The organism is Cyclobacterium sp. SOCE241 (assembly GCF_056867545.1).
In genome coordinates this window covers 3,806,309-4,267,681 of record NZ_CP149779.1, presented here as the reverse complement: position 1 = coordinate 4,267,681, position 461,373 = coordinate 3,806,309, and the positions used below count along the sequence as shown (strand labels likewise).

431 protein-coding genes, 1 tRNA gene and 76 pseudogenes (2 of these 508 only partly in view) are annotated in these 461,373 nt (G+C 38.2%); 234 read left to right on the top strand and 274 right to left on the bottom strand.

Annotated features, from left to right (window positions below):
• The 4 genes from WG932_RS21515 to WG932_RS21500 all read left to right on the top strand — a co-directional run.
• Positions 1 to 714 carry the 3' portion of a Gfo/Idh/MocA family protein gene (locus WG932_RS21515; protein WP_014019931.1) on the top strand. Its footprint begins 453 nt before the window's first position, so 714 of the gene's 1,167 nt are visible here — the last part of the coding sequence; the start codon falls outside the window, past its left edge; the stop codon is at positions 712 to 714.
• 15 nt (positions 715 to 729) lie between these two features.
• The gene (locus WG932_RS21510; RefSeq protein ID WP_014019930.1) at positions 730 to 1,785 is read left to right on the top strand and encodes a sugar phosphate isomerase/epimerase family protein; all 1,056 of its coding nucleotides are present in this window, start codon (positions 730 to 732) and stop codon (positions 1,783 to 1,785) included.
• A 17-nt stretch (positions 1,786 to 1,802) separates the two neighbouring features.
• A complete protein-coding gene (locus WG932_RS21505) occupies positions 1,803 to 2,234 on the top strand; it encodes a c-type cytochrome (RefSeq protein ID WP_014019929.1) in 432 nt (143 codons plus the stop codon).
• A gap of 302 nt (positions 2,235 to 2,536) precedes the next feature.
• Positions 2,537 to 2,977 carry a 3-keto-disaccharide hydrolase gene (locus WG932_RS21500; protein ID WP_483085333.1) on the top strand — a complete coding sequence of 147 codons (441 nt, stop codon included), beginning with the start codon at positions 2,537 to 2,539 and terminating at the stop codon, positions 2,975 to 2,977.
• A 129-nt stretch (positions 2,978 to 3,106) separates the two neighbouring features.
• Here the strand turns inward: WG932_RS21500 and WG932_RS21495 are convergent, their stop codons facing one another.
• From WG932_RS21495 to WG932_RS21455, 9 genes are all read right to left on the bottom strand, one after another.
• Positions 3,107 to 5,341, bottom strand: coding sequence for an NADP-dependent isocitrate dehydrogenase (locus WG932_RS21495; RefSeq protein ID WP_483085332.1), 2,235 nt, complete (start codon positions 5,339 to 5,341; stop codon positions 3,107 to 3,109).
• 224 nt (positions 5,342 to 5,565) lie between these two features.
• The gene (gene panB, locus WG932_RS21490) at positions 5,566 to 6,387 is read right to left on the bottom strand and encodes a 3-methyl-2-oxobutanoate hydroxymethyltransferase (protein WP_014019926.1); all 822 of its coding nucleotides are present in this window, start codon (positions 6,385 to 6,387) and stop codon (positions 5,566 to 5,568) included.
• 1 nt (position 6,388) lies between these two features.
• Positions 6,389 to 6,523, bottom strand: coding sequence for a hypothetical protein (locus tag WG932_RS21485; protein WP_483085331.1), 135 nt, complete (start codon positions 6,521 to 6,523; stop codon positions 6,389 to 6,391).
• Positions 6,514 to 6,894, bottom strand: a complete 381-nt coding sequence (locus tag WG932_RS21480) for a phosphoribosyltransferase family protein (protein WP_483085330.1) — start codon at positions 6,892 to 6,894, stop codon at positions 6,514 to 6,516. Before WG932_RS21480 ends, WG932_RS21485 begins: the two co-directional genes overlap by 10 nt.
• Before the next feature lie 106 nt (positions 6,895 to 7,000).
• Entirely contained in the window at positions 7,001 to 7,924 is a 924-nt protein-coding gene (gene rsgA, locus WG932_RS21475; RefSeq protein WP_483085329.1) for a ribosome small subunit-dependent GTPase A, read from the bottom strand.
• On the bottom strand, positions 7,921 to 9,165 hold the full coding sequence (locus tag WG932_RS21470) for a 3-deoxy-D-manno-octulosonic acid transferase (protein ID WP_483085328.1): 1,245 nt from the start codon (positions 9,163 to 9,165) through the stop codon (positions 7,921 to 7,923). The genes rsgA and WG932_RS21470 overlap by 4 nt, the downstream gene beginning before the upstream one ends.
• 165 nt (positions 9,166 to 9,330) lie before the next feature.
• On the bottom strand, positions 9,331 to 9,663 hold the full coding sequence (locus WG932_RS21465; RefSeq protein ID WP_483085327.1) for an alpha/beta hydrolase: 333 nt from the start codon (positions 9,661 to 9,663) through the stop codon (positions 9,331 to 9,333).
• A gap of 157 nt (positions 9,664 to 9,820) precedes the next feature.
• Positions 9,821 to 10,030, bottom strand: a complete 210-nt coding sequence (locus WG932_RS21460; RefSeq protein WP_483085326.1) for a hypothetical protein — start codon at positions 10,028 to 10,030, stop codon at positions 9,821 to 9,823.
• On the bottom strand, positions 10,024 to 10,308 hold the full coding sequence (locus tag WG932_RS21455; RefSeq protein ID WP_483085325.1) for a cytidine deaminase family protein: 285 nt from the start codon (positions 10,306 to 10,308) through the stop codon (positions 10,024 to 10,026). The genes WG932_RS21460 and WG932_RS21455 overlap by 7 nt, the downstream gene beginning before the upstream one ends.
• A 609-nt stretch (positions 10,309 to 10,917) precedes the next feature.
• Between WG932_RS21455 and WG932_RS21450 the strand changes: the two genes are divergently transcribed.
• The 13 genes from WG932_RS21450 to WG932_RS21390 all read left to right on the top strand — a co-directional run bounded on the left by WG932_RS21450 (position 10,918) and on the right by WG932_RS21390 (position 23,092).
• Positions 10,918 to 14,013 (top strand): SusC/RagA family TonB-linked outer membrane protein, encoded by a 3,096-nt coding sequence (locus WG932_RS21450; RefSeq protein ID WP_483085324.1) that lies wholly within the window; start codon positions 10,918 to 10,920, stop codon positions 14,011 to 14,013.
• A gap of 11 nt (positions 14,014 to 14,024) precedes the next feature.
• Positions 14,025 to 15,428 (top strand): SusD/RagB family nutrient-binding outer membrane lipoprotein, encoded by a 1,404-nt coding sequence (locus tag WG932_RS21445; RefSeq protein WP_483085323.1) that lies wholly within the window; start codon positions 14,025 to 14,027, stop codon positions 15,426 to 15,428.
• 319 nt (positions 15,429 to 15,747) lie between these two features.
• The gene (locus WG932_RS21440) at positions 15,748 to 16,299 is read left to right on the top strand and encodes a D-alanyl-D-alanine carboxypeptidase (protein WP_483085322.1); all 552 of its coding nucleotides are present in this window, start codon (positions 15,748 to 15,750) and stop codon (positions 16,297 to 16,299) included.
• On the top strand, positions 16,299 to 17,054 hold the full coding sequence (locus tag WG932_RS21435; RefSeq protein ID WP_483085321.1) for a D-alanyl-D-alanine carboxypeptidase: 756 nt from the start codon (positions 16,299 to 16,301) through the stop codon (positions 17,052 to 17,054). The genes WG932_RS21440 and WG932_RS21435 overlap by 1 nt, the downstream gene beginning before the upstream one ends.
• 96 nt (positions 17,055 to 17,150) lie before the next feature.
• Positions 17,151 to 17,747, top strand: coding sequence for a DNA alkylation repair protein (locus WG932_RS21430; RefSeq protein WP_483085320.1), 597 nt, complete (start codon positions 17,151 to 17,153; stop codon positions 17,745 to 17,747).
• The gene (locus WG932_RS21425) at positions 17,722 to 17,847 is read left to right on the top strand and encodes a hypothetical protein (RefSeq protein ID WP_483085319.1); all 126 of its coding nucleotides are present in this window, start codon (positions 17,722 to 17,724) and stop codon (positions 17,845 to 17,847) included. Before WG932_RS21430 ends, WG932_RS21425 begins: the two co-directional genes overlap by 26 nt.
• 183 nt (positions 17,848 to 18,030) lie before the next feature.
• Positions 18,031 to 18,261: a DUF4160 domain-containing protein gene (locus WG932_RS21420; RefSeq protein WP_317192479.1), complete on the top strand. Its 231-nt coding sequence runs from the start codon at positions 18,031 to 18,033 to the stop codon at positions 18,259 to 18,261.
• Complete coding sequence (locus WG932_RS21415; RefSeq protein WP_483085318.1) at positions 18,261 to 18,536, top strand: DUF2442 domain-containing protein; 276 nt, start codon at positions 18,261 to 18,263, stop codon at positions 18,534 to 18,536. The genes WG932_RS21420 and WG932_RS21415 overlap by 1 nt, the downstream gene beginning before the upstream one ends.
• Positions 18,537 to 18,753: 217 nt before the next feature.
• On the top strand, positions 18,754 to 19,323 hold the full coding sequence (locus WG932_RS21410) for a serine dehydratase beta chain (protein ID WP_483085317.1): 570 nt from the start codon (positions 18,754 to 18,756) through the stop codon (positions 19,321 to 19,323).
• Positions 19,208 to 20,170 (top strand): L-serine ammonia-lyase, encoded by a 963-nt coding sequence (locus tag WG932_RS21405; RefSeq protein WP_483088699.1) that lies wholly within the window; start codon positions 19,208 to 19,210, stop codon positions 20,168 to 20,170. The genes WG932_RS21410 and WG932_RS21405 overlap by 116 nt, the downstream gene beginning before the upstream one ends.
• 32 nt (positions 20,171 to 20,202) lie before the next feature.
• Positions 20,203 to 21,105: an NAD-dependent epimerase/dehydratase family protein gene (locus WG932_RS21400; protein ID WP_014019911.1), complete on the top strand. Its 903-nt coding sequence runs from the start codon at positions 20,203 to 20,205 to the stop codon at positions 21,103 to 21,105.
• Between the two features lie 86 nt (positions 21,106 to 21,191).
• Positions 21,192 to 22,079 carry a glycoside hydrolase family 97 N-terminal domain-containing protein gene (locus WG932_RS21395; RefSeq protein WP_483085316.1) on the top strand — a complete coding sequence of 296 codons (888 nt, stop codon included), beginning with the start codon at positions 21,192 to 21,194 and terminating at the stop codon, positions 22,077 to 22,079.
• An 8-nt stretch (positions 22,080 to 22,087) separates the two neighbouring features.
• Positions 22,088 to 23,092 carry a glycoside hydrolase family 97 catalytic domain-containing protein gene (locus tag WG932_RS21390; RefSeq protein WP_483085315.1) on the top strand — a complete coding sequence of 335 codons (1,005 nt, stop codon included), beginning with the start codon at positions 22,088 to 22,090 and terminating at the stop codon, positions 23,090 to 23,092.
• A gap of 53 nt (positions 23,093 to 23,145) precedes the next feature.
• On the opposite strand, the gene WG932_RS21385 is transcribed toward WG932_RS21390, so the two are convergent.
• Positions 23,146 to 23,874 (bottom strand): tRNA1(Val) (adenine(37)-N6)-methyltransferase, encoded by a 729-nt coding sequence (locus WG932_RS21385; protein ID WP_483085314.1) that lies wholly within the window; start codon positions 23,872 to 23,874, stop codon positions 23,146 to 23,148.
• A pseudogene (locus WG932_RS21380) lies at positions 23,874 to 24,267 on the bottom strand (ribonuclease H family protein). The gene WG932_RS21385 and the pseudogene WG932_RS21380 overlap by 1 nt, the downstream one beginning before the upstream one ends.
• A gap of 379 nt (positions 24,268 to 24,646) precedes the next feature.
• Between WG932_RS21380 and WG932_RS21375 the strand changes: the two are divergent.
• Positions 24,647 to 25,375, top strand: a complete 729-nt coding sequence (locus WG932_RS21375) for an HNH endonuclease (protein ID WP_483085313.1) — start codon at positions 24,647 to 24,649, stop codon at positions 25,373 to 25,375.
• Positions 25,376 to 25,486: 111 nt separating this feature from the next.
• Here WG932_RS21375 and WG932_RS21370 read toward each other — a convergent pair whose 3' ends face one another.
• The gene (locus tag WG932_RS21370; RefSeq protein WP_149392968.1) at positions 25,487 to 25,846 is read right to left on the bottom strand and encodes a hypothetical protein; all 360 of its coding nucleotides are present in this window, start codon (positions 25,844 to 25,846) and stop codon (positions 25,487 to 25,489) included.
• A gap of 235 nt (positions 25,847 to 26,081) precedes the next feature.
• On the opposite strand from WG932_RS21370, the gene WG932_RS21365 reads away from it, so the two are divergent.
• Entirely contained in the window at positions 26,082 to 27,209 is a 1,128-nt protein-coding gene (locus WG932_RS21365; RefSeq protein WP_483085312.1) for an amidohydrolase family protein, read from the top strand.
• Positions 27,210 to 27,321: 112 nt separating this feature from the next.
• On the opposite strand, the gene WG932_RS21360 is transcribed toward WG932_RS21365, so the two are convergent.
• The 11 genes and pseudogenes from WG932_RS21360 to WG932_RS21310 all read right to left on the bottom strand — a co-directional run bounded on the left by WG932_RS21360 (position 27,322) and on the right by WG932_RS21310 (position 36,598).
• Entirely contained in the window at positions 27,322 to 27,705 is a 384-nt protein-coding gene (locus WG932_RS21360; RefSeq protein ID WP_014019904.1) for a hypothetical protein, read from the bottom strand.
• A gap of 87 nt (positions 27,706 to 27,792) precedes the next feature.
• Positions 27,793 to 28,335, bottom strand: coding sequence for an OmpH/Skp family outer membrane protein (locus WG932_RS21355; RefSeq protein ID WP_014019903.1), 543 nt, complete (start codon positions 28,333 to 28,335; stop codon positions 27,793 to 27,795).
• A 21-nt stretch (positions 28,336 to 28,356) separates the two neighbouring features.
• Complete coding sequence (locus tag WG932_RS21350; protein ID WP_014019902.1) at positions 28,357 to 28,881, bottom strand: OmpH/Skp family outer membrane protein; 525 nt, start codon at positions 28,879 to 28,881, stop codon at positions 28,357 to 28,359.
• 2 nt (positions 28,882 to 28,883) lie between these two features.
• A pseudogene (locus WG932_RS21345) lies at positions 28,884 to 31,594 on the bottom strand (BamA/OMP85 family outer membrane protein).
• Positions 31,595 to 31,681: 87 nt separating this feature from the next.
• Positions 31,682 to 32,425 (bottom strand): isoprenyl transferase, encoded by a 744-nt coding sequence (locus WG932_RS21340; RefSeq protein WP_014019900.1) that lies wholly within the window; start codon positions 32,423 to 32,425, stop codon positions 31,682 to 31,684.
• Positions 32,426 to 32,508: 83 nt separating this feature from the next.
• Complete coding sequence (porG, locus tag WG932_RS21335) at positions 32,509 to 33,267, bottom strand: type IX secretion system protein PorG (RefSeq protein WP_149392970.1); 759 nt, start codon at positions 33,265 to 33,267, stop codon at positions 32,509 to 32,511.
• A gap of 74 nt (positions 33,268 to 33,341) precedes the next feature.
• The gene (locus WG932_RS21330) at positions 33,342 to 34,055 is read right to left on the bottom strand and encodes an NAD kinase (RefSeq protein WP_483085311.1); all 714 of its coding nucleotides are present in this window, start codon (positions 34,053 to 34,055) and stop codon (positions 33,342 to 33,344) included.
• Positions 34,056 to 34,221: 166 nt separating this feature from the next.
• Positions 34,222 to 34,887 (bottom strand): CBS domain-containing protein, encoded by a 666-nt coding sequence (locus WG932_RS21325; RefSeq protein ID WP_014019897.1) that lies wholly within the window; start codon positions 34,885 to 34,887, stop codon positions 34,222 to 34,224.
• Positions 34,888 to 35,019: 132 nt separating this feature from the next.
• A complete protein-coding gene (locus WG932_RS21320; protein WP_014019896.1) occupies positions 35,020 to 35,610 on the bottom strand; it encodes an anthranilate synthase component II in 591 nt (196 codons plus the stop codon).
• Positions 35,594 to 36,108 (bottom strand): annotated as a pseudogene (locus WG932_RS21315) (CvpA family protein). The gene WG932_RS21320 and the pseudogene WG932_RS21315 overlap by 17 nt, the downstream one beginning before the upstream one ends.
• A gap of 37 nt (positions 36,109 to 36,145) precedes the next feature.
• A complete protein-coding gene (locus WG932_RS21310; RefSeq protein WP_483085310.1) occupies positions 36,146 to 36,598 on the bottom strand; it encodes a GatB/YqeY domain-containing protein in 453 nt (150 codons plus the stop codon).
• Between the two features lie 145 nt (positions 36,599 to 36,743).
• Between WG932_RS21310 and WG932_RS21305 the strand changes: the two genes are divergently transcribed.
• Both WG932_RS21305 and WG932_RS21300 read left to right on the top strand, forming a co-directional pair.
• Complete coding sequence (locus WG932_RS21305) at positions 36,744 to 37,460, top strand: pyridoxine 5'-phosphate synthase (protein WP_483085309.1); 717 nt, start codon at positions 36,744 to 36,746, stop codon at positions 37,458 to 37,460.
• Between the two features lie 13 nt (positions 37,461 to 37,473).
• Positions 37,474 to 38,234 (top strand): annotated as a pseudogene (locus tag WG932_RS21300) (alpha/beta fold hydrolase).
• A 315-nt stretch (positions 38,235 to 38,549) separates the two neighbouring features.
• Here the strand turns inward: WG932_RS21300 and tnpA (WG932_RS21295) are convergent.
• Together tnpA (WG932_RS21295) and WG932_RS21290 are read right to left on the bottom strand one after the other, a co-directional pair.
• Positions 38,550 to 38,998: pseudogene (gene tnpA / locus WG932_RS21295) on the bottom strand (IS200/IS605 family transposase).
• A 520-nt stretch (positions 38,999 to 39,518) separates the two neighbouring features.
• Positions 39,519 to 39,581: pseudogene (locus WG932_RS21290) on the bottom strand (DUF2905 domain-containing protein); the annotation flags it as partial.
• A 181-nt stretch (positions 39,582 to 39,762) separates the two neighbouring features.
• Between WG932_RS21290 and WG932_RS21285 the strand changes: the two are divergent.
• Complete coding sequence (locus WG932_RS21285; RefSeq protein WP_014019888.1) at positions 39,763 to 40,476, top strand: SAM-dependent methyltransferase; 714 nt, start codon at positions 39,763 to 39,765, stop codon at positions 40,474 to 40,476.
• A 182-nt stretch (positions 40,477 to 40,658) separates the two neighbouring features.
• Here WG932_RS21285 and WG932_RS21280 read toward each other — a convergent pair whose 3' ends face one another.
• From WG932_RS21280 to WG932_RS21260, 5 genes are read right to left on the bottom strand one after another with little or no spacing between them, the layout of a single operon-like run.
• On the bottom strand, positions 40,659 to 40,817 hold the full coding sequence (locus WG932_RS21280) for a hypothetical protein (RefSeq protein WP_483085308.1): 159 nt from the start codon (positions 40,815 to 40,817) through the stop codon (positions 40,659 to 40,661).
• Positions 40,790 to 41,662, bottom strand: a complete 873-nt coding sequence (locus WG932_RS21275; RefSeq protein WP_483085307.1) for a 6-bladed beta-propeller — start codon at positions 41,660 to 41,662, stop codon at positions 40,790 to 40,792. The genes WG932_RS21280 and WG932_RS21275 overlap by 28 nt, the downstream gene beginning before the upstream one ends.
• Complete coding sequence (locus WG932_RS21270; protein WP_483085306.1) at positions 41,653 to 41,820, bottom strand: hypothetical protein; 168 nt, start codon at positions 41,818 to 41,820, stop codon at positions 41,653 to 41,655. Before WG932_RS21270 ends, WG932_RS21275 begins: the two co-directional genes overlap by 10 nt.
• Entirely contained in the window at positions 41,817 to 42,407 is a 591-nt protein-coding gene (locus WG932_RS21265; RefSeq protein WP_483085305.1) for a hypothetical protein, read from the bottom strand. The genes WG932_RS21270 and WG932_RS21265 overlap by 4 nt, the downstream gene beginning before the upstream one ends.
• 22 nt (positions 42,408 to 42,429) lie before the next feature.
• Positions 42,430 to 42,951: a 6-bladed beta-propeller gene (locus tag WG932_RS21260; RefSeq protein ID WP_483085304.1), complete on the bottom strand. Its 522-nt coding sequence runs from the start codon at positions 42,949 to 42,951 to the stop codon at positions 42,430 to 42,432.
• Positions 42,952 to 43,427: 476 nt separating this feature from the next.
• Between WG932_RS21260 and WG932_RS21255 the strand changes: the two genes are divergently transcribed.
• From WG932_RS21255 to WG932_RS21245, 3 genes and pseudogenes are all read left to right on the top strand, one after another.
• Entirely contained in the window at positions 43,428 to 44,168 is a 741-nt protein-coding gene (locus WG932_RS21255; RefSeq protein WP_014019885.1) for a (Fe-S)-binding protein, read from the top strand.
• A 1-nt stretch (position 44,169) separates the two neighbouring features.
• Positions 44,170 to 45,545: pseudogene (locus WG932_RS21250) on the top strand (lactate utilization protein B).
• Positions 45,542 to 46,123 (top strand): LutC/YkgG family protein, encoded by a 582-nt coding sequence (locus WG932_RS21245; RefSeq protein ID WP_014019883.1) that lies wholly within the window; start codon positions 45,542 to 45,544, stop codon positions 46,121 to 46,123. The pseudogene WG932_RS21250 and the gene WG932_RS21245 overlap by 4 nt, the downstream one beginning before the upstream one ends.
• A 106-nt stretch (positions 46,124 to 46,229) precedes the next feature.
• On the opposite strand, the gene WG932_RS21240 is transcribed toward WG932_RS21245, so the two are convergent.
• The 7 genes from WG932_RS21240 to WG932_RS21210 all read right to left on the bottom strand — a co-directional run bounded on the left by WG932_RS21240 (position 46,230) and on the right by WG932_RS21210 (position 51,706).
• Positions 46,230 to 46,553, bottom strand: a complete 324-nt coding sequence (locus WG932_RS21240) for a hypothetical protein (RefSeq protein WP_483085303.1) — start codon at positions 46,551 to 46,553, stop codon at positions 46,230 to 46,232.
• Positions 46,541 to 46,906: a sulfatase-like hydrolase/transferase gene (locus tag WG932_RS21235; RefSeq protein ID WP_483085302.1), complete on the bottom strand. Its 366-nt coding sequence runs from the start codon at positions 46,904 to 46,906 to the stop codon at positions 46,541 to 46,543. The genes WG932_RS21240 and WG932_RS21235 overlap by 13 nt, the downstream gene beginning before the upstream one ends.
• A gap of 2 nt (positions 46,907 to 46,908) precedes the next feature.
• Positions 46,909 to 47,760 (bottom strand): sulfatase-like hydrolase/transferase, encoded by an 852-nt coding sequence (locus WG932_RS21230; RefSeq protein ID WP_483085301.1) that lies wholly within the window; start codon positions 47,758 to 47,760, stop codon positions 46,909 to 46,911.
• Positions 47,761 to 48,131: 371 nt separating this feature from the next.
• The gene (locus tag WG932_RS21225; protein WP_014019881.1) at positions 48,132 to 49,088 is read right to left on the bottom strand and encodes a sugar phosphate isomerase/epimerase family protein; all 957 of its coding nucleotides are present in this window, start codon (positions 49,086 to 49,088) and stop codon (positions 48,132 to 48,134) included.
• 96 nt (positions 49,089 to 49,184) lie between these two features.
• Positions 49,185 to 49,694 (bottom strand): pyridoxamine 5'-phosphate oxidase family protein, encoded by a 510-nt coding sequence (locus WG932_RS21220; protein WP_483085300.1) that lies wholly within the window; start codon positions 49,692 to 49,694, stop codon positions 49,185 to 49,187.
• Between the two features lie 69 nt (positions 49,695 to 49,763).
• Positions 49,764 to 51,410 (bottom strand): heavy metal translocating P-type ATPase, encoded by a 1,647-nt coding sequence (locus WG932_RS21215; RefSeq protein WP_483085299.1) that lies wholly within the window; start codon positions 51,408 to 51,410, stop codon positions 49,764 to 49,766.
• Positions 51,410 to 51,706, bottom strand: a complete 297-nt coding sequence (locus WG932_RS21210) for a hypothetical protein (protein WP_483085298.1) — start codon at positions 51,704 to 51,706, stop codon at positions 51,410 to 51,412. The genes WG932_RS21215 and WG932_RS21210 overlap by 1 nt, the downstream gene beginning before the upstream one ends.
• A gap of 669 nt (positions 51,707 to 52,375) precedes the next feature.
• On the opposite strand from WG932_RS21210, the gene WG932_RS21205 reads away from it, so the two are divergent.
• Positions 52,376 to 52,849, top strand: a complete 474-nt coding sequence (locus tag WG932_RS21205; RefSeq protein WP_483085297.1) for a GAF domain-containing protein — start codon at positions 52,376 to 52,378, stop codon at positions 52,847 to 52,849.
• Positions 52,822 to 53,487, top strand: coding sequence for a PAS domain-containing protein (locus WG932_RS21200; RefSeq protein ID WP_483085296.1), 666 nt, complete (start codon positions 52,822 to 52,824; stop codon positions 53,485 to 53,487). Before WG932_RS21205 ends, WG932_RS21200 begins: the two co-directional genes overlap by 28 nt.
• A gap of 48 nt (positions 53,488 to 53,535) precedes the next feature.
• Here WG932_RS21200 and WG932_RS21195 read toward each other — a convergent pair whose 3' ends face one another.
• Both WG932_RS21195 and WG932_RS21190 read right to left on the bottom strand, forming a co-directional pair.
• Positions 53,536 to 54,165: a peroxiredoxin gene (locus WG932_RS21195; protein ID WP_014019877.1), complete on the bottom strand. Its 630-nt coding sequence runs from the start codon at positions 54,163 to 54,165 to the stop codon at positions 53,536 to 53,538.
• A gap of 48 nt (positions 54,166 to 54,213) precedes the next feature.
• Complete coding sequence (locus WG932_RS21190; protein WP_014019876.1) at positions 54,214 to 54,627, bottom strand: Fur family transcriptional regulator; 414 nt, start codon at positions 54,625 to 54,627, stop codon at positions 54,214 to 54,216.
• 169 nt (positions 54,628 to 54,796) lie between these two features.
• Between WG932_RS21190 and WG932_RS21185 the strand changes: the two genes are divergently transcribed.
• Positions 54,797 to 55,276 carry a low molecular weight protein-tyrosine-phosphatase gene (locus tag WG932_RS21185; protein WP_483085295.1) on the top strand — a complete coding sequence of 160 codons (480 nt, stop codon included), beginning with the start codon at positions 54,797 to 54,799 and terminating at the stop codon, positions 55,274 to 55,276.
• Positions 55,277 to 55,331: 55 nt separating this feature from the next.
• On the opposite strand, the gene WG932_RS21180 is transcribed toward WG932_RS21185, so the two are convergent.
• Positions 55,332 to 56,588 carry an aspartate kinase gene (locus WG932_RS21180; protein ID WP_483085294.1) on the bottom strand — a complete coding sequence of 419 codons (1,257 nt, stop codon included), beginning with the start codon at positions 56,586 to 56,588 and terminating at the stop codon, positions 55,332 to 55,334.
• A 66-nt stretch (positions 56,589 to 56,654) separates the two neighbouring features.
• Here WG932_RS21180 and fbp point away from each other — a divergent pair.
• Positions 56,655 to 57,670, top strand: a pseudogene (fbp, locus tag WG932_RS21175) (class 1 fructose-bisphosphatase).
• 34 nt (positions 57,671 to 57,704) lie between these two features.
• Here the strand turns inward: fbp and WG932_RS21170 are convergent.
• Genes WG932_RS21170 through yihA form a run of 3 tightly spaced genes read right to left on the bottom strand, consistent with a single transcriptional unit; the run spans position 57,705 to position 59,135 of the window.
• Positions 57,705 to 58,025: a hypothetical protein gene (locus tag WG932_RS21170; protein WP_014019872.1), complete on the bottom strand. Its 321-nt coding sequence runs from the start codon at positions 58,023 to 58,025 to the stop codon at positions 57,705 to 57,707.
• Positions 58,026 to 58,030: 5 nt separating this feature from the next.
• The gene (locus WG932_RS21165; protein WP_483085293.1) at positions 58,031 to 58,471 is read right to left on the bottom strand and encodes a DUF5606 family protein; all 441 of its coding nucleotides are present in this window, start codon (positions 58,469 to 58,471) and stop codon (positions 58,031 to 58,033) included.
• Between the two features lie 58 nt (positions 58,472 to 58,529).
• The gene (gene yihA / locus WG932_RS21160; protein WP_014019870.1) at positions 58,530 to 59,135 is read right to left on the bottom strand and encodes a ribosome biogenesis GTP-binding protein YihA/YsxC; all 606 of its coding nucleotides are present in this window, start codon (positions 59,133 to 59,135) and stop codon (positions 58,530 to 58,532) included.
• 116 nt (positions 59,136 to 59,251) lie between these two features.
• On the opposite strand from yihA, the gene ubiE reads away from it, so the two are divergent.
• The 6 genes and pseudogenes from ubiE (at position 59,252) to WG932_RS21130 (ending at position 63,823) form a co-directional block, all read left to right on the top strand.
• Positions 59,252 to 59,974: a bifunctional demethylmenaquinone methyltransferase/2-methoxy-6-polyprenyl-1,4-benzoquinol methylase UbiE gene (gene ubiE / locus WG932_RS21155; protein WP_014019869.1), complete on the top strand. Its 723-nt coding sequence runs from the start codon at positions 59,252 to 59,254 to the stop codon at positions 59,972 to 59,974.
• A gap of 38 nt (positions 59,975 to 60,012) precedes the next feature.
• Positions 60,013 to 60,702, top strand: a complete 690-nt coding sequence (porT, locus tag WG932_RS21150) for a type IX secretion/gliding motility protein PorT/SprT (RefSeq protein ID WP_483085292.1) — start codon at positions 60,013 to 60,015, stop codon at positions 60,700 to 60,702.
• A gap of 60 nt (positions 60,703 to 60,762) precedes the next feature.
• Positions 60,763 to 61,520, top strand: a pseudogene (locus tag WG932_RS21145) (SDR family NAD(P)-dependent oxidoreductase).
• Between the two features lie 23 nt (positions 61,521 to 61,543).
• A pseudogene (locus tag WG932_RS21140) lies at positions 61,544 to 62,292 on the top strand (M15 family metallopeptidase).
• 39 nt (positions 62,293 to 62,331) lie between these two features.
• A complete protein-coding gene (locus tag WG932_RS21135) occupies positions 62,332 to 63,102 on the top strand; it encodes a ThuA domain-containing protein (RefSeq protein ID WP_149392989.1) in 771 nt (256 codons plus the stop codon).
• A gap of 421 nt (positions 63,103 to 63,523) precedes the next feature.
• Entirely contained in the window at positions 63,524 to 63,823 is a 300-nt protein-coding gene (locus WG932_RS21130) for a hypothetical protein (protein ID WP_483085291.1), read from the top strand.
• Positions 63,824 to 63,877: 54 nt separating this feature from the next.
• Here the strand turns inward: WG932_RS21130 and WG932_RS21125 are convergent, their stop codons facing one another.
• The 20 genes and pseudogenes from WG932_RS21125 to WG932_RS21030 form a co-directional block, all read right to left on the bottom strand.
• Positions 63,878 to 64,393: a peroxiredoxin family protein gene (locus WG932_RS21125; RefSeq protein ID WP_149392991.1), complete on the bottom strand. Its 516-nt coding sequence runs from the start codon at positions 64,391 to 64,393 to the stop codon at positions 63,878 to 63,880.
• Between the two features lie 175 nt (positions 64,394 to 64,568).
• Positions 64,569 to 65,300, bottom strand: a complete 732-nt coding sequence (locus WG932_RS21120) for a CocE/NonD family hydrolase C-terminal non-catalytic domain-containing protein (RefSeq protein ID WP_483085290.1) — start codon at positions 65,298 to 65,300, stop codon at positions 64,569 to 64,571.
• Positions 65,297 to 65,986: a CocE/NonD family hydrolase gene (locus WG932_RS21115; RefSeq protein ID WP_483088698.1), complete on the bottom strand. Its 690-nt coding sequence runs from the start codon at positions 65,984 to 65,986 to the stop codon at positions 65,297 to 65,299. The genes WG932_RS21120 and WG932_RS21115 overlap by 4 nt, the downstream gene beginning before the upstream one ends.
• 38 nt (positions 65,987 to 66,024) lie before the next feature.
• Positions 66,025 to 66,429, bottom strand: coding sequence for a hypothetical protein (locus WG932_RS21110; RefSeq protein WP_483085289.1), 405 nt, complete (start codon positions 66,427 to 66,429; stop codon positions 66,025 to 66,027).
• 117 nt (positions 66,430 to 66,546) lie between these two features.
• Positions 66,547 to 67,011: a peptide-methionine (R)-S-oxide reductase MsrB gene (msrB, locus tag WG932_RS21105; protein ID WP_483085288.1), complete on the bottom strand. Its 465-nt coding sequence runs from the start codon at positions 67,009 to 67,011 to the stop codon at positions 66,547 to 66,549.
• Between the two features lie 84 nt (positions 67,012 to 67,095).
• Positions 67,096 to 67,598 (bottom strand): annotated as a pseudogene (locus WG932_RS21100) (peptide-methionine (S)-S-oxide reductase).
• 525 nt (positions 67,599 to 68,123) lie between these two features.
• Entirely contained in the window at positions 68,124 to 68,303 is a 180-nt protein-coding gene (locus WG932_RS21095; protein WP_014019859.1) for a hypothetical protein, read from the bottom strand.
• A gap of 171 nt (positions 68,304 to 68,474) precedes the next feature.
• Positions 68,475 to 68,903, bottom strand: coding sequence for a glycosyl-4,4'-diaponeurosporenoate acyltransferase CrtO family protein (locus WG932_RS21090; RefSeq protein ID WP_483088697.1), 429 nt, complete (start codon positions 68,901 to 68,903; stop codon positions 68,475 to 68,477).
• A gap of 475 nt (positions 68,904 to 69,378) precedes the next feature.
• Positions 69,379 to 69,855, bottom strand: a complete 477-nt coding sequence (locus tag WG932_RS21085) for a DinB family protein (protein WP_483085287.1) — start codon at positions 69,853 to 69,855, stop codon at positions 69,379 to 69,381.
• Between the two features lie 9 nt (positions 69,856 to 69,864).
• Positions 69,865 to 71,619 (bottom strand): annotated as a pseudogene (locus WG932_RS21080) (acyl-CoA dehydrogenase family protein).
• A 119-nt stretch (positions 71,620 to 71,738) separates the two neighbouring features.
• Positions 71,739 to 72,910: pseudogene (locus WG932_RS21075) on the bottom strand (thiolase family protein).
• Positions 72,911 to 72,997: 87 nt separating this feature from the next.
• Complete coding sequence (locus tag WG932_RS21070) at positions 72,998 to 75,358, bottom strand: 3-hydroxyacyl-CoA dehydrogenase/enoyl-CoA hydratase family protein (RefSeq protein ID WP_483085286.1); 2,361 nt, start codon at positions 75,356 to 75,358, stop codon at positions 72,998 to 73,000.
• Between the two features lie 88 nt (positions 75,359 to 75,446).
• On the bottom strand, positions 75,447 to 75,881 hold the full coding sequence (locus WG932_RS21065) for a MarR family winged helix-turn-helix transcriptional regulator (protein WP_483085285.1): 435 nt from the start codon (positions 75,879 to 75,881) through the stop codon (positions 75,447 to 75,449).
• A gap of 882 nt (positions 75,882 to 76,763) precedes the next feature.
• A complete protein-coding gene (locus WG932_RS21060; RefSeq protein WP_483085284.1) occupies positions 76,764 to 78,485 on the bottom strand; it encodes an Ig-like domain-containing domain in 1,722 nt (573 codons plus the stop codon).
• Positions 78,486 to 78,791: 306 nt separating this feature from the next.
• Complete coding sequence (locus WG932_RS21055) at positions 78,792 to 79,019, bottom strand: class I SAM-dependent methyltransferase (RefSeq protein WP_483085283.1); 228 nt, start codon at positions 79,017 to 79,019, stop codon at positions 78,792 to 78,794.
• Between the two features lie 348 nt (positions 79,020 to 79,367).
• Complete coding sequence (gene mnmG, locus WG932_RS21050; RefSeq protein ID WP_483085282.1) at positions 79,368 to 81,233, bottom strand: tRNA uridine-5-carboxymethylaminomethyl(34) synthesis enzyme MnmG; 1,866 nt, start codon at positions 81,231 to 81,233, stop codon at positions 79,368 to 79,370.
• Between the two features lie 53 nt (positions 81,234 to 81,286).
• On the bottom strand, positions 81,287 to 81,736 hold the full coding sequence (gene ybeY, locus WG932_RS21045; protein ID WP_014019849.1) for an rRNA maturation RNase YbeY: 450 nt from the start codon (positions 81,734 to 81,736) through the stop codon (positions 81,287 to 81,289).
• A gap of 1 nt (position 81,737) precedes the next feature.
• Positions 81,738 to 82,139 carry an ATP-binding protein gene (locus WG932_RS21040; RefSeq protein ID WP_014019848.1) on the bottom strand — a complete coding sequence of 134 codons (402 nt, stop codon included), beginning with the start codon at positions 82,137 to 82,139 and terminating at the stop codon, positions 81,738 to 81,740.
• A gap of 41 nt (positions 82,140 to 82,180) precedes the next feature.
• Positions 82,181 to 82,937 (bottom strand): annotated as a pseudogene (locus WG932_RS21035) (exodeoxyribonuclease III).
• Positions 82,934 to 83,280 (bottom strand): annotated as a pseudogene (locus WG932_RS21030) (hypothetical protein). The pseudogenes WG932_RS21035 and WG932_RS21030 overlap by 4 nt, the downstream one beginning before the upstream one ends.
• A gap of 158 nt (positions 83,281 to 83,438) precedes the next feature.
• Between WG932_RS21030 and WG932_RS21025 the strand changes: the two are divergent.
• Positions 83,439 to 84,131 carry a ComF family protein gene (locus tag WG932_RS21025; RefSeq protein ID WP_483085281.1) on the top strand — a complete coding sequence of 231 codons (693 nt, stop codon included), beginning with the start codon at positions 83,439 to 83,441 and terminating at the stop codon, positions 84,129 to 84,131.
• A gap of 2 nt (positions 84,132 to 84,133) precedes the next feature.
• Here the strand turns inward: WG932_RS21025 and WG932_RS21020 are convergent, their stop codons facing one another.
• The 5 genes and pseudogenes from WG932_RS21020 to dapF form a co-directional block, all read right to left on the bottom strand.
• Positions 84,134 to 84,874 (bottom strand): S1/P1 nuclease, encoded by a 741-nt coding sequence (locus WG932_RS21020; RefSeq protein ID WP_483085280.1) that lies wholly within the window; start codon positions 84,872 to 84,874, stop codon positions 84,134 to 84,136.
• 49 nt (positions 84,875 to 84,923) lie between these two features.
• Complete coding sequence (locus tag WG932_RS21015; RefSeq protein WP_014019843.1) at positions 84,924 to 86,111, bottom strand: M20 metallopeptidase family protein; 1,188 nt, start codon at positions 86,109 to 86,111, stop codon at positions 84,924 to 84,926.
• A gap of 3 nt (positions 86,112 to 86,114) precedes the next feature.
• The gene (locus WG932_RS21010; protein WP_483085279.1) at positions 86,115 to 86,609 is read right to left on the bottom strand and encodes a hypothetical protein; all 495 of its coding nucleotides are present in this window, start codon (positions 86,607 to 86,609) and stop codon (positions 86,115 to 86,117) included.
• Positions 86,610 to 86,646: 37 nt separating this feature from the next.
• Positions 86,647 to 90,024, bottom strand: a pseudogene (secA, locus tag WG932_RS21005) (preprotein translocase subunit SecA).
• 30 nt (positions 90,025 to 90,054) lie between these two features.
• The gene (gene dapF, locus WG932_RS21000) at positions 90,055 to 90,861 is read right to left on the bottom strand and encodes a diaminopimelate epimerase (RefSeq protein WP_014019840.1); all 807 of its coding nucleotides are present in this window, start codon (positions 90,859 to 90,861) and stop codon (positions 90,055 to 90,057) included.
• Between the two features lie 504 nt (positions 90,862 to 91,365).
• Between dapF and WG932_RS20995 the strand changes: the two genes are divergently transcribed.
• The 5 genes from WG932_RS20995 to WG932_RS20975 all read left to right on the top strand — a co-directional run bounded on the left by WG932_RS20995 (position 91,366) and on the right by WG932_RS20975 (position 94,664).
• Complete coding sequence (locus tag WG932_RS20995) at positions 91,366 to 92,196, top strand: DUF4349 domain-containing protein (protein ID WP_483085278.1); 831 nt, start codon at positions 91,366 to 91,368, stop codon at positions 92,194 to 92,196.
• A 155-nt stretch (positions 92,197 to 92,351) separates the two neighbouring features.
• Complete coding sequence (locus WG932_RS20990; RefSeq protein WP_483085277.1) at positions 92,352 to 93,122, top strand: 2-hydroxyacid dehydrogenase; 771 nt, start codon at positions 92,352 to 92,354, stop codon at positions 93,120 to 93,122.
• Positions 93,113 to 93,340 (top strand): hypothetical protein, encoded by a 228-nt coding sequence (locus tag WG932_RS20985; RefSeq protein WP_483085276.1) that lies wholly within the window; start codon positions 93,113 to 93,115, stop codon positions 93,338 to 93,340. Before WG932_RS20990 ends, WG932_RS20985 begins: the two co-directional genes overlap by 10 nt.
• A gap of 155 nt (positions 93,341 to 93,495) precedes the next feature.
• On the top strand, positions 93,496 to 93,762 hold the full coding sequence (locus WG932_RS20980; protein ID WP_483085275.1) for a lycopene cyclase family protein: 267 nt from the start codon (positions 93,496 to 93,498) through the stop codon (positions 93,760 to 93,762).
• Positions 93,759 to 94,664, top strand: a complete 906-nt coding sequence (locus tag WG932_RS20975) for a lycopene cyclase family protein (RefSeq protein ID WP_483085274.1) — start codon at positions 93,759 to 93,761, stop codon at positions 94,662 to 94,664. Before WG932_RS20980 ends, WG932_RS20975 begins: the two co-directional genes overlap by 4 nt.
• Positions 94,665 to 94,719: 55 nt before the next feature.
• On the opposite strand, the gene WG932_RS20970 is transcribed toward WG932_RS20975, so the two are convergent.
• Complete coding sequence (locus WG932_RS20970) at positions 94,720 to 98,154, bottom strand: ThuA domain-containing protein (protein WP_483085273.1); 3,435 nt, start codon at positions 98,152 to 98,154, stop codon at positions 94,720 to 94,722.
• A gap of 126 nt (positions 98,155 to 98,280) precedes the next feature.
• Positions 98,281 to 99,150, bottom strand: a complete 870-nt coding sequence (locus tag WG932_RS20965) for a UbiA family prenyltransferase (protein ID WP_483085272.1) — start codon at positions 99,148 to 99,150, stop codon at positions 98,281 to 98,283.
• Between the two features lie 86 nt (positions 99,151 to 99,236).
• Between WG932_RS20965 and WG932_RS20960 the strand changes: the two genes are divergently transcribed.
• The 4 genes and pseudogenes from WG932_RS20960 to WG932_RS20945 all read left to right on the top strand — a co-directional run bounded on the left by WG932_RS20960 (position 99,237) and on the right by WG932_RS20945 (position 101,970).
• Positions 99,237 to 100,109: a type III polyketide synthase gene (locus tag WG932_RS20960; protein WP_483085271.1), complete on the top strand. Its 873-nt coding sequence runs from the start codon at positions 99,237 to 99,239 to the stop codon at positions 100,107 to 100,109.
• Complete coding sequence (locus WG932_RS20955) at positions 100,106 to 100,315, top strand: 3-oxoacyl-[acyl-carrier-protein] synthase III C-terminal domain-containing protein (protein ID WP_483085270.1); 210 nt, start codon at positions 100,106 to 100,108, stop codon at positions 100,313 to 100,315. The genes WG932_RS20960 and WG932_RS20955 overlap by 4 nt, the downstream gene beginning before the upstream one ends.
• Complete coding sequence (locus WG932_RS20950) at positions 100,312 to 101,019, top strand: methyltransferase domain-containing protein (protein ID WP_483085269.1); 708 nt, start codon at positions 100,312 to 100,314, stop codon at positions 101,017 to 101,019. Before WG932_RS20955 ends, WG932_RS20950 begins: the two co-directional genes overlap by 4 nt.
• Positions 101,020 to 101,068: 49 nt before the next feature.
• A pseudogene (locus WG932_RS20945) lies at positions 101,069 to 101,970 on the top strand (mechanosensitive ion channel family protein).
• A gap of 99 nt (positions 101,971 to 102,069) precedes the next feature.
• Here the strand turns inward: WG932_RS20945 and WG932_RS20940 are convergent.
• Positions 102,070 to 102,867, bottom strand: coding sequence for a hypothetical protein (locus WG932_RS20940; RefSeq protein ID WP_483085268.1), 798 nt, complete (start codon positions 102,865 to 102,867; stop codon positions 102,070 to 102,072).
• A 539-nt stretch (positions 102,868 to 103,406) separates the two neighbouring features.
• On the opposite strand from WG932_RS20940, the gene WG932_RS20935 reads away from it, so the two are divergent.
• The 18 genes and pseudogenes from WG932_RS20935 to purE all read left to right on the top strand — a co-directional run bounded on the left by WG932_RS20935 (position 103,407) and on the right by purE (position 118,956).
• Positions 103,407 to 105,293, top strand: a complete 1,887-nt coding sequence (locus WG932_RS20935; RefSeq protein ID WP_483085267.1) for a carboxypeptidase-like regulatory domain-containing protein — start codon at positions 103,407 to 103,409, stop codon at positions 105,291 to 105,293.
• Positions 105,293 to 105,787, top strand: coding sequence for a hypothetical protein (locus WG932_RS20930; protein ID WP_483085266.1), 495 nt, complete (start codon positions 105,293 to 105,295; stop codon positions 105,785 to 105,787). Before WG932_RS20935 ends, WG932_RS20930 begins: the two co-directional genes overlap by 1 nt.
• Positions 105,787 to 106,026: a PepSY domain-containing protein gene (locus WG932_RS20925; protein WP_483085265.1), complete on the top strand. Its 240-nt coding sequence runs from the start codon at positions 105,787 to 105,789 to the stop codon at positions 106,024 to 106,026. The genes WG932_RS20930 and WG932_RS20925 overlap by 1 nt, the downstream gene beginning before the upstream one ends.
• Positions 105,926 to 106,210 carry a PepSY domain-containing protein gene (locus WG932_RS20920; RefSeq protein WP_483085264.1) on the top strand — a complete coding sequence of 95 codons (285 nt, stop codon included), beginning with the start codon at positions 105,926 to 105,928 and terminating at the stop codon, positions 106,208 to 106,210. Before WG932_RS20925 ends, WG932_RS20920 begins: the two co-directional genes overlap by 101 nt.
• Positions 106,156 to 106,956 (top strand): PepSY-associated TM helix domain-containing protein, encoded by an 801-nt coding sequence (locus WG932_RS20915; RefSeq protein WP_483085263.1) that lies wholly within the window; start codon positions 106,156 to 106,158, stop codon positions 106,954 to 106,956. Before WG932_RS20920 ends, WG932_RS20915 begins: the two co-directional genes overlap by 55 nt.
• Before the next feature lie 374 nt (positions 106,957 to 107,330).
• Positions 107,331 to 109,685 (top strand): TonB-dependent receptor, encoded by a 2,355-nt coding sequence (locus WG932_RS20910; protein ID WP_483085262.1) that lies wholly within the window; start codon positions 107,331 to 107,333, stop codon positions 109,683 to 109,685.
• A 151-nt stretch (positions 109,686 to 109,836) separates the two neighbouring features.
• Positions 109,837 to 110,931 (top strand): DUF4374 domain-containing protein, encoded by a 1,095-nt coding sequence (locus WG932_RS20905; RefSeq protein ID WP_483085261.1) that lies wholly within the window; start codon positions 109,837 to 109,839, stop codon positions 110,929 to 110,931.
• 262 nt (positions 110,932 to 111,193) lie between these two features.
• Positions 111,194 to 111,523, top strand: a complete 330-nt coding sequence (locus tag WG932_RS20900; RefSeq protein WP_014019826.1) for a DUF6686 family protein — start codon at positions 111,194 to 111,196, stop codon at positions 111,521 to 111,523.
• Between the two features lie 9 nt (positions 111,524 to 111,532).
• Entirely contained in the window at positions 111,533 to 112,222 is a 690-nt protein-coding gene (locus WG932_RS20895) for a DUF4198 domain-containing protein (RefSeq protein ID WP_483085260.1), read from the top strand.
• 198 nt (positions 112,223 to 112,420) lie between these two features.
• Positions 112,421 to 112,747 (top strand): hypothetical protein, encoded by a 327-nt coding sequence (locus WG932_RS20890; RefSeq protein ID WP_483085259.1) that lies wholly within the window; start codon positions 112,421 to 112,423, stop codon positions 112,745 to 112,747.
• A 2-nt stretch (positions 112,748 to 112,749) separates the two neighbouring features.
• Positions 112,750 to 113,043, top strand: a complete 294-nt coding sequence (locus WG932_RS20885; RefSeq protein WP_149393017.1) for a hypothetical protein — start codon at positions 112,750 to 112,752, stop codon at positions 113,041 to 113,043.
• 10 nt (positions 113,044 to 113,053) lie between these two features.
• Positions 113,054 to 113,428 (top strand): annotated as a pseudogene (locus WG932_RS20880) (PepSY domain-containing protein); the annotation flags it as partial.
• An 80-nt stretch (positions 113,429 to 113,508) separates the two neighbouring features.
• Positions 113,509 to 114,660 carry a PepSY-associated TM helix domain-containing protein gene (locus WG932_RS20875; RefSeq protein WP_483085258.1) on the top strand — a complete coding sequence of 384 codons (1,152 nt, stop codon included), beginning with the start codon at positions 113,509 to 113,511 and terminating at the stop codon, positions 114,658 to 114,660.
• A gap of 425 nt (positions 114,661 to 115,085) precedes the next feature.
• Entirely contained in the window at positions 115,086 to 116,528 is a 1,443-nt protein-coding gene (locus WG932_RS20870) for a P-loop NTPase family protein (protein ID WP_483085257.1), read from the top strand.
• Positions 116,516 to 116,863, top strand: a complete 348-nt coding sequence (locus WG932_RS20865) for a MutS-related protein (protein ID WP_483085256.1) — start codon at positions 116,516 to 116,518, stop codon at positions 116,861 to 116,863. The genes WG932_RS20870 and WG932_RS20865 overlap by 13 nt, the downstream gene beginning before the upstream one ends.
• A 79-nt stretch (positions 116,864 to 116,942) precedes the next feature.
• Positions 116,943 to 117,095 carry a lmo0937 family membrane protein gene (locus WG932_RS20860; protein WP_014019820.1) on the top strand — a complete coding sequence of 51 codons (153 nt, stop codon included), beginning with the start codon at positions 116,943 to 116,945 and terminating at the stop codon, positions 117,093 to 117,095.
• Between the two features lie 205 nt (positions 117,096 to 117,300).
• Positions 117,301 to 118,439: pseudogene (locus WG932_RS20855) on the top strand (5-(carboxyamino)imidazole ribonucleotide synthase).
• Positions 118,436 to 118,956 (top strand): annotated as a pseudogene (gene purE, locus WG932_RS20850) (5-(carboxyamino)imidazole ribonucleotide mutase). Before WG932_RS20855 ends, purE begins: the two co-directional pseudogenes overlap by 4 nt.
• Before the next feature lie 126 nt (positions 118,957 to 119,082).
• Here the strand turns inward: purE and WG932_RS20845 are convergent.
• Complete coding sequence (locus WG932_RS20845) at positions 119,083 to 119,436, bottom strand: DUF3127 domain-containing protein (protein WP_149393020.1); 354 nt, start codon at positions 119,434 to 119,436, stop codon at positions 119,083 to 119,085.
• Positions 119,437 to 119,844: 408 nt separating this feature from the next.
• Between WG932_RS20845 and WG932_RS20840 the strand changes: the two genes are divergently transcribed.
• The 3 genes from WG932_RS20840 (at position 119,845) to WG932_RS20830 (ending at position 122,962) form a co-directional block, all read left to right on the top strand.
• Entirely contained in the window at positions 119,845 to 120,969 is a 1,125-nt protein-coding gene (locus WG932_RS20840; RefSeq protein WP_483085255.1) for an MBL fold metallo-hydrolase, read from the top strand.
• A gap of 194 nt (positions 120,970 to 121,163) precedes the next feature.
• Entirely contained in the window at positions 121,164 to 122,564 is a 1,401-nt protein-coding gene (locus tag WG932_RS20835; RefSeq protein ID WP_483085254.1) for a hypothetical protein, read from the top strand.
• Between the two features lie 44 nt (positions 122,565 to 122,608).
• Complete coding sequence (locus WG932_RS20830; protein WP_483085253.1) at positions 122,609 to 122,962, top strand: hypothetical protein; 354 nt, start codon at positions 122,609 to 122,611, stop codon at positions 122,960 to 122,962.
• A 28-nt stretch (positions 122,963 to 122,990) separates the two neighbouring features.
• On the opposite strand, the gene WG932_RS20825 is transcribed toward WG932_RS20830, so the two are convergent.
• The 3 genes and pseudogenes from WG932_RS20825 to WG932_RS20815 form a co-directional block, all read right to left on the bottom strand.
• Positions 122,991 to 123,392, bottom strand: a complete 402-nt coding sequence (locus WG932_RS20825; protein ID WP_483085252.1) for a VOC family protein — start codon at positions 123,390 to 123,392, stop codon at positions 122,991 to 122,993.
• A pseudogene (locus WG932_RS20820) lies at positions 123,392 to 123,714 on the bottom strand (ClbS/DfsB family four-helix bundle protein). Before WG932_RS20820 ends, WG932_RS20825 begins: the two are co-directional and overlap by 1 nt.
• A 50-nt stretch (positions 123,715 to 123,764) precedes the next feature.
• The gene (locus tag WG932_RS20815; protein ID WP_483085251.1) at positions 123,765 to 123,890 is read right to left on the bottom strand and encodes a ClbS/DfsB family four-helix bundle protein; all 126 of its coding nucleotides are present in this window, start codon (positions 123,888 to 123,890) and stop codon (positions 123,765 to 123,767) included.
• Positions 123,891 to 124,132: 242 nt separating this feature from the next.
• Here WG932_RS20815 and WG932_RS20810 point away from each other — a divergent pair, with 242 nt between their 5' ends.
• The 6 genes from WG932_RS20810 (at position 124,133) to WG932_RS20785 (ending at position 128,159) form a co-directional block, all read left to right on the top strand.
• Complete coding sequence (locus WG932_RS20810) at positions 124,133 to 124,387, top strand: hypothetical protein (RefSeq protein WP_483085250.1); 255 nt, start codon at positions 124,133 to 124,135, stop codon at positions 124,385 to 124,387.
• Positions 124,345 to 126,021 (top strand): mechanosensitive ion channel family protein, encoded by a 1,677-nt coding sequence (locus tag WG932_RS20805; protein ID WP_483085249.1) that lies wholly within the window; start codon positions 124,345 to 124,347, stop codon positions 126,019 to 126,021. The genes WG932_RS20810 and WG932_RS20805 overlap by 43 nt, the downstream gene beginning before the upstream one ends.
• 329 nt (positions 126,022 to 126,350) lie before the next feature.
• On the top strand, positions 126,351 to 126,545 hold the full coding sequence (locus WG932_RS20800) for a PAS domain-containing protein (RefSeq protein ID WP_483085248.1): 195 nt from the start codon (positions 126,351 to 126,353) through the stop codon (positions 126,543 to 126,545).
• Between the two features lie 5 nt (positions 126,546 to 126,550).
• Positions 126,551 to 127,153, top strand: coding sequence for a PAS domain-containing protein (locus tag WG932_RS20795; RefSeq protein ID WP_483085247.1), 603 nt, complete (start codon positions 126,551 to 126,553; stop codon positions 127,151 to 127,153).
• Positions 127,117 to 127,215, top strand: coding sequence for a PAS domain-containing protein (locus tag WG932_RS20790; protein ID WP_483085246.1), 99 nt, complete (start codon positions 127,117 to 127,119; stop codon positions 127,213 to 127,215). Before WG932_RS20795 ends, WG932_RS20790 begins: the two co-directional genes overlap by 37 nt.
• A 5-nt stretch (positions 127,216 to 127,220) precedes the next feature.
• Positions 127,221 to 128,159: a sensor histidine kinase gene (locus WG932_RS20785; RefSeq protein ID WP_483085245.1), complete on the top strand. Its 939-nt coding sequence runs from the start codon at positions 127,221 to 127,223 to the stop codon at positions 128,157 to 128,159.
• 269 nt (positions 128,160 to 128,428) lie between these two features.
• Here the strand turns inward: WG932_RS20785 and msrA are convergent.
• The 9 genes and pseudogenes from msrA to WG932_RS20740 all read right to left on the bottom strand — a co-directional run bounded on the left by msrA (position 128,429) and on the right by WG932_RS20740 (position 140,315).
• Positions 128,429 to 128,877 (bottom strand): annotated as a pseudogene (gene msrA, locus WG932_RS20780) (peptide-methionine (S)-S-oxide reductase MsrA).
• A 171-nt stretch (positions 128,878 to 129,048) separates the two neighbouring features.
• Positions 129,049 to 130,017, bottom strand: coding sequence for a bifunctional alpha/beta hydrolase/OsmC family protein (locus tag WG932_RS20775; RefSeq protein WP_483085244.1), 969 nt, complete (start codon positions 130,015 to 130,017; stop codon positions 129,049 to 129,051).
• Entirely contained in the window at positions 130,005 to 130,268 is a 264-nt protein-coding gene (locus WG932_RS20770) for an alpha/beta hydrolase family protein (protein ID WP_483085243.1), read from the bottom strand. The genes WG932_RS20775 and WG932_RS20770 overlap by 13 nt, the downstream gene beginning before the upstream one ends.
• A gap of 714 nt (positions 130,269 to 130,982) precedes the next feature.
• A complete protein-coding gene (locus tag WG932_RS20765; RefSeq protein WP_014019807.1) occupies positions 130,983 to 132,455 on the bottom strand; it encodes a glutamate synthase subunit beta in 1,473 nt (490 codons plus the stop codon).
• Between the two features lies 1 nt (position 132,456).
• Positions 132,457 to 136,948, bottom strand: a pseudogene (gene gltB / locus WG932_RS20760) (glutamate synthase large subunit).
• A gap of 369 nt (positions 136,949 to 137,317) precedes the next feature.
• Positions 137,318 to 138,666 (bottom strand): annotated as a pseudogene (gldE, locus tag WG932_RS20755) (gliding motility-associated protein GldE).
• 56 nt (positions 138,667 to 138,722) lie between these two features.
• Positions 138,723 to 139,189, bottom strand: a pseudogene (ssb, locus tag WG932_RS20750) (single-stranded DNA-binding protein).
• A 46-nt stretch (positions 139,190 to 139,235) separates the two neighbouring features.
• Positions 139,236 to 139,622, bottom strand: coding sequence for an NUDIX domain-containing protein (locus WG932_RS20745; protein WP_483085242.1), 387 nt, complete (start codon positions 139,620 to 139,622; stop codon positions 139,236 to 139,238).
• A gap of 48 nt (positions 139,623 to 139,670) precedes the next feature.
• Positions 139,671 to 140,315, bottom strand: a complete 645-nt coding sequence (locus tag WG932_RS20740; protein WP_483085241.1) for an A/G-specific adenine glycosylase — start codon at positions 140,313 to 140,315, stop codon at positions 139,671 to 139,673.
• Between the two features lie 159 nt (positions 140,316 to 140,474).
• Between WG932_RS20740 and WG932_RS20735 the strand changes: the two genes are divergently transcribed.
• The 5 genes and pseudogenes from WG932_RS20735 to WG932_RS20715 all read left to right on the top strand — a co-directional run bounded on the left by WG932_RS20735 (position 140,475) and on the right by WG932_RS20715 (position 145,169).
• The gene (locus WG932_RS20735; protein ID WP_014019802.1) at positions 140,475 to 140,783 is read left to right on the top strand and encodes an HU family DNA-binding protein; all 309 of its coding nucleotides are present in this window, start codon (positions 140,475 to 140,477) and stop codon (positions 140,781 to 140,783) included.
• A 20-nt stretch (positions 140,784 to 140,803) separates the two neighbouring features.
• Positions 140,804 to 141,625, top strand: coding sequence for a tetratricopeptide repeat protein (locus WG932_RS20730; protein ID WP_149393028.1), 822 nt, complete (start codon positions 140,804 to 140,806; stop codon positions 141,623 to 141,625).
• 176 nt (positions 141,626 to 141,801) lie between these two features.
• A pseudogene (locus WG932_RS20725) lies at positions 141,802 to 143,371 on the top strand (Rne/Rng family ribonuclease).
• A gap of 318 nt (positions 143,372 to 143,689) precedes the next feature.
• A complete protein-coding gene (locus tag WG932_RS20720) occupies positions 143,690 to 144,076 on the top strand; it encodes an acyl-CoA thioesterase (protein WP_483085240.1) in 387 nt (128 codons plus the stop codon).
• Between the two features lie 304 nt (positions 144,077 to 144,380).
• On the top strand, positions 144,381 to 145,169 hold the full coding sequence (locus WG932_RS20715; protein ID WP_483085239.1) for an NIPSNAP family protein: 789 nt from the start codon (positions 144,381 to 144,383) through the stop codon (positions 145,167 to 145,169).
• A gap of 87 nt (positions 145,170 to 145,256) precedes the next feature.
• Here WG932_RS20715 and WG932_RS20710 read toward each other — a convergent pair whose 3' ends face one another.
• The 10 genes from WG932_RS20710 to aroQ form a co-directional block, all read right to left on the bottom strand.
• Positions 145,257 to 146,171: a DUF302 domain-containing protein gene (locus WG932_RS20710; RefSeq protein ID WP_483085238.1), complete on the bottom strand. Its 915-nt coding sequence runs from the start codon at positions 146,169 to 146,171 to the stop codon at positions 145,257 to 145,259.
• A 237-nt stretch (positions 146,172 to 146,408) separates the two neighbouring features.
• Entirely contained in the window at positions 146,409 to 147,071 is a 663-nt protein-coding gene (locus WG932_RS20705; RefSeq protein ID WP_483085237.1) for a peroxiredoxin-like family protein, read from the bottom strand.
• Between the two features lie 182 nt (positions 147,072 to 147,253).
• Positions 147,254 to 147,595, bottom strand: a complete 342-nt coding sequence (locus tag WG932_RS20700) for an NAD(P)/FAD-dependent oxidoreductase (RefSeq protein WP_483088696.1) — start codon at positions 147,593 to 147,595, stop codon at positions 147,254 to 147,256.
• 71 nt (positions 147,596 to 147,666) lie between these two features.
• The gene (locus WG932_RS20695) at positions 147,667 to 148,662 is read right to left on the bottom strand and encodes a glutaredoxin domain-containing protein (protein ID WP_483085236.1); all 996 of its coding nucleotides are present in this window, start codon (positions 148,660 to 148,662) and stop codon (positions 147,667 to 147,669) included.
• Between the two features lie 592 nt (positions 148,663 to 149,254).
• Positions 149,255 to 149,701: a carboxymuconolactone decarboxylase family protein gene (locus tag WG932_RS20690; RefSeq protein WP_483085235.1), complete on the bottom strand. Its 447-nt coding sequence runs from the start codon at positions 149,699 to 149,701 to the stop codon at positions 149,255 to 149,257.
• A 240-nt stretch (positions 149,702 to 149,941) separates the two neighbouring features.
• The gene (locus WG932_RS20685) at positions 149,942 to 150,472 is read right to left on the bottom strand and encodes a PRC-barrel domain-containing protein (RefSeq protein WP_014019790.1); all 531 of its coding nucleotides are present in this window, start codon (positions 150,470 to 150,472) and stop codon (positions 149,942 to 149,944) included.
• Between the two features lie 332 nt (positions 150,473 to 150,804).
• Positions 150,805 to 150,879 (bottom strand) — tRNA-Pro (locus tag WG932_RS20680).
• A 111-nt stretch (positions 150,880 to 150,990) separates the two neighbouring features.
• Entirely contained in the window at positions 150,991 to 151,569 is a 579-nt protein-coding gene (locus tag WG932_RS20675) for a MarC family protein (RefSeq protein ID WP_014019789.1), read from the bottom strand.
• 12 nt (positions 151,570 to 151,581) lie between these two features.
• Positions 151,582 to 152,643: an aminotransferase class V-fold PLP-dependent enzyme gene (locus WG932_RS20670; protein WP_483085234.1), complete on the bottom strand. Its 1,062-nt coding sequence runs from the start codon at positions 152,641 to 152,643 to the stop codon at positions 151,582 to 151,584.
• Positions 152,643 to 153,077 (bottom strand): type II 3-dehydroquinate dehydratase, encoded by a 435-nt coding sequence (gene aroQ / locus WG932_RS20665; RefSeq protein ID WP_149393035.1) that lies wholly within the window; start codon positions 153,075 to 153,077, stop codon positions 152,643 to 152,645. Before aroQ ends, WG932_RS20670 begins: the two co-directional genes overlap by 1 nt.
• Before the next feature lie 128 nt (positions 153,078 to 153,205).
• Here aroQ and WG932_RS20660 point away from each other — a divergent pair.
• The 3 genes and pseudogenes from WG932_RS20660 to WG932_RS20650 all read left to right on the top strand — a co-directional run bounded on the left by WG932_RS20660 (position 153,206) and on the right by WG932_RS20650 (position 155,324).
• Positions 153,206 to 154,104, top strand: a pseudogene (locus tag WG932_RS20660) (site-specific tyrosine recombinase).
• A gap of 185 nt (positions 154,105 to 154,289) precedes the next feature.
• Positions 154,290 to 154,772: a hypothetical protein gene (locus WG932_RS20655; RefSeq protein WP_014019785.1), complete on the top strand. Its 483-nt coding sequence runs from the start codon at positions 154,290 to 154,292 to the stop codon at positions 154,770 to 154,772.
• A gap of 87 nt (positions 154,773 to 154,859) precedes the next feature.
• The gene (locus tag WG932_RS20650) at positions 154,860 to 155,324 is read left to right on the top strand and encodes a MaoC family dehydratase (RefSeq protein WP_014019784.1); all 465 of its coding nucleotides are present in this window, start codon (positions 154,860 to 154,862) and stop codon (positions 155,322 to 155,324) included.
• A gap of 197 nt (positions 155,325 to 155,521) precedes the next feature.
• On the opposite strand, the gene WG932_RS20645 is transcribed toward WG932_RS20650, so the two are convergent.
• The 4 genes and pseudogenes from WG932_RS20645 to WG932_RS20630 all read right to left on the bottom strand — a co-directional run bounded on the left by WG932_RS20645 (position 155,522) and on the right by WG932_RS20630 (position 160,470).
• Positions 155,522 to 157,954 (bottom strand): TonB-dependent receptor, encoded by a 2,433-nt coding sequence (locus WG932_RS20645; protein ID WP_483088695.1) that lies wholly within the window; start codon positions 157,952 to 157,954, stop codon positions 155,522 to 155,524.
• 210 nt (positions 157,955 to 158,164) lie between these two features.
• Positions 158,165 to 158,770: a superoxide dismutase gene (locus WG932_RS20640; protein WP_014019782.1), complete on the bottom strand. Its 606-nt coding sequence runs from the start codon at positions 158,768 to 158,770 to the stop codon at positions 158,165 to 158,167.
• Positions 158,771 to 158,887: 117 nt separating this feature from the next.
• Positions 158,888 to 159,331, bottom strand: coding sequence for a nucleoside deaminase (locus WG932_RS20635; protein WP_187770897.1), 444 nt, complete (start codon positions 159,329 to 159,331; stop codon positions 158,888 to 158,890).
• A gap of 10 nt (positions 159,332 to 159,341) precedes the next feature.
• Positions 159,342 to 160,470, bottom strand: a pseudogene (locus WG932_RS20630) (hypothetical protein).
• Positions 160,471 to 160,784: 314 nt separating this feature from the next.
• Here WG932_RS20630 and WG932_RS20625 point away from each other — a divergent pair.
• Positions 160,785 to 161,987, top strand: coding sequence for a Na/Pi symporter (locus WG932_RS20625; protein WP_483085233.1), 1,203 nt, complete (start codon positions 160,785 to 160,787; stop codon positions 161,985 to 161,987).
• Here the strand turns inward: WG932_RS20625 and deoC are convergent.
• Positions 161,953 to 162,617: pseudogene (gene deoC, locus WG932_RS20620) on the bottom strand (deoxyribose-phosphate aldolase). The gene WG932_RS20625 and the pseudogene deoC sit on opposite strands and share 35 nt — an antisense overlap.
• Before the next feature lie 14 nt (positions 162,618 to 162,631).
• On the opposite strand from deoC, the gene WG932_RS20615 reads away from it, so the two are divergent.
• Complete coding sequence (locus WG932_RS20615) at positions 162,632 to 163,162, top strand: methyltransferase family protein (RefSeq protein WP_483085232.1); 531 nt, start codon at positions 162,632 to 162,634, stop codon at positions 163,160 to 163,162.
• 278 nt (positions 163,163 to 163,440) lie between these two features.
• Here the strand turns inward: WG932_RS20615 and WG932_RS20610 are convergent.
• Positions 163,441 to 164,687, bottom strand: a pseudogene (locus WG932_RS20610) (DUF5690 family protein).
• 95 nt (positions 164,688 to 164,782) lie between these two features.
• Complete coding sequence (locus WG932_RS20605; protein WP_483085231.1) at positions 164,783 to 165,508, bottom strand: HAD-IA family hydrolase; 726 nt, start codon at positions 165,506 to 165,508, stop codon at positions 164,783 to 164,785.
• 160 nt (positions 165,509 to 165,668) lie between these two features.
• On the opposite strand from WG932_RS20605, the gene WG932_RS20600 reads away from it, so the two are divergent.
• Entirely contained in the window at positions 165,669 to 166,235 is a 567-nt protein-coding gene (locus WG932_RS20600) for a phosphonate degradation HD-domain oxygenase (RefSeq protein ID WP_014019773.1), read from the top strand.
• Between the two features lie 22 nt (positions 166,236 to 166,257).
• Here the strand turns inward: WG932_RS20600 and hemH are convergent.
• The 5 genes and pseudogenes from hemH to WG932_RS20575 all read right to left on the bottom strand — a co-directional run bounded on the left by hemH (position 166,258) and on the right by WG932_RS20575 (position 172,938).
• Positions 166,258 to 167,290 (bottom strand): annotated as a pseudogene (gene hemH / locus WG932_RS20595) (ferrochelatase).
• Between the two features lie 212 nt (positions 167,291 to 167,502).
• Entirely contained in the window at positions 167,503 to 168,087 is a 585-nt protein-coding gene (locus tag WG932_RS20590) for an HPP family protein (RefSeq protein WP_483085230.1), read from the bottom strand.
• Positions 168,088 to 168,378: 291 nt separating this feature from the next.
• A pseudogene (locus WG932_RS20585) lies at positions 168,379 to 170,350 on the bottom strand (protein-disulfide reductase DsbD family protein).
• 90 nt (positions 170,351 to 170,440) lie between these two features.
• A pseudogene (locus WG932_RS20580) lies at positions 170,441 to 171,834 on the bottom strand (dipeptidase).
• Between the two features lie 169 nt (positions 171,835 to 172,003).
• Positions 172,004 to 172,938, bottom strand: a pseudogene (locus WG932_RS20575) (hydrogen peroxide-inducible genes activator).
• A gap of 272 nt (positions 172,939 to 173,210) precedes the next feature.
• Here WG932_RS20575 and WG932_RS20570 point away from each other — a divergent pair.
• From WG932_RS20570 to WG932_RS20560, 3 genes are all read left to right on the top strand, one after another.
• Positions 173,211 to 174,236 (top strand): ABC transporter ATP-binding protein, encoded by a 1,026-nt coding sequence (locus WG932_RS20570; RefSeq protein WP_483085229.1) that lies wholly within the window; start codon positions 173,211 to 173,213, stop codon positions 174,234 to 174,236.
• Between the two features lie 159 nt (positions 174,237 to 174,395).
• The gene (locus WG932_RS20565; protein WP_483085228.1) at positions 174,396 to 175,079 is read left to right on the top strand and encodes an energy transducer TonB; all 684 of its coding nucleotides are present in this window, start codon (positions 174,396 to 174,398) and stop codon (positions 175,077 to 175,079) included.
• Positions 175,080 to 175,797: 718 nt separating this feature from the next.
• Positions 175,798 to 177,042: a PepSY-associated TM helix domain-containing protein gene (locus tag WG932_RS20560; RefSeq protein ID WP_483085227.1), complete on the top strand. Its 1,245-nt coding sequence runs from the start codon at positions 175,798 to 175,800 to the stop codon at positions 177,040 to 177,042.
• A 56-nt stretch (positions 177,043 to 177,098) separates the two neighbouring features.
• On the opposite strand, the gene WG932_RS20555 is transcribed toward WG932_RS20560, so the two are convergent.
• The gene (locus WG932_RS20555; protein ID WP_014019764.1) at positions 177,099 to 177,395 is read right to left on the bottom strand and encodes a hypothetical protein; all 297 of its coding nucleotides are present in this window, start codon (positions 177,393 to 177,395) and stop codon (positions 177,099 to 177,101) included.
• 156 nt (positions 177,396 to 177,551) lie between these two features.
• Between WG932_RS20555 and WG932_RS20550 the strand changes: the two genes are divergently transcribed.
• Positions 177,552 to 178,064 carry a hypothetical protein gene (locus tag WG932_RS20550; RefSeq protein WP_483085226.1) on the top strand — a complete coding sequence of 171 codons (513 nt, stop codon included), beginning with the start codon at positions 177,552 to 177,554 and terminating at the stop codon, positions 178,062 to 178,064.
• A gap of 27 nt (positions 178,065 to 178,091) precedes the next feature.
• On the opposite strand, the gene WG932_RS20545 is transcribed toward WG932_RS20550, so the two are convergent.
• From WG932_RS20545 to WG932_RS20525, 5 genes are all read right to left on the bottom strand, one after another.
• Positions 178,092 to 178,556 (bottom strand): GyrI-like domain-containing protein, encoded by a 465-nt coding sequence (locus tag WG932_RS20545; RefSeq protein ID WP_149393050.1) that lies wholly within the window; start codon positions 178,554 to 178,556, stop codon positions 178,092 to 178,094.
• 12 nt (positions 178,557 to 178,568) lie between these two features.
• A complete protein-coding gene (locus WG932_RS20540) occupies positions 178,569 to 178,931 on the bottom strand; it encodes a TIGR04282 family arsenosugar biosynthesis glycosyltransferase (RefSeq protein WP_483085225.1) in 363 nt (120 codons plus the stop codon).
• Positions 178,928 to 179,179, bottom strand: coding sequence for a hypothetical protein (locus tag WG932_RS20535; RefSeq protein WP_483085224.1), 252 nt, complete (start codon positions 179,177 to 179,179; stop codon positions 178,928 to 178,930). The genes WG932_RS20540 and WG932_RS20535 overlap by 4 nt, the downstream gene beginning before the upstream one ends.
• 336 nt (positions 179,180 to 179,515) lie before the next feature.
• Entirely contained in the window at positions 179,516 to 179,842 is a 327-nt protein-coding gene (locus WG932_RS20530; RefSeq protein WP_483085223.1) for a hypothetical protein, read from the bottom strand.
• Between the two features lie 97 nt (positions 179,843 to 179,939).
• Complete coding sequence (locus tag WG932_RS20525; RefSeq protein WP_483085222.1) at positions 179,940 to 181,262, bottom strand: NAD(P)/FAD-dependent oxidoreductase; 1,323 nt, start codon at positions 181,260 to 181,262, stop codon at positions 179,940 to 179,942.
• A gap of 172 nt (positions 181,263 to 181,434) precedes the next feature.
• On the opposite strand from WG932_RS20525, the gene WG932_RS20520 reads away from it, so the two are divergent.
• From WG932_RS20520 to WG932_RS20505, 4 genes are all read left to right on the top strand, one after another.
• Positions 181,435 to 182,142: a YebC/PmpR family DNA-binding transcriptional regulator gene (locus WG932_RS20520; RefSeq protein ID WP_014019757.1), complete on the top strand. Its 708-nt coding sequence runs from the start codon at positions 181,435 to 181,437 to the stop codon at positions 182,140 to 182,142.
• A gap of 30 nt (positions 182,143 to 182,172) precedes the next feature.
• Positions 182,173 to 182,742: an inosine/xanthosine triphosphatase gene (yjjX, locus tag WG932_RS20515; protein ID WP_014019756.1), complete on the top strand. Its 570-nt coding sequence runs from the start codon at positions 182,173 to 182,175 to the stop codon at positions 182,740 to 182,742.
• A gap of 85 nt (positions 182,743 to 182,827) precedes the next feature.
• The gene (locus WG932_RS20510) at positions 182,828 to 183,142 is read left to right on the top strand and encodes a thioredoxin family protein (RefSeq protein WP_014019755.1); all 315 of its coding nucleotides are present in this window, start codon (positions 182,828 to 182,830) and stop codon (positions 183,140 to 183,142) included.
• Positions 183,123 to 183,383 (top strand): DUF6952 family protein, encoded by a 261-nt coding sequence (locus tag WG932_RS20505; RefSeq protein ID WP_014019754.1) that lies wholly within the window; start codon positions 183,123 to 183,125, stop codon positions 183,381 to 183,383. The genes WG932_RS20510 and WG932_RS20505 overlap by 20 nt, the downstream gene beginning before the upstream one ends.
• 225 nt (positions 183,384 to 183,608) lie before the next feature.
• Here the strand turns inward: WG932_RS20505 and WG932_RS20500 are convergent, their stop codons facing one another.
• Together WG932_RS20500 and WG932_RS20495 are read right to left on the bottom strand one after the other, a co-directional pair.
• Positions 183,609 to 184,187 (bottom strand): hypothetical protein, encoded by a 579-nt coding sequence (locus tag WG932_RS20500; protein ID WP_483085221.1) that lies wholly within the window; start codon positions 184,185 to 184,187, stop codon positions 183,609 to 183,611.
• Complete coding sequence (locus WG932_RS20495) at positions 184,148 to 184,588, bottom strand: hypothetical protein (RefSeq protein ID WP_483085220.1); 441 nt, start codon at positions 184,586 to 184,588, stop codon at positions 184,148 to 184,150. The genes WG932_RS20500 and WG932_RS20495 overlap by 40 nt, the downstream gene beginning before the upstream one ends.
• A gap of 74 nt (positions 184,589 to 184,662) precedes the next feature.
• Here WG932_RS20495 and WG932_RS20490 point away from each other — a divergent pair, with 74 nt between their 5' ends.
• Positions 184,663 to 185,559, top strand: a complete 897-nt coding sequence (locus WG932_RS20490; protein WP_483085219.1) for a M28 family peptidase — start codon at positions 184,663 to 184,665, stop codon at positions 185,557 to 185,559.
• A 15-nt stretch (positions 185,560 to 185,574) separates the two neighbouring features.
• Here WG932_RS20490 and WG932_RS20485 read toward each other — a convergent pair whose 3' ends face one another.
• The 3 genes from WG932_RS20485 to WG932_RS20475 all read right to left on the bottom strand — a co-directional run bounded on the left by WG932_RS20485 (position 185,575) and on the right by WG932_RS20475 (position 190,535).
• The gene (locus WG932_RS20485; RefSeq protein ID WP_483085218.1) at positions 185,575 to 187,284 is read right to left on the bottom strand and encodes a capsule assembly Wzi family protein; all 1,710 of its coding nucleotides are present in this window, start codon (positions 187,282 to 187,284) and stop codon (positions 185,575 to 185,577) included.
• 137 nt (positions 187,285 to 187,421) lie between these two features.
• Positions 187,422 to 187,970, bottom strand: coding sequence for a hypothetical protein (locus WG932_RS20480; protein ID WP_483085217.1), 549 nt, complete (start codon positions 187,968 to 187,970; stop codon positions 187,422 to 187,424).
• Positions 187,971 to 188,063: 93 nt separating this feature from the next.
• Positions 188,064 to 190,535, bottom strand: a complete 2,472-nt coding sequence (locus WG932_RS20475) for a bifunctional UDP-N-acetylmuramoyl-tripeptide:D-alanyl-D-alanine ligase/alanine racemase (protein ID WP_483085216.1) — start codon at positions 190,533 to 190,535, stop codon at positions 188,064 to 188,066.
• A 216-nt stretch (positions 190,536 to 190,751) separates the two neighbouring features.
• On the opposite strand from WG932_RS20475, the gene WG932_RS20470 reads away from it, so the two are divergent.
• From WG932_RS20470 to WG932_RS20455, 4 genes are all read left to right on the top strand, one after another.
• On the top strand, positions 190,752 to 191,114 hold the full coding sequence (locus WG932_RS20470; RefSeq protein WP_483085215.1) for a hypothetical protein: 363 nt from the start codon (positions 190,752 to 190,754) through the stop codon (positions 191,112 to 191,114).
• Positions 191,115 to 191,206: 92 nt separating this feature from the next.
• Positions 191,207 to 191,401 (top strand): hypothetical protein, encoded by a 195-nt coding sequence (locus WG932_RS20465; RefSeq protein ID WP_483085214.1) that lies wholly within the window; start codon positions 191,207 to 191,209, stop codon positions 191,399 to 191,401.
• A complete protein-coding gene (locus WG932_RS20460) occupies positions 191,398 to 192,042 on the top strand; it encodes a sugar phosphate isomerase/epimerase family protein (protein WP_483085213.1) in 645 nt (214 codons plus the stop codon). The genes WG932_RS20465 and WG932_RS20460 overlap by 4 nt, the downstream gene beginning before the upstream one ends.
• Positions 192,043 to 192,062: 20 nt before the next feature.
• A complete protein-coding gene (locus WG932_RS20455) occupies positions 192,063 to 192,530 on the top strand; it encodes a TlpA family protein disulfide reductase (protein WP_149393059.1) in 468 nt (155 codons plus the stop codon).
• Positions 192,531 to 192,636: 106 nt separating this feature from the next.
• Here WG932_RS20455 and WG932_RS20450 read toward each other — a convergent pair whose 3' ends face one another.
• From WG932_RS20450 to pheS, 5 genes and pseudogenes are all read right to left on the bottom strand, one after another.
• Positions 192,637 to 193,200 (bottom strand): DUF3244 domain-containing protein, encoded by a 564-nt coding sequence (locus WG932_RS20450; RefSeq protein WP_149393060.1) that lies wholly within the window; start codon positions 193,198 to 193,200, stop codon positions 192,637 to 192,639.
• 444 nt (positions 193,201 to 193,644) lie between these two features.
• Positions 193,645 to 194,046 carry a hypothetical protein gene (locus tag WG932_RS20445; RefSeq protein ID WP_483085212.1) on the bottom strand — a complete coding sequence of 134 codons (402 nt, stop codon included), beginning with the start codon at positions 194,044 to 194,046 and terminating at the stop codon, positions 193,645 to 193,647.
• Between the two features lie 365 nt (positions 194,047 to 194,411).
• Positions 194,412 to 195,191 (bottom strand): glycosyltransferase family 2 protein, encoded by a 780-nt coding sequence (locus tag WG932_RS20440; RefSeq protein ID WP_483085211.1) that lies wholly within the window; start codon positions 195,189 to 195,191, stop codon positions 194,412 to 194,414.
• Positions 195,191 to 195,784, bottom strand: coding sequence for an FkbM family methyltransferase (locus WG932_RS20435; protein ID WP_483088694.1), 594 nt, complete (start codon positions 195,782 to 195,784; stop codon positions 195,191 to 195,193). Before WG932_RS20435 ends, WG932_RS20440 begins: the two co-directional genes overlap by 1 nt.
• Before the next feature lie 351 nt (positions 195,785 to 196,135).
• Positions 196,136 to 197,162, bottom strand: a pseudogene (gene pheS / locus WG932_RS20430) (phenylalanine--tRNA ligase subunit alpha).
• A gap of 516 nt (positions 197,163 to 197,678) precedes the next feature.
• Here pheS and WG932_RS20425 point away from each other — a divergent pair.
• From WG932_RS20425 to WG932_RS20410, 4 genes are all read left to right on the top strand, one after another.
• A complete protein-coding gene (locus WG932_RS20425) occupies positions 197,679 to 197,891 on the top strand; it encodes a hypothetical protein (RefSeq protein WP_483085210.1) in 213 nt (70 codons plus the stop codon).
• 109 nt (positions 197,892 to 198,000) lie between these two features.
• Positions 198,001 to 198,939, top strand: a complete 939-nt coding sequence (locus WG932_RS20420; RefSeq protein WP_483085209.1) for a hypothetical protein — start codon at positions 198,001 to 198,003, stop codon at positions 198,937 to 198,939.
• Positions 198,940 to 198,946: 7 nt separating this feature from the next.
• Positions 198,947 to 199,327 carry a hypothetical protein gene (locus tag WG932_RS20415; RefSeq protein ID WP_483085208.1) on the top strand — a complete coding sequence of 127 codons (381 nt, stop codon included), beginning with the start codon at positions 198,947 to 198,949 and terminating at the stop codon, positions 199,325 to 199,327.
• Between the two features lie 20 nt (positions 199,328 to 199,347).
• Positions 199,348 to 199,521 carry a hypothetical protein gene (locus WG932_RS20410; RefSeq protein ID WP_483085207.1) on the top strand — a complete coding sequence of 58 codons (174 nt, stop codon included), beginning with the start codon at positions 199,348 to 199,350 and terminating at the stop codon, positions 199,519 to 199,521.
• 371 nt (positions 199,522 to 199,892) lie between these two features.
• Here WG932_RS20410 and WG932_RS20405 read toward each other — a convergent pair whose 3' ends face one another.
• From WG932_RS20405 to WG932_RS20380, 6 genes and pseudogenes are all read right to left on the bottom strand, one after another.
• Entirely contained in the window at positions 199,893 to 201,209 is a 1,317-nt protein-coding gene (locus WG932_RS20405; RefSeq protein WP_483085206.1) for a hypothetical protein, read from the bottom strand.
• Positions 201,200 to 201,601 (bottom strand): hypothetical protein, encoded by a 402-nt coding sequence (locus WG932_RS20400; protein WP_483085205.1) that lies wholly within the window; start codon positions 201,599 to 201,601, stop codon positions 201,200 to 201,202. Before WG932_RS20400 ends, WG932_RS20405 begins: the two co-directional genes overlap by 10 nt.
• Positions 201,602 to 201,618: 17 nt before the next feature.
• The gene (locus WG932_RS20395; RefSeq protein ID WP_483085204.1) at positions 201,619 to 201,852 is read right to left on the bottom strand and encodes a hypothetical protein; all 234 of its coding nucleotides are present in this window, start codon (positions 201,850 to 201,852) and stop codon (positions 201,619 to 201,621) included.
• A 4-nt stretch (positions 201,853 to 201,856) separates the two neighbouring features.
• Complete coding sequence (locus WG932_RS20390; protein WP_483085203.1) at positions 201,857 to 202,615, bottom strand: hypothetical protein; 759 nt, start codon at positions 202,613 to 202,615, stop codon at positions 201,857 to 201,859.
• A gap of 56 nt (positions 202,616 to 202,671) precedes the next feature.
• Positions 202,672 to 204,219 carry a hypothetical protein gene (locus tag WG932_RS20385; RefSeq protein ID WP_483085202.1) on the bottom strand — a complete coding sequence of 516 codons (1,548 nt, stop codon included), beginning with the start codon at positions 204,217 to 204,219 and terminating at the stop codon, positions 202,672 to 202,674.
• Positions 204,220 to 204,708: 489 nt separating this feature from the next.
• Positions 204,709 to 205,718: pseudogene (locus WG932_RS20380) on the bottom strand (RluA family pseudouridine synthase).
• Between the two features lie 75 nt (positions 205,719 to 205,793).
• On the opposite strand from WG932_RS20380, the gene WG932_RS20375 reads away from it, so the two are divergent.
• The gene (locus WG932_RS20375; RefSeq protein ID WP_483085201.1) at positions 205,794 to 206,717 is read left to right on the top strand and encodes a 1-aminocyclopropane-1-carboxylate deaminase/D-cysteine desulfhydrase; all 924 of its coding nucleotides are present in this window, start codon (positions 205,794 to 205,796) and stop codon (positions 206,715 to 206,717) included.
• Between the two features lies 1 nt (position 206,718).
• Here the strand turns inward: WG932_RS20375 and WG932_RS20370 are convergent, their stop codons facing one another.
• From WG932_RS20370 to WG932_RS20360, 3 genes and pseudogenes are all read right to left on the bottom strand, one after another.
• The gene (locus WG932_RS20370) at positions 206,719 to 208,071 is read right to left on the bottom strand and encodes an FAD-dependent oxidoreductase (protein WP_014019735.1); all 1,353 of its coding nucleotides are present in this window, start codon (positions 208,069 to 208,071) and stop codon (positions 206,719 to 206,721) included.
• 25 nt (positions 208,072 to 208,096) lie between these two features.
• A pseudogene (kynU, locus tag WG932_RS20365) lies at positions 208,097 to 209,374 on the bottom strand (kynureninase).
• Positions 209,375 to 209,433: 59 nt separating this feature from the next.
• A complete protein-coding gene (locus WG932_RS20360; RefSeq protein WP_483085200.1) occupies positions 209,434 to 209,946 on the bottom strand; it encodes a 3-hydroxyanthranilate 3,4-dioxygenase in 513 nt (170 codons plus the stop codon).
• 292 nt (positions 209,947 to 210,238) lie between these two features.
• Between WG932_RS20360 and WG932_RS20355 the strand changes: the two genes are divergently transcribed.
• Together WG932_RS20355 and WG932_RS20350 are read left to right on the top strand one after the other, a co-directional pair.
• The gene (locus tag WG932_RS20355) at positions 210,239 to 210,565 is read left to right on the top strand and encodes a hypothetical protein (RefSeq protein ID WP_483085199.1); all 327 of its coding nucleotides are present in this window, start codon (positions 210,239 to 210,241) and stop codon (positions 210,563 to 210,565) included.
• Positions 210,555 to 210,845, top strand: coding sequence for a hypothetical protein (locus WG932_RS20350; protein WP_483085198.1), 291 nt, complete (start codon positions 210,555 to 210,557; stop codon positions 210,843 to 210,845). The genes WG932_RS20355 and WG932_RS20350 overlap by 11 nt, the downstream gene beginning before the upstream one ends.
• 75 nt (positions 210,846 to 210,920) lie before the next feature.
• Here the strand turns inward: WG932_RS20350 and prmC are convergent, their stop codons facing one another.
• Positions 210,921 to 211,766: a peptide chain release factor N(5)-glutamine methyltransferase gene (gene prmC, locus WG932_RS20345; protein WP_483085197.1), complete on the bottom strand. Its 846-nt coding sequence runs from the start codon at positions 211,764 to 211,766 to the stop codon at positions 210,921 to 210,923.
• Positions 211,763 to 212,059 carry a magnesium citrate secondary transporter gene (locus tag WG932_RS20340; protein WP_483085196.1) on the bottom strand — a complete coding sequence of 99 codons (297 nt, stop codon included), beginning with the start codon at positions 212,057 to 212,059 and terminating at the stop codon, positions 211,763 to 211,765. The genes prmC and WG932_RS20340 overlap by 4 nt, the downstream gene beginning before the upstream one ends.
• Positions 212,060 to 212,530: 471 nt before the next feature.
• Here WG932_RS20340 and WG932_RS20335 point away from each other — a divergent pair, with 471 nt between their 5' ends.
• The 3 genes and pseudogenes from WG932_RS20335 (at position 212,531) to guaB (ending at position 215,988) form a co-directional block, all read left to right on the top strand.
• Positions 212,531 to 213,721 (top strand): RsmB/NOP family class I SAM-dependent RNA methyltransferase, encoded by a 1,191-nt coding sequence (locus tag WG932_RS20335; RefSeq protein WP_483085195.1) that lies wholly within the window; start codon positions 212,531 to 212,533, stop codon positions 213,719 to 213,721.
• Entirely contained in the window at positions 213,721 to 214,377 is a 657-nt protein-coding gene (locus WG932_RS20330; RefSeq protein WP_014019727.1) for an SGNH/GDSL hydrolase family protein, read from the top strand. Before WG932_RS20335 ends, WG932_RS20330 begins: the two co-directional genes overlap by 1 nt.
• 133 nt (positions 214,378 to 214,510) lie before the next feature.
• Positions 214,511 to 215,988: pseudogene (guaB, locus tag WG932_RS20325) on the top strand (IMP dehydrogenase).
• A gap of 115 nt (positions 215,989 to 216,103) precedes the next feature.
• Here guaB and WG932_RS20320 read toward each other — a convergent pair.
• The 4 genes and pseudogenes from WG932_RS20320 to WG932_RS20305 form a co-directional block, all read right to left on the bottom strand.
• Positions 216,104 to 216,664 (bottom strand): FKBP-type peptidyl-prolyl cis-trans isomerase, encoded by a 561-nt coding sequence (locus WG932_RS20320; RefSeq protein WP_014019725.1) that lies wholly within the window; start codon positions 216,662 to 216,664, stop codon positions 216,104 to 216,106.
• 15 nt (positions 216,665 to 216,679) lie between these two features.
• On the bottom strand, positions 216,680 to 217,225 hold the full coding sequence (locus WG932_RS20315) for an FKBP-type peptidyl-prolyl cis-trans isomerase (RefSeq protein WP_483085194.1): 546 nt from the start codon (positions 217,223 to 217,225) through the stop codon (positions 216,680 to 216,682).
• A 47-nt stretch (positions 217,226 to 217,272) separates the two neighbouring features.
• Complete coding sequence (locus WG932_RS20310) at positions 217,273 to 217,842, bottom strand: FKBP-type peptidyl-prolyl cis-trans isomerase (RefSeq protein ID WP_483085193.1); 570 nt, start codon at positions 217,840 to 217,842, stop codon at positions 217,273 to 217,275.
• Between the two features lie 353 nt (positions 217,843 to 218,195).
• Positions 218,196 to 219,231: pseudogene (locus tag WG932_RS20305) on the bottom strand (DHH family phosphoesterase); the annotation flags it as partial.
• A 181-nt stretch (positions 219,232 to 219,412) separates the two neighbouring features.
• Here WG932_RS20305 and WG932_RS20300 point away from each other — a divergent pair.
• Together WG932_RS20300 and WG932_RS20295 are read left to right on the top strand one after the other, a co-directional pair.
• A complete protein-coding gene (locus WG932_RS20300) occupies positions 219,413 to 219,829 on the top strand; it encodes a nucleoside-diphosphate kinase (protein WP_014019721.1) in 417 nt (138 codons plus the stop codon).
• Between the two features lie 262 nt (positions 219,830 to 220,091).
• Positions 220,092 to 221,345: a glycoside hydrolase family 140 protein gene (locus WG932_RS20295; protein ID WP_483085192.1), complete on the top strand. Its 1,254-nt coding sequence runs from the start codon at positions 220,092 to 220,094 to the stop codon at positions 221,343 to 221,345.
• Here WG932_RS20295 and WG932_RS20290 read toward each other — a convergent pair.
• Together WG932_RS20290 and WG932_RS20285 are read right to left on the bottom strand one after the other, a co-directional pair.
• Positions 221,274 to 222,419, bottom strand: a complete 1,146-nt coding sequence (locus tag WG932_RS20290; RefSeq protein WP_483085191.1) for a lysylphosphatidylglycerol synthase transmembrane domain-containing protein — start codon at positions 222,417 to 222,419, stop codon at positions 221,274 to 221,276. The genes WG932_RS20295 and WG932_RS20290 overlap by 72 nt on opposite strands.
• A complete protein-coding gene (locus WG932_RS20285; protein WP_014019718.1) occupies positions 222,416 to 223,171 on the bottom strand; it encodes a segregation and condensation protein A in 756 nt (251 codons plus the stop codon). The genes WG932_RS20290 and WG932_RS20285 overlap by 4 nt, the downstream gene beginning before the upstream one ends.
• Before the next feature lie 184 nt (positions 223,172 to 223,355).
• Between WG932_RS20285 and dxs the strand changes: the two genes are divergently transcribed.
• The 5 genes and pseudogenes from dxs to WG932_RS20260 all read left to right on the top strand — a co-directional run bounded on the left by dxs (position 223,356) and on the right by WG932_RS20260 (position 227,288).
• Positions 223,356 to 225,281 carry a 1-deoxy-D-xylulose-5-phosphate synthase gene (dxs, locus tag WG932_RS20280; protein ID WP_014019716.1) on the top strand — a complete coding sequence of 642 codons (1,926 nt, stop codon included), beginning with the start codon at positions 223,356 to 223,358 and terminating at the stop codon, positions 225,279 to 225,281.
• Positions 225,282 to 225,375: 94 nt separating this feature from the next.
• Positions 225,376 to 226,529, top strand: a pseudogene (locus WG932_RS20275) (glycoside hydrolase family 5 protein).
• A 9-nt stretch (positions 226,530 to 226,538) separates the two neighbouring features.
• Positions 226,539 to 226,745, top strand: coding sequence for an alpha/beta fold hydrolase (locus WG932_RS20270; protein WP_483085190.1), 207 nt, complete (start codon positions 226,539 to 226,541; stop codon positions 226,743 to 226,745).
• Positions 226,732 to 226,911 carry an alpha/beta fold hydrolase gene (locus WG932_RS20265; RefSeq protein WP_483085189.1) on the top strand — a complete coding sequence of 60 codons (180 nt, stop codon included), beginning with the start codon at positions 226,732 to 226,734 and terminating at the stop codon, positions 226,909 to 226,911. Before WG932_RS20270 ends, WG932_RS20265 begins: the two co-directional genes overlap by 14 nt.
• Entirely contained in the window at positions 226,899 to 227,288 is a 390-nt protein-coding gene (locus WG932_RS20260; protein ID WP_483085188.1) for an alpha/beta fold hydrolase, read from the top strand. Before WG932_RS20265 ends, WG932_RS20260 begins: the two co-directional genes overlap by 13 nt.
• Before the next feature lies 1 nt (position 227,289).
• On the opposite strand, the gene WG932_RS20255 is transcribed toward WG932_RS20260, so the two are convergent.
• Positions 227,290 to 228,048, bottom strand: coding sequence for an SDR family NAD(P)-dependent oxidoreductase (locus WG932_RS20255; protein ID WP_149393077.1), 759 nt, complete (start codon positions 228,046 to 228,048; stop codon positions 227,290 to 227,292).
• A gap of 438 nt (positions 228,049 to 228,486) precedes the next feature.
• Between WG932_RS20255 and WG932_RS20250 the strand changes: the two genes are divergently transcribed.
• The 10 genes from WG932_RS20250 (at position 228,487) to WG932_RS20205 (ending at position 235,075) form a co-directional block, all read left to right on the top strand.
• On the top strand, positions 228,487 to 228,906 hold the full coding sequence (locus WG932_RS20250) for an META domain-containing protein (protein WP_014019712.1): 420 nt from the start codon (positions 228,487 to 228,489) through the stop codon (positions 228,904 to 228,906).
• 259 nt (positions 228,907 to 229,165) lie between these two features.
• A complete protein-coding gene (locus WG932_RS20245; RefSeq protein WP_483085187.1) occupies positions 229,166 to 229,750 on the top strand; it encodes a sigma-70 family RNA polymerase sigma factor in 585 nt (194 codons plus the stop codon).
• A 15-nt stretch (positions 229,751 to 229,765) separates the two neighbouring features.
• On the top strand, positions 229,766 to 230,026 hold the full coding sequence (locus WG932_RS20240; protein WP_149393078.1) for an anti-sigma factor family protein: 261 nt from the start codon (positions 229,766 to 229,768) through the stop codon (positions 230,024 to 230,026).
• 68 nt (positions 230,027 to 230,094) lie between these two features.
• A complete protein-coding gene (locus WG932_RS20235; protein WP_339680238.1) occupies positions 230,095 to 230,904 on the top strand; it encodes a flavodoxin family protein in 810 nt (269 codons plus the stop codon).
• Between the two features lie 216 nt (positions 230,905 to 231,120).
• Complete coding sequence (locus tag WG932_RS20230) at positions 231,121 to 231,675, top strand: hypothetical protein (protein WP_483085186.1); 555 nt, start codon at positions 231,121 to 231,123, stop codon at positions 231,673 to 231,675.
• Between the two features lie 26 nt (positions 231,676 to 231,701).
• Positions 231,702 to 232,241, top strand: a complete 540-nt coding sequence (locus WG932_RS20225; protein ID WP_149393081.1) for a YceI family protein — start codon at positions 231,702 to 231,704, stop codon at positions 232,239 to 232,241.
• A gap of 117 nt (positions 232,242 to 232,358) precedes the next feature.
• Positions 232,359 to 232,919: a hypothetical protein gene (locus WG932_RS20220; protein ID WP_483085185.1), complete on the top strand. Its 561-nt coding sequence runs from the start codon at positions 232,359 to 232,361 to the stop codon at positions 232,917 to 232,919.
• Entirely contained in the window at positions 232,841 to 233,440 is a 600-nt protein-coding gene (locus tag WG932_RS20215) for a BamA/TamA family outer membrane protein (protein ID WP_483085184.1), read from the top strand. Before WG932_RS20220 ends, WG932_RS20215 begins: the two co-directional genes overlap by 79 nt.
• 37 nt (positions 233,441 to 233,477) lie before the next feature.
• On the top strand, positions 233,478 to 234,464 hold the full coding sequence (locus WG932_RS20210) for a hypothetical protein (protein ID WP_483085183.1): 987 nt from the start codon (positions 233,478 to 233,480) through the stop codon (positions 234,462 to 234,464).
• A gap of 98 nt (positions 234,465 to 234,562) precedes the next feature.
• Entirely contained in the window at positions 234,563 to 235,075 is a 513-nt protein-coding gene (locus WG932_RS20205; RefSeq protein ID WP_014019704.1) for a hypothetical protein, read from the top strand.
• A gap of 18 nt (positions 235,076 to 235,093) precedes the next feature.
• Here WG932_RS20205 and WG932_RS20200 read toward each other — a convergent pair whose 3' ends face one another.
• From WG932_RS20200 to WG932_RS20175, 6 genes are all read right to left on the bottom strand, one after another.
• The gene (locus WG932_RS20200) at positions 235,094 to 235,483 is read right to left on the bottom strand and encodes a DUF547 domain-containing protein (protein WP_483085182.1); all 390 of its coding nucleotides are present in this window, start codon (positions 235,481 to 235,483) and stop codon (positions 235,094 to 235,096) included.
• Positions 235,429 to 235,851 carry a DUF547 domain-containing protein gene (locus WG932_RS20195; protein WP_483085181.1) on the bottom strand — a complete coding sequence of 141 codons (423 nt, stop codon included), beginning with the start codon at positions 235,849 to 235,851 and terminating at the stop codon, positions 235,429 to 235,431. Before WG932_RS20195 ends, WG932_RS20200 begins: the two co-directional genes overlap by 55 nt.
• Positions 235,852 to 235,865: 14 nt before the next feature.
• The gene (locus WG932_RS20190; RefSeq protein WP_014019702.1) at positions 235,866 to 236,537 is read right to left on the bottom strand and encodes a haloacid dehalogenase type II; all 672 of its coding nucleotides are present in this window, start codon (positions 236,535 to 236,537) and stop codon (positions 235,866 to 235,868) included.
• A 41-nt stretch (positions 236,538 to 236,578) separates the two neighbouring features.
• The gene (locus WG932_RS20185) at positions 236,579 to 237,079 is read right to left on the bottom strand and encodes a rhodanese-like domain-containing protein (RefSeq protein ID WP_483085180.1); all 501 of its coding nucleotides are present in this window, start codon (positions 237,077 to 237,079) and stop codon (positions 236,579 to 236,581) included.
• Between the two features lie 313 nt (positions 237,080 to 237,392).
• Positions 237,393 to 237,509, bottom strand: a complete 117-nt coding sequence (locus WG932_RS20180; RefSeq protein WP_483085179.1) for a DinB family protein — start codon at positions 237,507 to 237,509, stop codon at positions 237,393 to 237,395.
• Positions 237,506 to 237,919: a DinB family protein gene (locus WG932_RS20175; RefSeq protein WP_483085178.1), complete on the bottom strand. Its 414-nt coding sequence runs from the start codon at positions 237,917 to 237,919 to the stop codon at positions 237,506 to 237,508. The genes WG932_RS20180 and WG932_RS20175 overlap by 4 nt, the downstream gene beginning before the upstream one ends.
• A gap of 238 nt (positions 237,920 to 238,157) precedes the next feature.
• Between WG932_RS20175 and WG932_RS20170 the strand changes: the two genes are divergently transcribed.
• The 3 genes and pseudogenes from WG932_RS20170 (at position 238,158) to WG932_RS20160 (ending at position 239,269) form a co-directional block, all read left to right on the top strand.
• A complete protein-coding gene (locus WG932_RS20170) occupies positions 238,158 to 238,439 on the top strand; it encodes an alpha/beta fold hydrolase (protein WP_483085177.1) in 282 nt (93 codons plus the stop codon).
• A gap of 14 nt (positions 238,440 to 238,453) precedes the next feature.
• Positions 238,454 to 238,840 (top strand): annotated as a pseudogene (locus tag WG932_RS20165) (alpha/beta hydrolase family protein); the annotation flags it as partial.
• 225 nt (positions 238,841 to 239,065) lie between these two features.
• Positions 239,066 to 239,269, top strand: a complete 204-nt coding sequence (locus WG932_RS20160) for a YgaP family membrane protein (RefSeq protein ID WP_149393088.1) — start codon at positions 239,066 to 239,068, stop codon at positions 239,267 to 239,269.
• A gap of 173 nt (positions 239,270 to 239,442) precedes the next feature.
• Here WG932_RS20160 and WG932_RS20155 read toward each other — a convergent pair.
• The 3 pseudogenes from WG932_RS20155 to WG932_RS20145 form a co-directional block, all read right to left on the bottom strand.
• Positions 239,443 to 240,967 (bottom strand): annotated as a pseudogene (locus WG932_RS20155) (magnesium chelatase).
• 3 nt (positions 240,968 to 240,970) lie between these two features.
• A pseudogene (locus WG932_RS20150) lies at positions 240,971 to 242,070 on the bottom strand (vWA domain-containing protein).
• 177 nt (positions 242,071 to 242,247) lie between these two features.
• A pseudogene (locus WG932_RS20145) lies at positions 242,248 to 242,726 on the bottom strand (GNAT family N-acetyltransferase).
• Positions 242,727 to 242,855: 129 nt separating this feature from the next.
• On the opposite strand from WG932_RS20145, the gene WG932_RS20140 reads away from it, so the two are divergent.
• Positions 242,856 to 243,632: a type III pantothenate kinase gene (locus tag WG932_RS20140; RefSeq protein ID WP_014019694.1), complete on the top strand. Its 777-nt coding sequence runs from the start codon at positions 242,856 to 242,858 to the stop codon at positions 243,630 to 243,632.
• Between the two features lie 36 nt (positions 243,633 to 243,668).
• On the opposite strand, the gene WG932_RS20135 is transcribed toward WG932_RS20140, so the two are convergent.
• Positions 243,669 to 244,772 (bottom strand): serine hydrolase domain-containing protein, encoded by a 1,104-nt coding sequence (locus WG932_RS20135; protein WP_483085176.1) that lies wholly within the window; start codon positions 244,770 to 244,772, stop codon positions 243,669 to 243,671.
• A gap of 308 nt (positions 244,773 to 245,080) precedes the next feature.
• On the opposite strand from WG932_RS20135, the gene WG932_RS20130 reads away from it, so the two are divergent.
• The 5 genes from WG932_RS20130 to WG932_RS20110 all read left to right on the top strand — a co-directional run bounded on the left by WG932_RS20130 (position 245,081) and on the right by WG932_RS20110 (position 249,013).
• Entirely contained in the window at positions 245,081 to 246,532 is a 1,452-nt protein-coding gene (locus WG932_RS20130) for a beta-propeller domain-containing protein (protein WP_483085175.1), read from the top strand.
• A 23-nt stretch (positions 246,533 to 246,555) separates the two neighbouring features.
• Positions 246,556 to 247,263 carry an alpha/beta hydrolase family protein gene (locus WG932_RS20125; RefSeq protein ID WP_483085174.1) on the top strand — a complete coding sequence of 236 codons (708 nt, stop codon included), beginning with the start codon at positions 246,556 to 246,558 and terminating at the stop codon, positions 247,261 to 247,263.
• A 315-nt stretch (positions 247,264 to 247,578) separates the two neighbouring features.
• Positions 247,579 to 247,812: a hypothetical protein gene (locus WG932_RS20120; protein WP_339680615.1), complete on the top strand. Its 234-nt coding sequence runs from the start codon at positions 247,579 to 247,581 to the stop codon at positions 247,810 to 247,812.
• A 2-nt stretch (positions 247,813 to 247,814) separates the two neighbouring features.
• Complete coding sequence (locus tag WG932_RS20115) at positions 247,815 to 248,111, top strand: type II toxin-antitoxin system RelE/ParE family toxin (protein ID WP_149393091.1); 297 nt, start codon at positions 247,815 to 247,817, stop codon at positions 248,109 to 248,111.
• Positions 248,112 to 248,188: 77 nt separating this feature from the next.
• Entirely contained in the window at positions 248,189 to 249,013 is an 825-nt protein-coding gene (locus WG932_RS20110; RefSeq protein WP_483085173.1) for a helix-turn-helix domain-containing protein, read from the top strand.
• Positions 249,014 to 249,209: 196 nt separating this feature from the next.
• Here WG932_RS20110 and WG932_RS20105 read toward each other — a convergent pair.
• Positions 249,210 to 249,671, bottom strand: a pseudogene (locus tag WG932_RS20105) (pyrophosphohydrolase domain-containing protein); the annotation flags it as partial.
• Positions 249,672 to 250,040: 369 nt separating this feature from the next.
• Here WG932_RS20105 and WG932_RS20100 point away from each other — a divergent pair.
• Positions 250,041 to 251,401: pseudogene (locus WG932_RS20100) on the top strand (PhoH family protein).
• Positions 251,402 to 251,455: 54 nt separating this feature from the next.
• On the opposite strand, the pseudogene WG932_RS20095 reads toward WG932_RS20100, so the two are convergent.
• The 8 genes and pseudogenes from WG932_RS20095 to WG932_RS20060 form a co-directional block, all read right to left on the bottom strand.
• Positions 251,456 to 252,210 (bottom strand): annotated as a pseudogene (locus tag WG932_RS20095) (LytR/AlgR family response regulator transcription factor).
• Positions 252,211 to 252,338: 128 nt separating this feature from the next.
• Positions 252,339 to 253,073 (bottom strand): LytR/AlgR family response regulator transcription factor, encoded by a 735-nt coding sequence (locus WG932_RS20090; RefSeq protein ID WP_014019685.1) that lies wholly within the window; start codon positions 253,071 to 253,073, stop codon positions 252,339 to 252,341.
• A 23-nt stretch (positions 253,074 to 253,096) separates the two neighbouring features.
• Positions 253,097 to 254,137: a sensor histidine kinase gene (locus WG932_RS20085; RefSeq protein WP_149393094.1), complete on the bottom strand. Its 1,041-nt coding sequence runs from the start codon at positions 254,135 to 254,137 to the stop codon at positions 253,097 to 253,099.
• Between the two features lie 31 nt (positions 254,138 to 254,168).
• Positions 254,169 to 255,140 carry an AAA family ATPase gene (locus WG932_RS20080; protein ID WP_014019683.1) on the bottom strand — a complete coding sequence of 324 codons (972 nt, stop codon included), beginning with the start codon at positions 255,138 to 255,140 and terminating at the stop codon, positions 254,169 to 254,171.
• 76 nt (positions 255,141 to 255,216) lie between these two features.
• Positions 255,217 to 255,873, bottom strand: coding sequence for a pseudouridine synthase (locus WG932_RS20075; RefSeq protein WP_483085172.1), 657 nt, complete (start codon positions 255,871 to 255,873; stop codon positions 255,217 to 255,219).
• Between the two features lie 37 nt (positions 255,874 to 255,910).
• Positions 255,911 to 256,720: an OmpA family protein gene (locus WG932_RS20070; protein WP_483085171.1), complete on the bottom strand. Its 810-nt coding sequence runs from the start codon at positions 256,718 to 256,720 to the stop codon at positions 255,911 to 255,913.
• A gap of 86 nt (positions 256,721 to 256,806) precedes the next feature.
• Positions 256,807 to 258,898, bottom strand: a pseudogene (gene recG, locus WG932_RS20065) (ATP-dependent DNA helicase RecG).
• A gap of 10 nt (positions 258,899 to 258,908) precedes the next feature.
• Positions 258,909 to 259,985 carry a phosphotransferase enzyme family protein gene (locus WG932_RS20060; RefSeq protein WP_483085170.1) on the bottom strand — a complete coding sequence of 359 codons (1,077 nt, stop codon included), beginning with the start codon at positions 259,983 to 259,985 and terminating at the stop codon, positions 258,909 to 258,911.
• 294 nt (positions 259,986 to 260,279) lie between these two features.
• Between WG932_RS20060 and WG932_RS20055 the strand changes: the two are divergent.
• Both WG932_RS20055 and WG932_RS20050 read left to right on the top strand, forming a co-directional pair.
• Positions 260,280 to 262,054 (top strand): annotated as a pseudogene (locus WG932_RS20055) (sodium:solute symporter family protein).
• 119 nt (positions 262,055 to 262,173) lie between these two features.
• Positions 262,174 to 262,590, top strand: coding sequence for a Fur family transcriptional regulator (locus WG932_RS20050; protein WP_014019677.1), 417 nt, complete (start codon positions 262,174 to 262,176; stop codon positions 262,588 to 262,590).
• Position 262,591: 1 nt separating this feature from the next.
• Here WG932_RS20050 and WG932_RS20045 read toward each other — a convergent pair whose 3' ends face one another.
• Positions 262,592 to 262,813 (bottom strand): hypothetical protein, encoded by a 222-nt coding sequence (locus WG932_RS20045; RefSeq protein ID WP_149393140.1) that lies wholly within the window; start codon positions 262,811 to 262,813, stop codon positions 262,592 to 262,594.
• Positions 262,814 to 263,213: 400 nt separating this feature from the next.
• Here WG932_RS20045 and WG932_RS20040 point away from each other — a divergent pair, with 400 nt between their 5' ends.
• On the top strand, positions 263,214 to 263,687 hold the full coding sequence (locus tag WG932_RS20040) for a YcxB family protein (RefSeq protein WP_014019675.1): 474 nt from the start codon (positions 263,214 to 263,216) through the stop codon (positions 263,685 to 263,687).
• Between the two features lie 71 nt (positions 263,688 to 263,758).
• Here the strand turns inward: WG932_RS20040 and WG932_RS20035 are convergent.
• From WG932_RS20035 to WG932_RS19990, 10 genes and pseudogenes are all read right to left on the bottom strand, one after another.
• Positions 263,759 to 264,678 (bottom strand): annotated as a pseudogene (locus WG932_RS20035) (hydroxypyruvate isomerase family protein).
• Positions 264,679 to 264,682: 4 nt separating this feature from the next.
• A pseudogene (locus WG932_RS20030) lies at positions 264,683 to 266,001 on the bottom strand (Gfo/Idh/MocA family protein).
• Positions 266,002 to 266,018: 17 nt separating this feature from the next.
• Positions 266,019 to 266,999, bottom strand: coding sequence for a formylglycine-generating enzyme family protein (locus tag WG932_RS20025; RefSeq protein ID WP_014019672.1), 981 nt, complete (start codon positions 266,997 to 266,999; stop codon positions 266,019 to 266,021).
• A gap of 331 nt (positions 267,000 to 267,330) precedes the next feature.
• The gene (locus WG932_RS20020) at positions 267,331 to 268,122 is read right to left on the bottom strand and encodes a hypothetical protein (protein WP_483085169.1); all 792 of its coding nucleotides are present in this window, start codon (positions 268,120 to 268,122) and stop codon (positions 267,331 to 267,333) included.
• A 142-nt stretch (positions 268,123 to 268,264) separates the two neighbouring features.
• Positions 268,265 to 268,867, bottom strand: a complete 603-nt coding sequence (locus WG932_RS20015) for an MBOAT family O-acyltransferase (protein ID WP_483088693.1) — start codon at positions 268,865 to 268,867, stop codon at positions 268,265 to 268,267.
• Positions 268,868 to 269,890: 1,023 nt separating this feature from the next.
• Positions 269,891 to 272,711 (bottom strand): annotated as a pseudogene (gene uvrA / locus WG932_RS20010) (excinuclease ABC subunit UvrA).
• A gap of 144 nt (positions 272,712 to 272,855) precedes the next feature.
• The gene (locus WG932_RS20005; protein ID WP_483085168.1) at positions 272,856 to 274,676 is read right to left on the bottom strand and encodes a PA14 domain-containing protein; all 1,821 of its coding nucleotides are present in this window, start codon (positions 274,674 to 274,676) and stop codon (positions 272,856 to 272,858) included.
• Positions 274,677 to 274,693: 17 nt separating this feature from the next.
• Positions 274,694 to 274,981 (bottom strand): hypothetical protein, encoded by a 288-nt coding sequence (locus tag WG932_RS20000; protein ID WP_483085167.1) that lies wholly within the window; start codon positions 274,979 to 274,981, stop codon positions 274,694 to 274,696.
• Positions 274,982 to 275,112: 131 nt separating this feature from the next.
• The gene (locus WG932_RS19995) at positions 275,113 to 275,703 is read right to left on the bottom strand and encodes a hypothetical protein (RefSeq protein ID WP_483085166.1); all 591 of its coding nucleotides are present in this window, start codon (positions 275,701 to 275,703) and stop codon (positions 275,113 to 275,115) included.
• A pseudogene (locus tag WG932_RS19990) lies at positions 275,700 to 276,628 on the bottom strand (ATP-dependent DNA helicase). Before WG932_RS19990 ends, WG932_RS19995 begins: the two are co-directional and overlap by 4 nt.
• A 178-nt stretch (positions 276,629 to 276,806) precedes the next feature.
• Here WG932_RS19990 and WG932_RS19985 point away from each other — a divergent pair.
• The gene (locus tag WG932_RS19985) at positions 276,807 to 277,217 is read left to right on the top strand and encodes a hypothetical protein (protein ID WP_483085165.1); all 411 of its coding nucleotides are present in this window, start codon (positions 276,807 to 276,809) and stop codon (positions 277,215 to 277,217) included.
• Complete coding sequence (locus WG932_RS19980; RefSeq protein WP_483085164.1) at positions 277,207 to 277,884, top strand: endonuclease/exonuclease/phosphatase family protein; 678 nt, start codon at positions 277,207 to 277,209, stop codon at positions 277,882 to 277,884. Before WG932_RS19985 ends, WG932_RS19980 begins: the two co-directional genes overlap by 11 nt.
• A gap of 169 nt (positions 277,885 to 278,053) precedes the next feature.
• On the opposite strand, the pseudogene WG932_RS19975 reads toward WG932_RS19980, so the two are convergent.
• The 3 genes and pseudogenes from WG932_RS19975 to WG932_RS19965 all read right to left on the bottom strand — a co-directional run bounded on the left by WG932_RS19975 (position 278,054) and on the right by WG932_RS19965 (position 280,667).
• A pseudogene (locus tag WG932_RS19975) lies at positions 278,054 to 278,982 on the bottom strand (sugar phosphate isomerase/epimerase family protein).
• A gap of 14 nt (positions 278,983 to 278,996) precedes the next feature.
• Positions 278,997 to 280,154, bottom strand: a complete 1,158-nt coding sequence (locus WG932_RS19970) for a methionine aminotransferase (RefSeq protein ID WP_483085163.1) — start codon at positions 280,152 to 280,154, stop codon at positions 278,997 to 278,999.
• A gap of 45 nt (positions 280,155 to 280,199) precedes the next feature.
• The gene (locus WG932_RS19965; RefSeq protein ID WP_483085162.1) at positions 280,200 to 280,667 is read right to left on the bottom strand and encodes a GlcG/HbpS family heme-binding protein; all 468 of its coding nucleotides are present in this window, start codon (positions 280,665 to 280,667) and stop codon (positions 280,200 to 280,202) included.
• A 105-nt stretch (positions 280,668 to 280,772) separates the two neighbouring features.
• Between WG932_RS19965 and WG932_RS19960 the strand changes: the two are divergent.
• A pseudogene (locus tag WG932_RS19960) lies at positions 280,773 to 281,194 on the top strand (secondary thiamine-phosphate synthase enzyme YjbQ).
• Between the two features lie 80 nt (positions 281,195 to 281,274).
• On the opposite strand, the gene WG932_RS19955 reads toward WG932_RS19960, so the two are convergent.
• The 17 genes from WG932_RS19955 to WG932_RS19875 all read right to left on the bottom strand — a co-directional run bounded on the left by WG932_RS19955 (position 281,275) and on the right by WG932_RS19875 (position 297,474).
• Positions 281,275 to 282,525, bottom strand: coding sequence for a glycoside hydrolase family 140 protein (locus WG932_RS19955; RefSeq protein WP_483085161.1), 1,251 nt, complete (start codon positions 282,523 to 282,525; stop codon positions 281,275 to 281,277).
• Between the two features lie 149 nt (positions 282,526 to 282,674).
• A complete protein-coding gene (locus tag WG932_RS19950; protein WP_483085160.1) occupies positions 282,675 to 283,505 on the bottom strand; it encodes an alpha/beta hydrolase in 831 nt (276 codons plus the stop codon).
• Positions 283,506 to 283,522: 17 nt separating this feature from the next.
• Positions 283,523 to 284,137, bottom strand: coding sequence for a hypothetical protein (locus tag WG932_RS19945; protein ID WP_483085159.1), 615 nt, complete (start codon positions 284,135 to 284,137; stop codon positions 283,523 to 283,525).
• Entirely contained in the window at positions 284,134 to 284,853 is a 720-nt protein-coding gene (locus WG932_RS19940) for an FGGY family carbohydrate kinase (protein ID WP_483085158.1), read from the bottom strand. Before WG932_RS19940 ends, WG932_RS19945 begins: the two co-directional genes overlap by 4 nt.
• 36 nt (positions 284,854 to 284,889) lie before the next feature.
• Positions 284,890 to 286,173 (bottom strand): sugar isomerase, encoded by a 1,284-nt coding sequence (locus tag WG932_RS19935; protein ID WP_149393109.1) that lies wholly within the window; start codon positions 286,171 to 286,173, stop codon positions 284,890 to 284,892.
• Positions 286,174 to 286,182: 9 nt separating this feature from the next.
• Positions 286,183 to 288,291 carry a bifunctional aldolase/short-chain dehydrogenase gene (locus WG932_RS19930; protein WP_483085157.1) on the bottom strand — a complete coding sequence of 703 codons (2,109 nt, stop codon included), beginning with the start codon at positions 288,289 to 288,291 and terminating at the stop codon, positions 286,183 to 286,185.
• Between the two features lie 422 nt (positions 288,292 to 288,713).
• Complete coding sequence (locus WG932_RS19925) at positions 288,714 to 289,619, bottom strand: alpha/beta hydrolase (protein ID WP_339680652.1); 906 nt, start codon at positions 289,617 to 289,619, stop codon at positions 288,714 to 288,716.
• Positions 289,620 to 290,006: 387 nt separating this feature from the next.
• Positions 290,007 to 290,177: an FAD-dependent monooxygenase gene (locus tag WG932_RS19920; RefSeq protein ID WP_483085156.1), complete on the bottom strand. Its 171-nt coding sequence runs from the start codon at positions 290,175 to 290,177 to the stop codon at positions 290,007 to 290,009.
• Positions 290,178 to 290,510: 333 nt separating this feature from the next.
• Positions 290,511 to 291,017: a GNAT family N-acetyltransferase gene (locus tag WG932_RS19915; RefSeq protein WP_483085155.1), complete on the bottom strand. Its 507-nt coding sequence runs from the start codon at positions 291,015 to 291,017 to the stop codon at positions 290,511 to 290,513.
• Positions 291,018 to 291,033: 16 nt separating this feature from the next.
• Positions 291,034 to 292,068, bottom strand: coding sequence for a sulfatase-like hydrolase/transferase (locus tag WG932_RS19910; protein ID WP_483088692.1), 1,035 nt, complete (start codon positions 292,066 to 292,068; stop codon positions 291,034 to 291,036).
• On the bottom strand, positions 292,017 to 292,445 hold the full coding sequence (locus WG932_RS19905; protein WP_483085154.1) for a sulfatase-like hydrolase/transferase: 429 nt from the start codon (positions 292,443 to 292,445) through the stop codon (positions 292,017 to 292,019). Before WG932_RS19905 ends, WG932_RS19910 begins: the two co-directional genes overlap by 52 nt.
• Before the next feature lie 536 nt (positions 292,446 to 292,981).
• The gene (locus WG932_RS19900; RefSeq protein WP_483085153.1) at positions 292,982 to 294,619 is read right to left on the bottom strand and encodes a hypothetical protein; all 1,638 of its coding nucleotides are present in this window, start codon (positions 294,617 to 294,619) and stop codon (positions 292,982 to 292,984) included.
• Between the two features lie 54 nt (positions 294,620 to 294,673).
• Positions 294,674 to 295,210 (bottom strand): hypothetical protein, encoded by a 537-nt coding sequence (locus WG932_RS19895; RefSeq protein WP_483085152.1) that lies wholly within the window; start codon positions 295,208 to 295,210, stop codon positions 294,674 to 294,676.
• 444 nt (positions 295,211 to 295,654) lie between these two features.
• Positions 295,655 to 295,924, bottom strand: coding sequence for a hypothetical protein (locus WG932_RS19890; protein ID WP_483085151.1), 270 nt, complete (start codon positions 295,922 to 295,924; stop codon positions 295,655 to 295,657).
• A gap of 715 nt (positions 295,925 to 296,639) precedes the next feature.
• A complete protein-coding gene (locus tag WG932_RS19885) occupies positions 296,640 to 296,975 on the bottom strand; it encodes a hypothetical protein (protein ID WP_483085150.1) in 336 nt (111 codons plus the stop codon).
• A gap of 66 nt (positions 296,976 to 297,041) precedes the next feature.
• Positions 297,042 to 297,323 carry an addiction module antidote protein gene (locus tag WG932_RS19880; protein WP_014019649.1) on the bottom strand — a complete coding sequence of 94 codons (282 nt, stop codon included), beginning with the start codon at positions 297,321 to 297,323 and terminating at the stop codon, positions 297,042 to 297,044.
• Between the two features lies 1 nt (position 297,324).
• A complete protein-coding gene (locus tag WG932_RS19875; protein WP_483085149.1) occupies positions 297,325 to 297,474 on the bottom strand; it encodes a hypothetical protein in 150 nt (49 codons plus the stop codon).
• 159 nt (positions 297,475 to 297,633) lie between these two features.
• Here WG932_RS19875 and WG932_RS19870 point away from each other — a divergent pair, with 159 nt between their 5' ends.
• Both WG932_RS19870 and WG932_RS19865 read left to right on the top strand, forming a co-directional pair.
• Complete coding sequence (locus tag WG932_RS19870; protein ID WP_483085148.1) at positions 297,634 to 297,774, top strand: hypothetical protein; 141 nt, start codon at positions 297,634 to 297,636, stop codon at positions 297,772 to 297,774.
• A 107-nt stretch (positions 297,775 to 297,881) separates the two neighbouring features.
• A complete protein-coding gene (locus tag WG932_RS19865) occupies positions 297,882 to 298,016 on the top strand; it encodes a hypothetical protein (RefSeq protein ID WP_483085147.1) in 135 nt (44 codons plus the stop codon).
• 49 nt (positions 298,017 to 298,065) lie between these two features.
• Here WG932_RS19865 and WG932_RS19860 read toward each other — a convergent pair whose 3' ends face one another.
• The 11 genes and pseudogenes from WG932_RS19860 to WG932_RS19810 form a co-directional block, all read right to left on the bottom strand.
• Positions 298,066 to 298,833 (bottom strand): hypothetical protein, encoded by a 768-nt coding sequence (locus WG932_RS19860; RefSeq protein WP_483085146.1) that lies wholly within the window; start codon positions 298,831 to 298,833, stop codon positions 298,066 to 298,068.
• A gap of 93 nt (positions 298,834 to 298,926) precedes the next feature.
• Positions 298,927 to 300,297 (bottom strand): serine hydrolase, encoded by a 1,371-nt coding sequence (locus WG932_RS19855; protein ID WP_014019646.1) that lies wholly within the window; start codon positions 300,295 to 300,297, stop codon positions 298,927 to 298,929.
• A 251-nt stretch (positions 300,298 to 300,548) separates the two neighbouring features.
• Positions 300,549 to 301,082, bottom strand: a complete 534-nt coding sequence (locus tag WG932_RS19850; protein ID WP_483085145.1) for a hypothetical protein — start codon at positions 301,080 to 301,082, stop codon at positions 300,549 to 300,551.
• Between the two features lie 216 nt (positions 301,083 to 301,298).
• Complete coding sequence (locus WG932_RS19845) at positions 301,299 to 302,144, bottom strand: YHYH protein (protein ID WP_483085144.1); 846 nt, start codon at positions 302,142 to 302,144, stop codon at positions 301,299 to 301,301.
• On the bottom strand, positions 302,117 to 302,605 hold the full coding sequence (locus tag WG932_RS19840) for a hypothetical protein (protein ID WP_483085143.1): 489 nt from the start codon (positions 302,603 to 302,605) through the stop codon (positions 302,117 to 302,119). Before WG932_RS19840 ends, WG932_RS19845 begins: the two co-directional genes overlap by 28 nt.
• A 6-nt stretch (positions 302,606 to 302,611) precedes the next feature.
• Positions 302,612 to 303,628 carry a hypothetical protein gene (locus WG932_RS19835; protein ID WP_483085142.1) on the bottom strand — a complete coding sequence of 339 codons (1,017 nt, stop codon included), beginning with the start codon at positions 303,626 to 303,628 and terminating at the stop codon, positions 302,612 to 302,614.
• 268 nt (positions 303,629 to 303,896) lie between these two features.
• Positions 303,897 to 304,154 (bottom strand): hypothetical protein, encoded by a 258-nt coding sequence (locus tag WG932_RS19830; RefSeq protein ID WP_483085141.1) that lies wholly within the window; start codon positions 304,152 to 304,154, stop codon positions 303,897 to 303,899.
• Between the two features lie 26 nt (positions 304,155 to 304,180).
• On the bottom strand, positions 304,181 to 304,912 hold the full coding sequence (locus tag WG932_RS19825; protein WP_483085140.1) for a family 43 glycosylhydrolase: 732 nt from the start codon (positions 304,910 to 304,912) through the stop codon (positions 304,181 to 304,183).
• A 10-nt stretch (positions 304,913 to 304,922) separates the two neighbouring features.
• Entirely contained in the window at positions 304,923 to 305,288 is a 366-nt protein-coding gene (locus tag WG932_RS19820; RefSeq protein ID WP_483085139.1) for a transposase, read from the bottom strand.
• A gap of 72 nt (positions 305,289 to 305,360) precedes the next feature.
• Positions 305,361 to 306,027 (bottom strand): annotated as a pseudogene (locus WG932_RS19815) (SDR family NAD(P)-dependent oxidoreductase).
• A 171-nt stretch (positions 306,028 to 306,198) separates the two neighbouring features.
• Positions 306,199 to 307,913: pseudogene (locus WG932_RS19810) on the bottom strand (IlvD/Edd family dehydratase).
• A gap of 390 nt (positions 307,914 to 308,303) precedes the next feature.
• Here WG932_RS19810 and WG932_RS19805 point away from each other — a divergent pair.
• From WG932_RS19805 to WG932_RS19765, 9 genes and pseudogenes are all read left to right on the top strand, one after another.
• Positions 308,304 to 310,045: pseudogene (locus tag WG932_RS19805) on the top strand (GMC family oxidoreductase).
• 93 nt (positions 310,046 to 310,138) lie between these two features.
• On the top strand, positions 310,139 to 310,756 hold the full coding sequence (gene pnuC / locus WG932_RS19800; protein WP_339681095.1) for a nicotinamide riboside transporter PnuC: 618 nt from the start codon (positions 310,139 to 310,141) through the stop codon (positions 310,754 to 310,756).
• Positions 310,756 to 311,277 carry an AAA family ATPase gene (locus tag WG932_RS19795; RefSeq protein ID WP_339681093.1) on the top strand — a complete coding sequence of 174 codons (522 nt, stop codon included), beginning with the start codon at positions 310,756 to 310,758 and terminating at the stop codon, positions 311,275 to 311,277. The genes pnuC and WG932_RS19795 overlap by 1 nt, the downstream gene beginning before the upstream one ends.
• Positions 311,278 to 311,447: 170 nt before the next feature.
• Positions 311,448 to 311,711 (top strand): DUF4212 domain-containing protein, encoded by a 264-nt coding sequence (locus tag WG932_RS19790; protein WP_014019634.1) that lies wholly within the window; start codon positions 311,448 to 311,450, stop codon positions 311,709 to 311,711.
• A gap of 23 nt (positions 311,712 to 311,734) precedes the next feature.
• A pseudogene (locus WG932_RS19785) lies at positions 311,735 to 313,419 on the top strand (sodium:solute symporter family protein).
• A gap of 85 nt (positions 313,420 to 313,504) precedes the next feature.
• Entirely contained in the window at positions 313,505 to 315,403 is a 1,899-nt protein-coding gene (acs, locus tag WG932_RS19780) for an acetate--CoA ligase (protein WP_014019632.1), read from the top strand.
• Positions 315,404 to 315,487: 84 nt separating this feature from the next.
• Positions 315,488 to 317,433: pseudogene (locus WG932_RS19775) on the top strand (DUF294 nucleotidyltransferase-like domain-containing protein).
• On the top strand, positions 317,423 to 317,881 hold the full coding sequence (locus WG932_RS19770) for a 3'-5' exonuclease (protein WP_483085138.1): 459 nt from the start codon (positions 317,423 to 317,425) through the stop codon (positions 317,879 to 317,881). Before WG932_RS19775 ends, WG932_RS19770 begins: the two are co-directional and overlap by 11 nt.
• A gap of 11 nt (positions 317,882 to 317,892) precedes the next feature.
• Entirely contained in the window at positions 317,893 to 318,108 is a 216-nt protein-coding gene (locus WG932_RS19765) for a hypothetical protein (protein ID WP_483085137.1), read from the top strand.
• 8 nt (positions 318,109 to 318,116) lie between these two features.
• On the opposite strand, the gene WG932_RS19760 is transcribed toward WG932_RS19765, so the two are convergent.
• Entirely contained in the window at positions 318,117 to 318,455 is a 339-nt protein-coding gene (locus WG932_RS19760) for a DUF4403 family protein (protein WP_483085136.1), read from the bottom strand.
• Positions 318,398 to 319,509, bottom strand: a pseudogene (locus tag WG932_RS19755) (DUF4403 family protein). The gene WG932_RS19760 and the pseudogene WG932_RS19755 overlap by 58 nt, the downstream one beginning before the upstream one ends.
• A 159-nt stretch (positions 319,510 to 319,668) precedes the next feature.
• Here WG932_RS19755 and ytxJ point away from each other — a divergent pair.
• From ytxJ to WG932_RS19590, 33 genes and pseudogenes are all read left to right on the top strand, one after another.
• Entirely contained in the window at positions 319,669 to 320,007 is a 339-nt protein-coding gene (ytxJ, locus tag WG932_RS19750; RefSeq protein WP_483085135.1) for a bacillithiol system redox-active protein YtxJ, read from the top strand.
• Positions 320,008 to 320,192: 185 nt separating this feature from the next.
• The gene (locus tag WG932_RS19745; RefSeq protein WP_483085134.1) at positions 320,193 to 321,008 is read left to right on the top strand and encodes a carboxypeptidase-like regulatory domain-containing protein; all 816 of its coding nucleotides are present in this window, start codon (positions 320,193 to 320,195) and stop codon (positions 321,006 to 321,008) included.
• 2 nt (positions 321,009 to 321,010) lie between these two features.
• Positions 321,011 to 323,038, top strand: coding sequence for an outer membrane beta-barrel protein (locus tag WG932_RS19740; protein ID WP_483085133.1), 2,028 nt, complete (start codon positions 321,011 to 321,013; stop codon positions 323,036 to 323,038).
• A 1,589-nt stretch (positions 323,039 to 324,627) separates the two neighbouring features.
• A complete protein-coding gene (locus WG932_RS19735; protein WP_483085124.1) occupies positions 324,628 to 325,014 on the top strand; it encodes a hypothetical protein in 387 nt (128 codons plus the stop codon).
• A gap of 252 nt (positions 325,015 to 325,266) precedes the next feature.
• A complete protein-coding gene (locus tag WG932_RS19730; RefSeq protein WP_483085132.1) occupies positions 325,267 to 325,899 on the top strand; it encodes an SMI1/KNR4 family protein in 633 nt (210 codons plus the stop codon).
• Positions 325,900 to 326,233: 334 nt separating this feature from the next.
• Complete coding sequence (locus WG932_RS19725; RefSeq protein WP_483085131.1) at positions 326,234 to 326,875, top strand: hypothetical protein; 642 nt, start codon at positions 326,234 to 326,236, stop codon at positions 326,873 to 326,875.
• Positions 326,876 to 327,231: 356 nt separating this feature from the next.
• The gene (locus WG932_RS19720) at positions 327,232 to 328,125 is read left to right on the top strand and encodes a hypothetical protein (RefSeq protein ID WP_483085130.1); all 894 of its coding nucleotides are present in this window, start codon (positions 327,232 to 327,234) and stop codon (positions 328,123 to 328,125) included.
• Between the two features lie 140 nt (positions 328,126 to 328,265).
• A complete protein-coding gene (locus WG932_RS19715; RefSeq protein WP_483085129.1) occupies positions 328,266 to 332,066 on the top strand; it encodes a hypothetical protein in 3,801 nt (1,266 codons plus the stop codon).
• A gap of 176 nt (positions 332,067 to 332,242) precedes the next feature.
• Positions 332,243 to 333,211, top strand: a complete 969-nt coding sequence (locus WG932_RS19710; protein ID WP_483085128.1) for a hypothetical protein — start codon at positions 332,243 to 332,245, stop codon at positions 333,209 to 333,211.
• A gap of 80 nt (positions 333,212 to 333,291) precedes the next feature.
• Complete coding sequence (locus WG932_RS19705) at positions 333,292 to 333,507, top strand: hypothetical protein (protein ID WP_483085127.1); 216 nt, start codon at positions 333,292 to 333,294, stop codon at positions 333,505 to 333,507.
• Entirely contained in the window at positions 333,497 to 334,393 is an 897-nt protein-coding gene (locus WG932_RS19700; protein WP_483085126.1) for a hypothetical protein, read from the top strand. Before WG932_RS19705 ends, WG932_RS19700 begins: the two co-directional genes overlap by 11 nt.
• Positions 334,394 to 334,929: 536 nt before the next feature.
• Positions 334,930 to 335,292: a hypothetical protein gene (locus WG932_RS19695; RefSeq protein WP_483085125.1), complete on the top strand. Its 363-nt coding sequence runs from the start codon at positions 334,930 to 334,932 to the stop codon at positions 335,290 to 335,292.
• Between the two features lie 62 nt (positions 335,293 to 335,354).
• The gene (locus tag WG932_RS19690; protein ID WP_483085124.1) at positions 335,355 to 335,741 is read left to right on the top strand and encodes a hypothetical protein; all 387 of its coding nucleotides are present in this window, start codon (positions 335,355 to 335,357) and stop codon (positions 335,739 to 335,741) included.
• Positions 335,742 to 335,941: 200 nt separating this feature from the next.
• On the top strand, positions 335,942 to 336,262 hold the full coding sequence (locus tag WG932_RS19685; protein ID WP_483085123.1) for a hypothetical protein: 321 nt from the start codon (positions 335,942 to 335,944) through the stop codon (positions 336,260 to 336,262).
• A gap of 10 nt (positions 336,263 to 336,272) precedes the next feature.
• Complete coding sequence (locus tag WG932_RS19680; protein WP_483085122.1) at positions 336,273 to 336,770, top strand: hypothetical protein; 498 nt, start codon at positions 336,273 to 336,275, stop codon at positions 336,768 to 336,770.
• Between the two features lie 238 nt (positions 336,771 to 337,008).
• Complete coding sequence (locus WG932_RS19675) at positions 337,009 to 337,548, top strand: hypothetical protein (protein WP_483085121.1); 540 nt, start codon at positions 337,009 to 337,011, stop codon at positions 337,546 to 337,548.
• 211 nt (positions 337,549 to 337,759) lie between these two features.
• On the top strand, positions 337,760 to 338,800 hold the full coding sequence (locus WG932_RS19670) for a PDDEXK nuclease domain-containing protein (RefSeq protein ID WP_483085120.1): 1,041 nt from the start codon (positions 337,760 to 337,762) through the stop codon (positions 338,798 to 338,800).
• Positions 338,801 to 339,531: 731 nt separating this feature from the next.
• The gene (locus WG932_RS19665) at positions 339,532 to 339,906 is read left to right on the top strand and encodes a reverse transcriptase domain-containing protein (protein ID WP_339680353.1); all 375 of its coding nucleotides are present in this window, start codon (positions 339,532 to 339,534) and stop codon (positions 339,904 to 339,906) included.
• A gap of 108 nt (positions 339,907 to 340,014) precedes the next feature.
• Positions 340,015 to 340,823, top strand: a pseudogene (locus WG932_RS19660) (DUF5984 family protein).
• A gap of 143 nt (positions 340,824 to 340,966) precedes the next feature.
• The gene (locus WG932_RS19655) at positions 340,967 to 341,398 is read left to right on the top strand and encodes a hypothetical protein (RefSeq protein ID WP_483085119.1); all 432 of its coding nucleotides are present in this window, start codon (positions 340,967 to 340,969) and stop codon (positions 341,396 to 341,398) included.
• A gap of 109 nt (positions 341,399 to 341,507) precedes the next feature.
• Positions 341,508 to 342,038: an AraC family transcriptional regulator gene (locus WG932_RS19650; protein WP_483085118.1), complete on the top strand. Its 531-nt coding sequence runs from the start codon at positions 341,508 to 341,510 to the stop codon at positions 342,036 to 342,038.
• A gap of 79 nt (positions 342,039 to 342,117) precedes the next feature.
• On the top strand, positions 342,118 to 342,444 hold the full coding sequence (locus WG932_RS19645) for a helix-turn-helix domain-containing protein (RefSeq protein ID WP_483085117.1): 327 nt from the start codon (positions 342,118 to 342,120) through the stop codon (positions 342,442 to 342,444).
• A complete protein-coding gene (locus WG932_RS19640; protein WP_483085116.1) occupies positions 342,401 to 343,018 on the top strand; it encodes a short chain dehydrogenase in 618 nt (205 codons plus the stop codon). The genes WG932_RS19645 and WG932_RS19640 overlap by 44 nt, the downstream gene beginning before the upstream one ends.
• 12 nt (positions 343,019 to 343,030) lie before the next feature.
• Entirely contained in the window at positions 343,031 to 343,579 is a 549-nt protein-coding gene (locus WG932_RS19635) for a cupin domain-containing protein (protein WP_014019609.1), read from the top strand.
• Between the two features lie 821 nt (positions 343,580 to 344,400).
• Complete coding sequence (locus tag WG932_RS19630) at positions 344,401 to 345,213, top strand: ATP-binding protein (protein ID WP_483085115.1); 813 nt, start codon at positions 344,401 to 344,403, stop codon at positions 345,211 to 345,213.
• 195 nt (positions 345,214 to 345,408) lie between these two features.
• Positions 345,409 to 345,711 carry a hypothetical protein gene (locus WG932_RS19625; protein ID WP_483085114.1) on the top strand — a complete coding sequence of 101 codons (303 nt, stop codon included), beginning with the start codon at positions 345,409 to 345,411 and terminating at the stop codon, positions 345,709 to 345,711.
• A gap of 282 nt (positions 345,712 to 345,993) precedes the next feature.
• On the top strand, positions 345,994 to 346,200 hold the full coding sequence (locus WG932_RS19620) for a hypothetical protein (RefSeq protein WP_149394833.1): 207 nt from the start codon (positions 345,994 to 345,996) through the stop codon (positions 346,198 to 346,200).
• A gap of 472 nt (positions 346,201 to 346,672) precedes the next feature.
• Positions 346,673 to 346,954: a type II toxin-antitoxin system RelE/ParE family toxin gene (locus tag WG932_RS19615; protein WP_483085113.1), complete on the top strand. Its 282-nt coding sequence runs from the start codon at positions 346,673 to 346,675 to the stop codon at positions 346,952 to 346,954.
• Positions 346,955 to 346,965: 11 nt separating this feature from the next.
• Positions 346,966 to 347,268, top strand: coding sequence for a HigA family addiction module antitoxin (locus WG932_RS19610; RefSeq protein WP_014019605.1), 303 nt, complete (start codon positions 346,966 to 346,968; stop codon positions 347,266 to 347,268).
• Positions 347,269 to 347,881: 613 nt separating this feature from the next.
• Positions 347,882 to 348,064 carry a cyclic nucleotide-binding domain-containing protein gene (locus WG932_RS19605; RefSeq protein ID WP_483085112.1) on the top strand — a complete coding sequence of 61 codons (183 nt, stop codon included), beginning with the start codon at positions 347,882 to 347,884 and terminating at the stop codon, positions 348,062 to 348,064.
• The gene (locus WG932_RS19600; protein WP_483085111.1) at positions 348,040 to 348,462 is read left to right on the top strand and encodes a Crp/Fnr family transcriptional regulator; all 423 of its coding nucleotides are present in this window, start codon (positions 348,040 to 348,042) and stop codon (positions 348,460 to 348,462) included. Before WG932_RS19605 ends, WG932_RS19600 begins: the two co-directional genes overlap by 25 nt.
• A 53-nt stretch (positions 348,463 to 348,515) precedes the next feature.
• Complete coding sequence (locus WG932_RS19595; protein ID WP_483085110.1) at positions 348,516 to 348,977, top strand: SDR family oxidoreductase; 462 nt, start codon at positions 348,516 to 348,518, stop codon at positions 348,975 to 348,977.
• On the top strand, positions 348,974 to 349,387 hold the full coding sequence (locus WG932_RS19590) for a hypothetical protein (RefSeq protein ID WP_483085109.1): 414 nt from the start codon (positions 348,974 to 348,976) through the stop codon (positions 349,385 to 349,387). Before WG932_RS19595 ends, WG932_RS19590 begins: the two co-directional genes overlap by 4 nt.
• A gap of 204 nt (positions 349,388 to 349,591) precedes the next feature.
• Here the strand turns inward: WG932_RS19590 and WG932_RS19585 are convergent.
• The 3 genes and pseudogenes from WG932_RS19585 to WG932_RS19575 form a co-directional block, all read right to left on the bottom strand.
• Positions 349,592 to 350,946, bottom strand: a pseudogene (locus WG932_RS19585) (Gfo/Idh/MocA family protein).
• Positions 350,943 to 351,215, bottom strand: a complete 273-nt coding sequence (locus WG932_RS19580) for a 3-keto-disaccharide hydrolase (RefSeq protein WP_483085108.1) — start codon at positions 351,213 to 351,215, stop codon at positions 350,943 to 350,945. The pseudogene WG932_RS19585 and the gene WG932_RS19580 overlap by 4 nt, the downstream one beginning before the upstream one ends.
• Positions 351,188 to 351,724: a 3-keto-disaccharide hydrolase gene (locus tag WG932_RS19575; RefSeq protein WP_483085107.1), complete on the bottom strand. Its 537-nt coding sequence runs from the start codon at positions 351,722 to 351,724 to the stop codon at positions 351,188 to 351,190. The genes WG932_RS19580 and WG932_RS19575 overlap by 28 nt, the downstream gene beginning before the upstream one ends.
• A 299-nt stretch (positions 351,725 to 352,023) precedes the next feature.
• Between WG932_RS19575 and WG932_RS19570 the strand changes: the two genes are divergently transcribed.
• From WG932_RS19570 to WG932_RS19555, 4 genes are all read left to right on the top strand, one after another.
• Positions 352,024 to 352,416, top strand: a complete 393-nt coding sequence (locus WG932_RS19570; RefSeq protein WP_483085106.1) for a hypothetical protein — start codon at positions 352,024 to 352,026, stop codon at positions 352,414 to 352,416.
• A complete protein-coding gene (locus WG932_RS19565) occupies positions 352,413 to 352,814 on the top strand; it encodes a hypothetical protein (protein ID WP_149394828.1) in 402 nt (133 codons plus the stop codon). Before WG932_RS19570 ends, WG932_RS19565 begins: the two co-directional genes overlap by 4 nt.
• A gap of 206 nt (positions 352,815 to 353,020) precedes the next feature.
• Entirely contained in the window at positions 353,021 to 353,974 is a 954-nt protein-coding gene (locus tag WG932_RS19560; protein ID WP_483085105.1) for an NAD-dependent epimerase/dehydratase family protein, read from the top strand.
• A 537-nt stretch (positions 353,975 to 354,511) separates the two neighbouring features.
• Positions 354,512 to 355,405, top strand: coding sequence for a YHYH protein (locus tag WG932_RS19555; protein WP_483085104.1), 894 nt, complete (start codon positions 354,512 to 354,514; stop codon positions 355,403 to 355,405).
• Between the two features lie 48 nt (positions 355,406 to 355,453).
• On the opposite strand, the gene WG932_RS19550 is transcribed toward WG932_RS19555, so the two are convergent.
• Positions 355,454 to 355,714 carry a hypothetical protein gene (locus WG932_RS19550; protein WP_483085103.1) on the bottom strand — a complete coding sequence of 87 codons (261 nt, stop codon included), beginning with the start codon at positions 355,712 to 355,714 and terminating at the stop codon, positions 355,454 to 355,456.
• 73 nt (positions 355,715 to 355,787) lie between these two features.
• On the opposite strand from WG932_RS19550, the gene WG932_RS19545 reads away from it, so the two are divergent.
• The 18 genes and pseudogenes from WG932_RS19545 to WG932_RS19460 all read left to right on the top strand — a co-directional run bounded on the left by WG932_RS19545 (position 355,788) and on the right by WG932_RS19460 (position 369,744).
• Positions 355,788 to 355,934: a hypothetical protein gene (locus WG932_RS19545; protein ID WP_483085102.1), complete on the top strand. Its 147-nt coding sequence runs from the start codon at positions 355,788 to 355,790 to the stop codon at positions 355,932 to 355,934.
• A 92-nt stretch (positions 355,935 to 356,026) separates the two neighbouring features.
• Complete coding sequence (locus WG932_RS19540) at positions 356,027 to 356,845, top strand: hypothetical protein (RefSeq protein WP_483085101.1); 819 nt, start codon at positions 356,027 to 356,029, stop codon at positions 356,843 to 356,845.
• Complete coding sequence (locus WG932_RS19535) at positions 356,842 to 357,738, top strand: purine-cytosine permease family protein (RefSeq protein ID WP_483085100.1); 897 nt, start codon at positions 356,842 to 356,844, stop codon at positions 357,736 to 357,738. The genes WG932_RS19540 and WG932_RS19535 overlap by 4 nt, the downstream gene beginning before the upstream one ends.
• A 1-nt stretch (position 357,739) precedes the next feature.
• Complete coding sequence (locus tag WG932_RS19530; protein ID WP_483085099.1) at positions 357,740 to 358,456, top strand: mannitol dehydrogenase family protein; 717 nt, start codon at positions 357,740 to 357,742, stop codon at positions 358,454 to 358,456.
• Positions 358,453 to 359,253: a mannitol dehydrogenase family protein gene (locus WG932_RS19525; RefSeq protein ID WP_483085098.1), complete on the top strand. Its 801-nt coding sequence runs from the start codon at positions 358,453 to 358,455 to the stop codon at positions 359,251 to 359,253. Before WG932_RS19530 ends, WG932_RS19525 begins: the two co-directional genes overlap by 4 nt.
• 121 nt (positions 359,254 to 359,374) lie before the next feature.
• Positions 359,375 to 359,956, top strand: a complete 582-nt coding sequence (locus WG932_RS19520) for a TetR/AcrR family transcriptional regulator (protein WP_483085097.1) — start codon at positions 359,375 to 359,377, stop codon at positions 359,954 to 359,956.
• 55 nt (positions 359,957 to 360,011) lie between these two features.
• Positions 360,012 to 360,578, top strand: a complete 567-nt coding sequence (locus WG932_RS19515) for a carboxymuconolactone decarboxylase family protein (RefSeq protein WP_483085096.1) — start codon at positions 360,012 to 360,014, stop codon at positions 360,576 to 360,578.
• 276 nt (positions 360,579 to 360,854) lie between these two features.
• Positions 360,855 to 361,498 (top strand): annotated as a pseudogene (locus WG932_RS19510) (DsbA family oxidoreductase).
• A 146-nt stretch (positions 361,499 to 361,644) separates the two neighbouring features.
• On the top strand, positions 361,645 to 362,451 hold the full coding sequence (locus WG932_RS19505) for a DUF1206 domain-containing protein (protein ID WP_149394821.1): 807 nt from the start codon (positions 361,645 to 361,647) through the stop codon (positions 362,449 to 362,451).
• A 213-nt stretch (positions 362,452 to 362,664) separates the two neighbouring features.
• On the top strand, positions 362,665 to 363,291 hold the full coding sequence (locus WG932_RS19500; RefSeq protein ID WP_483085095.1) for a hypothetical protein: 627 nt from the start codon (positions 362,665 to 362,667) through the stop codon (positions 363,289 to 363,291).
• 80 nt (positions 363,292 to 363,371) lie between these two features.
• On the top strand, positions 363,372 to 364,655 hold the full coding sequence (locus WG932_RS19495; protein WP_483085094.1) for an alkaline phosphatase family protein: 1,284 nt from the start codon (positions 363,372 to 363,374) through the stop codon (positions 364,653 to 364,655).
• A 216-nt stretch (positions 364,656 to 364,871) separates the two neighbouring features.
• On the top strand, positions 364,872 to 365,807 hold the full coding sequence (locus tag WG932_RS19490; protein ID WP_483085093.1) for a hypothetical protein: 936 nt from the start codon (positions 364,872 to 364,874) through the stop codon (positions 365,805 to 365,807).
• Between the two features lie 27 nt (positions 365,808 to 365,834).
• Positions 365,835 to 366,278 carry a MepB family protein gene (locus tag WG932_RS19485; RefSeq protein WP_483085092.1) on the top strand — a complete coding sequence of 148 codons (444 nt, stop codon included), beginning with the start codon at positions 365,835 to 365,837 and terminating at the stop codon, positions 366,276 to 366,278.
• 88 nt (positions 366,279 to 366,366) lie between these two features.
• Entirely contained in the window at positions 366,367 to 366,639 is a 273-nt protein-coding gene (locus tag WG932_RS19480) for a hypothetical protein (RefSeq protein ID WP_483085091.1), read from the top strand.
• On the top strand, positions 366,621 to 367,466 hold the full coding sequence (locus tag WG932_RS19475; RefSeq protein ID WP_483085090.1) for a serine hydrolase domain-containing protein: 846 nt from the start codon (positions 366,621 to 366,623) through the stop codon (positions 367,464 to 367,466). Before WG932_RS19480 ends, WG932_RS19475 begins: the two co-directional genes overlap by 19 nt.
• Before the next feature lie 166 nt (positions 367,467 to 367,632).
• Complete coding sequence (gene modA / locus WG932_RS19470; protein WP_483085089.1) at positions 367,633 to 368,403, top strand: molybdate ABC transporter substrate-binding protein; 771 nt, start codon at positions 367,633 to 367,635, stop codon at positions 368,401 to 368,403.
• On the top strand, positions 368,403 to 369,077 hold the full coding sequence (gene modB, locus WG932_RS19465; protein WP_483085088.1) for a molybdate ABC transporter permease subunit: 675 nt from the start codon (positions 368,403 to 368,405) through the stop codon (positions 369,075 to 369,077). Before modA ends, modB begins: the two co-directional genes overlap by 1 nt.
• A complete protein-coding gene (locus tag WG932_RS19460; RefSeq protein ID WP_149394815.1) occupies positions 369,070 to 369,744 on the top strand; it encodes an ABC transporter ATP-binding protein in 675 nt (224 codons plus the stop codon). Before modB ends, WG932_RS19460 begins: the two co-directional genes overlap by 8 nt.
• Before the next feature lie 94 nt (positions 369,745 to 369,838).
• On the opposite strand, the gene WG932_RS19455 is transcribed toward WG932_RS19460, so the two are convergent.
• Entirely contained in the window at positions 369,839 to 371,071 is a 1,233-nt protein-coding gene (locus WG932_RS19455) for a DEAD/DEAH box helicase (RefSeq protein ID WP_014019582.1), read from the bottom strand.
• A 631-nt stretch (positions 371,072 to 371,702) separates the two neighbouring features.
• On the opposite strand from WG932_RS19455, the pseudogene WG932_RS19450 reads away from it, so the two are divergent.
• The 3 genes and pseudogenes from WG932_RS19450 (at position 371,703) to WG932_RS19440 (ending at position 373,897) form a co-directional block, all read left to right on the top strand.
• Positions 371,703 to 372,904, top strand: a pseudogene (locus WG932_RS19450) (MFS transporter).
• A 158-nt stretch (positions 372,905 to 373,062) separates the two neighbouring features.
• A complete protein-coding gene (locus tag WG932_RS19445) occupies positions 373,063 to 373,539 on the top strand; it encodes an alpha/beta fold hydrolase (protein WP_483085087.1) in 477 nt (158 codons plus the stop codon).
• A gap of 28 nt (positions 373,540 to 373,567) precedes the next feature.
• Entirely contained in the window at positions 373,568 to 373,897 is a 330-nt protein-coding gene (locus WG932_RS19440) for an alpha/beta fold hydrolase (RefSeq protein ID WP_483085086.1), read from the top strand.
• A gap of 69 nt (positions 373,898 to 373,966) precedes the next feature.
• Here the strand turns inward: WG932_RS19440 and WG932_RS19435 are convergent, their stop codons facing one another.
• Positions 373,967 to 375,226 (bottom strand): M56 family metallopeptidase, encoded by a 1,260-nt coding sequence (locus WG932_RS19435; protein WP_483085085.1) that lies wholly within the window; start codon positions 375,224 to 375,226, stop codon positions 373,967 to 373,969.
• Positions 375,226 to 375,594: a BlaI/MecI/CopY family transcriptional regulator gene (locus tag WG932_RS19430; protein ID WP_483085084.1), complete on the bottom strand. Its 369-nt coding sequence runs from the start codon at positions 375,592 to 375,594 to the stop codon at positions 375,226 to 375,228. Before WG932_RS19430 ends, WG932_RS19435 begins: the two co-directional genes overlap by 1 nt.
• A 359-nt stretch (positions 375,595 to 375,953) precedes the next feature.
• Between WG932_RS19430 and WG932_RS19425 the strand changes: the two genes are divergently transcribed.
• From WG932_RS19425 to WG932_RS19415, 3 genes are all read left to right on the top strand, one after another.
• Positions 375,954 to 376,250, top strand: coding sequence for a response regulator (locus tag WG932_RS19425; RefSeq protein WP_483085083.1), 297 nt, complete (start codon positions 375,954 to 375,956; stop codon positions 376,248 to 376,250).
• Complete coding sequence (locus WG932_RS19420; protein ID WP_483085082.1) at positions 376,241 to 376,393, top strand: hypothetical protein; 153 nt, start codon at positions 376,241 to 376,243, stop codon at positions 376,391 to 376,393. Before WG932_RS19425 ends, WG932_RS19420 begins: the two co-directional genes overlap by 10 nt.
• A 169-nt stretch (positions 376,394 to 376,562) precedes the next feature.
• Positions 376,563 to 378,101, top strand: coding sequence for an FG-GAP repeat domain-containing protein (locus WG932_RS19415; protein ID WP_483085081.1), 1,539 nt, complete (start codon positions 376,563 to 376,565; stop codon positions 378,099 to 378,101).
• A 99-nt stretch (positions 378,102 to 378,200) separates the two neighbouring features.
• Here WG932_RS19415 and WG932_RS19410 read toward each other — a convergent pair whose 3' ends face one another.
• Together WG932_RS19410 and WG932_RS19405 are read right to left on the bottom strand one after the other, a co-directional pair.
• A complete protein-coding gene (locus WG932_RS19410) occupies positions 378,201 to 378,701 on the bottom strand; it encodes a hypothetical protein (protein ID WP_483085080.1) in 501 nt (166 codons plus the stop codon).
• A gap of 32 nt (positions 378,702 to 378,733) precedes the next feature.
• A complete protein-coding gene (locus WG932_RS19405) occupies positions 378,734 to 378,946 on the bottom strand; it encodes a hypothetical protein (RefSeq protein WP_483085079.1) in 213 nt (70 codons plus the stop codon).
• A gap of 306 nt (positions 378,947 to 379,252) precedes the next feature.
• On the opposite strand from WG932_RS19405, the gene WG932_RS19400 reads away from it, so the two are divergent.
• Genes WG932_RS19400 through WG932_RS19390 form a run of 3 tightly spaced genes read left to right on the top strand, consistent with a single transcriptional unit; the run spans position 379,253 to position 380,960 of the window.
• On the top strand, positions 379,253 to 379,417 hold the full coding sequence (locus WG932_RS19400; protein WP_483085078.1) for a hypothetical protein: 165 nt from the start codon (positions 379,253 to 379,255) through the stop codon (positions 379,415 to 379,417).
• Between the two features lie 2 nt (positions 379,418 to 379,419).
• Positions 379,420 to 379,860 carry a hypothetical protein gene (locus tag WG932_RS19395; protein ID WP_483085077.1) on the top strand — a complete coding sequence of 147 codons (441 nt, stop codon included), beginning with the start codon at positions 379,420 to 379,422 and terminating at the stop codon, positions 379,858 to 379,860.
• A gap of 2 nt (positions 379,861 to 379,862) precedes the next feature.
• Positions 379,863 to 380,960 carry a Gfo/Idh/MocA family protein gene (locus WG932_RS19390; RefSeq protein ID WP_483085076.1) on the top strand — a complete coding sequence of 366 codons (1,098 nt, stop codon included), beginning with the start codon at positions 379,863 to 379,865 and terminating at the stop codon, positions 380,958 to 380,960.
• A 62-nt stretch (positions 380,961 to 381,022) separates the two neighbouring features.
• Here the strand turns inward: WG932_RS19390 and WG932_RS19385 are convergent, their stop codons facing one another.
• The 7 genes and pseudogenes from WG932_RS19385 to WG932_RS19355 all read right to left on the bottom strand — a co-directional run bounded on the left by WG932_RS19385 (position 381,023) and on the right by WG932_RS19355 (position 390,018).
• Positions 381,023 to 381,802, bottom strand: a complete 780-nt coding sequence (locus WG932_RS19385) for an EcsC family protein (RefSeq protein ID WP_149394806.1) — start codon at positions 381,800 to 381,802, stop codon at positions 381,023 to 381,025.
• Between the two features lie 14 nt (positions 381,803 to 381,816).
• Positions 381,817 to 382,386 carry a DUF1572 family protein gene (locus tag WG932_RS19380; RefSeq protein ID WP_483085075.1) on the bottom strand — a complete coding sequence of 190 codons (570 nt, stop codon included), beginning with the start codon at positions 382,384 to 382,386 and terminating at the stop codon, positions 381,817 to 381,819.
• Between the two features lie 631 nt (positions 382,387 to 383,017).
• Positions 383,018 to 384,270: pseudogene (gene metK, locus WG932_RS19375) on the bottom strand (methionine adenosyltransferase).
• A gap of 896 nt (positions 384,271 to 385,166) precedes the next feature.
• A pseudogene (gene secDF / locus WG932_RS19370) lies at positions 385,167 to 388,123 on the bottom strand (protein translocase subunit SecDF).
• 109 nt (positions 388,124 to 388,232) lie between these two features.
• Positions 388,233 to 388,610: a hypothetical protein gene (locus tag WG932_RS19365; protein WP_483085074.1), complete on the bottom strand. Its 378-nt coding sequence runs from the start codon at positions 388,608 to 388,610 to the stop codon at positions 388,233 to 388,235.
• Positions 388,611 to 388,770: 160 nt separating this feature from the next.
• Positions 388,771 to 389,400, bottom strand: a complete 630-nt coding sequence (gene udk, locus WG932_RS19360) for a uridine kinase (RefSeq protein ID WP_149394802.1) — start codon at positions 389,398 to 389,400, stop codon at positions 388,771 to 388,773.
• A 40-nt stretch (positions 389,401 to 389,440) separates the two neighbouring features.
• Positions 389,441 to 390,018: pseudogene (locus WG932_RS19355) on the bottom strand (non-canonical purine NTP diphosphatase).
• 332 nt (positions 390,019 to 390,350) lie between these two features.
• Here WG932_RS19355 and WG932_RS19350 point away from each other — a divergent pair.
• Positions 390,351 to 390,823, top strand: a pseudogene (locus WG932_RS19350) (LOG family protein).
• A gap of 688 nt (positions 390,824 to 391,511) precedes the next feature.
• Here WG932_RS19350 and WG932_RS19345 read toward each other — a convergent pair.
• The 28 genes and pseudogenes from WG932_RS19345 to WG932_RS19210 all read right to left on the bottom strand — a co-directional run bounded on the left by WG932_RS19345 (position 391,512) and on the right by WG932_RS19210 (position 416,429).
• Positions 391,512 to 391,796 carry an acyloxyacyl hydrolase gene (locus tag WG932_RS19345; protein WP_483085073.1) on the bottom strand — a complete coding sequence of 95 codons (285 nt, stop codon included), beginning with the start codon at positions 391,794 to 391,796 and terminating at the stop codon, positions 391,512 to 391,514.
• A gap of 11 nt (positions 391,797 to 391,807) precedes the next feature.
• Complete coding sequence (locus tag WG932_RS19340; protein WP_483085072.1) at positions 391,808 to 392,197, bottom strand: hypothetical protein; 390 nt, start codon at positions 392,195 to 392,197, stop codon at positions 391,808 to 391,810.
• 3 nt (positions 392,198 to 392,200) lie between these two features.
• On the bottom strand, positions 392,201 to 393,049 hold the full coding sequence (locus WG932_RS19335; protein WP_483085071.1) for an endonuclease/exonuclease/phosphatase family protein: 849 nt from the start codon (positions 393,047 to 393,049) through the stop codon (positions 392,201 to 392,203).
• Positions 393,050 to 393,443: 394 nt separating this feature from the next.
• Positions 393,444 to 394,004 (bottom strand): dihydrofolate reductase family protein, encoded by a 561-nt coding sequence (locus WG932_RS19330; protein ID WP_339680275.1) that lies wholly within the window; start codon positions 394,002 to 394,004, stop codon positions 393,444 to 393,446.
• Positions 394,005 to 394,085: 81 nt separating this feature from the next.
• On the bottom strand, positions 394,086 to 394,313 hold the full coding sequence (locus WG932_RS19325; protein WP_483088691.1) for a hypothetical protein: 228 nt from the start codon (positions 394,311 to 394,313) through the stop codon (positions 394,086 to 394,088).
• 35 nt (positions 394,314 to 394,348) lie between these two features.
• Positions 394,349 to 394,615: a GNAT family N-acetyltransferase gene (locus WG932_RS19320; protein ID WP_483085070.1), complete on the bottom strand. Its 267-nt coding sequence runs from the start codon at positions 394,613 to 394,615 to the stop codon at positions 394,349 to 394,351.
• A 422-nt stretch (positions 394,616 to 395,037) separates the two neighbouring features.
• Positions 395,038 to 395,763 carry a nucleoside hydrolase-like domain-containing protein gene (locus WG932_RS19315; RefSeq protein WP_483085069.1) on the bottom strand — a complete coding sequence of 242 codons (726 nt, stop codon included), beginning with the start codon at positions 395,761 to 395,763 and terminating at the stop codon, positions 395,038 to 395,040.
• Between the two features lie 14 nt (positions 395,764 to 395,777).
• A complete protein-coding gene (locus WG932_RS19310; protein ID WP_483085068.1) occupies positions 395,778 to 396,434 on the bottom strand; it encodes a DUF1593 domain-containing protein in 657 nt (218 codons plus the stop codon).
• A 550-nt stretch (positions 396,435 to 396,984) separates the two neighbouring features.
• Positions 396,985 to 397,116: a hypothetical protein gene (locus WG932_RS19305; protein ID WP_262895858.1), complete on the bottom strand. Its 132-nt coding sequence runs from the start codon at positions 397,114 to 397,116 to the stop codon at positions 396,985 to 396,987.
• A gap of 169 nt (positions 397,117 to 397,285) precedes the next feature.
• On the bottom strand, positions 397,286 to 397,471 hold the full coding sequence (locus WG932_RS19300; RefSeq protein WP_149394798.1) for a hypothetical protein: 186 nt from the start codon (positions 397,469 to 397,471) through the stop codon (positions 397,286 to 397,288).
• A gap of 497 nt (positions 397,472 to 397,968) precedes the next feature.
• Positions 397,969 to 398,367, bottom strand: a complete 399-nt coding sequence (locus WG932_RS19295; RefSeq protein WP_483088690.1) for a hypothetical protein — start codon at positions 398,365 to 398,367, stop codon at positions 397,969 to 397,971.
• A 2-nt stretch (positions 398,368 to 398,369) separates the two neighbouring features.
• On the bottom strand, positions 398,370 to 398,999 hold the full coding sequence (locus tag WG932_RS19290) for a DUF7151 family protein (protein ID WP_483085067.1): 630 nt from the start codon (positions 398,997 to 398,999) through the stop codon (positions 398,370 to 398,372).
• A 155-nt stretch (positions 399,000 to 399,154) separates the two neighbouring features.
• A complete protein-coding gene (locus WG932_RS19285) occupies positions 399,155 to 399,784 on the bottom strand; it encodes a ferric reductase-like transmembrane domain-containing protein (RefSeq protein ID WP_483085066.1) in 630 nt (209 codons plus the stop codon).
• Between the two features lie 556 nt (positions 399,785 to 400,340).
• On the bottom strand, positions 400,341 to 400,652 hold the full coding sequence (locus tag WG932_RS19280; protein WP_483085065.1) for a hypothetical protein: 312 nt from the start codon (positions 400,650 to 400,652) through the stop codon (positions 400,341 to 400,343).
• Between the two features lie 12 nt (positions 400,653 to 400,664).
• On the bottom strand, positions 400,665 to 400,967 hold the full coding sequence (locus tag WG932_RS19275; RefSeq protein ID WP_149394794.1) for a hypothetical protein: 303 nt from the start codon (positions 400,965 to 400,967) through the stop codon (positions 400,665 to 400,667).
• A 600-nt stretch (positions 400,968 to 401,567) separates the two neighbouring features.
• Positions 401,568 to 402,944 carry a BNR-4 repeat-containing protein gene (locus WG932_RS19270; protein WP_483085064.1) on the bottom strand — a complete coding sequence of 459 codons (1,377 nt, stop codon included), beginning with the start codon at positions 402,942 to 402,944 and terminating at the stop codon, positions 401,568 to 401,570.
• 1,358 nt (positions 402,945 to 404,302) lie between these two features.
• Positions 404,303 to 405,021: pseudogene (locus WG932_RS19265) on the bottom strand (efflux RND transporter permease subunit).
• Complete coding sequence (locus WG932_RS19260; RefSeq protein ID WP_483085063.1) at positions 404,913 to 407,399, bottom strand: efflux RND transporter permease subunit; 2,487 nt, start codon at positions 407,397 to 407,399, stop codon at positions 404,913 to 404,915. Before WG932_RS19260 ends, WG932_RS19265 begins: the two are co-directional and overlap by 109 nt.
• A gap of 5 nt (positions 407,400 to 407,404) precedes the next feature.
• Positions 407,405 to 408,475: an efflux RND transporter periplasmic adaptor subunit gene (locus WG932_RS19255; protein ID WP_483085062.1), complete on the bottom strand. Its 1,071-nt coding sequence runs from the start codon at positions 408,473 to 408,475 to the stop codon at positions 407,405 to 407,407.
• A gap of 126 nt (positions 408,476 to 408,601) precedes the next feature.
• Positions 408,602 to 408,931 carry a hypothetical protein gene (locus WG932_RS19250; protein WP_483085061.1) on the bottom strand — a complete coding sequence of 110 codons (330 nt, stop codon included), beginning with the start codon at positions 408,929 to 408,931 and terminating at the stop codon, positions 408,602 to 408,604.
• Positions 408,916 to 409,830: a TolC family protein gene (locus WG932_RS19245; protein WP_483085060.1), complete on the bottom strand. Its 915-nt coding sequence runs from the start codon at positions 409,828 to 409,830 to the stop codon at positions 408,916 to 408,918. Before WG932_RS19245 ends, WG932_RS19250 begins: the two co-directional genes overlap by 16 nt.
• 72 nt (positions 409,831 to 409,902) lie before the next feature.
• Positions 409,903 to 411,273, bottom strand: a complete 1,371-nt coding sequence (locus WG932_RS19240) for a sensor histidine kinase (protein WP_014019558.1) — start codon at positions 411,271 to 411,273, stop codon at positions 409,903 to 409,905.
• The gene (locus tag WG932_RS19235) at positions 411,270 to 411,410 is read right to left on the bottom strand and encodes a winged helix-turn-helix domain-containing protein (protein ID WP_483088689.1); all 141 of its coding nucleotides are present in this window, start codon (positions 411,408 to 411,410) and stop codon (positions 411,270 to 411,272) included. The genes WG932_RS19240 and WG932_RS19235 overlap by 4 nt, the downstream gene beginning before the upstream one ends.
• A 79-nt stretch (positions 411,411 to 411,489) precedes the next feature.
• The gene (locus WG932_RS19230; protein WP_483085059.1) at positions 411,490 to 411,948 is read right to left on the bottom strand and encodes a response regulator transcription factor; all 459 of its coding nucleotides are present in this window, start codon (positions 411,946 to 411,948) and stop codon (positions 411,490 to 411,492) included.
• Between the two features lie 219 nt (positions 411,949 to 412,167).
• Entirely contained in the window at positions 412,168 to 412,572 is a 405-nt protein-coding gene (locus WG932_RS19225; protein WP_483085058.1) for an SDR family NAD(P)-dependent oxidoreductase, read from the bottom strand.
• Between the two features lie 831 nt (positions 412,573 to 413,403).
• Positions 413,404 to 414,411 carry an ATP-grasp domain-containing protein gene (locus WG932_RS19220; RefSeq protein ID WP_483085057.1) on the bottom strand — a complete coding sequence of 336 codons (1,008 nt, stop codon included), beginning with the start codon at positions 414,409 to 414,411 and terminating at the stop codon, positions 413,404 to 413,406.
• Positions 414,408 to 415,067, bottom strand: a complete 660-nt coding sequence (locus tag WG932_RS19215; protein ID WP_483085056.1) for a CatB-related O-acetyltransferase — start codon at positions 415,065 to 415,067, stop codon at positions 414,408 to 414,410. The genes WG932_RS19220 and WG932_RS19215 overlap by 4 nt, the downstream gene beginning before the upstream one ends.
• An 855-nt stretch (positions 415,068 to 415,922) precedes the next feature.
• Complete coding sequence (locus WG932_RS19210) at positions 415,923 to 416,429, bottom strand: OmpH/Skp family outer membrane protein (protein WP_483085055.1); 507 nt, start codon at positions 416,427 to 416,429, stop codon at positions 415,923 to 415,925.
• Positions 416,430 to 417,365: 936 nt separating this feature from the next.
• Here WG932_RS19210 and tnpA (WG932_RS19205) point away from each other — a divergent pair.
• The 7 genes from tnpA (WG932_RS19205) (at position 417,366) to WG932_RS19175 (ending at position 419,581) form a co-directional block, all read left to right on the top strand.
• The gene (tnpA, locus tag WG932_RS19205; RefSeq protein WP_483088688.1) at positions 417,366 to 417,683 is read left to right on the top strand and encodes an IS66 family insertion sequence element accessory protein TnpA; all 318 of its coding nucleotides are present in this window, start codon (positions 417,366 to 417,368) and stop codon (positions 417,681 to 417,683) included.
• A gap of 69 nt (positions 417,684 to 417,752) precedes the next feature.
• The gene (gene tnpB / locus WG932_RS19200; RefSeq protein ID WP_483085054.1) at positions 417,753 to 417,983 is read left to right on the top strand and encodes an IS66 family insertion sequence element accessory protein TnpB; all 231 of its coding nucleotides are present in this window, start codon (positions 417,753 to 417,755) and stop codon (positions 417,981 to 417,983) included.
• A 105-nt stretch (positions 417,984 to 418,088) separates the two neighbouring features.
• Positions 418,089 to 418,211: a hypothetical protein gene (locus tag WG932_RS19195; protein WP_483085053.1), complete on the top strand. Its 123-nt coding sequence runs from the start codon at positions 418,089 to 418,091 to the stop codon at positions 418,209 to 418,211.
• A 147-nt stretch (positions 418,212 to 418,358) separates the two neighbouring features.
• Entirely contained in the window at positions 418,359 to 418,757 is a 399-nt protein-coding gene (locus WG932_RS19190) for a transposase (protein ID WP_483085052.1), read from the top strand.
• Entirely contained in the window at positions 418,751 to 418,939 is a 189-nt protein-coding gene (locus WG932_RS19185) for an IS66 family transposase (protein WP_483085051.1), read from the top strand. Before WG932_RS19190 ends, WG932_RS19185 begins: the two co-directional genes overlap by 7 nt.
• Positions 418,940 to 418,973: 34 nt before the next feature.
• Positions 418,974 to 419,135, top strand: coding sequence for a hypothetical protein (locus tag WG932_RS19180; protein WP_483088687.1), 162 nt, complete (start codon positions 418,974 to 418,976; stop codon positions 419,133 to 419,135).
• Positions 419,132 to 419,581, top strand: coding sequence for an IS66 family transposase (locus WG932_RS19175; protein ID WP_483085050.1), 450 nt, complete (start codon positions 419,132 to 419,134; stop codon positions 419,579 to 419,581). The genes WG932_RS19180 and WG932_RS19175 overlap by 4 nt, the downstream gene beginning before the upstream one ends.
• A 144-nt stretch (positions 419,582 to 419,725) precedes the next feature.
• On the opposite strand, the gene WG932_RS19170 is transcribed toward WG932_RS19175, so the two are convergent.
• The 7 genes and pseudogenes from WG932_RS19170 to WG932_RS19140 all read right to left on the bottom strand — a co-directional run bounded on the left by WG932_RS19170 (position 419,726) and on the right by WG932_RS19140 (position 425,930).
• A complete protein-coding gene (locus WG932_RS19170) occupies positions 419,726 to 420,169 on the bottom strand; it encodes a DUF1569 domain-containing protein (RefSeq protein ID WP_483085049.1) in 444 nt (147 codons plus the stop codon).
• A gap of 80 nt (positions 420,170 to 420,249) precedes the next feature.
• Positions 420,250 to 420,534, bottom strand: a complete 285-nt coding sequence (locus WG932_RS19165; protein ID WP_483085048.1) for a Crp/Fnr family transcriptional regulator — start codon at positions 420,532 to 420,534, stop codon at positions 420,250 to 420,252.
• A gap of 3 nt (positions 420,535 to 420,537) precedes the next feature.
• Positions 420,538 to 420,642 (bottom strand): annotated as a pseudogene (locus tag WG932_RS19160) (Crp/Fnr family transcriptional regulator); the annotation flags it as partial.
• Positions 420,643 to 421,348: 706 nt separating this feature from the next.
• Positions 421,349 to 422,688: pseudogene (locus WG932_RS19155) on the bottom strand (TIGR00366 family protein).
• A gap of 824 nt (positions 422,689 to 423,512) precedes the next feature.
• The gene (locus WG932_RS19150) at positions 423,513 to 424,259 is read right to left on the bottom strand and encodes a DUF1835 domain-containing protein (protein ID WP_483085047.1); all 747 of its coding nucleotides are present in this window, start codon (positions 424,257 to 424,259) and stop codon (positions 423,513 to 423,515) included.
• A 484-nt stretch (positions 424,260 to 424,743) separates the two neighbouring features.
• A complete protein-coding gene (locus WG932_RS19145) occupies positions 424,744 to 425,424 on the bottom strand; it encodes a hypothetical protein (RefSeq protein ID WP_483085046.1) in 681 nt (226 codons plus the stop codon).
• Positions 425,425 to 425,426: 2 nt separating this feature from the next.
• On the bottom strand, positions 425,427 to 425,930 hold the full coding sequence (locus WG932_RS19140; RefSeq protein WP_483085045.1) for an SGNH/GDSL hydrolase family protein: 504 nt from the start codon (positions 425,928 to 425,930) through the stop codon (positions 425,427 to 425,429).
• 223 nt (positions 425,931 to 426,153) lie between these two features.
• Here WG932_RS19140 and WG932_RS19135 point away from each other — a divergent pair.
• A pseudogene (locus WG932_RS19135) lies at positions 426,154 to 426,408 on the top strand (IS91 family transposase); the annotation flags it as partial.
• 463 nt (positions 426,409 to 426,871) lie between these two features.
• On the opposite strand, the gene WG932_RS19130 reads toward WG932_RS19135, so the two are convergent.
• The 9 genes and pseudogenes from WG932_RS19130 to WG932_RS19090 all read right to left on the bottom strand — a co-directional run bounded on the left by WG932_RS19130 (position 426,872) and on the right by WG932_RS19090 (position 434,434).
• The gene (locus WG932_RS19130; RefSeq protein WP_483085044.1) at positions 426,872 to 427,609 is read right to left on the bottom strand and encodes a Fic family protein; all 738 of its coding nucleotides are present in this window, start codon (positions 427,607 to 427,609) and stop codon (positions 426,872 to 426,874) included.
• Positions 427,610 to 427,622: 13 nt separating this feature from the next.
• Positions 427,623 to 428,420 (bottom strand): hypothetical protein, encoded by a 798-nt coding sequence (locus tag WG932_RS19125; RefSeq protein ID WP_483085043.1) that lies wholly within the window; start codon positions 428,418 to 428,420, stop codon positions 427,623 to 427,625.
• A 213-nt stretch (positions 428,421 to 428,633) separates the two neighbouring features.
• Positions 428,634 to 429,425 carry a hypothetical protein gene (locus WG932_RS19120; protein ID WP_483085042.1) on the bottom strand — a complete coding sequence of 264 codons (792 nt, stop codon included), beginning with the start codon at positions 429,423 to 429,425 and terminating at the stop codon, positions 428,634 to 428,636.
• A gap of 11 nt (positions 429,426 to 429,436) precedes the next feature.
• The gene (locus WG932_RS19115; RefSeq protein ID WP_483085041.1) at positions 429,437 to 430,078 is read right to left on the bottom strand and encodes a hypothetical protein; all 642 of its coding nucleotides are present in this window, start codon (positions 430,076 to 430,078) and stop codon (positions 429,437 to 429,439) included.
• A gap of 107 nt (positions 430,079 to 430,185) precedes the next feature.
• On the bottom strand, positions 430,186 to 430,761 hold the full coding sequence (locus WG932_RS19110; protein WP_483085040.1) for a hypothetical protein: 576 nt from the start codon (positions 430,759 to 430,761) through the stop codon (positions 430,186 to 430,188).
• 247 nt (positions 430,762 to 431,008) lie between these two features.
• Positions 431,009 to 431,479 carry a GAF domain-containing protein gene (locus WG932_RS19105; RefSeq protein ID WP_483085039.1) on the bottom strand — a complete coding sequence of 157 codons (471 nt, stop codon included), beginning with the start codon at positions 431,477 to 431,479 and terminating at the stop codon, positions 431,009 to 431,011.
• Positions 431,472 to 432,515, bottom strand: a pseudogene (ribD, locus tag WG932_RS19100) (bifunctional diaminohydroxyphosphoribosylaminopyrimidine deaminase/5-amino-6-(5-phosphoribosylamino)uracil reductase RibD). Before ribD ends, WG932_RS19105 begins: the two are co-directional and overlap by 8 nt.
• 1 nt (position 432,516) lies before the next feature.
• On the bottom strand, positions 432,517 to 433,386 hold the full coding sequence (locus WG932_RS19095) for a DUF4382 domain-containing protein (RefSeq protein ID WP_483085038.1): 870 nt from the start codon (positions 433,384 to 433,386) through the stop codon (positions 432,517 to 432,519).
• A gap of 187 nt (positions 433,387 to 433,573) precedes the next feature.
• A complete protein-coding gene (locus WG932_RS19090; protein ID WP_483085037.1) occupies positions 433,574 to 434,434 on the bottom strand; it encodes a carbohydrate-binding family 9-like protein in 861 nt (286 codons plus the stop codon).
• Between the two features lie 254 nt (positions 434,435 to 434,688).
• On the opposite strand from WG932_RS19090, the gene WG932_RS19085 reads away from it, so the two are divergent.
• The 9 genes and pseudogenes from WG932_RS19085 to WG932_RS19045 all read left to right on the top strand — a co-directional run bounded on the left by WG932_RS19085 (position 434,689) and on the right by WG932_RS19045 (position 446,923).
• A complete protein-coding gene (locus WG932_RS19085) occupies positions 434,689 to 435,873 on the top strand; it encodes an efflux RND transporter periplasmic adaptor subunit (protein WP_483088686.1) in 1,185 nt (394 codons plus the stop codon).
• Positions 435,874 to 435,876: 3 nt separating this feature from the next.
• Positions 435,877 to 439,055: pseudogene (locus WG932_RS19080) on the top strand (efflux RND transporter permease subunit).
• 11 nt (positions 439,056 to 439,066) lie between these two features.
• Positions 439,067 to 440,047 (top strand): TolC family protein, encoded by a 981-nt coding sequence (locus WG932_RS19075; protein WP_483085036.1) that lies wholly within the window; start codon positions 439,067 to 439,069, stop codon positions 440,045 to 440,047.
• A gap of 2 nt (positions 440,048 to 440,049) precedes the next feature.
• The gene (locus WG932_RS19070) at positions 440,050 to 440,487 is read left to right on the top strand and encodes a TolC family protein (RefSeq protein ID WP_483085035.1); all 438 of its coding nucleotides are present in this window, start codon (positions 440,050 to 440,052) and stop codon (positions 440,485 to 440,487) included.
• Between the two features lie 50 nt (positions 440,488 to 440,537).
• Entirely contained in the window at positions 440,538 to 441,281 is a 744-nt protein-coding gene (dgt, locus tag WG932_RS19065; RefSeq protein ID WP_483085034.1) for a dGTP triphosphohydrolase, read from the top strand.
• Positions 441,215 to 441,865, top strand: a complete 651-nt coding sequence (locus WG932_RS19060; protein WP_483085033.1) for a hypothetical protein — start codon at positions 441,215 to 441,217, stop codon at positions 441,863 to 441,865. The genes dgt and WG932_RS19060 overlap by 67 nt, the downstream gene beginning before the upstream one ends.
• A 1,100-nt stretch (positions 441,866 to 442,965) precedes the next feature.
• Positions 442,966 to 445,657 (top strand): annotated as a pseudogene (gene ileS / locus WG932_RS19055) (isoleucine--tRNA ligase).
• On the top strand, positions 445,614 to 446,279 hold the full coding sequence (locus WG932_RS19050; RefSeq protein WP_483085032.1) for a DUF5915 domain-containing protein: 666 nt from the start codon (positions 445,614 to 445,616) through the stop codon (positions 446,277 to 446,279). The pseudogene ileS and the gene WG932_RS19050 overlap by 44 nt, the downstream one beginning before the upstream one ends.
• Before the next feature lie 2 nt (positions 446,280 to 446,281).
• The gene (locus WG932_RS19045; RefSeq protein WP_483085031.1) at positions 446,282 to 446,923 is read left to right on the top strand and encodes a lipoprotein signal peptidase; all 642 of its coding nucleotides are present in this window, start codon (positions 446,282 to 446,284) and stop codon (positions 446,921 to 446,923) included.
• Positions 446,924 to 447,301: 378 nt separating this feature from the next.
• On the opposite strand, the gene WG932_RS19040 is transcribed toward WG932_RS19045, so the two are convergent.
• The 8 genes from WG932_RS19040 to WG932_RS19005 all read right to left on the bottom strand — a co-directional run bounded on the left by WG932_RS19040 (position 447,302) and on the right by WG932_RS19005 (position 456,237).
• On the bottom strand, positions 447,302 to 452,167 hold the full coding sequence (locus tag WG932_RS19040) for a DNA repair ATPase (protein ID WP_483085030.1): 4,866 nt from the start codon (positions 452,165 to 452,167) through the stop codon (positions 447,302 to 447,304).
• 163 nt (positions 452,168 to 452,330) lie between these two features.
• Positions 452,331 to 452,948 carry a hypothetical protein gene (locus WG932_RS19035; protein ID WP_483085029.1) on the bottom strand — a complete coding sequence of 206 codons (618 nt, stop codon included), beginning with the start codon at positions 452,946 to 452,948 and terminating at the stop codon, positions 452,331 to 452,333.
• Positions 452,858 to 453,157: a hypothetical protein gene (locus WG932_RS19030; RefSeq protein WP_483085028.1), complete on the bottom strand. Its 300-nt coding sequence runs from the start codon at positions 453,155 to 453,157 to the stop codon at positions 452,858 to 452,860. Before WG932_RS19030 ends, WG932_RS19035 begins: the two co-directional genes overlap by 91 nt.
• A 77-nt stretch (positions 453,158 to 453,234) precedes the next feature.
• Complete coding sequence (locus WG932_RS19025) at positions 453,235 to 454,395, bottom strand: flotillin family protein (protein ID WP_483085027.1); 1,161 nt, start codon at positions 454,393 to 454,395, stop codon at positions 453,235 to 453,237.
• 9 nt (positions 454,396 to 454,404) lie between these two features.
• On the bottom strand, positions 454,405 to 455,115 hold the full coding sequence (locus tag WG932_RS19020) for a hypothetical protein (RefSeq protein WP_483085026.1): 711 nt from the start codon (positions 455,113 to 455,115) through the stop codon (positions 454,405 to 454,407).
• Positions 455,116 to 455,117: 2 nt separating this feature from the next.
• Positions 455,118 to 455,474: a PspA/IM30 family protein gene (locus WG932_RS19015; RefSeq protein ID WP_483085025.1), complete on the bottom strand. Its 357-nt coding sequence runs from the start codon at positions 455,472 to 455,474 to the stop codon at positions 455,118 to 455,120.
• Positions 455,475 to 455,568: 94 nt separating this feature from the next.
• Positions 455,569 to 455,829, bottom strand: coding sequence for a PspA/IM30 family protein (locus WG932_RS19010; RefSeq protein WP_483085024.1), 261 nt, complete (start codon positions 455,827 to 455,829; stop codon positions 455,569 to 455,571).
• A 12-nt stretch (positions 455,830 to 455,841) separates the two neighbouring features.
• On the bottom strand, positions 455,842 to 456,237 hold the full coding sequence (locus tag WG932_RS19005; RefSeq protein ID WP_483085023.1) for a molecular chaperone Tir: 396 nt from the start codon (positions 456,235 to 456,237) through the stop codon (positions 455,842 to 455,844).
• A 262-nt stretch (positions 456,238 to 456,499) separates the two neighbouring features.
• On the opposite strand from WG932_RS19005, the gene WG932_RS19000 reads away from it, so the two are divergent.
• The gene (locus tag WG932_RS19000; protein ID WP_483088685.1) at positions 456,500 to 457,237 is read left to right on the top strand and encodes a helix-turn-helix transcriptional regulator; all 738 of its coding nucleotides are present in this window, start codon (positions 456,500 to 456,502) and stop codon (positions 457,235 to 457,237) included.
• 153 nt (positions 457,238 to 457,390) lie between these two features.
• Here the strand turns inward: WG932_RS19000 and WG932_RS18995 are convergent, their stop codons facing one another.
• From WG932_RS18995 to WG932_RS18985, 3 genes are all read right to left on the bottom strand, one after another.
• Positions 457,391 to 457,528 (bottom strand): hypothetical protein, encoded by a 138-nt coding sequence (locus WG932_RS18995; protein WP_483085022.1) that lies wholly within the window; start codon positions 457,526 to 457,528, stop codon positions 457,391 to 457,393.
• A gap of 711 nt (positions 457,529 to 458,239) precedes the next feature.
• Positions 458,240 to 459,841, bottom strand: a complete 1,602-nt coding sequence (locus tag WG932_RS18990; RefSeq protein WP_483085021.1) for a GMC oxidoreductase — start codon at positions 459,839 to 459,841, stop codon at positions 458,240 to 458,242.
• A 122-nt stretch (positions 459,842 to 459,963) separates the two neighbouring features.
• The gene (locus WG932_RS18985) at positions 459,964 to 460,506 is read right to left on the bottom strand and encodes a gluconate 2-dehydrogenase subunit 3 family protein (RefSeq protein WP_149394590.1); all 543 of its coding nucleotides are present in this window, start codon (positions 460,504 to 460,506) and stop codon (positions 459,964 to 459,966) included.
• A 147-nt stretch (positions 460,507 to 460,653) separates the two neighbouring features.
• Between WG932_RS18985 and WG932_RS18980 the strand changes: the two genes are divergently transcribed.
• Positions 460,654 to 461,373 carry the beginning of a TonB-dependent receptor domain-containing protein gene (locus WG932_RS18980; RefSeq protein ID WP_483085020.1) on the top strand. Its footprint extends 1,524 nt past the window's final position, so the window shows 720 of its 2,244 coding nt (coding positions 1-720); it begins with the start codon at positions 460,654 to 460,656; the stop codon falls past the right edge of the window.

Sequence of the window (461,373 nt, the reverse complement as noted above, 5' to 3'; positions counted from 1 at the left end):
TTGATTGCTACAGGTGTTATTGGTAAGGTGAGAAAGGTATATGTAGAATATCCTCAAGGCTGGCTTTGGAATAAACTTGAAAATACAGATTACAAACAAGCCATTTGGAGAACAGACCCAAGCAAGAGTGGCATTGCCAATTGTATGGGAGATATAGGCACCCATGCATTTAATCTTGCAGAATATGTCAGTGGATTAAAACTGACCAAGCTATGTGCTGACCTTAATTGCGTGGTTGAAGGAAGGACTCTCGACGATGATGGCGCTGTTCTACTAAAGTTTGAAGGTGGAGCCTCTGGTGTTTTGATGGCTACTCAAATTGCCCCTGGAGCAGAAAATAACATAAAGATCAGGGTTTATGGTGAAAAAGCAGGGTTGGAATGGGAACAGGACAATGCCAATTCTTTAATAGTAAGACATCCGGAAGCTCCGGATCAGATTTATCGTGCTGGAGGCAATATTCCTTACCTTTCTTCTTTTGCCTTGGAAAACGTAAGGACTCCGGGAGGCCATCCTGAAGGATACCTTGAGGCTTTTGCAAATTTATACCGAAATTTTGCCAGGTGTCTTTACGCCAGAAAAAATGGCGAAACACCTAAGAAGGAATGGGAAGACTACCCTGGCGCTGAAGATGGATTGCGAGGTATGGCATTTGTTGAGCATGTCGTAAAAAGTAGCAATTCTAATGAAAAATGGACTAAATTTGAACTTTAAATAACCAAATACTTTATGAAAACCATTAAAGGACCAGCCTTATTTTTGGCTCAGTTTGTAGATGATAAAGCCCCTTTCAATAATTTAAAAGATATTTGTACTTGGGCTGCAAGTATAGGATACAAAGCTGTACAAATTCCTACATGGGATGCAAGACTCATTGACCTTCAAAAAGCCGCTGAGGACTTGGACTATGTAGAACAAATAAAAAATACTGTGAAAGAGGCCGGAGTAGAGATCTCTGACTTTTCCACCCATTTGCAAGGACAATTGGTGGCAGTAAGTCCTGCATACAATGAACTTTTTGATGCTTTTGCTCCTGCTGAGCTAGCCGGTGACCTTAAAGGCAAACAAGAATGGGCAACCAACCAATTGATGATGGCTGCCAAAGCCAGCAAAAACTTCGGCTTAACTACCCACGGTACTTTTAGCGGTGCCTTAATGTGGCATACAGTTTACCCTTGGCCACAGCGTCCTGCTGGTCTGGTAGACACCGGTTTTGAAGAATTGGCGAAAAGATGGCTACCCATTTTGGACGAGTTTGACAAATATGGCGTGGATGTTTGTTATGAACTCCACCCCGGCGAAGACTTACATGATGGGGTTACTTTTGATTTATTTCTTGAAAAAGTAAACCATCACAAAAGGGCAAATATCCTATATGACCCAAGCCATTTTGTTTTACAATGTTTGAATTATGTAGACTTTATCGACATCTATAAGGATAGAATAAAAATGTTTCATGTCAAGGATGCAGAATTTAATCCTACAGGGAGACAAGGAGTGTATGGTGGTTATTCCAGTTGGATAGAAAGAGCTGGAAGGTTCCGTTCACTAGGCGATGGCCAGGTAGATTTTAACGCGATTTTTAGTAAACTATCTCAATATGACTTTGAAGGATGGGCTGTGCTAGAGTGGGAATGTGCCATCAAGCATCCGGAAAATGGTGCCATAGAAGGAGCTAAATTTATAAGTGAAAAAATAATAAGAGTAACCGAAAAGACCTTTGACGATTTCGCATCCACCGGAATGGACGAAGGTTTAAATAAAAAATTATTGGGAATTAATTAATCTAACTATTACAAACCATGAAGTTTAATTTAAATTTAAGTATGGCATTCATTGCCAGTGCAATGGTAGCCGTTTCTGCATGTGGGGGCTCCGGAAGTTCTGATTCAGCATCTAGCGAGAGTACAACAGCGCCTCCTCCGGCGCCAGTAGAGGAAATCAGCCTTGAGGAAAAGTACAAAGATGATCCTATATTCATCAAGGGTTCTGAATTGATGGGCCAAAATGACTGTCCTTCTTGCCATATGCTTGAAAGAAAAATTGTAGGTCCTTCTTATGCTGATGTTGCTGCAAAATATGAGTCTACAGACGAAAACGTAGAACTTTTGGCAGGAAGAGTTATCGCAGGTAGTGTAGGTACTTGGGGAGAAATTCCTATGCCGGCCCACCCTACCCTTTCAGAAGAAGATGCAAAAGATCTTGCAAAATTCGTATTATTGTTAAAGAAATAATTTGAAATGATAAAAACAACTTTGTCTATAGCAGCTCTTTCCCTTGCAGTAGTAGCCTGTGGCCCTGCACAAAGTGAGAAAGAGACAACAGAAGAGAACATTGAAGAAATCATCGTGACTGAAGAAGAGTGGATAAGTTTATTTGATGGCAACAGCCTTACCGGTTGGACCGGTTTTGGTAAAGATCAGCCGGGAGAGGCTTGGGAGGCTGCCGATGGTGTACTTTACTTTAATTCTGGAAAAAAGACGAAGGTGCTTCTGCAGGTGATCTTGTTACCAAGGAAACCTTCGGTAATTTTCACTTGCAAATTGAGTGGAAGATCTCAGAAAATGGAAATAGTGGCATCATGTTTCATGTCCAAGACAATGGTGAATATGACAGACCTTACCATACCGGCCCGGAATACCAGGTGCTTGACAATGACGGACACAAAGATGGCCAAATCATTACCCACAGAGCAGGTGATCTTTACGACATGATTGAGTCCTCCGAAGAAGCTGCCAAGCCGGTAGGTGAATGGAATAAGACTGAAATAATCATCAATGACAATACCTTGCAATTTTTCCTTAACGGGGTGAAAACTGTGGAAACTACACTTTGGGATGAGCAGTGGAAAGCCATGGTTGCAGAAAGCAAATTCTCTCAATGGGAAGGTTTTGCCAAATACAAAGAAGGTAAAATTGTACTCCAAGATCATGGAGATGATGTTTGGTTCAGAAATATCAAAATTAAAAGACTATAATTTGAATTGAAAAAGTCTTGTCATTAAAACTCTTGGTTTTTATGACGGTCTGATAAAACAACAAAAAAGCCGGAAGAAATTATCTTCCGGCTTTTTAATTTATAAGCTTCTTTGTAAAACCACCTGCACCTAGGCTACGATTGTTTTTAATATTTCATTTAAAGTTTTGCTTGGACGCATGGCCGTAGAGGTTTTCTCCTCATCAGGTTTATAATACCCTCCAATATCCACCGGACTACCTTGCGCACCGTTTAATTCATCAACCACTTTCTGCTCATTTTCACTCATGCTTTTGGCTACCGGAGTAAAAATAGTTTTGAGTGCTGCATCTTCATCTTGGTTTGCTAATGCCTCTGCCCAGTAAGTTGCCAAGTAAAAATGGCTTCCTCTGTTGTCAAGCTCATTCACTCTTCTGGAAGGTGATTTTCCATTCTCCAAAAATTTAGCTGTTGCTTCATCCAAGGTTTTACCCAGTACCTTAGCTCGCTCATTATTAAAGGTTTCCCCCAAATGATCAAGGGATACAGCCAAGGCTAAAAATTCTCCAAGAGAATCCCATCTAAGGTGACCTTCTTCTACAAACTGCTGAACGTGTTTTGGAGCAGATCCTCCGGCACCGGTTTCAAATAAACCTCCACCATTCATCAAAGGTACCACTGAAAGCATTTTCGCACTAGTTCCCAATTCCAAGATTGGGAATAAATCTGTCAGGTAATCCCTCAATACATTCCCGGTAACAGAAATGGTATCTTTACCATCTTTTATTCTTTCCAAAGAATAACGGGTGGCTTCTTCCGGAGATTTGATATAGATTTCCAAGCCGCTGGTGTCGTGGTCTTTTAGGTAAGTTTCAACCTTAGCAATAAGGGCAGCATCATGCGACCTGTTTTCGTCCAACCAGAAAACAGCAGGAACACCTGTCGCTTTGGCCCTATTTACAGCAAGTTTAACCCAATCCTGAATAGGTGCATCTTTAACCTGACACATTCTCCAGATATCTCCCTTTGCTACCACATTTTCCAAAATTACATTTCCGGAAGCATCGGTTACTTTTACAGTTCCTGCTGATGGAATTTCGAATGTTTTATCATGAGAACCATACTCTTCAGCTTTTTGAGCCATAAGCCCTACATTGGGCACAGAGCCCATAGTAGTAGGGTCAAATGCGCCGTGTTTCTTACAAAAGTCAATGGTTTCTTGATAAACTCCCGCGTAAGACCTGTCCGGGATTACTGCTTTAGTATCTTGCAATTGATTGTTTTTGTTCCACATTTGTCCACTGCTTCTGATCATGGCAGGCATGGAAGCGTCAATGATTACATCACTGGGAACGTGCAAATTGGTGATTCCTTTGTCAGAATTTACCATGGCCAAGTCAGGACTCTCTGCATAACAAGCATCGATATCAGCTTCAATCGATTTGCGGGTAGCTTCAGGCAACTTGTCTAAAGCTGCAATAAGATCTCCAAAACCATTTTTTGGATCTACTCCTGCTTCTTTAAGTACCTCAGCATGTTTTTCAAATACCGGAGCAAAGAAAACAGTCACTGCATGACCAAAAATTATTGGGTCAGATACCTTCATCATGGTTGCTTTCATATGCAATGAAAACAACACTCCTTGTTCTTTTGCTTCGGCGATCTGCTCTTTAAGAAATTTCCTTAAAGCAGCAACACTTAAAACGGCAGCATCAATGATCTCACCTTTTTGCAAAGCCAAGCCTTCTTTTAAGGTTGTCTCTGTGCCATCTTCTCCGTACAATACGATGTTGATACTGGTTGCTGAAGGAATGGTTACCGATTTCTCACTACCATAAAAATCTCCTTCAGGCATACTTGAAACATGGGACTTAGAGTCTTTGCTCCATTTTCCCATGCTGTGGGGATTCTTTCTGGCAAATTGCTTAACAGCCTGTGGCGCCCTTCTGTCAGAGTTACCTTCCCTCAAGACAGGGTTCACCGCAGATCCTTTAATTTTATCGTATTTGGCTTTGATGTTTTCTTCTTGTTCATTTTTAGGATCATCAGGATAATCCGGCAAGGCAAAACCCTTTTCCTGCAACTCTTTGATTGCAGTTTTCAACTGCGGAATAGAGGCACTAATATTAGGTAATTTTACGATGTTAGCTTCCGGGGTTTTGGCGATCTCTCCCAATTCGGAAAGTGCATCCTTCACTCTTTGCTCATCTTTCAAAAACTCAGGAAAATTAGCAAGAATCCTACCTGAAAGAGAAATGTCTCTTGTTTCCACAGACACCCCGGCCGAATCGGTAAATGCCTTGATGATTGGCAATAAGGAATAGGTGGCTAATGCCGGTGCCTCATCGGTAAGGGTATAAAGAATTTTGGGGGTTTTGTCACTCATGTTTATATCTGTTTTCTAATGGTATTAAAAATGAATTACATTTAAAATTGTGGGCTAAATTACGAAAAATATCTTTATCCTAAGACGGGAGGCCGAGATAAGGGAAAATAATAACCCTAAGGAGGATAGCATACATAAGATGAGAAAATCAGGTACCAATGGTAAATAGGATGGCTTAAAAACCACAGGCCTTCCTTAGAGCTTATTTCCGAACACTTAAAGGCTTAATAACTTTCTTCCTGATTGGGAAAATCTTCTGATTTAACGTCCTTAATATAATCTCCTACTGCCTTTAGCATGGTGTTTCTGATGTCTGCATATTGCCTCAAAAACCTAGGTTGAAATTCTTGGGTTATCCCCAACATGTCATGAAGCACCAATACTTGTCCATCCACATCCGGACCTGCACCTATGCCGATTACTGGTATACTTACTGCTGAAGCCACTTCTTTGGCCAAGGAAGCCGGTATCTTCTCCAATACAAGGGCGAAACAGCCACATTCTTCCAAAACCTTCGCATCGGCTAAGAGTTTTTTGGCTTCATCTTTTGCTTTGGCCCTGACGGTGTAGGTTCCAAACTTGTAAATGGATTGGGGTGTTAAGCCTAAATGCCCCATCACAGGAACACCGGCACTCAAAATACGGATTACAGACTCCTTGATTTCTTCTCCACCCTCAACTTTGACGGCATGCGCTCCCGATTCCTTCATAATTCGAATGGCTGACCTTAGTGCCTCTGAACTATTGCCCTGATAAGAGCCAAAAGGAATATCTACAACCACCAATGCTCGTTCTACAGCCCTTACCACAGAGGTGGCATGATAGATCATCTGGTCTAGCGTGATAGGCAGGGTGGTTTCATGTCCTGCCATTACATTGGAAGCAGAATCCCCCACTAAAATCATGTCAATCCCCGCCGCATCCACTATGCCTGCCATGGAAAAATCATAAGCAGTAAGCATGGAAATTTTCTCTTTACGCTTCTTCATTTCCTGAAGAATATGCGTAGTAATTCGTTTTAAATGAGTTGATTGATGTACTGACATATTAGTGTAAATGAACGGTGGAATCTTCTGGGTCTAAGTTGACGGTAATGTGCTCACTCAATGTGGTGGCCAATTCATAACCCGTATAATCCGGAGCAACCGGAAAAAGCTTGTGGCTTCTATTAACTAAAACCAAAACTTCCATTTTTTTACTTCTTGTTCTAGAAAAGGAATCATGGCAAAGGCTAGGGTTTTACCTGTATTCAGTACATCGTCTACAAGGATAATAGACTTCCCTTTTATTGGCCCATGCGCTGAAAGGATTACCTCATCAGTTTTAGGATTTGCCTTGTCAAGCTCTACTTTAATTAACTGAAGATCAAAGGGTGCAATTTCTTTAAGTTTCGCCACCATTAATTCTGCGAAAACATACCCCATCCCCGTAAGTCCTGCAATGGTCAATTGCTTTTCACCTGCATTCCTTTCATATATTTCAAACGCTATACGTGTGATCTTCTGTTGGATTTGATGGTGGTTCAACACCAATATTTTAGCTTTTTGCGTCATTTTCTTTTGTCAAAATTTTAATGAAAGTAACCGAATTGCCCCTGCTTTCAAAGCATTGAATAAACTTTTGGTTTGCTTGAATCCAGAGAAATACTGTTGATATACCTTATCTATGGCTATCCTCTTCACTCAATATTTTGAGATAATTCTCATATCGATAGGGGTGAATATAACCTTGCTCTAAAACTTCAAGTACTTTACACCCCGGTTCATTTATATGTTTGCAATTGTTGTATTTACATTGTCCTAAATATTTTCTTAGTTCCACAAAGTAATGGGACAACTCATAATCTTCAATGTCCAAAATCCCAAATTCTTTGATCCCGGGGGTATCAATAAAATAACCATCTTCCCCAAAAGGAAACATTTCTGCAAATGTGGTGGTATGGACCCCCTTGGAAGAAAACTTTGATACCTCTTGAGTGGCCTGTGTTGCATTGGGAATAAGCCTATTGAGCAAGGTGGACTTTCCAACACCGGAATGACCCGCCAATAAAGTAGTTTTTCCCGCTAACCCGGGTTTAAATTTAGCCAACAGATCCTGATCATGTAAGGCAGACAATTCCACCACAGGATAACCTAATGGGGCATAAATATCGTGCAACTCTTCTTTAAATTCCAGGTCTTTTTGTTTAGTCAAGGTTTCTACTTTATTGATAAGAATGGTACTTGGAATCCGAAAACTTTCAGTACTAACTAAAAATCGGTCAATAAATCCTAGTGAAGTCCGTGGCGACCTTACTGTTACCATTAGGTAGGCCTGATCAATATTGGACGCCAAAATATGAGAAAAATGTTGCTTCCGCGTAGATTTACGAATGATGTAATTGTCCCTGGGAAGAATTTCTGAAATCACCGCAGTTGGCTGATTTTTCTCATTTGCCAACTTCACATAATCCCCCACCGCTATGGGGTTGGTCAATTTCAGGTTGTCCTGCTTGAATTTACCCCTCAGCCGGGCTTTGATCAGTTTTTCACCCACCTTAACCTCATACCAAGACCCTGTTGTTTTGATCACCCTTCCTTTCATCTTTCCTTCTTAATGATTGCCATTGTATTATCAGCACTTCCCAAATTATCGCCTACCAGTTTTTTGGCGGCCTTGCACGCCTTTTCATAATCTTTCTCCTCACTAAGTGTGGCTATTACGGATTTGATTTCTGACTCATCTTTCACAGGAAAGCCACAACCATATTCCTCACTAATACCTGCCTCGGGAAATTTAGATACTTTTTTCAAAGGCCCATACAATACGGGAATTCCAAAGGCCAAAGGTTCCAGTATATTGTGCAACCCTTTTCCTATTGCTCCACCTATATATGCCCAATGGGCAAATTGATACAATGATGATAACATTCCAATATTGTCAATTACCAGTACCTTCCAAGCTTGAGGCTGCTCTTGATTTTTGAATTCAGAGTACTTTACCGAAGGCAAGGTAATGGCCTTTTGCCAATTTTCAATGATTTCGTTATCTATATCATGAGGAGCGATTATAAACTGTATGTCCTTGGATTGATTGATAAAAGGAATCAAATTATTCATGTCTTCTTGCCATACGCTGCCCAAGACCATTACCTTCTGAACAAGCTGCTGGTGAATTTCCGGAAATAATTTAGGTGATAGGCTGGTCTTGTAAACATTGTCGAAACGAGGATCCCCCGTGATGCTTACTTTTCTTACGCCCAGTTCATCAAGTAGTTTTTTCGAAACTTGATTTTGAACAAATATATGATCAAAGCAGAGTAAAATATCCTTAAAGAACTTACCATACCAAGAAAAATATACTTGTTCCTTTCTAAAAGATGCTGCTACCAAATAGAGAGGTATTTTTCTTATTTTTATTGCAAGAATAGTATTGGCCCACAAGTCATATTTTACAAAAAACACCATATCGGGTGAAAGAAGGTCTACAAATCTGTTGGCATTTGTAGGAGTATCTATGGGCAAGTAGCACATAAAATCAACCCAATCTTGCTTCTTTTTAATGGCTTGCTCATAGCCCGAAGGGCTGAAAAAAGATACTGCAACGCCCCAAAGCGGATATTCTTTTTTAAATGCGGCGATTACCGGTTTGGCCTGTAGGTATTCTCCAAGAGAGGCAACATGAAACCAAACCAATGGACTTGGGCTTGCCTTCTTAAATGATTTTACTGCTTCAAAGGTGTTTTTTCTACCATTGATGGCTAATTTAAGCTTCGCTGATCGTTTGCTGCCAATCTTCATCAGCCTATCGAGCAAAATCATTCCCAGGTTGTACAAAATCCTCATGGGGGCAAAATTACATCAAAAATATTTCTTTGAGCAATCCCTGATCTATTTCATGGCCTCCACTATATCTAAGTTCTTTAAAGCTGGCAAACCCGGCATCAGAAAGTCGATTTTCCACTTGGGAGTAAATTTTTGATTCCAAGAAAGGATCATTGTCACCCAACGCTAAAAGGACCTGGCTACTGTTAAATTTCTCAACCATAAAGGCAGTGTCCAAATCATAGGCCGGAGCGCCTGCCCAAAAACCACTTTTGAGGGTTGAATACTTGATTGGCAGATCCATCGGCTCATGGTGGCGGCACCTTGAGAAAATCCCAAAACATTTATTTGAGGTGTGTTTACATAATTGCTGAGCAATTCTTCCATCATTGCATTGAGGTAAGCATTGCTATTGGTAATGTCAATTTCACGTTCATGTTTGGTCATCCAATTGGCCCCAACCCTTCCGGAAAAGCCTTCAAGATAAAAATGGTTGAGTCCCTCAGGAGCGACTATCAAAGTGCTTTCCTCAAAAAAAGGTTAAACTTCCTTATAAAAAATTTGGGCAACTGCCCATATCCATGAAAAACAATCCAAATAGTGTTTTCTTGCCCTGTAGGTGTTTGGCTAACCGAAAAAGTATGTTTGGCTTGAAATTGAAGCTCTTTTTGAACCATTATCCGTTTAAATTTTCAAGTTTGTTGGGAAGCAATTGGTCAATCCCCTGTGCTTTCAATACACTCCCATCCGCCCGAAGCATCAATACTTCGATTTGGCTACCAAACTTCATTTCATATTCACTGATGGTCTGTCTGCATAAACCACAAGGGGTAACCGTAGCCAAGCCTGTATTGTCGGCTTTTTTGGCTGCTATTGCTATTACCAACGGTTTTTGGTGAGGAAGTTGGCATGGGTATAGGTTAATAAAACCCTTTCCGCACAAATCCCTGCAGGGTAGCATATATTTTCCTGATTATTTGCCCAAAAGGTCTGCCCATCTGCTAAAATCACAGCTGCACCTACCCGAAAATTAGAATAAGGTGCATGCGCATTCTCTGTAGCCCTAAGGGCCAGTTCAATTAATTTCGCTTGCCTTTCGTCCAAATTTTCAGCGATAATTAATTCCAGGGTATTGATATGGCTGACTTTTTTATTCTCCTTCATATTCAAATATATCAATTTTTAAAGGGAGTAAATAAGTATTGGGTTTTATAGAGGCAATATTATTCGCTAATAATTGCGATCACCTAAATGGCTGAAAACTTATGATAATATTAAATACCGGGTTCTTTTTTCAAGCCAAGTTGTTGTTTTTCTTTACCAATGCTAACAAAAAGCACATAGAAACTGTCTTATAATAACTTATTCGGGGTTCAATCAAGCACCACCTTGATATTTTTAAGTAAAAATAATAAACATAAGAGCAATGATGTTGTTTGAAGATTGGGTAAAACTCAACCATTTTACCAATAACAAATACCTCTATTAAAATTATGGTTAACTCCATTCGTAACCAATAGCCTTTTTATGATTTGAAGCTTAATTTTTCAGTATTTTTTTGGATTTTGCGAAGGTTTTAAATTATTATAACTAACTTAATTGGTAATTCAAGATTTCAAATAACCCCAATTGTATAATCCATGGGTATAAATTTCCTTTTCGGATAGAAAATCAGTCCATCTCTAAAAATTTACTAACCAAATTAACCAATAAGGATAAATTTTTGGGAATATTTGAATTGTATAATTTTTGTCAATTTAATCTATTAATTCTATGAAGAAAAATTCTACCTACTATCTATTTATGGTGCTTTTTCTGATGTTAAATGGGACAATAATGGCCCAACAAATTAACGTTCAAGGAAAGGTAACTGCGGCGGAAGATCCGGAAGGGCTTCCCGGTGTCAGCATAGTTGCTGAGGGAACAGGAACAGGTACAGTTTCTGATATTAATGGAAACTTTAGCATAAATGTGCCGAATGAAAATACTGTTTTGGTGTTTTCTTATATAGGTTATGCCTCTCAGTCTATTACAATAGGAAATCAACAGACCTTAAATGTGGTCATGCAACCAGAAGCAAAAGGTTTAGATGAATTTATTGTAACGGCCTTCGGTATTTCTCAGGAGAAAAAATCCCTAGGATATTCCGCTCAAAACATTGATGCGGAATCCATTACCAAGGTAAAACAGCCCAATCTGGTAAATTCGCTTCAAGGGCAGGCTGCAGGTGTACAAATTACCAATTCAGGTGGTGCTCCCGGACAGTCCGCCCGAATCATCATCAGAGGAATCAATTCATTGGATCCCGGCGCCAATAACCAACCGCTTTTTGTAGTGGATGGAGTTCCGGTCGATAACTCTACTATAGAATCGACAGGTACGCCAAGAGGGTTGTCCAACAGAATGGCCGACCTCAATCCCAATGATGTGGCTTCAATTTCTGTATTGAAAGGTGCAGCGGCCACTGCCTTGTATGGGGTGAGAGCAGCCAATGGCGCTGTAATTGTCACCACAAAGAAAGGCAAAGAAGGTGAAGTAAGGGTCAATTACAACGGTTCTGTTGGTTTTGAAACCTTAAATCAGCTACCAAAATTACAGGATGAATATGGGCAAGGATTTAGCGGAGAATACCAACCCAGTAGTTTTTGGCCTGCTTGGGGTGCACCGATTGCAGAGGTGCAGCAAACGGTTGCTGACCACAAATACCAAGACAATTGGCGCAGGGCTTTTAATACAGGAGTACAGATAGATAATAATATTAGTATCTCTGGTGGCAATGAAAAGGCAACTTTCTATGGCTCTTTTGGGAATTTAAAGCAAGATGGAATCATTCCATTTTCCACTTGGGAGAGAACCACAGCCAAATTATCGGGAAGTGTAAAGGTTTCGGAAAAGTTTAACTTTTCAGGGTCTGTTAATTATAGCAACTCCGGTGGTAACAGGGTTCCTCATGATCGCTTTATGGAACGGATGATGTATTGGTCAGAAACTACGGATGTTCGAGACTATATCAATGAAGATGGAACCATGAGAACCTATTCCAATACCAACCCAATCTATGATGCCAGATTTGCAACTTATGAAGATGATGTCAACCGTGTGATTGGAAATATCAATTTAAACTATATGCCTACAGACTGGCTCTCTTTTTCTTACCGCTTAGGAAATGATTTCTATAGTGACCAGAGAACAGAGATTACTCCCGGTCCAAAAGGTATAGATGGCGAAGTTCCTCTTAGTTCCACAGGCTATCTTGAAGAAACAAGAATCAATAGCCGAGACTTAACCTCAAACTTCTACATAACTCTCAAAAAGCAATTTAGCACAGACTTAAATACCAGCCTGAGGTTAGGAAATGACATTTTTGAGCGAAAATATGATCGGGTAACCGCTAGGGGAGAAAACTTTGTGATTCCAGAATTTTACAATTTAAGCGTCGCTTCTCAAATATTCACAAGTCAGGGAAAAAGTATCCGAAGATTGGTAGGTTTTTATGGAGACCTGATGGTAGATTATAAGAACTATCTGTTTCTTAACATTACCGGAAGAAACGATATTTCCTCTACCTTACCTAAGGACAATAATTCTTTTTTCTATTCTTCTTTTAACCTAGGGTATGTTTTTAGCGAACATATGGATGTTCCATCTTGGCTGACTTTTGGAAAACTTAGGGCTTCTTGGGCTCAAGTGGGTAAAGATACAGATCCTCATATTCTTGGATCAACCTATGTATCCCCTTCAATTTTCCCCTTGAATGGACAGGTAGGCTTTACAAGAAATTCTGTATATGGAGATTTGGCATTAAAACCTGAACAAACCACTTCAATCGAATTTGGGTTACAAACTGCATTTTTGAACAATCGTGCAAACTTTGATGTGACCTTTTATAAATCGAACGCTAAGGATCAAATTATCCCTGTACCGGTATCAGATGCCACAGGCTTTTCATCGTATATCACCAATGCAGGAGAAATTCAAAACAGTGGGTTTGAGTTTATTTTAGGGGGAAGTCCCATAACAACCAATGACTTTACCTGGAACATCAGCGCGAATTTGTCCATAAATAATAATGAAATAAAGAGCATCCGAGAAGGTATTGATGAGATTGTTGTGGGAAGTCAATTTGGTTATTCAGGATCAACAGTTACGATGAAATTGCTTGAAGGAGAGGCCTATGGAAATATCTTTGGAAGCTCTTACGAAAGATTAGGGGCTGACCCTGACAATATATTCCTAGACCGCAGTCTACCGATAATAATTGGTACAAACGGCTTTCCGGTTAGAACAGGAACGCAGTTGGTTTTAGGTAACGCCGTACCTAAATGGATAGGAGGCATTAGAAATGATTTCACCTATAGAGATTTTGAATTTTCCTTCCTTATCGATTTCAGGACTGGACTGGAACAGTACAACCAATATGCAAACTTCCTTTCTGCTTTTGGAAAGAATGAATTTACAGAAGCGCGAGAAGATTTTAGGGTTTTTGAAGGAGTATTGGCTGATGGATCTACCAATACCAAAGAAGTTTGGCTAGGTCAGGGAGAAGGTCCTGACGGAGTCGATTATGGAGCCGGCTATTGGAGAAACTATTACAGAACTACAAGTGAGAACTTTGTAAATGATGCCAGTTATATCAAATTACGAAACATCACACTGGGATATAACTTAAACCCGGACTTACTGGAGCAAACTCCCTTTAGAACTGCACGGGTATCTATTGCCGCCAATAATATCATTCTTTACACCCCATGGGATGGGTTTGATCCGGAATCCTTTTCGGCGGGTGCCGGTGGCAATGCTGTTGGTTTCACGGGACTGGGTTATCCCGGTGTACAGAGCTTTTTCTTTAACCTGAACCTTGGACTATAAAAACTGCAACTATGAAAGCGATATATACTATATTCGGCCTGATGCTTTTTTTAGCGTTAAGCTCATGCGAGAACTTTCTCGATGTCAATGATAATCCTAACAATCCACAAGATGCACCTATATCAGGGCTTATGACCAATGCCACCTATGAGACTTCTCTCAATGTGTATGCCATTGGCAGCATTACTTCCAATTATGTGCAATACCTTGCCTCACCTAATCCGGCAGGCGCTTCAGATGTAATGGAAGCAAGTAACTACAGTGGTCTTTGGTTTGATTTATATAATGTGATGACTGATTTGACCGACTTGATGCAAAAGGCCGAAGAAGAAGATGCAGGACACTATCTTGGAGCTGGACAAATTCTGATGGCTTTAAACCTTGGGATGACTGTTGATGTATTTGGAGATGTTCCTTATTCTGAAGGTTTTGATTTTAGTTCTGTTACACCTACTTATGATGACGATGAAGCTTTGTATTCTGAAGTATTCAGCTTACTCGATCAAGGGATCCAAAATCTTTCTGGTACTACCTCTATTTCATTGGGTGATGATGACTTTATCTTTAATGGAGAGGTTTCTTCTTGGTTAAAATTAGGCAATATGCTAAAAGCCAGGTTTATGTTGCATACTAAAGGGACAACTTCCTATGATGCTCAAGCTGTTTTGACCGCCTTAGCAAGTGGCATGACAAGTAACGACGATGATGCCACTGTGATCTTCTTTGAACAGCGATTCAATCCTTGGGCACAAGTAGCCATAAACAATGAAAGTTTACTTTTAGGAGGATGGATATCTACTCAATTTATTGAAGCCATGGATGGCACTTCCTATGCCACCACCGATCCAAGAATGCCTTTGATGATTGGGGCCACCGATGATGGAGATTACATAGGGGTAATCAATGGTGCAGGTAGAGGAAATGCACCGGAACAAGGTGCCAGGTCAACCTTGATCCCTGGGCAGTTTTATACCTCCGAACAGTCTCCGCTTCTGATTGCTACTTATGCCGAACAAAAATTTATTGAGGCTGAAGTAGCTTTGGAATCAGATCCTGAAGCCGCCTACAGCGCATACCTTGAAGGAATAGAAGCCCATATGGACATGCTGGACGTAAATGATGAGGATAAAATGGCTTATCTCAATAGCCCGGAAGTAAGCATGGGGGCATCAGCTCTTAGCCTAGCAGATATCATGAAGGAAAAATGGGTGGCCCTTTTCCTCCACCCAGAAACCTGGAATGATGCCAGAAGGTTTGATTATGGATACAAGGACATGACCTTGCCCGAAAACCTCAACGGCAATCTAAATGGACAGTTCATCAGAAGACTGGCTTATCCGGACAATGAAGTAAGCAGGAATGGAAACAATGTGCCTGATGTGACTTTGCTGGACAGAATTTGGTGGGACGAGTAATAATTGCAGCCCCTCTATTTCGAAATAGAGGGGCTTTTTACATTCAAATTTCCAGGACAGGGCAACATAATTAAAATCACAGGCTTCACCCATGCTAAATTGTATAACCTACTCAGCGTTTTGGCGATAAGGTTGCCTTTTTTCTGCAACAATGCTGACAAAATAAATTTACCTAAGCTTTGTTGTGAAACTGATTGGTTACAATTAAATGGGAGTATAGCCAGTAATTGCTAAAATCACTTCCCCAATTGGACGGAAAATGTTACTTTTCCTATGGCTTAAAGTCTATAATAAAATGTATTTCTCAGATCCTCACCCTATGAAACATTGTAAATGGTTGTGCATATTGCTATTCTTTTCCTGCACCGTTCAAAAAATCAACAAGGCTGTACGTACTTCAGATGTGTTTGAAAAGGGGCACATGGGCTTTATGCTTTATGATCCTGTAAAGGACAAAACACTGGTAAAATTAAACGAAGCCAAATACTTTATCCCAGCCTCCAATACCAAAATATTTACCTTTTATTCCAGTTACAAAGCCCTAGGTGATGGATACATCAACGGTTTGAATTATACCTACCAGGGCGATTCGCTAATTTTTTGGGGAACAGGAGACCCTTCACTTTTACACCCGGACTTTAAGGACAGTACTGTAGTGGAATTTCTCAAAGCAAATCCTAAAAACTTATTCATGGTTGATAATTTTGAGCAACTTTCCAGTTATGGACCCGGATGGTCTTGGAACTGGTTTCCTTACTATTTTGCTGCCGAAAGATCCGCCATGCCTATTTTTGGAAATGTATTGCGCTTTTCTAAAAGAGCTGAGTTAGCGGAAGCATCTCCTATCCAAAATCTGTCCTTTTACCTCTAATGCCATCAAATCGAACGCCTCCGGAAAATTATTTTATCCAAAGAGACTTTAAGAAAAACACCTATGAATATGCCATAAACAAAGAAAAAGACAGCTTGACTTTTGCAACCGATAAACCTTTTATTACCTCTGCCACATTAACCAAAAACCTCTTGCAGGAAGCAGTAGGAAAACAAATAACACTCCTGGAAAACAAAGGCATTACCCAAGGACCACATGAGAAATTGCAAACGGTTAAGGCAGATTCCCTATATGCGCAGATGATGAAAATCAGTGACAATTTCTTGGCAGAACAGTTGATGGTTTTGGTCTCGGATGCAGTCTTAGATTCAATCAATATCCGAGCTGGTATCTCCTATGCAAAGGAACACTATTTGGCAGATCTGCCTGATGAGCCGCAGTGGGTGGATGGATCTGGGCTTTCTCCACAGAATATGTTTACCCCTCGCTCGGTTATCAAACTGCTTCAAAAAATCCATTCAGAAATCCCTATGGAAAAAATTAAGGCTTACTTCCCGGCAGGGGGAGAATCCGGTACTATCCGCAACTGGTATCCTGCAGACCCCGGTGAACCTGCTTATGTCTACGCCAAAACAGGCACCCTTGCTATGAGCACTGCCCTAAGTGGGTTCCTTATTACCAAAAGTGGCAAAACCTTGCTTTTCAGCACCTTCTTTAACAACTACACCGGAAGCTCCAGTGTGCAAAAGAAAGAGTTGCAAAAGCTGTTGTATTTTATTCATGATAAATATTAATGGTTAATTATTAATTGTTAATTATTAATGCTTTAGAATCTTAGGGTGAAATTTAGGATTTAGGCGAATAATATTAATTTAAAAATATAAAAAACAGTGACTTACAAGGAAATCATGGGCCGGCTTTATGCGCTTCAAAATCCAGAGAAAGTCATTTTTAAGGAAAAGAAATATGGGGTAGTCTCTAATAATTCTTTGGGGATATATCATTCAGAACTAAAGAAGATCGCTAAAGAGATTGGCAAGGACAATGAACTTGCCCTGCAACTTTTTGATGGCGGTATTTACGAAGCCCGCATTTTATGTAGCAAAATTTTCAAGCCCAAGGATGTTACCGTTGACTTGATGGAAAAATGGGTCAAAACTTTTGAGAATTGGGAGATATGTGATAGTTTTTCTATGGGGCTGTTTGCTAAAAGTGATTTCGCCCTTGAAAAGATCTTGGAATGGACAAAAAGGAAACCTGAATTTGAAAAAAGAGCAGGCTTTACAATTATGGCTTCCTACTGTATGGCAGATAAATTGTCAGACAACGTGCTATTTGAAGCGTTTTTTCCCATCATTAAGCGAGAAGCAAATGATGAAAGAGTCTATGTCAAAAAAGCGGTGAATTGGGCATTGCGCAATATTGGGAAAAGAAACATTGACCTCAAAAAAAGCCATCCTTGTGGCCCAAGAAATACTGGAAATTGAAAGCCCTGCGGCAAAATGGATTGCCAAAAATGCATTGAATGAATTAGAGAAAGACAATATCAGAATGTCAGATTATCCAAGAGCTATCTATAGGGGGTAGATGGAAGGTTATGAATAATTACCTCTTTAAAAATCAGGTCCTAATTTAGGATTCCGAAGCATAAATAGTAATCCTAAATTCATATTTTATCCATTTAATGCCAATTGTTTACATCGGATTTGCGTATAATAAACTGTTAAACTTTGAATAATGAGGATGCCAGAGATTAGCAGATTTTAAGGAATAATTATTAAAATGTACTTCAATGAACATAATCCTCCTCATTTTCACGTAGAATATCAGGATTATGAGGGGATTGTAAACATTGAAACAGGAGAATTAACAGGTAAAATGTCAAGAAGAGCACTAGGCCTTGTGTATGATTGGCTTGATCAATATAAAGAAGCGCTACTTGAAAACTGGAACCGTATTGAAGAACGGAAACCTCTTAAAAGAATTAAACCTTTAGACTAATGACAGCAAATACACTTCTAATAAAAGTCGAGCAAGCGGAATACGTCTCAGATTACCAAATAAGGTTAACTTTTTCGGACGGATTAACCGGTACTGTAGATTTAAAAGATGAAATATGGGGAGAAGTCTTCGAACCATTGAAGGATATAAATTATTTTAAAAACTTCACCCAAGACCGCTGGACTATTGGGTGGGATTGTGGGGCCGACTTTGCCCCTGAATTTCTCCATGCACTCACCATAAAGCAATCCAAAAAAGCAAATACCATTGAATAAAATGAATGGCTTTTGTTAATTATTAATTTATTGGGCAGGGCTAAATAATCCGGAATTCTTCCTCATTCTAAAGGATACAACAATATACAGCGACTAATCCACTGAACTGGAAGGGGGATAAATTTTCTGTTTAGCAAGCATAATATTTTACCTATTGGATCCTTAGGCGTAAATTACATGACATTATTAATTGTAATTGGTAAGGCCCAAAATCAATATGGAGTCAATAAGTATTTTTGAAATTATTAAGGTAGGCATAGGACCGTACAGCTCACATACCATGGGCCCCTGGAGGGCAGCCTTATTCTTTTTAGACCTATTGAGGAAAAATAGCCAGCTCAACAAGGTTGCGGAAATAAGTACTACCTTATTTGGCTCACTGGCCAAGACAGGAAAAGGCCATGGAACAGATATTGCCGTCATTCTTGGCCTCTCAAATGAGGATTTTAAGACCATTGACACTGATAAAATTGGTGAAAAGATCGAAGAAATTAAAAGTAAAGGGAGCATCTCCATTTCAGCTGACCATTCCATTTCTTTTAATTATGACAAACACATCCTTTTTGAATACAGCAAAAGCCTAGATTATCATCCAAACGGAATGCGATTTGAAGCCAAATTAATTGATGGTTCTGTTTCAGGAAATATATTTCTCTGTGGGGGGAGGGTTTGTGGTGAAACAAAATACAGGACATGTGGCAACAAATCCCATTACCAGCAAGTACCCATGCCACTCCCAAAAAAACCTTTTAGACAATTGCAATCGCTTAAACCTCAGCATTTCTGAACTGGTAATGCTCAATGAAACAGCTTGGCAAACTGAAGCTGAAACTAGAAAACAAGCCCTTTATATTTGGGAGGAAATAAAAAATTGTATTTTTAGAGGTATTAATAAATCCGGAATGCTACCGGGAGGACTGAAAGTAAGGAGAAGAGCTTACGACTTAAATGAGAAATTTTTGAAAGGCCAAAAGTTTGCTAATGTAGCAGACTGGATCAAAGCCATTAAAAATGGACCAAAAGATTTTGATACCGTAAATAAATGGATAAGTGTTTTTGCCTTAGCGGTAAATGAAGAAAATGCCTCTTTTGGTAGAATCATTACTGCACCTACCAATGGCGCTTCAGGCGTGATCCCTGCAGTACTGATGTATGCTCACTGTTTTACGCCAAATTTTGATGAGGATGAAATCGTGAAATTCATACTCACTGCAGGAGAGATAGGTACCCTCTATAAAAAAGGGGCAACTATTTCTGCAGCCATGGGAGGATGTCAGGCTGAAATAGGTGTCTCAAGTTCTATGGCAGCAGGCGCCCTTACAGAAGCACTAGGCGGGAGAAAAGAACAGGTATGCCAAGCCGCAGAAATAGCAATGGAGCACCACTTGGGCATGACTTGTGATCCAATTGGAGGTCTGGTACAAATTCCATGTATTGAAAGGAATAGCATGGGGGCCATTAAGGCCATCACTGCCTCCAACATGGCCCTGGAAAGCGATTCTTCTGCAGCCCGGCTGAGTTTAGACAATGTTATCCAGGTAATGTGGGAAACGGCCTTGGACATGAAATCAAAATACAAAGAAACATCTGAAGGAGGCCTGGCAAAAATCTCGGTCAATATTGCTGAATGTTAAATGAAAGCCCATTAAAGTAATCCACAATAAAAATGAATAAACAACGAATCTTTTTTACCGGAGGATCCGGAAAAGCAGGTAAACATGTGGTCCCTTACCTCCTAGCTCAAGGACATCGCGTAATGAATGTAGACCTGAAACCTTTGAATCATCCAGGGGTTGACAATTTGATAGCTGATATAACAGACTCCGGGCAAATGTTCAATGCCATGAGTTCCTACGCCGCTTTAGATGAATTAGAGCCTGGCAATGGGATACCAAAATTTGATGCAGTAGTGCATTTTGCTGCCGTTCCTAGAATTCTGATCAACCCTGACAATGAAACTTTCCGTGTCAATACCATGGGTACCTACAATGTGATTGAAGCCGCTGTAAAACTTGGCATTAAGAAAATCATCATTGCTTCTTCGGAAACCACCTATGGTGTCTGTTTTTCTGATGGCCCAACAGATCCTAATTCTTTGCCTTTGGAGGAAGACTATGATGTTGACCCCATGGACAGTTATGGCTTATCAAAAGTAGTCAATGAAAAAACTGCCCGCAGTTTTCAGCGTAGATCAGGCTTTGATATATATGCCTTGCGCATAGGAAATGTGATTGAGCCCCATGAATATGAGCAGCTGTTCCCCCATTACTTTAAAAACCCTGAAGTGCGCCGAAGAAATGCCTTCTGTTATATAGATGCCCGAGACCTTGGACAGATTGTAGACTTATGTTTGCAAAAAGACGGACTTGGTTACCAGGTATTCAACGCCGGAAATGATCACAATGGTGCTATTATTCCTAGCAAAGAATTGGCAGAACAATTTTTCCCCGGTGTGCCGATTACCCGTGAATTGGAAGAACATGAAGCTTTGTTTTCAAATAAAAAAATACGTGAAGTACTTGGCTTTAAAGAACAACACAATTGGCGGAAATATGTAAAATGGGAATGATTGCTCGAAAACTGAAATGTTGCCATCGAAATTTTATTCTTTATTGCCTGACAGAAAATATTCCTATCAATAAACCTTACCTTTAAATGAAAAATATTTTTAGATCTCTTGGGATTTTTGTTTTAGCGCTTGTATTTCAATCCTGCACGAGCGCCAATGATGTTCATGTAAGCAGCCCTAATGGAAAATTTAGGTTTGAATTGCTGACTGAAGATTCTCAGCTATATTATCGCGCATTTTTTGATGATAAAGAGATCGTAGGAAAGTCTATACTTGGATTTGAGCTTTCTGACACAAGCAATATCACCCAAAGCCTTAAAATAAAAGAGGTTAAAGAAAGTAAAGTAGCAACAGATTGGAAGCCTGTTTATGGTGAAAGAAACCTTTATCCAGAGCAATACCATCAAGCCATTGTTACCTTTAGTCAAAAGGACCAAAAAACGCCTCTCTTCCAACTCAACATAAGGGCATACAATGAAGGGCTTGCCTTTCAGTATGCATTTGAAAATCCCGGAAAGGTTACCATTGATGCTGAACTAACCGAATTTTCTCTTCCTGCCCATGCAGAGGCATGGATTTCTGAAAGGGCTCAAGGAGAAATTATCAAACAAAAAGTTAGCGAAATAGGCGAAAAAATTGTGGAACGTCCCTTATTAGTGGAGCTTCAGGATTCCTTATTTGTAGCCTTGGGTGAAGCTGCTTTGGTTGATTTTGCCAGAATGAAGTTTGAATTGTCTAAGGAAAAGCCTACAGCTTTGGTCGCCAGTCTTGATGGAAAAGTTCAATTTGATCGGCAATTTACAAGCCCTTGGAGAACAATTATGGCAGGAAATTCAGCAGGTGAATTACTGGAAAACAATTACCTACTATTGAACCTCAATGCTCCAAATGCCATAAAAAACTCAGATTGGATAAAACCCGGAAAGGTTATTCGTGAAGTTACGCTCACCACAGATGGGGGATTGCCTGTGTAGACTTTGCTGTGAAACACAATTTACAATACATTGAATTTGATGCCGGATGGTATGGAAATGAATACGATGACGCTTCGGATGCGACCACCATTACAGTAGATCCAAACCGCTCCAAAGGCCCTCTGGACCTCAAGCAGGTAATCAAATATGCAGAAAGCAAGGGAATAGGGGTGATTTTGTATGTCAACCGAAGAGCTTTAGAAAAACAACTGGATGAAGTATTGCCATTATTAAAATCATGGGGAGTAAAAGGTATCAAATATGGCTTTGTTAATGTAGGTCCACAGGAATGGACCAGTTGGTTACATGAGGCGGTACGAAAGGCCGCAGACCATGGTCTTATGATAGACATACACGATGAATACCGGCCAACGGGCTATTCCCGCACCTATCCAAACCTGATGACGCAAGAAGGTATTCGTGGGGATGAGGAATCTCCTGACAATACCATGGTTTTAAAAACCTTGTTTACCCGTATGCTGGCAGGTGCCGGTGACCATACCAATTGCTATTTTGCAGAAAGAGTAGACAGTAAAATGGGCTCACATGCTTCGCAACTGGCAAAGGCAGTTATGATCTACAGCCCCTGGCAATTCCTTTATTGGTATGACCGACCTGAAAATTCTCCCGGAGCACATAAAGGAGCCGGAAACAGTACCAATTTTATCCTAGAAGTGCCCGAATTGACATTTTTCGACCAAATGCCTACCGTTTGGGATGACACTAAAGTGCTTTCCGGCTACCCGGGAGAATATGCAGTTGTCGCCAGAAGAAGTGAAGACACCTGGTTTATCGGCGCGCTTAATGGGTTACAGGAAAGAGACAGTGAAGTCTCATTTGATTTTTTAGACCCAAATCAAGCATACACCGCTACAATTTTCACGGATGATGAAGAAATGAAAACCCACAGCAGGGTAGCTTTAGAGAAAAGAAACCTAACGTCAGAGGATGTGATGAATTTCAAATTGGGAAAACACAAGGGAATGGCGATGGTTATAAAACCTGCTAAATAGAAAAATGGGATGGCCAATAGCGAGAAACAGAAATAGCTATTGGCCCATTTAAGTTAAAAATGCAGCATATAATCTTTCAATAAACCAATGTATTCGGGAGTATAGGCATTGTTTGCATCTTTTATAACCAATACAGATTTTTTGGGTTGTTCTGGCTTTATTCTAACAAAGGAAGCGATAACACGGTGAACTTTACTTGTTTCTCGGTCCTGAAGAAGGGTTTGGGTATTTGCGTAAAAGCCCTTCTCTGTTCCAAGGCTTTTAAAAGCCTCCATCTCTTTGGGAGGTAATATTAGCCATAGCATCCCTTCTGTTTTCAGCAAACGATCAATTCCCGTCCACAAATCGGTGAAGTTGAGGCCCTGTTCATGCCTGGCCAAATTGATGTTTTGTTTGCTGCTTTGCAGTTGACCACTGTAATAAGGAGGATTGGTGATAATCAGATCGTATTGCTCTATATTACCTGGTTCAAATTCCTGAAAGGCTTGTTGGTGAACCTTGATATTAATCCCTAGCTTATTAAAGGAAACGTTTTGCCTAGCCTGTTCAAAGGCTTCCTTGTCAATTTCCACCGCATCAATGCTGGCAACCGGGTACTTTTGTGCCATCATCAGGGCCAGCACACCTGTACCGGTACCAATATCCAAAATTTTACCTGGAATTGACTTTGCCACTGCAATTGACCCAAGCACTACTGCGTCTGTACTCACCTTCATCGCGCATCGCTCCTGTTCTATTCTAAATTGTTTGAATTGGAAATAAGTATTTGGCCGGCGTCCCATTAGCCTTTTTGTTCTGCTTCATAACCCTGATCGGCAGGCAAATTATTTCCCATGGCTGCTGATACCGCCAATTCATCACACCTTTCATTGAGTGGATTTCCGGCATGACCTTTTACCCACTGAAAGGTAGGTTTGTATTTTAAATGTAAGGGAATGTACCTTTTCCAAAGGTCCATGTTTTTTACCCTTGAACCCCTTTTTTTGCCAACTCCATATCCAACCTTTTTGAACGGAATCTACCACATATTTGCTATCTGAAAAGATGGTTATTGGCAACCCTTCTACTTTCAATGCCTCTAGACCCCTGATAACCGCGAGCAACTCCATTCTGTTATTGGTAGTCAAGCGAAAACCTTCGGAAAGCTCCTTTCTTAAATTTTTATAAAGTAATATCACCCCATATCCACCGTTTCCGGGATTGCCCCTACTCGCTCCATCGGTATAAATTTTTATCATTTGTAGCTCTAATTTGCTTCAAAAATAGTGTAAATATTACAAACAGCCCATAAAGTTGGTCTAGACTTAAATTTTTGTCCAAGCCTCCATTTTCTCAAAACCATTTCTTAGAAGATAGGTTGAATTGAGATTTTTTATAACTGCTTTAGCTCCATGGTTTTGTTAACAGACAATCAAGGAAAATAATGGGGATTATTAGCGATGAATTATTTGGAAAAATGGCGAAATATTTCGTTTTTAAGCATTAATTAAAGTCAAAAAATAGGGATTATAGGCCAAACCATAGGCAATTCGAATAATTAGCAATGATTAATACATGAAAAAATACATTTTAAACAAAGCTGAAGAAATTATTGCGGATACCGAGGAGCCTGCTTACGAATCCATCTCCCTTCGGGATTTTCTAATAGAGTTTGATTACGCCACCAAGTATTTACCGAGGTTCTTAAAAGTTCGCTCCTTTGCTCTTTACATGTTGTTTTTTAAAAGGGCTTATTATTCCATAGGTAATCGGAAAATTAAGGTGAAAATTGCTGCTTTGGGACAAAATATGCTATCAAATTTTGACAACCCTATGTCTAAAGACGTTGTCAAACGAGGGATTAATGATCTGGTAAAATTTGGGATCTTAAAGAAGGTTCACCGGCCCGGAAAAATCAACGAATACATCGTGAAATTACCTTCAGAGATAAAGGCCATTAAAAAGTTGATTAAAAACGAAGATGCCATAGAAGAAAGCATGTATGGCGACTCAGAGGACAATATTCTTTCCGATGATAAAAAAAGAACCGAGATTCTAAAAAGAGACAATAACAAATGTTTCTATTGTCTTTGTGAACTTAAAGCACCTGACTTTTACTTGAATCATATTCATGCCAAAGCAGATGGTGGCTACGATTGGAAATCTAATTTAGTCTCCTCTTGCAGAACCTGCAATACAGTAAAAAATGCAGACAATGTCGATACCATATTACAACGGAACTTTCAAAAGGGCTTGATTTTAAAAGCCGAATATTTGGCCCAAAAAACAAACTTAATAAGCTAAAGGCTGAATACCAGGAAATAAAAGAAAACATTGGCAATATACCCTAAACCCAATTTCTAGAGAGAATGGGTTTAGGAATTATTTGCCGCATCTACAAAATCCGAATTGAATCTATTCGTCGAATACACATTCTGAATCTTCTGACTTCCAAATGGTTTGCTTGGAATCAAGATCATCTAGCGTATGGTCCTCCTCAATTTTGTTTCCCGAGCAGTCATAAGTAATAAGCTGCCAATTACAATTAGGACAACAACTGGCCAAATAAAACACCGTTTGACCCTCATAAATGGCCTGACCTATATAGTTGTATTCCGACATTTCATCAGAAGCGTAGTTTTCTTGCAAAGTTTTTAGCCAAGATAAATTAGTTAGCGGGTCGGTTACCCCACAAATAGTCTCCGGATCCTGATCTTCATTGCAAGAAAAACTAAGGATAAAACAGAACAAAAGAGGAAAAGTAAATTTTTTCATAAATGGGTTATTTAATAATAAATTGGTTTTATATCCATACGGCCCTTACCATGTTTTTGCTACATGGTGTCTGTGGTAAAATAGAATTAAGATAAAAAAGATTACACTATTTCTATTGCTCCCCTCCACATATACTTCCACAACAGAAGCGTTTGGCGAAAATGCCAAAGTTTGTAGCTTGAAAATTGAAATTTTAGTCATAAATTAAGGATTGAACACCTAACCATTCCCACCAATGAAAAATAGCTTTGGCCGCATCGCTCTTACTCCTCTGCTCATTGTTTTATTCAACTACTCTCTAATGGCACAGGAAATGGATTTCGAAACTTACAATCCTAAGTCCACTTTGGTGGTACCTGAACACCCGGTCAAAAGAGCGAAGTTTCCATTTGTTGACATTCACAGTCACCAGAGAAATGTTAATGAAACCCTTATTTTAAAACTAATCGGAGAAATGGATGAGATAAATATGGCCACTATGGTAAATCTAAGTGGTAAACGGTTTTCCCGAATTGGAGGCGATAACAATGGACAGGAATACCTAAATTCCATGATCAACGCGTTTAATACATTTGCCCCAGGAAGGTTTATTGTTTTTACTAACCTTTCCTTTGCCGGGTTTGGAGAGAAAGACTGGAAAGAGAAAGCAGTAAAAATCCTTGAAGAAGATGTGAAAAATGGTGCAAATGGCCTCAAAATCTTCAAGAGCTTGGGTTTGAGTGTGACAGATATACATGGCAAAAGGGTTCCTATCAATCATCCGGATCTGGACGTCATATGGGCCAAATGCGGCGAATTGGGGATCCCTGTTCTTATTCATGCTGCCGACCCTGCGCCCTTTTGGGAGCCCATGGATAGTAACAATGAGCGTTGGTTGGAGTTAAAATTGCGACCCAATAGGAAGAGAGGTGCGAATAACCCTGCCCCTTTCGAACAAATTATAGCAGAGCAGCATGGTATTTTTGAGAAACACAAAAACACAACTTTTATCAATGCCCACATGGGCTGGATGGCCAATGATCTGGAAAAGGCTGCCAAACACTTGGACAAATACCCTAATGTTAATTTTGGAATCGCAGCCGTCATTGCTGAATTTGGCCGGCAACCAAGGGCGGCCAAAAAGTTTTTCATTGAATACCAGGACAGGATTCTCTTTGGAAAAGACGCCTATAATAAAGAGGAGTTTTACACCTATTTCAGGGTACTGGAAACAGAGGATGAATATTTCCCTTATTACAAGAAATACCACGCTTATTGGCGCATGTATGGCTTGGGTCTGCCTGATGAAGTACTCAAGAAAGTCTACTATAAAAATGCGCTGAGAATTGTTCCCAATTTAGATAGAAGCCTTTTCCCTGAATGATGGAATCATAAGAAAAAAACTTGCTTAGCCACAGTCTTAAAGATAGGGCTAAGCAAGTCCAATAGGAATTAAATTTTAAACATTAGACCGATTGCTTAAACGCTGCTATGATCTAAAGGATAATCTCTCCTTTAAGTTTATTGTTACTCTTTTTTCTATCCTTAGTATTAATTATCAATCGGTATTTTAATTTTTTTCCGGGTTGGTTGGCAGGAAATTTTTCACCCGAAGAGTATACAAGCGATTTTCCTGATGCTATAGCGGAAGTTTTGGTGTCAAAGCTAATCATCTTGCCATTTACCTTCAAAAACACACGATAAGTGCCTGCAGGAGCTGTTTCCGGCCCGTTGTTTCTTATGGCATATTTAAATGTCCGATAGCCATTTACCTCAGCATCTAGCATTACTTCCACCGCTTCTAAATCATAAGCAACTTCCTCCTGAGCAAAAAGGGGTGAATACGCTAAAAAACAAACAATTAAAAATCTCCATTTCATAAGCTATAAATTTAGTAGAAGTCCAAAAATAAAAAAGCCCGGTCACTTAAAAGCAACCGGGTATAAAATAATTTTATTAAGTTTTAATTAATTGGCAGCGGGTTCCTCCGTAGCTTCAATACCTAATTTAGCCAAAACAAGATCAGTAAATGGATCATTGTCTTTGGTATACAAAAGCACTGGTGCTTGTCCTGCAGACTCAGATAAAATATGAGTATAGTTATGCTCTGCTGCTACAGAATTGATCGCGTTGTAAACTTTGGTTTGAACCGGTTGTAATAACTCCTGAAGCTTTCTTTGATAACCTGCTTGCGCATCCTGCTCAAACTTCTGAATTTCTTGTTGCAATTTCTGAAGTTCTTGTTGCTTCGTGTTCCTTGCGTCCTCTGTCATGTTAGGAGCAGCTTGCTGAAAAGCCTGTGCTTGCCTTTGAAAATCTGTACTTTTGGTTTGGATTTGCTGACCCAATTGGTTGCTATAGTCTTTGATATCAGCGTCTATTTGCTCCATCTCCGGCATCAAGCTCATGATATACTCCACATTGGTATATCCAATTTTGACTTCTTGTGCATTTGCTACAAATCCAAAGCAAAAGAGGGCAATTGCTGATAGGAAAATTCTTGCTTTCATAATTGTTAAACTTTGTTAATTTTAATTGTTTTCTTCTAATCCTAATTCTTCAATGATAAAATCCGAGTAATCATGTCTTGGGTCCGTATAGATTATGGACGTAGGACTTGATGCTTTGTCAAATAAAATGGCAATGCCATTTCGTTTAGAGACCCTGTCAATGGCATCATAGATGGTCGATTGTAAGGGCTGTAGCAATTCTGCTTGTTTTTGGTACAACTGTCCATTTTCGCCAAATATTCTGTTATTGAAGGCACGAGCCTCTTTTTGTTTTTCTCTTATAAGTTCCAGTCTTTCCTGGTACATTTCTTCGGTAAGTAAAACCTGTTCACCTTGAAGGTCACTATACATCTGTTGTATCTCTTCCTCCAAATTTTGTGCCTCTTTTTGCCACTCCGAACTTAAGGCTTCCATTTCTCCCTGAATCTTTTTGTAATCCGGATGCTTGTTGAGAATATATTCTGTGTCAACATAGCCTAATTTCTGTCCCATTAACACAATGGGCAAAAAGGTTAGCAAAAATAACAATTTCAGGGACTTTTCCATAATTATCTGAATTGTTGACCAATGGTAAAGTGAAACATTCCACCACTTGGTCCCGGGTTAGGATCACTAGTTGTTGAAACCCCATCAAATCCATACCCCCAATCAATACCTAATAGACCGAATGCCGGCATAAATATCCTCGCACCAAAACCGGCAGATTTTTTCAAATCATAGGGGTTATAATCTTGATAATTTCCCCAGTTATTTCCAGCCTCTGCAAAACCAAGTAAGAAGATGGTTGCAGAAGGATTAGGAGAAACAAGGAAACGAAGCTCCATTACATGTTTGTTATAAACTACTCCACCATAGGCTACTGGTGCATTCGGTTGGTTTCTAAATTCTTTACCCGGGGTAATGGATTGGTTTTCGTAACCTCTCAGACCAATGATCTCTTGGCCGAGAGCAAAGTTCATCATGTTCATCCCATCACCACCCAAAACAAAGCGCTCTAAAGGAATAATGCCTGTTTTGTCACCATAAGAACCTAAGAAGCCCAGGTGAGTTCGTGCGCTCAATACTAGCTTATTAGACCCCATTACAGGAGTGTAAAATGACCCATCAAACATCCACTTGTGGTATTCCAGCCATTGGTATTTCTCCTGATCGGTAGATTCACTGTTCAGGCCATTGTTCAAAGCCGCATAAGGAGGGGTGAGTGAAGCACTCAAGGTAATATTAGAACCAAATCTAGGATAAATGGCTTGGTCTAGGTTATTTCTGGAAATCGTGGTATTCAAGGCCACACTTTTGGCATTACCTGTATTAAAGCTTAAGCCAAAGTAGTTTCCGTATTCATCAAAACTATAATTTTGAAACTGGAGGCTATTACTGATCTGGAAGTAATCATCCGGCCAAGTTACCCTTTTCGCCAATCCAACGGAAGCACCGGTAATCTTGAAAGAGCCTAACTCTTCACCAAAATTGGTGGTACTATAATAATTCAACTGTCTTTGAACAGAATGATTAAAGCTAAAACTTAAAGCAGTAGGTTTTTTACCACCAAACCAAGGTTCTGTAAAGGATATACTATAGTTCTGAAAGCTTTTACCATTGGCTTGAACTCTCAAAGATAGTTTCTGTCCATCCCCTACAGGAAGCGGTCTCCACTTAGAAAAATCCTTAATGTTTTTGATTGAGAAGTTATTGAAGGTAAGTCCTACAGTACCCACAAAACCAAAGAGACCACCCCAACCACCGGAAAGTTCGATTTGATCATTTGGTCTTTCTTCAAGCTGGAAAGTAATATCTACAGTAGCATCTTCAAAATTAGGCCTCATGTCCGGCTCAATGTTTTCAGGGTTAAAGTAACCTATTTGAGACAATTCTCGAATGGTTCTTACCAATGCTTTCCTATTAAACAATTGTCCTGGAAGAATACGTATTTCTCGCATGACCACATGATCACTGGTACGCTCATTTCCTTCGATTGAAACACTATTTACAGTCACTTGGGGACCTTCAAATATCCTTAATTCTATATCTATAGAATCCGCAGCAATATTTACCTCCACAGGGTCTATTGTAAAAAACAAATAGCCATTGTCTTGGTACAGCGAACTGACATCATCTCCTCTTTGGGGATCATAATTAAGCCTTTTGTCTAGTTTTTCCTTGTTGTAGATGTCTCCACTGAATATTCCAAGTTTGGCTTGAAGCTCCTCATCTGTATGAATATAATTTCCTGAAAACTCAATATTTCGATAATAGTATTGCTTGCCTTCTTCTATGTCAAGATCAATATTGATCCGGCTATCATCAAAGCGGAAAACACTATCAGATAAAATCTCGGCATCACGATACCCACGGCTATTGTAAAAATCTATGATGGCCTTTTTATCATCTCGGTAATCACTCTTCACAAATTTAGACCCGTTAAAGAAATTAAGCTTAAAATTTCTATTGATATAAGCCTTCACTTCTTCGTCAGTTACAGGGTTTCTCTTAGCCACTGCATTGCTGATATTTTTAGGATTGGCTTTTATAAGCCTTGAAACTAGGTCCTTGAATATATAAACACGAGCATGCTCGTGGGTTCCTTTCATTTTTTCTTCAGGCGATTGTCAGAAATATTTTCATTGCCATCAAAGGCTATTTCATTGATACGTACCTTACTTTTCTTGTCTACATCAAACCTGAGTTTGACACTATTAGGAAGGGTCGTGTCTCTCTCTTGGATCACTTTTACCTCGGTATTCAGAAAGCCTTTACCCACGAAATAATCTCTAATATTGCGCTGAGCGGTATTGAGCACATCGTCTCTAACTACTCTACCAGTAATATTTACCTTGTCTTTAAGTTCTCCCTCTTGGGTTTTATTTACACCGGTAAAATCAAACCGACTAAATCGAGGCCTCTCGGTAAGGTCCAATAAAAGGTGAATATCATCCCCTTCTATTTTTGTCACCAATATTTTGACATCTCCAATAATACCTTGCCCCCATAGCTTTTTTAATGCCCCTGAAATAGCATCACCCGGAACAGTTATTTGATCATCCACGCGAAGACCCGCCAGAGAAATTATGGCTGTTTCGTCCAATGTACTTAAACCTACTGCCTCAATGGAAGCGATTCGATACTTCTTGGGACTGGTATAACTTAGGTCTATAATATTTACCGGCTCCTTACTGGTGTACCGGCTTTGCCCCAACCTTATTTGGGCCTCTGCCACTCCGGTCAATAGCAGCAAGTAAATAATTAATAAATTCTTTTTCATTTCAAACGATCAAATTTAACCCCAGTAATATATGAGCTGGGGCAGCAATAATTCTGAAATTCTCAATTCATTTCAGAACAAGTAGTGTCAATTGGAGCCTTTTGTTTGTGCTCCGGTTTTACCAAACCTTCTTTCCCTTTTTTGAAAAGCAAGTATGGCTTCATGCAAATGTTTTTTCCGGAAATCCGGCCAAAGCACTTCGGTGAAATATAATTCTGTATAGGCCAATTGCCATAACATAAAATTACTTATCCTGATTTCACCACTGGTTCTGATTAACAGTTCCGGATCAGGTATATTGGCAGTATTCAGGTGCTCTCCAATCACTTTTTGATTGATAGCTTCCGCTGATAACTCACCTTTAACTACTTTTTTGACAATTGCCTGAACAGCCTTTTCCAATTCCCAACGACCACTATAGCTCAATGCCAATACCACGGTCATACCGGTATTGTCTTTGGTTTTTTCTTTTCCCATCTTAAGGTGCTTTATGCACGAATCCGGCAGGCTATCAATATCACCGATGGTTTCCAATCTGATATTGTTTTTCATCATGGTCGGCACCTCATCTGTGATAGCTTGAACCAGAATTTCCATCAGGGCATCCACCTCATCTTTGGGTCTTGACCAATTTTCAGTAGAGAAGGCATACAAGGTAATAAAATCTACCCCTAATTCTGCCGAACCTTCGATGGCATCCCTTACAGCTGCCAAAGCATTTCTATGGCCAAATATTCGCATGGCACCTTTCTTCTGAGCCCAACGCCCATTGCCATCCATTATCACTGCAATATGTCGGGGTATATTGCCCTTGTCAATCACTTCATTCATTCCAAATTTCTCTGTTGGTTTAATTGATTTACAAAAATGACAACCTTCTTTTTAAAAATTCTATCCTGAAGTCAATTATTGTACTAGTAGCACTTGATCTGATGAAAAGAATAGCTTATAGTAAAGCCCAAAAAGTAATACCAATCACGGTCAGATGGATTGCCAAAGTTAATGCTTGTTGGTTCTAATACTTGATTTCCCGTGCCGGGATCGGTTCTGTAACGAGGTAAATAAATGGATTCATCCCCTATTTTATCCAAATTGTCAGTAAAGGTAGCCTTCGCTCCTCCTTCAAAAGAGAGTAAAATACGGTCCTTAAGTTTGTATTTTATACCTGCCCCAAAGGGAAGAATTACCGTGCCCAAGCTGTAACTGCCGGGTTGTATGTCTCCTTCATAAGATTGGCCTTGTCCAAAGAACATACCATATCCCAAACCAAAAAAGCCAAATGGGGAAAACCTACTGGTTGATTTGTGACTCATATAGTCTATGAAATGAAACTCCATCCTTGCGGAAACCTCGGCCATTGTGCCATTAAAAAAGGCATTTCTGGTCGCAGCTACCTGATCTATGGGGCGGATACTGTCCGCTCCATTTAATCTAGCAATGGAAAACCCGGCCCTTAAGCTCCAGGCATTGTCAAAATTTCGTCTGCCAAATAACGTTCCTTGAATACCAAGCTGACTTGGATCAATAACCCGAAGGATATCTCCGGTATATGTCCCCGCACCTAAACCTAAACCTATCTCATGCTGTTGGGCTTTTACAGTCTGGGAAACGCCCAAACTTATAAAGACCAAAATTACTGATAGTGCTAATGTGTAAAACCTGGATTTATTCAAGTCGTTGCAATTTATAAACTACCCAACGAATAAAAAACCCAACCAAGTATACTGTGGGTTAAATATTGTTAAAACTAGTTTCTCATGTCATATCCCCAGTTCAATTTTTGCCTGAGGGTGTCAAAGAAGCTGTAATTGTGAAACTTAACCAGCTTCGCTACAAATAATTCTTTTTTAACTTTCAGTTCCACGGACGCATCAATTGGCGCAGATCTGGAGTCTAAAGATACAAGGAATTTTTCACTCCTGCCTTCTATTTTAAAGGAGATTTCACTATCATCAGAAACCACAATCGGCCTGACATTCAGGTTGTGTGGGCTAACAGGTGTAATTACAAAGTTTTTGGCCAAGGGTGAAATCAGCGGGCCTCCACAACTTAAAGAATAGCCCGTGGAGCCTGTGGGTGTGGATACAATGATCCCATCTGCCCAATAACTGTTTAGGTAATCTCCGTCAATATAAGTATGTACCGTAATCATCGAAGAGGTATCTCTCTTGTGAATGGTAAACTCGTTCAACCCGAAGTTTAACCCTTTGAAAAGCGGCACACTAGATTCCAATCTTACCAAGCTCCTGTCTTCCAATGCATAATGACCTTCCAGCAAATCTTTGACAGCAGCCTTTATGTCTTCTTTGGCTATAGTTGCTAGAAATCCCATCCTCCCGGTGTTGATGCCCAATACCGGAATTTCATATGCGCCAATCAAGGAAATGGTATCCAGTAAGGTGCCGTCTCCTCCAATGGAAATAACCACATCGATCCCTGCCAAATCATTCTTTGAATTCAAAGGTGTTACGATTGAGCTTAAGCCCCCTTTTTCGGAAGGAGTTGAACAAGTTTTTGGTAAGCTTTACATTCGATCCTTTTTCTTCAAAAGCTTGAATCAATTGGAGAATACAAGTTTGAAACTGAGCGGATATATTGATGCCGTGAAGTAAAATATTCATGAAAGATCAGATATCTAAAAACCGCATCAAGTTACCGAGGCGATCCTGATCGCTATTGATTCCCTCCTCTTCTTGGTAATGGTCAATAACCTTGTACCCAAATCGCTCCAACGTGGCTTTAATGTGTCGGAGTTCTACCTGATCTATTTTTAGGGTTACTTTAATTTTACTGTCATCCAAGGGATCATCTGATATAAAACTGCTAAGCACCTTTGCATTTTCTGACTCCACCACCCTGGCAATATCATACAGGCTGTAATCGGTCATAAACATGGACAAAATCAGTACACCCCCTTGAGATTGGATAGAGATGCTATCTGTAAATGCAGATATTGCACCTTCTTGGGTAACGACCCCCAAGTACTTCAATTCTTTATTCAATACGGCCACCATACTTACTTCATTTTCTGAAGAGACTCTCAGTACATCATAAATATGCCGGTCTTCCTGAACAATACTGGCACTGCCCACCAACTCTACAATTTCAAGGGTCATTTCAGGATCATTGAGTTCATAAATGATTTCATCTGTGATAAAACCTTTAAATAAACCTTTGTCTACAACAGGAATTATATCCGTCCTGATTTCTTCCATCCAGGAAAGCCCTAACTTTACTTTGTCAGTAAATTTTAGAGGAGGAATGAGGTTGTTTATAAATTCTATCGCACGCATGTAGATAAAGGTATTAAAAGGATTCGAAAAATAAAACGTGAATTGGCCTCCCTTTGTTCAATTGGCCTAATTTCTTCACCCTTTTACCCGTTCAATCCCCTGCCAAAACAACTAATGATCGCAAAACGAGCATTAATAATGAATTTGAGGGGCTTTCAATTCATTTATTAAATTTACCCAATTTATTATCAACTGATCACCATATTCAGTAAGGTGAGCTTCCGGATGAAATTGAACCCCTAAAATTGGCAAGTACTTATGGGAAAAAGCCATTACTGCCCCGTTATCCTCTTCAAGAATAACCTCCAAACTATCAGGAATCTCTTCCAATTGCAAAGAATGATACCGGGTTACTTTAAAACGCATTGGAATATTTTTTAATACATCATGCTGTTTTTTCTGAAAAACAGCAGAAATTTTACCATGCATAGGCCAAGGACTTTTAACCAATTTGGCTCCAAAAAAAGTCCCTAGAGCTTGATGCCCTAAACAAATTCCCAAAATCGGTACTTTATCATAATAGTGAGCCAGGATTTCCATTAAATTGCCTGCTTTATCCGGAGTTTCCGGTCCAGGTGAAATCACTAAAGCAGAAAATGAAAAGCCGTGAACCTCTTCCAAACTTACATTATTCCGCAAAACGGTTACTTCCTCACCCGTTCTTCTGAAATAATCTGCAAGAATGTGAGCAAAAGAATCGAAGTTATCAATTAATAAAATCACCGGAAGAGCTATTTACGAGTACTTTGATAGTAGCAATGGCAGTATCAATGATAGGTGTATAATCGTCCAATACAGCTACCATGGTAGGCGCCACAGGTACTATTATTGGGTAGATTACCGCATCTTTTTTCATCTCTGCAGGCACTTGAAATTCAAAGGAATTGGCTACCCAAATTAAAAGGCTAATCATAATACTCCACTTGAAAATTCCCAATATGGCTCCTGCAAAACTGTCAAATGTCCCAAGAATAGTAAGGTCTAATGCTTTTTGACAAGATAAGCCAATATTCTAATGGTAACAGTTACAGCCAAAAAAATCAAAACAAAGGCCACAAAGGGGAGCATAAAGGTCAAGCTCTCCACCTTATCTGTTAATAGCTCCGCACCCCAATTCATAAAGCGAAAAGCTAAAATTATTCCCACAAAAAAAGCCAAGATAGACAAAATCCCTATAAAAAGCCCCTGACGGTAGCCACTAAAGGCTCCCACAGCCAGCATGCCCAATATGATAATGTCTATCGTGCTCAATTTTGTCTTAAGGGTTTAAAAGAGATTTCACTTTTTGAGAAATTGCTTTTCCATCCGCCTTTCCGGCCAATTTTTTTGTAGCCATTCCCATCACCTTTCCCATGTCCTTAGGCCCTGATGCCCCTGATTCTCTTATTATTGCTTCCAGTTCAGCTGTCAATTCTTCATCACTTAACTGCTTGGGAAGAAATTCACTGATTACTTCAAGTTCAGTAAGTTCCAAACTGGCAAGATCCTTCCTGCCCTGCTTCTCAAATATTTCTATGGAATCTCTTCTTTGTTTGGCCGCCTTGGTTAAGATCTGTAACTCTTCAGCATCCGAAAGCCCTGTTTCACTTCCTGCTTTTGTTTCTTCGAGCATGATCATGGATTTAATAGCCCTTAATCCACGTAGCCTGTCTTTCTGCTTAGCCAGCATTGCTTGTTTGATCTCTTTTTCTATGTTGGTTTTTAAGCTCATGACTTATCTTTATTTTACTTGTATTGTTTAAAACTGATCTTTTCCTTGATTGGATGTAAAAATTAAAAACGTCTTATTCCCATCGGTATTTTCGATGTTAACGCAATATATTTAATTTAGCACAAAATTAGCTGATATTTAGAACATGACGAAATTAAGTGTAAACATAAATAAAATTGCTACCTTAAGAAATGCACGAGGACACAATAATCCCGATTTGGTCCAAGTAGCATTGGATGCAGAACGTTTTGGTGCGCAAGGAATAACTGTACACCCTAGGCCTGACGAAAGACATATCAGGTATAACGATGTATTCGCACTAAAAGATCAAGTCACTACAGAATTTAATATAGAAGGCTATCCTGATAAAAGGTACATGGAAATCATTCGATTGGCCAAACCGGCTCAGGCAACTCTTGTACCGGACCCGCCGGAAGCCATAACTTCCAATACAGGTTGGGACACCATCCAACATAAGGACCTGCTTAAAGATCTTATTGCAGAACTTCACAGTTATGGGGTAAGGACTTCTATTTTTATTAACCCGGAAAGTAAATACTTTGAACCTGCCAAGGAAACAGGAACAGACAGGGTGGAATTGTATACGGAACCTTATGCAAGTACCTTCCATATAGACAAAGAAAAGGCCATTGCCCCTTATTTGGAAGTAGCCTCCCTCTCCAAAGATCTAGGTCTGGGCTTGAATGCCGGCCATGACTTGGATTTACATAATTTGAAATTCCTCAAAGAGCAAATTCCCTATTTGGACGAGGTGTCCATAGGCCATGCCTTGATCTGCGATGCCTTATATTATGGGCTTGAAAATACCATACAGATGTACCGCAGACAATTGGAAGTATAAAACCCAACCAACGATGAAATTAAACTTTAGAAAAACAGGCACAGGAAAGCCTTTGGTGATTTTACATGGGCTTTTTGGTTCTGCAGATAATTGGATGAGCATTGCGAAAGGGCTGGAAAAGAATTATTCGCTTTACCTGCTGGATCAGCGCAATCATGGAGATTCCCCCACAGCGATACCTGGAACTATTCGGCAATGGCTGCAGACTTAAAGGAATTTATGGAAGCAGAAGGTTTACAAAAAGCCAATTTCTTAGGGCATTCCATGGGTGGAAAAACGGTGATGAAATTTGCATTAACATATCCTGAAATGGTAGACAAATTAGTAGTAGCAGACATTGCCCCAAGACCTTACCCGGTACATCACCAAACGATTTTGGAAGCACTCAATGCAATCGACATTCAAAACCTTCAATCCAGAAAAGAAGCAGAGGACAAATTAGCCGAATATATTGAGGAGCGTGGTATTCGCCAATTTTTACTGAAAAACCTGACCCGTAAAGAAGGTGCTTTTGCATGGAAAATTAATTTGCCTGTCATATCAAAGAAAATCGAAAATGTCGGTGAGGAAATAACTTCTGACAAGCCTTTTTCCGGTCCTGCACTCTTTATGGGAGGAGCCAATTCGGACTATATTCAAAGCAGTGACAAGGAAGATATTGACAAATTGTTTCCCGATAATCACATCATCCATATTAAAAATACCGGTCATTGGCTCCATGCAGAGCAGCCAGAAGCAGTGATTTCCACTTTGAAAACTTTTCTAGGAAATTAATATTTAAAGGCAAATATTAGTTTTTACTTTATTGTCCAGCTCAACTTGCCTGTTCAACCCACTCCGGGGTTGAGAAAAAAGCATGGCCTCTTTTTCCACGGGCTTCCCCCGTGGCTATTGTTGGTGAAGCCCTTCAGGCTTCTTACGATTAATCCTTAATTCAAAAGTACGGTCATCAATAACAGTAGTCGAAGAAATAATATGATCTAGTTACATGCCTGAAGGGCCTGAACAATAATAATCGTGGGTGGGAAACCCACGGAATATAGATTTCCGACTCATACCCAACCCTGAATGGGGTTGAACATTAGCGAACTAGCCTAGTAGAAAACGCTCATCATACTCAATACCGTTTTCTTTAAGCAAACGTTTATATTCATCCAGAAAAGACTCTTTTTGGTGATGACCTTTTTGGTTTTTGATATACGATATTAAATGTTCCTTTACATTATAGGAGCAAGTAAACGACCCATAGCCTTTCCCCATGATTCCCACAAGTGGAAGTTTTTCTGTTGTTTCATCCACATGCTGCTGGCAACTTTAATATTCTTGATAAAGTCTGACAGGGATATTGTGGGGTTTAAATCGGTTAATAAATGTATGTGGTTGCCAATTCCATTTATCTGATAAAGCGTACTATCGGTGTTCTTTACAATTCCCCAAATATATCTATAGAGTGTTTGACAGTGAGGTTCTGGAATTGTTAATTTTCTATCTTTTGTGTTAATCACAGAATGGTAAAGAATTTGTCTATAACTGCTCATAAAATATGGTTTTGGATATCATTAAAGTTACGATTTTTTTCATAACTAACGGATATTCAACCCACTCCGGGGTTGAGAAAAAACATGGCCTCTTTTTCCACGGATTTCACCCGTGGCTATTGTTGGTGAAGCCCTTCAGGCTTCTTTGTATTCGTAAAGAGCTCCTATATTTTCACAATAAAATAAAATTTTCATTTCAATAAACAATTGGTTTATCTTAATCCTTGTTATTTATAAAAAGAAAATTTAATGACTGAGAAAGAAAATTTGCCTGCCGATTACCTTTAAGTCAAATCAAGAAAAGTAGGCTATAAACCTAAAGTCTATCAGGCCTGAAGGGCCTGAACAATAATAACCGTGGGTGGAAACCCACGGACTAAAGACCTCCAACTCATATCCAACCCTGAATGGGGTTGAACATTTGACAATCAATGATCGGCCTGCTATGCTAAATTAATTATAGTATATCTTTCAAGGCCAACCAAAATATAACCCTTGTCAATTAATAATATAAACCGAGTTAGCCGCCGAATTTCCTCCACAAATACAGCAAAAGGGTCAACAACAAACTGAGCAGTATACTGGTACCTAGGGGAAAATAAAAGGTAAAGTTTTCTTTTTAAACACCATATCTCCGGGCAACCCCTAAATCCAGGAAATTTAGGCAGGAACCAAAGCAGCAATCCTGCGATCAATAACAGCAGTCCGATAAAAATAAGTACTTTTGCCATAGAAGGCATTCCATTTTCCATAATCCAAAAATAATGAAAGCTAAGGGAATATTATACCTCATACCTAATGTATTGGTACTTGAAACAGGACAGGACATCATGGCTCCTATAGTCAAAAACGTAATCGCAGCAACCTCACATTACTTGGTGGAAGATTTCAGAACAGCACGTAGGTATATTAGTAGCCTTAAGTTAGGTGTTAATTTAGAAGAGGTACACCTAGAAAAACTGGATAAAAAAACACCCGAAAAACACTTAAAGAAATTACTTGAACCTTTATTTAATGGGCATGATGTAGGCATTATCTCCGAAGCAGGATGCCCTGGTATTGCTGACCCCGGTGCTAACGCCGTGGCCTTGGCCCATAAATTAGGCATCAAAGTGGTTCCTTTACCGGGACCTTCATCGATGTTTATGGCATTAATGGGCTCAGGCTTTAATGGACAGTCCTTCACCTTTAATGGCTATTTGCCCATAGACAGAAAAGACAGAGTTCAGGCAATCAAATCATTGGAAACCAAGTCTATTAAGGAAAATACCACCCAAATGTTTATGGAAACCCCTTTCAGAAACAACCGGATGCTCGAAGATCTATTGGCCAACCTGAGTAGCAATACCTTGCTCTGCATTGCAAGCAATATTACAGGTGCCGATGAAATGATCCAGACCAAAAAGGTCGCTGATTGGCGCAAAAAACATCCGGATCTTCATAAAATCCCTGCTGTTTTTCTGATTTATCATTCTTAAAAGCCTTCAATTAATACCAACAATGGGAAGTGGTTGTCATATAGAATTGACGGAATAACCAATAAATATTCCGTTACCCTATGGTTTCTATTGCACGGAAACTGTAATTTTTCTATAAGGGCAAAAATAGAGAATTTACAGGTACATTAATCGATTTACAACCATTGTGACATATTCATAACTTACGCATCTTTTAGCCTGTATTTTACTAAAATTAGGTTTCCTGCATTCAGAAATTCGGTATTTACTCCGGTGGCTTCTTTAATAATATCATCTTTATTTTGTTCTGATAGCCTATTCCATTCTTCGTAGTTCAGGTAACCATAAAACCAATCCTCCATTCAAAAAGTGGACCCTGCAAGTTCATTTCACCCAACCAATTTCCTGACAATGGAAAATGCGTTATTGCTGCCGTGCTTTTCTTAAAATAGGAAATATAAGTTTGGTCTTCAGAATTGACATAGCCGGCTTTACTTCTGGTCCATTGAAAACTCAGGTAATCCTCATTTTCAACAAGATTTGCTACATTGAAAACATATGGGTTTTCCATTATGAACTTCCGCATCTCCATTAAAGGAAGTTTCTTTATTTCTTTGGTCAAGCGGTCTGATCCAAAATTCAAAATGTATTCAGCCTCTATTCCTTTTTCCGAGATTTTGTAAATGGTATCTGTCCAGGCGTGGAGAAACTTAATATTGCCGGCATGTCCAGAAAATTCTATGGGAACTTGGTAAGCATCTGTACTTCCTATATCCGACACCCCCTGAATGGAAATGGTTGTGTCTCTAATATCAAAAACCCTGATAAAGTCTGTTTCTGCAGATCCAAATGACCTGCCATCCATATGGTAAGCTGTAAGGTGTTCATTGATTGGGAAAAAATTAACCACCTGTTCCTCAAACGGGATTGATTTTTCCTGCTTAAAGTTGCCTTCCAAATCGAAAACAAGGATTTTCTTTTGGATTATATCCAAAATCTGTAGCGATTCATTGAACAAGTTTAAGTCAAATGGTTTGAAGAATTTACCTTCCCCTTCTCCAATACTATTAATCTGAAATAGGAACTTACCTTCAATGGAGAAGCATAAAACACTTTTTGTAATCTCTTGGTCAAGTAGGTATATTTTATCCTTTTCCACAATCAGCTTGTCAATAGCTCCTACCAATGACCTGTCATTTAATTCCAAGGGATAAGTTCAAATTTATCTATTCCATAAGCCGTTTGGATTTCCTCCATTTCAATTTTCAGCTCCACCGGACCTGTCTCAATTTCTTTTTTGACCGATTCCTTACACGAGGCTACAATAAGTAATAAGCCTATAGCAATACACAAGGTCTTTTTCATAGTTGTTCGTTTAACCTTACGTGCAATATCACGGGGTAATCTAAACCTTTCTTCGGTAAGCCATCTGTAGAGAATGTTTCGGGAAACTCATGGGCATGTTTTTCTAGAATAGATCTGTAGGTAAGGAAAAGTACTTGTTCTTTTTTATTAATACCGATAGGGTAAAAGAATACCATATCGTCGTCCCTTTCTGCTTTTAGCTTGTAGATATCTTTGTCCCTTTTGAACAAAATGTGTTTGGACATAGACATTCCTTTTTGGACTACGATGTCTATAACCATCAAATTTCCTTGTTGGAAAACACCCTTGAAAGTGGCAAAACCATTTTCATTGATCTCCCCAAAGCTATCCATAAGATCCACATCCCAAAAATTGGCCGGTAAATCATAAGTACCGAAATCAGCATGGAGTACTTTGGTAAGACTATCAGCCTTATGCAAGTATATATTTGGGTTGAATATTTCAAGCATAAAAACCCCTTTATCGGATGGAAAAAAATTACGTTCCATCATGGGTAGCATTACGTTCTCATAATCGTTTTCTAAATAGCGATGTTGAATTTTCCCTTCAGCATCTGTTCGAACCACCCTATGCGTTACAAATGGGAGATTATACCCTCCTTGAAATAAAAACCTCCCCCTCTAATCTAATAAAAGAATCCGCGCTATAAGCCAATTCAAATGCTTCACTGAAATTTCCATCCTTTGAAAATTTGAATATTTTGGCTTTGTCTTCAATAGGAGAAAGCACCAATACCTCCTCTGTTTTTCCAAACTCAAAGTCCCTCAGAGACCGGATGGTTCCAGGCCCTTCACCAACCTCGGCAATAGCATTAAGGTAACTTCCTCTCCGGTCAAATAAGTGAAGCTTATTCGCTTTGTTTTCATCCATTACCGCCATGAGATTTTCAGAAAATTTTACGCGCAGGTCCATGCCCATAAGGTTTTCTTCAGTTGTTTCCAGCCGAATCATTTCCTCTACCGTAAAATCCTGATAAGATAGGGTTGGGTAATCATCCGGTGCAATAGAAATATTTACTATTTTTTCATCAGTTTCAGGGTTTGTACAGGCAACCATTGAAAAAATGAGTAATAATTCAATCGATAATAAAATAGGTTTGGGTTTATTCATATTAGTGGTTTTAATTAGGACAAAGAAATTATTATTTTGACTTTCACACTTGCAATGACCCTCCTACTACTTAAAATTATTGCCTGTTTTCGAACAAATCTTAGCAATTGAACACTTAAAACTCACTGTTAATGAGAAAGTCAGGACCCAATTTATATAATTAATGTTGTAGTTTCAATAATTATCGAATTTTTTAGTTCGTGATGAATTAGACATTTTCAGCACAGTGCAGGATGGAGGTAGAGAGAATCCTTGCTAAGTTTATTGTTTAATGTAAGTTTGGGGGAGGTACCCTATCACCAATAAAAGGTCCTTTGTGAAACAGTGTTTCGCTAAGGACAAAAATAATTAATCAGGAGCCTTTACCATATTTTAAGTTTTACCAGTGGGACTAAAACTTTTGATGCTTATATTTATAAAATAGAGTCAACAAAGACCTCTTGTAATTTATTAATTATCCAAGAATAACCGCACTGATGAAAGTTGGATTATTTATACCATGTTATGTAGATCAATTTTACCCTCAGGTAGCCATCGCTAGTCTTGAGCTCTTAGAAAGCGCAGGAGTGGATGTGGACTATCCCTTAAAACAAACCTGTTGTGGTCAGCCTATGGCCAACTCAGGATATCAGGATTATGGAGAGGGAGCAGCCGATTTATTTCGAAAGAACTTTAGTGGGTTTGATTATGTGGTTTGTCCATCCGGTAGCTGTACCCTACATACTAAGGATCATATCTACTCGGGTAAAGACAACGAACCAAAAGTCTATGAGCTTTGCGAGTTTCTTACCGATGTATTAAAAATAAAAAATCTAAAAGCAAATTTTCCTTATAAGGTAGGCATTCATGCAAGTTGCCATGGGCTCAGAGGTCTTAATCTTGCCAAGCCTTCAGAATTAATGGGGGTTGAATTTAATAAACCCAAACAATTACTAGAAATGGTAAATGGCATCGAATTGGTAAACCTTACAAGGAAAGACGAATGTTGCGGTTTTGGAGGAACATTTGCTGTTTTTGAGGAGGCGGTCTCTGTAAGTATGGGAAAAGACCGCATCAAAGACCATGAGGAACAGGGCGTTCAAGTTATTACAGGAGCTGATATGTCTTGTTTGATGCACTTGGAAGGAATTCTTCGGCGAGAAAATAGCCCTGTAAAGGTCATGCACATAGCCGAAATCCTAAATGGTCAAGTACCAAGAACCCAAAACCAGAAGTAAAATGAAGACAACACCAACCCATGCAGCTGCAGCAGAAGAGTTTCTAAAGGACGGGGAGCGCAGTCATTGGCACGATGATACACTTTGGCATGTTCGTAGCAAACGTGATGTAGCCGCACAAAAGATCCCTGAATGGGAGCAATTAAGGAACAATGCTTCTCAAATTAAGGATCATGTGCTATCAAACTTAGATAATTTATTGTTGCAGTTTGAGAAAAACGCAAGAGAAAATGGCATTGAAGTATTGTGGGCCAAAGACGCTGACGAGCACAATCAGCACGTATTGCGTATCCTGGAGGAAAATCAGGTGAAAAATCTGGTGAAAAGTAAATCTATACTTACAGAAGAATGTGGTCTCAACCATTTCCTCGAAGATAAAGGTTATGATGTAGTAGATACGGATCTTGGAGAAAGGATCATACAATTTAACAAACAGGTTCCGAGTCATATTGTAATGCCCGCCATTCACCTTAAGAAAAAAGAGATTGGAGATATTTTTCACGAACACTTGGGAACGGACGCCGGTGCGGATGATCCGGCTTACCTCACCGAAGCGGCTCGCCAACATTTAAGACAAAAATTTATCCAAGCCAAGGCAGCCATTACAGGAGTAAATTTTGGAATCGCTGAAACTGGTGGTTTTGTGGTTTGTACCAATGAGGGCAATGCCGATATGGGTACTCACCTGGCAGATTTGCACATCGCTTGTATGGGTATAGAAAAAATTATTCCCAGGGCAGCAGATCTAGGTGTTTTTCTTCGCCTGCTTGCCAGAAGCGCCACCGGCCAAAGTATTACCAATTATACCTCGCACTTTCACCGTCCCAGAAAAGGAAAAAAATGTATTTAATCCTAGTGGACAATGGTAGAACCAACCAATTGGGACGTGAGGATTTCAGAAATTCGCTTAAATGTATTCGCTGTGGTGCATGTATGAATACCTGTCCTATTTATCGTAGAAGTAGTGGCTTTAGTTATGGCTCCACGGTACCAGGGCCAATCGGTTCCATCCTCTCTCCGGGAATGGACTTGAAAAAGCACAGTACTTTACCTTTTGCCTCCACCCTATGTGGCTCTTGTACGAATGTTTGTCCGGTGAAAATTAATATTCATGAGCAACTGTACAAATGGCGACAAGTAATTACCAAAGAAGGACCATCTCAGCCTTCTAAAAAATGGGCCATGCGATTTGGGGGAAATGTAATGTCCAAGCCAAAACTTTTTGACATGATGGGAAATCTAGCCAGAAAATCCTTGTCAATAAGTCCTAGAGGGTTTGTTTACAATAGTTTTAACGCTTGGGGAAAACACAGGGAGTTGCCCGAAGTGCCAAAAGAGAGTTTTAAGGACTGGTACCGTAAAAACAGGAAGCAATGAACAGTAGCAAAGAAGCCATAATAGCGGCTATAAAAAAGAACAAACCAGATATACTTCCCTTACCGGAGCACCCTAAGTTCCCTTATGAAAATAACCTGATCGAACAGTTTCAGGCCAGTATAAAATTGAATGGTGGTTTGGCCAAAGCAGGCGAAGGAAAAGAGCAAATTCAGCAATACCTGAATGAAAAGTTTTCAGCTGAACAACAGGTTTTGTCTTTGGTAGATGGAATAGCGGGAAATTTTGATATAGAAAAAGTTAAAGACCCCCATGAATTAGAGCACATTGAGGTGGCTGTATTGGAAGGAGATTGGGGTGTGGTAGAAAATGCTGCCATATGGCTTCCCGAGGAAAAAATCATTCACAGGGCATTGCCATTTATTGCCCAACATTTGATCGTTTTGGTTAAAGTGGAAAACCTCTTGGGAAATATGCATGAAGTTTATCAAAAGGTCAATGTAGCAGGTCCGGGATATGGCGTGTTTGTCGCCGGCCCTTCTAAAACGGCAGATATAGAACAGTCATTGGTCATTGGGGCTCATGGCCCTAGAAGCATGATTGTTTATTTAATGGATTAATTTAATATAATCTCCGAGTATAAATTGGGGACAAAATTAACCCAAAATCAATCAGCCTGATTGCCATTTATTGCAATCAGGCTGAATTCCTTTTAGCTTTTTAAGTTTAAGGAAGCCCATTAGGATTTCCGACAGGGGTGGATTCATAATGCATGGCCAATTCTTTGACTTTTTCAGGCATGGTATCCGCTAAATTCACAAGCTCAGAAGGGTCTTTGGTCATATCGTAGAGCTCCCATGGTCCCCCATTCATCCGAACAATTTTATATTCACCACTTCTAAACATTCTGAATTTATTCATTCCGGAAACAAAGTATTCCGGCTCTTCCCGCTGCTCACCCATAAATACCGGCAACAAGGAACTCCCATGCAAGGGAATGGTTGGATAACCTTGAATTGAGTCCGGGTAAGCGATTTTTAACAAGTCCAAAAAGTTGGCGCCATGTCCACCACATGCCCCACTTGGTCGGTAATCGTATTGGGAGCTATTTTTTCCGGCCAATGGACGATAAAAGGAGTATGGCTTCCTCCCTCTAGGCCTGACTGCTTGTGTTGCCTAAAAGGTGTATTGCCCAACATGGCCCAATTGGTGCGCAAACTCCAGTAGGAATTTGCAGGACCGGGTGCTACATCTATTACCTTATTGGTGTAAAATGGACACGAACCATTGTCATTCAAATACATGATGATGGTGTTTTCCAATTTACCATTCTCCTCTAGCTTCTTCAGAACCCTTCCTATATTTTGATCCATCCGGTCAATTATTGCTGCAAAAACCGCCATTTCTAAGTCAAGAGAATCCTTTTTTCAGCAGACAAACTATCCCAAGCATAATAATCAGTATAATCTGCCAGCAAAGGCCCCCTTGACTTGTTCAAGTTATTTTCGGGTGGGCTGAGTTGAGTACCTTTAGGCAGCACTCCCAAGTTCTTCATTCGCTCAAAGCGTTCTTGACGAAGAACATCCCAGCCTTTAAGGTATTTGCCGCGGTATTTTTCTATGTCTTCAGGTCGGGCCTGAAGTGGATAATGGGCTGCATGATAAGGCAAATAGAGAAAGAAAGGATCTTCTTTTTCAAAGGTCTCGTCTAACCATTTTAAAGCATAATCGGTAATGAAGTCTGTTTTGTACATGGGGCTTTGCTCATGTTCAATCTCCTCAGCTTTTATTTCTTTGCCTTCCAGAAAAAAAGGCCTTTCAAATTCCCCCGAAGGAGGTAGAAAGTATTCTGTAGTGGCCCAGAAATAAAAAGAATGATCAAATACATTCTCAGCTTTACAATATTCCGGCACCCAAGGGTCGAAATGCTCTTTTCCACTCATAATATTTTGATAGCCTGCTGCTTTGGTCAGGTTGGCAATATGCACGGCCCCTGCCCCACCGGTATACAAACCTGTTAGCATGGTTGATCTGGTGGGGTTGCATTTGGCCATGTTATAGAAAGTGGTAAACCTCAAGCCTCCTTCTGCAAGGCGGTTAATATTTGGGGTTTCTATTTCTCCACCATAAGCACCAATATCTGAATAGCCAATGTCATCTCCCATTATCAAGACAATGTTTGGCAATGCAGTCTCTTTTTCAGCACAAGAATAAATGGTTATTGTGAAGAGAAAATAAGTTAAAATCTTATCAATCATTTTTTGAAGTTTATCTGTATTAAATACAAAACATTGATGAAGGTAAACTCAGCAATTAGCCAATACTGAATATGCTAATATAATAAAATACCAAAATATTCATTTCAAATATTTCTTTTTGGGAATACTTTAAGCCATTGCTGTATCAAAATATTAAAATTTAATCTTTTTTTAAAAAAATGTCCTTATGGATAGATTAAAGAAGCTAAGGCAAAAAAATCCCCTGATTCCATAAATCAGGGGGATACCTTCCTATTAACGATATGTTGGAATACAAGAAAATCAGCCAATAAACATTTTCGAAGATAAAATAAAAATATAAACCAATTGATTGATTTTACCCTGTGAAAGGTGATCGCTTGTATTTTGGATTAAACAGAAAAAGAACTTCTAAGCGCTTTCTCTGCTGCTTCAAGCTCTTCTCGAACTTCGACAATGCTCTCCCAAATACGTCCCTGCTCTCCATGTTCAATGCCACAATACCCATGATACCCTGCCTTTAAAACAATTGAAAGCATTTTTTCATAATCCAGCTGGGATTGATTGCCTTTTCCGTCCCATACCGTAGGCTTTACACTTACTCCTTTGGCATAAGGCATCAACTGTTTCACACCTTTATATGAATCGTAGCTAAGGGTTTTTTCTCCTTCTTCTCTATACATCAGGAAGTTACCAAAATCCGGAAGTGTACCTGCTCTTGGGTGGTCGGCAGCCTTTATTACACCTGAGAGCCACTTGGCATCGCTTGAGAAACCACCATGGTTTTCGATCATCACATTGATACCCATGGTGTCTGCAAATTCGCAAAGACTTTGCAAGCCATCAGCAACTAGTTTCTGAGATTCTGCAAAGTCCTTTTTATCTGCACTGAATCTAGTAAAAGAATACCCATTTACTCGAATCGAGTGACAGCCTAAGAACTTTGCTGCTTCTACCCATTTTTTATGGTTTTCCACAGTTTGCATACGTTCCGCCTCATCTCTGGCGCCTAATTTTCCTTCATTATCGCACATGATCAGTACCGAAGTAACGCCCTCTCCCTCTGCTCGGGTTTTCATTTCTTTCAAATAAGCCATGTCCTTGGCTTTGTCCATAAAAAACTGGTTCACATATTCTACTGCTGAAATCCCGTGTTTTTTGGCTAGTACGGCAAAATCCAAATTGTCCATCTTTTTATTGAATAGCAATCTGTTGACAGACCATTGGGCCAATGAAATTTTGAATAGTTCCTTTCGAGGTGCCATGGAAATCGCCTGCCCTCCAAGGCCTAAACCCAAAATGGCAGTAGCCAATCCGGTCTTTTTGATAAAGTCTCTTCTGTTATGCATGGAAAATATTAATTTAAATTTTTTTGCTGGCTTTAAACCATTGAAGATAGCACTTTTATTCTTTTTGCCCAACGAACAATTGAATTGAAAATTAGCCTAAGGTACCAACCAGCCTGATTGCCATTTTGCGTGTGCTCTCTTAAAAACAATCCTTAAGTGACCCTTACTATCAAGTTGAAGACATTCTACTTCCATCGGAAAAATTTGAATTACTGAAAAGTAATCATTTTTGTATTTGCTTTCGAGCATTATTCCCTTTTCAGGGGTGTCTACATGAGTTTTAGGTGGCCATTTGGACTGGTAGGCTTTTTGGGCTTCAGAAGGAATCTTATTCCAAAAATTCTCATTGGCTTCCTTTTGCGGTAGAATAGTTGCCACCCCGTTAATTTTTACCTGACAGCGTTCAGAGGGATGGTAAAACAACAATGAAATAGATGGATTTGTCCTTACCTGAGCGATTTTTTCACTTCGGCTGTCTGAAAAAAACAACAATTTCAAATCCTCTGTTGTTTCACGAAGCACAACATACCTACTATCTGGCTGACCACCATTCAGGGTGCAAAAATTAACGAAACGAAAAGGGTGATGAGGATCCTTAGAAGCCAAGTGAAGCTCCTTGGTGACAATTTCCCATATTTTTTTCGGCTTGTTGTAGCAGTAAATAGCATGCTTTAATTATTTAAATAAATAGTTAATCCTAATGGCATTTAACACAGCCAAAAGAGCAACGCCAACATCGGCAAAAACCGCTTCCCACATACCTGCCAACCCTGCAGCCCCTAAACTTAACACGAGAAACTTTACAAAAAATGCAAGCGCAATATTTTGCCAAACAATCCTTTTGGTAGCTTTCCCAATTTCAAAAGCAAGGGCCACCTTGGAGGGATGATCAGTTTGAATTACAACGTCGGCTGTTTCAATGGCCAAGTCACTACCGATACCTCCCATGCCTATTCCTACATCTGCAGCAGCAATCGAAGGGGCATCATTGATCCCATCACCAACAAATGCTACAATTTTATCCGGGTCTTTTTTTATGGCCTCAATTTTAGCATATTTTTCTTCAGGAAGCATTCCACCAAAAGCTTCATCAGCATTAAGTTCTTTTCCCAATGCTTCTACCACTTCCTTTTTATCTCCTGATAATACCATTAGTTGTTGAATACCAAGTTTTCTAAGCGAGGTAAAGGCAGCTTTGGCATCATGTTTTATTTCATCGGCTAATACAAAATATCCACAAAGAACTCCGTCTATTGCACAATAAATGATTGTTTTATTCGGATCCGATTCGGCAGGTACCTGAAGCGAGTGTTGATTTTCCAAAAGCAACCTATTGCCAACAAGTATACTTCTATTATTTACCTGCCCTTCCAATCCTTTACCCGGGAATTCTTTAAGTGAATCCACAGGTAACAATTTTGAATTTATATGCCGAACAATGGCTTGTCCAATGGGGTGGTTCGTATTGGCTTCTACTGAGGCTGCTAGGACTGTCCAATCGGTTAAGGCATTAGGCAAGGTTTCCACTTTTTCAACGGAAAATACCCCTTTGGTCAATGTTCCTGTTTTGTCGAACAATACAGTATTGACCCTAGTAATACCATCCAAAAAGTTTGAACCTTTAAACAAAATCCCTTTTCTGGAAGCAGCTCCTATACCTCCGAAATAACCTAAAGGAATAGAAATCACCAGTGCGCAAGGGCAAGAAATAACTAGAAATACCAAAGCTCGATAGAGCCAATCATTGAATGCATAGTCTTCCAGCACGAAATAGGGAATAATCACCAAGGCCAAGGCCATATAGAAAACGATAGGGGTATAGATTTTAGCAAATTTTCGAATAAATTGTTCCGTCTTTGCTTTTTTTGATGTGGCCTCCTTAACTGTTAAAATGATCTTCTGGAGAGAACTCTCATCAAAAGGTCTCAGCACCCGCAAGCTTATTAAATCCTCTAAGTTGACCATCCCTGCCAAAACTTCTTCACCTTCTTTAATTTCAGCCGGCAAACTTTCTCCTGTTAAGGCCGCGGTATTGAAGGTTCCCCCTTTACTTAATAATTGTGCATCCAAAGGCACCTTTTCCCCTGCCCTTACTTCTATAATTTCCCCTTCTTCCACATTTTCCGGTTTTACTAAGTAGGGATTTCCGGCTTTTATTACGCGAGCCTGATTTGGTCTGATGTCCAAAAGTGCCTGTATATTGTTCTTTGCTTTGCTTACTGCTCCGTGTTGAAGTAATTCACCTATGGTATAAAAAAGCATCACAGCAACCCCTTCAGGATATTCTCCGATGGCAAATGCTCCGATGGTTGCAATGCCCATCAAAAAAATTCCGTGAAAACCTCTCCTTTTTGAATGAGTTTCCAAGCAGTATTTAAGACAGGAAATCCGACAAAGGAATAGGCAAGGAGGTAAACAAACAGCCAGCCGTTGATACCAAATACATTGAATGGCACTTTATCTTCAGCTAAAATGGCAACGAATAATAGGATAAAGGAAAAGATACTGGGGATCCATGGGGATTGCCATACATTCTGCTTTGTGTTTTTCGGTTTAGTTCCTACCTCGCAACAACTTTCACTTTCGCAACAAGAGCGCTCTTCAGATTTATCTGCCATTGATTCAAGATTCGATTTATTCAAAGGTACGATTAATCAAGATGCATTTTATTTGCAAAGTTACATTTACAAAAATGTTGGGCTGATTTTGTGTTAGTACTCAATTAATAAATCCTAAAAATCAAATTATTTAGATAACTGTTACAAAAAATTAAATATTTGTGCTAAAAAAATAAATTATATCAATTAATAAATATTCAATTAGTAAAATAAATAGGTTAACCGTTAAATAAGAAAAATTAAAAGTCATTGATGACAGATTCAGTAGAACAATATATTCAGGGACAAAAAATATTCTTTGGAGTTAGGAGAAAAGAATAATTATAAATAGTGATTTAATAGTATTAAAAAATGATATTAAAATTTATAAAAATAAATACCAATATTAATATTACAAATAATTGTAAACTACATTTTGTTTTAATACATTAGTTTATTGAGTGATAACTTACTTATTATCAATATTTCATGTAGCTTATAACATGAAAATATTATAGTAAAAAATGAATATAATAATATAAAAAAATGGATCATACCGTTTCTACTAAAATGTTTGTCTTTGATTTAAATTGGTGAACATTTAAAATAAGAATACAGTAATTTAATATCCCTGATACATAAATTAAATCACTCAATATACCCCTATTAACCTATAAAAATTTTGCCCTTATGGTAAATGAAGAAGACAGATTAAAAGAACTTGATTCTTATCAAGTTGTAGATACAGCTCCTGAAAAAGAGTTGGATGAATTGGCCAATATTGCAAAATTAATCTGTGATGTTCCATTTTCCTTTATAACCATTATAGATAAAAATGAGCAATGGTTAAAAGTAAATTCCGGGCTGAAATTCAATAAAACCAGTAGGAAAGATTCTTTCTGTCAATACGCCCTCAATAACCCTAACGAAGTGATGGTCGTGAATGATCTGACCAAAGATCTTAGGTTTAAGGACAACCCATTTGTTAAGGGCAATCCTAAAATACGTTTTTACGCCGGCGCTCCACTGGCCACACCAAGAGGGAATGTTTTGGGTACACTTTGTATTTTTGACCAAAAACCCAGAGAAATTTCAATCAATCATAGGAAAGCACTATTCGCCTTGGCAAAAAAGCAATGGACCATCTCAATCACCGGAAATTAATTCTGGAACAAAAGAATAAGATTGAATCCAATGCAGACGAATTAAAAAAGTTAACAGATAATGTACCAATTGGGATTTTTTTACTAAAAAAGGATACAAATGGTAAGTTAAGTTTTGAGTTTTTAAACAGGGGTTTAAAAAATCTACAATTAGATATTAGTTATGAAAAATGGCAAAGTTCACCTGAGTTAGGTTTTGCGTTGGTACACCCTGAAGACAAGGAAAATTTTAGTAAAAATTTATTTGATTCTTTCAATAATTTGAAACCACTGTACACAGAATACCGATTCAAGTCGAAAAATGGATATAGGTGGCATTTTGTAACTGCCCAAGCACAGAAATCCAAGGATGGTAGTGTACGATTGTATGGTTGCTTTCAAGATATAAACAACCGTGTAGAGTTGGAAAAAGCAATTGAGCAAATATCATTTGATATCTCTCATGTATTGAGAAAACCGGTTACCAGTTTATTGGGATTAACGCAATTGATCCATACCGAAAAAGTGATAAAAAAGGCCGAGTTGCGAGAGTATGTGGAACATATAAAATCAGTGTCCTTAGAATTGGACAGCTTCACAAGAGAACTGTACGCCATATACAATGATAAAAGAAAAAAATTCAATACCATAAAGAAATAAAAAAACCTGCCAATTGGCAGGTTTTTAAATATTAGACAAAAGGTTTGTTTAGTTTTTTGACAAATAAGAAGCCACACCTTCTCTGGTCGCGCTCATTGCCTCTTTACCTTCTTCCCAGTTTGCAGGGCATACTTCTCCATATTTTTCAACGTGTCTTAGAGCATCAATTAGACGCAACATCTCATCGATATTTCTTCCCAAAGGAAGGTCATTTACTGTTTCATGTCTAACTGTTCCTTCTTTGTCAATAAGGAAAGTAGCTCTGTAAGCAACAGGAAGGCCTTGGTACGTAAGTTCACCTTCTTCGTTGTAATTCCAATCTCCTGCAAGTACACCAAAGTTATGAGCTACAGTTTTTACCGGATCAGCAATGATAGGATAAGTAACCCCTTGGATTCCACCTTCCGCTTTTGGTGTATTTAACCAAGCAAGGTGAGACTCTTCTGTATCACAAGATGCGCCAATAACCGCTACTCCTCTTTTTTCAAATTCTTCTAATTTCTCTTGGAATGCAAGAATTTCAGTAGGACATACAAATGTAAAGTCCTTTGGGTAGAAAAAGAAAATAACATCTTTTTTACCGATAAATTGCTCTAAAGAGAAATCTTCAACTATTTCTTCTCCATCAATTACAGCAGGTACGCTAAATAAAGGTGCTTTTTTTCCAACTAATGACATAAAATAAAATTTAATTGTTATAGATAATTTAATGATTTTAAAAGAAAATTATTTTGTTTTTCCCTTAATTACCAACGATACTTCTTCAACTTCAAAACCATCAATTTGGTTCTCTTTGAAAAAAGTATGTAGCAATTCCTCCAAATCAGGATTTTTGTAATCTCGAATGTCGCTGCTTTCATTACAATACAGATGACTGTGCGTCTCCATCACAGGATCGAAACGCATCAAACCCTGGTCATCTCTGAACTTTTGCAGAATACCGGCGTTAACAAAGCTTTCTAAAGTTTTGTAAACAGTACCCATCGAGATACTCGGATTCTCTTCAGTAATCTGATTATAAACCATCTCCGCAGTAGGATGATCTTGAGAATTACACAAAGACCGATAAATCACCAACCGCTGGTGGGTAAATTTCATGCCCTTTGATGTAATCTTCTCTTTTAGTCTATCAACATTCATTTTTAGATAGGAATAATTCCTGTTTAGGATTCATTGTGCAAATGTAGGTAATATTTTATGAAATTCATATGGATAGTGCATTGATTTCCGTAATTTAACCTTTTAATAATCTAACCAATTCCTATTAAACCCTGCGGAACGCAGACAAATTACAGAAACTGATTGTTTTATGATAAAAGTATTGTTTATATGCTTAGGTAATATTTGCCGCTCACCATTGGCCGAAGCGCTTTTCAATCATAAAATTAAACAAAAAGGGTATGAAGATTATCTATGCTGCGATAGTTGCGGAACTTCAGATTATCACATAGGTGAATTACCCGATGAGAGAACCATGGCCTCTGCTGCAAAAAACGGCATCAAAATAAGTCACCGTGGAAGGCAACTTAACAGGACAGATTTCAGGGATTTTGATTACCTAATTGCCATGGATGATTCCAATATTCTGAACATTAAACAAGCAGCAGACCTACATAAGACAACAGTTAATAATCTGTTTTTGATGCGATCATTCCAAAAAAATGCTGCCTTTAGTGAAGTACCGGACCCCTACTACGGAGGTGTTGACGGGTTTCAGAAGGTTTATGAAATCCTTGACAGTTCTTTGGACGGCTTTATAGAATCCCTAGAAAAAATCATCCCGAAATAGGCCAAAAGTAAATTAACTTACATTTCTATTGGTTGGCCAAATTTTTTAATGGGAGTTAAACTTTAAACAGCCATTGCACCAAATCAAGACTTCTTTGTTCTAGAATTAAATCGGCTTCCATTCTTCTGTAATGGTCCAATTCTACCGTAGTGGGGTTTTTAACCGTTATCAGCTTCAGCCCTCTATTCACCTTCACATGAAAAATATCCCTAAAGGCTTTGACGATTTGCTCATCTGTCAATGATACTGTGTTGATTACTATATTCAGATGGGCAGCAGCAGCTTGGGTCAATTGAATTTCTGCATGGATATCACCTGCCACATCATAAATATAATCAAAATGAAAACCTCCCAACATGGATAGATCTCTTATTCTAAGTTCAATAAGGATCAAATTGTTTTTTATTATGGTAATTGGTATTCTTGGGGCTTGCCCAAATGAACCAATTACTGTCCCAGGTTTGTCAGGGTCCAAAAATGATTGCACATAAAGAGATATTCCGTGCTTGCTTAATGGTTTTATCGTTTTTGGATGAATCACACTAGCCCCATAATAAGTCATCTCGGCAGCTTCTTCAAAATCAAGGTATTCGAATTTGACCGCATCAGGAAAGAGATCCGGATCGCCATTCAGGATACCTGCTACATCTTTCCAGATGGTAACTGACGAAGCTCCAAGGCTTACACCTAATATTGCAGCAGTAAAGTCTGACCCCTCTCTTCCAAGGGTTGTGGTGTTTCCTTGAAGATCCTTTCCTATAAAACCCTGGGTCACTACAGGAAATGTTTCAAGTTTTGGAATAAGTGCTTTTCTACAATGCTGCATGGTTAACGCCCAATCTACTTTAGCCATTTTGGTATGAGAATCCGTACTAATCAACTCTCGTGCATCTTGCCACAAACAGGAACAGCCAATCAGGCATAGGTATTCTTGAATTATTCTGGTGGAAATCAATTCACCATAGCCTATTATCTGGTCATAAAAAAACCCTTGATTATCTTTTATCGCAGTATTTTCCAGTGCACGATGCAGTTGAGCAAAATGATTTTCAACCCTTGCATAGATCGAATGATCTTCTTCAAACAAGCCTTTGCATAGGTCCAAATGGTATTCCATCAATTCCAATAATGGCCTACTAAATTCCTTATTTTCAAAGGATAAGCTAATAAGTTCTTCTAGTCTATCCGTTGTTTTTCCGGCTGCAGAAACAACTATTACCAAGTTATTTACCCATCGACTTTTGAGTAACTGTGCAATTCTTTGAATTGCTTTGGCGTCTTTTATAGACGCTCCACCAAATTTATAAACCAAAGGTTGTATCATGAAAATAGAAAGGAAAAAGTAATTTTTTAACGATAATCTATTAACTTCAAAGGTATGAAGACACAGCCTTACAAACAAGATACGCAAAACCTGGCATATAATGTTGGGGTTACTTTGGATAGATTTATCAAAAGTAAACAAGAAGATTTCCCATTTGCTTCGGGAGAATTATCCCAACTATTGAGAGACATTGCTTTGGCGGCAAAAATTGTTTCCCGAGAAATTAGCAGGGCCGGTTTGTCAGATGTAACAGGAGCTTTTGGACAAATTAACGTTCAAGGGGAAGAACAACAAAAATTAGATGTAATTGCGGATGTTCGTTTTACCAGAGCCCTCACCAAAGGAGGAGAAGTTTGTGCCATCGTTTCTGAAGAAGAGGATTTGGTCATCGATCTACAAAATAGCAAAGGCAAATATGTGGTTGCCATTGACCCCTTAGACGGCTCTTCAAACATAGACGTAAACGTTTCTATAGGCACAGTTTTTTCTATATACAGGAGAGTAACTCCTTCAGGTTCACCGATACAGGAAGAGGATGTTTTGCAAAAAGGCCGTGAACAAGTTGCAGCTGGCTATGTGCTATACGGTTCCTCCACCATGCTGGTATATTCTACAGGAAATGGAGCCAATGGCTTTACTTATGAAAGGTCACTCGGTGAGTTTTTCTCTCCCACCCAGACCTGAAAATGCCCGAAGATGGAAATATTTTCACCATGAATGAAGGGCTTACACCAATGATCAACCCAAATATTCTCTCCTATTTAGAAAGTTGTAAACGTCAGGGTGCTTCAGCAAGGTACATCGGAAGTTTGGTAGCAGATTTCCATAGAAATTTACTCAAAGGAGGAATTTACCTCTACCCTGCCACCAACCAAGCTAAAAACGGAAAAATAAGGTTAATCTATGAAGCCAATGCCCTGGCATTCATAGCAGAACAAGTAGGTGGTATGGCCTCTGATGGAAAAAATCGAATTTTAGACATTCAACCAGAAAGTTTACACCAACGTACACCTTTTTTTATAGGGTCTACCAACATGGTGAAAAAGTTAGAAGAAGTTTTGAAAAGCTGATTCAGGGACCTATATAGCAATTTGCTTAAAACAATTAATAGTCGCTGTATTTCTTGCGAAGGATAACCTTTAACATTTGGCGATCAATTATTGCAAGTGACATTTGAAATGAAACTTCCTCAGGAGGACAGGTATTTAATATTGTTTTCACTTTTCCTTCCCCAAGGTCAAAACGATAACATAGCTGGAGAAATCTTTCAAATTCATGACTGAGCAAGTGAGCAATAACCGGCTCAATGGCTCTTGCCAAGCCCTCTCTGTCAATTTCTTCCGGTAGATCAGGCAATTGCAGTAAATTATTTAAATCTACTGCAACTGTCTTGATAAGGCATGAATTATCAAGGGATGAATTCATGCCTATTATTTTTCTTCTTCCTCAGTTTTGTTGTCTTCCTTTCCAGTCTCTTCTTCCAAGACCTCAGGACATTGAGTACGAATAATATGGTACCAGTTGATCAGTTTTTTAACATCAGAAGCATAAACCCGATCTTCATCAAATTCAGGCAGGATATGTTTCATAAATGCTTGGTATTCTTCTTTGTCAGCTCCTTCCAAACCTGTATCACCTTGGAATTCCTTTTCAATTTTCACCATAATATCCTGTAAAGGAGAAGCTCCTTCTTCCGTAAGGGTATAAATTGATATTTCACTCAGTAAAGAAAACCCCCTGTGGGCGGCGCCTACTACTAGTTTACCCTTTTTTTCATCCAAAGATTCAAGGATAACCCCACTTCTACTGGGCTTCAACACTTTATATAAACCTGGTTTTCCAGCAACAGTGGCAATGTCTTTAAATTCCATGATAGTTATTTTTTTATTGGCTGCAAATATATGATTATCTCAAGAAAGATCGGGGTGTTTACCCCTCCTCATAATATTCAGATACGTTTTCTTCTATAAATTGGCTTAATTCTTCTCTACCTACACTTGTCATGGCAGAGGTTACGAAAAACTCCGGTGCTTCAACAAACATTTTTTCCATCTCATCGAGAAATCGATGCACATTATCTGAAGTTTTTGATTGGGATTGCTTGTCTGCCTTGGTAAAAATCAATGTAACCGGCAATTCCAACTGACCACACCAAGTAATAAATTCGATATCTATCGCTTGTGGGTTAAGTCGACTATCAATCAAAACAAATACTGAAACCAAATTTTCCCTTTCGGTTAGGTAATTTCGAATCATCTTATTCCATTCGGCTTTCAGTTTTTTATTCGCTTTGGCAAATCCATAACCCGGAAGATCGACCATATACCAGCGTGAATCAATTTCAAAATGATTGATTAACTGCGTTTTACCAGGCTTACCAGAGGTTTTAGCCAAGTGTTTGTGATTGGTTAGCATGTTAATAAGCGAGCTTTTTCCAACATTGGATCTACCAATAAAAGCAAACTCCGGCTTCGTTGGTGCCGGGCACTTAGTATGGTCTGAATTACTCATTAAAAAGCGTGCATTCTTCAACATGGCTCTTTTTTCTTGCAAAGGTAAGTAAATTCCTGAAAGGTCTCCAAACCATTAATTCATTAACAATTTTCCATTGCTCAAGTTTACTTAGTAATATTGTATTGAAATAAGAAGCCATGTCAGTAGTTCCGTACAAAAATCAAAAAGAAGGCAAAAAGCAACAAGTTGCCAATATGTTTAATAACATTAGCAAAAATTACGATTTGCTAAATCACGTTCTTAGCCTAGGCATAGACATTATCTGGCGAAAGAAAGCCATAAAAATGTTGCAGGAAGATAAACCAAAGCTAATTTTAGATATTGCCACCGGTACAGGTGACTTCGCAATAGAGGCCTTGGCTTTGAAACCTGAAAAGATTATCGGTGTAGATATCTCTGAAGGTATGCTCAATGAGGGGCGAAAGAAAATGAAGCAGAAAAAACTGGATCACCTAATTGAATTACAGATGGGAGATTCAGAAAAGTTACTCTTTGAAGAAAATAAGTTTGACGCTGTCATCGTTTCATTTGGGGTTAGGAACTTCGAAAACCTTGAAAAAGGATTGGCAGATATGTACAGGGTATTAAAACCCGGGGGTAAAACAGTGATTTTGGAATTTTCAACACCAAAAAAATTCCCGATGAAACAAGCTTATTCCTTTTATTTTAAATATATTTTACCTCAAATTGGTAAAATCGTCTCAAAGGATAATTCAGCCTATACCTATTTGCCCGAATCGGTAAAGGCTTTTCCTGATGGAAATGATTTTATTAATATTCTTGAAAGGGTAGGTTTCAAAAAAACGCAATGCAAAACGCTCACATTTGGCATAAGCTCAATATACGTTGGTATAAAGTAATTCTATTTTCTTTAGTGCTCCTCTTTTTCCAAAACAATTTGGTAAAAGCACAGCAGAAAAGTTTTATTTTTAATCCATCGGGAAGTGATAATGAACCGCTTTCCTATGGCTTTTTCCTTGCGGCACATAACAGTTCGCTACGAATAAAGTACGCAGATAATTTTCTCAACCCCGATTATCCTAACCTTGATAAGGTTAGGGCTATAATGCCGAGTTTTTCTCCCGGCTTTGCCTTGGGTTTTTTGGTAACGGCCAGATTACACGATCAATTTAACCTAATGTTTACACCCAAAGTTGGGTTTTATGAATACCGTACTGAACTACAGCTGTTTACCGACGATCCAGATGCTATCAATGGGGTGGGAATAAACGCTGTTCCACTTCTTACAGAAGAAACACTTGTAGAAATTCCTTTATTGCTTAAATACAAATCTCAACGTTTTAACAATACCCGAATGTTTTTCATTGGTGGGCTCAATGGGCAGTTTAGGACAAAAAATCAAGAAGAAGCCAATGAAGATCCGGTCGCACTAAAAGGTTCCGATGTGGCTTTAGAAATGGGTATGGGCTTTGACTTATATTTTAAATTTTTTAAGTTTTCTCCGGAAATCCGCTTTTCTCATGGCTTAATGAACTTGTACCAAGAGGGATATTCAGATGAACGAATGACAGGAGCCATTTCATCCATCAAAAGAAAATCTATCACCATTTACTTAAATTTTCAGTAGGGTATTAGCATTGCCGGCCCATAGATTTTTAATCTTAGGGGAAAAATTTTAACTTCCCTAATGGAAAAGAAAATTGCATTCATAACCGGTGCGAGCTCCGGCATAGGAAAAGCTTGCGCTAAATATTTAGCTGAGGAAGGCTTTGCCATTATTGCCTGTGGGCGAAGGGAAGAAAGATTAGTAGAACTAAAAAACCAACTTCCAAAGGATACTGACTACCATTATTTGGTTTTTGATGTAAAGGAAAAAAAGCCGTTTATGAGGCCATTGATTCTTTGCCGGATAAATGGAAAAATATAGAAGTATTAATCAATAATGCCGGTAATGCCCACGGACTTGACTTTATTCAAGATGGAAGCGAAGAGGACTGGGATGCCATGATGGACATTAATGTAAAAGGATTGCTCTATGTTTCTAAAAAGATCATCCCTGGAATGGTGGAAAGAAAACGAGGACAAATTATCAATATTGGTTCCACTGCAGGAAAAGAAGTTTATCCCAAAGGCAATGTATACTGTGGATCAAAACATGCAGTGGATGCCATAACAAAAGGCATGCGACTGGACCTTAACCCTTATGGAATTAAGGTAATGGCAATTAATCCCGGACTTGTAGACACTGAATTTTCTATGGTTAGGTTTAAAGGAGACAAAGACAAAGCTGAAAATGTGTACAAAGGCTTTTCTCCTCTTAAAGCAGAAGATATAGCAGATGTGGTTAGGTTTGCCGTCACCAGACCTCCTCATGTGGTTTTAGCAGATGTTATTGTATTGCCCACCGCTCAGGCAAGCACCACTTTATTGCACAAGGAGGAATGATAAAAACAATAACGTTCCTAGTGATGGTATTGAGCCTAACGGCTTGCAGGGAAGGAAGGAATGAAACAAGTAACCAAATCACAGCAGGAAAACTTCAGGAAATTGAATCAAAGGAAAGCATTTCGGCTAACCTTGATCAAAAAGACAGCATTCCAATAACAGGAGAATTGGAAAAACGGCTTATGAATGCCGGCCTATTAAATGTACAAAAAGAAATCCCCGGAGTATTCGTAGATCTGAGGTATTCAACCACTAACAACTTTTTTGGAAAAGATGTGTATGGTGAGCTCACCAATTGCTATCTACAACCTGAAGTTATTGAAATGCTAAAAATAGTGCACAATTCCTTACAAAAAACACACCCATCACTTACATTACTAATTTACGATGGAGTAAGACCTCATTCTGTCCAACAGATTTTATGGGATGAATTGGATAAGCCTGATAGCATCAAGCCTTTGTATGTGGCCAACCCACAAAAAGGAGTTTACACAATTTCGGTGTAGCGGTGGATCTTACCCTGGCCATAAGCAATACCGGAGAAACACTCGATATGGGTACAGATTTTGATTTTTTTGGATACCCTGCTTATCCGGATAGGGAAGAGCAGATGCTAAAGGAAGGAAAAATAACAGCTTTACAAGTTGAAAACAGACAATTGCTTAGGAAAATAATGACAGAAGCAGGTTTCAAAGGTATTGGCTCAGAGTGGTGGCATTTTAATGCCTACAGTAGAAAGATAGCTAAAGAGAAATTCGATATTGTTAAATAAAAATGCTATAATCGTTCCTTATTTTAAACGCAATAACCTATGAAAAGCCTAATCAATAAATTCAAAATACTTTCATTACTGATTACCAGTCTCTTGGTCCTTTCCTTTTCTACCATAGGCCAAGCCCAACAATTTAGAGCATTGGTTATCAGTAAAACATCCGGTTTTAGGCACCAATCGATTCCTGAAGGAGTAGCTGCCATAAAAAAATTGGCAAAAAAACATCGTTTTGCCGTTTATGCGACTGAGGATGCCGGGTTGGTTAATGATAAAAACCTTGAAAAATACGATGTCATCATTATGATGAGCACCACAGGTACCATATTTAACGCAGAAGAAAAAGCCGCTTTCGAACGTTTTGTTAAAAGTGGTAAAGGCGTAGTTGGGGTGCATAGTGCGACTGACACAGAATACGATTGGCCTTGGTATACAAAACTAATTGGTGGTCAATTTAACCACCATCCACACCAGCAAACCGCTAGAATAAAGGTTATGAATGGAGACCATCCTTCCACTTACCACCTCAATGACAAATGGCTCTGGACAGATGAATGGTATGAATATAAAAATTTTAACAACAAAGTAAATATACTTCTTCAACTTGATGAAAGCTCCTACGATGTAGGTAATAGAAATGGTAAAAAGATGGGTATGGGTGCTGTTCATCCCATAGCTTGGTATCATGAATACGATGGAGGCAGGGTTTTTTATACCGGACTAGGTCATGTAGAAGAAGCTTTTGAAGATCCTGATTTCTTAAATCATCTTTATGGAGGAATTTGGTATGCTGCATTAGGCAAACCCTTATAGGTCCTAAGAAAGAATGTTTTCTTCGATAATTAACAATTTTCTCAAAAGCCCTTCCTTACAAATAAGTAGGAAGGGCTTTTGGTTTTGATAAACCTTACCCAAGCAAGATTTAGCAGCTATGTCCCATTTTTTCATATGTGTGGGATCTAACAACAGCATTGAGAAAGCTCGGGAAAATAACCGGTTTTGCGTATATTTAATCATGATAAATGAGAAGCTTAATCTATGGAAAACATAACTTTGGCTCGAGTAATTCATGTTTAAGCCGTAATCCTTTGGATTGGTGGTGTGGCAATGGTGACCACAGTAATTATTCCGGGGATTAGAAGGTTTAGCCATAAAAAGATCAAATAAAAACCATAGGAAAACAAGATATTACCTGGGAATGCAGTTAAATAATGTAGACTGATAAAAAATCCAAATGTTCGCAAAAGAAATAAACAGAGAACTTTTGTATAAATGGAATACCCGTAGCAGCACATTAACGATGTTAATTTATGTGCTTTATGGGGTATTCTATCGGCTTAACCTTTCGGTATGGTATGATTACCTAATAATAAGCATTAGCATTTATAATCTTATCTTGATAGCTGTGATTTTATACTTAAGCATGGTAAAAAGACACCTAGTGGACCACCTTAAAAAAGCCATTTTACTGGGAATATTTCGGATGCTCATCAACTTGGTGCTGCTTGGCTTAATAGTAAGCAACAGCCACTAGAAGTAACTTCCTATTCACTTCATAGGCCATTGCTCATTTATTAAAAAAAGTAATTTACTTTTGCAATTCTTCCATAACTGCCATAAACTTTTTTACGGACAACCTATCTGAGTTCTTCTTTCCTATATACCTGTACACTTCTTTTCCATCAGGACCTATTAAAATTAAAGCCGGGTAGTGAACCAATTGGTTGTGGAAGGAATAACCACCCGGAATTCCCAATTCATCTGCCAATTGTGCATCAACATCTCTATAAATTGTAAAACTGTCTTCTTCCAAGTTTTCTGCCCACTCCAAAATTTCTTCATCTGTGTCTGGTTTGATAAAAACTTGAATTACATCATCCAAGCCGGCGGTTTTCTCTACATAATCGTTGGTATGTCTGATACAATAAGGACATTCTGTTTTAAGGAGAAAATGCAAGGCAACGTATTTTCCTTTGGCCTCACTTAAAACAAATGGTTTTTCATCTCCGACAGCTGGGAGTGAAAAGTCTTTTACTTTTTCTTGGGCCAATAAACTGTGAGACATAAAGAATAAGAAGAGTACTGCTAGTGTTTGTGTTTTCATGGTTTCAAATGAATCGGTTATAAATTAATGACCCGGAATATGGGATAAAATTAGATTTGGTTGTGATTTAGGTGCTCAAACTTAGAAAAAAGTATAAATGCCTATTTATACCCTCCTGTTTTTGCAAACGCAGACAATTTAATCAAGGTTTAATAAAACATTCGAGCCATTTCCTTTATGGTTGAGAAAAACTATTTTCTAAGACCTTTGGCCCACCTACCACTGGCAACTTAAGAACAGTACTACCAAGGTCTACAGCTATTTTCGTTCCCGGTTCTGGCCAAACAGTAAATTCTTTGTCGCTGGAAAAGATCATCAAAGCTATTTTCTGACCCTTGGGAATAATCTGATCATCGGGCTGAAGGGGAAAGGTCATGGAATAGAATTTTCCTGGTTTCAAGGGTTTTCCTTTTCGCTCAGAGGCATGGTTTTGAGGATCTGCCCATCCTCTGGTTATAATGTTGTCAGTAATTTTAGCCTTGTTGGAGGTATTCCAAGGTAAAGAGACCAGCCATACAGATAAATTGGCAGCAGGTTTACTTGAAGAAAGCTTAATGGTAATCTCAGCGGTGCCGGATAAGTGGATATCCTCCTTTAATTCGGGTGTAAGGTAGATTAATCGGTGATCGGTATGCTCCGCTTGTGCCAGGGCTGCGCCATCAAATGAATAATTATCTTCAAGGGTCTCAATTCTTTCAATATTATTATTTACCAATACCAAACTACCTCTACCAGGGGCTTTTCCATTTAGATAAAGATTAACTTCAGATGCGTCAGGATTAGGAAAAGCTTCATAGGGAGTAGGTTTTTCATGAGGATCATTTTCACGTACAATCCAAACCTTTGGATCATTTTCAACTCCATTTTCTATACCATGTAAATATCTTGTAAACCAACGATTCATCATAGAAAAAGGGGAGGCCCTCCGTGTCCATCTTGGTGATAGTAAAGCTGGGATGGGATCCCCATTTTTACAGCCTTTTGATATATTCTATTGCTATGTTCCGGCATTACATTCCAATCATTGAAACCGTGAGACATAAGCAGTGCTGCCTTCATAGGTTCCATCTGATATAGGTAGTCTTTGCCCAACCAAAAATCATTGAAATCCCCTGTTTCACGATCCATCCCTTTTCTCATTTCTTTATCTCTTATCCGTGCATTATTGCGCGCCCTCATGGCCGTGTCCCCACTATGAATAAAATCATATAGTACATCGATATCCTCTCCCAAATAACCTCCGGGAGAGCGAACAAGGCCATTTGATCGGTAATAATGGTAATAAGAAGTATTGGGGGCAATAGGGATAATGGCCTCTAAACCTTCCACTCCGGTGGTGGCAGCGGCTAAGGGTATTGTTCCGTTGTAGGAGGTTCCAGTCATCCCTACTTTTCCTGTAGACCAAAACGCTTCAACTTTTTCATTGCCATCAATGCTGGTATATCCAGCTCTTCGACCGCATAACCATTCAATCACAGCTTTTGGGGCTAGAGACTCATTTTTCCCACCTACTGTGGGAGCTCCTTGAGACAAGCCTGTTCCGGGAGAAGATGAATGAACCACAATATATCCTCTGGGAACCCATTCCCGGATATGGGAATCAGAAATGTGAGGTCTTTTATAGATTGTTTTTACTTCCGGATGCGCACGCTCTTTGGGGGCTTACCCAATTCATGTTTAACATCCCAAAATAAACCCGGAACATTAGGGGCCACACCAGTAAAATAGGGGCTTGAAATGTAGATTACAGGGAGCTTTAATCCTTCATAATCAGTTTGATAAGGTCGCGTCACAGCTACATGCATGCGATCCATCTTTCCATCTGCATCACTATCAAAGTCTGTTTCCACCCAAAGGTCATGACGGATCCATTTCCCGGGATCCTTAAAAGCCTTCACTTCCTGGGCCTCCCCATTTTCGAATTCGGGGTATGCAAGCTCTTGGGGGTAGACCTTGCTCGAAAATAGGGTTAGGAATATATAACATGCAATTCCAAAGAATTTGATGCTGAATGGATGTAGCTTATGGTAGATCATAGGGTCTTTTTTGATAAATTCAAAGCTATTGAAGACGCATATTTTGCTAATTAGATATGTAAAAGGTAACCTTTAATTAAAGAGTATCCCATATATATAAAGGTGAAGGATCCGATCTCATTTACCCTGGAACTTCATCACTAGCTTCCACTTTTTTAGAGAAACGGCATTCATACAAAACCTTAAGCCACTTGGAGCCGGTCCATCAGGAAAAACATGTCCAAGATGAGCGTCACAAGTGTTACAAGTAGTTTCTACGCGCACCATTCCAAAGCTAGTGTCCTTGTGATGGGCTACAGCGTTGTCTTTTATCGGTTGGGTAAATGATGGCCAGCCGGTACCGCTCTCAAATTTCTCACTTGCATCAAAAAGTAAGGTTCCGCAACATACACAGGCATAGATTCCGGGCTCAAAAGAACTGCAAACATCAGAACTAAAGGCCCTTTCGGTACCTTTTTGCCTTGTTACTCTGTATTCCTCCTCGGTTAATAGTTTTTTCCACTCGGCATCGGTTTTTTCTATTCTACGATCAGGTTTTAAATTGCCATTGTTGGCATAGCGTATAACGTCGTTCCAATTCATAACTTTTATTTTTAGGCTTTATTTTCGAAGTCAAATAATGAAACTGATTTAGGCTTATCCATAATATTGCACTAATAAATTCACCTATTTTTCAGTTGTTTCATTCAGCATTGCACTTTGAAAACGATCTTTTAATGCTTTTAGTTTTGGTTCTATGTACTTGGTGCAAAAGGGAAGTTCCGGGTTTTTGTAATAATAATCCAAAAATTCTTCCTTATTTTCTTTAAAGGAAACAAAGTTAAGCACTTTGGTTAGAATTGGATGATCAAATTCCTTTTGCATTATTTTAATAGTTGACAAACTTTCCGCTTTTTGTCCACCATTGAATACATATATAGCTGACCTGTATTTTTTCTAAATACGTGATTGCTAGTACAACTATGACTGTGTAAATGAATGGCAATTAACAAGGGCAATTTAATCAGATCCATGTCATAATGGATCAGTACGGCTTCTGAGCCCTCTTGATTTGGGCTTTCCGATGAAATCCAGCCTTGTTTGACGGCGACTACTCCTTTAACGGATTTGAATACACCTTCTGTGCACCAGTGGCATCCCCCTCCGAGTCCTATTGTCAACTTGTTCATGGCACAAATAATTTTATTCTCAGCTAAAGAAAAGCTTTTTGAGCATAATTATTTATGAAGTTTCCAATTTTAATATTTCATCCTCCTACCCAAATATTAATTACCTCTAAAACACCCACCTCCCAACCTATTTTTACAAACTCCTTTGGCCTTTTTTAGCGATTATTCATCAAACCAGACTAGCCATCCTACAATTATAAATAATAGTCTTCGATCTTCAGATTATATTTGAATAGCATCGGTATTTTCTTTTAAGCAAATAAAGAAAAATTATTACAACTTAATTTTTTTGGAATAGGGTATATTTTGATAAATGCTTAATAAAATTGTAGGATTGTTTTTATGTGAAAAAATTTGGGCTCTTGGTTTAATTCATCAACTTTTAAAATAACTATCCCTATGCAATATTCTTAACCCTTCAATGTATCCAAATATATTACATAAGCCGATTTACTTAAAAAACTGCCTAATAAGGTACTTTAAAGACATTAAGTCTATTTGTTGAAAAGTACCTGAAAAATAATATTAAATAATAACTCCAACAACGGAAGCCAAGGAACTCGTGTAAACATCCTGGAAAAAGTCCTTTAATTCCATAGAATTCGCTGTTGCTACGGGTATTTTTATTTTTGAAACCGTTTCAAAGGAATTTAATAATAGTGAAACCATTATCACCAGCAGCCATTTTGTTGTTTGCCTTTCCATTGTCTTAAAATTTTAGATTAATACTTATGAACATGCCTTACTAAGCCTATTATTGTTTGTTCCGACTTACAAGCTTGATGCTTTACTAATGACAAATTTTAAGCTTTCTGACTTTATATTCGTTCCGAAATGTTTTTCCGAACTTCTTTGAATACTAAACTTTCTCTCCCCTTAATGCTTAGCTATTATTCTTTGAATCCTAATTCTATGATAGCGTTGCAAGATTACCGGGTAAAAATTTCCAATTAAATTGATAAGGAGAGTAAACAAAACCAACAAAAAATACCCGGGGATTAAGAATATAAAGCTTACAATTAATAATATCATTAAAGCCCCCATATGCCCAAATTCCGATTGTCTGGATTGATAAGTTAATTGTTTCAACCCAGTTTTTGTCCCATCAAAATATCTTTTTTGTTTCCCCTTTTGCCCCAAAAACAAGATCAACAGTTTTCGAAAGTACTTCACTCCTAATACATTGTACCAGTAAATTAAAGTTTCCGGACTTTTAATTTCATAGTATTTTTCCGGCAATAGTTTGTTGGTGGGAAAAACAAATCCTGGAAATGCAAATATACCTGTGACGCATAAATTGATCATAAAACCCAGAAAAAATGATGACTTAAAGCCTAATTGTTCAGGGCCAAAAGCTAAGATTTGCATTAGGGTTGTGAAAGAAAAGTACAACAAAAACAGGGACAGCAGGGTAAACAGGATTCGTTTAAGAATTTTCATGGATACAAAAGGTTATCTATTGACTAAAGCGTGGGTTAATTGCTAGGGATATTTCCTTGTAATATAGAAAATTAATAAATCATGAATTCGGTTGGACAATGAATCTCCTGTAAAAGAATAATAATCCGCCAATTATTCATTTCCTTAAGCCGGATTATGTAGTAGGATTTCTCCGTCCTGGCAATATCAGGGGTAAAGCCTGGCCCGTATTTAGGAGAAGTGTTGCAAACGCAAAAAAATCAGACACATAGCGGTGATTAGCTGAAATTAAAAGAGCTGCTTTGAACCGATTTCCCCACGAAATAGCATGTCTATTGCCTATTTCTAAGCACACTCGCTGTTACCAGTAATTGTCCGAAATGTCGTTGTGAATGTTCTGCAATATGAAAGTATAATCCCATAACGGTAGATGGCAGCTTTTTCTTCCTACGGTTCGTTTTTGTTTCAACTCATTTTCGCTGGTCCGGCTGAAAATATGAAGTAAGTCCTGTATTTTTTCACTAAAACGCTCTACAAGGCGTTCAGTGGAGAGATTAGATTGAGCTGTTTTCTCATTCTTCAAAAAATCAAATTGTTCCTCAGACAATGCTGAACCTTGTGCATAGGTTATCAATCGGTCTGCCACCCCGTAAAGGTGTTGTAAATGAAAGCCAACACTAGCCCTACCGGCCACAGTTTGCCAAAGAAGATCGTCAGGAAAGTCAACCAAACATTCCTTTAACTCCTTATCCAACTGCAACAATGCATGTGCAGCAGGTTGGAGCATAAAGGGAATGTTTGGAATAGGGCCACTTAGCCAAGCTTCTGGTGAATTCATAGGGAAAATTTACGCATGGAAAAAGAAATATTTTCCTTTAGAAATTAATGCAGATGCAATTTCACGACGCAGGAATTTCGTATTGACATTGTCGTATTTAGTAAAGCGTTTCAGACCCATTAAAAGCATTTTTTGCTCATCCCCTTTAGTAAAAGACATAATGGCCTCTTTTCCTGCAGATTGAATTTTCTCTACTGCTTCATACAGATAAATTTTAGTAACAGCTAATTGGAATTTAACAGCCTCCTCACCCTCTTTAAACAGCAAGTTTTCTGTTCTCAAAAGGGCAGATTCCGCAGCATAAATTTCAATCATAATGTCTGCCAAATTCATCATAATTTCCTGTTCCGCTTCCATTTTGCTTCCTAGATCCTGAGCTGCTTTCCCTCCTATCATTAGGAAAACTTTTTTAACTTTTTTAGGGTTTCTTTCTCAATACTCAATGGTTGGGAGGAATCGGTACTTCCAAAACTAGGCACTGAAGTCAACTCTTTTGAAACTTCCATAGCCGGACCCAAAATATCTATTTCTCCTTTCATGGCGCGTTTTAGTAACATACCTACCATTAAAATTCGATTGATTTCATTGGTTCCTTCATATATGCGAGAAATTCGTGCATCTCTAAAAGCTCGCTCCATTGGTGCATCGGCAGAATAACCCATGCCCCCATAAATTTGTACGCCTTGATCAGTTACATAATCGAGTACTTCCGAACCATGAACTTTGGCAATGGCACATTCAATGGCAAATTGTTCCACACCTTTCAATTTGGCCTTGTTGGGTTCCATACCTTCTTTAATCAGCGCATCTATTCTGTCTTCAATATCTTGACCGGCTCGGTAACAAAGGGATTCACAAGCATAGGTCTTTACAGCCATTTCTGCCAATTTGGCCTGAATGGCACCAAAAGAATTGATAGCCTGCCCAAACTGTTTTCTTTCAGCACTGTATTGAATGGAGTATCCCAAAATGGTACGGCATCCCCCAATACACCTGCACCTAACTTTATCCTACCAATATTCAGAATATTTACGGCGATTTTAAATCCATTTCCTCTTTCAGAAAGCAAGTTCTCTACAGGGACAGGACAATCATTAAAAAATACCTGACGCGTGGAACTTCCTTTGATCCCCATTTTTTCTCTTCCTCATTCATGGTAATGCCACCGAAAGTCTTTTCAACCAAGAATGCTGAAAGGTTTTTGTCATCATCTATCTTTGCAAAAACTATAAAAAAGTCAGCAAAACCAGCATTTGATATCCACATTTTTTGACCATTGATCAGGTAGTGGGTACCTTCTTCATTTAGGCTGGCTTTAGTTTTTCCACTATTGGCATCTGAACCTGCATCCGGTTCTGTTAGACAATAACAAGCCGCCCAATCGGCATTGGCTAATTTGGGAAGGTATTTTTTTTTGCTCTTCTGTCCCATAGTAAAGAACAGGCAGGGTACCAATTCCCGAATGGGCTCCATATGTAGTAGAAAATGATCCTGCAGCTCCAATGATATCAGCGATCAACATCGAAGTATTGAAACTCATGCCTAATCCACCATATTCTTCAGGAATAGAGATGCCTAGCAAACCCAAATCTCCTGCTTTCTTTAAGATAGATGGGACAAGTTCCGGATTTTTCATACTATCAATCTCTTCCATTTTTGGAGTGATTTCCATGTCTAAAAATCCTGACAGGCCTGTGCCATCATTTTCTGTTCTTCACTAAATTCTTCCGGTATAAATACAGCGCTTGCCTGAGTTTCTTTAATTAGGAACTCTCCGCCGTTTAGTGCATTTTTTCATTAATTTTTTCCATGGCTATTTAAAGGCTTTAAATATTTTAATAAGGGGTTAATATTATATTGAGACCAATATTATAAGGCCACTATTAAAGCAATTCAATTATGCCTGCTACGCCTTGTCCCCCTCCTACACAGGCTGTCACAAGACCATATTTCCCCTGCCTTTTTTCAATTCATTAATCATTTGTACAGAAAGTTTTGCGCCTGTACAGCCCAAAGGATGTCCAAGTGCCACTGCGCCACCATTTACATTTACTATGTCCGGATTAAAGTCTAATGAACGAATTACTCCTAAGGCTTGGGTAGCAAAGGCTTCGTTTAACTCAATCAGATCTATATCATTCAAACTCAACCCGGCCTGTTTTAGGGCTTTGGGCACAGCTATTTTTGGTCCCATTCCCATGATTCTTGGCTCCACTCCACCTACACTGTAAGAGGCCAGTCTAGCCATAGGCTCTAAGCCCAAATCCTTCATCATTCGCTCTGACATTACTACTACGAAAGATGCTCCATCTGAAGTTTGAGAGGAGTTTCCTGCAGTGACCTGACCACCATTTTTAAAAACGGGTTTTAAATTGGCCAAAACTTCCATCGTTGTTCCCGGCCTTGGTCCTTCATCTGTATCTACAACGTATTTCCTTGTTTTCCTTTTAAGTGAATCATCCAGATAGGTTTCTTCTACTTCTACCGGAACAATCTCATCCTTAAACCTTCCTTCTTTTATTGCCCTAATTGCTTTTTCATGCGATTTAACAGCAAATTCATCCGAGTCTTCTCTGGTAATGTTAAAGTCTTTGGCCAGCTCTTCTGCTGTTAGGCCCATACTTAAATAATAACTTGGAAATTCGGTGGCTATTTTATGATTTAAAACGGTTTTGTAACCCATCATTGGTACCAAAGACATCGATTCAGTGCCACCTGCAATGATGCAATCTGCCATTCCTGATTTTATTTTGGCCGTAGCCAAAGCTATTGCTTCTAAACCTGATCCACAATACCTGTTAATGGTAAAGCCGGGAGTGTCTTCCGATAATGCCAAAAGCGAAATCATTCTTCCTATTTGCATGCCCTGTTCTGCTTCCGGTACTGCATTGCCTACAATTAGGTCATCCACCATTTTGGGTTCCAACCCGGGAACATTGTCAATTAGGTGTTTGATTATATCTGCTGCAAGGTCATCTGATCTATAAAACCGAAAGCCTCCTTTTTTTGCCTTTCCTACTGCAGATCTATAGCCATTGATAATATATGCTTCCATTTGATGTTTATTTTAATGCTTGAATTTGGTTAAATTGGTACGAAGCTTATTTTGGAATCTTAAGCCTTAGTAATTTTTTGGCCTGTCTTAATTCCTTAAAGGTTTCCCTTTAAAAAGAATACTATGAATTCTTTCCAAAGTTTTCTTTTCACCTGTTAGACTAAGAAATGCTTCTCGTTCCAAATCCAACAAATACCTTTCACTTACTTCTGTGGGAGAAGATAAATCTCCCCCACTCATTATCCAAGCTAGTTTTTGTGCAATTTTAGCATCATGTTCCGAAATATAAGCGCCATAGCGCATGCCTGAAATTCCGGTTTCAAATAGGGCCAAGGAAGATTTTCCTAAGACTTTTATATCCTTCCTTTCTATGGGCTGGGTATAACCTGCATCATAAAGGGCAATCACCTTTTCTTTGGCTTCAGCCAATTGACGCTTTCTATTGATCGTTATGGCATCTTTTTGTTCAAGGTAACCCATGTTATAGGCTTCAGCAGCTGAAGTGGAAACCTTGGCCGTTGCAATGTTCATGAATGTTTCCTGAAGTCGATTTAGTTCCACATCCCCAGGTTCAATGTTCTTCGAAAATCTCATGGTCATTTCTTTTGTACCCCCACCTGCAGGAATCAATCCTACACCTACTTCTACTAATCCCATATAAAGTTCTGCGTGAGCTTGAACTGCATCTGCATGCAATGACAATTCACATCCACCACCCAAGGCCATATTATGAGGGGCAACCACCACTGGCACTGAAGAAAACCTTGCCCTAAGCATAGTATCTTGGAATTGCGCTATCATCAGATTTATTTCATCAAAATCCTGATCTCCTGCATACATGTACAACATGGCAAGATTTGCCCCTGCTGAGAAATTGCCACCTTCATTTCCTATGACCAAACCTTTATATGACTTTTCAGCCATGGTAATGGCTGTATTTATACCTTCAACTACCTCCTGGCCTAAGGAATTCATTTTTGTATGAAACTCCAAACCTATAACCTCATCACCTAGGTCATATAAGGTGGCTCCTTCATTTCCCCATATTTTCTTGTTTGCGGCTTTTAGTGTGTCAAGTAATAAAAATGATTCTAAGCCTGGTATGGGTTTGTATGATTTTGAAGGGATGTCATAATAATGCTTTTTACCATTTTCTACCTTATAAAAGCTAGTATGTCCGGCCGCTAACATTTCATAAACCCAATCAGCAGGCTTTTCACCGGCTTCTTCCATCGCTTTAACCGTAGCCTTTGCTCCTAAAATATCCCAATTTTCAAATGGACCATATTCCCAACCAAATCCTGCACTTACCGCTTGGTCAATTCTATACAATTCATCAGCAATTTCAGGAATTCTAAACGAACAATAACGGAATAAATCATAAAAGATTGCCCGATAAAATTTTCCTGCTTTGTCATCAAAATTGACCAAAAATTTGATTCTTTCTTTCAAATCATCAATACCTTTTGATGCTTCTAATGCTTTAAATTTGGGCTTTTCTACGGGTTTGTATTCGTAGCTCTGAAAATCTATTTCCTTCAGTTCTTTTCGACCATCCTCATGCCTGATCATCTGAAAAAATCCTTTGCCACTCTTGTCTCCATACCATTTGTTTTCATTTAGTACTTCAACACTTTTAGGCAATTTAAAACGATCTCTGGATTCATCGTGTTCTAGCACCTTATAAAGGTTATTGGCCACATGAACGGTAGTATCTAAGCCAACCACGTCTAAGGTTCTAAAAGTAGCTGATTTGGCCCTTCCTATGATGGTTCCGGTGAGCTTATCAACCTCCGATACACCTAAACCTTGTTTTTCTATGGTATGGATTGCAGAGATAATGGCATAAACTCCTACCCTATTGGCAATAAAGGCAGGTGTATCTTTACACAAGACTGTTTCTTTGCCTAAAAATCTATCTCCATAATCCATCAAGAAGTCAATTACTTCAGGTTTGGTTTTTGGACCCGGAATAATTTCAAACAATCGCAGGTATCTGGGTGGATTAAAAAAATGCGTTCCGGCAAAATTCTCCTGGAAATCTTGAGACCTGTTGTCACTCATTAGGTGAATAGGTATACCTGAGGTATTGGAAGTAACAAGGGTGCCAGGAGTTCTATATTTCTCTACTTTTTCGTAGAGGCCTTGCTTGATCTCTAGGTTTTCAATAATGACTTCAATGACCCAATCATATTGCTTAATTTTAGGCAAATCATCTTCAAAATTACCAGTGGTAATTCGATTGACGAAATCTTTGTCATAAATTGGAGATGGTTTAGCGCGCAATGTACTATTTAGGGCATCATTCACTATCCTATTGCGTACTTCTTTACTTTCAATGCTTAATCCTCTCTTCGTTTCTTTTTCATTGGGTGCTTTGGGTACGATATCCAAAAGCAAAACTTCAACCCCTATATTGGCGAAATGACAAGCAATCCTCGACCCCATTATTCCGGAACCTAAAACGGCAACTCTCTTTTATGCTTTTTTTCATTGGTTATATATTAGCTTATTGTTATTGTAAATTTCTATGCGTCTATGATTTATGGAGTTCATCAATGACTGTATTGATCTTTTTAAATGTAACAAAAAAGGAACCAATCTCATCCTCACTTAGACTTTCACGAACCTTGTGGTTAAACTCCTTAATTGTACTTACTGCAGCTGCCTTTTTTTGTTTGCCTTTTTCTGTTAAAAATACTTTAACAGATCGTTTGTCTTCTTGATCCTGGACTTTCAATATTAGACCTTTTTCCTCCATAGTTTTCAATAACCTTGTCAGACTTCTTGACTCTAAGCCCATTTGAGGTGCTATCTTAGTCGCGGCAGTTCCTTCCTTGGAATCTATATTGATCAAAACAAACCCCATGGAAGTAGTAATTCCTTCCATATTTGCTTTTTGATTGTACATTCTTGAGATGGAATGCCAACAAGACTTGATTTGATAATCTATGGTTTCTTCCTTTTTCATTTTCCTATCGAACTCAATTTACTAAAAATAATTATGCATGCATAATAAATTGAAATTATTTAAGCAGTTTAAGACAAGGGGTTTACCCTTTTAATTTCCATAAAAATGTTGTGTTGTAGCGTCTTTATACTTTAAAGCAAAAAGGAAGCCTAATCCGGTTAGATTTCACCTTCACCCTATACTAGTTAACAGATTGGAAAGGGTTTTAATTTTTTTAACTATAATATTAAAAGTAAGGAGGCTTATTTTTTTATTTTAAATACACTTAATACAATACTTTTAGTTTCCTAAGAGGAGCTTAGTCCTATCATAAACCCTTTTTCTGAAGTGTAGTCCAGGATCAGCATTTTTCACTTTATTTAAAATTGAAGAATGAATAAAAAAATGAAAACGATTGTCATGCTGTTCCGAAGTTTATACACACCTTATTTATTTTAAGATTTTTATAAATTAAAGAAACTGTTGTTATTATTATAGGGTGGATATGTTGGTAAATGCTACTTACTTTTTTTATTCACTTTCATTTACCAATCTTTTTATACTTATGCACCAGTTATTCACACTTTTTGATCCACCTAATTCATTGAATATGTGATCTCTAATTGACTTTGGTCTATTGCTGTGAATAAATGGTCATTTGGTATTCGGGATAACTTTAACGTTGGTATCTATGTGGATAATTGTTTACAAGTTAAGGCTTATCCCCAGAGATTCTGAAAGTGGAATAAAATTGTGATTAATTTCAATTTTTATTGTTGATATAAACAGCTTTCTTCACACTTATCCACTTTCATTATTTGTTTATCCACAAAATTTCAAAGGATTAATTTTTTATTTAAATATTTGATTATCAATTACTTATTAAATCTTCTTCCCGAATTTCTAAAATACTAAGGGGAATTTCATCAATTTCATCAATTTCGATACTATTATTGTTAATAAGTAAACCTGTTTCTCTTCTTTTGGGAATAATTTGGTCTTGTAAGGTCCATCCCCTCTTAAAATTAGCTCTTTACTCCTGCTTTCTTCATCATAATAAAAATAGACCGGTTCAGGTTGTATGTTAAAGTTGATATTGCCAGGGTCCCAAGCTTTATTCTTGTTGCGGTCAATGATGGCTCTTAATTTATAATTGGTTGCTTCTAGTTTTGTAAAGGAAAATTGGTTGGTTTCCGTAAGGTATTTTTCTTGCACTACATTGTTGTTCTTGTCAAGCAATTGAATAATGATAGGCCCTTCATCTGTTTGTACTTTACCACTTATTTCATCACCCAAGTTATCCTTTTTTAGCCTGTTGAAAGTAGTTTCAAATGCTTCCTCATTCCATAGCAATTCCACATCTTGAAAGGTAGAATCAAGTGCAATTAGTTTATATTTTTCATATGGGATTGAATCGTTTATTGGTATTGTTAGGTTTAGAATTGTCCTACTTCCTGTGCTATCTGCAAATGATACCATATCTGGATGGATGGTAATCTTACTAGCAGTATCATAGGCTACATATAAGAAGTCATAATTAATATTTAGAATTGGTTTATTAAAGGATAGTTTTGCTTGAATAGTATCTATGAATTTTGCTTCTCCAATAGATGTAACTTCGAGCTTTTCTTTACTTCTATCACTTTCTTCAAATTTTGCATAGAAGGTACTATCAACCTTTACCCCTACTGAATCCATTAATTGTAGACGTACCTGTGTGCTGTCGTTGATTAGCTCTGTATGATAGAATCTGATGTTATTGTCTTTTTTACGGAAAAACAGCTTGGTGTTTTTGTCTTGGTGAAATACTTTATAATTGGCTAATTCTTTGCTTAGGATGACATCAAATTTTCCACTAGTGCTTGATGTTCTATTGATCTTTAGAGCACTTAAATCCGCACGATTTAAATTAATTTGTAGATTTTGGATATTATTATTTACTTCTAATGGTTCAGATAAAAAGCCATATGGTTCGCTTCGATGTTCTGCCTTCAAAGAATTGTTTTCATCATACCAAGCATAAGCCCGAAAAATGCCTGCTTTTATATTTGTTATTTCGTATTTTCCAGCTGTATCAACCTGTGCTATATAATATGGGGCTGAAGTAAATAGATCTGTGGTGTCTTCATTGATATATAAACCGACCAAAATATCCTTGTAATCAGGTTTATCTTCTGAAAACCAATAATCAACTTTTCCTGAAACTGATAAACTGTCTATGGTTTCTCCTGTAGAGAAGACAAGCTTTAATTGTTCGGCGGGATTACCTTCTGTAATATCCTGTATACTTTTTTGAAAATTAAATACATAAGTTGTACTATCTTCCAATTCTTGATTTAAGTCTATAATTATATGGTCCTTTAGAGCTGTGTATTCTACCTTGTCTTTATCTATTTTTGGTGTGATAATAATGGATTGTGTTGGATTTTCGAGTTCCACATACTCATTAAATTCTAAGTCTAATTTTTCGGGTTTTATATTTATACTTTCATTTTTTGGATCAGATGACAATAATATTGGTGGATCTTCATCTTTAGGCCCTCCCATAGGCGAACTTTGCTTGGCGCAAGCTCCTAAAAGAGTTGCGATAATAACCAAATAGAATATATTGAAATTATTTTTCATTTCTTTTTAATCACGAATAGCAAACTTGAATAGTTGTTGTCGTTGGTTTTAGCATGTTTGTTTGATTGATATCCTGATTTGATAGCTTTTAAGTATTTGTTTTTATGTCCTTTGGCTTGGTGACTTAATAAAGAAACATAGTAACTATCAAATGGTAAAGGGATTGTATCCACTACCCTGCATTGGTGTTGATCAACAAAAAGTTCATTGATTGCTTATTGAAATGGTATAAATGTCTGGGCACATCGAGGGCTGCCCAATCTTCTTTAAAAGTACCGGAGTCTAAAGAATCTCTATTGGGAACAGCTAGGAAGAGTAATCCCCTTTTTTTAATCTTCCTAAAAGAACATCTATTGTTTCATGTAGCTTGTGTATGTGTTCCAATACATGGAATAAGGTAATGGCATCAAATTTCTTTAATTTCTGTAAATCATTGAAATCTTGAACCATATTGACATTGTTTTCAACCTTTGCTATGGTGGCAGCTTTTTGATTGGGTTCCATACCATATGCTTCCCAACCATTTTTTGGCAAGTTTTTGGAAATAAACCTACTCCACAGCCAAAATCTAACATTCTGCCTTTTTTAGGTATGCGAGTGTTTAGCCAGTTTAATTTTTGTTCAAGTGTATATTTTCTAATGACATTATACACTATATCTGTTAGATTTCTACTTTTATTTTGATGTGAGATATAGTTAGGCTTATCATAATATTTGAGGATGTTCTCTTCATCCGGTCTAGGATTGGTAAACCACAGTTGACAGTTGGTACATTCACAAATGATAAAAGACTTCTTACTTATAGCATGGTCTTTTACTACTAGGTGATTGATGAACTGTTCACTTTTGCATACAGGACATTTCGTTAACCTTTCATACATTTTATCTTCCTAAATAAATGGTGAGTATGGACATATCTGCCGGTGAAACCCCACTTATCCTTGAAGCTTGACCTAGTGTTTGTGGCTTAATTTTACCAAGTTTTTGTCTTCCTTCGGCAGATAAAGCTTTGATTTCTTCATAGGCAATAGTAGCAGGAATCTTAAGATCTTCTAAATTATTTATCTTTTCTACCATTTGCCTTTCTTTGTCAATATATGATTTGTATTTAATTAGTATTTCTGTTTGTTCTTTTACGGGTGAAGTATATTCTTTTAATTCTTCTTTTAAGTCTTCACTAATGTTAATGATATCATTAAGTCCAATATTTGGTCTTTTGATAAGTTTTTCAACCGTTATTTTTTCTTTAATTACTGCGGTATTTAGCTGCTGTAAACCTTCGTTAATTTGATTTGGCGATAACCTTATTTTTTCAAGTCTTTTTGTAAGTTCCTCTGTTTTCTCTGCTTTCAATTGGGTTTGCTTGTATTCCTTTTCATTTGCAAGTCCCAAATTGTAGCCATAGGGAGTTAGCCTTAAATCTGCATTATCCTGTCTTAACAGTAGTCTAAATTCAGCCCTGGATGTAAACATCCTATAAGGTTCTTCTGTACCTTTATTAATAAGATCATCAATTAGTACTGCGATATAGGCTTCTGATCTCTTGAGTACAAAGGCTTCTTTTTCTTGTATTTTATTGTGAGCATTTATACCGGCCATTAATCCTTGTGCAGCTGCTTCCTCGTAACCGGTAGTACCATTGATTTGCCCGGCAAAGTATAGATTTTCTACAAGCTTTGTTTCAAGGGTTAAATTCAATTGTGTTGGGGGGAAGAAATCATATTCAATGGCATATCCCGGTCGAAACATTTTAGCATTCTCAAAACCTTTTATCTTCCTTAATGCTTTATATTGTACATCTTCAGGCAAGGAAGTTGAGAATCCATTGACATAAATCTCTACAGTGTTCCACCCTTCCGGTTCAACAAAAATTTGATGCCTTTCTCTTTCTGCAAAACGATTGATTTTATCTTCAATAGAAGGGCAATACCTAGGTCCTAGCCCTTGGATTCTTCCGTTAAACATCGGTGATCTATCGAATCCGGTTTCCAAAGTTTCATGTACTTCTTTGTTGGTATATGTAATCCAACAGTTTCTTTGTTTTTGGACAGGGCTTGTTTTGGATGAATAAGAAAATTTCTCAGGATTGGTATCCCCTTCCTGTACCTCCATTAAAGAATAGTCTAAACTTCTTCCATCTACTCTTGGTGGTGTCCCTGTTTTCATCCTACCTGATTCAAAACCTAAATTTATTAGATCTTCGGTAATTCCTTTGGAAGAACTTTCACCGGTCCTACCACCTCCCATTTTCTTTTCTCCAATATGGATAATACCATTTAAAAATGTTCCATTGGTCAAGACGATTGATTTGCACTTAATTTCTAAACCAAGACTTGTTTTAACACCTTGAACTTTTCCATTCTTAACCACTATACCGGTCACCATCTCTTGCCAAAAATCGAGGTTTGGTGTTGATTCTAAGGCTAATCTCCACTCTTCTGCGAAACGCATTCGGTCGTTTTGACTCCTAGGCGACCACATGGCCGGACCTTTGGAACGATTTAGCATTCTAAATTGTATAGTAGATTTATCAGAAATTATCCCGGACATTCCCCCTAGGGCATCAATCTCTCTTATTATTTGTCCCTTAGCTACACCACCCATTGCAGGATTACAGGACATTTGAGCAATGGTATTCATGTTCATTGTACACAATAAAACGGATGAACCCATTTTTGCTGCTGCATGTGCCGCTTCACATCCTGCGTGACCTGCACCTACTACTATTACATCGTATATTGGAAACATGTTTGTATATTCTAGTGTTCCACGTGAAACACTTGTTTTAATTTTATAATTACTTAATCTACTGTTCCACGTGGAACAGTAATGTTTAGAAATAAGTGAAGTGCTTTCTCTTCTTCTATTCTCATTTCATTCTTTTCTTCTTCTGTTTTATCTTTTAGGCCACATAGGTGTAAAAGACCATGAGCCAGAACCCTTAACAATTCCTCGTTGTAATTTGTTTGTAGGGTTTTGGAGTTTTCTCTAACCCTGTCTATGCTAATGTAGATATCACCTTCTATTTCGTTTTCGTATTCTGATTGATCAAATGTGACAATGTCTGTGTATGTATCATGGTTAAGGTATTGAATATTTATATTCAATAGGTATTCATCTGAGCAAAAGATGTAATTGAGATCCTGCACCTTATACCCCTTTTCCTCTGCAATTAATTTTAACCATTGCTTGGTCATCCTTTTTTTAGTCAAGGAAGATTTGATTTCTTCTTCAAAGAAATTTATTGCCATTTTAATTCATATAAAAAGTAAGTGTTATTTTACTACCATCGTTGTCAAACGCTACTTCATCACTCAAATGTCTCATTATGAAAACCCCTCTACCTCCTGCTTTCTCTAAATTTTCCATTGCTGTTGGGTCGTTAAGGTGTTGGTAATCAAAACCATTGCCCTCATCTTCTACGATAAACTTAATCTGATTGTCAAAGAATAATAATTCTAATTTAACCATGCTGTTTTTATTGGACTTGTTTCCATGGATGATTGCATTATTGACGCATTCAGTTACTGAAATCATGATATTACCGTAGATATCGTCGTTGATCTGAAACTTTTCTTTGGCATTATCAATAAAACTTTCAACGATAGTTATATTTTCAATCAAAGATGGAATGGAAATTTTTATTGATTTCATCGTGTTTTTAGTCTTTTATAACGACTTTGTTTTATTATTCTCTAAATCTCAACTACTATAGGGCAATGGTCAGAATGAATGATTTCATGTAAAATACGTACATCTTTTACCTTTGCGCTAATAGATGGTGTTGTCATGTGATAATCTATTCTCCAACCTTTATTGTTTGCTCTAGCATTGGCTCTGTAGCTCCACCAACTGTATTGATGGGCTTCTTTATTTAAAAGCCGGAAACTATCGTCAAATCCTGCGGATGTAAATTTATCCATCCAAGCTCTTTCTTCAGGAAGAAATCCTGAGGTGTTTTTATTTGAAATTGGATTATGGATGTCTATGGCTTTGTGGCATATGTTATAATCACCACTTATCATTAGGTTTGGCTTTTCCTTTATTAAATCCTGTGCGTATCCGTAGATATCATCTAAGAAGGCATATTTAAAGTCTTGTCTTATGCCTCCGGTTGTTCCTGAAGGAAAATAGGTGCAAAGAAACGAGAAATCTTCGTAATCAGCACGAATGGCTCTTCCTTCATCATCATAGGCTTGTATTCCTATACCCCTTTCAATATGGATAGGCTTTTGCTTACTTAATATTGCCACTCCACTGTACCCTTTTTTACTGCCGGATTCCAATAAACATGGTAACCAAGATCTTCGAATATAGAAATGTCGATCTGGTTTTCCATTGATTTCACCTCCTGTAGCCCTATTATATCAGGGTTTTCCATTTCTAGCCATTCAGCAAAGCCTTTTTTAGCGCTGCCCGTATTCCATTTACATTATAGGATATTATTTTCATTTAATATCAATTTCAAATTCATCTTCAAAATAATCCAACACATGGATTTTTAGCATTTTTCTTGGTCTGCACTATTTAAATGAGGTAATTTTTTCACCAATTTCCAATGGGGCCAACCATCTTGATCAATGAAGTCTAAGGTATAAAAACCTGAAAAACTTAATACTTTACATGTTGCAATATGCATTAAATCTTGCTTTTCTTCCTTTGAAAATGGTTTTGGACCCTTACCAAGTTCCTGAACACCTATTATAAACAATACGGCATTGAGATCGGATGGTTTTTTACCGAAAATTTCTTGCAAACCGGAAAGAAGTTTTGACCACCTTCTTTCCAAATCCAAGTCTTTTTTAACAGTGCCATGTTAATTATTTAAATTCTGTTTTCGCTTCTTATTACTTATTTTATTTTATGAATTTTTTCCATAAATTGATATAAGCCATTTTATTACAAATATAGCAGGTAAAATGGCTCAACAATTATAAACAAGGCAATTTAGGTATGCGTTTCAATTATTGGACAGATTTTTTATCTCTGGTATTTCCCGAAACTTGCTGTTTGTGTAACAGAAGCCTATTTCCATTTGAGAAAGAACTTTGCAAAATTTGTATTGCTGCATTGCCTGTAACAAATTACCATCTTATATCGGAGGATAACGATTTGAAGACTAAATTGCTTGGCTTGGCACCTGTTGTAAAAGTGATGGCCTATTTACGCTTTTCGAAAAAAGGATTAAGTCAAAACTTGCTACACCAGATAAAGTATAAAAATAAACCTGCCTTGGCCAGGCTTGTGGGTCTTCAGTATGGATATTTATTGAAAGAGGCAGGTTTTGATGACAATTGGACGGAGATAGTACCTGTTCCCTTGCATCGTAGGAAAAGAGAGATAAGAGGCTATAATCAAAGCGAACAATTTGGTCACGGAATCGCAGAAGCTTTAGGAATAAAATGCAAGCGCTTATTGTTGAGAAATCAAGCGACAGAAACCCAAACCAACAAATCAAGAATTGACCGATGGAAAAATGTTTCTGAGGTATTTGAAGCCTTGAATGGAGATGATATTAGAGGAAAAAGGATACTTTTAGTGGATGATGTGTTAACAACAGGAGCAACTTTGGCCTCCTGTGCACATGCCTTATTTAAATATCAACCTGAACAAATAGATTTAGCCGTCTTGGCTGCAGGGGATTGATTTCAGCTGAATATATCGTTTAAAATACCTGCCAATCGTATACCACCTGCCAATAAACGCTCCTCAATATGCGGATAGGTTTTGAATCCATAAGAATAAAACAATCGATTATTTTCAGGTAGGTCATATATTATAGGTCTCAACTCTACGGCTTCTATCAGCCATTTGTCAATTCCTTCAGATTGGTATTGTGAAACCAATTTTTTGGTGGCTCTCCGATTAAGATGTTGAGATAATTCAGTAAAACTAAGATTTTTACCATCTATTATCTTAGTATCCCAAACTGTATGAAGATTGGTGTTTTGGTTGAAATAGGTTACTTTTACATCATTACCACCTCGGTCATTTCCTGTTCCGACATGTAAGGGTTGATGCAGATCTCCTACCAAGTGTACAAGCATTTTAAGGTATGCCTTTTTATCTTCCTGGCTGAGGGCATCATTTTTTAAGGCAGCAATTATCATTTTGGTTTTGCCATAAGCGTCACCTGACTTTTCCTGAATGGATGGATCATAGCCTTTTCCTGCTTTTACCGTCAAATAATGCCACGAATTAAGGTGGTTGTAGGATGGGTCTGATTTTATCTCATCCATCCAATTGGCTACCATAGCCAAGGATTCAGGACCAAGAATATCCTGAATGCTTTTGGCGGCCTTTTTACTTAGATGGTAGGATGCAATTTCACCTACCACCCTATGACCTGTTAGTCCCCATCCAAATGAGTTGAACACAATGCTGCCCATTGCGATGGAAGTTAAAATGAATTTCCTCATGGCTTCCTATGGATTATTATCACTGCTTTAATTCTTGTAATGCAATATAAGCCATTAATCCGGTGCTGATGCCTAGAGCATCCTCATCAATATCAAAGGTCGGTGTATGGACGCTTGATATGATTCCTTTTGCTTCATTTCTTGTTCCTAACCTGTAAAAGCAACCGTCTATCTCTTGGGTGTAATAAGAAAAGTCTTCTGCAGCCATCCAAATGTCTATGTCCAAAACATTTTCTTTACCAAGGTATTCTTCAGCAGCTGTAATGGCTCTTTGAGTAAGTTCCGGCTCATTTTTTAGAAAAGGATAACCCTTTCTAATTTCAAATTCTACCTCTCCACCCATGCCTTCTGCAATCCCATTGGCTATTTTTAGCATCTGGGAATGAGCCTCTTTTCGCCAAACTTCATTCAAGGTTCTAAAAGTACCTTCAATATTTACTTCATTGGGGATTACATTCGTTGCACCTTCGGCAATGACCTTACCGAAAGAAAGAACTGAAGGCGTTTTTGGGTCTGCTTTTCTACTCACTACCTGCTGTAAAGCCACCAATATATGTGCACTAATTAAAACCGGATCCACAAGTGTTTCAGGCATTGCTCCATGACCCCCTTTTCCTTTTACTTTAAGATAAAGTTCATCAGCACTTGCCATGTACATTCCCTTGCGAAAACCGACTTTCCCAACGGGAATAAAAGGCATAACGTGTTGTCCTATTACAGCTGAAGGCTTTGGATTTTCAAGAGCGCCATCTCTGATCATCATAGAAGCACCTCCAGGAATTTTTTCTTCTCCGGGTTGGAAAAATAATTTTATTGTACCTTCAAATTCATCCTTTAACTCGTTTAATATTCGAGCCGTGCCAAGTAGAGAGGAGGTATGTACATCATGTCCACAGGCATGCATTACTCCCGGATTGGTAGACTTGTATGGAACATCATTGGCTTCTACGATCGGAAGGGCATCCATGTCTCCCCTCAAAGCAATTACTTTCTTTTCGGGATTTTTGCCTTCAATAATAACAACTAAGCCTGTTTCAGCTTTTGGTTCTATATGAGTAATGCCAAAGGAACGTAATTTCTCTTCAACAAATGCTACTGTATTGGTTTCCTCAAAGGATAACTCAGGATTAGCATGTAAATGTCTCCTAAGCTCAATAATTTCCGATTTATATTTATCGGAAAGTTGGTGAATTTTATCTTTCAACATCTTCTAAATTTTCTTCTTTTTTTCATCGCCGAATTTCGGAAACTTGTCCTTAATTATTCTAGAACTTGAAAAAACGGTGTTCATTTTTTCGTAAGTGGCCAAAGCCTCTATTTTGTTTACAAAGCGTCCTACTTTAACCAAGTATCTCGGCTGAAGGTATTCCATATAACTTTGTGTTTGAGGGAATTCGGAGTAAGCCTCGTTTCTTATTTCAAAAGCTTTTTCCCTGTCTACTCCGCTGTAAATTAAAATTGTAAAGCCATTCACAAATTGTTCTTTACTGTTCTCTTCGGCAATTTGGGAGATTCTTCTGTTGAGTTCGGTATCAATGGCAGTGGCACTGCTACTTTCTTCCACTACACTTTCAGAAGTAGGCAACTCAGCAAACTGAATTCTACTTGACTCCAAGTCTTCAGTATAATTATTGTACCGATCAATATTTCCTCCGCTCTTCCGAATATTTATAATGCCACAACTGCTAAAAATCAGTAGAGACAAGAGATATATATTTATTTTTTGAACATGTCAATGACATTTAATCTTCGATTATTACACACTTGGCATCAGCAATATCCTGCGCAACACTTTTATATTTAACATCTGACTTTAAATTACCATTGGCGTACTTTACAGTCACACGGTCGTTTCTACCATAAACTTTATCTGATTTTCTAGGTTTAACCGGCTCTCTATTTACCGCAGGTCTACTATTGGCTACTGCGGCTTTTTGTCCGCCTTGATTGCCGAGTGTATTCCCTACTTCTTCTTTGGAGGCGGTGACCTTAGGCTCTGCACCAGCTTGATTTTGTGCGGCTTTTACCTGTTCAGGATCTTGCTTTGGCAGGTCAGATTTGGAAATAAATGATACGATATCATCATTTAGTTTACCAATAAAGCGTTTGAACATTTCAAACGCTTCAAATTTGTAAATCAAAAGCGGGTCTTTTTGCTCATAAACTGCATTTTGAACAGATTGCTTCAAATCATCCATGTCTCTCAAATGCTCTTTCCAGTTTTGATCGATAATCGCCAGTGTAACTGTCTTTTCAATGGCCCTGATCAGGTCTCGACCTTCATTATTAAGAGTGGATTCCAAATTGATGACCACACCAATCTGTTTGATACCGTCAGAAATTGGAACCATGATTTCCTTAACAGTTGCCCCTCTGTTTTTGTGAACATCTTTGAGAATAGGCATGGCTTTGTTAAGAATACCTTCATTCTTTCTGGTATAGCTTTTATAGGCTTTGTCAAAAAGAATTTTAGTCAAAGTGGTGGTATCCTTCTCCTTGAGTTCGGCTTCTGTAAATTGCTGGTCTATGCCCAATGAACTAAAGATATTCATTCTTAAGTTCTCCAGGTCACCGGTGCTTTTACCCATAACAATTAGGTCTTCACATACATCATACATGATGTTAAGAATATCTAATTCCAACCGATCCCCGATTAATGCATTTTTTCTTCTTCGGTAAACAACCTCCCGCTGGCTGTTCATTACATCATCATATTCCAAGAGCCTTTTCCTTACCCCAAAGTTATTTTCCTCAACTTTTCGCTGAGCTCTCTCTATGGATTTAGTAATCATGGAATGTTGAATCACTTCACCTTCTTCAAGGCCCATTCGATCCATCAATTTGGCAATTCTTTCTGAACCGAATAATCGCATCAAGTTGTCTTCCAAAGAAACAAAAAACTGTGTCGATCCCGGATCTCCTTGTCTACCAGATCTACCACGCAGCTGGCGGTCTACTCTTCTTGATTCATGTCTTTCTGTACCTACAATGGCTAGTCCACCTGCTTCTTTTGATTCCGGAGTAAGTTTAATATCTGTACCCCTACCAGCCATATTGGTGGCGATGGTCACGGTCTTGGCTTTACCTGCTTCCGCTACAACATCAGCTTCTCGTGCATGTTGCTTGGCATTAAGTACTTGATGTTTAATTTTTCTTATGGTAAGCATCCTGCTCAGTAGTTCTGAAATTTCTACTGAGGTGGTACCCACTAGTACGGGCCTATTGGCATCCGTTAATTCATTGATTTCATCTGCCACAGCATTGAATTTCTCACGGACGGTTTTGTAAACCTTGTCTTGGTGATCTTTTCGCTGGATAGGTTTATTGGTTGGGATTACAATGACATCTAACTTATAGATTTCCCAAAACTCCCCTGCTTCTGTTTCTGCAGTACCGGTCATACCTGAGAGTTTATGATACATCCTAAAATAGTTCTGCAAAGTAATGGTGGCATAAGTTTGGGTGGCATCTTCTACCTTCACATTTTCCTTCGCTTCAATGGCTTGGTGGAGTCCGTCAGAATATCTTCTGCCTTCCATAACCCTACCGGTTTGCTCATCTACAATCTTTACTTTGCCGTCCACCAAAATATATTCAGTGTCTCTCTCAAACATACAATAGGACTTTAACAGTTGGTTTACTGTATGAATCCTTTGAGCTTTTACGCCATAGTCTTTGATGATCTCTTCTTTTCTAACCAGTTTTTCGTGGTCTTCGATTTGTCATTTTTTTCCAGCTCGGCAATTTCCATACCTATATCCGGTAAAATGAAGAAGTTATTGTCTTCATTTTTCTTGGTAATGACTTCAATACCGTTGTCAGTAAGGTCTACACTGTTGGACTTTTCATCAATGGTAAACAATAAAGGTTCATCAGCTTCAGGCATGTTTCTCTTATTGTCCTGAAGGTAATAATTCTCTGTTTTTTGGAGAATTACCCTAATACCGGGCTCAGAGAGGTATTTGATCAAAGGCTTGTATTTAGGAAGCCCGCGGAAGGCACGGAACAATGCAAGTCCTCCCTCTTTATCATTTCCTTCTTTGATCAACTTTTTGGCTTCGGATAGGTAGTTTTGAACCAGCTTTCTTTGCTCATCTACTAAAGTAGAAACCCTAGGTTTCATTTCGTAGAACTCATGCTCTCCCCTTGGGTACAGGGCCGGAAATTATAAGTGGTGTTCTTGCATCATCGATGAGTACGGAATCGACCTCATCAATCATGGCAAAATGATGTTTTCCTTGCACAAGATCCTTAGAATCTCTTGCCATATTGTCTCTCAGGTAATCAAACCCAAATTCATTATTGGTACCATACACAATATCCGCTTGGTAGGCAGTTCTTCTGGCCTCTGAATTAGGTGGGTATTTGTCAATACAGTCCACTTTTAATCCATGGAATTCAAAAATAGGCGCATTCCATTCGGAATCTCGCTTGGCTAGGTAGTCATTCACAGTTACGATATGAACACCTCTACCGGCTAGTGCATTAAGATAGGCAGGCAAAGTAGAAACCAAGGTTTTACCTTCTCCGGTCGCCATCTCTGCAATATTTCCTCGGTGCAATGCCACACCACCCAAGAGCTGAACGTCATAATGTACCATTTCCCAGGTTACTTCTACACCGGCAGCTGTCCATGTGTTTTTCCAGGTAGCTTGATCACCATCGATTTCTACATAGGATTTTGAGGCAGCCATGGTTTGATCTTGCAAATTGGCAGTAACGGTCAACTTACCATTTTCTTTAAGCCTTCTAGCAGTTTCTTTTACCACAGCAAAAGCCCTAGGTAATACTTTTTCCAAGCTTACTTCCAAGGCTTCATCTCTTTCTTTCTCTACTGCATCAATTTGGTTGAAAAGTGCATCCTTGGCTTGAACTTCCTCCGGATTTAATTGATCAATCTCTTTCCTTAATTCAGAAATTCGATCATCAAATGATTTGAGGTCTTCGTTAATAATCTCCTTAATCCTGATAGTTTCATTTCTTAATTCATCATCAGAAATATTGGCCAATTTGGCAAAGGCCGTATTTACTAAGGCCACGACAGGGCTTAAGGTTTTTATGTCACGGTCCGATTTGGTACCAAAGACTTTTGCTAACCCTTTTGCTATTGATTCTAACATATTGTTTAAATACTTTTTCTCTTAGGCTATTTAATTGTATTCATTAATGGCATCTGAAGGAATATCTACATTGATGGTACCACTGAAAACCTGATCAGCAGGCCCGGTTAATACTATCTTTTCGAAATTTCCATTTATGCCTTTCTCAAAACTAACCTGAAGATTACCTCCGGGAGTTTGAATATTTATTTTATTCATTTGTTTTTGCTCTCCATATAATAATGCACAAGCTGTCACACCTGTTCCACAGGAAAGCGTCTCATCCTCAACCCCTCTTTCATAGGTTCTAACCTGAATGGTATCAGGCGAAAGAATAGAGATAAAATTTACATTGGTGCCTTCAGGATATCTTTGCTTATCTCTCCTGATTGCTCTTCCTGTGCCAACAACATCAAATTCATTCACCTTATCAACAAAGCGCATGTGGTGTGGAGATCCTGTATTGGCAAAGAAATCTTGATCTATACTTTGTACTTCTTTCACATCCCCCATCCTTAATGCAACACTATTGCCTGAGATTGTTGCGGTATGTACCCCATCAATGGCTAGGAAAGTGGTATTTTGGTCAATAATACCCAAAAATTTGGAAAAGGCTACTGCACACCTAGCCCCATTACCACACATACTTTGAGATCCATCAGCATTGTAATAACACATTTCGAAATCATAATCTGCATGGGACTGAATGAGAATAAGCCCATCAGCTCCGATGCCAAACTTTCTATGACAAAGTTGCTGAATATAAGGTATAGGATCAGGGCCAAAAGAAAATGTCCTTCCATCGATCATGATGAAATCATTGCCTGTACCCTGATATTTGTAGAAGTTAATATCCATTTGATTTATAGTAAGTTACCTTCAGGATGGATTGAAAATCGAAGACCAAAAAGATAAATGAATCCTTTCGAATGCCCACAAAAATCTAACCAATGCAAGAATGAATTACAAAAATAAACAACTTGGCCGAATTTACGGGCTTATATTCAATTAACTACAGGATTTCCTGTCAAGACTGACAAAACGACTTATAAAAGGTTGTCATTTGCTTTTCCATAGGTACTGATGCTGCTTTTGGTCGGAGTGCTAGAAATGGTGGGATAAAACATGATTTTTATTCAGTTCTCTGGTTGAGCAGCAATAAAACGTTAACTTTAAATACAACGTTTTATTGCTTACTCTTTATATTTCTAGATGCAAATTATAGTTTTGATTATCAGCATTTAAGTATTGATGGAAATTTGAATAAAATTTTGGCAGGAGTTTAATAATTCCGAAAAAACTTTCAAAGTTGTTCAATGATTAGACTGGTTTGCTTGTGAAAAGTTGTAAAATTTAAATTTTATGAAACAGTTATTTTTAATAATAGCAATTTTATCGCTTCATGGATGTAATAGGCCAGAAGGAGAAATGATAATGGAGGTGGCCGACGAAGAGACCTTTAAGGATTTATTGTCTATACCTATAAGCGAACAACCACCCCCGCCGTCATCAATAACTTCAGGAACAGAGCAGATAAGTAAAAAAACTATTAAAACTGGAGGAATTAATTTTCAATCGCAGGACATAGTGGAAGATTATCAAACAATTCGAGAACTCCTCCCTCGTTATGATGCCTATATTGAGCATGAAAATCAATCAAGAACCAAAGAAAGAATAAGTTACCAGTTGACTATTAGGGTTCCATCTACTGTGTATGATAGCTTATTTGTTACTTTTTCCACCATTGGGCATCGCCTTGAAAACAAGTATTCATCAATAAAAGATGTAACGGAAAATTATTATGACTTAAGTACTAGAATAAAAAACGACAAACTACTAGAAAAACGCTACCTGAAAATTCTAGAAAGTGCCACTGAGATAAAGGATATTCTAGAAATCGAAAATAAACTTAACCAGACTCGGACTGATATAGAAAATCTTCAGGGACAATTTAATTATTTAAGTAAACAGGTATCCCTTAGCACAATAAGTTTATCATTCTATGAAGAACTTCCATATGTATATGATGCATCTCAAAGAGGAGGGTTCTTGGCAAAAATCTTTAGTGCTATAAACAATGGCTGGCAAGGTTTCCTAAATTTTGTTATTGGTTTGATAGCATTTTGGCCTTTTCTGATATTGCTTATTGTCCTTGGTTATTTTATTAAAAAATTTAGAAGTCAGAAAAACTAAAACATTTTACAAGGTTGATATTTTTATTTTTTACTTTAATAAGAATATATTGAATTAACGATTGACCGCTAGGCTAGAATGGTTTCTAAATTGTTTAGCATAGGTGAGTTTATTCATTATTTATTCTTAGGTATTTAAAACTTTAAATTATTCCAATGAAAATTGCCGTATTTAGTACCAAACCTTACGATCAAGAGTATTTTGAAAAATACAGCAGCAATAATGATTACTCTTTCTCCTTTTTTGAAACGGCTTTGAATAAAACCACGGCCAATTTATCTGAAGGCTTTGATGTTATCTGTGCTTTTGTAAATGATAAAGTGGACAAGGATACCATTGAAGTGCTTGCCAATAACGGCATCCGATTAATAGCTATGAGATGTGCCGGGTTCAATAATGTGGACATTCAATCTGCTAAGGATCATCAAATAAAGGTGGTAAGGGTTCCGGCTTACTCTCCTGAAGCGGTGGCCGAACATTCGGTTGCACTGATTATGACTTTGAATAGAAAAACCCACAAAGCATACAATAGGGTCCGAGAGGGTAATTTTTCTCTAAAGAATTTAATAGGTTTTAATCTTCATGGTAAGGTGGTAGGTGTCATTGGTACCGGTCAAATTGGAATTGCTTTTTGTAAAATTATGAAAGGTTTCGGTTGCAGGCTATTGGCTTACGATATTGCTGAAGCGGAAGCCCTGATAGAAATGGGCGTTGAATATTTACCATTGGAAGAGGTTTTACAGCAGGCAGATATTATTTCTCTGCATTGTCCACTGAACCAGTCAACCAAACATATGATAAATAAGGCTTCACTGAAGCAAATGAAAGCGGGAGTAATGATTATCAATACTAGTCGTGGAGCTTTAATTAATACTTCTGATGCCATTGAGGGCTTGACTCGAAAAAAATTGGGTACTTGGGGATAGATGTGTATGAACAAGAAGAGAATCTGTTTTTCGAGGATCTGTCAGAAAGTATTATTCAAGATGATGATATCCTAAGATTAAATAGTTTTCCTAATGTTCTTATCACCTCGCACCAAGCCTATTTTACCAAAGAAGCGATGGATCAAATTACTGTGATAACTTTGAATAATATTCGTGCATTTGAAAAGGAGGAACCCTTAGAAAACGAAGTCGTTTGATCGTAAAATATTGCCGATACCTAACAGACTTGGAAAAGACCTAAGCGCAGTGTTATCCACAAGTTAAACATCTTTCCAATTTATGAGTTGACTTGATTAACAAGTTTTATTCAAGGGTCTTCCCGATAATAACTTAAGTAAAAAATCAATAATTGATGAAAGTAGGTTACGACTATATCATTGCAGGCTCCGGCTTGGCCGGGCTAAGCTTATTGTATCGGTTGTTATTGGATAAAAGTCTTCAAAACAAAACCATTTTGGTGATTGATAAGGTTATAAAATCTGACAATGACAGAACTTGGTGTTATTGGGAAAAAGAAGAGAGTATTTTTGAGGACATTGTTCGCCACAAATGGGAAACTTTACAGTTTTTTTCTCCGGAAGTAGCCAAAATATTTTCAAAAAATACAAGTACAAAATGATACAAGCCGGTGATTTTTATCGGCTTGTTATGGAATATGCCGCTACATTTGACAATGTTACTTTTAAGACTGAGGCAATTTTAGATATGTCTGAAGATAATGGTCAGGCAAGATTGATTACTGAAAATACGGAATATAGCGGAAGTTATATTTTCAATTCTACTGCCTTATTTCTTCCTGACATGAACACCAAAAATACCCTATTGCAACATTTTATGGGTTGGTTTATCGAGACGGAATCTCCTGTTTTTAATGAAAAAATTGGAACTTTAATGGATTTCAGGTTGGAACAACAGCATGGGGCTACTTTTATGTACGTATTACCAACGAGTTCCACTGAAGCCTTGATTGAATTTACTCTTTTTAGTGAAAGTACCTTGGATAGGGAAACTTACAATTTTGCCCTTAAGGATTATATTTCTATGGAATTAGGGATTAAAGAATATAGAATTAAGCACAAAGAGTTTGGAGTTATTCCGATGTCACTGGCTCAATTCCCAAAAACAATCAAAAACAGTGAAAGAATTGTCAATATTGGAACTGCCGGAGGATTTACCAAAGCCAGTACCGGGTATACCTTTCAGTTTGTCCAAAAGCATGTCTCACAGATAGTGGATCGGTTAAAACTTCAATTGCCTCCTATTGTGAATGATAGCTGGAAAAGTAAAAAATATGCTTGGTATGACAGAACTTTGCTGGATGTTTTGCTTTCCAAGAAAGTGACCGGCAAGGCTATATTTGAAAGTTTATTTCGGAAAAATTCTCCTGAGAAAATCCTATCTTTCCTCGACAATGACAGTAATTTTTGGGAGGAATTTAAAATAAGGAACAGTGTCCCTTTACTGCCATTTATGTTTTCCGGAATTCGGCAATTGTTTTTGAAAAAGAAAACGAAAGATTAAGACAAAAAAAGGCCTGTAAAAATTTAATTTACAGGCCTTTTTGAGAAGCTAAGATTTATTTGCTGACCATTTCCATTGATAGAATAGCCATATTTACTGTTTCGTTTTCATTCAACGCTTCTGTAACAATGTATAGATCTTGAAAATCTTCTTTTACATTATCATTGAATTTTAAAACTACTTTTTGGGTATTGGCACCTTCTTCTCCACTTTTTCTAACCACCATTTGTCCGATGACTTCTCCATCTGATCCTCCGGACCTGGCTTCAATCTGGTATCCATAATCAAAAGGTCGTTGAGAACTTACCATAAAGTTTATGCCTTCCAACCCTGTCAGGTCAATATTTTGAAGCATAAAATAGCCTTTGCCTAATGGAGAGGTGATGATCCGTTGACCATTTATTTCCATAGAATTATAAGCATATGTGGCATCAAGCTCACCTAAGTTGATGTTATTGTTGCGAAGAAAAACAGTTTTAGATGTACTAAGCGGTTTGATATTGTTTCCACCTTTATCGGTAAAACTTGCATTCAGTAGCATTACTCCATTATTGGCAAGTTTTTTACCCTGAAGTGGATCCAGTTCACCTTTTGCAGGGAGGCTTGGTTCCTGATCATCCTTGCCATCCAAAGAAAGAACGAAAGCGACAATTTTCCTTGCATCTCCTTCTTTCAAAGTAGGATTGGCCGGCATCATCGTTTCTCCCCAGACACCAGAACCTCCTTTGATAATTTTATTGATCAATTTGTCTACCGCTTCCGGTGAATCGGCATATTTTTTTGCCACATCAGTATATCCCGGGCCTACGGATTTCCCGTCAATCTGGTGACAACTTTTACATGTCAAAGACTCCATCAAACTTTTACCGGCCATGGCTTCAGACATGACTTGGTGACCTAAGGCTGCTTCTGCTTTATCAAAACCTTCGATATAATCGGCAGAGAGGTAAAGTGATGAAAGGTCTTCCCCTACTGATGGATCGTCAGGATCAGTTACTGTGACCTCATAATTTACTTTTTGGTTGGGAAAGTAAAAGCTTCCATTTCCTTCAAAAGTAACATTAATGCTAGGGGCAATATTTCCTGCATAAACATTGACAACATTGCTTTTTGCGGTCTTGTTTTCACTGTCTTTCACCGTTACTGAAATATCATAATCACCTTGTTTATCATAGGTGTAAGAGATTTCCGGCACTGAAGTCTCTTTGGTCTCGCCATTACCTAAATCCCAAATATAGCTTAAGGCATCATTCTCAGGATCACTCGCAGCAACCTTTACGGTTAATGCTAAAGGTAAACTACCTGAAGTTTTGTCTGCAGAAATTGAGGCGATAACCGGTGACCTGTTTCCCGGATTGTATTCAATTACTGAGAGGGCTGCATCTGCATTTGCACTAAACCAGCCTTTACCGTATTCTAGAAGGTAAAGTTTACCATTTGGACCCAATTCCATGTCAATTAAGGCATTGTGTCTGACTTCTTCCATAAAAGGTTCCATTTTTAGGTAATCACCATTTTCATCCATGGTTACTACCTTAATCCAACCCCTAATCCAGTCGTAGATAAATAGTTTGCCATCATAATATTCCGGTAAACCACCTCCATTAGGAAAGAGGTCAGAATAATATACAGGACCTGCCATGGCATTTCTTCCGCCTGTTCCTACTTCAGGAAATGCTTCTGACTCTACATATGGATAATAAATGAATGCCGGCTGAGCAGGAGGCAGATTTTTAATCCCGGTATTGTTCCTAGAGTTATTGACAGGATTTTTTGGGTCAAATTCCTTACCAACTTCTCCTGTATCAAAATTAAAGGCATTGTAAGGATAATTGTTTCCTACAAAGAAAGGCCAGCCAAAATAACCAGCCTCTTTTGCTTGGTTAACCTCATCATATCCTCTTGATCCTCTTTCTCCAAACTTGTCTTCTCGCGCATCAGGACCTACTTCACCCCAATACAAAAAGCCGGTTTTCTTATCAACCGAAATTCGGTAAGGGTTTCGATTTCCTTGCACATAAATTTCAGGTCTGGTTTTTTCAGTTCCTTCAGGATAAAGGTTCCCTTCGGGAATGCTGTAAGAACCATCTTCATTTACTTTTATTCTTAGGATTTTTCCTCTCAAATCATTGGAGTTTCCTGAAGATCTTGCCGCATCATATTGCTCAAAACCTGGTCTATCATCCAAAGGACCATAACCTTGTAAGGTGTATTTTTGATCAGGTTGATTAAATGGCGTGGAATTATCTCCTGCCGAAACGTAAAGCAAACCATTACCATCAAAAGCAATTGATCCTCCTGTATGGCAACAAATGCCTCTTTGAGAATAAAACTGAAGGATTACTTGTTCAGACTCCATGTCCCACGTATCATTCTCAAATTTAAACCTTGAAAGTCTGTTGACAGACTCATCCGTTGGACTATAAAAGACATATATCCAATGATTATTTTCGAAATCAGGATCTACTTGGATACCCATTAATCCTTCCTCTGCATTGACCTTAGGTACATCTGTTTTCCAATATACATCCAGGTGGGCAACTTTATTTACTTCATTGCTACCATTTTTGTAAAGCAAAACCTCTCCTCTTCTTTGGGCAACCAGAATATCTAAATTTGGTAAAATAGCCATTTCGGTAGGTTCTTTGAACTCTCCCATTACCAAGTTTACTTTTTCAAAACGGTCTGCGTCAGGAACAGATTTACTTGTGGCATTGGCATAATTTAACTTTTCATTCTCCCCAATGGCATACTTAATTCCCTCTAAAAGATGTTTCAAAAAGAGTTCCTCTTTATAAGCTGCTCTGGTGTGGCCTCCTCCTGTATAAAATGCCCGACCCCCATCGTATTCATGGTACCAGGCGATAGGGTGTTCGCCCATATCTGCTCCGCCTTGATAACTGTCTTCATCTAATGAGATCAAAACGTTCACATCAGGGTTGAAATTTTTGTAGCTGTACCACTCATCCGTTCTTGACCATGTTTCAGGAAGAAAAGAAGTGGCGCTGTTGCTATTATCAATGATTTTGAGCGATCCCTCCTGCACATTGGGATGAGGATCGTTGATGCCGGGATGATCTGTAAAATAGCCGCCTACCATCTTACCATACCAATCCCAACTGTATTCGGTATCTGCAGCTGAATGGATGCCAACAAAACCACCGCCAGCTTGAATGTATCGTTCAAACTCCGCCTGTTGAGCATTATTCAAAACATCACCAGTGGTATTTAGGAAAATTACAGTACTGTATTCCTTTAAAATGTCTTCAGTAAACATCTTCGCATTGGTAGTAGTGTCTACCTCTATGCCATTTTGTTTTCCTAAATTAATAATTGCTTGATTTCCATCCGGTATGGATTCGTGGTAAAAGCCATTGGTTTTTGAAAAAACGAGTACTTTTGGTTCTCCGGGTCTACTGGTACAAGCTCCCAGTAGGAACATTGCAAATATAAGGGCACAGAATCCCTTCATGACACTATTTTTGGACATAGGTTGATTTTTATTTTGCAGCAATATAATGAATATCTTTTTTTGACTAGACCATTAATAGAAATAATAAGGCTTATTGTAACATTGACAAGAAGTTTTATCCTTTTAAGGAGCAAAGTGTATTGCTTATTGGGCAAAAAAATAATAAATAAAGAAAAAGTTTAAGCAGGTGGATGAGACCTGATTCATCCCCATTGCCATTGTATGATTGGTATATAGATTTTGGTCTTTCTGAACTAGACTAAACCAATATAAGAAATACACCACCAATGGAAAGGTAGCACCAAGAAACCAAGGAATCGCCCAAGCTTTATCAATGTTGATAAAATACCAAATAAAAGCAGCACCTGCTACCAAAAACCATAAAGAGGCAAAATAAAACGTTCCAATTTTTCCTAACCTCAAACTTAAGGTGATGTCTCCCCTCTTGAGGTCTTCCTCATGTTGGTATACTTGAGTAAGAGGATAGGAGCCCAATAATAATAAAGTAGTAAATAGCGCAGGAAATAATAACTCAGTTTGCAAGAGTAAATCTATTCCGGCGGCTTGAAAGCCAATAACACACATTAAAAAAGTAAAAGCACCTTGAAAAATACCTGCAGTAAGCCAACTTAAATAAGGATATTTTTTTAACCTTACAGAAGGGTGGCTGTAGGCCATAGAAACCAATCCATAGAGAAGGACCATCAGGAAAAAGGCTACGTTGATAAATAGCGCACCTATCAATGATAAACCAAAGAAAACAAGGGAAAGGTAATATAGACCTTTAGTTACCTTTTTAGGGTTTTTTAGTCCGCCGATACTTTTTTCATCTTTGTCATAATAACTATTGTAGCCATTGCTTGAGGGGTAAAGGAATAAATGCAGAATAATCCCTACGGCAAGGATATTATAAACAGATGCTTGCGTTGTATAAGAAAGACCAAACCAAAAAACCGGCATGAGGTAATATGAAAATGGAATTCGAAGGTGTTCCCAACTTGACTTTTTAAACATAATGGTATTGCGCAGTAACAATTCGCTTTGTCATTGGTTTTTACTTAACTTGAAATGTACAATAAACTAAAGCTAAACTAAAATCAATGAAGAGCCAAATTAAGAGCATTGGGCTTGCAAGCCCCAGCAAACCCATCCCACAAGAGTTGATTTGTAGTTTTATGCAAAAAGCACATGACCTGGATGCGCAAGAAAGCAGAAAATTGGCATATGTATACCGAAAATCAGGTATAGCTCAGCGCTACAGTGTCTTAGAGGACTTTAAGTTTAGCAATGTGGAGGATTTTCGTTTTTTTCCCAAAAATAAACGATTGGAGCCTTTTCCAACTACGGATTGTCGAATGGAGGTATTTAGGCAGGTAGCCCCTCAATTAGCAAGCGAAGCCATTGAAAAATGCTTGGAGAAAAGCAAGCTTGAACCAAATCAAATCACACATTTAATCTTGATCTCTTGTACGGGAATGTATGCTCCCGGTGTAGAAATGGATATTATTGAAAGGATGGGTTTTGCTAGTAATGTAGAACGATATGCCATTCATTTTATGGGCTGTTATGCGGCTTTCAATGGGATAAAAATGGCAGACAGAATCTGTAAAAGTGAACCTTTGGCCAAGGTGTTGGTCTTGAGTGTAGAGTTGTGTACCCTCCATTTTCAAAAAGAATACAATGAGGACAATATACTGGCCAATGCACTTTTTGGAGATGGGGCTGCAGCCGTATTAATAGCGCAAGGTGAACAAGGCTTACAAATTGAAGATTACGAATCCAATATTATTCCTGATGGTGCGGATGATATGGCATGGGCCATCGGCAACTTTGGGTTTCAAATGAAGCTGAGTAAATACATTCCCGGATTATTAGAAAAAGGGATCAAGCAGTTTTCGGAAGGAATGGAAAAAAATTTGGTTTGTCATGCATCAAGCATTTTGCCATCCATCCGGGAGGAAAGCAAATATTGAATAAAGTCGAGGCTGCCTTCGGTATAGAAGAGCGTCGAAACAAACACGCCCACCAAGTTTTAAAGGACTTTGGGAATATGTCCTCTGTAACGATATTGTTTGTCTTGGAAGCGATTTTACGGGATGCCACTATTCATGGCAAGATACTGGCAATGGGATTTGGACCCGGCTTGACCTTGGAAAGCTTATTAATAAGTAAATCATGAATAAATTCTTGCAAAGAAGTGAAGAGAAAGAATTGATGGATGACCTTGACTGCAGTGGTTGGATGGTAGCCCAAACCCTGAAGGAACTAAGGACAATTAATAAACTTCTTGGGGGCAATAAGGTAACGACTTCAGGGCTTAAAGAATTAATGAATTCATCCAAAAATGATTCATTTACACTTGCCGACCTGGGTTGTGGGGGTGGGGACATGGCCATCCACATTAAAAAATGGGCTATTAAAAATAGAATTAAGTTAGAAATTCTTGGAGTTGATGCCAATCCTAATATTATTGAATTTGCTAGAGAAAGGGCAAAGGAAGAAAACCTGGCCATAGATTTTGTAGAAGCAAACGTTTTTGATCCGGAATTTTTAAAGAATCCGGTAGACATTCAAACCTGTACTTTATTTACCCACCACTTTACTTCTGAAGAGTTGGTGGAAATCCTTAAAAACTTAAAAAGGCAAACCAAGTTGGGGTTTGTGATCAATGATTTACACCGACATTTTATCGCTTATTATTCCATTAAATGGCTTACTCAGATTTTTTCAAAGTCAAGGATGGTAAAAAACGATGCCCCAGTTTCGGTGCTTCGGTCTTTCACAAAAGAGGATTGGGAGGATATTTTAAAAGCCTCCGGGATAGTTCATTATAAAATTTCATGGCACTGGGCCTTTAGATGGCAGGTTATTTGCTGGATTTGAGTTTATTGTTTTGAAATTTTAATTAAATCTTTAAAAATTATTTTACATTATGGAATTTGATACCAATTCTATGGATGGGATCATCCAAAGCGTGACACCTCTCGTTTTACTTGCATTGAAGAATATTTTAATTGCCGTAGTAGTTTACTTTATTGGTAAATGGGTAATTGGTTTGGCAATGAAGGCCTTGGCCAAAATTTTTGATAAATCGGATTTAGATAAATCTCTATCCAGCTTCTTAACCAGCTTTGTACGTGGCTTATTATATGTGTTGCTGATTTTAGCAGTCCTAGCAACCTTGGGAGTAGAGGTCACTGCATTTGTGGCAATTCTTGGTGCGGCAGGTTTGGCTGTTGGTTTGGCACTTCAAGGTTCCCTGGCTAATTTTGCCGGAGGGGTTTTAATTTTAGTGTTCAAACCTTTTAAAATCGGTGATACTGTAGAAGCACAAGGAACACTTGGTTCAGTAGAAAAAATTGATATTCTCTATACCACTATCAGGCAATTTGATAATAAGGTAGTTACAGTTCCTAATGGGAATTTAGCGAATAATAACATAACTAATTTCTCTGAAAAGCCTACACGAAGAGTGGAGATGGCTGTTGGAGTTGCTTATGGGACAGATTTGAAGTTAACGAGAAAAATTATTCTTGATACCTTAAAGAAGGATGAAAGAATTCATGCTGATCCTGCTCCTGCGGTGTACTTTACTAATTTTGGAGACAATTCCTTGGACTTATCCGTGAGATGCTGGTCAGATGCCGGTGACCTATGGCCGGTTTTTGGGACAATATGGAAAACATTAAAGAGTCCTTAGAAGAAAATAATATTGAAGTACCGTTTCCTCAACGAGATGTGCATCATTTCTTTCCCGAAGGAAATATTGAATTAAAAAATGTAGAAAAAAATAAGGAAAAAATGCCGGAGTCTCAGTTACTACCAAGTTTTTGAGACTCCGGGCAAACCCTACATTAAAAAATAACCAACTATCTACAATCAATCTTCCTCACAACAAAATAAAATACTAAAAGTAAGAAAAGGACTATACTATTATGAGCTACATCCACTGGATTCAAAGCTCAGTATGGTGCTTTTATCAGCCTTACTGCTGATTTGTAAACTTCCCTCTATAGGATTAAATGATCCTGACTCAATGCATTCTTGCATGTATTTCAAAGGTTGAACTATTTCAAAAGTGGTGGTGCTGTAATTTTCAGCAGCTAGTGAGCCACTGCCTTTTAGATAGATCCTAAACCCATCCGTTTCAGTTGATAACTCCAGTTCCCTGAAATAGTTTTGATTCACAGTAAATACCTGTGCCTCTTCATTTATTATTTTAAAATCTTTCATCGAAGAGGAGAATTTTAATTTCCTCTCCACCGCATCATAGCCTAAGTTTTCTAAGGTCTTAGTCCCCTGCAATTTTCTTCCGTTTACAGAAAAGTCCTCAAAACTAATTTCAAGTAGACTTCCTTTACTTAAAAAGTTATCGGTGTATTTGACCGTCAATGATCCTTGCTTCTCTAAACCTCCTGCACTAATACAACCCGAACCAAAATTCACACTGATTTGTCCATTTTTATCGTCCCTTGTAATCACCGTGCCCGGACAAGTCATCTCATCAAGCAAAGGCAAGAGCCGTTGTTGACTAAGGTCTTGTTGCATCATGGACATTATCATCAAGTCCACTTCTTCCATTAAACCCATTATTCCGGAAATTTCATCTGAAGAAATCCCTTTATCAACAGCTGTCATGTCTTCCTCCAGATCAGACGTTACGCAAGAGGCTGCTGAAAATAGCAAGGCTATTGCGAAGGCGTTGATCAAATTTTTTCTCGGATTATTCATGACAAAATGGATACTAAACCGTATACTTTATTGCTTTGTTTTCGAAATGTACTTCCGTAAAATTTTAATTACTAATAAAAAACCAACTTTTTGACTTTAATAATTAACAAAGCATATATTTAGTTTTGAAAAGCAAAAATTACTATACAACCGAAGTTATTGCTTGTTAAATGTTTTTAAGTTGTTGAAAAATGCATTTGAAAATATTCAAGACTAGATTTTTTGCGTGAAAAGGACATAAAACCTTGATTTAAATGACTTTGTCCTTTTTGTGTAGCGGAATTTTGTTTTACAAGTATTAGTAATTAGAAAACCCTTATTTTGTTTAATTTTTCCTTAAAACTAACTGTAAACAAGTTTATTAGAATTAGTCAAATACTTGATTGCCTTGCTAAACCGATTAATAAAAGTATTAGCAAATTTTTTAGCTTGGATTTACTTCTACTTATCAATAATTTGCTGAGGCTTTATTTAGATTAATTCCATATAACCTTGTTTAGAATCATTACAGTTAGTAGGTTTGTGAAAATATTTAACTCATGAAACACAATATTATACTAACGATAGGATTATTACTATTTATGTCCAATATAGCCTTTGGTCAAAAGGCAAGCATTTATGGAGTAGTGACCACTTCAGACGGTCAAGCGCTTGAATATGTTAACGTTGGAATTGTAGGTTTGGCTAAAGGAACCATCACAGAAAGGAATGGAGGGTTTGAGATCAGTAATATCAATCCTGGTAAATACACCGTATTTGCATCATTTATTGGAGCAGAGAGACAAGAGCAAACCATCCAGCTCTCGGCGGGGGAAAGATTGGCCTTGAAATTTAGCCTCCAAGAGTCGGCATCTGATCTGGCAGAAGTTATTGTTACGGATATTGGTACCAATCGTTTGTATGCTGACAGTGTATTTACTGTTGCAAAATTACCATTGACAGACTTGGAAAACCCACAGGTTTACAATTCCATTTCTTCACGTTTGTTGAAAGAACAAGTGGTTACCAATATGAATGACGCCCTTAAAAATGCTACCGGAGTGTCAAGACTTTGGCAATCTACAGGTCGCGGTGGGGATGGGGCTGAATATTATTCCATGCGAGGATTTTCTGTGCAACCTACCATGGTCAATGGCATGCCAAGCCTCAACAATGGAGGCCTTGACCCGGCCAATATTGAACGAGTAGACGTTATCAAAGGGCCTTCGGGTACCTTGTTTGGCAGCTCTGTAATTTCTTATGGTGGACTAATTAATATTACAACCAAGCGTCCCATGGATAGTTTTAAGGGAGAATTAGGATGGGTTACCGGTAGTTATGGCTTAAATAGACTTACAGCTGATATCAATTCTCCACTCAATGAGCTGTCTGCTGTGCGTGTTAATATGGCTTATCAAAATAGCAACACTTTTCAGGATGCCGGTAGCAATGAATCTTTTTTTATTGCTCCTTCTTTTAAGTTTAAAGCTTCTGAAAAACTTTCTTTTTTAATCAACACTGAATTTTTAAAGACCAATTCAGTAAATGCACCAATGTTGTTTTTAAACAGGTCCAACCCAATAACCTTTTCCGAAATTGATCTTTTTGAAAATAACTATGAGAGATCCTTTACAGGTAATGAGTTAGGAATGAACAATACATCCTATGGCTTGCAGGCCCAGGCGCTTTATACCATAACCAATGACTGGACCTCTCAAACTGTCGTTTCTCGAAGTTCAACAAAGACGGACGGATATTACCATTATTTATTTGACAATAGTGATGGAGATAGTTTTACTCGTTATATATCAGACCGTAATGGTCAAACCTTGACTACTGACATTCAACAAAATTTTATTGGTAATATTGATATAGGATCCATTCAAAATAACCTGGTTATAGGTTTAGATTATTATCATTCTTCATTGATTAATGGAAGTACCGGTTGGGTTGGAAATGGTGTTGTTACACTTTCTGATGGGGATGATACCGGGGTATTGACCCAAGCAGGTGTGGATGATTTGTTGAAAAATTCCTTTGAAGGAAATAGCACAGGAAATACCCGTATCATGAGTGCCTACATTTCAGACGTAGCTGATCTTCACCCCAATCTTTCAGTAATGGCGAGTATTCGCGTGGACAATTTCAAAAGTGAAACAGGGAACTGGTCAGCGGAAGGGGCCGAATCCCAAACTGCTCTTTCTCCTAAATTTGGAATCGTTTACAAACCTCTACAAGACAAAGTCTCTGTCTTTGCTAACTATATGAATGGCTTTGTCAATGTAGCACCAAGGTCAGTGGCAGATGCAGATGGTAGCAATCAAAGGCTAAAAACCTTTTCTCCTGAAAATGCCAACCAAGTCGAATTTGGTGTAAAAACCAAGCTTTATCAAGATAAGGTGGCTGCAACAGCCAGTTATTATCATATCGATGTAAAAACCGATTGATGACTGATCCTAATAATGTCAATAACTCTATTCAAGGTGGCCAAGTAAAGAGTCAAGGTGTTGAATTAAGTGTAATTGCAAGTCCTGTGGAAGGTCTTGATCTTGTTGCAGGTTTTAGCAAAAACCATGCAGAGGTAACGCAAGATTATGAGGAAAGTGGTTATCTAGGGCTAAGGCCGGAAGAAGCAGGTCCGGATCAACTGATTAACTTTTGGGCGAGTTATTCTTTTCAGTCCGGCGATTTAAAAGGCTTTGGTCTTGGCTTTGGAGGAAATGCTGCCAGTGAATACTTGACCATTAACAGGGCAAATATTGGTTCATTTGCTTTGCCGGCTTATCAAGTTTTTAATGCATCCATAAACTATTCCGGCTCCCAATATTTCGTAGCCTTAAAAGTAAATAACCTTACTGATCAAAAATATTATACAGGATGGTCTACGGTCACTCCTCAAAACCCAAGAAATGTTTCCTTGAGTTTAAACTATAGGTTTTAATGAAGCTTAAAAATATTGTAGGAAAAATACACCTCTGGCTCGGACTTAGTTCCGGGCTTGTGGTGTTTATAGTGGCCGTCACAGGTTGTATCTACGCATTTCAGGAAGAGATTCAAGACATGACTCAACCCTACCGGTTTGTGCAGCCGCAAAAACTCCGGTCCTCCCCCCACCACAATCTGGGAAAAAGCAGATCAGGCCTTTCCGGGAAAACACCTACATGCGGTGCTATATCCTAGCCCTGACCGGGCAGCTCAGGCCATATACTATAGTTATGAAGAAAATTATTACTATTTCGTATATGTTAATCCTTATTCAGGCGAAGTCTTGAAAATAAAAGATGTTTATGCCGATTTTTTAGAATTGTATTGGATGGCCATTTTTACCTTTGGTTGCCACCTGAAATTGGTCAACCACTTGTAGCCTCTTTTACCTTGGTGTTTCTAGTTATGGTTATTTCGGGGCTAATCTTATGGTGGCCAAAGAAAAAGAAAAATTTAAGAAATAGCCTTAAAATAAAATGGAAAGCTAGATGGAGGAGGAAAAACTATGATTTGCATCAAGTATTGGGATTTTACGTGATGGCTTTTGCATGTATATTTGCCATTACCGGTCTGGTCTGGGGCTTTGTTTGGTTCCGTGACGCGGTATTCTTTGTAAGTTCAGGTGGCGAAGATTATGTAGAGTACTATACCCCACTTTCAGATTCTACGGCCATATATCAGGAAAATGTGCCCCCATTGGATGCTGTGTGGATGAAAATGCGACAAATGTACCCCAATGCAGAATGGATAGAAGTCCATCCTCCTGAGTTTGATCATGCTGCCATAGCTGCCAATGCAAATCCCGATGCTTCCACCTATTGGAAAATGGATTACCGTTATTTTGATCAAAATACGCTCCAAGAATTACCTGTAGATCATATCTACAACAGGTTTGATGAGGCTTCCTTTGGTGATAAGGTAATGCGTATAAATTATGACCTTCATGTAGGGGCAATTGCCGGTCTTCCCGGCAAAATTTTAGCCTTTTTCTTAAGTGCAATTATTGCTTCATTACCTATTACCGGTTTCATGATTTGGTGGGGTAGGAAAAATAAAAATAAGAAGATGGAAAGAAGTGGTGATAAGAACCAAAGTCCAGCAGGCAAATTAATCTCCAATGTTTGAGTGTTTCTAAGGTCTAAGTACACTTGGGCACTTTTAAGTCATTAACAAGTTGAAAATCAGCAGCTAAAACTGATCTAAATCTTGTAATTACCTATTTAATCAGATGATAATCAAAGCAATGACCCGTGTCATAGTATTCACTTTTAGAAACCATAGTTCTGAGCTTTTCAAATTTTAATTTTTGTTAAAAAAAATTGAAAATTAATCTTCAAATCATTTGGCTTCTTAACTGTCTAGTCTTAGATTTGTCTTAATTTAAAATTAATCTAAATAACAATAGTGATTAAAAAGAAACCTTGCAGCGGCAACTGCAAGGTTTCAGGTAAACTACTTCCTAATTCTCCAATTAAAAAGCAATGCAATATAATAAAATATTGTCACTAATATTTTTGTGTCTTCTTTTAACTCAGTTCGCTTATCCTCAAGAAGCAGGACAAATAAAAGGCACTGTTACCGACCAAGAAGGTCAGCCAATTCCGGGTGTTTTGGTTCAGGTTTTGGAATTAAAGAAAGGCTTGGTTACAGAAGCTGACGGAACGTTCCAGTTACAATTACCTTCCGGCGAAGACTATACCTTGACTTTTTCTTTCTTGGGTTATGAATCCAAGCAACAAGTAATTTCAAAGGATCAAAGCAACAAGAACCTTACGATTCAATTAACTGAAGCTGCCACAGATCTTCAGGAGTTTACCATCCTAGGCAAGTCAGAGCTTAGCGAAATCAGGGAAAAGGCTTTTAATGTAGAGGTGGTGGATGCAAGGAAGCTTCACCATACCAACTTGGATCTGGGCCATGCATTGGACAGGGTTTCAGGTGTTAGGGTTAGAGAAAGCGGAGGAGTAGGCTCCAGGATGAATTTTTCCTTAAATGGTTTTTCAGGGAAACAAGTAAAGTTTTTTATTGATGGGATTCCCATGGATGATTTCGGTTCTTCCTTTCAGCTGAATAATATTCCAATCAATCTAGCAGAACGCATAGAAGTCTATAAGGGCGTCGTTCCCATAGGTTTAGGAGCAGATGCTTTGGGGGGTGCTGTAAATATTGTTACTAAAAAAGTAAGGAAAAACTATGTAGATGCCTCCTATTCTTTCGGCTCATTCAATACCCATCGTACGGTTATCAATACTGCTTATGTAGACAAATCAGGTTTTACTGTACAGTTCAATGCCTTTCAAAATTACTCCGACAACAATTATTGGGTCAATGTGGATGTAGCGGATATTGAAACCGGGAAATACTATCCTAACCAACGGGTGAGGAGGTTTCATGACAATTACCACAATGAAACCGTGATTACCCAAGTGGGTGTTCAAGGCAAACCCTATGCAGACAAGTTAATGTTGGGATTAACAGCGGGGAAAAATTATGCTGAAATTCAAACCGGGGCAAGGTTAGTATCAGTTTTTGGTGATTGGCATAGAAAAGGAACCATCCTAATGCCTACCCTCAAATACAATAAGCAAGATTTATTTACCCAAGGTTTGGATTTAAATATAAATGCCAATTATAATTTTGGAACAGAACAAAACATAGATACCGTCAATAGGCGCTACAATTGGTTTCAGCAATATAAAGAATACGAAACAGAGGGAGGAGAGCGCTCCTATTCCATGTACAAGTTTAAAAACAATAATGCTGTTTTTACTGCTAACACGCATTACCAATTTAAAGACATTCATACCATTGCTATAAGCCATGTATTTAACAGTTTTAACCGGACCGGCAGTGATGAATTGTACCCAGAAAGAGAAATCTATGAGCAACCCAGAAAGACATCTAAAAACATCACAGGAATAAGCTATCAGCTTAATTGGGAAGAAAAGGGAAGTATATCTGCTTTCTCTAAAATATACAATCAAAGCAATTATTTTGCTATGGCTTATAATCCTTCGGGAAATTATGGGGATGTAGCCTACCGGAACAACAAGGAAACTTTTACCTATCCGGGTTATGGTGTAACCGGGTCTTATTTCCTAACAGGTAATTTTCAACTGAAGGCCTCCTTTGAAAAAAGCTACCGCTTGCCGGAACCTGAGGAATTGTTTGGGGACATGGTAAATCTTCAGGGAAATTTAGACTTAAAACCTGAAAACAGCTACAATTATAATTTAGGATTGAGCATATGGAAGCAGTTGCACGCAAATCATAGACTGGATTTTTCTGCCAATGGATTTTATAGAGATGCCAAAGATTTTATTCGCCCAAGGCTAAACAATAACCAAAGCATGCAGGTAATGGATAACCTCTATAATGTGACGAATCTGGGGGTAGAGGGTGAAATAAGGTACAGCTATAGGAACATGATCAATGCAGGTACCAATATTACCTATCAAAATCTAAGGAACAATACAAAATATGAAGAGGGACAAACAGTGCCAAGCTTGGTGTACAGAGACCGTGTCCCCAATATGCCCTACCTCTTTGGAAATGCGGATATAAATGTTCTCCTATCCAATGCATTTGGCAAAGGAAATGATTTGGCTTTAGGATATAATTTGCTTTATGTACATGCTTTTTACTTGTATTGGCCAAGCTTAGGCGCTGAGAAGTTTGATGTTCCCATGCAGCTCTCTCATGATTTAAGCGCCACCTATACCACGGGAGCCAAAGGCAAGTTACAGCTGGTAGCTGAATGCAGAAACCTATTCGATAGAGTCCTTTACGATAATTTTAGTTTACAAAAACCCGGGAGAAGTTTCTCCGGAAAAATCAGATATTTTATATACTAATTCTTACTAAACAAATGAAAACCAACCGTAATTATTTATTAGCATGTATGGTCGCAATGGTCATAAGCTTAATCAGTTGTGAAACAACACCTAACGAAGAAGAACCCCTGTTGCTACAGGAGAAAATCGATATATTATCGCCTCTACCCCAATGGCTTCAGATGGAGTTGCAGATTACTTATTGACTGCTGAAAGTCTAACCGAAGGAACAGTTAGTACCCTCGGGAATGGTGTAGAACAAGATGGAACTTACCGTTATTATGTCACCCATAATAACAAATTCTTTAGTATGCTGTATGGACAAGGAAACCCGGGAGCTGTGACCACCTATGAGCTTGATGTGAATGGGAGCCTTGTGAAAAAATCGGATTTTCAATCCGAAACGGTGCAGGCCTTTGGCCCAATGAATGACGATATTGTCATGGTAAAAATTTCAAGAGGTGACGAACCTATGGCCTCTTGGTATAGGCTAGATACCGAGCAACTTCAGATTGTTGATGATGGTCAGTGGAACCAAGAAGAAATAGCCAATAATGGAGAAAGGGCGTTCTTTTCCTGGGTTACACAAGTGGGAGACAAATTATTTGCTCCCTATTTTAGCATCAAAGCATGCTGCAACGATACTTTCGGCACCTCTTACCCCGACAGTGCTTATATCGCAGTTTTCGATTATCCTAGCATGGAATTAAACACTGTAATTAAAGACAACAGAACCAGTTTTATCGGACGCTATTTTCTTTCCGGATTGGAGGTTGATGAACTAGGAGATGCTTATGCTTTTTCCAGCTCCATAGCTACTTCCAATGGGGAAATGACCAGCACTTTGCCCTCTGCAATTACTAGGATTAAAAAAGGGGAATTGGCCTTCGATGAATCTTACTATTTCAATGTGGAAGAATTGGCAGATGACTATTACATCACGGCAAAAACCTATGCAGGAAATGGAAAATATATAGTGATCATGAGGGAGGAAAAAGGAGCATATTCTACCGGAAATCGCTTTGGAATCGCAGATGTTTACAACAAGACGTTTACTTGGGTTTCGGGTGCTCCGACAGAAGATGAGATCGTCAGTGTAACCACCAATAATTACTCCACTCAGAATGGAATGGCCTACATTGGGATTACTACTGAAACGGGTAGCTGGGTGTATGAATTTGATGCAATTGCTGCTACGGCTACTCAAGGATTGAAGGTTGAAGGAGGGAGAATCACCGCCATTAGCCATTTAGAGCCTGCGGAATAAAGGTATTAAGTCCTGGGTGGATTGTCCTATTGTCTCGGCCGGCAGATGTGGCAAATAAACCCAGGCCCAATTTAAGTAAGGGAAACCTAACCGAATCAATTGACCCTAAATTAAAGGAAAAGAAGTGGAATTAATATTCAGAGTTTACTGAAAATCCAGCAAAGCTTTAACCTTTCTACTGCCATATTATTGGTTGGGTATGCTATGAAAACTATTACAGGTAAAGAAATAGAACAATTTTCAATCGCTAAACAACTTTGGAATGTCAACATGTAAAACTGAAGTAATCTATCAAAACCAAGATTTTATATTCACCAAATGCGTGGACTGTTGTAGAATGGGATTAATGTATCATCAAGTAATGATTGGCTTTGATGAGGTAAATTTTGCGGCCTTTATTAGGTATTTGAAACAGATAGATTTTGACTATTACAAATTTCCTTGCATGGACGGTATTGACCGAGTAATCATAGAAACTTATCATCAAGACATTCAATTTTCATTTTCAGAAGAAGAATTCTATCATTTGAAAGCTTCAGCCATAGAGGCCAATGAGCAACTTCAATTGATAGAAATGATTCGAAAGCTTTAATAAAAAAACATGAAACATAAATCGATAAAATCACTTGTTTTGAGCCTGCTTCTTGGCCTGATGGCTAGCAGCGTTTATGCCCATGCATTGTGGATTCATACCTCTTCCACTGCCGAGCTGGGACAAACACATTCCTTTAAAGTTTACTATGCAGATTACCATGAAGATGCCATTGAAGATGTAGCCGATTGGTATTCTGACGTGGAGGAATTTGAACTTTGGCTTATTAGTCCTTCTGGCAAGAGGTCCAAGTTAAATAAAATAGCCCGAAAGGATCATTTTGAGGGAAGTTTTACTGCGGATGAAAAAGGAGAATATCAATTGCAAATCAGTCATACTGCAAAAGTGCTTAAAGGAACCACCGCCTATCAATTTAATGCATCTGCGCAAGTATGGGCAGGAAAAGGGAAAGCAGACCTTATGGAACAAACGGACCTAATGCTTACCAGAGATCCAAAGTCCACCAAGTTTAATGTGTCCTATAAAGGCCAACCTCTTCCTGAAGCAACCATTAATATTTTAAGTCCGGACAAAAATAGTCAAGACCTTATCACAGGTAAAAAAGGAAAAGCCAAGGCAGAAATGAAAGGATCCGGTAAATACTTTGCTGAAGTAACTAAAACCGAAAAACTTGAAAAAGATGATCCTTCAGGGTTAAAAGCAATTTGGAGATGCGCAACTCAAGTGGTTGATAAATAGGTGTTTCCAATAAAGAAAGTGGGTATTTTTTTATGTGACTTTTGAGCTAAGATCCTATATTTTTAAAACTAATTTTTCGCACCGGTACCACCATTATTGCTTCGTGGTGGTTCTGGTGTTCCTTTTTTCCTAGTCACAGGTGCCAAGTGGTCACTTGTTTTAGTCTTGTTAACCATAGAAACAAAGAACAATATAAGAATGATTACATTAAGTACAATCTTTACCCTCATGGGATTTGAGTTTTTTTATCAAACTTCTCAACGAGCAGTAATTTTACGCCCTGCCAATTGGGAGGAATGGTTTAAGTCCAATGCGCATATAGCCAAAAGCATTGGTGGCTTACTGATGCTGATAGGAATGCTATTTTCCATCTATGCACTAGGTTTGGGTGCAGGAATATTTGCATTTGCCTGTTCCTTAATGTTGATCGGTAGTTTGGTAGTATTATTATCCCCTTTGATGTGGATCAAAACCAGTTGGTTATTTATCGGTTTTGGTCTTTTGTTTATCCTAGAATTGTTTTAATCATGCCGGCCAATAAAAAACACCTCAATCCCAACTTTCTACATCGCTTTTCAAGGATTTCTGCAGGTCTAGTAGGTGGATATTTAGTAACAGTTTCTTTCTTTCTCGCTCTTTCCTTTGTTCTAGATAAGGTTGCTGTTTTATTCACCCTAGTATTTGGAGGCTTTTTATTATGGGTAGGGCTTTTTATCGTGGCTTTTATAGCCAAAAAAGGTTGGAAATTATGGGCTATTTATCTATTGCTCACACTTGTCTTTTCTTCTGTAGTCTATTTCTGTCAATCCCCATCCATTTAATTCAATAATCATGAGTAATAGGATATACAATATTCTCTTTCACACCCATACAATTTCCGGTATTTTCATCAGTTTGGCATTGTATGTCATTTTCTTTGCGGGCTCCTTTTCATTTTTCCGGGATGAAATCAACAGTTGGGAAAGAAATGAACCATTGGCAGCAGGCTGGAAGTTGGAGGAGATGGATTTTGATAAGGTGCTGGATAGTCTTGAAACCAAAGACAGCTTAATGAATAGAGACATCAGCTTCAATCAATATTATGATGAACAACGCTTGTCCTTGAACATTTCCCCACCAAAAAACAGCAAGCCGAAAGAATCTGGTAGGCGGAGAAGAGGCACTTTCAAATATTTAAATACCCAAGATTTAAATACATATGATTACAAGAGCTCTTATTCTATTGGAGAGTTTCTGTATCGTTTACATTTTTTGCCCAACTTAACTTTTTTGGGAGATCGGGATATTTGCTGGCAGGAATTGTTGCATTCTTCTTCTTATTTGCTGTTGTTACAGGTGTTTTGGTGCACTGGAAAAAGATCATCAGTAATTTTTTTATGTTCAGACCCAAAGCAAGTGTCAAAAACCTTTGGACTGATGCGCATACTGCTTTGGGAATATTAGGCTTGCCTTACCAATTTATTTTTGCGCTCACTGGAGTATATCTTATTGTAGGGTTAACAATCATGTCTCCGGCCATCGTAAAATTCATCTATGAGGACAGTACGGAAAAGGCCTATGATGATTTCGGGTTTAACTCTCCTGAATATGAGTTTAGCGGAAAAGCCTTGTCTAGTGATTTTTCTGTCAACAGCTTTCTTGATGAAACTAAAAAGAAATGGCCTGAATTTGAAATCCGATCTACAGAGATATCGAACTATGGGGATCAAAACATGCATATTGAATTCAAAGGAAAGGCCAATTTTGACACCAAATTTGCTAGTGCTGGAAGCATAACTTATAAAGTGGCTACAGGAGAAGTGGTAAGAGAAAAAAACCCATTTAAAAATGTTCCATACTTGGATGGTGCGCGTGCAGTAATACAGCGATTACATTTTGGAGATTTTGGTGGCATTGCTGTTAAACTGATTTACTTCATTTTAGGAATTGTCACTTGTTTTGTGATAATCTCAGGAGTGATGATTTGGTTGGTAGCCAGAGACAAAAAGAGTGTTTCTCCGGGCAAGCGTAAATTTAATGCCTGGTTGGTGTGGTTTTATTTAGCAGGATGTTTAAGCATGTACCCTGTGACAGCCTTTACTTTTTTAATGGTAAAATTAGGCCTTCAGGATCCTGGCTTAGACAGGGTGTCATTTATTTTCCAAACTTATTTTTGGTCATGGTTATTATTAACCTTGGTCTTCACTTTCCTTAAAAACAATGCGTTGACTAATAAGTGGACAATGATTCTGGGAGGCCTATTGGGACTAATGGTTCCTTTGACCAATGGGTTAGTTACTGGAAATTGGCTCTGGATAAGCTGGATCAATGGGTATAAGGATATTTTATTGATTGATGCATTTTGGTTGCTTAGTTCCATTGGTACTTTGATTATAGGTTTAAAAATAAGGTTACAAAAACCTGTGCCAGCTAAAGCCGGAAAGATGATTCATGCCTAAATCCAAGTATATCGAAGCTCTTAATGGGTATCAACAGGAAATTGTCCTGATGGTACCCATTTTCTTTTAATCTATTCATAGATAGAGGTACCGGGATTTACGTCAGATTCCAATTGTTTTCTTATACAGCACAAATGAATTTGCTCCCTTAGTTTTAATTTTTATACTACATTTATATTCTATTTACCTGATCGATTCTTGAACAGTGTTGTCCATCTCCTATAAGTTGTTGGAACCAAAGTGAATTTGTATCAAAAGCAGCACAAAGTAAAGGGGCTTTATCAATAGCGAAAATTGACCCTTTCTTGCATACTTTAGATGTTTAGACTTGGGTCAAAGCATGCTAAAAAGCATTGGTACTGCCGGTAGAATAATACTCATTGTCAATAGGGATTTCCCTTCCAAATGACCAAATATCTTAATACATGAACACTGAATATGACCTTTCTGATCCGGACAAAAAACTAAAAGCCATCCGGGAAAAAGTACTTTTATTGTCTTTTGGACGCCTAGGTTTATTTTTAATAATGTTGGCCCTCTTAATCGTAGGAATAACTGAAATTCACTGGCTGCTCTTTCTTTTCTTCCCTGTAAGCTTTGTCTTCGTAAGCCTGATTTTAAAATTCAACAAAGAAAAGGACCGGGAAAGTTTTTACAATGCAGTCAAGGAGATGCAAGAAGAAAAGGTTAATCGAAAGAATAGGAAGTTAAAAGGATTTGACACAGGGGCTGAGTTTATTGACCCCTTACATCCTTTTGCAAGTGACTTGGATTTATTTGGGGAACATTCCTTGTTTCAAATGATTAATCATACGGTTTCCGTGGGTGGAAAGTCTCGTCTGGCTTCTTGGATGAAGAATCCTCTAGGACCAAAAGCTGCTGCAGAGAAACAAGAAGCTCTTTTGGAACTTTGTTCAAAAAAAGACTTCTTATTTGTATTTGAAGCTTTTGGAAAAGCTTTTATGAAAAATGACAACACCGCAGATGGAAAGGTCAGATTTTATAAATGGTTGAAGGAAAGTCTGCCTTGGAAGCTTTTATATTTCATACCCATGGTATTTGGACCGCTTGTAGGCCTTGTCGTACTTTTTGGGGTGCTTTACAATTTTTTTTCCACTGTTTACTTAAGTGTTTTTATTCTTGTGGGGATGGGACTTTTAGGTTTAATATTTAAACCCTTGATGGAGGCAATGAAATCATTGCCAAGTGATAGCGATCTTAAGACCTTACAAGCTTGGGCAAAGCTCCTTGAAAAGGAGCAATTTGAAAATCCATTGTTGGTAAAGCTATTAAAGCCTGTCAAACAAAATGAATTTTCGGCTTCAAAAGCTTTGAAACAGTTGGAAAACCTCACTTTTATGGTTGAGAACAGGACCAACTTATTGTACTTAATTTTCAATATTCTTTTCTGGATTGATTTTTTCGTTTTATATAGACTGAAGAAATGGAATGAGTTGGCCGGTAAAAACATGAGAGAATGGGAGGAAACCTTTGAAACATGGGAGGCATTGGTTTCTATGGCGGCATTTATGGCAGAGGAAGACCTATCTACAAGAGTTATTTGGGAAGCGGATGCGGTATTTTCTGCGGAAGAAATCAGGCATCCACTGATAATACCTGAAAACTGTGTAGCCAATAACTTTGACATAGAAGAGAATGAAAAGGTTGTATTGCTGACCGGATCCAATATGTCCGGAAAAACTACTTTTATGCGTACCCTTGGGATCAATATTGTTTTGGCGGGTATGGGTATACCACCTTTTGCAAAGACATTTAAAACAGGACCTTTTTTATTGTATACAAGCATGAGAAATACAGACAGTCTCGGAGAGAGTGTAAGTTCTTTTACGCAGAATTGGCTAGGATAAAGGGAGTTTTAGAAAAAGCAGCTGCAGGGGAACCTGTCTTTTACCTATTGGATGAAATCTTAAAAGGAACCAATACTGCAGACAGGGTACTTGGAAGTGAGGCATTGATTAGGCAATTGGCAGAGACTCCTGCAAAGGGAATCATATCAACCCATGATATTGAATTAAGCGCATTGGAAAACCAATTGTCTTTTTTGGTGAATTACAGTTTTCACCATGATATTCAAAAGAATGAAATCGTATTTGATTATACGATTAAAAGAGGCTCCTGTCCTAATTTTAATGCACAAAAGCTTATGGAACTGATGGGTATAGAGATCAACAAAGCTTTATAATAAAAAGGCCCATTGTACTTTGGCATAAATATTGGTCTTGTTGTATCAAATAAAACAACCATATTAAACCGAAACAACCATGAGTTCTTTATTGTATTTGATTGCGATTATTCTTGTAATAGGATGGATTCTAGGAGCCTTCGTATATAGTGTAGGAGGCTTAATCCATATTTTATTGGTTTTGGCTGTAATTGCCATCTTGTTCCGTCTTATTGGTGGAAGGTCAGTTTAGCCTTCTGAAATTAGATATAAAATAGGGCTACCGAATGCGGTAGCCCTATTTTTTGCCTTTACTTAATTTTTTATCAATCATTTAGGCTTAAGTTCAAAAGTATAAATTTTCGATTAAGATAAATTTTACTTGCTATGGCTTATTCCTGCAACATAATGGTAGAGATTCCTTAATTTTGTAATGATTCATAAAAAAATACCACACTGTGCAGAAAAACTATCAGCAAAAGACCCTAGGAATTTTGGGTGGAGGACAATTGGGAAGGATGCTTATCCAATCTGCTATCAATTATAACCTTGAGGTGCATATTTTGGATCCTGATCCCAATGCACCCTGTAAATTCCTCAGCAATAAATTTGTTAATGGAGACTTGAAAGACTATGATGCAGTTTATTCATTTGGGAAAGATTGTGATGTCATTTCAATTGAAATAGAGCATGTCAACACTGAAGCTCTTTTCCGTCTTGAAAAAGAAGGAGTAAAAGTTTTTCCTCAACCACATATCATTGCCCTCATCCAAGACAAAAGGAGCCAAAAGCAATTTTACTTGGACCAAGGAATCCCTACTGCACCATTTATTCTTACAGAAAATAAAGAAGAGGTGCTGAAACAGGCAGCGTTTTTGCCGGCGGTAAATAAGTTGGGAAAGGAGGGCTATGATGGTCGTGGGGTGCAATTAATGCGAAATGCTGGCGACCTGGAAAAGGCATTTGATGCCCCTGGATTACTGGAGAAGTTAATAGATTTTGACAAGGAGCTAGCAGTAATTGTGTCCAGAAATGAAACCGGAGAGGTTAAAAGTTTTCCATCCGTGGAGTGTGCCTTCCACCCTGAGCATAACTTGGTAGAGTTTTTATTTTCACCTGCCAATATTAGTGATACAGTAGACGCAAATGCAAGAGCACTAGCAGAAGAGGTCATTCAGAAGCTTGACATGGTTGGTCTTTTAGCGGTGGAGTTATTTTTGACCAAATCAGGTGAATTGCTAGTGAATGAAATTGCTCCTCGCCCACATAATAGTGGGCACCATACTATTGAAGCCAATTTTACCTCACAGTTTGAGCAACACCTTAGGGCTGTGATGGGCATGCCACTTGGAGAGACAGGATTGAGATGTCCAGCTGCAATGGTAAATTTATTGGGAGAAGATGGATTTACAGGGGATGCCATTGTTGAAGGAATGGACGAAGCCATTAAAGAACAGGAGTCTACCTCCATTTATATGGTAAAAAAATTACCAAGCCATTCAGAAAAATGGGACACGTAACCCTTCTAGCTGAAGATGCCGGCTTATTGAAAGAAAAAGCAGATAGAATAAAGGAACTTATAAAGATTAAAGCATGACTGAAATAAAAGTTGGTATCATCATGGGCAGCCAATCCGACCTGCCAATAATGTCTGAAGCTGCTAAGTTTTTAGAAGAAATGGAAGTAGGCTATGAATTGACCATTGTATCTGCCCATAGAACTCCGGTTCGAATGATAAACTATGCTCAGGAGGCTAAAAAGAGAGGTTTAAAGGTAATCATTGCCGGTGCGGGTGGTGCAGCACATCTGCCCGGAATGGTGGCATCTCTAACAAGCTTACCTGTTATTGGGGTGCCAGTGAAATCCTCCAATTCCATAGATGGTTGGGACAGCATCCTATCGATTCTTCAAATGCCTTCAGGAATACCCGTGGCAACGGTGGCATTAGATGGAGGAAAAATGCCGGTATTTTAGCCACCTCTATCATTGGTGCTTACGATGATAAAGTATCAAAAAATTTAGAGGAATTTAAACAATCTCTTTCGGAGAAGGTATTGGCATCTGCGGAAAGAGTAGAAGAAATAGGCTGGAAAGCTACTTTGAAAACGAAGTAATAGCCGTTGATTAAATAAAAAAGTCGGATTCAATTGGTAGAATCCGACTTTTCTTACCTCGGTTACTGTTGATAAGATATCATCAAGGAGGTATTGTGTTGAATGTTAATGTAGGTTGGCTTCTTTTTAGAAAGGCAATACGTCTCCTTCACTATCATCATTGAAAGTGGTAACATCAGGCATTTCATTTTTTGGTGCCGGAGCTGCATTGGGTGTACTTGCATTATTTACTCTCCATATTTTTACGTCGGTATACCAACGTCCATTAAATTCCCTGCTTTCTACTTCAATGCTTGCTGTCAATTCTTGCCCTTGCTGAATGTTAAACTGATCTATTTTATCTCCCCAAACAGTTAAACAAACTTTCTTTGGATACTGACCCCCGGTTTCCAAAATATAGTCCCTTTTTCTCCAGGTTCCATTTCTACCATTTCCGGATTGTTCTTCTAGGGCTTGTATGATTTTTCCTGATATCTCCATGTTGATTTTTTTTATTGAAAAAACGAAGGTAATTAAATCCTCTTGGATTTTAAAGCGAGAAGCCGGAAGGGTAAGAAATACAAAGTGTAATTAGAAATAGCTTTGGTCCTTAAGCCTAGGGTGAGGTAAAAATTATACCTTTTTCAGGTTTCAGAATAAAGAAACTTCCTTACCTTCTATAATTCTATCTGATGAAAAAAACTAAACCCGGATAGTTTTTAATCGTAACTTTAAAAATAATCTATACAATTCTAACCGTAAAACGTTATTTGATTAAACTAAAATTAATTTTCACCCCGGTTTTTTACTGACCCTCGAAAGGAAATCTTTTCTTTTTAAAATAATCAATGATTTACGGCTCAATAGCTAGCAGTTTAAATGAAAATACTTAAAAAATTAATATACAGTATGATGACCATACTAATCGTAGTAATTGTCCTACTTGTAACAATAGGAACTTTGTTTATGTATTTAAGCCCGGAGTTTGGAGGGAAGCCCACTGAAGCGGCATACAAGCAATATGCCAAATCCAAACATTTTAAAGAGGGAAAATTTGTAAACAATGGTGATGTTGAAATGGAAATGAGTGCTGGTGATATGTTTAAAGCCATTACCGGAATGCTGAAGACCATCCCAAATTCAGTTCCCGGAAAGAACATTGAAACAGAAAAAATTGATTCCTTGGATATCGTTGGGTTCGGGGCTGATACCCGGCTGGTTTGGTTTGGTCACTCTACTTTTTTATTACAAATAGACAGCAAGACAATTCTTATTGATCCGATGTTTGGAGAGGTTCCTGCTCCCCATCCACTTTTAGGAAACAAACGATTTAGTAATGAACTTCCCATTGACATTGAAAAGTTGCCCTCAATTGATGCTGTGTTTATTACCCACGATCATTACGATCATTTAGATTATGGCTCTATCCAAAAGTTAAAAGAAAAGGTCAAAATATTTTATACACCCTTAGGTGTTGGCGCTCATTTACAAGCCTGGGGAATTGATCAGCAAGATATTGTAGAGATGGACTGGTGGCAAGAAGAAACTTTTGAGGGATTGACTATCCGTTGTACCCCGGCCCAGCATTTTTCAGGAAGAGGGATTTCGGATAGGGCTCATACCTTATGGTCTTCTTGGATCATCCAATCACCTAAGGCCAATTTGTTCTTTAGTGGAGACAGTGGATATGCGGACCATTTCAAAGAAATCGGTGAAAAATATGGACCTTTTGACCTGGCATTGATGGAATGTGGGCAATACAATGAGTTGTGGCCAACTGTTCATATGTTTCCAGAGCAAACAGCAATGGCAGGCCAAGATGTAAATGCCAAAACCATCATGCCGATTCATTGGGGTGCTTTCAAATTGTCTCATCACAGCTGGACAGACCCGGTGGAAAGGGTTTCTCAAAAAGCTAAGGAATTGAATATGAATATCATTACACCAAGAATTGGCGAGCCAATAGTATTGGATAATATGGTAGTCGCTCAACCTGATTGGTGGCGATTGCTGGTAAAGAATAACCTTCAATAAATTGTTGTTCTTTAATCCATTTCTAGGGCTGCTCTTTTCACTATAGGAATTAGGAAGGTTCCTTCAATTATAATTTATTAGTATCTTTGAAACTAAGGCCTAAAGCGGTTATTTTTATTTACCCAACACAATTCACCCAAATGTGTTAGTGTTTTTTACTTTGAATGGAGACGAAAAGGTAAGCAATTAGTTTTATGACAGATTATTCCACATTTAGACATCCTATAACGCATACAGAAGATATAAGAACAGCTGCTGAAGTTGAGTCCAATGCACCTGTTTATAACCAATACTTTATACTTCCGGAAGATTGTGAAAACGGAGACCATGTGGGTAAGGTAAATTTTTTGTGGAGCCACCAGAAATTTTTTAATAGAAGATGGGCAACTCAGGTTGACGATAATTCTTACAGTTTTGAAATAAAATCCGGAAATTCTGATCAAGCATTTTCGATTTCGAAGAGAGGGGAATTATCCATTGAAAAAGCTTTGCTCTTTAAGAAGACAAGATATCTAACGGTGCGGATCAAATTATTTGATACGTATTTTCAAGATACCATCTGTAAGGTTTTTAGAATACCTATTGGGAATTGTGTTTATTTTGATAATGAGGTTAAGGACAAGGGGCAAGGCACACGTAAACACCCTTACCGAAGGTGGAAAGATAATTTTTATGGCAGTAATCCTGCCATTAGCACTGGTAAAGCAGGGATGTTTTATTTGTGGAAAAGAGGGCAGCGGATAGAGGACTGGACAAAGGTTCAAAATCCGCTGATAAAAGGAAAACTTCCTCCTTATATTACCTTAGGTGCATGGGGTAAAGGTCCAAGGCCCATTATTGATGGCAGTAATAATAAAACCTCAGAACGGTTTTGTGATGTAGGTGATGCCAGATTAAATGGAACCTCAGTTACCTCTACCACTAACCCTGAAGGGGTGGCACACAATATTTGTATAATGGATATAGAAACCGACTTTGACGGTGAAGGAAAATGGTACCCATATCAGGTAGGGATGTATGGTCGAGGAAATAGGTTTATCCGGCTCAAATGTAGTACTTGTCTGGAATGGGAGGATGGGTTTTTCTGGGTAAAGAACCATCCGGGCGCAGAGGGTTCCGGCTTTATAGAGGCCTTGTTTCAAGATATTGAAACCTATGATAGTAAATACAGGGCGATAAAATTTGAAAGTGGAGGGATAAAAGGTCGGAATTTTCGCTGTTATACCTCGGTTATGGATTCAGAAACTCCCTTATCTGCTGCCAATGCACCATTCGTAGACTTAAAGTATGCCGACCTGCAATGCAAGGACAATAGGAGAAGTTTAGGTATTCAAATTAGAGCTGAGGCGCATTGCTATGAGTGGTTTTACCTAAAGGGATATCAAGATGCGATGAACCCCTTTAGGCATGTGGCTCACAATGGCCTAGATGCCAGCTTTGGAATAAAAAATTCCGGGTACAAGCACATTTTAATAGATGGATGTACCAGATTTATTTGCCAATCAGTAAACAATGGCCCAACTGATAAAAAACCGGTTGGAATTTATTTTAGATACATTGATGTGATGAATTCCTCAAGAGCCAAAGGGGACTAACCATAGCCCAAGAGGCCACTGATACACTTATTGAAATGTGTAATTTGGGGGATTCGCCCGGCATAGTGGTTTTTCCGGACACTTCAGGTACTGTAATTAGAAATTGTACTGTCCCGGGTAGAATTGATAGGCGGGCTGAAGCCACCATAATAAATACGGTATTTGGAAGGTTATTAGGAATGGGAGGAGGTGAAATTATTTCTTCTGCAAGTCCTTTAAAGCCTGCTTATTTTGTAAACATGGCCGAAGGCAATTATAGACCTGCGCATGGATCACCTTTGGTTGGAGCTGCTTCTCCAACAATTAATTTAGCTTATGATTTGGAAGGAAATGAAATGCGAAGTTTTCCAACCATAGGCTGTTATGAACTTGCTCCTGATCCGGCACCTGAAGAATGAAATTGGTAATCTGAAATTAAATTTTCTCTTAAGATTCCTGATAGGAAATGGGGGTGCAAATCTCAATAATAATTCCATTGTGGTCTTTCAGATAACCAACCTTTTGCCCCCATGGTTTTTCCTCAATACCCTTGAATTCTAAAGCACCTGCTTCTATGGCTTTATCAAAATCCTCGGTGATATTTTCGGTGACAAAGGCAATCTCCATCGTGTAGGCCTTTTCCCTTTTAGAGGCCAGTTGAAAATCCCTGCCAAAATTTGCTTTTCCCAATTCATGAGAAGCAAAGGACAAGGTTGTTTCTCCGGAAATAAGTTCACCATAATCGTTTTCAGGAGTTATGAATTTTATTTTGAAGCCAAATGCTTTTTCATAAAAAGCTACCGTTTTTTGGACATCTTCTACGTAGAATATTGTGTAGCCGTATTTCATTAATTTTTCAAGGATTTTTTAATTATTTTGAAAGCCCAGTCATAATGACTGGAGGTATTGGAGATTAAATAAGCTCCCAAGGAAGTAGTTCCTGTCCATTTGTATCTTCTTTTTCAAATAGCTCTTCATGGGTATGTTTCTCTATGATTTTATGGATTTTTTTATGAGAGTCATTTACCAATTGAATAGCTTCTTCTAAAGGAAGGTTTCTATTTTCTTCTTGAATTTTACGATTGAGTTCCGGAAGTGTTTTCCAAGTATGGCCCTTGGCGGGCATATAGGGCTTCTCCCCATTCATTCCTATTTTGTACCATTCCAGCATCAATAGGTGCCATTGGTGAAGATGCGCCAAAACATCTCTGATATTCCTGTTTAATGTGCCAGAGGGAAACGCTTGATGTCTTTTTTCTCCGGATAAGCATTGACTTCACCCATAAGCTTGTCAAAGTTATTTTGACTAGAATTAATGAGCTCGTATTTTGATTGAGGTCTAGGCATTAAATTTTCATTTTGGAGAAACTTGCTTCAAGAAATCTTGAGAACAGTTCTGCTAATTGGCGGATGAAAAGTTAAACTTTATTCCCTTTATTACCAAAAGAGAAATGGACGCGGAAAATTTAAACCGCCTTATTAGTTTTAAAACCCAGTTCGTCAAGAAGTTGATTACTGTATCTTGGCTGTTAAAATGTAGGTTTGAATTACACCGACTTTAACTATATTTAGGGCTAATTTAGACAACAATGAGGAAATTATCTCAAATCATACTATTGCTATTTTTGCATAGTTTATTAGTGGTTAATGCCAGAGGCCAAGATTTGAATATTGATACTTTGTCACAAAACAAAGATTCAATTGACAATGCTGCCATGGAAGAATTTAATAGGAAGTTGGCGGCAGTGGAATTAGAAAGAAAGGTAGACCTCTCAAAAAGGCTACCCTTGAAGCACAGCTTTTGGAACTTAAAACCACCGATAACCTTCAGAAAATGGATTTGATCCAACAACTTGAAGCGATCAAAGAGAATGAAAGAAAGCGACTTTCGGATAAAATAGCTCAAATAGACTCCTTAAGAGCTACTGCCAAAGGATACCCGGTTTTAGGGTTTAAAAAGGATACACTTTATTTAATTTATTCAAAGATGGGGGCTGTTTCTCCACAGGAGAGGGCAATTAATGTTTCAAATAAAATCAAGCAGCTTTATGAGGATGATTTTTTAATTGATGACTCCATCCGAATATCCAAAGTTGAAGATACTTATGACCTTATCTACAAAGATTTGATTATTGCCAGTATTTCGGAAAACGATGCCCTTTGGTCTGGGAAACCAATAGAGGAATTGGCTGAAAATTCCTTGCAAATTATAAAAGGGTCTATTGAGGAAGGAAGAGAGGAAAACAGTTGGTTAAAGTTATTGTCAAGGATTGGATTGGTAATTCTTGTGGTATTGATTGCGTGGTTTGCGATAGGCTTAATTTCAAAAGGATATGATAAGCTTCTATTAAAATTTGATAATAACAAGCAAAAATTGCTAAAGGATTTGTCTTATAAGGACTACACTTTTCTAAGTGTGGATCAAGAAACCCAAATCTTGTATTTTTTTATTAAGTTTTTGAAATGGTTTGTGTATTTTCTTTTGCTATACATTACACTACCCATCATTTTCAGCATTTTTCCTTTTTCACGAGATTGGGCCAACACTCTCTTTTATTTAGTTTGGGCGCCGTTTAAAAGTTTATTGTTATCCATATGGAATTATCTGCCTAATCTCTTCACCATTTTGGTGACCTATTATGTAATGAAGTATGTAATCAAGTTTGTAAAATATATATTTCAGGAAATAGAAGCTGAGAAACTCGTTTTATCCGGCTTTCATTCGGATTGGGCCATGCCTACATTTAGCATTGTCCAATTTCTGCTGTATGCCTTTATGTTTATCCTGATTTTCCCTCATTTACCCGGCTCAGATTCTGATATTTTTAAGGGGGTATCTGTTTTTGTAGGCGTTTTATTTTCTCTAGGTTCTTCTTCGGCTATTGCCAATATGGTTGCAGGCTTGGTGATTACTTATATGCGACCTTTTAAAATTGGAGACCGGATAAAAATTGACAATGTTACCGGGGATATCATTGAAAAAACGCTTCTGGTCACCCGGGTGCGGACAATCAAGAATGAGGTGATCACTATACCCAATTCATCTGTACTTACAGAAAATACGACAAATTATAGCATTGAGGCAAAGGATAAGGGATTGGTGGTTCATACCACTGTCACCATCGGCTATGATGTCCCTTGGCCCAAGGTTCACCAGGTATTAATAGAAGCAGCATCTAGGACGGATATGATTATGGATGAGCCTAAGCCCTATGTTTTGCAGACCAGCCTAGAAGATTTTTATGTAGCTTATCAAATTAACGCTTATACCCGGGAGGCAAGTAAACAAGCACTAATTTACTCTAGCTTACACCAAAATATTCAAGATGCATGCAATGAAAGTGATATTGAAATACTTTCTCCACATTATAGGGCTGCTAGAGATGGGAACATGAGTACTATTCCTGCTAAATACCTTCCCAAGGATTATCAAGTTCCTCATTTTAATGTAAAGTTTGATAAGGGAAACGATAAATAATTGGTCATTATGTTTATTACCTCCTATTATATTAAGTTCTTTTTTATTTCTATCATAAACAATATATTAGCAATAGGTTAATTAAATGATACTATATAATTTGAATTTCAGGAATTGACTCCTATAGTCACTTTGATTCAGTAAAGAAATTTTATGGGATTATATAAATGAATCTACATGATGCTTTATACGTAAAGTCACTTCAATTTTATTTGAAACTTTCATCTGTAATGGGTGCTAATGCCTGATGGGATTGGCCATAAAGGTTAATTTCAAGTGTGATATTTAGTTTTGATATAAAACAGCCGATCTCTTTAAGGATTCCAACAATGTGCCCTCTTATGGATAAATATATTCTCAACAGTTCGAATGATGCTATTCTTGGATTAAGTTTATCGTGGGAGATTAATTATTGTAACAGGGCAGCATGTGAGTTGTTTGGGTACATGGAGGGAGAGTTAATTGGAAAAAATACACCAAACTTTTTGATAACCTTCATCCATCTGAATTTGATAATTTATTAGAAGCTTTGCTTTTCAATGAATCGGTAAGCCCTTTACGTACGGATTGTTGTAATAAAGATGGTCTAAGTCGGGCGGTTTCCGTACAATATTCACCGATTAATAATGAGGAAGGAAAGATCGTAGGTATTTCAAGCATTATTCGGGTGATAAGTCAATATGAAAAAGCTACCAGTAAGGCACAGGCTTTAATTGAAACTGCGCCTGATGCAATGGTGGTTGTCAATATGTCGGGGCAAATAGTGTTAATAAATGCCCAAACTGAAAGGCTTTTTGGATACAAAAAGGAGGAACTATTAGGTAAGGAAGTGGAACTACTAATCCCTGATGAATTTGTTAAACACCACAGTGAGCATCGGCGAAAATATACATCCATGCCAAAAGTCAGGAATATGGGAAAAGGGATGGAACTGTATGGTAAAGACAAATCCGGGAAGAATTTTCCGATAGAAATTTCATTAAGCCCATTAAATACAGGAACAGATGTCTTTATTTCTGCTGCCATTAGAGACATTACTGATCGAAAAAAGCTGAAAACAAATTCAAGGGTTTATTGGAAAGTGCCCCCGATGCCATGGTTATTGTTGGTAAAGAGGGTGAAATTCATTTGATTAATGAGCAAACAGAAAATATTTTCGGATACAAGCGTAAAGAGTTAGTGGGAAAAAAGTAGAAGTATTGCTTCCCCAAAGATTCCATAAAGCACACCCGGGACATAGGAACAGTTTTTTTTCACAGCCAAAGATGCGCCCGATGGGTGCCGGTTTAGAGTTATTAGGATTGAGAAAGAATGGTGAAGAATTTCCCTTGGAAATATCCTTAAGCCCTTTGGAAACAGAAGAAGGTGTGCTAGTTAGCGCCGCCATACGAGACATTACAGCAAGGAAAAAAGTGGAGAGATCTCTGGAGATCTTTAATCAGCAATTGCAAAATAAAAATAAGGAGTTGGAACAATTCGCATATATTGCTTCCCATGACCTGCAGGAGCCATTGCGTACGGTGATGAATTTCACTGGTTTGCTGGAAAGAAACCATAGCCAAGAGCTTGGGGAGTCCGGGAAAAAGTGCATGTCCTTTATTATGGATGCCACTAGTAGGATGAGTCAGCTAATAAAAGGATTGTTGGAGTATTCCCGGATTGGAGCCAATATGGAACGAAAAACAATTGATTGTAACGCAGTATTGGATGAGATACAAAGAGATTTAAGCTCTTTGATTGAAGAAACAGGTACCTGTATCCAAATAGAACCCTTGCCCATTATTCAAGGCTATGCGATTGAATTTAGGCTTTTATTTCAAAACCTTCTTTCTAATGCAATCAAATTTCGCCTACCTGATGTAACTCCTGAAATTAAAGTATTTGCAGAGGAACAAAAAGACTATTGGATGTTTTGTGTATCAGATAACGGTATAGGTATTTCTGAAGAATACCAAGAGAAAATTTTCATAATATTTCAGCGGCTAAACCCCATGAATGATTATAAGGGGACAGGAATTGGGCTTGCCCATTGCATGAAAATTGTGGAATTACATGGTGGAAAAATATGGGTAAAATCTGAAATTGAGAAAGGGAGTGATTTTTATTTCACCATACCCAAATCAACTGAACAAGATTAGGATAAATAAGTAAATGTACCACCTAATTCGGCTTTGTTTTGAGGCAATGTTCTATCATTGATTAATTTTTCAGATTGGCATTATTGGTCCTAATCTTTGCATTCTTTAAATATGATCATCTGTGCCCACCTTTATATAAAAAAACATGCCATTTGGCATGTTTCTCTTAAACCCGGATTGTGTAATAGGATTTCTCCGCCCAGATAATAATCAGGGGTGAAGTCTGTCTTTGCTTTTCGGATTGTCTATTGCATATTCGGGTTAAATGATTATTTCAGGTAGCTTTCATCAAACCTTTCAAAATGACAAGTATAGCCATTGGGATACCTCACCAAGTAATCTTGGTGCTCGGGCTCTGCAGGCCAGAATTTTTCAAATGATTCTAGGCGTGTCACAACCTTGGAGTCCCATTTGTTAGAAGCGTTGACAATGTTAATCATTTCTTCCGCTTCTTTTTTCTCGATCTCGTTTTGAAAAAAATGGCTGATCGATAACTTGACCCCATATCATTTCCTTGCCGGTCTAGGGTTGTAGGATTGTGGATCCTAAAGAAATAATCCAACAATGCTGTGAAAGAAGTTTCTTCAGGATCATAAGTGATCTCTAAACCTTCGGCATGTCCTGGGTGATTCCTATAGGTAGGGTTTTCATTTTCCCCACCAAGATAGCCAACTTCTGTATCCTTAATGCCTTTTTGGGTGCGGAAAAGGTCTTCCATGCCCCAAAAACAACCTCCGGCCAAATAGGCCTTTTTTAGTTTTCCCATTTTGCTCCTTTTTTTATTTTTATTGTGATATTTTTCTTAATTGAACCAAAGGGTTAATACCCTTATTGCCCTATAAATGGTGAACGTAATTTGGGCAATTTTTGTGCGATATTTTTAATATTACTATTTTAAATGGTTATTTACGGACTCTCCACTTATTTCGGTTTTTATGGTAGAAGATTGTTGTAAAGTTTTGTGTACAGGACACTTTGCAGCAATAATTCTTAACCTTTCTTTTTGTTTTGGATCCAAAGAACCAACTAACTCGATGGATTTTGCAAAGACATCTTTACTTTCCCCATCGATCATTTCTTTACTATGATTTACATAAGTGTAGACCTCCCGGAGGTCCCATTTTTTACGCTCTGCATATAATTTTAGGGTCATTCCTGTGCAAGCAGCCAAGGCTGCTGATACCAATTCAAAAGGAGACATACCAAAATCATATCCCCCAACACTTTTGGGCTCATCTGCAATTATGCCATGATTTTTAGTGTTAATATAGGTAGTAAAATTGTCCTCTTTTAAATTTAAATGAGCCACCAATTGATGTTTATTTGGGTTAGGGGTTTCAAATGGCTTTAGATCTATGTACCTAGAAGCCCAAGAACCAATCAGCTCACCCGCATAAGCACTGTCTTCATTTTTTGTAAGGAGATGGTTGGCATTGTCTAGGGAAACAAAACTTTTCGGATGTTTCGCTTTTTGATAAATTTCATGCGCATTGCTGATCGATACAATTTCATCTACAGGTGAATGCATGATTAGTATCGGTTTTCTTAGATTTTCGATGGTAGCAGGTAAGTCATGTTGATTGAACCCCTTAATGAATTCTCCACTAATGGTAAATTTGCGTCCACCAATGACAACCCTAGCTTCTTCATCGGTAGCCAGCTTTTTTGTTTGTCCAGCAAAGTGTTTTGTGACATGCTGTATGTCAGCAGGTGTTCCAATGGTCACCACAGCTTTTATGTTTTCCAGTTTAGACGCTGCCACTATTGCTGCTGCCCCTCCTAGGGAATGGCCAATTAAGAGAGCAGGGGCTTGATAATGCATAGTGATATAGTCGTTTACAACCACTAAGTCATCCACATTGGCCTCAAAATGACTATTGGCAAAGTTCCCCCGCTTTTTCCTAGGCCTGTAAAATCAAATCTAACTACAGCAATACCTTTATTATTCAACGCCTGCCCTATATTCCTCACTGCATTTAGCTGACTTGTACAGGTAAAGCAATGGGCAAACAGGACAAACTGTTTGGGTTTTTGGTGGTTAGGAAAATCGATAGATGTTGACAATTCAAATCCTTCTTTGTTTATTATTTTAATTCTATCTGTATTCATTTTATGGTTAGGTTATAATCTTCTAAATAGAAATTTGTGATGAATGAGATATGCCATATTGGGTCATAGCCATTGAAGCAAGCTAGTCATTCAACTATACAAACCTACTGCTAGTAATAGTGAATATAATAGGTTAAAATTCCTTTTCACTAGGCAGAATTTCCTTTGGAGAAAAAGCGGATGTATAAAATTGAATTCAAACAATTTTTTTAGGGGCTTGGTATTAAATTTATCAACTAAAAACAGTTTAAATAGTTTTATTTATTATATTAGCATATAAAGGGTAGCATATACTAACAACCTGTAATCTATTTTTCACTAAAACTTATCTATAGCCATGTCTTTAATGTTTCCAATTCTTTATTTTGCATTTTACCTACTGATTCTTGGTTTGGTTTGCTTTATGATCTATAGCTGGGTCAATAAGTTTATAGTTCTTAAGACTGAGCAAAATGAGCTACTAAGAGAAATCGTAAAAAGAATGGATAAGAGAGCGTTGTAAATTTTCTTGCCTTAGGCTTAAAAATTAACCTGTTGTTATAAGTTAAATACTGGAAGCTAGCAATATATGGACGGCGGTGTATGGTCCATCTGTATATTTAACCCTAGTTTAGTTATTGCAAATCTCAGATTTAACCAAAAAGTAAATGATAAATAAAAAAAGGCAATCCAATTTGGATTGCCTTTGGTATTTTAAATGTGACTGAACAAGCATTAGCTCTGTGTCACTTCTTCTTCATACGAATAGAATGATTGATCTCTTCTTGCGAGTGTTGATTCTCCTTGTAAGAACTTATCAACTTCTACCGCACATTCGCGGCCTTCAGCGATAGCCCATACAACCAAAGATTGACCTCTTCTCATATCTCCTGCTAGAAATACTTTAGGTACAGAGCTTTGGTAATTTTTAGACTTAGGCAGTCCATTTTCCAGAAAATCTATACCAAAAGCTTCCAAGAGTCCTGCTTTTGGTCCCAAGTAACCGATTGCTAAAAACGCCAAGTCACAAGGAAGTGTTCTTTCTGTTCCTTCGATTTCGAAAAATTGCATTCTGCCATTTTCCTCTTTCCACTCAATGTCTACTACAGTAAGGCCTGTAACATTTCCATTGTCGTCTTTCGTAAACTCTTTGGTAAGCACGGACCATACCCTTTCGGCACCTTCTTCATGAGAACTGGATGTTCTCAATGTCATAGGCCACTCGGGCCAAGGATTGAGGGTGTTTCTACTTTGAGGAGGTTTAGGCAATAACTCGAGTTGGGTTATAGAAGCAGCTCCATGACGATTGGAAGTACCAATACAGTCACTTCCGGTATCTCCACCTCCAATTACAATGACATGCTTGCCTTTAGCGTGGATTGGGTTGCTTTCCAATTCCCCTGAAATCACTTGGTTTTGTCTACCAAGAAACTCCATAGCAAAGTGAACCCCTTTGGCATCACGATTATTGATTTTCAAGTCTCTTGGGTGTTGAGCACCCGTAGAGAGGACTACTGCGTCAAAATTTTGAAGAATATCTTCAGCTTTGATATTAAAGCCTACTTCAGTGTCTTTGCTGAAAATTACTCCTTCTTCATTCATCACATCCACCCTTCGGTCGATCACCCATTTCTCCAATTTGAAATCAGGAATACCATACCTTAAAAGGCCTCCTACTTCTTTGTCTTTTTCGAAGACGGTCACCTCATGACCTGCTTGGTTTATTTGATCTGCAGCAGCAAGACCTGATGGACCGGAGCCTATTACGGCTACTTTTTTACCGGTTCTTTCTGCAGGTATATTGGGCTTTACGAGGTTTAGCTCATAAGCTTTTTCTGCAATGCTCTTTTCGATCAATTCAATTGCAACAGGGTCTTTATTGATACCCAATACACAACTTGCCTCACAAGGTGCAGGGCAAATCCTTCCGGTAAATTCCGGGAAGTTATTTGTTCCACGGAGTATTTGATAGGCCAGTTCCCACTCTTTATGGTAAACGGCATCATTAAAGTCCGGGATGACATTTCCTAGGGGACAACCATTGTGACAAAAAGGAACGCCACAATCCATACACCTTGCGGCCTGCTCGTTAAGCACTTTGGACTCCAAAGGCTTGTATATTTCCTTGTAATCCTTTTTCCTTTCTTCAGGTGATCTGGATCCAGGTAGTTGTCTTTTATATTTTAAGAAACCTTCTTTATCCGCCATCTTATACTAATGTTTTAGAATTTTCTAATGCTCTTTTTCTCAATACTTCTTTGTAATCCTTAGGAATTACTTTTATAAACCGTTCTTTTCCGGCTTCCCAATCTTCAAGTAACCTATTGGCCGTATTACTGGATGTGAAATCTATATGACTTTGTAAAGAAGTTTTGATGGTGGCAAAATCATCCTCATTTAGGGGATCTATGTCTACCATTTCTTTATTGATATTGCCAAGGTTTTCTTTGAAAATATAGGCTATTCCACCACTCATACCTGCGGCAAAGTTTCTTCCTATTTCTCCTAAAATAATCACCAAGCCTCCTGTCATGTATTCACATCCATGGTCTCCAATTCCTTCAACAACAGCTTCCACTCCGGAGTTTCTTACGCAGAAACGCTCCCCGGCTTTACCTTTAATGAAAGATTGACCGGATGTGGCGCCATAAAAGGCAACATTACCAATAATGATATTGTCTTCAGCTACGAAATCTGCATTCCTATTCGGATACACCACCAGTTTACCACCGGAAAGCCCCTTACCAAAGTAATCATTGGCCTCACCTTCCAACTCGAAAGTAATCCCTTTGGTTAAAAATGCCCCAAAAGTTTGTCCTGCAGAGCCTTTGAATTTAAAGTGAATGGTATTGTCTGGCAATCCTGGGCTTCCAAAGAACTTAGATACTTCGTTAGAAAGCATTGCACCAACAGATCGATCCACATTGATAATATCAAAGGTACCTTTTACTTTATTGGCTTGCTCCAAGGCCGGAGTAGCTGCTTCTATAAGTTTTCTGTCAAGTACTTTTTCAGTCTGAAATCCTGATCTATTTGCTTGTGAATTCCTACATGGTCAGGAACTTCAACTTTATGGAAGATAGGGCTTAGGTCAAGTTTATCCCATTTCCAATGGTTCATTTGTCCATTGGCTTCTTTCAAGATATTGCTCTGACCCACCATTTCATTTACTGTCCTGAATCCTAAAGAGGCCATAATCTCTCTGAGGTCTTGGGCCAAGAAGGTAAAGAAGTTAACCACATGATCAGGGTCGCCTGTAAACAGCTTCCTTAGCTCAGCATTTTGAGTGGCTATACCAACCGGGCAGGTGTTCAGGTGACATTTTCTCATCATGATACATCCTTCCACTACCAAAGCTCCTGTAGAAATACCCCATTCTTCCGCTCCTAATAAAGTAGCAATGGCCAAATCTCTTCCTGTTCTCAACTGGCCATCCGTCTGCAAGGTTACCCTGCTTCGAAGGTTATTGATCACCAAGGTTTGGTGAGCTTCTGATAAGCCTAGCTCCCATGGCAATCCTGCGTGGCGTATGGAGCTGAGTGGAGAAGCTCCAGTTCCACCATCTGCTCCTGAGATAAGGATCACATCAGATTGTGCTTTGGCTACCCCTGCAGCTACAGTACCTACACCTGCCTGAGATACTAGTTTTACGTTTATTCTTGCTTTTCTATTGGCATTTTTAAGATCATAGATCAACTGGGCCAAATCCTCAATCGAATAAATATCGTGATGAGGTGGAGGTGAAATTAACCCTACTCCGGGAGTAGAATGTCTTACTCTTCCAATCCAATCATCCACTTTATGTCCAGGAAGCTGTCCACCTTCTCCAGGCTTGGCCCCCTGAGCCATTTTAATTTGTATTTCACCTGCGTTGGTAAGGTAATTACTTGTTACTCCAAATCTACCGGAAGCTACTTGCTTGATAGCAGATCTTTCCCAATCGCCATTTTCTTTTTCTCAAATCTAACTTCATCTTCACCACCTTCACCACTATTGCTTTTAGCACCAATACGGTTCATGGCGATAGCTAGAGTGCTGTGGGCTTCGTGTGAAATAGACCCGAAGGACATTGCACCCGTTGCAAATCGTTTCATGATAGACTCTACAGGTTCCACTTCGTCTAGTGGAACAGAGATCCTCTTTTTGAATTCCAACAAGCCCCTGAGGGTCATTGCATCCTTGGTCTGGTCGTTAATTTTTTGTGCAAATTTCTTGTACAAATTATAATCTCCCAGCTTTGTAGATTTCTGCAAAAGGTGGATGGTCTCCGGATTGAAAAGGTGCTTTTCTCCCCTTCTCTTCCACTGGTAAATTCCTCCTGCTTCCAAAAGTGGGCTTTTGGTTTTATAAGCAGTATGATGTCTTACCAATACTTCATCAGCCAATTCATCAAAAGAAACACCACTAATTCTACTAACAGTACCTTTGAAGCACCTGTCGATTACCTCTGCACCAAGTCCTACAGCTTCAAAAATTTGAGCACTTTGGTAAGACTGAAGGGTACTGATACCCATTTTAGAAAGTACCTTAAGCAGGCCTTTTCCTATGGCAGCTTTGTAGTTTTCAAATAATTTCTTTTGTGGAATCTTCTTGCTCAACATACCATTTTCATTGAGCGAAAGAAGGGTTTCTAAAGCCAGGTAAGGGTTGATAGCACTTGCACCATAGCCTATTGCTGTGGCAAAGTGATGCGTTTCCCTAATATCCCCTGCTTCTATTACCAAACCTGCTTTGGTTCTCAATTTCTGGTTCACCAGGTGATGGTGAACAGCTCCTACTGCCAATAAAGAAGGAATTGGAGCAGTATCTTTTTGAGAATCTCTATCGGAAATGATCAGGATATTTTTACCCTCACCAATAGCTTTTTCAGCAGCTTGGCACAATTTATTTAATGCTTCTAGCAAACGTCCGGGTTTGCCATCCGCTTCGAAATGAGCTTTTAAAGTAGCTGCATGATAGCCTTTATCCTCAAGATTTTTTAATTTCTCTAAGTCTTCATTGAGCAAGACCGGTTGAGAAATGTGTATCTGACGTGTATGTTTAGGACTTTCGTCCAAGATATTGTAACTCTCACCAATTCTGGTAAACAAAGACATAACCAAACGTTCCCTTATCGGATCAATTGGTGGGTTACTTACTTGGGCAAACAGTTGCTTAAAGTAATTAGAGATATGTTGACTTTGTTTAGATAGAACGGCCAAAGGAGTATCTGCACCCATGGAACCGATTGGTTCGTAAGCAGTATCTCCCATAGGGGATAAGATTACCTTTAAGTCTTCTTGACTGTAACCAAAAATGGTTTGTTTTTTCTTGATATTTTCTGTGCTGTATGGAAATGAAATTTCCGTAGGCGCAGGGATCATTCGTAATTTTAATCTCTCTTTTTTGATCCAAGCATCATATGGTTTTCTATTGACTACTTCGTTTTTAACTTCTTCGTCAAAAGAAACTTTTCCTTTTTCCAGATCCGCTAAGAGCATTCTACCAGGGCTGATACGTCCTTTTTCGATGATAGTGGACTCTCTTATAGGCAAAGCGCCTGCTTCCGAAGAAAGGATTAAACGATCATCAGAAGTAACAAAGTACCTTAATGGACGAAGGCCATTTCTGTCCAATGTTGCACCCAATGATTTGCCATCAGTAAACAATAGGGCAGCAGGACCATCCCATGGCTCTACCAAAGAAGCGTGGAATTTATAAAAAGCCTTCTTCTTTTTGTCCATTGTTTTATTGTCCTGCCAAGCCTCAGGTACAAGCATCATCATCACGTGAGGAAGGCTACGGCCGCTCAATGCCAACAATTCCACCATAGAATCCAGGTTCGCAGAATCTGAATTCTTAGCATTGGTAATCGGCATAAGCATTTCAAGTTCTTCATCAGTGAAATGTATAGATTTCATCAATGTTTCCTTGGAGCGCATTTTGTTCAGATTACCACGGATGGTGTTGATTTCACCATTGTGAGACAAAAACCTGAAAGGTTGTGCTAATCTCCAATTAGGAAATGTGTTGGTGGAAAACCTAGAGTGTACCAGCGCTATAGCTGACTTAAGTTTGTTGTTTTGTAGGTCTTTGTAAAAGGTCAATACTTGATCTGTACGAAGCTGTCCTTTGTAAATAACTGTTTGACTACTAAAACTTGCAAAATAAAAGGCACTATTTACTCCCGGAATGGTGGAGTTGATGATTCGTGTTGAATAATTTCTTAGGATGTATAGTTTCCGCTCCAAATCAATACCTGAAAGATTGTCTTTGTGTGCTACAAAAACTTGCTCAATATTGGGCATCACTTCTAGCGCTCCGGATCCCGGTACTGTATCATCTGTAGGAACAGACCTGTACCCGATGAGCTTAAAGCCCAATTCAGTGATTATCTTATTTAAGTTTGATTTGCATTTTTTGTAGAGTTGTTTGTTGTTTGGGAAAAACACCATCCCTACGCCATAACATCCTTCCTCGGGCAACCCAAAACCTAACCGTTGCGTAACCTCCTTAAGGAAAGTATGGGGCAACTGAATTAAGACTCCGGCGCCATCCCCAGTTTTGGGATCACTACCTCGGCCTCCTCTGTGCTCCATATTGCTTAGCATAAGCAAAGCATCACTTATAGTTTCGTGGCTTTTATGGCCTTTCACATTAACAACTGCCCCAATTCCGCAGGCATCATGCTCAAACTGTGAACGATATAAACCTTGATTCATTCTGTTATGTTTAATTGTATTAGGTATTGAATTTACTTTGAAAAATCCACAATAAATTTTTCAATTATTAAATTCTAGACAATAAAGGTAAAACAAAAATGAAAGAATAGCTGAATATGGAACAAAAAATTATAATTAAGCCAATGTAGGAACGCCTTAAAATTTCAACTGAAAAAATACAAAGTTTCGCAAAAGTGTATTGTTTCAGTCTAAAATTCAAGCTCATTTGGGAAACACAGCCTCTTGAATTACGCAAACATGTCTAAAATTGCCAATTTTAAAACTACGAAAAAAAAAGAAAAAAATACACACCGCTGCCATAAAAAATAAGTTAAAACTTAGAATTAGCTCGGATATGCAATTTTGAAATCAATCTATTTGGTCAGGCACATTTTTGTCAATCGGGCCATCTAAAACTACTTTTACTTTCTTTATTTTTCTTGTATCAACAGCCATAATGGTAAACTCAAAATTGTCGAATTTAATCTTGGTACCATTGTTGGGCAAATTGGAATTTAATTCTAGAAGGAGCCCTCCCAAAGATTCACTTTCCCCCTTAACGTCATCAAATAATTGTATATCGAGATCCAATTTTTTGCAGAAATCATTTAAGGAAATTTTCCCTTCAAAAATAAAGGTTCTGTCATCCAGTTTTTTGAATAAATACTCTTCCACCTCATCAAATTCGTCATTGATATCACCAATAATTTCTTCTATTAGGTCTTCAAGAGTCACCAAGCCGGAAGTGCCTCCATACTCATCCACCACAATGGCCATATGTACCCGCTTGTTTTTAAAGTTTTTGAGTAGGTCAGCTAGTTTTTTGTTTTCAGGAATAAAATAACCCTTGCGAATAAGGGCTTTCCAATTAAAATGTTCATCCTTTTCTATATGGTCTAAAAGATCTTTGATATACAAGATCCCCTTGATTTGGTCGATGGTACCTTCATATACGGGTATTCTGGAATAGCCGCTTTTATTGATTTTATCCATTAACTCATGAAAGTCCATTTCTATATCTACAGCTGTAAGGTCCATCCGGGAGCGCATTACCTGTTTCACAGAAAGGGTTCCAAAATTAACAATCCCTTTTAGTATATCTCGCTCGTTATTACTGGTGTCAACCGAAGTTATTTCTAACGCATGATGCAATTCATTTACTGACAACGAATAGCCCTTTTTTTCTATGCGCTTTTCGATCACATCACTGATAGCCATTAATAATGAAGAAAGGGGGCCAAAGACCACATAGAAAAAGTAGAGAAATTCAGCCGTAAGTTTTGCAAAGCCAACACTTGCTGAGTTGGCATAAACCTTTGGCACAATCTCTCCAATAAATACTATGGAAAAGGTCACCCCTATGGTTTGGAAAAGGATGATTACAATTCCTGTAGCATCCGTTCCAAATACACTCCATGTAAAAAAAGTGGTAAGGGTAACTATACTTATGTTGATTAGGTTGTTGAGAATCAATATGGTACTCAACAACTTTTGAGGGTTTTCAATCAGGGTAATAATTTTTTCAGACTTTGGGTCTGAAGCATCTTTTATACCTTCAATGTCCTCATGATTAAGAGAAAAAAAGCCACTTCCGATCCGGAAACCAAAGCTGAGATTATCAATAATGCAATAAACAATACCGCATTACCCACCAAATAAACCGGTGATACAGCTATGACTTCAGTCAGGAGCAGCAAACTCGGATAGGGGTCGTCCATTAATTTAATAATATAATTTTATGCAAAACTAATGATTTTACCGAATTCCAGTACTATCAAAATGGTAAATCATCGGCGTCATTGTCTCCGGAATCGTAAGCAGGTGAAGTATTGCTACTCATTCCTGTGTTCGGATTGCTGTTTTGTGCAGGCATTGATTGGCCGCCGCCTTGAGCATTGTCGGCCCCACTGTTTCTTGATCCAAGCATGGTAAAACTTTGAACCCTAATCTTGGTTCTTTTACGGTTATTGCCTTGATCGTCCTGCCAAGTATCAGATTTTATTTTGCCTTCTACGTAAATTTGACTGCCTTTTTTAAGTATTGTTCGGCTACTCTTGCCTGACCGTCCCACAATTCCAAGTCATGCCATTCCGTGTTTTCTACACGGTTGCCGCTACGGTCCTTATAAGATTCAGTAGTGGCAAGTCTAAGGTTGGCTACTACCTTATCTCCTTCTAGGTGCTTGACTTCAGGATCTGCACCAAGATTACCCAATAAAATTACTTTATTAACTCCTGCCATTGGTAGATATTTTCGGTTTTGTAAATAGCTGATTAAATATAAACAATTAATATTTTTGATTCAAATACCGGACAATCAATTTTGGTTTACCAAGTGATTCCAGCGTGGGTTCAGTTACTAGTGAATAATTTTTAGATTGAGCCCACTTTTCCAAAGCTGCTTTATGGATCGCTCCGAATTTAAGATTTACAAAGGAAGCAAAAATTCTTTGATGTGTGAGCAGGTGTTTGAAGGGTTTTTCAGAACTTATTGTATAATTTGGTCTTAGGAGTTGGAGTTCTTCCGGTAGGTCAAGGGTATCCGGATCAATATTTTCGATGCTCTCCATTGAAGAATATTCCGTTAAAGGGAAGTCTACTAAGCCTTGCCATATGTCTTTTTCATTTCGTGTTCTAACGACAGTATGGCCATCAATTTGAATATGAAAATACAAAAAGTATCTGGATTTTACTTTTATTTTTTTCGTTGACCGGAAGTGTTTCTACCAGTCCGTTTTGTAAGGCATGGCATCTTGTGTGCAAGGGACATTGCTGACAGTTGGGGTTTTTGGGAACACATTGAAGTGCGCCAAATTCCATAATGGCTTGGTTGTACTCATCAGGAGTATTTTCAGGGATGATTTCATTGGCCAGTTTGCCAAAGGCTTTTTCCCTTGGTGGGATGAGATGTCCACATCAAGACCAAAAAATCTAGACAACACCCGGTAGACATTTCCATCGACGACAGCAATTTGTTCTTTATAGGCGAAGGAGGCAATGGCGGCGGCAGTATAAGGTCCCACTCCTTTCAGCTCCAACAAATCCTTATAATTGTCAGGAAATTTTCCATTTTTTTCATGGATGATGCTTTGTGCGCAAGCATGTAGGTTTCTAGCCCTGCTATAATAACCTAGGCCTTGCCAAGTTCTTAGGATTTCTTCCTCAGGAGCCTTGGCCAGTGCTTGTACAGAGGGGAATTTATTAATGAAAGCATGAAAATAAGGTAATCCTTGGGCTACACGGGTTTGTTGGAGGATAATTTCGGATAACCAAATGATATATGGATTCCTTGTCTCCCGCCAAGGCAGATCACGGCGATTGAGGGGATACCAACGGAGTAGATTTTCAGTGAAATAGTTGAAATTCAAAATTTTAAAATTTTATTATTTGCTAATAATTGAACAAATGAAGCTAATTTTATCGATTTAATTTTTTAATTGGAATGGATATTGTAAATTTGCACTCCCAAAATTAGTTGGTTAATAGGAGGTTAAGCCTCAATTGAATTACACAAAAAAAATAATACAGTGACTAAAGCAGAGGTAATCACAAAGATTTCGGAGAAGACAGGAATCCAAAAGGATGATGTTACACAGACCGTTGAGGCGTTTTTCAAGGTTGTAAAAGATTCAATGGCAGAAGGAGAAAATATCTATGTTAGAGGTTTTGGCAGTTTTATTAACAAAAAAAGAGCTAAAAAAATCGCAAGGAATATCTCTAAAAACACAGCCATTGTGATTGACGAACATTATGTTCCAGCTTTCAAGCCGTCTAAATCATTTATTGAAAAAATTAAAAACAGCCAAAACGTAAGAGAATTGGCTCCTCAGGACTAATAATCCTGGAAAATTTGACTATGAAGAGATCCCAAATTATTTTCGTTATTGCAGGTATTGCCGTTTCTTTTTTATTGTACAGTTTACCCAAAGTGGTAGTGGACAATGAGGACAAGGGGCTTACTGAGGATGGAACTAGTTTGGGATCTGATTCAAGTAGTGAAGAGATTAACCATGGAAACTCTCTAAGTAGCAGTGACCTGGAGGTCATCGAGAACTTGATGGCAGAAATACAAGGAGAGGCTAGTACCGAAAAATTTGTTATATTCGCTGATTCAATTGCTAAAGTTTACCAAAATGGAGGCAAGTTGGATAGCGCGGCATATTATTTCGGTCTAATTGCCGAGAAGGCTCCCGATCCAAAAAACTGGGAAAAAGCAGGGAATGCTTATTATGAAGCTTTTGGTTTTTCTATGGAAGAAATCAAGACGAAAAGATTGGGCGATAAAACACGCTTATATTTAGGCAAAGTTTTGGAGGTTGATCCGGAGAGGCTTGATTTGAAAACAAAGATAGCAATGACTTATGTTTCTTCAGCCAACCCTATGCAGGGAATAACCATGTTGAGGGCTGTATTGGAAGAAGATCCTGAAAATGAAGAGGCATTGTTTAATATGGGCATATTGTCCATGCAAAGTGGCCAATATAAAAGGGCCGTTGAGCGATTTGAAAAACTTGTTGAGCATCACCCTGAAAATATTCAGGGTCAATTTTATTTGGGAGTTAGCTTGTTTGAGTCGAACCAGAAGAAACTGGCCAAAACTCAATTGGAAGAATTACGTAAGCAAACTACAGATCCTCAGATTCTTTCGGGAATTGAGAATTACTTAGATAGATTATAATCAAAATATTGTTAAACTAAAACTATAAAATTATGCCTTGCGGAAAAAAAGGAAGAGACATAAAATCGCTACACACAAGCGTAAAAAGAGATTGAGAAAAAACAGACACAAGAACAAGAAATAATTTGATTTCTGTTCAATTAACACGTTCTTTTATTTCATAACAGAGACACAATTTGAGTTCAGAATTATTAATTGATTCCTCTCAAAATGGTAGTCGAATAGCCCTGCTTAAGAATAAGAGCTTGATTGAGCTTCACGTAGAAGAGGAAGACAACAAGTTCAAAGTTGGCGACATCTATCTTGGTGCTGTAAAGAAAATTGTAAACGGCTTAAATGCTGCTTTCATAGACGTAGGCTATGAAAAAGACGCTTTTTACACTACCAAGACCTAGGACCACAGGTTAACAGCTTAAGTAAGCTGGTAAAGTTAACCCGTAATAAAAACCATAAAGGTTTCGACCTTAAAGGTTTTGAAAACGAACCTGAGATAGACAAACTTGGAAAAATAAGCCAAGTATTGTCTAAAAACAATCAGGTGTTGGTGCAGGTTGTCAAAGAGCCAATTTCTACTAAAGGGCCTCGATTATCGTGTGAGCTCTCCCTTGCTGGTCGATACTTGGTATTGGTACCTTTTTCAAACACAGTTAACGTATCCAAAAAATACGTAGTGCTGATGAGCGAAAAAGGTTATCCCGGCTCATCACTTCTATCAAACCGGTCAATTTCGGTGTCATTATTCGTACAGTAGCAGAAGGTCAATCTGTCACTGAACTGGATAAAGACCTTAGAAATTTATTAGAGACTTGGGAAGATGGGATGAGGAAGCTTCAAAAAGCCAAAGTTAAAGACAAAATCATCGGAGAAATGAGTTTGGCCTCTTCTATTATAAGAGACCTTCTCAATGAATCTTTCGACGCAATCACGGTAGAAGATGAAGTAATTTACGATCAAATGCGATCTTATATAAGATCCATTGCTCCAGAAAAAGAAAAAATTGTTAAGCTTTACAACGGAAAAGCGAAGCTCTTTGAAAGTTTTGGTATAGAAAAACAGATCAAAAGCCTGTTTGGAACTACCGTTAGTCTCCCCCAAGGCGGTTATCTCATTATTGAGCATACAGAAGCTTTGCATGTAGTGGATGTTAACAGTGGTAACAAGTCCAATCAGGAAAGTGATCAAGAAAATACGGGCCTAAAAACCAATATGGTGGCCGTAAAAGAAATTGCAAGGCAACTAAGGCTTCGCGATATGGGAGGAATTATTGTGATTGACTTTATCGATATGAAAAAGGCCGAAAATAAAAAGGCTATTTTTGAAGCGATGAAAGAAGCAATGAGAGAAGACCGATCCAAAAATACGGTACTTCCCCTTACCAAGTTTGGTTTGATGCAGATCACCAGGCAGCGCGTTAGACCTGAAATGAACATAGTAACCAAAGAAATTTGCCCTTCTTGTAATGGTACAGGCAAAATACAAGCCTCCATTCTAGTGGCAGATAAAATGGAAAAAGATTTAGAGCATATTGCAGTACACCAAAACGAATCAAAGATTAAAATTGCATTGCACCCCTATTTACATGCCTATTTTACACATGGCATTTTCTCTAAAAGGCTGCAGTGGTTTTTTAAATATTATAAATGGGTCAATTTGATCAAGGATTCTTCACTACCGGTGACGGAGTATAAATTCCTGGATAATTCAGGAGAACCTTTAGAAATAATCATAAAAAGCGAGTCTGAATAAGACTCGCTTTTTTTATGCCATTATTACCAGAGTTTGATTGTTCTTAAACCCGGATGATGTAATAGGTTTGAACCGCACTGACTTAAGTCAGGGGTGAAGCCTTTCCCTTGTTTAGGGGAAGTGTTGCAATCTCTTTATAAGTAGCAACGAAGTGGCTGATTTTGACACGAATTCAGTGCGTAATGGATTGATTATTAAATGTTTCGGATTAAAATATTATTCCGACTACTATTTTAACTTTACCCAATAAAGCCATTTAAATATTATAAATAATCGGATTAATTACTTAATTAAAACCTTCTCACAAACGTTTTAAACATGAGTCTCGAAGAAAAAATCAACGAATCAGAAACCAAAATCTATAAAGCTGTTTTTCCAAATACCACCAACCATTACGACACCCTGTTTGGAGGAAAGGCCATGCAATTAATGGATGAGGTTGCCTTTATAACGGCTACCCGCTTTAGCCGACAACGTATGGTGACCATCAGTAGCGATAAAATTGATTTTACCAAGCCAATACCGGCAGGTACAATCATTGAATTGTGTGGACGTGTGACCCACGTGGGCAATACAAGCTTAAAGGTGAGTGTAGAGATTTTTATTGAGCAGATGTATGAGAAAGGCAGAGAAAAAGCCATTTCCGGGACCTTTACTTTCGTAGCCATTGACAATGATAAAAACCCTGTTAAAATTACGGTGTAATTAACCTTCAATAAATGATACTTGATCGGAATTCGTTATGTTTTATCAAGTAATTCAAGAGCATTATGCTTCTGATCATTTGCTGGTAGTAGCAATATTGAGGTGTTTTAATGAACCTGCCAAACGAAATTGTCAGCGTTGAATGAAGGTTTTGAATTTCTGCGTTAATTATTTTTTGGATAACTTTAAAAAATTATGGAAGATTGCGTGCTTATCATTTTTCTTTCAAAATAATTCACTCTATTTACAAAGAGTGTGCTATGACTTAATAAAAGAGTAAGTAAAATCAAACCTAAAAATAATTATGAAAGACACTATTACAGTATTATCCTCGGTAGCCATTTTATTGCTTACTACCGCTTTTTCCTTCGCCGGAAAAGGAGATTTTTACCAGATAAAAATTTATCACTTCTCCACAAGTGATCAGGAAAGTGTTATTGATGAATACCTTGAGAAAGCATACCTACCGGCCATGCATAGGGCCGGAATTGAGCATATTGGGGTATTCAAACCCGTTGCTTCAACTGAGAGTAATAAGCCCAGTGAAAAGTTAATTTATGTGCTGATACCCTTTAGTTCTCAAAAGGAGTTTTCTAAAATAGATTCCAAAATTGCCAAGGACCAACAATTCCAATCAGCAGGTGCCAAATACCTAAATGCACCCTATACCAATCCTCCTTACGATAGAATTGAATCAATTTTATTGAATGCCTTCGAGAAGCATCCAAAGTATGGTGTTCCTGATTTGAGTGGGCCAAATAAAGACAGGATTTATGAATTGCGTAGTTATGAAGGCCATACTGAGAAGATATCAGAAAACAAAATCAAGATGTTCAATGATGGCGACGAAGTTGGTCTATTTAAAAGATTGGGATTCAATGCTGTTTTTTATGGTGAGGTTATTTCGGGGCCAACAATGCCAAACCTGATGTACATGACGACTTTTGAAAATAAAGCTGACCGTGATGCTCACTGGGATGCGTTTCGTTCTGATCCTTATTGGAAAGAGTTGTCTTCACTTCCACAATACCAGAACAATGTCTCAAAAAATGTAACTACATTCTTATACCCTACCGATTATTCGGATATTTAGGCAAATTGATATAAGGCTGTTGAACTTCTCAACAGCCTTTTTATTTATATTCTTTGCCCCATTATTTATTGTTTATAAATATGGATGTTAATTAGCCGCAGCAGCCTCGCTTATATTTTGTAAAGCATTTGAAATCTGTTGTATTTCCTCATCGCTCTCGTTTATACCATGCCTTAACTTCAAAAATTCAGGGTCATTGTAAGAAAGGTGGACTTTACCATCAGCATCTTCCCACACAAGGATTTTTTGGGGCAAGTCCAGACCTATTGATTGAGATTCCTGCATTAATGGCGTACCTAAATTGGGGTTACCGAAAATTATTATTTTTGTAGACCTCAATTCAAGTCCTCTGCTTTGGGCATTGGCCTGATGGTCTAACTCGGCCAAGATGGCGAGGTTTTCATTTCCGGAAATGATGGTTTTTAAACTTTGGTAGGTAGCTTCAAATTCTTTTGAACTTGTTATGTTAATTATGCCTTCGGAGGCTGTTACAGATTGGGATATACTACTTTCTAACTCACCTTTAATGGCCTCTCCTACTAAGTTTTCAAGTGCCCCTGAAATTTGATTAAGATTTTCTGTTCCTGCTAGGGCGTGACGGGAAGCTAGGTATTCGGTACCGTTATAGATAGCAAAAACCTGACCCTTATCTTCGTAAAACAATACTTTTTGAGGGAGGTCTAAGCCAGCAAGCTGATTTTCTTGCATTAAAGGAGTGCCTAAATTGGGGTTGCCAAAGAAGATGATTTTTGTAGGTCCGAGTTCTTTGCTTATGGATCCTGCATTTTGGGCATGATCCACCTCGGCTACAATGCCAATTTGAGCATTATTTTCTAATGCAGTTTTTAGAGCGCCGTAGGCTTCCTCCAGCGAAATTGTACTTGATCCATAAATCGTTCCGGGAACGTTTGGGTTTTCTTCATTTTCAGGAGCATCATCGGAATTAATATTACATCCAAAAAATAAAAGAGTAAAGCTGAGAAATAAGGCTATATTATACATAACAACTTGTTTTTAAAAGGCTCAAAATTTAATTTTTTAAGTTGTTAACTATAGTTCAATAATTGTTCCAGTATTTATTTATATTTTATCCATACTTATTCTCCTGCAAATTGATACGATATTGTGGGTAAAAAATCTTTAATTATTCAATAATGGATTTTGACGGTATTGAAAGATATTCTACCTACCGCCAAAATCCTTATAACTCATGGGGTGGGGTTCAACCCCTCTATTTCCCTATTTCATTGACTTTAAAAAGGCAAGCAAATCCTCCGGATTGGCTCTATTCCTATAATCGCTATCAAGGAAAGCATATTTTATAATGCCATCTTGACCAATGATATAGGTAGCTGCCAGAGGAAGTTCATTGTCTTCGTTTCCATTGTAAGCGTGCAAGTCAAATTTATCTTGGTAAACGTTGGCAACCTCCTCGGTAAGTTTAAATACTATGCCATACTGCTTCGCAACTTGATTGTCAATATCACTTAAAACTTCGAAAGTTAAATTGTGCTTTTCAGAAGTGCTGATTGAATTGTCGGGAAGTTCCGGAGTTAAGGCCAGCAAGTGGGCGCCTTGTTTTTGGAAGTCCGGCAAAAATTGCTGTAGGTGATGCAAGGTGAGATTACAATAGGGACACCAACCTCCTCGATACCAGGTCAAAATCACCGGGCCATTTTTTATTTTTTCAGACAATTTCACTTGTTGACCAGTGGCATTAGGGAGTGAAAAATCAGGTGCCTTCGCTCCTGTTTGCTTTGCCTGCTTGACTATGTCATTGTTTTTGACATCATCTATCCCGGCCTTATAAATGGTTTTTATTTCCTCCGGGGCTGTTTCATTAAAATTATCTTTTTTGGCTTGTAAGTCTTGTTGTAGCGTAGTTTTAGTTTGTTCAGTCATGGTATCTTCGTTTTTATTCAGCTTTTATAGATGTTATCGGCCAAAAACAATGCCAATACATTTTAATTGATTAGGTTAAGGTTAGGTAGTTACCGAAACGTTTATTTACTCTTACTTAAGAGTATATGACCCTAAAGGACCAAAGAAATAGTAGATAGAAAATGCTCTAAAGTGGTTTTAGGTTAACCTTTTAAAAACGCTCTCAATCCATAACTGGCCAAAACACCTTCACCTGTAGCAGCAGCCACCTGAGCTATGGCTCCTTCACGATTGTCTCCGGCTGCAAAAATCCCTTCCACTGAGGTTTTGGCTAGCCCGGACGTTGTGATAAAGCCTTGTTCATTCATGTCCACTAGCCCTTTAAAACTTCCGTTATTTGGCTTTAGGCCTACAAAAACGAAGACTCCGTCGGCAGTGATTACTTCTTCTTTGCCGGTTAAGGTATCCTTAACGAGTAACCCTGCAAATTTCCCCTCTTTGTCTGTATTCAAGGCAATAGACTCTTTATTGTAAAAGGCAGTTATATTGTCGAGTTCTGGTAGTTTGTCAATATAAGTTTGGGATGCTTTGAAGGATGCTTTTCGGTTGACTATTTTTACTTTTTTGTAAAACCGGAAAGAAATATTCCTTCTTCTAAGGCAGAGTTTCCACCGCCTACGACGATTACTTCTTTGTCTCTATAGAAAGCGCCGTCACAAGTTGCACAAAAATGTACGCTAGACCCTAATAATTCACTTTCACCCGGAATATTGAGTTTTTCATAAGTTGACCCGGTGGAAAGTACAATTGATCGGCCCAGATACAGGTTTGTTTTGGTTCGAACATTGAAAAGGTTATCGGCCTTTTCTATGCTTACAACTTCTTCACCCGTTTTGATAATAGCTCCATAGACACGGGCTTGTTCTTCCATTTTAGCCATAAGGTTTGGGCCTGAGATGGAGGTAAAACCCGGGTAATTTTCAATCTTATCAGTTAAAAAGGCATTTCCTCCAACCGTTTTTTTCTCTAAGATTAAGGTACTGAAACGATCCCTTTGGGCATATATTGAAGTGGTCAAGCCTGCTGCACCTGCACCTATAATGATGCTATCGAATACCTTTGTGATTTTTTCTTCATCTAATTTGAGCGCAATCCTCAATGCTTCGTTTTCCGGTTCTACCAAGATATCGTCATTGATTAGTATAGTAGGGATTTTTCTCTTCCCATTGTTTATTTTCTCAATGATGGGAATGGCCCATTCGTTTTCGTCAATATTGATGTATTGAAAGTTAACTTTGTTTTCCACCAGATAAGTTTTGGATTTGATACAATCCGGACACCAATCTGCACCGAAAAGGATAACCCTAGCCTGTTCATTGATTCCCAAAACACTGGAAAGGGTAGCATTGTCAGGATTGGTATAACTTTTTCCATTGATTATCAAAGTTGGGATGATGCGTTTGCCTTTGTTAATGGCTTCAACTTTTCTAGTAGCCGCTTCATCAAGATCTACATCTACAAAATTGAAGGCAATGTTGTTTTCCTTTAAAAAAGCTTTGGCTCTAAGGCAATCGGGACACCAATCTGCCCCATATAATGTGATTTCGTTCATTGCTTTGGTATTTTAATTTCGTTTAAATAATTCGCCCCCGCTATACTTTAAATGGCTAGGTAGGATAAGTCTTTGGCTAAAAGAATCCCCTGACCGGAAAGTCATCAATCTATTCCACACGATCAGGGTGATGAATAGATTACTTAAGGTCGTAATAAAAATTACAGTGGAGCCTATTCCTACTACTTTTCCTTGTTTTATTCATTTACAGAAAGTCAAATGTTTTTCACCGATGCAGCATCCAAATTTATTAATAGTATTAAAAGGGCCACATAGGAATAGAATGTTTACAGTCCTCTCATTGCGAAAAAATTTTCCGTTGATGCTTTAGTTGCCAAGTTTCTTTAGAAGTGAAATTAAACAATCCTTTCCAAATTGGAATTACAGCTGTTCTTATTACCTCCTAATCTTGAATTTTGACCTGCAAGGTTTTAAAGAATAGGTTTTGCAACAATATTCGAAAGGAATACCTATTGCAAAACCCTTGTTAAAACTTATAATTCGGGAGCCAATGGAAAATCTATTTCAAAACCTGCAAGGTTGTGAAGGTAATTGCTCATGATTTTGTCTCCGATAAGAATGACCACATCAATCAAATTAGCTTCAGTATATCCTGCTGCAAAAAAGCTTCTTTAATTTCTTCTTGCACCTTGCCGTGGTTGCTTACCGTTGCGGCAGTGAATTTTACCAATGCATCAAGTTTATCATCAAAACCGGCCGATCCGCCTCTGATTTCAAGAATCTGCTCATTGGTAAATCCATTCATCTTACCAAGGGCAGTATGGGCAGATTGGCAATACCTACAGCCATTGATTTGACTAGTAACCAAGTTTACCACTTCTTTCTCTTTGGCTTTGAGTGTGGTTTTTCTGCCCTGCAATGCCAAGTAGTCCGGTAAGGCCGTTTCATTTTTGGCATAGTAAGCATAAAGGTTAGGTACAAAGCCAATTTGTTTTCCAAGCTGTTCAAAGATTGCTTGGTTGCTTTCAGATACTTCAGATTTTGTCGGTACGTTGAATGCTGTTGCTGTAGTTGTCATAATTAATTGTCTTTAAATTGTTTGTTGAATAATTACAATACAAAGATTCAGCATTTACGTCGGTATAGGTTAGGTCAAATTGCCTTGCTGCTTGGCAATTTTTCCCTTTTGAAATAAAAAGTTGACAAAGCTTTTCAATTGAAGTCCGCTGTTTTGGTTTTAAAAATTCTGCTATAAAAAAAGCCAATCCATATATTGGATTGGCTTCAATATTCTATGCACTTAATCATGCACAGTTTATTATATTACAGGATCTCCACCCCTTCTGGTATTGAAGGACCTGTCACCCCTACGGTCTTTCTCTAGGAATCCGTTTCCTGAGCGTTTTTCTTTGATTCTGTCTTCTCGAACATCTAAACGATCTTGATGATCGAAAATGGTTCGGTTTTCTAGGTCATATCGTCCGTATAGACTTCGATCTTCGGCACTGTAATAACTTCGCATGGTATGTAAGAATTCACCTTGCGGGCCTGTTGGCCAATTGTCATTTTCAAATCCCGGCGCATTTTCTAATGTTTCTTTGGTCTCTCTAACGAGTACTGCATCTCCATGTGGAGGGTTAAAATTGAACGATTCAAAAGGCATTGCCAATAATTTTGAACCAAGGTTTAAGAACCCCTCGTCCACCTTCAATACAACATAGTCTACTTGGGATGTTGAAGTGTTTAGAACAATGTCCTTGATAGAACCTACGGATTCATCCCTTGCCGTCTTCACATTGCGTGAAATTAGTTCTGAACTTCTTAACTGGAAATTATTTGGATTATTCATTTCAATAGTTGGTTTAATGAGAAAATCATTTGACCTAAATGGTTCAAGAGTTGTGCCAAAAATTGAATATTCGATAAATCCTATAAAATATTTTTATATTCTCTAAAAATATATAGTGGTTGGTTTAAAGATTATTATATGATATAAATGTTATTTAAATGGAGGTGTTTTAATTTGATTATGTGTGTTTTTTAGGAGGCATTTTTTGAGGTTTAGCCGAGATCTCAATGTATTTGGAGGGTTTTTGGGGATAAAAACGGGTTGAAAAAATTTAGTTTAATGGTACAATTTGCCGGAAAAAACAAAAGCCAGTTCGCAATGAACTGGCTTTGTCGGGGTGGCAAGATTCGAACTTGCGACCTCCTCGTCCCAAACGAGGCGCGATGACCGGGCTACGCTACACCCCGTTTATTCCCTATTGGGAGGACAAAAGTAAATAAAATTTGAGTAAATCAAAAAGGAATGAAGATTATTTTAAAATTTTTTTCAATTTTTTTTATGGCCTAAAATGGACATCCTTATGATCCCGGAAATAGGTTGGTCTTGAAAATTTTTATCGCAATAGAAAGCAGGATAATTCCAAAAATCCTCCTCAAGATATCTAGGCCTGTTTTTCCAAGTTTTCGTTCCAAGAAATGTGTACTTTTCAATACAGCATAGATGATGATAAGGTTTAAAATGATGCCAATGGCAATATTGGCTTGTCCAAATTCTGACTTTAAGGTAAGTATGGTGGTTAAAGTACCTGCACCAGCAATCAAAGGAAAGGCTATAGGCACTATTGAGGTACTGGTTGAGCTTGCTTCAGGATCGTTTTTAAATAGTTCTATGCCTAAAATCATCTCTGCTCCTATCGCAAAGATGATTAAGGCACCGGCAATTGCAAAATCTTCTACATCTATGCCAAATAGGCTTAAAATTGATTTCCCAACCAAAAGGAAGGCCACCATCAAAACCCCTGCAGCAATAGTGGCCTTACCACTTTGAATATGGCCCACTTTCTTCCTTAGATTGATTACTATTGGTATAGATCCCAAAATATCGATCACAGAAAAAAGAATTAATGTAACAGATAATATTTCCTTCAAATCAAACAACACAGATTAATTTTAATAGGCTTTAAGAAAGGCAATTAGTTGTTCAAACTCATCGTCATTCAATGCAGGGAAATTGGCGATCCTAAAGCTGGTTGGCTTCAATGGGCCATAACCACTCCCCATTTGCATTCCCTTCTCTTCAGCTTCAGCTTTTATTTGTTTAATAAATTTTTCTTCACCACCAACACCCAATACTGTTCGACTTCTTGTAGCCTCGTTGCTTACCAAGAAATCCAAAGCTGGAGATTGCTCCACAATCTCTTCCAGAATGCGCATCCGCTCTTCAGTTTTTGCATTTACTTTAGCTATATTAGGTAGGTCTGCTAAAACCCTGTTTAATAAATAAATGTTTAATACATTAGGCGTATAGTGAGTTTGATAGTTGGCCGCATTTTCCAGCATAAAATTTAGGCTATTGTACCTTCCCTTTTCACCCTTCGCTTTGGCTCTTTCGATGGCTTTTGGAGAAACTATCAAAATTCCCAGACCTGCGGGCAATCCAAAGCATTTTTGTACGGAAGCATACCAGATATCTGCCAGGCTAAAGTCTAAAAATATTCCGGCCATGGATGAGGTGGTATCTATGGCCAACATTTTATCCGGATACTTGTTGCCAATAGCAGCTATGGTATCATTGGTAACTTGAGTGGCATTGGATGTTTCGTTTTGTGTGATCGCAATAAGATCAAAATCATTTCCAATTTCTAAGCTATTTACTTTTAAGCTTTCGTTTTTGTCTAAGACCAAAGCCGCTGTTTCAGGAATAATATTTTGAGCAAAACCGAACCATTTTTTTCCAAATGAACCGGAGTAAATATGAAAAGAGGCTTTTAGAACCAAGGATTGGGTGATGATTTCCCAGTTTTCAGTGGCTGAGGAGGTAAACAATAATTTATAATCTTCTGGTACAGCCAGCTTTTCTTTGAATAACCTTTCTGTATCCTTGTAAAGATCCATAAAAACTCCACTGCGATGATTGGCACTTAAGATGCCTTGTTGGTAAGCCTCTTGAAAATAGTCCGGTAATTTATCGTATACCTTTGATGGACCCGGTGCAAAAGTGAGTATAGCCATTATGCGTTTTCTTTCTGATTATCTATAAAGTAATTCAATCCAAGCTCATAGCCTTTCAATCCCAAGCCGGCGATCATGCCTACACATTCTTTGGATATTATGCTTTTGTGGCGGAAAGTTTCTCTCTTGTAAATATTGGAAATGTGAATTTCCAAAACGGGGGTGTTGATGCCTGCAATGGCGTCGGATATGGCCACTGAAGTGTGGGTATAGGCACCGGCATTGATTAAGATTGCATCGTGCTCAAAACCCACCTCATGAAGTTTATTAACCAGTTCGCCTTCCACATTGCTCTGGTAATAGGTCAATTCTAGGTCCGGATATTTTTCTACCAGAGTCTCAAAATAATCTTCAAATGAGCGACTTCCATAGATTTCAGGCTCTCGCTTTCCTAATAAATTTAAATTAGGTCCGTTTATGATCGTGATTTTCAATGTTTGGAGGATTTAATTGACTATTAAACAGGGGCAAAGTTAAGCAATCGCAAAACAACTTAATTGGATATTGATATGTTTTTAATAAAACTATTATTTAAATACCATCAATAAGTTAATTTTACTTTATGTCTTGGGAAAAGGAAATAAAAGCTTTTGGTTATTACTTAAAAATTGAGCGCTCTCTAAGCGAGAATTCGATTTTAGCCTATAGGCAAGACATACAGAAGTTAGCCAACTTTATGGAGAAGAATTTTCCTGAAGTTTTACCGGAAAGGGTGCAATTGTATCACTTGAGACAATTTGTAAACCTCCTCGGAGAGTTTTCTATTTCGGAATTTTCTCAGGCACGGATAATTTCAGGTATCAAAGCTTTTTTTAAGTTTATGCTTTATGAAGATAAAATCGAAGAAAACCCTTCAGACTTATTAGAGGCCCCCAAGTTGACGCGCACTTTGCCGGATACATTAAGCTATGCGGAAATTGAGGAAATTTTTGAAGCGATTCCTTTGGGTGAACCGGAAGGTCATAGGAATAGGGCAATGCTTGAAATGCTTTACAGTAGTGGTTTAAGGGTTTCTGAGCTGATCAACCTGAAATTAAGTCAGTATTTTGATGACATAGGCTTTTTAAGAATATTAGGAAAAGGGAACAAGGAACGTCTGGTACCCATAGGCAAATCTGCTACCAAATACCTAAGCATATATCTCAAGGAAATAAGGGCTCATCAGGTGATTGCAAAAGGCCATGAAGATTACGTTTTTCTCAATAGAAGAGGAAAGAAGCTTAGTAGGGTAATGGTATTTTTAATAATTAAGAAGACGGTGGAAAAAGCAGGTCTTCATAAAAAAGTGAGCCCTCATACTTTTAGGCACAGCTTTGCTACCCATCTTGTGGAAGGGGGGCAGATTTGAGAGCTGTACAAGAAATGTTAGGACATGAGAGTATCACAACAACGGAGATTTATACACACTTGGACAGGGATTATTTGCGACAAGTTTTAGATGATTTTCTGCCTGGAAAGTAGCCGTTCAACCCTACTAATGCGGTACGGATAACTTATGTGATTTGGAGGTTTTCTCTACTTGTCTCGCCAAGCTTTACAAAAAACTTGGGACATTGACATTTTGCTCTAGAGTTAAAATACTTTAGGCATGTTTTTTGAATGTTGGGGTTGTTGAAAAAATATTGAAATTAATTTTCTGACTTAAGATGAAAACGGCATACTTTTTAGGATTTATTATTTGGCTAATTACTTTGCCAATGGAGGCTAGTGGACAAGAACGGCTCAAAAAATTAATTACTGAAAGGGAGCAATTGCATCAGCAATGGCAAGCCTCTGAATCACAAAAATCTGGGCTATTCGGTAACCGGACAAAAAAGGACATGACTGCCACCAATGAATGGTTGATTCGAATTCTAAATAAGGATAATCAAATTATCAAAGAGCTGGAGATGTTGAAGGACATAGAAACCACGGAGATAGGCTACGAAAAAGAAGATTATAAGTTTATTGCGCAAAAAGCTGAAGAGGACATTGTCAAGCTAAAAAGGGCCTTGAATCTCAAGGATGAAAAAATCCAATCCGGATTGAAGGAGAAGCGAACCTATGAATGGACCACCCTTATATTTTTTGTTAGCAGCATGGTTTTGGGCTTTTTATATTACAAAAAGAGAACCCGTCAGGTGGGTTAAGAATTATAAGTAATTTAGTTTTCTTTAATTTTTTGTTTTATTATCCGCTTGGTTTTAATAATTTCATTTTTTAAAACCTAAAAATATATGAGTAAACTGATTATTAATAGCTTTGAAGATTTTCAAGATTATATAGGGAAAGAGTTGGGTGTGTCTGAATACCACCAAGTAACACAAGACCAAATCAATCTCTTTGCAGATGCCACCATAGACCACCAATGGATACATACCGATCCTGAAAAAGCCAAAGCTGAGGGTGCTTTTGGAGGAACGATTGCCCATGGTTACCTTACCTTGTCATTGGTGCCTTTTCTTTGGAACCAGATCGTACAGGTGAATAATCTTAAAATGATGGTCAACTATGGCATTGAAAATTTAAGGTTTGCCAACCCTGTTAAGGTAAATGATGAGATCCGAATGCACGCGACCTTAGCCAACATCAGTGACCTCAGAGGAACCATAAAAACAGAAATGAAGGTGAAAATCGAAATCAAAGGTGAGAAAAAGCCTGCATTGGCTGCCCAGTTAATTTTCCTTTATCATTTTCAGTAGGTATTTACCGATATTCATTTAAAGTTGATTTCGGTAATGACCGATTGATTTAAAAATTGGAAGACCAATGAGTGATTTGGTGGGGATTTCTGTTGCTGGTGTTGAATATTAAGATTAGTTTATTTAGTGTAGGTATAAACAAAAACAACATCCAGAGGATGTTGCTTTTACCATTATAAAAAACCTAATCATTACTATTACAATCTATTTCTTTCTTCGGTACTGCCACTTCGTTGGGATACATTGAACATTTCTCCTTTATTAAACTTCCATCGCACTGTAAAACGTACACTTTGCATGCTATTGTATTGTCTGACATCGGTATTGATTTTGTGAAAATTAATGTCTCCTGTAAACTTCATCGTTCGGAAGATATCTGAACCGTTAATTGTGAGACTTAATTTTTCGTCTTTAAAGGTTTTTGTTAGTCCGGCATCTAACCAACTCATGCCATCAATTTTAAGCTGTCCATCCTGAAAAGGACTTCTATAAATACCTACCAATTCCAGTTTAAAACCTTTGGGTAAGGTAATATTATGTTGACTCCTTGCCATAAATGAAAATTGTTTCACATCTAGCAGGTCTTCTCCTATTTGAGATTGAAAGGTGTTTCCATTGAATTGTAGCATATTACTGGTGCTGTACCATTGAGCAAATTCTACAGGTATGGTGGCCCGAAGCCCTAAGTTTTGGGTACGGTCAAGGTTTTGCATTTGTATAAGGGTTGTACGCTCTTCGTCATCCTGAATCAATATTTGGCCGAAAGCATTTTCTGTTTGAGAAAAAGTCAATGCTAGCTGGTAGGAACCTTTGTAAATATGGTTCATTTCAAAATTATTGGCATACTGTGGTTTTAGATTAGGGTTGCCCTCCTCTGTTGTTAACGGATCTATATAGAATACAAAAGGATTGAGCTGTCGGTAATGGGGTCTTGTGATCCTTCGATTTACATTGTAAACGATTTGGTAATTGTTATTTAGTTTATGTTGGAGGTATACACTTGGAAAAAAGTTGAGGTATTCCTGAGTATTTACTTGGTTTGAGGTTACTGAATTGCCCTCAATATTGGCATATTCAGCTCGGAGTCCTGCTTGATATTCCAGTTTTTTTCCCAAAGGAGCTTTGTACGAAGCATATGCGGCCAATACATTTTCTTTGTAAATAAAATGATTGCTGTTGCCATCCGGAAGATAGGGGCCTTCCTCCTCTCTTTTCGTTATGTCTAAAAGATTGTCTGACTTTACCCAGCTACCTTTGAGCCCTAGTTCCAAGCTTTTGTTTTCACCCATTGGTTTGGTAAAGTCCGTTTTGGCTGTATAAATGGAATAGACCATGTCATTGCCTGTCTTGACACTATTGAGGGCTTCATTGGCTTTATCATCATTTATCCAGTAGCTATTGTTCAGAAGTATAAGACTACTGGCATCCATATTTGAATAATCGAAATCAGCGGTAAGCTTGGTTCCCAAAGTGTCAAACTTTCCGATATAATGAAAATTTCCAAATATTCGGGTATTCTCAAACTCAGAATCGTTTAAGGCATTGATATAGTTAATTGCTGTACTTTGAGGGTTCGTAATTGTGGTGAAAGAGTTTCCACCATCATCTCCATTTTGCGTGGAGGCTTGTAGATTTATTCCCAGACTATGTTTTTCATTGATTTGATAATCTGTTCCCCCCGAAAAGAATAAATTTTTGGTGATTAGACTCATTCTGGCCTTCTGATCAAAAATAGAGAGACCATCTTCCACTTGAAATCTTCTCAGAAGGTCCAGTTCCATTTTTCTTCCCCATTGATTATAATTTAAACTTACATTAGAAGTCCATTTATTTTTTTTGAAATTGATAGTTCCTCCTACGGAAGGGGTATGGATGCCATTGTATTGGTGTCCTATGTGTAAGTTGCCATTGACTCCATTGTAGGTGTTTTTTTTCAGTACCAAATTGATTAGTCCTGCAGCTCCTTCGGCATCATATTTGGCTGGTGGGTTGTTGATAACCTCGATGCTTTGGATATTGTCTGCGGGCATGGCTCTTAAGAAATCTGCCAAATCTTTTGCTGACATATAAGTTTGCCGGTCGTCCAAAAGTACCATAACACCGGATTTTCCATTAAGGTTGATATTGCCGTCTGCATCCACATATACCCCGGGAGAGCGTCCTACTACATCTAAAGCATTGTTTCCTTCTGCCATAGCTGTCCCTTCGATATTCACCACAGTTTTGTCTGCCTGTATCAATACATTTGGACGAGCAGCTCTAACCTCTACCTCATCCAAGGATGCCATATCGGGTTTTAATTTTATCTTTCCGAAATTTTTTATTTCTCCCTCAATTTGGAATTCCTCACTGACAAAATCCTTATGCCCCAGAGTGGAAATTTTAAGTTGGAGTTTATCACCTCGGTCAGACTGAATCACAAATTCCCCTGCATCATTGGTGATGGTGCCGGTAATTAGCTCTTGACTATTTATATCAAGTAAAACTACATTGACAAAGGGTATCGGTTGTTCTTCACTATCCAAAACCGACCCAATGACTTTATAAACGGTAGTTTGTTGGGCGGCCAGATGACTTAGGCCAAGTAAGAAGAAAAAAGAGAAAGTAAAAATTAATTTGGTAAAGTACATGGTTTCCAATCTTGAATTGTTTCGATCAATCCAAAGGGAAAAGGGTGCCAAAACCAAAAAATAGGGTTTAAAGATGTTTTAAGGCTGTTTTACACCTTTTTAGGTGAGAGGGACTGTTTCAAAATCGAACACTTTTGATGTTCGCTTTGGATACAAAAAAGCCTCCAATGCAATACAAAGGAGGCTTAATCAAATCTTTAAAAACTAATATTATTTGGCTGCAGCATATCTTTTGGCTACCTCATCCCAATTAACAACATTCCAAAATGCTGAAATATAATCAGGTCTTCTGTTTTGGTAGTTTAGGTAATACGCGTGTTCCCAAACATCTAATCCAAGAATTGGAGTTCCTTTGGTTTCCGCAATATCCATAACCGGATTGTCTTGGTTAGGAGTAGAACTAACGACCAATTCACCGTTACTCACACTTAACCAAGCCCAACCTGATCCAAATCTGGTAGCGGCAGCGTTAGCAAATTCTTCTTTAAATTTATCAAAAGAACCAAATTTTGCATCAATTGCAGCGGCCAAGTCACCAGAAGGTGCACCACCTCCATTAGGAGAAAGGATGGTCCAGAAAAGAGAGTGGTTATAGTGTCCACCGCCATTGTTTCTTACTCCTGCAGGAGCAGAAGAAACATTTTCCATCAGCTCTTCTATGCTTTTAGATTCAAGGTCAGTGCCTTTGATCGCATCATTTAATTTGGTTACATAAGCGTTATGATGTTTGCCATGGTGAATTTCCATGGTTTTGGCATCAATATTCGGTTCTAATGCATTTGTTTCGTAAGGTAAGCTGGGAAGTTCAAAAGCCATTTTTTTCTTTTTTAGGTTATACAATGTTTTCGTTGATGGTTGTAGGTTCGTCTTATTAAAAAACCTAATCTATAAACCATCAATCTCCAAAAATGGTTCTATTATTCCTTTGAATCTTTAATTTCTTAGATTTTTAAAAAAAGTTTGGATCAATTTTGTGGATTCTTCTTGAAATGGTCCTTGGAAAACCTTGGTTTTTGGATGAACAATGCCAGGATCTGTATTAGAATAACCTCGTTTAGGGTCTGAGGCCGCAAAATGCAGCTCTCCCAATTGGGCCCAGAAGCAAGCCCCTGCACACATGATACAGGGTTCCAAAGTAACGTACATTTTACATTCGGGCAGGTATTTGGCTCCTAAGGCATTTGATGCTGCAGTGATGGCCAATATTTCTGCATGGGCAGTTACATCCGTAAGCTTTTCAGATTGATTGTAAGCTCTGGCAATGGCACGATTATTTACAACGATTACTGCTCCTACGGGTATTTCACCCTCTTCAGCGGCCATTCTTGCCTGTTTTAGGGCTTCGTTCATCCAGTATTCGTCGGTGAATATTTCCAATGCTACCGGATTAAAAAATATAGCCAAATACTTCTTTCCTTATGCCTTCATTGATAATTAAGGCCAAAAGAAGTGAGACAATTAAACCTATGCCTGCCTTTAAAAGGTCATTGGAGGCCATTCGGTATGCCCGTACCAATCTTGCTTTGCGCTTTTTAAGTTTTTTTGATTTCGCTAAGGCAATGGACAATTCCCTACCACCAAGTAAACCTATAAATACCCAAGTGGTACTCATTGGCATTTGACTGTAAGCTTTGAAGTAAAAAGAATAATTGCATAAACGAAATCCACTATGGTAGCAGCCCTTACGTCTGTAACCCTGGTTTTCTCATTGACAATTCCTTGAATTTTATCTCCTTTCATATAAAAGAGAACACCAAGTCCTAAAAATACAAACCCAGTATAGGCGGAAAATTCCCAGGCATTTAACTCTCGAGGAAGGAATACGGCAATATTTGCAGCATCTTGCATGATCCATACCGCCCAGAGACTACCCGAAGTAATCCATTGTAATGGATACCAAAATTTGCTGGGTTTTCCTTTTAGATAATTGGTAACAAATTTCTCCAATACATACCAAACTATAATGGCCAAGAAAAAGGCTACAAAATAACCCACAAAGCTTTTTTGCATCACTCCTATAATGGTGCCGGCTTTATAGGTAAATACATTGAGCAAAAGGAAAGTTGTGGAAACAGGCATTCTTAGACGCGTCATCACCAATAAAACAATGGGAGCAGCAATCTGAAGGAATACAAAACTTTCCGGCGCTTTGTCAAGACCATCTACTCTTAAGCGTTGATAACTTACATCCCCGTTGTAATAAAACCAGCTAAAGGTGACAGTTCCAACAAATATTAAACCCATAAACAACCACAAGAAATACCATTTCTGTTTCTGGTTGGAGGCTATAAATGTCCCAATGGTTTGGATACTGTCATTGGCAATGGCAGAATAAGCAGCCAAAGCAAAGCCAAACCACATGGCTGCGTAAGTGTAAGGAGTAATGATTCCTGCAATGGATACCAAAATGCAGATGATCAAAAGGAAAGATTTTTCCTTTTTTGTGAAATCAAAAGGGAATAGGCCGCCTTTGATAGTGCGTCCTGGTTGATGTTTTGATCTTTAAGTTTGGCCATAAGCAGTTGTCGGCTTTGAAATACGGGTGCAAATTAAACAAGAAATATTAAGGATAATGTTACCGAATTGTTAAGTCCCGAATTAATTTATGGTAAAGTTGAACCCTGTATAGGAAATTGAAGAAAAGTATTTTTTCAAAAATATAAATATTTTATTTCCTATTGAGCTACAAGGGGTATTTTTAATGTATTATTTCGCTCTAAGTTGTTGTTTTCCAATATTAACAGAAGTTTTACTTAAAAAGCGTGTAATTCTCTTTACTCTATCCGTATTTTGTAATTATATTCTTTGCAAAATCTACAGCCACTACTGAATGACAAAAGCGTTTGAAGCCAACCCTTTTATGAAAAACCTGATTACAGTAGCCACTATAATTGTGGGCTTGTTGATTTTCATGTTTTCCATTGATTTTTTAACCTTTTCATTAACTGAATTAAATAATGAAGCTGCCAATGCTTTATTCACTGCCACAAGTAACCCTTTTGTAGGACTTTTTATTGGCTTGCTTACCACTGCCTTGATCCAGTCCAGCTCCACCATTTCTGCCATGGTGGTGGTATTGGTGGCTTCGGGAAATCTTAGTCTCGCACAGGCAGTCCCTGTAATCATGGGAGCCAATATCGGCACCACCTTAACCAGTACCTTGGTTGCTTTTGGATATGTGTTGAAAAGAAAAACTTTTCGCAAAGCTCTTTCCGCCGGAGTATTGCATGATATCTTTAATATCATTACTGTTATAATTTTGCTTCCCTTGGAAGTATATTTTGGAGTTCTTAGTCAACTGGCTGCCTGGCTGACCCATTGGTTTGTATGGGAAGAAAGAACTAGTATGGAAGGTATTGGGTTGAATGGTTTTTTCCTTAGACCCTTGAGTTATGAACTTTATACATTTTTAGTATGGCCATTGTTGGCATTGGTTGCCGGCATTTTGTTGATGATTGGGTCCATTAAAATCCTTTCATCTCTAGCTTACAAGTCATTGATCACTCCCAACTTTAAGAAAATCAAAAAACATATATTTAATTATCCCTACAGGTCTTTTGCCTATGGAGTCTTTTTTACAGCGGCAGTTCAATCGAGTACCGTGACCACTTCGCTGATGGTTACAGCAGTTGCCACAGGGAAAGTCGCGCTAAGGAAAGTATTTCCATTTATTATGGGAGCAAATCTAGGTACCACGATTACTGCTGTAATTGCTGCTTTGTATAAAACGGAGGCGGCCATTAGTGTAGCCATCGTGCATGTACTTTTTAATTTGGTTGGCAACCTGATTTTTCTTCCTTTTCCTAGGTTGAGAGAAATTCCTGTTAAATTGGCTAAGAAGTTTGGCAAACAAACTTCCTTAAATAAAACCATAGGTTTTGCTTATATTTTACTTACCTTTTTTATTATCCCATTTTTCCTTATTTATTTTAATCAAGTAGAAGGTAAACCAACAGCAAATAAAGAAATAAGTGAAAAAAGAGAGCAGGTAAAGATGATTACGGATTTTTATCCAGCCAAGCCTCCATTATAAGGTGGCCGCTACTGCTGCCAATTCTATCTGCGCCGGCAGCTACCATTGCCTCTGCCTGTTCGAGGGACTTGATGCCTCCGCTTGCTTTGATTCCTACTTGACTAGGAAGAATATTTCTTAGGCGTTTAATAGTTTTAATTTGAGCCCCTTTCTCAGCAAATCCCGTAGAAGTTTTAACAAAATCTACTCCGGCATCTACACAAATATGGCAGGCTTCTGATAATTCCTCTTCCTTAAGTAAAACTGTTTCAATAATTACTTTAAGTAATTTTTCTTCATCATGACAAACTTTAGCCAGTTGAGCAAGTTCAATCTTTGGCCAGTTCATGCGGGATTTAAATCCGGTAATTGACCAAACCACATCCAATTCATCCACTCCATCCTTAATGGCCTGCCTCGTTTCAAAGACTTTGGTTTGTGTCATAGAATAGCCCAATGGAAAGCCCACTACGGTTACCAATTGTATGTCTAAATCCGATAGCTCCCTTTTGGCTTTTTTACCCAAAAAGGAGGTAAGCAAACGCCCCTGAAATTATATTTTTTCGCTTGGTCTAAAACAGTTTGAATGCCTTGCTCGTCAACTGCAGCATGCAAAGCCGTATGTTCAATATATCGATTTAAATTTTTCATTAGTCAATCAAAATATGGATATTCGAAACTTTATGGAATATATTACTTTAGCTCTAGGATGGATCGTGTTTTATGTAATCCATAGCCTATTGGCAAATCTCAATATAAAAAGAAAATTCAAGCTTTGGATGGGTGCTTATTATATATGGTACCGACTAATTTATAGTACATTGGCCACATTCTTATTTTTGGGGCTTTTTGTTTATGCAGGAAGTATTGTCCCGGACTGGGTTTATAGGCCTTCAGATTCCAGTACCTATTTCGGCTATATGTTGGCGACCCTTGGCACCATTATAGCCGTCAAAAGTATGAAAGGAATTTCCTTGGGAAGATTTATAGGCTGGCATGCCCATGATGACTTAAACGAAAAAGAGCAATTGATTCTGAGTGGCTGGTATAGCCATGTGCGACATCCATTGTATTTAGCTTTGATTTTAATTTTCTTAGGTTATTTCCTTTATGTTCCTAATTTCGCTTCAATGATTCATTTAATGGCTTTGTTGCTTTACCTCCCACTCGGAGTTTATTATGAAGAAAAAAATTAATTGCAATTTATGGTGATGCTTATATTGATTACCAAAGAAATGTTCCACCAATCCTTCCCCGATTTAAAAAATGAATGAGCTGATATTTTATAGTCTATTGTTGATTGTGGTGTTGGGCCATTTGATTATGGCCAGTTTTTTTACAGACAGATTAGCAAAACTGATAAGCTTTCTTTCCATGAGAAAAATCAGTGGAGGCTGAAGGCCCTAATTTTTCCGATTGGTTATTGGTATTTGTTTAAAAGACGAGTAAATGGTATAAAAAAATAGGAGGGATTTTATTTTTTAATCGTTAAAGGTTGAATGGACGGGTTTTCTAGTGGCATATCCAATGGATTGATGGATGAATTTTGCTTCAATTTTTTATAAAAATAAAATCCGTTGACTAGCATGACCAAGGCACATAAAGTCATTACCAGTATTAGTCCTTCTGAATAAAAGGTAAACCAACTCATTGCCTCCCAGTTTCCAAACTGTTTGAAAATAAGGATACTACAAGAGCCCAAGTAGCCAAAACTGTCCACCAAATACATAAGGAATCCAACGTTTCCAACATATTTGAAGGCCGCCAATAAGCGGTCGAATAAAAGACAATTGAAGGGAATATATGCCATATATATTCCTGTACCTGTACCTACCGTCCAATAAAAAGGACTCATCATACCTTGTTGAAGCAGAAAAGTTGAAATTACTGCCAACATCAAACCAGAGATTATGATCAGGTGGTAAAGAAATAGCGCTTTGAAATTATTTTTTACTAAAACGAGTAAACCCATCATAAGCAATAGGAGAAGGGTGATGGGAATTTCTGTTTGGGTAAGAAGTTCCGGAGCCAGTCCTACTTTTAACTCTTTCCATATTTCCACCACGAAATTATCTCTTATGTCTCTAAAGGCAGTCAGAGCCATATAAACCAAGACAAGTAGTACTATACCAAAGCTAAATTTCTTAAAAAATGCTTGTCGTTCAGATTTATTCATGGACTTTCGTTCAGTCTTCAAAGACACATCCTTCTCATTGGGTGAAGGAGTATGGTCCAAGAAAAATACTGCCAAGATAAGGAATGGAACAAACAAAGCCCCTGTGATAAAAGGCATCCAATATGGGTCTATGGCCCAATCAACCAATAAATACCTGCCAATGGACTTTACAAAACCTGATGAAAAAACGAAACTGATAGCCAATATGCTACCCATCATTTCGGTAAACCTTCGGCCCTCCAAGTAATGAAAAACCAAGCCCCAAATCAGTCCAAGTGGAAACCCATTTAGCAGAAAACAAAAGATATTAAAGGGAGCAGGTAGAAGTGCAAAACCTAACAAGGACAACCAGGCAATACCTACCAAGGAAACGATCAAAAGTCCTCTTTTTTTCCGTCTAATTCCGAGATAAGTTTGATGCCATAAAACTTACTGGCCATGTACCCAAATGTTTGCATAAGAATTAGCCATACCTTAATATCTATTCCCCACCATTCTTCTTGGGAAAAAGTGGCAGCGGCAAAAGGTTTTCTAAAAGCATACATGCTACTATAGGTCATAAAAGCCATTAATGCCACAAAGGTGCTCATCAGTATGGGGTGAGCTGCATTTAACCTTTTAGAAAGCGAAGGGAAATGAATCATTTATTTTCTTCAGGAATTTTTGTGAATACCGAGGTTACAAGCGGTATAATTTCATAGAGCGCACTGACGATATGTGTAGGATTTGCACGCATGAGTTTATCATAATTGTATCTTGGGCTGGTGATACCAATACTCATCATACATCCAGATTGCTGTCCTTCCAATATATCCACCATGGTATCACCTATTTTTATGATTTCTGTAGGACTACCAATTCCTAATGATGCCATCATACGTAGGATCATGTCCGGATAGGGACGACCTTTGGCAACTTCATCGCTACAGACAGTAATGTCGATAAGTGGATGGTTTTCCCAGCCAACACCCTTTAAAAGTAGATTTGCCGTGGCCCTGTCCAGGTTGGTATTCAGGCCAATTTTTATTCCCAATTGCTGGAGGGCCTCAAAAACCTCCATGGCATCTTCAATTTGCGAAATGTCAGGTTTGGCCTTGTAATGGTGTTCTATTTCTTGCTTGAAGGTTTCATAAATCTTTTCAGCCATTGCTTCAGATAAGGCTTTATAGTAGGTAGGGTGAGCTGAGAGTATTTGGCGAATTGCTTCAGGAATCGCAAATCCCGTTTTTTCGTCTACGAGGTCTAAATTGAGTTGATCAAAGCCATTGGATAAAAATGCCTTTAATAATAGCTGAGGAACCACTGCATTGTTGTTGATTGTGGTTCCTGCCATATCAAAAACAGCCAATTTGATAGGGGTTTTCATGATTTAAGCATTTTTTAGTCTCCTATTAAACTTCAATGTCTTAAAATAATGAAAATTATCGGTAACCTAATAACAGGGGAAGTTACATGGGTTAATTTTTTTAGTTCAATATTGCCGAAATAAAAGAAAGTTTTTAATTTCAGCATAAACCAATCAGACCATGACAGACCCTACCACTGAAAGCAAGATCAATGAAATATTTTCCTTATATGAATCCTTTGGAAATGCAGATTATATTGGTGAACCTGTTTCTCAAATTGAACACATGAGCCAGGCAGCCCAAATGGCAGAGAAAGAGGGTTACGGCAAAGAGGTGATTTTAGCTGCATTCTTTCATGATTTGGGACATCTATTCTCCCAAAGAGAAGAATTGGAACAAATGGATGGGTATGGGGTTATGGATCATGAAAAACTAGGTGCAGATTACCTGCGAAAACTAGGTTTTCCTGAAAAAGTGGCCAGATTGGTGGAAAGTCATGTGGAGGCCAAAAGGTACCTTACTTTTAAAAATCCCGTATACTTTCAGAAATTGTCTGAAGCCAGTAAGCAAACCTTAAATTTTCAAGGAGGAGTTATGAGCGCTAAGGAGGCTCGGGAATTTGAAGCAGATCCGGAGCATAAACTCATTTTGAAAATGAGGGAATGGGATGAAAAGGCAAAAGAAACAGGGATTCCTGTACCAAAGCTTGATGCCTATAAAAAAATGGCCTTGGAGATATTGTCTTAATCATTCCAAGGCCACAACTGTATTATTTTTCTGTGGTGACAAGGTCTTTTACACATTCAACCCAAGTTTCTTCTGAGTTTAAGCTTGGTACCAAGTCCCATTTTTCGCCACCTAGCTCAATAAAGAGCTCTTTGTATTCTTCTCCTACCTCTACAGTGGTTTCCAGACAGTCGGCCACAAAGGCGGGGAGAAAACCATTACCTTTTTTACACCGTCCGCTGCCATTTCTTTTATCAGTTCATCTGTATAAGGTTTGATCCATGGATCCTTTCCAAGCCTGGATTGAAAAGAAGTAAGCACTTTTTCTTTTGGCAGTTGAAGTTTTTCCGAAATCAAACGAGTGGTATGAAAGCTTTGTGCCCGGTAACAATACCTATTTTTCTTATGGTAGCTTGCACAGCATTTTCCATTTAGTTGGCAATATCCATCGACCGCACCTTTTAAAATTTGCCTTTCAGGCAGCCCGTGATAAGAAAACAAGTAACGGTCATAATCCCCTCAGCCATTTGCTTTTTGCCTAACTCCGCCCAAGCTTCAAGAAATAATGGGTGTTCGACGAAATTACTAATGAAGCGTATGCTTGGAATTATTTGCCATTCTCTAGCAAGCTCCATTACTTTATCTATGACAGACCCATTGCTTGCAGAGGCATATTGAGGGAAAAGAGGTAAAACCACAATTTCTTGTACGTTGGCTTTATTTAGGGCTTTCAAACCATCTTCAATGCTTGGGCTTTGGTACCTCATGGCAATTTCAACCTGGTATTTTTCCTGATCAAGCAAGGGAACCAACTTGTCCCTTAAGTCTTCGGTATGAAATAATAAAGGTGAACCTCTTTCTGTCCATAGCTTTTGGTATTCCTTGGCAGATTTTGGAGACCTAAACGGCGCAATAATAAAATTGACCAGCATCCACCTTGATAGATAAGGGATATCCAAAACCCTTCCATCCATCAAAAATTCTCTTAGGTATTTCCTTACATCTCCCGTTTCAGGGCTGTCAGGGGTTCCCAAATTGACCAACAAAATGCCTGTTTTGGATTTGCTCTTATTCATGTTTTATTTAATTGTCCGTTTTGCTAACCAAAAATACGGGCTATTGTTAGAAAATACCAATAGAATTCAACTTTGCCCATATAAAGAAAGTAAAAGTTAAGGAATAGTAGGTCAATCAATGAATTTTAAAGCCTGCCTACTTTTTGAGGTTGCTTTATCCTTATTCTCCCTCTGTAATACTTTTAGTAATATTTTGTATTAATGGTAGAGGCTTAACAGGAATTCTTTATTTTCCACTTGAATAGCTTTTCATAGTAACTTAGTTTTCTAATGTTTACATCCCGATAGGGATATATTCTATTTTTTGAGATGTTATTAAAAAGCAGAGCGACGAGAAGCAAAACCATTAGGCCACTGAAAATAGGGTTGAGAACATATAAAAAGCCCTTTTCTTTAATTTCATCAGAACCAATATTGGCGATCAGGGCAATGGCTCCTCCGGGCGGGTGCAAGGTCTTGGTATATTGCATGACCAAGATCGCCAAAGCAACAGACAATGCAGGGGACAGCCAAATAAATTCCTCCAAATGAAATAACTTATAGGTCAAAACGCCCACGAATGCAGAAAGGGTGCCACCAAACAATGTGTTCCTTGGCTGGGCCAACGGGCTATTGGAGGCACTGAATAGCAATACGGAAGAAGCGCCAAATGCACCAATTAAAAACAACTGATCTTCACTTTCAATGTGGTAAAAAAATTGTTGGAGCATACCAATTGCACCTATGCCTATAAAGGCACCACAAAATGACCAAAGGTTGTCTATGGGTTGATGGCTGGTTTCTTTATAGGCGATCATTTTGACCTTTTGAATACCCTTCTTAAACTTCCTCATTGCTAACTAAAATGACTTTCGGCCGGCAAAGTTGGCCAATAGTTAGATTTCGAACAATGTTTGTTGAAAATTAATGGCCTATAGTTTACCCCAAAATATGGAAAAGACGGACTATTACATGCTGAAATCGCTTCAAAATCAGGGTTAACCTATAATTTTATATGGCTCCCTCGGTTTCCATCGGTGCTTTCCAATAAAAAAGCCATCCAGACAATGGATGGCTTAAGAGTAGCTCATGTTAAGGTGATGAAATTATTAATTTTGATCTTTTCTATGCTTAAACTCCTTACTTGCCTTATCCAAAAAGTCTATGAATTTTTGGATGTCCGTTTCGTAAGCAATTGGATTAATTAGCAACTCCTCTTCATGATCCAAAATCACATAATAAGGTTGTGCGTTATTATTAAAGCGTGTAATTTGAAAATCCGCATTCTGTTTTCCAATGGTTTTTTTGACTTTATTGTCATAGGTAGAGGTGTACCATTGTTCTTCCGGCAAGGTATATCTTTCGTCAATATAGAGGGCTACCATTACAAAATCCTCCTTCAGACGTTTGAGCACCCTGGAATCTGACCATACCCTTGCTTCCATTTCCCGGCAATTGACACAGCCGTGCCCGGTAAAATCTATAAACAAGGGTTTGTTTTGTCTTTTGCTGCCCGCAAGGCTTGGTCATAATCAAAGTAACCCTGAATACCGTGTGGGAAGTGAAGGAAATCAGCGTATTTAGGAATTTCATCAAGTTCGTTCTCAGAACTTTGGCGACTGATTTTGCTCAGGTCAAAATCATGAGACGACAGTGGAGGTAAATATCCACTAAGGGCTTTCAAAGGTGCACCCCACATCCCCGGGATCATGTAGACCACCAATACAAAAGTGGCGATGGCCAACATTAATCTGGGCACACTAATAAAATCCAAGGGGCTGTCATGCGGAAGTCGTATTTTACCAAGCAAATACAAGCCTAATAAAGTGAAAATCACTATCCAGATGGCCAAATAGATGTCCCTATCCAAAATTCCCCAATGATAAACCTGATCGGCAACACTAAGAAACTTAAAGGCCAAAGCAAGTTCCAGAAAGCCCAGGACCACTTTTACTGAATTTAACCAGCCTCCTGATTTAGGAAGAGAATTTAACCAACCCGGGAATATAGCAAATAAGGTAAAGGGCAATGCAAAAGCCAAAGAAAAGGCTAACATACCTAATATGGGTTTCACCAAGGCACCTCCAGCAGAACTTATCAAAATTGAACCTACAATTGGGCCGGTACAAGAAAAAGAAACCAAGACCAGAGTAAATGCCATAAAGAAAATACCGAGCATGCCTCCTTTATCTGCCTGGGCATCCATTTTGTTTACAAATCCTGCTGGAAGTGTGATCTCAAACAAGCCTAAAAAGGCCAATGCAAAGAAGATAAATACCCCGAAAAAGAATACGTTTGGAAGCCAATGGGTTGATAGCCAGTTGGCAAATTCAGGCCCCTGGATGGCTGCAAGTAATGTGCCGGCAATGGTATATATCGCAATGATTGAAAAGCCATAAATAAAGGCATTCCTATAACCCTCCATTTTGTTTTTACCTCTTCCGGTAAAGAAGGTTACTGTCATAGGGATCATAGGAAAAACACAAGGGGTCAATAGCGCTGCCAGGCCTGCCAGAAAGGCAATAAACATAAATCCTATCAAGGATTCTTCCGGTTGTTCTAAAGTTATTTCTTCCGAATCAGCTTGGAATGTGGTTTCACTTGAGGTAGGTTCCCCTAACGAGATATTGATATCCTCTTGATAATTTATGCACTGATTGGTAATGTCAGAACACATCTGGTATTCCAATGTGCCTTTTATAACTGCATTTTCCTCATTTAGAATAAGCTTCTGATGAAACAGTCCTTCTTTATCAAAATAGGTGATGTCCCCTTCCCAAATCTCATCGTATTTTTGTTTGGAACCTATGGCCTCCAAGCCGCCTATTAGGCTAATGCCTTTGGACTCTTCCAGCTTTACTTCTGTGAGTAAAGGGCCAAGGTTTGGGTCAAACTCATTGGAATAAATATACCAATTGGTGGGGATGGCAGCCTTAAAAATAAGGGTAAGCTCATCACCCACTTGTGGATTTTTTGGTCCAGTTGAATGTCCCATTTTGGAGGGGAAATTACCTGGGCACTTAATGAAAGACTTAAGAAAAAGAAACTTAAGGTTATAAAAATTAACTTATTGAAATTCATTACCGTGTTTTACCCTATTTGGTGATACATCCAATAGTAATTAAAAAGGTCAATGATTAGTTCCTTAAGTCCTTTTACTTTTCTCCCTATTTATTCATCTTTATTTGAAAGGCGGTGATAATGTTTAAAAAACAAAGCAATGGTTTCTATGCCTTTAAAGTAATTGTCCACCCCATAGTGCTCATTAGGAGAGTGGATGCCATCTGTATCCAGTCCAAAACCTAGCAATATTGGGTCAAGTCCTAATACCTGTTGAAACAAAGCAGTGATAGGTATAGAACCACCCTCTCTAGTGGGAATGGCTTTTTTCCGAAGGCTTCATCTATGGCTGCTTCTGCTGCTTTGTAACCAATAGAATCTGTTGGAATTACTGCCGCTTGTCCGCCATGATGAGGGACAACCTTAACTTTTACCGCCGGAGGAGCGATGCTTTTAAAGTGCTCTTCAAAAAGCTTGGCGATGGACTTATGGTCTTGGTTAGGTACTAGGCGCATGGAAATCTTTGCATTGGCTTTTGAAGGAAGCACTGTCTTGGCTCCTTCTCCAATATACCCACCCCAAATGCCATTGACATCTAAAGTTGGTCGGATACCTACCCTTTCAATGGTTGTATAGCCTTTTTCACCATAAGTTTCCTTAATGTCTAATTTCTTCCTATAATCCCCTTCATCAAAAGGAGCTTTGTTCAGCTGGTTGCGATAAGCTTCACTGTAATCTTCCACATTATCATAAAAGCCGGGTATAGTAATGCGATTGTCTTCATCATGGAGGGAGCTGATCATTTTGCAGAGGATATTAATAGGGTTAGCTACTGCTCCACCAAAGGTTCCACTGTGCAAGTCCTTGTTGGGACCTGTGACTTCTACTTCCATATAGGCCAGACCTTTTAGCCCAACGGTTACAGAAGGATGTTCCAAGGAAATCATAGAAGTGTCGGAAATTAATACCACATCGGCTTTCAGTTTTTCCTGATTGTTTCGCACAAAAACATCCAAGTTTTCAGAGCCAACTTCCTCTTCTCCCTCAATCATAAATTTGACGTTGCAATTGAGTTGGCCATTGGAGAGCATGGCTTCAAACGCCTTCACATGCATGTAAAACTGACCTTTGTCATCAGCCGATCCCCTGGCAAAGATGGCTCCATTGGGATGGTTAGCGGTTTTCTTGATTACAGGTTCAAATGGTGGGGAGTCCCACAAATTAAGCGGATCTGCAGGCTGAACATCATAATGTCCATAAACCAATACTGTAGGGGCAGCCGGATCAATTATCTTTTCACCATAAACGATTGGATAACCATCCGTTTGGCAGATTTCTGCATGATCAACCCCGGCAGCTTCAAGGCTGTTTTTGACATATTCAGCTGCAGTGAAAACCTCTTCTTTATATGCAGGATCTGCGCTTACTGAAGGGATGCGAAGTAAGTCCAACAACTCATCTAAAAATCTTTTGGAATTGGATTCAATGTATTTTTTTAGTTCCATGATGCTATATTTTGTTTTATACCCATAGTGGATAACTAGGGTGCAGAATATTTATTCGTTTTGCGATACTTGTATTTTAGTTTGCTTAAAGCGGTATGAAAACGCTTAAAATGACCGCCACATGGCTTGAATTAAACCATAAAATTAAAACAATTTGAATGGTTTTGCCCTATAATTTGAAATTAACCAGTCGCCCATCTTTGTTGGATTGCATGTGTGCAGGCATGGAAGCCTTAATTTCTTCAAAAGCAAATTAACCAATCTTTGCTTTAAAAAGTTACGGGTCCTTATTAAACTGATCTCCCTTACCGGGGGATTTCCTGAAAATGGTCTCAACCTGGTTTTTTCTTCCTTGGACAGATTATCTGTAGCAAGTTCGGGAAGTAACGTAATTCCCATATAGCGATCAACCATGTTTTTAAGCCCCTCAATGGAACCACTTTCATAGTGGAAATTTTTTCGTTGAAATACATTTTTGTCACAAAGGTTGAGTACTTGATCGCGGAAACAGTGCCCTTGTTGTAAAACCCACAAATCCTCTGCCGGAAGGTCGGCAACTGGAATTTCTTTTTGATTTAATAGGGGATGGTCTTTGGACAGGTACACAAAAAATTTTTCATAGAAAATAGGTTTTTCCACCATTCCACCTTCATGTAGCGGACTCACCACGATGCCCAAATCAAGTTCATCATTTTTTAACCTACTTAAAATTTCTTCTGTTACCATCTCCTGTACCTCTAACAGGACATTTGGATATTTTTCTATAAAATTTCCAATAAAGAGTGGCAATAGATTAGGGGCTAAAGTAGGTATAATACCAACTTTTATGGTTCCCCCAATTTCCCCTTTCATTTCAGCTACTAACTCCAAGAGACCCTTACTTTCCATGACCACTCGTTTGGCTTGGGCAATGACTTTTTCTCCAATCTCTGTAGGTATCACCGGCATTTTTGACCTGTCGAACAAGAGGATGTCCAATTCCCTTTCCAATTTGCTGATTTGAGCACTTAAGGTTGGCTGGGTAACAAAGCAGGCATCAGCCGCCTGGCCAAAATGCCTGAATTTCTCTACGGCCAATATGTATTCCAGTTGCTGTATCGTCATAATGTTGTTTTAGGGTAATGAATTAACGAAATTCTACAGCTTTGGGCCAAATAATTAAAGTATTTATCCTTTTTTGGCTATAAATTTTTTTGATCCAATTCCTGTTACTGCTTCTCAGCCTTATCAGAAGAATTTGGCTTAACTTTACATTTTGGTTGTCAACGCTGTCTTAAGGAAAGAAATATACCAATTTGGCAAAAGTCTTGCTGCCAAACACACAGGTTTCATCCAAAATTACTGTTTAAAGGTTTTATAAAGATCATAAGTTTTCAATGCATATTCTAAAGCTGGAAGGAATACACAAAATAAAAGCGCCAAACAAGGTTAATATCCTTTCCAATGTTTCTTTTGAGGTGAAAGAGGGAGAGATTTTGGTCTTGTCAGGTGATCAAGACGCTGGTGTGTCCACCCTTATTCGAGGCATACTTGGTCTGGAAAATTTTGGCAGTGGGAAATTGTTATTTTCAGGCCCAAAACTTGGTGACTTGACGGTTAATAGACCTACAACCGGTGTGATTTTTCAAGATTATGCCCTGTTTCCTAACCTCAGTATTTTAGAGAATGTAAAATTAGCCTTAAAAGGGAGAAAACAAGAAATTGAGCAGCAGGCCTTGGCGAGTTTGAAATTGCTAGGTTTGGATGGTTTTTCTGAAAAATATCCCGAAGCGCTAGGTATAGAGGATAGGTTCCGAGTCGCTCTAGCCAGGGCAATAGCTCCAGAGCCTCGGCTGTTGGTTTTGTCAGAACCCTTCAGACAGCTGAGAGGCATGTACAAGCACGACCTTATAGTCGAAACTAAGAGATGCTTGAAACAAGCCGGTATAGCTGCTTTGGTGGAAACAAGTGATAAAGCAGTAGCGCTCTCTATTTCCGACCGCTTGGCAGTATTTCATAAAGGATATTTACAACAGATTGATTCGCCGCAAAATATATATCAACGTCCATCAAATTCTTATGTGGCCAATTTCTTTGGTAAAAGGAATGAATTACTTGCCACTGCTACGAGCGATGGGTTCTATACTTCCTTTGGGTTTATAGATGATGAACGTTCCAAAGTTTTTAACAATAAAGTAAAAATTCTATTTAGACCCGAAGAGGTCAAAGTAAAAAAAGGCTTGAGACAAGCCCTGATAGGAACAGTGAGGCAATGTTCTTTTTATGGTGATCACCAACAGATAACCTTAGAAGATGACATGGGTAAATCAATATTAGTGAAATCATCCCCAAATAAGGTTTTTGCTTTAGGTAGCAACGTTTTCTTCACCCTTAGGTCTTTTAAGGTCGAAGATGCTTTTTAAAATATTGGCCATATAATTTTATAGGTATAAAAAGCTGTTTGTTGCATGGGCCTATTTGCCGAAAAATTAAACTCCTAAGAGGTTAGTAATGTAAAAAAATATGGTTACTTTAGGCCTTGAATGTTATCACTTTGAGTGATTTAATAAGCCCTTTTAACCATGAATAAGACCAACAGTTGGATAAAATTATTAATTACCATTACATTTTGTTGTTCCGCGTTATATTCCTCTTTCTCTCAAACACTTCAAAAGGTAAACGAGAAAAGTAAAAATCCTAATATGGTTTCTACTTACCATGTGCTTAAAGGCTCACAAATAAAAGAAGGCGCTGCCGAAATGAAATACAAGGGGAAGCTGGGATTTCGTGTGAAGGGCCAATTTAGTCAGGGCAATAGGTCCGGTATCTGGGAATTTTTTGATTCGGATAACACTATAATCCAGAAGTACAATTACACAACAGAAAAATTTGAATACCTGCAAAACTTTAACTCTCTTCAGGCTGTATTTATTTTAAAAGACCAGGATTTGGTGAAATTAGAAACCGGGGCTATTCCGGTATTGCTCGGTGGTGATGCTAAGTTTTTGTATTTTTTAGCCAATAATATACATTATCCACATGCTGCAAGGGCAAAAGGAGCTACTGGCACAGTAGGTGTGATGGTGACCATTACCAAAGAAGGGGAAATGGTCCGTCCTTTTATTCCCAAGCCAGGAGACAAGGCCTTAGATGCGGAGGCATTAAGGGTGGTATCTATGATGCCGAATGATTGGATTCCGCTATACTTAAATGGTGAACCAACAGACTGTTTAGTGCTTTTGTATGTGAATTTTCAATTGGGGTAAGTCCATTTAAACTGGAATATTTTTAGAGTTAATTTGTATTTTACTTTGGGATATGTAATCAATCTTAATTTTAAGCCGAACATGCAATAGACAACTTATTGCCGGTAGAAATCACTTCAAAATCTGCCAATTCATTGCTGTTTGGAGATTACAGTACAAATTACGAATCCATTTGAATAATTCGGATTTAAGAAAGCTCCTCCCATAGAAATTCCCTTTTATTCGGAAGCTGTATTGATGGATGTGAAAAGTCTTTCAGTAAAAAATTGGAAGGCTGAACAAGGATTTTTGCCATTATTTAATCTAGATGAGTAGCTATTTTAAGCATTCTTACCATCATTTCATAGGCTCCTAATGATCTCGTTATTAATCAGTTCCAATATTGATTTTTTTTTTAATTCTTTATTTACAATTGAGAGGATTTTTTATATTTGTCGCTTATTTAAATCTTTCTTAGATTAAATCTAAATAATGTTTAAATTTGCAATCCCATTAGTTCCAACAAAATTAAATGAAAGGAATTGGGTTAGTGGTTCAAACATTGTTTAAGTAAATAATAGGTAGTCTAATATCAAAACCTGTCTGAAGAATGAACATAGCAAGGTAAGCTTTAGCTATGGCAGGAACAAAGCGGGTTTAAAAACAATAATATTTGATGGTGGAAATAGCTCGAAAGGGTTACTTCCTTTGTTGTTTAAAAATCAATACAACCAAAAAAATGACGAAGCAGAAAAACAAAACTTTGTGGGAGAAAACCAGAAAATTTCTCAATGACATACACCTGTGGGCGGGTTTAATTAGTGGAATTGTACTTTTAGTAGTATGCCTTACAGGTACAATATATGTTTACAATACTGAAATTAGAGAGTGGAATGCTTCCCATCTTTACAAAGTGAGCAATGATGGTTTGCCTAGGCTTTCCCCAAATGAATTGCTTGATAAGAACAAAGAGCTGATTGAAGGAAACATTACAGGTGTAAGGATATCTTCAGATGCTGAAAGAAGCTTTCAGATCTCTGCCAGAGCAAAAGGAGACAAAAGCAGGTCAGGCACTACTTATTTCGTTAACCCATATACCGGTGAAATGCTGGGCAATAGCAAAGAAGAAAATGCTGCAGTTACTTTTATGGGATACATGTTTAGCCTGCACCGTTGGTTATTATTAGACAAAATCGAAGAACCGATTTTTGAAGGATTAGAAAACAGGAAGTTGGGAAGCTATATCACAGGTGCCTCAACAATTCTATTTACAATTGGCGTTTTGACTGGTATAGTGATATGGGTTCCTCGTAAGGCTAAGTATTGGCGACAAGGACTAAAAGTTAAATTGAGTGGAAATTGGAAGAGAATTAATCATGATCTGCATAATTCCTTGGCTTTTTATTCTGCCATCATTTTGTTTCTAATGGGTGTGACAGGTCCCTTCTTTTCTTTTCCGTGGTACAGAGAGGCCTTGCAAAAATCATTGGGAACGTATAAAGAGAGAAGTGTAGGAGGACATGGTCCTTCAGCGGCAGCCCAAGGTAAAGGAGAAGGAGAGAAAAAGAGACAAGAAAAGGTTGAAGTTTTGCCACTTGAGGATTATTTATACAGTGCAGATCAAGTGTTGGATTATGAGGGAGAATATACTCTGAGCTTGCCAAAAAATGGTGGTAAAACCATTAGTGTCAGTAAAACAAAAGCAGGATTCTTCGCACCGGCGGCGTCAGATAAACTGGTACTTGATGTAGCAAGTGCTGAAGTTGTGGAAGCTGATATTTTTAAGGAAAAGCCATTGAATGAACGGATATCCGGATCCATAAAAGCCCTTCATTTGGGCAATGTTTATGGGTCTTTTTCTAAGCTCCTCTATTTTATTTCCTGCCTAATAGCAACAAGTCTTCCGGTTACCGGTACTTTGATTTGGATCAATAAAATGAAAAAACCGAAAAATAAGAATAAAAAGAAAGCACAATTGGCTTAGTCTCTGCTGCCGTATTTTAAGTAGGTGGTATCTTGAACCAGTTATTGGGCATGCTGTTAATCAATCAAAAAAAGATAAATCACTATGCCAATAAATAGCAGAAAGAAAATTCTTCCCAACCAATAATTGTATTTGGTTTGGCGAATGAATTTATGAATTTGCTGTTTTAATGCTTCTGAATCAGTTTGTTCGATAAGTTGGGCAAGCTCTTTGGCAGTATATTGTAGGTTGATGCTTTGTTTTTTTATGGTGAGCTCATGTTTTTTTATTATGCTATTTACCTGGAAATAGATTTTGAACCCCACCACTACATTTAGGGCAAATAGTGCGTATACGAGGTACAAATAGGTCATGTTTTTTAATATTTTTGAAAGCCATTGAAGCGCTTTTATTTTTCTGCTTCGCCAAATAATTGGTGTAATTAAAGAATTTAAGACATTTAGGAAAGATTAAACGTCTTGATCTATAAGACCTAACTAATCTATTTTATTATGCTTTGTTTAAACCTGTTGAAAAAGCCAAAATTAATGAGACTATTTGGTAATTTTATTCTAATTATTGGCCTTTTATTAATATACAGTTGTGCAGAGCAAGATGAATTTGAACGTCAAAAACTTATCGGAACTTGGGAAAATTCGTTTTATTCTGAGTCACTAAATCTTGATCATGTCAAAGTTTATTATTTTGGCAATAACGGAAATTATATTAATTATACTGGTTTTAAAGTTCCTGGAGGCTCAAATTTCTTAGGATACACCATGTATTTGGAAGGAACTTACACCTTGTCAGGCAACACAATTCTATTGAAAGAAGAAAAGCGTCTTGCTAATTTAGGGCATGATACCTATACTGAAAAAGAAAATCTCACGGAGATTGAGAAAATCGGAGAAATACCGGGCAGCTTGGCTTTTAAGGAAAAAGGAAGCGTTTTAGAAATCACCATTCCTTGTAGTGATTTGCTTTCAAGTATTTGTATACCTTCAACTAACTATAATAGATTGAATACCATTTCTCACTTTTAATTTAGTTTTGGAGCAGATGCCTTTCCATTATTTGTTTAGAATCGGGATCCATATCTCTTCTTCAGAATCCGAGGAGGTATTGCTGTACTTTTCTCCCATCACCTGAAAATGGGGACGGTTATCTATTGTATACTTTGATTTTGGGAGCCATTGCCTGTAAATATAATCATAAATGCTATGGTCAGTACTTGGGCCTTTATAATTAAACTTGGCATACAAGCCGGCAGGAATCAGAACAGGTGCCATTTCTTCCGGAATAAGTTCTAAATTATCAACTTCCACACAAGCCCACTGTTGAAATGCTTTTGTGGGATCAAAAGTGCTAAAATAGTCCGGTCCATAAATCTGCATGGCAATAAATTCGCTCGATTCAATGGTATTTTGTTTCATGAACCGTTTCCACAAGGCCTGGGTTTTATTCCTCATGATACTCATTGGGCTATTAAAGCCTACCAATTGCTTGGCATTCAGCATTATTATTTGGGCTTGCATATATAATTTTACCTATTTAGAATCAATTTTTGAAACGAGAGCTTTTAGATGATCACATAAATCTGAATACTCATCGATATCATTGAGGCATTCCAATAGGTGCACTTTGAGCTGCTTTTCAGTGGCAATGGCTATGGTATTGGCAAATACAGCATCACTACTCCATGCGATGTTTTTAAACAATTGTCCATCATTTTTATTTAGTCCGATAAGGTAGTAGCCCCCATCTTCTGCAGGACCTAATACCAAATCATTATTTTTAAGCACTGCAAATGCTTCTTCAATATGTCTAATCCGGAGTTCTAGGCAATCTGTGCCAATGATGATAACATGATCATAACCTTGTTCAAAGGCTTGATCAAAAGCCCTGCTCATTTTTTCCCTAGGTTTTTTCCCGTTTGCGGGAAAAAAGAGTAATTGTCTTTAGGGTATTGTTCTGTCTCAATGGGGCCTTCATGAAAAATCAATACATCAGCCGTGATTGAGGAGATTAACTTGTGGGTATAGTTTAAAAGATAGGAATAAATATAAACTGCTTTCTCATTGCCGATAGTCGCGGCTAGCCGGGTTTTTACTTTCCCAGGAGTAGGGAATTTTTGGAAAACAATGATGGCTTTTTTCATGGACTGGGTAATATTACAGTAAGTTGACTATACGCATAAAAAAGCCAATGGTTTTATACGGATTAAACTCCTACGTTTAGGCCGTATCCAAACCTTGGCTTAAATATGCAATGGTAAACTTAATCTACAGATGCAATAATAAAGTCTGATGATTTGTCCATTTCAAATGGACCTTTAGGATTAAAGATTAGGCAACTAACTCTTTGTGTTTAGTGATGTTTTCAACCCTTATTTTTATTATTTGGCAATAAGGGTTGAAACACCAATTTTACCTTTTAAACCTTGAGGCAGAATTATTCATCAATACCACGACGCCTTTTCCTTCTTTCCCGCATTTTATCGCCCGCTTCTTTTTTCTGCTTCCCATTTTTCCAACTGTTCCGGGCTTAAGATGGCCTCAAGTTTTTCTTTGTGGTCTTCTTTAGCAGCTTTCATTTCCTCTTTTCTGGCTTCTTCAATTTCTTTCCGCTTATTAGCTTCTTCGATAAAGAGATTTTTGAGTTGCTCTTCTTGTTCAGTTGTCAAGTCAAGCTTTTCTCCCATCCTTTGGCTCATTCTTTCAGCCATTTTTTCTGGGTCTCTTTCTCTATTGTCTTGCCTCTGGGCCTGAGCCTGTGCAAAAGTAGCTCCTACCAGTGCACAAATCATTATTAACTTTTTCATAATTTTTTACTTTTTGTGTGTTCGTATAGCTGTTAGACCGGCAGGGAATACACAAGTTTAATGACCCAATGTTAAGGAATGTTAAAAAGTATAATTTTTAGTTTTTGTCTTCAATTAATTCTTCCCTGTCTTTTGGTTTTACATAGGTAGGCCTGATAAGTAATCTCAGGGAAGGATCAAAAGCCAAGTAATTCCAAGACCAATCAAGGAAAATAAAAATTCTGTTTTTGACGCCCAGGATGGCCATCAGGTGAACAAATAGCCAAGTTAGCCAAGCTAGGACGCCCTGAAACTTAATAAAAGGAAGGTCTACTACAGCTAATTTTCTACCGACAGTGGCCATGCTTCCCAGATCTTTGTAACGGAAAGCTTTGGGTGCTCTGCCTTTTAATTGGCCGAGAAAATTATTCGCTAAGTTATCTGCTTGCTGAATGGCAACTTGTGCAACTTGAGGATGACCTTTAGGATAATCAGGCAATTGTTGTAGACAGAGATCTCCCAGTGCATATATATTTTTGCTGTTGTGGACCAGATTGTATTCATTCACGAGTAATCGGCCATTTTTGAATTTTTGGGTGTCTACGATTCCTTCTATGCCGTTGGGAGCAATTCCTGCTGCCCATAATAAAGTATTTGTTTTAAGCTTTTCTTCACCGTTGATAATTACATTTAGGCCATCGTAATTTTCAACCGCAGTATTGAGCAGAACATCTACCTTAAGACTTTCCAAGTATTCTTTTGCCTTTTGACCTGAAGAAGCGGACATGCCTGCCAATAAGGACGGCCCCATTTCAATCAACACCACCTTCATGTTGTCAAAGTTAAGTTGGGGATAGTCCTTTGGAAAAACCTTGTTCCGAAGTTCGGCCATGGCTCCAGCCAATTCTACGCCAGTAGGTCCTCCCCCCACTATGACAACATTCATTAATGATTTTCGTTTTTCCAGATCAGCAATATTGATGGCCCTTTCATAATTGGAAATTATTTTATTTCTAATAAATAAGGCCTCGGAAACAGATTTCATGGGAATGCTGTTTTCCATAATGTTTTTCATCCCAAAGTAATTGGTGTCCGCTCCCATGGCTAAGATTAAGTAGTCATAATCTATATAGCCAATATCGGTAAACACACGATTCTTTTCTTGGTCGATTCTTTGGGCTTCCGCCATACGGAAGGTTACATTTGGCGTATTATGAAATACTTTTCGCAAGGGGAATGAGATGGCACTTGGCTCCAAACCTGCTGTGGCTACTTGATAAAACAGGGGTTGGAACTGGTGATAATTGTTTTTGTCCAATAGGATCACCTGATAGTTTTTTTTTTTTAGTTTTCTGGCAAGTTTGAGACCTGCGAATCCTGCGCCTATCACAACTATTCTTGGAAGTGATAAATTAGGGAGGTTTGGAAGGGGTTGATCCATAACTAAAAATTTTAAATGAGGGTTGTATTACCTAAAAATAAAACGTATATCGTGTGTCAGAGTTCATTAAATCCACAAAACCTTGTCATAAGTTTAGTCGTGGTAAGTTTTGTAATGATAATAGTCCTATCAAAAAATTTAATTATTTTTACAATTGGAAATATAAAAAATTATGGGAAGAGCATTTGAATTTAGAAAAGAAAGAAAATTCAAAAGATGGAGTCAAATGTCTAAAGTGTTTACACGCTTAGGCAAAGAAATAGTAATGGCTGTCAAGGCAGGTGGTCCCGACCCGGCTAATAATGCCAAATTGAGGACCATTATTCAGAACGCCAAGGGTGCCTCCATGCCCAAAGACAGGATTGAAGCGGCTATTTCAAGAGCCAGTAATAAAGATGAAAAAGATTACGAAGAAGTAGTATATGAAGGTTATGGCCCCCATGGCATTGCCGTTATCGTTGAGACTTCTACAGACAATATCAATAGAACCGTAGCCAACGTAAGGCACTATTTCACCAAAGCCGGTGGCTCCTTAGGTACAAGTGGTTCAGTAAGCTTTACTTTTGATAGAAAAGCAGTATTTCGTTTTGCCAAAGCTGACTATGATCTGGAAGAACTTGAATTGGAATTGATCGATTTTGGTTTAGAGGATATAGATGAGAATGAGGGAGAAATTTTTGTATACACTGCATTTGAAGACTTTGGCAACATGCAAAAAGCACTTGAAGACAAAGGTATAGAAGTGATCAGTGCTGAAATGCAACGTTTTCCCATGTCTACTACCGAATTGACAAGTGAGCAGGAGGAAGACATAAACAAAATGATTGAGCGGATGGAAGAGGATGATGATGTAAACCATGTTTACCATAATATGGCTTAAACCAAATATTTAGCAATTTTAATTCACATAATGGCATTCCCTAAAAGAAGAAATTTACAGGAGCAGAAAAGGCAGCAATTAGTAATCGTCGGAAGTAGAAATCCTGTAAAAGTTAAATGCACCGAAAATGCATTTTCAAGTATATTTGAAGATAGTTTCATTGTTCAGGGATTGAATGTGGATTCTAAAGTTAGCGATCAGCCTAAGGGTGATGTAGAAACCTATACAGGTGCTTACAATAGAGCCTACGCCTCCAAAAATGCTTTCCCGGAAGCAGATTTCTGGGTGGGAATAGAAGGTGGAGTAGATCATGTAGGCGAACAGATGGTTTCCTTTGCTTGGATGGTTATCATGGATGGTGAAGGCAAAATAGGTAAAGCTAAAACCGCAACATTTTTTCTTCCCGAGGCCTTAAATAAAATGGTTAGTGATGGAATGGAGCTGGGTGAAGCTGATGACAAACTATTCAATAAAAGCAATTCCAAAGAATCAGGTGGAGCCGTTGGTATTTTAACCAAAGGCGTGATTAGTAGATCCAATTATTACCAACAAGCCTTATCTCTAGCCTTAATTCCATTTTTACAAAAAGAGCTCTATTAAAAATCTGACATGACTCATAGATATTATCAATTGGATTTTAATATTAATAGTAATTATCTTTGATCTTCAATTAAACCAAAAAATTATGCTACAAGAATTAGAATCAGATAATTTAGGACAAGTAATTAAAGACAATGATAAAGTAGTTGTTCAATTCGGAGCTACTTGGTGTGGTAACTGTAGGATTATGAAGCCGAAAATGAAAAGGCTAAGTAAGGCTTATGAAGGGGTCACATTTCTGTATGTTGACGCGGAGAAATTACCTGAATCCAGAAAGCTTGCTGAAGTAAATAACTTACCTACTTTTGCGGTTTTTGAAGGTGGATCCCTAAAAAATCAAATTCAAACAAATAAAGAAGAAGCTTTAAAAACATTGATCGATGAGGTTGCCAATAATTAAACATGTACTAGGTTTCATTGAAGAAAACGATGAAGACTGGGTAGTGGAGACCATAGAACTCCTGGAGTCAATGACTGAAATTAGCACGCTGAAAGACGAAGAGTTGGACGTGATGGGCGAGTTACTTTCCAATCTATACGGCACGCTCGAAGTTCAGAAAATGATCAAGGAAGAAGGAATGGATAAGAAGGAAGCCATGAACGCTTTTCTTAAGCGAGTAATGGGTTCGATCGATAAATAAATCATTTCCACTTTGGGAAGTAGAAAAGTTGTTTATCACCCTAAATAAAAAATCTGCTATTTCGAAGTGTGGAGGTAGGTCCTTAGGATCTACCTCTTTTTTTGGTCAGTGAGAAAGGCTACCTTCTATAAATTTATTGGACATTCTCAAGCTGTCTTGAATATCTACCATAAAAAAACTATAAGAAACAAAAAAGAGACAATTGTATCATTTAATTTTCAGGTGTTATTTGATCCAAAAGTTCCTTAGTGCCACTTTCCAGTCCGGAGAGGCATCCCATTTTTCACCAATATACAATTCATTTCTTACCAAAAATCGAATGTAATACTTGACCACAATTTTGTCAGGATTTTTACCTTGGTCCAAAGGAACCCCCATGCTTCGCATAAGATCAGCCTCTCGACCTTCCTGCCTCATCAAGATAAATTGAACCTTATCATTGATGAGTTCTTGACTGGACTTAGCAGTAGTCAGGAATTCGGTTTCAAAAGGGTACTCGGCATTAAAAATTTGTTCAAGCCCCTCTTTTTGCGCTAGTTGTTCTGCTTCCACTTGATTGGGGTCCTTTCCGTAAATATCTTGCCGGAATGTATTGAGAAAATCTTCATTGCCGGCAGCTCCTGTAAGTAGGATGCCCAATTTGAAGACATCTAAGTTTAATGGTGGTGCTTGGATATAATTGTTTCCCAAGGAATTATTTTCTAATCCGGGGATGGAAGGATATTCCGGAACTTCGATTACCAGAAAATTTTCACTCCTTTTGTTCAGGCCAATGGATTGAATTTGTTCTTTAAGATCTTCCAAATTAGCAGCCTTGATTGACCAATTGTTTCCGGGGAAATTATATTCCTATTGCCTGAAAAAGGGTAAATATGACAAAATAACCTGCCATCCGCTTTTCTGATCAGTAATATTATATTTCTGATTTGTCGGGTAATAAAATGACTCGCATAGGTGTTTTTAATGCCCTCAGACAAAATGACTTCTTCAAGATCAAAATAGGCTACAGGATCTCCGCCAGCCTCCACAAAGGAAGGATGAACTTCTTCCACCAAATCCTTCCAGGTAATAGGTGCTGTTTCGGCAAGGGCAGCAGAAACTAGTACTACCGATTTTCCATCTAAAAATTGCTCAACAGGTGTCGGTTGTGCTAGGCTAACCAATGAAAAAAAACTTATCAGCACCGTCAAAGAAATATATTTCATAAACAAAATGAATTCCACATCTGAAAGTTTAGTATTTTCACGAATATACACAAGCCATTGTAAAATCTTTCGTTATGAAAACGATTACCTCCTTTATTTTATTATTTTTTTGTTGCTTACCCTTTCATTCTCGGTCTCAAAAAATCGATACTCGAGTTTTAATAGAAGATATACAATTTCTTTCTTCTGATCAACTGGAAGGAAGATCAGTTACAACAGAAGGCAATCAAAAGGCTGCAAGCTATATTAAAGAGAGGTTTAAAGATCTGGACCTGAGTAGTCAGTTTCCGGATTATACTCAATCATTTTCTTTAAATGAAGATTTGGAGCAAGAAGGCCATGGAGAAAATATCATTGGTTTTGTACCCGGATTTGCTTCTTCCAAAATTATCTTAATTATGGCTCATTTTGACCATTTGGGTACCAAGGGGAAGGACATTTACAATGGAGCAGATGACAATGCATCTGGCACCGCAGCATTGTTGAATATGGCCGCTTATTTCAAAGAAAACAGACCCCTGCATTCTATCCTTTTTGCAGCTACGGATGCAGAAGAGGAAGGGCTATTAGGTGCTAAGGCTTTGCTAAAAGACTTTCCATTTCCTTTAAATCAGATCCAGTTGGTGGTGAATATGGATATGATTAGCAGAAGTGAGGACAATACCCTTTATGCAGTTGGTACTCGATTTTATCCTCAGTTCAAACCTTACCTTGAAAAAAGCGGGAAGAAATCTGCCATTCAACTGGTTTTCGGAAATGATGGAGGAAAGGGGGAGCTGGATTGGACCAATGCATCAGACCATGGGCCTTTTCATAAAAAAGGGATACCTTTTATTTATTTCGGTGTGCCAGATCACAAGGATTATCACAAACCCACTGATACTTTTAAAAATATCGATCAGACATTTTATACGCAAGCTTGTGAGCTTATCTTAAATAGTATTTTAGAAATTGATGCTGTTTTGGAATAATCAAACAAAATACGATCAATCGATTATGTACGAAAAACTTAAATTTCCAACAAAATTATCCTTATCTAAGCCTGGAATAAAGTAATCGTCTGGATCATTTTCCAAGTACCACTTATAATTCAATGAGCGGATATATTTAAAATTGGCTGAAACAAGTAATTTGTCAAATCTCCATTCGCCTATTAAAGCAGGTGCTAGATCTACATATTTTCTGCGAAGGTCTTTTATTTCCTCAAAACGTTTGTAATAGAAATCGTTATTATAATTGATGTATTCAAATTCAATACCGATTCTGTTAAAGTTTTTTACCCATGCCAAATCAATGGAAAAAACATTACTTCCCGGGCCATAGCCAAATCCCAACACTTGGCCTTTGTGGGTGTAACCATGCCTAACATACGGATGGGTGTACCAACTATTTCTGCTTAGAATTTCCTCTCTCACAGATTGTCCTGTTTGGGTCATTTCCATTCCTAGCTGAAAGAATTCATCTTTTTTCTTTAGGCTGGTTAAATTGGTAAAGCCAAACGTAAAAGCCCTGTTTTTATCCGGATTTATTAAAAAATCGTGGAGAGTTCGGCTATTGCCATTGCTTCCATATTCTCCGTAAAACTCAAAATGCCCATTGGGGTTTATCCAGCGGAATTGACCGGAACTGAGTTGGTTTCTTTGGTCTACATTGGGCTTGGTAATGCTTTCGGGACCCTTTTCACCATTGAATACAGGAAGGTAATCGGCAAATTGATCCATGTCTGTGTGGTACATTTGTGAGACACTGCTAAAACCCAAAAATAAGCCGGGAAGCCACTTAGGTTGATAGCTTATTGTCAAACCGGATAAATAACGCCAGTCATCATCTGACCTTTTAGGAACATATAGTGGAGTATTGGTGTAGGTGTAATAGGAGTTGACCGGATCTACTCCGGAAGACCTCAGCTGCCCCGCAATAAGCTGCCCTTCAAAACTACCTATAAGGGTCTGCACCGGTTTTCGGGTATTGAAAGTAAAGTGTAAAAAGCCCGGGGCATTGTTGCTCATCAATAGTGATGCCCTTCTGCCGGGCCCCCACCACAGGTTTTCGTTAGAGATGCCAATAGAATATTCATTGAAATTGAAACGCAAGCTGGACTGGCCCAATGAAAGGCGAGTGATAGGGCCTCCATCAAATCTCTCAGGTATATCTGAGGTATTCACCCATTCAAAATATTGGAGCCAGGTGCTTCCCCAATGTTCCAAAGGAAATGCTGTGAAATCTAAATTTGCGGCATGCAAAATCTCCGGCTGCAATTGTAAGGTCAAGGGACCGTATTCAAAATAAATACCTAAACTGGCATTCAGTTGTAACCCTTTGTTTGGAATCATTTCCCCATCGTTGATACCAAAGGGAAGATTACTATTGTATCTGGATTTGATCATGACAGGGAGTGTCATGAATTTGATTTCATCAAAATTCGCTAGGCCTTTCAGGTTTTGGTTCTTAACCGTGCTGTCTTGCTCAAAATTAAAAGCACCATTTGTATTGAAAACTTGTCTTGGCAATAAGGGACGTACCATAAAGCTACTTTCTGCAGACAAATTGCCAAGAAGTTGTTGCCTGCGCATATAATCGTCATAGACCGGGTAATGTAGCCCTATACTTTGGGCCCACCCATTCGAAACCGGTGCCAAACAAATTAAAGCTGCCCAAAGAAATACATGTACAAATAAAGAAGATCTTTTACTCATTCCGGCTCAATTTATTGTCAAGGTGCTCACTTGAATACTAGCTACAGACCAACTTTCGTCACATACAGGTTCTGGAGTGTTTTCCTGCTTTAGTTCATCTCCTATAGCAATTGATAATTGACCATCTGTATGGTTAATTAATTTGGTGATACGATAAAGACTTGTCCAGCCTTCAACGTTAATATACTGACATCTTCCCGGCAAATCCGTGCGTAGTGCTCCTGTTTTTGGGTCATTGAATCTTGGGTAATTGTCAGGATATGACTGGTATATACAAAAGGTTGACTCACAAGGGAGTTTGAAAAAGTAGTCCTAACAATGGATTGATCATCCAATTTTAAATACCAAAAATCCGGGCCTCCGACATTGTCCGGATTACCATCCCAACTGTCGTGAAGCAAAATTTCCAAGGTGATTTTAATGGTATTGTGTTCCGGTAAATTATCTAAGCTTAAACGAACTTCTTCATCATGATAGTATCCTAAAACTGTATCACCTTCATAGATGAATAATTTTCCATTTTCAAAATTGGCAAGATCAGCTTTTGAAAAATCATTATTGTATACCATTATTTCTTCCCGGAGGATGTCTTCACAAGAAAAACAGCATGCCGCTAAAATAATAATTAATCCTAAGCCATGTTTTCGAAAAAACGAAAAGTTAAATGTCAATGATTTATCCTTCATTAAGTAATGGGTACAAAAAGCTCCAAAATTAAAGACAAAGAAACAAAATATTATCCAATTTCAGGCCAAAATATGCTGAATTTGGATAAGGTCTTAGTCTAGTACATACTGTCGCTTTACCCTAGGGCCAATCCCTGTAAGAAGCTCATAAGGTATGGTTCCTATTTTATCGGCAAGGTCAATGATAGAAGGTTGCTCACCGAAGAGTATGGCTTCATCTCCCACACAGACATTTAAACCGGTAACATCTGCCATACACATGTCCATGCAAACATTGCCAAGAATAGGCACCAATTTTCCTTTAATTAAAACCTTTGCATTTCCGTTGCTAAATCTTCTATCATAGCCATCAGCATAGCCTATTGCCAATGTGGCCACTTCGCCTTCTGTTTTCATTTTTCCGACTCTTCCGTAGCCAACCGTTGCTCCTTTGGCAAGCGTTTTTACCTGAGACACCACTGTTTTCAGGACCATGGCCGGTTCTAGTTTATTTTGTTCCATTTTGTTGACTTCTATGCCATATAAGCCAATTCCTAATCTTACCATATCATGGGCATATTCGGGATATCGAATGATTCCTGCTGAATTGAGGCAATGCCTCAAAGGCCGGCAGCCGGTATTATCCATTAACTTTTTACTCCATATTTCAAATGAAGCAAGCTGCGATAAGGTGTAATCTTTATGGATGGCTTCATCCGCTCCGGCCAAATGGGTAAAAATCCCGGCGACTTTGATTTTTTTATTGTGTAGTAGGATTTCAATGACTTCATCAAGGTCTTCTTCTGTCATTCCTAATCTTCGCATACCGGTATCAAACTCCAAATGAACAGGTAATTCACCTGAATAATCATCAATGCTGGCAGACAAAGTCCGAAGTTGCTGTAGGTTATAAACTACCGGCTCCAAAGCATGGGTCTGCAGTAAATCCAAATGAAAACTTCCCGGGTTCATTACCATGATTGGCAGGCTGATACCATTGTTTCTTAGGAAAATTCCTTCATCCGTATAGGCTACAGATAGGTAATCAGCGCCAATTTCTTGTAAATAGTTTCCGATTTCAGCAGCTCCACCTCCATAAGCAAAAGCCTTTACCATCACCATAATCTTGGTTCCCACTTTTAGTTTTTGCCGGTAATGCATAAAATTGTGGCGGAGTGCATTTAAGTTAATTTCTAAAATGGTTTCATGAGCAAGGGCTTCTAGTTTTTGTACGATTCGCTCAAATTTATAAACCCTAGCCCCTTTGATAAGTATCAGATCATTGGAAAGGGACAAGGTTTCCATGCCTTTTAAGAGTGAGTCAGTGTCCTCAAAGCACCTGCTTTCACAAGGGAACAAGGCCTTGGATTCTTCAAATCCTTTACCAACACCTATAAAAAGGTCTATGTCGTACTGTCCTAGTAGCCAAGCTATTTTTTTAAAAGTAGCGGTAATATCTCCATCTTGTTGAATTTCTGATAGAATAAGAATCTTTCTACCACTTGTGGTTACTTGTTGGTGCATAAACTCCAGAGCCAATTCAAGTCCTGCAAGGTCATTGTTATAACTGTCATCGATCAGTTTGCAGCCGTTCAGGCCGGATTTTAGGGTAAGCCTCATGTCTACTGCATGTAGCAGTTCCAGTCCTTGCTGAATCATGAGAGGTTCCATCCCAAGACTAAGTGCAGCAGTGATCACATGCCTCAGGTTTTCTAGAGAAGCCTTGTCTCGGAATGAAGTATAAAAAGTAAAAGTTCGCAGGTCTTTGCCCATCATATAAATCTTAGTGCCATTCCTATGGGGCTTAACCGAGAGAACATAATCAGCACCGGGCTTATCAGACCAGCTAATGCGTACAGAAGGGTCAAAAGATGAGGCTAAATAGTTACTTACCAACTCTTGATCCTTATTGTAGACAAGGAATTTAACGTCTTTAAAAAGGAGGCATTTTTCAATGATCTTTGAGGTGGTATCCTTAAAATTCTCGTCATGAGCACTTCCAATATTGGTGAAAATGCCTAGTTGAGGTTGGATGATCTCTTGCAGTGCCTTCATTTCATCAGGGGCTGAGATACCTGCCTCTAGTATGGCAAGTTGATGTTGAGGATTGATTCCCAAAGCTGAAAGTGCTACGCCAATTTGACTATTGTAACTCTTGGGACTTTTCCATAAATTGAATTGGGCTGACAATACCTGAGCTAACCATTCCTTAACAATGGTCTTTCCATTGCTTCCGGTAATTCCTATAACGGCTCCTCTGAAGGCTTCTCTGTTGATTTGTGCCAGTTGTTGTAATTCCTTTAGGGGAGAAATAGAAAGAAGGATGTTGGCATTTGCCAGCTTTTTTAGGAGGGAGCTGGGACATAGTTTGGGCAAGATGAAGTTTCGCACACCTTTGGCATAGGCATCTGTTGCAAACTCCCACCCGGCATGTCTCGATCCTTGTAGTGCGATAAAAAGAGTTTCTTTTCCGGAGTGAATTTTTCTGGAGTCAATTACCGCAAAAAGAATGCTGTCATCAGGCGTGCCAGGGATAAACAGGCTACTCTGATTTGAAGCGAATTGAGAGAAATTGATCTGTTGCATGGTCTTTTCGGCTGGTTTAGCAATTGGAAATTCAACAAATTTAGAACTTAAAAATTTAGCTAAGATTATTTTTAAGAATTATTAAACTTCTTTATCCGTCCCTTTCAAGGCAAGCTTAAGTCCTTGTTTCTCATTTGTATAAGAATAAAAAAATGTTTATTATTGATTTATAAACAATGAATTGAAGTCTTACTTCGCCCTTTTACGAACAAAATCATGATTTGTCAAAATAATATTCGGATTCTTTTCTATAAGCCTTTTATTCTTGGGGTCTTATTTTTCTGCTTTATATCCGGAGAAACTTTTTCACAAAAAGAAGACGGTAACGTTTACAATTATGTTCAGCAAAAAGCGGTTTGGAAGAAGACGGAAATGATTCAGGGAGAAAAATCGGAAAATAATAAAAACCGCCTCATTGGTTACGACAATGAAATGATTCAAAAATCCTCCCAATCAAAAGAAATTTTACTTCAAGAAAAGAAGTCCGATGGAGTTAAAGGTAGCACTGCAAATGAGGAATCATCTACGCTTTCTCTGAATATATTTCTTTACGTCCTAGATACTTTTAAAGAGGATTGATTTAAGGCGAGCTCTTAATCCATTGCTTAAATTTTTAATTTTTTTGTATGTCTGCGGGGATTTCGTTATTTTAGTTTATAATGATAAACCCAATGAAAAACCTATCCTTATTTTTGATTATTGGCATATTTGCCTCCTGTCCATTGATCATGACAGTTAAAGCTCAAGAGATTGGGCTACAACTTTATAGTTTAAGGAATCAGATGAAAATGGATGTTGAAAAGAATCATGAATTGATTCAGCAATGGGGCATCCGTTATATTGAGGGGGAAGTACTTACGGAATGAGTGATAAAAAATACAAGGCCCTTCTGGCCAAGTATAACCTTCAGATGATAAGTGTGGGTGGAGCCTATGATGAGCTAACCAATGATCCTGAGGCGGTGATTAAAAGGGCCAAAGCATTTGGTTCAAAATACATTGTAACTTTTTGGATTCCACATGATGGAAAATTTGATTTAGAGAAGGCGAAAGAAGCCACTACCGTTTTTAATGCATTTGGCAAAAAGGCAAAAGAAGAAGGGCTAACATTTTGCTACCACCCACATGGCTATGAATTTAAGACGTATGGCGAGGGAACAGTTTTCGATTATATGTTAGACAATGCCACAGATTTTAAGTTTGAAATGGATGTGTTTTGGGTGAAAATGGGTGGAGGTGATCCTTTGGCTATTTTAAAAGCGCATCCTAATAAATTTCCATTGTTACATTTAAAAGATAGAAAGAAGGGTACCCCGGGAAGTAGCGATGGAACAGGGGATGTTGAATCCAATGTGGTGCTAGGAAAAGGTGATATTGACATTAAAAATATTATTTTGCAAGCGAAAAAAGGAGGCACACAATTTTTTATAATTGAGGACGAGTCATCCAAGTCAGTGGCTCAAATTCCTCAGTCCGTTTATTACATCAATCAGACCCTAAACAATTGATTTAAAAAGAGTAGAAATTTATGTTTATTAATATTAAAGTATTGTTAATCATCATAGGTCTTGGCTTTAGTAATCCGGAGCCCATGCTTACGTTGGACTACGATGATTTTAAAAATAAAATTGAGGCAAAGTCAGACGAGTTAAGGATCTATAATTTTTGGGCTACATGGTGTGCTCCATGTATTAAAGAAATGCCTTATTTTGAAGCTACTGTAAATAATATGGAAAGCACCAAACTGGTATTTGTATCTTTAGACGACGACAGAAAGCCGGAGCGGGTCGAGGCCTTTATTAAAAAACTGGAGATAATGTCACCGGTATGGTTGCTCAGTGAAAAAGAACAAAAAAACTGGAAAAGGCAGTTGGAGAAAGATTGGTCTGGAGCCATTCCGGCCACTTTGTTCGTAGCGGCTGATGGCACCAAGCATTTTCATACAGGTCTTTTAAGTGAAAAGAAATTCAAGGAGCTCATTGCAGCCTATCGATAAATACCAAAATGATAGGGTAAGTCTGTAATGTTGCATTATAGCTGTAGTGTAAAAGCCTTCCCCCTTTCAGGAAGGCTTTTACTTTTTAGTGCCTATTTTTTGTGTCTCAATCGAAATACAAGAATTTCTTTTTTCCTTCATTTTCTACTTTTAAATATACCTGGTGAAGTTTTAAAAACTTAAGTTTATAATTTTTCGAAAAGCCACCTTCTTCTTGAATTTTGTCTTTCAAAAGCACCTTGTGATCTGTTCTATAAATGGTGACTTCGGTGCCCGGATCTGTTAAGCCAAGTACCTTAAGATTGAAGCTATTATCATCGATTGGTTTGGCATAAGCCAACAGTTTCTTTTCTACTTTTTTAAAGCTGTTTATTTCAAAACTTTGTGCTTCTTCTTTGGTTTCAAGCTTTACTCTGTATTGACCTTCAGGAACACTACTTAAATTGAAGGGAATGTTTTGAGGGCCATCTACTGTGAAAAAATTCCTGCTTATTATGAAATTATTCTTATCATAAATGCTGATTCGGACTTTTCCAATGGAGTCAGCTAATTTAATGATAAACCTTTGTTCTTGTGTTTCTACAGAGGAAACTTCCTTTAGGCTTTTATCCCATGCAAAACTTGAATAGGACATTCCGATTACGAGAAATAATGTTGCTAATGCTTTCATGATATTGTGAAGTTTAGAGGTTTTGTTGTTTTGACGATTATTGCCAAGCACGTACCAAATCGAAGAAAACAGTCATAACAGAAACTCAACTGGAATTATTATATAAGCATATGCAACCTAAAAAATTCAGGTAGAATAAGGGATGTTGTATCAAAAGCGGACAATCGTACGGTTCTTTGTTAAAGCACCGTTCATTAATTTACCATAAAATCCTACTTTATGCTTCAAAAAAAGTGTAAAAAAATAATCAAAAAATATAAGTGTTTGGTAATGTGTTAGATGGATCAGTTTGACTGATCGATTCCGAACAGTAGCTGTTTTAAAAACGATCAATAGTGTTTGGCCTAAGTAGGATTGAATGTATGAGATCAGCTTTCTGAATGGAATGGGAATTAGCTATTCAGTATACTTCTTTGGCACATGCTACAGCAACACTCATAATTTTTAATAAAAGTAGAAAGAAGGAGAAATATTAAAAACGGGCAGTCTTTTTTTCTTCCTTTTAAAAGCACCCTTTCTCCGTTTACTGTTGCTATAAAAATTATAGAGAAAATTAAGGGTTATCAAGGTTACGGAAATGGGGATAAAAAAAGAAGGCATCATTGTTTTTATTCCGAAAAGGATAAATAATGCTGCAATGATTCCAATTTTAAATGAGGTATGGCTTTCCGGATAAGTACTACTAATCAAGGCCAAACTGGTTATTTCTACCACGATTAAAACCATGATCATATAGGTAAACGCAGTTGCTGCAGTTATTCCGGTACCTACAAAATACCAAGCAAGGAGCGCTAAAATAAGGATTAGGCTTATGCTGTGGAGGGTAAAATTGATTTTTTCTTTCATGGGTTTGGGTTCAAAGTCACCTTAATTTAATATTATTTCCATTGATTCCAAAAATAACAGTAAGATTTAATGGGCTTTTTAATATCATGTACTTTTCGCGGTGATTTGATACCATTATTGCAAATAATATTTTATGAATGTCGATTTTTTGCACATGCTGCTATTCGAATGGGCAATAGTTGTCCTTCGCTGTTGATTGGAGGTTCAGCATAGTTTCTCTATGCTTAAATTTCCAAACAACCTGATTATCCTCTCATTGCAAAAATTCCGGGAAACACAGGAAATCCTATTATATAATCCGGATTCATATGGGAATGCTGTTAATAAACGTAGTCGTTATCTTATGGTCTAATATTTAAGACGTCCTAAAGTTTCCCGAGCCATTTTAAAAGGGTATTGTAAGGTTTTGACCAGGTGCGCTGAAACCTAAGCGGGCCATTTAATTCTTGTTCAAAGAAAGGCATATGATGGGCATTTAGGTACGCAATCCTTTCTCTTTTCTTTTGATTGGTGCCTGTTTTCTTCCGTTTGCTAGTGGGTGTTAAGCGATAATAAAAACCTATAAAAGGTAATTGGATGACGTCTCCTCCATTTTTTAGCATTTTGATCCAGAATTCCCAATCTTCCCGCCCCATGCTCATGTCCTCAGAAAAACCGCCTATATCAAGAAAGTCTGACTTCCGAAATAATGCAGCGACAAAGATCATATTGTCCCTAGCTAGTTGATTACGACTAAAGGGTTTTAAATTCCAGGGTTTTTGGCCGCTTTCATTGAATTTGACAGCTTGGCAATAAACAACCTTAACATTGGAATTGCAACGCAATGTTTCTACCCCTTTTTCCAAGTATTCTGGTGAAATAAGATCATCTCCATCTAAGGGGAGGATATAAGTTCCTTTAGCAGCCCTTATTCCTGTATTCCTGGCCTTGGCAACTCCCCCATTTTCCAGATCCATCACCTTTATTTCGCTGTGTTTCTCTGCCAGTCGCTGGGCAATGGTCAAGGAATCGTCTTTAGAACCATCGTTCACAATAATAATTTCTAAAGGCTTATAGGTGGAAGCTAAAACAGATTGAACCGTTTCTTCGAGATATTTGCCCTGATTATAACAGGGAATCACAATGGATACCAGTGCTTTTTCCATCAATGAAAGAATTTTTGGAACATATTGTCTATGGGTTCTTTAAGTGCCAATGTATTGGGGCCAAACTTTCTGATGCTATAATGGTTTTCTCTTAATATTCTCAAACATGCGTTGTAATCGCTGTTATTAAGACCAACGTTTTCAAAAATGATGGCTTCAGGTTGCGTTTTCGGAATGTCAAAAATACGAATAACCTCTAAATCATAACCCTCCGCATCAATTTGCAATAGGTCTATCTTTGAAATGGAAAAATTATCTAGGAGTGTTTTTGGGGAGATTACCTTAACATCTTCATGGCTTACCCATTGGTTTTTGTCTTTTGGTATTTCTATACCGAATTTTTCACAGTTTGAGGCAACTATCCCATCCTCAAATGCTTTGAGAATTTTTTCTTTTGAAAAAGAGGTAAGGCCTGTTGCCCATCTCATGTCTGAGAAACCAATTTTATAGATGGGTTGGCAACCGTCTTTTTCCCCTATGGCGGCACATAGGGTATTGATTCCCTTATTTTTTACATAAATCTTTTTGAGGTATTGATGGTATACTCCCGGTTGAGGTTCTAGCAATACACCCTTCCAGTCATCTCTTTTTATAAATTTATGAATGGGATCATGTGTAATGCCATCATTGGCACCAATCTGAATAACCGTAAAATTATTTTTTTGGACTGGGAGTATAGGTTCAGAAAATCACTTAGGCTTCCCTCTTTCGGTTTATAAAAGTATTTGTAAAACCCAATAAAGACAAAGTTATTAGAAGCACTTAAGTTGAACCGTAAAGACTTGTATTGCTGCTGTAGTTTTCGCTTTAAGGATATTAGTGAATGATTTTTGTGCATCAATCAAAGTTATTAAAATTTGGGTGCTTTACAAATCTATAAAATTTTATGATGTTAAATATTCACTAATATCCTATTTGTCCTTTGTTTAAGGATTTACGATATGTTATAATAATCCTCTAAATTGATTTAAAAACCTAATGTCATTTTCGGTGAATAGCCTAAGGTCATTGATTTGATACTTCAACATGGCAATTCGCTCTATGCCCATACCAAAGGCAAATCCGGTATATTTTTCAGGGTCAATTCCACAGTTTTTAAGCACATTGGGGTCCACCATACCGGAACCACCAATTTCTACCCAACCACTGCCTTTGCAAATATTGCAACCTTTGCCGCCACATAGTTGACAGGAAATATCAATTTCTGCACTAGGTTCCGTAAAAGGGAAATAGGAAGGTCTGAACCTTACCTGGGTTTGTTTCCCAAACATCTCTTTTGCGAAATGATATAAGGTCTGCTTCAAATCCGAGAAACTGACATTTTCATCCACATACAAACCTTCCACCTGATGAAATATACAGTGCGCTCTAGCGGAAATTGCCTCATTTCTGAATACACGGCCTGGTGACAGGGTACGAATAGGAGGGTTTTCATTTTCCATTACCCTTACCTGTACAGATGAGGTATGGGTTCTTAATGCGATATCAGGGTTTTTTCAATAAAAAACGTATCCTGCATTTCACGTGCCGGATGATTTTCCGGGAAGTTTAATGCGGTGAAATTGTGCCAGTCGTCCTCAATTTCAGGTCCTTCAGATAGGTTGAAGCCTATCCTTTCAAAAATGGTTACAATTCTTTGCCTTACGGCTGTTAATGGATGAATTCCTCCAACAGGCCAAGCCGTGGGTGGCAAGGTAAGGTCCTGATCAAGTACTCTTTTCTGTTGGCTACCACTTTCAGATTGGGCGATCAATTCCTTAAATTTTTCTTCAGCCAAGTTTTTTACTTCATTGACTTCCTGGCCAAATGCTTTTTTCTGATCATTCGGTATATTCTCATTTCAGCAAAAAGGGCACCTATAATGCTCTTTTTGCTTATAAACCTCATTCTGAAAGCTTCTAGTTTTTCTGCAGAATCGGCTTTGGCTGCTGCTAATTCAGCTTTAATCTGGTTTATTTTTTCACTATGCATGTGGAAATTCATCTTTGTAAGACCACAAATCTAAAATAATTTTTTGAGGCCACCTATCTTTTAAAAGAGTAAAGATTATTAGATTTTGCTTGGGCTGGACAATGTCGATTTGTTGCTATCTTTTCAAAACATTTATTTGTATTTTATTATATAATTAAATTTTTTGATAGAATATATTATTGGGACGGGAACTTGTACAATCTAAATTATTATTTAATAATTTAAACTATAATTTTAATGTTAATATTATTTTTAATATGTTTGCAATCATTATTCGGACTGGTGTAAAAATATTGATTAAATAGTGGTTTTATATAAGTCTTTTTTTAACAAAATTTTCAACTGTATTACTCTTTAAAATATTTTAAATAAATATATTATTTTTAATTATTACTAATCTAAATCAAATGAAAACAGGATTAACACTATTATCTTATATGAACTATAAGGGGGGCAACTAAATTCTTAAAAGGATTGACATTATTTTTATTGCCGATTTTAATTGCATCTTTAACAATGTATTCTTGCACAGACGCTGATTTAGGTAATTTGGATACCAAAGATGTTCAATTAATTGTGCCTTCAAATGAATATGAAGGAAAACTTAAAGAACTTTCGGTGTTTTTTGGAGAAGTTTTGAAAGATAAGGACGCATTAGAAGAACTTTATTCTTTAGCGAGTGAAGGAGGACAACCGGATGACATCGATTATAATCTAAAAACCTTTTGAAGAAGGAATAAATCCATCTTCCAGAAAAGCATCTGCCATAGTTTCTGCATTTAAAAATAGTGCAAAAAATTTGCGGACTACCTCTGAAAATGGTATTAATGGAGAAGAATTGATTCAGTTTATTATAGATAATGAAATATCAATTCTGGCTCCTTATTTAGTTGAGGATTTTAAACTGGATGAAGTCGAGGAAATCACAGTCTCTTGGTGGACAGAGGAATTTGAGGCTCAAAATATTGCGTTGGATGAAGACTGGAAAGGTGCAACAAAAGCAGTTAAAGTTTCGATGGGAAATTCATCAAATAACAATCAAATATTGGAAGAAGTATTAGCAGGTGAATATTTTTTAGCGGACGATGAGTGGGCGCAAAATAATCCTACCATTGTTTTTGGTGCTTTTCAAAATGATAACGAGGGTAACTTACTTGAAATCGAAAAAAACGGGGGAGATTTAGATGCAAATGCAAGAGTTACAAGCAGTCCTGTTTTATTGTGCAATGTAGATGATAAAACCATCCAAAATCTTACCGTAAGAATGCCTGCATTTAGATTAGAGGAAAATATAGCGGCTTGGCCTAAACCAAATTATATATTTTTATGGGTGGCTCATGGAAATTTTACTGTGGGATCTAATGGGTTTCCAGCACTAAGTCCTAATGTAAACGCCCCATTTCAGGCCTATAAAGTTTCAAGGAAAGATGCTAGAATAGAACGATGGCAAGTAACACCTGCATCATTTATCATTTCATCTTGGCAGGCTGATTCAGACAATATGCAAATTGTTTGGGGTGTTACTAGGGCAAGTGCTTCTATAAACCATACTGCAGGATTAAAAGCTTCTATAGATGATTTAGAAGTTACTGAAAACGTTCAAATCGCGTTAAAAAACGACGTCCAATTAGAATCAGCTCAAGGTTTTGATAAATGTTTTACAATAAAAAATAATATAAATTCAATAGATCAAGGCATTGGCTATTATGGAAACACAAATTATCCTGTTTATCGATTTAACAGAATAAGAGCCTATTTTACACTAGAAGAAAATTAATTATCCTATGAGACGCATAATTTTATTAATGGCATTGACTGTCTTTTGGTTTGCGCGTACCAGCCAAGCTCAGACAAATACCAAAAACACCATTTATTTAGGTTATTCTTTTATTGAAGCAGATAAGTTTACAGGTGGAAACTTGTCTGCAAAGGGCTATGAAATTGGCTATTCCCGGTACATCAATGATCGATTTTATGGAGATATATCCTTTGGAAAATTTAATTTCGAAGGAAAAGGTAATGTCTTTTTTTGGACCCCGAAGAAATGGATTACTTTAATATGTCTACCTTTTCTTTGGGCTTGGGCTATGACTTCCATCAGTCTGAGAGAGTTATCCTATCAGGTGAATTGGCCTATTTGCGACATACGACCCACGAACTTTTAGGTGAATTAACCAGCCAGGGTGTGACTATTAGAGAAACTTATAACAAAGTAACGCATGCACCAAGGCTGCAGCTTAAAGCCAGGGTTTTCTTGACTGATAATTTCCAGTTTGTTCCGGCGGTTGCCTATGGAATTAGGTTCAGAAGTCAATATACAAGCTATTGGTTACGGGCAGGACTGGCCTATTCTTTTTGATAAAAGAATTAGTATACAATGATTACAAAGGAGCCTAGGTCAATATCGGGGCTCTTTTGGTTTGTTATAAGGGCTATAATTGGGCAGGTGATTACCAAATCAATCAATTAAGTGCCGTCTGGGCTTATAGCCTAAAATTATGAGAAATCCTCATTTCAATGCTTAGGGAGAAATTTTAGTAGAAAAAGCCGTAGGAGCCTTCGACAGGCTCAGGGATCCAAAAACCTGTGAAACTGATTCCACCTTTCTTGTCTCAGCTAACTTTGAAAAGTGTTCGAAGTGACGATATAGCCGTTTGTTTATAAAGACAATTTATATCGAGCTGAGGTAAAGGGTTTTTGTTATCAGACCTGCAGGAATATTTTTATTTCCTATTCATCTTCTTCCTCTTCTTTCTTGGGAATTTTGGGTTGCATTAAGCCTGAACTGCCCATTAATCCTGAAAAAGTAGCCTTCCACATATAATTGAAAACAAATTTATAAGGGATTCTTTCCACATAAATTGGAGAACTTACCAGCCGGTTAAAAATTGGCCTAGGATTGTTTTTTCTTAGAGCCAAAGCATTGATGACAAATGTTAAAATACCTTTTCTTCCTCCGGCATCCTTCAATGTTCGCTCATCCAAAAGTTGCACTTTGAGCTTGTTGTATTTTAAGGTCATCTCACCAATGGCTTCATTTTTATCCACCACAAAATGCCATTTTCCCTCCCTTACCATGCCTCTTTTTACCGTAATAAAAGCATTGGTAGCCAATATGGAGTTGATGGAAGGAAGGTCAAATGCACCTACCTCTGCCTCCACAGCAATAGGGTAAGGGTCTTCAAATTGCATTTGAACTGTGGCCTTTACCGGAGCCACTTTGTTGATTCTAAAATTGGCTTCCACCTCGGGCTTTTTCCTGTCTTCTCCAAATTTCCCTAATCTAAAAGGGTACATTTTAGCATTAAACTGATCAAAAGTAATTTCGCCGGGTACCATTCCTTTGACTGGGAATTCCCTATAAGTAAGCATGCCCTCTTTTACAATTAAGGTGTCCAACTCGATGATCTGCTTGGATAGCTCCATCAACTGCTGGGGCATCAACTTCACCACGGTGGTGTCTTCTTCAATTCTCTTGTCTCTAAAAACTTCCAACTGTGGCATTTCCAAGGTCATGCTAAGGGCTTCAACCTTCTCTTCAGCAATAAATCTCTTTAGATTTAAGCCTTCTATAATGATTTTTGGCACATACAATTCCATTACATCTGTTTGCTTTCCTACTTCTCGAGCATAGGCAAACAGACCTACTCTTGGTAAAAACCGAACTTCATTAAGGATCAATTTGTCCTTAGAAACCATTAATTTACCAATGCTTACTTTATTTAAGCTGTCCGGTAAATTCAGTTCATAGTCCTTGAACTCAAAGCGGAAATCCTCATTGAAAAAGAAGTCAGAATTGAATTGCTGTTTTTGTGTAAAGTCAAAATTCAGGTCACTGAGAATAAGCCTTAGGTTTTTAAAGGCCCTTTGGGGAATAGTGTCTGATTTGTCTATTAGGGCAAAACTTCCACCATTTAGTTTGAAATTTCTGATCAGGATACTCTCCAATATTTTACGGCTTATTTCCTTTCCCTGCCCATTAGGTAATTCAATAGGGGGTTCATTTTTGCTTAGGTAGAGGTTGACCTCAGGATCTGTTAATCGCAAAAGGGATACATCCAGCTCTCCGGTTTTTGAAAACTTGTTAGGGAGCGTGTATTGATACTGATCTGAGGGATATGTGCTTTAATTACCGGACCTTGCAGTTTTTCAGGGGCTTCTTTAGGTACCACATTCACATTTTCTATCAATATTTCTTCCTTCCGTGAGTCAAGTTGGATTTTTGAAAAAGTGACTGTATGAACACTGTCCTTAAGTGCCAAAGAAAAATTGTCCACATCCAAGGCCATTGTCGAAAAGAAGCTGGCAATGTCTCCATTCGATAACCTGGTAGAATCAAGCAGAAAGTCGGCTATGGCTATATTGATTCCGGTATTGATCAATTGTAGGTCATTTCCTTCCTGGTAATTCGCCACATTAAAAGAACCATTGGTGGCCAATATGGAATCTATTTTTATTACATCAATTGTTTTTGGAAGGTTTCTACTTTTCTTTTTTCCTCATTTGGTTTTTCTTCTTCTTTATTAAAAGCCCTGTTGATGGACAAATTCACTTCAGCATCTGAAAACCGAAGTTTGGTTAAAGCCAAAGTGTTGTCAAACAAAAAGGCTTCCAGATCTACGCCGCTAAAGCTTAAATCGGGAAAGCTTGCCTCAATACTGACTTTGGATTTCAGGTCTTTATTGGGCATTAGCTTAACATCGAAGGTATTGATTTCTTCTCGCGCAATTGAAGCCTATACTGCCGGCAACAATGCTGTATTTTCCATTGGCTAAGTTGAATAGGTAATTGTTAAGGTTGACGTCTACTTCATCTGAAAACAAGGTTCGGTTGGCCGCAGGATTTATGTTTTCGTCCAGGTAAAAATTCCTGATCTTTACTGAGATATCATTTTCGGCGAAGGATCTAAACTGTTCGTTGGCAAAGTTTTCATAATTGAAGGTGCCTTTTTCGGTGCTCAAAGAGTCTATACTGATCACTTTGAAATAGCTGGTTATCAAATCCAATACATCACCGCGTTTTAGTTTTTCCTGTTTCTCATTTTCTTTGGGAATGTATTTTGTCCAATGGATGATGGGGCTGGGGATGTCAATATGATTGATAAATAACTTGTTTTGAAAATAAGCTTGATTGATATCTACTCCGGTTGCAGAAAATTCCGGAATCTCAATGTCCAAAACGGTTGTTCTCCCATATTTATCCAGCAAAGGAAGTACAGCTTCTGGGGAGAAAGGTTTTAGTTTAAACCCATCTACATGTAGAAGGTTCTTTTGGGTGTCAATTAATATTTTGTCAGCAACAAAAAGATGCAGGTTGTCTGACAATTTAAGGGCGTAGTCTTCAATCTCAAGCCTTAGGTTGTCGGCCAGAAATATCCTCAAAGAAGTGTCTGACATGTATTTGTCGTCCAGCTGAAAATTCTCTAGCAGAAAGTTTATTTTCCCGAATGCCAAGCTGTCTTGCCTTACTCGGAGGTGATTGTCTAATACAAGGCTACCATTCTCTACTTCTAATTTCTGGACGTATACAGCTTTAAAAAACCTTTAGTTAATTGCTGGAGGTCTGTCATTTGGGAAGGATTATTATCGGCAGTAGCAGTGCCAAGGATGTCTTTGATCACTACATCCGGTGCGTTGATAAGTAATTCTCCTATGTCAATGATGTTTTCATTGTAGACTTTTCTAAGGTTTGCATTGGCAAATTCCAACAGGGGCACTTTTATTTCAAAAAGTGAAGCCTCAGCAATACTGTCCACATTCACTTCCGGTTTAAGTGCTATTTCATTGATCCTTACCTTGTCATCAATAGTAGACAGGTAGATATTGTGTCCTGAAATCCAATGAACCCCATCAGCCAAAGCTATTCGCGCCCGATCAATTTCTAATGTTGCATTCCTAGCATATAAAAAATTATCTTTTTTAAGCTCCTCATCTTGTCCCAGGTATACTTCTTCCAAAGAAAATTGAATTTCATCTGCTTCAATTCTGTTTTTATTTGGGTTATGAACACCTCTTTGTAAGAATTGTCCATCATCAATGGTCAAAGTTTTTATGGTGATTGACTCTAGTAAGTCTTCCACCAAATCGTACATATCAGTAGTTCTTGCTTCCTCATCCATCGCATTCCTATCGGTATACAAAACGATATGCGGTGCGTTAAGATTGAGGTCTCCAATGGCTACTTTTGACGTTTGGAACATCTCCATGATGTCCGCATCTGTCAAGGCCAGCTTTTCCAGAAATATTTCATAGTAGACATCAGCCGTTTTTTCCAGATTAGGCGTAACCCTTACCTTACTTGCCAATATTTGCTTTTCCAATGAAGAGACGGCCACTTTTTCTGCCATAACTTTATGAATGCTATCTGCCAATGAAATCTCAAAGTCATCAAAATTCAATTGAAAGCCCTCAATGCCAAAAGGAGCGTTTTCTTCCTCTCCTCCTGTGAGGTGAATATTTTTAAGGTATAAATTGGTGTTTTGTGCGGCAATGGATTTTTGACTTAGGAAATTTTCTACTAAAAAGTTGGCCTGATCAATGTAAAAGTCATTGATAAAGATTTCTTTTAGGGGGCCGTTAAGCGATTTCTTTATTTCATATTCAAGTTGCTTGAGAGGGCTGAATTCCTTGTTCTCAGTAAGTTCCAATTGTTGTTTGGACTGGATCATGGGAGCTGTTAAGCGAAGTTCATCGGCGGTTAGTTTGCCGTCTTCCCCTATGAAGTTTAGCCCCAATATATCCAATTGATCTACTGAAATTTTATAATAGGGAATTTCTAAGGCGTCAAAAATTGTAGGGTCTGTTGGTACTAGTTCAAACTTTTCTACAAAAAGACCACGCTGAAACAAGGAAAGGTACACCCTATCAAAGTCTACGGAGTATTTGCCTTTTGAAACATGCTCTACCTGTTGTTGGATATACTCTCTAAACAACCAGTCAGCTGCGAAAAAAAGAATAAAGTGGATAGAGACCGCAAGAAAGGCAAGAACTGAAATGATTTTCAGAAATCGCTTTCTTTTTCTTCCAGATTTTTTGATATCTAATTGCTCTCCACTCATTTTTCAGATCAAGAATACAAAATAAAGAGGAAAATGTTTAAGAAAGACTGCTAAAAGAAAAAATGAACCACTAAAAAATTAAAAAGCCGATGGATATACGTATCAATATATTCACCGGCTTGAGTATAAATGCTGTAGGAGAAGGATTCGAACCTCCACGAGGTTGTTAGGCAACACATTGAGCTCGATGTGTGCTTTGTCCAATACGCCGGATAAACCGGTTTCCTCACCCCCGAGACAGGAGGGCATGTCTGCCAATTTCAACACCCTACAGTGTCTGAGAACTTCATCAAAAATGACTTCGCTTTTCCAAGGCGGAAACCGAATTATATTTTGATATAACAAATGTAATAAATCACAGAGATTTAGAAAATATTATCATTAGAAATATTAAAAAATTATAATATCGATAAAAATAAAGGCAAAATTAAGCTGTGTTGAAAATTATAGGTCTTAATTTATTGCTGGTTTTAGAGATTCGATAATTGGCTATTTTTCAAATTTTACGTAATTTTCCCACTTTTCGATGACCGTTAACATGTCCTCCGGTATTTCCCCTTCAAAATACAATTCTTCACCACTTATCGGGTGAATAAAACCCAATGATTTGGCATGTAATGCCTGTCGGGGGAGTATCTGAAAACAGTTTTGTATGTAAGATTTGTATTTTGAATATTGGGTTCCTTTTCGAATTTGATCCCCTCCATACATGGCATCATTAAATAGTGGGTGGCCGATGTATTTCATATGTGCCCGAATCTGGTGTGTCCTTCCGGTTTCTAGCTCGCAGCTTAAAAGCGTAACATATCGCAGTCTTTTGATTACCTTCCAGTGAGTGATGGCTGACTTTCCGGCATCACCTTCCGGGTATGCTTGCATTACTTTTCGATCTTTGACTCCCGGCCTATGGGAACATTGATCGTTCCTTCCTCATCTGATGGTTCCCCCCAGACCAAAGCCACATAGCTTCTTGAAATAGAATGATCAAAAAATTGCTTGGCAAGATGGGTCATTGCCCTTTCAGATTTGGCAATAACTAAGAGCCCACTAGTGTCTTTGTCTATTCTGTGTACCAGACCTGGACGTCCTGAATTTCCGGGTAATTCCGGTAGGTTTTTAAAATAATATGCCAATGCATTGACTAAGGTGCCGGTCCAATTGCCATGGGCAGGATGGACCACCATGCCGGCAGGTTTATAAACCACCATTAGGTGATCATCTTCATACCTGATGTCTAAAGGGAGTTCTTCTGCCACCACCTCAGTTTCCTTGCGACTCTTTTCCATAGCAAAGGTAATCAGGTCACCTGCTTTGATCTTATAATTGGCTTTTACTACTTCTCCATTTACTTGAACGATTCCTGAAGTAATGCTTTGCTGCACCTTATTTCTAGTAGCGTAGGCCAATTTATCGGTAATAAATTTATCTATTCTAATCGAACTTTGTCCGGGATCTACAGTCAATTCATGGTGATCGAAAAACTTTCTTCTTCCGGTAATTCTTCATTGGTGATCTCTGTCATGGTGCAAAATTAGGATTTGATCAAAAACAATTAGAGTTTTGACTTAAAATCATTGAATAAATTTATTTTGACTGCGATAAAACCTGCCATATACCAGCATATCCACCTCCCTTTAATCAATGAAAAGGGATTGGAAGTTATTGTTAAAAGATTGGATTTACTTCATCCTGAAGTTCAAGGTAACAAATTTTATAAACTACATTATAACCTAGAAGCGGCCAAGAAATCCGGGCTTTCAAAGGTCTTGACTTTTGGAGGTGCTTATTCGAACCATATCCATGCCACTGCCTTGGCGGCATCTGCCAATGGGTTGAAGGCCATTGGCATCATTAGAGGTGAAATGGTCAATCCACTTAATCCCACCTTGGAAGATGCCCGGAATCAAGGGATGGAATTGTACCCAATGTCTAGGGAAGAATACAGGCAAAAAGACAGTTCATTCCAACTTAAAAGGTTGAAAGAGAGATTTGGAGATTTTTATTTGATCCCTGAGGGAGGAACTAATGCAATGGCCATAAAAGGGACCAAAGAAATATTGGAGGGTAAGGATTTGACAATGGACTTTGTTACTTGTCCAATCGGGACCGGAGGGACTTTTGCAGGCCTCTTGGCAAGGGCGGAGTCCGACCAACAACTTATTGGTTTTTCATCCTTGAAAGGAAATTTTATTGTTTCTGAAGTAGATCAGTTACTTCGCAAATATGGGATTCAGCCAAAATGTTCGTATGAAATCCAAACGGCCTATCACTTTGGTGGATACGCTAAACAAAAGCCCAACTTGATTTCATTTATACAGGAAATAAAAACAAAGGCCAATCTACCACTAGAACCTGTCTATACAGGTAAGATGGTATTTGGCCTTTTTGACTTGATTGAGAAAGATTACTTCCCAAGGGGAAGTAAAATATTGGTTTTGCACACCGGAGGATTGCAAGGTATCAGAGGGTTTGAGCAAAGGCTTGGTATTAAGCTTTGACCTATACCTCTCCGGAAGTTTCCACTTTTTCTACGATGGCCGCATAATCTAAATCATTCCAGTTTTTTGGGACATCCGGATCCTTCATTACCTCATCCATCACCTTTTCCTGAAGTTTACCAATGGCATAAGCTTCTGAATAGCGCATATTAGAAAAAGTTATCATGCTGTATAGCGGTTGCCATTCTTTGGGATACAATTCATGCAGTTTGGCCTCAATCTTTTTGCGGATCAAAAATTTAGGATCGGCTATATTGTCACTCATTTCTTTGAAATTATCCATGGCTAGCTGGCAGATGGCATCGGTATCCCGTTTTCTTTTCTTCTGAAATTTTTCAAAGACCAGATCCCAAGATGAAGTGCCATATTTCTCGATAAGTTTATCCAAAATAAAACAATCTTCAAACCCACAGTTCATGCCTTGTCCATAAAAAGGAACCATGGCATGGGCTGCATCTCCTATAAGCAATGCATTGTTTTCAGTCCATGGGTAGCATTCTGTATTGATAAGGGCAGAAGTTGGATTGTTTTTAAAATCTGCCAACAAGTTGGGCATCAAATCAAAAGCATCATTGAAGTAAGTTTTAAAGATTTGACTGACATCTCGGTCATCATAAATATTTTCAAAACTTACCTTATAACCCTCAAATGGCAAAAAGAGAGTGCAGGTAAAAGATTTGTCCAAGTTAGGCAAGGCAATGAGCATGAACTTTCCTCTTGGCCAAATGTGAAGGGCATTGGGGTCCAATGCAAAATCTCCGGAAGCAGTGGGTGGAATATGTAGTTCCTTATAACCGTGAGAGATAAATTTTTGGTAAAAATTAAACCTTACTTGGCTTTGGAAAGCATTTCTTAGCGCAGAATAGGAACCGTCAGAACCAATTAGCACATCTGAAGTCATTCGTTTTTCTGAACCGTCTTTAAGGCAAAATTCCACTTCTCGCTTAGCCACATTTACATTTTCCACCTTGTGGTTGAAATAGATCTTAGCTCCCAGCGCTTCTGCTTCATCCATTAGCAGTTCATTGAAAACATTTCTGCTGATGGAATAAATTGCTTGGTTTTCTTTTCCGTATGGCTGGAAATAAGTGTTCCCATGTTCGTCATGAATTCTCCTACCGGACATGGGTAGGGTATAGGGCAATACTTTTTCCTTTAAGCCGGCTTTTTCGAGGGCATTCCAGCCCCGATCACTCAAAGCCATATTGATTGATCGGCCTTCACTGGATTTATTTGAATTGCGCCAATCCTGACGTTTTTCATAAATAGTTACGTCTAGTCCTCTTTTCTTGAGGTATATGGCGAGCAGGGATCCAATGAGTCCCGCGCCCAATAGGTCTATTTTCTCTTTCATCTTTTAACAGGTTTAATTCTTGGGGTTATGCTTCCAAGGAGTTTTTAAGAATTCTACTGAATTCGAAAACATCCTGAAAGGTATTGTACATAGGGGTGGGTGCAAGCCTGATGACATTCGGATTTCTCCAATCAGCCACTACCCCATTATCAATCCAATAATCAAATACTTCTTTGCCTTTTTTGTGGATCAATAAAGAGAGTTGACACCCCCTTTCGGTTGGTTTTAAGGGAGTTATAATTTCTAACAATTCAGAGTCTTTAATTGTTTCGTGAATTGCAAATTCGAGATAATTGGTTAATTGAATGCTCTTTTTCTTAATTTATCTAAGCCGGCTTCGGCAAATAATTCTAGGGAGGCTTGGTGGGCAGCCAGACCCAGTACATTGTCGTTGCTTAATAACCAGCCATCAGCTCCGGGCATATGTTTGAAGCCTTTTTTCATTTTAAATCGTTCTTTCTCATCATGTCCCCACCAGCCGGCAAATCTGGGTAGCAGGGCATTGTCACTGTGCTTTTCATGCACGAAGATTCCTGATACATTTCCGGGTCCTGAGTTGAGGTATTTGTAGCTACACCATGTGGCAAAGTCTACTCCCCAGTCATGCAGTCGGAGAGGGACATTGCCTATGGCATGGGCAAGGTCAAATCCCATGGTGATACCCTGTTTATTGGCGGCGCTACTGATGGCTTCCAAATCAAAAAGCTGTCCGGTATAATACTGAAGACCGGAAAGCATGATTAAGGCCAATTCATCCTTATGGTCTTCTATTTTTGAAGAATGTCTTCCGTGCGAAGCAGGTGTTCATTGGGTCTTGGAGCCATTTCCAAAATGGCTTCATCAGGTAATAATCCATGGAATTTTACCTGAGCTCTAAAATATATTGATCAGAAGGAAAGGCTCCAGCTTCTGTAAGGATCTTGAATTTTTTCCCTTTGGGTTGGTAAAAAGACACCATCAGAAGGTGAAGATTTACACTGAGGCTATTCATGGCCACTACTTCCTGCTCATTGGCCCCTACCAAAGGTGCAATAAGCCTTTTAGAAGGTTTCCTGGCATCTACCCAGGGTACTTTTCCTTCGAAGTGACCGTCCACTCCTTTGTCGGCCCATTTTTCTAATTCTTGTTTCAAATAAGCATTGACGGATCGGGGCTGTAAACCTAGAGAGTTGCCACAAAAATAGATTAGTGGTTGTCCATTTTTTTCCGGAATATAAAATTTTTCCCGGTAAGTGGAGAGGGGATCAGCAAGATCCATTTTGCGCGCAAATTCCGGTGTTAATTCAAATGCAATCTGATCCATATTTGGATGAAAATGGGGTGTACTTATTTAATATTAAAGATCAGGAAATCATGCCTGACTTATTTTTGCATTACTGTACCGCACTTTTTACAGCAAGTGTTTTCAGGGTTTGCCCAAAAACGATCCATAATGGGAGGAAGTTGGTTTACTATGTCCGTAATTGTGGCATATTCTTCATAAAGTTTGTTATCACACTTTTCACAAAACCAAAGGAAGCCATCTTCTTCACCAGGTATTCTATACCTCTCGATTACCAAACCCACTGTATTTGCCGGTCTTCTGGGGCTATGAGGCACTCTAGGAGGCAGAAGAAATACTTCTCCTTCTTTGATAGGTATGTCTTTCATCACTCCCTCGTCTACTATTTTAAGAACAATGTCACCTTCTACCTGATAGAAAAATTCCTCTCCCTCATTGTAATGGTAATCCTTTCTGGCATTTGGACCTCCTACCACCATCACGATAAAGTCATCATTTTCTAGGTACATTTGTTGATTGCCCACCGGAGGTTTTAATAAGTGGCGGTGATCATCTATCCATTTGGTGAAATTGATTGGTTGGGAAACGGCCATAATTTGAATAGTTTTAATGATTATGCCTAGGATTGCCTGATCATATTGAAGATGATTTTGGGCCTAAGGCGAACGGCCAAAATTATAAAAAATATCCTATTAATGAACTATATAAACCTTAGCATTAACAAATTGGTGAAAATGATTGTTTTCAAAGCTTTTAGGCCGTGTTTTGAATAATTGGCGAGCTACCAATATTTTATCATTGCTATTCAGTAACTTGCCCGAGAAAGTAATTGATTCGCCTGCCTAACCCGTTAAAATAATTCAATTCAGCCTTTTTTAAGACCTTATGTCCTCTCACCATTTTGTAAAAGACCAACAAGAACCGGCTTTGCTTCTGTTGCTTGAAACCATTGAAGATACGGAAATACTTTCTTCCCTACTCGAATGGGTACCTACTGTGCTGGTTACCCAAAACAATGTACGAAAAATCATGTCCTTGGGTATTAAAATTGATGGGATCTTGGCCACAAAAGAATTTCAGAATGCCAATCTTTCCTTGCTTGAGGAGCAGCATCCGGTTATATTTATTACCTCCGATGAAGAGGCTTTCTTAGAAGTCGGCCTCGACTACCTTAGGGAAAAAACATCATGCGGTAAATATCTTGAATTTTGACCCCTTGCGTATTGATGAGTTGGTTCCTCAGCTATTAAATTTGGATATCGTATTTTTTCAATATGGGATAAGGTATTTTCCGGCTAAAAAAGGAAAAATAAAAAAATGGTTTCCCGAAGCTCCCATACAGGTGCATGGCGCTGAAGGGCAAGTTATAGAACATCAATCGGCTTCCGGCTCAAACGTTTTTCGCATCCAATATACTACCTTCTTGGAGCTTGAAGAGGGTTTCCATAATTTTAGCAGCAATGATTCGTTTTGGATTGGCACCTTGGTATAGTTCGATCAATTTTTCAATCCAAACGAACAATAACTTCGTTTTCATTGGTCCGTAAAACATGAATTTTATTAAATATTATGATTCTGTTTGTTGGACTTGTCCATAGACGATTCGATCCTTTCCGTTGATGTCCTGAACGAGCCGCACTTCTCCAAAGCCTTCACTGTTCATCATGGAAACGACCTCCGAGCCAAAGGCTTCATTGATCTCAAAATACAAGAAACCATTAGGATGGAGGGATTCTTTGGCGTGGAGGCAGATGGCTTTATAGAAGCGCAAGGGGGCCTCGTCGGGTACAAACAAGGCCAATTCCGGCTCATGTTTCAGAACATTGGCTTGCATTAGGGTACGTTCTTTTTCCAAAACATAGGGAGGATTACTGACCATTAAGTCAAATTTTTCCAGGTTTAGATCCTTTTGCAAAACATCTGCTTTGATAAAATTGAGTTTTGCTGCATATTTTGCTGCATTTTCAATGGCTACTGCCAAAGCCTGCTCACTGATGTCTAGTCCGGATACCTCCGCTTCTGCCCACTCAAGTGCTAATGTTATGGCAATGCAACCTGAACCTGTCCCAAGGTCAAGGACTTTCATTTTCCCTTTATGGTTTTGCAGGATCAGTTGGACCAGTTCTTCGGTTTCATTTCTTGGAATCAGTACACCGGGGCCGACTCTGAATTCTCTTCCATAAAATGGTGCTTTTTCCAATATGTATTGTATAGGTTCTCCAGCCATTAGTTTATTCATGGCGTTCTGTAAGGCTTCAGGAATTTGTAGAATGGGTTGGTTATTCAACACATCTTTACGATCCACAGACAAATAGGCTTCAAAGAGCCACATTACCAAACTGCGCGCTTCAGTATCCGGATAAAGGGAGGTTAATTGGCTTACATATGCCTTGTATACTTCTCTTAAATTCATTTTATAATTCGATTACCGATCCCTTTTTTATTGATGAAAAACCAAAAATAAATTGCCCCAATAGAATAGCAGACCAAATCCATAGGGTCTCGAACATACACCAAAGACCAAGCAGGTAGTAACCCTTCGAATAAAAGACCAAAATATATCAGGCCAATGATGATTTGCTTTTTTGTGAAGATCATTTGTTGATGGTCTTGGTGCATCCATCTAAACGCTTGCAAGGTTATGCCAAGGACTACCGGTATGGCCAGAAGGTCATCCAGATAACTGTGCAAAAATGGTAAAAACAAGCCTTTAATTTTTTCAAGGTATTGATTGGCCCAAAATAGTATACATGGAATCCAGAAGAAGGGATTTTTGAGCACAGACATTATCCGGGCAAGGCTGCTATCAGCCAAGCAATTATTGTGATGATGGTGATATAAAGGCTATAAAAGAAATTGCCTATTATTTTTGATTTCTTTACAAAGGCACTGTCACTTTCCTTGATAAAGAAAATCCACTGTTCTTCATTGACTTTTTTTGAGCAGCTCTTTTTTCTTCGAAAGCTAATTCTTCCTTTCCGAGAATTTCGCCGCAATGCTCACAGGTATCTGTCAGTTTTTGATTCCATTCGGTCCATTTACCACAATTTGGGCATTTTTTTCTCCCATAGTGGCAAAAATACCAAAATATCCATCTTCTGCCAACTCCTCTTATGCTTCTTGACCAGATTCCCCGTACATATTTTCTATATTTGTGGCTAAATTAAAAATGCCTATATGAAGCTCTTTCCAAATACAGTTAACGCAGTGGTCAAAGCGTTGGAAGAAATATTTGACAATAACCATTACGCTGACAAAGTAATAGAAAAAGTTTTGCGATCGAATCCTAAATGGGGGGCCAGAGACAGGGCATTTATTGCAGAAAGTGTATATGAGATCGTTCGATGGAAAAGGCTAATTGAGAAATTGAGTCCTTCAAATGATTATTACCATTGGTTCGGCACCTATTGGGTGTTGCATGACAGGGTCCTGCCCGATTGGAGAGAGTTTAAAGGGATCAATGGAGAGAGAATTAGACAGCACAGGTCTAAAATAGAAGACCGTGCCGTATTGCAGTCTATACCCGATTGGTTGGATGAAATGGGAGCTGCGCAATTGGGTGATAGTTGGGAGCCCGAATTGGCCAGTCTAAATGAGCAAGCGCAGGTAGTATTGCGAGCCAATACGCTTAAGACGCCTAGGACCGAGCTTAAAATTAAATTGGAGGAGCTGGAAATAAAGGCATATATTCCTAAAGAATACCCCGATGCATTGGTTTTATTGAAGCGAAAAAATGTGTTTCGCACACCGCTATTTAAAGAGGGGTTATTTGAGGTGCAGGATGCTTCTTCCCAAATGGTTGCGGCAGCTTTGGAAGTGGAGCCGGGAATGAGGGTGATTGATGCTTGTTCGGGAGCAGGGGGCAAAGCCTTACATCTAGCGGCCTTAATGGAGAATAAAGGCCGAATATTGGCTATGGATACAGAAGCTTGGAAATTGAAAAATGCCAAATTGAGAGCCAGAAGAGCCGGAATTTCAATAATGGAAACGAAAGCTATTGAGAGTAGCAAAACCATTAAAAGGCTTCATGAAAGTGCTGACCGCTTGTTATTAGACGTTCCTTGTTCAGGCTTGGGAGTTTTGAAGCGAAATCCGGATACCAAGTGGAAGCTTAATCCTGAATCCATAGCCAAGGTGGAGTCCTTACAGAAAGAAATCCTGTTTCAGTATCCTTCCATGCTCAAACCGGGTGGAATCATGATCTATGCAACTTGTAGTATCCTTCCCTCAGAAAACCACAAGCAAGTAGAGGTTTTTCTAAACAGTGAAAATGGTCAGCAATTTGAACTCATGGAAGAAACCCAGGTGCTTTCCCATGAAAGTGGCTTTGATGGTTTTTATATTGCCAAATTGAGAAAGAAAAAATAATGAGGTCATTATTACTAGGGCTAATTTTAGTAATAGTATCATGTGAGACAAGTGAAAAACCTCTTCCCTCACAAAGAATATTGGTGATAGGCAATAGTATCACCATCCACCCACCTGATTCTTCCATAGGTTGGAATGCCAATTGGGGCATGGCTGCCAGCGGTCCCGACCAGGATTATTTTTCACTATTAAAAGCAGATTTACAAAAACACACTGCTGAATTGGACATGATCCGGGAGAATGTATATCCCTTTGAAAGAGGTTTTGAAACTATAGACTACGATCAATATGAACACTTGAAAGTCTTTCAAGCTGATATAATTATCATAAGGTTAGGTGAAAATATTCAAGATGAGGAAATTGCAAACTGGAATTTGGCCGAGGCCCTTGAAGAATTTGCCTTTTATCTTGGAAGGGAGGATACAAAATATATTGTGACGACTACTTTTTGGCCAAGACCACTTGTCAATGAGCAATTGATTCATGTGGCCAATAAAAATTTATGGAAGGTAGTTGATATTAGTGACTTAGGATCAGATCCTGATAATATGGCTATTGGGAAATTCGAAAATCAAGCCGTGGCCTCTCATCCAAATGATCAAGGAATGAAAGGCATAAGTGCAGCTTTGGCAAGGGCGGTAAGAGATTTGGAATAATATAGCCTCCAAAGATTATTCCTTTTAGCAGAGACAAATTTAATTTTTTTAACATTTTTTTTAGAAAATAATTGATTCGCATATTAAATTCATTGTATCTTTGACGGGCAAATAGGGTATTTAACCATTTGCCATGAATCCAAACACAGATAAATTTCTCTTCGAAGCACTCACCTATGACGATGTGCTTTTAGTACCTGGATATTCCGAGGTACTTCCCGCGACACCTCTACTTTTACGCGCCTTACCAAAAACATTCAATTGGAAATTCCTTTGGTTTCTGCAGCCATGGACACTGTTACTGAAGCTGAATTGGCCATTGCCATTGCCTTAGAAGGCGGGCTGGGTTTTATTCACAAAAACATGACTATCGAAAAGCAGGCAGCCCAGGTTAGAAAGGTTAAAAGATCTCAGAGTGGAATGATTCTGGATCCCATTACCTTGGACATCGATGCAAAGGTAAAAGACGCTGAAGCCATTATGAGTGAATATAATATTGGAGGGATTCCAGTTGTAGACGATAACAGGTTTCTCAAAGGAATCATCACCAATAGGGATTTACGATTTATCAAGGACCTAAGTCGACCGGTTAAGGAGATCATGACCATGGAAAACCTAATCACTGCAAAAGCAGGGATTACGTTAGAAGAAGCGGAAGAAGTTCTCCAAGAATACAAAATCGAAAAGCTGCCTATAGTAGATGAAGACTATAAGTTGACCGGCTTAATTACGTATAAGGATATCCTAAAACGTAGAGATAAACCTCATGCGTGTAAAGATAGTTTTGGCCGTTTACGTGTAGGTGCTGCAGTAGGTGTTACTGCTGATATTGAGCAAAGAGTAGAGGCCTTGGTCAATGCAGGTGTAGATGTTATAAGTATTGATACCGCACATGGGCATTCTAAGGGAGTTATTGAAACTTGCAAAAAGATCAAAACCATTTTCCCTGACCTCGATGTGATTGTAGGGAACATCGCCACTGCAGAAGCAGCCATCGCTTTGGCAGATGCAGGTGCTGATGGTGTGAAAGTTGGCGTTGGGCCGGGTAGTATTTGTACCACTAGGGTGATTGCCGGTGTGGGTATGCCTCAACTGTCCGCTGTCATGGAATGTTCAAATGCTTTGAAAGGAAGAGATGTGCCTGTGATAGCAGATGGAGGAATTCGATATTCAGGAGATATCGTTAAAGCCTTGGCTGCCGGCGCTGCTTCAGTAATGATTGGTTCTATCCTCGCGGGAACGGAGGAAGCACCCGGGGAGATCATTATCTTTGACGGTAGGAAATTTAAATCTTACCGAGGAATGGGATCATTGGAAGCCATGGAATCAGGGTCCAAAGATCGTTATTTCCAAGATGCTGAAGAGAATATTAAGAAACTGGTGCCAGAAGGTATCGTGGGACGAATAGCTTTCAAAGGCCTGGTTTCAGAGGTACTTTACCAAATGGTGGGTGGTTTACAAGCAGGTATGGGGTATTGCGGAACTGCAACCATTGATGACCTCAGAGAGAAAGGAAAATTTGTCAAAATTACTTCTGCCGGTGTAAAGGAGTCACATCCCCATGACATCAACATAACAAGAGAAGCACCGAATTATAGTGCAAAATCTTAAAAGCAGGACAATTCAATAATGATAAAAAGGCCGGTGGAAAACTTCCACCGGCCTTTTACCATATATAAGGGGGTACCCCGGATTCGTAATAGATTTTTTATTGCATCTTTCGGGTTTAATCCATTCCTAGGAAATCAACATCAAATACCAATACTGAGTTGGCCGGAACCCTTGCGACGTTCTCATTGTCTTGATAGGCATAGGGAGATGGGATGATAATGGTGGCTTTTGCACCACTTCTAATTCTCTGAAACCCTAAAGTAAAACCTTGAATGGCTCCACCATTAGAAGTACTTTGCCCAAGGAAGAAAGAAAATATATCATAATTTCTGTCTTCATCATAAATATCATTTTCTATGGCCACGTCTTCAAGGTTGGAGTCAAAAACAGTCCCATCCAACAAATAACCGGTATAATTGGTATAAACCACATTCCCTGAAACAGGCCTAGATCCGGTTCCTTCTTCTGTCACTATGACTACCACTCCCGAAGGATCGTGAATCCTATAAAGACTGTCATATTGAGCAGTTTCTAAATAGGTGTCAATTTTTTCCCTGTCAATGGCTAAATTCCCTTCCGAGTCATAGCTTGGGTAGCCATAGCCACTCAAATTATTATCACAAGAAAAACTAATTATGGCCACGCAGAAAATAATTATAAATTGCTTCATACTCATCCTTTAGCTATTTGTTTAAGGTTGATAAGGTCTGTTTTCGGTCAGGTCTAACTCAAAAACCAACACAGAGTTTGGTGGGATAGAACCTGCAGCCTGACTTCCATAACCATAATAGGAAGGGATAAGTGCCGTAGCTTTTTCTCCTTCCTTCATTCGAGAAAGTGCAGCGGTCCAACCTTGGATAACACGTGAAACTCCCAGCACTAATTCATAAGGTTCATAGGTTCTGGATTCGCTATAGAGTCCATTGTCCCTTGCCGTTTGCTCAATGGAAGTGTCAAATACGGTGCCGTCTAGTAACATACCGGTATAATCCACAGCCAAAGTATCTGCGTAAGCTGCTAATTCACCTTCTTCTACCACTTCCGTAAATAAAAGTACAATACCTGTTCCTTCTATTTCTTCCTTTTTCATGTATTCGTCCGGGAAATTCTGAATATAAGTTTCGATTTTATCGAGATCTTCTTCAAAAATTACGTCCAAATTTTCCTCTTCTGAAACACAGGAAAGTAAAACAGCAAAAAGAGGCATGAGTGCCAAATACTTAATATTTCTAATCATGGTAGGTATGTATATAATAATAGTTACAAAAGCAGTTATTCAATAAGTTACTGCTTTTTTACGTCAGTAACTTCCACGTCAAATATTAAAATAGAGTTAGGTACTATTACTGCTCCTCTTTGGCTAGGCCCATAGGCTAGTGGAGAAGGAATCAATAATTTTGCTTTTGAACCCTTTTTTAACAATTGAAGACCTTCATCCCAACCCGGAATTACCATACCTTGGCCTACACTGAAAGTAAACGGTTCATAAGGTCTTCCTTCTGTATAGGTTCCTGCATCTTTGGCTTTGCTTTCAATACTGGTATCGAATACCGTACCGTCTAGCACATAACCAGTATAGTTTACAGAGATTTCGTCTCCTTGTTCTATTTGGGCGCCTGAGCCTTCTTTCTCTATGACGTAATAAACACCTGATTCTGTCTTGTCAGCGTCCAAATTATTTTCAGAAATATAGCTTTCAATGGATTGGATATCATCTTCCAACTGAACTTTAGCTTCTTCAGCCTGTTTTCTTTGTCCTTCAGCTGCCAAGTCATTGAAGTAATCTTGGAATACTTCTTCTTCCAATACATTTACTACACCTATCTGTATGGTTACTGTTTCGTCATTTTCCAAGAAAGGAGGTACACCTTCAGGGGTGAAGATTTTTTCGGCAGTCGAAGTAATTACGATACTGTCACCATTGTTGAGGTTTAAAAAATCTCATCAACACCTGTTCTGGCTGTTGCAGTATCTATGTGCTGCAAATAAGGAGGCATTGGTTGATCGTAACTAGAGATAAACAAGGAGTCACTTCCCGTTTTGGCAGTAAAATGATAAACGACAAATTCACCATCTTTGGTTGCTTTGTCACCTTTTGATACATAACGGTATTCAATTCCGTCTGAGGTTGTTTCTGTCTTCTCACAAGAGTACAACAGGGAACTAGATGCCAACACCAAGGCACCAAAAACTAAATTATTGATTTTTTCATCGACTAATTCTAATTGATTAAATAAGATTTGTTTGTTTTCTTTTATTAATTCTTTAAACCGATCTACGGTTTGCTCTAAATTTACATCTGAAATACCACCGGAAGCATTTTTATGCCCTCCTCCATTAAAGTATTTTGCTGCAAATTTATTTACAGATACGTCTTCAGCAGAGCGAAAAGAGATTTTAACTCCATCTTTCCTTTCTGTAAATAAGGCTGCAATTTTAATTCCGTCCAAAGAAAGGGCATAATTTACCAGACCTTCCGTATCTCCGGTTTGGGATTGGTATTTCCTCAGGTCCTTTTACTAATAGCAAAAAAGCAGTGTTAAATTCCGGTAAAATAGTCAACCTTCTGGTAAGGGCAAATCCTAAAAATTTTAGTCGATTTACTGAGTAAGTATCATATATTAGCCGAGCAATCTTTGAGTTGTCAGCTCCCAGATCAATTAATTCCGCTGTTACTAAATGTACATTTTTGGTGGTATTGGGATGTCTGAACCCTCCGGTGTCGGTCATAATTCCCGAATAGAGGCATTCGGCGATGTCCTTATCAATCAGATCTCTATCCCCTACTTTTACCATTAAGTCATACAATAACTCACAGGTGGCTGCTGCTTCAGTGCTGCAAAAGCTGAAATCCGCAAAGTCCTCAGGTTCCTGATGGTGGTCTATATTGACAATATAAGCCTTGGATTGACGCACGGAGTCTTCCATTTTTTGAAGTCGACTAAGACAACAGAAGTCCAAGCAGAATATAATATCTGCCTCAGCAATCAATTTTTCAGCTTTCTCTACCTTTTCAGGGTCTTCATAATTTATCACTTCATCATTCCCTTTCATCCAATGAAGGAAAACAGGATAGTCTGACGGCGTAATTACATCCACTTGGTGATTTTTCTTATTTAAATAGCCGGCTAAAGCTAATGAAGATCCAAGCGCATCTGCGTCAGGTTTATGATGGGTTGTGATAATAATCTTTTTGGACGAAGCTGAAGAAATCTGTTCTTTAAATAGATTTATATTCTGCATGTGTAATAATTGAGTACCGTATTTAAAAAACACAGGTGACAAAGTTCCATATAATTTTCTGAAATTCCCAATTCCTATTTTATCGAAAGATAGACTTTATTTATTATCTGTTTTAAACTTTCGCACTTTAACTTAAAAGGATTAATTTTACAACCTTAACTAATAATCCAAATAAAATTTTATGGCTACCAATAGAACGTTTACCATGATCAAGCCTGATGCCTTCGGTGCTGGAAATTCAGGAGCAATTTTAAAAATGATCGAAGAGGCAGGATTTAAAATCATTGCATTGAAGAAAACCCAGCTGAATGAAGAATTGGCGGGAGAATTTTACAAAGTTCATGAAGAAAGGCCCTTTTACAGCGCATTGTGTAAGTATATGTCTTCAGGACCCATTATTGCCGCAATTTTAGAGAAAGACAATGCCATTGCTGATTTTAGAAAATTAATAGGTGCTACCAATCCTGATGATGCAGAGGAAGGCACCATTAGAAAATTATACGCTACCTCCATTGAGGCAAATGCCGTTCATGGATCTGACTCTGATGAAAATGCTGAAATTGAAGGAAGCTTCTTTTTTAATGCATTTGAAAAATAAAGTTAATCTGTTTTCTATCCCTCTCAGAGTTTGAGAGGGATAGAAAAATTTAAGATTTTTTAACAATTGTTGATGATTCATTAGGTTCAAAATCACAGCCTTAACGGATTTTTTTAATTTGGCGACAGATAAACCTGATACGCCATGCGAATAGTATTCTCTACACTATATTTTGTATTCATCCTTGTTAGCTCAAGTTTTTCTCAAAATTCTTTGCCTAGGATTAAAGTCTCTGACAATCAAAGGTTTCTTGTAAAAGAAGATGGAAAGCCCCTTTTTTTGGATGGCAGATACAGCCTGGGAGTTGTTTCACAGATGTGATGATGAAGAGGTAGAATATTACCTTAATAAAAGAGCAGAACAGGGATTCAATGTAATTCAGGCGGTAGCATTGGCAGAAATTGATGGGTTAAATAGTCCAAACGCCTTTGGAGAGGTCCCTTTATTTAAAAATGACCCAAAGCAGCCAAATCCTCGATATTTTGATAATATTGCAAAAGTATTAAAAAAAGCAGAAGCAAAAGGCTTATACATTGCCTTGCTACCTACTTGGGGTGACAAAGTCTTCAAGAAAGGTTGGGGTGTAGGGCCTGAGGTTTTTAATGTGGATAATGCGGAAGTTTTTGGTAGATGGATGGGGCAGAGATTCAAGGATTTTACCAATTTGATATGGGTTATAGGTGGTGATAGAAATCCAAGAGAGAACAGCACAGATGTTGAACTCTGGCGGGCCATGGCCAAAGGAATTGCTAGTGGCACCGGGGGCATTGAAAATACCCTGATGACTTTCCACCCCCAGCCTTCAGCTCCGGGAGGATCAAGCAATTGGTTTCATAATGACGAGTGGTTGGACTTTAATATGCACCAAACGGGTCATTGTCCGACCCAAGCTACCTATAAAAAAATCAACCACGATTATAATCTAGCACCCATAAAGCCCAGTATTGATGGGGAGCCACTTTATGAAGATCATCCCAATTGCTTTAAGCCGGAAGAATTAGGGCACAGCATCCCGGAAGATATTCGCAGAATCATGTATTGGAATGTTTTTGCTGGTGCTTTTGGTCAGTCCTATGGCTGTCATGCAGTCTGGCAGATGTTTACGGCGGAGAGGGAAGGAATCAATCTGCCCTTGCGCCCTTGGAAAGTTGCCTTGGATCTCCCTATGGCCACACAAGTTCAACACCTTAAAAACCTGATGTTGAGTAGGCCTTATTTGACCAGAGTTCCGGATCAGCTTATGGTGGTTGATACCCAAGTAGATGATGAGAGTTATGTGATAGCTACCAGAGATCAGGAGGGCAGTTATGCGATGATTTATATTCCTACAGGAAAAGAAGTCACCTTAAACACCTCCATTTTGAAATCCAAAACCTTGAAATGCTCATGGTATGATCCGCGGACAGGTGCTTGGTTTGATGCCGGAATTGTCAGCAGTTCCCCATCATTTACTTACACAGCACCAAGTACGGGTGGCAAAGGACACGATTGGGTGATGGTATTGGACGCCATGTAGAAAGCTTTTCTTGCTTACTTTATTCCATTTTTTCTTAAAAAACACCTGCCTAACCCACCTTGGTAAAAAGATGGCTCCTAATAATAGGTAGGGATAATAAGAAAACATCCGCCAAAGTATACTGGTCACAAACGTATAACCGGTAAGGAATTCGTTGAAGAACTGTGTAAAGAAAAACTCTGCAGTTCCACTGCTTCCGGGGGTTGGGCTGATCATCATCACGATCCACATAATGATTTGCCTTGCAAAAACTACCACATGTTGGAAGACAGAAAGTGTTTCAAAGGCCGAAATAAGGGCATTGAGCATTAAGTATCTTGAAGACCAAATGAAGATGGTCGTTAGGATAATAATCAGCCAATATTTGAAATTTTTTCCTTTAAGTTCCTTGCTAGCTTCAATGATTTGATCGCCATAATTATTGGCTTGGTACTTCCATTTTCGAAGCCATTTGATAGAAAACAACCTAAGCATTATCCACTTAAAAACCCTAGGTCGATAAAATAAGGCCAAAGCCATCAATACGGAATATATGGTATACAAGGTATAACTTCCCCAAAACAGGTATTCCAAACTTGATCCCAACCTCATTTCCAACACTCTGCTTTCAGGAAAAATATAGCCTTGGGCCAAGAACAAAATGATGGGAGCCCCTAAGACAAAAAATAAATTGTCCATAATGGCGGTAAGCATGGTGAAGGCCAAAGCTTTCCCCAGTGGGATGCCTTCTTTATTTAGGATAAATACAGCTACTGCCGTTCCTCCAACAATAGACGGTGTCACGGCAGAGGCAAATTCCCACAAGATGATGACATATATGGCCCTGGTCCAAGTCAAGTGTTTATTGGTTACTTCTCTGATTCGGAAAACATAACCGGCATCTCGTAAGACGATAAAAACCACTGCCAATAATATGGACCAAATTGAAGCATCAAAAACTCCCCTTAAAGTTTGGGCATTTACAGTCGGATCCATGTAAAACATGGCAAAGACTATGGCGATCCCAATAAACACAGGAACCCAAACCTTATTTGGATTTAAGGTTTTAAATACTTCCCTATTGTCTAATTTCATAAGTTTTCTACAGGTATAGCTTCTAATCGTTCTACCCAGAAATTGTTAAACCCCTCTCCTATTTTTATTGTCACCAGCGTAAGCTGAAGGAGCTCTAAAATGGCTAAAAAAGTATAGATAATAAAAATTTTATCAGGATTCAGAACAATAAAGTCTGAAAAAGGGATTCTGGGATTTTCTTCCAATCGATCTAAAACCAATGATTTTTGTTGTTCTATGGAATAGGGATATTGAATCACGGTATGCTTTGTGGTATCTTGGCTATGCGCATATTTCGTCAATACCCTTTGGTACACTTTTAATAAGCGATACAGGTCAAGGTCCTGAAGTTCGGCATCCACCTGGTCTATTTGATTGATCTGCTTGAGCTCTTGCACCACGTTGCCTCTGGCAAATTTGGACATTCTATCCTCTTCCATTCTGGCAAGTTCGCCCACCACAGACTTGTACTTTTTATATTCCAACAAATGCTTTATTAGATCTTCCCGAGGATCTATTTCTTCTCCATCCTCATTAAGTTCAGGCCTAGGGAGCAACATTTTCGATTTTACTTTCATAAGCGTGGCTGCAAATAATATAAATTCGCTTGCCACTTCGATCTCCATTTTTTCTAAATGATGAATATAATCTAGAAAATCATTGGTGATTTTAGATATAGGAATATCATATATATCCAGTTCATCACGCTCAATGAAGAACAGCATAAGGTCAAATGGCCCTTCGAATAAAGGTAATTTGATTTCGAAACTCACTGGATAAGATTATTTTTTGTTATTTTTGTATTTCTTATTGTGTTCAAAGATATCACATATCTTGTTAAATCAATAGGCATGTCAATAATTTCCATAAAGGTATGGAGGCCTGAATAATTATTGGTAATATTAAACATTATATCCTATGATTAGGTTATAGTTTTCTGTAAATGAAGATAAGTATATGCAAATAGAACCTGGAAAGTTACTTAGAGGAATCCATTACCCGGAAGACCTTAAAAACCTCAGTAAAGACCAATTGGTTCAAATCTGTGATGAATTGAGACAGTTTATCATTGACCATGTTTCTGTATATGGAGGTCACTTTGGTGCTGGCTTAGGTGTCGTGGAACTTACTGTAGCATTGCATTATGTGCTCAATACTCCTGATGATCAATTGATTTGGGATGTGGGGCATCAGGCTTATGGGCACAAGATCCTTACCGGCCGTAGGAATGACTTTCATACCAATAGATTATACAAAGGCCTATCCGGATTTCCCAAAAGGAAAGAAAGTCCTTTTGATTCTTTTGGCGTTGGGCATTCCAGTACTTCCATCTCTGCTGCCTTGGGAATGGCCATGGCTTCAAAATATAAGGGCGATACCAAAAGACAACATGTTGCCGTAATAGGGGATGGTGCGATGACAGGGGGAATGGCCTTTGAAGCAATGAATCATGCCGGTGTTTCAGACAGTAATATGGTGATCATCCTCAATGACAATTGCATGTCTATTGACCCCAATGTTGGTGCATTAAAGGATTACCTTACAGATATCACCACCTCCCATACTTATAATAAGGTGAAGGACGAAGTATGGCACCTGCTGGGTAAAATAAGTAAATTTGGTTTCAGTGCTCAAGATGTAGTCTCAAAAGTAGAGGGGGCCATAAAATCTGCCTTGTTGAAACAAAGCAATTTGTTTGAGTCCTTAAATCTGCGCTATTTCGGTCCGGTAGATGGACATGATGTAAATCATCTGGTGGAAGTACTCAATGACCTTAAAGATATTCCGGGACCAAAAATCCTTCATTGTATTACTGTAAAAGGTAAAGGATACGCACCCGCAGAAAAAGATCAAACCAAATGGCATGCGCCGGGGAAATTTGATAAAATTACCGGTGAAATAGCCAAAAAAATACCTACTACTCCTCAAGCACCAAAATATCAGGATGTTTTTGGACACACTTTGGTCGAGTTGGCAGAAAAGAATGATAAAATCGTGGGGGTTACGCCTGCAATGCCCTCCGGCTCTTCCATGAATATCATGATGAAGGCTTTTCCTGATCGATCCTTTGATGTGGGAATAGCAGAACAGCATGCAGTTACTTTTTCTGCAGGATTGGCTACACAGGGTTTGGTACCCTTTTGTAACATCTACAGCACCTTTATGCAGCGGGCCTATGATCAGGTGATTCATGACGTTTGTCTTCAAGATTTGCCCGTTGTGTTTTGTCTGGATCGGGCAGGATTTGCCGGTGCAGATGGACCTACCCACCATGGTGCATATGATTTAGCGTATCTGCGTTGCGTACCTAATCTTGTGGTTAGTGCCCCCATGAATGAAGAGGAGCTACGAAACCTAATGTTATCAGGAGCAGAGCATCAGGCCCCTTATGCCATCAGGTATCCAAGAGGGCAGGGAGTTATGCCAGATTGGAGAAAGCCCCTAAGAAAAATACCTACAGGTCAAGGCAGAATAATTACAGAAGGTAAAGATCTTGCCATTCTAAGTATTGGTCATATTGGTAATTATGTGCTCGACAATGCCGAGAAGTTTGAATCGCTAGGGCTTAGTATTGCTCATTATGACATGCGATTTGTCAAACCCCTTGACGAGTCATTGTTGCATGAGGTTTTTGGTAAATTTGACAAAGTGATTACTGTGGAGGACGGTTGCCTGATGGGAGGGTTTGGTAGCGCTGTCTTGGAATGGATGATGGACCATGATTATCAAGCCAAAATTAAACGTTTAGGTATTCCGGATAAAGTAATTGAACACGGAGAGCAAATTGAATTGCATCATGAATGCGGTTTTGATCCTTCGGGCATCTTGCAAACGGTGAAAGATATGATGAACCTAAATGTGGAAGATAAAATAAAGATTTAAAAGAAGCGTCTTATTATTGATGAGGAAATCCCACCGGTTTCCTCATTTTTTTTTAAATTGGACCAATGTACAAGTAATTTAATCCGCTTCTTTTATGTCCAAAATAATAAACCCAAGAAGGGAATTTTTGAAGAAGGCTTCGGCTGCGTCCGTTGCGCTGACTTTTAGCCGGCCCTCATTTACAAAACCCTTAGACACAAAGAAAAATAAACTTCCTCAATGGCGGGGCTTTAATTTGCTGGATTTTTTAATCCTGTTCCGGAAAACGGACGGAAAACAAAAACTGCTTATTATCAATACATGGCCGATTGGGGGTTTGATTTTGCCAGAATCCCTATTTCCTATCCAAGTTATTTGTCTTTTGATCGAAGTAAGCCCATACGTCCAGATGAGGTGTTGCAGTTCAATAGTAAAATATTGGATGAGGTGGATGAAATTGTTCACAACTGTCATCAACAAGGTTTGCACGTTAGTTTAAACTTACATAGGGCCCCGGGATTTTGTATCAATGCTGGTTTTGAAGAGCCCTATAATCTTTGGGAGGACGAAGAAGCTTTGGAAGCCTTTTGTGCCCACTGGGAAATGTGGGCCAAACGGTACCAAAATATATCTTCCAAGAAGTTAAGTTTTGATTTGGTCAATGAGCCCTACAAAAGACTTAACCCGAATGATCAGCATTCTCCGGGGGGACCAGTTCCGGTAAATGAATATAGGAAAGTGGCAGAAGCTGCGCTGAAAACAATAAAAGGGATCAATAAAAACCGATTGGTCATTGCAGATGGAAATGGGGGTGGAGGTATGGCAATACCTGAATTTGCTGATTTAGATTTGCACCAAAGTTGCCGTGGCTACTTCCCCATGCATATTTCTCATCACAAAGCCCCTTGGGTTTTTAAGGACCCTGAAAGCCTGTCGGAGCCCAATTGGCCGGGCACCCACAATGAACGCTATTATAGCAAAGCAGACTTGGAAAAACATTACGAGCCTTGGGTTGCTTTGCTAAAGCAAGGAGTGGGGGTACACTGTGGAGAGTTAGGATGCTACAATAAAACTCCACATAAAGTCTTTTTATCCTGGTTTGGGGATATTTTAGACATTTTGGATGACAATGGAATAGGCTTCGGACTATGGGAGTTTTCCGGTTCCTTCGGATTGCTAAACTCCGGAAGGACAGATATTGAATATGTAGATTGGTATGGAGAGAAATTAGATAAGGAATTGCTAAAATTATTAATGAAATATGCCTAAGATATCCTATTGGAAAAAAGGAAAGGCCAAGCACTTGTTTTGCTTCCCGGTTTTTGCGAAACAAAGGAAATGTGGGAAGATTTTGTAGGACCACTATTGACAAGCTGTGAAGTTTGGTGTCCTGATTTACCGGGATTCGGAAGCAGTGATGCTTATAAAAGTGATTTTACCATTTCAGATATAGGAAAAAATTGCCTTATGGATGCTAACCAATAATATAGGAAATGCAAGCCTCATAGGTCACTCCCTTGGTGGGTATTTGGCCTTGGAGATGGCCAAACTCCCTAATCTTAACTTAAGAGGTTTGGGATTGTTTCATTCTACGGCTTACCCCGATAGTGAAGAAAAAAGGTCAACAGGGAAAAAACAGTGGAATTTGTAAACAAGCATGGAGTAAGCAAATTTATCAGCTCTTCATTGCCCTTATTGTTTAAAAGGGAAAACAGAGATCGCTGCAAGGAAGATATTGACCAACTGATAGCCCACGCTAGCCAACTTCCAAAGGACAGCATAGTAAAATATTTGAAAGCCATGCGAGACAGAAATGACAATAGAGAAACATTTGCAGCCTTTCCCAAGCCAAAATTGATGATCTGCGGGGTTGAGGACACTGCCGTCACCCTAGATGACAGCCTGACCCACAAGAAATTTGTCGATCAGTTCTGTCAACTTTCGGATTGCGGACATATGGGAATGTTTGAACAAAAGGAAAAAGCCCAAGCTGCCATTTGTGATTTTATGGAAAGCTTGAAAACCTAACCTAGTAGGTAGCCCTTCCTCCAGATAAATCAAACACAAATCCGGTATTAAAACTGGCTTCCTCAGAAAGTATCCAACTAGCAATAGAAGCTGCTTCATCAACAGTACCAAGGCGCTGCATAGGAATTTTTGAAGCCATATATTCCAATTGTGCAGGATCAGTATCTTTGTTCATAGCGGTTAGAATAACCGCAGGGGCCAATCCATTGACTGTTATTCCGGAGGTTGCATACTCTTTCCCCAAGGCCTTTACCAAACCTATTACGCCTGCTTTGGTGGCAGAATACCCCACCATGTTCGGGTTTCCTTCTTTACCTGCAATAGAAGCAATAAGGAGAATTCTACCATATTGGGCCTTTTCCATATATTTTAAGGCATATTTGGCAGTTAAAAAAGAGCCCTTCAAATTGACATTATATATTTTGTCGAATTCTTCAGTTGCATAATCGGTAATTTTTGTTTGGGTAGGGCCGACTATTCCTGCGGAATTTACCAGGATGTCAAGTTTACCAAAGTGAGTGACAGTAGCTTGATACGCATCTTGTACAGCTGCTTCTTTTGAAATATCAACAACAAATGCTTTTACCGGCATGCCGGCCTCTTGCCATTCCTTTTCTAAGGCAAGTAGTTTGTCTTGATTGAAGTCCCAAAGCGCAATGCTTGCACCTTCTTCAGCCAGCCTCTCGGCAATGGCTTTGCCTATGCCATCTGCAGCACCGGTTATTACTGCAACCCTGTCTTTATACCTAGATTTAGTCATTGAAATATTTTTTGGATTTTCTACCTTTAAAATTAAGAAAGTGGGAATGAATTTTACTTACAACTACCTTAGATTTAAGAAAAATCTTTTTAGCCAAAGATTCATTTTTTGATTTCTGCCACAATGTTTACAACAAATATTTTAAATTACTAAAAGAATTATATAGACATGAAGCTTCATGATCTCAATTTTTATAAAATTCTTGGCCTTATGATTGCTAGGATCTAGTAAAAATGGTGGGTAATAAGCCATATACAGACAAGAACGTTTGACCTTCGTTTAGAAAATTCTGCTGAATTTAAACCTAACCGCACAATCTTGAGTTACATTAATTAAATATACACTAATAAAATATACCTGAATATCAATTGACAAGTGGTTGAAAATTAATCTGTTTATGACTTGGCAATTATTGGGGTAACTTAAACACAAACCGTTATGAAAAAGTCCAGACACCTAATTGTTCTAATCTTACTCTTATCTTTTACCTCATGTAGCTCACTCAACTCAATGAATCCACTTAGTTTACTTACCGGAAACAAATGGAAGCTTGCCGGAATGATGGGGAATGCCCTTGATGTAGGAAAATTTGCTGATGCTTTGCCAATGCTAAGTTTTATGGACGGTGGCAAGTTGAGCGGTTTTACCGGGTGTAATAATTTTTCGGGAAATTTTAACCTGGATGGAAAAAACCTTTCCCTAGATCCTGGTGCGATGACCAAGAAAGCATGTCAGGGTACAGGGGAAAATGAATTTTTGAATGCGTTATCTAAGGTAAGTGATTTTAAAGTCAGCAAAGATAATTTGACATTGATGGATGGAGCCAAGGAACTACTGCGATTTGTTCCCGAAAATTAAATCCGTTGTAAATATATTATTTCATTTGATGGATTTTAAATACACATGAGCTTTAAACCCATTAACCGGTTTTACTTGCCATATTCTCAAATTCCATATCAAATAGTTTACCTGTACAATTATTATCAATCACCTTAATTATCAATTGGAATGAAAAAGAGGGAAAGTTCCACGGTGGCTTTTTGAATAGAAGCTTTAACATTTCCTGTGGCGATGTCTCCAAAACCGTTTAACTAATTATCGGACTATAATTGGCACCATGGAAGAAAAAGCAGATTACCCATCCAAAAAGAAGACCATCAGTGAATGGGTTCACATGTATGGTGATTATCTATTTAGTTGGGCTTACCATAAAACAAGTTGTAATGAAACGGCAGAAGACCTAGTTCAGGAAGTATATTTTGCTGCATTCAAAAACTATGAAAAGTTTGAAGGGAGAAGTAGTCCTAAGACTTGGTTGTTGAAAATCTTGAATAACAAGATAATTGATCATTACAGAAAATTATCCATTAAAGAAGCCAAACAAGAGGATTCTTCCAGTCAGTTTACCGATTCATTTTTTAATTCCATAGGCAATTGGAAAGCAAATGGACTTGAGGAGGCTTGGGCAGAGGAAGAGCACTTGTTGGATAATGTGGCCTTTAATGAAGTGATGGAGATTTGTATAAATGACTTGCCGGCCAAATGGAGGCTGGCAATTTTATCCAAGTTCCTGCTCGAAAAAGAAGCGGTAGCAATTTGTCAGGATTTGGACATCACTGCGTCTAATTATTGGCAGGTGATCCACAGGGCCAAATTACTTTTAAAGAAGTGTTTGGAAGTCAACTGGTTTGCCAAACAATAACACCAAAGCATGATTATGGAAAAACTGATGAGTCGTATGCTGCTTTCATGTAAGGAAGCGACCTATTTGGTAGAAAAACAAATGGAGTCTCCTCTGACTATTATGGAAAAGTTCAGGTTAAATATTCATTTGAGACTTTGTAAAGTTTGCAATGCTTACCAGCATCAGAGTGAAACCATTAACATCGCCTTGAAAAAATGGACCGAGGAGAGTGTCATGTCTAAAGAACTTCCTTCCGAAGTTAAATCAGAAATTTTAAAAGAAATTAATCGCTAAAATAATTTAAAGTTTTTGTCAGGAAGCTAACATGTTCGCGTCTATTCGGTTATAAAAGTGAAATGCTAATGAGAAACAAGGATTGTAGGTTCCTTTTTCTCAGCACATTTTATGACCTGCAAAATAGACCTAATATGGAATTAAGTACTTTTCAAAAAGAGCTGAATGACAATAACCCATTTGATTTTTCAGCATTAAAAGCTGTTTTTCTAAACTGCACCCTAAAAAAGTCACCTGAAAACTCTCATACTGCAGGATTAATCAGTATGAGTGAGGGTATCATGCGTGCGAATGGGGTTGCAACTGAAGTCATTCGACCAGTGGACCACCAAATTGCTTTTGGTGTTTATCCTGACATGACGGAACATGGTTGGGACAGGGACGATTGGCCTGCAATTCAAGATAAGGTAATGGAAGCAGATATTTTAATATTGGGGAGCCCTATTTGGTTAGGTGAAAAATCCTCCATTGCCTCTCTGGTAATAGAACGATTGTATGGCTATTCCGGAAAAATGAATAATAAAGGTCAATATGCCTATTATGGGAAGGCTGGTGGTTGTTTGATTACAGGTAATGAAGATGGTATCAAACATTGTGCGATGAATATTTTATACAGTCTTCAGCATTTAGGATATGTCATTCCACCGCAAGCGGATGCAGGATGGATAGGCGAAGCCGGCCCCGGGCCTTCTTATTTGGATAAAAATTCAGGTGGGCCTGAAAATGACTTTACCAATAGAAATACCACTTTTATGACTTGGAATCTGATGCATCTGGCCCAAATGCTTAAACAGAGTGGTATCCCTGCATATGGTAATCAAAGAGATGCTTGGGACAACAGATCTAACAAAGACCATCCAAATCCGGAGTACCGGTAAGTTCAATTCGCCTTAGTGTCACTGTTATTAATATAATTATTCACCCCAAACTTCTGTAACCATGGGAAATTTACGTTTACTAAAATTTTATCTGTTTATTGCTACATTTTTTTAGCAATCACATGTGCCAAAGCGCAGCAAACAAGTATTCCTGAAAAAGATCAATATTTTGATTTCGCTTTTGGAGTTGGAGAAAATAGCCTTACAAGTTATTCCTTGTCTTGGAACAAAAATTATGGGCTCTTCGCTTCTAAAAAACTAAGGTTAGGTTATGGTGTTCGATTCTCGGGACTAAACGGTAAAGAAATAAACTATATCACTGCTCCTGCAAATCTAACAGGAGATGATGCCACCATTGATACTTTGTATATGGGGAAAGCCAATACCATGGCTTTGAATGCAATGATAAATATTCAATATCAATTTCACCCGAAAATTAAACTCGGATTTAATATCGATGCCTTAGGTCTCGGTTTTGGCGGGGAGCAAAGTGCCAATTTTATCAGCTCAGAAAACACAGGTCAGTTTCCGGAAAACCTAAATGCAAAACCTACTTCCTTTAACTTGCTTTTGGTAGGAGATAATGATATCGGTCAATTGAAATCTGAATTTTACCTGGGATATGCTGTTGCTGAGAAAGCATGGCTTAGGGCAGGTTTTGACATGACATTTTCAGAATATACAAGCAATCAGGTGCTGACCAATGAAAACGATAGGTTCAGAAATAAAGCCACCTTGTTTTTCCTGGCTGTTTCCTATAATCCTTTTTAATGATTTAGAATAAACACAAACATATCATGAAATCTTCAATCTTAATCTTCCTGTTTTATTATTTATTTGCGCCTAATGTAGTCGCTCCTGTATACGTCCCTCCAAATAATTTTGAAGAATCTTACATCAAATTCAATATTCGAAACCTTGGGCTTAATGTAGAAGGCGCTTTTAAATCGTTTAAAACCACGGTGAATTACAATAAATCTCAACCAGAGAAAAGTAGCTTTTCGGCAGAAATACAAACAAATTCTATAGACACGGGCATCAATAAGCGAGACAATCACCTAAAAAAAGCAGAGTACTTTGATGTAGCCAAATACCCCATCATAAGCTTTCAATCCACAAAGGTTTCTGCAGCAGGAGAAGATGGACTCTTGGTTTTAGGAGACTTGACCATAAAAGGGAAAACACTCCCAATTACCCTAAACGTCACCATTGCTGACAAAGGATCTTCAAAGGAATTTAATATCAAAGGGGAACTCGACCGAAGAGATTATAAAGTGGGAGGAAGTAGTTGGGTAATGTCCGATGATGTCTACTTAGACTTACTTATTGTAAATTAATGTTCAGTTTAGTTGCTTGCCTCAGATTCTATTGCTTTCACCCACTTCTCCTTGTTAAATACCTGTAAGTATCACCCATAGCTTATCCCTCGAAAAGCCAAAAGCTTAATAAATAGAATGTCTTTAATTTCGAAGTGCTATATCGCCACCATGCTATTGTTGGCTTTGATTTCCAAGGCTGAGTCGAGGCAATCGAAGCAAGACAGTACAATATTTAAGGCTTTGCCTTTGGCATATTTCACACCTGAAACAAGGATTGCGGCAGAGGGCTTTGCTTTCTATAGCTTTTATGCCAATAAAAGCCAAAGAAAGTCCAATTTGCGGATGTTTGTCACCTACACCCAAAACAAACAGTATTTGCTAATACTACCTTGGCAGGTTTATACTTCCGGGGATCAGTATTTCCTGAAAGGAAGCATTGATTACAGGAAATTTCCTGAATATTATTATGGATTGGGAAACAATACCAAGGAGGCCTCTAGGGCACTTTATGAATTCAAAGCCCTAACATTTACGAGCAGAAGTTATAAAAGGCTAAAAAAGACACCTATATTGGCCTGGCGCTTCAAGGCCAATGGCTGGAACCAAAATTTCCGGAGATGGAGCCTCTTTTTGCGGATGTTATGGAGGGGAATGGAAGAGAGGGCTATAGTTATGTGGGCTTTGGACCCTCCATGATGTGGGACAAAAGGGATCATATTTTATCCCCTTCTTCCGGGAGTTTTATCGAATTTACACCTTTAATTGGTTTAGGGAAAAGCAATCATTCTGCGCTTAATTTTGGTTTACTCAGTATGGATATTAGGCATTATCTGGCACTTTCTGATCATATTACCTGGGCCAATCAATTATTGACTCAATTGTCTTTTGGTGATGTGCCCTTTCGAACTTTACCAACTTTGGGAGGACCATTTCTTCATAGAGGATACTACCAAGGAAGGTTTAGAGACAATCATTCAGCCATTGTTCAATCTGAATATAGGCAACATGTAATCGGGCGGTTTGGCTTTGTAGTATTCGGTTCCGCAGGAAGAGTTTATCAATCTTTAAAGGAGAAATTATATAAAAACATACACCTTGCTGCCGGTGGAGGCCTTAGGGTTCGCATAAGTAAAAAGGACAGGACCAATGTAAGGTTGGATTATAGCTTTACTTCTGATTCACGTGGTTTCTATATCTATTTTGCAGAGGCTTTTTAATCAAATGAAATTTAAAAGTAACTTCATAACAAAACTGATGCACTGGGAATATTGGCCAACATGGCTGGTTTATTCGCCTGTGGTATTTTATTACCTGATACTTTCAGTTAGGGCCAGGTCTTTCTTTTTCTTCACCCAGGCAAATCCGGACATGGAAATGGGTGGGCTTTATAATTGCAGCAAATACCGTCAGCTTCGTAAACTCCCGCCTGAGCTAATACCAAAAACAGTTTTTCTCCAATCGGGAACATCTTTTAAAATGGCCCAAAAAGCCCTTGCCAAAATGGCAATTAATTTTCCCTTGATCGCTAAACCCGATAGGGGAGAAAGAGGCACAGGAGTGAAAGTTGTTGAAAATGAAGAGGAGCTTGCTACATACTTAAAGCGGAATAGCACAGATATACTATTGCAGGAATTTATTCAAACGTCTTTTGAGGCAGGCGTATTTTATTACAGGCTACCTAGTAAAAAATTTGGGATAATACCTTCCATCGTTTTAAAGGAGTTTCTGACAGTTGTGGGTGATGGTAAAACCAGTCTTAAAGACTTGGTGGATGAATCGCCCCGAGGAAGATTAGTGAGCAGGAAATTGTTTGATGGCGGTGGCTTGGACTCTGAAGAGGTCTTGCCTTTAGGAAAAGAAAAGTTGCTTGAACCCATTGGTAATCACAATCGTGGCACCAAATTTCTTGATGGATCAAGACATACAAGCCCTTCCCTCGAACGGTTTTTTGATAAGTTGAGTCGTCGGTTAGGTACTTTTTATTATGGAAGGGTGGATTTAAAAGCAAACTCTTTGGAAGATTTTGTTCAAGGAAAAGGAATTAAGGTATTGGAGATTAATGGGGTGAATGCAGAGCCGGCTCATATTTATGATCCTGACACAAAATTGCGGGAAGGGATCAAGACGCTTTTAAAACATTGGACTGTGATCTATAAAATTAGTAGGGAAAATAATATGTTGCAGCATTCAACTACCTCATTAAAAGATGCTTGGGAGCATTATATGCAAAGAAAAAAATAAAATAATGACTGTGTTATGTCAGGTTTTATGGGCAAATACGTCTATTTTAAAGAACGGTTTTTTACTGTAATCAAAATTAGGATTCCGAATATTGAATTATGAAAGCTGAATGTAAACAAAACCTAGAGCAAATTTCCGGTCTTTTGGAAAAGCTAACCATCAAGCAATACAATTATAAATCTAAATTTTTATCTGGAGCTACCATAGGCCAACACATTCGGCATATTCTTGAATTCTATATTTGTATCAGAGAGGCAATGGATTCAAAATTGACAGCGATCAATTACGACAAAAGAAAACGAGATAATTCTATAGAACAGGATCCCAAAACAGCCTTAGCTGCAGTCGGTCATGTTGTAAGGTTTTTAGAAGGGGAAAAGTTTTCAGGAGAGGCATCTCTCGTCACCAATTTTTCCCTTTTGGAAAACTGTGAATGTGTCATTCCATCTTCTTTTCTAAGGGAGTTGGTTTATTGCCTTGAACATAGTATTCACCATCAGGCTTTGATCAAAATATCTCTTTTAGATCAAGGGCTAGTTCATTTGGTGGATAGTGATTTTGGAGTTGCACCTTCCACTACCAAATCACGGCTTGCCAAGGCAGATAAATAGTAATACCCAAACCAATTTTTATTCGTTCAAAGACCAGTTGTAGTCTTTGAAGGAAATTTTTGCTTCATTATTTAGTTTGTTCTCAGCATATTGATTGATAAAATCCATTAGGCTACCCTTTCTGGTAAAGTCTTCTTCAAACCATGAAAAAAGTGGAGACAGTTCCGCTTGTTCCTTTGTCAACGAATTGTGCATTGGGTTATTGATGAACGTATATGCTGCCTGTTGCAACTGAGCATCTAAATTTTTGGCTGAATAGGCATGATTCATTAATTTCGGACAAGAGATAGATGCACAGTTAATGGCAAAATGAATTCTTGGTTCATCGAATTCTTTTCTTAATATTTTATGTTCTATTTCATCCAGACTTGCCGGTTTTCCACCAATTTCAAAAACTCCAAATGCCATACCGTGTTGACAATCGGGATGGTCAATTTTGGGCCAATGTCTTTAATACTTTTTACAGGGTAGTGGTCAAGGATCAATTTAATGGTGAAAGCATTGTAAGCATTGATCCAATACGCCAACTGTTCTGCTTCCGACCAGGCTGCTCTATCTGGAGCATTGGAGCTCAATGAGGCTAAGTATGCATCTAATTTATCCACATCAGCCATAAATCCTTTATAGTTTACCGTTCCCTGCTCGCTAACGTGAGCTTGAAGCAACTGGTCAAAAGTTGCATGACTAGGCGGGGTTGTGCCTGATTGACCCAGTCCGGAACTTCCGCAGGATAAGTTGATCAAAAGGACACTGTAGTAAATGAACAGTTTTATCATTGTATATTGGGCTGTCAGTGAATAAGTAGGTTAGAGAGCTGAATCAAGTTTTCTGCTTCAAAATCATTTTTTGGTGACAGTGGATAATTTGATTTTCCTTCTCTTTTGATAAATGCAGTCTGTAGTCCTGCTCTGGAAGCACCCACCAAATCCCAAGGGTGTGCAGCAATCATCAACACTTTATCTGAAGAAATTTCCATCTTATCAAGGACATAGGCATATGTAGAAGGGTGTGGTTTAAATTTGCCTATACTCTGAATACTGAAAATTCTATCAAATAATTGGTTAATCCCTGCATACTTTAACTGATCATTGATAGTTTCAAGTGTGCCATTGCTAAGGGCTACGATTATAAAACCGGCATTTTTTAAACGTTGAAGACCTTCGAAAACCTCCGAATGCGGAGAGAGTTTTTTGAATTCGCTTAAAATTATTTCTCTTTTTTCAGCGGAAAGATCTTTGCCATAATTTTTGGCAGTCATTTCCAAGCAAGCATCAGCAATTTGAGAGAAATCAGCAAAATCACCGGTGACAGTTTCCACCAATGAATAATGCAATAAAGATTGAAACCATTTGCCTGCTGCCTCAGAATTCCCTAATTCTTTATTAATTGCAGCAGTCACTGCTTTTGTATCCAGCAAGGTTTCATTCACATCAAATATTAACAATTGGGGTGAAGAAGACATAATTTTTTAATTTAGCGGGTGACAATAAATCGTCTGTGGGATTAATTTACTTTTTCGCCCTTGTTAAGCCATATTCCCCACATTTTATTGTAGGTATGTACTTTGTTGGTAGGCAAGGTGTCTGCTTGAAACACAGGATTGTTTTCATTTACCCAATGAAATATTCCTCCATAAAGGTTATATACTTTACTGAAACCATTTTGTTTTAATATTTTTCCAATTTCTTGACTTCGGGCACCAATTGAACAATAAACAACTATGGGACTATCCTTAGGAATGTCCTCAACCGATGAAAGGTTAAAAGTTTCATAACCTATCCATTGGGCCCCTTTCAAATGGCTCACCTCGAATTCGTATGCTTCCCTGGTGTCCAATATTATGGCATTTTTGATAAACTCCTTTTGTTCGGGATATACCAAATCAAAATTTTGATCATAAGTGCGCTTAAGCAATGTCTTATATGCCAAGCTTTGTCCGAAGCTATTTTCCCCTGAAAGAAATGCTATCATTAGACAAAAGGAAAAAGCGTATAAAACTTTCATGAAACTAGAACAAAACTTTAGTCCCAATAATTTCTAAATATTGAAAATTTATACTTGTTAACCTGAGTTCGACTTTGAATCATGAAAAAATCGTCATCGCGAGAATTAATATTTTTAAAACGCAGCAATACAGATGACAGAGTCTAATGTAAGACTCTAGCGTACAATTTTGGTAACTCCGTGTAAGCCGACGCAGAAGGTGCCACCCGAGGGGTAAATCAGTTGGCTTTATAGAGTATTAACCTACAGTTTGCTTAATAATGAAACCGACTTTTCGTGAAATCCAGTAGCTCTTTAACCCTGTATTTTAATCTTACCAGCCTACATAGGAGGGGGCGGTTATGCCCTTTAATCGCAGGTATACTAAACACTGTGCTCGGTGATGCACTTGGTGCCCACGCAATAAATAAAAAATATTTTCTTTGGTCATGTTTTCATTGCCAAAGACGATCTTTTCATCCAATTGGATTTTTCTGCATTTTTGATCAATTCCAATACATAATCATTTGCCTGTGAAAGTAGCTCAATGAGCTGCTTTTTATCGATGGAGGCTTTATTTTCTTTGTTATAAAAAGTTATTTTTTGGCCATTGATTTTGGCAGTAAGGTAGCTGATATTGTCCACGATATGTAAAAGCTGATCTTTAAAAGACATGGACTCGGGGGTTGGCTGGTAATCGTATAGTTCTGCGGGCATTGCCTCTGCCACAAGCTGTGAATAATTCATATTGCGTTTCCAAACCTCAGGGTATTGGTCGGAAAAATACATTTGTGCTTTTAAATCTGAAATGCCCATAATTAAAATCAATAATACAAATTGAACGACTAACTTTCCTTTCATAACAAAGGACAATAAAAACATCTTTGATTTAAAATCCAATGCTTGGGATAAATCGAATCGTATTAAGCAATGCTTTACGCTTCAAAATAAAACCGAGGTGATCTGATTTTCGTTTCTTAAGTAAATTGCATTATATGAATTTCAAAACCCTCAGGTTTTCTCCGCTATTAATTTTTTCTTAATATTCATGCCAGGATGTTTCTCATTTAGGGATAATGACAAAAGTCTCTACCGGTTGATGGAGAAGCAGGCAAGTACTTTTGAAATAAATTATTTGGAAGCATATCCTCTTCGATGGTTATGGTATGAAAACCCTGATAAGGACGCACCTATTTTGTTGTTTATTCATGGTGCTCCCGGTTCTTCTTCCGCTTTTCTTTCATATATTCAGGATGACACTTTAAGAGCGCAATTTTCAATTCTGGTTATTGATCGGCTAGGCTATGGTTATTCGGGCTATGGCAATTATCAAGCCATTCCCCAGCAATTTGAGGCCATAGACACCCTAATAAAAAAGTAAACGCCAACCAGCAAAATGTTTATTCTGTAGGGCATTCCTATGGCGGAACGATCGCCGGTTATATTGCCATTCAGGATCCGGAATGGCTCAAAGGCACAGTAATGATCGCCCCGGCCATAGACCCTGAGCAGGAAAAATACTTTTGGTTTGGAAAATTGGCCTTGTATAATAGTACCCGATGGATGGTTTCTAAGTCTTTAAGAGTAGCTGCGGATGAGAAGTATTCCCATGAAGAAGAACTTAGAACATTTGTCAATCAATGGGATAAAATAAATTCCCCAATCTTACACATACATGGAGACAAGGATGGCTTGGTGCCTTATGGGAATGTAAATTTTTCATTGCAAAATATTCCAAAAAGTGGTTGGAGGTTAAAACCATTTCTGGAGAAGGTCATTTGATTCCTTTTACTGAGAAAGAAAAAATGGTCAATGAAATACTTAAATTTATTGGCAATAATGAATGAGCGGATTTAAGTAACTGTTGTTGCTATAGAATTATGTCTTAGGTGATTTAAATCACTTATATTCTAAAGGATAACCTTTATTTTTATTGTATTAGACGCATGATTCGCCAATAGGATCTGCTGTTTTTCAAATTTTTTCTTCAATTAAAATAAACGTATCATGACAAAAAATATGGGATCAACCGATAGAATAATAAGGACAATTATTGCAATAGTTGCCTTGTATCTTTATTTCTCAGGGATTGTAGCTGGAGTATTGGGCATCGTGTTAATTATCGTTTCGGCCATTTTTCTACTAACGAGCTTGATTAGTTTTTGTCCCCTATACTCCTTGTTTGGCATTAAATCATGCAAGACGCATTAAAAAGAAGAGATTCAATCATTTGGTTTTTAAGTAGGCCTGTGAAAAACTAAATAGGTTAAATAGGGTGGAAAAACCATAATCAAAATTGGACATAAAAAAGGAACAAACTCCTTTGGGAGTTGTTCCTTTTGTCCTGATAATTCACACATATAGCAATTTGCTGAAGTCAATATTTATCCATCAAAATCATCTTCAACTTCATCTTCTCCGGGTGCTCCCAGGTCAAACATGCTGCTGAACAAATCATTGAATTGCATGCCTGTGTCCAATAGCTTTTGCTCAGCTGGCTGTGTTCCGCCAGCCCATGAAGGGCAAATTCCATGTAAAATTCTTTTTCCTTTTCGGGAAGCTCTTTTACAAATTGAGTGGTGATTTTTTCTAGGCCGGGGACTTCTTGTAATAACTTTTTGTATTCTTTATCGCTTTGTGAAGCCAAAATATCTAAGCTATTGCCTTCGCCAAACCAGGATAGCGGTAAAACATAGGGATTACCTTCTTTGGCTTTCTTTTTTGCTCAGGGGAAGGGAAATGCTGAGAAAATAGGGTACGAATGGCTTTGCCAATGAGGTTGTAAGCTACCAATCCTGCACCCTCCTGCTCACCTTCATAGACCAGTTCTACTTTGCCTGTGATGGCCGGAATAACCCCTATTAGGTCAACAATTCTGACGATGGTTTCATTTTCGCCATTCATATACAATCTGCGCTCCGCAGCAGAAATAAGGTTTTCATAGGCCGAAATAGTCAATCTTGCAGAAACACCACTTTTTTCATCTACATACTCACTTTCTCGTGCTTCTACTGCAATTTGTTCGATCAAGTTTTTCATCAATTCAGGAACATGGATCCTTTCCATCGGCCTGTTGTTGACGTTAGCTTCCTGTTCAGTTATCTTTCTACCAATTTCGATGCTTTTCGGATAATGAGTAATGATTTGACTTTCAATCCTATCTTTAAGCGGCGTAACGATGGTTCCTCTGTTGGTATAATCTTCTGGGTTTGCTGTGAAAACAAATTGGATATCCAAAGGAAGCCTCAATTTAAATCCCCTGATTTGTATATCCCCTTCTTGTAAAATATTAAATAGGGCGACCTGAATCCTGGCCTGTAAATCCGGTAATTCATTAATGACAAATAGGGACCGATTTGACCTTGGAACAAGACCAAAATGGATGACTTTTTCGTCATTGTATGACAGCTTCATAGTAGCCGCTTTAATGGGGTCCACATCACCTATTAGATCTGCAACCGACACATCCGGAGTGGCCAATTTTTCTGTGTAGCGCTCTTCTTTTGCCCACCAGAAAATAGGGGTGTCATCTCCTTTTTCATCGATCAATGTTTTGGCAAATGTGGAGATGGGCATGAGTGGATCATCATTAAGTTCTGCCCCTTTTACTACCGGTACATAATCATCCAATAGCATGGTCATCATTCTTGCAATCCTTGTTTTGGCTTGTCCTCTCAGCCCTAGGAAGTTGATATTGTGTTTGGAAAGAATGGCTCTTTCAATATCAGGAATCACCGTATCTTCGTATCCCCATACTCCTTCAAAAACATTTTCTTTGTTCTTGATTTTGCGAATGAGATTGTCTCTAAGTTCTTCTTTGATGGATTTGGGACTGTAACCAACCGCTTTTAACTGTCCCAGGGTTTTTATTTTTAATAAATCTTTTGCTTTCATTTTGGTGTATTCCATTATTTAAAAACGTTTGGTTCTATTTCTTCGGTAATCTTCAAAAATTAAATGTCCCAATCCTTGTAAGTTGCTATAATAAGCATTGCCATTATTGACCTTAGTAAATTCCTTAACAAATTCCTTTAGATAAGGGTCAGAAGCAATCATAAATGTGGTGACAGGAATTTTCAGCCTTCTGCATTGAGCGGCAAGTTTTAGCGTTTCCTTGAGGATTTTGCTGTCTATACCAAAGCTGTTTTTGTAATACTTGATGCCCACCTTAAGGCAAGTAGGTTTGCCATCAGTGATCATGAAAATCTGTTTGTTTGGGTTTTTCTCCTCCTTAAGAGGTTCATGGCCAATTCAAGTCCGGCTACTGTATTGGTGTGGTAAGGGCCAACCTGAAGGTAGGGTAAGTCTTTGATTTCAATTTGCCAAGCATCATTCCCAAATACAATTACATCCAGCGTATCTTTAGGGTATCTGGTTTTTACCAATTCGGCCAAGGCCATGGCTACTTTTTTTGCCGGGGTGATGCGGTCTTCACCGTATAAGATCATGCTGTGTGAGATGTCAATCATCAAAACAGTAGAGGTTTGTGTTCGCATTTCACTCTCTACAACTTCAAGATCATCTTCGGTCAATAGGAAGTCACCGGAGAAACCATGGTTGATCTGTGCATTTCTTAGAGAATCTGTCAATGCAATCTGATCTAAATTGTCTCCAAAAGCAAAAGGTCTTCGATCTGTGCCTCTTTCCTCTCCGGGTCCCGTGTGGTTGGTCTTGTGCTGTCCTCCTTTTCCCCGCTTAAGTTTTCCGAAAATTTCTTCCAAAGCATTTTTTCGGATGGATTGCTCTGCTTTTCCTGTTATCTTTATTTCTCCATTGCCCTTTTTCTCATCTAAATAACCTTTGCTCTTGAGGTCATCAATAAAGTCTCCAATACCATAGCCAGGCTTGGTCATATTGTATCTCTTGTCCAAATCTGTGAGCCAACTCAGAGCTTCAGCAGCATCTCCCCCTGTCATGGTGACCAACTGCAGGAAAATATCCAAGAGCTGTTCAAATGTATTTTTATCTTCGTCCTTTTGTGGGACAAATTTGCTGAATCTAAAACCTTTCATAGTAGGGTAACAAGAATTAAGGCCGAGAGGTTTAAACTTAGGCAAATACCTCAAAATAAATTTAAACTTTAAATGATTGGAGTTTTAGAAGGACCCGCAGAATCATTTAATTGAATGGAAATGATATTCTTTAAGGAATTCATTAGAATGAGTACACCAATGGTGAGCCATAAGCAATCATTTAGCTAACATTTCCTTAATTTTTTCAGCTTGGAGATTACAATTGATCCATTCAGATTCCATTCGAGCACTGTATTTCTTATAAAATCTGATTGCAGGTTCATTCCAATCAAGGACCTGCCACATCATTCCTGTGCAACCCTCCTCGAGTGATTTGGCCATTACTCTTTCAAAAAGCAGTTTGCCGGCACCTTTTCCACGCTCTTTTTCGGTGACAATATAATCTTCTAAGTAAAGTCGCTTGCCTTTCCATGTGCTGTAACGGTAATAATATATGGCGGTTCCAATAATGCGCTGGGTATCCTCCTTTTCCAAAACATAAAAGCCAAAAACCGGTTGAGGACCAAAGCCATCCTTTTCCATCATTTCAAGGGTATTGGTCACTTCTTCAGGTGCTTTTTCATACAATGCCAATTCTTTGATTAATTCAAGAATAGCCGGTAAATCCTCTTTTTTCCTTCTCTAACAGTATACATGATTTGAAATTAATAAAATTGGTCAACTTTACCTTTGTAAGCAGAAGCTTTATCTAAAATTTTTATTGGAGTATTTTTGCTTATGGGATCACTTACAATTTTTATCTTTATGACTTAACCCTTTAAAACATGTTTCTATCAATTGATGCAGGAAATTCTAATATTGTATTTGGTTTTTACCAAGATGAAACTAACGCTTGGGAAGAAGTACTTCGGGTCCCAACAAAAAAAGATCTTAGGGTTTTTAATCTTGAGAGAAAAGTAGCCATGTATTTTTTAGAGAAAGGATGGGGGACCGATTCTATTGATCAAATAGGAATGAGTACAGTTGTACCCGATTTAGAGCCTGTGTTGATTCAGTTCTGTGAGCGGTTTTTTGGTAAAAAACCTTACGTTATCAATGAAAATAGCTATAATAAACTGCCAGTCACCGCAATGAACCCCAGAGAAATAGGTACGGACCTAATGGCAAACATTACAGCGGCTTACTTGAGGTTTAGGACTGCTTGTATTATTGTGGATTTTGGAACAGCCTTGACATTTAGTGTGGTGGCTAAAGAAGGGGAAGTAATTGGAGTAAATATTGTTCCCGGAATCAAAACAGCCATCAATTCCCTGTTTAACAATACAGCGAAACTTCCAAGAGTTGAACTGAAGTTGCCGGAATCAGCCTTGGGGAAAAATACGGTCCACGCTATCCAGGCCGGCATCTTTTATGGGTATTCAGGCTTAGTGAAAGGAATGGTGGAGGCCATAGAAAAAGAAACCAATTGTAAATATCAGTTGATTGTCACCGGAGGTATGTCATCTTTGATGGGTCACTTAGGGGATAGATTCAATACTGTTGATGTGAATTTAACACTGAAAGGGATTTTTCAAATCACAAGGCTTAATATAGGTAATTGATGGTAGCTTTGTTAAATTAAGTTTCGAGTAAAGAATTTAATCTTCTATCATCTCCATTAACCTTGAACCTAGATTTGAAATGTTTACCACATTTTCTGAAAAACCAGAGACATTGGATAAAATGATGACAGCATTTTTCCTATCCAAATCCAAGGTAAAAGAAGAAGAATAGCCACCGGTTCCACCACCATGCCATAACCATTTACCATCTTTTTTATTTTCAATCATCCAGCCTAATCCTATGGCCTTTTCATAGGCGGTGACGGAAAAAGTTTTCTTTTGTGTAAGCGCCAATGTCTGATTGGCAGGATTGAATTGGGCCAGTGCAAACTTGGTCAGATCTTGGGTACTGGATAGAATGGCTCCAGCACCTTGCAATACGTTTAAATCCCAATTGGGCGTTTCTTTACCTTCCACATCCAAACCTTTGACAAGCTGAGGCATTACCTTTTCTCTATTGACGGTCGTGGATTCCATTTGAAATGGAATGGCAATCCTATTTTGTATCATTTCTTCATAGCTTGAGGAATCTATTCTTGTGAGCATGTAGCCCAGTAGCCCCACCCCAAGATTTGAATAGTCAAATTTTAGTCCCGGATCCTGTTGTAGTTCTAGCTGTTCGGTGAGATAAAAGCCTAATTTTTCTTCACCATAATCTTTGTAGGGATTGCTCATATCCACTTCTGAAAGGATCAGATTATCAGGGAGCCTAGGCAAACCTGAGCTGTGGTTGGAAAGTTGTTGCAAAGTGAATTCAGGGGTGTTTTTCAGTTTCCATGGCAAATATTTACCCGCAGGGTCATTGAGGTTTAACTTGCCATCGAGACTCAAGTCTGCCAGTAATGTGGCGGTAAAAACTTTTGAGATAGACCCAATTTCGAAGACACTATCTTGGTTCTCCACTGAAAACATGGTGTCATTTTCTATTTTCACTCCATAAAATTCCGGCTTTCCATTCTTGATTATAGCTATGGATAACTGGGTTTGGTTGAAAAAACCTTTTGCTTCCGTATGGATTAATTTTGATTGGCCTTCAGAAATTTTTCCATGATAACCCTGCTGAAAGTTAACAGCTACTGGTTTTTCCTCGCAGCCACAACCAATAAGTACTATTATAAAAAGTATTTTTAATTTCAACATGAGGGATTATCGGTTGTTGGGATTTTAAGATAATGAAAATATTTCTGATTGTCTGAGAATTAGAAAAGTTAAAAGCGTTAAAAAACTATTAATCAATTAATTGCCTAAGGTTGGTTTTAAAAGAGGGCCAATGTTTTGGTTAGGTGACTACTCAGTTTCTTTTCAGATAATAATTGGGATCACTTTACAATTTCACTGCAAACCCCGATTGGCATGTTGGCGGTTTTTAAAGTAATTACCGTTTAATTACCTTTGGGTGTCATATAGGTCGGAGTGTCTTTTGCGCACTTGGCTAAAAGGAGAAAAATATGAAACGATACTATAAAATACAGGCCTTTTTGGTCTATGTCTTACTCTTTACAACTAGTGGATTGGCACAGGATAATAAAAAATTAACTCTTGAAGCGGTCATTAAGGACCAGGTGTTTGCCCCTAAAACAGTTCAAGGCATTAATTGGATGAAGGATGGGAAATACTACAGCAGTTTAAAAATGGTAGCAGGATTTCCACAGGTAGTAAGGATTAATGTGGCGACAGGGGAGGAGAGTGAAGTACTGATAGATGGTAGGGAATTGGGACTCAATTTTAGCAATTACGCCTTCAATCCGGAGGAAAGCATGGCCTTACTTACATCTGAAGTAGAACCGATCTATAGGCGATCCACCAAAGCAATCTATCATTTGCTTGACTTGAAAACAGGCAGCTTAAAAGAATTGGAAAACGGGGATAAAATCTCCTATGCCACCCTGTCTCCTGACAATCAGAAAGTCGCCTACGTAAAGGAGAATAACCTCTACTACTTGGATCTAAAAACCAATAATAAGGTTCAAGTGACCAGGGATGGTGCCAAGAATGCAATTATCAATGGGGCTGCGGATTGGGTTTATGAAGAGGAATTCTCTATGTCCAAGGCCTTTTTCTGGTCCAATGATGGCAATAAACTGGCCTATATACGCTTTGACGAAAGAGAAGTGCCTGTCTTTAACATGCAAAAATGGGGAGCTTTGTATCCGGAAGATGAGCATTTTAAATATCCCAAAGCCGGAGAGAAAAATGCAATCGTTAGTATTCAAATTTATAACCTTGAAAAGGAGCAGACCCAAACTGTAGATACCGGTGCTGATTCAGACATTTATCTGCCCAGAATGTATTGGGCAGAAGACAACAATACCCTTGCTGTTATTCGATTAAACAGGTTGCAAAATCAGATGGACATCTTGTTTGCAGACAGCCAGACAGGAGAATCAAAAAACATTCTATCCGAAACATCGGACACCTATGTGGACATGGATTACAATGACAATTTCCTCTTCCTTCCTGATGGAGAGGGGTTCATTGGCACCTCTGAAAAAGATGGGTTCAAGCATGTCTATCAATATGACCTGGAAGGAAAGCTAATCCGCCAAATTACCAAAGGAGATTGGGAAGTAACCGAGTTGGTGGCTGTGGACAGCAAAGCAGGAAAAGTTTACTATGTTTCTACCGAACAGTCTCCATTGGAGAGACACTTTTATTCCATTAATCTTAATGGAAAAAAGAAAAAACTACTTACACCTCAGGAAGGAACCCATTCCATTAATATGAGTCCCGATCAGCAGTATTATATTGACGCTTACAGCACCGTTACGCAGCCATTGCAGGTTGTTTTGAGTGATAAAGAAGGGAAAGAAATTAAGGTGTTGGAAGACAATAATGCACTTCAAAAGAAAATGAAGGAATATGCCTATCTCCCAAAGGAGTTTTTGACTTTAAAACCATAGATGGTACCAGCTTGAATGGCTATATGATAAAGCCTGCAACTTTCGATCCATCAAAAACCTATCCTGTGCTCATGTACGTGTATGGTGGACCGGGTTCTCAGAATGTTATGAACAACTGGGGAAGTACCCGTGATTGGTGGCACCAGCACTTGGCAGCCGAAGGGTATATCGTGGTAGGCATTGACAATAGAGGCACCGGAGGAAGAGGTAGGGACTTCAAGCACAGCACTTACAATCAGTTGGGAAAACTGGAAACAGAAGACCAAATCGCAGGAGCGAAATACCTCGCGGAACTGCCTTATGTGGATGCAAGCCGTATTGGTATATGGGGTTGGTCTTATGGAGGCTATATGTCTTCGCTGGCACTGATGATCGGTAATGAAACTTTCAAAACAGCCATGGCAGTAGCACCGGTAACCAGCTGGAGGTACTATGATACCATATATACCGAGCGCTTTTTACAGACCCCTCAGCTAAACCCCGCCGGATACGATGACTTCAGCCCCATCAATCATGTAAACAAGCTATATGGTAACTTCCTGTTGGTACATGGAACGGGCGATGACAATGTGCACTTTCAAAACAGTGTTGCTTTGGTGGATGCTCTTATCGCTGCAGACAAGCAGTTTGATAGTTTTTACTATCCCAATAGAAATCACGGGATTCACGGTGGAAATACCACCTGGCACCTGTATAAAATGCTGACCAATTACGTGAAAGACAAATTGTAATGGCTTCTGGTCTAAGTTTAGCAAAGCGTAACTTAGACCTAAAATGACGAAAGTTTTCAACTTTCATAAATTAGCCTCAGGTGGTGAATTATTAGGTTTATTTCAATTTTTTCATTTGGAGTGATAAGTATGTTTTAGACCCACTCAAGTTGAAAACTTTCGTTATGAAGGGACGAAGTTGCTGCTATCGCTTAAATTATGACCAGTGTGAAATCCTGATTCGTTTCAAATTTGCTGTGTATTCTTAATCTACTGTGATAACAGCAATAAAGTAAATTTAAAAATCGTTAACTTTAAATAATAAAAAATAATCCAATGGATATTGCGGTAAAATACAAGATCATATCGGAAATCATCAATAGTAATGATGAGCATGTTTTGAATGCGGTCAAATCGCTTTTAAAAATTGATGATGAAGTGGATTTTTGGGAAGAGTTAAGTACGGATGACCGTGCAGCCATCGATGAAGGATTGGCGCAACTGGATAAAGGCCAGTTTTTGTCTCAAGAAGCTGTTCGTGATGAAATCAAAAAACGGTTTAATTTTTAGATTTGAAATTATCAATCCGCTATTCTCTCCGTGCCAGGCAAGAAGAAATGGAATTGCTTGATTATGTTCTTCAAAACTTCGGACAGAAAAAGGCAAAGGAAATATATTTACTCCTTGAAAAAAGACTGGATCAGTTATCAGAATCTCCTGAGATGTACCGTGAATCTAATAAAAGGAAAGGTTTAAGAAAATGTGTTTTTAGTAAACAGACGAGCATATATTACCGGGTCAAAGAAGATCATATTGAGATCGTAAGCTTTAGACCTAACCGTAAAAATCCCAATAAATTTATGGTTTAATCTGTGCTCTACTGGTCTAATTTTTAGCAAATCGTAACTTCGACCAGTAAAGGATAATGTAGGGTTATTTACCAAAGATGATATATACAGGCAAGCAAAACGAATATTTTGAAATTCAATCCATTGACTCTTCTAATTGTAGACACCTGTTAGAAAGTCAGCCGGAGGTTTTGAAATTGATCTGGTTTACCTCAGACAATAACAAATTACTGATAGATGGGATTCCTTATACTTTCAATAAAAATGAACTGCTAAGCTTGTCCCAGCTCAATAAGCTAGAATATGAAAAAATCAATTCAATCAACCTACTAAGGTTCAATCGGCAGTTTTATTGTATTTTGGATCATGACAGTGAGGTCAGTTGCAAGGGGGTGTTGTATTATGGAGCGGCCACTCCTCCCATTATAAAGGCAGCCGACAAGGAACTGGAAATATTGGAAACTGCCTGGAAAATGGCAGTTCTAGAATTTGAAATGAAGGATGATCTTCAGCTTGAGATGCTTCAAATGATGCTCAAAAGGATACTTATTCTATGTACCCGTATTTTCAAGAGGCAAAAATTTCATGAAAGCCCTACGCCCAAACAAAATGATTTGTTTAGGGAGTTTAACTTTTTGGTAGAAACGCATTTCAGAGAAAAACATACTGTGGCCGAATATTCAGAATTGCTATTTAAAGCCCCTAAAACCATCTCTAATACCTTCAAAAAGTTATGTGAGAAAACACCATTGCAGGTCATTCAGGAAAGAATTGTGCTGGAAGCACGAAGGATGTTGTTTTACACGGATAAGGATGTTTCTGAGATTGGCTATGAATTGGGCTTTCAGGACATACAATCCTTTAGTAGGTTCTTTAAAAATCAAGAGGGACTGTCTCCTACAGATTTTAGGGAGAAAAAATAATACAGGATTTACCTTTTCTGGTATAAGTTTAGAAGAGCGTAAATAAACCCACTGAAGTTGAAAACTATCAACAGATAGGTCGAAGTTACCGCTATCGCTCAAACTTCGACCAGTCATGAAAAAAATAGCAAGTACAAAATCCCGACAACAGTATGGAAACTATTGCCGGTTCAATGGTAGGGATATGGTTAAGAATTTTTAGAATAGTGCTTAAATCAGCAGGGGAATAGTTAATTGATTTAAGGGTTTTATTGTCTTCCTTGCGGTAGACGAGAAATACATCGTCAGATTTAACGTAATAACAATCTGTGCCCTTAGCTTGATAATGTGCAACAGTGTCCATTGCCTCTTTTTCATTTTTACAGGCCTTGCTCATATTAGAACGTTGCACCTCGTCAAATAGCGTTTTGAATTGATCTGCCAAGCCAAATTCCAATACGGCACCTGATAGTACATACTGAATGTCACAAAGTGCATCAGCGACTTCCACCAAGTCATCATTGGCAATTGCTTCTTCTAGTTCCTTTAGTTCTTCTGCGATTAAAGATACCCGTAGTTTGCAGCGGGATTCATCAGGTATCTCCGGTGAAGGCAAAATTGGGTGTTTAAAAGTTTGGTGAAAATTGGCTACAGCTGTTAAAGTCTTGGGATCTTTCATAGTGAATTATTCTTCTGATTTCAAAGAAAAAAATGTAGGCTTATGAAACCAATATATCACAAATAAATTATCAAAAACAAGCATTTTGGTTTCCTTGGCTTCTAAAGTCGTAATCCTGCAATAGTTTTTTTAACGTTTTCCGGGCTATAATTGGAGAGCCGAAAGGTGACGAATGGCCTTATTTCTTGTTGAGGCCATTATAATTTATTTTTAAAGAAAATAAACAAGGGCCTAACCGGCAGTTTATTAGCGTCTTATGAATTTGAATGGCATTGAGTATTAAATGTGAGTTAATTTTAGCTTCTCTTTTTTAAGCATTGTGAATTAAAATAATTATTATTAAGAGACTTTTACTTTCAGATAGGCTTTATGGCAAAAAAGGCAACAAGTAGTACCTCGAAAATTTTTGTTCTCGATACATCGGTGATTTTATATGATCACCATTCCATTATGAACTTTGAAGAACATGATATAGTCATCCCAATAACTGTATTGGAGGAACTGGATCAGTTTAAAAAAGGAAATGATACCAAGAATTTTGAATCCCGAGAATTTATCCGGCTTTTAGACAAACTTTCTAAGGATCAGATGATTCAAAATTGGACACCTTTGAACGGTAAGAACAAGGGCTCCTTTAAAATCATGATGAACCCGGAAAATAAGCTCAACGCCAATGAAATTTTTGGAGAAGAAAAGAATGACCATAAGATTCTAAATGCAGCATTAAGTCTTAAACAAACCGAAACCAATAGAAAGGTTATCTTGGTAAGTAAGGACATCAACTTAAGGTTGAAAGCCAAATCTTTGGATATTGCAGCAGAGGATTATGAAACGGGCAAAATCAAAAATATAAGTGAAATTGAAAATACCGGTAAAGGGATTATTGACAATTTAGACAATGAGATAATCGACGATTTGTATGAAAAAGGCAACCTTACAGGAGCAAGGGTTTTTGGGAAAAGGAAAAAAACTTACCGGAAAACAATACCTTTTATATTTTAAAAGGCCTAGAAAGCAATGCTTCAATTCTTGCTTTTTATCATGCTGAGCAAAATGATTTTTCGAAAATTTCTAAGACTAAAGCTTACAATATAAGTCCTAAAAATGCAGAACAGGCATTTGCATTGAATGCTATATTGGATCCCAATATTAAGTTGATGACCATTCAGGGTGTAGCCGGAACAGGCAAAACCTTGCTTGCCCTTGCCGGAGCTTTGGAGCAGCGGAAAGATTATAAGCAAATATTTTTAGCAAGACCAATTGTACCGTTAAGCAATAAAGATATTGGGTATTTGCCTGGGGATATTAAGTCTAAGCTAAATCCATATATGGAACCCCTTTGGGACAATTTAAAGTTTATCCAAAACCAATATCAAGAAACGGATAAAGAATACCAAAGAATAAACGACATGATCAATCAAGAAAAATTGGTCATTCAACCGCTTGCTTATATTCGTGGACGCAGTTTGTCCAATATTTTCTTTATTGTGGATGAAGCCCAGAATTTAACTCCTCATGAAGTGAAGACCATTATAACCAGAGCTGGAGAGAATACAAAAATAATTTTTACCGGTGATGTTTTTCAGATTGACACGCCCTATCTTGATAGTCAAAGCAATGGACTTTCTTACCTTATCGATAGGGTGAGAAAACACCCTTTATATGCACACATTAAACTTGAAAAAGGAGAAAGGTCTGAATTGGCCAATTTAGCCAATGACTTACTCTAATAAGGAATATGCAATAGCATGACTATTGCATATTCCTTTTTTTGATGTTTTTAATTAACTTTCAGTAATGGTGTTGAGTTTTGCCAAGAAGCTGTTGTAATACTGTCTTCCCACCTGAACAACATCACCTGTTTTTAGGTTAATTTCTTTGGTGTTGAAGCTTTCTATCTGTGCCAGTTGGACTATATATGACTTTTGAACCCTCAAGAATAAATTTGAAGGCAGTTTTTCTTCCATGTCCTTCATTGATTTCCTAATGGTAAAATTTCTGTTTTTAGAGAATATAGTCACCATGTTACCATTTGCTTCCACATAGTAGATGTCGCTGTAATCTACCCTTTCAAAGCTATTGTCAGCTTTGATATAAACTGCATCTACTACCAAATAAGGGCTTTCTGCTATTTTTGAAGAAGCACTCTCAGATAAAGCCGGCCTTGTCCTTTGGTTATATAAAACAATTTCAACCATGGCATGGATGTCATTGCTATTGAAAGGTTTCACAATAAACCCGGCGGGGTGTGTTCTTTTTGCTCTTTCTATGATGGCAGGATCACTATAAGAGGTTACATATACAATAGGAGCATCCACCATCTGCTGGATTATTTCCCCCAACTCAATGCCATCCTTATCTCCTTTCAACTTGATATCCATAAATACCATGTCCGGGCGGATTTTTTTACTACTTTGATGGCTTGGTTTGCAGAATTGGCAATATCAATATTTACATAACCTAAAAGTTGTAATATTTCTTCAATATTTTCGGAAATATTTACATCGTCCTCAACGATCAGTATCCGTTCTTCTTTCATTTCTATACTGTTTTAATTGAAAAATCTAAAAATTAACACTTCAACGAAATTTACAAATAAAATACAAATAAATGCACAGAACAACCAATTAACTGACCATTTGATTTCATTATTTTTTCTTAAAATGGTTATAAACTCATCAGGTCTTTAAATCTAGCGGCCTGCCTTCTACTTACTTCAATCCGTTCTCCTCCCTTTAATGTCACTACCAGCCCACCATTAAACCAAGGTTCGATACTTTCTACCCAACTTAAGTTTATGATATGTTTTCTGCTAGCTCTAAAGAAAGACTTTTCATCCAATCGCTCATCCAATGCATTCAATGACTTGTGAATCATTGGTTTATTTTTCTCAAAATATACTTTGATATAATTACCATCAGATTCAAACAACCTTACATTTGCCAATTTTACAAACCAACATTTGTCGCCATCTTTAACAAAAACCTGATCGTTTAAGGAAAGTTTGTCCTTAGGCAAATCAACCTCCAAAGCCTCTTCTTTTTTTAATTCCTCAAGCTTTTTCTCGAGTTTTTTAAGCGTTTCTGTTAATCTATCCGGCTCAATTGGCTTCAGTAAATAATCCAAGGCATTAACTTGAAAAGCCTGTAAGGCAAATTCATCATAAGCGGTAATAAATACCACCAAAGGGACATAGTCCAACTCCTCAAGTAGGTCAAAACCTGTTTTTTCAGGCATTTGAATATCCAAGAACACAACATCAGGTTGTAGGGATTCTATTTTTTCTTTGGCCTCGTCCACATTTGGTGCCTCCCCTAGAATCTCAATATTGTCATTTTGACTAAGTAAGCTGATAAGCTCTTTTCTAGCCAATCTTTCATCATCTACTACTAATACGCGCATACTATTTATATTTTAACCTAAATTTAACCTTTTTGTTTTGGTATTTTTATTTCTGTAACCACAAATTCATTTCCATAATTGAAAATCTTGAAAGAGGCCTTGTTTCCAAAAATAAGTTTTAACCGTTGAATGGTGTTGGCAATACCGTGCCCCTCTCCCTTTTTCTTGGGTGTTCCGGAAGGTTTTAATTGCCCACTGTTTCTTACCCAAATGTATAAATCATCTAACAGCCCTACTGTACATTTGACTTCTATAATTCCCCCTTTCATCAAATTTGAAATGCCATGTTTGATGGCATTCTCAACAATTGTCTGAAGCATCATAGGTGGAATACGGTATTGATTGGTCTTGGGTTCTACATCGTAAATTACTTTTAACCGCTCCTCAAAACGAATGGATTCAAGGTTCAAGTAGTCTTTCACCGTCTTCATTTCTTCAGATAAGGGAATGGTTTTGTGCTTGTCCACCACTAAGGAATACCTTAAAATATTGGACAGTTGGGTAATGGCAGATTTGGCTTTAATTGGGTCTTCATCTACCAATGCACGGACACTATTCAGTGCATTAAATATAAAATGAGGATTTAGTTGATTGCGTAAGTGTATCAATTTAATTTCATTGATTCTGGCTTGGTATTGAAGACTGGAGTTGTAGTTGTCTAGAAAATAGAATAGAAAATATAACAAGGACCACAGGGAATAATAAAGAAAGCTGGTAAACAGATTGACCATCAATACCAAAGGTCTAAAATCTTGAGGGTAATGTAAGGTGCCAAAAATCCAATTGATTAGGATTTGTGAAAGGGTATTCACCAAGCTCAAAATCAATACAGCTGTCAATACGTGGCTAATTAGCTTGGTGGTAGGGAATTCAAGCCAACTATTGTGTTTAATTTGATACCTAAAAAAATGTGTGGAGACGAAATAGACAATGGCCAAAGAAAAATAGGCACCAATCTGAATGGGGGTAATACCGCGAGCCATGGATACAAAAAACAGGTTGACCAAAGCAAAGCTCAGCCAACCAAAAATTTGTAACAACCAATATAGCTTGTTTTTATTCATTCAAATCCCTACTTCCTCCGGCAAAATTATGTTACTGTAATGTAGCCGATTTGTTCAAAGGTATTTTATCTAGAATTTTATTGATCAGATCTCGGGTGCTTACATTGTCCGCTTCAGCTTCATAATTGAGAATAATCCTGTGATTAAGTACATCTTCAGCCACCTCTTTAATGTCTTCCGGCAATACATAATCCCTACCCTGCATAAAAGCATTGGCCTTGGCCGCAAGGTTTAGGTTAATCGATGCCCTGGGCGAGGCGCCAAATTGAATGTATTTGGCCTCCTCATGCATGCCGTATTTTTCAGGAAACCTAGTGGAAAAGACAATCTCAATGATGTAATTCTCTAAGGCCTCTGCAATTTGAACTTCATTGATAGCGGATCTTATATCGAAAATTTCCTCTTTGTTTAAAATTGGACGTACCTCAGAAGTAAATTTGGAATTGGTCATTCTCCGCATCACTTCCAATTCATCAGCCTTGGAAGGGTATTCTATATTCACCTTCATCATAAATCTATCTACCTGGGCTTCAGGAAGTGGATAAGTCCCCTCCTGGTCTACAGGATTTTGTGTTGCCAAAACCAAAAATGGCTTGTCGAGAGAGAAGGTGTTTTCTCCGATGGTAACTTGTTTTTCCTGCATTGCTTCGAGCAATGCTGATTGTACTTTCGCAGGAGATCTATTGATCTCATCTGCTAAAATTATATTGGAAAATATCGGTCCCTTTTTTACTTCAAAATTTGCATTCAACTGATTGTAGATCATGGTACCTATCAAGTCGGCAGGTAACAAATCAGGGGTAAATTGAATTCGTTTAAAATCCAGATGAAGCACTTTGGAAAGTGTGTTAACGGTAAGGGTTTTGGCTAGCCCAGGTACCCCTTCTAATAAAATATGTCCATTGGTAAACAAGCCAATTAAGAGTCTGTTGACCATCTTTTCCTGACCAACTACAATCTTTTTTACTTCATTTATAACTTCCTGAATCTTCTCCTGATGCATAATGGGTATTTGAAATTTCTATTGATATTTTGCCTATAAGAAGCCTAAATTAGAATAAAACATTCTTTATCACAATTTAGAACCTTTTCTTCTTTTTTGTTTTTTTAATTTTGGTGCTTTTAAAGGGATTTTCGGGTTGTGTCTTTAATGAAATCCCTAAAGAAGAATAAATGGTATCTTGGTCGAATGACCTAACTTCTCCTATCTCAAAACCTTCGATTGTTAAATTTTCTACTGACCACCTAACGAGTCGCAGTGTAGGAAAGCCCACAGCAGCGGTCATTTTTCTTACCTGTCTATTTTTACCTTCTTTAAGACTAATTGCTACCCAAGTGTCAGGTACACTTTTTCTGAAGCGTATGGGTGGGTCTCTTTCGGGCAAAAGTGATTCAATACCTTGAAGGATTTTCGCCTTGGCTTTTAAGGTTTTGTGGGGCTTTTTATTAACACTTATCATTACCCCTTGCTCCAGACTTAGTATGGCTTGTGCTGTGATTTCCCCTTCTACTTGTACCCAATAAGTTCTTTCATGTAAATAGGTGGGGTCAAGTAATAAATGATTGAGCCTTTTGTCATTGGTCAAGATTAATAAGCCTTCGCTGTCTTTGTCTAACCTACCTACAGGATAAACATCCGAAGGGAAGTCTCCAAGTGAACCAAGGGTTTTTCCTTCACCACTAAATTGACTCAAGACACCAAAAGGTTTATAAATGATATAATAACTAAATGACATATTATTTTGACTTACCTCAGCAATTGGAACAATTCATTTAATTGGGGGTAAGAATGATTTCTGTCCTCCGGTTTTTTGCCCTTCCTTCAGGGGTTTCATTAGATGCTTTGGGGTAATAAAAACTCCTTCCGGCAGCTGTTACACGTTCCGGCTGCACATCATAGGCATTGGTCAAGACGCGAACAATTGCTGTTGCCCTGGCTGTGCTCAATGCCCAATTGTCTTCGAACCGGCCCCTAATTGGGACATTATCAGTGTGTCCTTCCACCAATATTTGAATGTCCGGACTATTGTTTATCACGGCGGCCAATTTGCTCAAAGCTTCTTTTCCATCTTTATTTACTGTGGCACTACCTGAAGGAAACAATAATTTATCTTGCAAGGACACATAAAGTTTTCCATCCTGCTCAAATACCTGGAGTTCATCAGATCGGTATTGAACCAAGGCTTTATCAATCGTTGTTTTAAGGCCTTCCATAACTGCTCTTTGTTCATCCAGCAAGTTTTGCAAAAGATCTAGCCTTTCCTGTTGTTCCATCATCCTTTGCTCCTTTGCAGTAAGCTCTTGTTGCACAGAAGATGAAGTTGCAATGGCCCTTTCAAGTTTAGTCTCCAATGCTTCATTTTTTCTATTGGACGCCTCTAAATCTTCTTCCAGCTTATCAGCTTTTTTAATAAATGTTTCAAGGCTATTATTGGTGCTGTCTAGCTTGTTTTCAGTCGTTCTTAAAGAACGCATCATTTCTGCATTCCTTATGTTTACTTCATTGTATTTCTTTTGCGGTACACATGCATACCACAGAGGTATTATCAATACAATGCTTCGAAAAATTATCTTGTTCCACATAATTGTCTTGTTTTAAGTAATCTGTAACGAAAAACATACCAATTTAATGGCTTCTCTTCGAAATTTGGCTTTTTTATACAAATAGTTCAGGAGATCCTACTCCAATTCATTTCATTCTTTCTAAGTCTGGAGAGTTGATCGGCGATAGGTTTGTTTTCCATTTCAATTAGGTGTGGGTCTTTCTCCAGAATTGCTTGTGCTGAAGCCCTTGCTTGTACCAAAATATCGCTGTCTTTGCCAATGTCTGCAATCTTTAAGTCTGTAATTCCCGACTGCTGGGTGCCTGCCAAATCCCCCGGGCCACGTAGTCTAAGGTCCACATCAGCAATCTCAAATCCATCGTTGGTTCTCACCATGGTATCTAGCCTTACCCTACTGTCCTTGCTAAGCTCATATTTACTCATTAATATGCAATAAGATTGGTCTGACCCTCTTCCTACCCTGCCTCGCAATTGGTGGAGTTGAGACAAACCAAACCTTTCGGCATTTTCGATCACCATTACTGATGCGTTTGGTACGTTTACCCCTACTTCGATAACCGTGGTAGCTACCATTATTTTTGTTTCATCTTTGACAAATCGATTCATCTCAAACTCCTTATCAGCGGGCTTCATATTGCCATGTAATATGCCAACGGGCAGTTCAGGGAATGCCCGGCAAATGCTTTCGTACCCATCCATCAGGCTTTTGAGATCGCTTTTTTCTGAATCTTCAATCAAAGGATATACGATATACACCTGTCGACCTTTTGCTATTTCTTTTTCAAAAATCCAAAAACCTTGAGCCGGTCTTTGTCATATCGGTGAACCGTCTGTATGGCCTTTCTTCCTGCCGGCAGTTCATCAATTACAGAAATATCCAGATCTCCATACACCGTCATGGCAAGGGTTCTGGGGATAGGAGTAGCAGTCATTACCAGCACATGTGGGTAAAAATCACTGTTTTTACCCCATAATTTCGCCCTTTGGGCCACCCCAAATCGATGTTGTTCATCAATAATGGCCAAACCTAACTGCTTAAATACCACCACATCTTCCAATAGCGCATGGGTACCTACCAAGAGGTTCAACTCTCCCGATTTTAAAGCTTCATGAATGATTGCCCTATTTTTCTTATTGGTAGACCCGGTTAGTAACGCAATTTTCAAGCCCATTTGTTCCGAAAATCCTTTCAAGCCCTCATAGTGCTGGGTAGCTAGGATCTCTGTAGGGGCCATTAGGCAGGTTTGATACCCTGAATCGACAGCCACCAAAAGGCAAATAAAAGCAACAATGGTTTTTCCAGAGCCTACATCCCCCTGGACCAGTCGGTTCATTTGAAGGCCGGATTTCAGGTTGCTATAAATTTCCTTAATAACTCTTTTTTGCGCATTTGTAAGGTCGAATGGAAGAAATTCTTTGTAAAACTTAGTCAGCAAGCCCGTTTTGTCCAAAACCTTCCCCCTAAATTTCTCAGTTCTGGCAAGGTTCATTTTTAATAAACGAAGTTGTAAGAAAAAGAACTCTTCAAATTTCAAACGGAAAAGAGCTTTTTTTAATGCTTGGTGGCCGGAGGGAAAGTGAATTTCCTTTAGTGCAACCTGTTTTCGTTCCAAGCGCAATGACTGACACAGAGAAAGAGGCAAAGTTTCCGGAACTTTAGGTAAGACCAACGGCAACAGGGTTTCCATTATTTTGGAAATGCCCTTACTGTCTAGGTATCGACTTCTTAATTTCTCTGTGGTGGGATAAACAGGTTGGAAACTTGTCTCTTTCTCCTGTTTATTGGTGAGTGGTTCTATTTCAGGATGTGCTATGCTGATTTTTCTGCCAAATTGCTGGGGTTTACCAAAGACTACCATAGGCACCCCTTTGACCAATCTTTTACTTACCCACTGTATGCCTTTAAACCATGTCAATTCAATGGCTCCGGATTCATCCCTAAATTGAGCAACGAGCCTTTTTTTCTTCCATCACCGATGATTTCTAAAGAGGAAATGGCACCTACAAGCTGTACCTGCTGAAGATCGGCTCGAATTTCATTTATTTTATAATATTTGGTCCGGTCTTCATACCTAAAAGGATAATGTTGTAACATTTCACCAAAAGTGAAAATATCCAACTCTTTATTGATTAGCGCTGCCTTTTGTGGACCAACGCCTTTCAGGTATTCGATTTTAGTATCAAAGAATCCGGACAAATCTAATTAATTAATGTTTCACAGAAACTTTTTTCAGTCGAGATTCAAGCGCTTGGATTTCAGGTCTTTTCCCCATAAATGCCGTGAGCAATTCTGCTTGGTTTTTAGACCGGTGAAGGTTTTGTTCTTTATAATCTACCTGATAATATACATTGCCCATCAAATGGTCCGTTAAAAAGCGCAGGCCCATGATAAGGGTCATCATTTCTGCTCCAAACGGAATCGATTCCATTTCCTTTTCAGTAATCTGCCCGGCCAATACGGTATAAAAGCCCTCAAGCAACCCTTCATATTTAACCATGTCCACATGAATGTTGCCCCAATCCAATGAAGACTCATCTCTGGTACAAGCAACGGTACGGGCAAGGTCCCCGAAATCATAAAATACAAAGCCTGCCATGATGGTGTCCAGATCGATTACTGCATTGACCTTCTTAAGGTCTTCACTGAAGATGAGGTTGTTGATTTTAGTGTCATTATGAGTAGCCCTAAGTGGCAACTGATCACGATAAATTCTAAACTGCTTCAATAACTCCTTTCTGGCCTCATAATAAACGATCATCTCCTCCGTTTCCTTGTCAATTTTAATGGCAGGGTTTTTTAAGGCTTTGTCAAATTGCTCATAGCGCCATTCTAAATTATGAAAATCTTGAATGGTATCTTGGAGCTTGCCGGGGTCTGTTTTAGAAAATACTTTGACAAAGTAAGCAAAAGCTTCCGCAGCGATTTCTGCTTGTTCTTTTTGTTCTATATCATCTCTGGTGAGCCCTGTTACGAAAGGGAAAAGCCGGTATTGCCCACCGTCTAATGTAGTAAATAATTTACCTTTCCGGTTGGGAATAGGTAAAGGCAACACAAAAGGAAGTTTAGCTGGGTCAAAATTTTCCAAAAGATAGCCGAGGTTATTTGAAATTCGCTCGGGGTATTTAAAAACAGTGTCGTTAAATTCTTGTAAAATATAGGATTTGTTGGGGCCATCCACTTTATAAGTCTTATGAATGTGACCCGAACCGAATCTATTGGCTACCATTTGGCCTTCGTCTAACGCGTAAGCAGATTTTAAGGCATCTAATATTGTTTCTTTCATAATTATAATTCAAAAACCCTATAAGGTTAATTATTTTGACACTTTTGGCATTTTCAAATAGTAAATTTACGATACTTTTAAATATATGTTATTGAAAGAGTTTATATTTACTTTTGAAGACATTGCAAACACTTTAAAATGAGTGCTCAGGCTTGGTTCCACAAATATTTAAAGGAATTAATTAAAATAATTGAAAAAGTTTTATTTATTTAGAAAAATTTTCTTCTTACTTGGGAGATAAAAATTATTACATCATCATCATTTGTAGAAAAAATATACCATAAATAAGTCACCATGAATATTTCAATCCTTGATTGGGCCATCATTATTTCATTTTTTGTTATCTCTATGTTAATAGGAGTTTTTGCCTCTAAAACAGCAGGTAAGAACGCTAAAGAATTCTTCCTTTCCGGAAGGAATATGCCATGGTGGCTTTTAGGTGTCAGTATGGTTGCCACCACTTTTTCTGCAGATACGCCAAACTTAGTAACAGATATTGTAAGAAAAAATGGCGTTTCCGGCAACTGGGTGTGGTGGGCTTTCTTGTTGACAGGAATGTTGACAGTTTTTGTCTATGCGAAACTGTGGAGACGTTCTGAGGTGACCACCGACCTGGAATTTTATGAATTGAGGTATGGTGGAAAAGGTGCTGCTTTTTTAAGAGCGTTTAGGGCCTTGTATTTGGGAGTCTTTTTCAATGTTGTAATCATGGCGACAGTTTCTTTGGCTGCGATTAAGATCTTCGGGGTAATGCTTGGTCTTAGTTCTTGGGAGACGCTTTTAATTGTTTCTGTTGTAACTGTATTTTATAGTTCATTGGGCGGTTTGAAAGGAGTTTTACTTACAGACTTTTTCCAATTTTTCATTGCCATGGCCGGTGCATTTGGCGCCGCTATTTATATAGTAAGCCTTCCTGAAATTGGAAGCCTTGATGCCTTGCTTACCCACCCAAATGTTTCTGATAAGTTAAATATCATCCCCGATTTTAGCGATTGGAATTTACTTATTCCTCTATTTATTATGCCTTTGGCAATTCAGTGGTGGGCCACATGGTACCCAGGAGCTGAGCCGGGAGGTGGAGGATACATCGCGCAAAGGATGTTGTCTGCCAAGGATGAAAAGAATGCCATTGGTGCCACACTGTTATTCAATGTGACCCATTATGCCATTCGTCCATGGCCTTGGATTATCATAGCATTGGCTTCGCTAATAATATTCCCACAGTTGAGTGACATGCAAGCAGCCTTCCCAAATATTGAAGAAAGTAAATTAGGGGATGATTTGGCTTATTCTGCAATGTTAACTTTCCTTCCAAAAGGACTGATTGGGATTGTACTTGCTTCGTTGATTGCTGCTGTTATGTCCACACTATCTACCCACCTTAATTGGGGTTCTTCCTATGTTGTTAATGACTTTTATTCAAGGTTTGTTAAACCGGATGCTTCGGACAAAGAACTAGTAGCAGTAGGTAGAATTTCGACCGTAGGTTTAATGGTGCTTGCCGCATTGTTGGCGACGGTTCTTTCCAATGCATTGGAAGCCTTTAATATTTTGTTACAAATTGGAGCCGGTACCGGATTAATATTTATTCTTAGATGGTTTTGGTGGAGAATTAATGCCTATACTGAGATTTCGGCAATGATTGTATCCTTTATTGTAGCCATATATTTTGAATCTATTCACAATAAATTAGGCTTCTATCCGATCCCTGATGATATGGCTTACCTTAAATTACTATTGGGTGTTTCCATTACCACCATTACTTGGGTTGCAGTTACTTTATTGACCAAACCTGAGGATGATGAAGTCTTGCTTGCCTTTTATAAAAAAGTTAGGCCTGCATCACATGGTTGGAAAAACTGTTGGCCAAATATCCTGATGTCAAGGAGGAGTTTGGTCAATTGCCAATGGAGATTGGCTTGATGCTAATCGCTTCAATTATGGTTTATGCCGCCTTATTTGGTGTAGGATTCTGGATTTATGGGGAAACACTACCTGCGATCATTGCCTCTGTGATAGCGGTAGCCGGGGGTGTTCTTGTATTTAGAGGATGGAAAAAAATGAGATAAGAATTTTCGTAGTAATAGTTTGGGATCATGGGAAAAAGGGAAGAAAGTACTTTCTTCCCATGATTTAGTTGGAAAATCCTAATAACAGTTGGATATTAGCGTCTACCAAAATAAATCTTATGGCTAATAAAACGGCTGAAATATTAAAAGACAATAAACTACGGGTAACGAGCTGTAGAAGAGAGGTGCTCAATACATTTCTAGTTAGAAAGATTGCATTGTCTCACGCTGATCTTGAAGATGCGCTGAAGGATAATTTTGATAGGGTTACCATATATAGAACGCTTAAAACCTTTCTAGAAAATGACCTTGTGCATAAGGTATTGGATGATACCGGCGCAGCAAAATATGCATTGTGCAATCATGGTACAGATGAAGCGCATCATGACCATGAGCATGTCCATTTTAAATGTGAAAAGTGTGGGAATACCAGTTGCTTGGAAGATATCTCCTTGCCTAAAATTTCCTTGCCAAAAGGATATAATCCCAAAGAGATGAGCCTCCTAATCCAAGGGACGTGCAATAAATGTAAATAAATTAAAAATGAATGGGCGTTTTTTCCTTTTCATCAGAAGGCCACACTATGCCCGGTGGTAAATCAATAACCGGAGGAGTATTGGTTTCTACACCTCCATCGCCATCATCATCGTTGTTTTTCCTGTTTCGCTGAATTTTTGACTTAGTAAGCGTGGCCACGAAGTATATCAATACTACATAGGCTATGCCACATAAAATCAAATCTATCACCAGGCTATTCATCATATTGAACGTTTGATGTTTAAGTTACAATAATAATTTGAATATATCAACATGTAATCCGGGAGATTGAACCAAGATCAGTTGTGCAAACTCAAGCAAAAGTTGGTCCAAATTGTGGGAATTTCTCTCCAACATTCCAATTGGAAGGAAGCTGAGTGAATCTTTAGCTATTTATGTTTTATTGATTGAAATAGAGCAGGATAAATTCTATTTGGGTCTTGCGGTGGGTTTGACTTTCTAAGTGCTACAATTTGAATGAAATTTAATAAAAAAGGCTTCTGTCTAACTTTACCATTCTCATTGAGCCGAAAAAGTGTAAAAAAGTGTAAAGGGATGCCAAATAAACTTGCTATCTAATGGATAAGGTAAGATATTTGCCCAGCAAAATGAATATTTAAAAATGATCGTAAAGACAAAGAAATATAAACTGGAAACAGGCACCTATATCAAACAAGGGTTGATGAATATTTTAAAGGAGCAATGGTGGGTAGTTTTGATCGCAATTGCCATCGCTTGTGGCTATTTTTGGATCCCTTCTTGGTGGTGGATAAGTATGGCTATTTTGGCCTATGTTTTATATTGGCTTTTTTGGGTAATACAATTTGCAGGGGTGACCCAAATGGAGCAAAATAAAGTCATGTTTGAAAAGCTTTCCTATGAAATTGATAGTAGGCAGATCCTTATGAAAATCAATAGCAAGCAAGGAATGCCAATCAAATGGGAAATGGTAAAAGATGCCCAGATTAAAGACGATGCTTATATTCTTGTGTTGTCCAAGGCACAATTTATTCATCTTCCTTTCAAGATTTTCAATTCCCAGAATGAAGTTAAATTTGTAGAGACTATATTGAAAAGAAAAGGTTATTTAGCCTAATTGCTATTTCTGTTTCATAAAAAAAGGGCAGGTATTGATTATACCTGCCCTTTTTGTCTTTTATTAATGGCCTATAAAAAGCTATCTGCTTTTCTGTAGGCTTTGTGACTTACAGCTTCCCCTCTTTTCCGGAGCCAAAATTGCCGTGTTCCATGCCACAAACTCCTTTGTATCCTTTTTCATAAATGTATTTAAAGACATTTTGAAAGTTGATTTCTCCAGTTCCGGGTTCTTTTCTACCAGGATTATCTCCTATTTGTATGTAGGCAATTTCATCCCAACACATTTCCATTAATGTAATAAGATGCCCCTCGTTTTTTTGCTGATGGTAAATATCATAGAGAATTTTACAGCTAGGACTATTCACTCCTTTACATACAAGGTAGGTTTGTGGGGAATACCTGAGGTATAAATCAGGGTTATCACTTAGTGGTTCAAGCACCATTGTTAAGCCATGTGGTTCTAGGATTTCAGCTCCTTTTCTTAGGGCTTCAATGACATTGGCATTTTGTATGTCCAAGGGTAAATTCCTTTGGAAATTTCCAGGTACCACTGTTGTCCATTTTGCATTGACCCTTTTGGCAACTTCTACAGCTTTTTTGCAACCGTCAAGAAATACATCTACATGTTCCTGCTTACCAGCAGCCAGTGTATTGGCACCATTTCCTCCTTTATCTAGAACAAAGACACCCATGGTCATCCCCAGTTTGGCCAGATGATTGCCAATTTTCTCCTGCATGGCAGGCGTTCTTTTCATCATGCCATTGTCTTCTAGACTTCTAAAGCCTCGCTCATGCATGTAGGTAATTTGATCAAGCAGGTCATCTCCTGCAAGATTTTTGAACATACCAAAATGAGGGGCATAGTCCAGGTTGAATGTAGCATCTGCTTTTGTGGAGGCCGCCTGAACGGTCGGATTAGTCCCTACACCCACCATTCCTGCTGCGGCTGTACCTAAGGATACGTTTCGAATGAATTTTCTTCTTTCCATGGGCTTAAATTACTTTGGTTTGTCCTGGTACAGCATAAGGATAAAATCCATCTTCGTTTGGAAGCACTTTAGGCATTGCATCCCAAGCCAGCTTTTCAGGTTTTAGGTTTATGTTAGAGTTGATGCCTTCTTCCCAGGTAACAGGTTTGCCGGAGTAGGTGGCATATCTTCCCAAGATGGAGGTCATTGTGCTTTTTGCCGCATTTTCAGCATCAGCGTATTTGTATTCGCCTTTCACTACTGCATCAAATAATTTATCATGCTCCACTTGGTATGGGTTGGCATTGCCCGCGCCATCATGGTCATAAAGGCTATTTCCCTTCAAGTCTGTTAGTTTACCCACATGTCCGGCATTCATATAGGCCTTGCCTTTTGTTCCTTGGAAGCTTTCGTCCACTCGGTTGTGAGCACCTGGGAAATGACGACATTCACTGTGGATGACAGTGCCATCTTCGTAAGTAAAAAGAACCACGTGATGGTCAAAAATCTCCCCATTATCCTTGCCTCTCCTAACTGTTCTTCCTCCTGTTCCCTCGGCTTTAATTGGATAACTATTTTTAACCCAGTTGGCCACATCTAAGTTGTGTACATGCTGTTCAGTGATGTGATCACCACAAAGCCAATTAAAATAATACCAATTTCTCATCTGGTATTCCATTTCTGTTTGTCCGGGCTGGCGCTCCCTTACCCATACACCTCCATCATTCCAGAATACCTGGCCACCAATGATATCACCTATTTGACCATTGTGAATTCTGTCAATGGTTTGGATGTAATTGTCTTGATAATGTCTTTGAAGCCCAACCACCACATTCAATTTTTTTGCTTTGGCAGTTTTGGCGGCAGCTAAGATTCGGCGGATACCTACAGCATCTGTAGCTACAGGTTTTTCCATGAAAATTTGTTTTTCGAGACGGACAGCCTCCTCAAAATGATCAGGCCTAAAGCCTGGAGGTGTAGCAATAATTACAACATCCGCATCTTTCATTGCATGTTTGTAACCATCAAATCCTACAAATTTCTTTTCTTCAGGAACGACTACTTTATCCTTTCCATATTTTTTAGGATACGCTCATGGCTTTGATCCAAACGATCCTTAAAGGCATCTGCCATGGCGACAAGTTTGATGTTTTGTCCGGTTTCAAATGCCTGAAACACTGCTCCTGTTCCTCTACCACCACATCCAATTACTGCGATTTTTATTGCATCATCTCCTGCAGCATAGGCGCCGGGTAAAGTGAAAGGGCTTAGCATTGCTCCTCCGGTAATTAAAGCAGAAGTTTTAATAAAACTTCTTCTTTCGTTACTATTATTGTCTTTCATTATTTATTGAGTTTATTTTAATAATCTTCCATTGGCTCAGTGCCATAGTATTTTTCTATATATTCTTTGCTAGGCGGTGTAAGGGGTCTGATTATCCTCATTCCTAAGAATGGAGCTTCAGGAAACCACCATTGGCTTTTTGGAATTTGTGGGTCTATTCTTTTCCACTCCGGTGTACTTGCTGCCCGCTTACTACTGGTCATTTCTGCAGGGCTGTCGTCATAGCTTCCTCCTCTTATCACTTTAGGGTATAGTTCTTCTGACAAATTGATTGGATTTTCTGCCTTGGCTCCTCGATTAGAATAGGCATTGGCTTCATAATGATCCATAGTCCATTCGTTGACATTACCTAAGATGTCATACAATCCCCATGGATTTGGTTTCTTTTGCCCAATTTTATGAGTGGTGCCTTCACTATTGTCTTTGTACCAGGCATACTCGCCCAATTTAGAAGGGTCGTCTCCAAAAAAGTATTTGGTCTTGGTGCCGGCACGGGCGGCATATTCCCATTCGGCCTCTGTAGGTAGACGGAAAAACACACCGGTTTTGAGGTACAACCACCTACAGAATTGAATGGCACCATATTGGGTCATGGCTATTGCCGGTTTGTGCTCTTTACCCATTCCGAAGGTCATGTCTAAATAGGGAATAGAAGGTCTTGTCAATCCATCGATTTCTGGTGTCAAAGGACCTTCACTTGAGGAAGCCTCAAAGCTCTTGTCTAAAAATAATTCGTAAAGATCCCAAGTGGTCTCATGAGAAGCCATCCAAAATGGATCTATTTTTACTTCGTGAACAGGGGCTTCATCTGATGCACCATCACTGCTTCCCATTTTGAAGCTCCCTTCAGGGATAGGTACCATATCAAATGAGATTCCTGTTCCTGGAATTTCTTGTGAATAGGGTTCAAAGTTTTCAATGGATTGATAAGCGCTTGCAAGAAACAAGACCGATGAAATAGAACCCAAAAATAAAGTTCTTTTTAATAATTTTAACATGGATTAGGCTTAGGTATTCTTTAAGTTAACTGCTTGTAATGTACTTCAATTTTTAATAAAAATTAATTGAATGCTTAAATTACCTTAATTTTTTAAATATTGAAAATTTCACGCATTTAGACAGCATTATCCTTTTAAAAAAAGGATAGGCGGTATATAAACTCGTAAAAAGATGTTGAGACTTGAGGGTTTAATTGGGGAAGGAGGTATGCTTTTTAATTTTTTTTGGATTTATTTAAGCAGCATATAAATAGGTTTTAAATCAATGAATTATCGCTTGTTCAAGTAAATATCATTGAATCTAGATTTTCCTGCCTTTTCATTATTCTATTTAGTCTAATAATTTCTTTTTATACAGCGTGGAGTGATGTGGTGAATAACTTCGAATTTCTTCCTCAATTAGCTTGGCCACCTGTGCATTAAAATGTACCGGGTCTCTAAAATTGTTTTCATCTAATGTTAAATTAGAGGAATAATTAAAATCAAAAACATCTCCTAAGCTGAACAAATCATGTTTAAATTTGGCTTCGAATTCTTCCAATTCATATTTTGTCAATACTTCATGGTAATCTTTATGAAGGGGGATCCAGAAAATCAACTTAATACCCTCCTTTTTACAGTGGTCTGCAATTTCTGTCAATTGCTTGTGGTATTCTTCCGGATAAGTAATGTTTTTATAAAACTTGTCAGTACCGTTCAATTTTTTCTTCCAAAACTGTTCTTTTGCTCCCGGTAATTCTACTTCAGACTCGCTCTCTTCTTCACCTTCATTGGTGTTAGCCATTATTGCAAAAGTTGCATTGAAGGTATATTTGTTAAAGGCATAAGTGAAAAAATTACTTTTTCTGTTGATGGTCTCCTCTACCCAAAAACGGCGATTGTATTTATTGTATAAATTTAGATTGATTCCTATCAAAACGGTGTCAGGTTTTTCTATTTCTCTGGCCCACCAAAATGATTGAATGACTTCTTTTAAACTTGCACCCCCATAAGCCAAATTGGACCAGGTAGAACTGTCCATGGCATTGTATAGTCCATTGCTTCTTGAGTCACCCAATACCCAATTTTTATTGGGATTGTTTTTAAAGTCAATCATTTTATAAAGGTGTGGCTCAATGTCCAAAGCGATGGCTTTTTCTTCTCATCACTGGTAATTCCAAAACCATTTAGAAAATTGAATGGATCAATTAAAGCAATTAAACAGCTATATAGCACAAAAGGAATTACAAAATACAGACTATTTTTTATAAATCTTTTCATGGTACTTAAAATTGAAAATAAATGAATTCTTGTTGTACCCCATTCATAATGAAGCAAAAAATAATAACCACGTAGTAAAATGCCCACCTCACCGGTTTGGGTAATTTTTGGGAATTGAGTTCAAGCCCGTGATTCTTTTCTCTTTGGAACCATTCTACAAGAATGAAGCCTATTAGCAAAAAGAAAAGATATATTAAATGATTACCGGTATTCATGCTCCAAAAATCTTGAATGGGCAAGACAAAGAATTTTGGCGAAAAAATGATGGATATGTAGTCAAATGCCATGAAAAGGCTATCTGCCCTAAAAAATATCCAAGCAATGACAATTAGAAAAAAGGTGATTCCCATTTGAAGAGTTTCTCTAATACTTGGGAGGTATTTGCCTGCGGCTACGGTGTCAGATGTATGCACTCTGTTCTTATTGGATAACAATAATGGGAGATAAAAGGTAGCATTTAATAAACCCCAAAAAAGAAATGTCCAATTGGCTCCATGCCAAAAACCACTGACAATAAATATAATAAAGATATTTCTAATAGCATGACCGTCCCTGCTTCCTCCAAGAGGTATGTATAGATAATCCCTAAACCAAGTAGAAAGGGAGATGTGCCACCTTCGCCAGAATTCAGCAATGTCGCGGGAGAAATAAGGGAAAGCAAAATTCTTTTTAAATCAAACCCGAAAAGGCGAGATGTACCGATTGCTATATCTGAGTAACCGGAAAAATCTCCGTAAATCTGAAAGGCGAATAATACCCCACCCAATAATAAGGTGAAACCTGAAAAAGATTGGTAATCATTGAAAATGTCATTTACATAAATCGCACAATTATCTGCAATAACAATCTTTTTGAATAAGCCCCAGAGTATTTGTCGCAAACCGTCGCAGGCTTTTGTGTAGTTAAAATCTCTATTTTTAAAGAATTGTGGCAGAAGGTTCGTTGCTCTTTCAATCGGGCCTGCTACGAGCCTGGGGAAAAAGCTTACGTAAGCAAAAAATGCAATTGGTTCTGAAACGGGAGCCATCTTTTTCCGGTATACATCAATGGTGTAACTCATTGTTTGGAAGGTGTAAAAACTAATACCTACCGGTAAAATAATGTTTAGCCGAGAAGGATCCATGGTATTGCCTAATAAAGTAAAAGCATCAGCAAAACTTTCTGCGAAAAAATTATAGTATTTAAAAAAGCCCAAAAACCCGAGGTTAACTGCCAAACTTATAAACAGTAGAAACTTTCTTTGGTTAATTTTTTGACGTTTGTTTAGCTGTATCCCTATCAAAAAATCTACTAACGAACTGAAAAAAATCAGCGATAAAAAACGGTAATCCCACCAGCCATAGAAGACATAACTGGCTATCAAAATCCATAGGTTTTGAAGCTTTAAATTCTTAGGGAATAGAAACCAATAAATGAAAAATACTAGTGGTAAAAAAATTAGGAATTCAATTGAATTGAATAACATGGCAATATAAATAATTAGGTAGAAACAAAATATTTGATTTAGGCTCCTTCTAGACTGTATTCAAAAGAAGGCTAAATTTTATATATAGCACAAAACTATATATAAAATTCATTTAAATCACTTTTTGTGTAGAAAAATAATTTTATTCCTATGTATATTTATATTATTATGCCTTATTGAGCTCTACGAGGTATTTTCCGGTATAATTATTTTCTTCCTTCATTAAATCTTCCGGTACCCCTTCGAAAATAACATTGCCACCTTTTTCCCCTCCTTCAGGCCCTAAATCGATCACCCAATCTGCAGCCATAATAACCTCTGTGTTGTGTTCAATGATTAGTACCGTATGACCTTGGTCAATCAGGGAATTAATTGAAAATAGCAATTTTTTGATGTCATGAAAGTGAAGTCCTGTTGTAGGTTCATCAAAAATAAATAGTATTTTCTCTTTATTTTTGGTGTCATTTTTTCCTAAGAAGGATGCGAGTTTAACCCGCTCGTTGTGCTTCTCCGCCACTCAATGTATTGCTGGATTGGCCAAGACCAATATAGCCCAAGCCTACCTCTTGTAGCGGCCTTAATTTTTGAATGATGCCCTGTTTCTCTTCAAAAATTCCATGGCTTCATCAATTGTTAAATCTAGGACTTCGGAAATATCTTTTCCTTTGTATTTGGCATCCAGGATTTCATTTTTAAAGCGCTTTCCTTTACAAGATTCGCAGGTGAGGTAAATGTCGGCCATAAATTGCATCTCGATCTTCTGAGTTCCTCCCCCTGACAGGCTTCACACCTGCCACCATCAACATTAAAACTAAAGAATGCAGGTTTATAACCTCTTTGCTTTGATATGGGGAGGTCTGCATACAATGCTCTAATTCCATCATAGGCCTTGACGTAGGTTACAGGATTTGACCTGGAAGACTTACCAATAGGATTTTGGTCTACAAATTCAATTCGATTCACGTTTCTATAATCCCCGTCAATTTTATCAAATTTACCCGACTCTTCATTTACACTACCCAGTATTTTTCCTAAGGCAGGATACAATACTTTTTTACAAGGGTAGATTTGCCTGAGCCACTTACACCTGTCACTACTGTTAATACTTCTAAAGGTATTTTTACAGTGATATTTTTAAGGTTATTTTCCTTAGCTCCTTGAATTAAAATGTATTCCTTCCATTTTCTGTTTTGCAACTTTACATTAATGGACTCTTCTCCACTAAGGTACCGCGCAGTATGCGTATTGCCGGCCTCCATCAACTCTTTTAGGTTTCCTTGAAAAACCAATTCACCTCCGTGAACACCTGCATCCGGGCCTATGTCAATGACTTGGTCAGCCGTAAGGATAATTTTCTCTTCATGCTCCACCACAATCACCGTATTGCCTAAATCTCTTAGGGCTTTTAAAACTGTGATCAAACGCTCCGTATCTCTGGGGTGTAACCCAATACTCGGTTCGTCTAGAATATACATGGATCCCACTAAAGCACTGCCCAAAGAAGTTGCCAATTTGATCCGTTGAAACTCACCTCCTGAAAGAGAAGAAGTTAGACGATTAAGGGTCAAGTAACCTAGTCCAACTTGGTCTAGGTATTCGAGTTCATTGACGATTTCTTTGAGCAATCTTTGAGATACATTTCTTTCTGTTTCTGTAAGTTCTAAAGTTTCAAAGAAAGGTAGGGCTTTATCGATTGGAAGTAAAACCATATCGGTGATGGATTTTCCTGCAATCTTTACAAAAGAAGCATCTTTTCTTATTCGTGTCCCTTTACAGTCCGGACAAACTGTTCTTCCCCTAAATCTAGAAAGCATTACTCGGTATTGGATTTTATGAAGTTTGCTTTCCAGAAAAGCGAAAAAATCATTTAAGCCTTTGAAATATTTATTTCCAGTCCATAATACAGCCTTGTCCTTTTCGTCAAGATCTTCATATGGTCTGTGGATGGGAAAATCAAACTTTATCCCATCCTTCAATAAAGGCTGTAACCATTTTTTTGTAGTCTCCCCACGCCAAGGGGCTATGGCCCCTTCAAAAATTGAAATGGACTTGTCTGGAATGACTAAATCTGGATCAATCCCCAAAACTGATCCAAATCCTTCACAAGTTCTGCAGGCACCATATGGGTTATTGAAACTGAAAAAATTAACGGATGGTAATTCAAATTGAATACCATCCAGCTCAAATTTATCACTAAAGGACCTAGAGGCAGTATCAGGAATAACAACCTTACATTCTCCCAATCCCTCAAAAAAGGCTGTTTGTACACTGTCTGCAATTCTAAATTGGTTACCTTCATCTTCCTTCATCACTGATACCCTGTCGACAAGAATCTCAAAGTTTCCTTCAGGTAATTTATCCAATTCAAGTAAGTCTTCTACAAATGATACTTGACCATCAATAAGAACCCTTGTAAAACCTTTTTGTAACAAAATCTCCAGCTCTTTCTCTTTAGCTCTTTCCGGACTAAAATGTAGCGGACAGCTGATCATTACCTTGGCCCCTTCATCAAAACCATGGATATAGGAGACTACATCAGTTACGGTATGATGTTTTACTTCTTCACCACTTATGGGAGAAATGGTTCGCCCTATTCTACTAAATAATAGCTTGAGGTAATCGTAGATTTCGGTGGTTGTACCTACTGTAGATCTTGGGTTTTTTGTATTTACACCTTGTTGGATGGCGATGGCAGGGGATACTCCTTTGATGTATTCCACTTCGGGTTTTTCCATTCTGCCCAAAAACTGTCTGGCATAAGAGCTCAGGCTCTCCACATACATTCTTTGTCCTTCAGCAAAAAGCGTATCAAATGCTAAAGAAGACTTTCCAGAGCCTGATAAACCGGTTATAATAATCAGTTTATTTCTGGGAATGGCTATGCTTAGGTTTTTGAGGTTATTGACCCGGGCATTCTTTATAATAATAAAGGATTTAGGATCCAGGTTCTCGAGTGAAGTATTTGTATTGACAGTAGTTGTACCCATAATGTGCAAAGATACCAACCCAACCCTACAAATGATAAAATGTTATTAAAAATTAAAAGCCGACATCCTTTGAAAGAATGTCGGCTAAAAAGAAATGGTGCTTTGGTACTGGTAAGCTTTTAAAATTGTAATTTATATTTAAACTTATCGTTTCATGATTTTGTAAGTTTTTCTTGACTTCTCTGTATGGATGGTTACCAAATAATGGTTGCTTGGGAATTGTCGCATATCAATTTGGTACCTGTTGTCACTAATTTTTTCAAGGAGTGGTTGCGCTCTTACTCTCTGATCTTGGCTGGTTAGCTCCACACTTAATATACCCTCTTGAGAATCTACGAATAGTAGATCAGTAGTAGGGTTAGGGAAAGGCATAAGCTTATTTCTATTTGAATTATTTTCTACCCTGATCACGTCTGAATAACTGAAAGTATCATCTAAATCCACCTGCTTGATTCTATAAAAAGTAACATCGTTTGCAACTGAATGATCAGCATAATCATAAAAGACCTCTTGGTTACTATTGCCTTGCGCTTCAAGAGTTTCTCCAAATACTTCCCAAGAAAAACCATTATGGGATTTTTCCATAATGAAATGACTTGTGTTTTTTTCTTGTAGGGTGCTCCAGTTTAGGCAATTATTCTCACCACAGGATTGTCCAAGAAAATCTCCCCACTCAAGTGGCAGAACTAATAAGGTTTCTACATAGTCGAAGGTAATGGATTGATCACCACCTATTTCATAGTAATCAAGGATCAATTCGATAACCCCTACTTCTAAAACTTCCAATTGATAGGTGTCGGCTGTACCTTTTTTACCTCCTACTTTAGCCCATTCGTCAATCACGGTTGTGCCATCTATTATTAGCCTGTAACCATCATCACCATTGACAGAAAAGTCGTAGGTACCGGGAGCGACATCCAAACGCATTCTGTATTGAACAGTAAAGTTGGAAGTTTGATTGGTACAACCTACTCCGCTAGGAAAGCTTTGATTGAATACAGCATCTTCAAAAACCCTTCCGGAATAGTTTGAAGTGGCGAAATTTCTAGGAGCGTCATAAGTATGACCGATCCACTCATTATCACCAAATTCCGTACGGTCTAAATCTGGAATTGGATTCATGATTACTTCCAGCACATTGGAAAATACATCTACATCTGTACTTACCCCTTCATCATCCACAATGGTATTGGTAGCCCCTCTTCTGTAATACCTTGCCCCGGTCCAGCTGTCATCTTCGTAAGCCGGGATATCATAATCTTTTCCGGTAGCACCGGGGATAGTGGTCCAAACAGTTGATTCATCATTGGTAGTGGCATACTGCCAAAAATATTCTGATACTTCCCCATCTTCAAATACCGCAGGACCTAATGAGCTGATAATGGTTGGGTCCGGGTTTATTCCACAAAAAGTAACAGAACCTGAGGCATCAGCACCCATTTTTATTTCACCCGGGCCAAAATACAATTCAATATTAAAGGAAAATCTATTGGCACCTTCTTCTTCATAATAATTTAATTGCATAAACCATTCCTGAGCGTCTTCCATCTCAATATAATAGTTTCTGATATTGTCTTCATAAATGAAGTTATCAACCCCGTCAAATTTCAAAGTATCCGCCTCATCTTTTGCCCAGTTGTCATGAATCAAATCATTGCCATTAACATCTTGGGCTATACTTGCATCAGGGTTTCCCTTATCAGAAAAAATTTTTAAATAGGAACCATCATCACTCCCTATGCTAATGCGGTAGATGCCATTGGCATCAGGTATATACCTCCCACGCATATGCACACCAAATAGGTGTAATTGAGTGTCACATCCACCGGGAGTGGAAGGGTCAATTCCTGTTTGGAAAAACAATGCATCTGAGGAATAGCCATTACCGGGGTTGGGATCACTGAAATAAGTATCGAAATTCATTCCCGAGCTAGGAAGAAAGTTGTTGTCATCCCTTAATAACATACCCTTATACTGTCCACCTACACCCGAATAAGTTTTTTGAATTCTTTTGGTTCGTTATGACCCGCATCTTGTCCATTTGGGTTGTAGTCTGTGACCAATTGGTAAACATAAGCATTCCATACATTGGTTGGATAACCATTTTGCCAGCCATTTTGCCAAGGCTTCGTAAGTGTCTCAGGTTCAGTATTTGTACATGCCAATTGACCATAACTTTGACCTGAAATGACTAAAAACAATATAATGGATAAAACTACGCTGTTAAAATAGTTTTTGTCCTGATTGGCTCCTCTCAAAATCCCCTCCATTCCTAAAAATATTTAATGTTGATAAGAATTTAAATGCTGTTAAAATACAAATTTATGCATTTGAAATTAAAAGGCAAGAAAAATAGAGAAAATAATTTGACAAAAAGCTAAAAAAGTTATTTAAAATTCATTTATCTGTGTTTATTTTTATGGTCTAACCAGGGCTTTAGCTGTAAGAATTGATTGAATTTTGCATAGCTAGTAACATCATGAATGCTTTGAACTTCATCAAAAATGGCCTTAGCTTTGTTAAAATCCCCTTTTCGATAGGCATCTAAAGCATATGGCAGTGAGGCAAAAGCTCTTTGAACCCTTAGGTCCTCTTCAATTTGTTCTTCTTCCTGACGTTGGAGGCTGAAATTCAAGCTATCTGAACTTACCAAGACACTTTGCATCCCGATAGGCTTTTTGAGAATCAAGCCCTCCAAATCTGTACAGCGGCTAAGCGCAACGTATACCTGACCCGCTTCAAACGAGCGATCAATATCTACTATGCATTTTTCAAAGGTAAGCCCTTGGCTTTTATGCACTGTTATAGCCCAAGCAAGTTTTAACGGAAACTGAGTAAACCTTCCAATAACTTTGGCATCAACTTTCCGTTCCACTTCATTGTATTGGTAATCTACATTTTCCCAAACTTCTCTTTCCACTTCATAGAAGGTACCATTGTTGGCTTCAACAAGTATCTTGTTATCATGCATTTCCACTACTTTACCAATCATCCCGTTGTAATAATTTTTTCTGCATTGTTGCGCATAAAAATTACCTGAGCACCCACTTTTAGCCTGATGTCTAATGGTTCAAATGGGGCCAGAGGGAAGTCATCCTCAATACTGGCTTTGTAAACGCGGTCTTCGCTTTCTATAAGCTCAAGTTTCCTTTTGTTGATCTGAAGGATATTATGGTTATGGGTTCCCAATATTATATAGCCTTGATCCAAAAGGTCAAAATGATAATCATTGGCCCGCTGATTTAGGAAATTGAGGTCTTCAAAGGTGTGTCGGCTTTCTCTTATTCTGTTTAATAGGTTTTTAAAAGTGGTATCTTTTTGCCGGTATATTTTTTGAAGCTCAATGTGAAAAGGCATCAGTTCTCTAAAACCAAAGGAACTAAAGAAAAATCGGTTTTCATATTTGCCGGACAAAAGGGACCAATCTTTGTCTTTTACCACAGGAGGCAACTGAAAGGGGTCACCTATTAAAATAAGCTGCACACCTCCAAAAGGCAAATGCTGTTTTTTCTAAAGACGCGTAGAATTTGATCTAAGATGTCCAGTATCTCCACACGAACCATTGAGATTTCATCAATAACGAGGATATCCAAGCTGCGAATTACAGACAAACGACTCTTGGTATATTTGAATGTGTCGAAAATATTTTGCTTGGAACCTTTGGGAGATAGCCTATGATCACCCGGGAGAAATATCTGTCGAGGGTCAATTTTAAAAAAGCTATGGATGGTTTTCCCTTTTGCATTGATGGCAGCGACTCCTGTAGGGGCCACTACCACCATACTTTTGGTCGTGTTGAACTTCCGTAGGGTATGTAGAAAGGTGGTTTTACCGGTGCCTGCTTTTCCTGTCAAAAAGAGGGATTTGTTGGTGTATAAGGCTATTTCAAGTGCCTGAATAAAAGGTTCATTGGTCATGTCCAAGCCTTTGGCTTCAAATTCTCGGCGAAAAAACGATTTTAAGAAAGACATGAGGTGAAATTGTTTGTTAAATAGATGCTTAAAATTATTAATAATTTTCCCGCTTTCGTATATATTGTAGATATTTCCTAAAACTAAAATACTGCTTGGGTATAGCAACTAACCTCCTTTCTAAATGGATCTGGTTTTAAATATTTTAAAAATTATATTAAGTATCATCTGTATTTTTGCTGTCATTGCTTCAAAGCTTAAGCTAAGCAATTGGTGGATACGTGTTTTTGACTTTCCCAGAATACAATTATTGATAATGGCTACTTTGGCCATCACACTGTATGTACTTCCTTTTCTATCCTTTAAGGCATTAAATATTACAGGATTCTTGTTAGTGTTATTTTCGTGGTTTTATCAGGCAAGGAAAATTTTTCCTTATACTCTGTTGGCCAAAAAAGAAGTAAAAAAGGATAAAAAGGCTTCTCCAGAAAATGAAATTGGAATCTTGGTAAGCAATGTGTTGACCCCCAATAGGCATGTAGAAAAGTTGATCAACCTGGTGAAAAAAGAAACCCAACCTGGTATTGACTCTTGAGTCGGATAAATGGTGGGAAGATCAATTGACAGTTTTAGAAAAGGATTATAAATATCAAGTTAAGATCCCTTTGGATAATCTGTATGGCATGCATCTATACTCTAATCTTGAACTGGAAAACACCAAGGTGCACTATCTCGTAGAAGATGACATCCCCTCCATTCACTCTAGTGTAATTTTACCATCAGGCAAGGCCATACAAATCCATTGCATTCACCCGGAGCCGCCAAGTCCTACAGAAAGTGATACTTCCCTATCACGTGATGCAGAACTTCTAATTGTAGGGGAAAATGTAAAGGATCCGGGATTGCCAACATTGGTATTTGGTGACCTCAATGATGTGGCGTGGTCGAGGACCACTCGCTTGTTTCAGAAAATCAGTGGACTTTTGGATCCTAGAAAAGGAAGAGGCTTTTTCAATACCTATAATGCCAAATACTTTCCTTTCAGGTGGCCTTTGGATCATATTTTTCATACTGAGGATTTTCTGTTGAGAGAGATTAAACGGTTACCTTCCATATCCTCTGATCATTTTCCTATTTATATCAAACTTAAATTAAAGCCTGAAAACGATCAGGATGATAAAAAAGAGGCTTTGGAAGAGGATGAAAAAGAATGGAAAGATGAGACCATCGAAAAAGCCAATCCAAAGATTTTGACGATCTAAGCCGACTACCAGATTATAGGGAAAGTAAAATTCTGTTAGGTTCATTGATTTTACCAAGGGCCCTCCAGGCTGGACCCATAAAAATCATAGTGAACATCTAAAAATAATGAATGGTAAGTTATATATGGAAGCCCTCGCAGCCTTTTAAAAACTGCGAGGGCTTCGAGAGCTATGCTTCTCTAAATGGAATGTACTGTCTTAGGTAATTTCTAGCAGTTAATATGGCCATATTTACATCGGCTTCTGATTTTTCGTAGGCTTTGTCTTCCACTTCTATGCAACAAGGGCCTCTGTACCCAACATCAGTAAGGGCTGCAAAAAACCGCCCCCAGGGCACATCTCCCAGCCCGGGTATCTTGGGTGAATGATATTCCAATGGATTGGCAAGGATGCCCACTCTGTTTAACTTTTCTTGGTAGACCTTAACATCTTTAAGGTGGATGTGATGGAGCCTGTCTTTGTAATCATAAATGGGCTGTACCGGGTCCATTTGCATCCAAACCAAATGAGAAGGGTCATAATTTAATCCAAAATTGGCGTCAGGAATTATATGAAACATTTTGTCCCAGATGGCAGGAGAAATGGCTAAGTTTTTCCCTCCGGGCCATTCATCATCCGTGAAAAACATAGGGCAATTCTCAATACCTATTTTTATTCCTTTTGTTGATGCATGTTTGATTATTTTAGGGAATCGCTCTTCAAAAAGACTTAAATTATCTGCAATATTTAATGCAGGATTTCTTCCTATAAAGGTATTGACTACAGGTATTCCCAATTTCTCGGCCCCGTCAATCACCGACATGATATGCGAAAGTGCATTATCTGCAACTTTTTCATCCGGATCCATTGGATTGGGATAAAAGCCAAGGCCTGATACATAAACCTTTTTTTATTTTGGTAGTCTTTAATATGTGCTACTGTTTTATCATCAAGGTTGGCCACATCAATATGTGTAACGCCGGCATAGCGCCTTTCCGCCTTGCCTTTTGGCCAACACATGATTTCTACACATGAAAATTTTTCATTGGCAGCAAAGTCAATGACTTCTTCAAAACTTTTTTCAGCCAAGATGGCACTTACAAATCCTAATTCAAGCATTCCTTGGTAACAATTTATAATTTACATAACAATTCAGCAGCTTTGTCCAGGATGTCATCATCCTTTGCAAAACAAAACCGTAATAATTTATCATCTTTTTTATCCTTATAAAAAACGGATACAGGAACTGATGCGACCTTGATCTCCTTCGTAAGCCTTATTGCTAAATCATAATCGTATTCGTCCGTGATTTTTTCGTAGGAGACGATTTGAAAGAAACTACCTTTTGAAGGTTTAAAGGTAAACCTAGAGGCTTTTAGGGCTTCATTGAAACGATCTCTTTTGCGCTGATAGAAATCAGATAAGGCTTCATAATGTTCAGGCAATTTCAAGAAATCCGCAAGGGCAAACTGCATGGGAGACACGGTGCAGAAAGTAATGTATTGGTGAATACGTCTAAACTCCTTGGTCAGTGCGGCAGGTGCCAAGCAATAGCCAATTTTCCAGCCGGTAACATGGTAGGTTTTACCTACGGAATTGCAAATAAAAGACCTTTCCTTTAATTCCGGATGCGTCATCATGGAATGATGAACTTCACCATCAAAGACAATATGTTCATATACTTCATCGCTAATGATGTAAATGTCTTTTCCACGGATAATTTCCGCCAGGCAATCAAGGTCTTCTTTGCTGAAAACCGTTCCCACAGGGTTGTGTGGAGTGTTGATAAGAATGGCTTTGGTTTTAGGACTGATTTTGGCTTTTACTTTTTCCCAATCAATTTTAAAATCGGGCGCATCTAAAGTGACAAAAACCGGAACGCCACCATTGAGGTCTATGGCCGGTACATAACTGTCATAGGCCGGTTCCAATACGATCACTTCATCTCCTGGATATACTACCGCAGTAACGGCACAGAAAATGGCTTCTGTGGCGCCCGAGGTAACTGTTACTTCTGTTTCAGGATCGTAGGATATTCCATAGACGTCGGCGGTTTTTTCAGCAATGCTCTCTCTGAAAACCGGCGCACCGGACATGGGGGCATATTGGTTGTATCCATTTTTTAGATAGTGACAAACCAATTCACTTAGTTTTGGAGAACAATCAAAGCTTGGAAAGCCTTGGGATAAATTATAGGCGCCTTCATCTGTCGCAAGTTTAGACATGACCGTAAAAATGGTTGTGCCTACATAGGGAAGTTTTGAAGGTAGATTTTTTGCTTTTGTCATCATTAGTATAGGTCCGTAGGAAATATTCCCAATCCGGAAAAGAGAATATTATTTAAAAGCAGCAACTCCGGCTCCGGCAATGATTCCATCTTCAGGTGGGGCAGCTCCACTTACGCCAATGGCTCCAATAACCTGATCTCCGGCAATAATAGGAAGCCCTCCTTCCATGGCCAGTACTCCCGGTAGACTAAGAATATTCAATCGACCCTCCATGACCATGTCTTCAAATTCTTTCGTGGATCGTCTAAATTTTACCGCGGTCTCACTTTTTTCTAGGGCCACATTAATACTCCCACTTTGGGTACCATCCATTCTTCTCAGAACTACCAAGTGCCCACCGGCATCTACAATAGCAATGACCACATTCCAATCGTTTGCTTTGGCTTTGGCTTCTGCAGCGTCTGCAATGGCTTGGGCATCTTTAAGGGTAAGGATTTCTGTCATCTGTTGGGCGTTCGCAGAAAAACTCACTACGGTGAATAACAATATCAAAATTGAAAAGCTTAGCTTCTGCATTTTTTTAAATTTAAGTTTTAAAAGGATTAATCTTAAATATAATTAATAAACTGCAATTCTTAAATTTTTTATATTTGAGTAGGAAACTAATCAGTAGAAAAATTAATGAAAACTTTTCAAAAAGAAATTCAATTGCCCGCATACAAAAGAGGTTTTCACCTCATTACCAGACATATTGTGGATAACTTTGCTGAATTAAAAAAATTGATCGAGGCCTACTTCAAGTTTGGATAAAACATACTTCTGCAGGTTTAACGGTCAATGAAAATGCTGATCCTTCTGTAAGAGTAGATTTCGAAACTTTTACCAATTACTTGATTCCGGAGGATTATCCCCATTTTATTCATACCATGGAAGGCCCTGATGACATGCCTGCACACCTTAAATCAAGTATTTTTGGTTGTTCGGTGCAGATTCCGGTGACCCATGGCAGATTGAACCTTGGGACTTGGCAAGGCATTTACTTAGGTGAGTATCGCAATTATGGAGGAAAGAGAAACCTGGTGCTTACAGTAATGGGAGAATGAGTAATTTTAAATAATATTGAAGGCAAAACAGCATTTTTTTGCTTTATCCACAATTTTATCCACAAAAATTTAGCAACTATTTAAGAGTCAGGCTTTTGGAATTTCCACTGTTCTTGATAGCTACCTGATACGATCAATAATAACCAATCTTGTAACCTATTCGGTGTCTGAAAAGTGTTTGAAAGCCGCCCTTTGAGTGCTTCAACTTTTCCATCTTGAGGGTTGATCCAATAGGCTTCAGCCTTATTCAAAATGGTCTTATTTATTCGTGTTTTTATTTTACTTCCTCTAGGTTGGTAAATTAGAATGCAGCCTTGATCGACTGTTGTTAAGGCTAATTTCTGAGGATGTAAAGGCCACTTTAAGCCTGCAAAGACTTTTGTTGAAACTAGCATTTCTTGCCAGGGTAGTTTTACAAAAAGCTTTGGTAAAAATCCTACTTGGGTGGCTCCGGGTAAGTCTAATGCTTTGTCCCAAGACATTTGTGCGCCAAAAAGCGGGTTGGATTTTTCTGTGTGCATTTGCCAAACTTCATTGCACCCATAGGTATAACCGGCAGCACCTGACAGCATGCTCCAATAGGCAGATAGCCTGACATCAACGGCATTCAGTCGCTGAAAATGCCACTTGTTTAATAAGTTGGGGATGTTTTCATAGCCTGGTTCTCCATTGATTACAGGACGAATAGGCTTCCTGCTTCTGGCCTTGTTTACAAATCTATATTCTCGAAATTGTTTTTGATGCCTAGATTGGAACATATCGATTTGCAACCATGAAGCATTGGGGAAAAGATCACTTGCGATGGTCCCACCTCCCGGATGGTAGGTGATTAGGCTGGTTTTATCAAAGGCGCTTATCCCTAAGGCCATTTGCTCAATGATTTGCTCGTCTTCCTTGTCTTCCGGTGCCCTGTCTCCTCCCATTACCCAAACCAAGTGTGGGTATTTTGCAAAACGTTTGGCCAAAAATTCACCATAAGTTCTGGCGTTCTCGGGGGTAAATACTTCAGGACCGGTTCCCCATTTTTTATTGTATTTGTCTCCCCAAGTAGGTAGTAAGGCAAGGTATAGCCCCATCTCAGCTGCCATGGCTACTACCTCATCCACATGCTTGAAATAAGCCTCATTGGGTTGGCAGGGATCTAAATCATTTAAAGGTAAATGGCCCGCTGCATTGGGCGTGGTAAGGCCATCCAATTCCGCCAAAATAACTGCTTGAATAATGGTAAATCCTTTATTTATACGGTTTTGGAAATAAAATCTGGTTTCTTTAAGTGATAACCTGTGAAACAATTCCCAAGCAGTATCTCCCAGCCAGAAAAAGGACTCCATCTTGGCAGGTTAAAAACCTGCCATTTGGACTTATTTTCAGTGGCTGTAAGTTAGTTTTCATTCTAAATGCTGCAACCAGTTAATGCAACTTTTAGGCCAGTCCTTTTGGGTGCCTTCTTTGTTAATGGACAGGGCATATCCATGTTTACCTAAAGGATACAAATGCATTTCTGCAGGGATATTTTTTCTACCAACCCTTGATAAAACATGAGGCTATGCTTAACCGGAACTCCGGTATCATCTTGGGAATGGAAGATAAAGGTTGGTGGTGTGTCGGCCCTTATTTGTTCTTCATTGCTGAAATAATTGACCCATTTGGCTTCGGGGTTTTCACCGATTAAATTGTTCCGAGAACCTATGTGGGTAAAGGTTTTATTAAATGAAATAACAGGATATCCAAGAATCATAAAATCTGGACGACTTGATTGATGCTGTATTGGATCATCGGCCCCGGGATTTCCTGAATCAAAGTGAGTGCCTAAAGTGGAGGCCAAGTGGCCACCGGCAGAAAAACCCATAATACCTATTTTCTCGGGATCAATATTCCATTCTTCAGCATGATGCCTAACCAATCTGATGGCTTGTTGCCCATCAGACATAGGTACCAAGTGAGGGCTTGTCTGAGTAACAGCTGAAGGCAAGCGATATTTTAGTACAATACCGGCAATACCATGGCTGTTCAGCCATTTGGCAATGTCAGTTCCTTCCCAATCATAGGCCAAAATACCATATCCTCCACCCGGACAAATGATCACTGCTTGTCCGGTAGCTGAACTTTTGGCAGGCAAAAACACTTGGATTTGAGGAGTTTGCACATTGCTAATACGAGTGATACCATCGACTTCACTCACCTCTTTAACTTGAGAGATTTTCTGAAATGGAATTTCTCCCTGATAAATGTCCATTATAATGGATTGATTTTGGGCTGATAAGGCTCCCATAATAAAAATGAAACTTAGAACTAATACAAACTGCTTCATTGAGCGTATATTTTTAATTATTTAAAAGCGTTTAGCATTAATGCTGCCCCATAAGCTGAGCCTAAAGGGAAGTCTGAAAATTCGAGTTCATAACCTTCTAAAAGCGCATTTAAAAAACGGATAAATACTTTGTTATGAACAAAACCACCATCAATATACACTTTTTTTATAGCTGTAGCACCTTTGGCGAGCATCAATGAGGCTACTTGCATTCTTACCAATCCAAAAATCAAATGGTGAAAGGCTTCTTCATAATTTGAAAATGAGGAGATGTCCCAATTATTTTCAGGGAAAATTTCAACTACCAGGGGTGTTCTCGCAATGGCATCAGGATAAAAGGTTCCTGAGATCTCCCCATTTAAAAGTTGGTTAACTAATTTTTCATCAGGTACAATATTCTTATAATACTTTGGTTCTTTACTAAAAGTTTTGTTCATTTTCTTGAGCTGGTGATCCAGTTCATATCCAAGGAAAAAACGACTGGCTTTAACTGTCTTTCCATGGATGGATAAGAAATTTAAACAGTCATTCTGCAATTCAGAAAAAGTCAGATCTCTTTTGGGAAATGGGTTTAGTGAAATGCTCCAAGTGCCTGTAGAAATCAGTAGAAATGGCTCTTTGATTTTAATCAAATAAGAGGCCAGAGCAGAAGAAGAGTCATGGATCCCAACACCAATTTTAACCTTTTGTCCGCAAATTTCTTTTTCAAAGCTGTGTGTGGTAGGTACCTGAGGGGGAGTTTATCCGCTATTCCTTCATCATAAACCCATTGATGATAATCTCCCTGAGGGAAATCCCATAATTTTGTATGGCAGCCTATAGAGGTGGGTTCGCTTACAACCTCCCTGGTAAAAAGATAAGAGATGTACTGAGGAAGGTGTAAAGAATATTTAATTTTATTAAATACTTCAGGCTTCTTTCTTTTGAGCCAGTATAGTTGCAAACCTGAATTAAGCATGCCTAAAGTAGGGGAGGCAGTGGTCTGATTGATGCTTTCCTCAGGGTATTTGCTGTAAAACTCCCTGTGAACATCTTCAGGGAAGTCTTTGAGGTAATTGTATATCGGGGTTACTGGCTTGCCATCCTCTCCAATCGATACAAAAGTAGCTCCATAAGTAGAGAAATTCAATGCCTTGATCTCATATTGAGGGTCTTGGCACAATTTCTCTACATTTTCTTTGGCCCACTGTGTAATTTTCTCTAAATCATCACATTCAAAACCGTCGTCATCCTTAATCGTGGGAAACTGAACATATTCTTCCTTGATTTCATTAAGATTTTCATCAAACAGGAAAAATTTCTTGTTAGTTTTTCCTATATCAAAAATGGCAGTTACCGGAATGGGCATTGTATTATCGGATTATTTTGAATGGATTGATTTAAATTAAAGGCCGGTGGCAAGTGTTTTGGCGCCCCTTTCTTTGACCAATTGCTTTCTTACAGACAATTCCCTGTAGACTTCTACGGGTGAAAGGGCTGCATTTGCTTGAAGTCGGGCTTCTGCTATCAAAGGCCTTAAATCTGTGCGAAAAGCATTTTGCAAAATTTCTTGTGCCAATACAGCATCATTGGATTCGCGGGCATTTTCCAGGGCATTTCGGTCCACAGTTAAGGCTTGGGCATAGGCCAGTTGAATGGCTTCAACTGACTGGAGCAAGTCCTCCATTGGGTCTTTTAGGTTGTGGCTTGCATCGATCATCCATGCCGGAGCAGGATTCTTTGAAGCATTGTCTTCCATGCCTTCTACCAATTCGTTAAATATCAAAAACAATTGGTAAGGTTTCATGGCTCCAACGGTAAGGTCATCATCTCCGAATTTGGAGTCATTGAAATGAAATCCTCCCAGTTTGCCCTGCATCATAAGGGTGGCCACAATTTGTTCAATATTTGTGTTGGGCAGGTGATGACCCAAATCAACCAAAGTAAAGGCCCTGTCGCCCAATTGGGAAGCCAATAAATGAGATGTTCCCCAATCCTGTATAACGGTATGGTAAAAATAGGGTTCGTAAGGTTTGTACTCTACAAACATTTTCCAGTCCGCAGGCATCCCTTGGTAAATTTCTTTCAAAGAATCCAGGGTGCGCTGTAAAGCTTTTCTGAAATTCATTTGCCCGGGAAATGATGATCCATCGGCCAACCAGACAGTTAATGCTTTCGATCCCAGTTGATCTCCGTATTTGATTACCTCTAGATTGTGATCTATGGCTTGCTGTCTTACCTTACTATCTGTGTGACACAATGAGCCAAACTTGTAAGAGTGTTCTTGCTCTTCTTGGTCTTGGAAGGTATTTGAATTGACTGCGTCGAATAGTAAATTATGAGAAGCCGCATGTGCTTTCACTGCTCCAATATCTTCGGGTATATCCCAAGGAATGTGTAGGGAAATAGCTCCTGATCCGGCATTTAATGCATGAAGAAGTCCTACATCATCGATTTTTTCCTCTAAAGACCGAGGTTCACCTCCACCCGGAAATCGGCCAAACCTTGTACCTCCAGTGCCGAGTGCCCAGCTTGGAATGGCAATTTGAAAATCCTGAATCTTCTGAATGAGTTGCTCAGGTTCCAGCCCTTTGGTGGTTAATTTATTGCTTAGATACTCAAAACTCTCCCGGTGATCCGGGAGAGCTCTGTTATTGATAGTATTGATTTGATTTTTATCAATTCTCATGATAATAAATTATCTGACAAAGGCAGCAGCAACCCCTCCGTCAACGTTTAAAATATTTCCGGTACTCTTGCTTAAATGACCTCCTACAAAGGCAAAAACTCCATTGGCAATATCGTCTACGGAGATAATTTCATTCATGATGGTACGCTTGGCATAGAATGCAGGAAGTTCTTCAACAGTGATTCCATAAGCCTTGGCTCTGCCTTTGGCCCATTCGCCTTCCCAAATTTTACTTCCTTCAATCACCGCATCTGGATTGACTACGTTCACTCGGATCTTGTCAGGTCCCAGTTCAGCAGCTAACAATCTACTCATGTGTACTTGAGCAGCTTTGGCAGTACCATAACCAACATTGTTAGGTCCGGAAACCAAAGCATTTTTACTTGCAATATTTACAATGTCACCACCTTTATCCTGTGCCCGTAAAATGGAAACAGCAGCTTTAGAAACAGCAAATTGACCTTTTACCAGAACAGATTGAAGAATATCCCAATCTTTTTCAGTGGTTTGTGCAATTGGTTTAGAGATGGCCAAGCCAGCACAGTTGACGATAATGTCCACACCACCAAATTTCAGACAAGCAGCTTTAAGGGCTTTTTCTATATCCTCCATTTTGGTCACATCCATTAATGCTCCGGACCCTGTGTCTTTGCCATAAGTTGCCAAGGCAGTGTCCAGATTGTCTTTGTTAATATCAGTAATGAATACACAAGCACCTTCTTGAGCCAGTTTATCGGCAATTGCTTTTCCGATACCTCCGGCTCCTCCGGTTACAAAAGCTACTTTTCTTGAAAGCGGCTGTTCCTTAGGCATTCTTTGCAGTTTGGCTTCTTCCAATAACCAATATTCGATGTCAAATGCTTCTTGTAAAGGCAATGAAACATAAGAAGAAACAGCTTCGGCACCTTTCATTACATTGATAGCATTGGTATAAAACTCACTTGCTACCCTTGCAGTCTGCTTATTTTTAGCGTAAGAGAACATCCCTACACCCGGCCATAAAATTACTACAGGGTTTGAATCCCTAATACCTGGACTATTGTCACGTTTGTGGTCTTCATAATATTTGGTGTAGTATTGTCTGTAGTCTTCAAATTCTTTTTCAAGATAGGCTTTAACCTCAGTCATGTCAGACAAATCAGTATCAGGAGCGATTTCCAATACCAACGGTCTGATTTTAGTTCGCAAGAAATGATCCGGACAACTTGTTCCAAGAGGAGCTAATTTTTCCAGGTCATTGCTGTTAATAAATTCCAAAACGCGTTCATCGTCGGAAAAATGACCAACCATTCTATTGTAACTAGAAGCTAGCCCTCTTAGGTGTGGTGCAATGATAGAGGCTTGTTCTCTTCTTTCATCTTCTGGAAGGGGAGCAACTTTTTGTCCACCGAAAACAGGTCGATCTTTGCCATAGTTATCTTCCAAATATTGTGAAGCTTTGTCAATTACCTCAAGACTGTTGATGTAGCATTCATAGGCAGTATCTCCCCATGTGAAAAGTCCATGTCCACCAAGCATAATACCCCTGATTCCTGGATTGGCTTTTAGCGCTTTGTCTAACTGAAGGGCAAGGTCAAAACCCGGTCTTTGCCAAGGAACCCAAGCAATTTGACCTTCAAATAATTCGCTGGTGATCTTTTCTCCATCTTTTGCTGCTGCAATGGCTATTGCTGCATCAGGGTGAAGGTGATCGATGTGCTTGAATGGTAAAACAGCGTGTAAAGGTGTATCGATAGATGGTGCTTTAGAGTCTAGGTCATAGATACAATGGTTAAAAAGCGCAACCATTTCGTCTTCAAACTCCAATCCACGGTAGACATTTTTAAGCGCTAGCAACTTGTCCATATACAAACCTGCAAGGCCGCTTCTTTTTAAGGTTCCAATGTCTCCACCTGATCCCTTGATCCACATTATTTCAGTGTCTTCTTTGGTAAGGGGATCTTTTTCTATGGTCTTGCAGCTAGTATTCCCTCCTCCATAATTGGTGATCCTAAGGTCTGCACCTAAAATGTTTGAGCGGTAAAGCAAAAGGGCTACTTGATCGTCCCCTAAAGCCTTTGCTTTTTCATCATCCCATAGATAATCTACGTGCTTAAAAGTGTCTTTTGTAATTGCCATATTTTAAATAAATTTTGAAATCCTTTTTAATATTTTAGCGAATATACCTTATTCAATAATTTTAACTGTCCTGTTCTATGCTGTTTGAATGGTTAATTGCCTCTTCCAAAAGCATTAATCCGCCAAAAAACTATACTTTTCCTTTTATATAAGCTATTTTTTCGAACTATCTGCCTTAAAAACCAGACAATGATAAGAAATTATTGTTTTTCAATTATTAAAATTTAACAAGGTTTTAGAAAAACAGTTGCCCGAGGGAGGTAATGGAAAACCTCAATTTTATTGTTCGCTCTAATTACAAAGAAGGCAAGAATATTTCTAAAATCACAAAAATTTAATATACTGCTATAGGTAGAAAATTAGGTTTATTGGGTTGAATTAGATTTGCCTCATCAAAAGGGCAATTGATTGTATGGATTGTGTCAAGGACTTATACCACTATTACTCATCCAGTCAAAGAGTGGTTGCATCCATTCTTCGGTTGGTAAACTCAAAACAAATCCATGGTTGCCTTTAGGATACAAATGCATTTCTGAAGGGACCTCATTTTTGATCAGTGCTTGGTAAAAGCGGATGCTGTTTTCCACGGGTACCACATTGTCATCCCCGGTATGGGTTATCCAAGTGGGTGGAGTGTTTGGGCTGACCTGAAATTCATTAGAAAACATCTCCTTTTGCATTGCTGTAGCAGACTTACCAAGTAAATTTTGTCTTGAGCCTAAGTGCCCAATTTCGTCTGTCATACTGATGACAGGATAGATAAGGATCATGAAATCCGGTCTTAAACTAATTTGACGCTCATTTGGAATATAGGACTTGTCAAAATGTGTGCCTGCGGTTGAAGCCAGATGCCCACCTGCTGAAAACCCCATGATGCCAATTTTGCTTGGGTCGATATTCCATGCTGTGGCATTTTGTCTTACCGTTTTTATTGCTTGTTGAGCATCTTGAAGAGGGCCTATTGTTTTGTCAATCATAATCGAATCGCTAGGCAAGCGGTACTTTAAAATAAATGCTGCAATGCCCTTTTTTACAAAGGTTTCAGCAATCAAGGTGCCTTCGCGGAGGTAACTTTCACCTGAATACCCACCTCCCGGACAGATAATTACCGCTGCTCCTGTAGCCATCTCCTCATTTGGATGATAGCATGTAAGGGTAGGTTTGGAAACATTTTTTAACCAAGAGATGCGGCCGTTGTCCTCAATGACTTCTTCTTGCATAGCATAAGGTTTGCTGTTTGGGATACGCTCAGAATATATATCCATTAATTGTTGAGCCTCCAAGTTGGAAGAAACTATTAGAAACAGGATTAGCGCAAATTGCTTCATGGTTTTGGGTTGATTGATTTTAATAAATACTGCAGAAATTCATTTTTGATGCTCAATGTAAAAATAATACCGATTAAAGCTCAAATTGACGCGAATTTAAATTCAAAATTTTCTAATTTTTCCTTTAGCAAATTGAACCTGAAAAAGTGGGGTATAGGTGGGAAAGGTTAACCTTCAAAAAAACTACTCGCCAATAAGTTTTATATTTCAATTTGATTGACCCTATATGAAAAATATTTATCAATTATTATTATGGCCAAGCTGAAAGGAGTTAATTGAAAGGCCAGATTTCTTAATGAGATAAGCAATGGATTTTCGAGCTGGCCCACTTTGCCTAATTTTAAACTATCTTTAATGATTTTTTTAGATCGTGGATATTGTAAGGCTTCATACCTTTTGCGTAAGGCCATATTTTTGAATTGAGTTGGCTAAAATATAAGCTCCTTCTATGGCCATGCATCCTCCCTGGCCCAAATTAGGAGTGGTGGGATGGGCTGCATCTCCGAGTAGGGTGACCCTTCCTTTGGTCCAACCTTTGTGCGGTTCTCTGTCAATCAAACTATTTTTGAGAATATGTTCTGTATTTTTAGTAGGTTAGGAATAGGGAAATGCCAATCCGAATAAACGACTCAATTTATCTTTCGTGGTTTCAGGGCTGTCACCTTCCATAAAACCCTCATTGCTTGTGGCCTACCATCCATAAAACCCGTCTTTAATTGGAACAATGCCTACCCTTTTCCCTTTACCATAAGTTTCACTAGCGTAGCCTAGGTCAAAATTGGTTTTCATCACTCCCCTCCATATATAATAACCTCTAAAAATTGGTTCCCCGTATTACTTTTGGTGAATCGATATCTATCCCACAAAAGGGTGGAGGGTTTACCCATTACTTTAGAGAATTCGCTTCTGGTATAAATTGTAGGTAGATAAGGGCAAGTTCTTTACTCCTACTTTCCTAAATCCTAGATTTTCGTAATACTTGCAAAGCTTAAGGTTTTTTGAATCTGAATCTAATCGCAAGTATTGGCAATCTTTATTTTTGGCTTTCTGTCCAATTTCTTCTAAGACCCTTTGTCCAATTCCTTTTCCGTTATAGGCTTCCTTAACGATTAATGAATGCACATAGAAAGCTTTATCTTTTTGCTTACCCCAATAGAGAATGTCTTCTCTAAGCATCCTTACCATGCCAATATTGTTGTTAGCAAGGTCATCAACGAAATAGAATTCACCATTTTTAATACCCTCTTCAATCCATCGCACTTTTTCTTGTGGAGGGTTTCTCCAATATTGCCAATGGTCAATCTGCATCCTATTAATTTTTTCGGCTGCTTCCTTCAATAAATTTAAAACCAGTGGCAGGTCTTTTACTCTTATTTGTCTAAATGCAATATCCGTCATTATACGTGTCTAATGGCTACTCTCCGGGATAGGCTACGGTTTTTCCACTTTCTTTGTGTATGGGCATCTGTGCCTCTACCTCTTTAAGGTGGGCTGATAAGATAACAGCCAACTCTTTTACTTTTTCCGGTTTTGTTGCTGCCAGATTGCTTTCCTCTCCAATATCTTCTCGGATATTAAACAATTCAAAACTTTCATCGATATGATAATAAATCAATTTAAAATCTCCTTTACGAATAGCACTGAAAGCGCCTATTCCCGGTCCTTTTGGTCCCCATTCATTGGGGTAATGCCAGAACAAAGGCCGGTTATTTGACTTTTGGGAATTATTGCTTTCCAACATGCCAACGAAACTCTTTCCATCTACTGTCTGGACAGTTGGTTGGTCTTCTACTCCTGCCATTTCCAAAATGCTGGGATAAAAATCTTCAATGATCAGATAGTTGTCATTAGTTGATCCGGGAATCGTTACGCCGGGCCACTTTACGATCATTGGTACCCTGATACCACCTTCGTGGATGGACCCTTTGCCGCTGGATAGGGGTTTGTTATGTGTATGTGGTTCTCCGCCTCTGCTATGTACACTCAATCCCCCGTTGTCTGACATGAAAAGGATGATGGTGTTTTCCATCAAATTTTTTTCTTTGAGATGTTGCATGATGTCTCCCAAGCTTTTGTCCATGCCCTCTATAAGGGCAGCATAGCTGGCTTCTTTTTCATCAAGTCCTTTATCCAGGTATTTTTGATAATAGCGCTGGTCTTTCTCTATGGGGGCATGTACCGCATAATGCGACATATACATAAAAAATGGCTTGTCTTCATTCTGAGCCTTATCCATAGCGATTATTGCCTCTCTTGTCAGTGCTTCAGTTAGGAATATTTCCTGACCATGGTATTTTTCAAGGCCGGGTATATCCCATACAGCACTGCCTCCTCGCCAATTTGCACTAAAATTGTTTGCTCCCAAATAGCTACCGGGACCTCCGGCAGCATGTCCGGCTATATTGACATCAAAACCGATGGCTTCCGGATTTTCTGCCGGGGTATCGATGGCTCCAAAATGTGCTTTTCCGGCATGAATGGTGTAGTAGCCGGCTTTTGGAGCAGAGAAGGAAGGGCGTCTGCATGTACGGCAAGATCCAAAGGATCCGGACTCATCCCATTTACATTCCAAGCAGGAAAAGACAACGCTTTATGGTTGGTTTCCATAGGTTGTAGGGCATCCTTGTGTAGTGTCCAATTGGTTACACGATGACGGGCAGCATTCATGCCGGTCATTAGACTTATACGAGTGGGAGAACATACAGGTGTGGCATAAGCTTGGGTAAACATCATGCCCTCCGAAGCTAGCTTTTCCATATTTGGTGTATGGTAGCGCTCATTGAGAGGAGTTTTTTGTGCCAGAAAGGAACTGATGTGTCCTGCCAACCCATGTCATCAACAAAAAATAAAACAATGTTTGGTTGATTTGAAGCTTCTAGACTTGCTTGATTTTTGCAGCTTCCAAATACCATACATAGGATGGTTAGGAAAAAAGAATTTTCATAGGTTAGTTTTTCTTGAATTCGACCTCGGTTTTAAATAACCATCAGGCCTTGTTGGGATCACCGTTTTTAATATAAACGGTGAAGATAAATCTAAATGCTGAACCGTCAAAAGGGACTTGCCGCATAATTGACCATACTTTGATAAAGCTCCAAATAATTTGGTTGGCTAGTGCCAATTTATTTGATCTATTTCCTAATGTGTTTGTTGAAGAACTCAAGTTCATCTCCTACATCAGAAAAGAGATCCTAATTTTCATTTTACCTGAGCTTATTCCACTTTTAATAAAACCTTTAATTTAAAATACAGGGGAATAGTACTTTTATAAGCTGTCTGTCGACCTTTTTATTGCGAAAATGCGACCAGCCGAGGAGCTTTAGCAACCAAGGAGTATTGGCTTCATTATTATATCAAAGGGATCAAGGGTAAAATGAGCCTTCGATTAATGGCCAATTTTCATAGTTCCGGTCTAGTTTTGACTGGTTTACTTTAGTAATAACCCATTTGTCTTTTGGAGCGATAGGATCATATTCAATCAATAAACCATCGGGAAACCGGAATTGTGTGTGCAAGCTTTCCATGTCTGGGTTTTTGTTTTCCAATTTTTTTAATAAAGTTTGGGGATCTTGATTTTCAAAAACAAGCAGGATACCTAGATTGGCGGAGGAAAATACAGCGACCAGTACCTTATCATTGGCTTCAAAAATAGACCATATATTCCCTTTGTACTGGGCTTGGTATCCTTGAGGTATGGCTACGGGACCTGCTGCACAAGCAAAATTTTTGTACACACCGGTATTATTCCATTCCATAAAATTTGTTCCAGGCCCTGCCAAGTGAAAGGTTTCTTCTAATTCTTTCGCTTCGTCATTTAAAAATAGTGTAATGGGTCGGGCAACGATTTGCGAGGTTTTCCCAAGATTAGCGCCACCTGCAGAGAGCAGGTAATTTTCGCCTGCGGTGTATATTTCCGGACAAGAACCTTTGCCATGTCCCATTTTTATAAAATAGCCATTGCCTTTTTCACTTAGCATAAGACGGATTTTATCCGCTGGTCTATAAGGCATGCAAGCCCCGATAATGGCATGTGCTTCCCCTTCTCCGATATCAAAATTAGTGGCTGCACCGGGGAAAAAGCTCATCCAGGCCTTCATAAAAACAGAATGGTAGCCTGTGGTCAATTTATGCCAACTGGCGCGTTCGTACCTCCTTCTCATGGGAGGGAAATATTTATAATGATAACTTCCTAAGGCATAACTGATATTCATATAGTCCAATACATCTCGGGCTTCTTTTCTTACTTTTTGAGAAGCAAAAGCTTCTAGGTTGAGTAGTGCTGTTATGGTATAGCCAATATAGGGCATGGAATTGAACTCATGGAGCCCATTGGTTTTCATGTCATGCAAAAAATCTATTATTTGGGCTTCCATTCCGTTACCGGTATTATCATATTTCGGATCATCATTGCCATGGATGGCCAGCCACCTGTTTTTAAGGTATCGGGAGCCCTCAGTCATAAGGATATGGTTTTCAGTTTCCGGGAACAATCCAAAGGTCTTGGGAGCTGTTCGCCGAAATTTATTGCCTTCTTCTGTTAGCAAGACTTCTAATAGATGATTGACCGTCTCCTTATATAATATTTCCGGATTCTCACCAAACTGCCATAGGATGGTAGTGAGCACAGTAAATGTAAAATCATAATCCCCAAGTTTATTAAAAAACCAAGAGGAACCTGATACACCCCAGGGCTTCATGCCCATAATTATTTGATTGGTCTCCTGGATATTGGTTTTAGAATGAAGCCGAGCCAACAAAACTCTTGGGTTGCTTACCTTTCCTTTTTTTGGGCCATATTCCACTTTTTTCTTCACCCAGATGCCAATAATAGAATCTTTAAATTCAGAATCATTATTCCATTGTATGCTCCGTTTTTGCGGAACCTCAATATTTCCTGGCTTGAGAGTAAGTTTTGGTTCTTTTTTGAAATAACCAAAAATCAGACCTATCAATAGGGCAATAAGAACAAGTAGGATCAGTTTATTTTTTCCGGGTTTCATTCATTTTACAATAACAGGATTATTCCTTGAAAAAGGAATATTCGCCCCTGCTATTTAACAGATTAACAGCAACCTCTTCTGTCCATTTTTTTCTTGTGGGGCACGATGAATACAAGGGGGGACTTTACTATTAGGGTGATCTGTGGCCAACCTGCATAAATGACCTAGGCCTAAGCTTATTGGTTGTGCATTGGCTTTGGCTAGGTAGTGGAGGTCAAAGAACTGTTCACTCAAAAAGGATTCAAAATAACCCGCTCCGCCATCATATAATTTTTTAAGTTCCTCCCTTATTTCTGGAACAAGCACTTTTTGTTCGGCTTGTGAATTGGGCAATATTTCACTTGGCTCCCCATAGTAGGTGCATAAAAAAGTGTCGACAGGTATAGGGGCGCGATCTACATGAAAGGAATAAACATCGGTGGGAAAAAACAGGTAGCTATCATCCCTTTCATAGGACTGAATCACATTAAGTGTGGGAGAGGCACCATGCGCTTTCAAGACCTTCAAATCATGTAGAAGAATTTCACGCGCACGCTGCCCTTGTTCAGTCAACTGAAGTTCAAGAAGTTCATCAGGATGAAGTTCAGCCATATTTTCATCTAATGTTACCAAATTAACAATCTCAGAAAAATCCCCTATTAATTCCCTCGTCCAACAAAGTGCATTGGTATTTCCATGAAAAGGTATGGAAACCAGGTCTTGAAAATTCTTGACATATTGAATTTGGCGCCTTTAGGAGGTATATTGATCATAACAGGTAGTAAAAAGACTAAATCTTGATTCTTTGAAAAAAGTAGTATCACCTCCCAAATTTCGGGAATTTATTTTTCAAATCATCTGCGTACATTTTCAGTAATTTCTAAATTCGCTCCTTATGACTTTATTGAATGATAACAGTCATAAAAAAGGTAAACTTTCCCCAAGATCCATAACACCTTTGTAGGAATTAAATGAAGTGTAGGCAGATCCTGTCGAAGGGTCGAACTAAGTTGTTTCTGATGTTAGAAGGCTTAATTATTATGGAGGGTTTTTAATTTATTTTTTCAGTTCGTTCGTTATAGGATCAACATAAAAAGTCATCTGAATTGAGTAAGGTAATTTCAAACTTTGTCCATCCGATTTACCCCAAATTTCTCCATTTTCCTTAATTTCTATATTTTCTTTCTTTTCTACGTACCAATAAATACAGTCTCGATATTCATCCAGGTATTTAGGCTGAATTCGAGCTAGAAATTCTGAATAAATGTCATCAAAATTATGCCCGAATTTACTCTGAAGCCATCTTTTAACCAAGGTTGTGTCCAAATAAGTCTTGTGACAGTTTTATTCCTAATCGATTCTTTTTGAGGAAGATTCTCAAAACCTACCGCCTTTTTAGAATTTCGGTCATCCGAATAGTCTCCGTCCAATTTAAATTTTGAACGTGAACCTGAAATTTTTCTTAATAACCATTTTTCCATCTCGTTTTTTTAATGCTCTACAATATTTTATATCAATAATTTACCCTCGAAGATGATTATATACAGTTTAGGGGCTCAATTCCTTCAACGTATTTCCTTTAGTCAAATTAAGAATTTAGGACAAGTTATCTAATGGCAATACCAAATTTTTATTGTTAAGGTTCAAAATGAACCTGTATTCTTAATTTCCAGCACCTTTTCAAAGATTCATTGATTTAGCCCCTGAGCATGGCCCCTGAGACTGTCGAGGGGTGTCGAAGGGATAGCTATCATAGTGTTTAGTTATTGTGTGCAATTTTTTATTTCAGTAGGTTTTTAATATCCATTCCTTGATGAAGAATTATGACAATTTCCACAATGTTATTTTCATCCTTTCTGTAAAAGGTAAGATTTGATTGACATTAATCGAAATTTGCTTTTACCCCTAGTTTTTTTATTCATTAAAAGCCAAATGAATGTTTCTGCGAACTTGTTAGGACAACCAAATTTTCAATTTATGTTTGACCCGCTTATTGGGGGGAGCTATAGTAGTAGTTTGTTTAGTTTATTCTTTAAGCTATTTATTGCTTGAGATGAAAAATCAACATATTTAAAAAATCTTTTTCGGAAAGCTTCTCTCGTGATTTCCCACTATTATGAAACATACAATCAAGCTGAAATAGAATGTTCAAATGTCCTAATTCCCCATTTTGACTACTCCACACAATATTGTCATAGTTCGCTTCTTGAAATAAACTTGGTATTAAGGATAACTTATGTATTGACAGTTCCTTAGGGTAGCCATTGTCTTTATAATAAGATTTTATTTCTTGAAGGATGTTTAAGCGTAACCTTTCAATGCCTATTGGATTTGAGTATCCGCTTATCAAACTTTGTATTTCTTTTTCAAAATCCATTTTAATCGTCTGGAACGCTCAGGGTGTGTAGTATAAGAGATGTTGTGGTGTGGTATTTCTTCTTTTTTAACTGGATGGTTTTATGTTTATTTGTCCACCGACCGCTTTTAAAACTTTCATGATGGTCTCGAATTGAGGTTTGGCCCCGTCAGCTAAAGCCTTGTACAGACTTGGCCTGCTCATTCCCGTTTTCTCAGCGATTTTTGTCATTCCGATAGCTTTCGCGATATTTCCGATAGCTACAATAAGGTCAGAGCTGTCCCCGTCTTCGAGAACAGTGTTAAGATACTCTGCAATCATTTCTTCGTTGTCGAGATAGTCTGCAATGTCAAATTTTGTTATTGCCATGTTACTCATTCTTTAGTTTATTCCAGATTTCTTGTGCCTTCTTAATGTCCTTCTGTTGACTTGATTTCTCACCGCCGATTAATAGTATGATGATCTTGTCTTCCTTCTCTTTAAAATAGAGTCTATAACCTTTCGCATAATTTATCCGCATTTCGCTAATGCCATCGCCTACAGGTCAAAATGTTCATCAGTCTCCAACTTCTGAATCCTGAATAGAATTTTTGCTTTAGCTCGAATATCCTTGAGCTTTCTAATCCATTTATCGAATTCAGCTGTTTTTTCTGTTCTGATCATAAATTATTGTATCCTAATGGATACAAAATTAGACTATCCTTTTGAGATTTCAAAGTGTCTGGTATCGGTCAACCGTGAGAAAAAGCCCGATTGGAAGTATAAAAACCTGATCAGATTGGGAGTGGACCAAGACCATGCTTGCGCATGGAAGGACTGAACGTAAAGAAATGACCTCTTTAGGTCATTATAGTGAGGGGGAATTGCGTATATATCAACTATGTACCAAGCTCCTTTGCTTTGTTATTACCTTTCAAAATTAGGATTTTGGACAAGAGATCTAGTGCAGGAACTACATTTTTAAAGGTTAGGGTTAAAAAACTGTATCCTGATACCGGTTATTCTATTAATTCATTAAAGTGGACCCTTAGCACGGTTTCTGAGCCTGTCAAAGGGGTTTGATTGGCCGACACCGCATTCTTCAGGTTCCCTCCAGGCTTTATTTAACAGATTAACAGCAACCTCTTCTGTCCATTTTTTTCTTGTGGGGCACGATGAATACAAGGGGGACTTTACTATTAGGGTGATCTGTGGCCAACCTGCATAAATGCCCCAGGCCTAAGCTTATTGGTTGTGCATTGGCTTTGGCTAGGTAGTGGAGGTCAAAGAACTGTTCACTCAAAAAGGATTCAAAATAACCCGCTCCGCCATCATATAATTTTTTAAGTTCCTCCCTTATTTCGGGAACAAGCACTTTTTGTTCAGCTTGTGAATTGGGCAATATTTCACTTGGCTCCCCATAGTAGGTGCATAAAAAAGTGTCGACAGGTATAGGGGCGCGATCTACATGAAAGGAATAAACATCGGTGGGAAAAAACGGGTAGCTATCATCCCTTTCATAGGACTGAATCACATTAAGTGTGGGAGAGGCACCATGCGCTTTCAAGACCTTCAAATCATGTAGAAGAATTTCACGCGCACGCTGCCCTTGTTCAGTCAACTGAAGTTCAAGAAGCTCATCAGGATGAAGTTCAGCCATATTTTCATCTAATGTTACCAAATTAACAATCTCAGAAAAATCACCTATTAATTCCCTCGTCCAACAAAGTGCATTGGTATTTCCATGAAAAGGTATGGAAACCAGGTCTTGAAAATTCTTGACATATTGAATTTGGCGCCCTTGAGGAGGTATATTGATCATCATAAGTAGTAGACTAAGTTTTAATCCCTTTAAAGGAAAGCCTTTGTTGTTTCCAAAATTGGGAAATAAATTTTTCAAATCAACTGCTTCCTCTTCTCAGAGTGCTCAAAAAAAGGTTAATTCTATAAATCCTTTCACTAATTTCTTATAGTGCTGGCACAAGTCTCCAACCTATTTAATTTTCTTTCCTTTTATTTCTTGCCCTCCTTGAAAAAGCGTTAGACTTTCAACAGTATCATTTTTTAGTTGAAATGTAATTTTTGCTTTAACAACTGTTAAATAAAAAGTAGTATCATTTTCAGGATAAATTTTAAACCTATCCTGCCCTGTGGCTTGCCCAAATAACTGATTGCCTTCTTTTGTAATTGTTATTGTGAATTTGGGTTGTAGTTCATACAAACCTACATATCGTTCCAGCGTTGATTCAGGTATTTCAACGGCATCCTTTTTAGAGGGGAAAGCAATTAATTCAGTTCCGGGATCTAGTAAATGAAAGCCAATATCATCGATATCTGCTGTTGAATTTGAAAGGAGAACCACCCCTTTTCCTGTTTCCTTGACAAATCCCGAAAAAGCCCTATAGCCACCTGTTCCCCCGTTATGCCAGATGACATCACCAAGTTCACCATTCTTGATATGCCAACCCAATGCTACTGACATTTCACCGGCTTTATGGTGTCTCACTTTATGGGATAGCTCCATTGCTTCGGCTATTGGACTTTTTACATATCCTAAGTTGGCTGCAATAAATTTAGACATATCAGAAGTTGAACTTCTAATTGCGCCGGCACCGGCAAGTGTTGGGATGTCCCAATTTTCAACTTGCTTACCACCTGCATGACCTAAAGCCAAATTTTCCAGCATTTTTTTAGTGAATGTGATTTTGGTATCCATCATTCCTAATGGGGCCGCAATCGTTTGGATCACTAAATCTTCATAATTACTGTTTTTGTTTAAGGCGAGCAAATGGCCCAATAAGCCCTGCGCAAGGTTTGAATATTCATAAGTAGCTCCTACCGCTCGTATGGGTTTATAATTGGAAATAAAATCATACATCTGCTCAACGGTATAGTCTGCATATGGATTGTAAGGATTGGCAGGCTTAAAGTTGTCGGGCATTCTGGGAAGGCCTGAGGTATGGTCTGAAAGGTTGCCAAAGGTAATTTCTTTTAGGCCTTTTGTTGGGATTTTAATGTTGTGGGGTAGGAAGTCGTTTATTTTATCTTCCAGTTGGAGTTCTTCATCTAAAACCTGTTGCGCAAGTAGTATACCGGTAAAGGCCTTTGATATTGAGCCTATTTCGTAAATAGTGTTTTCATTTACTTTCTTGCCTTTTGTGGCAGTTAGTCCAAAATTAAAATATTGAATGCCTGTAGAATCAATAATGGCCAAGGCAATACTAGGGGTAAGGCCTTCTTCGATTCGGTTTTCTATGCTTTTAACAACTTCTGAGGGGAGCTCATTATTATCCGAATTTTCTTGGAATGGAAAGGCGACAAAAGAGCTCAAAAGCATAACCAGAAGGATAATGTACTGTTTCATTTGGGCTTGGTTTATCAATTAAAAACTTCTTTGCTTAACAATGTTTTACTTGTTGGAAAGACCTAGGTCATCAATTATATCTTGAACAAAAGCTTTAACTCGAAATATGCAATAAACCTTCTATTACATGCTGAAACCACTTCAAAATCAGTTGCTTTAGTAACCTTTCGGCTATTCATTTTTCCTTTAATCGCTAGCTTTTTAATTTTTGGATAGCCTTATTTCTCACTTTTTTATTTGTTCCCTTTTCTTTAAACATCAAAATTATTTCTCTCGGTAATTCTTGAAGATCTAATAGGTGATTTTGAATTGCCGGGTTTCTTTTTTAATATTTCTTGAACCAGGGTTGTTGAAATTCCCTTTTCTAATAATTCCAACCGGTAAGCTTCTGATAGTTCATCCACGAGGCCTCTTTTTACCGTTATCCTAGGATCTTCGTAAACAGGCAGAATACGCATTAATTCCTCTAATTTATTAACTAGATTTATCCTGGACTTTGTTGAGAAGGCTAGGAAAGGATTTTCCCAGTTGGGTACGAGGTCAAATTCGTTTGTTTGGGTGTTGAAATTTTCTAAGAAGTTCAAAACCTCCACTTGATATTCTCCGCCTAGGTCTTTTTCAGGCCGCCACTGTACGTCAATAAGTTTTAGCCTGGAGTTGTTATGAAGGATAAGCAAACTCGAACCTTCAAAATAATGCTCGTAACCCGGAGCTGGGTCAACTTCATAAAATTGGTTATAATTTACTAGCCAACCAGCTTCTATTCTTAATGGCTGAAGTTTCATTCTAATTTATCTTAAGATTAGTAACCCCTCCAAGGCATTTGGTGTCTAATATACCAAAAAATTTTTGTCTAAGGATAGCCTTTGTCTCAATAGATAGATGGACACTTCTGCAGGGGAGTTTAGGAGGAGGTGGAGAAAATGGCTTTATCCTGTGCTTGTCAAAAAGTTAAATGGCTCCTTAAACCTATCAGTGGACAATAAATATTTGGTTAGTTTTTATTGCCTATTATAATTTGATTTTCTGCTTGTTCCATCCGGATTTACAAATTCAAATGTGTAATTTCCATTAGTATCCCAACCGTAATTTATTTTATGGATGTGTGAGTTTACTTTATAGCTTAAACTATAATGTTGAGGTGCAAGGTTTTCAAAACCAATAATTTCTGCTCTACGCAATGGCCTCAAATCTGGTCTTACACCTCTGGTTTTCGCTTGTGGCATAATTTCATTTTCCGGGGCACGTGTTCGAGGATTTATCTCAACCTTTCCTTTCATGGCTGCTATCAAATAAGGATATTCTTTAACAGCGTGGTATTGGTAGCTGCTATCTGAAGTAAATCGTCCTAAATTCTCATCCAATTCTTCAGTAGTTTCTCCATATACAGGAAAACCATCCAAGGCAAAGGCAATGGGCTTGTCTTTACCAACTTTAGCTTGTAAGTGGGTTGGAGGTAAATGGTAATGATAATCATCCGCACGTCCACAATGACCGCCCCATTGATCAAGCTCTCCGATGGTATTGGCATCCTCCCCTCGGTTATTGAGGGGATTAAAGATAGGAATGCCGTTAGCGGCAATGGCAATGGCTCCTTTCATAAAATTGCTTTTTGTAGACATTGGTTTTTCCGCCAATTCAGGATGTATGGGGATGGCCCAGGCATTCTTGCCCGAATAGTCATGGTTAATTGGGACTTGTTGTTGCCAATTGGTAATGCCTACCATCATTTTGTGTGTGGGGATGCCATCTGATTCAACATAAAAATACTTGTCATCGTGCCGGGTATTCACTTTCTCAAAAGCACCAAATACAGCTTCTAAAAATGGGATCTCATTGGCAGCCATTTTTTTAAAACTGTAGTAGATTGTGTGTTTGCGCAGCCCATAATTAAAAATAAGAGACCTATACACCCAGTAGCTAAATATGGTTTTTTTGTTTTCTGTGTCAAGTTAAAAAATGATAGCGCCACCATTGCTACTCCTATTAAAAGCAACCAATTGGAATAGTCAAATGGCTTGTTAATTCCACTTTCTTCCGTTACATTCAATTGACTGATAAGATGCACTCTTTTTGTAATATAGTTTTGCTCGGAAGCTTCAAAATCAGCATAGTCGAAAGTTAAAACTTGATGATTTTCAGTGCTTAAATACACGGTTTCACCTGCTTTCATAATGAAATCGGCTTTAATGGTTTCATTACTATTTACAAATTGCCAATTTTTTAAAGGAGTGCCGTGGCCACCTTCATGTGCAAAAATATCAAAGGTAAAAACCAAGGCAAATGTGATTAGCAAAAGATATTTCATGACAATTTATTTTATGGTATATCGGACCAAGACTTCATTGTCTAAAACAACATTGGTAGACCAAATAAATTTGGCGTCCTTTTCCGAAGCGTCAAAAACTGAAGTGAAATTAGTGTAAGCAGGTTTATTATTAACACCAATCTCTCGATTGCTAAATGTTGTAGCATTTGGCCAATTGGAATCGTCAAAATTAGTTTTCATCCAATCGGTAGGAAGCTCCCAATGTAAAGCATAATAAGAGGATCCATCTTGCCCTCCTTCTGTACTGCAATTTTTAGAATACCTATAGCCGCCCTCCTCTGATACACAGCTTAAATCTAAAATTGGAGCCGTGTAAAAAGTTTGTGCTTTCCAGTTTTCATCAGTTGTAGCAATAATATAGTTCTCCGAATCTTTAATGACTGCCACCATTCCAGCATCTCCGGCGTGAAAAGGCTTGCCCCTGTTGGCTTCACAACCTACTCCAAGGTGTTCTTCCCAATCTACCAGTTTCATGGCTATAGTAAATGGTTTTTTAGCTTTAAACTTGACAATACTCGAATTGAATTGAGTGAATGGTACTTTGTCTTTTCCAACCGGAATACCATTTACATACATTTCAAAATAATTGTCAGCAAAAATGTAAGCTGTAAAAACTTCGCCATCCGGGTCAACCGCTATGATACTGGAATTGTCATAATAGGATAAAGCTTCTTCGGCGTTTTTATAGTTCATTCCTTCACAAGAATTAAATAAATCTGAGGCAAAAGGAAATTCACTGTTCAAATAGTTGGTTTCGGCAGGTACAACCCATTCTTTTTGATCAGTAGAGGTGATTTTTCCTATATTTGTTTTCCTACCACGATCACAAGAATAAATAGCTTCGGCTTGGGTGCTGGCAATTCCTTGCGTAATGCTCGCCGTTCCTTGATAAGCTGATATGTCTGAAGTTTTTACGCTATTATTTGTTGAGGTTTGTGCTTTTTTGTCGGCACATCCCATTGTCAGTGCCAACAAGGTGAATAATAGAAAATGGTGAATCATTCTTTAAAGATTTAAAAGTTGCAAAAAGAAATTCAGAGTGCTTTTATCCGACTTTTAGCGGAAATCCAATGGTTTTTGTAAAGTTAGGGTCTAATTTTGAACCTTGTTCTAACTACTTAACAGTAAAATCAGCTGAAGATTGTGCATTGTCATCTCTTAATCTAATGAACTATGCGATCCTTAGCTAAATAAAAACATGTGCTGTAAAGCTTTATGTTCTTATTTATTAGTTTTTGCTTATTTAAAATCTCTGTATGATAAGGTTAGCTTATTTAACCTCCGATGTTTTCAAACTGATTTTGTATTTTAACAAGTGAGGCCATTTTTCTTTGTTCCCATAATCCATGGAGATGCCCCATTCAATGCCTTTTTCCTGCATAGAGGCATCCCTAAAATTACCATGTCTAAAGGATCCCGGTGCTTTGGGATAATTGGCATCCAAAGAAGCAAGTCTGCTAAACCTCAACCCATCCGAAGCAAATTGAAGGGTTTTGCCTTCTGGACCATGCTCAGAAATTAAAGCCATAACTCCGTTATTATAAGGCCAAACCATTACCTCATGTCCGCTAGTGATGATCGGATTGTTTTTGTATTTAACATAAGGTCCCTCTGGATTTTTAGCGATAGCCACACCCATTTTGGTATTTCTTGGCCCTTTTTTCCATCTTTGATACTTCTTCCTTTATAATACATCCTGTATTGCTTGTCTTTGTAAATGATACAAGCATCATCAATCCTGTAGCTGTCAAAATCATCAGGTAGGTCACTTATTTCTAATATAGGTTTTGGAGAAACCCGTACAAACGGACCATCAGGAGAATCAGCAACAGCCAGTCCAATGGCGGTAATGTCTGTTTCAGCATTGTTTTCAAATTTCCTATCCGGATTTCCGGGAGTAGGCTTCACACCGGTATAAAAAAGATAATATTTGCCTGAAGCTCTGAGAATATTTGGCGTAAATACACTGTATTCATCCCAACTATCTTTTTCACCTCTGCCAATTGCTTCTCCTTTTTCTTCCCAAATTTCGCCATCTTTAGAAACCGCGTACCAGATAGAGGCATCATACCCGCTATACTGCTTGTCTGTTTTTGTATACCATAAGTAATAAACTCCATCAACCAAAATAACATCGGATGGGTCTCTTCGGCATGTCCCATTTTCAGGTTCTAAACCTTCAAGAATAGAATAACTAAAAGACACCTCATCAATTTTAGTATTATTTTTTGAAGCACAACCAATTAAAAGGAATAAAACTATCAGTGGTAAGATGCTGTTTTTCATAGGGTTTTGTTTATTGCTGAGCAAGGCTTGGCGATGGAAAGTTGTTTGAACCCGAAATATGCAATAGACAATCTATTACGTGCTGAAATCGCTTTGTAAAGTCTATCCAAAGTGCTCCCCTACGTTCGTATTTTTTATTGTAAGCTTTTGTATAGGCATTTAATAGATTGCTCAATTCCTGCATGACCAACTTATGAAAGTCATCCTTAAATTTTGGATGTTTTAGAGGAGCTTCTTCATCGATCGTTCTAATTAAAAAATGAATGTGATTGGGCATTAGACAGTAACACAGACATCTGAAAAGGTTTTCGCTACCTACCGCATGGTTTATCACATGATAGTAGCTGCTCGGTTCAATTTTCACTAACCCTTTCATTGTTGTTACTTTTTTATAGAAGACCTATAAGGTTTTTAAAACCTTATAGGTCTTCTGTTAATTTATTATCCCCTAACGATAAGGCGAAGGACTCGTAGAAGTCCAGCCGCCATCGATAACCAGACTTTGTCCCGTAATATGCCTTGCTGCCGGGGAGACTAAAAAAGCCACAGCCTCTGCAATATCTTTGGGATAGGCAGGTCTTCCAAAGGGGTTATTTCAGACCAAGTTTTTTCATAGCCTTCCTCCGACGCTGTACGCTCAGTCATGGTGGCGCCAGGAGCCACGGCATTTACATTGATTTTATAAGGAGAAAGTTCTACCACCAAAGTTTTGGCAAGCATTTCTAAAGCGGCTTTGCTCATGCCATAGGCTGCCAGATTTTTATGGGCCTGGTGGCCGGTGACTGAAGACATAAATAACAGGCTTCCTCCTCTCTGCTGCTTAATCATTTGCAGGGATACCTGTTGGGCGAGGAAAAACTGCCGGCCAGGTTAAGTTGCATGACTTTGTGGAAATCCGCCTCTTGGTAAGTCAGGAAATCGCCAAAAACGGTGATGCCTGCATTCGCCACGGCCACGTCTATGCCACCATAAATTTCCACAGTCTGTTGCACCATTCTTTCTATAAAACGGGTATCAGAAACATCTCCGGAAATGCCTTGGCAGGATTGGGGAAAACTGTTGTTGATCTTCTCACAAGCTTTTAAAGTGGCGGTTTCATCCAGGTCATTTAACATGACTTTATACCCTTTGGAGGCCAGCAAAAAGCAATTTCAAAACCTATGCCTACACCGGCACCTGTAATCAAAGCTACCGGAGCAGTTTCCGATTTGGTTTTATTCATTTCTTTAATAGAATTTTAAAGTTACCGGAAAACAACCTTGCTTTCCGGTAAGAATGGACATCTCTTAATGGGAGTCTTTGGTCACCTCACTACCTGAATTGCCTTTTAGAAAATCCAAATCTGCTCCAAGATTGGCTTGTTCCACAGTTTTTACATACAGGCTCACATAACCTCTTTCTGTAGGGCTGACCGGTTTTTTCCAAGCGGTTTTCCTTTTGGCGAGTTCTTCATCTGATACCAATAAGTTAAGCTTACGGGCTTCTACATCAAGCTCTATTTCATCACCTGTTTGCACAACTGCAAAGTTCCCTCCTTCTGCTGCTTCAGGAGTGGCGTGAAGGATTACTGTTCCAAAACCGGTGCCACTCATTCTTCCATCAGAAATTCTGACCATGTCCTTGATGCCTTTGGCTAGTACTTTTGGAGGAAGGCCCATATTGCCTACTTCAGGCATTCCCGGATAGCCTTTTGGCCCAACATTTTTAAGCACCATGATCGAATTTTCGTCAATATCCAAGTCGGGGTCATCGATTTTGTTTTTGTAATCATCGATGTCCTCAAAAACCACAGCCTTGCCTGTATGCTTCATTAATTCCGGGCTGGCAGCCGAAGGCTTGATAATTGAACCTGTTTCGCAAAGGTTGCCTTTGAGTACCACTATTCCTGACAAAGGATTGAAAGGTTCATCAATGGCCGCAATAACCTCTTTATTATAATTTTCAAATTTTTCATTGTTCTTGCCAATGCCTTGACCTGTCACAGTCATGGCCTCATTGTGCAGGCGGTCTTTTAGTTGGCGAATAACGGGTGGCAAACCTCCCGCATAATAAAAATCCTCCATAAAATATTTTCCTGAAGGCTGAAGATTAGCCAAAAGGGGGATATCGGCGGAGTATTTGTCAAAATCTTCTAAATCCAGATTGATTCCCATCCTACCTGCAATGGCCAATAAGTGGATGACAAAGTTGGTGGAACCACCAATGGCGGCATTGACCATGATGGCATTTTCAAAGGCCTCTCTGGTCAGGATATCAGACATCTTCAGGTCATTTTCGACCATTTTCACGATTTCCATTCCAGACATATGTGCCATTACTTTTCTGCCTGTATCCGGAGCAGGAATAGCCGCGTTTCCGGGAAGTGACAAGCCTAGGGATTCTACCATACAAGCCATAGTGGATGCAGTACCCATTACACCGCAATGCCCATCACTTCGGCATAAACCTGATTCAGCGATATAAAGCTCCGCTTGATTGATTTCTCCTGAACGGGCACTTTCGCTAAATCTCCAGATATCACTGGTACTGATTTCTTTGCCTCTATACCTTCCTGTAAGCATTGGCCCTCCGGAAACCACAATCGTGGGCAAGTTTACACTTGCCGCTCCCATCACTAGAGATGGGGTGGTTTTGTCACAGCCGCAAAGCAAGACAACCCCATCCAGTGGATTGGCACGAATAGACTCTTCTGTATCCATGCTGGCCAGGTTTCTGTACAGCATGGCGGTGGGTTTCATTACGGTTTCCCCAAGGACATCACCGGAAACTCTACAGGGTAACCTCCCGCTTCCAAAATGCCTTTTTTAACAAATTCTGCCAATTCCCTAAAATGAGAATTACAGGGAGTTAATTCAGACCAAGTATTACAAATGCCAATGATTGGTTTGCCTCCCAATTCGTGGGTTGGGATGCCTTGTTTCTTAAACCATGATCTGTAAATCAAACCATCCTTGCCAGTTTTCCCAAACCAGCCTTGGCTTCTTCTTTCCTTTTTATTCATTTTTGGGTTATATTAATTTTTTGCTAAAAAGTGTACAACCCGGCAAGGGTAGTACTTTTCGATCCATTCAAAGTATAAGGATAGTAAATGTTTGGGCAAAATAAAATTTTAAACATCTAAAAACCATTACGGCAGCCGACAATCAATGAATCTTAAAGTAAGCAGATTCTTTTGCAAAATTTTTATTAAAAATATTCGTCGGTAATGGCAAGAGAATTAACTTAATATTCATGAATAAGATATGTTTATTAGGTTAATGACAAATAATATTTGGTAATACCGGTGTTTTATTGAGAAATCAGCCTTTAGTTGATTTTGAAAATGGTGAATAATTAGCTTTAAACTCCTATTTTGGGAGGTCAATTAAAAATAAACTCAAAATAATCATCAATGAGCTTTGAAATAAAATCATCCATGGACACCTATGATGTGATCATTGTAGGTTCCGGCGCCGGAGGCGGAATGGCAAGTAAAATTCTCTCAGAATCCGGACTAAGCGTTGCAGTGGTAGAGGCAGGAAGTGATTTTGATCCTGCAATGGAAGAATACAGAACGCAATTAAGATTTCCTTGGGAATCACCAAGACGAGGTGCCAATACTGTGCGGGCTTTTGGAGATTTTGATGCAGCCTATGGTGGTTGGGAAATTGATGGCGAGCCATATACCAGAAAAGATGGTACTGAGTTTGATTGGTTTCGTTCCAGAATGGTAGGAGGAAGAACCAATCACTGGGGTAGAATTTCTCTACGCTTTGGACCGGATGATTTTAAGAGAAGAAGTATTGATGGCTTAGGGGATGATTGGCCCATAGGCTATGAAGATGTAAAGCCATTCTATGACAGGGTTGATAAAATTGTTGGCGTCTTTGGCTCTAAAGAAGGTATGCGAAATGAGCCTGATGGCAATTTCTTACCACCGCCAAAACCCAGATTGCATGAAGCTGCTTTTACCAAGGCAGGTAAAAAAATAAATCTTCCCGTAATTCCTTCTCGGGTATCAGTTTTGACCCGACCGGTAAATAATGAAAGAGGCGCCTGTTTCTTCTGTGCGCAGTGTAACAGGGGCTGCCAGGTATATGGTGATTTTTCTGCGGGTACGGTATTGGTTAAACCTGCCATCAAAAAAGGAAATGTAGACTTGTATACTTATGCCATGGTGCGTAAGGTAACCACCAATGACAAAGGAGATGCTACTGGCGTATCCTATGTTAGTAAGGTGGATATGAAAGAATACAAACTTAAAGCAAGGGTGGTTGTATTGGGTGCTTCAGCAGGAGAAACAGCCAGAATTATGATGAATTCTGCTTCTACCCAGCATCCAAATGGGCTATCCAATAGCAGTGGTACCCTTGGCAGGTACTTGCATGATTCCACAGGTGCCAGTAGGTCTGCTTTGATGACAGATTTTATCGCTAGAGATAAGTACAATGAAGATGGCGTAGGTTCCCTTCATGTGTATACTCCATGGTGGCTTGACAATAAGAAATTAGACTTCCCAAGAGGCTACCACCTTGAATTTGGAGGAGGAATGCGTCAACCTAACTATGGTTTTGGATTTGGTATGGAATCCATGCGTAAATACATGCAGGATGAGTTTGGCAAACCTAGGCCCAATGGAGGCTATGGTGCAGGGTTGAAAAAGACATTAGAAATATATATGGTGCTACTGTGGGGATTGCAGGCAGAGGAGAATCTGTTCCTCAATATGATAATTATTGCGAAATAGATCCAACTGTGGTGGATAAGTATGGTATACCTGTACTGCGATTCAATTACAACTGGACGGATTATGAAGTGAAACAGGCCAAGCATATGCAGGAAACCTTTGAGGAAATGTTTGATTCTATGGGGGCTACAGTAATGGGCAAAAAACCCGGTGCCGACACCAAGTACGGTTTAGAGGCTCCCGGAAGAATTATTCATGAGGTAGGAACTACCAGAATGGGCAATGATCCCAAAACTTCTGTTTTGAACAAATATTCTCAGGCACATGAATGTGACAATTTGTTTGTGGTGGATGCTGGGCCATTTGTCTCTCAAGCAGATAAGAACCCAACCTGGACGATTTTGGCACTCTCTATCAGAACATCTGAGTACATCGTAGATCAGCTTAAAAAGAAAAATATAGGCTAACAAGGCTGTAGTAGGGATAAGTAAATCAGCACCGGAGTTTTGCATAAACTTTGGTGCTGATTTTTTGTTAAAAATATATCGCAATTTCGGGCCGTGGATTGGCAATATATAAAAGAAGGTTTTGAAAATGGTATAGCAGCTATGACTTGGCTGGAAGGCATTGCCGTTGTGTTTGGGCTAAGTTCAGTATTTTATTCGATGAAGGAAAATTTATTGGTTTTCCCTACAGGAATTATCGGTACCTTGATCTATGTTTGGATTTGTTGGCAAGTAAAACTTTATGCTGACATGGGCATCAATGCCTATTATTTTTCCATGTCCATTTATGGCTGGTATGTTTGGTCCAATCCAAAACCCGGAAAAGCAATTGTTCCCATCACCTGGCTGAGCAAAACGGGAGTATTACAGTCCTTGGCCTTATGGGCATTGTCGTATCTTAGCTTGTTTTTTGTGTTGACCAATTTTACAGACAGTGATGTGCCAATTTGGGATTCATTTACTACTTCCACAGCATTTGTAGGTATGTGGTTGATGGCAAAGAAGAAGGTAGAAAACTGGATTGCTTGGATCGTTACTGACTTGGTTTCGGTTCCTTTATATTTCTACAAGGGCTTGGTGCTTACTTCTTTTCAGTTTTTTGTTTTTACTGTTTTAGCTGTGATAGGTTTGATAACTTGGATAAATGCTGCCAAAAAATATGCTAAAGGCTAATGCATAAAATTGTAATCATAGGCCCAGAGTCTACAGGGAAAAGCACTTTAAGCCAGCAATTGGCACACCATTACAATGAACCTTGGGTAAGGGAATACGCCAGAGAGTATATTGACCACTTGGACAGACCTTATACATATGCTGATTTACTGGCCATAGCCAAGGGGCAGGTAAAACTAGAAGAAGATCAGGCTGAGAAAGCGGGAAGTAAATTGTTTTGTGATACAGACCTTCGAGTGATCAAGGTGTGGAGCGAGCATAAGTTTAATCAAACCCACGATTGGATAAAAGAGCAAATTGAACGAAGAGAATATGCGCTTTACCTGCTCACTGCAATAGACATTCCTTGGAAGGAAGACCCCCAACGTGAACATGCTGATCCGGCCATGCGGGCGTATTTTATGCAGGTTTATGAAAATGAGGTTCGTACCTCAGGTTTGCCGTGGAAAACGATTCGTGGAGGAGAAGAAGCCCGCTTGAAGGCAGCCATTGATTTTATTGAAAAGTCTTTAGATCAATAGAAATTTTCATAAATTCATGCTTATTTTATTCTACCATTTTAACCAATCATCTATTGCAGATACCGAAACTGTCTTTTTTTTGATAGATTAACGGATTCTTGCTGATAGTTACGGAATTTTTAAATAATTTCAGGATTGTTTTTACCAAATAAACTCAAACATACTTACCCATGGATAACCATAAGCAACAAATGCAAAAGTACTGGAAGCGCAATATTAGAACCTTATTGATTCTTCTTGCGGTTTGGTTTATTGTCTCTTTTGGCTTTGGAATTTTGCTTGTTGAACCGCTCAATGCTATCAAGATTGGTGGCTATAAATTGGGCTTTTGGTTTGCACAGCAGGGCTCTATATTTTCTTTCGTTATATTGATTTTCGTTTACGTATATCGGATGAATAAGCTAGATGAGGAATTTGATGTCAATGAAAAGTAACCCTTATAAATAATCACCTACCTATGGATATTTTAACTTGGACCTACATTTTGGTAGGTCTGTCTTTTGCGCTGTATATCGGCATTGCCATCTATACCAGAGCAGGATCAACCAAAGAATTTTATACAGCAGGAGGAGGGGTTTCTCCCTTGGCAAATGGTATGGCTACTGCGGCCGATTGGATGTCAGCTGCTTCCTTTATATCAATGGCCGGAATTATCGCATTCTCCGGCTATGATGGTTCCGTTTATTTAATGGGCTGGACCGGAGGGTACGTGCTATTGGCATTGTTGCTAGCCCCGTATCTTCGAAAATTTGGAAAATTTACCGTCCCTGATTTCGTTGGAGACAGGTATTATAGTAACAAGGCTCGTGTGGTGGCCGTATTTTGCGCACTCTTTATCTCTTTTACCTATGTGGCCGGACAGATGCGAGGGGTGGGCATAGTTTTCTCCAGGTACCTAGAGGTTGATATAGAAACCGGCGTATACATAGGAATGACCATTGTGTTTTTCTATGCAGTAATGGGAGGAATGAAGGGTATTACCTATACTCAGGTAGCCCAATATTGTGTTTTGATTTTTGCCTTTATGGTCCCAGCCATATTTATTTCTATTCAGTTGACCGGCAATCCTATCCCGCAATTGGGCTTGGGAGGAACAGTTCAGGACGGGAGTTATTTGTTAGACAAACTGGATGGCATTTTAGTAGACCTAGGTTTTCAGGAGTATACCGCGGGAAGAAAATCAATGACTGATATTTTTGCCATTACCTTGGCACTGATGGTTGGTACAGCCGGATTACCCCATGTGATAGTACGGTTCTTTACCGTTCCCCGGGTAAAAGACGCAAGGTTATCTGCAGGGTATGCTTTGGTGTTTATTGCCATTCTGTACACCACTGCTCCAGCCATTGCTGCATTTGGAATATACAATGCCATCGATACCGTAGCAGATAAACCTGTGAATGAACTGCCTGAATGGGTAGAGAATTGGAAAAAACCAATCTAATCACTGTTGATGATGTAAACAATGACGGTATAGTACAGTATACCCCTAATCCTGAAACCAATGAACTTAATATTGACAAGGACATCATGGTTTTGGCAGCCCCGGAGATTGCCGTTTTGCCCAATTGGGTAGTAGGGCTCGTTGCTGCCGGAGGGATGGCTGCCGCATTGTCCACTGCGGCAGGTCTGCTGCTGGTTATTTCCACCTCTGTTTCCAGGGATTTATTTAGAACCTTTGTTCCGGAGATGACTGAAAAAACTGAATTAATCATAGCCAGGGTTTCTGCAGCATTTGCTGTAATAATTGCCGGGTACTTTGGTATCAATCCTCCGGGGTTTGTTGCCGAGGTTGTAGCCTTTGCTTTTGGATTAGCTGCTGCATCCTTTTTTCCTGTTATAATTATGGGTATATTTTCTACCCGAATGAATAAAGAGGGTGCAATTGCGGGCATGGTAACCGGACTTGTGTTTACCCTAGCCTATATTATTTATTTTAAATTTATTCAGCCTGAATCCAATACCATGGACAATTGGTGGTTCGGCATTTCGCCCGAAGGAATTGGAACCTTAGGAATGGCAATAAATTTTGTTGTTTGCTATGTTGTTTCCAAACTTACCCCACCACCACCGGAGGATGTGCAGGAAATGATTCAAGAAATTAGGATCCCTAGAGGAGCCGGAGAAGCCCATAACCATTAACCTAAATCTATGCAGGGGATTTGAAGTCAAGTCCTATGCATTTTTTAATTCACCTAAAGTTTAATAAAACCTAAAATATCGAGATATGAGCGATAGAATTCATAGCCTGAGTGGTTATTTCCATGAATACCAAAAAAGTGTAGCAGATCCGGAAAATTTCTGGGCCAGAATTGCCGATTCTTTTCATTGGAAAAAACGATGGGATAAGGTCCTGGATTGGAACTTTGATGGTCCGGATGTAAAGTGGTTTGTAAATGGGAAACTTAACATTACCGAAAACATCCTAGAAAGGCATCTTTTTATCATGGGCGATAAGCCTGCGATTATTTGGGAGCCTAATGAGCCTGGAGATCCAAACAGAATCCTTACCTACAAGGAATTGTATGAGGAAGTTTGTCGTTTTTCTAATGTACTCGTAGAAAAAGGTGTGGGAAAAGGTGACAAGGTTATCATCTATATGCCCATGGTGCCTGAGGCAGCAATCGCCATGCTTGCCTGTGCTCGTATTGGAGCAGTTCACTCTGTGGTATTTGCAGGTTTTTCAAGCTCTGCCTTGGCAGATAGAATAGAAGATTGTAAAGCCAAAGTGGTACTTACCTCAGATGGAAATTATAGAGGAAAGAAAAAAATCGCAGTAAAATCCGTTGTAGATGAGGCACTGGAAACTACCGATCTGGTAGAAACCATGATTGTTTACCAAAGAACCGGACAAGAAGTCAATATGAAAGCCGGCAGAGATTTTTGGTGGCATGAAGCTATTGAAGGTCAAAGCACCAGTCATGTGGCAGAAGAAATGGATAGTGAGGATGAATTATTTATCCTTTATACTTCCGGATCCACTGGAAAGCCCAAAGGGGTGGTGCACACTTGTGGAGGATACATGATTTATTCCAAGTTTACATTTGAGAATGTATTCCAATATACTCCGGGAGATGTGTACTGGTGTACCGCCGATGTAGGCTGGATTACCGGGCATTCATACATTGTGTATGGACCACTCTTAACCGGGGCTACCACCATCATGTTTGAAGGTGTGCCGACCTATCCTAACCCCGGAAGGTTTTGGGAAATTGTGGACAAATACAAAGTCAATCAATTTTATACCGCACCCACTGCCATTAGGGCCTTGCAGGTGCACGGAACTGAGCCAATTGCTCCTTATAAGCTTGACTCTCTTAAGGTGTTGGGATCAGTAGGAGAGCCTATTAATGAAGAGGCTTGGCATTGGTACCATACTCATATAGGAAAAACAAAATGTCCAATTGTTGATACTTGGTGGCAGACGGAAACAGGGGGAATTATGGTTTCTCCACTGGCAGGGATTACTCCAACCAAACCGGCTTTTGCTACGCTACCTTTACCGGGGGTGCAACTGGCAATTATGGATCCTGACGGGAAAGAGCTTAAAGGTAATTCTGTAGAAGGAAACCTTTGTATTAAATTTCCTTGGCCAGGAATGATCCGGACCACCTATGGTGACCACGAACGTTGCAAGCAAACCTATTTTTCTGCCTATAAGGGCATGTACTTCACAGGTGATGGTGTAAAACGTGATCATGACGGTTATTACCGAATCCTGGGACGTGTGGATGATGTGATCAATGTGTCAGGCCATAGAATGGGTACTGCAGAGGTAGAAAATGCCATCAATGAGCATCCTTTGGTAGTGGAATCTGCGGTGGTAGGCTATCCGCACAAAGTTAAAGGCCAAGGCATTTATGCTTATGTGATCTGTGACATGTCCAATAGGACAGAAGCAAATCTGACCAATGAAATCAAAGCTTCAGTTACCAACATCATTGGACCAATAGCTAAACCTGATAAAATTCAAATTGTTCCGGGGCTTCCTAAAACACGTTCGGGTAAAATCATGCGTAGGATCCTGAGAAAAGTTGCAGAAGGTAGCATGGATAATTTAGGAGATACTTCCACTTTGCTTGATCCGGATATAGTCGATAAGATTATTGCGGGAAGAAAGGAGTAGTTCCTTAATTTCAAGTTATTATTCAAGCGATGTAAAGTAGGACTACCCTGCTTTACATCGCTATTCCTTTGACCCAATTCCCATATGAGCAATGTCATCGTTAATAGGGTTGTTGATTTCCTGAAAAAATTCCCCCCTTTCAGCTTTTTGTCGCCAGAACTGCTAACTCAAGTAGCAAAGCAGGTTGACCTTATTTATTTTGAAAAGGATGAGTTTTTGTTTCAAAAAGGAGAGCCTGCAAAAAATTACTTTTTCGTGGTCAGAGAAGGAGCCATCAAACTGACAGACTTTATTGATGGTAAGGAACAAACCATGGAATTTTGTGATGAAGGGGATGTCTTTGGAGTTCTGGCCCTCTTAGGCAAGCGGCCCTATATCTTAAATGCCAAAGCCAATGAAAACAGTTTAATAATTGCAGTTCCTGTTGCAGTATTTGATAAAATTCTCAAAGAAAACAGTCAGGTAAGTCTTTACTTTGCTTCCGGATTTGCTTCCGGTCAAGTAGTGATCCGCTCAGACCTATCAGAAACACAGAAAGTGCGTTCCCTCTTGGGAAAAAGTGCCCAACAGAATGGGCTATTGTTATTTCCCGGACAGGCTTCTATTAATTACTCACAGCCTGTTGTTCAATGTCAGTTGGGTGATACCATTTCTCGTGCTGTGGCCAAAATGAGTGAAGCCAAGGTAGGTTCTATCGTTATCGTGAATAAAGACAATTGCCCACAAGGTATCATTACAGACAAAGATCTCAGAAACCGACTGATTGCTAAAGGCTTTCCTTACACAACCTTAGTAGAAGAAATCATGAGCCAGCCGGTGGTGACGGCCAAAAAAGACCTTGAATTTTCACAGATTTACCTTAATATGGTAAAAAATAGGTTGCATCATTTGGTTTTTACTGAAGACGGTACTGATCAATCAGGTATGGTAGGGATTATTTCAGACCATGATGTGCTCCTTTCACAGGGTAATAGTCCGGCTGTTTTGATCAAAGCTTTGCAAGACAGTGAAGATGTGCATGAAATTGCTAAATTACGGAATCAGGCAGAAGGAATGTTGATCTATTTTTAGAAAATGAACTGGCCATTGATTTTATTGCCGGAATCATTACCGAAATCAATGATACCATCATTCAGCGGGCCATTCATATTGCTAAAAGCAGGCATTCGGCACAATTTCCGGAAGTTTGTGATACTCCATTTTGTTTCCTTGGTTTGGGCTCAGAAGGCAGAGGGGAACAATTGCTTCGTACAGATTTAGACAATGCCATTGTTTATGAAGATGTTCCTGATTATTTACAGGAAAAGGCGAGGGGGTTTATGCACCTATTGGCAAGGGATGTAATGGATATACTTTTTGCCTGTGGTTTTCACTCTTGTCCTGCAGAGATGATGGCCAACAACCCCAAATGGTGCCAACCCATTTCCCAATGGAAGGATTATTTTAGTCAATGGATTAGGAAATCAGACCAGCCATCTTTGCTAATGGCCTCTATATTCTTTGATTTTCGGGCTGTGGCCGGGAAAGTAGCCTTGGCGGAAGAGCTGACAATACATGTGTATGAAGAAATTAGCAAGGGAAAGATTTTTCTAAATTTCTTTGCCAAAAATGCCTTATTAAACCCTCCTCCTTTGGGCTTTTTTAGGAACTTTATTATCGAAAAATCCGGAGAGCATGCAGAGAAGTTTGACATAAAGTTAAGGGCCATGATGCCACTGGCAGATGCAGCAAGGGTATTGATCCTAAACCATCAGGTCGTGGGAATAAACAATACTTTCAAACGGTATGAAAAACTAGCAGAACTTGAACCCAACCAAGCTGCATTATTTAAAGATGCTGGGAAAGCTTATGAAATATTTATGCGGTTCAGGGCTTTAGAAGGATTGTCCTCCTCCTCTTCCGGCCGGTTTATCCAGCCGGACTCTTTAGGTAAGTTACAACGTCAATTGCTTAAAAATGCTTTTTTCCCCATTGATGAAATTCAGAAAATTTTAAGGGTAAGGTTTCAACTGGATTATTTTGGCAAATGACATGGAATGGAAATCAATTTTCGGTATTCGTCCCCTACCAAAGCCTGCCTATATCAAGGCATATGAACAGTCCTTACTGAAAAAAATTCCCAAAGGCAAGCCCATTAGAGAGCTGGAATTTCTTGTTTTTGATACAGAAACTACCGGGCTAGAGGTGAAAAAAGATTATGTCCTTTCCTATGGGGCGGTGACGGTGACCAACAATAGCATACGCATCTCTGAGTCCAAAGAATTTTATTTGCGGCCAAAGAAGCGCAGCAAAGAAGCTGTAAAAGTACATGGCTTGGTTCAGGAAAGACCTTATATCAGCCGAGAAAAGTTGATAAAGAGCTTTTTGTCAGATGCTACCAACCGGATTGTTGTAGGGCATCATTTGGGATTTGACCTGGCCATGTTGGAGAAGGTAGGCCGCAAACTGGGTTTAAAAAAATCCGCCAGCCTGGTTTAGATACCTATGACTTGGCTGTGAGGATGGAGGTAGGTAAGTTTTATAACCCTCATACCATAGCCTCTCAGGATTATTCCTTGGATAAACTTTGTGAGCGGTATGGAATTTCGCTCGATGACAGGCATACGGCGGCAGGCGATGCCTTACTAACCGCCCAGCTCTTAATAAAGCTTTTGAAAGTGGCGGATAAAAAGGGGATAAAAACCTTTGGTGACCTGATGGCTTGATACGGAAATTACGGATTCCAACGGGTATTAATTTCGGCAGCAGCTTTGACATAAATATCCAAACCCGTTTCAGATGGGTAGATGCCTTCAATAACTATTTCCGGAGATTGGAGTGACAGTGCAAACAAGCTTAAGTCCAATTGACTCTCTTGAAGTAAAATTGTTTTTGCTTTTGCCAATTGCTCATCCACCGGAAAAACAGCTTTTTTTCGAATAGCTTTCAGAATTTTTCTTCGCTTTAGCCAGTTGGTGGTATTGGCCAAGAAGTTTTTGGTAGAAAGCTTAAAATCTATGTCTTCAAGTACCACAGTTTGTGATTGAGGTTCAAAAACCGGTTTTCCGGCCAAATAAAACGTGCCTTCCAAATCTTTTTCCCACTTCTTTTTCCGGTAAATTCCATGGTGATCAGTGTTCTTTCACCAAAGTGACGGAGACTAAATTTCTTTGGCAATAGTTTGGTCTGTTTGTCAACTGTTATGAGCTTTCCTTTGAGTTGTTTTTCAAGGTAAGCAGCCATTTCTTCAAAACTTATAAAGATAGGTAAAGTCAAGTTAAAGTCGTTTCCATTCACATTTTCTTGGCTCACCGGAGGAAGGGCTGCCAATTGGGTGGGCAGTGGTTTTCCTTTTGCCTTATAACCTCTCCTTCCAGTCCAATGTTCAACAAGAGCTTTTGATCGTTTGTAAATTGATTTTCCACGGCAATTTTATCGGGCCGTGTGTATAAATAACTTGCAGAGAGACCATTGTCCAAATACCTGGGCTGTCCAAAAGTAGCCCAGAAATCATTGGCTATTTGTTTGATGTCTAAAGATTTTAAAGATCCCGAGGCCAGTTGGTCTTCCATTACCCCTATCATTTTCTTCTTAACCAGTGGTTCAAAATCGATGTTAAAACCCAGAAAATCATATTGTAAAGCTTTGCCCCAAGATAAAATGTCCAATTCTTCTATGCCAAAGCTATAGTCACTATTGATTTGTGGAATAAAACTAACTTGCGGAGAAAGGTTTTCTTGAAAGGGAATGGCGGAAGAGATCTTTTGTCCGAAAATTTTCTTTTCCAATCTCACCTTGCCATCTAAAAAGACCGGAAGGCCTACCAAGACTTTGCCCTCCTCCGTAGCTGACAAACTAAATTGTCCATTTTTCTTTAAGTCCACATCTGCGAACAGGCCATTGCCTAGTTCCAGCCCTTCCTCTTTGAATAATTTCTGGTCCAGGCTTTCATTGATTTTTCCCTGAACATAGGATAGGGGTATTTCAAGGCCTAGGTTTATGGATAAGGCTGCTTTGGGTAAGGCAGGAGGAGGAGCTTGGGCCTCGGGGCCATTCAATTTTAAACTACTACAACTAGAAAAGGCAGCAACGAGTAAGGAAACTATAAGCAATGAGTATCTTGGCATATTGACTTTAACGTCTAAATGGAAAGATTAGGGGTGAAGAAATGAGATTTAAATGCAGAGGTAAGAGAAAAATAGCACAATTCAAAAAAAATGAGCCTCCTTTGAACTTTAAGCGCTTTAATTATGGTTATTGGTTTTCAATATTAGTCGAAATAAATTATGAGTTGGATAAAATTAGAGGATGCCTCTCAATTGAACGCTATCAAAGAAGAGAGCAATGAAAAACCGGTAGTAATTTTTAAACATTCCACGAGTTGTTCGATTAGTGGTATGGCTTGGAATAGACTGCAAAGAAATTGGAAAGATGGGGATAGTGAAAAGTTTACCCCTTATTACCTAGATCTCTTGTCTTACAGGGCTTTGTCTAATGCCATTGCAGAGGAATTTAATGTAACCCATGCCTCTCCGCAAATAATTGTGGTAAAGGGTGGAAAAGCAGTTTATAACAACAGTCATATGGGAATCAATTACAATGAAATAGTTTCATTGGAGGTATAGAAATATTAACTTTTGTAGCCCTCCAAGGGTTTTAAGCCTTTGGAGGGCTCGTGCTATTTGGTTGGCTATTAATCCCTTAAATTTGCCGTTTGTTGGTTAAATACTCCTTTTAAATTTTTTCAGCATTTCCATTAAACTTTTGGTAATTGGAAATGTCTAATCCTCATGTTTAAAAAGATACGTATATGAGGATTTTTACTTTTCTTACCTTCTTTGCCCTAACATTGGCCTCAACCCCACTATTAGCCCAAAGAGATCGACAAGGCCCTCCATTGATTCGAGGAATTGTTGTAGACCAAAATAACCAAGACCCTATGATTGGGGCCAATATATTGCTAAAAACAGAGGGTGATTCTCTGATTAGTAATACCACTACAGGTGCAGATGGTAGTTTTTCTATCGCTCATCCTCGCCTACCAGTTTTTAAATTGGAGGTGTCTTATGTAGGTTTCGAAAAGGTAACCATGGAGTTACGCCGTGGAATGACTTTGGATCTCGGAAAAATAAGTATAGGTGAAGACAGCCAACTCCTTGGAGAGGTGACCATCGAAGGTGAGAATGTGGTTGGAGAAATGAGGGGAGATACTGCAGTCTTTAATGCCAGTGCTTTTAAAACTAGAGAAAATGGCATGGCGGAGGACTTGATAGGTAAACTTCCGGGCGTGACCATAGAGAATGGAAAAGTACAGGCCCAAGGAGAGGATGTGCAAAAAATATTGGTTGATGGGCGCGAATTTTTTGGTAGTGATCCTTCTATTGCCTTAAAGAACTTACCTGCAGATGCCATTTCAAGTGTGGAGGTACTTGACCAAAAATCTGATCAGGCTAGACTTACAGGCCTTGATGATGGAAATTATGCCAAAACCATCAATATCATTACCAAAGGTAACATGCGAAACAGCTATTTTGGTAGGGTTTATGGTGGCTATGGAACGGATGATAGGTATTCTGTAGGCGGTAATAAAATTTTTTCAACGGAGCGAGAAGGATTTCCATTATAGGAATGTCCAATAATGTCAACCAACAAAATTTTTCTTCAGACGATTTGCTGGGAGTAAGCACTGGTGGTGGAGGCCGAAGAAGAGGTAACCAAGGTGGAGGGACTTTTGGCGTATCCCAAAACAATGGAATCGTCAACACCAATTCCCTTGGATTGAACTATAGTGACAAATGGGGTGAAAAGATCAATTTTACTGGAAGTTATTTTTACAATGCTACAGAGAACTCCATTTTGGAAAACACCAATAGGCAAACAGTGGTTTCAGAAGATGTAAGTCAGATTTATCAGGAAAATCAAATCAGCAACATTACTAATAACAACCATCGGGCAAATGCCAGAATGGAATACGATATTGATGAAAAGAATGCATTGATCATCCGACCAAGTATTAATTTTCAAGACAATAGCAGTTTTACGAATCTGGGAGGTTTAAACCTGGATCAAAATCTGGATAGCTTGAGTGATACCAGAAATGAAACAGGGATTAATACCAGCGGTTTTACCATATCCAATAACTTGACCTACAGGTATAAGTTTGATAAGAAAGGAAGAACCCTTTCTACCGATGTGAGTACGGCCTGGAATGAAAGGGATCAACTTACAGATTTGATTTCTGCCAACAAAGATTATGTTAGAAATTCCTACGATACCCTTGTGCAGCAGTCAAGTGCTTTGTCAGACGGGTTTAATTACACTGCCAACATTACTTATACGGAACCTTTAGGTGAAAAATCTGTAGCCACAGCTTCTTACCAGATAGGAAACAACAAAAGTGCGGCAGACCAAAAAACCTTTCAGTTGGCCAATGAGCAAGGCATCATGGTCTTGGATACAGCTTTAAGTAATGAATTTGATAACAAATTTCTTACGCAAAAAACAGGATTGGGTTACCGCTACAATAACAATGGGTTGAACCTCAATATGGAGGTAGATTATCAGTATGCAAAGTTAAATAACGTTAGTGTGTTTCCAACCGAAGGGGTCTTCAATCGAGATTTTAAGAATATCCTTCCAACGGTGACCATGAATTATAGAAACGAAAATGGAACCCGCTTCCGTTTCAGGTACAGGACCAGCACGAATGAGCCTAGTGTAAACCAGCTGCAAAATGTCATTGACAATACCAATCCTTTGAATTTATCCGTAGGTAATCCTTCTCTTGGTCAAAGTTACAACAATAGTATTTTTGCCAATATTTCTAAGTTTGACATGGAAACCAATAGAACATTCTTTATGTTTTTACTGGGTTCATTTACTAGCGATTATATTGGAACAAGTACTTTTGTGGCGCCTCAGGATACCCTAATTAATAATGATGTATTATTAAGTAGAGGTGGGCAAATCACTACTCCGGTGAACCTAAGCGGGCAAATGAGCACCCGACTTTTTATCAACTATGGAACCAGCATTCCTAAATTAAAAACCAAGGTGAACTTCAACCCGGGTATCAGTTATAGCAGAACGCCGGGTATCATCAATGGACAAACCAATATCAATGAAAACATAGACATCAGTCAAGGAATTACTTTTGCAAGTAATATTTCCAAGGATGTAGATTTTAACCTTTCTACGAGGGGGAGTTATTCTATAGTCAATAGTAGTCTTCAGAGCACTCTAGAAAACAACTATTACACCCAAACCAGTAATCTGAAGTTTTATTATTCTCCCAATGATGGAAAGACTTTTATCTCCAATAATGTGAGTCATGTACTCTACAGTGGGCTTGCAGAGGGGTTTGACCAATCGATTTGGTTGTGGAACATAGAGGCAGGCTACCGCTTCCTAAAAAACAACAAGGGAGAGCTTAAGGTATATGTCTTTGACTTGTTGAAGCAAAACAACAGTGTGTCAAGGACCATCTCTGATGTATCCGTTTCCGACGTGTATTCCAATGTAATGACCCGTTATGCCATGGTTTCTTTTACTTATATTATTGGTAAGTTCAAGAAATCAGACCTTCCGGCTGATGACCGTGGAGGAAGGCCAGGAGGATATCCAGGCAGAAGGCCGGGTGGTGCCAGAAGCTGGTAAGAAAAGCCAATGCTTGCCCCATTTAGGGCTTGATTGACAGAAAATGCTAAAAACCGAACAATTCAATACTGTTCGGTTTTTTTCATATGTTAACCAGAGCCTGAGCCTGTCGAAGTCGTAGGAATCCACTCCCGGAGGCTGAGCTTGTCGAAGCTGTAGGAGTCGAAGAACGTTAAAAAGCTATTGACTATTTCTACCCGAATTGAATTCAGGGTTTATTTAACCCGGATTATGTGATAGGATTCGTGATGAGTGTTGCAATCGCAAGAAAATCAGGCTGTTTGGAGATTTTAGTTTAGCACCGCTATGGTGAAATTGAAAACAGCTACGAAGTGGCTGATTTTGAATCGATTTCAGCACGTAATAGATTGCCTATTACATATTTCGGGTTTTAGAAAGTTGAAAACTTTCCGCATTGTAGGTCCAAGTTACACTTCGTTAAACTTGAACCAGTGGTACCGGAGGCTGAGCCTGTCGAAGCCAGGGTACTTCCAAACTGTGGCAGCGTACTTCCAACCTACCCACCGGGGTTTAAAACCTCAATTACTCCCCTTAAAACAGGGCTGGGGTACTTAAAACTGACAAGCTTGAATATTTTTTATGGAATTTTCCGGTTCAGAACTCATATCTTTCACCTAAAAACTGAAAAATTCGACCAAAAACTGACAGAAAACAAGCTGAAATTCGGGAAATCGGACAAAATTTCAGGAAAAGTCTTTGGATAAGGTCAAATTTTCCAGGTTCAGAAGTGGGGAGGGGGACTTCAGAGCTAGATGATTTCAGCTTTTTTATTCAAGCTTCCACCTTTTAGGTGGAAATTATTAGGTTTTAACTGATAATTATTAGGTTTTTGCAGGAAATTTCCGGCTTTTTGGCAGTATTTTTTAGGTTTTAACCAAAGCATTTGACCAAAAACTGACAAGAGAGAAGGTTTAGAGTAAAGCATTTTGGTAAAATGATGGGTTATATAGGGTTTTTGTCGGATTTTTTTATCAGTAACTGATGATGGATTACCTGAGGCTTTGCATGGAAAACAAAAATGGCTTATAATCAGCAGATTGTAGATTTCAATTGATAGTTACCAAATGGCTGTAAATCGTGCCTTCAATATCCCATACCTTTTTTGATATTATCCGTTTACAAACGCTTAGAGTAAAACAGGTATAACACCTATCAATTGTTTAAAATAGCCTTGTTAAAGGCTCTATAAGGTTTTTTATTTAATATTTATTCCTTAGTTTTAGTGGTAGTTGGAAGGCGAATAGAGTGCACTGTGCAATTATTGGTACGTTGTAAGCAATCCTCCATATATGAAACACATTTACTTTCAAAGCTAACGGGGTGTTGCTTGTTAATTGATCAATATGGTTAATAATCAGTATACTTTAAAACCTTACTTTGAATCATTTTGCTATGGATTGGTAAGTAGAATATAATATCAATCCTTCGGAATTTAAAGGAGATAATCTAAAAATAAAAGGTAATAAAATTACACCATTTCAACCAAATACGGATATATTGTGCAATAAAACTGCGCATATAAACAAGTTGGCGGTAATTTAAAAACCAAAAGAGAATAGAGAAATCAAATGATTGAACTTCTAAAAAAGATCCCAATTCAAGTCAAATTTTATTCAAATGAAATTGAGATTAAGCGTTTAGACACAAACAACGTTTTAAAAAGACAGGCACAGTTTAAATTCTCAACTGACAGATTAATCATTTCAGACTTTAACAATGCCGAGATACTACTCTCTCAATTGACAAAAGAAATTACTGGAAATAGGTCGCTATCGTTCAATAAAATTGTGATGATAATACAACAAATGATTGAATTTCCAGACGGTATTTCAGAAATAGAAAAGCGAGCATACCGAGACTTGGCCGAACATGCCGGAGCAATTCAAGCTATTGTTCTGAATGACACGAACGAAATAACAAAAACTAGATTGAAAGAAATTTTAAAAGACAATTAAAAACTACCGCCAACAAAAGCTATAGCCAATTGCGGGTTTTGCAGGGTTTTGGGCGTTTCGGTTCCCGCAGGCATTCTTGTCTCGGGGGACAAGAACGCGCGCCGCAAACCGCAACTTGCCATAGCCAGCCCGTTAGGCACAAGCTAAAACAACACGAACAAAATGACACCGAAACAACAATTAGAATCAATTCTTTCCAGCCAGTACGAATCGGAAGACGGAGATTTATACAAAGTTGAATTGTTGGACGGTATGACTGATAGCGAAATAGAAAACCTTAAAAGTCAACTCCCAAATAACAACATACCCACCGAAATCGAAGAACTATTAAGATTCAGCAAAGGATTTGAATTCTATGGACTTGAAGAAGTCCGATTTGATGCATTCGGTCATTTTGGATTTGAAGAAATGTTCCCAAACTCAATCCAAATCGCAGGAGATGGATTTGGGAATTTTTGGATTTTGGATATTGACTCAAAAGGAAAATGGAATTCAGTTTACTATGTCTGTCACGATCCTGCTGTATTAGTGAAACACTCTGAAAATATATCGGAATTCATAAAACACGTTGACGAATTCGGACAAAAAGGAAATCTATCCAACTTAGACATTATTCACGAAAAGACCGTAATGGACATTTGGAGCGAAAAAGTCGGAATAATGGAAAAAAATGAAAAGGACTATGACTTTGAAAACGGACAAATTGAATTGCCTGAAATGTTTTTAGTAGCAGACTTGACTGATAAACCAATAAAGACAGGATTTCCATGGGGAAAATCAGGTCCGAATACAAAAATCATAAGACCGGATGACGAACCGATTTGGATTGTTGAGAAACGAGTGAAGCAAGGTTTTCTATCAAGACTTTTCGGTGGAAAGAAATAAAAAGCCAGTGCCTAACAAAAACTATAAGCAAGCGGGGCGACAGTGAAAAACGAAACGAAAATAATATAAACTAACTTTCGGCTCGGCAGACAGGAAAATCCCTCTAAAGCCCGCCTGCTCATAGTCAAACCGTTATAGCTCACTTCGGTAAAATGAAACACCAAATATTAATACTTCCATTTGTAATAATTGTAGCATGTTCTACTAAAACAGATAATGGCACTGAACAGACTTTAGATCAAAAAATCAAATAAAAGATGATATCCAACAAATTGAAGAGGAAGAAGACACCTACGAAATACTTAATGGCGAAAGAATTGATGGGCCAGCTAATGTGAGAAATAAAGAAAATGGAAAGATTATCCTTTCTCTTGATGATAATGCTTTGATAGAAACTAGCCCAATAAAGGGTGATTGGTTACAAATTGGATTTTTCATTCAAATTGGCTCAGATGAAGGTTCAATGATTAAATTATATCCAGAAGAACAGCTGAAAACAACTGATGGATCCCACATTGGAAAAGTAAAAGATACGGTTGAAGTATGGAGAATTTACGATAATGTCGGTCTGATTGAAGGTTTTACTCATATTGGCAACATTAAGGAGAATTCGATTCCAGAAACTGCTTTAGAAATAGCACTTAAAAGAGGTGTTTTCACTAAATCATTCTTGGATAAATACATAAAATCCTTTGAATTTAGTGAGTATGAATTAAATCAAGAGTTAAATTATAGGCAATTATTTATTTATGAAAGCTATATCGTTGACCCTTCACCAAGAGATAGAATTACATTATTGTTTGATAATTACGATAAGCTAATAGGGATTTTTCACACTAGGAAGCTACATTTACCAGATTATGAAACATTCGAACTTACCCGAGGACATTCATTTACATGTATTGAAGATCTGGATAAATCCGAAAAGCAAAGAATAATTCATGAACGCATCAAATTTTACAACTCAGTTGATTAAAATGCAAGAAAAAGCGAGCTATAACATCACCTTGGATACAGCGGGCAGATCCGATTAACTATAAAAATTAGTGTCATTAGAAAGATAAGTGAGGTGATGAAGGGAACGACTCTGAATGCCCGCCGTCTCCAAGCTGAATCCCGTTGTATGCCATGCGAAAAAAGCCACCGCACAAATAGCACATTTGGTTTTTGCCTACACAAAGGCAAACGCTAAAAAACCAAAAGAGCTATTTTATTGCCAAACACACATTAATTGATTATATAAATGAGCGAAGAAATAGTATCAGCAAGTGGAGAAAGAGCAGCAATGGGGGCTATTTACCTCAATTTGATGAGTTCGCTTGGTTTGTCTATTTGAAACTAATAAACAAAGAGCTTGAATGGATACGAATAGCAGACCCCAAGGCTGAAAAACTAGATGATATACAGTATTCTACTCATTCGGAGATTCATGCATACCAAGTAAAATGGACTATTGCTGATGCGAAAATATCATTCGCAAATTTTACAGAGTTGCTACCTCTTATAACCTCAAGTTGGAAGAGGTTAAAAACAGCAAATCCTGGCAAAAAAATAATTCCTCATTTAATCACTAACAAGCCTATTTCCTCCCATGATAGCTTGAAGGAAGGCGATACTAAAATTGGTTCATTTCAAGACTTCTTTTCAGAAGTTTGGACAAAGCTAAAATCAAATCAAGCAATTGATGTTAAGTGGAATTCAGTTCTTGCAGAGTTCGAAAAGAGTTCGAAACTTAATGATTCTGAATTTGAAGAGTTTGTAGCCAGTTTTGATTTTCAACCTGATTATAAACAAAAACAGTTTAGTGTTGGAAATATTAAATACTCTAAGGAAGACGAAGACCTTCAGCAGATCAGCAGACTTATTGTTGAAAAGGTCGCCAGTCCAGAAAGAGTCGTTGAATTTTCTCGACAAGAAATTATTAAAGAATTAGGCTGGTCTGACAGATTTAAAACAATTTTCAACCATGAGTTAATAGTCGATAGACAAAGATACCAACCGATTCAATCAACAATTGACTTATTAAATTCAAAGTTAAAAGAGCATAAAAATGGATACCTGTTTTTGCTGGGAGGTCCAGGTTCCGGCAAATCTACTTTATTGAATCAATGGTCGAAAGGTCTAAAGACACGAATAATAAGGTACTATGCCTTTGATTTTGTCAATCCATCCTCACATCTAAACTTTTATGAAAGAGGAAATGCCACTCATCTTTTTTCGATTTAGTTTTTCAGTTAAAGGAAGCTGGGGTATATAAAAGAGATATACTTCCATATAAAGACCTACTTTTTCTAAAGGATGTATTCAATGAGCAATTAAGAACAATCGGAGAGGACTTTGTGACAAATGGTCGACCGACTATAATATTGATTGATGGTCTAGATCATGTTCCTAGGGAATACAAATCAACAACAAATAGCTTCCTACGAGAACTTCCTTTACCATCTACTTTACCTGATGGGGTCTTCATTATTTTAGGCAGCCAATCCTATGAACTTGAAGACATTCAACAGGAAATTAAAACTGAATTTCAGAATGGAGATAGAACTATTCAAATTGATTCACTTAAAAAGGAGGAAGTATACAAATACATTGATAATCTCGATTCTCCCTTTCAACTTACCAGTTCCCAAAAGTTACAAGTATTTGATAAATCACAAGGACACCCATTATATCTGTCTTACTTAATTGAAAAAATCAATAAGGCCGATTCAATTGATGATACAATCGAGTCTTTTGAAGTTATTGATGGTAGTATTGACAATTATTACAGAAAAATATGGGAGCCTATTCAGAAAGAAGATAGCCAAATTCAATTCTTAGGTTTAATTGCAAGAATTAATGGTTCAATCAATCTTCAATTCATTCAGGAATGGGGTTTCCAACCAAGTGTACTAAAGTCTTTTCGTGAAAAGGCTAGGTTTTTGTTTAATGAAACTGAAAGAACTTTGTCCTTCTTTCATAATTCGTTCAAGCAATTCCTTCTTCATCATACCTCCTTGAATTATTTAACAGGAGAGTATGACCCAACAGGTAATATCAAATATCATAATCAGCTGGCTGATTATTATGTAAAGTCAGAGATTGAGAAATCTTGGAAACAGAATCATCATCTATTTCAAGCAAAGCAATTTGATAGGTTTGTTTCAGTTGTTACACCAGATAGCTTTACTGAACAACTACTTAACTTCAGACCAGCAGAAGAAATTAAGCAAGATGCAAAATTAGGTGTTGAAATAGCTAGACAAAATAGGGACATCAATACTCTAGTAAGATATCTGTTCTCACTTGCAGAAATCGAAAGAAGGTTATTCAATATTGATCCTGCATCATTTACAGAAGAGCTCTTATTCTTAAATAAATTTGATTTAGCTAGAGATTATCTAAGAACTGGTAACACCTTACATTGTAGCGAATCGTATGCATTCAAAGCATGTCGCTCGTTTATAGAATTTGGACACAAATCTGAAGGAGCCACTTTATACAATTTAGCCTATCCAGAAATCATTACAGATACAGGGATACTCATTGATGATTCTCATATATACGAAGAAATAAGGGACTCTTTAGAAGAATGGATTTATACAGCTCCTTTTTTTGAATCGACTGAAAATATTTTCTTAATAGTTGATAAAATCCAATTCTCAGATAGCATCCGAGAAAACAGGTTTGAAGAAAAAGAATCTGATTTACAGCTAAGGTTGCTCTCGAATCTTGGTTATAGTTTAGTTGATCAAAATAAGTGGGATGATTTCAATAAAGTCACAGAAAAAATAGATCCCACCTCTTCGAGAGGAAGGAATGCTCTTTTCCAACTTATAAAATATGCTATCGAGCAATGCCTTGACTTAAAAGATAATAGTCGAGCGAATGAATATTTGTCATTATTAACCTCTCATTTCACTAAAGAGAAGACAAAACCTATTGGCAAAATATTCATTGCCGATTTAGTTTATAAAGTTACCCATGACTTAAATGAAACATATAGCTGGATTAAGGAAGTTGAACAACCTTCTAATGTGGGTAAAGATCGGTTGGGATATGATGATTCGTTAGACGCCTTCCTTCCATTAATCAAACTTAACAAATTACTTAACCTATCTGGGAACGGGGTTTCTATTACGTCTGCAATTCTATCTGTTGCGAAAGGTACTGATGAAGAAGTCATAGTAGAGTTTGAACGAATGTTATGTATTACTACTCAAATTCTAGCGGAAGGAATTCTTCAAACACCAATGTCAAGTGATCCTATTAAAAGAGTATTTCCAATAGTTCGGTTTTACTACAAAGAAATATCTCACAGAAATAGTTATTGGTATAAGCTGACACAGGCAAAAGGGCAATATTTTGATTTTTTGATATCGGCCGTATCTGAATTGGGCTCTGAAAAACTAGAATTATTAGGAGATTATTTATTTGGCGAGTTTGAAAATTCTCCAAAATATTGGAGTACAAGTATCCAACGTAAAATCATTAAATCCCTCTTGAATAATGGGTTTGATGCTGAAAAAGCAGTAATACAGTTGAGATCCTTAGAGAATTCAATGTTGGATGATCATGATATAGATGGTCGAATAACCGAATGTTTGGCTCACTCAAGAGTGTGGTTCATTTTAGACGAGTTGGAGGAAGCTGAAAAATGGCTCAAACAGGCAATTCAAGAATCTATTGGAGTAGGTTATAGAAAAGATTATCAATTTAGTACCTGGATTGAATGGTTAAGAAAAATAAATCATAAAGACCCATCAAGAGCTTCTGAAAGAATAAAGTGGTTCTTATCTCATTTAAACCATATTAAAGAAACCACGGAAGGAAGGGCTTATTGGAATGCTTCTGAAGAATTATTAGCAGTCACATTTGAACATGATCTGAATGATGGTCTTGAACAGGCCATTTGGCAACTAGAAAATGATCTGGTTGATTTTAAAGATACCATTACCCTTTTTATCAAACATTTCGTCCTACGAACAAAAAGTGAGGAAGAGTTCAAAAGTATTGTTCAACTATATATTAATCAATATCTGCTTCTTGCTGAATCTGCCGATTCTTCTCTGCTCAAATCTATCCTAGAAAAAGGGCATGAAATTTTAAAAGAAGGATTTTTAATAAAGTACGCACAAGCCATAATTTCGGCAATAGAAATTAAAGCTTACGAAGAAACCAGACATTACCTACTCTCTGAAATTGATGACTTCTATAAATCAAAAGGACTAAAAGCAGAAGACTATTATTCATCGTTTAATATACCTGCAAAGAATGAAAGAGATAGGTCGTCAAGCTCATCTAATACATTGGCTTTAAAGACAGATCATGAAAGGATTGATGAAAGTGAAGTGCTAGAACGTGTTACAAATTTTAATGATTTCAAGAAAATTATTCAAGAAGAAGATCAGGAAAATTCATTTTTTAATTGGTCAAAAGTTATTGAGAAAATAACTCCTTTATTGTCTTCAAGTCAAATTGAAGAAGTTAGCAAACTAGCTAGAATTGGAAGGAAGGAATCCGATTTCTATGCCAAACTAAGTGAAGCCGCCTTAACGTTAGGAAACACTGAACTGGCAACTAGTTTAGCCAATAAAAGTATTGAGCTATCGAGCGAATCGGGCTGGGTAAAATACTATGATGGAGGAACAAGAATCAATGCGTTTAGTGCACTAAAGCGAATCAATCCAGAAATCTCATCGAATAAGGCATTTGAAGTATTCGCTCATGATATAGTAAGTAGTAATTATCCAAGTTCATATATCGAACATCTTGAAGACATCATTCCACTTCTAACAGAAAATTATATTGAAGAAGAGCTTTGGCCTGAAATATATGGTTATCTACAAAGACTGATGTCGAATAGTAAACCAGTTGAGAATTTACCTATTCTTCCTTCATTAAATCGACCAATCATGGAAACGTTAGTCGATTACTTGGTCTATTTATCTGATAGCCCTGTCTCGTTAGTAAAGGAACAATCCTTATTGTTAATGGCAAAATATATAAACCAAGATGATGACTATGCTTTTACTCAATTGTTAAATGGACATTTAGATGATTACGCATGTGTTGATGTGATAATGAAATTATCTGCATTCGATTCTCCAAAAGTTCATTCACTTAAATCAAAGATCAACAGCTTAGCTCTATCAAATGATTATCAATTAAGAAAAATGCAATAAACATACTTTCCTCAATAAAAGAAGAAATTCCAACTGTAAAAAGCATTCAATTACCTAAAGTTTACTCTTTACATATTCCAGAAAACGGAAAACCAGATTTTAAAAAAGAGATTGACCCTTATTTTCCGGAAGTTGATATTAATGACCCCCGAGACCTTATAAGACCTTTTGAATTTTTGATCAAAATTTTATCAGAGGAGTCTGGAATTGATGAATCTAATCTTATTTATAGAGCCTATTCAATCATGAAAGAAATTGGTCGAGAAGAGGAATGGACGGTTGAGTATGAAAAGAAGCTAAGAAATCATTTAGAAGAAATTTACTTAAAATATTCTTACCCTAGACCAAGGGTAATTGCCGCTCGAAGAGCCATAATGCATGTCGCCAATGAATTAATAGATTCAGGAACAATTGATGATAAGAGAATTCAGAACGTTTTAATATCACATGATTATGCAGTTCAGTTTTTTAATGAAAAGGAAAAACCCGAATTTATTCAGACAATTAAAGAAAGAGATTTTGGAGGAGTTGGTAATGATTGGATACATCGAATAAAAGAATCAGAAAGATTATTCGAATCACTATTAGATTATAATGAAAACTTTAAGATCATAGCAGAATACAATCAAGTGATAAATTTAGATTGGGGTTCTCCTACCGAAGAATACATGTATCAGATTGCTGTTAATGACGAGTTGAATGAAGATGACAATTACATTTTTGGCTCTGTTTTTCACCAATTGAGTAGGAACTACCATGATATGAGAGGTGGTGGACATTTTATAGTTGTAATTAGGGATCATAGATTCGATCAATTTGATTTAAAATCTAAATGGATTGCTATTAACCCTGTTTTGGCAAGACATCTTGGGTGGGAGCCTGAACCCACCAAACTATTTGCTTGGAAAAACTCTGAAGGGGAATTAATGGCAGAATCAATTTATTGGTCAAACGGAAATATAAAGATGACACCCCGTAAAGATGGAGAAGTCGGAGAAGGGTGGTTTGTTATAGTTTCAAATAATGGATTAGAGCAAATTAAGTCGATAGAGAAGAATTTGTTTCTTCAAAAGAAATTAACTAGATCAAAATACGAAGATTCAGTTCTAATGAATAATCAAGAAATTAATGTGACAAGAATTTGAAGATGAATCCAAACGCTTGCATCCATACACATTGCCAAGTCGCACAAGGCAGCAGCACGTACTAAAACTTGTCAAAGAGTATGGATGCCCCAACGCTGGACGAAAGAAAAAGCACGGGCATACAACATTGTATAAGAGCAATAGCGGGTGAAGTGGCAAATTCAAGGTCTGTGTATTTATTAAACTTTGATGGTGTCGGACAGGTAATCGCCTTGAAATCCGCTACTGCTCTTATACTTGACCGTTGGGCTTCATTGTCGGAGAGTCCGTGCAAATTGACACAGAATGATTTTTAAAAGAAATATTTACATTTTATTTACTCTGATTCTTATTTCATGTACAAATCATCAGGATAAACCTTTAGATATGATTAAACTTTACAAATCGATTGATAATGAGCTTCATTATTGGGAAACTTGGGATAATGAAAATAATTCAGCGACAATTCATTGGGGGAAAGTTGGATTAAAGGGGGATTCAAAATCAGTTAAGTCTGGATTGTTTTCCAATTATAGAAAATCTGTACAAAAGGTGATTGATAGTAAGATAAATGAAGGTTACATCCAATTCGAAAATATGGATTTGACATTCGTGGAGGTTATCTATCCAATTGATGGGATGGGAACTGAGGAGGATTTAAACAAACGACATGCATTAGAGGGGAGATTAAATGAAATACTCGGCTGGACAGGATTAGGGCATGTAGATGGCGGTAGTATTGGAAGTGGAACAATGGAAGTTGGTTGTGAAGTTGTTGACTTTGATATTGCTAATAAAGTGATTCAGGAGGGTTTAAAAGATTCGGAATTTAAGGATTATAAAGAGATTAAGGCTTTAGAAATTGAGTCGGAATCAGAAATGACATTAGATGATTTGATGGAGACAGTTCCTTTTGAAGTAATCAATATCAATGTCGTAGAACAAGAAAATATTGACGAGCGAATTTCTGCTGTAGGAACAATTTACGCTAATACGATTGGTGTAAATGAAGCGTCAATAGAATTTATACCAAATGATACACCACCTTCTCAGAGTGAGGTTCTTTCATGGATTTGGACTTTTAGACCTGATTTGGGAAAGGAAATTTTAAATTATGAGATTGAACCTGAATTTAAAAAATTGATTGAAAGTTACAAATCTGACAAGATGGATGAATTTTGGAAATATATAGCGGAAGAATAAACAACGAAAGCCCAACAATGTGTATAATTCATAAGGGTTACAGAGGTTTTCGAGTGTTATTACCCGTATCAAATTTGGGTGGTAACTTGATAGGTTTAAAACCCGCAATCCCTTACGAAATCATACACTCAACGTTGTGATGCATTCAAACAAACTCACTTAACTTTAATAAATAAGGATGAGACCATTTCTAAAAGCTTTTCTATTTTTAATAATCTTATGGATAATTGATTTTCTATTTCGAAAGGGGTTTATCGCAAACTTTTTTCCCTTCCAGTTGCCTCATAATCTTACAATATTTTTCTTGTTTTCACTATTTGCATTTTTCAGTTTGTTAATTACCAAATGGTTTTGCAAAAAGGATAAAATGACGCTGAAAGATTTAGGAATTTCATTGGATTCAAAAAACCGATTCGAATTTCTTTACGGATTTTTAATTGGATTTGTTCTATGGGCAATTGTTTCAATTGTACAATCCTACACGGCAGAGTTTTCATGGGAATTAAGACCTAACATCTCACTTTTTAATGTCCTTTATGGACTCATATTCATTTTTATCGTTTGAATCTCAAGGCGAATTACTCATGTATAGTATTTTAATTCCTGCGTTACACACTATTTTTTTCAGCATCATCTATTTAAAAACTAAAAGATTGGGTGCAGCTTTAGGAGTTCATACAGGCGCTAATTTTGTAACAATAAGTGTTTTTGACTTAAGAATGGAACAACCAATGCAAGCAATTCCATCAGGGATTTTTCAATCAAATATTGATTTGGAAACTTTATCACTCGCTGCTTTGCAACTTCCATGGGTTTTCATGGCTTTAATATTTAGTGTTGCTACTTATTTTTGGTGGATAAAATATAAACGCAACACAACACTGTATAAGCGGCATTAAAACGTCCGCTTATACTAACCGTTGGCGGTAATTTAAAAACCAAAAGAGAATAGAGAAATCAAATGATTGAACTTCTAAAAAAGATCCCAATTCAAGTCAAATTTTATTCAAATGAAATTGAGATTAAGCGTTTAGACACAAACAACGTTTTAAAAAGACAGGCACAGTTTAAATTCTCAACTGACAGATTAATCATTTCAGACTTTAACAATGCCGAGATACTACTCTCTCAATTGACAAAAGAAATTACTGGAAATAGGTCGCTATCGTTCAATAAAATTGTGATGATAATACAACAAATGATTGAATTTCCAGACGGTATTTCAGAAATAGAAAAGCGAGCATACCGAGACTTGGCCGAACATGCCGGAGCAATTCAAGCTATTGTTCTGAATGACACGAACGAAATAACAAAAACTAGATTGAAAGAAATTTTAAAAGACAATTAAAAACTACCGCCAACAAAAGCTATAGCCAATTGCGGGTTTTGCAGGGTTTTGGGCGTTTCGGTTCCCGCAGGCATTCTTGTCTCGGGGGACAAGAACGCGCGCCGCAAACCGCAACTTGCCATAGCCAGCCCGTTGTGCTTAATTTGAGAAATGTCATTCTGGAAAACTGAAAATAAAATTGAACCGAAAAAATCTTTTACTTGAAAATCAAAGAGTATTATGTTGGACTTTCTAATAATCATATCCCAGCGGAATTACTCAATGAAATAATTTTAAAAGTAACAGACCATATTTATGATGATTACAAACGATTTTGGAAACAATATCCAAAATCAAGGAAAAGATATTCGACTCTAAAAATGGATGATATTGAACATCCTTTTATTCATTTTATAATTACAGATTATCTAAATGAAAAGGAAATTTTGAAATCAAAGGAATATTCAAAAATCCTGTTCAAAATGAATGACGATGAAATTGACAAGCACTTGGAGCATAAGAATTGGTACGAAACGAAATAAAGTAAATTAATTGGAAAATTGGTGGACATTAATTGGAACACTCTTAGGAGCAATCATTGCTGGAGCAGCAGTAATTCTTAATTCTCATTATTCGGCAAAATCTACTCTTAAAAGAGAGAATAAAAATCGATTGATTGATGAAAAAGAAAGAGATGTACAAGAATTGGAAAAGCTTTATCAAGACATCTTACATTCCTTGGACAAATTAATTCGGGATTTGGGTTCAATGCCAAAAAATGAACTTGAAAAATATTATAAAATGGAAATTAGATTAGAATTGATTTCTACCAAAGAGATTACCGAAAAACTAGCTGATGTTTCTAATTCAATTTCTAATATGGCTTCTAAACTACCAAAAATGCCTGAAGAGTTTATTCCGAAATTTGAAGATGATAGCGACCGAAAATGGAGATTAGATGAACGGAAAAAAGCAAAAGAAAAGCGTAAAAAGGAATCAAAAAATATGTTTCTGACATTAGAAAAGAATACAATAAACTTAGTGAATTGATGAAAATTGATTTACAAAAAAGAAGAATTTTAGATATTGACCAATATGTTAAATATCGAGAAAAAAACTAAGCACAACAATGTATAACCGCAATTACGGCGGATTCGACTAAGGCCGAATCCACTCGGAATTGCTAAAGTCTGTGCTAAACCGAAAATTAACGCATATTAACCCGTAACTGACGGTTATACGAGACCGTTGTGCGGCAGCTAAAAAAACAGACACCTAAGAATTAACAATGGGATTCGGATTTAACTTGTTCTTCATTCTTATTCTTGTCCCGTTGACAGGAATCCTATTGATAGTTTGGCTCATTTCGAGAAAACTAATTGTAGGTAAAATTCTTGGACTGATTTGGCTCGGTATATTTGGTCTTGTGACACTTGTAACCATTTTAAATTGGTTGACTTCAAAAACGGAATTGGACAAAGACGACTACTACGGAGATTATGTAATCAATCGGGACTATTTCAAGGGAGAACAGACTGATTGGCAATACAACCATTTTCGATTTGAAATAACGGACAACGACTCAATTTACTTTTATGTGACAGACAAAGAGAAAATATTGAAAACATATCGGGGAACTATTAGAACGACCGACCCAAGAAATTACAACTCGGCAAGACTGATAATTGAAATGGAAGAACCGACACATCACATTTTGACAAGTAATCCGACAACGTACAGAAGTGCTTGGGATTTCTATTTGGTGTTTAAGTCTCCAAAATTTTACAAGGTATTTTTCGAGAAAGGAAAGTGGAAACCAATAGAATGAAAAAATAAAAGCCGACCGCACAACAACGGCTATACCTAATGCGGGGTTTAGTGCTAAATTGAAAGTAAATGAATATTAACAAAAATATCGGTAGGCGGACAGTGAAGTGCATTTTAATCCCGCACTACGCATAGCCAAACCGTTAGCGGTTATTGGAAAAATGAAATGGCATCACATATAAAATGAATATCTTTGAGAAAAAGATTTTTGAATGAGCAAAATAGAGCAATATAATAAATCTGACTTCTACAAAAAAGTAGTAGATTTACTTAAGGAAGCACGAAAGAGTGTAGTTCAGACTATCAATAAAACGATGGTTTACACCTATTTTGAAATAGGACGAATGATTGTTGAAGAAGAACAAAACGGAAAAGAGCGAGCAGAATATGGAAAGCAAATTCTCAAAGATTTATCAAAACAATTGAGTGCAGAATTTGGCAAAGGATTTTCTGTAACTAATCTTCAACAAATGAAGAACTTTTATAATGTTTATGGAAAACAACAGACAGTGTCTGCTGAATCTGAAGATGTAATTATTCCAAATAACAACCTCCAATTAAGTTGGTCGCATTATTTGTTTTTAATGCGTATCGACAATATTAACGAAAGAAAATTCTATGAAATCGAAGCTACGAATAATAACTGGAGCTTAAGGGAATTACGTAGACAATTTGACACCTCTCTTTATGAGCGTTTAGCACTAAGTCGAGATAAAAATGCAATAAAAGAGCTTTCTGAAAAAGGACAAATAATTGACAAAGCAAAAGATAGCTTGAAAGACCCTTATATTCTTGAATTTATTGGACTTCCTGAAAATAAGAAGTATTCCGAAAGTGAATTAGAACAAAAAATCATTGATAAATTAGAGCACTTTCTACTTGAACTGGGCAAGGGATTTACATTTGTTGGACGACAGGTAAGGTTTACATTTGACGAGGAACATTTTAGAGTTGACCTCGTTTTTTACAATCGACTATTACAATGTTTTGTTGTTATTGATTTAAAAATAGGCAAATTAACACATCAAGACTTAGGACAAATGCAAATGTATGTCAACTATTACGACAGATTTGTAAAACTTGATACTGAGAACAAAACAATTGGAATGATCCTATGTAAAGACAAAAAAGACACACTTGTAGAAATTACATTGCCTGAAAATAATGAGCAAATTTTTGCAAGTAAATATCAAACTGTATTGCCAAGCAAAAAAGAGTTAAAACAATTGATTGAAAACAAAGAGAATGAATAACCAACAAACCGCTAACAATGTGCAAAAATAATAGCCGAACCTGTGGTAAATCCAAGGTTTGCAACCCGCACCAACTTTGGGTTTAACTTGATAAGAAAATCTCACGCAGTCGGCTACTATTCTTGCGTGTGCCGAGAGTAACGAACGGCTGAAAATCGTTATGCAACTGTTTATAAGATGGTGGAACCGACCCACCGGTGTTGTCCTACAGGGGAGAGCATCAAACCACCATAAGGTGCTTTGGTAAAGAGTCAAGGTATTGAGCGTTATGGAAAAGGCCACGTCAAGAGCGTGGTCAGGTAAGGATAAAGGAGATGAATGCAAATGAACCTCTGATGAAGTGTCCCTGTGAAAAACAGGGCAGGCTGAGAAAGTGCTACATTCTGTCAAAAGTGTTTGAAGTATGACAAACATTACGAGTTCAGTGGTAACTGTTTATTGACTGGACGGCCCCGATGCATCGGGATCATTTAGGAGGCATGACCTTTATTCGGGCTTATTTACGGAACTCGGGAACCTGGATCAAGATGCCAAGTGAAACGCACAATAAGATCAACTTAGAGGCAGAATAGCGATGTTTGGTTCAGGGACGGACCAATCCGTAGTAGTGTTGAAATTTCTGTAATAGAAACGGAGCGAAGGGATTGGCTTATACAGTTTTCAACAGTTTTACAACTCGCAAGAGGATGATTTAATTAGAGAAGACAAAATCAGTACCTATTACCAAAGAAATGGTATGGGAAGCTTACCTACAGGTAAAGCGGAAAGGGAAGAGTGCAGGAGTGGATGAACTAAGTATGTCAGTGTATGATATGCAAAGACATCGGCACTTGTATAAAGTCTGGAATTGCTTGGCTTCGGGTAGTTATTTTCCACCAGCAGTCTTACAAGTTGAGATTCCCAAGAAAAATGGATCTATGCGTCAATTGGGGATTCCAACGATCAGCGATAGGGTAGCTCAAACGGTCATTAAGAATCAGATAGAGGTAAGATTGGAAAAGATCTTTCATCAGGATTCCTACGGTTATCGTCCAAAACGGAGTGCCCATCAGGCGCTAGAACAGGTTCGGAATAACAGGCGTTTAGCTCAATGGCGGGTGAAGTGATTAATTGAACATTCTACCTTGCATCAACTTTTGTGGTGTATTGACAGTATAGTGCTCCCAAATCCGCCACTGCGCCAAGCGCCAAAACATTAGGCTTCATTAGAGCAAATGATAAATTTTAAATTAAAACATATAGATGAAACTCAACCTGCGGGAGCAGAGTCTGACTTGAGAATGAGTTGGTTTTGGTTAACTGACGGGGATTTATGGCTTAATTTGGCTGATTCAACTTTGTACGAATATTCAAAAGATGCTTTAAAATACTTTGGCGATAAAAAAACTCCATATAATGATTATCCGATAGTCAGATTCATTGAAGATTTCACCAAACTGTTTAATGCTATCAAAGAATCAATACCTCATGATATTTATCAAAAAACAGAAAACCTTTCTCAATTCTTGGATGATGCTCACAAATGGTTGGATATGAACGATACTGATGAAGAAGAACATAGCGACTTCTATTTTGAAGAATATGACAGATTAATTTCTTGGACATATAAAAGAAGTTTAAATTCAGGTCATTTAATTGGCGGACCTCAGTTTTCATGCTTCAGAAATAAGGACAAAATTAGAATCGTTTGGGAGACAGAATATGAACTTGAAAACGGAATTAAACTTTGGACAGCTAAAAATGGAAGGATTGAAATTCCATATGTAGATTCATATTAAGTATAGAAGAGTTTGGAAACCAGTTTTTCGAAAGTATGAAAGAGCAAGTAGATTTGGCAGTTCAGAAAGATTGGAAAGAAATACAAATTGATAAAGAAAGATTGATAGAAGAACATAAGGAAAGAGAATCTGACTTTTGGGAACAATTTGCTCAATTAAAAAATAACTCGACAGGTAAAACGAATTGGGAGCGAATTAGAAAACTTGAAGACAGAATGAATAAAGAAATAAAAACCAAAGCCTAACAATGGCTAAAAAATCATAGCTGCCCTACGGGACAGCAACGCTTTTAGCCGGAACGATTGGAGTCAGGCCCGGGTGAAGGACACGAAAAAGGCCCGACGCCAATCTGACTTAACGTTAGCCACCATTTAAAGAAACACAATTTGTGAATAAAGAAGACCTTCAGAATATTATTGACAAGCTTGAAAAAGAAGACCGAAAGGAAAAAGCCTATTTCGGCATATTCGAATACGGTGGCGGGCCTGACGAAAGCTTTATAAAAGCAAATAAACAAGGACTTGAGCTCTTTGCAATAGAACTTCTAAAAGCTGCAAGAGACACAGAAGGACTATTAAAAAATGAAACAGAAAAGTCAGTTTTTCCTTTAGGGTTTGACGAAGATTGGGTTGATGATGATTGCTCTACTTACATTCAGTACGTTGAGCCTACAAACGAAATTCGAACTAATGTCAAACAAGAGCCCTATGTGGAAACTTGGACGGACAAGACAATGAAATTTGGCTGTATAAGTGCAATATTGATAGCAATTATTTCAGCAATTGTAGGAATTGTGACAATCATCAAATGGATAATTTAAAAAATAAAAATGGTGGCTAACACCAGGTATCTATCAATTTGAATAAGCGTAACTAGCCTTATATTGTCTTCTTCAAACAGTAGATACCCTATTGTCCAGTAATATGGGAATGACAATACAAACAATAAAAATATCACCAATACTCAAAAAGGTCACTTCAAAGCGAAGCGTAGAAGAGTATTATACATTGTGCTGGATTCAAAACGGCATTAAGCATATCGAAATAAACAAAATAAAATACAAAAACGTATCAAATTCGGTTTTCTTCCTAACCCCGGACTTTGATTGGAAAATTCATAAAAATGGAACTTCAGCATCCTCAGGATACCTGCTTTACTTGCCTAAAAGTGTTTTGGAGTATCCTGCTTTCAAAAATCTTCACATTACCCAGGTGCGTTTTTTCAAGTCTATCGATGAAATTCCCAAGATAAATCTTTCCCCCGGCATTGAAAAGAGAGTACAGTCTATTCTTGAAATGCTAGATGAACTCCTTAGTACTAACTTACCCCACAGAGAAGAAGCTATATTGTCGCTTCTAAATACCTTTTTTGTTTATTGTGACGGGAAATGCAATATCAAAACGTTTATTTCCGACAACAACCAAAAAGCCGCCTTAGTCTATAAATTCAAAAAAGATTGATAAACATTTTTCAGAGTATCACGAGGTTTCCGCTTATGCACAACTACTGTACGTTTCAGACAAATACCTGAACGAATGCGTGAAAGAAGTTTTGGGAACTAACGCCAAAAGCCTCATTGACGAAAAACTTATAATGACTGCCCGTCACGAACTAAAATTCACAGATAAGCCCATCAAAGAAATAGCCTATCAACTTGGCTTTTCTTCTCCTGATTATTTCAGTTATTATCTAAAAAACACACCAATTTATCGCCTAGGCAGATTAGAAAAAGCTGATTTATCTGAAATTCTAAGGTCTTACCGATTTTATCGCAACTTTCAAAGCTATCTTCTCCTTTACCTTTGTTCGCAAAAGGTAAGTTATGAAGAATATAATCGTTATAGGAGCTACGGGTACCATTGGTAGTGCCATAAGCCAAGTACTACAAAACAAAGGGTATGAAGTGATAGAAGCCTCCCGCCACACAGAGAACAGTATTGACATAGAAGATACTGAATCTATCAAAACATTTTTTACAAAGACAGGGCATATTGATTCTATCATTTGTGCAGCTGGTGATGCCAGTTTTGGTTCATTTTCCGAACTGTCAGATGAACAAATCAATATTGGGCTGAAAAGCAAGTTAATGGGGCAGGTTAATTTGTGCCGTGTTGGATTACAAACTTTGAACCCTAATGGCGTAATCATCCTGACCGGTGGAATATTTGCTTATCAACCTTGGCCGGAATCGACCAATATTGCAATGGTAAATGCAGCTTTGGAAGGATTTGTTAAAGCACTTGCTTTGGAACTAGTCGAAGGCAAGAGAATTTTGGTTGTGCATCCACCATTTGTCAAAGAAACTGCCGAAGCAATGCAGATGGACGGAAGTAGATGTCCGGCGGCTTCAGAAGTGGCCCTCACTTATCTGCAAGGACTTGAAAATGAAGAAAATGGCAAAGCCTTGTTTGTCAATGAAAATCACATCATTAATCAATAAAATAGAATTATTATGGATAGAAAGAATTTTATCAAAACAGCTGGTCTTGGAATTGGGGTTGCCTTGATTCCAGAGGCTGCTATCAGCGAAGGTTTATTAAATAAAGAAACATCAACTGCTAATCTGAAATCTAAAATTATTCGAGACGGAGAGGGTAACGTGGTAAATGTACTTGGGGACATCCAAACCCACATATTAGTAGGTAGTGATACTGACAATCAAATTGTTGAATGGGTCGATGATGTAGAGCCTGGTGTTGGTATTCCACCACATATTCACACCAAAGAAGACGAGATTTTTAGGGTAATTGAAGGACAAATCGAAATAATGGTAGATGGAAAAACAACTGTATTAAAAGCTGGGGATACCGCTTTTGCACCTAAAAACATTCCACACAGCTGGACAGTTGTCGGAACGGAAAAGGCAAAAATGATTACAAGTGCTTTTCCTGCTGGAATAGAGATGATGTTTAAGGAATTGGCTGATTTACCTCCCGGGCCACCTGATTTTGAAAAAGTTGCCAAAATTTGCGGAAACCACGGAATCTCATTCTTGAAATAAATACTACTGCCAGTCGTGTAGTCCGACCTGAGTCAAATAGCTCAGCTTGAGGTTCTAAAGCCACCATGCCCTGTGAAAAACAGGGCAGACTGTGCGGGTCTCGTACCTGCCCTGCATTGCGGCTCTTCACTAAAATGATCCAAAAAGATCATTTTTTACGCTCAGTCCCAGTTCACCGGATTATGGGTTGCGTTTGGAGGTAATAGGAAAGCATGGATTCATATCCATTTCTTCTTAGGCGTGACAAAGTGATCGTAGTAATCAGAATCGGACTCTGGGCTACTGCCCATCCTCCTTTTCTGGTCCTACTCCATGCTTCGGGTAACGACTCCCCCGCTTAAGGAATACCGACAAAACTCGCACAGGCTTTTCACCCGTTGGAACGGTCAACTTTTTGATCTATATTCACCATTCAAGGCACACACAACACCTGATACGTAATGCGGGTTTCTCTCACAATTGAAAATCTGTTCACTCAATGAAGTCCCCCAAGACTTTAATATGGTATTTTGGGTGAATAAAATAAATACAATTTATAAAACCTCGGCTAAGTCCAAGATTGAAAGTTTCGGCTTTCCTAATTCGCATTACGCATAGCTAGGCGTAGTAGAGTATTGAAAAATAAGAACCTCACACATTCATTTTTTCCTTAGAAACAATATTTATTAAATATAAGGTCCTTTAAGGTATTCTATTTTGGATATTTGCTGTCAAATAAGAGCAAAATGATACGAGAAATTTCAAAAGACCAGGTACTAGAACGTATTCGATTTGAAAATCCGTGGTAGATAGAAGGGAAAATTGAAGCTGACTATAATGAGATGCCTCGAAGATTATACTTTGAACTCTTTAAACCATTATTTAAAGAAAGAGATATTAGAAGAGCAGTTGTTTTAATGGGTCCAACGAAGAGTTTGAAAAACAGTTATGCTCTATCATATGGTTCAGGAATTAATAGAAAGTCGGGCAAATCCCAAAAAATAATATTTATAACCATAGAAAACCCTATATACAACAATATCTCTCTTGAACAGCTATTTAACTATTCAAAAGAAGCCACTGGTCTGACTGACAAATCAGATTGGCATATAATATTTGATGAAATACAATATTGCAGAGATTGGGAAGTTCACCTCAAGTCATTAGTGGATAGTTATAGAAAAGATAAGTTTATTGTTTCTGGTTCTGCAGCTGCAGCTTTAAAGTTTGCAAGTAATGAAAGTGGTGCTGGTAGATTTACCGATTTCCTGCTTCCTCCCCTTACCTTCAATGAGTACATATCTTTAAAAGGGTTGGATAGTCTTATAAAGCCTATACAGCTAAATTGGAATGACAAACAGACTGAATTTTATTCCACAAGTCATTTAGATGAACTAAATAGGCATTTTATAGAATACATTAACTTTGGAGGTTATCCGGAAGTTATACTCTCTGAGAAAATTCAAGCTAACCCGGGGCGTTATATTAGACAAGATATTGTATACAAAGTCATCCTTAGAGATTTACCTAGTCTTTATGGTATAAGCGACACGAGAGAACTGTATTCTTTGTCCACGACAATTGCCTACAATAGTGGTGGTGAATTTTCGCTGGAGGCATTGAGTAAACAATCACAAGTACCTAAAAAAACCTAAAAAAGTATATAGCGGTAAGCCGTATGAGGGAAAACTTCATAGCCTGCCCTGTAATTAACAGGGTACGGTTTGAGGAAGGATTACTGATTTTTTACTTCTTATTATTATCTTTATAGGTATTAATAAAGTGGACTATCAGGCTCTACTCTACTGTATAAGTGAAACAAAAATCGAACTAAAATTAAAAATAGAGATATGAAAGCAAAAATGAAAATTAGTAAACCAATTTCAATAATAGTAATGGCACTACTTTTTTTGACTGGAACAGCTGAATTAATTGCTCAAAATAAAACGGCTGAATTAAAAAATTTTAAGCTAATCATTGAGAAAACTGACAATGGAATAAAAATGAGAAGTGAAAAAGGAAGTGCTTGGATAGATTTGTCCTTTAGCCTAAATAATTATCGTCCTCAAGCTGTTGATGAATACGGAATGACTGACTTGAAAAAGTTTCGGAAAATAAGGACGAAAACCTTGCAGACTTTTTATTTACGATAACTAAAACAGAAAACGGAATTGAACTCAAAGGAATTGAAGGAACAGCGTGGACCGAATTAAAATTCTCTCTTGCCGATAACAAACAACAAGCAATTGACCAATTCGGAATGACAAGTTTGAATTAAAAACACCTACACACAATAACTAAGCATTCTGACGGCTGGAACAGCCTAGTCTGAATGCAGTGTGTGTGCCCAGCATGGGCATCTGGTATCGAAGATACCAAATTATTCCAGTATCTATCTTAAAACAAAGCGATCAGCTTTACAGGTCATGCAATCCATGAACAGGTTTGTAGTAGGCAATCTAAAGCTTAAGGTTAATAAAGAGAAAAGTGCCGTTCGTTACGTTGGACACATGGAGCTGTTGGGTTATGGTATTTACAGGACACGTAGCCAAAGATTTGGCTTAAAATTCATGGAAAGCAACTGGCAAAAGTTTGTCAGAAGGTGCAAAGCCATTACCAAGAAAAGCTATCCCCTCTCGTAGCCAAGCTTAAGCAATACTGTTCCGGTTGGATTGGTTTTTCCGTTATGCCAACATCAAAACAAGGCTTGTCGATTTAGATCGTCTCCTAGGGAGCCGGCTTCGGTATTGCATTTGAAAGAGTTGGAAACGAATAAGAACCAGAATACGGAACCTTATTAAATTTGGACTACCAGAGTGGCTTGCGGTTAAGTGGGGTTTTACAAGAAGTGGTGGCTGGCATGTTGTGCAGAGCCCAATTCTTCGTACCACGTTAACAAACGGGCACTTAGCTAAGAAAGGCTTCGTTCCAACAGCTAACATTTACAAAAGATATTGCCATGTTTAATGAACCGCCGTATACCGGCCGGTACGTACGGTGGTGTGAGAGGGTGGAGATACGAATTATTTCATATCTTACTCTGCTCGATTAGGCAACATTTGCACAAAACAAACTTTTTACTTACTTTTGACGTTAGTAACGTAAAACAAAGGTATGATTATTTTATTTGGCTCGAAAGAAACCGAAATGATTTGGAACGGCATACGAGTCAAAAAAATGCCGATTGAAATTCAGAACGTTGGACGTCGGAAATTGAGAATGTTGAACAACTCGCAGGACATTATGGACTTGAGAGTCCCACCTTCAAACCGACTTGAAAAGCTGACTGGAAATCTAAAGGACTTTTACAGCATTCGGATTAACAAACAATGGAGAATCATTTTTAAATGGAACAGCGGAAACGCAAGCGAAGTGGAAATAATTGATTATCATTAAAAAAAGGAAAAATGGAAAAGTTGGCAAATGTACATCCTGGCGAAGTCTTGAATTTTGAATTTCTTGAACCACTCGAAATTTCGGCCTATCGACTTTCAAAAGACTTGAAAATACCGCAGACAAGAATTTCGGAAATCATCAAAGGACGACGTAGAATAACAGCGGACACGGCTCTGCGATTGAGCAAATATTTTGGAAACTCGGCCAAATTCTGGCTTGGACTACAAGATGATTACGACATTGAAGAAGAACGAGATGAAAAACAAGAGGAATTGAACGAAATAAAAAAATATGAAAACAAAAACGTTGCCTAATAACTAAGCATTCTGACGGCTGGAACAGCCTAGTCTGAATGCAATGTTGAACCCTGAGAAATGTTCAGGTTACCCTTCGACACCCTTCGACACCCTTCGACAGGCTCAGGGACCGTGCTCAGGGACCGTGCTCAGGGACCAGTTTGTTTAGATCACGGTGTTGGAAACTTGGTTTACTATGGGGAATGGTTTTCCCTGTTTTATTTTTTAATGGTTGAAGGATGAAAAAAATAGGTAATTATAGGTCTTCCTTTACATTGATTTGTTTTTTTTGGAGCTAAAGCCACTTTTATGATGTTTCAAGTGTGATTGTTAGGTGGTTTTTACCGTTTGGGCATACCGGTCCCATTAAGCTAACCTGTGCTTTTTATTATGTTTCCTGATTTTGTTAAACCATATTGCTGGTGGCCCCGCTAGGAATGAGGCTATATTGACTTGGGGTAATAAGTTTATTTCCGGAAGTAGGCAATTCTAGCATTTATAAGCTTATTTTGAATGGTTTTTTTACAATCTATAAGAAAACCAGTATTTTAGATTTTTTATTATTCTTGGAGAAAAAGGAATCCGGCAAGTCCAATGGGCTGGCATTCTAAAATTTAATTGTCCCAATTGAATGGAAAGACTGATTGAAAATATTCAGCTTTACAACTCGCTGGATAAGGATGAAATTGACCAGCTTCGAGAGGCTGTAGATAAGAAATCCTTCCGGAAGAATGAAATGATTTTTACCGAAGGGAAAATTGCCAATGATATATTCTTTGTGACCAAAGGATGCGTGAGGCTTTTTACAATGTAGATGGGACCGACAAAACCGCTTTTTTCTACACCGAGGGGCAATTTATCTGTGCCGGTGAGAGCTATACTTTCAATATCCCTGCCATAGAAAATTATCAAGCCATAGAGAATACCGAAATATTTGTGTTTGGGAAATCAAAAATCAATCGCCTGTTAGAGCAAGCGCCCAAGTTTGAGGTAATTGCCAGAATTGCCACAGAGAATGAGCTAATTACTTGCCAAAGAGTAATTGCTTCCTTTGTGACCAAATCAGCAGAAGAACGGTATGTAGACTTGTTGAATACTCAAGGAGAATTATTTCAGCGCGTTCCGCAGCAATACATTGCCTCTTTTCTAGGCGTTTCACCGGAAACTCTTAGCAGAATTAAAACCCGTGTGTTCAATAAGGGCATTTCTTGACGATCGTCAAGAGCCAAGAGGCAAAAGGAGACTTACTTTGTAAATAAAAAAAGATGAATGCAAAGAAAGTTTTAGTGGCTGGAGCCACCGGGTATTTGGGCCAATTCCTAGTAAAGGAGCTAAAGAAGAGAGGTTATTGGGTAAGGGTACTGATCAGAAAAGAGGCACAAAAAGGTATGTTTAAAGAAGTGGATGACATTTTTGTAGGTCAGGTTACCGATCCCGATTCAATTCAAGGGATAACAAAAGGTATCGATTGGGTTTTTTCAAGCATTGGCATTACCAGGCAAAAAGAGGGGATGCTGTATATGGATGTTGACTACCAAGGCAATTCAAATCTTTTGAAAGAAGCGGTAAAGGAGAAGGTGGAGGCCTTTCAGTACATTTCAGCGATCAATGGAGACAAGTTAAGGCAGCTCAAAATTTTTGAAGCCAAAGAGCGTTTTGTAGATGAATTGAAAAATTCCGGTTTGCAATACTGCATCATTCGGCCCAATGGTTTTTCTCCGATATGAAAGATTTTTTAAGCATGGCCAAAGCCGGGCGGGTTTATTTATTCGGTGAGGGGCACAAGAAATTAAACCCGATACATGGTGAAGATTTGGCCAAAGTCTGTTTAGATCAAATGATGCTAGGGACTAAGGAGATAACCGTAGGTGGACCGGATATTTTAAGTCAAAATGACTTGGCTGTATTGGCGTTGAAAGCCTGGCAAAAGCCCATAAAAATTACCCATCTACCTGATTGGACCAGGCGGTTTATGATTTGGCTTTTAAGAACATTCACTTCCTCTAAAACCTACGGGCCTGTCGAATTTTTTATGACGGCAATGGCTTTCGATAATATTGCCAATTGCTATGGAAGTCATAAGCTTGAAGACTTTTATAAATTAGAAGTGGAGAAAATGAAAAAGAATAAACAATAAATCACCAAATATAAAAATAGAAGCTGTTTGAATCAGTTTATTTAATTTCCCACGGACTATATATCGAATATGATGCCCTTTCAACCCCATTTGCTTGGAATGTTTATAAACCGAAGGAGTACTTTGGTTCAGGTAATCTGTGTTATTCGATCAATTGCTCGCCGGTAGGCAAAAAAATCAATTCAAACAGCTTCTTGGTATTTTTTAAAAGGCCCTATAGCTGCCATCTAAATATTGATTGGCCTCGTCTTCTTCAAAACGCGCCGAGGCACTGTCCCAATGCAAGGTTTTATTTGGGAACCTACCTGCAATTACGCCCAATAATATGGTTTCTGTTAATCTGGAAGCGTAAGAGAAAGGGGCAGAACATTCGTCTTTTCCTAGACATGCATCCACAAATTGGTGGTAGTGACGTTTGCCTTCCACTTCATAATCTCTAAACACTTCACCAATTTTTCCGGACTTTTTGAGTTCAGAAAGATCAAGTTCCTGGTATTTTCCTTTTACAATGTGTTTGGGTAATTGCATAAAGTGGGGTAATAATAGGTTACCTTTTTCACCGATAAACATCGCCCCTTGATCCGGCAACTCTTCATTGTTAGGTAACTTCAGTTCTTTGCTTTTCTTAGGTGCGTTTACACCATCATACCAGACCCATTTAAATTTATCTGTGGTGTATTCTGTACCCGGGAATTCATAGGTTACCGTGTTTTCTTCCGGGAATCCAAATCCGGTAGGTTTTCTACACTCGTTTTTGATGGTCTTTGGTACATCCAGCGCCAAGGCATTGTAAGGCGTATCAAAAATATGAACCCCCATGTCACCTAAGGTTCCACAACCAAAGTCTAGTACTTTACGCCAGTTTCGGGGTGATACAATCCTTCTTTATATGGTCTATCAGCTGCGGTTCCTAGCCAAAGATTCCAGTCTAGGTTTTCCGGAACCGGATCAGATCCCTGTGGTTGGGGAGCATCAGTTCCCCAGTTTTTGGGTGACCAGGCCCTTACTTCCTTCACCTTGCCAATAATGCCGGATTGTATAAGTAGTGTAGCAAGTTTGTAATCATAGAAAGAGTGAACTTGAATACCCATTTGAGTCACCAAGTTTTTTTCGGCCGCCTTTTTATTCATGGCTCTGGCTTCAGAGACATGGTGAGTTAGGGGTTTTTGGCAGTATACGGGTTTGTCATAATCCATGGCCAACATGGAGGCAGGAGCATGGGTATGATCCGGAGTGGAGACTACTACCGCATCGATACCGTCTGCCATCTCTTTCATCATTACTCTATAATCCGAATAAAGTTTTGCTTTAGGGAAGTCTTTTTTTAGCGGTTCAAGCATCTTGGAATCGACGTCACAAAGAGCCACCACATCTACTTTTTCGTGAGATGAAATTGCTTTCAAGTCGGCTTTTCCCATGCCACCCAAGCCAACGTGAGCGGTTCTTAAGCGACCGTTATTATTTGTGGAAGCCCATGTCCATGATGGAAGCATAGAAGCAACAGCCACAGTGGCGCCACTTTTGAGTAAATCTCTTCTATTGATTAACTTTTGACTCATAACTTTTTGATTTTTATGTTTTTAAACCATATCGGACTGGAATGATCTTGAAGGCCGATATATCCTTTTTTCGCTTTTGCGTAATCCGGTGCATTGCTCCATTTACCGGAATTTTTCCTTGTTTCCCAATCTTCAGACCCGGGGACAAATGAGACCACAACTTTGCCATTAAGCCAATATTCTACTTTTTCGGGGGTGTATACTATTTTGGAACTGTTCCATTCACCAACAGGATTTAAATCTACTTGCGATTGATCGGCAGGGTACATTGCATAATCAGAGGCAGTTTTCTGCCAATCTTGCAATTGGTCCAAGTTTTCCGTTTCCCCATTTTTTTATTGTAGGAAGTTAGATCATGCATGGACGCATAATTTTCGTCATCTATAAGTTGGTATTCAGGAGCCAAAACGGAAGGGCTCATACCGGGGACTTCCGGCAAATGGTAAAATATGCCACTGTTACCACCCTTCGGTAGCTTCCACTCTAGGTACAATTCAAAGTTTTCAAATTCTTCTGCACCGTAAATGATGTCTTTCCCACCCGTATAGTCTTGTTCTAAACCCAACTCAGTGTCAAAGGTCAATTCTCCGTTTTTTATGATCCAACCGGGAGGAAGTTCATCGCCATTATAGGCTCTCCAGCCTTCAGTTGTCGTTCCATCAAAAAGAATGATCCAGTCTTCTTTTTCTTGGACTTCAGTACTATTTTCTGTCTTTGTATTGCTGTTGCAAGCATTGAGTGCTACTAAAGCAAGTAAGGAATAAATGATTTGTTTCATATTATAGATTTAAATTTTCAGCTATAAATATAATTCGAAATGTCTGCTTCAGCAAAATTTGATTTTTCGGGGTAGTGGATTCTTTCCTAATCCTTCCTCCTATGCAGCATTCACCTACTCACAGGTATCTCGTTATTTTTGTTACAATTAATAGAATATATAGGGTGAAATTCGGTGTTATTGCTTTGAATCAGGTGTGATATCCTTTTAAATCCATATGCAATTTGGTATAAATTGTTTGGTTTGGTATTTTATTTTGATAAAAAACCTTAAATTATGCTAAGTTTTCTTAAGAGCTGATGGAAAGTACAGGCTATACCATAGTTGTCAGTATAATGATTGGGTTGGCGCTCACCTATTTCATTATTGAAATTATGCTTATTCTCAATGATGTTGACAATGACACCTCCAATGTGCTCTTATTGGAATGGGCAAAGGGCAAGTCTTTTTTTATTCCTTTTGCACTAGGGGCTATTGCCGGACATCTTTTTTTGGGCACCTCTAATGCTGCTTTTAAAATGGCTAACGGCCTATTTCCCGTACTGATACTGTTTGGTTTGACAATCATCATGGTTATTATCGGTTTCAAAGTACCTTTTGAAAAAACGAAATCCTTTCTTACTGCTATTTTATTAGCAGGCCTTTTATATGGTCACTTTTTTTGGTCTATGAATTATATAATAAGACCATGAACAAGCTAAAAAGGTTTTTAAAGAGACATTTGTCAGAAATCCGTACCATTAAAATTGTGATTGCGGTACTGCTTGGTTTAATGGTAATCATTGATATTGTTCTGGTGACGCTTGAAGGAAAAGAATTTCCCACTTTTAGCCTAGTGGTCAAAGAGCTCAGGCATCGCTTGATATGGTTTACTTTTCTTTATGGAGGCTTAGTAGCTAAGATTTTTTACAATAGAAAGGTTGGTGAAAAGGAGAAAGAAGTTACCGGGTTAATGGCTTTCTTTTCAATAGTTTTTTTACTATTTGTTATTGGAAGACAATTGGAAACAGCTCCAAGTTTGTTTCTCCAAATGGTATTATTGCTTAGTGGAGGAATACTTGCCTACAGGGCCTGGCCACAATACCAATAATCTTTTTTTATTTTCCGAACAATGATTTTTAAAATTAATCATAAGATCATTTTTCAATCCAGATGGAAAGTCCCTGGAAAAGTTGTTATTCATTGACTAATTTACAACAATTAATTATGCCCAGTCATGGCCTGATGTTAGATTACAGGGTATTTTTTCTAGCACAGATGTGGGTCTATGCTTCATTTTAAATTGATTAGCACCAAATGAGAGTAATTATTATAGGAGGTACAGGGCATATTGGGACCTATTTGATCCCCCGACTCGTAGAGGCAGGACATAGTGTAGTTTGTGTAAGTAGGCAACATAGCATTCCTTATCACAAGCACCCTGCATGGAAATCAGTGGAACATGTAACGATTGATAGGGTTAAGGCTGAAGAAACCGGCAACTTTAGCTCGCAAATCGTGGCCTTAAATGGAGATATTGTAATAGATTTAATTTGCTTTACAACTGAAAGTGCACGTAAATTATCTGAAGCACTGAATGGAAAAATTAAACATTTCCTTCATTGTGGTAGCATGTGGGTACATGGACACAGTGAACAAGTGCCAACTACCGAAAATCAAAAACGGAAGCCCTTTGGTGAATACGGTATAGATAAAGCCAATATTGAAGCTTATCTCCATTCTTTTCATCAAGAAAGCGGTTTCCCTATTACGATTTTACATCCCGGCCATATTGTAGGCCCGGGTTGGCTACCTGTAAATCCTGCTGGCAATTTTAATCCAGAAGTATTTGTTCGTCTAGCTAAAGGAGAAGTGGTGCAAATACCCAATTTAGGCATGGAAACGGTTCATCATGTGCATGCGGATGATGTGGCACAAGCCTTTGCTAAGTCCATCGAAAATAGAGATTATGCCATCGGAGAAAGTTTTCATGTTGTCTCCGAACAAGCCCTTACCTTGAGAGGTTTTGCAGAGGCCATGGCGGAGAAGTTTGGACAGGTAGCCAATTTACAGTTCTTGCCATGGGAAACTTGGGAAAAGACGGTGAGCAGTACTGATAAGGAATTTACTTGGGATCATATTGCCCACAGTCCCTGTGGAAGCATATCGAAAGCAAAAGATTTATTGGGATACCAACCTCAATACAGTTCCCTTGAAGCTGTTCAAGAGGCTGTTGCTTTCTATTTTGATCAAGAAGGCATTGTTATTTAATTTTAAAGGCCATTGCCATAATTTAGAATTTGTTCTATAATTACCCGATTAGCTTGCTGTTGGGTAAAGGAAATTTGGAATGCCTGTCGGAAGTTCTGGCAGGCATTCTTATTTGCTATCTTTTTTATCTATTTCTAAAAATGCGATTGCTCAGGAGCTAAAGGGGAAATTGTATTGAAACCTAGAATTGAGAATGCATGGTATAATTGCTTCTGATTATTTGAATAATATTTGTAGCTTAGAGTTTGTAAGTAGAAGCTACGGGGATGAGCTTTCAATCTTACCTTTATAGAGGCCGTTTTTTCGGATTTGTCAATTGGGGTATTATTTTGAGTTAAAGTCCTATGGCTATATGTTTCGTTGATGTTTTTTACAGACATTGCATTTTAATGGCAATAGGTTGTTCATATAATATGCCCTTTAGTTTGGCTAAATTAGGCTATGGTTGGTACAGGTAGACTTTTCATTTTTACGTTATTCATTTTGATAGGGCTTGGTTTTTATTCTTGCAAACCAAAAGCTGACAATACCCCTAGATTGAAGGATACCGTGACTGTTCCTGTAAAATCTTCTCTATTTTTATCGGAAGGATTAGCTGAACCTGTTTCCATGGTGACCAGAACACTATCTGACGGTACCAAAGCAGAGTGCTATAAAATTGTAGTTAAGAGTATTCCTTCTGATCACAATATGGGGCCTTGGTGTCCTGAAAATATCACAGACGATTCGAGTGCCGGTGGAATTTGGATGGAAGGTGGGAATGTTTATGATGTGGATGGAGCATTTATAAAGAACCTAGCTTCGTTCTATAATGACAACACTTGGATGATGTATGATGCCAACACAGGAGCAATTATAAAAACCGGTACCAAGGAGGAATGTGCAGATGCTGCCAACCCCAATGTTGGTGAAGAATATAAAAATTTTTGTGTGGAGTGCATGCCATCTTATGTGGGTGATATCACGCATACTTATTATATCCCTGTTCGCCCAAAAGTGGCCGTTAGGCCTTATAAATATTCCAGAGGGCCGGGTGGTGGACTTGGGCGCAGAATGCCTTCCGTAAGAGGACTGGCTTTTAATGGAGTGGTATTTGATGCGCCGGCGCCGGTGGACAGAATACTGGAAGCTTATACCTTGGCTCCATTTGATGATGCCGGAGGACATATTAATTTGGCAGCAGGCTATCACTACCATGCAGCAACAGGCTTGTCTACTAAAATCTATCAATCGGATACACATGCAGCCATGATTGGCTATGCGATGGATGGCTACGGTATATATGAGAATAAGGATGCGGAGGGCAATTCCTACCATGATTTGGATGCATCAAGAGGGCATTATGACAGCAGTAGAGGGTATCATTACCATGTAGATAAGGCAGGTAGCAATAATTTCATTGATGGGCTTCGTGGGGAGTTTGCAGAATAAGGATACTCATTTTGTCAAAAAGAGCTGTGGATGTAATTTTAAATCAAGTTAAAGACTGTCAATTTTTTGATAATCTGACAACCTACTGATGAAAATTGCACCTAGTCTGTTTAACAATAAAAACATGTACATTACCGTTGAAACATCAATCAAAGCAGCAATAGGTATGGTCTGGGAATGCTGGACCGCTCCTGCCCATATTGTTAATTGAAATTTTGCATCCAACGAATGGGCATGTCCATCAGCCACAAATGATCTTCGATCAAATGGGGCTTTTAATTGGCGGATGGAAGCAAAAAATGGTACCATGGGATTTGACTTTTCCGGAGTCTATAAAAAAGTAATAGAAAGGATTGCCTACCAATTGTCTGATGACTGAAATGTGACCGGTGAATTTCACGTCGTAGACAATGAAGTTCAGATAGTGGAGCGTTTGGAAGCAGAGGGTATAAACACCGTTCAACAGCAAGAGGCCGGATGGCAGTCAATTCTGCATAATTTTAAATGTTACGTAGAGTCCATAAAATAACGCATAAAAATTTATAACAGTGACAAATAAAACGCCCTAGAAAAAGTTTCTGCCCCATTATTACAATTGAAACCCAATTTAAACGAAGAACAATGACCGATTCCTCTTCCCAGTTTGATGATCTTGACGAAGAACAATTACCCGTAGCTAAGCATAAGCTTCATGATTGGACTCACTTTGCAGGGCTGTATGCAGCAGAGCATGTAGCTGCTACAGAGTTTGTGATAGGAGCCACCTTCGTTGCATTAGGCGCCAAGACGATGGATATCCTTTTAGGCTTGTTAATTGGGAATATATTGGCAGTATTGAGCTGGAGGTTTATCACTGCCCCAATAGCCGTTGAAACTAGACTTAGCTTATACACCTATCTCAACAAAATAGCCGGAGATTCAATGACCAAGCTCTACAATTGGGCCAATGTGGTTATTTTTTCGGTAATCTCTGCCGCAATGATCACTGTTTCAGCTACTGCTGTTCGCTTTGCTTTTGGTATTCCGGCACAGCTCAATTGGTACCCAAATAACATGTGGTTTGTGTTGATTGTTTTTGGAGTGGGCATCGTGGTGGTTACCATCGCCTTGTATGGTTTTAATGCAGTTTCTGAATTTTCCGGCATTTGTGCTCCTTGGTTATTTGTCATGTTTACAAGTGGAGCAATGGTATTGTTGCCGGCATTAAGTCTTGATGTATTGGCCAAAACATTACCTTCCGATTGGAATGATTTTATAAACTTAGGAAATCAATCCATATGGACAGGAGTGGATAGTTTTGGTGAACCCGGAATAGGTCTGATTGAAGTTATAGGCTTTGCTTGGGCTGCCAATACCATTACCCATTTTGGATTGATAGATATGGCTTTGTTGCGTTTTGCAAAAAGAAATCTTATGGGTTTGCTACAAGTACGGGAATGATGTTCGGTCATTATGTGGCATGGATAGCGGCAGGCATAATGGGAGCAGGAGCTGCAGTAATTTTAGGGAAATCTATTGTGGCTCTCGATCCGGGAGATGTTGCCTATTATGCTTTGGGCTGGTCAGGTTTTGTTATTGTGATTGTGGCAGGATGGACTACTGCCATCACCAACTTATATAGGGCCGGCTTGGCTGCTCAAGCTATTTTTTCTAACCATTCAAGGATGAAAACCACTATTGTTGTTGGTGTAATTACCATAATTATCGCCTGTTTTCCCTTTGTGTTTTCTCAAATCCTCCCGCTCTTAACTTATGCGGGCCTATTGGTAGTGCCGGTTGGAGGGATTGTTTTTGCAGAACATCAAATCTTTCCCAGAATCGGCTACACATCTTATTGGTCTCATTATAAATCTTTGACCTTTAGTACTCCTGCAATAGCCTCTTGGGGCCTTGGCTTGGTTTTCGGTTTTGGATTAAATGCCCTTGATGTAATGTCCTTCTTTTATCTTTTTATTCCTACCTGGATATTTACCATTTTGATTTATACTTTCCTAGCAGGAAGGTATGGGGCAAAAGAAGTTTATCCTGAAGCGGCTCAAAGGGAAAAAGAGCGAAATGAAAACATTCGAAATTACCAGGAGCAAAAGGCCAAAGAGGAAAAACCGAATTTGATGGACAATTCATTGGCTACCCGGGTTCTTAAAATCCTCGGCTATTTGGCTTTAATTGTAACTTTGGTGCTTGCGTGGATAGTGCTTTTTGGAAGTGAAGATGAGCTAAGTTACCTTGAAAATAGAGAAACATTTTACAGCATTGCCTTTATTTGCACACTGGTTTATTTTGCAACTGCCTATTGGGCTTTGTTGCGCGGAAAACAAAAAAATCAAAATTGAAATGGAAAATCCCTTAACCCTTACACAAGAAAACCTATCTATAATTAGTGACAGGATTCCATGCCCTAAATATGACCGAGCTAAACTTACCATGGGTTTGGTACACATTGGCGTTGGAGGGTTTCATAGAGCCCATCAAGCCTATTACACCCACCAATTGATAGAAAAATTCAACGGTTCTGATTGGGGGATTTGTGGTGTTGGACTTCGAAAGGCAGATCAGAAAATTCATGATGTACTTCAGAAACAAGACGGATTGTATACTTTAATTGTCAAACACCCTGATGGTACAATAGCACCGCAAGTGATGGGATCAATTATCGATTTTCAATTGGCAGTAAATAGTCCTTCGTCTGTAATCTTAAGACTTGCTTCTGAAGAAACTAAAATTGTTTCCCTGACCATAACAGAAGGAGGCTACAATTTTAAACCTTCTTCCGGGGAATTTGACTTTGCCAATCCGGATATTCAACATGAGCTTGAACATCCGGATGATCCAAAGACTGTTTATGGGTTTTTAACTGCCTCTTTAAAGAAAAGGCGCGATGCGGGCCTGCGGGCATTTACAGTATTATCCTGCGACAATATACAGCACAATGGGGATATGGCCCGAGAAATGTTGCTAGCATTTGCTCAAGCACAAGACAGGGAACTGGCCAAGTGGATTGAAGAGGAGGTTTGTTTTCCAAACAGTATGGTGGATAGAATTACCCCGTGACAACTCAGGCTGATATTGATTATTTGGAAAATACCTACCAAATAAAAGACGAATGGCCTGTTACCTGTGAGCCATTTATACAATGGGTAGTTGAGGACAAATTCTCCAACGGTAGGCCCGAATTTGAAAAAGTGGGGGTTCAATTCGTACCTGACGTAAAGCCCTATGAGAAAATGAAGCTTAGGCTTTTGAATGCAGGACATTCCGTACTGGGAATCTTGGGAGCTATTCACGGATATCCTACCATTAATGCATGTATAGAAGACCATACTTTTCGAACTTTTTTAAGGGCATTTATGGACAGGGAGGCCACCCCTACTTTAGATGAGCTTCAAGGAATTGATTTAGCAGCTTACAAAGACAGTTTGCAAGAACGGTTTGCAAATCCCAATATTAAGGACAGTGTTTCCAGAATATGTTCCGAAAGTTCCGCGAAATTGCCCAAATTTTTGATCGAGACATTAAATGAAAATTTATCTTCCAATGGAAGTATTCAGTTTGCCGCCTTAGTTATCGCCGCGTGGTGTTATTACAGTGACAAAGGAGTGGATAGGAATGGAGATGCCCTTGAAATAATCGATGTGATGGAAGGGGAATTGCATCAAGCAGCTGTGCAAACAAAGGAGGATCCACTTTCCTTCATTAAGTTAAAATCCATTTTCGGAGACTTATCAGGTAATCAACGGTTTGCCCAAGTGTACACTTTCTTGATTCAAACTATATACAGGGAGGGAGGCGTAATCAACCTGATGCAAAACATGTTAAACTCCGGATTTGAAAATAGAGACAAAAATTAAGCTGTTTATAAGAGATTTCCTCATGTTACTTGGTTCAAATAGTGTGTTTTTCAGATTAGTAATTGATTGAGTAAAAAAGATTTAAAGAAAACCTTGCTTTAATCAAAACGATCGGTTAGTTTTGTATTGTAATTCAGACAATGGCGAGAAAAAAGAATATAGGGAAGAAGAGGTTATCGACAAAGCCATGCGTTTATTTTGGCGCAATGGCTATGAAAGGACTTCTATGCAAATGCTAGAAAAAGTTATGGGCATCAATAAATTCTCTATTTATTCTAGCTTTGGTAGTAAGCGAGGTGTGTTTCTCCAAAGCCTCAACTGCTACCAATCTACCGTAGGGGCCATGTTTGAAAAATTCAAGAAAGCCAGCAATGGGGTAGAAGACATTAAACAGTTCTTTTATGATTCTGTAGCCATATGCGCTGAGGAAGGAAATGTAAAAGGCTGTTTATTAACAAATACCTACAATGAATTTTCTGAAAGTGATGATCCTGAGATTAAAACCCAGGTGATGGCTTTTATGGACAATTTGAAATTGCTTTTCTTGGAAAAACTTAGAATAGGCTCAAATAAAGAAGAGAGCCTTTTATTGAAACAAGCCAATTTTCTGGTCATTGCTAAACATGGTTTGGCGGCTGCTAGTAGAGTCAATAGTCGGGAGGAAATCGAAGACTATATTGAAATGACATTTACTAAAATTTGACCTTTTTTTACACTAAATCTAAACGATTGTTTAGAAATAATTTAAAATAAATATTATGACAACTTTGAAAATTCACAACATTGAAACTGCACCGGAAGGAAGCAAAGAACTATTGGAGCAATCAAATAAAGCAAATGGAATGATTCCAGGATTGCATGGCGTATTGGCGGGTGCTCCGGAGCTTCTTGAAGCTTACCAGACCCTTCATAAATTATTTACCTCTTCATCATTTGATAAAGAAGAATTGACAGTAGTATGGCAAACAATTAATGTGGAACATGCCTGTCATTATTGTGTGCCTGCCCATACCGGCATTGCTAAAATGATGAAGGTAGATGATGACATTACAAATGCATTGCGCAATGAGACTCCTTTAGAAAATCCTAAATTGGAAGCCTTGCGAAACATGACTTTAACCATTGTTCGTAATAGAGGACATGTAAGTTCTGAAGACTTAAAAACATTTTACGCCGCAGGATATGGTGAAAGACAAGTACTTGAGATCATTTTAGGTTTGTCTCAAAAAGTAATCAGTAACTATACCAATCATATAGCCAATACACCGGTAGATGCTCCTTTCCAAAAGTTTGCCTGGGAGAAAGAAAAAGCTGCAAGCGTTTAAAGTCTGCAATATTTTAAACTTAAGCCATCAATAAGTGGAACCTACCTTTCACTTTCGAAAGGTAGGTCATTCCATTATTTTCGATGAGTTACGGTCTTTATTAACCTGAAATGGCGATAAATTGAAAACATAATTGCAAATTTTGGGTGTAAGTTTAGACCAATTGAATGATTTGATAAATCCCATAAAATGTGGAGTTGTGTTTTTAAATAAAACAATGTTTCGGTTTTTAGGGTTACAATAGCATGTAAAAAATTAGTAAAGAAGGAGTTTGGGATGAATGAGAAATTAAAAATAGATATAGTTTCAGATGTGGTATGTCCATGGTGTACCATTGGTTACAAACGTTTAGAGAAAGCCATAGCTGAACTTGGTATTGAAGACAAAGTGGACATTTCTTGGCAACCTTTTGAACTGAATCCGAATATGCCTGCCGAAGGGCAGGATCTTCATGAGCATATTGCTGAAAAATATGGTAGCACTCTAGAAGAACAAAAGGAGTCTCAGGAAATCATGACTGAATCTGGAGAAGAATTGGGATTTAAGTTTGATTACTTTGAAGGAATGCGCATGTCAAATACCTTTGATGCCCATGTTTTATTGGAGTATGCCGGGGAGTTTGGCAAACAAACGGAATTAAAGATGCAACTGACTACTGCTTTTTCAGTGAGCGGAAAGATGTATCTGATAGAAAAGTACTAAATGAAGCACTTTTAAAGGTAGGTTTGAATGCAACAGAGGCTTTGGCCAGGTTAGAAGATACAGAAGCGCGAAAAGAAGTAAAGAGCAAGGAAGCTTATTGGCAGAATGTAGGTGTCAGATCAGTGCCAACTATAGTTTTTAATAAGCAAAGTGCCTTAACCGGCGCCCAGCCTGTGGATGTATTCAAGAAGGTGTTGACAGATATAATGGCTAGTTAACAAAAAAGACAGCCAATTAGCAGGAAATTTGCCTCCAAATCGATTAGGTGCACTAGCCCAATTGGTTTGGAGTTTTTTTATAAATGATTGGAGGTCAATTTTATTTGGCATCAAATTTGAATTTTTTATGATAAACAAACCCACCCATGGAAAAATCAGATTTGAATCCGAGTAAGCAGAAAAAGAAAAAGATTGCCCGTCTCGGAATAGGGACAAAAGGAGTTGTATATCTTTTAATCGGAGGGCTAACAGCATGGGAAGCTTTTGGTAAAGGAGGTAAAAAGACCGGAAGCAATGGTGCCTTAGCTTTTGTAATTGATCAACCCTTTGGCCAAATTTTACTTTGGCTCGTGGTGCTGGGTTTGGCAGGTTATGTTTTTTGGCGAATGTATCAAACCTTCAAAGACACTGAGGAGAAGGGGAACGATTTCAAAGGAATAATTTACAGGTTAGGTTATTTCTCTAGCGGTATATTTTACCTTTTCATCATTTATAATGCCTTACAGTTATTGTTAGGTGGCGGTGGTGACAATGGTGGCGGAAAGGAGTCCATGATTCAGCAGCTATTGGCACAAGAATATGGACGATGGATAGTTGCTTCTATTGCCTTAATATTTTTGATAAGGGCCCTGATCCAGATTTTTATTGCTTTCTCAGGAAAATTTAAAGAAAAGGTTAAAGAATCGGGTATGAATGATAAAGCCCAGCAAATAATGATTAGTTCGGGTCGAGTGGGTTATACTTCTCGGGGTATAGTTGTTGGCGTTATTGCTTACCTTACCGTAAGAGCTGCCATTACCTATGATGCTTCCAAGTCAGGGGGTACAAAAGAGGCTTTTAATTTCATTCAAAATGAATTTGGTGCGGTGGTTTTAGGAGTAATTGCTTTAGGAATGTTAGCCTTTGGGCTATTTCTAATCTTTAAAGCAAGTGAACATAAAATGGATTTTTGATTAGTTATTTTTTGAAACCATTCCTTATTATACCTTTTAAACCACATTTGTAGAAGAATTAATAAGGCAGTGACAATAGGCTTTGGCCATATATCTTCGTGGCTTTTTAAACGAGAAGTAGTTTTTTATTTCCCATAATCCTATTAGTTTAGTACTGGTCTACAGTGGCAATAGGCAAGGCATGTTTCTTTTCTATTATTAAAGTGCGATCCTATGAATATTCCCAAGCTTTATAAAAAATTTCATGTAGATAAGGAGCATACTTCCATCGGTCTTTTTGTAGCTTTAAATGCCAAATATTCCATTAATAAGGTGTTCTACCCAGGCTCACATGTTCACATTACCCCATCTTTGGTTTTTCGAGAGGTGATTTACGCAGATTCTTTTAAAAATACTTTCAAGTTCTTTGAAGACCCGGAAACCATAGCCTTTTTAGTAGCCAATAAAAGGTATGAGGAGGAAGCAATTTTCCGTTTTTACCAGCAAGACTATGAGCGAAGTTTTGAGGGGCTGGGCAATGATTTTGATTTGGTCATTTCTCAATATGCCGGCTTTGTAGGTCAAGCAGTCAAGTCTTATCTCAAAATCGGTGGTTTATTGGTCTGTAACAATTTCCATGGGGATGCAAGTCTTGCTTCATTAGACCCATCCTATCAACTGATTGCTGTTTATAAAAGATTAGCAGATGATAAATTTACCATTTCAGCAGAAAATTTGGAAGATTACATGATCCCAAAGAACGGAGTATTACCAATACGGGAGGATATAATTACCAAAAGACGAGGCATAGCCTATACCAGAAGCCCTTCGGGATATATCTTTAAAAAAGTTAAAGATTAAAAATGAATAATTGCTGCCGGGTTATATAAAACTAAAATCTCCATACATTTGTCTAAAATCACAAACAACATTTTACATCTATGAAAAAAGAAGTTGTTGGTGGCTTACTGATATTGATGATAGGCACGGTTAGTTTCTTTTCTTGTAACCGGAAAGCACATAATTCCCTGCAAACGTCCACCATTGTCAATTCAAAAGCCTCTCAGAAAAAACCATATTTGTTATTGATATCATTGGATGGATTTCGGTGGGATTATTTGGAAAAATACCAGCCTCCTAACCTAAGCCATTTTGTCAAAGAAGGTGTGCGTTCTGAAGCTTTAATTCCTGCTTATCCGACCAAAACCTTTCCAAACCATTATTCCATAGTTACCGGAATGTATCCTGACAAACATGGGATCTTGGCAAACTCGTTTTATAGTCATGAACAAGAAAAACTGTATGATTATAAAAATATAAAAACTGCCACTGATGGCAAGTTTTATAAAGGATCTCCAATTTGGCTGGAAGCCAATAAAGCCAATATGGTCACGGCCAGCTATTTCTTTGTAGGTTCTGAAGCAGACATACAAGGAATGCACCCAACCTACTATCATACCTATGATTCTAAAATAAACAAGGAGGTAAGGGTCACACAGGTCATAAACTGGCTTAAAATGCCGGAAAATGAAAGGCCACATTTAATTACCATGTATTTTGCAGACATGGACAAAGCAGGACATGATTATGGTCCGGGGAATGAACAGAAAATAAAAGAGGCTCTTTTTGAATTAGACCGCCATTTAGGGCAATTGTTTAAAGGGGTAGCCGACACAGGCCTTCCTGTAAATATAGTAATTGTTTCTGACCATGGCATGGTAGACCTTCCTGCTTCCAATATAATCCCTATTGAATCCATTTTGAATGACAGTTTGTACCATACTGTAAACAATGGAGCAATTGTAAACATCTATCCACATCAAGGAGTCAATACCGAAGCATTGGTTCTTTCTCTCAAGCAAAAAAGGGATCATTTTGAAGTGCATACTATAGAAGATATTCCCGGTTTTGTAAATAGACCAAAAAGTATTGACTGGGGAGCAATTCAATTAATTCCGGACTATACCTACTATTTTTTACAAGGAAAAAAGAAAGAATTATTGGTTAAAAATAATATTAAAGCAATTGGAGTGCATGGTTTTGACCCAAAGCACAAGGAAATGCATGGCATTTTTTATGCCAAGGGACCTGCTTTTAAGACAGCCTTCACCCTACCTCCTATGGGCATTGTTCATGTTTTTCCCTTGATGTGTGAGGTTTTAGGCTTACCAATTCCACAGAATATAGATGGAGATTTGAAGGTAGTTAAAAGTGTTTTGAAGTAATTGTTATCTACCAATAAAGCAGTCCTGCATTAAAAAGTTAATGACTAAACAGTCATTGGTAACGAAGGATTTGAGGATTTTTTTCGTCTAATTAATCAGCTCTATTTGGTTTCATTTATTTCGTGTTGATTAAATCCTTCGATGATGAAAAGTTTTCACAAATTTGTCTTAGTCATAGTCTCAATATCTTTCTTCCAAACAGGGTGTAATACCGGCATGGATGAAGATATACCCTCTATTTCAGATTACAGCGGTACAGCTTCCATATCTCAAGGCTTTGCTACTGCTACTATAAATAACCTTTTTGAATGTTCCAATGGGAGAGAGGCACCTTTAGGTATTTCTACTGCATTGGATGGAAGCACTTGGACAGTGCCGGCCCAGGTTAATTTTAATGAAAGTAATTTTCCATTCGCCTCAGACTTGTACAACCCATGTTCAGGTCTATCTTTTAATACTGATACAGAGGCAGTGTTGGCATTAAAGGATGAACATATTATCGAGGTGGACCCAAATGGAGAATTGATTACAGCATTTGTTTTTGCAGACAATTATTTTGAAATGTACATCAACGGAGTTCCTGTTGGGAAAGACATGGTTCCATTTACCCCATTTAATTCCAGTATTCTCCGATTTAGGGTCAGTTATCCTTTTACCATAGCCATGAAGTTGGTTGATTGGGAAGAAAACAGTGGTTTAGGTTCCGAGAGTAACCAAGGAGCATCCTTTTATCCGGGCGATGGTGGCATGGTAGCCGTTTTTAAAAATCAGGCGAATGAAATTGTAGCCACCACAGGCGCTGACTGGAAAGCCCAGACCTTTTATACTTCACCGATAAAGGATCTTTCCTGTACCACAGAAAACGGGACTCAACGGTTAAGTTATAATTGTAATACCGATGGAGCTAATGATGGTACTTCCTTTTATGCATTGCATTGGGACATTCCTGCCAATTGGCAGGAGGAGAACTTCGATGACAGTAGTTGGCCAAATGCAACTCCCTATACGAACACAGAAATTGGTGTAAATAACAAACCTGCTTATACCAATTTCACTTCCATTTTTGATGACCCTATTGATGATGCTGAATTTATTTGGTCCACCAATGTAATATTAGATAACGAAGTTATCGTTAGATTTACTGTAGAATAATTTGGGCAGAATTTTCAAGTAAACTGGATGAATAAAACCTTAAGGCTGATAAATCAAGATGTATATGATCAGTGCGGGATTGATATTAGTGAATTTAAATGGGAACGGGAGTTCAAGGCCTACCATGCCTGTCAATTTAAATTGAATGGAAAAGCAGTGATTTGCAGACAGGCTAAAATTACTCCGAAAAAATGCGGGCAGTTTGTGACCATTTGGAAAAGAGAAAATGCCGGACCAATAGCCCCATTCACAGTTTCAGACCCATTTGAAGTTTTAATAATTAATGTTTTTTCAGGGGACCGTTCAGGTCAATTTGTTTTCCCCAAAGAAGTATTGGCTAAATTTGGCCTGCTAAGTACCCATGAAAAAGAAGGGAAAAGGGCATTTCGTGTTTACCCGAATTGGGAGACCTCTTTAAATTCCCAAGCAACGAAAAGTCAAAAATGGCAATTAAAATACTTTTTGAAATAGGTGCAGAAATGAACCTTAAAAAGGTTAAAAAGATGTATGAATTTGTAGGCAGATAAGCCATTGCCGCTATAAAACTTGTGAAACTCAGATGAAAAAGCAATATATTTTATTACTTGGTTTGGTGTCGGTTTTAATTTTTTCTTGTGAGGAAAAGGACATGCTACCTGAGGTAGAAAATGAATTGTATTTTCCACCTAGTCATACTGACGAATGGCAATCCACAGCACCGAATACTTTGGGGTGGAGCCAAGAGGCATTAGAGAATTTGTATACTTATTTGGAAGAGAACCAAACCAGAGCATTTATTATTTTAAAAGATGGTAAAATAGTTGTCGAGAAATATTGGGGAAACAATTTTTAAACACGGGAGTCTTTGAGGCAAGTAGTATGTGGTATTGGGCATCTGCCGGGAAGACCTTGACTGCTACCCTGATTGGTGCAGCAGAAAAAGAAGGATTCCTGTCAATTGGAGATAGAACCTCGGATTACCTTGGGACCGGCTGGACCTCCTTTAGTCCGGAAAAGGAAGATTTAATTACCATTAAGCATCAGTTGACCATGAGTACCGGTTTGAATTATCAGGTCTCAGATTTGGATTGTACAGCGACATCTTGTTTGGAATATGGGAAAGATGCCGGCACTCAATGGTACTACCACAATGCTGCCTATACTTTATTGGAAAAAGTGGTAAACAAGGCTTCGGGTATTGACTACAATACTTTTACTGATCAGAAAATAGAAGCGATCACCGGGATGGATGGAAGATGGGTGCCCTTAGGGTATAACAATGTTTATTGGAGTACAGCTAGGGACATGGCACGATTTGGCTTGCTAACATTGAATAAAGGCATTTGGGAAGCTAATCAAGCAGTTTATACTGAGGGTTATTATGAACAAATGGTCAATAGCTCCCAAGAACTAAATCCTTCATATGGGTATTTATGGTGGTTAAATGGCAAGAGTAAGATTATTTTTCCGGGTTTGCCAACATCTTTTAATAGGGATTTATCTGTTTATGCTCCGGATGATTTAATTGCCGGAATGGGTAAAAATGGTCAGTTCGTAGAGATTGTGCCTGAGCAAAACCTTGTTGTGGTTAGAATGGGAGAGGCTCCTAATGATGCTTTGGTGCCCATATCATTTCATGATGAGATGTGGGAAAAGCTTCACCTCGTGATTTCCTTCTAGGTTGCCTTTGTGTTTAAATTCTTACCTTTGATCATTCCATTTAATGGAATGCGGAAATATTAGGAAAAGATAGGCTTGGATTGGAAAATAAGGGCAATCAATCTATCTTTAAATGAATAAAAACTAAGCCCAACCCTACCTTTAACGGAGTTGCTAAATCAGTACAATGAAAAGTATCTACCCTTACTTTGCAATAACCACACTGCTATTTTTTATAGGATTTCATTCTCTAAATGCGCAAGAACCTATCCGTGTAGCAGCTGCATCAGACTTAAAATTTGCTTTGGACGATATTATTGAAGCCTATACTCAAGGCACTGGAAAAAGGGTGGTGCCGATATATGGCTCATCCGGCAAACTATATGAACAGCTCTCTAACAAGGCTCCCTTTCATTTGTATATGTCTGCAGATGTGGAATATCCCAAAATGTTAATTGAAAAGGAAATGTCAGGCTCTGAACTTCATATTTATGGAGAAGGAAGATTGGTGCTGTGGAGCAGAAAGTTTGATTGTGATGCAGCCACATTGGAAGGACTTAGTCAATTGGACCTAAAAAAAATAGCAATTGCTAATCCCAACCATGCTCCTTATGGGATGCGGGCGAAGGAGAGTTTGGAGTATTATAAATTATATGATACCATCCGTTCAAAAATTGTATTGGGCGAAAATATATCTCAAACAGCTCAATTTTTGTCTACAGGTGCAGCAGATGTTGGAATAATTGCACTTTCTCTAGCCCTTTCTCCTACCATGAAAAAATATGGTAAGGGCTATTATCTTTTGCCTGCAAAAAGCCATAATCCATTACTTCAAGGAGCCATTATTACGGATTTTGGCAAAGGAAATACTGATGCTACTTTGTTTTTCGATTTTCTAAAAACTCCTGTTGCAGAAAAAATTTTCAAAACTTATGGCTTTATTCAAGAAATAGAATAATGGATTTTGAACCTTTTATATTGACCTTAAAGTTAGCCACTTTAACTACCGGCCTGTTATTTCTGTTGGGGATTCCTTTGGCATATTGGTTGGCTTACAGTAAATACAAGATTAAATATGTTGTTGAAGCCTTGGTAAGTATGCCATTGGTTTTGCCACCTACGGTTTTAGGCTTTTATCTCTTATTGGCTTTTAGCCCAGAGAATAAATTGGGGCAATTTCTAGAAAATTATTTCGATCTGCGTTTGGTTTTTACCTTTCACGGTTTGGTTTTGGCTTCGGTTATTTACAGTCTTCCATTTATGGTTCAACCGCTTCGGTCTGGATTTTCAGGTATTCCCAATGCTTGGCTTGATGCAGCCAAAACGATGGGTAAAAGTTCATGGCAAACCTTGTTTCATATACTTTTGCCCAATATGAAGAATGCTTTAATCACAGCAGGGGTCCTCACATTTGCCCATACGATTGGTGAGTTTGGGGTGGTGTTGATGGTGGGAGGAAATATCCCTGAAGAAACAAGGGTCATTTCTGTGGCCATTTACAATGAAGTGGAGGGAATGAACTATGAAATGGCCAATCAATACAGTGTACTATTAATTGCCTTTTCATTTTCGGTGCTTTTGATGACTTATTTAATCAATCACCGAAAAAACAGAATGCTCTCTTATGATTGAGCTATCCTTAAAGAAATCCCTGATCGGAGCGGAAGGTAAAATTGGCCTAGATCTTTCTTGCCACATTCAAAAGGGTGAGTTAGTAGGTTTATATGGACCATCAGGAGTAGGTAAATCCAGTGTTTTGCGTATGATTGCGGGTTTGATGCGACCAGACGAGGGGCTGTTGACCGTAGAACAAGAAACATGGGTCAACACCAGAGAAAAGATATTTTTGAAAGCGGAAAAGCGAAATATTGGGATGATTTTTCAAGAGTATTCCATATTCCCTAACATGACAGTATTTGAAAATCTTGTCTTTGCATTGGGAAAAGGGCAGGACAAAGGTTTTGTTATGGACTTATTGAAAAGTATAGGAATGGAACAATTTGCTGATCAAAGTACAGTGAAATTGTCAGGAGGGCAGAAACAGAGGATTGCTTTAGCTAGGGCCATGGTGAGGAAACCAAAGGTCTTGCTTTTAGATGAACCGTTATCTGCACTTGACATGAAAATGCGGAAAAATTTGCAGGAATACATTGTCAAATTTCACCAAGAATACGGATTGACCACACTTCTGGTAAGTCATGATGCTTCAGAGATTTCCCGCATGGCCCAAAGGGTATTGGTATTAGAAAATGGGGGCTTTAGTTATGATGGTCGTCCCGAAGCCTTTTTTAAAGAATAGCTGTTGTCTATTTGTAACCCTTTCGGTCTTGTTAAAAAATTAGAACCCAATCCACTTTCCGATCCGGACCGTAGATTGGATTTTGTTTTAGGGCCTACCTTGATCTTTTTCTGTTGGCAAAGAAGGCTTGCTTTTTACGTTGTTTTTCCTTGTTAAATTCTTTCTTTTCCAAGGCTGTCATTGGTTTATCCGTCTGTGGAAAGGGGTTTTTGTCCACCACAGAGATTTTTTGACTGATCAACTTTTCAATTAATTTGACATATGCATTTTCCTCAGGTTCACAGAGTGAGATAGCTGTACCTGATTCCCCGGCCCGTCCTGACCTACCTATCCTGTGTACGTAGGTTTCGGGGTCCTCGGGAACATCATAGTTGATTACATATTGTAATTTGTCAATGTCTATCCCTCGAGCGGCTATGTCTGTGGCCACCAAAACACGAATTGCACCTTCTTTAAACTGTGTCAAGACTTTTTGTCGGTGATTTTGAGCTTTATTGCCATGGATTGCTGCGGCCTGAATGTTTTTGCTTTTCAGGTTACGGGTAATCTTGTCGGCACCATGTTTAGTTCTGGAGAAAAGTAAAACTTGGTCGATCTCCTTGTTTTCCAATATATGGAACAACAAGTCTTTTTTAGAACTTTTATTGGTGTAATAAACCTTTTGTTTGACCGTTTCAGCGGCAGAAGAAACCGGGTTAACTTCGATTTTTACCGGATCAGTGAGGATTTTTCCTGCCAGAGAAACAATATTATCCGGCATGGTGGCTGAGAAAAATAGAGATTGACGCTTACTTGGCAATAACTTCAATAGCTTTTTGATGTCATTAATGAATCCCATGTCTAGCATTCGATCCGCTTCATCAAGAACAAAAATTTTGATTTGATCCAATTTAATAAAGCCTTGATTGATGAGGTCTAACAGTCTTCCTGGAGTTGCCACCAAAATATCTACACCCCTTCGAAGTTCATTTACTTGTGCGCCTTGCTTTACACCGCCAAATATTACAGCATGTTTTAACTTGGTGTATTTCCCATAGTAGGCAAGGTTTTCATCTATTTGAATAGCCAGCTCTCTAGTTGGAGTTACTATCAAGGATTTGATTGCCAATTTCCCTTTGTGGTTATTTTTTTCAGTATGGAGTAGTTGTATAATAGGAAGGGAGAAGGCTGCAGTTTTTCCTGTACCTGTTTGGGCACTGCCTAGAATGTCTCTTTTCGCCAGTATTTTAGGAATAGCCTGTGCCTGTATGGCGGTTGGTTCTTTGTAATTTCTTTCCTGAAGTGCTTTCAGGATTGGAGTTATAAGATCTAATTGTTCGAATGTCATGCTTCTTTATTTATGCGGCATAGTATGCCTGTGCTTTGCACTACACTTTATATCTATTTGAGTGCAAAATAATTTTTGGCCCATATGGCCTATATCAACCTATACAAGTAGGATTGGGTTATCAATCGCTAAAATTAAAATTGAGGGAGTTATAACCCGAAATAGCTTATGAAGGTTATCTATATGACTTGTTCATTTTAAATTCAATTAGCTTTCCTCAATGGGCTTTCGCTAAAATGATTCAACGTGGAAATTCAATAGACAATCTAAAAAAACAAGAAAACCAGGCTATCAATTCACCTGAATTACTTGAATTCAAAACAAGAGGGTTTAACCCAATTGTAAATAGGAGTTGATAAAGTCTGTAAAGGTAGGCAGATTTATTGAATTGGGAGTACCTTACATCAATTTTTAATCAATCGCAAATTTTGGTGTCAAAATTATAGGGTAAAAAAAATGGCTTAAGGGGATTTCTTGAACCTAATCATAAAATGAATAAAGTCTGAAATTTTGTTGGAATACGGGCGGTTTATCAGCTAATCATTAATCTTCTCAAGCTTTGATTTGTTAGGTGAAAATAGAAGAACTTTTAGTAGGAGAGAAAGGTTTAAAAGAAATAAATTTATAAATAATGCAAAAGGAGAGACTTCTACTTTGGACTTTAGCGGCCATCAATTTTACACATATAGTGGACTTTATGATCTTGATGCCTTTGGGTCCACAGTTGATGCGAATTTTTACTATTTCTCCACAAGAATTTGGTTTACTGGTATCTTCATACACCTTTAGTGCTGGAATAAGTAGTTTTTTTGGTGCATTTATACTAGACAAGTATGATCGAAGAAGTATTCTGATCTGGGTCTTTTTAGGCTTTTTGCTGGGGACTTTGGCTTGTGCTTTGTCCCCAAATTATCCTTTTTATTATTCTCAAGAATTCTTTCAGGACTATTTGGAGGGCTTACTTCAGCATTAATTTTCGCAATTATAGGAGATGCCATACCTGATCAAAGAAGAGGTAGGGCTATGGGACTGGTAATGGCGGCTTTCTCCGTTGCATCCGTCGTAGGTGTTCCTTTTGGCCTTTTTATCGCCAGCATGTCCAATTGGCACGCTCCATTTTTCTTTTTGGCGATTCTTGCCATGGTAATCCTTGTACTTATTTATAAGTTTGTTCCCGCTGTTTCTGTTCCCACAAGTAAGGGAAATAGCAAGCCAAGTCCGATGGAAGTGATTCGGAGAGTAACCAATAATGGTAACCAGATGCGGGCCATTTCCTTAACGGTGATGATGATGTTAGGGCAGTTTATGGTAATTCCTTTTTTGAGTCCATTTATGGTTGCCAATGTTGGTTTTTCGGAAATCCAATTGACTTATATTTACATGGCTGGTGGCTTTTTTACAGTTTTTACTTCTCCATGGGTAGGTAGGCTAACGGACAAATATGGTAAAGTTCCAATATTTACCCTATTCATGAGTTTAAATGTTATACCAATTGCTATAATTACACATCTAGGCACCACACCTATTCTAATAGCTTTGATGGTTTCGACTTTGTTTTTTGTAACTTCAAACGGAAGGATGGTTCCTGCTGCAGCACTGATCACAGGTACCGCCAAGGCTGAAAACCGAGGAAGCTTTCTAAGTTTCAATTCAGCTGTTCAACAATTAAGTTCCGGCCTGGCTTCTTTTTTGGGAGGGCTTATTTTGGTAGAAGGCACCGATGGAAAACTACTAAATTTTGAGTACATAGGGTTTATTGCTATAGTAATTAGCTTATTATGTATTCCGCTTATCAGAAGGATTAAAGTTGTGGATGTGTTTTCGGTTAATTAAAAAAATGTTAGTTAATAGTTTGAATTAATAAAAAATTCCTTATTTATTTTTAGTTTTGTTAAGAAATTAGAAATTATATTCTACTTTTGTCAAGAGGGTAACAGCATTTCTTTTTATACAACCCGAATAACAGATCACCTATAATTCTAAATTTTACAATGAAAAGTGGATTTTTCTACAGGTTTTTAGGACTCTTCCTAAATGCCCTGAATAGTATTGCACCTTCGCAAGGAGGAAAGATGGGATTCAAATACTTTTGTTCTCCTGTTCGTACCAAGATAAGTAAAAAGCAATTTGACTTTCTTCGAACAGCCACTGAGTCAGATATTGTATTTAAAGGGAATAAGATACGTCAATATAAATGGGGAAATGGGCCAAAGAAAATTTTGTTTATACATGGTTGGCAAAGCTTTTCTTATAGATGGAAAGAGTATATTGATATGCTGTTAGAGAACGATGAATATACCATATTGGCTTTTGATGCACCTGCACATGGCCAGAGTCAAGGTAAACGGTTTACCGTTCCGGAAAATGCGGCTTTAATTGATCAATTATTGCGAGATATAGGTGAGTTGGATGCGGTGGTATCCCATTCTATTGGGAGCTTTTCTTTTTTATGCCTTTGCAAAGTTTAAGCTTCCACCAGTAAAGAAACTGATTGTTTTGTCAACTCCTGGAAGTGCCATTGAGTTTATAGGTTATTATAGGCAGGTTTTAAAACTTAAGCCACATTCAGTAAATAATATTACCACCGAATTTGAAGCTTTTATACAAGAAGATTTAAACACCGTTAACTTGCCTAATTTGGTTAAAGACTTAACCATTCCAGGGCTTATTATTCATGACCAAAAAGATGGATTGACAGATTTTAGTAACGCTCGGCTGCTTCACCAGCATTGGCCACAGTCGGAGTTAATGACGACAACCGGTCTAGGACATCGATTACGTTCGCCTGAAGTTATTAATGCAGTAGTAGATTTTGTTAAAGAATAGCATTGGAAGCATTTAAACCCAAAATCCCGGCCGCGGGTAATTTTTACTCGTGACCGGGAAGTTTAACAATTAATCTAATAATTGTTTATTAAGTTTAAACCTTATTGGTATTTGCATTTTGACATTCACATCCCTTCCACCTTGTTTACCGGCAGTCCATTTAGGAGAATTTTTTATTACCCTAAGTGCTTCTGCATCCAGATCCGGATCCACACCTCTAATAACGGATGGATTTATTAATTCCCCTTCTTTGTTTATTATGAATTGCAAGTAAACCGTTCCTTCTATGTTTTGATCTTTGGAAGATTGTGGATATTTAAGGTTTTGGCTTAAATATTCATTCCAGCCTTGCATACCATCAAAAGGGACAGGCATGTCTTCAGCAGTTTCAAAAATCTCATTTGAAATTGATCGTTCAGTTTTTGTTTCTGCTTGTGGCTTTTCTACATCCACGATTTCATCCTTTTGATCGCATGAAATTAAGCCAAAAAGACCGATAAATATAGGTAAGGCTAAAGCATAAAGCCATTTGGCGATTCTTTTTGATTTGGGCTTTGTCATCATGGTTATTCTTTTTTTGATTTGAAATTTATTAAAATTATGCGCCAGCTGATTCATCATTTTGGGTTTTCCTAAATGAATTAGCAATAAGGCATACTCTTTAAGTGGATAGATATCTTTCATTCTTTCGTCCACTTGATACTCAGGGACCACTTCTAAGTCTTTCTCGTATAAATGGCAAATGGGATAAAACCAAAATATAATTTTCACCAATTGTAACAGTAATTTGTCTAGGCTGTGATTGTAATTTGCATGCATTGCTTCATGGGAAATTATGCAATCGACTTTGTCGTTTAACTTAAATGAACCTTCAGGCAAAAAGATCAAGTGAAAAAAGGAAGAAGGCTCAAAAGAGGCATGCTCTAACAAGGTGTACTCTCCTTTATAGGAAATTTTGGCTTTTTTTATAGAGCTGATTAAGGAGAAAATTCTAATTAAAAATTTGATTATTGAAAAAAGCATACCAATTAAATAGGCTCCCGCTAAGAAACTGGTTATGGGTATTGGTGTTAGGGAGTTTAAAGGCTGATTTGTACCATCATATTCAAATGTGGGCAATATAGACTGGTAAGTTTCACGATTAAAATTGAAGATGTACAAGCCTTCTAAATTCAAAGCAGGGAAAAGCAGTGCCAAAATAAGTGCAGATAATAGAAAAGTCCTATTCCAAGCAAAAAAGGTAGTTTTTTCAAATAAAGCTTTGTATAAAAGCCAAGGTATGGTCAAACAAATAATCCCTTCCCATAAATAATTGATGAGGCTGCTCATTATTTTTTATTTTTAAAATTCTCAACAATTTTTTCCAGTTCTTGAATGTCCTTTTCAGTCAGCTTTTCTTCTTTCACCATAAAAGACAAAACCTTTTTTGCAGAGCCATCAAAATAGTTCTTTACTAATTGATTAAAACTCCTGTGTTGATAGGCTTTCTTGCTTATAACAGGAAAATACTCATGTGTATTTCCATAAGTTTTGTGGTCCAAATAGCCTTTGTTTTCTAATTGCCGGATGATTGAGGCTAATGTTGTATAAGGAGGTCTGGGCTCGGGAAATTCATTCAATACAGCCCTTACCAGGGCTTTATCTAGTTTCCATATGATGCGCATCACCTGCTCTTCGTTGTTTGTCAAAGCTTCCATAAGGTGAATATAATAAATAAAAATTAGTTTAACTACGGAAAAATAATATTTCTACGAAATTAGCGTAGATTAAATATGGTAAATCTTCATTTGTATTTAAGCCAATCTCAAATAGAATTAATTGTAGAGATATTAGTTTAAATATAAAAAATCAATTTTTCTTAATTTAAAAATGAAATGATTGAACTTTTTATTAATACTATTTATTTTTACTTTGGTAAATAATTAATTTAAAATAATAATAAGCGGAAAAATGAATTTTAATTCTATTAATCTGCTGTTTAAAGTAAATATTTTGAAAATAAATAATATTTTTCTACTATTATGCCTTCAATAAGCAGAAAGCTTACTTTTTATCAATGAACAACAGCAAAACCAACAACCCTAGTTTCAAGCTTGAGGGCAAGCGATTTTTAATCGTGGACGATGACCCTATCATTCGAATGGTAATGAAGTCAATGTTTAAAAATTGGGATCATATTTCCATAGAAATGGTTATGGACGGTGAGCAAGCACTAGAAAAATTAAAGCATTCATTTTATGATTTAGTGATCATGGACCTTCAGATGCCGGTATTGAATGGTTATCAAACGGCCAAAGCAATCAGGGAGGAGAATGCGGAGAATTACGTAAAAATATTCCTATTTTGGCAGTAACTGCAGATCTTTCCGATATGGCAAGGACGAAATCCTCTCAAATGGATTACGTATTGATCAAGCCTTTTGATCTTGAAAAACTAGAGACAGCCATTCTCCACTGTTTAATGCCGGGTGAGCAACTGAACAAGCAAGCCAATTAACCCATCCCATTGGTAATGCTTTGGTTGTGTTTGCAAATGGATTTAATATTGAATTTATTGCCTTGAATTAACAGTCCTTGGTTATCTTTGATGATTCATCGTCTACTAGATCCAAACCCTTGAATTTATGAGGATAGCCCTGTATTTTTTTGCCTTAAATTTGATCTTTTTGGCACAAGCATGTAATCCGAGTGATCAGAAAACCAATAAGGAGGATAGTACCCAACCAAAGCCAGAATTAAAAAAAGAAACTTTACAAGATCCTCTGGAAAAGCCAGCAGAAATGCTTGCGAAAACTTATTGTACCGGATGTCACTTATATCCTGAGCCGGATCAATTGGATAAAACTACTTGGCAAACAATTCTTCCACGGATGGGCCATTTTTTTGGTATCTATGAATCAGACAGTAGCAGAGAAGACCTCCTAGAAGGAGGAAGGGCCGGGGAAATTGTTGAAAGGAGCAATGTGTTTCCAAAATCTCCTACCATTGATCCTTTAATCTTTGATAAAATCAAATCCTATTATTTGGATACAGCTCCTGAAAAACTACCTGAACCTCAAGGGAAAGAAATTAAGACCGGTTTAAAAGATTTCAAGCTTCATAGCCCGGCTTATAAAACAAAGAATCCCATGCACTTAATGGTGAAAATAATAGGCCCTGATCGCTGGTACATTAGTGATGCCGGTAGGTCTTCCTTTTCCCTCATGAACAATGAGTTTAAAGTACAGAAAACAGCTTCTAGTCCGGAAGGAACAGTTTGGGTGCATGAGGGAAAAGCTTATTCATATGCTTTGGTAATAGGTACCTTTAACCCTACAGACATGGACTTAGGTTTTGTCATGCGCTTACCAAATGCATCCGGAGAGGTGACAAAAATTGTTGCCAAAGATTTACAAAGACCCGTTCACATGGACATGGGAGATCTTGACGGGGATGGATTGGAAGATATGGTCATTGCTGAATACGGAAAAAATACAGGAAGCCTGGGTTGGTGGAAGCAAGGTCCTTCCGGTAATTTCCAAAAAATCATGGTAAGGAATAAACCGGGAGCTACCAAAGCCTATATTCGGGATCTTAACAACAATGGATTAAAAGACATCATCGCACTATTTGGTCAGGGAGACGAGGGGATTTATATTTTCCATAACCAAGGGAATGGCAAATTTGCTGAAGAACCGGTATTAAGGTTTCCACCAACTTATGGTTCCAGTTTTTTTGATTTATATGATTTTAACGGAGATGGGTTTGAGGACATTATCTATACCGCAGGTGATAACGCAGATTATGATCCCATAGCCAAACCCTATCATGGGATTAGGGTTTATATCAATGATGGAACAAACCATTTTAAAGAATCCTTTTTCTATCCCCTTAATGGTGCATACAAAGCCATACCTTCAGATTTTGACAATGATGGGGATATTGATATCGCGGCAATAAGTTTTTTTCCGGATTACGAAAATAGTCCGGAAGAGAGTTTTGTTTACCTTGAAAATAAAGGAGACATGAATTTTGATGCCTCTACCTTTTCAGGTAGTGCGGATGGTAGATGGATGGCAATGGATGCCGGAGATATGGATGGTGATGGAGACTTAGACCTACTTCTTGGTTCAATGATATTTGGAACAGATTATACACGATTTTTTGAAAAGTGGTCAGATGGGACCTTGCCTTTTGCTTGGCTTGAAAATACAAGTGGAAATTGATACCGTGAGTAGTAAGCTTTAATGTTCAACTATTAAAGATGGTTTAAAGTTATCAAAGGAATCAACCCTATCACAAAACCTTAACTATTATTTCAAGCCTTAATTGCCTTTCTTTTTATAGGCCTCTTCATAAGGAGACCAAATTTCATAAATAGGGTCACCCTTTGAACTCAAGCCACTGTGGTGCCATTTGCCATCAATTACTTCGTAATCGAACTCCAACTGCGCCCCTACTCGACTATCATCTTTAGAGAAAAAGGTGATTTTTTCAATGTATTTCCCATCCTTTGCTTCATATTCTCCTCCTCCGGTGCCACTAAATGCTTTTGTCTCAGAGTTAAAAGCAATCCACTGAAATCTACCTCCACTCAAAATCTTAACCGTTCTTCTTGCCCCCGGAGTCATTTCAGATATTTTATCTCCACGCTTTCTTCCGGTAATTACCCAATTCCTTGTGAGGTCGTCTTCCTCCTGAGAAAGTCTTTCCCATATCTCTATAAGGTCTTCGCCTTTAATTTTGGTGGAAATAACCAGTCGATCATTGGCAAAATCTAATGTATATTTATTAGTAGTTCCTATTTGTTCAGGGTCTAGTGTCAAAAAATCAAGGTGCTCCTCATAGACATTTCCTTCTAAATTATATTCACCTCCTCCGGCATAAAGAAATTTATTCCTTTTACCTCTTTTGCTCCAAAAGCAAAATAGCCATCTTGGTATATTTTAATATACTCTTGGTCGGTAATGGCAACACCATTTTGATGGGTTAAAATCCAAGAACCCTCCAGTTCCTGTGAAAAAACCGTAGTACAAATGGCAAAACAAATAATTAAAAGAATTGATTTCATAACTCAGGCTCCATTGTTAAACTTAAATTTAATTATTTATTGATACATTATCACAAGACAAGGCTGAAAATCCTACTTATTCGAAAGGTTTTTGATTAAAAACTTAGGAGATTTAATGTTTTATGGTTGGAAAGCCTTGAATCTATAAGAAAAGAAAATTCATGGTAAAATAGTAGGCTTAAAAATTCGTGTGTTTTGGTTTCCATAACTTATTCCCTTAAATGAACAGGGGCGGGAAAATTTCTTGATTATTTTAGAATTATGGCGGGCTTTTTGGTATATATTCCTGATATTTAATTTATAGCGATGCTAAAATACACTTTAACAGCGGTACTTACCTTATTATTGTTGGGATGCTATGGCTTGACTTACGGGCAGAGTTACGGAACCAGTGCAGGCTTAAGGTTAGGAAACAATGATCAAGGAAGGATGCGGGTTTTACCCTTCAGCAGCGGCTCAAGAAAGGAGTGACCTTGGAGGGAATTGTCCAGTCAGATTTTAGTTACAATACCACCATTCATGCTTTACTGGAAAGGCACCGCCCTCTGCTGTCCAAGCGGCTAAACTATTATTACGGGGCTGGAGCCTCCGTAGGAAGAGAAGAAAGCCGGGAAAAAGTAAGCGAAAACATGCAAATTATACGAACCTATGGCAATAATACCTTGGGTGTGGATTTTATTGCTGGTGTAGAGCTAACTTTGTTAGGGGTAAATTTCTCTGTAGATTATAAACCAAATGTCAATATAGTTGGAAGGCAGCCATGGTATAGTGGGCAAGTAGGGATTTCTGTGAGATCTGTCTTGGTGAAGGGGAATAAACAAAATAAGAAAAGGAGACAGAAGGCCAGGATGAAAAGAAAACGCAATTCGGATGGTTTTTTCCACAATTTGATTGACTCATTTAAAAATAAATAGCCATGAAAACATCTATCCTTACATTTTTTGCCGCACTAATGGTGGTACCTTTTCAACTTCTATTTGCTCAGTCAGCTGTGAAAATTGCTGTGGTGGGCCTTACCCATTCCCATGTACACTGGATCCTTGGTAGGGAAGATGTTGGGGATGTAGAGATCGTAGGAATTGTGGAACCTAACGACGATTTGGCCCATCGCCTTATGGCGCAATATGGCATAGACAAGCAGTTGCTTTATCCGGATATGGAGTCTCTATTTGCTGCGGTTAAGCCTGAAGCTGTCACCGCATTTGGTTCTATATATGAGCATTTAGCGGTAGTACAGGCGTGTGCACCCCGAGGAATACACGTCATGGTAGAGAAGCCATTGGCAGTAAGTATGGAACATGCCAATGAGATGGCGGAATTGGCTAAAAAGCATCAGATTCATTTATTGACCAATTATGAAACTACCTGGTATGCAAGTAATCATGAACTGAAAAAGCGACTGAAAGCAGAGGAGATAGGTGCAGTTAGAAGGGTGATTGTCAATGATGGCCATGAGGGGCCTATGGAAATTGGGGTCAATCAAGAATTCTTAGATTGGCTTACGGATCCGGTATTAAATGGTGGAGGAGCAGTCATTGATTTTGGTTGCTATGGAGCCAATTTGATGACTTGGCTAATGGATGGGGTGAAGCCCATATCGGTTACAGCTGAGTTAAAACAGATCAAGCCTAATATTTATCCTAAGGTGGATGATGAAGCAACCATTTTATTGGAATATCCCAACGCACAAGGAGTAATTCAGGCTTCTTGGAACTGGCCCTTTAGCAGGAAGGACATGGAGGTATATGGAAAGACTGGATATATGGTGGCAAAAAACAGTACTAGATTGTTGAGTAGAACTGAAGGACAGAATCAAGAAAAAGTAGAGACCTTGGCCAAAAGAACCAATCCTTTTAATGACCCTTTTGCTTATTTAGCAGCTGTGGTGCGAGGGGAAATCCAAGTATCTGCTAAAGATTTATCCTCGATGGAAAACAATTTAGTGGTGGTGGAAATATTAGATGCGGCCAAAGAAAGTGCAAAAAAAGGGAAACGCATATATCTTAAACAATAAAACAAAGCCCGAAATAGCTAATAATATTCTCATCGAACCAAATACATAAAATCGATTACAAATTATTTGGATATAGGAAGATTACCGGAGACTGTTTTCAATTCTTGAAGGTGCCTTAAGCGGTAAGCTAGGATGGCATTTTTCCCCAGCATTTGACTCAGCTTAAAATTCGCGATTGCACCTATGCCTGCACCAATTACCGGTATCATTTGAGCCAGCTTTGCAAGATCCATAAAGTCTCTATACTCCAACTGAAATTGTCTCCAATCAAAGTCATCTAAATTGTCCGGTAAGGTTGGTGAGAAACTGGACCAATTTTCAAGGATACTTATGGTTTCGTTTCGTGTTTTCTGAGTAGAAAAGCTAAGCTTAAAGATATATAGTACAAACAATCTCTCTCTGAGATCCTTGGTGTCATGACCAAAAGCTGCTGCTATATTGAATAGCATTTTCATTTTAATTGCTAAAAAGGCAGGAAGATCGGCAAACCCCATCAATATACCTCCGGCTCCTGTAATTGCTCCTTCTACAGAGGCAGTTCTTGTATAAGTTTTAATGCTTTTTCTGGCCTTATATTCCTTCATTCTTAGCGGACCCTGCTGTAATGGTTTAGGTGCAATAAACTGATTGCCAATTAATACTCCTTTTACCATTTTTTCAATGGCGTATGTGACTGCTTGATGAATTTTATCAGGTATAATTTTATTGATAGATCTTTGGGTCCCACTGGTCATCCGGTTTAAAATGGAAGGGCTTTGATGTTGTTTTTCCAACCAGGCTTGAAGCTCTTTTTCAGCAATGGCTTCATATTGTTGGTCTATGTACTCCTTATTGATTGACATGTTTACATCTTGGTTTATTGTAAGTAATCATTGGTAAACTTCCCATCGTTTTTTGGTTGATCAAACTTTTCCTTATTGAATGAACGAGAAGCTCCTTTGGGAATGCTGAGGCTTTTCCATGTACCTTGATGAAGCATTTTGGCAAGGTAGATTAGTTGGCCGATATGGGTGGCATAATGGGTAAGTTGCCTATTGATGGCTTCTATTAAATGATGGGATTGATTTCTGATGTATACTTTCTTCTCAAAATCATTTTCATCACATTTTTCCATGGCTTGAAAAAGGCTGTCCCAGCCAAGTTTCCAAGCTTCCATTATTTCTTCTCGAGAGTGCAAGTCATTTTCAAATTCGGCGTCTCGGTTGCGCCAAGATTTCTCACCATCTGAACTCAAAAAATCAGTCCATCTGGATACCATATTGCCGGACAAATGTTTCACAATGGTTGCGGCACTATTACTGTCTTCGTTGAATTGCCAATGAAGCTTGTCGTCCGGTATTTGTAGAAGTGCCTTCTCCCCTAAGTTTTTGTAATAAGTAAAGAGGTGGAGACTACTCTCTAGAAATATTTGGGAATTGTTTTTCATAGCTTTGGTATTAAATTAAACAGGCCAGTCCACCGGGTTCAAGGATTTATTCTTCGTTAACTTAGTGGTTTTGAAGGTATAAAGCTTGCCCGAGGAATAGTATTATCGATAGCACTAAGCTTTTTTGAGCTATTGCTTGAAAAGAATTAACCATTTTAACCGCATTTAATATCTACGCAATTAATGCATTTAAGTTAATTACACTATAATTAATGCCTTGCCGGAATGATTTAATAGCAATTGTGTTGTGCATTGTCTATTAAACTTAGGAGGTCAATAAATCAACGTAAGGCTCTATCTACCCTTGGTTGTATTAAAGCAATTATCCCGCCAACCCATTCAAATTGAAATCGGCAATAGGTTTTCTATTGTTATGATATTTATGCTGAATCGGTCCCTCTGTTACTTTTCGGTCCCTTCGTTACTTTTTAACACTTCTTAGGTATGCCTTGACAGCGCATTCAAAAAGCATGACTTTCTTGAGATGAAAAGATTAAACCAATCACAAAAAAATCCTCTTAGATGCACGGTAATAATTTTGAAGATATACACCAATAAGGGAGGATTTATGCATAAAGGGGCAAAAAAGCAGCTGTGAGGCTGCCTTTTTAAATCCTATTGAAACAATGGTTTACAGACCAAATTCTTTTTTAATTTGGTCAATATAATCTAGTTTTTCCCAAGTAAATAGTTCCACATCTAAAGTTATAGAAGCTTTATCAGGAGCTATAAACGTCTTGGTTATCACTTCATTTTCTCTTCCCATATGTCCGTAAGCTGCTGTTTCTTCATAGATAGGGTTTCTCAATTTCAGCCTGTTCTCGATGGCATAAGGCCTCATATCGAATAATTTCTCTATTTTTTTGGCAATTTCCCCATCGGTTAAATCTACATTGGCTGTTCCATAGGTGTTGACATAGAGTCCCATAGGCTTGGCTACGCCAATGGCATAAGAAACTTGTACCAATACTTCATCGGAAATGCCTGCGGCCACCAAATTTTTGCAATATGTCGAGTGGCATAGGCTGCAGATCTGTCAACTTTTGAAGGATCTTTGCCGGAAAAAGCACCTCCTCCATGGGCTCCTTTTCCTCCGTAAGTATCTACAATGATTTTTCTTCCTGTTAGTCCAGTATCTCCATGAGGGCCTCCAATTACAAATTTACCTGTAGGATTGATATGGTAAAGGATGTCATCATTAAAGAGATTTTGGATGTTTTCCGGAAGTTGAGCTTTTACCCTCGGGATCAATATTTCTACAATGTCTTTTTTGATTTTCTCGAGCATGGCCTGCTCCTCATCAAATTCGTCATGTTGTGTGGATACTACAATGGCAACAATTTTTTCCGGGGTATTGTCATCGCTGTATTGGATGGTCACTTGAGCTTTAGAATCGGGACGCAGATAAGTGATTTGGTCATTTTCTCTTCTCAATGCTGCCAGTTCCTTCAATAACCTATGAGATAAATCAAGTCCCAGGGGGATAAAATTGCTGGTTTCCTTGGTCGCATAGCCAAACATCATCCCTTGGTCTCCTGCACCTTGTTCCTCAGGTTCACTCCTGTCTACACCTTGGTTAATATCAGGAGATTGCTCATGAATGGCGGAAAGAACACCACAGGAGCTGCCATCAAACATGTACTCACTTTTAGTGTATCCCACCCTGTTGATGACATCTCTGGCAATTTTTTGCACATCTAGATAAGTAGATGAATTGACCTCTCCTGCAAGAATTACCTGACCTGTGGTAACAAGGGTTTCACAGGCTACTTTAGCATTTGGATCGAAAGCCAGAAAATTATCAATAATTGCATCTGATATTTGATCAGATATTTTATCTGGATGACCTTCGGAGACAGATTCCGAAGTGAATAGATAGGACATACAATGCGTTTTTTGATTAAAGTTTAAATTTACATTTAAAGGTTATAAATTAAAAACTATATTTTCAAAAGCCGCCATTTATTAGGTATAGTATCTATTGAAAACCCTGGGTGCGAAAAAGGAAAGCCCTAATGATAAGTACATTAAACCCGCCAAGAATTGAACCCATATAAAAACATGCCCCATGCTATAATCACCTATAGAAGGGTAATAATAGGTCAAAATAAAGAATATGTATCTTTCACCGTAGGAAAATAAAATCAGGGAGGCCATCCAAAAATAAGGCAATGACAACAGATTGATGTCTCTAAACTTGCTTTGCTTCAATATGTCTTTAAAAAATATCACACTGTAGGCAAGCACCAATGCATGCCCCAGTAAGTAGCTATATGATTGTATGGCTCCGTTTAAGGGTTGGAGAAAGGTGCTGATTACCCCCTATTAGCAAGAAGCCCAGGATGGTGGGGAATACTGTTTTTTGAAGTTGACAACTGAAGGGTAGCTGGCTAAACAGCACCAACATGGCTGTAGGCCTTACATATACATATAACAGATTGTATAACAAGAGGTTTTCATTACCGCCTTTATTGGAATTGGACCATATGATTACGGAAAGTAATTCTGTAAATAGAATAAATAATACCAGAAAGTTTATCTTTCTATATTCTTTAGGATGGAAGCCCAAAAACAAATAAAGTGTGGCAAATAGAATCCCAAGGATTAATGCGATGGAATAGAATGACATTTGCATAAGACAACATGATATGTATGCAAGGTATCAATAACTAAAACTTCAATCAATACCGTGTTCAGGGTATTTAATCTGCATTTATAAAGAAAAAGAGCCATTCTACTTAAAGAATGGCTCTTTTGTGTAAAAAAGTGGGGTATTCGGCTTATTTCACCGGAACTTCACTTTCACTTTCAATCTCTTTTTTCATTAAATCCACAACCACCGGAGTGGCGATATAAATGGAAGAGTAGGTACCTACCAATACACCTATCAACAAGGCGAAAGAGAATCCTCTTAACACTTCTCCACCAAATATCAACAAGACAAGTACAACAATTAATGTAGTTGCTGATGTTATAAGAGTTCTGGCCATGGTTTGGTTAATTGCATCATTGAACATCTTGACAATTTTATTTGTACCTCGATTAGCAATATTCTCCCTTATCCTATCAAACACAATTACAGTATCATTTATCGAATAACCAATTACTGTCAACACGGCGGCAATGAATACTTGGTCGATTTCGAAAGTTGCCCCAAAAGCACTTGCAATTGCGAATGCGGCAATAACGAAAAAGGTATCATGAATCAAAGCGATAATCGAAGCAAGTGAGAATTGCCATTTTCTAAACCTCAATAAGATATAAAGGAAAATGGCTATAGGGAAAAGAACATCGCCTCTAAAGAGGAGTTTTTGATATCATCTGCCACTGTTGCACCTACCTTATTTGACCCGGTGATTGAGAAATCATTGCCGGAAAGTTTGGTGGCATCTTCCAGGTAACTAAATCCGGTTACTGCAGCTATTCCGTTCCTAACCTTGTCTTCAACTTCTCTGTTGGCTTCATCATTGTCTTCGTTTACCAAATAGGAAGTGGTTACTTTTAGTACATTGTTTGCACCGTAGGTTTTGACTTCTACAGCACCATCAAATTCACTATCTAGTCCTACTTTTAATTCAGAAGCAGGAACTGATTCGCTAAATTCAACGACATAATATCTACCACCTGTGAAATCAACACCAAATTTGATACCTGAGGTTAAGGCCAGAATCATCCCAATTACAATAATACCTGTAGAGATCAAATAAGCTACCTTACGCTTTCCTAAAAAGTCTATGTTAAGGTCACTGAATAAGTTTTTAGCAAATGGCGTGGCGAAAGAAATATTGCTCTTCTCGCCTTTTTTACTCATCCAATAAACAATCACTCTGGTGATAAACACAGCAGAGAAGAATGATGAGGCGATACCTATCATCAATACAATCGCAAACCCTTTAACCGGACCTTGACCCAATGCATAAAGTATGGCACCTGTAAGGAAGGTGGTTACGTTTGAATCCAGAATGGCACTGAATGCTTTGTCATAACCACTGCTAATTGCTTGCAAAATGCCGGCCCCATTTTTCAGCTCTTCTTTAATTCTTTCGAAAATAAGCACGTTGGCATCAATGGACATACCAATGGTAAGAACAATACCGGCAATACCCGGTAGGGTTAAGGCTGCTCCTAACTGAGCAAGGATACCAAGAATAAAGAATATATTGAACAATAAAGCTGCGATGGCAACAAAACCGCCTTTAGAATAATATGCGATCATAAATAAAACTACCAATACAAGACCTGCAACCATTGAGTTGATGCCTTGATTTCTAGCTTCAACACCCAAAGTAGGTCCTACAATGGCTTCTTCCACAATATTTGTAGGAGCAGGCAACGTACCGGATTTCAATATATTGGCCAAATCCTTGGCTTCTTCCATAGTAAAATTCCCGGTAATTTCAGATTGTCCTGAAGGAATTTCTCCCTGTACTGTAGGTGCAGTGTAAACATAATTATCTAACACAACTGCAATTCTTTTACCTATATTTTCAGCCGTCAATTTTCTCCATCTCCTTGCTCCTTCAGCATTCATTTGCATACTTACAGCAGGTCTTGAAGTTTGATCCAATGATTGTCTGGCATCTGTAATAACGTCTCCTTCTAAAGGAGCTTGATCTGTTCCACGAGGGGCTTTGATGGCATGCAATTCCAGCAAGTCCATTCCGTCTTGCACCTGAGGCTTAACAGACCACATAAACTTCACGTCTCTTGGTAACAAGGCTTTTACATCTTCTCTATTTAAAACCCTGTTGATGGCAATGGTATCTCTTAATTCATAAACAAGTCCATAATTTGCTTTCAACAATGCAAAAATTGGAGAGGCTTCAGTCCCTAATGAATCGGCATCTGTGGCGCCTTCAGCCAGTTGCTTGGCAAGGTCGCTTTCCAAATCAGTAGTATCTGAAGAAGTCGTTGTTTCCGCAGCGGGGCTTGATGCCTTTTGGTTTTTGGCTTCCTCCACAAGGAATGCATTTACTTGTTGTAGGGCATCACCAAACTCATCGATTTCGGCGACTTGCCAGAATTGTAATTTGGCCACACCTTGAAGAAGGTTTCTTACTCTTTCTGCATTGTCCACACCAGGAAGTTCTATTTGAATTCTACCTGTGTTCTGAATTCTTTGGATGTTTGGCTGAGAAGTTCCAAAGCGATCAATTCTAGTTCTTAGGATATTGAAAGATCGGTCGATGGCATTTTCTACTTCAGTATCAATGATGCTTAAAATTTCGGCATCGGAAGTTTCTAAGGAAATTCTACCTCTATTGGCTGCAGTAGCAAAAATTGTATTCAGGGCTTTGTCGCCTGCTTTTTCTTGCCATGCTTGATAAAAAATGTTTACAAATTTATCATTAACCGTCTTAGAACGCTCTTTTGCTTCTTCCACGGCTTCGTTGAAGACCTGATCCTTGCTGCCTCCTGCTAGTCCTTTTACAATTTCCACCGGAGATACCTCCAATGTAACATGCATACCACCCTGAAGGTCCAATCCTAAGCCCAGTTCAGTGTTTTTTACTTCTTGGTAGGTAAATGGGATGCCTAGAAAATTATATACAGGCTCTCTCCAAACAGAGTCAAGATAGGTTTGTCTCTTGTCAAAATCTACGTTGCCTGAGGCATCAGTTGCATAAGTAGTGGCTTTCTCATGTACATTGTTTGATACCAATGTAAATGATAAATAATACAGACATAGGGCTGTAATGACCACCGTAAAAAAAACGATTATCCCTTTGTTTTTCATGATTGTTGATTAACTATTAAATGTTGTATTTGATTTCAGTTGTAGAATTTTTCATTTGAACCCATGATTCAATTTTGGTAACAAATGAAAGTAGTGAGCAGGGGCTTACTCAGGGGGCATTGACAGAAATAATCTGTTCAAAAAGTATTTTGAATAATTGATTGTATTCGAGGTCAGTACCTAATATGAAATTGGTTTGGGGCAGCGCTGCGACAATGATTTCATAAATAAAATGGTAAATGAAATCAAATGCATACAGTACGAAAGGCACAACTGCATCAATATTCGAATGGATAAAGGTTTGGTTGTCCTCTGCCGGGCTTTCATCGTTTGTGGAGGAAAGATCCAATTTGACTTCGAGTGACTTGTCTTGGCTGTCAAGGCTGACAACAATCTCCGAACTGGAAACAAATACGCAGAAAAGCATTACAATCAGTAATGTTAGCCTTTCGCGCATCAATCCTTTATTTTTCCTCTTCAGTTTCATGGGTTGCAAATATAAAAAAGTTTTTCAATTCCTGTTAAGCTGTCCTTTTTAATTTTTTCTTCGAAAGGCGCTGTAATACAGTTGATTATGTTTGGTTAAAAGGAGGTTGTAGAAATGCAGGTCTACTTTGACACTTAAAATTCGAGATTGAAGCAAAGAATCAGGACTTGTAGTCTCCTATTTTGGACCGTAAAAAGGTTTTGATTACATCTAAAGCCTTATCAAAATCACTGTTATTGGGAACAATTAGATCTGCATCTTGTTTGAAGGGGGCAATGTACTTTTCGTAAGTAGGCATGACATGTCGCTCATAGCGATACAGTACATCGTCGAGGTCATACCCTCGTTCTACTTTATCTCTTACAATTCTTCTTTTTAGTTTGATATGATCTTTGGCGTCTATATAGACCTTTAGATCCAATAAATTTGCCAACTCAGGGTAATATAGCACAAAAATCCCTTCAACTACCACCACAGGTGCCGGAGAAAAGGTTAGCATTTTTGGCTTCTTATTGGGATTGTTAAAGGTGTATTCCTGCCGGTTTATGGTATGACCCTCCTGAATTTTTCGAATATCATCTGCATATTGCTCGAAATCAATGGAATTGGGGGTGTCGAAATTATGAATACCCCGATCATCCATCGGCTGTTGATGCCTGGGTTTATAATAGTTGTCTTGAGAGATCAAGCAAACTTGACCCGGCTCAAAAGAATGCAAAAGCTTGTCTAAAAAGTGGGTTTTTCCTGAAGCACTTCCTCCGGTGATTCCTATGATGAATGGTTTGGTCATAAATCGGTAATTAGGTGGGTCTAACAATGTCAAGCAGCTCCTAAGCTTTCTCTTTTAGAAAAGAGGCCAGCAGCTTTACTGCCTTTCCTCTGTGGCTGATGGTGTTTTTTCCTCCATGCTTAATTCCGCAAAGGTTTTTTTATAACCCAGGGGCCTAAAGATAGGGTCATACCCAAAACCACCTTCTCCGGATCGTTTGTCAAGCAATTCTCCTTCTGCCTTCCCTTCAAATGCCCACTCATTTTCGCCGATTATCAAAGCAATAATGGTACTAAAAGCTGCATTTCGCTCTTCCTTGCCTCGCATATTTTCTAATAAAAGATCGACATTTCGCTCATCGCTTCTTGGTTCTCCTGCATATCTGCCGGAAAAAACACCCGGGGCACCATCTAGAGCCTCTACTTCCAGACCGGTATCATCTGCGAAGCAGTCTACCCCATAATGGGTTTTGACGTAACGGGCTTTTTGAAAAGCATTGTCTTCTAGCTTGTCACCGGTTTCAGGTAATTCCTCATTACACCCGATTTCCTTGAGAGAGACAATCTCGAATTCTTCCCCCAAAGCAGCCCTTACTTCCTTTAATTTTTTCGAATTATTTGTCGCAAAGCAGATTTTCATGATGTAAAATTACTTTAGCTTTTCCATAAATCTTCCCATAAACCTACTTTTTTGATTGAAAAGAATTTTTTAGGACCTTTTTTTATCCAAAATGAGCCAATTATTAAGTTAATAAGAGGTTAATTTAATTTAAACCCAAAATCAATTTCTTTCCGGCATTTCCGTTATAAGGGCTATCAAAAACAATTTTTAGAGAATAGGAGGTTATATTTGGAGGAGACAAAGCATCGGGTTGAAGCTGAAAATTTAATCAAGCGTATAAAGAAAAAAATAAGGGAAATAGGTAGTAGAAATTCTAGCCTTACCCTCAATTCCAAAATCAGTTAATAAATATGTTTCCATTAAAAAACATCACAGTCTATTGTGGATCAAACAAGGGAATTCTACAAGAATATTCAGACCAAGCCAAAGCCCTGGCCAAAGAGATGATAAAAAGGGAAATTGGGCTAGTTTACGGTGCAGGAAAGGTTGGGCTTATGGGGATTATTGCCGATGAGATGCTTGCCTCTAAAAGTCCTGTGTATGGTATAATTCCTCAAAAACTTGTTGACATTGAAGTGGCCCATCAAGGTTGTACAGATTTAATTGTAGTGGAAACAATGAGGGATAGAAAATGGCTTATGGCCGAAAAAGGGGATGGCTTTATTGCGATGCCGGGGGCATAGGCACATTGGAGGAATTGTTTGAAGTCATGACGCTCAACCAGCTAATGTACATCCAAAAACCACTTGCCTTATACAATGTGTCCGGCTATTACGACAAATTACTGGATTTTTGGCCCATGTTGGTGAACAAGGCTTTTTAAAACCGGACCAGTTGAAAAATGTAATTGTGGCAGATGATCCGGTGAATTTGCTGGATAAAATGGAAGCTTTTGAGCCTACAGGTATTCCTGATTGGCTTCGAAAGAAAAAACAATAGGAAGGTATTGAAAGGTTTAAACATCTGTTTAAGGCCAAAGCCAGCCACCAATTGTGCTTTTCAAAATTCTGCAAATCCTTGGTATAAGTCCTACTCTGTATTCATTACAAATGGTCTGCGCATAGCCTCAGGTTGCTGAATAGGTTTTTCTAGCAGGATGAGAAAAGAGGAGTCATTGGTAATAGACAGACTTTGTCCAAGTTACACTTTTATGAGTTGGAGGGCTTATATTTCTTTGCCGTCTACCTCATACTGTTCCAAACCTCCCTGTTTCTCCAAGAGAATCACTATAATTTTTGCCAATGGTTATTGTTTCACATCCTCTATGTGGGTGGAAAGGGAAACCAAGTAAACCGTGGTGTTGTGGTCACCTGTCCGCTGTAGCACCTGTTTATTTTTACAATAACTATTTTCATCTAAAGTTTAAGCTCACTTTATAGGTAAACAGCGGCTTGGCTATATTTCTTTGGTATATTATTTACTGAAAATAAGACTTCTAAACTTTTTATGTCGAAAGAGTGGATAAAAGCTTCTTTTAGCTATCTATGTTAGAGTTATACTTTGGAGTGATTTTATTTTAATCTGCTAGCATAGCTAATACTAAATCCATTTCCATCATAGCCTGGATTTGAATCACCAATCCACCCATTATTCGATTGATGAAAATTACCATAACCGGCGCGTATTTTGCTGTTATTTTTTAATGTATATTCGATACCCAGTTGGGTAGAATGGTTGAAGGTAAATTTGGTGCCATTGTAAGGGAATTTTTCAAAACCCGAGAAAATTCCGGTCCCATATTCGATATAAGGACTAATACGATTTTTGCCAAATAAATACCAACGGTAATATGTCATTAGCCCTAGCCCTAAACCAAATCTATCTTTGCTATGAATAAAGGGGTTTGGTCATTCCATTGTTGGATATTAAATTCTGCAGATAATGAAAACCAACTAGCTACCCTATGTTCAATCCCAATATTTTGGTGCCATACATTTTTTAACCCCCAGGCATACTCGTTATTCATTCCCGCTCGTCCTAGATAATAATTTATATTTTCATGGTTTTCAAAAACAAATTCTTCAAGGCTATAAGAAATGATTGCTAACCCCATCACACCTATAAATGTTTCTTGACTAGTTAAAGTTGATGGTAGTGGAGGAGTAAATCCGGGAATAGTGGGCCAGTCATTTTTGCTCTGAGCATTAAGGTTATGGACACTAATTATCAATAAAAAGATAGCGAATATTTTTTTCATGCTTTAGTTATAGTTGAAATGAGAAATAATAGGGTAATGGTCAGATATAAATGGGACGCCATAATCTTTTACGATGGTTTTGTAGGATTCTGCGGTTGTGTTTTTATAGAATAGAAAATCTATATTTCTATTTAAATACCATCTCCCAAATGCATTAAATGATTTATTATAATCACTTCTTTTCGCAAACCTTTGTGCACTAAAATAACTTTCTTTTATTGGAGAAATTCTTGAATTACCGATAAGCATATTGAAATCTCCTGTAATAAATATTGGAGCATCACTTTCTGCTATTTCGCTTATTTTTTCAACGAGAAGTTTACTTGACTCACTTTGAGATACTTTTCCTAAATGGTCAAAATGTGTATTGAAAAGATATAAGATCTTATCTTTATTAATGTCCTTGAATTTTGCCCATGAACAAATTCTTATATTATTTGCATCCCATCCTAAAGAGGGGATATCGGTGGTTTCACTTAACCAGAAATTACCATTATCAATGAGTTCAATATCATCCGAATTGTAAAATATGGCCGCATATTCACCGGATGAATGCCCATCATCACGACCAACTCCTACGTATTCATAGTTTAATAAACTATTATTTAGGTAGTTTACCTGGTTGTGTAAACCTTCTTGAATTCCGAAGATGGATGGCTGAATTTCTTCTAGCATGGAGACACAGGCCTCTTTTCTATTGTCCCATTGATTCTCTCCATCTTCAGGTTCATCGTATCGTAAATTAAATGACATAACACTTATATCGGCTTGACCTTCATAGTCATCAATTTCTAAAGATTCGCAGCTAATGATTATTAGGAATACAATAGTTTTCAAAAATGATTTCATCATATCAATTCAAATTTTTAAATATTCGGTATAGTTAACCTGTATAAGGTTTCTTCAAGTAGAATACAGCAATAGATTACATTCTTCGAAGTAGAGTCCATCCCATTGACGATTTAAAGAAGGGATATGTCCTAGGTATTTGAAAAAATTGTGCGCTTCATTGAACGCAGCATCATTGTTTTATATCAATTTCGATGTTAAGTCTTTATGCATTTGTTGATTACGCGAAAGGTAAATTTACAAAGCTAATTTCCTTTGACTTGGAATTTTTTTGAAATGCTTTCATTGCGGATTGAACCTTGAAAAAATAGAAGCTTTGAGCAAGTTCTTCACGTTTAGCTCAAGCTTGATTTTTTGGGAAATTATTTTCTTTCTTTACATAAACTATATTTATTCGCTATTCATAATTCACCGAATATTTTACTTGGATAAAATCATTTGGGAAAGTAATTGCACTGGCTTTTTCAAGTTTTATGTCCTTGAATGTTTTTCCAAATAAAGGAATCCCTTCTCCCAATAAAACAGGAATTTTGGTTATGATTATTTCATTGATCAACTGAAGGTTTATAAACGACTGAATGGTTTTCCCTCCGTCTACATAGGCATGTTTGTAACCTTCTTTTTCCAATTTATCGACCAAAGAATGTATATCTCCGGCATACATTTCTACTTTTCCTCTGAGGTTTTCCGGTGGTTCTGTCAATGTGCTACTTAATACCACTATACGCGTGTCTCCATAAAACCATTGCTCAGGAGTCAAGTTCATTTCGGAAATCACCTCCATGCACTTCCGTCCCATGATCATACAATCCACAGCATTCATATAGGCTTTAAACCCCATATCTTCTGTCCCCATGTCAGCTTCCAAATTACCAGCTGTATGTAACCAATCCACATTTCCATCCGGTTTAGCAATAAACCCATCAACACTTGTAGCTATAAATACAGAAAATTTCATTTTTTAACTTATTATTTTATGGTCTAAATCAGGCTAGATGATAGTAATATAGCAGTTGACTTAGAATTGAGGATAATTTTTTTACGCTATAAACTCTTTTGGGTATTGAACTAGACCATTTACATCTTTTAATCCATTCATTATTAATTCAACGGCCATACAATTTTCTATTGGTACTTCGAAAGGTAAACTTATTCCAAAATGGTCTGCTTGTTTGTATCCAAATCTTGGATAATATTTTTCATGCCCTATTAAGATAACCGATTTGAAACCTAATTCTTTAGCCTTTTTATGTGCCTCTCTTACCAGTTGTCCACCAATTCCATTTCTTTGATATTCGGGAATTACCGAAAGGGGGCAAGAGCTAAAGAGTCAAATCTATTTCTCCCATTTTTTATTTTCAATTTGCTCAGTAAAATATGGCCAACAATTTTCTTCTCAATTTCAGCTACCATTGAAAGTTCTGGAACAAAAGCTTTTGATTTTCTCAATCGTTCTACCAAAAACTGCTCTCTGTGGTCGCTTATTTTCACCTGTTTGAATGCTTTTTCAATAAGATTAAAGACTGTTTCAAAGTCTTCTGGATTTTCTTTTCTTATAATCAATTCCATTGGTTGCCGAACTTTTCTATGCTGCTATCGATCATTTGAAATATCAAACTAAATAACCCAATCATTAAATTCCATCCTTCTTTGATTTTTTCCTTTTCAACTGATAAAAGTACATAAACCGCAAATTGAATAACCCATGTGGAATTAAATTTTCTTGGGCGTTAGGTTACACCACCTTCTAAACATCCATGTACAACTTAATTAGATTTTTTTCAATTGCCATGTATAGTTAGATTTGCAGTAAGATGGTTGTCTGTTTTTAGTCCATATAAGTATTTATGTTTAAGGATTAATTCCCTAGCTTTCCTAAGTAACGGATTCTAAATATTCCGCCACTGGAAGGTCAGATATATTATAACGGGCTCTTGAGCATTGATATTCAACCAATGAAAACTATTAGTAATCTTTTCCTATCTAATTTATTATTTTGGAGTGATTATTATTCGCCGATAACTTGTAAGTGATGGCATTCCCTTATCGGTTACTTCGCAAATAATATGAATGGTTTTACCCGCAGAATCAGATGGTAAGTCAATTAAAATTTTATCTAAATTCTTATTTTCAATGGCGACCTTGCCCGAATAAGTGCTTGCAGCTGACATTACCCACCATTTGAATGCCAGTGGGTCATTTTCCGGATCTAAAGATTTTGAAGCATCAAGAACAATAGTTTCTTCAACTTTCTTTTCTATATGAACTAAATCAATCCCCACATTTCCATTTAGAGCGATTATTGGGTTTCGATTTCCTTTACCTTCGGAGGCCCAATCCATTCGAGCGGCAAAATTATTAAAAGTGGCAGAATAAAAATAAGACGCATAGTTATTGCAAATTTGCTTCGCTTTTCCTTTATGGTTATTATAGGCAAAGGTAGAATCATCAGGTGAAATCCCCCATTCAAAATAACCTCCCCAACTGACTTGATTGGGAACAAGAGGGTCGTTTAAGCCATTAGGCATTAGGTATAAGAAGGATGGGGTATCGCCTTCAACACCGTATTTATACTTCGGATACAATTTTCCGAGATTTCCATGGTTTTGTACGTGCTGAGCATATTCATCCCAATTTCTTTTTCCGTTACCGTTTTGGTATTTCCATGCGCACTCATCCCAAAGAAATTTTAAGTCTTTTTCAAATTCTTTTCTCATCCATTGATGCGAACTTATTTGGAAAGGAGTCCCCCCTTGTAGGACCTGTCTTGGTCAGTTATAGCGTAAGTTGGTATTTTGTGCAAAAAAGCTTTTAATTCATCTTCGCTGCTGTTTTGCTGAACCTGCCAAATGGATTGTGCCAAGGTATTTCCGCCTCCCCAAAGCAAGATCCAAAGAGGGCGTTTATCTTTTTCATTTGCAAGGTTAATAATTAAGTTACTGCCATCAGATATATTGTTTATGCCAATTTTATCAATTCCCCTTTGTTTGCTACCAAAAACTGTATGTTGCCTTAAATAATCAGGACTTGGCCAATACCCAATTATTTGTCGGGTTTCATCTTTATTAAATGCAACCTGATTAGAACGTTTTTTGAGATTTGGCAAATCCTTTTCATAGGCATCAATGGCATCATGGATCAAGTTAATAAAATCATCGCGCAGAACCTCATGACTCCATCCTGTAGTATAAATTATCCCTTCAATCTCAAATAAATCAGCATGAACAAGAAGCCTAATCAAGGATTCGCTATCATCGGTTTCCCATGTGGAAACATCGGTTAGCACAACAATGCGAGGTTTTAAAATTTCTTTGTACCTATTTTCTTGACCAAATACCGGAATTACTATAAAAATTAAAACGCCTAATTTCAAATTTCTTAAAATCATATTTTTACATTTCACAGCCAATATTTCTTTTATTAGTGCACCGATACCATGGAAGCTACACTTTTGGATGCTGGAGCTTCAAATTGTTTTAGGCTCTTGATTCTTTATAAGGGAGTTGAAGTTGATTTTTTCCGTTTCCCCTGCCCTCCTTTAATAATTGTTTGCGCCCGGGATAGGTATTCTGCTATTGAATATACCAAATTATAACTATTAAGTGAAAGTTAGCTATGCGAGAGCATTCCGGATTGATTTAGGAAAAAGCTTTCATCGAGAATCTTTTTAATCACAATGGCTGCTGGGGGCATCAGGAAATAGGTTACTAAAAATGTTCTTCTCATTTAACGGATAAGTTTTCCCTATTCAAAATTTTACCTTTTAGTACTATGTTTTCAATAGTGTTATAGGCCTCGATTTCTTTTAAAAATTTTTGTCCTTATAGGCAGCTTTCCGAGTGTTATAGTCACTAAACTTGTGATCACTGCTTAATGAAAAATTCCTCAGCCATGGAATAGTCGATAAATCAGGCGGTATTTAAAAAATTAATCCATAATTAAGAGGTATGCATAGCCAATTTGTTTTTGGTTTCTTTTCTCATGATAAAGACTAGAACTCCGGATATTAGTGCAATTAAAGAAGAAATCAAATGAATCAATCCAATGGTGTTTCCTACTAAGTTTTCCATTTAATTAATGATTAGTTTTTGATGCTCAAATTCTAAAACCCACTTATTCTCTTCGATGTCTATAAGGATTAGGGTACGACTGACTTTTCAAATTATCACAGTATCAAACTTTTATAGCTTTTGCTTATTCCATTCTCCAAAGGATGATACTTCTATAAAAATAATCAAATTAAATCATTTTGTTTTTCACTTCCTGTTTAAGTTTTCTTAAGGCAGTCAATAAATTTTCTTCTTTTCTTGCAGAACTGTCCCCAATTGTTTGAGTTTCGGTTGGGGTTTGGGTTACCCTAATATTTTTATAATTAGCATCACTTACAAATAATTCATCCGAATTATCACTTATTGATTGTACCAAATGCTTGATAAGGTTGTTATCTCCGAAAAATTTGGTTAGACTATATTTTTCATGTTGTATTATTTTAAATGCAAAACTGTTTCTGTTTTATTATAATCAATTGGTAAAACCTTTGCAGCATAATATCAACCTACAGGCAGTTCTTTTTATTATATGTTATGATTTACTTAATACTTGTGTGAACAAATAAATTTAATCACTTTTTATTTACTTTTAGACAGCTATCATCATGTCGACCTACATCCTTGTAGTTACTGAAATAGGCTTCTTACACACGCTTATGAGCAAGAAGTCTCGACTTGGATTAATTACAGGAGTTAGCACCTAACCAGATATGCACACGCCAATCTGTAAATTCGAGGAGATTACCTGACAAGACCAAAACAAGTTATTGCTCATAGCCTATATAGAAAAATAGTTTTTTTAATTATCCATTTTTATAATTAAATAGGGGATACCACTAGATGAGAACTCTCCATCAATCTCTGAACTTAATCTTATTCCCAAAACAATTTTATGGTCTGGAAGATAGTCAATAATATTATCCGTCGATAGACTCTCTTTAAATCATAAATATTATTTGTCCTAATGAGTGTATTGGATATTGGAACACCATCTGTAATGTTGTACAATTCTAGTAATGCGTAATTATTGTTTTTAGCAACATGTGGGTCGGATTCAAAAAATATAGCCCCTACATTTTTAAAATTACTTTTGGTAAATGTTATTCCCGAAACTATAACAGGTGTGGAGCTTGTAGTGTTGGCACTTGAACCTATGCCATCCGCGACTTTTAACCTAATTTCTTCATTTATTACTCCATCTGTTTTACTACAGACATATTTTGTTGTATGTATTTCGTTATCATCTAATAAATTGTTTTTATTTGAGTCAATTCCTACTTCAATTTTAATCCCCCATTCTCACACATTATACCTTCTTTTTCATCAGTAATGTTAATTAGGCTTAAGTTGCCATCTAGACCATTACATGTATAGGTGGTGTATTGAACCTCACTATCATTTAATTCCCCATTACTGTTTTTATCCAGTCCATATTCTATTTTTAACCCTCCATTTTCACAGTTCAAACCTGAGTTTTCATTGGTGATTTTGGTTAAACTAGTATTACCATCAATTCCATTACATACAAATGTAGATGACATAATCTCGCTATCATCTAAGATGGCATTGTTATTAGTATCTATCCCGGAATTAATTTTTATACCACCATTTTCACAGTTTTCTCCCCTTGGTTCAGTTATTACAGAGGTGAGACTATTGCTTCCATTAATCCCATTGCAGACATATTTTGTATTTTGAATTTCGTTATTTTCAAGTATTCCATTTGAGTTGTCGTCTAAACCGGCTTCAATTCTGAGACCACCATTTACACAATTACTCCCACTCATTTCATCCGAAATATTTATTAAACTGTTGATTCCTTGTATACCTTGAGGACCGTCTTCTCCTACACAAGCAATAAATAGCATAATTGCAGATAGGTGAAAAAGTTTTGTTTTTTTCATGAATTGATATTCCTTAATGGATTGTTTAAAAAATTGTATGGTTAAAGGTATCTTATTGTTACCAGAGAAAAAAGGGTTAAGGCAACGAAATACTTATTTGCAGTGTTTCAGGTACAAAAATCTTTTTGAATTTGGTATTAATTTCTCAAGTAATCCTATAAAGTATTGACCCTCCTTTTTTTTCGAAAAGCAAGTAGCCTTTCTTTCACAATTGGGGTTCTGATGGTAAACCCTACAATCACGATTACTGCATAAATTAACCAAGTCTTTTCTAAAATCGCAACATGCATCAAACTCAATATAATGGCTATATAAGCCAGACTTTGTAACTTTTTCCATTTTGATTTTAGCCACTTCATGGACTTTCGATTAGAAGTGAAAAACAATGGAATTAACATCAATACTGCAATAAATCCAGCGATATAATTGAATTGTGAAAAGGTCTCGAGAAAACCCTCTGCCCAGATAAAAAAGATGAAATGCAAGAAACTCCAAATGGCAGTTGCAATCCCCATGGCTTGTCGCACATAGAGATTGCTAACCCCAAATAAAATATAGAAAGGCGTCAAAGTCAAAACAGCGGTCATCCAGCGAATGGCAAATTCGCCAGTAACATGATATAGCATCTCTAAAGTTGTCCTACTTCCTTCTCCTGTACCTTCCACTAAAGTGATGGAAAAGCCATTGGTAAAATCAAGATTTATCATTCTCAAAATGACAAACATGGGTAGTATTGCCAATATGGCTACAATTATCCAACCGTAATTTTTACTTATAAATTTCATTTTGTATTTTTTTTAATTGAAATCGAAATTACTTTTCCAAAGCCTCTGACTAGCGTCATGTTAACCGGCTGTAGGGAATTTTATAATGACCATTGCCCTATTTTTGATCCTGATTTATTATCAATACTCCCAAAATAGCCGGGTTTTTGAGAGAAAGATCAGGTTATATTTTATGAAATTCGTTTGTAATTCAATGATTTCAATATTGATGGGTAAATCTATATTATTCCCAAAGAATACCCCAATTTGTGATTCAAGTAATATAAGGTTATCTGTATCATTATTGCTAAAAACCATACCCCTGATGAATCATTTAAGCCATCTTTCAATAGGCTTCCTGTGGCTGTGGTTGGGTCGCTTAATTCCACTTTATATACTTTCCAAAGTTACCGGCCAGGCCAGTAGCATTATTTTCTGCATAATAAAATGTGTTGTTTCCGGCCAAAGTGATACCGTCAGCATCGATTAAACTTTTTCCTGAAATAGACACTTCTTCCAAAGTTCCGGGGGTACCATTGGATACTGGTAGGTACCAAAATTTCCCGCCCTAAGCAATTTAGAATCCTCCGCCGTTGTTATGAATAACTCCTCCAAGTCCTCCGGCAGAAGGCACCCAATCAGTAGTATTCGTGTACCAGTTGGCATCTATATTATCGGTCGATGGGTCTATTTGTATTATTCTTGCGGTTGGGTTCCAGTCGCATACGTAATACTTACCATCCACTATTTGTACCGAATTGCCAATTGTATTTTCTGGAAGTGCCCACTCATTTGTTTTGGAACCTGTGGCCAAAATGTATTCAACCAATATACTAGGCCCATTTATTGTGATGTCTTGAAAATTGGGATTGTTTAGAAGGTTTAACAATACTGCCCCATCTTAAGCCAAGCCCCAACGTGAATAGTAACCACTTTCTGCGCTAACAAATTCTTGAGCAATTGCCGTTTCTTGGCTTAAATCTATTGATTTAATGGTTCCATCTCCAAAACCACTGACAAAAATGGTATTGTTAGCAAAAACCACATCTTCCGGGAAGAAATCATTGTCTTCAATACTTATGTTGGTGGGGATATAAAGCTCCGCAACAGGGGTCGCCAATTTATCATCTTCCTCACATGAAAGAAAAATTGTGGAGGTGAAAATCGCTAAGAATAAGAATTTTATATTTGAATACTTCATCATTTTATTTTTTTAATGCTTTGATAATGTTAATTAATCAATTGATGGTGCAAAGATGAAGTGGCTTTGCAATATTGTTATTATCAAAGTGTAATCAATAATGGTAAAAGTGAAACCAATCTTAATTTTTCCGTCAAAATTTAGGTCAAATGGCCTAAGATTTTTACTTAAAGCTAAAATCCCTAATGGCTGTTATGCGTTAAAGAACTTAATGATAATGGTTCGTTCTTCCGGTTCAGTTTTGAAAAGGGGATGTAAATTATCTAACATGACTTCCTTGTTTTTGGATATTTATTTTCAAGCTTTCAGATATTCCGGCGCATATTGACCTCTTTCTTGAAACTCTTTTTCTGAATTCAGATTGAACCCGAAATATGCAATAGTCAGGGCAAAGAAATCCTATTACATAATCCGGGTTGAATGAAATCGAATAGATTAAGGTGTTTTATCGGATCAACTTGATTAGTCAGGTACCAAAAGGGGCATTATTAGCGTTTATTTCATTTTAAACGTATACAATTCAGGTTTGGCAAACTCACCATCCATTTGTTGGGGAAGACGGTAAACATTGCCCTCTTTATCACAGAAATATAATCTTGATTCTTAAGGTTCGCGTCCGTGTCCATCTGCCCAAAAAGCGTAGAAATCAGGATTCACATTTACAGGACGCCTAGCATAACTATGATTGTACTTGCTATTCCAGGTTAACATTTTCAGTTTTGTCCAGGTTTTACCCTGGTCTTTGCTGTTCCACATTTCCATTTCCCCACCAGTATTGTAATCTTGTGGTCCCATTGCTGTGGGGGCGATTACTCTCCAGCTTCCATCCTCATCTACATAGATAGAACCTCCATCATAGTTATTTCCTGCTGGTGTGAAATATTGGATTTCCCACTGGCTCCCATTCCACCAGGCGGTATGCCACATCCTGGGCCCATGAACGGGTCCCGGTAAAGGGCCATTACTTGTTTTGTATAAGATAATGGGTCTTCCTTCCCTATCGAAATTTAAATCGTCAATGTAAACATTGCGATCTTCGGCATCATAATCGTGTATCAAAGCTTTATTGGATACATCTGTTAGTGGCAAATCTATAGCGGAACCGTCGATAGTCTTCCAGTTTTCTCCAAAATCATCCGACTGAAGATAATACAGGTTGGTTCGGAAGTCCAATCCACCTCTTACTTTTCTGTCGGGGTGGTACATGAAAGTAGTACCGATTCGCTTTCCCTGATTGGCACTTGTTTGGTAGTGCCCACTCCCCAATAGGGACAAGTCTTTCCATTCAGACCAATTTACTCCGTCCTTACTTCTCATCCAGGAAATTACACGACCACCAATTTGTTCATAATGTGTGAAAAGTCCAATAAAACCATCTGAGTCAGAGTAGTAAATTTGCATGTAAGAAAAATTATTCAGCGGTACTTTTTTGCCATCCACAGTTTTAGTAGCCGGTATCAACTCAAATTCGGAAATGTCGTAAGGTTTTACACTCCTATGAATAAAAGCAGGTCTTTCGACCCCGTGGGCAGTCGAAAAAATCCATATGTAACCCTCTTTGTCCACTTGTATCACAGGGTTGTCGTGGGCATCCTCGGTGGCTTTGTCTAGAACGATGGTGGGAGGCGGTACTTGGCCTGTCTTGTGATCAAAATAGGAGACCATGTGTAGCAAGGTTTTTCCGTTTTGGTCGGTTCCACCGTAGCAGAAAAAGGTTTTGCCCACTTCTTCTACATATACTGAGAAAGGGTATTGTGTAGCACCATAAGTCCCTAGTCCCCCGCTATATTTATACTTGTATTGGTTGGTGACCTTTCCGGCCTGCCCGGCAGTATTGATATAGTACCAAATTCCTCTATATCCTTCAGCTGGCTCATTAATTAATTTGGCTTCCCCGTAAATTTCGCTCTGCGACTTCACCGAATTGAGCCCTAAAACTATCCAGAATGATAATAGGATTGTCATTTTAATTACTTTCATAATTTTTTATAGTCTATTTTGGTTTATTTGTTAAATATTTTTCTTTGAACGAATCCTGCTATGGTAGCTGGCATTTATAAATATAAAAGAGTAAAAACCATTCTACAAAGGCCTCCTAGATGAAGGGGCTGGTGTTGAATTCTAAGCCTACCTTCTGAGCTTCAATTATGAATGGTTTGTGGTCTTCATAGGCCTCTTCTAGTTTTGAGGGTAACAGACACCTATCATTTTCCCTATTACTATATCTTCCGTACTGTTCAGATGTCGAATTTAGATTTCTTTCAATTATTTCACTTTTCGCCTCACGTATTGTTTTACCTTTATTTGCTGAAATAACTTATCTATTTTTTTCAATTCTACAATCGCAAAAACAAAGCAATAGTAAAATTCTGGTTAATTTAAAAAAAAATGATTTTTATAGTGTTATCTAATATTGGACTCAATTGTATATATAAGTTTAGTCAAGAAGATATGTATAAATTGACTACCCAATCTTTTGAAATTAGCAAAAGGCCTTTTAATACGTGCTAAAATCGCTTTTAAATCAGCCATTTTATTGGTGATTTAAGATTGCAATACTTATCATATACCCTATTGCATAATCTGGGTTTATTTTTGTCCGTTAAACTAAGGATTTCCTTTTCTTAATGAATCTGATAGTTGTTAACAACACTTCAAGGACATTTCAATCAATATTTTTAGAATTTGTTTTCTTTTTTTAACAGCTGCGAGCGGTTACGTTATAAAGCGGTGCCATACTGCAGGATGACTATGATTTTAGCCATGGTGTGCCTTATATTGTGATTATGGTCAAAAAATTGATCGTTCCAATGGATGAAAAAAACTGTGTCGAATTCTTTTGGTAGGTTAGGCACTGTTTCTTCATTATTCCTAAAGCGAAGGAGTTCCCACTTTAATCGGAGTAAGACTTGTTCCGTTTATCAAGATCACACTGAAAACCATGAATTCCGTAAAGGGAAAGGAATCAAAATGGCAGGGATATCAGAGAATAATGCCAGGGTTAAGGGCCAATTTATGGGAGGATTTTCTCCTTATGGAGGTAAATCTTGGAAAAAATCAGCTTTCAACGAACCTAAGTGTAAGAAGAGCATTGAAATAGCTTTACTTTTTATCCCATATCAATCAATGTTTAAACTATTAGGATGAAAAACTTGTAATTGTATGCATATATGGTTGTCAAATTATTTTTTCGAAAAGCAAAAAATAATTGATTTTTCAGTTTTAAAACTCTTCTATATTATCTTAAATTCCTGCTGAAACACTCATCATTTTTTTAGGATACTGAGCATATATAGAAATTGAAGTCTTTCCAAGATGACACAACTAAATAAAAACGCCTAGTCTCTTTTTTTATGTTCTGCTTTACGGTACACCCAATAAAATACCTGTGGTAATACGGTTAAGGAAAGTATCATACAAATAAGCAATCCGCCTACGATCATAATGGCTAAGGGTTTTTGAATTTCAGAACCCATCCCTGTAGAAAGTGCAGCAGGCAATAGCCCTGTTGACCCCATCAGGGCGATCATAACTATTGGACGAATGCGACTATAAACACCATCTGAAATGGCTTTTTGTAAGCTCATTTTTTCATATTCTCTTTCATGATTGCAATTAGGATGATGCTGTTTATGGTATTTACGCCAAAAAGGATTATAAAACCAATACCTGCAGAAATTCCAAATATGGTTTGTGTAGCCCAAAGTGAAACAAAACCACCAATGAAAGCATAAGGGATAGTGCTTGCGGCAATGAGGGTGTCTTTAATCGTTCCAAAGTTGAAATAGAGTAAGAATAAAATCAACAATAAAACCGCAGGAACAATAACAGCCAATTGTTTACTTGCTCTTTCTTTACTTTCAAACTCTCCTGCCCAAACCATTTTATTGGCTTTTGGTAATTTTACGTTTTCGGCTACTCTCTTTTTGGCTTCTTCTATAGTGCTTCCTAAATCCCTTCCCTCAATACTAAATCCGACTGCGATGTAGCGACTGCTCCCTTCCCTGTAAATAAAAGTAGGTCCCGTAATGAAATTAATAGTTGCAATTTCACGCAAGGGAATCTTTTAGCATTTAAAGTAGGAATCAGTATTTCTCCAATCTTTTGTTGATTGTCTCGGTATTCCTTTTGAAATCGAATACGCACGTCAAACATCCGCTCATTTTCATAAAAAGTTGTTGCAGCCCTTCCACCGATAGCCATTTCAACCACTGACTGCGCATCTTCCATCGAAACACCGTATTTCCCCATTTTGCTTTCGTCTAATTTGATTCTCAACTCAGGTAAACCAATATTTCTATACACGTTCAAATCTGTAATTCCTTCTACATGCCTGATGTTATCTGCAACTTGGTCAGCATATTTTTCCAATTCAAAAAGGTCATCACCAAAAATTTTTACAACCAATGAGCTTTTTACCCCTGCCACATATTCTTCCACATTATCCTGAATAGGTTGGCTAAACCCGAATACAATACCGGGATAGACTTGTAAATGCTTGCGCATTTCTTCAATCAATTCTTCTTTGTTGATATTGCGTTTCCATTCTTTTTCAGGAAATAACTGAATATGAAATTCATTGTTGAAAAATCCTGTAGGATCTGTTCCGTCATTTGGTCGTCCTGTTTGTGTCAATACAAATTTCACTTCTTCAAAGGCCCTTATTTTACTTTTCATTTCTTTGGACAACTTTACAGATTCTTCTAAATTCACACTGTTGGGCAGTGTGGCGCGAACGTATAATGCTCCTTCATTAAGTTTTGGAATAAACTCTGTTCCATAAAATAAAAACCCTATTGTACATACAGTTAAAATCGAAGCAAAACCAAGTAGTGTAGCTTTTCTTTTCCTATTACTCCATAAAAAGAGTTTGTAAAGGTTGTTGCGGAAAAAGCGAGAAATAATATTTTCTTTTTCAACAATGTTTTTGGTCAGTAATACCTTACATAATGCAGGAACGTAAGTGATACTTAAAATAAGTGAACCGAGTAAGGCATATCCCAATGTAAAGGCCAATGGCGAAAACATCTTTCCTTCCACTTTTTGAAAGGAGAAGATCGGCAATAAAGCAACAATCAAAATAATTTGGGCAAATACAATATAAGTGGCCACACTTCCGGCACTCTTTTTTATGATTCCCATTTTGCCTATGCGATTGAATTTTGCCATTCCCAATTGGTGAGCCTTCTTTTCCATGGACACATATACAGTTTCTACAATCACCAATGTTCCTTCCAACAATAGGCCGAAATCAATTGCCCCCATTGAAATCAAATTTGCAGGCAAGCCTTGAATACGTAGCATCATTAATGCAAACAAGAAAGAAAGCGGAATTACCGAAGCTACAATTATCGTGGTTCTCCAATTGAACAGAAATATGAACACAATGATGGAAACCAATATTATACCTTCGATCAGGTTTTTACTTACAGTACCTACAGTAGCATCTACTAATTCTGTTCGGTCTATGAAAGGTTCAATCTTCACATCCTTTGGTAGTACCTGCTCATTTAAATCGGTTATTTTTTCCTTTAATTTTGAGATTACATCACCGGGATTTTCTCCCCGAAGCATCAGGACAATTCCTTGTACCAAATCATCATCATCCTGTAAGCCTACCTGCCCCAGCCTAGGCTTAGCCGATATTTTTACTTCGGCTACATGTTTCACGAGAATAGGGGTTGATCCCCTCACCTCAATTAATATATTTTCAATATCTTCAGCACTTTCTAATAACCCAACTCCACGCACAACATAGGCCTGTGAACCTCTTTCTATAACATCACCTCCAACATTGATATTGGTTTTAGATACTGCTTCAAACACTTCTAAAGGAGACAAGTCATAATTGGCCAATTCCGTAGGATTGATTTTGATTTCGTAAATTTTTTCTTCACCGCCAAAACTTACTACATTGGCAACACCCGGAACAGAAACTAATTCTCTTTCAATTACCCAATCCTGAATAGCTGTTATTTCCTTTATTGGTCTGTCGCTTTTTATCACATAGCGGAATATCTCGCCTGTAGCCCCAAAGGGTGGTTCAATTTCTGCTTCAGCCCCTTCAGGTAAATCAATTCCTTGTAATCTATTGGCAGCGTATTGCTGTGCATAAAAATCATCGATTCCATCTTCAAATATGACGGTGACAACAGATAGACCAAAAAGTGATATGGAACGAACTTCTGCTTTTTTAGGGATGGTATTCATCTCCTTCATTATGCGAAGTGTAACAAATTTCTCAACTTCTTCCGCACTTCTACCCGGCCATTGGGTGATGATTCTTGCTCTTGTATTGGTTACATCAGGGAATGCTTCGATGGGTGTATTGATGTAACTGATAACCCCTGCAATAATCAACAAAGCTGTAAGAAAGAAAACAATGATTGAATTCTTTAATGAAAAAGCGACTATACCCTGAACAAATTTTTGCATCTTTATTAGTCTTGAAAGTTTTTAATTTGTTCATAGATAAGTAGATGGTTTTTGGAGATGATTTCTTCATTCACATTCAAACCGTCCGAAAGAAAAGTAACCCCTTTGCTTTCTGTGAGAATTTCTACCTTTCTTATTGAAATTTCACAGTCATTTTTGTAAACAACCACATAATTTTGATTGTTGTCGAAAACCATTGTGGAAGTTGGAATACTCAAGGCTTCAGCTTTATGTTCCTTTAGAGCCGTTACATCTACTATCATTCCGGGTTTTAATTTTAAATCGGTATTGGGCAATACAACTCTTGCTTTCAATACTTTTGCTTCTACATCTAAAACTTGGGAAATAATGCCTATTTCACCCTCAAAAATTTCATCCGGATATGAAAGAGTTTGTAGGTTTACTCGCATTCCTGATTCAATATTCTCCACATCTGTAGCATATATATTTACCAATACCCAAACTTCACTCAGGTCAGAAATGGTAAACAATGGCTCTCCTTCGGCTGAAATTTGCATTCCTGCTGTTATGGATTTATCGGTTATAATACCTGTGGTAGGGGATTTAATTTGAAAAACACCTTTTTTGGGACTTGCACTAAACAAACTTAGGTTAGTATTTATCCTTTCCTTTTCAGCTTTTAATACCTCCAGTTCACTTTGTGCTTCCATTAAATCTTTTTGCGAAGCAATGTTGTCATCAAACATAGATTGTAGCGATTGTAACTTTTTCTCTGCTACCTTGATTTGTGATATTATGGTTTTGGATTGGGATTGGAGCTCAGATAATTCTGTGCTTCTCAATTCTGCCAATACTTGGCCTTTGGTAACTTTATCTCCCAATGAAAAAGAGGTATTGGAAATGATCCCGCTTACCAAACTAACAAAATGAATTACTTTGTCCGGATTGGGTTCAATAATTCCCGTAAGTAAAATTTCTTCGGTTACAAATTGCGTTTTTGGCCGGTCCAATTCAATCTTGGTCTTAAGACTTTCCTCTATACAATAATTATCGTTTTCAGCAACGTTGCTTTGCTCCTCAGAATTGGAACAACTGCTTAGAAAAATGGCTGCCATCAGACAGCAAATTATTACCGGATTTATATTTTTTGTGTTCATTTTAATTCAATGGTTTATTTAATCAAATCCATACCAACGGTGTAGTTAAGTTCCTCCGCCATTTCATTGACATCCTTCCCTGCTTCAAGGATAACTTTTTTGTTTTCCAGATAGGCTTCCCAAAAAATCAAGGTATTCAAGCATGCTGATGTTTCTTTCGATAAAATTTTGTGTATAACTTGTAAGCAGGCCGTCAAGGGTGCTTTCATAATCAGACGCTATTTCATCTAGAAAAAACACTGCGTTGGATAGGTTTTGGTAGGAGAGTACAATTTCATTTTCAATCTTAAGAGTTTTTTCCTTTCTAAGAATTTTAGATTTTTTTATTCCAATTTGTGCGTGCCTAATATTACCCTGATTCCTGTTAAAAAATGGCAAATCCATGGATACCCCAAAGCCTACAAAATCGAGCATTGCGTTACCCCTCTGTCATATGCGCTACTAAGTGTAAGATTTGGGATTCTTTGGGCTTTTTCGAAAGCATGCAAATTATTGTAGTATGTTTCTTCCAATTGTGTTATTCTATAATCCGGACGGTGTATTTTAGCTTGCTCAATAATATCATTCAGAGCAAGTTGACTGAATTGCTCAGTGTCTTTCAAAAATCCTTCATCAGTAATTTGTAAATGTGTGGTCGCAGGTAAATGCATGAAAACCTTCAGTTCTTTTTGGGCTTCATTAACTTCTCGATTAAATTCATTAATGGTTTTAGCTATCTCCAGTTCCATGGCTTTTAATCGTATGAATTCTCCTTGCGAAACATTTCCTTCCATTACCTGGTTTTTATAGGCTATTGTAAGTAAGCGGATAGAATTAAGCTGATTTTGATAAATGCTTTTACTGAACTGGAGGTATTGCAACCTGGTGAGTTGATTGCGAAATTCTATTTTTAAGTTCCTTAGTAAATCTTCGAAATACTGTTTGGACTTTTCTACAGAGACCTCTTCTAAGGCAACTAATTTTTTTCGTTTTCTGGCTGTAAGAATAATTTGTTCTATCCCAAAGCCGAATTGTTGGTTGGTGGGCAAGCCTCCGAGTGAGGGGATTACTTCTTTCCCACCGGTTTGGGCATTCGTGGCCCAAAAGTTTACTTGGTCCAATGTAAAACTAGGATTAGGCCATAGGTTGGCTTGCATTGCCTTTGCTTCGGCCTGAGAAATGTTGAGCTTTTCAGCAATGAGCCGTAAGTTGTCTTTCAGGAATAGCGCTTCGGCTTGTTCACGACTTAGTTGTAAGGTGTCTTGTGCCTTTGTCGCAAGAGAAAATAATAAAAGAATGAGAATGAGTTTTCCTGATCTTATATTGTTCATCATATAATGCACCTACTTTAATGAGGTGCAAAAATCAATACAAGGACCTTAAAAAAACCTTAAGGAAGATAAAATTTAGCTTAAAGGGAATTTAAGCTCAAAAACATTGGTATTTGGGATAGGGTTTGAATACGTGATAGTAGCAGAATTAAGTTCCACAATTTTTTTTGTTAATACAAGTCCGAGACCAAAACCAATTTTTCCTTCACTGTTTTGTCCCCTGAAAAAGTGATTGAACAAAAACATTTCTTCTCTTTTAGAAATCGGTTTTCCGGAATTGAGGATTTGTATTTTTAGTTCATTCAGTTGTGTACAGTCAAATTTTATTTCAGCTTTTGAATTGTTGCTGTATGAAACACAATTGATCAATAAGTTTTGAATGGCTTGCCGGATAAGGATTGGATTCAGATTGATTACAAGTCTCTTTTCATTAAATTCATCAGGAAGGTAATTTACTTCAAAATGAAAATCAAAATAGATGCCATTAAGCTCTTCCATCACATCATAAAACAGTTCGTCGATGCGTAAAAATTGCTTTTTTGTTTGCTGACCTGCTTCAATTTTTGAAATCTCAAGCAAAACATTGATAATACTCCCTAAAGATTTTGTTTTGTTAATTTGATTTTCAATATCTGATTTGATGATTTTAGTATTGGATAAATTTTTTATTCTTTCAAGTTCTGATACCAAGACTGAAATAGGCGTTTTCAATTGGTGGGAAATATGATGAATTGTATGTTTTTGAAAAACAAATGCTTCATTCGTCCTTTTGATTAACTCATTAAAACTTAGTGTCAATTGCTTCAGTTCGTAAGAGGTTGTTTCAATTGGCAGTTCTTCAACTTTCTCTTTACTAAGGTCATATTGTTTAAGCTTATCGGCAAGTGCTGTGATTGGTTTTGAAATTTTATTGGAAAGAAACCTTGAAATGAGGATTACCACAAAGGTGATAAATAGGAAGATTCCAATTAAAACATTCCGTAAAAAATACATTTTCGTATATCCGAAAGCATCATAAGCCTTACTTACCGCATAATAAGTTTGATTATTTGCTTCTGCATAAATACCGATAAGATCATAATTTTCTTCTTTGGTTTCTATCCATCTTTGAGTTTGCGATAGTTTGTTGAGAATGCTCTCTGCTTTAACAATATCCAAGCTATCCAAACTGGCGAAAATCAAGTTTTTACCGGAGTCATATACAAGCAGTTTTTCATCGTAAAAATCATTGATGTCTTGCTGGTCTATCAGATAAGAAATGGTAGCGCTCTCTTGTTTGATTTTTTCGATAAGCTTAATGGTTGTATGGATTTTTTCGTTTTGCTGTTGTTGAAACTCTTCTTCCCTATATTCTGAAAATAAAATGTAAATAATCATTAATGAAATTGCCGTGAGGGCAATCACTGTAGTAGAAAAATAAATAAGTATTTTATTCCTTATTTTCATTTTAAATCAAGGTAATATCCGAAACCCACTTTGGTTTTAATCGTGTTCTTGCCAAACGGTTTGTCTAATTTGTTTCTTAAAAAATTCACATAAACCTCTATGGTGTTGGTGTTTGCATCAAATGTGCTTCCCCATATTTCTTTTATTAAATCCGGTTTGGAAACAATCTCTCCTTTTTTTCCATTAGTTTCATTAGTATTTGATACTCTCTCGGTGTCAAGCTAATTTCTTTGCCTTGTCTGTGCACTTTTTTTGAGCATCGTTAATTGTTAAATCGTCTGCAACTAAAATGGATGTATTTGTTGAATGGATTTGTTTGTTGCGTTTAATAAGAGAATGAACCCTTAAAGTCAGTTCTCTCATAAAAAAGGGTTTGGTTAAATAATCATCTGCACCGCAATCAAAGCCCTGTATTTTATCTTCTAACTCACTAAATGCTGTCAGCATGATCACTGGTGTAAAAGCATTGTGTAATCTGAATTCTTTACATAGATCAAAACCGTTTTTTCCCGGAAGGTTGATGTCCATTATGATGCAATCATAATTATTTTTTCTCAACATTCGGTCTGCCAATAATCCGTCAAAAACGTATTCCGTATTGAGGTTTTCAACTTTCAATGCTTCATTTATATTTTTATTCAGTGTTGGATCGTCTTCTATTATTAAAACTTTCATAAATGCAAAACTACTGATTATTGTTCAATGTGTCATAGTAGAAAATGGTGCTTTGGGTATTGAGAAAGGGTTGCTTAAGTTTCGGAGAAAGCCCGGTTTTCCGCTTGTAAGTTGGTAATATAATTGAATAAAAAATGTTCGGAGTGTAAAAGAAAACTTCAAAGGACTGGCTATCTGCTGCATTTTTGTGACCTGATTTTCAAGAATTAAATTTTTTTCTTACATAAATCTATTTAAAAATGATGATATTTTGGCAGATCTAGGGTAACAGACTTTCTTACCATTTTTGATGCTTTTTTCAACGGCTTTTACAACATCTTCAGGAGAAGAGGTCAGGTATCTATTGAAAAAGGAGTTATTGAAAATATCAGGCTGATCTGTTGCTTCAGCTTGTTTCAAAAGTGGCATATCCACCGCTGGTGGGCAAACAAGTAATATTCGTACTTTAGATTTTTTGTTTTCCTCAATCAAAACTTTGGTGTAAAAATTATTAGCACATTTTGTAGCTCCATAAGCTCCAAATTTTGCAGTAACAATCATGCCTGCCGTAGAACCGTAAATAATCACATCACCATAATTTCTTTGCAACATATCAGGAACCACAGTTTGGCATACATTAACCATTCCAGTAAACTCTTTTCACAGAATAGATATCAAAGGAGAATCTTTAAGAAAAGAAATCTTGAAAAATGAATAAAAATTCACCTACTTTAAATGATCTTTCGTAGTGGCACGGTTTGACCGAAATACCCATTGGTCAAGTTGTAAGGGTATTATTCAAAATGGTCTGGAAGTTATAAGAGACAATTATTAATTTACTGTTTGCTTACTTTTGATTCTGCTCTTTCCGGTGGAATAAGTTTAAGCTCTTTTGTAAACCATATTGGTCTTTATTTGACTCAAATTCTGTTAAATAAGCTTTGTCATTGAATCCCCTGTTTTTGCAGGATTTTTGAACCTTTTTTTAGATTGTAAAAATAGAACTGCTGTGCTTAGCAAATGAAAAGTCAAGGTGAATCTCACATTCCATAGCAAACTAATGCATACGCAGTATCCATTTTGGAATGATTAAATAGTCAATTCGTTTTGCAAAAACCTTTAAGTCTAAACCTATTTTTATTGCTTCCTATTTCATTAAACAAGTTGCTGATTATAAAACTCATCCAAGCCAGTATGCTTGTAACTATACATTAAATCAATGTCAATTTTGTCCACGAGTTTTTAAATATCCCGCTTCACATTTTTAATGTATGTTTACGGGAATTGTTTGCGTAATAGCCCTGGGTTGCATCTGCGGCAGGGCTATTACGTATGATAGAATTTTTCCACTGAGCTTTAATCTTTTAAAACATTAAAAATAGATTTCTTTAGCTCAATCTTTCCATCAATTCTCAAGCAATCTATTATTCTACATGAGTCTAGTATTGTGGGAGTGGACGCATAGCCACAGAGGTATCATTCCCAAACAACTGGCAAAAGTTCTTTTGTTACGTAAACATCTCTTTTATACTTAAAATTTTCCAAGTTAGTATCTTTTTTATTTAACCATTCTATTAATTGTTTTGGATAATTTACACCTGCACAGTGAGCAACCGGATAGTGTCCCGAAATCCTACAGTTCATTTCCAATAAATTCAAGGTGCCGGTCTCATCAGCAAGTATGTCTACAGACATAATACCCTTATGCTTTGTTGCTTGGGATATTTTTTTAGCTAAATCAATAAATCTTGCATTATCAACTGTCAAACCTAAATCTGTTTCTCCAGATCGCATCTCTACCTTCTCTTTTGGGATTACTGTTACATATTTCCCATTCAAGTCGTTAATTATATCTAACCCATATTCTTTCGATTTTTTAAACTCTTGTATCAATACACTTTCTTCTTTAAAATCGGTACTCTCATACTTCAAATAAGAATTAAACACCTCATTTTTACATTTGTTATACAGAACATGCAGCTCTTCTCTGTTATTGACAGTATATAATCCAATAGAGCCCATACCAAATCTGGGTTTTATAATTAAAGGATAATAAACACGCTTTGATTCTATTTCCTTTAATGCATCTTCCATGGAAATATATGTTTTAGGAGTTGCAATATTTATTTCCTGTGAAAATTTGTATGTTAACCATTTATCGTTACATATTTTAAGGGTTTTCAGGGGAGCATGAATTAGATTTACACCAATTTCTTCAAATCGCTTTTCCGACGACCCCAATACAACCAAGTCTATGTCAAATAATGACATTATTGCATCTATCTTATGAATTTTGCAATAGTCTACTAAACAATCAATATAATCATTTTCATATATCTTAGGTGCAATAAAGCTAAAATCGGCTTTCCTGAAAGCAACGGTAAAGACGCTATTACATACATGAATTTTAGCATCTTCTGATGCTTGCTTAAAATAATCGACAATATAGCCTCTTCTACCTACTGAGGTTAATAATATATTCATTTTTTTAACTTTTCTAGTTTATTTAGGGTTTGAATTATATCCCCATCTCTAAACGATTCTATCTCATTTATAATTACCGAATCATCTAGATCCCACCAATTTAATTTTATTATTCTATCAATTATATCATCGGAAAATCTAAATTTTATTATCCTTCCCGGGTTTCCTGCTACTACTGCGTATGGTGGTATATCTTTTGTTATTACAGAGTTTGCTCCTACCACTGCTCCATGACCTATCATCACACCTCTTAATATAGCGCTACCTGCTCCAATCCAAACATCATTACCTATTTCAACTTTCTTCTCATATCTGTTATGCCAATCCTCGGTTTTAAAAATATTAAAATTAGAGTTAGGATTGTATAAAAAATCATGAGTTGTAATCCTATCAATTTTATGTTCCCCTCCCCCGATAGTAACATGCCAAGAAATAGAACAGAATTTACCTAACGTTGCGTTATAAATTCTTGTGTCACAACCTGTGTACGTATGTTTGCCTATACTTGTGTTTTGAAAGTAGTTTCTTCTATCTACCCTAACATGTTCTCCTAAATTACAATTTACAATTCTTGAATTATCGCCAATACTTACATGTTTTCCTAATTTCGTATTTTCTACATTTACATCTTTATATATTTTAATGGTTTTATCCATGTGGTTATTTGTTTTCATCAATCAAAATACGATTATATATAGTTATTGAATTTTTTAAGTGTTTATAACTTAGTTTTCCTGTCCTTACTGGTAACGGTATAAGCTATGTCTAGTTGCGTGGGTTAACACACAACTTTGCAAGTACGCACCAAACTGAAAATCTGAAAGGATTTTCAAAAGTACATGAAAACAAACAATTATTTATGGCCATTGTGTAAGCCCAAAATGTGCATTTGGTATCGAAGATACCAAATTATTTCAGAGGGTGAAAAAGAAACTTGTACACTATTGGCTCCGGAATTTTTAAGAAGGTTCACGCTACATAACCTGTCCCGAGAGTTGAGCGTTTTAAAGGGCTTGGGTCGCCTCAGGCATGTTTGTGTTTTGCCAGTGATTTTAAGGCTACACAATAAGTTAATGTCAACAGCCAAATTGGTTAAGTGGTATTAGAAGTGGTGGAATAATCAGACTTTCCTGCTTATAATTTTTCTTATAGCAAAATCGGGAAACTACATACGCTGGCAAGTTTTGACAAATGTGGGACACCAGCCAACTGGTTTGACAAAACGTGGAACCTAGATAATGAGCGATAGCGAAATTGGGACAGGTTAACTCTACAGGAAATAACACTACAAATTGACTCCAAAACCGCTTTTTTAACAACAAAAGGCTGTATTAAATTATCTAGGGTTTGTTTTTTTGTGTTCTTATGTAGTAGATAGGTCTGCATGTTCAATAAAACTTGAACATCTTTCGAACCATGAGTTGTTTATCTGTTTTGCAGTGCGGTTTACTTTACAGCTAAGAGTGCTTAGACTTGGTCAAAATTAAAGCGCTAAACAGATCATTGTAATATCAAATACCAAGTTTGGCTTTCACCATTGCTGTAACATCAATACTTTCTTCTGCAAATAGTAGACTCTGTTGGTCAAAAATGGCATTATAACCCTGTTCTTGGGCTACTAATTTAATCGCTTCATTTATTCGGTCATAAATAGGTTTTATGAGCTCATTGCGTTTATCCTGTAGGGTAGAAACCATTTCCAACTCGAATTTTCCAATATTCTCTTGTTCTTTTTGGAGGAGTTCGGTTTGGTTTTGCTTTTCAACCGGAGTTATTTCACCTTTTCCAATTTTATCTTCCAAGTCGGCAACCTTAGCTTGAAAAGTTTCCACCATAACTTGACCTTTTTCTTGGAGCTGTTTCTGAAACGCCTCCAAATTTCTTTCTGCTTGTTCCAAAGCCGGCGTTTCGGCCAAAATTTCTGAAGAATTTACATAGGCAAAAGATTGGGCATGGATAGTTGTTGCTGTTAAGAGCCAAAATCCAATGACTGCAAAGGATAGTTTAAATTGAAGCATAGGTCTTTTAAGTTTTTGAGTTTGGTTAAATATACAATTTTATTGGATTCAGATGTCACTTGTGGTTCTAAATTAGCTTGTCCTGCCAGAGGTATTGATTCCCAGGTATATATCAGATAGCAAGTTCCTGACATGATGCTTATTTCACCATATCATTTTTCAACTTCTAGAATCTTTTAAGTCTTAAACTTCCCTTTAAAACGCTACTTCTCTATATGGTGGTGGTATGGACATTAAGTATGGACCCTGAGCCAGTTGTAGGGCCTGTCGCCAGGATGCTCAATTATTAGCGGTAGAATGCTTTTTGGATAAGTAAACTATGTGACATCAGTACCACCGGGACAATGCATGTAGGTAAAAAGCAATACGGGAATTCTAATACTGCAATATTCGGCTGTTCGAATGCAAATTGTTGAATTGGCAAAGGTGAAGACAAAATAGCTAATGAAACTATAATCAGTAAAAATACAATTCCAATCCTATTCCAAATAATGAAAAAATTATAATTGATTTTTCTTTTTAATATTAAATGATAAACCAAAATAATAAATGCAGAAATTCCCATTACCATGTCAAAATTCCAGCCATGAAAAGTCATTAGTTTCGGGATTTTTTCTTGAAGATAAAGTTGATACAAAATCAGTTCAACCGGAATTCTTAAAATGTGTATTCCTAACAGGTAGTTTGATTTTAGTTTTGTGGCATCAATTCCTTTTAGTCCGAAAATAATCAATAAAACTGTACCGAATAGGGCTAATGGAAAAAGACTCGGTTTATCTTTAAATACTTGGTAAAATGCCAGAAAACCAATCGATGATTGCCAAACTGTAAAAAGCAAAATTAATCTTTTCTTTGGTATCCATCCGACAAACTACATCTTTTGTAAAAGCTAATCTGTTGCTAAACTTGTGTCATGAAAAGACGAATGAAAGCAATATGCGTAAACTTTATCAAGAATGGTTATCCTCAGGGGTTAGCAGATCCTTTTCCGATATGCATGGGATCGTTCGAACAACTTTTTATTATTGGATTAAAAAATTCAGCACACAGGAAGAAGAAGCAAATAATGGAAGCTTTCCAATTGCTGGACACTATTCCATCTGTTGGTCGAGAAGGCCGAGTAATAGCGCATATTCATTATCCTTCAGGAATCAGCCTAGGAAATCTATGATGGGGTCTCACCCGAGTTTATTAAAACGCTTCTTGTCTAACGAATGCTTGCGCTATCTCTTCATGTCGTTACTTTTTATATGATAAGTCCACTGATATGCGTTTTGGTATCAATGCCCTTTCTGGACTGGTACGTAACAAGCTTGACGGCCCATGAATGGAGATGTGTTCATTTTTATTGGCAAGCGAGGCAACCAAATCCGACTTTTGCAATGGGACAAGTATGGTTTTGCCTTATATATCAAAAAGTTGGAACGAGGCACTTTTGAACGTCCTATTCTCATCGGAACAGCCATTACGAGTACTCAACTCAGCTTCCTCACAGAGATAAGGCTGGAATCGGTACGCTACAGAACCCGATACACACCCTTAAAAAGGGCGTGAAAATAAACACGTGAATTAAGTAAGTGCCTTAAAACTGCTTCAAACCTATTTTTTATGCTTATTTTTATGTCATGGAAAATGAGACAATCGACTACAAAAAGCTATATGAGCAAGAGCTCCAAGCCCATCAAAGTCATTGTTGACCATCTCCGAGAGGAAAGTGCAATAGCAGACCTAAAGCATGAACTTGAAAAGTTCAGGGAGTATATTTTTGGCACCAAAGAGTGAAAAGAGAACCCTTTAATGTGGGACTAAATCAGATGGGGCTTTTCGAGCTAGGCACTACCCAAAGCTGTACAAGAGGAGCTTTCCAAGGTCAGTACCTACCACAGAGCAAAAAACCACTCCAAAGAAAGAGCCAAGGGCACCTCTCGTATGAGCCTTCCCGAAGAGCTCCAGAAGGGAAGAAGTGGTGATAGAGCCAAAGAATCCACTGAAGGTTGTGTGCAGATAGGTCAGGAAGTAACCGAAGTATTGGAAGTAGTTCCGGCATCTTTTTATGTGAAACGCTACGTACGTCCAAAATACGCGAGACCGAACGGTGAAGGCATCCTCATTGGTACATTACCAGACAGAGTAATAGAAAAAGGGAATACCTTCAGAATCAGTAGTGCTCAACTCATCGTAGACAAATATGTCTACGGAATGCCGCTTCACAGGCAGCTGGATAAATACAGCAAGATGGGCGTCAGAATCCCTGCTTCGAGTGCCTCTGACTGGGTAATCAAGGGCACGGGAACAGCTCAAGCCACTCCGATCTACTCAGTATGGTAGTCCTAAGTCAAAAATACCTTCAGGTAGACGAAACGCCTATAAAAGTGTTAGATAGAGATCACAAAAAAGGTATTCATCAGGGGTTCATGTGGCTTTATCATGCGCCAGTAGATAGTCTAGTACTCTTTGATTACAGAAAAGGGAGGAGGGATCGATCGGGTCCTAAAGAAATGCTTTGCTGACTTTAAGGGTATCATCCAAACAGATGGCTACAAGGTGTATGATTCCCTTTATGGGAAACATGACACTATTCATTTAACGTTTTGTATGGCACATGCCAGACGCAAGTTTGTAAAGCGCTCAATGACAATGAGGAACAGGCAAGCCTTCATGTCCTTGATGAAATGCAACTACTCTATAAGCTGGAAACCTGAATGAGAGAAAAGGGGTATGACTATCTACAGAAAACGAAGGAGAGAAAAGAGCATGCCACTCCTGTGCTGGACAGATTGGGGCAATGGCTGGAAAAGCACCAATACAGCCACAGACCAACAAGTCCAATGGGTAAGGCTATAGAATATACCAGGTCAAGATGGGCAGGACTGAGTGTTTATGCACTTCATGGACAAATGGAAATAGACAATAACCTGGTTGAAAATGCCGTTCGTCCACTAGCTATAGGTCGTAAAGCGTATCTATTTGCAGGATCGCACAAGGCTGCGGAGATGACAGCAGCCATGTATTCTTTCATGGCCAGCTGCAAAAAGAACAAAATTAATGAGTTTGAATGGCTCAAGGACGTATTCGAAAGAATCCAGAGCCACAAGCAAAAAGATCTCTATCAACTACTACCTTCCAATTGGGAGAAATATAAAATCAAGTAGCTCTCAAAGCATAAAATCCAACAACTCCAAATTAATCTATATGGGTTCCTCGGATGCTTCTTTTCTTTCTCCCTGTTCCGTAATAGAGCAGTAGTAAAGACAAAATTGCAATTAGTATAAACATGGCTTTTTGCATAGCAAAAATTATTTACCAAATTGTCTCAAATGATGGTCTGTATGTTTGAAAATATATTTGCCGATTTCTTCCTTTGTCATTTTACCAAAGAAGGGATGTACAAAGTTTGTATTTGAAAATCCGTTGTAACCATTGAGCAAGTCAATCCATTTTGCCTTTTCTGTTTCAAAATTTCCATTTCCCTTTATTTTAAATTCCGGATGTGTAGGCTGGTTCTTCTTCATTGGTTTATCGTCTTTCAAGATTCCGTTCAAAGCCATTCGGCCGAATAATTTGCCCATAAATAGGCGTTTGTATTGTCTTTTTCCTTGAAACATTTCTTCGTTCAAGGTACAATGTTTCAGCATTTGGTAAGCATTCATTTTCCCCCATTGAGCATTGTTGGTTGTTTTCAATTGATTGATTCGATCTGTCAGACCATCGACTGTTTTTTGATTGAAAATTGTTTCCATAACTTTTTATTTTATTAATTACGAAAACAAAAGTATCGGTTGGTTTTGGTAAAAAAGTTGCCCTATGGCAAAAATGGAATTTATTGTGAAATTTCTTTGCGAATACGACTTAACGAATATTTAGTGATGCCCAAATAGGTAGCGATGTGTTGCTGTGAAACATTTTGAACAATGTGCGGTTTTTCCCTTAACAATCGCAAATAGCGTTCTTTTGCTTCGTCTGCAATTAATGATACACTTTGGTTTTTCAGTGCGAAATAGGAACTAACCAATCGTCTACGACCTTGTTCTCTAAAAGCTTTTATACTATGGAATAGTTGTTGGAATGCCTCAAAATCCAATTGCCAGCAAATGCAGTCTGTCAATGCCTGAATATTTTCACGGGTCGGGTTTCGCAAAAAAAACGAGGACCAATCAATAACGATGTCACTTTGACCATAAAAATTCGTTGTAATGTCATTTCCGAAGGTGTCATTGACAAAAGAACGAACGAAACCCCTTTCTAAAAACCAATAATGGTTTTCGGTTTTTCCCTTTCAGCAGGTACTCACTTTTAGAAAAATTTACTTGTTTAAATTGGCATAAAATCAATTTGAGCTCACTTTCATTGAAGTCCTTCGAGGAAAATATATCGTTTAAAAAATGTACTTCTTTCATTCTGTTTTGAGGGTTTAGTTTGCATTACCGCTAACACCACTGTATAAATTCGTAGCTGATTAAAAGTATGAAAATTTCAGTTAACTACCGCAGCAATCTACGAAGAGCTAAAAGAATAATAGCCTAAGGATAGCCATGATAATATAGAATGTTATCAGCTTTTTATTAACCGACACTTGGTGTGAAAGTATAATTGCCGTGTATTAGTGGCGTAAAATTACGCCAATGAGTTTAGAAGACGACAAATTAAATCAATCTTTAACAGAAATCTATGATTACCTCGCATCTAAGAGAACTACAACATTGGTTGAGCTCTTGTAGGAGCAATGTAAAAAACACGGAGTTTCCCAGAGTCTAGGCTTCCCCATAAATAGGATGGATCTTAATTCGAATTTATTAACTTTAAATTCAAACTGACCTCTAAGGCCCAATGTATGAATCTATAGCTTTGGATTGGGCGATTGCTTTGCACGGCCATAATTTCATACCTATGATTAAATATTATTTCTTTTTAAGAATTACTCAAATGGGTACAAAAGTGACCATAATTGCCCATCCTATGAAAAATATAAGGAAAGGTATTAATAAATAACCCATAACATCTCTAGCTTGTATCTTAATCCCTATACCCATAACTGGAAGTATTATCAATAAATAAAAAGGTTGCAATAAATTAGTTAAAGTTTCCCCGTAGGCCACTGATAAAGCTGCTCTTGCAATCATATTGTTCAATTCGGTTTCGGGCAAACCAGCACCAATTTCTTTTACGGCATTTATAATGCTAGGACCGATTACTGCAAATTCGCCACCGGCCGAGGGAATGGCAAAATTCACAAATCCACCACTAAGAAAAGCCATAAGGGGATAAGTGTCAATCGTAGCATTGGCAGACATCCATTGTGCAAGTTCTTTACCTAGTCCGGTGTGAATCATTATTCCCATTATTCCAGAAAAGGGAATTGGAAGAGTATTCCTGATATGTTAGCACTTGAATGTCGCATTGCTATTCCGTATCGTATTGGTGTCTTGTGTAAAAACATACCTAAAATGACAAAAATAAAAATCATTATGTTCAAATTGAGGTCTAGCCCATTGGAACTGAAATGAAAAATAATATATGTAAGGCCCATCAGCCCAATTGTATAGGGGAATATTGAGCTATTATTCAATCTGTCGGATACCGCCCTATATGGGAGTTTCATATTTTTAGCTTCATCCTTAATTGTTGGCTCCTTAAATTGATCCTCCGTCAATAACATCTTTTCCAGATCCAGTTCATTATGAGGTATCAGTAATCTAAATAGAATAGGGGCAAGTGCTAGAGAAAAAGTGAGAATAGATAAATTTAAGATTGATCCAAGGGTATAGGAAGTTGAAATAGTGTCAGACAAAATACCAGCTTCAATCAAGTAGTTATTTTCGGTGTTGAGTAACAGCGGAATGGAACTAGACAATCCACTTACCCAGATTCCTCCGGAGAAATAGACACAAGCAATGAGGTAGGGGTAATTGATTCCTTTTATTCGTAGGGCAAGTTCCCTAGCCAAAGCTGCTGTTATTACCATCCAGCCCCAACTTATCAAACTCAACATCAACCCAATAAACATCACGAATGGATATACCTGTTTAGGAGATTGAATAAAGTTTGTCAGCTTGTATATAATCTTCTTGATGAACGGGGAGAGTGCAATACAATATCCGCTAACCAAGATGAGAACCATTTGCATTCCAAACTCAAGAAGCATCCAAAAACCGGCGTACCATGCTTGAATAGTCTCTAAGGCAGAAGACTTTGCCCATATCATTGCTACAATGCTAGTAATAATTGTCAATGCAAGTGCAAATACAAAAGCATCAGGCATATATTTCCTGAACTGCCTTGTTAACCTTTCTCCTAATTCAGTTACCATATTTTGAAGGTCACTTACTGCTATCTAAGCTATGAAATTACACCTAATGGTTAGTGTAATAAATGTACCGTATATTGTTAAAAAGAATTTATTTTAATTCAAAGTATAACTAAATATAATTATTTTTATTTTATAAAAAAGCATAAATACCAAATTTTATATTTTATATATTTGTTAAAATTCAGTTATCAAAATAAAGCGCTCTATTTTTTTTATACGTTAAGTGTGCCCAGCATGTGCAGCTGTTTTCGATGATACCAAATTATTCCGGAGGGTGAAAACCTGTAGCGAAGTGGGGGGATAGCCAGGAACATATAAAATGCACAGTATAGGCTTCGGAATTGCTAAGAAACAATGCTTTATGTCAAACCGGTTAAGTGGTAATAGAAGTGAAAGGAAAGTCTGCTTTCTTGCTTAAAAGGTGCCCTTCTTGCAAAACAAGAGAAAGCATACGCTTGCATGTTTTGACCAACGGTGGCACCAGCCAATTGGTTTAATAAAATCAGGAAGCAAAATAAAAAGCGCCAGTTAGCTTAATGGGGCAGGTATGATCTAATGGCAAAAACAGTCTAAAATTCACTCCAAAACCGATTACCTATTGAATAATAGCGACTAAAGCAAAGAACCCTAGGTCAAAGAACAATTTAAAATCAGTAAATTTTCAATCTCCCACCGCAAAAAAACAAAAGAAGAAAATCATTCCTCATAGTAAACCAAGTTTCCAAAATCGAAAAATGCGCCCTGAGAATGGTCCCTGAGTCTGTCGAAGGGAGTTATTAGCGATTGTTTATTATTTGATCAAAAAGGCTTTTCACTTGTAAGTCACCAAACCCGTAAATGCTCTCCCTATTACTAAATTCTTTAAATACTGGTTTAAATTCTTCCGTTTCAAGTTCTTTCATTATTGAGAGCAAAGATTGAATTGGTCTACCAGGAGTTCCACCGTTTGGTTTGCGCTCAATATGTGCTTTAACCGCATTAAGGATAAACGGGTAAACGGGTTCTAATTCCATCGCTGTGTTCATCAATTTTTCCATGTTATCATTCTGATAGGATTCCCAGAGACTTGTAATTTTTTCAAGTTCAATCAAAATGCTCTTGTTCTTATAAATGAAATTCAATTCAGAATAGCTCAATCCTCCAAAACCAAATTGATTATGTGATTTGGGTCTAATAAGATAAACGTTGGTGGTACTAATATTATTAGTTATAAGATGTGAAACAAACCAAAAGTTTACTTGACAAAATAAATCATCTTCAAACCAAAGATTAATATCTGAATCGTAATTTATATTTTTTTTTTTTTGGAACTCAGAAACCACTTTTTCATAATAGCCTTGCTCGGTTCCGCCATAACTCTGACTAAGAAATTTGGCTCTGGACGCAAACAATTCCTCTAGGTTGTTTCCTTTCACATTCCCTTCTACAAAACATTCTCGAGCTACAATGATTTCTCCATCAATGTTTTCAGGAAACTTTTGTCTAAGTGAATCTCCGTTTAATATGTGGTATTGTTTTCTCATTCTTTAATAATCGCTAACGTTTATGTATATAAGCTGTGGCGTGTGTTGGCACGAACCTCTCCAAATAAAAACTGATTTTGGAAAATCCGCACGATTTTCCAAGTAGGACTGACCAAGCCATAGCTTATATATGGTGTTGAACGAATCCTCCTAAGGCAGGAAGCCGGCTTTATTGCTTTTCTTCCTACAATAGACTTATCGTTAATATTCAACACTTTAAGCTATTAAATAAAAGCAATTTAACAGTGAAAAAGCCTGTGAAAATGTGTCAGGCTATGATTTACAGCTCAAAAGGCTCCAAAGTTACTCAAACATTGCCGTCTTCATAATATTTATCCACCGACCAATTATTGGTGTTTCCTTAACATATTATCAGTTGATTAATCAGACAATGTTCCATTCAGAAATATATGTGAAAAAATCAATTCGTTTTTATCATATTTCTCAGGATTGGTGTCAAAGTCTGCTTTTCTACTGTCATTATTCAATGAATTTCTTCTTTTTCTTCAAGAGTTAAAGGTTGACCGGATGGATAAATTTTCACAATATGCTTCTTCGTTTCACTCAATTTCACAAACCTTGACTGCTTTCTATAATAAGAACAATAACCATCCCAGTTAGCAAACTCTTTTTTTACTCCATCGACCTCAATAATATACCTTCCTCCTGTTGGGCCGACTAATATATCTAAACCCATTTCATTTCCTATAAAGGAAAATTGGTAAGTAGAGCTAGTGTCTTGAGAAACAAAATAGGGATTTTCTATTGGGTTAAATTTGTCGAGATAGCTTAACTGTCCGGTTGAATCAACATAATCGTAATTTTTTGATTGCATTACTTTACCTTTAATCATCGTAGTATTTTCATAATTGTCGGTATTCAATACAGGCTTTAAAAGATGTTCTTTTACACCTCTCAACATATCTATCTTCAATAAACATTTTGCTAAAATATCCTTATAAACTTCGTGTCCGAAATCTGTTGGATGAACTTTGTCTGCTGTAAAAACGTACTGCCCAGAACTGTTTAAGAAGGTCGTTTTGTCATAATCGCTGTCATACCAAACAACAGAATCTGATTCAATCCTATTATAAGTTTGAGGAGTCAATAAAACAGATGGTATGTCATAATATGACGCTATTGAATCATGTTTAGTCGCAGACATATTCATTTTACCGTTTTCACAGTCAGATAATGAAGCTGCATTAACTGTATAAACGAAGCAAATATCTGTATATGGATTTTTTGACCATATTTTACGCACCATTCCTTCCATGCTTTTTCTACATCAGAGGAACTTGCACCGCCATCATTCACTGCAAATTCGATGAATATCAGGTCAAAATCAGACTTACTCAGTAAATGTTCATCAATTCTAAACACTCCATACTTAGAGTTAGTACCTCCAATGGCGGCACTATAGCTGAACAAGTCATTTATGGAGTATTGCTCTTCCAGCCAAGATACTATTTTAGGTCGCCAACCATTTGCTGCAGTGATACTTCCTCCTATAAATCCAATTTTAACGTCTTGTTTTGAATTTATCTTATCAAAGAAATTAGGTAGACCTTGTCTTGGTGAAAATTCAGTTGTGTCTTTTAACTCCCACTGAGCAAAACATTGTAAAGAGATTATCCATATAATACTAGATAGTATAAGTTTGCTTTTCATATTCTTGATTATTTAAATAATTTACTTTGCCTAATGTCAGTACTGTTGTCCTTGCCCAGTAGCGTAGCGCATGATAGCCTATTTTATTAATACCTATAAAGATAATAATAAGAAGCAAAGAATCAGTAACCCTTCATCTAACCAAACCCTGTTTATTACAGGGCGGGCTAATAAGTTTTTCTTCGTCCTACTTACCTTGTATTTTCTACAAAGGTGCTATAGGGTACCCAAGGGTTTTACCCGGATCAGACATTATGGAATCCTAGCCAGTGCCTTCAAGGCCACACATAAGGTCAATATCGACAGTCAGATCGGTCAGGTCGTAATAGAAGTAGGAGAAAAACCGGCTTCCCTGTTCAGAAAGTGTTCCTATTGCAAAACCGGAGAAAGCATACTCTGGCATGCTTTGATCAAGGAACCACCAGCCAACTGGTTTAACAAAATCAGAAAGCAAAATAAAAAGCACCGGTTAGCTTAATGGGACAGGTATGTCCAAAAGGGAAAAACCACCTAACAATCACACTTGAATCATCATAAAAGTGGCTTTAGCACCCCAAAAAAAACACCATAAAGGAAGACCTGTAATTACCTATTTTTTTCATCCTCCAACCATTAAAAAATAAAACAGGGAAAACCATTCCCCATAGTAAACCAAGTTTCCAATACCCTGAACTAATCCCTGAGCTTGTGGTCCCTGAGCACGGTCCCTGAGCCTGTCGAAGGGTGTCGAAGGGTCGAAGGGGTCAAAGGGCCAGCCGTCAGAATGCTTAGTTATTGTGTAGCGTTTTAATTTCTTGTTTTAGTTCAGAAGGGACTTTTATCTACCATGTTTCTGTTTCGTCCCAGAGTTCGATAATCTCTTTGGCTAATTTTTATAAACATCAATGCTACGTTTGGCTAAACTGCCTTTTAATGCAGTTTAGGTTTTATTGGGCTTTCGTTTATTTATTGCTTTTTTCAAAAATGGACTGAAAGCTCTCTTCAATTGCTGAAAGTTCTTCATCGGTGATTTCGTCAAACTCGTTCTGTCTTTTATTCTTTGATAACCTACCTTTATTCTGATTTAGCAACTTGATTAATAAATCCACTTTGGTGTCTGGCAAAGACAAATAATTGTTTATATATTTAGTCATCCGATCATATTTTTCTAAATAATCCAGTTCTGCTGGTATTATTTTCTCGATGGTTTCTTCTACGCATTCGTATAAAAATTCTACCTGTTTGGTTAGGTCGAAATAACGATATATATCAATTGTGTCATTAAGAATTCTAACATTGTGATCTGCTGTTGGTTCCCATTCTACTAATTCTATTCTTTGAGATGAGTATGACGCTAGAATTGACTGGTATTCGTCAATCCGGTTTAGAATGGCTGCTGATACGGGAAAAATCATCCCCCTTTTAGTATACCCCATTCGAGTCAATATATGATGAATCAGGTATCTGTGTATGCGGCCATTGCCATCAGAGAAAGGGTGAATAAATACAAATCCAAATGCTATTGTTGCCGCTGCTAAAACCGGATCGTAACTTGAGTCTTGCAGCAATATATTTGTGTCTAATAGCCCTTTCATCAAAGATGGTAAATCTTTAGACTTTGCTGATATATGGTCAGGTAGTGGGGAAAAAGTATCACGATCATGCTCTCCGATAAAGCCTTCTTGCGTTCTTAGTCCCATGTTCTTCAGTTTTTTAGTTCCAATTACTACGTCTTGTAGCCTTTCTAATTCTTCTATTGTTAGCTGTTTTTTCCTGATTGTCCAATTGCTTTGCCCCAGTTTCTTGCTCTAAGATTTGGGGGTATTCTCCTTCGATGGCAAAGGAGGCTTTTGAGTCTTTTAATAACAGAAATGCAGCAGTTCTTTTAATGAGATCTTTATCCCTACCATCTAAGCCTTTTTCGATTGAACCAGATAAATTTTTAGCTATAAAGCTTTCGATTTTATCAGTTTTATTAATCATGGGACAAAACGCTGGTGTACCTGGTAAATTATTTTTTATTCGGTGTCGGGTCGAATTAATTGAAGAACTCGTGAACTGTAGTTTGGGATTGACTATTTCGACATAAGTTCCTGTCTTTAAATCTGGTATATCAAGTACTTCATCCATTAGCCATTCATAGAGGAACCATACTCTCCTGCTATACTGACTGGTGGGCTCTTTCTTTATCATGTGGAGAACGGGCTCCTTACCTGTGTGCGCAAAAAACTTTTTTAGAATGTATAAATCTATTCCTTCGTACTTTATTGCAAAAGTTAAGTGACTGGTTAAATCACTATCAGGTTTGTGTCTGATTGTAAATACCTGCCATTGTTCGGTATTGTACCGTTGATGTTTTTCAGTAACAATAGCAAGTCTGTCAGGTAAAGGAACATTTACCCCATTTTCTTCTATAATAGTTGCTAATAATGCGTACCCAGCAAGAAATCCAGGTTCTGGAGTAGGTTTTCCATGAAATGCAGTTACTTGTTGTGAAAAATAATTACTCATTATACTTTTCTATGAAATACGATTATAAATATAGCATGAAAAATAATTACTTTTCATGAATTATAATTATTAATTCGTTTATTTCATGAAATACGATTACAATTGTATGAGTGAAAATTGGATTGAAGCCCAACGCCTATGTATGAATCTGTAGCTTTGGTTTTGTGTGCTTGGCTTGCGCGGCTATGATTTCATACATAATGTTATGGCAAGTTAATTATTAAAATAGGTCGATTTACATTGTTCAGTGACTTCACTCTTCATTTTACCATCGTTGTTATCACGTTCTTTGTTAACCAGTCCCATTTCCTGAAGTTTGCTAGTTCTTCTTCCTACCATTTGATGTGTTGTGTCGATAAGTGAAGAAATTTCACCTGCCCTCATTTTTTTATCTTCGTAATTGAGTGTCGCAATTATTTCAAGTTCAACTGGTTCCAGCATTATTTCTCGATCCAGTTTTTCAACCTCTTCTTGGAAATCATCAGATAGGTTGACAATACGGCAAGTTCCTTCCATGCATTCGGGACATTTCCACTTGAATAATTCTATGCTTTGCTTCATCTCCATAGGATGACAATGACCGCATGAGTTACATTTAATAGTCTGTTTACTAGACAGAAATTGGTGTATAGCTCTTGAAAATTCAAAACAGCGTTGAACAAAATAATTTCGATATTCTCTACCTTCTGGATATCCCCAATTCATTCTTTCACTCTCGCATAAACCTAAGAATAGAGCGTAAACGATTACGTCGCTTCCTGATTTATCTCTTGTATATTTATATCTGGACAAGAAAAAGTTACTTTCAAGTGAAGCGAAAACATCTTCTAGCTCTGGGCTTACAATAAAATGACTTGTTTGCGGATTACCACCTAAATTAGAGAAGTAATTTCCTCCAATTTCTTTTTCAATAATTCTTCTTCTTACCGTTCGACATTCTTCTACTATACATTTTAGGAGTTGACTTTGGTTGTATCTGTCCAGTTTATTTTCAAATGGCTCCAATGCGAAGCGGTTCAATCTGTCAAAATATTTGGAAATTGTATTTTCATAATACTTTTTGAAGCAAGCCGGATGGATGTCAGGTTAATTTTTTGGTCTTTTGATATTCTATCAAGGAAGAGGATATGCAATAAATGTCCCATAATTCGAGGAACATTGAAAGACGCCCTGAACATCATCTTAATAATGTCATCAAGGTTGTTGGTGTTTAATTCCAAATAATCTTCAATATTCTCCCCAAAAGCGGTAAATCGATGGCTCAAAAGACGCTTTGTATAATCTAGAGCAGATCTTTCCATTTCTTGGACCTCATTAGATTCATATAAATCCGAGAAGTCAAGACCGATAGTATCTACCTTGCTTGGGTCTATTTTTCCATAATATACCCTTCCTGGATAGGCTGCAATTTTGAGCTTAACGTTTTCATTGCTGGAATTATTTAATGGGGATAAGATAACATCTACAAATAGTCTTTGGTCGGTAAAATTAAGTTCAGAGAAATCGTCAAAAAACGCAACCAAACGTAACATTCCTGATTCGGACAGTAATGTTTGAATTTCATCTAATATTTCATTGAATGGAAAAGATCGAAGCACTACATCAGAGTACTCTTGATAAGTGTCCTTATCGTCCAATGTTCTATCAAAGTCTGACAATGAATTTTCAAAATTACCACCAACAGAAGCCTTCTCTAAGCTAACGCTCGCATTTAATCCTATCGCTTGAGAGTTTGTATGTGATTTTTCCGATTGAGCTCGATTTTTTAATTGATTTGTGATTTTTGAAGAATTGGAATTTCATGGGATTCAAGTTTAGCATTTTTTACCCGATCGCCTAAGTCAGCCAATGAAGACTTAAGATCTTCATATTGTTTCTTTTTACCACTCCATCGATCGAGTAGTGTAAGTTTATCACAACTCTTGGACGTTTCTTCTAATAAATCAGATATAACCTTTCCAAGCATTATCTTGCGAAGCATATGCGATCGGTATGTTACAACTGATATATCTAGCTTTTCAAGCTCAATGTCAGGAATCCCAACTTCATTTAGAACATCATAAATTGACTTTACATCAATGTATGCTGAGATTACTTTTTTCTGTTCTCTTAATACACTCTGGGCCTTTGCAAATACAGTACTCTTTCCGGTGCCTTTTCGTCCAAGTATAAATGTGGTATTACTTGAAAGTACTGATTTCAGAACAGCTTCTCCAGGTAAAGGGTCAACATACAACGCCTCAACGGGTTTGGATCCAATTTCACTTTCAAAATCTTTCAATTCAGCTCTTCGATATGCTCTGAGAGATTCTGCTATTTTGGAAAATTTATCTAAGTTCATTAGCGATGATTATTTGCCATAACAATTGTATATAAACAAGTTTAGGGGAGGAGTTACGTATATATCGACTATGTACCCAGCTACTTTGCTCTGTTTCTCCCTGTCAAATTAAGGATTTCGGACAAGGAATCTAAGAGAGAAACTACATTTTTATTATAAACAGCTAAAATAAGACATGTAAATCCCATTTAAAATGGAAATACTGATCCTAAAACCATCTTAAAAAATTCAATAAAAGAGTCACCTTCTATAAGTATCCCACCATCTCCTCCAAGAACTTCTGATCCACTGCATCAAAAGCGTCTAGCTGATCGGAATCAATATCCAGCACAGCGATAATCTCCTTTCCTTTGGATACGGGCACTACTATTTCTGATTGAGAGGAGGCGCTGCAGGCAATATGTCCCGGAAAAGCATTGACATCCGGTACAAGCTGCGTTTCACCGGTTTCCCAGGCTTTGCCACATACGCCTTTTCCTTTTTGGATCCGGGTACAGGCTACCGGTCCCTGGAAAGGGCCCAAAACCAATTCACCCTTTTTGATTATATAAAAACCCACCCAAAAAAAGCCAAAAGCCTCCTTTAGCACCGCAGCCATATTGGCCATATTGGCGACCAAATCTTCCTCTCCGGAAAGCAAGGCTTTAACTTGTGGCAGAAGGGCTTGGTATATTTCCTCCTTGTTGGCATTTTTCGGCAGGCTAATTTCCTCAGACATGGTGCTTATAAACGGTTAATAAATCCTCTTTAATCGGGTAATGGGCCTCAGGTATGCAGCTTAGTATAGGAGCAGGAATCCCCAATCCAAATTTGGCATTCCCGGTAAATACCCTGGCCTCATCCCATAAATCATTTGCGATAAAATCTCCCAAAACAGCTGCTCCCCCTTCCACAATCAAACTCTGAATGTTTCTGGCATAAAGGTCTGCTACAATTGCTTTGGCATCAATGGAGACATCCATTTTTGCCCATTCGGTCTTTCCGACTGTTTTATTGAGTTGGTGATTGTAGATGATGGTGTCTTGCTTCCCATCAAACAAATGCAAACTTTCTTCTAATTTCAACTCTTTGTCTACCACTAGCCTCAATGGATCTTTGCCATGCCAATCTCTGGCATTCAGCCGGGGGTTGTCATAGCGGGCGGTATTGGTGCCTACCAAAATGGCATCTTCTTCTGTTCGCCAACGGTGTACTTGCTGCCTGCTTAGCGAATTGCTGATCCACTTGCTGTCAAAGTTGGTTCGCGCCACAAAGCCGTCTTTTGTCTGGGCCCACTTTAGAATTATATAGGGACGCTTTTTTCCATCTGGGTGAAAAAACGCACATTTTGATTTCTAACCTCCTGTTCAAGAATTCCGGTAGTTACCCCTATTCCTGCTTGCTCCAACTTCTGAATTCCTTTTTTCTACCAATGGATTGCTGTCCACGGCGGCAATGATGACCTCCTTCAATTGATACTTGACAATTAAGTCTGCACATGGAGGAGTTTTTCCGAAATGTACACAGGGTTCCAAGCTTACATAGAGTGTGGCCTCTTTTAATAGAGATTTGTCCTTTACAGAAGCAATGGCATTAACCTCTGCATGGGCTTCCCCATATTTTTGATGATACCCTTCGCCAATAATCAAGCCATTGTGTACAATCACACAGCCCACCATTGGGTTTGGACTCACGCTTCCCCTTCCCAATTCTGCCAATTCTATTGCTCTTAGCATGTATTTGATATGCACACTCTCTGTATTCACTTTGGCCATTTTATTCGGATGAGGTGATTTCTTGTAAGGTGATCGATTCCAGAGATAAGGTACTGTCAGGGTAAGTCATAAGATTAAAAGTAGTGTCCACATATCCACTGGGAGCCTCTATTTTGAAAAGGTATTCATCTTCAGGTAAACCGCTGAGAAAGAAACCGCCATCATCAGAGGTAAGTGTACTAAAGGTGTCTGTTGCTGATATAGCAAAAACATGAGGAGCAATATCGACAGGTAGGATCGTGCCTGCGATTTCCGATAAGCCGTTGCTAACAAAAGCCCTGAAATGGGGTACAAAAACATAATCACCATTTTGGTCAGCTACTACAGATTGTATCAGGTCAAGATCCAATATGATGTCATAAGAGTAGCCACTTTCAATAGTAATGTCCAGGTCCAGTTCCAGAAGTTCTTCTATATCAGGAGTCATGCTCATGTCTATTCGCTCCTCATCTTTGATCAAGTAGACCTCTTCGCCTAGGAGAAATCTGATTTTAGAAATATTACCGGATTGTAATTCTGTTCGGCCCACGAGCAGCTGGGTTTCGTCGATCAAGGCACTGACAAGCACCATATTGCTGGCCGCTTGATAGGGGATACTGACCCAGTTGGCATTGTCCTCACTTCCCCGACTTCCTGCAGGCAGGATTTCCACGCCTTCCACTTCCACCCATACTTCATCAAAGTCTCCGGGTGCATCAATCAGCAAGATATTTACCAAGGATCGGGTCTCGGAAGGTTCAGTGCAGCCTGTGAATAGCGCACCAAAAAGGACAAGCAGGAACAAATAAATTGTGTTTTTTATCATAAGATGAGATTTGCCATGGTTTGAATGAATACCTCCTTGTGCGGGTTTGACATTTATTTTTTCCAAATCTTACTGTCTTCAGTGATATGCCAGTATTCACCATTGGAAACAGACGGACTGGAAATTTTAAACCAAGATTGGGTGGCTTCAATTTCCACCTTGGTTAGGCTAGTATCAACGTTTAATTCAGATAAATTGTTGGTATACCGTCCATTTCCTGCAAAAAACTTCTTTTCTGCATCATAGATTTTCCTCAGCTCATTTTTGATTTTTTCATTGGGATCAACTTGAAAAGCCTGCTTTCCCTCCCCAACAATGATCTTCGAAAACTGTAAATATCCCCAACGTTCCGGAAGGTGCATATTGATTGGACCCATGGGTGACCAAACCCAATTGTCTTCAGGAAATGATTTACCGGTTTTGGGATTAATAATTTTTTATACCCATTGGAATTGGGTGCAATTTGCCATTGAACCCTCGAAAAATTAATGCGCCATTGTTCACCATCAGCCGGGGCTTTATAGGATGGGCCGGATTGGGAAAGGCTTTTCCAAGGGATGGCCATTTCTATGGACCAATAGTCGTCTAAATCTGTAGGATCATTGATGGTTCCACTCAGGTGGATGGCATATTCTAGATCGTTGATATTCCATCCATTGATTGGTTTACCACCGTTTTTGTAAGGCTTGGTCAAAAGTAAGTCCCAGAGTGTCCCCAAGGCATTGACCTCAATTTCATAATAGTTGTGGGTGTCTCCATCAGGATCTATAAACACTTCTATGTCATTCTCATGAAAGATGACGGATTCTCTTTCAGTATAAGTGGCCCAGATGTTTTTTTCATATAATTTGACCCCTATGTATAAATATTCTTGATCCCAAAGCATTTTCATTTGGGTCAGTTGATTGGGAGTGGGCAAGTCAGGGCCTTGAATATCCAAAAAGGGCTCGGACCAATCTGCGGCTTGCCATGCGGATTCATTTAGTTGGCCATCTACTATGGGCTTTTCCGAAACTTGATAGGCTACGTAACTTCTAGGTTGGGGGATTTCCTGAGAGATTGCGTGAAATTGTAAGCTTAAAAGGGCTAGTAATGTTAGTGGTCGTTTGAACATATTTTTGACATTAAATTGCTGCAAATATACAATAAGTAATAGAATGAACAGGCTTAGATGAGGCGTTAATCAATGAATGAGGATGCAGGCTTACTTATCCATGATATTGCCCGTTGAAAACCTGTAAAAGTTACTTTGGCAAAATCTATCTGGTTTTCATCAAAATTATTGTATTATTTGTTGTTGCTTTAAAGTGTAAATTGTACATCTGCTTTAAAGATTGAATAAAAGTAAAACTAGTGTTGGCAACGAATATGAGCAAAATAAAATTAAATAAAATCGGAATTTTCGTCTTTTTTATTCCGGTGATTTTCATTTTTTCATGTAATAGTGAAAATAATGCCGGTAAGAAGGTACAAGAAATCAAGGAGTTTCCGGTAATAGAAGTGGTGGCATCAGACACCATATTACACAGAGATTATGTGGCAGATATCAAAGCGATACAAAACGTGGAGTTAAGGGCTCGGGTACAGGGATTTCTGGAAAAAGTTAATGTGGATGAAGGCCAGGAGGTTAAGAAAGGTCAAATTCTCTTCAAAACCAACGAGCAAGAGTATAAAGCGGAACTAGCCAAAGCCAAGGCAAATCTTGAAAGTGCCAAAGCTGAAGCCAAGGTGATCGAATTTGAGGTGGAGCGATTGAAAATCATGGTGGACAATAATGTAATCTCAGCGTCAGAATTGAACCTCACCAAGGCAAAATACGATGCTGTATTGGCCAAAATTGAGGAAGCAAAATCTGCCATGGACAATGCTGCAGTGCAGCTTTCGTATACCAATATCAGAGCTCCTTTTGATGGGATCATTGATAGAATACCTTTAAAAACCGGTAGTTTGGTAGACCAAGGAAGCTTGTTTACCACTGTTTCTAACATTAGTTCCGTCCATGTCTATTTCAATGTATCAGAAAAGGAATATTTGGAATATATCAAATCAAAGGATGAAACTACAGAAAACAATGTGGTCCAATTGGTGCTTGCCGATGGCGCTCCATATCCTTATGAGGGAATTATTGAAACCATGCAAGGAGAATTCAATGCCAATACCGGTTCCATAGCCTTTAGGGCCTTGTTTCCCAACCCCAGTAAAATCTTGAAACATGGGGCTACGGGCAAGATTATTCTAACCAATAAAATCAGAAATGCCATCATTATCCCTCAGAAGGCAGTATTTGAAATTCAAGACAGAAGCTTTGTTTATATAGTGAAGGCAGACAATCAGGTGGAAATGCGTAGCATTATTCCGAGAGCAAGGTTTTCCCATTATTATATTATAGAGTCAGGTTTGGAAGAGGGTGAGCGTCTTGTTTTTGAAGGTATCCAAAATGTCAAGGATGGCATGACCATTCAGCCGAAAATGATCGCAGGAGAAACCGAAATCCCTGTGTCTAAAAATGACGATACCATTGCAGAAGTAATGCCTACCAGTACAGAAAAATAAGCTATGTTTGATTTATTTATAAAAAGGCCGGTTTTATCGCTGGTGATATCCCTTTTCTTTGTGTTACTGGGATTGTTATCTTTTTTACTTTGCCGGTAGAACTTTTCCCGGATATTGCCCCTCCATCTGTATCCATTCGTGCCAAATACAGGGGAGCGAATGCAGAAGTGGCAGCCAAGACAGTGGCTACTCCTCTTGAAAAAGTAATCAATGGTGTGCCGGGAATGACTTACATGACCTCCGTAAGTAGTAATAGGGGTACAGTAGTCATCAAAGTGTATTTTCAAGCCGGCGTTGATCCGGATCTGGCAGCGGTAGAGATTCAGAATAGGGTTTCTACGGTGGTCAATGACCTGCCGGAAATTGTTACCAAAGCCGGGGTAACGGTGGAAAAGCAAGTGGAAGGCTTGCTCATGTACATCAATGTGGCCAGTGAGGACCCTTCATTAGACGAAGCCTTTATCTATAATTTCACAGATCTCAATGTGCTTCAAGAACTGCAGCGGGTGGATGGTGTAGGCCTTGCCGAAATCATGAGTACCAAGGATTACTCCATGAGGATTTGGCTCAAGCCTGACCGCATGACGGCTTATAAAGTGGCCACAGATGATGTTATCGCAGCCATCAATAATCAGAATGTGGAGGCAGCTCCCGGTCAGTTAGGGATCAGCTCCGGTAAAGACATGCAAATGTTACAGTATGTCCTTAAATACACCGGGAAATTTTATGAACCCAAACAATATGAAAACTTGGTCATCAGGGCCAATCCTGATGGATCTATTTTAAGGTTAAAAGACATTGCGGATGTAGAATTTGGAAACCTTAATTACGGTAGGATTGCCAAAATGGACGGTAAGCCTGCCGCCTCTGTGATGGTTATTCAGCGTCCCGGATCCAATGCCAGTGAGGTCATTGCCAATGTCAAAGAGAAAATTGAACAAATTAAGCAGGACAACTTCCCTTCAGGGATGGATTATAAAATATCCTATGATGTGTCCAGGTTTTTGGATGCTTCCATTCATGAGGTATTGGTGACTTTGGTAGAAGCATTTATTCTTGTTTTTATTGTGGTGTTTATTTTCCTTCAGGATTTTCGCTCCACCCTTATCCCTACACTTGCAGTGCCGGTAGCCCTGATCGGGACCTTGTTTTTTATGCAGTGGTTGGGCTTTTCTATCAACCTGCTCACTTTATTTGCACTGGTATTGGCCATAGGGATAGTGGTGGATAATGCCATTGTGGTGGTGGAAGCTGTCCATGCCAAAATGGAGAAGGAAGGGCTGGCGCCGCGGGCGGCAACATTCGCCGCCATGAAAGAGATCAGTGGGGCCATTATTGCCATTACCATGGTGATGTCTGCAGTATTTGTACCGGTGGCATTTATGTCAGGGCCTGTCGGGGTCTTTTATAGACAGTTTTCCTTGACCTTGGCCATAGCCATCTTTATTTCCGGAGTCAATGCACTGACATTAACCCCTGCACTTTGTGCGATCTTGCTTCAAAATCACTATGGAGAAGAAAAGAAACAAACTTTGTTGCAGCGTTTCTTCAATGGTTTCAACCATTATTACAATTTCTTTGAAAATAAATACCTACAATATGTCACCTTCTTGGTGCCTCGAAAAGGAGTTACAACACTTATATTGCTCTTTTTCTTTGTGGCCACTTGGGGTGTAAGTAAAATCCTGCCAACAGGCTTTATTCCTACAGAGGATCAAAGCATGGTGTATGTCAATGTAACCACTCCTGTTGGTGCAACAGTAGAAAGAACTGAAAAGGTTTTGGATGAATTGATTCATAAACTGGAAGGAAATGAGGCGGTAGCTTCTGTTTCCAGTTTGGCAGGTTACTCACTTGGAAATGGTCTTTCCGGCGCCTCTTATGGGATGGCAATGGTCAACTTGAAATCATGGGATGAGAGGAAGGACCTGCCCATTCAGCAGACCTTGGATGAATTTGAAAAACTAGGTGAGGAAATTTCTGATGCGAAAATTAGTTTCTTCTTACCTCCCACAGTTTCCGGTTTTGGTAACTCCAGTGGATTTCAGATGAAAGTTCTTGACCAAACAGGGACAGGTAATCTGGAGCGTTTGTCCACAGTTACCAATGATTTGGTCGAAGAGCTGATGGCCAGCCCTGAGATAGGATTTGCGTATACCGACTTTGACCCTACTTTTCCTCAATTTCTTATCAGGATTGATCAGGATCAGGCAGCGAAAAATGGGGTGACCATAGCCAAAGCCCTAGGCACCATGCAGGTATTATTAGGTGGGCAATTCGTTTCTGATTTTGTCCGCTTTGAGCAGATGTATGATGTGATGTTACAAGCCGGGCCGGAATACCGAGCCAAGCCCGAAGATGTAATGGCCCTTCAAGTGAAAAATAATGTGGGAGAAATGGTGCCCATCTCCTCGTTCCTGACCATGGAAAAAGCCTACGGACCGGAGCAGTTAACCAGATTCAATATGTACAATTCAGCTACAGTAAAAGGTTCCGCTGCTCCTGGGTACAGTAGTGGAGATGTGATTGCAGCCATTGAAAGAGTAACAGCCGAAAAACTGCCACAAGGATATAATCATGATTGGTATGGCATGTCCAGAGAAGAGGTGACCTCAGGAAATCAGGCCATCGTTATTTTCTTGATCTGTTTGTTGTTTGTCTATTTAATTCTTTCCGCTCAATATGAAAGTTTCCTTTTACCACTTCCGGTAATTTTATCCCTTCCGGTGGGAGTATTTGGAGCCTTCATTTCTCTATACTTATTGGGCTTGCAAAACAATATCTATGCACAAGTAGCATTGATCATGCTCATTGGTCTATTAGGTAAAAATGCCATATTGATTGTGGAATTTGCCATACAGAAAAGAGAAGCAGGGCATTCTGTGATACAAGCCGCTGTGGAAGGATCTGTGACCAGACTACGGCCTATACTAATGACTTCCTTTGCCTTTATAGCAGGATTGTTGCCTTTGGCAATGGCCACAGGTGCCGGAGCATTGGGTAACCGATCCATTGGTACGGCTGCTGCTGGGGGAATGTTAATCGGGACCATATTCGGATTGATCATCATTCCTGGACTGTATGTGATTTTCGCTCATTTTACTTTCCAAAAAGTGGAAGAAAATGAAAAGCCAACTTCAGAAAAGAAAGATAACACTCAAGTATCTTTTTCAAATAATTGAACAAATACTCCATGTTTTTAAAAAATAAATTGATCCTTCGTCTTTCCATAGGCATCCTAGCGATGGTATCGGTGTTTGCCTGTAAAAGTATTGAGGCTCCGGTGATGCCTGAAATGGAGCCACTTCCCGAAACCTTTTTAGATATAGAGGATTCTGCCAGTATTGGTGACATTTCTTGGGAGGAGTTCTTCAATGATCCAAATTTGGTAAGCCTAATCGAAACAGGGCTTGAGAATAACTTGGATATCCTTACAGCTTTAGAGAGAATAGAGATTGCTAGGTCTCAGTATAGAATTACTAAAGGGCAAATGTATCCTACCTTAAATGGGATGGTCCGTTACCGATCCGGTGATATTCGCCCCAACTTGTTTAGTGGCACCATCAATGGTGACAGAAATGTTGTCAACAGAACTGAGAATAATTTCATAGGCTTTCAGAGTACTTGGGAAATTGATATTTGGGGAAAAGTAAAAAATAGAAAGGAAGCAGATTACGAAAAATTTCTAGCTACAGGTATGGGGAGACACCTGGTGGTCACCGATATGGTGGCTGAGATTTCAAGAATTTATTATCAATTGTTGGGCTTAGACATTCAGCTCGAAACCATCAATAGAAATATTGAGTACCAAGAGATGGCCTTGGAGCTGATTAAAATTCAGAAAATGGCCGGTAGGGCTACAGAGTTGGCTGTGCAGCAATTTTCTGCCCAGTTGCTCTCTACAAAAAGTCTTTCATATGAGAAGCAACAGGAGATCATTGAAACGGAAAATAGGCTTAACTTTATAATTGGCCGGTTTCCTCAACCTATTGAAAGGGCCTCTTCATTGTTGGAAATCAAACTTCCCTATGGGATGGAAGCCGGTTTGCCATCAGACATGTTGCTTCGAAGACCTGATATCCGTCAAGCGGAACATGAGCTGAGGGCAAGTAATTTTAATGTAGAGGCAGCTAGAAAAGAGTTTTTACCTTCCTTAAGTCTAACCCCTATGTAGGATTGAATGATGAGAGTCTTCCGGCTGCGTTGGAAATGCCCGGTGGCTTGACCATTGGAATATTGGGTGGTTTGACAGCCCCAATATTTGCTCAAAACCGTATCAGAGCGGGTTACGATCAATCCATAGCCTCCAATAAAATTGCCTTATACAATTATCAAAAGCGCATATTGGATGGTTACCAAGAAGTGTCAAGTAAACTTCAGCGTGTGGGAAATCTAAGAAATATTTACAGCCTCAGAGATGAAGAAACAGCAGTCTTGCTCAATGCAGTTTCTACGGCCAACGAATTATTCCGTGGTGGATATGCTACTTATTTGGAGGTGATTACGGCTCAATCAAGAGTTCTGGAGGCAGAGCTGGACAAGACCAATACAAGGATTGAAATGTTCCTCACTGTAGTGGATCTTTACCGTGCATTGGGAGGTGGTTGGAAATAGTCCGGCCATTTCTTTTTACCTAAGGCTACACTTCGTATTTTTGAAGTGCTATGATGAATTGGGAAAAACTACTATTGCCCGAAGGGTTAAAGCCTTCGGATACGGATCTTCAGAGAAGTCAATTTGAGCGGGATTTTGATCGAATAATTTTTTCCGCTCCTTTTCGAAATCTTCAGGATAAAACCCAGGTTTTTCCCCTTCCTGAAAATGATTTTGTGCACACCAGGCTTACCCATAGTCTGGAAGTTTCCAGTGTGGGCCGCTCATTGGGCAAGTCTACCGGAAAGTTTTTGTTAGACAAGTACCCTGCCTTGGCATCGAAGAAATTGCAGCCTTTTGACATAGGAGGGATTGTGGCAACAGCGGCTTTGGCCCATGATATTGGCAATCCGCCTTTTGGACATGCCGGAGAGGAGGCAATTTCAGATTTCTTTAAGTTTCATACCACCGGCAAACTTTGGCAACAAAAGTGTTCGGAAAATGAATGGGAAGATCTCACCAACTTTGAGGGAAATGCCCAAGGGTTTCGCATGTTGGTGGACAAAGGAAATGGGATGAATATCTCTCCCGCTACGCTGGCGGCATTTACCAAATATCCCAGACCGGCTTGGAGCAAGGCTACTGGTGAGAAGAGAAGAAGCCAGAAGAAGTTTGGGTTTTATACTAGTAACATTACAGATTATGAGCATCTTGCAAAGGGGATGGGCATTCCCAAATTGGCGGAAAATTGCTGGATGAGGCATCCTTTGGCTTTTTGGTGGAGGCTGCAGATGATATCTGCTACAGTATCATAGATCTGGAAGATGGTTGTACCCTCGGCTTGGTTTCTTTGGAAGAAACGATCTCTCTAATGGCTGGGATAATAGGAGATCGATACGATCCGGAGAAACTTCAAAAATACAGCAGCCCAAAACAAAAACTAGCCATTATGCGCGCCATGGCCATCAGCCGGTTAATTCAGGAAACCTCTGCTGTTTTTGAGGAAAAAGAAGTCGATATCTTAAGTGGGAAGTTTGACCAAGCACTAACTGAAATTATCCCTTCCGCCGAAAATCTGGAGGCCATCACTTCACTCTCGGTTAAAAAAATATATAGGTCCCAGCCTGTGCTGGAAAAGGAGGCTGCCGGATACCAAGTACTGGAAGGCTTGTTGGCTACATTTTCGGAAGCCTTGTTTCATTTTCATTTTTCTAAAGAAAAGTTTTCAGGGCACAATAAGAGCATTTTACGCTTGCTTCCAGAAGAGCTGGAACTTCAAAAATCTAGGGATGCCTATGCCCTAATGAGAGGCCTGTTGGATTTTATTTCCGGAATGACAGACAAACATGCCCTCTCACTTTACCGGCGAGTAAAAGGGATCACCATTCCCGGTACCTGAGTTTTGTGTAAGAGAAATTGGAAATCAGGAATGAACTCGTAAGTCCTAAAAAACCAAACTCCCCCTTTTCTTCAAAGGGGAACTAAGGGGATTCCTTCGTAAACACTCAAATATAAGATGCTGAAAAATAGGGGCCTACTAAAATAATTCCCCTAGCCCCCTTCAAAGATGGATCAAAAGGGATTTGTTGAAGAACTGGAATCCCTAAATAAATCGAATTCGTAGGTTAGATTTTGGCGACATTGTTGCAGAAAAGGCGCAACAATGTCGCCAAAATCAAGATCGAGTAGGTATCCCTGACCACGGGCTTCACCCGTGGCTATTATATTTTCAGCCCTTCAGGCTTCTCCATTTCTTTCAGGTAGGCTATAATCGAAATCCGATATTAATTATAGTGTAATTGATAGATACGTCTTCAGAAAAAAAGGGATAACAATCTAAGAATATTCACTATTCCAAAATTTGCTTAAAACCCTATTTTCCGTGACTCCTGTATTAAGAGGGAGTTGCAAGAAATGGTATTTTAGTGTTGAATGGTTAGAATTTATGTGGGCCATAGAAATGATAAATCAGGTACGTACGCGTAAATGCCCGAAAAACCAAACTCCCCCTTTATTTCAATGGGGGACAAAGGTTGATTTTTTCGTAAACATTCTAAAATAATAGCTTAAGAATAATACTTTTCGACACTGTCGGCACAAACACTTCTTCCATTATCGGCGGTTGAGCGGAGTCGAAGCCATAGGAATAGATGTCTGTTTTACATACTCTGAATTTGCTTAACATCTCTAAGAAACAAGGACACAATTCAATAATTAATAAGGCTATTTACCCAGCTCAAAAGCAATAACTTGAACAAAGGCCCTATTTAAAACTGCCAAATAAGTGTTTATCTTAGCCTCAGTAGGCCAAGTGCATAGATTTTCTTCAATTGCCATACATATACCCCTGTTTTCTATTAACTTTACGGCTTCGTTTTGGACAGATTACAAATGTCCTAAAAATTAAGACGCATCAACACACAGATAATATTTTCTAATTACAGTGAAGAAATATCAGGAGTTTAAACAGGTAGATTATCCCAAAATAGGGAGGACGTATTGGCTTTTTGGAAAAACAATGCCGTTTTTGAAAAATCCATTAGCAATAGGGAGGGAGCACCTGCCTATACCTTTTATGAAGGTCCACCTTCAGCCAATGGAACCCCGGGGATTCACCATGTAATGGCAAGGGCAATTAAAGATGTCTTTTGCCGTTATAAAACACTTAAAGGATTTCAAGTAAAAAGAAAGGGAGGTTGGGATACCCACGGTTTGCCTGTAGAGTTACAGGTAGAAAAGGAGCTGGGAATCACCAAGGAAGATATTGGAAAAAAATCTCTGTAGAAGAATACAATCAAAAATGTAGGGAAACCGTCATGCGTTACAAACATGAATGGGACAACCTTACGGAGCAAATCGGCTATTGGGTAGACCTGGATGATCCTTACATCACTTTTGATGTGAAGTATGTAGAAGTCTATGGCATTTGCTTAAAAAGCTTTACGAAAAAGACTTGATTTACAAGGGCTATACCATACAGCCCTATTCACCGGCTGCAGGTACAGGGCTAAGTTCACATGAACTTAATCAGCCGGGAAGTTACCGAGATGTAAAAGACACATCTATCACTGCACAGTTTAAGGTAAAAGGTGAGGATGACCTTTATATTTTGGCATGGACTACCACGCCTTGGACCCTGCCTTCCAATTCAGCCCTTGCCATCGGGGAGAAGTTGGATTATGTAAAGGTCAAAACATTTAACCCTTACACCTACGAACCCCAGACCGTACTATTGGCCAAGGCCAGGATGTCGGCCTATTTTAATCCTAAAGGAGCTAAGGTAGATTTGGATGCTTATCAACCCGGAGACAAGGTTATTCCTTATCAAATTGTGGGAGAAATTAAGGGGAAGGATTTGATAGGAATGAAATATGAACAATTGTTTCCTATCGAAGAATTGGCACTTCCTGAACCTGCATTTACCGTGATTTCGGCAGATTATGTGACCACTGAAGATGGTACCGGAATTGTTCATTTGGCCAAGGCCTTTGGTGCAGATGATTTCAGAACGCTTGCACAGCAAAATGTTCCGGGGATATTTTTGAAAGATGAAAAAGGTATGGAAATACCTATTGTGGATAAAAAAGGAAAGTTCCTTCCTGTGGTGGGTGAGTATTTGCTTTCCAAAATTGAAGAGCATGAAATCCCCGTACACAAGACCTTTGGTGTAGATGACTTTTATGTTAAAAATTATAGTCACGATGATGAAAGTGACAAGGCTTACAAGAGCACAGATGTCATTATTTCCATCATTCTGAAAAATGAAAACAAGGCCTTTAAAGTAGAGAAGTACGAGCACAGCTACCCACATTGCTGGCGTACGGACATGCCTATATTGTATTATCCACTGGAAAGCTGGTTTATCAAAACTACTGCCTATAAAGACAAGCTGGTAGCTTTTAATAAGACCATCAATTGGAAGCCTGAATCTACCGGAACCGGAAGGTTTGGTAATTGGCTGGAGAATCTTGTGGACTGGAACCTTAGTCGCTCAAGGTTTTGGGGAACACCTTTACCTATCTGGAGAAATAAGGAGGGCACCCAAACAAGGTGTATCGGTTCGGTGGCAGAATTGGAAGCAGCCATAGAAGAATCAGTAGCCAAAGGATACATGAAAGAATCTCCATACAAAGGCAAAGAGGTGGATCTTCACCGACCTTTTGTTGATGATATCGTATTGGTAGCAGAAAATGGGGATAAGATGTTCCGTGAGCCGGATCTGATCGATGTTTGGTTTGATTCCGGAGCCATGCCTTATGCCCAGTGGCATTATCCTTTTGAAAATGACGAAATCTTTAAGGCCAATTATCCTGCCGATTTTATCGCAGAAGGCGTAGACCAAACAAGAGGATGGTTTTTTACCCTTCATACCTTAGCCGTAATGTTGTTTGATAGCGTGGCTTTCAAAAACGTTATTGCCAATGGCTTGGTGCTGGACAAAAATGGCAACAAGATGTCCAAACGTCTGGGCAACGCAGTGGATCCATTCAAAACACTTAAGGAATTTGGACCTGATGCCTTGCGTTGGTACATGCTGAGCAATGCCAACCCTTGGGACAACCTGAAGTTTAACAAAGAAGGCGTAGTGGAGGTGCAACGAAGATTTTTCGGAACCCTTCAAAACACCTACAATTTCTTTGCCTTATATGCCAATTTGGATGCCTTCGCATATGATGCATCAAACAAAATACCCGTTAACGAGCGGCCCGAACTGGATCGATGGATACTTTCCAAGCTGCAATCGCTAATCAAGGAAACAGAGACCGCCTACGAAAATTATGACATCACGCCGGCTTCCAGGGCCATTATGAATTTTACCGTGGATCAATTGTCCAATTGGTATGTTCGGTTGGCAAGGAAACGTTTCTGGCGTGGAGACATGAATGCAGACAAGCAGGCTGCCTATGAGACCTTGTATGAATGCTTGGAAGTCATTGCCCGCTTGATGTCTCCTGTAGCACCATTTTATGCAGATTGGTTGTTTCAGAATCTTACTGCAAGCTTGGATACCAAAGCGTTGTCTGTGCATTTGACAGATTGGAAACCATCCGATGAAGGATTGATTAACCTGTCTTTGGAAAACAGCATGCAGCTGGCACAGGACATCTCATCTTTGGTACATTCCTTAAGAAAAAGAAAGATTAAAGGTGAGGCAGCCACTTCAGAAAGTGCTTATACCGGTATTGAATGAAGAAACCAAAGCCTTGATTGCCCATGTAGAGGACCTCATTAAATCAGAGGTTAATATAAAATCAATTGAATACATAGATGATACTTCTGACATTTTGGTAAAGAGTGTCAAGCCGAATTTTGCTCTTTTGGGTAAGCGTTTTGGTCCTAAAATGAAGGCTGTCAACCAACTCATTCAGCAATGGGGCAAAGAAGAAATCGCTCAAATTGAGAAGGAAGGTCAAGTGGAAATCAGTATTGATGGAGAAGCTGCCACCTTGAAATTGGAAGAAGTATTGATCCAATCTCAGGATATTCCGGGTTGGTCCGTTGCAACGGACAATGGCATCACTGTGGCCTTGGATGTTACTTTAAGCACCGAGTTGAAGGAAGAAGGTATTGCCAGGGATTTTGTCAACAGAATCCAGAACCTGCGTAAGGACATGGGGCTTGAAGTACAGGATAAGATCCAAATTCAGATCGCTCCTTTGAATGAAACTGTGGACAATGCTTTGTTGAATTTCTCCGACTATATTAAAACTGAGACACAAGCATTAGCGTTAACCCTAGATGGGGCAAGTAATAATTCCACCGTATTGGACATGGATGAGTTTGAACTCGCCGTTAAAGTAGAGAAAGTATAAATATGAAATATTGGAAGTATTTTGGCATCACCTTACTGGTGATCGTTATTGATCAGGCAGTGAAGATGATGGTCCATTACGGAATGGATTTTGGGACGGCGGGACAGATCAAAGTTTTTGGTGATTGGTTCAAGTTACATTATACCACCAATCCGGGAATGGCATTTGGCATGCAATTAGGTTCCGAATATGGGAAACTTTTGCTGACCAGTTTTCGCTTGGTAGCCATGTTTGGTATAGGTTATTATTTGTATTCCCTCATCACTAAAAAAGCACATCCCGGATACATTGTATGTATTGCCATGATTCTCGGTGGAGCAATAGGCAATCTTATAGACAGTGTGTTTTATGGTGTGTGGCTTGGAAATGCCCCTTTTGATTCGGCTACGCCTTGGTTTCATGGACAGGTAGTCGACATGTTTTACATTGACATTTGGGAAGGCTTTGTACCGGAGTGGATTCCAATCTTTGGTGGAGGCTACACAGCCCTATGGCCAATATTCAATATAGCCGATGCTTCCATTTTTGTAGGTGTAGGCATCATCCTTATTTTCCAGAAACGTTTCTTTGATGAAGAAAATGAGGAGCATGAAGAAAAAGAAGAAGAGGACCAAGTTCAAAAACAGTTTATTGACGAGAAGTAAATTACCATAATCGATCGATCCATAGATCAAAAAAAGCGGTAATTATCCATAGGGATATTTACCGCTTTTTTTATGTTTGGGCTTTAATATAGTAAGCATGGGTGAAAACCAAAACCCCATAGACGTTGAATATTCCTCCATTACCTCAACCTTGGAAGGCGTTGAACAGGATTCAGTTTCTCAGTGGGAGCCTCGACTTTGAATTATCTATGTTTATAGCACATTTCTGAAGAGTTCAAGCATGCCTTGTGCCTTGTCAAAAGTGAGTAATTGGTTTGAACTGGGTGGAGAAAAACAGTTAAAATACTTTTTAGCGGAAATTTACAGTTTGTTGTTGTTTTTAGGTTGTTTCAGCCTCAGCAAAGTAGTAGTTTCAATTTATCCTTTTGCCTTAATGGCGCGTTCCAGCACTTCTTTTATGCCTTCTAGGTTATCACTGAAATTGACCATTTGTAGCACTAACTGCGCCATTTCATCTTGATTTCCTAAGCCTCTTAACTTGTTGTTTTTAAAAAAAGTGTTTTTTATTTCATCCCATCTAGCTTGTTCTGATGGTGTAATTGTGCCAGTTAGTTCTTTGTATTTTAATAAGTTGGCTTCGGCGGAACTTGTAAGCGTTTGTGCCTCACTTTCGTAATGCGACAACAAAAGATTTTGTAACTCCTTATTGTTCATAATAGGAACCACTTTGGATACCAGTTTATTCATGTCTCGATAAGAACCTTGTAGTTTAAATGGGGGTTCAGTCCTGTAGGCATCATCCTTAGCAGCGCTTTCTATATAAGCCTGGTTTACTTTGAGTACAGTGTCTCTTATTTTTAATACCTTTTGGATTACGCTTATGTAATCCTGAATTTCTTGATTGGTGTGATTTCCATGAAGTACACCGTCTTGTGTCTCGTTTTCAACCCGATTTAACAAGGTATATACATCTTCAAGAAATTTGTTCCTCAGTTGATTCAATACAGGATTGCTCGTTAAAGAATTTTCTATTAAGCTGAGGTTAAACTGATGGTCTGAATCGCCTATAATGTCCCCAAGGTTATAAATATCGGCTCGGTTGGATAGCATGTCCGGAACCTGGAATTTTGCCCCACTCTCTGTATAGGGGTTTCCGGCCATTATTACACAGAACTTTTTGCCTCGAAGGTCATAGGTGCGTGGTTTCCGGTTATATATTCCTTCGATTTTTCTAGTACCATCAGAAAGGGATATGAATTTTTGTAAAAACTCTGGATGGCAATGTTGAATATCGTCTAAATACAACATTACGTTATTCCCCATTTCAAAGGCTAAATTCAGCTTTTTTAACTCCTCTTTTGCTGCACTATTTGAGGCTGCTTCAGGGTCTACGGAAGTAACTTCGTGGCCTATGGCTGGCCCGTTAATTTTCATAAAGACTAAGCCCAATCGGTTGGCAATGTATTCCATCAAAGTGGTTTTACCGTAGCCAGGAGGCGATATCAAAAGCAAAAGCCCCATTCTATCTGTTCGACTATTGTCCCCCACTGTACCAAGCTGTTTGGACAGGTTCTCTCCAAATAATGGCAAATAAACCTGGTCGATTAGTTTGTTACGCACAAAGGAAGTCAGAACCTGAGGTTTATACTCTTCCAATTTTAACTGCTCTTTTAACTGAAGGGTAATATCGGTTTTTGCCTTTTTAAAGGCTTGATAAGCGGGTACCTCCTCATTTGTGAAATGAGTTAAAGTAGCCACAAAATCATGATAATTAAAATGAAATTCTCCATCTATAATGGTAGGGTGGTTCCCCGCTAAATTATGAATGACAGCATTTGGTGAAATCATTTTCTTTTTTGCAATGGGTTGATCAAACAAGCAATTACAAACGATCTCATCAATATAACGGGCATTCTTTGGATGCTCCTGATTGATGAATGCAGCAACCCATTGCCTTGCGAGTTTTATTTTCTCATGAAATGTACTGGTATTGTCAATGGCTTCTTTAAAACGTAAATCAGCATTTTTAGCTTTCATGACATTATTAAAGACTTGCCTTAATTCCTCTGCTTCTGAACTTACTTCAAAGGCATCATTACCCTGTAATTCTTCAAATAAATAATTTGATATATCATTAATTTCAGCACTTGAAAATAGCTGAGTTTCAGAAATAAGCCTATGGATTTTTTGCTGCAATTCATCTATCAGGTAATTAAACTCTTTAGAGTAAGGGAATACTTCCAAAACAGATCCAGCCGCTTTTATCATCCGATTAAAATGCCAGCGTTCCTTTTCAGTAAATGAAAACCAACTGTATTGTGCATGGGCCCTTATGGCAGGTGAGTAACGCAGTAAACCCAAGTCTTTATGCGTATTAACTAGGGTTAGTAATATTTTTGCCGCATCCTCATCGTGTACCCCTTTTGTATACCCTTCATTGTAGTTGGCACTACTTGCCTTTTTTACCAATTGTACCAAGTCTTCTTGGGAGGCATCGCCCAATTGGTCCCAGGGTGTTTCCTTAAACAGTTTAAATGCTAAGTAACTCCCCCTATACACTGTGATGTTTTCAGAAGGGTATTCTTGATCCCAATATTTCTGGCTGTTTACCAGTACTTTGTTGGTCAGTCTTTGATAGAAATCTGTCCCTGTTAGATGATAATTGAGGTGATTGTCTTTGAAAACTATGGTTAAATCTAGGGGCTGTTTATTTACACCAAATTTGTACTTGCCCAGTTTAATAACGTTTTCGCCATCTTCATACAGCTCCTGCTTGTCTTTTAATTTACGTAAGGCATCTTCCTTGGCAACCTTTAAAGAAGTGGCTACTTCTTCTGCTTTCCCGCTTTCATCCAAATCGTTTAGCTGATCGATGATGTCACGGACCTTGTTGATCATTAAGTCGGATGCGAAATAACCATTTATTTCTGCAGTGGATTTTAAGGTTTCCACTTTTTTGGCAACTCCTTTTAAAATGCGCGCTGTTGCAGTTTTTAAAGCAATTGATTTTTTATTGCGACGCTCAATTAGGCCCGTTTTTTTATTGTCAAAAGCGGCATGAACCTCCTCCCTTTTTTCAATTATTTTGGGAATAAACGCGTCATAATCTGCAAATTTACCTTCCAGTTCTTCCAGTTGAATAGAGACTTTGGTTTGGTATTCATCACATTTTTCGGGGGTATCGGCAATATCCAAATAGTTGATAATGCTTTGGTCCACCAATTTTATTTGCGCAGAAAAATCAGCAATGGCTTCTTTGCTGCCCAAAGATTTGCGTTTGTTTTTTATTGCGGCTTTGAGCTGATTTAACGTGGCAAAAATCAAGGAAATATGATCGATTATTTTAGTTGATTGGGATGTGTCTTCAATTTCTAAATTGGTTACAATCTCAATCAATAACTCTAAATCCTTTGCAATTTGATTTACCTCTTCCTCAAGTTGCTTGGCTTCGATTACTTTAGTGACTTTTTCCAAAGCTGTTTTCTTTTCCTCAACTTGCAACTTATAAGGCGCCAATGCATCATCATTAAGTAAAAATGCTACACATTGCTGAGCAATATTGTCGGAATACTCGGCAATCGTATTTTCAAGTTCCTTGGTGTAGTCGGTATTTACATAGCGAACATCGTTTAATTCAATGGTTTCGCCCCTTAAGCCACGAAGCTGGGTTAACATTGATACAAAATCATTGATACTATTAAATGAGGTGCTTTTTATTATAACAAAAAGTTCATCTGCTTTTTTGCAAAGCCATTGATTGGCTTGCAGCCGATTTTTTAATTGAACAACCTTTGTAAATTCATCTATAGCAGCATTGGCTGCATCACTAATTTCATTTAGAGGTGCAGAAAGATCCTGTGTATCCGGTTCCTTAATCCAATAATACGAGTCCAATATGTCTTTTGCGGCCTTGGAAACATCCTCATATAGGCCCTCATAATTATCATCTTTGTTGAGTAAATTGATCAAGGCATTGCTTTCAGCCATGGCTTTGACAATGTCTTTATTTCCAATTTTATACAACAGCGAGTTAGTGTGTTTACTTGGGATGAAATCACCTTTTAAATAGGGAGTTTGCCATATTTGTACCACATGATGCTTGGTTTGCTCTCCCTCACCTTTAAAGTAACTAAGTTCTCCATTTTGTAAAATGGTGTAGCCATTACAAATAATAGGAGTAACGATCTTTTGAGTGATTACATTATAACTCATTAGAATATACAAACCTTCCGAGGGTGAATAGAATACGAACATATAATCTTCACCATTGGGAGAAGCAATTCGCGAAACAAACTTTACATTGGGGATGCTGTTATCGAAAACATGGTATTCTCCGGTTTGCAAATAATAACCTGTCGGAAAAATAATTCCTTGGTCATCAGGTAAAAGTACCGCAGCTTCTCGTAAACTGTCAATTTTTTGCACTTCCTGTACCTTGTGATTGTATACAAAAAATCTGGAATCTTCTTGAAATGGTTTTATATCAATAAGAATAAGATTTCCTAAATCTGCATATTTGTACTGTGCATCGTCTAGCGTTTGATCTGGATAATCTACAGGTTCGTCATAGACCCCTTTACCATCTTCTGTATTGTCCTCTATTTTTATGGTAAGGTCTCCTCCTATTGCCTCTACAAATACCTTATCCAATATTGAAACATGTGAATGCACCCCATACCTGTGTATATCACGAGTAACTTCTAGCCATTTAAACTCATATTGGGCAGGGAACTTGTATTCATGATCGCTTCTGTTGTCTACATATACCAGTTTTCCATCTTTGATAAGCCATTTAAATGCCTTAATATCAGTGACACTTTCACTCAATTGAAAAATCATGTATAGAAAATTGCCTATTTTGGCAAATCTTGCAAAGATGGTATTTCGGTAGTATTTGTATAGATTATCAAAATCTGCTTGAAACTGTACGTCTTCTATGAAATCTAGTCCTATGGCTTCAAACCTGTTATTGCTAAAACTGTATACGCTAAATACATCGTTAAGCTTTATATCTGTACGTAAGCCAAAATGCACATTATAGCCAAACACACAAGTATTCCCAAAAGAAACGATATCACGAGCGATACAATTATTTTCCGTGGAAATTCTATCATTAGCTATCAGTTTTGTTTCTAAAGCACCAAAAACAGCCTTACGATCCTCATTAAGTTGGTTTAACCGGTTTTGAAGGCCTTGTTTATGTTTTTGTAACCTGTTTCTAATGATTTCATATGTGCCACCATCTAAAATTTGCTTTTGTTCCGTTTTATTAGGTTCAGTCATTGGAGTTGTGCTATATAGGTGTGCGTAACTTACGTGAATAATTTACACATGAGCTGCTCAATGCTAACACTTGCGTGTCGTATTAAGAATAACTTTTGCAATAGAAAAATGCGTTCAATGCACTCATTAAGCTTTCTCCGAAAGACATTGAACGCGATAAGTTTTACAATTTATTTCCTGAAATCCCTAGGCCTTTAGCTAAACTCAGAAGGTTGCCAATCACGTTTTGTTCATTTATATCTGTAGCCTGATTTTGCATGGTCATCAATAAATTGGCAATTGTGACGTTTTTGATGTCCTCACTTGAGATATTATATCTTTCAGCAAAATCTTTTATCCTTGATAATAATTCTCCCTCATTACCATTGTCGTCACCTAGTAAGGCCTGCTTAATTTCCTGTATGTTTGTGCTGTTATTTACCATTCTATCAAAGCCTTTTGCTTTAGTGATTTGACCAATAATTTGCTCAAAAAACATTGTTTCTCCTCCTACAATGTCAATTTTGGAAGTTTTTAAGGCATCTCCAATCACTTGTGCCTGCGCATCTGCAATTGCTTTTTGAATATTGATTTCCGCCAAATCAACCTGTAATTCTTTATCCAACTTAAGCTTAAACTCTTCGTGCTCTTTGCCCACACCATCTAATTTCTTCATGGCGTTGGCCTTCTCTTCAATTCCGGCTGCATCGGCTAGGGCTTTTTCTTTAATAACGTCTGCTTCTGCCAATCCGTCTTTGCGTTTTGCTTCTGCATTAGCTTCAATTCCTTTGGCCTCAGCCATGGCTTTTTCTCAATTATTAAAGCCTCTACAATTCCTTGGCGCTCATTTGCTTCCGCTTTAGCATGCATAACCTGGGCCTCTGACAATCCAATGGTCGCTTCTTCCTTCGCGGTTGCTTCTGCCAGGATTTTTCTACCTTCTGCCTCCTTGGCACTTGCTTCTTTTTTCGCCTGTGCCTCAATGTTAATTTCCTCGGCATGTTGCTTCATGGCTTCCTTTTTGGATTCCGCTTGCTTAATTACTTTAATAAGCTCTTCCTCTGCTTCCCCTTCTGCAATTGTGATTTTTACTTTTTATCCCGATCTGCTGTTTTAAAGGCCTCAATATCCTTCATGTTCTCCTGTTCCTGAACCACACCCTTTTCAAGCGCCACTCGGTCACGGATAACATCTTGGATATTTTTCTTTTCAACTTCAACAACTTTTTCCTTTTCAATTTGAGCAAGAGTTACTATTCGTTCTCTTTCGGTAGCCTCAAGCATTCTGTCTTTTTCAACTCGCTCGGTTTCTACCACGTCAGTACGTTCCTTGTTCTTTTCTGCAACAATGATCTGACGTTGCATATTTTCTTCAGCCACCTTTACTTTTTCCTCTGTGGCTATTCTAGCAGTTTCGGATTTTAACCGCTCTTCTTCGGCCACCTTTAGGATGTCGGCTTGCTCTCTGGCTTTAATGTTGGCAATCTCCCTACGTTGGGATTCCTCCTTTTCTGCCAATTGTCGGTCTAATTCCAGGATGGCTTCTCGTGCCTCCACATCTTGCTTTCGTATAACTTTTTCCTCATCACGTTTAATGAAGTTAGCTTTTTTGTTTTGCTCTGCTGTCAGTTCAGTAATTTTCTTTATTCCTTCTGCATCTAGAATATTGTCAGCCCTTAAATAATTTACCGGAGTCTGTTCTAAAAAATCGATGGCACAATCTTCAAGGGTATATCCATTTAGATCTGTCCCTATTATATCTACGATCTCATCCCTAAACTCACGTCTAGCTTCATACAGTTCAATGAAATCAAACTTTTTCCCTACGGTTTTTAAGGCTTCGGAAAATTTGGCCTCGAACAGGTCTTCAAGGGTTTCGATTTTTGAAGCCCGCTCTGCACCTATTGTCTGTGCTACTCTTTTGATAAATTCTATGTCGTTGTTGACACGAACAAAAAATGCTACTTTAATGTCCGCTCGCATATTGTCTTTACATACCAAGCCTTCCGATCCTAGTCTTTCGATCTGGATTTTCTTTACAGAAATATCCATGATTTCTAACTTGTGAAATAAAGGAACCACATACATGCCCTTATCGGTGGCGATTTGGATTCCGCCAAAACCGGTACGGATTAAAGCCTCGCCTTGGCGAACCTTTTTATAAAACAATGCAATAATTGCAAAGAAAATTATAATGAGGAATGCGATTAAGGCTATTCCTATTGCCAATAATGATGGAATCTCTGTCATAGTTGTTAATTAGTCATTATATACTTGTGCGTAATAAAAACTTTTGTCTTCTGACTCTTTGATAATGAGAACTATTTCTCTAAAACTGATTTTTTCGCCATTTAAAGATTTGATGTAAACAGACATAGGGTTGCCATCAATGATGAATTCTGCATTACCTAATTTATCCTTTTCTATACTGGATAAACTTGTGCCTTTTCTTCCGATAAAATCTATGGCCTTATCTCCGTTTTTATTAAAACCCTTGAAAAAACCTTTGAATGGACCTGTGAAAACTTTCGTGAAAATTAGTGCTGGTATAAAACTGGCCAGCATAAAAATAAAGCCTAGACTGTTTGAATAACTTTGTGTAATAGTGGTTACGGTCAAAGTGATGAACCACCAAGCAAAAACAAAACTTGTGAAAGTAAACATAAAGGGTAAGCCTACAAAATTGAAATAAATCAAAAATACCTGCCACCATTTTAATTGTTTTCTCCTATTTCCCGCTACATCTTTCTCGTTGAATTCCGCGTTCGATACTTCTTTAAAATCAATATTGCTACTTTCTAAACCGGTATTAGCATCCAAACCAGCATCTACATCAACATCAACATCAATATCTAAGTCAAAGTCAATCCCACTAATCATGGTTAATAACCAATAGAGGATCAATATAATGGTAAAAATACTTAATGGTAGATTTACGCTCGAAAATATAATGTCAATAATGTTTTCCACTTTTAGGTGTTTTTGTCATTTAGGCCAAGATTTTTCTTTAATTTATCAAGCTCATTATCGGCATTTGCTTCACTGACATTCGCGGCCTTATCTAGCTCACTGTCTATGCTTTGATTCTTATTGGCTATTTCGCCATACGCCTCAGCGAGTGCCTCTTCCTGGTTTACTTTTTCTTTCATTCGCTCCAGCATAGATACGGTTCCTGTACTGTCCAACTGGGCCATTTGTTTGTTCAAGCTACTTTTTGCATTGCTCACCTTCACCCTGGCCTTAAGTGTTTTTAGCTCATTTTCCCAGTTATTAATGGTGCTTTTTAGCTCTTGAATGTTTCCGTCAAGTTGATTTACTGATTCTTGCAACCTGCTTGCTTCGTTTGCATATTGGATAGCTTTTTTGGAAGCTTCTTCTTTTTTAGCAATGCCTGTTTTGCCAAACGATCGGCTTCCTCAGTAGCTAATTCCCCCGATTTGGCTTTTTTATTATAATAACGGCTTTATTGTAGTATTCTTCAGCCGAACTATCCATCTCTTTTTTATCATTTCTTGCACGGATAGCCAATGCTTTAACCTGTGCAATTGAATCTAAATTTTTATTTAAATCCAATTTTAAATCTCGAATGCCTTGTTCGGTCAATTTTATTGGATCTTCCATATTATCTATAGCAGCGTTCGCTTCCGCCTGTCCTATTTTAAATATTCGTTTCAAGAAGTTCATTGTTTTTGAATTTTAGTATTTAGAAAACTTAATGATTTGTTCCGAGTATTCACTCAGTAAGAGACTTAGAGAATTTAAGGAAGCTTCTATCTCATTTAGATCTAGGTTTTCTATTTGAAGTGTGTCCCTAAAAATTACTTTATCGCCATCGTCATCCAGTACAAATGCTCCATGAATAATGTCTCTGTTTTTTTGCAATAAACTTTTGTAGATCGAGTTGTTATTGTTTTTAATTTTAAAGATATACTGCTCTAAAATTAAAACCGGGGGTGCAATCCCTACAATAAGGTTCTTGATACCGTTGTCCTCTTTCTGGATTACCAAGATTCCTTCGTCAGGATTTTCTCTTGTAATATCAACATCCAGTTTCAATAAAAATTCTATGATACGATTGTAATAGTTATCCATAATTTATTGTTTGCTTAAGTAACAATTTCGCTTATGACAATCTAAAAAAAGAAAATATAGCCGTAGTAATTTTAATTTTTTTGCTGAATAATACAAGTAAAATTCCCTGTAATTAGCAAATTAGGTCACGGCTAAACCCTGAATGAATGGCTAAAATAATTTGCATTATCACCGCTTTTAACTAATATTGCTAGAGCAAATATAGCAATAAAATAGTTTTATGCAAATTTAATTAGCAAAACATGTCTTTTTTGGAAGGAATATTAAAAAAATAAGAAGTTTGAAGTTGCTATCTCAACAAGCATTTGCAGAGGTTTTTGACCTTAAAAGAGCTACTTTAGGCGCTTATGAGGAAGAACGTAGTGAGCCTAAAATAGATACTATCATCAAAATTGCAAATTATTTTAGCATCCCTATTGATGATTTGCTAACAAAGGAATTGACTGTAAATCAATTATTGAAATTTAATACCAATTTAACTACCGATGTAGATCAGATGAAGGTTGCGACATTGGCAAAGGTGCCTATAATATTACCCGAGTGTGTCGCAGACTATCTTAATCACCATTCAAAGAAAAACTTTATTGCTGACTTGCCTGTGATGAGCTTGCCTATCAGCAATGAGAAAATATTTAGGGCTTACACCGTTACTGATTTGGAAATGGCGAATCAGGATGTGGGATTCTATCCTAACGATGTTGTCGTGGGTGAATTAGTGCCAAAATCAGCCTATAAGAAACTCAATAATCGAACCCCTGTAATAGTTGTCACTGATACCGATATTTTAGTAAGGCGATTTTTTATCACAGATAAAGGTTATGTGCTAAGGGCGGATCATAAAGGCGTTGATAATCAAGTTTTTAACGCCAAACAAATCAACGAACTGTGGCGTATTCGCTATGTGTTCTATAAACGAATTCCTGAAACCTCTGGTGAAATATCGGATCAGATTAACCTTTTAAGGATGGAAATTGAGAAATTAAAAAGTAAAACCTCCTGATGTTGTATTGCCTTTTATAATTAATCTTACTTAATGGAAAACTCATAGCCCGAGTTTACTACTTCTTCAAGTAATTGAAAATAAAAAAGGCGGTAAATGTCCCAAAAGGACTTTACCGCTTTTCCGTTTTACTTTGTCATGAGTACTGAACTATCAGTGCTTTCTAGTTCCCAAAAGGGATTTATCTTTTGTTGATTTTTGGCTTTCCTTAATCTTATTTACCATCAGGTAAACAAATGCTCCTCCTAGCGCTGCTGTAATAACTAAAATAACAATCCAAACGATGTTCATGGCATTAGGGTTTAATTTGTTATAAGTTATTGAATAGCTGATACATTGTCAATATTATAGGTGAGAAATAAGTTTTTTAGCGAGGGTTTTTATAAGAATAGGTTCCTGTATTAACCCAATCTAGGTGTTGATTTAATCTACACCTTCCTATCACAGGGAATTTGTAATTCCCATTCTACCTTAGTTTTCGTAGTGAAAGTTTCTCAGCTCAACAATCTGGCTATAGCCAAAAGAAAAATATTTTTGATGTGGATTTTGAGAATTTTCTGTTCAACTATTATGAAACCCATCTTATGGTAATTCTCATAGAACAGTAAAATCACTAAAGGCCTGAAAGGCCAAAATATCAAAGCAATGGGTGCAGCCCATGGTAAGGAGATATATACATCATGATTTTGGCGGTATTGTTGCCTGTTTTTAGCAACAATTTTGACAAAATCTCGTGCATTGTACATCAAGCGTTATCGCTCATGGGCAATCAGTAACTACTCAGAGGCCAATTTTACCAAATTAGGTAGACATATTTGGTGGGGATTGTACAGGTATCAAAACAACAACACATACCCTTTGCTACGCCAACCCCTCCCCAAAAAAGGGTTCGAAGTGACGATTTGTTGTGGGAAGACTAGATTTTTCAACCCAAAAAAAGGCCGGAAAATATTCCCGGCCTATCTGATTGACCCTTTTGGGTCTACCTATTTTATTGTTGATTTAACTTTTACCCCTTGTCTTCACTGCATGATCAACGGCCCTAGCCGTAATTGCCATATAAGTAAGGGAAGGGTTTTGGGTACTGGTGGAGGTCATGCAGGCACCATCCGTGACATATACATTAGGGCAAGCATGTACCTGATTCCATTTATTGAGTACGGATGTTTTCGGGTCTTTGCCCATTCTGGCGCCTCCCATTTCGTGGATGTCCAGGCCTGGTGCACGTTTGTCATCCCTAGTACGGATATTGGTGAAACCTGCTGCTTCAAACATTTCCGACATTTGCTCCAAATAATCCTTGATCATGGCCTCATCATTGTCGTCATAATCCATGGAGATTTTGAGCTGTGGTATACCCCATTCATCCTTAAGTTCGGAGTCTAGGTTTACCTGACTTTCTTCTTTAGGAATGGTTTCCCCCATCATGTGGGAGCCCATGCGCCAAGGGCCATACTCGGGAGCTTTTGCCATGGATTTCTCCAGGTCATCGCCAATGCCCGAATAGTCATTGTAACTGCTTCTTCCTGAGCTAAATCCTGCTGCATAGCCTCTAAGGAAGTTCGTTTCCTGCTTGTGTAGGTTTCTGAACCTTGGGAAATAACCTGAAGTAGGTCTTCTGCCTTCTGTGGTGTATTCCTTCAATCCATCGTATTCTGCAGAGATGCCTGCACGATAATTATGAAAGGCTACATATTTGCCTAGCACACCACTGTCATTGCCAAGACCATTGGGAAAGCGACTGGAAGTAGAATTCAGCAAAATTAAATTGGTATTCAAAGCACTGGCATTGACAAAAATGACTTCTGCGTAGAACTCCTTCATCTCTTTGGTTTGGGCATCGATTACCCTTACTCCCGTGGCCTTACCTTTGGCATCGTCATAAATGATAGAGTGCACCACTGCATGATGGTGCATGGTAAGGTTGCCTGTTTTGGCAGCCCAAGGTAGCGTGGAAGAATTGCTACTGAAATATCCACCAAAGGGACAACCTCGCTGGCAAAGGGTTCTGTTTTGACACAGGGTTCTTCCTTGTTTGGCATAGAATTCCTGGTTTCCGGTGATATGTGCACAGCGTGCAACAACGATTTCCCTTTCCGGGTAATTGTTTCTCAAAAATTCCTTAAAATATTTTTCTCCGGCTGTCAATTCAAATGGAGGCAAAAATTCTCCATCCGGCAAATTTGGTTTACCGTCTTTGTTACCCGAAACGCCGATGAATTTTTCTACATGGCTGTACCAAGGCGCCAGGTCTTTGTAGCGGATGGGCCAGTCCACAGCAAATCCATCTCTGGCAGGACCTTCAAAATCGAAATCACTCCAACGCTGCACCTGTCTGGCCCAAAGTAGGGATTTTCCTCCGGTTTGGTAGCCACGAATCCAGTCAAATGGTTTTTCTTGAACATAGGGATGTTCGGTATCTTTTACGAAGAAGTGTTTGGTATCTTCTTTATATGCATAACATCTGCTTACCACCGGATTTTCTTCTTTTACACTTTGGAGGATGCCTCCCCTGTGCTCAAGTTCCCAAGGCATGCTGTTGGTAGTGGGGTAATCTTTGACATGCTTTACTTCCCGTCCTCTTTCAAGCACCAGGGTATTCAATCCTTTCTCACAAAATTCTTTGGCAGCCCAGCCCCCACTTATTCCGGAGCCGATGACGATGGCATCATAGCTGTTTTCTTTTTGCTTTTTATATTCAAATTGGCCATTGGGTCCTATCTAATTTATGCGTTTTCAATTAATTTACTGCCATAAAAACGTGCAGGAACCAGTTCGTATGGCTTTATTTCTGTCATGAAATATTCAGAATTGAGGTATCCCTGCAGGGCAAAACGTTTGGTGGTATTTAAGAATTGGCGGGTATGGCCGGCTTCACTATCATTCTCTCCTTCCAATGCCATTCCTTTTATTATGGCTTCTTCTGCCTCTTTTTGGTCCATTTTAGAAAATGCTTTGCCAAAGGTTTTCTTTGAAAAATCTTCCCAGCCTTTAAGCCCTTTTACGAAACCGTTTTGTTGATCGGCATTTAAACAGTCGTTACTCATAAGCAGAACAAAGTCCGGGATCATCAATTCTTCGGCTTTTTTGAGTGTGGTGCCGGGAAAAATTGTATTGGTCACTTGGCTCAGCAAAGCATGATCACTTTGGGTAATTTGTAGGTTTTGATAGGCTTGCAAAATGGATTCCTCACTGAAGTTGCAGGCAGGCATTAATACCGCCCCTCCGGTTAGAATCGCTAATTGCTTCATAGCGGATCTTCTATCCATAATATTTTTGGGTAAAATGAAAATACTCGAACAAGTTATTAAATTTTTGATTAACAGTCCAAGGTTTTTTTCATTGGTGCTAATTTCCCTTAAAAATGGGTTAATTTTACGATTGAAACTTAACCACCACTATTATAATATAAAAAAATGAAATTAAGATTACAACTATTATTAATATTGCTTCTTCCGATGGGACTTTTTGCCCAGACGAATATTAAAGTTTTGGATGCTGATTCTCAAGAACCTGTGTCTTTTGTAACCGTAAAGGTAGACACCCGAAAAGCGGTAACCGCTAATGAGCATGGCGAATTGACAGTGGATTTGACTGAGCCTTCTAATTTGCTTTTCTCACATATTGCCTTTGTTGATCAAATGGTTTTAATCCCCGCTTCCGGGGAGGTAACGGTATATTTGGAAAGGGGAGAAAATGCATTAACTGAAGTATTGGTAAGTTCCTTTGAATCCGAAAGACCATTGTTGGAACAGGCTGCCGGTATAGCAAGGGTGGCTGAAGCAGAGCTGTATCGATTTAATGAAACTTCATTGGTTCAGGCTTTTAATACAAAGCCCGGTATTCGAATTGAAGAAAGAGCACCTGCAAGCTATAGGGTTTCCATTCGAGGAAGTTCTTTGCGTGCTCCTTTTGGGGTGAGAAATGTAAAAGTTTATTGGAATGGTATGCCATTTACTGCAGCTGATGGTACCACAGCATTGAACATGCTTGACTTATCCAATATTCAAAATACTGAAATAATTAAAGGCCCTGCGGGAAGTATCTATGGCGCAGGAAATGGTGGAGTTATCAGCTTTACCAGCAAGGAGTCCATAGATGAAAACAAAATAAGTGCAGCTCTTTCTGTGGGGGAT

Excerpts from the sequence above, each read along its gene's own strand:
- WG932_RS20720 (WP_483085240.1), top strand. The coding sequence starts at position 143,690 with ATGAGTCTCGAAGAAAAAATCAACGAATCAGAAACCAAAATCTATAAA.
- WG932_RS20455 (WP_149393059.1), top strand. The coding sequence starts at position 192,063 with ATGTTTATTAATATTAAAGTATTGTTAATCATCATAGGTCTTGGCTTT.
- WG932_RS20240 (WP_149393078.1), top strand. The coding sequence starts at position 229,766 with ATGGAAAAACTGATGAGTCGTATGCTGCTTTCATGTAAGGAAGCGACC.
- WG932_RS21200 (WP_483085296.1), top strand. The coding sequence starts at position 52,822 with ATGGACCATCTCAATCACCGGAAATTAATTCTGGAACAAAAGAATAAG.
- WG932_RS19730 (WP_483085132.1), top strand. The coding sequence starts at position 325,267 with ATGACTGATAGCGAAATAGAAAACCTTAAAAGTCAACTCCCAAATAAC.
- WG932_RS19110 (WP_483085040.1), bottom strand. The coding sequence starts at position 430,761 with ATGAACTTAGATAAATTTTCCAAAATAGCAGAATCTCTCAGAGCATAT.
- WG932_RS19210 (WP_483085055.1), bottom strand. The coding sequence starts at position 416,429 with ATGCTTCAATTTAAACTATCCTTTGCAGTCATTGGATTTTGGCTCTTA.
- WG932_RS21060 (WP_483085284.1), bottom strand. The coding sequence starts at position 78,485 with ATGAAAAATAATTTCAATATATTCTATTTGGTTATTATCGCAACTCTT.
- WG932_RS21410 (WP_483085317.1), top strand. The coding sequence starts at position 18,754 with ATGGAGTCAATAAGTATTTTTGAAATTATTAAGGTAGGCATAGGACCG.
- WG932_RS19190 (WP_483085052.1), top strand. The coding sequence starts at position 418,359 with ATGAGCCTTCCCGAAGAGCTCCAGAAGGGAAGAAGTGGTGATAGAGCC.
- WG932_RS20715 (WP_483085239.1), top strand. The coding sequence starts at position 144,381 with ATGAAAGACACTATTACAGTATTATCCTCGGTAGCCATTTTATTGCTT.
- WG932_RS20940 (WP_483085268.1), bottom strand. The coding sequence starts at position 102,867 with ATGAATAATCCGAGAAAAAATTTGATCAACGCCTTCGCAATAGCCTTG.
- WG932_RS19650 (WP_483085118.1), top strand. The coding sequence starts at position 341,508 with ATGACAATACAAACAATAAAAATATCACCAATACTCAAAAAGGTCACT.
- WG932_RS20085 (WP_149393094.1), bottom strand. The coding sequence starts at position 254,137 with ATGAATAAAAACAAGCTATATTGGTTGTTACAAATTTTTGGTTGGCTG.
- WG932_RS20690 (WP_483085235.1), bottom strand. The coding sequence starts at position 149,701 with ATGACAACTACAGCAACAGCATTCAACGTACCGACAAAATCTGAAGTA.
- WG932_RS20025 (WP_014019672.1), bottom strand. The coding sequence starts at position 266,999 with ATGTTAAAATTATTAAAAAGAACTTTATTTTTGGGTTCTATTTCATCG.
- WG932_RS20245 (WP_483085187.1), top strand. The coding sequence starts at position 229,166 with ATGGAAGAAAAAGCAGATTACCCATCCAAAAAGAAGACCATCAGTGAA.
- WG932_RS19460 (WP_149394815.1), top strand. The coding sequence starts at position 369,070 with ATGATTGAGCTATCCTTAAAGAAATCCCTGATCGGAGCGGAAGGTAAA.
- WG932_RS20980 (WP_483085275.1), top strand. The coding sequence starts at position 93,496 with ATGAAAGTAGGTTACGACTATATCATTGCAGGCTCCGGCTTGGCCGGG.
- WG932_RS20075 (WP_483085172.1), bottom strand. The coding sequence starts at position 255,873 with ATGTCATTTAGTTATTATATCATTTATAAACCTTTTGGTGTCTTGAGT.
- WG932_RS20565 (WP_483085228.1), top strand. The coding sequence starts at position 174,396 with ATGAATAAGACCAACAGTTGGATAAAATTATTAATTACCATTACATTT.
- WG932_RS19830 (WP_483085141.1), bottom strand. The coding sequence starts at position 304,154 with ATGGCTTTAATTTCTGAGCATGGTCCAGAAGGCAAAACCCTTCAATTT.
- WG932_RS19125 (WP_483085043.1), bottom strand. The coding sequence starts at position 428,420 with ATGAGTAATTATTTTTCACAACAAGTAACTGCATTTCATGGAAAACCT.
- WG932_RS19225 (WP_483085058.1), bottom strand. The coding sequence starts at position 412,572 with ATGGTTAATGTATGCCAAACTGTGGTTCCTGATATGTTGCAAAGAAAT.
- WG932_RS20070 (WP_483085171.1), bottom strand. The coding sequence starts at position 256,720 with ATGTGGAACAAGATAATTTTTCGAAGCATTGTATTGATAATACCTCTG.
- WG932_RS21225 (WP_014019881.1), bottom strand. The coding sequence starts at position 49,088 with ATGCATAACAGAAGAGACTTTATCAAAAAGACCGGATTGGCTACTGCC.
- WG932_RS19185 (WP_483085051.1), top strand. The coding sequence starts at position 418,751 with ATGGTAGTCCTAAGTCAAAAATACCTTCAGGTAGACGAAACGCCTATA.
- WG932_RS20625 (WP_483085233.1), top strand. The coding sequence starts at position 160,785 with ATGACAAAAGCGTTTGAAGCCAACCCTTTTATGAAAAACCTGATTACA.
- WG932_RS21305 (WP_483085309.1), top strand. The coding sequence starts at position 36,744 with ATGACGAAATTAAGTGTAAACATAAATAAAATTGCTACCTTAAGAAAT.
- WG932_RS19170 (WP_483085049.1), bottom strand. The coding sequence starts at position 420,169 with ATGGAAACAATTTTCAATCAAAAAACAGTCGATGGTCTGACAGATCGA.
- WG932_RS20520 (WP_014019757.1), top strand. The coding sequence starts at position 181,435 with ATGGGAAGAGCATTTGAATTTAGAAAAGAAAGAAAATTCAAAAGATGG.
- WG932_RS19955 (WP_483085161.1), bottom strand. The coding sequence starts at position 282,525 with ATGGAGTCCTTTTTCTGGCTGGGAGATACTGCTTGGGAATTGTTTCAC.
- WG932_RS20185 (WP_483085180.1), bottom strand. The coding sequence starts at position 237,079 with ATGAAAGTTTTATACGCTTTTTCCTTTTGTCTAATGATAGCATTTCTT.
- WG932_RS19090 (WP_483085037.1), bottom strand. The coding sequence starts at position 434,434 with ATGTTCAAACGACCACTAACATTACTAGCCCTTTTAAGCTTACAATTT.
- WG932_RS19380 (WP_483085075.1), bottom strand. The coding sequence starts at position 382,386 with ATGAAAAACAATTCCCAAATATTTCTAGAGAGTAGTCTCCACCTCTTT.
- WG932_RS20050 (WP_014019677.1), top strand. The coding sequence starts at position 262,174 with ATGGCTAATAAAACGGCTGAAATATTAAAAGACAATAAACTACGGGTA.
- WG932_RS20040 (WP_014019675.1), top strand. The coding sequence starts at position 263,214 with ATGATCGTAAAGACAAAGAAATATAAACTGGAAACAGGCACCTATATC.
- WG932_RS21070 (WP_483085286.1), bottom strand. The coding sequence starts at position 75,358 with ATGGGGTCGAGGATTGCTTGTCATTTCGCCAATATAGGGGTTGAAGTT.
- WG932_RS19290 (WP_483085067.1), bottom strand. The coding sequence starts at position 398,999 with ATGAAAAAAACAAAACTTTTTCACCTATCTGCAATTATGCTATTTATT.
- WG932_RS19435 (WP_483085085.1), bottom strand. The coding sequence starts at position 375,226 with ATGAGCAGCCTCATCAATTATTTATGGGAAGGGATTATTTGTTTGACC.
- WG932_RS19515 (WP_483085096.1), top strand. The coding sequence starts at position 360,012 with ATGACAACTTTGAAAATTCACAACATTGAAACTGCACCGGAAGGAAGC.
- WG932_RS20840 (WP_483085255.1), top strand. The coding sequence starts at position 119,845 with ATGATGACCATACTAATCGTAGTAATTGTCCTACTTGTAACAATAGGA.
- WG932_RS20480 (WP_483085217.1), bottom strand. The coding sequence starts at position 187,970 with ATGAAGGATAAATCATTGACATTTAACTTTTCGTTTTTTCGAAAACAT.
- ytxJ (WP_483085135.1), top strand. The coding sequence starts at position 319,669 with ATGAGTTGGATAAAATTAGAGGATGCCTCTCAATTGAACGCTATCAAA.
- WG932_RS20110 (WP_483085173.1), top strand. The coding sequence starts at position 248,189 with ATGATATATACAGGCAAGCAAAACGAATATTTTGAAATTCAATCCATT.
- WG932_RS19580 (WP_483085108.1), bottom strand. The coding sequence starts at position 351,215 with ATGTACCCTGCCGATCAATCGCAAGTAGATTTAAATCCTGTTGGTGAA.
- WG932_RS19005 (WP_483085023.1), bottom strand. The coding sequence starts at position 456,237 with ATGGATAACTATTACAATCGTATCATAGAATTTTTATTGAAACTGGAT.
- WG932_RS19880 (WP_014019649.1), bottom strand. The coding sequence starts at position 297,323 with ATGGCAATAACAAAATTTGACATTGCAGACTATCTCGACAACGAAGAA.
- WG932_RS20250 (WP_014019712.1), top strand. The coding sequence starts at position 228,487 with ATGAAAAAGTCCAGACACCTAATTGTTCTAATCTTACTCTTATCTTTT.
- WG932_RS20190 (WP_014019702.1), bottom strand. The coding sequence starts at position 236,537 with ATGTCTTCTTCACCCCAATTGTTAATATTTGATGTGAATGAAACCTTG.
- WG932_RS18995 (WP_483085022.1), bottom strand. The coding sequence starts at position 457,528 with ATGAACATCGTTTGGATTGTTATTTTAGTTATTACAGCAGCGCTAGGA.
- WG932_RS19490 (WP_483085093.1), top strand. The coding sequence starts at position 364,872 with ATGGATGAAGATATACCCTCTATTTCAGATTACAGCGGTACAGCTTCC.
- WG932_RS20965 (WP_483085272.1), bottom strand. The coding sequence starts at position 99,150 with ATGTTTAAAAAGTCAAGTTGGGAACACCTTCGAATTCCATTTTCATAT.
- WG932_RS19705 (WP_483085127.1), top strand. The coding sequence starts at position 333,292 with ATGGATGCCCCAACGCTGGACGAAAGAAAAAGCACGGGCATACAACAT.
- WG932_RS20295 (WP_483085192.1), top strand. The coding sequence starts at position 220,092 with ATGGAAAGCCCCTTTTTTTGGATGGCAGATACAGCCTGGGAGTTGTTT.
- WG932_RS19035 (WP_483085029.1), bottom strand. The coding sequence starts at position 452,948 with ATGGCTGAGGCCAAAGGAATTGAAGCTAATGCAGAAGCAAAACGCAAA.
- WG932_RS20220 (WP_483085185.1), top strand. The coding sequence starts at position 232,359 with ATGTCTTTAATTTCGAAGTGCTATATCGCCACCATGCTATTGTTGGCT.
- WG932_RS21165 (WP_483085293.1), bottom strand. The coding sequence starts at position 58,471 with ATGGAATTTAAAGACATTGCCACTGTTGCTGGAAAACCAGGTTTATAT.
- WG932_RS21260 (WP_483085304.1), bottom strand. The coding sequence starts at position 42,951 with ATGAATAAACCCAAACCTATTTTATTATCGATTGAATTATTACTCATT.
- WG932_RS19240 (WP_014019558.1), bottom strand. The coding sequence starts at position 411,273 with ATGAAAATAAGGAATAAAATACTTATTTATTTTTCTACTACAGTGATT.
- WG932_RS21340 (WP_014019900.1), bottom strand. The coding sequence starts at position 32,425 with ATGAATGAAGTGATTGACAAGGGCAATATACCCCGACATATTGCAGTG.
- WG932_RS21435 (WP_483085321.1), top strand. The coding sequence starts at position 16,299 with ATGCCATCAAATCGAACGCCTCCGGAAAATTATTTTATCCAAAGAGAC.
- WG932_RS19670 (WP_483085120.1), top strand. The coding sequence starts at position 337,760 with ATGAGCAAAATAGAGCAATATAATAAATCTGACTTCTACAAAAAAGTA.
- WG932_RS19840 (WP_483085143.1), bottom strand. The coding sequence starts at position 302,605 with ATGAAATATCTTTTGCTAATCACATTTGCCTTGGTTTTTACCTTTGAT.
- WG932_RS21440 (WP_483085322.1), top strand. The coding sequence starts at position 15,748 with ATGAAACATTGTAAATGGTTGTGCATATTGCTATTCTTTTCCTGCACC.
- WG932_RS21360 (WP_014019904.1), bottom strand. The coding sequence starts at position 27,705 with ATGAAATGGAGATTTTTAATTGTTTGTTTTTTAGCGTATTCACCCCTT.
- WG932_RS19795 (WP_339681093.1), top strand. The coding sequence starts at position 310,756 with ATGCATAAAATTGTAATCATAGGCCCAGAGTCTACAGGGAAAAGCACT.
- WG932_RS19820 (WP_483085139.1), bottom strand. The coding sequence starts at position 305,288 with ATGAAAGGGTTAGTGAAAATTGAACCGAGCAGCTACTATCATGTGATA.
- WG932_RS19505 (WP_149394821.1), top strand. The coding sequence starts at position 361,645 with ATGGAAAAATCAGATTTGAATCCGAGTAAGCAGAAAAAGAAAAAGATT.
- WG932_RS20765 (WP_014019807.1), bottom strand. The coding sequence starts at position 132,455 with ATGGCGGATAAAGAAGGTTTCTTAAAATATAAAAGACAACTACCTGGA.
- WG932_RS19215 (WP_483085056.1), bottom strand. The coding sequence starts at position 415,067 with ATGGATAAAACCATTAAAATATATAAAGATGTAAATGTAGAAAATACG.
- WG932_RS20315 (WP_483085194.1), bottom strand. The coding sequence starts at position 217,225 with ATGATTAGAAATATTAAGTATTTGGCACTCATGCCTCTTTTTGCTGTT.
- WG932_RS19700 (WP_483085126.1), top strand. The coding sequence starts at position 333,497 with ATGATTTTTAAAAGAAATATTTACATTTTATTTACTCTGATTCTTATT.
- WG932_RS20560 (WP_483085227.1), top strand. The coding sequence starts at position 175,798 with ATGACGAAGCAGAAAAACAAAACTTTGTGGGAGAAAACCAGAAAATTT.
- msrB (WP_483085288.1), bottom strand. The coding sequence starts at position 67,011 with ATGAATTGGAACGACGTTATACGCTATGCCAACAATGGCAATTTAAAA.
- WG932_RS19665 (WP_339680353.1), top strand. The coding sequence starts at position 339,532 with ATGGTATGGGAAGCTTACCTACAGGTAAAGCGGAAAGGGAAGAGTGCA.
- WG932_RS21020 (WP_483085280.1), bottom strand. The coding sequence starts at position 84,874 with ATGGGCAGCATTGTGTTCAACTCATTTGGATGGGGACTAACAGGTCAT.
- WG932_RS19260 (WP_483085063.1), bottom strand. The coding sequence starts at position 407,399 with ATGCAAAAATTTGTTCAGGGTATAGTCGCTTTTTCATTAAAGAATTCA.
- WG932_RS19615 (WP_483085113.1), top strand. The coding sequence starts at position 346,673 with ATGATTATTTTATTTGGCTCGAAAGAAACCGAAATGATTTGGAACGGC.
- WG932_RS19560 (WP_483085105.1), top strand. The coding sequence starts at position 353,021 with ATGAGAGTAATTATTATAGGAGGTACAGGGCATATTGGGACCTATTTG.
- WG932_RS20210 (WP_483085183.1), top strand. The coding sequence starts at position 233,478 with ATGCACTGGGAATATTGGCCAACATGGCTGGTTTATTCGCCTGTGGTA.
- WG932_RS19150 (WP_483085047.1), bottom strand. The coding sequence starts at position 424,259 with ATGAGAAAACAATACCACATATTAAACGGAGATTCACTTAGACAAAAG.
- WG932_RS21505 (WP_014019929.1), top strand. The coding sequence starts at position 1,803 with ATGAAGTTTAATTTAAATTTAAGTATGGCATTCATTGCCAGTGCAATG.
- WG932_RS20330 (WP_014019727.1), top strand. The coding sequence starts at position 213,721 with ATGAGGTCATTATTACTAGGGCTAATTTTAGTAATAGTATCATGTGAG.
- WG932_RS21130 (WP_483085291.1), top strand. The coding sequence starts at position 63,524 with ATGTTCGCAAAAGAAATAAACAGAGAACTTTTGTATAAATGGAATACC.
- WG932_RS21215 (WP_483085299.1), bottom strand. The coding sequence starts at position 51,410 with ATGGGCATTGCAACCATCGGAGCATTTGCCATCGGAGAATATCCTGAA.
- WG932_RS20555 (WP_014019764.1), bottom strand. The coding sequence starts at position 177,395 with ATGACCTATTTGTACCTCGTATACGCACTATTTGCCCTAAATGTAGTG.
- WG932_RS20810 (WP_483085250.1), top strand. The coding sequence starts at position 124,133 with ATGAGGAAATTATCTCAAATCATACTATTGCTATTTTTGCATAGTTTA.
- WG932_RS19885 (WP_483085150.1), bottom strand. The coding sequence starts at position 296,975 with ATGGATTTTGAAAAAGAAATACAAAGTTTGATAAGCGGATACTCAAAT.
- WG932_RS20195 (WP_483085181.1), bottom strand. The coding sequence starts at position 235,851 with ATGATAAAACTGTTCATTTACTACAGTGTCCTTTTGATCAACTTATCC.
- WG932_RS20460 (WP_483085213.1), top strand. The coding sequence starts at position 191,398 with ATGAGTGATAAAAAATACAAGGCCCTTCTGGCCAAGTATAACCTTCAG.
- WG932_RS21370 (WP_149392968.1), bottom strand. The coding sequence starts at position 25,846 with ATGAAAAAATTTACTTTTCCTCTTTTGTTCTGTTTTATCCTTAGTTTT.
- WG932_RS21470 (WP_483085328.1), bottom strand. The coding sequence starts at position 9,165 with ATGAGGATTTTGTACAACCTGGGAATGATTTTGCTCGATAGGCTGATG.
- WG932_RS19675 (WP_483085121.1), top strand. The coding sequence starts at position 337,009 with ATGGGATTCGGATTTAACTTGTTCTTCATTCTTATTCTTGTCCCGTTG.
- WG932_RS20540 (WP_483085225.1), bottom strand. The coding sequence starts at position 178,931 with ATGAGCAGGGCTTTTGATCAAGCCTTTGAACAAGGTTATGATCATGTT.
- WG932_RS20640 (WP_014019782.1), bottom strand. The coding sequence starts at position 158,770 with ATGGCTTTTGAACTTCCCAGCTTACCTTACGAAACAAATGCATTAGAA.
- WG932_RS19530 (WP_483085099.1), top strand. The coding sequence starts at position 357,740 with ATGGAAAATCCCTTAACCCTTACACAAGAAAACCTATCTATAATTAGT.
- WG932_RS20445 (WP_483085212.1), bottom strand. The coding sequence starts at position 194,046 with ATGAAAGAAAAAATCAATTTTACCCTCCACAGCATAAGCCTAATCCTT.
- WG932_RS19430 (WP_483085084.1), bottom strand. The coding sequence starts at position 375,594 with ATGGAAGCTTTGACAAACAACGAAGAGCAGGTGATGCGCATCATATGG.
- WG932_RS20895 (WP_483085260.1), top strand. The coding sequence starts at position 111,533 with ATGAAACATAAATCGATAAAATCACTTGTTTTGAGCCTGCTTCTTGGC.
- WG932_RS19640 (WP_483085116.1), top strand. The coding sequence starts at position 342,401 with ATGAAGAATATAATCGTTATAGGAGCTACGGGTACCATTGGTAGTGCC.
- WG932_RS20495 (WP_483085220.1), bottom strand. The coding sequence starts at position 184,588 with ATGAAATATATTTCTTTGACGGTGCTGATAAGTTTTTTTTCATTGGTT.
- WG932_RS21230 (WP_483085301.1), bottom strand. The coding sequence starts at position 47,760 with ATGATTGATAAGATTTTAACTTATTTTCTCTTCACAATAACCATTTAT.
- WG932_RS19345 (WP_483085073.1), bottom strand. The coding sequence starts at position 391,796 with ATGACATATTACCGTTGGTATTTATTTGGCAAAAATCGTATTAGTCCT.
- WG932_RS20475 (WP_483085216.1), bottom strand. The coding sequence starts at position 190,535 with ATGCAACAGATCAATTTCTCTCAATTCGCTTCAAATCAGAGTAGCCTG.
- WG932_RS20205 (WP_014019704.1), top strand. The coding sequence starts at position 234,563 with ATGAAAGCTGAATGTAAACAAAACCTAGAGCAAATTTCCGGTCTTTTG.
- WG932_RS19690 (WP_483085124.1), top strand. The coding sequence starts at position 335,355 with ATGATTGAACTTCTAAAAAAGATCCCAATTCAAGTCAAATTTTATTCA.
- WG932_RS20995 (WP_483085278.1), top strand. The coding sequence starts at position 91,366 with ATGAAACAGTTATTTTTAATAATAGCAATTTTATCGCTTCATGGATGT.
- WG932_RS19255 (WP_483085062.1), bottom strand. The coding sequence starts at position 408,475 with ATGGCAGCCATTTTTCTAAGCAGTTGTTCCAATTCTGAGGAGCAAAGC.
- WG932_RS20135 (WP_483085176.1), bottom strand. The coding sequence starts at position 244,772 with ATGTTGAAATTAAAAATACTTTTTATAATAGTACTTATTGGTTGTGGC.
- WG932_RS19605 (WP_483085112.1), top strand. The coding sequence starts at position 347,882 with ATGGAAAGACTGATTGAAAATATTCAGCTTTACAACTCGCTGGATAAG.
- WG932_RS21235 (WP_483085302.1), bottom strand. The coding sequence starts at position 46,906 with ATGGCGGTTTTTGCAGCAATAATTGACCGGATGGATCAAAATATAGGA.
- WG932_RS21190 (WP_014019876.1), bottom strand. The coding sequence starts at position 54,627 with ATGAATGTTGATAGACTAAAAGAGAAGATTACATCAAAGGGCATGAAA.
- WG932_RS19400 (WP_483085078.1), top strand. The coding sequence starts at position 379,253 with ATGCTAAAATACACTTTAACAGCGGTACTTACCTTATTATTGTTGGGA.
- WG932_RS20450 (WP_149393060.1), bottom strand. The coding sequence starts at position 193,200 with ATGAAAGCATTAGCAACATTATTTCTCGTAATCGGAATGTCCTATTCA.
- WG932_RS19635 (WP_014019609.1), top strand. The coding sequence starts at position 343,031 with ATGGATAGAAAGAATTTTATCAAAACAGCTGGTCTTGGAATTGGGGTT.
- WG932_RS20385 (WP_483085202.1), bottom strand. The coding sequence starts at position 204,219 with ATGAGTGGAGAGCAATTAGATATCAAAAAATCTGGAAGAAAAAGAAAG.
- WG932_RS19925 (WP_339680652.1), bottom strand. The coding sequence starts at position 289,619 with ATGAAGCAATTTGCGCTAATCCTGTTTCTAATAGTTTCTTCCAACTTG.
- WG932_RS21350 (WP_014019902.1), bottom strand. The coding sequence starts at position 28,881 with ATGGAAAAGTCCCTGAAATTGTTATTTTTGCTAACCTTTTTGCCCATT.
- WG932_RS19335 (WP_483085071.1), bottom strand. The coding sequence starts at position 393,049 with ATGATGAAATCATTTTTGAAAACTATTGTATTCCTAATAATCATTAGC.
- WG932_RS20395 (WP_483085204.1), bottom strand. The coding sequence starts at position 201,852 with ATGCCCAATAAAGACCTGAAATCCAAAGTCAGTATTGAGGCAAGCTTT.
- WG932_RS20885 (WP_149393017.1), top strand. The coding sequence starts at position 112,750 with ATGCCGGCCAATAAAAAACACCTCAATCCCAACTTTCTACATCGCTTT.
- WG932_RS19575 (WP_483085107.1), bottom strand. The coding sequence starts at position 351,724 with ATGAAACAAATCATTTATTCCTTACTTGCTTTAGTAGCACTCAATGCT.
- WG932_RS20080 (WP_014019683.1), bottom strand. The coding sequence starts at position 255,140 with ATGCATCAGGAGAAGATTCAGGAAGTTATAAATGAAGTAAAAAAGATT.
- WG932_RS20650 (WP_014019784.1), top strand. The coding sequence starts at position 154,860 with ATGAGTAAACTGATTATTAATAGCTTTGAAGATTTTCAAGATTATATA.
- ubiE (WP_014019869.1), top strand. The coding sequence starts at position 59,252 with ATGTCAGTAGTTCCGTACAAAAATCAAAAAGAAGGCAAAAAGCAACAA.
- WG932_RS19275 (WP_149394794.1), bottom strand. The coding sequence starts at position 400,967 with ATGATGAAGTATTCAAATATAAAATTCTTATTCTTAGCGATTTTCACC.
- WG932_RS20525 (WP_483085222.1), bottom strand. The coding sequence starts at position 181,262 with ATGGATCAACCCCTTCCAAACCTCCCTAATTTATCACTTCCAAGAATA.
- WG932_RS20415 (WP_483085208.1), top strand. The coding sequence starts at position 198,947 with ATGAGACGCATAATTTTATTAATGGCATTGACTGTCTTTTGGTTTGCG.
- WG932_RS19330 (WP_339680275.1), bottom strand. The coding sequence starts at position 394,004 with ATGAAATTTTCTGTATTTATAGCTACAAGTGTTGATGGGTTTATTGCT.
- WG932_RS20255 (WP_149393077.1), bottom strand. The coding sequence starts at position 228,048 with ATGACTAAATCTAGGTATAAAGACAGGGTTGCAGTAATAACCGGTGCT.
- WG932_RS19105 (WP_483085039.1), bottom strand. The coding sequence starts at position 431,479 with ATGTCTGAGGAAATTAGCCTGCCGAAAAATGCCAACAAGGAGGAAATA.
- WG932_RS19595 (WP_483085110.1), top strand. The coding sequence starts at position 348,516 with ATGAATGCAAAGAAAGTTTTAGTGGCTGGAGCCACCGGGTATTTGGGC.
- WG932_RS20005 (WP_483085168.1), bottom strand. The coding sequence starts at position 274,676 with ATGTTATTAAGGGATGACAACAACTTTCTTCCTAGCTCGGGAATGAAT.
- WG932_RS21210 (WP_483085298.1), bottom strand. The coding sequence starts at position 51,706 with ATGGCAGATAAATCTGAAGAGCGCTCTTGTTGCGAAAGTGAAAGTTGT.
- WG932_RS20990 (WP_483085277.1), top strand. The coding sequence starts at position 92,352 with ATGAAAATTGCCGTATTTAGTACCAAACCTTACGATCAAGAGTATTTT.
- WG932_RS21170 (WP_014019872.1), bottom strand. The coding sequence starts at position 58,025 with ATGAATTCATCCCTTGATAATTCATGCCTTATCAAGACAGTTGCAGTA.
- WG932_RS21125 (WP_149392991.1), bottom strand. The coding sequence starts at position 64,393 with ATGAAAACACAAACACTAGCAGTACTCTTCTTATTCTTTATGTCTCAC.
- WG932_RS20970 (WP_483085273.1), bottom strand. The coding sequence starts at position 98,154 with ATGTCCAAAAATAGTGTCATGAAGGGATTCTGTGCCCTTATATTTGCA.
- WG932_RS19270 (WP_483085064.1), bottom strand. The coding sequence starts at position 402,944 with ATGAAAGTAATTAAAATGACAATCCTATTATCATTCTGGATAGTTTTA.
- WG932_RS20645 (WP_483088695.1), bottom strand. The coding sequence starts at position 157,954 with ATGTACTTTACCAAATTAATTTTTACTTTCTCTTTTTTCTTCTTACTT.
- WG932_RS20045 (WP_149393140.1), bottom strand. The coding sequence starts at position 262,813 with ATGAATAGCCTGGTGATAGATTTGATTTTATGTGGCATAGCCTATGTA.
- WG932_RS21245 (WP_014019883.1), top strand. The coding sequence starts at position 45,542 with ATGAACAGTAGCAAAGAAGCCATAATAGCGGCTATAAAAAAGAACAAA.
- WG932_RS21495 (WP_483085332.1), bottom strand. The coding sequence starts at position 5,341 with ATGAGTGACAAAACCCCCAAAATTCTTTATACCCTTACCGATGAGGCA.
- prmC (WP_483085197.1), bottom strand. The coding sequence starts at position 211,766 with ATGAATTTAAGAGAAGTATACAAGGCATATGTAAGCCAATTAACCTCC.
- WG932_RS19950 (WP_483085160.1), bottom strand. The coding sequence starts at position 283,505 with ATGAAGCAGTTTGTATTAGTTCTAAGTTTCATTTTTATTATGGGAGCC.
- WG932_RS19570 (WP_483085106.1), top strand. The coding sequence starts at position 352,024 with ATGGAAAGTACAGGCTATACCATAGTTGTCAGTATAATGATTGGGTTG.
- mnmG (WP_483085282.1), bottom strand. The coding sequence starts at position 81,233 with ATGTTTCCAATATACGATGTAATAGTAGTAGGTGCAGGTCACGCAGGA.
- WG932_RS21310 (WP_483085310.1), bottom strand. The coding sequence starts at position 36,598 with ATGAGCTTAAAAACCAACATAGAAAAAGAGATCAAACAAGCAATGCTG.
- dxs (WP_014019716.1), top strand. The coding sequence starts at position 223,356 with ATGCAAATAGAACCTGGAAAGTTACTTAGAGGAATCCATTACCCGGAA.
- WG932_RS20465 (WP_483085214.1), top strand. The coding sequence starts at position 191,207 with ATGAAAAACCTATCCTTATTTTTGATTATTGGCATATTTGCCTCCTGT.
- WG932_RS19085 (WP_483088686.1), top strand. The coding sequence starts at position 434,689 with ATGAGCAAAATAAAATTAAATAAAATCGGAATTTTCGTCTTTTTTATT.
- WG932_RS20685 (WP_014019790.1), bottom strand. The coding sequence starts at position 150,472 with ATGAATAATCCAAATAATTTCCAGTTAAGAAGTTCAGAACTAATTTCA.
- modB (WP_483085088.1), top strand. The coding sequence starts at position 368,403 with ATGGATTTTGAACCTTTTATATTGACCTTAAAGTTAGCCACTTTAACT.
- panB (WP_014019926.1), bottom strand. The coding sequence starts at position 6,387 with ATGTCAGTACATCAATCAACTCATTTAAAACGAATTACTACGCATATT.
- WG932_RS21195 (WP_014019877.1), bottom strand. The coding sequence starts at position 54,165 with ATGTCATTAGTTGGAAAAAAAGCACCTTTATTTAGCGTACCTGCTGTA.
- WG932_RS19285 (WP_483085066.1), bottom strand. The coding sequence starts at position 399,784 with ATGAAATTTATAAGTAAAAATTACGGTTGGATAATTGTAGCCATATTG.
- WG932_RS19995 (WP_483085166.1), bottom strand. The coding sequence starts at position 275,703 with ATGATTGGTAAAGTAGTGGAAATGCATGATAACAAGATACTTGTTGAA.
- WG932_RS20320 (WP_014019725.1), bottom strand. The coding sequence starts at position 216,664 with ATGAGTATGAAGCAATTTATAATTATTTTCTGCGTGGCCATAATTAGT.
- WG932_RS19425 (WP_483085083.1), top strand. The coding sequence starts at position 375,954 with ATGAACAACAGCAAAACCAACAACCCTAGTTTCAAGCTTGAGGGCAAG.
- WG932_RS20930 (WP_483085266.1), top strand. The coding sequence starts at position 105,293 with ATGACTGATCCTAATAATGTCAATAACTCTATTCAAGGTGGCCAAGTA.
- dgt (WP_483085034.1), top strand. The coding sequence starts at position 440,538 with ATGATGAATTGGGAAAAACTACTATTGCCCGAAGGGTTAAAGCCTTCG.
- WG932_RS19745 (WP_483085134.1), top strand. The coding sequence starts at position 320,193 with ATGAGGATTTTTACTTTTCTTACCTTCTTTGCCCTAACATTGGCCTCA.
- WG932_RS19305 (WP_262895858.1), bottom strand. The coding sequence starts at position 397,116 with ATGGAAAACTTAGTAGGAAACACCATTGGATTGATTCATTTGATTTCT.
- WG932_RS19540 (WP_483085101.1), top strand. The coding sequence starts at position 356,027 with ATGACCGATTCCTCTTCCCAGTTTGATGATCTTGACGAAGAACAATTA.
- WG932_RS19895 (WP_483085152.1), bottom strand. The coding sequence starts at position 295,210 with ATGGCTGAACTTCATCCTGATGAACTTCTTGAACTTCAGTTGACTGAA.
- WG932_RS20425 (WP_483085210.1), top strand. The coding sequence starts at position 197,679 with ATGTATTCTTGCACAGACGCTGATTTAGGTAATTTGGATACCAAAGAT.
- WG932_RS20360 (WP_483085200.1), bottom strand. The coding sequence starts at position 209,946 with ATGGCCGTTTCCCAACCAATCAATTTCACCAAATGGATAGATGATCAC.
- WG932_RS20925 (WP_483085265.1), top strand. The coding sequence starts at position 105,787 with ATGAAGCTTAAAAATATTGTAGGAAAAATACACCTCTGGCTCGGACTT.
- WG932_RS21400 (WP_014019911.1), top strand. The coding sequence starts at position 20,203 with ATGAATAAACAACGAATCTTTTTTACCGGAGGATCCGGAAAAGCAGGT.
- WG932_RS19480 (WP_483085091.1), top strand. The coding sequence starts at position 366,367 with ATGAAAAAGCAATATATTTTATTACTTGGTTTGGTGTCGGTTTTAATT.
- WG932_RS20845 (WP_149393020.1), bottom strand. The coding sequence starts at position 119,436 with ATGGAGATATCAGGAAAAATCATACAAGCCCTAGAAGAACAATCCGGA.
- WG932_RS20890 (WP_483085259.1), top strand. The coding sequence starts at position 112,421 with ATGATTACATTAAGTACAATCTTTACCCTCATGGGATTTGAGTTTTTT.
- WG932_RS20235 (WP_339680238.1), top strand. The coding sequence starts at position 230,095 with ATGAGAAACAAGGATTGTAGGTTCCTTTTTCTCAGCACATTTTATGAC.
- rsgA (WP_483085329.1), bottom strand. The coding sequence starts at position 7,924 with ATGAAAGGAAGGGTGATCAAAACAACAGGGTCTTGGTATGAGGTTAAG.
- WG932_RS21185 (WP_483085295.1), top strand. The coding sequence starts at position 54,797 with ATGATAAAAGTATTGTTTATATGCTTAGGTAATATTTGCCGCTCACCA.
- WG932_RS20290 (WP_483085191.1), bottom strand. The coding sequence starts at position 222,419 with ATGAAATTAGACAATAGGGAAGTATTTAAAACCTTAAATCCAAATAAG.
- yjjX (WP_014019756.1), top strand. The coding sequence starts at position 182,173 with ATGGCATTCCCTAAAAGAAGAAATTTACAGGAGCAGAAAAGGCAGCAA.
- WG932_RS19535 (WP_483085100.1), top strand. The coding sequence starts at position 356,842 with ATGATGTTCGGTCATTATGTGGCATGGATAGCGGCAGGCATAATGGGA.
- WG932_RS20060 (WP_483085170.1), bottom strand. The coding sequence starts at position 259,985 with ATGAAAGAAACAATATTAGATGCCTTAAAATCTGCTTACGCGTTAGAC.
- WG932_RS19495 (WP_483085094.1), top strand. The coding sequence starts at position 363,372 with ATGAAAAAAGAAGTTGTTGGTGGCTTACTGATATTGATGATAGGCACG.
- modA (WP_483085089.1), top strand. The coding sequence starts at position 367,633 with ATGAAAAGTATCTACCCTTACTTTGCAATAACCACACTGCTATTTTTT.
- WG932_RS19620 (WP_149394833.1), top strand. The coding sequence starts at position 345,994 with ATGAACAGGTTTGTAGTAGGCAATCTAAAGCTTAAGGTTAATAAAGAG.
- WG932_RS19390 (WP_483085076.1), top strand. The coding sequence starts at position 379,863 with ATGAAAACATCTATCCTTACATTTTTTGCCGCACTAATGGTGGTACCT.
- WG932_RS20545 (WP_149393050.1), bottom strand. The coding sequence starts at position 178,556 with ATGCAAGCCCAAATAATAATGCTGAATGCCAAGCAATTGGTAGGCTTT.
- WG932_RS18985 (WP_149394590.1), bottom strand. The coding sequence starts at position 460,506 with ATGGATAGAAGATCCGCTATGAAGCAATTAGCGATTCTAACCGGAGGG.
- WG932_RS20490 (WP_483085219.1), top strand. The coding sequence starts at position 184,663 with ATGAAAACGATTACCTCCTTTATTTTATTATTTTTTTGTTGCTTACCC.
- WG932_RS20505 (WP_014019754.1), top strand. The coding sequence starts at position 183,123 with ATGAGGTTGCCAATAATTAAACATGTACTAGGTTTCATTGAAGAAAAC.
- WG932_RS19025 (WP_483085027.1), bottom strand. The coding sequence starts at position 454,395 with ATGACAGAGATTCCATCATTATTGGCAATAGGAATAGCCTTAATCGCA.
- WG932_RS19340 (WP_483085072.1), bottom strand. The coding sequence starts at position 392,197 with ATGAAAAAAATATTCGCTATCTTTTTATTGATAATTAGTGTCCATAAC.
- WG932_RS20470 (WP_483085215.1), top strand. The coding sequence starts at position 190,752 with ATGATTTGTCAAAATAATATTCGGATTCTTTTCTATAAGCCTTTTATT.
- WG932_RS21385 (WP_483085314.1), bottom strand. The coding sequence starts at position 23,874 with ATGGGACGCCGGCCAAATACTTATTTCCAATTCAAACAATTTAGAATA.
- WG932_RS20160 (WP_149393088.1), top strand. The coding sequence starts at position 239,066 with ATGACAAAAAATATGGGATCAACCGATAGAATAATAAGGACAATTATT.
- WG932_RS19250 (WP_483085061.1), bottom strand. The coding sequence starts at position 408,931 with ATGCTCGATTTTGTAGGCTTTGGGGTATCCATGGATTTGCCATTTTTT.
- WG932_RS20335 (WP_483085195.1), top strand. The coding sequence starts at position 212,531 with ATGAAGCTCTTTCCAAATACAGTTAACGCAGTGGTCAAAGCGTTGGAA.
- WG932_RS19010 (WP_483085024.1), bottom strand. The coding sequence starts at position 455,829 with ATGAACTTCTTGAAACGAATATTTAAAATAGGACAGGCGGAAGCGAAC.
- WG932_RS21510 (WP_014019930.1), top strand. The coding sequence starts at position 730 with ATGAAAACCATTAAAGGACCAGCCTTATTTTTGGCTCAGTTTGTAGAT.
- WG932_RS20900 (WP_014019826.1), top strand. The coding sequence starts at position 111,194 with ATGTCAACATGTAAAACTGAAGTAATCTATCAAAACCAAGATTTTATA.
- WG932_RS19145 (WP_483085046.1), bottom strand. The coding sequence starts at position 425,424 with ATGTCTGCGACTAAACATGATTCAATAGCGTCATATTATGACATACCA.
- WG932_RS21450 (WP_483085324.1), top strand. The coding sequence starts at position 10,918 with ATGAAGAAAAATTCTACCTACTATCTATTTATGGTGCTTTTTCTGATG.
- WG932_RS20090 (WP_014019685.1), bottom strand. The coding sequence starts at position 253,073 with ATGCGCGTATTAGTAGTAGATGATGAAAGATTGGCTAGAAAAGAGCTT.
- WG932_RS21095 (WP_014019859.1), bottom strand. The coding sequence starts at position 68,303 with ATGGAAAGGCAAACAACAAAATGGCTGCTGGTGATAATGGTTTCACTA.
- WG932_RS19040 (WP_483085030.1), bottom strand. The coding sequence starts at position 452,167 with ATGACTGAACCTAATAAAACGGAACAAAAGCAAATTTTAGATGGTGGC.
- WG932_RS20870 (WP_483085257.1), top strand. The coding sequence starts at position 115,086 with ATGAACACTGAATATGACCTTTCTGATCCGGACAAAAAACTAAAAGCC.
- WG932_RS20790 (WP_483085246.1), top strand. The coding sequence starts at position 127,117 with ATGGTTATTGTTGGTAAAGAGGGTGAAATTCATTTGATTAATGAGCAA.
- WG932_RS20600 (WP_014019773.1), top strand. The coding sequence starts at position 165,669 with ATGACAGACCCTACCACTGAAAGCAAGATCAATGAAATATTTTCCTTA.
- WG932_RS21355 (WP_014019903.1), bottom strand. The coding sequence starts at position 28,335 with ATGAAAGCAAGAATTTTCCTATCAGCAATTGCCCTCTTTTGCTTTGGA.
- WG932_RS19565 (WP_149394828.1), top strand. The coding sequence starts at position 352,413 with ATGAACAAGCTAAAAAGGTTTTTAAAGAGACATTTGTCAGAAATCCGT.
- WG932_RS19935 (WP_149393109.1), bottom strand. The coding sequence starts at position 286,173 with ATGAGAATTGATAAAAATCAAATCAATACTATCAATAACAGAGCTCTC.
- WG932_RS20370 (WP_014019735.1), bottom strand. The coding sequence starts at position 208,071 with ATGAAAGAGAAAATAGACCTATTGGGCGCGGGACTCATTGGATCCCTG.
- WG932_RS20200 (WP_483085182.1), bottom strand. The coding sequence starts at position 235,483 with ATGGCATTTGGAGTTTTTGAAATTGGTGGAAAACCGGCAAGTCTGGAT.
- WG932_RS21085 (WP_483085287.1), bottom strand. The coding sequence starts at position 69,855 with ATGAATTCACCAGAAGCTTGGCTAAGTGGCCCTATTCCAAACATTCCC.
- WG932_RS19630 (WP_483085115.1), top strand. The coding sequence starts at position 344,401 with ATGCCTCGAAGATTATACTTTGAACTCTTTAAACCATTATTTAAAGAA.
- WG932_RS19365 (WP_483085074.1), bottom strand. The coding sequence starts at position 388,610 with ATGAAACTGAAGAGGAAAAATAAAGGATTGATGCGCGAAAGGCTAACA.
- tnpA (WP_483088688.1), top strand. The coding sequence starts at position 417,366 with ATGCGTAAACTTTATCAAGAATGGTTATCCTCAGGGGTTAGCAGATCC.
- WG932_RS21205 (WP_483085297.1), top strand. The coding sequence starts at position 52,376 with ATGGTAAATGAAGAAGACAGATTAAAAGAACTTGATTCTTATCAAGTT.
- WG932_RS19455 (WP_014019582.1), bottom strand. The coding sequence starts at position 371,071 with ATGACATTCGAACAATTAGATCTTATAACTCCAATCCTGAAAGCACTT.
- WG932_RS19030 (WP_483085028.1), bottom strand. The coding sequence starts at position 453,157 with ATGAAGCAACATGCCGAGGAAATTAACATTGAGGCACAGGCGAAAAAA.
- WG932_RS21480 (WP_483085330.1), bottom strand. The coding sequence starts at position 6,894 with ATGACGCAAAAAGCTAAAATATTGGTGTTGAACCACCATCAAATCCAA.
- WG932_RS20440 (WP_483085211.1), bottom strand. The coding sequence starts at position 195,191 with ATGGAAAAAGCACTGGTATCCATTGTGATTCCCTGTTATAATCAGGGC.
- dapF (WP_014019840.1), bottom strand. The coding sequence starts at position 90,861 with ATGGATATTAACTTCTACAAATATCAGGGTACAGGCAATGATTTCATC.
- WG932_RS19445 (WP_483085087.1), top strand. The coding sequence starts at position 373,063 with ATGAAAAGTGGATTTTTCTACAGGTTTTTAGGACTCTTCCTAAATGCC.
- WG932_RS20530 (WP_483085223.1), bottom strand. The coding sequence starts at position 179,842 with ATGAAAAAGTTAATAATGATTTGTGCACTGGTAGGAGCTACTTTTGCA.
- WG932_RS20570 (WP_483085229.1), top strand. The coding sequence starts at position 173,211 with ATGCATATTCTAAAGCTGGAAGGAATACACAAAATAAAAGCGCCAAAC.
- WG932_RS20120 (WP_339680615.1), top strand. The coding sequence starts at position 247,579 with ATGGATATTGCGGTAAAATACAAGATCATATCGGAAATCATCAATAGT.
- WG932_RS19845 (WP_483085144.1), bottom strand. The coding sequence starts at position 302,144 with ATGGCTGCCAATGAGATCCCATTTTTAGAAGCTGTATTTGGTGCTTTT.
- WG932_RS19735 (WP_483085124.1), top strand. The coding sequence starts at position 324,628 with ATGATTGAACTTCTAAAAAAGATCCCAATTCAAGTCAAATTTTATTCA.
- WG932_RS20825 (WP_483085252.1), bottom strand. The coding sequence starts at position 123,392 with ATGAAATACGGCTACACAATATTCTACGTAGAAGATGTCCAAAAAACG.
- WG932_RS21280 (WP_483085308.1), bottom strand. The coding sequence starts at position 40,817 with ATGGAGGATTGGTTTTATGGTTACCTGAACTACGAAGAATGGAATAGG.
- ybeY (WP_014019849.1), bottom strand. The coding sequence starts at position 81,736 with ATGGCAATAAATTTCTTTGAAGAAGAAATCAAATCTTCCTTGACTAAA.
- WG932_RS20800 (WP_483085248.1), top strand. The coding sequence starts at position 126,351 with ATGTGCCCTCTTATGGATAAATATATTCTCAACAGTTCGAATGATGCT.
- WG932_RS19625 (WP_483085114.1), top strand. The coding sequence starts at position 345,409 with ATGAAAGCAAAAATGAAAATTAGTAAACCAATTTCAATAATAGTAATG.
- WG932_RS19930 (WP_483085157.1), bottom strand. The coding sequence starts at position 288,291 with ATGGCAATTACAAAAGACACTTTTAAGCACGTAGATTATCTATGGGAT.
- WG932_RS20225 (WP_149393081.1), top strand. The coding sequence starts at position 231,702 with ATGAAATCTTCAATCTTAATCTTCCTGTTTTATTATTTATTTGCGCCT.
- WG932_RS19740 (WP_483085133.1), top strand. The coding sequence starts at position 321,011 with ATGTCCAATAATGTCAACCAACAAAATTTTTCTTCAGACGATTTGCTG.
- WG932_RS20300 (WP_014019721.1), top strand. The coding sequence starts at position 219,413 with ATGGCTACCAATAGAACGTTTACCATGATCAAGCCTGATGCCTTCGGT.
- WG932_RS20655 (WP_014019785.1), top strand. The coding sequence starts at position 154,290 with ATGAAAACGGCATACTTTTTAGGATTTATTATTTGGCTAATTACTTTG.
- WG932_RS20265 (WP_483085189.1), top strand. The coding sequence starts at position 226,732 with ATGCTAACCAATAATATAGGAAATGCAAGCCTCATAGGTCACTCCCTT.
- WG932_RS19940 (WP_483085158.1), bottom strand. The coding sequence starts at position 284,853 with ATGCCCATTCCGGTAACTGCCATTTTTGATATAGGAAAAACTAACAAG.
- WG932_RS20130 (WP_483085175.1), top strand. The coding sequence starts at position 245,081 with ATGAAACGATACTATAAAATACAGGCCTTTTTGGTCTATGTCTTACTC.
- WG932_RS20180 (WP_483085179.1), bottom strand. The coding sequence starts at position 237,509 with ATGACCAAAGAAAATATTTTTTATTTATTGCGTGGGCACCAAGTGCAT.
- WG932_RS19075 (WP_483085036.1), top strand. The coding sequence starts at position 439,067 with ATGTTTTTAAAAAATAAATTGATCCTTCGTCTTTCCATAGGCATCCTA.
- WG932_RS21135 (WP_149392989.1), top strand. The coding sequence starts at position 62,332 with ATGAAAAGCCTAATCAATAAATTCAAAATACTTTCATTACTGATTACC.
- WG932_RS19915 (WP_483085155.1), bottom strand. The coding sequence starts at position 291,017 with ATGACGGATATTGCATTTAGACAAATAAGAGTAAAAGACCTGCCACTG.
- WG932_RS19385 (WP_149394806.1), bottom strand. The coding sequence starts at position 381,802 with ATGTCAATCAATAAGGAGTACATAGACCAACAATATGAAGCCATTGCT.
- WG932_RS20705 (WP_483085237.1), bottom strand. The coding sequence starts at position 147,071 with ATGACTGAACAAACTAAAACTACGCTACAACAAGACTTACAAGCCAAA.
- WG932_RS19500 (WP_483085095.1), top strand. The coding sequence starts at position 362,665 with ATGAATATTCCCAAGCTTTATAAAAAATTTCATGTAGATAAGGAGCAT.
- WG932_RS20140 (WP_014019694.1), top strand. The coding sequence starts at position 242,856 with ATGTTTCTATCAATTGATGCAGGAAATTCTAATATTGTATTTGGTTTT.
- WG932_RS21395 (WP_483085316.1), top strand. The coding sequence starts at position 21,192 with ATGAAAAATATTTTTAGATCTCTTGGGATTTTTGTTTTAGCGCTTGTA.
- WG932_RS20615 (WP_483085232.1), top strand. The coding sequence starts at position 162,632 with ATGGATATTCGAAACTTTATGGAATATATTACTTTAGCTCTAGGATGG.
- WG932_RS20535 (WP_483085224.1), bottom strand. The coding sequence starts at position 179,179 with ATGAAAAAAGCCATCATTGTTTTCCAAAAATTCCCTACTCCTGGGAAA.
- WG932_RS21325 (WP_014019897.1), bottom strand. The coding sequence starts at position 34,887 with ATGCGTGCGATAGAATTTATAAACAACCTCATTCCTCCTCTAAAATTT.
- WG932_RS19850 (WP_483085145.1), bottom strand. The coding sequence starts at position 301,082 with ATGAAACTTCAGCCATTAAGAATAGAAGCTGGTTGGCTAGTAAATTAT.
- WG932_RS19790 (WP_014019634.1), top strand. The coding sequence starts at position 311,448 with ATGGATAACCATAAGCAACAAATGCAAAAGTACTGGAAGCGCAATATT.
- WG932_RS20815 (WP_483085251.1), bottom strand. The coding sequence starts at position 123,890 with ATGCCTAGACCTCAATCAAAATACGAGCTCATTAATTCTAGTCAAAAT.
- WG932_RS19600 (WP_483085111.1), top strand. The coding sequence starts at position 348,040 with ATGCGTGAGGCTTTTTACAATGTAGATGGGACCGACAAAACCGCTTTT.
- WG932_RS20510 (WP_014019755.1), top strand. The coding sequence starts at position 182,828 with ATGCTACAAGAATTAGAATCAGATAATTTAGGACAAGTAATTAAAGAC.
- WG932_RS21365 (WP_483085312.1), top strand. The coding sequence starts at position 26,082 with ATGAAAAATAGCTTTGGCCGCATCGCTCTTACTCCTCTGCTCATTGTT.
- yihA (WP_014019870.1), bottom strand. The coding sequence starts at position 59,135 with ATGTTGAAGAATGCACGCTTTTTAATGAGTAATTCAGACCATACTAAG.
- WG932_RS19835 (WP_483085142.1), bottom strand. The coding sequence starts at position 303,628 with ATGATTCACCATTTTCTATTATTCACCTTGTTGGCACTGACAATGGGA.
- WG932_RS19175 (WP_483085050.1), top strand. The coding sequence starts at position 419,132 with ATGAGAGAAAAGGGGTATGACTATCTACAGAAAACGAAGGAGAGAAAA.
- WG932_RS19130 (WP_483085044.1), bottom strand. The coding sequence starts at position 427,609 with ATGGGACTAAGAACGCAAGAAGGCTTTATCGGAGAGCATGATCGTGAT.
- WG932_RS21120 (WP_483085290.1), bottom strand. The coding sequence starts at position 65,300 with ATGATGAATCGTTGGTTTACAAGATATTTACATGGTATAGAAAATGGA.
- WG932_RS19315 (WP_483085069.1), bottom strand. The coding sequence starts at position 395,763 with ATGAGAAAAGAATTTGAAAAAGACTTAAAATTTCTTTGGGATGAGTGC.
- WG932_RS19695 (WP_483085125.1), top strand. The coding sequence starts at position 334,930 with ATGGACTCATATTCATTTTTATCGTTTGAATCTCAAGGCGAATTACTC.
- WG932_RS19405 (WP_483085079.1), bottom strand. The coding sequence starts at position 378,946 with ATGAAATCAATTCTTTTAATTATTTGTTTTGCCATTTGTACTACGGTT.
- WG932_RS19985 (WP_483085165.1), top strand. The coding sequence starts at position 276,807 with ATGGATCTGGTTTTAAATATTTTAAAAATTATATTAAGTATCATCTGT.
- WG932_RS19245 (WP_483085060.1), bottom strand. The coding sequence starts at position 409,830 with ATGATGAACAATATAAGATCAGGAAAACTCATTCTCATTCTTTTATTA.
- WG932_RS19485 (WP_483085092.1), top strand. The coding sequence starts at position 365,835 with ATGAATAAAACCTTAAGGCTGATAAATCAAGATGTATATGATCAGTGC.
- WG932_RS19220 (WP_483085057.1), bottom strand. The coding sequence starts at position 414,411 with ATGAATATATTATTAACCTCAGTAGGTAGAAGAGGCTATATTGTCGAT.
- WG932_RS21040 (WP_014019848.1), bottom strand. The coding sequence starts at position 82,139 with ATGAAATCAATAAAAATTTCCATTCCATCTTTGATTGAAAATATAACT.
- WG932_RS20695 (WP_483085236.1), bottom strand. The coding sequence starts at position 148,662 with ATGAACGAAATCACATTATATGGGGCAGATTGGTGTCCCGATTGCCTT.
- WG932_RS21015 (WP_014019843.1), bottom strand. The coding sequence starts at position 86,111 with ATGTTGAAAGATAAAATTCACCAACTTTCCGATAAATATAAATCGGAA.
- WG932_RS21415 (WP_483085318.1), top strand. The coding sequence starts at position 18,261 with ATGACAGCAAATACACTTCTAATAAAAGTCGAGCAAGCGGAATACGTC.
- tnpB (WP_483085054.1), top strand. The coding sequence starts at position 417,753 with ATGAATGGAGATGTGTTCATTTTTATTGGCAAGCGAGGCAACCAAATC.
- WG932_RS20975 (WP_483085274.1), top strand. The coding sequence starts at position 93,759 with ATGATACAAGCCGGTGATTTTTATCGGCTTGTTATGGAATATGCCGCT.
- WG932_RS19550 (WP_483085103.1), bottom strand. The coding sequence starts at position 355,714 with ATGGTACCATTTTTTGCTTCCATCCGCCAATTAAAAGCCCCATTTGAT.
- WG932_RS20935 (WP_483085267.1), top strand. The coding sequence starts at position 103,407 with ATGAAACACAATATTATACTAACGATAGGATTATTACTATTTATGTCC.
- WG932_RS19875 (WP_483085149.1), bottom strand. The coding sequence starts at position 297,474 with ATGCGGATAAATTATGCGAAAGGTTATAGACTCTATTTTAAAGAGAAG.
- WG932_RS21110 (WP_483085289.1), bottom strand. The coding sequence starts at position 66,429 with ATGATCTACCATAAGCTACATCCATTCAGCATCAAATTCTTTGGAATT.
- WG932_RS21455 (WP_483085325.1), bottom strand. The coding sequence starts at position 10,308 with ATGAAGGAGAATAAAAAAGTCAGCCATATCAATACCCTGGAATTAATT.
- WG932_RS19965 (WP_483085162.1), bottom strand. The coding sequence starts at position 280,667 with ATGCAGAAGCTAAGCTTTTCAATTTTGATATTGTTATTCACCGTAGTG.
- WG932_RS20710 (WP_483085238.1), bottom strand. The coding sequence starts at position 146,171 with ATGTATAATATAGCCTTATTTCTCAGCTTTACTCTTTTATTTTTTGGA.
- WG932_RS21375 (WP_483085313.1), top strand. The coding sequence starts at position 24,647 with ATGAAAAAATACATTTTAAACAAAGCTGAAGAAATTATTGCGGATACC.
- WG932_RS20485 (WP_483085218.1), bottom strand. The coding sequence starts at position 187,284 with ATGAGTAAAAGATCTTCTTTATTTGTACATGTATTTCTTTGGGCAGCT.
- WG932_RS20905 (WP_483085261.1), top strand. The coding sequence starts at position 109,837 with ATGGCTTCAGATGGAGTTGCAGATTACTTATTGACTGCTGAAAGTCTA.
- WG932_RS20770 (WP_483085243.1), bottom strand. The coding sequence starts at position 130,268 with ATGAATACAGATAGAATTAAAATAATAAACAAAGAAGGATTTGAATTG.
- WG932_RS20960 (WP_483085271.1), top strand. The coding sequence starts at position 99,237 with ATGAAGAGCCAAATTAAGAGCATTGGGCTTGCAAGCCCCAGCAAACCC.
- acs (WP_014019632.1), top strand. The coding sequence starts at position 313,505 with ATGAGCGATAGAATTCATAGCCTGAGTGGTTATTTCCATGAATACCAA.
- WG932_RS20000 (WP_483085167.1), bottom strand. The coding sequence starts at position 274,981 with ATGGAGGGGATTTTGAGAGGAGCCAATCAGGACAAAAACTATTTTAAC.
- WG932_RS19320 (WP_483085070.1), bottom strand. The coding sequence starts at position 394,615 with ATGGAATTGATTATAAGAAAAGAAAATCCAGAAGACTTTGAAACAGTC.
- WG932_RS19970 (WP_483085163.1), bottom strand. The coding sequence starts at position 280,154 with ATGATGACAAAAGCAAAAAATCTACCTTCAAAACTTCCCTATGTAGGC.
- WG932_RS19870 (WP_483085148.1), top strand. The coding sequence starts at position 297,634 with ATGGATACAAAATTAGACTATCCTTTTGAGATTTCAAAGTGTCTGGTA.
- WG932_RS20730 (WP_149393028.1), top strand. The coding sequence starts at position 140,804 with ATGAAGAGATCCCAAATTATTTTCGTTATTGCAGGTATTGCCGTTTCT.
- WG932_RS19140 (WP_483085045.1), bottom strand. The coding sequence starts at position 425,930 with ATGAAAAGCAAACTTATACTATCTAGTATTATATGGATAATCTCTTTA.
- WG932_RS20835 (WP_483085254.1), top strand. The coding sequence starts at position 121,164 with ATGACAGATTATTCCACATTTAGACATCCTATAACGCATACAGAAGAT.
- WG932_RS19825 (WP_483085140.1), bottom strand. The coding sequence starts at position 304,912 with ATGAAAAACAGCATCTTACCACTGATAGTTTTATTCCTTTTAATTGGT.
- WG932_RS21445 (WP_483085323.1), top strand. The coding sequence starts at position 14,025 with ATGAAAGCGATATATACTATATTCGGCCTGATGCTTTTTTTAGCGTTA.
- WG932_RS19610 (WP_014019605.1), top strand. The coding sequence starts at position 346,966 with ATGGAAAAGTTGGCAAATGTACATCCTGGCGAAGTCTTGAATTTTGAA.
- WG932_RS20950 (WP_483085269.1), top strand. The coding sequence starts at position 100,312 with ATGAATAAATTCTTGCAAAGAAGTGAAGAGAAAGAATTGATGGATGAC.
- WG932_RS20170 (WP_483085177.1), top strand. The coding sequence starts at position 238,158 with ATGGAGAAGCAGGCAAGTACTTTTGAAATAAATTATTTGGAAGCATAT.
- WG932_RS19310 (WP_483085068.1), bottom strand. The coding sequence starts at position 396,434 with ATGATTTTAAGAAATTTGAAATTAGGCGTTTTAATTTTTATAGTAATT.
- WG932_RS21255 (WP_014019885.1), top strand. The coding sequence starts at position 43,428 with ATGAAAGTTGGATTATTTATACCATGTTATGTAGATCAATTTTACCCT.
- WG932_RS19045 (WP_483085031.1), top strand. The coding sequence starts at position 446,282 with ATGAAATATTGGAAGTATTTTGGCATCACCTTACTGGTGATCGTTATT.
- WG932_RS19900 (WP_483085153.1), bottom strand. The coding sequence starts at position 294,619 with ATGAAACCCGGAAAAAATAAACTGATCCTACTTGTTCTTATTGCCCTA.
- WG932_RS20590 (WP_483085230.1), bottom strand. The coding sequence starts at position 168,087 with ATGATCGCCTATAAAGAAACCAGCCATCAACCCATAGACAACCTTTGG.
- WG932_RS19195 (WP_483085053.1), top strand. The coding sequence starts at position 418,089 with ATGAGCAAGAGCTCCAAGCCCATCAAAGTCATTGTTGACCATCTCCGA.
- WG932_RS20215 (WP_483085184.1), top strand. The coding sequence starts at position 232,841 with ATGGAGCCTCTTTTTGCGGATGTTATGGAGGGGAATGGAAGAGAGGGC.
- WG932_RS19855 (WP_014019646.1), bottom strand. The coding sequence starts at position 300,297 with ATGAAACAGTACATTATCCTTCTGGTTATGCTTTTGAGCTCTTTTGTC.
- WG932_RS21285 (WP_014019888.1), top strand. The coding sequence starts at position 39,763 with ATGAAAGCTAAGGGAATATTATACCTCATACCTAATGTATTGGTACTT.
- WG932_RS19230 (WP_483085059.1), bottom strand. The coding sequence starts at position 411,948 with ATGAAAGTTTTAATAATAGAAGACGATCCAACACTGAATAAAAATATA.
- WG932_RS21270 (WP_483085306.1), bottom strand. The coding sequence starts at position 41,820 with ATGAAAAAGACCTTGTGTATTGCTATAGGCTTATTACTTATTGTAGCC.
- WG932_RS20860 (WP_014019820.1), top strand. The coding sequence starts at position 116,943 with ATGAGTTCTTTATTGTATTTGATTGCGATTATTCTTGTAATAGGATGG.
- WG932_RS21065 (WP_483085285.1), bottom strand. The coding sequence starts at position 75,881 with ATGAAAAAGGAAGAAACCATAGATTATCAAATCAAGTCTTGTTGGCAT.
- WG932_RS20125 (WP_483085174.1), top strand. The coding sequence starts at position 246,556 with ATGATAAAGCCTGCAACTTTCGATCCATCAAAAACCTATCCTGTGCTC.
- WG932_RS19590 (WP_483085109.1), top strand. The coding sequence starts at position 348,974 with ATGAAAGATTTTTTAAGCATGGCCAAAGCCGGGCGGGTTTATTTATTC.
- WG932_RS20605 (WP_483085231.1), bottom strand. The coding sequence starts at position 165,508 with ATGAAAACCCCTATCAAATTGGCTGTTTTTGATATGGCAGGAACCACA.
- WG932_RS20355 (WP_483085199.1), top strand. The coding sequence starts at position 210,239 with ATGTCCTCTCACCATTTTGTAAAAGACCAACAAGAACCGGCTTTGCTT.
- WG932_RS20175 (WP_483085178.1), bottom strand. The coding sequence starts at position 237,919 with ATGAAAGGAAAGTTAGTCGTTCAATTTGTATTATTGATTTTAATTATG.
- WG932_RS20670 (WP_483085234.1), bottom strand. The coding sequence starts at position 152,643 with ATGGCTATACTCACTTTTGCACCGGGTCCATCAAAGGTATACGATAAA.
- WG932_RS21090 (WP_483088697.1), bottom strand. The coding sequence starts at position 68,903 with ATGATCAATTTATGCGTCACAGGTATATTTGCATTTCCAGGATTTGTT.
- WG932_RS21025 (WP_483085281.1), top strand. The coding sequence starts at position 83,439 with ATGCGTTTCAATTATTGGACAGATTTTTTATCTCTGGTATTTCCCGAA.
- udk (WP_149394802.1), bottom strand. The coding sequence starts at position 389,400 with ATGACCAAACCATTCATCATAGGAATCACCGGAGGAAGTGCTTCAGGA.